Below are 461,373 nucleotides of genomic sequence, written 5' to 3'. Positions count from 1 at the left end.
GTAAAATAAAAAATAATTATGGTTTGAAAAAGGATTCAGGAAGGAATACAAATCAGAATATGGAATTAGATCAGATACGAAAACAGATCAACGCGGTGGATGATGCGATGCATCGCTATTTTACGGATCGCCTGCGCTGCTCGGAAGATGTGGCAGAAGCGAAGCTTCAAACGCAGGACAGCGTATACAAACCAGAGCGCGAAAAGCAGGTGTACGCACGTTTCCCCGGTGATGCAGATGAGGAAAAACTGTACCGTCTGTATGTGCGGAAGGTTATGCAATTATCGCGGTATCATCAGTATGGAATCTTCCTTGGAAAAGGAAATGTGGATACGGAATTTGAGACGCAGTATAGATCAGTTCAGGCAGCGATAAACGAAAGAGACACCACAGATGCATCTGTGAAGATCGAGCTGACACCCAATCCACAGGCGGAACAGGGGATGTCTATACAGGATATGCTTTCCGTACTTGGCGACTTCGGAACCGAAGTGACTGCATTGCAGTACGAGGGCAGTAAAGTAAGTGTAACCGTGCGTGTTTCCGGTACGGATGCACTCGAATCACAACGAAGGTTATTTTACATGTTATACAAGGAAAGTGTGACGTATAAGATGTATGTAGTATAAATACACAGGAGGATTATTATGCTCATAGTTGATGGTCACGTCGTCGATCCTGCAACCGGGTTGCACGAGATCGCAGACGTATTGATTGAACAGGATTGTATAAAGAAGATTTACGTGCGAAGCCGCGGCGAGCAGGCAGATTACAACGAAGCCCAGGAAAATGGACATCTTGTGATCGATGCAAAGGGTAAATATGTAATGCCGGGGTTTATTGATCTGCATGTACATTTTCGTGATCCGGGACTGACATACAAGGAAGACATCATTACCGGTTCGCGTGCAGCAGCCGCGGGTGGTGTGACGACAGTCTGTGCGATGCCAAACACAAAACCGGTTGTCGATAACGTGGAAGTATTGCAGGATATTTTGCAACGTGCGGAGCATGCATATGTGCATGTGAAGCAGCTTTCCTCTATTACGAAAGGGATGGAAGGAAAAGAGCTTGTCGATATGGAAGCGATGTTAAAGGCAGGCGCTGTTGCATTTTCCGAAGATGGAAAAAGTGTTATGGATATCCGTGTCTACCGCGAGGCGATGAAGAAAGCAGCCGAGCTTGGTGCAGTGATCATGGCGCACTGCGAGGACAAGGATCTCGTTGGAAAAGGCGTGTTAAATGAGGGCGTTGCATCCGAGAAGTTCGGTGTGCCGGGTATTCCGAATTCCGTGGAGGATGTCATCACCGCGCGTGATATTTTTCTTGCACATGAGACAGGGGCGAAGCTTCATATCTGCCATTGTTCCACAATTGGAACGGTCGAGCTTATGCGAATGGCGAAGCGGCTTGGTGCGCATGTCACAGCCGAAGTTTGTCCGCATCATTTCACATTGACGGATGCAGATATCAAGGAAGCCAACAGCAACTACAAGATGAATCCGCCACTCCGGACAGAGAAGGATGTAAAGGCACTGGTGGAAGGGCTGGTAGACGGAACGATGCCTGCAATCTCTACCGATCATGCACCACATTCCGCAGAAGAGAAGGATCAGTTCTTTGATAAGGCACCATTTGGAATCGTCGGATTAGAGACGTCTGCCGCACTTACGTATACGGCACTTGTAGCACCGGGCCTTATGGATATCATGGATATGGCGACGAAGATGAGCTACAATCCTGCGAAGATCATCGGCATCGATGACAAGTACGGAAGACTGACACCGGGAGCGAAGGCGGACATCGTAATCTTCGATCCGGAAGAAACATGGGTCGTTGATCCGATCAAGTTTGAATCGAAGGGACACAATACCCCATATACCGGACAGACATTAGTTGGAAAGGTTCTGACAACCATCGTAGATGGTGAGCTCCGCTACAATGGGGCAATTATAGAAGATCAGTAGGAGGCCGTTGAGCGGATGCGAGTGGCATTACCATAATAGGAGGACAAATAAATGATTAATGAATTAGTAGCACAGATTGAGAAGAAGGACGCACCGATTGTAGTCGGATTAGATCCGATGCTTTCCTATGTACCGGAGTATATCCAGAAGAAAGCATTTTCTGAGTATGGAGAGACCTTAAAAGGTGTAGCCGAGGCAATCTGGGAATACAATAAAGGAATTATCGATGCAACTTACGATCTGATTCCGGCAGTGAAACCGCAGATCGCAATGTATGAGCAGTTTGGAATCGAGGGACTCATTGCATTCCACAAGACCTGTGCATATGCAAAGGAGAAGGGACTTGTAATCATCGGCGACATCAAGCGTGGTGACATCGGATCTACATCAACGGCATATGCAGTCGGACATCTTGGCAAGGTGCAGGTAGGAAGCAAAGAATATGCTGGATTCGATGAGGATTTCGTGACAGTCAATCCATATCTTGGAACCGATGGTGTGAAGCCATTTGTGGATGTATGCAAGCAGTACAATAAGGGTATCTTCGTACTTGTGAAGACATCCAATCCATCTTCCGGCGAGTTCCAGGATCAGCTTATTAATGGCCGTCCATTGTACGAGCTTGTTGCAGAGAAAGTCGTTGAGTGGGGTGAAGCCTGCATGGGCGATACATATAGCAATGTCGGATGTGTGGTTGGTGCGACATATCCGGAGATGGGTAAGATACTCCGGAAGCTGATGCCGAAGACATACATCCTTGTACCGGGCTACGGTGCGCAGGGCGGCAAGGCAGAAGATCTCGTACATTACTTCAATCCGGATGGACTTGGTGCGATCGTCAACTCTTCCCGTGGCATCATCGCTGCTTACAAGCAGGACAAATACGCATCCTTCGGTGAGACCGGATATGCAGATGCGAGCCGCCAGGCAGTCAAGGACATGATCGCCGACATTAACGGCGCCAGAGCAAACCGTTAAGAGAATTAAGAGGAGTCGAAAATGGGAAAGATAAAGATGGAGGCGAAGATCGTCCGTCAGGACGAGATCGCCACAGACATATATTCAATGGTGATACAGGCACCGGAGATTGCCAGCCAGGCAGTACCGGGACAGTTTATCGACGTGTATTCTGCAGATGGAAGCAAGCTGCTTCCACGTCCGATCAGTTTGTGTGAGATTGACCGTGCAGCAGGTACACTCCGGATCGTATATCGTATTGCAGGAAAGGGCACAAAGGAATTCTCGATGCTCACTTCCGATCATACAATCACGATACTCGGACCACTCGGAAACGGATTTACGAAGAAGGATAAGAAGGCAATCCTGATCGGCGGCGGAATCGGTATTCCACCGATGCTGCAGCTTGCGAAGGAGCTTACCTGCGAGAAGTCGATCGTGCTTGGATTCCGTGATGAGGAATTCTTATCAGAGGAATTTGAACCATATGGAACCGTATACAAATCCAGCGACAACGGCGCAATCGGTGTCAAAGGAACGGTTATGGATGCAATTCGCCAGTACGGCATCGAGGGCACAGAGATTTATGCCTGCGGACCAACACCGATGCTTCGTGCGATTCAGAGCTATGCACTGGAACATGGCATCGAAGCACAGTTATCCTTAGAAGAGCGTATGGCATGCGGTGTGGGTGCCTGCCTTGCCTGCGTATGCAAGTCGAAGGAGATTGACGACCATTCACAGGTGAAGAATAAGCGTGTATGCAAGGATGGCCCTGTATTTTATGCTGAGGAGGTGGAGCTGTAATGAATACAAAGGTAAGTATTGCAGGTGTGGAGCTTAAGAATCCAATCACCGTTGCATCCGGTACATTTGGCTCTGGTATGGAATACGATGAGTTCGTGGACTTAAATCTCCTTGGAGCGGTAACGACAAAGGGCGTGGCGAATGTTCCGTGGCCGGGCAACCCGACACCACGTGTGGCAGAGACCTATGGCGGTATGATGAATGCAATCGGATTGCAGAATCCGGGAATCGATACATTTGTGAAGCGGGATATCCCATTCTTAAAGGAGAAGGATACGAAGATTATTGTCAATGTGTGTGGCAAGAGTACCGAAGATTATCTGGACGTTGTGGAACGGCTTGGTGATGAGCCGGTTGACCTTCTGGAGATTAATGTATCGTGCCCGAACGTGAAAGAGGGTGGTATCGCATTTGGACAGGATCCAAAAGCACTGTATGATATCACGAAGGCAATCAAGGCGAAGGCGAAGCAGCCAATCATCATGAAGCTTTCTCCGAATGTCACAGATATTACGGAGATGGCGAAGGCAGCCGAGGCAGCCGGAAGTGATGCACTTTCTCTGATCAATACATTGACCGGTATGAAGATCGATGTGAAACGCCGGACGTTTGCAGTTGCAAACAAGACGGCTGGTGTATCCGGCCCGGCAATCCATCCGATCGCAGTGCGTATGGTATATCAGGTGGCAAATGCCGTGAAACTGCCAATCATCGGTATGGGCGGCGTAATGAATACCGAGGATGCACTGGAGATGATCATGGCTGGTGCGACCGCAGTTGCTGTTGGAACGGCGAATTTCCACAATCCATATGCAACCGTTGAGATTATAAAAGGAATTGAGGAATATATGCAGACAAACGGGGTAGATGATATCAACACCCTGATTGGCTGTGTAAAATAAATGATTATGAGTTTGTTCAAGAAACGAAGATATTATTTTACAGATTCATCGTTTGCGAGCGATACGATTATCGCTGACTGCATGGGTGGAATCGCGCTGATTATCGAAGTTGTCAGTGTGATCGTGTCCATCGCGACGGCGGGGCATGTGCCGGAGGTATTCGGGTTATTGTATATCATCGCCATGCTGCTGTCGATCGTTGGAGAGATCTTTGCACGCATGGGTTTACAGTCCCAGAAGGGCGGCGTGCGTGGCAAGCGGATCTCCATCTGGCTGAACATCGTATCCTTTGTGGTTCCGGTCATAATCATTTTATTAGGCAGATTTTAAAGTCTTCGGACGAGGTAGGAGGAAACTATGAACGACGCAGATTTGCAGGAGCGTATGCAGCTTGCGATAGAACGAATCAGTGAAATAAAGGAAGAGGATCAGACAATCTGGGATACACTTGCGAAGATGGATGCAGGTGCGAAGAATCTCAAAACATATTTTGACAGTGTGGCAGAGTTTATTCTGTATGTGTATGACGTGTACGAGATTGTGTCACAGCCGGGAAAGATCGACCTTCCACTTTCGAAATTACAGGAGATCAATCACAATTTATATGTAGACATTTTGCCGGAGCATTATGGCGCAAGCTTTGCAAACCCGGATTATGCCGTGGAAAAACTTGGTGAATATGGCAAATATTTATGCATGTTATACGCAGAGATCCGTGCTATGATTGCGTACGCGTATGAAGATGAGATGCAGGCGATGATTTCCCTGATGGAGCTTTTCTTAGAGGTGTATGGAATCTTTACTGCATCCGAAGGAGAGAAGCTTCCAGACGAGAAGGAGATCAAGGAAGCTATCTATTACTATATGTATGATTATGCGGATGTGCTTGTTGCAAGAAGAATCCGGGAGACGGTTACATGCGTGAATCCTTTTGCGTATGATATCATCATGCAGAGTGACCTTATGACACCGGATTATCTGTATGCGTACGGCGAATATATCGGTGAAAATGAGCTTCGGATGGCGCAGTATCTGGCGAAGCTTCCGGAGGAGAAGATCGAAAGACTGGCACGCACGTATGTGCAGGGCTTTATCAAGGGCTTTGAGACGATGCGGATCGATATCAGCCCGAAGAAGTCTGTGAATATCCGCTATGCAATCGGACAGGAGCGCATGGTGAAAGCGGCAATCCAGATGTTTGAGAAAGAAGGTCTGGCATCAATACTGTTCCGGTATCCAGTCAGCCGTATGAACCGGAAGGCAACGATCCGTACCGGATATGCTGCGACACCGGCGAACAAGCAGTATGAGTATGACCATGCGGGCGATGATGCAGTGTTCTTCGACCGCGCGTTTATGGAGCGGAAGCTCGAAGTTATGGAGCAGACCTATGAGCAGGAGAAAGAAGCTGCGCTTGTCTATGCAGGTCCGGCGGTCATTGAGGTGTTCGGCGAAGATCCGTTCAGCCCGCAGACGAAGCCGACAGTCTGGAAATTATCCGACAAGCAGCAGAAGATGTCTGTGGAATATGCGTCGAAGGCGGCGGAGATCACAAATCATTACATTCCACATGACCAGTACAGCTTCACGATTATCGCATATCCAATCCCGGAGATCGGTGAGAATTTCGAGGAGATCTTCGATGCAGTTGTGGAAGTGAATACGCTCGATAATGAGAAATACAAATCCATCCAGCAGACGATGATTGATTGTCTCGATGATGCAGAATATGTACAGGTACTTGGCAAGGGTGGCAACCAGACGGACATGAAGGTGATGCTGCACAAGATCGACCGCAAGACACAGACGAACTTCGAGAATTGTCTGGCAGATGTGAATATCCCGCTTGGTGAAGTATTTACTTCCCCGGTACTCAACGGTACGAAGGGAACGCTGCATGTGAGCCAGGTGTATTTGAACGAACTCAAATACACAGACTTGAAGCTTACCTTCGAGGATGGAAAGGTTGCCGATTATACCTGTAAGAACTTCGAGGATGAGGCAGAGAACAAGCGGTTTATCAAGGAGAATCTGCTATTCCACCATGAGACACTTCCAATCGGTGAATTCGCGATCGGTACGAACACGACGGCATATGCGATGGCAAGAAAATATGACATCTTATACAAGCTCCCGATTCTGATTGTAGAGAAGATGGGACCGCATTTTGCAGTCGGTGATACCTGTTACAGCTACAGCGAGGACAGCCGCCTGTACAACCCGGATGGCAGAGAGATCGTAGCGAAGGAAAATGAGTGCTCCGCGCTGCGCAATTCAGAGGACAAGGAGGCGCGGGCAGGTGCATATTTTAACTGCCATACCGATATCACGATCCCATATGAGGAGATTGGTGGAATCTATGCCGTGAAGCCGGATGGCACAAAGACGGCAATCATTGAGGATGGAAGATTTGTGCTTCCGGGTACAGAAGCACTGAATGAAGCACTGAAGTAAGCGTGCTAAGAGAAAGATTTCTGCGGAAGCCGGTTGTTGACTTCTGATAGAATATAAAAATTATAAAATGGAAGACACAGGAAGGAAGAAAAAATGGGTACGAAAAAGATCGGTGATCTGATTACAGATAACATGGGGGTATACGAAGGAAAAACAAAGCTTTCGTTCGGAAAGCTGGTATTGCTCGGTATGCTGGCAGGTGCTTTCATTGCGATTGGTGCATCGAGCAGTAGCGCGGCAGTTTACGGAATCAGCAATACAGGACTTGCGAAGTCATTAGCAGGTGCGATATTCCCGGTGGGATTGATGTTTGTTGTGCTGATTGGCGCAGAGCTTTTCACAGGTGACTGCTTGATGTCATTTGCTGTATTTGACAAGCGGATCAGGCTTCTCGATATGATTCGTGTATTGGTAGTTGTATTTATCACGAATCTGATCGGTGCGTGTATCGTAGTTGTGCTGGTAAACCGTTGTGGACAGCTTGATTATGGGAATGGCGCACTTGCAGCAGCGACGATCAAGACGGCTTATAATAAGATGAATTTAAGTTTCATGAAGGCATTTACATCTGGAATCATGTGTAACATCCTTGTATGTCTGGCAGTGCTTCTGGCAGGTGTATGTCAGGATGCGATTGGAAAGATCTTCGCATGTTTCTTCCCAATTTGGGCGTTTGTTATTGCAGGCTATGAGCACTGCGTGGCAAATATGTATTACATTCCTGCCGGACTTCTTGCAAAGCACGGTGAGGCATACTACAATGCGGCAATCATGGCAGGCATGACACCGGATCAGCTTGATTCGATGACAGTTGGTAAGTTCTTCCTGAACAACCTCCTTCCGGTAACACTTGGAAATATCGTGGGTGGAGTCGTATTTGTAGCGTTACCACTGTACCTGATTTACAGAAATAAAAACAAGGCAGAAGCATAGAACTTTTGCAGAAAGGACGTGAAATATGGCAAAACGTGTAATATGGATCGTACTTGACAGTGCAGGAATCGGAGAGGAACCGGATGCAGATAAGTTCGGCGATGTTGGCTCCGATACATTTGGACATATTTTAGAGACATATCCAGATGCAAAATTTGACAATCTGACGAAGCTTGGACTTCGTGCGATTGAGAACACATCGTTTTACGATGCAGCAACAAAGCAGGATGTGATCGGCGTGTATGGAAAGGCACAGGAGTTATCCAACGGCAAGGATACGACAACCGGACACTGGGAGATGATTGGGATTCATACAAAACATGCATTCCCGACGTATCCAAATGGATTCCCACAGGAGATTATCGATGCATTTATCGAGCAGACCGGTTGTGGAGCCATCTACGGAAACAAGGTCGCATCCGGCATTCCGATCATTGCAGAATATGGCGAGGAACACATGAAGACCGGATATCCGATCGTCTATACGTCGGCAGATTCGGTATTCCAGATCGCAGCGTCCGAGGAGAAGGTCGGACTTCCAAGATTGTATGAGATGTGTGAGATTGCAAGAAAGATTCTGGTTGGTGAGCATGGCGTCGGACGTGTGATCGCAAGACCATTTGTACGAAAAGGCGATGGGTTCGAGCGTACGAGCAACCGGCGTGACTATGCGTTAGAACCATCGGAACACAATGTGCTGGTGCATCTGGCAGATGCGGGCGTGCGGGTATGCGGAGTCGGTAAGATCAGTGATATCTTCCATGGCAGTGGCATCTGTGCGTCGGTGCATACGACCGGAAATACCGATGGCATGCAGAAGACGCTTGACTATATGCAGACAGAACCGGCGGGACTGATCTTCACGAATCTGGTTGATTTTGATATGAAATACGGACATCGAAGAGATACGCTTGGCTATAAGAATGCGCTCGAAGAATTCGATGCATGGCTGCCGAAACTGTATGCGCAGATGACGGACGAGGATATTTTGATCGTGGATGCGGATCACGGCTGTGATCCAACCTTTAAGGGAACCGATCACACACGGGAATATATTCCGATTCTGATGTATGGAAAGGGATTGAAGCAGGGAACGGATCTTGGCACAAGACCGACTTTTGCGGATATTGGAAAGACCGTGGAGGAGTACCTGCTTGGAAGCTGTGTGGATGATGAAAAGGCAATTGGGAAGAGTTTCCTGCAGGATATTATGTAGCATGATATGACAATCGCTAGGATGTATTTACGACACAGGGGGTGACGTAAGATGTATCGAATGTACGATATGATCATGAAGAAGCGGAACGGCGCAGAGCATACTGCAGATGAGATCCGTTTTATCGTGGAAGGGTTTACGAAGGGAGAAATCCCTGATTATCAGATGAGTGCGTGGCTGATGTGTGTCTACTACAAAGGCATGACGCACGATGAGACCTGCGCACTGACACATGCGATGGCGGAAAGCGGCGACCAGCTCAGTCTTGCAGCCATCCACGGTGTGAAGGTCGATAAGCACAGTACCGGAGGTGTCGGGGATAAGACGACATTTATCGTGGCGCCGATCCTCGCAAGTCTGGGGGTACCGGTTGCGAAGATGAGCGGCAGAGGACTTGGACACACGGGCGGTACGATTGATAAGTTAGAGGCGATTCCGGGTTTCTGTGTGAGTATCCCGGAGACAGAATTTATTGAACACGTCAATTCGATGAAGTTGGCGCTTGTCGGACAGACCGGAGATCTGGCACCGGCAGATAAGAAGATCTATGCGCTGCGCGATGTGACGGCGACAGTCGACAGTCTGCCGCTCATTGCATCTTCGATTATGAGCAAGAAGCTTGCGGCAGGTGCGGATGCAATCGTGCTGGATGTGAAATGTGGCAGCGGCGCATTTATGAAGAACGAAACAGATGCAAAGGCGTTGGCACAGATCATGGTTGATATCGGCAAATCTGCTGGCAGAACGTGTTATGGTGTGATTACGGATATGAACGAACCGATCGGCTGCAAGGTTGGCAATGCGCTCGAAGTGATCGAGGCGGTGCAGGTGTTGTCGATGAAGGATGTGAAGCCATATCTCACATATGACACAAGCGGGGATACAGACTTGCAGAGCCGGTGTGATGCCTATAGTGCAATCGAAAATATAGCGCAACAGGGATATGGTGCGGACCGCACAGACAAGGCAGATTGTGCGGGTATGGAAAATTGTGCGGGCTACGACAGGCATGGTATTCACCGCCTGCTTACTGTATCACTCACATTGGCGGCATACATGTATATGGCGGCAGGAAAATCCGATGATTTTGAAGCTGCGAAGGCACAGTGTGAAAAAGCAATCGAGAGCGGTGCGGCACTTGCCAAGTTCAAAGAGTTTGTGGAAGCACAGGGTGGCGATGGCACATACATCGACGATGTGAACAAATTCCGGCTCGCGGCAAACTGTGTTCCGATCGTCTGTGAAGAGGATGGATATCTGGCAGCCTGCAACACAAGCGAGGTTGGCATGGTGAACCTCATCTTAGGCGGCGGACGTGCAACGAAGGACAGCACGATCAACTTAGGTGTCGGGCTGGATATCAGAAAACATCTGGGCGACGCAGTGCGAAAAGGCGACGTGCTTGCTTATATGTATATCGATGATATGGGTGTATTCGAAGAAGCAAAGAAACGGTTGCTTGGGGCATATACGGTTGAGCAGAGACAAATAAAACCAGAGAAACTTGTGAAAGATATAGTGGTGTAGGGAAAATTACAGGAGGGGCGAATGAAAAAACGTAGAGGGAAGAGACTTGTTGCATATATCATTGCATTTGCAATGATATTCAGTATGGGTATGACGGAACTGTCGCCAATCGCAGAGGCGGCACAGTACACAATACTGGAGACGGATGTAAGTGCGCCATCGACAGGATGTACGATGTTCGGGGTGTATGGAACGTATTATGTAGATGCACAAAATGCATTGAACCGGATTAATGAAATAAGAAAAGAAGCATGCGAGGCAGGAAATGTACCAGATCCGAGAAATTCAAACCGGATGCTTACGGCATCCGATTATGTACCAATCAAATGGTCGACCGATCTGGAGCGGATTGCGAGAATCCGTGCGGTGGAAGGTGGATTGTGTTTCGGATTTGTGGGAAGTGGACATAACCGTCTGAATGGGAAAGGCTTGAGTACTGTAAAATACAATGGTGTATCAACATATGCCGAAGTGTTAGCGTATAATTGGAATAAGGGAAATCTGGTATCGGGGATTAACCAGTGGTATGACGAGAAATCTGACTGGGTAAAGCAGACATCAGATGCCGTAACCGGTCACTATACAAGCATGATTGATCCAAGGAATACCTATGTTGGACTGGGGGATTTTTATACAACTGCCTCTGGTTATCCGAATACGTTAGCGGGTGAGTTTAACAGCACTTCCCAGAGCTTAAGCCAGTCTGCCTTATCAGGACATACAGATATTATGCAGAAAGTCGAAGTAAAAGACGCATATATCAACAAGTATTATCTTAAGGGGGAAGCAACACAGTATTTAGGAGAAACGCAGAAACTCACACCGATGGTTCATCTGGTAAATGGATCAAAGACTCTTGATCTCTGGGTGATTGATACTGTTACATACACATCCTCTGATACAACAGTAGCAAGCGTGACAGCGGATGGAGTAGTTACTGCAAAGAAAGCCGGAACTACAACGATTACTTGCAAAAAAGGAAGTACCGTACTTTGTACATTTAGTCTTACTGTGAGCTGTAATCATAATAAAGTATTGCAGTCAACAGTTCAACCAACGTGTCAGACAACCGGAGAGAACATATACAAGTGTTCAAAATGCGGGATGACCATAAAAGAAACAATAGAAAAAGCACCACATTCCTACGTCTATGGTACGGCTGACAGTACAGGCAAGGCAACCGGTGTCTGCTCTTTCTGTAACGCAACGATTACGATTGTTCCTCCGACATCAATGTTGTTATGTTGGAGAAATAGTGAATCGTCGGATAGTTATTATCATCTAAGTGTACCAACTGAAAATTCAGTAGGTTCAAATATTTTGTGTTATGTAAAAGATGTGAATGGAGATAGCGGTTATCGAGATGTTATGTTTGAAAGCTCAGATGACAGTATTGTAGAGGCTCCCAAAAAGAGTATTGTACAACCGAACGATGCTGTTTTGAAAGTGAAAAAAGCAGGAATTGTTACGATTTCTGTATACCCAAAATACAACCCTTCTATAAAAAGATCCTACACAATTCGAGTAGGAGCAACTGGATCGGTAGATATCAGTAATGCGGTAGTGACACTGGCGAAGACGTCTATATCATGTGGAACAAGTACATCTGCGGTTGCTCCAACAGTAACTTATAATGGCATTAAGCTGACAAGCGGAACAGATTATACCGTGAGTCATTCGACGAGTGGAACAACAGGTACATGCAAGATTACGGGTAAAGGCATCTTTTCAAAATCAGTTGAGAAAACATACACCATTACACATACATATGTGAATGATCCGACAGTAACAGGAGCATTAAAAAGCAATGCAACGTGTACGAAGAAAGCAACATATTACAAGAGCTGTTCCAACTGTAAAAAGCTAAGTACAGAGACTTTTGAATCTGGCAGTCTGGCAGCACATTCTTATACGGTACAGCATGTAGATACAGCGCATTTCGCGAGTGCAGCAACCTGTGAAAAGCCGGCAGCGTATTATTATAGCTGTGCGGGATGTGGACAGAAGGGAACGACAACATTTTATAGCGGAGACAAACTGAACCATCAGTATACACAGAAAGTTCAGACGGAAGCTGCGTTAAAGGAACCGGCAAATTGCGTATCGCCGGCAATTTATTATTATAGTTGTGCGAGATGCGGAGCAGTAGATAAGTCTGCAAATGCAAAAACGTATACATATGGTACGGCAGGGGATCATTCTTATACTAAAAAGATAATATCCGATACATATCTTGCAAGTGCAGCGAATTGTTCATCATCAGCCAGATATTACTATGCATGCAGTGGATGTAATAAGAAGGGAGATGTGCAATATTCGTATGGAACAGCATTGGGGCATGCGTATTCTGTAAAGCATATATCTGATGCTTACATGGCAAGTGCAGCAACATGTACGTCACCGGCAACATATTATTACGAGTGCAGTCGGTGCGGAAAAACAGGTACAGATGTGTTTACGTATGGTGATAAATTGCCGCATCAATTTACGGCGAAGATAGTAAGCAATACAACGAAAAAGTCGGATGCAACCTATGATTCGCCAGCTGTGTACTATTATAGCTGTTCACAGTGTGGCGCGGTAAGTGGAAGCAGTACATTTACATATGGAACTACGGTACCAAGACCAACGGTAATTCCACAAGTAGATGTCAGCTACAAGACGCATATCCAGACATATGGTGATTCCCAACCGGCAATGTCAAATGGCTGGATGGCAGGTACAAGTGGTGAAGCAAAACGATTGGAAAATATCTGGGTACGTGTATCCGGAAATGCAAATCTTGGTGTACAGTACACTACACATTGCCAGACGTATGGCTGGCTGCCGTGGTCTGCAAATGGCGAGAAAAACGGAACGAGCGGTGAGGCAAAACGTTTAGAAGCGATCAAAATCCGTCTGACCGGAGCAGATAAAGATAACTATGATATTTATTACCGTGTACATGCACAGTCATTCGGCTGGCTTGCATGGGCAAAAAATGGGGAACCATCAGGAACAGCAGGGTATGGAAAGCGGTTGGAAGGAATTCAGATTGTCGTAGTGAAGAAAGGAGAACCGGCGCCAGGACAATCGTATGCGAATGTGAATCCGTCATCTGTGAATACCCGTGCTTATGTTGCTTTGCAGAATGGTTCGATTCAGATTCCGGGGGATGCGTATAACGCCAATATAATGTATAAGACCCATGTACAATCCTTTGGCTGGCAGACATGGAAAACCAACGGACAGATGTCCGGAACCAGCGGCAAGGCAAAGCGGTTGGAAGGAATCAATATCAAGTTGTCGAACGCATCATATTCAGGTGGTGTAAGGTACACAACGCATGTACAATCTTATGGATGGCAGGGAAATGAAAATGATCCGAATACATGGAAAAAAGATGGAGAAATGTCCGGTACAAGCGGACAGGCAAAACGATTAGAAGCAATCCGGATTTCGCTCTATGGAGAGATGGCAGAACACTATGATATTTATTACCGCGTACATGCACAGTCGTTTGGCTGGCTGTCGTGGGCAAAAAACGGAGAAGCATCCGGAACTGCCGGACTGGCAAAAAGACTGGAAGGTATACAAATCATATTGGTTCCAAAGGGATCTCCGGAACCCGGAAGAACATACGATAACATAACAGCAACAAATACTGTTTCCTTTATCAGGAGATAGTGATACAATACAATATATTTAACATCAAGGAGGCAGAACAAATGAGAGTAGCAGTGATTATGGGATCCACAAGTGATCTTCCAAAGGTAGAGCCAGCAATTAAGATTCTGAAGGACTATGGCGTACAGGTTGATGTGCGTTGCCTGTCAGCACACCGTGCACATGCAGGACTTTCCGCATTTATCGAGGAAGCAAACGGAAACGGCACAGAAGTGTTTATTACAGCCGCAGGTATGGCAGCCGCACTTCCGGGCGTTGTTGCAAGCCAGACGGTTCTTCCGGTTATCGGTGTTCCAATCTCAGGTTCCGTACTCGATGGACAGGACGCACTTTACTCTATCGTGCAGATGCCATCCGGAATTCCGGTTGCAACCGTAGCAATCAATGGTGCAAAGAATGCCGCATATCTCGCATTGCAGATCATCGGTGTACAGCATAAGGAAGTGCAGGAAAAGCTCCTTGCAGAGAGAAAGCAGATGGAAGAAAGCGCCATGAAGGCAAACGAAGAAGTGATTGCAAAATACAACTAAGACAAGTTGCAGAGACAACACCAATTTTTAACAAAATTCCATTTTACTTTACTATCTTTATCAAGTATAATAAAAGCAACGTGGATTTCACGGTATGAAGATGAGAATTATAGGAGGGTTTTATTACAATGGGAATTTTACAGAGATTTAAAGACATTATGGCTTCAAATATCAATGCACTTCTCGATAAGGCAGAAGATCCGGAGAAGATGATTGATCAGACACTTCGTAACCTGACAAAGGATCTGGCAGAAGTGAAGAAGGAAACAGCTGCCGTTATGGCAGATGAGCAGAGATGCAAGCGCGAGCTGGATGAAGTGAATTCTGAGATTACGAAGATGCAGGCATACGCAGAGAAGGCACTTCTTGCCGGAAACGAAGCAGATGCCATGAAGTTCTTAGAGCAGAAGAACCAGCTTACAGCGAAGCAGGCAAGCTTGCAGCAGACCTATGATGTTGCAGCTGCAAATGCGATGAAGATGCGTCAGATGCATGACAAGCTTGTGACAGATATCAACCAGCTTGACTCCCGCCGTGATGCAATCAAGGCGAAGATGAAGGTCGCTAAGACTCAGGATCGTCTGAACAAGATGACGAACAATCTGTCAGATTCAGCAAGCAGCATGGCTGCCTTTGATCGTATGGAAGCAAAGGCGAACGCAATGCTTGATCAGGCAAATGCCATGACCGAATTAAATCAGACAACACAGGAGAGTGGCATCGACAGTTTAGCAGCCAAGTATGATGCAGCTCCAAATGCAGCTGTACAGGATGAGCTGGCAGCGATGAAGGCAAAGTTAGGTTTACAGTAAACCGATGCCGGGATTAAATGACAAACAGTTAGAGGCCTGTTGTACAACCGACGGGCCTTTACTTATTTTAGCAGGTGCGGGTTCTGGAAAGACCAGAGTGATCACGCACCGGATCGCATATCTGATCGATGAGATGTCAGTCAATCCATACAATATACTGGCAATCACATTTACGAACAAGGCTGCGGCAGAGATGCGGGAACGAGTAGATAATCTGGTAGGATTTGGCGCTGAGAGTGTGTGGGTATCGACCTTCCATTCCATGTGTGTGCGGATTCTGCGGAAACATATTGACAAGATCGGTGGAACAAGCAGTTTCACGATCTATGATGCAAGTGAACAGAAGACTGTTGTAAAAGAAGTGTTGAAATATCTGCAACTAGACCCGAAGCTCTATCCGGAGCGGGCGATGCTTTCGGCGATATCGAAGGCAAAGGAAGGGTACATGACACCGGACGATTATGAGAAAGCACATGCGGCAAGCTTCCGGGATCAGAAGATTGCGGAGGTTTACCGGGAGTATCAGAAACGTCTCCAGAGCAACAATGCGCTTGATTTTGATGATTTGATTTTCAAGACGATCTTTCTTTTTGAGACGAATCCAGATGTGCTTGCCGAGTACCAGACACGGTTTAAGTACATTATGGTGGACGAGTATCAGGATACGAACCATACACAGTTTATATTGGTGAAGATGCTGGCTGCAAAATACCGGAATTTGTGCGTCGTGGGTGATGACGACCAGAGTATCTATAAGTTCCGTGGCGCGAACATCTATAATATCCTGAATTTTGAGGAAGAATATCCGGATGCCAAGGTAGTAAAACTGGAGCAGAACTACCGTTCCAAGGCGAATATCTTAAATTCTGCAAATGCGGTGATCGCGAATAACGAGGGAAGAAAGGATAAACGTCTTTGGACAGAGCAGGAGGATGGTGAGAAGGTAACATTTACCCGGTACGGCACGGAGTACGAGGAGGCGAACGGCGTTGCATCTCGGATCAAGATCTTGAAGAATCAGGGGGTATCACTCGATGATATCGCAATCTTGTATCGTACCAATGCGCAGTCCCGTGTGCTTGAGGAAAAACTTCTGTATGAGAATCTCCCATATAAAATCTATGGTGGACAGAACTTCTATGGAAGAAAAGAAATCATGGATCTCGTAAGTTATCTGAAGGTGCTTGCAAACCCGATCGATGATCAGGCAATCAAGCGTATCATCAATGTGCCGAAGCGTGGTATTGGTGCGACGACCGTGGATAAGCTTGATATGTATGCGCAGTCCAATGGATATAATCTGTATGATGCACTGTTAGATATCGAAGAAGTACCTGACATGACACGGAATGTGGAGAAAATCCGGAAATTTACAGATATGATGGAAGGATTTAAAGCACGACTGGTACATGGAGAATTCATCAGTGAAGTGTTCGATGCAATCATGGATGAAAGCGGATATCGCGAAGCATTGGAGGCGGAAGCTACGGATGAAGCGCGTACCCGGTTGGATAACTTAGAGGAATTAAAGAATAAGATCGTTACCTATGAAGAGAGTGCAGAGGTGCCAACACTGACTGGACTTCTCGAAGATATCGCGCTGGTGGCAGATACCGAGGAGGAAGACGAGGATGGTGTGCCAACCGCAAAGGTGACGCTGATGACCTTACATAGTGCGAAAGGCTTGGAGTTTCCGTATGTATTTATGACTGGTATGGAAGAACGGTTATTCCCAAGTGGCATGTCGCTGGATTCGGATGATCCGGATGCACTTGAAGAGGAGCGGAGACTTTGCTATGTCGGAATTACACGTGCGATGGAGAAACTGTATATGACGGCTGCCGGACAACGGATGGTGCATGGTTCGACGAATTTCGAGGAAGTATCGCGGTTCGTCAAGGAGATTCCGAAGCATTATTTGGAATATGAGGAGAAAGCCTTTGGCTATGCTCCAGCAAATATGGATCGGATTCCGTCGAAGAAACCGGCAGAGCAGGTAATTCAGTTAAAGGCATACGGAAAGAACAACCCGTATACACGACCTGCCACAGCTACTGCGAACCCGAGCGCCAATCCGGGATTCGGGAAGGCATTCCCGATGGGAAATACAGCGTCGGCACCGGCAAGCTATGAAGTAGGGGATAAAGTACGCCATATTAAATTTGGAAATGGCGAGGTGATTGATGTGATTCCATCGGGCGGCGATCAGGAAATCGTCGTGAATTTCGACCGTGTTGGTGAAAAACATTTATTTGCATCGCTTGTAAAAATGAAAAAGTTGTAAATCACGGTAGAAATATCGGATAAGCTGTGGTAAAATTAGTTTATCAGTAGCGATGAAAGGAAGGTAGAAAACTATGAGAAAGTGTTGTGACGAAGTAAAAGTTGTAAAAGAAGACGAATGCGTAACAGAAGCAAAGAACGCGTTTCTCTCTGTTGCATTGATCGTTGGTATTCTGACAATCATCGTAGGTATCTGCGTAGCAGTTTACAAGTACCTGACACCAGATTACTTAGATGATTTCGATGATTACGATGATGACTTTGATGATAGCTTCTTTGATGATGACGATGCAGAGGCATCCACAGAGGAGAAGAAGGACGAAGAATAAAACATACTTCGGAAGATGGTTACAAAACCTGCCACACTAGAATTGGTGTGGCAGGTTTTTTGTGTTTTAATAGTCAAAAAAAACACAAATTTATAGACGCAATATGTTGAAAACACAAGCACTTTCATGTAAAATATTATGCGATAGTGGGTTACTGTCGATATAAAAATTGAACAGTAATAATTCATAACTTAATTTTACTCTGCACAGAGGGATGTCAGAGTTTATCATAAATGGTTCCAATGCATAAATGCAAGGATGCATTAGGAAAAAAGAAAATGGAGGATGGAGTTTATGAACAAACAAAAAAACAAGAAAAAAGTGATTGCATTTCTGCTTTCTATGTTGATGTTAATTTCATTATTCCAGAACATCAGCTATACACCGATTGCGGAAGGCGGGGAGACAGAGAGTGTCGCATCGGAGAGCGATGCAAATTTCGCAACAGGGCAGCAAAGTTTAGGAACACAAGAAAATCAAAATGGTGTTCCTTTAGAAGAAGAGAATCTGAATGAAACCTCACAAAATGTGGCAGATGATTCCGTAGATCTTTCACTTTGGAACAATGCATATACAGATACGTCAAATGGAATAACGATGAATTTCACTGCCAGTGTTAAACATAATGGGCAGGAGACGGATTTGGATCAGGTAACAAAAGTATTTGAAGGTGATGAGTTTAACTTAAAATATAAATGGGAGTTAGATAACAGTGCCATTCCAAGAGATGGAAATCCTATTTATATCAAAGTAAATTTTAATGATTTGAATAACCTTGAATTGATATCCGGAAAACAGGATATTATGCTTGAAGGAAAAAAAGTAGGTTATATTTATATTAGTAATGGTTATGCATATATATGCCTTGATAATCAGACTTTCTTGACGGAAAACACAAGAAAGGGAGATGGAACAATATATGGAAATGTAAAGCTGACGGAAACCGATAAGGGATCCGGAGATAAAATAACGATTGGAACTGCAAAGAAAAAAGTTTCAGATGTGATTTACGATGATGGAACCGCAACAAGTACATTGACAGTACAGAAAGCAACCGATGGAAAAGCAACCTATGACAAGAGTACAAATACGTGGAAGCAGTCATATAAGTTGACATTAAAAACGACTGGCTCTGTGTCCGGGGTATCTTTGACAGATAGTTTAGGTGCAAACTTAAAGAATATCTCCAATATCAAGATTGCAAGCAGCAATGATTCAAATGTCACTGCGAATACCATATATGGAAGCTTTGGTGCTCTGGCAAATGCTTTGAACAAACTTGGTTCATCGGATGGCAGTACTACGACCGTGGAAGTTACTTATGATGTAGAGACAGATGAAGGTATTTTTGATCCGGATAATGCGAATAGTACTTCTTATACGAATACAGTAGATTATACATATAAGAATAATAAAAAAGAGACAAAAACGGGAACTACATCGGCAACTTACGATGTGACAAGACCGGAAGTAAAGAAAACAGGGTCACTGGATAAAACTTCTAAGGTTGTGACATGGACGATTACGATTGATCTGAAGGATTATGCAGGAGAGTATACTTCTTTGGATGCACTTCTTGGCTCTGGAACTATCGTAGATATGCCGGAGATTGGATCAGCATTATGTGATAAGGATGGCAATCTGCAGGGAGGTACAAGCCAGACGCTGCCTGCTTCTGCCTTTAAGGAAAACAATGGTGTATATACGGCGACTGTTTATACAAAGGTAACAGATAATTATATGGATTCTGCGACCAAACTGGATGTGAAAAATGATGTAACTCTTACAACAGATAAGGGCTATAAATATATGGGAACCGGAACTGTGCAGACACCAGGAAAAGATTGGACTATCGAAAAGCATGCGGTGAAAATGCAGGATGGATATATTTACTGGACGGTTTCTGTGAAGGACATTCCGGAAGACCTGACAAATGTATATATCAAGGATAATATGCAAAAATATTGGAATAATCCGGGAAGCATGTCAGGTATATATAACACAAAGATTACATTTACAAGAAAAGACAATTCGACGTTTGCTGTAGATGCGACAGATTCCAATGATGCCAATATTGAGAATGAATATGTGATATATACACCGGATACTGCAGGTAATAACGGAGGATATGATTATAAATTTGAATTTAAAGACAGTCTATTTACAGGAAGCAGTCCGGTAAAGGAAATAACGTTAGAATATAAAACTAAGGTTTTGGATACGGACCTGAACCAGGTGCAGAGGAATTTTAAAAATGTGGCGACTATTTATTATTCAGCAAATGGTAAGGAAGAGTCAAAGTCTGGTGAGGATATATATAAAAATCCATTGCCGCCTTTGAATAAGACGGTTACAGCGAAGGTAGACGAAACAGGTAAAATCAGCTACATGTTAGATGTGTCATTGAATTCCATGGCGCTTTCAGGTGGAGAATCTGTTACGATTGCGGATACATTACCAACGGATATGAAATTATCTTCCAGCATGATAACTGCATACTTCTATGTCAGGGATGTAGCGCATAATACAGCGGGTAAGTTATCGGATATGTCGTATTATGCAGGTGGAGCAACGATACCGAACATTGGTCTTCAGACAAGTGAAACGAATGGAATTGCAAGTTTTACGATTCCGGTTACTGCGGATTATATTGCTTTGATGAATGCCATTGACAACTATTCAGCGGGAACAGAGACACATATCCGGATTGAGTATACGACAGAAGTAACAAGTTTGGAGGATTTTGCAAAGAAGGGATCGGAAACCTTTACGAATTCTGCTCAGCTAAAGATAGGAAGTACGAATGTTGGAACACCAGTATCAACGACAACGACGTTGAAAGCACCTGCATTGGTATCGAAGGACGGAGTATTTTACGGTACCTATGATAACACGACAGGTGCAGATAACAGTAAATATAATACAGCGGAGTATACGATCGAAGTCAACAAGGGTGCTTATGATCTGGTACCGGGAGATGGAAAATTAACGGCTGTGGATAAACTTGGTACTGCATTCTCTTATAATATGCAGAGTATCAAGGTATACGAAGTAAATGGCGGTACAGAAACACCATTGACAAGTGGAACCGATTATACAGTCAGCTATGATGGATCTTCGAATTCACTTAGGTTTGAATTACCGGATAGCAAGTATTTGAAGATAACTTATACAACGAGGTGTAATCTGAAGTTTACACAAGGCAATAGTTCGATTACTTTGACGGATGAACAATCCTCTAATACATTTACGTTGAACGGATATCAGGCGGATCAGGGTGGATCGAAAACATTCCAGGGACAGGTGTTCACAAAAGGACAGCATGAGGCAGAATCCAATTATGGCTCGATTGAGTTATACAAATACTGGACAGATGCGGCTGGAACGACACATGCACTGAAAGATTCTACATTCCGTTTGTATGAAGCAACCTATGATTCTGCGACGGGAACCATGACGAGAGGTAACTTGGTACGGGATACGGATGTGCTGAAAGTAACCGATGAGGTTGCTGGTAAGTTGACAATTGATCGATTGAATTATGATCAGATTTATGAGTTGGTCGAAGTATCTGCTGCAGAGGGATTTGATGTTCGGGCGGATTCGTTCTACTTCGTGCTTCAAAAGTCATCCAGTATAACGATTCCGAGCGGATACGAGGGAAAGACGTTTACAAATGATACGGGATATAATCTTCCATATGAGAATGAAAAGTCTACATACTATACAGGTTCCTACGACTTCTCAGCTACAAAGCAGTTGGATGGCACAACCGCTTATGCAAGTGGCAACACCTATACCTTTAAGAATTTTGCAGTGGAAGAGGTATCAGCAGACGCTGCAAACGCTACCAAGGTAAAGGATATTACAACCGGAACAACTGCTGGAAATACAACAGGAGCGATTACATTTGCAGATAAGGTAAGTTATAGTTCTGCAACAGCAGGAGATGTAGGAAAACATTACTACAAGGTTTATGAGAAAAGCTCTGGGTACACAGATGTAACAACGGATACGAACTATTATATTCTGACGGTAGATGTTGCATTGGATAATGCTACAAATCCGACAAAGCTGGTTGCAACATGCAGTAAGATTACGAAGTATAACAGTGCAGGAACCGGTACCACGGCTTCAGAGGTTGTATTTAATAATACGACCGTGACTACGACGATTCAGGGTACAAAATCATGGGTTGGTGATACCACAGCAGATCGTCCGGCTAGCATTCAGGTAAAGTTATATAAGTTGAAACAGGGTGGAAACGAGAATGACGATGCCGATTGGGAGCAGGTCGGAGCAGTCAGGACTGTAGATGCAGCAAGTGCATGGAAGTATTCATTTGGAACATTGCCAAAGTATTATCCGGGAATGGCTACTGAGATTCCATATAAGGTAGTAGAGACAGCGGTCGCTGGATATACGACAAGTTACCCTGCAGGTACTTATGATATCGTGAATACAATGATTCAGACATCTGGCAGCATTACATTTACTGCATTAAAGAAGCTGGATAATGCAACGAACTATTCAGCTAACTATACATTTGCGGGATTTGCAGTGGATGAGCTGAATGCAGATCTGTCAATAAAGACGGCAGGGGCTGCTACAGGAACAACAAATGGAAGTACAAATGGAACCGTAACATTCACACCACTAACATATGATTCTGCAGTGACAGGAAATGTCGGAGAGCACATTTACAAGATTTATGAAAAAGAATCTGGTTATGCAGGTGTTACAAAAGATGATACATATTATGTAGTCAAGGTAAATGTGACTAAGAATACTGCAAGCAACAAATTGGATGTCGCAGTTACTTCCGTACAGAAATATGTGAATGGAGCTGCGAGCGGCAGTGCAGGCACAAGCTTAGGTGCAGTCATCTTCGAGAATAAAACGGAAAAAACATCTGTATCGGGCACCAAGACATGGGTAGATACGGGATATGAAGCGTATCGTCCATCCAGCATTGAGTTGAAACTGTATCGATTGAAGAAGGGTACGACAGCCGATTGGAAGTTGGTAAAAACACAGAGTCTGAGTACAACAGAAACGACGAAGAACTTTACCTTTGATAATTTGGATAAATACTATGCAGGTACAAATGTGGAAATCCAGTATAAGGTAGAAGAGACACCGGTTTCTGGGTATACGACGACATATGCAGCGAATGGCTATGATATCACGAATACCTTACAGACAACGAAGGTGTCAATCCGGAAGGATTGGGATGATAATAATGACGCAGATGGGAACAGACCACAGAATCTTAAGGTTTCCTTAATGGAAAATGGAGTTTCCCTGTCGAAGGATATTACATTGACGGCAGCGAATAACTGGACGGCAAGCTGGGGCAATCTGCCGGTTTATAAGAATGGTGTAGAGATTCAGTATTCGGTTGTTGAGGATACTGCAAGCATGCCTGCTTCATATTCACAGAAGTCTTCTGTAATCCAGAAGCAGAGCGATGGAACGTATCTGGCGGTTATCACAAACCAGTATTCGATGGATAAAGTCAGTCATACAGTGACAAAAGTATGGGAAGATGACAACAACCGCGATGGTTTGCGGACACCAATTACGGTACAGCTTATGGCAGATGGCGTGGCTGTAACAGATCCGGATGCAACGCAGGAATTGAATGAGACAAACCATTGGACATACACATGGAATGATCTGAATAAGCAGGATGCAAGAGGAAACAATATCGTGTATACGGTCGAAGAAGTTGGTACAGTCACAGGCTATACAAAAGCTACTGTATCAGCAGGATCAGCCACAACGATTACGAATACACATACAGTTCGTACAAGAGACATTACAGTCGATAAAGTATGGGCGGATAATAATTCTACATCCCGTCCAACGAGTGTAAATGTTCAGTTGTATGCAAATGGTTCTGCATTTGGAACTGCTGTAACACTGGAAGATGCAAATCACTGGACTTATACATGGAATGACCTTCCATATAATGAGGCTGGACAGGAGATTGCGTATACAGTCAAAGAGGTAGCTGTACCACAGGGCTATGGTGTATCTTACAGCCCGATGACAGTTGATACGACAACAGGAAATGGATCTATTACAGTTACAAACTCTTATCCGTCTACGACAAGAACGGTGACAAAGGTATGGGATGATCAGAATAATAATGATCGGAAACGACCAACCAGCATACAGGTACAGTTAATGTATGATGGAAATGTATATGACACGGTAACTTTGAGTGAAACAAATCATTGGACTTATACATGGACAGAGCTTCCGAAGTACAGTGATGTAGCAGCAAATACAGAATATGTATATACAGTCAAAGAAGTCGATGTGCCAGCCGGATATATTGTAAGTTATGTGAAGAAGAATGCTTCTGGTACAACTGTGACAGCAGAAGATGCTGGTGAAAACGGTGTATTTGAGGTTAGAAATTCATATACAACACAAAAGGGTGATATCGAGGTTGAAAAGAAGTGGGTTGGCGATAACCTGGCAGCAGATGATCATAGTACGATCACAGTAACTCTTTATAAGAATGGTGTTGCAACAGCAAAGACTTTGAAACTGGATAAGACAAATAACTGGAAGGGTACATTTACAGATCTCGACAAATACGAGAATGGCGTTGAGATATCGTATAGTGTGAGAGAGACAGAGGTTACAAATTATGCGACTTCCTACGAACCAGCAAGTGGAAGCATTGGAGATAAAATCGTTGTGAAAAATACATATGCTCCGGCTAAGCTTGTGTTGACAAAGACCATAGCGGGTGGTGTATCCAAAACAGATGCGGAGCAGACAATTCGCTTTGAGGTTGTTGAGGATGCAACCGGTACAAAGACAACATATAGTCTTGCAGATTTTTCTTATGATACTGCTAGTAAGACGTGGTCAAAGGAAATCAGTTGCAATGCAGGCAGCTATACAGTCAATGAGATTGCTTCAGATGTAGATGGATATACGTTGAGCAAGATCACATATGTTGTAGACGCGCAGACTGCAGTGGAGGGCAAAACCGCTTCGGTTGTAATCGGAGATCATGCGACAGCAAATGTTGCGTATACAAATACGTATGACAAGATAACGACTGAGACAACAGAAACAACTGAGACGACCGAAACAACGGAAACGACTGAAACAACGGAAACCACAGAAACAACAGATACAACCACAGAGATTACGACGACGGAGACAAGTACTACGAGTACGACAACCACGACGACAACTACTACGACATCATCCAATACAGTGAAGAAAACAGGCGATACAGCGCCGATTGCGCCAATCACCATTATAATGATAGTTGCGGCTGTTGGAATAATCATACTTGGTGTTTCCAAAAAGAAACGAAGCGATAAGTAAATAAGTTTTACGAAGAAGGGCTTTCTATAAGCCCTTCTTTTAAGTAAACAGAAGGATTTGAAAATAAATGAAACAAACATACAATAAGGAAGCGTTTCGATCGCTGATCACCTTATCCATCCCGACCGTATTAGAAGAGGTGCTGTCGACGCTGCTTCAATATGTTGATACGGCGATGGTGGGACATCTGGGTGAGAAAGCAACGGCAGCAGTCAGCACGACAACAACCATCGGCTGGCTGATCCACTCAATTCCAAGTGCGATTGCGGTTGCTGTGCTGGCGATTGCATCGAAGGCAAATGGAGCCGGGGACGAAGCCAAACTGAAGAAACTGGCTGGACAATCAATACTATATGCATTTACAATCGGAACGTTATTGGAAGTGATCGCGCTTGTGCTGTCCCCGTATATTCCGGTGTGGATGGGCGTTGAACCGGATATTGTAAGACCGGCAAGCGTGTATTTCACAATTACAAGCATTTCACTTGTGTTCCGGGCGTCTTCCCGCGTCTTTTCCGCGATGATTCGATCCATTAAGGATACGAAATCGCCGATGTTTATCAGCGTGGGTGAAAATGTGTTAAATATCCTATTGAATACGGTATTTATATATGGTCTGAATCTCGGCGTGGCAGGTGCGGCAATCGCATCCTGCATCAGTTTTGGAATCGGCGGTATTGCGATGTTTCTGCTGATGCTCAGCAAGACGAAGCTTCGACCAACGCGAGAGGACAGGAGACTCGACCGGGAGATTCTGTCAGAGACATTTACGATTGGGCTTCCGGCACTTGGCACGACCTTTGTAAGCTGTTTTGGATACATTGCGTTTGCACGGATGGTATCTGGTATGGGAACGACGATATTTGCGGCGCATTCGATCGCCATTACAGCGGAGCAGATCGTCTATATTCCGGGATATGGACTGCGGGTGGCGACCAGCACATTGGTTGGTAATGCGCTCGGAGAAAAGGATATCCGGAAATTAAAAGCAACGGAGCGGGTATCGATTCTGATCACATTATTGATTATGGTAGTAAATGGTATCGGACTCTACCTATTCGCATATCCATTTATGCGTCTGTTTACGAACTCAGTCAATGCGGCGCGGATCGGAAGTGAGATGCTGCGTCTGGTTTCGTTTTCAGAGCCGTTTTTTGGACTGATGATTGTCTTAGAGGGTATTTCCTATGGTATGGGTCGGACGAAGCATGTGTTCGCGTGTGAGGCGGTCAGCATGTGGGGCATCCGGATATTTGGTACGTTCTTATGCGTGAATGTGTTTGGACTGGGTTTAAAGGCAGTCTGGCTTTGCATGATCGCAGACAATATATGTAAAGCAATTTTGCTGTATATATTCCGCCCGAAACATGTGGAAGAAAATGCTGATGATAGAGGAGCGTTACGGTGAGTATTACAGAATTCGAGAAAATACAATTTTATCTGGCACCGATGGAATCCGTGACGGGATACGTGTACCGGAATGCATATCATGCGATGTTTGGCGATATGAATAAGTACGTGATGCCGTTTATCGCACCATCAAAGAAAAAAATATTGAAGACGAGAGAGCGGAAAGACGTGGCACCGGAGCACAATCAGGGAATGTATGTTGTTCCACAGATCCTGACGAACGATGCGGAACAGTTCCTTACGACGTGCAATATGCTGGCGGAGCTTGGCTATCAGGAAGTGAATCTGAATCTGGGCTGTCCGATGGCAATGGTCGTATCGAAGAAGAAAGGAAGTGGATTCTTAGAGGAACCAGATCGATTAGACCGGTTCTTTGATGCGGTATTTGAGGGGATATCCAGACTGCCGGAGGAGCGAAGCTGCAAGATCTCTGTGAAGACGCGGATCGGAATGGAGTTTCCCGAAGAGTTTGCGGATATCCTGCAGATCTATAACCGGTATCCTATCTCCGAAGTGATCATTCATCCACGTCTGCAGAAGGATTTCTACAACAATCAACCGAATCTCGATGTATTTGCGGAAGCACTGAAGGAATGTGTGCACCCGGTCTGTTATAACGGAGATATTTTTACGGTGGAAGATTATCATGTGTTCCGGGAGATGTTTCCACAGGTAGACCGCATTATGCTTGGAAGAGGTGTAATTGCGAATCCGGGACTGGTACGGGAGATCCGGACAGGGCAGTCGGTAACAACGGCAGAGCTAAAGGAGTACCATGACCGGTTGTATGCTGGGTACCGGGAAGAGATGGACTGTGAGCGGGATGCGCTCTTTAAGATGAAGGAAGTGTGGTTTTATCTGGGTAAGATGTTTCCAGAAGCAGAGCGGGAGCTGAAGAAGGTAAAGAAAGCAGATCGACCGGAGGAGTATCTGGCTGCGGTGAGAGGTGTATTTACTTTGCCAGTGCATGCGCTGCAATAACCTCCATTGCCTGCATATCCTCTGGTGTGTCGATGTCTGCTAGCTCATAGTGTTGTGTAACCGGTAGGAGTCTTACATGTTCCCTGTGGTTTTGAATCACAGTATTGCCGCCATTTTTTGGAGGTAGTGCAGAAAGATCATCAAAGTAAGCAGATGGAAAAACAACCGGGGAACCGGCAGTATTCTGATCGCAAGTCCGCCAGATTGTATCGGGTGCATTTTTGGCGCAGAAAAGCAATGCACCGATTGTCTCCCGTGAGACGAGCGGCTGGTCTGAAGGCAGGAACAGGCAGTGGCTTGCTTTGTCTTTTATTGCACCGGTTCCAAGTCGGATCATATCGTTCCGGTCCGGCAGATTATGCAGAAGAAATGGGATATCCTGTTTCTTACATATATGTGCAATTTCCGGGTGGATCGTCACAACCAGCCGGTTTTGTCCAAGCATTTCGGTCGCATCAAACGCGTATGCAATCAGTGGTTTCCCATTAAAATCTGTGAGGAGTTTATTGGCACCGAAGCGTTTGCTTTTTCCGGATGCCATGATGATACAGAACGCGTCTCCATAAGGCTTATCTAAATCTACGAGAAAACAATCATCCCGCTTGCAGAGAGAGTCCAGGAAAGGAAGTTTTTGTTTACGGACAACTAAAAGTACATGTTTGGCTGCGAGCAGACGGGAAATTGCTTCCTGATACGCAGGAATTGTCTGTTCCAGATAACCGGTTTCGTCGATGGTTACCCAGTCGGACGGATGACGGATACACATATCCAGAAATTCGATGCCTTTTGTGAGAAATGCTTCCGGAACCGGTTGCATTTTGTTTGTGTTTCCGGGTGCATCTGCCTGATATCTTCCAATCTGGACAGTCTCGCCTGACAGGTTTTCTTTCATATAGACACCATCTTCGGGTACTACATAGGATGTAAGCCCGGGCATTGGTTGTGGGAAAAGGGCAGAAAGAAGCGTGGACTTTCCGCTTCCGCGGCTTCCGTTCAGAATCAGATGCTTTTTGCTGCTAGCGCGAAAAGATCTCCAGATACAATTTGCGGTTGGCCTGTATGCAGGCATCTCGATACCGTTCATATTTTTCTATCCATTCCTTTCCTTCCTGTGTCAGAGTGCTTCCACCGCCGGATTTGCCACCGACAGTCCTGCTTGTGAGTGGAAATCCGAGTGCATGCTCGGCATTTTTTATCATACGAAGCGCTTTCGAGTAAGCAAGTCCCATCGAGCTTGCAGCCGCACGCAGGGAGCCTTCTGCTTCGATGGCATGCAGCAGACGACAGGGACCTTCTCCAAAGAATTTTTCATCCTGTTCATCGTAAAAAGTAATTTTTGTAACAGCTTTCATATGGACTCCTCCTGTATCATAACAAGGTGTTCGTTCCCACTTTTGTCGTGGAGCTTTGTGATATTGATTGTACCATAAATCGAGGAAAGCAGCGACTCCATCTTTGAAACAGGAGTCGATTTCGGGGAGATTTTCCCGGAATGTGTGCCTTTCGACAGGACAAGGAGCTCGTCACAGGTGTTTAATGCCAGAGAAGGGTCATGGAGTGTGACAAGCGCACAGGCGTCGTGGGCAGTCACATATGTCCGCAGATGCTGCATCATCTGGTTCCGGAACCGGAAATCTAAGGCGCTTTCCGGCTCATCGAGGAGCAGAAGCTTACGTGCGCCGGCGAATGTCCGTGCAAGGATACATAACTGTTTTTGTCCTTCACTTAGCTGGTTGTAGTTTGCCTGCTCACGATCGGGAAGACCGACCATCGTGAGAGTTGCTTTGGCATGTTCTTTCATCTGCGCGGTGGGAGGCTGCAACAGCGATAAGTCCGGATGATACCCCATCAGGACAACATCCAGAACTGTCATATCAATTGTGATTCCGCTTTTTTGGGGGATATATCCACATTGCTTTGCAAGTTCCCGTGCAGAAAGTGATTCCAATGTATTTTCTGCAAGCAGACAGGAACCTTTGTGCGGGAGGATGTTCGCAATCGCTTTTAAAAGTGTAGTTTTGCCGCATCCATTTGCACCGAGAATACCGGTGATTGTTCCGGGACGCGACGTAAAGCTGATATCGTGTAGGATTTCTTTTCTGCCATATCCGGCAGACAGGTGACTGACTGTGAGCAGACTCATGATTCGCGGTTCCTCCTTACGCATAGATAGATCAAAAATGGTGCTCCGACAAGACTGGTGAAGATACTGACCGGCAGCTCTGTGGAAGCTACGCTTCGTGCCAGAATATCTCCGAGTGTCAGCAGGCAGCCGCCGATGATCCCACTTAGAAACATCGTGGATAGCCGGTTGTTTTTGATGATCAGACGTGCACCGTGCGGTGCAAGCAGAGAGATGAAGCTGATAAGCCCGGTCATGCTGATGATTCCGGATGTTGCCAGCGTTGCAATCAGGAGAATCAAAAGCCGGAGATGTTGTGTGTGAACACCGAGCATACGCCCTTCGTCATCGTGCAGGGAAAGCATCATAATCTGCCGGTACAACAAAAAAAGTGCGCTGATACAGAGGATACAGAGAATCACATTTCCTTTGATGGTATAGAGACTGATGCCATTTAAACTTCCCATAATCCAGTATTCGATGGATGCAAGCTGTTTTTCCGGGTCGGCGAGCAGCTTCAGGAAGATGAGAGTGGTCTGGGCTAAGCTGTGTACCGCGATTCCTGCCAACACGATTCCTCTGCCATCCTGCCCGGCAGTGAGGGATGCGAGCATAAGCGCTAGAACAACAGAACCGAGAGCACCGGCAAATGCAGACGCAGTCACTGCCATAGAGCCGGACAGAAACAGGATGCCGAACGCGGCACCGGCGCTGGCACCGGAAGATACGCCGATGATATCCGGTGATGCCAATGGATTCCGGAATACAGTCTGGAAGACAAAACCTGCTACGCCGAGAACGAAGCCGCCGATACAGCCGACGATTCCGCGGCTTGCGCGCAATGTCACAAACACCTGCCACTGTCTTGAATCACCGGATATAATTCCGGAGAGTGTGAGTGGGTAGCGGCCGACAAAAAATGAAAAAATCGTCAGAACCGTTAAGATAACGGTTCCGACGATAAGAGTGAATTTAATTTTATTATTTGATTCCATAAAAAGTTTCATAGAACGCTGCCTTTTCTTCTGTATACATATCTGCAGATACCTGATCCGGGTGCAGGATTCCGGCAAGCCAGATGGATGCAAGGATTCCGCCCGGTACAGGACTGTCTAATGCTTCGATATCGCCAGGGATTGCATAGACATTTCCGTTTTTGACTGCGGTGCACTCCTTCAGATTCTCGTCGTTTAATACATCTTCGGGTGTGTATTCTGCATCCGAAGCGAGAATAATATAAGAAGGATCCCATGCCAGAAGCTGCTCGTAGCTGATCTCAGCCCAATAGGTATCCGTGATTTCGGATGCTGCATTTTTACCGCTTGCCAGTTCGATAAGCCCTGACTGATACATCGCTGGACCGGCAGTGGAAAGAAGGGAAGAGTTACCGGCGAGATAGACGCTTTTTGCATCGACGCCGGATAAGTCTTTTTCGAGCATCTCTTTTTTCTCATCAATATAAGAAAGAAGGGCATCTGCGTTTTCCTTTGTGTTGGTTGCGGTGGAGACAAGTTCAATCATCTGTTCTAACTGAGCTTCGCTTTCCGGATTGACGAGCAGGACAGGGATGTCAAGCTCGGAGAGGCTTTGCGCTGCATCCTTTAATTTCATAGGCAGGATGACAAGCTCTGGGGAGAGGGAAGCGCAGGTTTCTAAGTCAAATTCCTTGGCTGTGCCGACATTTGGAAGCTCGAGGAATTCTGGCGCCGCAAGTTTGTAGATTGGCCGCTTACTTGCTTTTGCTTCGATGCCTGTTACCTTGTCTTTCAGACCGAGTGCAAGCAGGAGACTTGTGGAGATATAGTATCCGCTCACGATTGACTCCGGTTCTTTTTCAATTGTGACTTCACGACCAGCCTGGTCGGTGACTGTGACCGGATAGACCGTCTGCGCATCAGAGCCCTCTTCACTGGCATCTGCGGGGGTGCTGTCTGCCGTTGTAGCAGCATCCGATATGGAGGCTGCCGGTGCTTCTGTGACAGCTGTTTCCGTTGTTGTGGTTGTCTCTGTGGATGCAGGTTTGCTGCATCCGATCAGAGAGAGCAGCAACAGACTGATGAGTATAAGTGCTACATGTTTTTTGAATCTTTGTTTCATGATAAAAACCTTTCGTTGTACTTTTGATAATACAACGGTATTGTAACAAAACCGCTTTTCAAAGGCAAGTATTTTTACTATAATATAAAGTTGGAAAAAAGCGGTTAGAGAAATAGAAGGAGCTTTTATGGTAACAATACAGAATTATGTTCGTGTAAAAAATCTGGAAGAAGCTTATACGCTGAACCAGAAAAAAGGAAGCATGATCCTCGGTGGAATGCTTTGGACGAAGATGCAGGATCGGACAATCCAGACGGCAATCGATCTGTGCGAGCTGGGACTTGACAGGATTGATGAGAACGCGGATGCATTTTTTATCGGTGCGATGGTGTCTCTGCGTGAAATCGAGCTGCATGAAGGTCTGTATGCATATACGCAGGGCGCAGTCAGAGATGCCTTAAAGGATATTGTCGGTGTTCAGTTCCGGAACCTGGCAACTGTCGGCGGCAGTATTTGGGGACGGTTTGGCTTCTCGGATGTCCTGACGATGTTTCTTGCTATGGATACATACGTGGAACTGTTTCAGGGCGGTATAATTCCGTTGCAGGAGTTCGCCGAGAAAAAACCGGACCGGGACGTGCTTGTGCGTCTGATCGTGAAGAAAACACCGGGTGTCTATGCGTATGCATCGGTTCGTAATCAACGGACAGATTTCCCGGTTCTTGCATGTGCAGCGGCAAATGTTTCCGGTACATACCGGATTTCTGTCGGTGCGAGACCGGGCAGAGCAATCTGTATCACGGATGAGGAAGGATTTCTCACAGACGGAATCACAGAAGAGCGTGCAAAACAGTTTGCAAAATGGGTAGAGACAAAAATCCCGACAGCCGGCAATCACCGGGGCAGTGCAGCATACCGCACACGCCTTACAGGTGCGCTTTGCTATCGGTTAACAAAGAAAATCGGAGAGGAGCAGGCATAGACATGGATATCAAAATCAAAGTAAATGGAACACTGATTTGTGAATCAGTATCGCCAGATCTTCTGCTCCTTGATTTTCTGCGGAAGCATGGCTGCTACAGTGTGAAGCGCGGTTGTGAGACCGCAAATTGCGGGCTTTGTACCGTGCTTTTAGATGGAACCCCGGTCTTGTCATGTTCGGTACTCTGTGCAAGAGCGGATGGACATGAAGTATATACGCTCGAAGGACTGCAGGAGGAAGCATCCGGTTTTGTTGGTTTTATCGCTGACCAGGGGGCTGATCAGTGTGGATTTTGCAATCCGGGATTTGTCATGAATACGATTGCATTGCTCCGGGAGAATCCGGATCCTTCGGATGATGAGATACGTGCGTACCTGGCAGGAAACTTATGCCGGTGTTCCGGATACGAAGGACAGCTCCGGGGAATCCGGAATTACCTGAACTATATAAATAGGAAGAAGCAGGGAAAGGAGTAAGCGATGGAACATAAGAATTACAATGCCATTCACAAATCAGTCCGGAAGAAAGACTCCATGCAGCTGCTGCTGGGAAAACCGGTGTATACAGATGATATCACGGGTCCTGCGCTTGTCGTGAAGCTTCTGCGCAGTCCGCATGCCAATGCGATTGTGGAAGAAATCCATACAGAAATTGCAAAGAAAATTCCGGGCGTGGTGGATATCTATACATGGGAGGATGTGCCGAAAACAAGGTTTGCAATCGCAGGTCAGACTTATCCGGAGCCATCTCCGTATGACCGGTTGATTATCGACCGGCACGTGCGGTTTGTGGGAGATGTTGTCGCAATCATTGCAGCAGAGGATGAAAAAGCGGCATGCAAAGCGATGAAGCTTGTGAAAGTGAAATACAATGTGTTAGAGCCGGTGCTTGATTTCCACAAAGCGAAGGATAATCCGGTGCTTGTGCATCCGGAGGATGACTGGTATCCGCCGGTTGATGTGGGCGGTGATGCAAAACGGAATGTGATCGCACATGAATTGAGCGGAGATGGCGATGTCGATGCCGTGATTTCGGACTGTGAGGTATCATTTTCCCATGCTTATCATATGCGTGCGTTCAACCAGGCAATGATGGAAACATTTCGCACATATACATGTCTTGACCGGTATGGAAGACTGCATGTGATTTCTTCGACACAGATTGTTTTCCATGTGCGCCGGATTTTATCGAGAGCGCTTGGAATCCCAAAAAGCAAAATCCGCGTGGAAAAACCGCGGATCGGTGGTGGATTTGGCGCGAAGCAGACTGCAGTCAGCGAAGTGTATCCGGCGTTTGTGACGATGCAGACGGGGCGTCCGGCGAAACTCATCTTCACAAGGTACGAAAGCCAGATCGCAGGTTCGCCGCGGCATGAGATGGAAGTCACTGTCCGGCTGGGTGCAGATCGGGACGGACATATCCGCGGACTTGATCTGTACACACTTTCCAATACAGGTGCATATGGGGAACATGGACCGACGACGGTCGGACTTAGCGGACACAAGTCAATTCCGCTTTATACAGGAGGACTTGAGGCGTTCCGGTTTGGTTACGATGTCGTCTATACAAATACAATGGCGGCGGGCGCTTATCGCGGCTATGGCGCAACCCAGGGAATCTTTGCTCTGGAGTCCTCGGTCAATGAGCTTGCGGAGTCGCTTGGCATCGACCCGACGCAGATTCGGGAGAAAAATATGCTCCGGGAGGGCATGAAGATGCCGGCGTATTATGGAGAGACTGCAAATGCCTGCGCGCTTGACCGCTGTATGGCAAGATGCCGTGAGCTTTTTGGCTGGGAAGAGAAATATCCGGTCCGGGAGATGGGCGATGGAAAAGTGCGGACCGCCGGTGTTGCGATGGCGATGCAGGGTTCCTGTATATCCAACGTCGATGTCGGTTCTGCAACTGTGAAGCTGGCAGATGATGGAACGTTTAACCTGATCATCGGTGCGGCAGATATGGGAACCGGCTGTGATACGATTCTGGCACAGATGGTGGCTGAGTGTATGGACTGCTCTGTGGATGACGTGGCAGTATTTGGCGCAGATACGGACGCATCTCCGTATGATTCCGGTTCTTATGCATCTTCGACTACCTATGTAACAGGAAAAGCAGTAGAGCTTGCCTGCGAGGAGCTGAAGAAAAAACTGTGTGCGATTGCGGCGGGAATGCTTGGATGTGAGCCGGAAGAAACGGTATTTGAAGATGGGTGTGTGCGGAAGATTAACACAGACGAGTGTGTCACACTGGCGCAGATCAGTGTGAAGGATCAGGTGGCAAATGATATTGCAGCGGTTGCGACTGCATCGCATTCTTCACCGGTTTCTCCACCGCCATATATGGTTGGTATGGTGGAAATTGAGCTTGACCGCTATACAGGGGAGGTAAAAATCCTCGATTATGTGGCAGTTGTGGATTGTGGAATCGCAATCAACCCGGCACTTGCACGTATCCAGGCAGAGGGTGGAATCGTGCAGGGGATCGGTCATACGTTGTTTGAGAATATCACATATGATGAAACCGGAAAACCGGTTGAGTCCAATTTTATGCAATATAAAATCCCAACGCGGCTGGACATGGGACACCTACGGGTTGAGTTTGAAAATAGCTACGAGCCGACAGGTCCATTTGGCGCAAAATCCATCGGAGAAATCGTGATCAACACACCGGCACCGGCGATTGCTCATGCAATTTACCGGGCGACAGGTGTATGGCACAGAGAACTTCCAATCACACCGGAGAAGATATTGATGTCGATGCCAGAAGATGATTTTAGATAAGTAAATACCGAATACAAGGAGAAAAACAGATGAAAAAGAGTTTTAAGTTATCGGATGCGGCATTTCAGATGGATGGAAAGATGCCGCTTGCGCAGGCAATTCCTCTTGGATTGCAGCATGTTTTGGCGATGTTTGTTGGAAACCTTACACCGCTTTTAATCATCACAGGTGCCTGTGGAATCGCAGGAGGAGAGTTTGCTGGGCTGCAGCTTTCCCTGCTTCAGAATGCAATGCTTGTTGCAGGAATTGTGACATTGGTGCAGCTTTTTGCAATCGGTCCGGTCGGCGGACGTGTACCGATCATCATGGGTACATCATCCGGGTTTATTGGTGTATTTAACAGCGTTGCAGCAACGATGGGGGGCGGTGTATCCGCATATGGAGCAATCATGGGGGCATCAATTTTAGGCGGTTTTTTTGAGACGGTGCTTGGGTTCTTTTTAAAACCGCTTCGGAAGTTTTTCCCATCGGTTGTGACAGGTACAGTTGTTATGTCCATCGGTTTAAGTCTGATTTCTGTTGGAATCAATTCTTTTGGCGGTGGAAACAAGGCGGAAGATTTTGGCTCGATGGAGAATCTGCTGCTGGCACTTTTTGTGTTGATTGTGATATTGATCTTCAAGCATTGCACAAAAGGATTTTTGAGTTCTTCCTCGATTTTATTGGGTATTATTGCTGGATATATTGCTGCAATCGTTATGGGATTTGTGCTTCCTACGACCGGGGTGACTGCCGATGGCGTCGAGTATACAAAAGCGTGGGTGCTGAACTGGGACAAGGTAGCAGATGCTGCATGGTTTGCTATCCCGAAGATCATGCCGGTCAAGCCGGTATTTGATATGCGTGCAATTCTGCCGGTTATGATCATGTTTATTGTTACAGCGGTTGAAACAGTTGGAGATATCTCCGGTGTTATGGAAGGCGGTCTGGGACGGGAAGCAACCGATAAGGAGCTGTCCGGTGGTGTTATGTGTGATGGACTTGGATCTTCGCTTGCTGCCTGTTTTGGTGTCCTGCCGAATACGTCTTTCAGCCAGAATGTCGGACTTGTTGCCATGACAAAGGTTGTGAATCGGTTTGCGCTTGCAACGGGAGCTGTGTTCCTGATTCTCTGTGGACTCTGTCCGAAGCTTGCGGCGCTTATTTCTATCATGCCGCAGTCAGTACTCGGTGGTGCCGCAGTTATGATGTTTTCTTCGATTGTATTCAGTGGAATCCAGCTGATCACGAAGAATCCGATGAATTCGCGTAATCTCTCCATTGTCTCTGTAGCGCTCGGTGTTGGCTATGGTATGGGAGCAAATCCGGATATCCTTGTCCATGCACCGAAGCTTGTACAGCTTGTGTTTGGCGGCTCTGGAATCGTGCCTGCTGCGATTGTGGCAATCCTGTTGAATATTGTACTTCCAAAAGAGAAAGAAGAGCAGTAAAGTATCTGGCTGCGGTGGGAAGTGTATTTCGGGGATACAAAACAACATAATAAACCCCATGTTCATGTATATTATGGAGAGTATGAGGCAGCAATAGGAATAGATGGTGAATTGCTGGCAGGCTCATTGCCATATAAACAATTAAAAATGGTAACGGGCTGGCTTGCATTTCACGAAGAAGAGGCATATGCCGCATGGAATTTGGCGGTGCGTGGAGAACATTTTAATAAAATTAAACCTATGTAAAGGAGGTGCTTCATGATGTACGTTGTAGATGGAGTTTGTTATGCGGCAAGTGAAGCAAAAGAAATAAAAGTAAAAGATGCAACATTGCTTCGCGGCGGAATGATTCTTGTAACATTTTCAAATGGTGAAAAAAGATTGTTTGATACGACATTGTTGACAGGAAGTGCATTTGAACCGTTAAAAGATGAGGAAGTGTTGAAAAATATGAGCGTTTTCCACGGTGTTATTACATGGATGGATGGTGAAATAGATATAGCACCAGAAACTGTCTATCAGGAAAGCTATCCGTATGATTCTTTGAAGAGCGCAATGTGAATGGAAATATAAAAACAGCAGTCAGTGGTTATTTGATTGCTGTTTTTATATATGAACAAATGAGGAGGCGAGGTATGAGGAACAAAACAAAGAGAAGGCTTTACAGAGTTATTTCGTTATTGGTGTGCATGCTGATGGTTGTTATGAACATACACATCGTGCAGGTACATGCGGCAGAGAAAAGCTATCAATACTGTCAGACCAAAACGGAAAAAGGTGTAACATTCAAGGTAGAATGGGATGAACCGAAATTAGGGGAAGAAACGGTATTTCACTTGTCGGCGACAGGAGGAAATGCGTCAAATAAGTATTTTATGACATCACCAAACTATTCGAATCCCGGAAGCACAGAACGGGAAATGCTTGTGGATCCAACCTATAGTGAATGGAAAAACTATACAAAAGAGTGCAGTACCTATGACTTGAAGTTCAAAATGACCGCGTCGGGAACGTATTATTTCCGGTTTTACGTTATGAATATGTCTTCGCCGGTTGTGTACTTTTCTATAGATGTGACGATATCCGTCTCTGACGCGGATCATCCAAGCGTCGATTCCATTGTGAAATCCGCAGTTGCGCAGTGCAATAAGAAAACAACAGGTTCTGACTATGACCGGGCATTGTGGCTGCATAACTGGCTGAATGCGAAATTGGAGTACGACAAAACACTTGCGTGGTGTTCCGCAGAAGGTGCACTGACGAGAGGATTAGGAACCTGCGAGAGCTACCAGCGGGCGTATGCGAAGCTTCTGACGGCTGCGGGTATTCCGAACGAACGAATCGAAGATAGGGCAGATAATCATACATGGAATGCCGTGAAGTTAGACGGCGAGTGGTATCAGGTCGATTGCACGTGGGATGATACATCGGAACATTGGTATGATTTCGACCAGAGATATATGTATTTCGGCCTGACCGATGAACTGATGGCGATTGCGCATGAACATCATGCAGATCTGTATACGACATCCGGGTACCAGACGCGTTCGACAAGTCTTGCGAATAATTACCTTGTAAGAAATGGAGATGCGGCAAGATGGGCAAAAGCGTATCGGGCGCGGATACAGGCAAAGCTTGATGCGCGTGAGACGACATTTACAATTGCGGCAGATAACAGCAGTTATCCGCCAAGCTATTCCGGAATACTGAATGGTATAACTGCCTATGCGATCAATCAGATGGATTGGTCATACGGCAATCTCGATGTGAGTCTGCAGGCAGCAGGAAGTGCGACACAGTTCACATTTCGGGTTTCTTATGTGGAAGAACATACGGAGCACAGATGGGATGCGGGAACTGTGACAAAAGCAGCAACCTGTACACAGAAGGGGATTCGGACTTATAGATGTACAGCGGCTGGCTGTAAGCAGACAAGGACAGAGGAGCTTCCGGCACTCGGACATAGCATGACCAGAGTTGTATCCGAACGGGTTGCACCGACGAATCAGAATGATGGCAGGGAACAGGTAATCGGCTGTTCCAGATGTGATTATACAGAAGGAGGCGCTGCAATCTCGAAGCTTGCGTCTGTTGCGTACAGTACGCATGTGCAGTCGATTGGCTGGCAGGACGTGCGATATAATGGAACGATGGCAGGCACATCGGGGATGGCGAAGCGCCTTGAGGCGATTCGGATCAATATTCAGAACGAATCCAATCTTGGGATTCAGTATACGACGCACTGTCAGACCTATGGCTGGCTTCCTTGGTCCTACAATGGAGAGACGAATGGAACGAGCGGGGAAAGCAAACGGTTAGAGGCGATTAAGATTCAGCTTACCGGTGCTGATGCCGGTAAATATGACGTATATTATCGGGTGCATGCACAGTCATTTGGCTGGCTTGGCTGGGCGAAGAACGGCGAACCATCCGGTACAGCTGGACTGGCGAAACGTCTCGAGGGAATCCAGATTGTTGTCCTGCCTGCAGGCAGTGCAGCGCCATCTGTGAATTATGCAGGCGTGAATGCATCCGGCTCTGCGTATCGTACAAGAGCGTATGTAAATGGAACATCGTCAAACAGTATTGCGATTCCGGGGTACAACAGTCAGCCGAATGTCATGTACAAGACACATGTGCAGTCATTTGGATGGCAGAATTGGAAGCAAAACGGAGATTGCTCCGGGACATTCGGCAAGAGCAAACGGCTGGAAGGAATCAATATCAAGCTGTCAAACTGTGGTTATTCCGGTAGTGTGCAGTACAGAACGCACATCCAGAGCTATGGATGGGAGAGCGGCTGGAAACAGGATGGTGCGATGTCAGGAACTTCCGGTCAGGCGAAACGTTTAGAGGCAATCCAGATCCGGCTTACCGGTGAGATGGCACAGCATTATGATATCTATTACCGGGTGCATGCGCAGCATTTTGGATGGCTTGGCTGGGCGAAGAACGGAGAGTCTTCCGGAACCGCGGGATATGCTTACCGGCTGGAAGGAATCCAGATTCTTCTGGTGCCGAAAGGGGCAGCAGCACCGGCATCGAATTATGGTGGGATGATACAGAATAATCCGAATACGTTTATAGCACGATAACAGAGATAAAAAAAGCAAGAGTTCAAACTCTTGCTTTTTTATGGAATGCGGGTGACAGGACTTGAACCTGCACGGGGTTGCCCACTAGAACCTAAATCTAGCGCGTCTGCCAATTCCGCCACACCCGCATGTGAATTGTGAAATTAATATATTATAATATGAAAGAACGAAAGCTGAATCCATGCCCCTCCGTAAGCTGCGCTTACTTCGGTCACGGGCTGTCGCCCTATCATCTGTCGTAACTGCGACCTCCTGTGAGCAAACTCCCATCGGTCTCGTTACTTCCAGCTGGCATGGCTTGTAGCTTTCGCGAAAATTCCGCCACACCCGCATATGTATGAATAAAAAATTAGCAGATGAATTCATCTGCCAAAGAGTGAGCCACGGGGGAATCGAACCCCCGACAACTTGATTAAAAGTCAAGTGCTCTACCGACTGAGCTAGTGGCCCATATAAAATAAAAAAGCTGGGCTAGTTGGATTCGAACCAACGAATGCAGGAGTCAAAGTCCTGTGCCTTACCGCTTGGCGATAGCCCATTAAAAACCTACTCTTGCAAAGCCTGCAATCTAAAAGAAGAGGGTGGATAGAGGGACTCGAACCCTCGGCCTCCAGAGCCACAATCTGGCGCGCTAGCCAACTGCGCCATACCCACCATATAATATAAAAATGTGCCCGAAGGGATTCGAACCCCCGACCCACGGCTTAGAAGGCCGTTGCTCTATCCAGCTGAGCTACGGACACATAATATCTTGCATACACGAAATGTATTTGCAAAATAAAGAGCGGGTGATGGGAATCGAACCCACGTATCTAGCTTGGAAGGCTAGTGTTCTACCATTGAACTACACCCGCTTAATCTGAGCTTGGCGAAGAGAAGATATTAAGTCGGGGTGACAGGACTCGAACCTGCGACCTCCTGATCCCAAATCAGGCGCTCTAGCCAAACTGAGCCACACCCCGATAAGGCATTTATTTGTCTGCCTCGTCTCAACGCAAGTGTTATTATACATAAAGCAGGGGTGGTTGTCAACAACTTTTTATAAAAAATTTAAAATGCCGAAAAATATAGGAAAATAGCGCCATTTCTTGGAATTTGTCGACGGGTGTGGTACACTAGGCAATGCAAAAAGATTTTTAAAGAGGAAAAAACAATGGATAATTTTATATTTAGTGTGAATGTGACGATTCCGATTTTCCTGATTATTCTGTTAGGATATATATTAAGAAGGATCGGTTTTCTGACGGACGAATTTGTACGGGTGGCGAATAAATATGTGTTTATTGTCGCACTTCCGGTTATGCTGTTCCGGGATATTGCAGGTTCCGATGTGAGAAAGGATATGAATGTAAAGTTCTTCCTGTTCTGTATGATTGTGACGATCATTATGTTCTTTCTTGTGTGGGGCATTGCAAAGCTTACCCTGAAGGACAAGACAATGGTGGGTGCGTTTGCACAGGCAGGTGCGCGTGGAAGTGCGGCAATCCTGGGTGTTGCATTTGTGGAGAATATCTGTGGGGAGATCGGCATGACACCGCTTATGATCGTGGCGGCAGTTCCGTTCTTCAATATATTATCAGTCATTATATTGGTATTTAATGCAAATACAGAGGCAAATAAAGATTATGGTAAAATCAAGAACGCTTGTATCAACATTGCGAAAAATCCAATTATTATAGGAATTGTTCTGGGACTGATCGCATCACTGGTACGGTTGCCAATCCCGACGATTCCGGCACGGACACTCAATTATGTTGCGCAGACTGCAACACCGATTGCATTGCTGGCGGTGGGTGCCGGGTTTGACACGAAACAGGCGATTGCCAGACTCAAGCCTGCCCTTGGTGCAACTTTTATCAAACTGATCGGATTGCCACTCGTGTTTTTACCATTTGCATATAAGTTCGGATTTGCACCGAGTGAGATGGTAGCAATTTTGATCATGCTGGCATCCCCGACGACGGTGAGCTGTTATGTCATGGCGAAGAATATGGACAACGATGATATCCTGACTTCCAATGTTATTGTGCTTACGACATTGCTGTCGTCTGTGACACTTACCTTGTGGATCTTTATTTTGCGCTCGATTGGATGCATCTAAAAACCACGTAAATATGCGGGCTTCAGAGCATCTGAAAAAAACATGTTAAAAAATTCAAGAAAATGCTTGACAAATGGAAGCAAGGTATGTAAAATAGCAAGAGTGTTGAGCAAACAACACAAAAACGAATGGGATCTTAGCTCAGCTGGGAGAGCATCTGCCTTACAAGCAGAGGGTCATAGGTTCGAGCCCTATAGGTCCCATTTTTATGGCGGAATAGCTCAGTTGGCTAGAGCACACGGTTCATACCCGTGGTGTCGAGGGTTCAAATCCCCCTTCCGCTATTTTTTTATGCCTGAAATTCTATATAGAATAGAATGTGCAAATAGAATCTCATGTCAGAAATGGCATGAGATTTTTTTGTGCCTTTTTGTCGATGCGCGGTTGTCGAATCCGTTCGGATGCTGTTCTAAAATATGTAAATAATGCAGGAAATGTGATTAATTGTGACAAAACATCGAAAAATGTTACAAAAATGTTTCAAATATTTCTAAAAAATTTCAAAAATGTATTGACAAGTTAACAAACATGATGTTAAATAGGGGAAGTTTGTTGCGAACAAACGGTTTTGGAAAAGGAGTGATTAGATGAGGTTAAACATCGACAAGCTAATGATAGGATTTGTGATGATCTTAGCAGTATGTTTATACGCACCAACATTATTGGAAGATTACAAAGCCAATAGCACAACAAATGAGAAGGTAACAGAGGTACTTGCAGAAGCTCCGGCACCGGCAATGACAACAGAGTCTATGGTGCTTGCAGCAGTTACAACGCAGGAGCGCATCGGGGAAGCTGTTCAGGCAGCGAAAGTTACAGAGAGTATTGGGAATGATATGACAAAGGCTGTAACGACTGATGTAGCAAAACTCACACCGAAGTTTCAGACAAATATGAATGTGACAAATATGATAGAAGAAACATCGGTTGCAGACAGAAGCATGCTTCAGACGATGGTCGAAGCACGGACGAATCCGGTATATTCGGAGTTCATCGCACATGTAAAGTCATTACCAGTTGAGATCAAGCCGTCACTGATGGCGAGCGACGAGCGAGACAAGGTATTGGCAGTTCGCGACAATTATGATGAATTCCTGAAGACGGTAGAGACATATTATGCAGAGAAGGCAGTTTTAAAAACCGCACAAAATGCACAGACATATGTGACTACATATACAAATCAGACCGGAGACGGAAAGCTGACTGCATCCAAGGGTGTAAACTACGGACCAAGCGGAAAAGAAACGTATTACAACTTGAATATGAATGGTGTCGTAGCAACGATGCAGGGAATGGGAATTCCAGGGCAGTATTGGGTTCGCGAGGATGGCGTAAAAATGTACGGTGATTATGTTATGGTTGCCGCAGATCTGAACACACATCCAAGAGGATCGCTTGTAGAGAGCAGCCTTGGTACAGCGATAGTAGTAGATACAGGCGGATTTGCAGCGTCAAATCCAAATCAGTTAGATATTGCAACTGCATGGTAAAAGAAAAGGGAATGTTTTCATGAATTACATGGAAACATTCCCTTTTTTCTTTTAAATCAAATTGGCAAATTCGGATTCACCGTTATGACTGGTTATTATCCTGATTATCGTATTTAGCCTTTAAATCATCCATCGGTGTGGAACCAAAGGTTTCAAGCGGTGTCTTTAATGTACGCTCTAAGTCCTCCTGCTCCTTGTTCTTCTGTGCGGTACGCTTCTTCCACCATGAGAAGAGGATACATACGACGATGACAACCGCTGCTGCGATGATCAGTACCTTGAATACGCCGGCAGAATGATTCGTTGCCTTGGCGATGGTACGAGTCTTTACGAACATTACATAGAACTGGATACCGGTTGCATCGTAGAATTCCTGTGCGCCGGTTACGACGTTGTTCTTTGTATCAATCCAGTTTAAATCATCCCGATAGCAGTGAGAGTCAAATGCCTTGTCGGATTTGATTTTTGAGATGCCATCCTGCTTCATGATTTCCAATGTGTCTTCCAGCATGCCCTTTAACTGGATACCGAGATCATCATTGTAGTTATTCTGATATGCGGAGATCATACTGTTAATGTATGTATCCATAAGTGCATTGGCTTTGACACCATATTTGAACTGACCATTGTCGTTTTCATCTACGACCAGGAGCAGTCCGTCCTCGCGACCGCTGAATATTGTATTATACTGATCTTCTGCGTATTCGGAAATACGGTTATCGCTGAGTGTGTCGCCTGTATATCCACCTTTAAACTGCATATAGAAAGAGAATACGATCAGGACGAGCATGAGCATGATTATAGTAACAAATGCACCGCCGCTACTGCCGTTTGAATATACGTAAGTTGTTCTGCCTCCATAATATCTTCTTCTCGGTGGTGGAGGTGGTGGCATGCCCGGACCTCCATGATAGTAATGTGGCCCCGGACCGTAATCGTCGTATGGTCTAGGTCCCGGACCGGGACCGTGAGGCCTTGGACCACCGCCAAAACCGCCTCCGCGTGAACCACTGCTGCGAAAGCTACCGCCACCGCCGCTGAAACTTGCACCATGATGACTGCCGCCACCGTGACCGCCGCTGCTAAAGCCGCCGCCACCGCCGCCGGATCTTCCCATAATAAACCCTCCTCATTATGTATAAATTTGTACAGTACATTTTTCTCTATGACTGTGATAGTGACATTTTACAATGAAATGACAGATTCGTAAATATAGAAAAACAAATTGTGGCAATTCTAACCATGAGAAAAGGAAACGTTTGCATATATGGGGCAAATATGATAGATTATAGTACGATACTTTAATTTTGCCTGATATAAAGGAGCGTAGGAACCATGAGAGTTGGCATGGGATATGATGTGCATAAATTAGTCGAGGGACGCCGCCTGATTTTGGGAGGCGTGGAGATCCCGTATGAGAAAGGTCTGCTTGGACATTCGGATGCGGATGTGCTGGTGCATGCGATTATGGATGCGCTGCTTGGAGCTGCAGCTTTGGGAGATATCGGAAAACATTTCCCAGATACCGATCCGGCTTACGAAGGCGCGGACAGTATGCGGCTTCTGGAGGAAGTGCGGAAGCTTCTGGATGCAAATAATTATGTGATTGGAAATGTAGATGCAACCGTGATTGCGCAGCGACCAAAGCTTGCGCCGTATATTGATGCAATGCGGGAGAACATTGCGGCACGGCTGCAGATTGATAAAAATCAGGTTAATGTCAAGGCGACAACAGAGGAAGGTCTTGGATTTACCGGGCAGGGACAGGGAATCAGTTCCCAGGCAATCTGCCTGCTTGAGACAATCGATAATTTTGATTATCGAAGCTCGCGTGTGGTAGATGATACTGTAGAAAATGCTGCCAATCCATGCATGGGATGCATGGGGTGTGCAAAAAGATAAAAACAATAGATAGATATAGGAGGATATTTTAGTTTCATGAGTGACGGAGACAGTTGCAGGCTCAAATATTTTGAAGGTGAACCGGAGGTGCTTGCTGAGGTTCGACAGATGTGGGATGAAATATTTGATGATCCGGAGGAATTTGCGGATTATTATTTTACAGAGATTTGTAAGCAAAATAAGATTTTACTTGCTTATAAGGGGGATGTGTTGGCAGGCATGATTCATCTGAATCCTTATGAGATGCAAGTAGAAGGGAAAAAGGAACTGTGCTATTACATAGTCGGAGTGGCTGTGAAACCGGAATATCGGGAGCAGGGCATCATGCACAAAATGATGCAGCGCGTGCTTGCAGATATGAAAAAGGACGGCAGAGCGTTTACGTTTTTGATGCCGGAACGGGAAGAATACTATGAGAGCCTTGGCTTTGAGAAGGTATTTCATACGTTGGAACTGGATATTGATATTGCAGAGCTGGAGGACGAGGATGTCGTACCGGATGATCTTTCTGGTGAGGAAGGATATTATACGAAGAATCTGAAAGATCTGCATGAGGAACGCGCAGATATACTGGAGCATCTGTCTGGAGAAGTAAATGATGCACTGGCAAAGAAATATCAGATTTACGCGCATCGTACGCCGCAATATCTGGAGCAGATGTGCATGGAACATCGCTGCCAGAATGGAGATGTGGTAGCTGTGTATGAGGATGGTATGCACATGGATGACGGGCAGGTGGAAGAACGTCTGGCAGGTATGTTTTCTTATGATATCTATGATGATACGATGTATGTGGAGCGTTTTGAAAGCTTTGATGATCATGTGCGATATGTGCTGGATGCAGCGGTAAGGCTGGCAGAACATGCATTTTGCAGAAGACTGGTCGTGACGATGTCGGAGCGGCATTTCTGCGATGATATTGCAAATATGCTTGGCGTGTCTGTACGGATGAACGACGGATATGGGTTTATGGCGCTTTCACTGCAGGGGGATGATTCATTGATGTCAATACTGCATGAAGCAAGTTTTTTCGATGAAATTGTATAAAAACAGATAGATTTTTTAAGAAAAACTTTGATTATGAAAGTATATGTGATATAATTTATCAGATAATGACGCACGAGAAACGATGCGTAAATATAAAGTAAATTTTTAAGAGATAGGGGTAGACCATGTATAAGATTGTAAAAAAAGAAGTCTTAAATTCGGTTGTTGTCATGATGGAGATTGAAGCTCCTTATGTAGCTGCACGCTGTGAGGCAGGACAGTTTGTCATCGTCAGAGTGGATGAAGATGGCGAGCGTATTCCTCTTACAATTGCGGATTTTGACCGCGAGCGCAATACAGTTGAGATTATTTTCCAGGTAGTTGGATATTCAACAACTCTGATGGCAAAGCTGAATGAGGGCGATTACCTTCAGGATTTCGTAGGTCCACTTGGACAGCCGGCACCGCTCAACAAAGAGTGGAAACGTGTGATCGGTATCGCGGGCGGTGTTGGAGCAGCGCCACTTTATCCACAGGCAAAGAAGCTTGCTGAGCAGGGTACAAAAGTGGATGTGATTATCGGCGGACGTACCGCAGAGCTTGTACTTCTCAAGGAGAAGTTCGAGAAGTTCTGTGACAATGTATATATCATGACAGATGATGGTTCTCTTGGCGAGCAGGGCGTTGTTACAAAGAAACTGCAGGAGCTTCTGGATGCTGGCGTGCAGTATGACCATGCAATCGCAATCGGACCACTCATCATGATGAAGTTTGTAGTAGCACTTACAAAGAAGCCGGAATACAACCTTCCGACAGCCGTTTCTTTGAATCCGATCATGATCGATGGTACAGGTATGTGTGGCGGATGTCGTGTCACAGTTGGTGGCGAGACAAAGTTTGCATGCGTAGATGGACCGGATTTCGACGGATTTGAGGTTGATTTTGATCAGTGTATGAAGCGCCAGACATTCTTCAAGGAAGAAGAGCATGCGTGTATGATGAAGCTTCAGGCAGATCAGATGCAGAATTAGGAGGGAACGAAAGATGCCAAATATGAGTCCAACAAAGGTTCCTATGCCACAGCAGGACCCGAATGTGAGAAATAAAAACTTTGAAGAGGTTGCAACCGGTTATACAGCCGAGATGGCAATGGAGGAAGCAACCAGATGTATTAACTGTAAGAACAGACCTTGTATGACTGGATGCCCGGTTAACGTACCAATCCCTGGATTTATTGAGCAGGTTGCTGCCGGTAATTTCGAAAAGGCATACGAGATCATTACAAGTGAGAATGCACTTCCAGCAATCTGTGGACGTGTCTGCCCACAGGAGAATCAGTGTGAGGGTAAATGTATCCGTGGTATCAAGGGTGAGTCTGTATCCATCGGACGTCTAGAGCGTTTCGTAGCAGATTACCACATGGCACATGGAGAGAAGGCAGAGCTGAACATCGAGAAGAACGGCAAGCGTGTCGCAGTTGTCGGTTCCGGTCCTGCAGGTATTACATGCGCTGGCGAGCTTGCAAAGAAGGGTTACGATGTAACAATCTTCGAGGCATTACATAAGGCTGGCGGTGTGTTAAGTTATGGTATCCCTGAGTTCCGTCTTCCAAAGTCTTTGGTTGCAAAGGAACTGGAAAATATTACAGATCTTGGTGTCGATCTGGAGACAAACGTTGTAATCGGACGTTCACTCACAGTTGACGATCTGTTTGCACGTGGATTTGACGCAGTATTCCTTGGAACAGGTGCTGGACTTCCGAACTTCCTTCGGATTCCAGGCGAGAATCTCCTTGGAGTATATTCCGCAAATGAGTTCTTAACACGTGTTAACCTGATGAAAGGTTATAAGAAGGGCGAAGTTCCAACACCTGTCAAGGTCGGCAAGCGTGTTGCGGTTGTCGGTGCCGGTAACGTAGCGATGGATGCAGCAAGAACGGCTAAGAGACTTGGCGCAGAGGAAGTGTATATTGTATATCGCCGTGGTGCAGAGGAAGTACCTGCCCGTAAGGAAGAAGTCGAGCATGCAAAGGAAGAGGGCGTAATCTTTAAGCTCCTGAACAACCCGGTTGAGATCCACGGAGAAGATGGATGGGTAACTGGCATCGAGGTAGTTGCACAGGAACTTGGTGAGCCGGATGCTTCCGGACGTAGACGTCCGCAGCCGATCGAGGGATCGAATACTGTAATTCCGGTTGAGACAGTTGTCATCGCAATCGGTCAGTCACCAAACCCATTGATCCGCCAGACAACCGAAGGACTGGAAACACAGAAGTGGGGCGGTATCATCGTCAACGAAGAGACTGGTGAGAGTACGCGCGAGCATGTGTATGCCGGTGGTGATGTTGTTACAGGTGCAGCAACCGTTATCCTTGCAATGGGTGCCGGTAAGAAGGCGGCAAAGGCAATTGATGAGTCATTAAAGGAAATGTAAATATGGTAAATAACTTGGACGGTTATGCGGAATACGCAGTACAAAAGAAATTAAAAGCAAAGGACCGGATGCCTGTTGTGGCATCCGCTGCTTTGATGATCGTCGGATTTGGAATCTGGACATTTATGGCAGGCTGGGTCGGGCCGTCAATCTTGATTATCGGTATTGCTCTTACGATTATTACAGCGACGCGGCAGGAATTGGAGTATGAGTATATATTTGTGAACGGGGATTGCGAAATCTCAAAGATCGTGAAGCGGTCATCCAGAAAAAAGGTGTATGAGTTTGAGGCAGGTAAGATCCAGAAGGTGTTGCCGTATACCTCCATTCTGTTTGACAACGAACGTCAGGCGCATCCGGATATGATCATCCGGGATTACACTTCCTGCTTTCCGGACAGGAAAGAGAAGTGGTACGCATTCATTAACAACAGCAAAAACCGCACGGAAGCGGTAATTGTGGAACTGAATGATAAATGCATAGAGCATGTGAAGCTGTTCTATAAGAATAAATATAGTGAATAACCAAAAATCCGGAACCTCGATTTGCATCGAAGCTCCGGATTTCTTTTTGTGTGTATTATATATACGTATACGAAATATGTACAATTATGGCTCAAGTGGGGTCATCTTAAGTCCTTTGTACATCTTGGAATAAATACTTTTTTCATCCTGATAGAGCACATAGCCACGCGCACCATCTTTTACGATGTAGGCATATTTGTTCTTCTGAACATTCATATACAGAACTTCCTCTACGTTCAGTTCTTTTGCTTTTGCCTTCGCCGTATATACGTTAAGTGGCTCTAATTTGAATTTTTTAACTGCCTGATCCACTGTCATAGTTTCTTACCTCCCATATAGCGATTCTATCGTTTTTACTCTTGCCCTTCAAGCTGTAAAAATATATAATCATAACTAATCATATTATAGTTCTTTCATTGACTTTAGTATATTGTATATTATTGCTAAAGTCAACTGTGAATATTGCACAAAAATCGTCATTTTTGTAGGTCGATTGGACGACTTTTTTCGTCGAAGTGACAAGGAAGGGATAAAAATGGACAAGGAAATAAACGAAAATGTAAAAAAAACAAAAAAAATGTTATTGCATGTATGCTGTGCACCGTGCAGTTCCCATGTGCTGAGTGTATTATATGAAGAATTTGATATCACGGCTTTTTTTTACAATCCAAACATCACGGAAAAGGAAGAATACGAGAAGCGGATCGAAGAATTGAAACGGTTTACACAGGAGGCTGAGTTTGCGAGAAATGTAGTTGTGTGTGACGGTGCGTATGAGCCGGAGAAGTTTTATGCGATCGCGAAAGGCTTGGAGAAAGAACCGGAGCGTGGACGCCGCTGCTATAAGTGTTATGAACTGCGGTTAGAGGAGACCGCCCGGTATGCGAAGGAGCACGGTTTCGATATTTTTACGACGACACTTTCGATTAGTCCGCACAAAAACGCGGCATGGTTAAACGAGATCGGTGAGCGGATGGCAGAAAAATATGGCGTTGCATATCTGTACAGTGATTTCAAGAAAAAAAATGGATATGCTCATTCCATCGAGCTGTCACGGGAGTATCACCTGTACCGGCAGGACTATTGTGGATGTATTTACAGCCGCTTGGAAAGGGAAGAACAAAAGAAGAATAAAAGAATCTGACAAAAGGGGTTGTGCTATGGCGAAAATTGATGTATAATTTTTGCAATTTGAGAAAAAAAGAGCTTCGGATAACTATGCAATTTTTCCGTTTCACTCTTTTTTTTTGAGCAAATTTCTTGTTTTGCAAGTAAATCTAAGAAGAAAGGACAAAGACTATGAAAGCATTTCTGATACTGGAAGATGGCCATGTATTCGAGGGGAAAAGCGTCGGTTCGACCAAGGAAATTATCAGTGAGATCGTATTTAACACATCGATGACTGGTTATCTGGAAGTACTGACGGATCCTTCTTATGCAGGACAGTCTGTGTGTATGACGTATCCGTTGATTGGTAACTATGGTATTTGTAAGGAAGATATGGAGGCGGAGCGCCCATGGCAGTCTGGCTTTATTGTCAGAGAACTGGCGAAGCGGCCAAGCAACTTCCGAAGCGAGGAAAGTGTCGAGTCATTTCTTATAGAAAATGATATTACCGGAATTGAGGCAATTGATACACGTGCATTAACGAAGATTCTGCGGGACAAAGGTACGATGAAGGGCATGATCACAACGGATGAGAATTTTGATAAGGACGATTGTATCAAAAGGATCAAGGCATGGAGCATGGGACATGTTGTGCTGGATGTCACATGCAAGGAGAAGATGAGCTTCCCAGGCGATGGTTATAAGGTTGCGGTCATCGACCTTGGTGTGAAGAAGAACATTGTGCGTTGTCTGTTGGAGCGTGGTTGTTCAGTGACTGTATATCCGGCGGAGACTCCTGCAGAGGAGATCATCGCGGATGCACCGGACGGCATTATGCTGACGAATGGTCCTGGCGATCCGAAGGACAATGTGAAGACAATCGAGGAAATCAAGAAGCTTTTTGCTACGAAGATTCCAATTTTCGCAATCTGTCTTGGACATCAGCTTCTGGCGCTTGCAAACGGTGCAGATACACAGAAGATGAAATATGGACATCGTGGAGCAAATCATCCGGTAAAGGATTTAAAGACCGGGAAGGTATATATTTCAACACAGAATCATGGCTATGTGGTAAAGGAAGAGACGTTGGATCGTGATATTGCAGAGCCAAGCTTTATCAATGTAAATGATAAGACAATTGAGGGTGTTCATTACCTTGGAAAGAATGTACAGACGGTACAGTTCCATCCGGAAGCCTGTGCAGGCCCGCTTGATACCGGATTTTTGTTTGATGAGTTTATGAATATGATGGAGGTGTCTAAATAATGCCAAAGAATCCACACGTAAAAAAGGTTGTAGTTATTGGATCCGGTCCGATTGTCATCGGACAGGCGGCAGAGTTTGATTATGCCGGTACACAGGCATGCCGCTCCCTGAGGGAAGAGGGCATCTGCGTAGTATTGATCAACTCGAATCCTGCCACCATCATGACAGATAAGGATATTGCAGATAAGGTATATATTGAGCCTTTGACACCGGAGGTTGTAAAGGCAGTTATCAAGAAGGAAAAGCCGGATAGCGTGCTTCCGACACTGGGTGGTCAGGCAGCGTTAAATATCGCGATGGAACTGGAAGAGTCCGGTTTCCTGAAGGAACATAATGTAAGGCTGCTTGGTACATCTTCTAAGACGATCAAGAAAGCAGAGGATCGTCTGGAATTCAAGAAGACTATGGAGAAGATCCATGAGCCATGTGCACCATCCGAAGTCGTAACGAACATCAAGGATGGTCTGGCGTTCGTCGAGAAGATCGGGTACCCGATCGTGCTGCGTCCGGCGTATACGCTTGGTGGAAGCGGCGGCGGTATCGCGCACAACGAAGAAGAATTCGTAGAGATACTGATGAACGGACTGCGTCTGTCACGTGTCGGTCAGGTATTGGTTGAGCGTTGTATCGCGGGCTGGAAAGAGATTGAGTACGAGGTTATGCGTGATGCGAACGGTACCTGTATTACCGTATGTAATATGGAGAATCTGGATCCGGTTGGTGTTCATACCGGAGATTCTATCGTTGTTGCACCATCCCAGACACTGGCAGATAAGGAATACCAGATGCTTCGTAGTGCTGCTTTAAATATCATTACAGAGCTTGGTATCCAGGGTGGATGTAACGTACAGTTTGCCTTGCATCCAACAACATTTGAATATTGTGTAATCGAGGTAAACCCGCGGGTAAGCCGTTCTTCGGCACTTGCTTCAAAGGCAACCGGATATCCGATCGCGAAGGTAGCTGCGAAGATCGCTCTTGGATATAATCTCGATGAGATCAAGAATGCAATTACAGGTAAGACCTATGCGAGCTTTGAGCCGGCACTCGATTATGTTGTAGTTAAGATGCCGAGACTTCCTTTCGATAAGTTCATCAAGGCAAGCCGGAAGCTGACCACACAGATGAAGGCAACCGGTGAGGTTATGAGTATCTGTACGAACTTCGAGGGAGCACTCATGAAAGCGCTTCGTTCTCTCGAACAGCATGTGGATAGCCTGATCTATGAGAACTACAATGACCTTCCGACAGAGGAGATTCATGAGATGCTGCATCGTGTCGATGACCGTCGAATCTTCGTTATCGCAGAAGCGCTGCGCCGTGGAATCTCCGCGGAGGAGATCCATGATATCACGAAAGTAGATATCTGGTTTATTGACAAGATCAACAATATTGTACAGGAAGAAAAATTACTGCGTGAGACACCTGAGATCACTAAGGAAATGATGCAGGAAGCAAAGCGCATGGAGTTTCCGGACAAGGTAATCGCACAGATTACAGGCAAGAAGGAAAAGGAAATCAAGGAGCTTCGCTATGGCTATGGTATCCATGCATCCTACAAGATCGTAGATACCTGTGCGGCTGAGTTTGAAGCAGAGACACCATATTATTATTCCTGCTACGATGGCGAATCCGAAGTCGAGGTGGATGAGAATAAGAAGAAGATCATGGTGCTTGGTTCCGGTCCGATCCGTATCGGACAGGGTATCGAGTTTGACTACTGCTCGGTACACAGTACGTGGACCTTGAAGAACAAGGGCTATGAGACCATTATTGTAAATAATAATCCGGAGACAGTCAGTACAGACTTCGATATTGCAGATCGTCTGTATTTCGAGCCACTGACGGCAGAAGATGTAGAGTCTATCGTAAATATCGAGAAACCGGATGGCGCGGTTGTACAGTTCGGTGGTCAGACAGCCATCAAGTTGACGGAGGCGCTTTTGGAGATGGGCGTGCCAATCCTTGGTACAAGTGCTGAAAATGTCGATGCGGCCGAAGACCGAGAACTGTTCGATGAGATTCTGGAGAAATGCTGTATCCCAAGAGCTGCCGGTAAGACTGTATTTACAGCAAAGGAAGCGCTGGAAGCAGCCAATGAGCTTGGTTATCCGGTCCTTGTTCGTCCTTCCTATGTATTAGGCGGACAGGGTATGCAGATTGCAATCTCGGATAAGGATATCATTGAGTTTATGGAGATTATCAATCGCCATGAGCAGGAGCATCCGGTTTTGGTTGACAAATATCTGATGGGTAAGGAAATCGAGGTTGATGCCGTATGTGATGGCCACGATATCCTGATTCCTGGTATCATGGAGCATATCGAGCGTGCAGGTATCCATTCCGGAGATAGTATTTCCGTGTATCCGGCACAGACGATCACACCGAAGATCAAGCGTGTGCTCGAAGACTACACGAAGAAGCTTGCGAACAGCCTGCATGTTATCGGACTGATTAATATTCAGTTTATTGTATATCAGGATGAGGTATATGTCATCGAGGTTAACCCGCGATCAAGCCGTACCGTACCATACATCAGTAAGGTAACCGGTATTCCAATCGTTGATCTTGCAACGAGAGTTATCACAGGCGAGAAGATCAAGGATATGGGCTATACACCGGGATTACAGCCGGAATCTGAATACTTCGCAATCAAGATGCCGGTATTCTCCTTTGAGAAGATCCGGGGTGCTGAGATCAGCCTTGGTCCGGAGATGAAATCAACCGGTGAGTGCCTTGGTATCTCGAAAAATTACAACGAAGCGTTGTTCAAGGCATTCCTTGGAAACGGCGTGAATCTGCCGAAGTACAAGAAGATGATACTTACAGTAAAGGATTCCGATAAGCTGGATGCAGTAGAAATCGGACAGCGGTTTACCGCGCTTGGTTATGAGATCTATTCGACAAGAAGTACCTGCCGTGTCCTGAATGAGAATGGCGTACCTGCAAAACCGATTAACAAGGTGGAAGAGCCTTCTCCGAACCTGTTAGACCTGATTCTGTCACATGAGATCGATCTTGTTATCGACACACCGTCACAGGGTGTGGAACACAGCAAGGACGGCTTCGTAATCCGCCGAAATGCAATCGAGACAGGTGTGACGGTTCTCACAAGCTTAGATACCGCACATGCGCTTCTTACAAGCTTAGAGTCATCTGACAGACACAATCTTTCTCTTGTGGATATAAGCGAAATATAGTAAAATAAAGGTAACCATGCAGATAACCTGTCTGGTTACCTTTATTTTTTTGAGGTGATGGAATGAATATTGGTTCGATGAGTAACAACTATATAATTCCATATAGCGGTGTCAGCCGCGTGACACCGGTCAATGCGGACAATACGGTCGACACTTCCACGAAGGTGAAGCCGGTCGAATGTCAGACGTGTAAGAATCGGAAATATGTCGATGGTTCGAACGAACCGGATGTGTCATTTAAGACACCGGGCAAGATTGCGGCAGGAGAATCGTACGCGAAAGTAAGTGCACATGAACGGGAGCACGTGGCGAATGCGATTCAGAAAAGCAGCAAGCCGGGTGCAAAGCTGATATCGGCGAATGTAACATTGAAGATGGGGGTCTGTCCGGAATGCGGCAGAACGTATGTTGCAGGTGGAGAGACGACGACACAGATCCAGTATTCAGAGAGTAATCCATACGAGAAGAACCGGAAACAGGCGGAAGCCGGATTTCTGATCGGGAACAACTTTGATGCTATTTCTTAGACCAGCATTTGACGTTGCGCTTTCGATTGCGCTTCGTGTCTGATTTGTATCGGATTTCACATAACGAATTTAAATATTGCAGATAATGCTTCTGGGAATCCATGGATTCTTCCGGGAAAAGTGGAAGCAGGAGCTTCACGGGATTTTGCTTATAGAAGATGCAAAGCTTAATAAAAAATTCCATCGTTGGCTTTCGGTAGTCCGCTTCCAGATGACAATACGATGAACGTGAGATGCCGGTCGATGCGGCTATTTCTTTCTGGGTGTAACCGGAGTGGAGTCGGAGACGAATGAGCATAGCTCCAAAGGTGGTTGTGTCTGACATGATAGATCCTCGCTTTCTGGATAAAATTGAAAATTGGAATGAAATAATTTGGAAGCAGCCGCTTCCAGAAAAATAGAAAAGAAATCATATTCGAGAAGCAGTGTAAGTTCAGCCAGAACATCGACTGGCGGCGCACATCTTCCCGTTTCATAGTTACTGTAGGCTTGTCTTGTAATATTGAGTCGTTTGGAAATGTCGGTTTGATTGAGATGTTTTTGACGACGCGAAATTTTTAGACGAGGCCCGAATTCTTTTGGAATCATAGAATGTACCTCCATGGGCATTATGTTAACAGAAAAAGAAAAAAATACAAGCAGAAAAAATAAGATTGGCACATATTCACAAGTGAGACTGTGAATACTGCACAAAATAGGAGAAGGAGACAAAACATGAGTAAAGCAGATGATTTGTTCATTGCGATGTGTAAGGATATTATTGAGAACGGTTACGATACGAAGGGCGAAAAGGTGCGTCCGAAATGGGAGGATGGGACTTCGGCATATACGATCAAACGGTTTGGTGTTGTAAACCGATATAATCTGGCGGAGGAATTTCCGGCGATCACACTTCGAAAAACTTATATCAAATCCGCAATTGATGAATTGCTCTGGATCTGGCAGAAAAAATCAAATAACGTCCATGACCTGCACAGCCATATCTGGGACGCGTGGGCAGACGAAGATGGTTCGATCGGCAAGGCGTATGGTTACCAGCTCGGTGTGAAGCACAAATACAAAGAGGGTATGATGGATCAGGTCGATCGTGTGATCTATGATCTGAAGAATAATCCATACAGCCGCCGTATTATGACGAACATTTATGTGCATCAGGATCTGTCTGAGATGAACCTGTATCCGTGTGCGTACAGCGTGACGTTCAATGTCACAGGCAACAAATTAAATGCAATCTTAAATCAGCGTTCGCAGGATGTGCTTGCAGCGAATAACTGGAATGTCGTACAGTATGCGGCACTTGTGTATATGATGGCACAGGTAACTGGATTTGAACCGGGAGAGCTGGTACATGTGATCGCAGATGCACACATCTATGACAGACACATTCCAATCGTGGAAGAGCTGATCAGCCGGCCGACGTATCCGGCGCCGAAAGTAACACTCAATCCAGATGTCAAAGATTTTTATGATTTTACGGTTGATGATTTTACAATCGAAGATTATCAGACCGGACCACAGATCAAGAACATACCAATAGCGGTTTAGAGCGAAATATTTGGAGGGTAATATGGACTTAATAGTAGCAGTAGATAACAACTGGGCGATTGGAAACAAGGGCGATCTGCTCGTATCAATACCAGAGGATCACAAATTCTTCCGACAGACGACAATGGGAAATGTCGTTGTACTTGGAAGAAAGACACTGGCAGGATTCCCGAATGGCCTGCCGCTTGCGGGAAGAGATAATATCATTTTATCGACTGATCCGAATTATACCGTGCGAGGGGGTACGGTTGTTCACTCGAAGGAAGAACTGTTCGAGGAACTGAAAAAATATGAGGATAAGGAAATTTTTGTAATCGGTGGCGGACAGATCTACGAGATGCTGCTTCCGTATTGCAAGTATGCGCATGTGACGAAGATCAACTATGATTATGCAGCGGATACACATTTCCCGAATCTGGATGAACTGGAGAACTGGGAAATGATCGCGGACAGCGACGAGCATACCTATTTTGATTTGGAGTTTTATTTCCACAAATATGAGAATAAAAATCCATTAGCATTTTAGAAATTTGGTGATTTTTGCATAAAATGCACAAAATAATTGATGAAAATGTTATAAATCATACAAAAAGTCTTTCAAATATGATGGAAGTATGGTATCATTTAAGGTAAATTTGAGCGATTATTTTTATTTTGGGAGGGTAATAAAAATGACAGAAGTAATGTTGACGTCCGGACAGGGCTTTGAGGGTTACGAAATCGTAGAGTATTTGGGATTTGTAAATGTACAGTCGGTACTTAGCTCGAACTTTTTCAAGGGGTTTGCAGCCGGTGTGAGTGAGATGTCAGATTCCGAGAGTGAGAAGCTGACAGGCAAGCTGGAGCAGGTAAATGAGACAGCACTGAAGCGTCTGCAGACAATCGCAGCAAGAAAGAAAGCGGATGCGGTAATTGGCGTGGAACTGAATTATACACAGTTTGCAAGCTATTCCGTAGGAACGATCGCTTCTGGTACAGCTGTTCGCCTGAAGAAGAAGCCAGAGGAGAATCCAGTTACAGAAAAATCTCTGTATGTCAGCAACTACTATAATCGTCTGGTGCCAAGACCGGTACGTGTATGGTTACGTGGTTCTAAGAATGGAGTAACAATTTCTACAGATTTCTTTAATTATAACAAAGATGATATTCGTGCAATCCGTGCAGACGTCGAGCTGACAAACCTGTATGAAGAACGATTGCTGTTAAAGGATCTGGATTTTGTATTTGAGAAAGGAAATGTTTCTCTGATCGAATCCAAGGATATGGAGTGTAAGCTTCCTGCAAAGGATATTCTGCTTTTGAAGGATGCAAAGGTACGCATCTCCAAATATGTGACAAGCCGTGGTGTATTCGCGTGCAACGACCAGCCAATCGATGTCAGCATGCCGTTACATAGATTATCTGCACTTAAAGAGAAACGTGGTATTGATGCAGTCGAGAAGTATCGTACCGATGGCATGATCTGGACATGTAACTGTGGTTATGTAAACGAGGCTGGTGCAGATGAATGTCTGATCTGTGGACGTAAGCAGGAAGACATGAAGAGTACATCGAAGTTCAATCCAGATGAGATGCTTGCAAAGATGCAGACGAAGGAATATGTCATTGAACTGAAGGATGTATTGATGGAATACATCAAGGATATTGATAGCGAGTACAGAATGGAACTTTTGGAGATTATGGAGTCAGGATTGCAGTATGAAAAGACAAGAGGCAACATGAAAGACACCGTAATCGAGAAGGTAGAAAAGGTCTTTGAAGGACACTAAGTAAAATGAAACTGGCAGAGGTGACAGGGCATGGGCGCAGGACTCAGCATGGCGAGTGTAAATAAAATTAAAGAGTTGGCGAATTCCAGAGAATATAGTCTGGCACTTGAGTTAGTGGAACATCAGGATTTGACAAAATCCCTGAACCCACAGTTCCTGAGACTGTGTGGAGAGATTTACATAAAAAATGATAGATATAAGGATGCCAGACGATGTCTGATCATGGCGCATCGTCTGGGACCGGAATCGAAGCGGGTTTTGTATACGTTTGTGGAGCTGTATTTGCGGATGGGATATTTCCAGCTGGCAAAGACGTATTACGATATGTATATGTTTGATGCCAATGCATATGACAGCCGGGACATGGAATATGTCTGGAATAAGCATGAACATGCGGACGATTACAAGACGCTGGAACCATTGATTGCCGGGTATGCACACAATCTGGACTATGACTGGAGCTTTGAGTTATATCTGCTTTACAAGAAAGAGGAAAAACAGAACGAGGCGGCGACGCTGGCTGAGTTATATCATGCATCGTTCAAGAATTCCGATAACAGCCAGATTATATTGGATATCGAAGCTGGAAAAGTAAAGGTAGATACATATTTCGATATATATGCGGACACTGAAGCTGTAGATGATGATCCAGATATGGAGGCACTTCGTGCAGAAGAACAGGAGCTGCTTGCAACCGATGATCTGCGGATGCATCCGAAAGAGGCAGAGATTACGATCATGTATGAGGATTCATATACACCTGCCGGTTCGGAGAAGAAAGTGCAGAAGATGCTCAAAAAGCAGGAACGCGAGGAGCAACGGAAAGAAAAGAAACTGCTGAAAAAACAAAAGCAGCAGGAAAAGGCAGAAGCTGCGGCAGCGGCGGAAGCTGAAAAGACTGAGGCAGAAGTGAAACCTGCTACCGAAGAAAAAACGGAAACCGAAACGAAAGTGCCTGAGACAGTTGCGGATGAGACAGAACAGAAGACGTCTGAGAAAACAACTGTGACAGAACAAGAAACAGCAGAGAAAGCATCTGTGACAGAAACATCAGAACAAAAAACGGCAGAGGAAGCGTCTGAGACAGAAGCGGAAGAACCGGAAAAAGAAAAAAAGAAGGGATTTTTCCAGAGACGGAAGAGAAAGAAACACGAGGAAGAATCTGAGACAACGGATGCTGATATAGAAGAAACAAAAGAAGTAACATCGGAATCGGAAGATGTAAAACCATCGGAAGAGCCGAAAGAATCAAATAGTGACATTTCATCAGAGATTGCAGAGACAACAGGGCAGGCGGAAGATATGAGACATGGAAAAGGGACAATTGCAAAAGATGTAGTCGTAGTAGATGAAGATGATGGTTTTGAAGCAGAAGCGGATACGATTGAGGAACTTGCATCCAAGGAACATGTGACGCAGGAGACCGAGACGAAGGAAGCAGAAGTGACAACAGCCAAGAAAACGACGTTTGAATTCCAGACAGTGGAACTGGCGCCGGAAGATTTTGAGGAAGAATATGAGGTTGACGATTTCTCTGAAACTGTGGATGATGAATTCGGAGAGATGAAGATGCCGGAACCGAAACCTGAGATTGAAGAAACTGTGGAAGAAGAACCGGAAATCGAAGAGATAGCAGAAGAGACTGTCGAAGAAGAACCGGAGGTTGAGGAAGAGATCGAGGAGCCAGAGGTTGTAGAACCGGAGCCAGAGATTGAAGCCGAACCAGAATCGGAAATCGAAGAGACGGTGGAAGAATCTGTGAAAGAAGAACCGGAGGCAGAACTGGAGATTGAAGAGACTGTCGAAGAGGAACCAGAGGCAGAGGAAGAAATCGAGGAGCCGGAGGTCGTAGAACCAGAGCCAGAGGTGGAAACCGAGCCAGAACTGGAGATTGAAGAGACTGTCGAAGAAGAACCAGAGGTTGAGGAAGAAATTGAGGAGCCAGAGGTTGTAGAACCGGAGCCAGAGGTGGAATCCGAGTCAGAACCGGAGATCGAGGAGACAGTAGTAGAAGAAGCTGTTGAAGAAGAACCAGAGACAGAGGAAGAAATCGAGGAGCCGGAGGAAGAACCGAAAGAGGAATTCCATGTAGCTCCATTTACAACGAAACCGGAAAAAAAGAAGTTGGACTTCCCGGTATTCAAGTCATCGTTATTCCCGGATTATCACAAAGAAGTGAAAATCGTTGAGAACAATTTCAACGAGATCATGGAAGAAGCACAGGATAAGATGACAGAGAACATGCAGAAGGAAGAGCAGATGCAGAGAGAGGCAGAAGCGTTACTTGCATCACTTGGAATCAGCATAGACTCGATTCCAACAACACCACAGGCCGAGAAGAAAGAGGAACAGCCGGTACAAAAAGGACCTTCACGAGATGAGTTAAAAGCATCTTTGAAGATAGATTCTGTTAAGAAGAATTTGCTAAAACGTGTGAAAGAATACAGATAATTCTTGACGAGAAGATATGACCGAGAGAAGGTATGACTGAAAGGAGGCAATGGGAGTGGCTATTGATCAAAGAGAAGCATTGATTGCTGCGGTAAGAGCACAGGTAGAAAAGGAGAAAGCTGCCAAGGCTGCAAAATTGAAAAAAGAGCAGGAAGCAATGCAATTGTCTGGAGCTGCAGATGCGGGAGAAACTGCTGCAGACCACAATAAGCCAAAATACAAAACTCTGTCAGCAGAAGAACTTGCGAAAATCGAAGAGAAAAAACGTCGTAAGAAAGCTGCAGAACTTGGTATTAAATTGGAGGACGAGGAACCAGAAGAGGCACCTGCAAAGGCAGCAGAACCTGCGAAGGAAGAGCCAAAGAAGGCAAGTGATGAAGGACTTGGCATGAGTGTTGGCATTCAGGCAGATAAGTCTGGAAAATCCTTAGATAAGCCGGCTGGCGGCGGACTTGGAGCACCAGTAGGTGGCGGACTGTCAGGTGGCAAGACAGAGAGCAAAGGACTTGGAGGACTGGGCGGTAGCCTTGGAGCTACAGAGCCATCTGGAGGACTTGGTCTCAATATTGACATGGGTAACAAGCAGGAAGAGAAAGCACCTGAGAAGAAAAAGGCTCAGGATGATGAAAAAGCAAGATTGCGTCCTACAAAATTATCCGGTGGCAGTGGCGATGTAAAGGTAATCAATGGGGATGATGCAGAAGAGGAAGCATCCTTTACAAAACAGGGAAATACAACGATTATTTCCGATGGTGTAGAGTGGAAAGCACAGGAGAACAAAGCATCCAAGGATGATGCAGATGATATCATCAGCATTGTGCCAAACCGGAGTACTCCAACCAATGATGTGAAGAGTATGTACGATCTTGGCGATGAGGATGAGGATGCTCTGGGTGCAGAGATATCAAAGCTTGCGCAGTATGGCGATGCTGAGAATAAGGCAGAGGAAGAAAAGAAAAAGGCGCAGGAAGAGATGGCGAAGAAGGCAGCGGAGGCAGAGGCAGCCAAGAAGAAGGCGGCTATTGAGGAAGCTGAGCGGAAAGAAGAAGCCAGAAGAAAGAAGCTGAAAGAGGCAGAAGAAAAGGCAGCTGCACAGGAGCGTAGAATCGCAGAAGCAGCAGCCAGACAGCGTGCAGCTGCAGCCGCTGAGAAACGTGCAGCCGAGGAGGCACGCCTCAAGGCAGAAGAGGAAGAAAAACGTAAGAAAGCGGAAGAGGCACGTCTGAAAGCAGCCGAGGAAGCCCGCAAGAAGGCTGAGGAAGAGGCAAGAGCCAAGGCAAAGCAGGAAGCTTTGAAGAAGGCGGAAGAGGCAAAGAAGAAAGCCGAAGAAGCAAAGCGTATCTTAGAACAGGCACAGAAGGCAGAAGAAGAAGCAACAAAGCGTGCAGAAGAGAATCGGAAGCGTGCTGAGGAAGAAGCCAAGAAGAAAGCCGAAGCAGAAGCAAAGAAGAAAGCTGAGGAAGAAGCAAAGAAGAAAGCCGAAGCAGAGGCAAAGAAGAAGGCAGAGGCGGAAGCAAAGAAGAAGGCAGAGGCGGAAGCAAAGAAGAAGGCAGAGGAAGAAGCCAAGAAGAAAGCCGAAGCAGAAGCCCGTAAGAAGGCTGAGGAAGAAGCAAAGAAAGCAGCCGAAGAAGCCCGTAAGAAAGCCGAAGAGGCTATGCGTATCTTAGAAGAAGCAAAGAAGGCGGAAGAGGCAGCACTAAAGGCAGCTGAGGAAGCTCGTAAGAAGGCAGAGGCAGATGCAAAGAAGGAAGCGGAAGAAGCCGCAAAGGCAAAGGCTGAGGAAGAGAAACGCAAGAAGGCTGAAGAAGAAGCTAAGAAGAAGGCAGAGGCGGAAGCAAAGAAGAAAGCCGAAGAGGAAGCAAAGAAGAAGGCAGCGGAAGAACTTGCTGCAAAGGCAGAAGAAGAGGCTCGCAAGAAGGCAGCCGAGGAAGCTGCAAAGGCAGAGGCGGAAGCAAAGGCGAAGGCTGAGGAAGCCCGCAAGATCTTAGAGGCTGCAAAGAAGGCCGAAGAGGAAGCGCTGAAGGCGGCAGAGCAGGCAGACAGCATTCAGATCGACCTGACACAGCCAGCGGAGGAAGGAAAACTTCCACTTGCTGCATCTTACCTTGAAAAGTATACAAAGATGGAGAAATCCGGAAAGAGTCTCGTGGATACATTCAATGCCATTACTGTTGATCAGGAGAATCGTAACGTATGTATGATGGGTGATCACGGATTTGGTCTGACCAGTGTCGGAGAAGATTTCGCAAGAAGCTTCTACGATATGGGAATCTGCAAGGCGAAGACGATCGCGAAGATCAAGGCACAGGCATTGAACAAGGTTAAACTTGCAGATGCAATGTCAAAGCTTGCCGGTGGATGTATGGTTGTTGAAAATGCAGGTCTGATCGCACCAGATAAGATGACAGAGCTGATGAAACTTACAGCCAAGGATGTAAACGATGTTGTTGTGATTCTGACAGGTGCGACTGAGTCTATCAACCGCTTGTTTGGAGCGACTGGAGATGCCAAGGATAAGTTTACACACCAGATCAATATGGAAGGCATTTCTACACAGGATATGCTTGCGATTGCAAAGGGATATTTCAAACAGCAGGGCTTTAAGACAGATGATTCTGTAGAAGGCACTGTAAAGAATCTCCTGATGGCAATGGAGTCTGGAAATATCGATCGTATGCTCAAGGCTTGCGATGAGGCAATGCTCAAATGTGACGATCGTGAGAAGGCAAAAGGTTCCAGCCGGAAATATTTACTAAGTGAAGATTTTAAATAATCGTTGAAAAAATCAGAGCCGATGCTTATAATTTAAGCATCGGCTTTTTACGTGATAAGCCAATAGACGGGATGATAAATAAGAAACCAGAAGATAAGAGGTATAAAACGTGGTAAATATAGATATCGGTATAGACCTTGGAACATCGAATACGGTCATATACATAAAAGACAAAGGAATCGTAGTCAACCAGCCATCGGTGGTTGCATATGAGGCTAAAAGTAAAAAGATCATTGCGGTTGGAAATAAAGCCAAAAAGATGCTTGGAAAGACACCGGAGGATATTGAGGTGACACGTCCGATCCGGAATGGTGTTATCTCCGATTATATTATGACGGAGCGTATGCTCAAGATCTATGTGAAGTCAGCGATTGCAAAACGAAAGATCTGGGGCAAACCAAACATCTGCGTCTGTGTGCCAAGTGGTGTCACGGACGTACAGCGGCGTGCAGCGTGTGATGCAGTATACCGTACCGGTGCAAAGAATGTGTATGTGCTTGAGGAACCATTTGCGGCAGCCATCGGTGCAGGTGTGGATATTGAGTCGGCAGTTGGTGCGATGGTTGTGGATATCGGTGCGGGAACGACGGATATTGCAATCGTAGCAAGAGGCGGTGTGCAGCATAGCAGTTCCATCAAGATTGGTGGCGATGATTTCGATGAGGCAATCATCCGTTATATGCGGAAACGTCATAATGTGCTGCTGGGCGAAAGCTCTGCCGAACAGTTGAAGAAGGACATTGGTTCTGTGTATCCGCGGGAACAGGATGCGATCGGGTATGCACGTGGAAAGGAACTGGTGCGCGGACTTCCAACGAAGATGGCAGTCAAATCCTCTGAGATGATCGAGGCGTGTCAGGAGGAGACAGATCAGATCTTGGATTCCGTTCGGGAGATGTTGGAGGCGGCACCACCGGAACTGGTTTCCGATATATCCGAGCATGGTATTATCCTTGCCGGAGGCGGAAGCAAGATATTTGGTATGGACAAGCTTATTATGGATAAGATTGGTGTCCCGGTTGTGAACATCAAGAATCCGGATCAGGTTGTTGCGACAGGTGCAGGAACAGCCCATTATTATATCAAGGACGGAAGAACCTTGGAAGAGTAAGAGACAGGATAGAAATACGTGGAAAATAAGAAGAAAACATTGCGTGAACATGGTGTGGAATATACATATGATGAGCGGTTCCTCCCACTCACGCAGAAGGAAATGCAATTAAAGGGCTGGGAACAGCCGGACTTTGTCTATGTGATCGGAGATGCCTATGTGGATCATCCATCTTTTGGACCGGCGATCATCAGCCGTGTGTTAGAGGCACATGGATATAAAGTGGCAATCATTTCACAGCCAGACTGGAAGGATGAAAATTCGATTGCGATTTATGGCAGGCCGAAGCTTGCCTTTTTGGTGTGCGCCGGAAATATGGATTCAATGGTGAACCATTATACTGTTTCCAAGAAAAGACGGCATACAGATGCATACACCCCGGGTGGCGAGATGGGAAAACGACCAGATTATGCGACAATCGTTTACTGCAATCTGATCCGGAAGAAATACAAGGATGCGGCAATTGTGGCAGGCGGTATCGAAGCAAGTCTGCGCCGGCTGGCACATTATGATTACTGGTCCAATAAGTTGAAACATTCGATTCTCGTTGATGCACAGGCGGATATTGTGATCTATGGTATGGGTGAGCATGCCATTGTGGAGATCGCGGATGCGCTGCAAAGCGGCATCGACATCAAAGACTTAAGTTTTATTCATGGAACGGTCTACAAAGCAAGAAATCTGGAACATCTGTATGAAGACTATATTGAGCTTCCGTCGTATGACGCGTTGCAGGAAGACAAATTAAATTACGCGCGAAGCTTTAAAATCCAATATGATAACACAGATCATATCACCGCGAAGATTCTGGTAGAAAAATATAAGGATTATCAATATGTGATCCAGAATCCACCGGCGGAACCACTGATGGAGCAGGAGATGGACGAGGTGTATGCGCTTCCATATACGAAGACCTATCATCCGATTTATGAGGCACAGGGTGGAATCCCTGCGATATCGGAGATCAAATTCTCGCTGGTCAGCAACCGGGGGTGCTTTGGCGGGTGCAGCTTCTGTGCGCTTACATTTCATCAGGGCCGGACATTGCAGACACGCAGTCATGCATCCATTATAGAAGAGGCAAAGGAAATGACGAAAGATCCGGAGTTTAAGGGCTATATCCATGATGTTGGCGGCCCGACGGCGAATTTCCGGCAGCGCGCCTGCAAGAAACAGGAGAAATATGGCGTCTGTGCGAACCGTCAGTGTCTGTTCCCAAAGCCATGTCCGAATCTGATTGTGGATCATTCCGATTATCTGAAATTACTGCGGGAGCTCCGAAGTCTGCCGAAGGTGAAGAAGGTATTTATCCGTTCGGGTATCCGGTTTGATTATCTGATGGCGGACAAGGATGATACATTCTTTCGGGAACTTTGCAAATACCATGTCAGCGGGCAGCTGAAGGTGGCGCCGGAACATATCTCTGACAAGGTACTGATGAAGCTTGGTAAGCCGGAAAATGCAGTCTTTCAGGCATTTTGCAAGAAATACAAACGGATCAATGAGGAACTTGGATTGAAGCAGTATATGGTACCGTATCTTATGTCATCGCATCCGGGTTCCACTCTGAAAGAAGCGGTGGAACTGGCGGAATATCTGCGGGATCTGGGTTATATGCCAGAACAGGTGCAGGATTTCTATCCGACACCTTCGACGATATCAACCTGCATGTATTACACTGGCGTGGATCCGCGGACGATGGAGAAGGTATATGTGCCAAATTCTCCACATGAAAAGGCGATGCAGCGTGCACTGATCCAGTACCGGAATCCGGATAATTACGATCTGGTGCATGAGGCACTTGTGAAAGCAGGACGGACGGATCTGATCGGGTTCGATAAGAACTGTCTGATCAAACCGCGGAAGATGAAGAATGCTGCAAATGAGAAAAAATCTCAATATGGCGCATCGAATAAACAATCTGGAAATCGTTCGAATGTGCAACATAAAAATTCTGCACAGAAGCAGGGGCAAAACCAGAAGCAGCAAATGAATACAAAAAACAAAAAAAGTATACGCAATGTACATAAAAAGAAACAAAAGTAAAGGTTTCTTTTATTGCGAAACCATGGAAATTATGATATTATCTATCTAGGCGTGTCGACATATGCATGATCGGCACAGATAGAAACAATAAAACGAAATGGAGGAAATTTTCAACATGGCAAAGAAAGTAGTTTTAGCTGGCGCATGTCGTACAGCAATCGGTACTATGGGTGGTGCACTTTCAACAACACCAGCACCAGTGTTAGGTTCTATCGTAATCAAGGAGGCTCTGAACAGAGCAGGCGTTCCTGCAGATCAGGTCGATCATGTATATATGGGTTGCGTAATCCAGGCAGGTCTTGGACAGAACGTAGCTCGTCAGGCATCTCTGAAGGCTGGACTTCCTATCGAGACACCTGCTGTTACTGTAAACGTAGTTTGTGGTTCTGGTCTGAACTGTGTTAACATGGCAGCTCAGATGATTCAGGCTGGCGATGCTGACATCGTTGTAGCAGGTGGTATGGAGAACATGTCTATGGCTCCTTACGCAGCTATGAACGCTCGTTTTGGTTACAGAATGAACAATGGCAAGCTCGTTGATACAATGGTAAACGATGCTCTTTGGGATGCATTCAATGATTACCACATGATCAAGACAGCTGATAACATCTGTGAGCAGTGGGGTCTGACTCGTGAAGAGCTTGATGCATTTGCAGCAAACAGCCAGCAGAAGGCAGCAGCAGCTCAGGAGTCTGGTGCATTTGACGCAGAGATCGTTCCAGTTATGGTTAAGAAGAAGAAAGAGACGATCGAGTTCAAGAAGGATGAGGGTCCTCGTCCTGGAACAACTGTTGAGACTCTGGCTAAGCTTCGTACAATCAACCCAGGCGGATTCGTTACAGCTGGTAACGCTTCTGGTATCAACGATGGTGCAGCAGCAATCGTTGTTATGTCTGAGGAGAAGGCTAAGGAGCTTGGTGTTAAGCCTATGGCTACATTCGTTGCAGGTGCACTTGCAGGTGTTGATCCTTCAATCATGGGTATCGGACCTGTTGCTGCAACAAAGAAGGTTATGGCTAAGACAGGCATGAAGATCGAAGATTTCGATATCATCGAGGCAAATGAGGCATTCGCTGCACAGTCAGTCGCAGTTGGTAAGGATCTTGGTATTGATACAGAGAAGCAGCTTAATCCAAACGGTGGTGCAATCGCACTTGGTCATCCGGTTGGAGCTTCCGGATGCCGTATCCTTGTTACATTGCTTCATGAGATGCAGGCAAGAGGCGCTAAGACAGGTCTTGCTACACTGTGTATCGGTGGTGGTATGGGCTGCTCTACAATCGTTAAGATTGAGGACTAATTGAGCCGCGTAACATACTTGGATAGAGTTTAAGGAGATTAAGATGGAATTTATTATTTATGAGCAGGAAGGCTTTGTAGGCGTTGTAACGATCAACAGACCAAAGGCTTTGAATGCGTTGAATAGTCAGGTGTTGGATGAGCTTGAGGCTACATTCGATGCAATCGATCTGGATACAACAAGAGCCGTAGTTCTTACAGGCGCCGGCGAGAAGTCATTTGTTGCAGGTGCTGATATCGGAGAGATGTCTACACTTACAAAGGCTGAGGGCGAAGCATTCGGTAAGAAGGGAAATGATGTATTCCGTAAGATCGAGACATTCCCAATCCCGGTAATCGCTGCAATCAACGGATTTGCACTTGGCGGTGGTTGTGAGATTTCTATGAGCTGTGACATCCGTATCTGTTCTGAGAATGCGGTATTCGGTCAGCCGGAGGCAGGTCTTGGTATCACACCTGGATTTGGTGGAACACAGAGACTCGCTCGTCTGGTAGGTGCTGGTATGGCAAAGCAGATGATCTACACAGCAAGAAATATTAAGGCTGATGAGGCATACAGAATCGGTCTTGTAAACGCTGTATATCCATTGGAAGAGCTTCTTCCGGCAGCGAAGAAGATGGCAGCAGGCATCGCAGCAAATGCTCCGATCGCTGTCAGAAACTGCAAGAAGGCAATCAATGATGGTCTTCAGGTAGATATGGATACAGCAATTGTAATCGAAGAGAAGCTCTTCGGTGACTGCTTCGAGACAGAAGACCAGAAGGCTGGCATGGGCAACTTCCTTGAGAAAGACAAGGAGAAGAAGTTAAAGGTTGTTCCATTCCAGAACAAATAATAAAAGTAATTAAAATTTTAAGGAGGAAATAAACATGAAGGTTGGCATTATTGGTGCTGGTACCATGGGACAGGGCATTGCAAAGGCATTTGCTATGGTTGATGGCTACGAAGTTGCACTTTGCGACATCAAGCAGGAGTGGGCTGAAGGCGGAAAGGATAAGATCGCGAAAGGCTACGCTAGACTTGTAGAAAAAGGAAAGATGACACAGGAGAAGGTAGATGCGATTCTTGCAAGCATCACACCTGGTCTGAAGGAAAATCTCTGTGCAGACTGCGATCTGATCGTAGAAGCTGCATTTGAGGATATGGGAGTTAAGAAGACAACATTTGCTGAGCTTGACAAGATTGCAAAGCCAGAGTGTATCTTCGCTTCTAATACATCTTCACTTTCTATCACAGAGATTGGAAATGGTCTTACACGTCCTATGATCGGTATGCATTTCTTCAATCCTGCTGACAGAATGAAACTTGTTGAGGTTATCGCTGGTGTAAATACTCCACAGGAGACAGTTGATAAGATCATCAAGATCTCTGAAGAGATCGGCAAGACACCTGTTCAGGTAAATGAGGCTGCCGGTTTCGTTGTAAACCGTATCCTTATCCCAATGATCAACGAAGCAGCATTCATCAAGATGGAAGGTGTTTCTGATATCGCTGGTATCGATGCAGCTATGAAGCTTGGTGCAAACCACCCAATGGGACCACTTGAGTTAGGTGATTTCGTGGGCCTGGATATCTGCCTTGCAATCATGGATGTTCTGTACAAGGAAACAGGCGACAGCAAGTATCGTGCATGTCCATTGCTTCGTAAGATGGTACGTGGTGGAAACCTCGGCTGTAAGACAGGCAAGGGCTTCTATGTATACAACGCAGATCGCACAAAGACACCTGTTGACGCTCAGTAATAAGCGTACAATCCCCGCACGTGGCTTTTCAGCCATGTGCGGATGTAATAATCAATCTATTATGGAGGATAGAAAGAATGGATTTCACTTTAGACAAGAAGTATGAAATGGCGCAGACTCTGTTCAAGGATTTTGCGCAGAACGAAGTAAAGCCTCTTGCGCAGGAAATTGATGAGCAGCACAGATTTCCAAGAGAGACTGTAGACAAGATGGCAAAGTATGGTTTCTTAGGAATTCCTGTTTCTAAGGAATTAGGCGGACAGGGCTGTGATATTCTCACATATGTTATGTGTGTAGAAGAGCTTTCTAAGGTTTGTGGTACAACAGGTGTAATCGTATCTGCACATACATCTCTGTGTGTAGACCCGATCGTAACATTTGGTACACCAGAGCAGAAGGCAAAGTATGTTCCGGATCTTGCATCTGGTAAGAAGCTCGGTGCGTTCGGCCTGACAGAGCCAGGTGCCGGTACAGATGCACAGGGACAGCAGACAAAGGCAGTTCTTGATGGTGACGAGTGGGTACTGAATGGTTCTAAGTGCTTCATTACAAATGGTAAGGAAGCTGACGTATATATCGTTATCGCTGTTACAGGTATCATCGAGAAGCGTGGCAGAAAGATGAAAGAGATTTCTGCATTTATCGTAGAGAAGGGAACACCTGGATTTACATTTGGTACAAAGGAAAACAAGATGGGTATCTGTGGTTCTTCTACATATGAGTTGATCTTCACAGACTGCCGTATCCCTAAGGATGCACTTCTTGGACAGAAGGGCAAGGGCTTCAATATCGCTATGCACACACTCGATGGTGGTCGTATCGGTATCGCTGCTCAGGCACTTGGTATCGCTGAGGGCGCTCTTGAGACAACTGTAAACTATGTAAAGGAAAGAAAGCAGTTTGGTAGATCAATTGCCCAGTTCCAGAATACACAGTTTGTACTTGCTGATCTTGCTACAAAGATCGAGGCTGCTAAGCTTCTTGTATACAAGGCTGCAAGAAAGAAAGATGAGTATCAGAGTGGCGCTAAGGTTTCTTACTCTGTAGAGGCTGCTATGGCTAAGCTATATGCTGCTGAGGTTGCTATGGAAGTAACAACAAAGTGTGTACAGCTTCATGGTGGTTATGGTTACATCAAGGAGTATGACGTTGAGCGTATGATGAGAGATGCTAAGATCACAGAGATCTACGAAGGTACTTCAGAAGTACAGCGTATGGTTATCTCAGCAAACTTGTTAAAGTAAGGAGGTACTTATCGTGAAAATTATCGTATGTATTAAGCAGGTACCTGATACAAAGGGTGGCGTACAGTTCAACCCAGATGGTACATTGAATAGAGGAGCAATGCTCACAATTATGAACCCAGATGATAAGGCTGGTCTTGAGGCAGCTCTTAGACTGAAGGATCAGTATGGCGCTGAGGTTACAGTTCTTACAATGGGACTTCCAAAGGCTGCAGATGTTCTTCAGGAAGCAATCGCTATGGGCGCTGACAAGGGTGTTCTTGTAACAGACCGTGTACTTGGTGGTGCTGATACTTGGGCAACATCTACAACAATCGCTGGTGCGATCAGAAAGCTTGACTATGATCTGATCATCACAGGCCGTCAGGCTATCGATGGTGATACAGCTCAGGTTGGTCCTCAGATCGCTGAGCACCTTGGACTTCCAGTTATCTCTTATGCACAGGAGATCAAGGTAGATGGAGACAGCGTAATCGTTAAGCGTCAGTATGATGACGGTTACCATATGGTAAAGGCTCAGATGCCATGTCTTATCACAGCACTTTCTGAATTAAATGATCCAAGATATATGACACCAGGTGGAATCTTCGATGCAGTCAATGCAGAGATCACAACTCTTGGTAGAGCAGATCTTGTAGATGTTGATGATTCAAACATCGGTTTGAATGGTTCTCCAACAAAGATTGCCAGAGCTTCTGACAAGGTTAAGAAGGGTCAGGGAGAGATGGCTCCAGAAGACGCAGATCCAGTAAGCTATATTGTTGGTAAACTGAAGGATAAGCACGTAATTTAATTAAAAAGGAAAAGTGGTGAATAAAATGGGAGCAATGAATGCAGAAGAATTAGCAAAGTACAAGGGCGTATTCGTCTTTGCACAGCAGGTAGATAATGTATTAAGCGGAATCTCTTTCGAGCTTGTTGGCGAAGGAAAGAGACTTGCAGAGAAGTTAGGCACAGAAGTAACAGCAGTATTGGTTGGTTCTGATGTTTCAGGACTTGTAGATGAGCTTGCTGCTTACGGTGCAGATAAGGTAATCGTAGTAGACGATCCAGAGTTGAAGAATTACAGAACTGAGCCATATGCACACGCACTTGCTTCAGTTATCAATGAGTTCAAGCCAGAAATCATGTTGGTTGGTGCAACAGCAATCGGTCGTGATCTTGGTCCTACAGTTTCAGCAAGAGTTCAGACAGGTCTTACAGCTGACTGTACATTACTTGAGATCGGTGATTTCCCTGTTAACCCAATCCCTGGAAAAGAGCAGAAGCACAATCAGCTTCTTATGACTCGTCCAGCATTTGGTGGTAACACAATCGCTACAATCGCATGTCCGGACAACCGTCCTCAGATGGCTACTGTACGTCCAGGCGTTATGCAGAAGCTTGACAAGGTTGAGGGTGCAAAGGCTGAGGTTATCAATTACAACCCAGGTTTCACACCAAATAACAGATATGTAGAGATCCTTGAGATTTCTAAGGCTGTTTCAGACATCAAGGATATCATGGATGCAAAGATTCTTGTATCTGGTGGTCGTGGTGTTGGTTCTGCTGAGAACTTCAAGCTTTTGGAGGATCTTGCAGACGTACTTGGCGGACAGGTTTCATGCTCACGTGCCGTTGTAGATTCAGGCTGGAAGCCAAAGGAGCTTCAGGTTGGTCAGACAGGTAAGACTGTACGTCCACAGCTCTACTTCGCAATCGGTATCTCAGGAGCAATCCAGCATGTAGCTGGTATGGAAGAGTCTGATATCATTATTGCAATCAATAAGGATCCAGACGCTCCAATCTTTGATGTAGCTGATTATGGTGTTGTTGGTGATCTGAACAAGATCGTTCCAGCACTGACAGAGGCTATCAAGGCTGAGCTTGCTGCAAAGTAATTTGATTACTTGCAAAAGTAAATAGTAAATAAGAGTTTAGAACCACCGTGTATCGTAAGATATGCGGTGGTTTTTTGTTATAGCGACGAGGAAAATGCACGCATTTATGCGGTGCATTTGACGACCGCTAATCAGAGCACATCTTGTCTCTGCGCAAGTTTGTTGACTCAAAGTGGGCGTGGTGAGAAGCAGGCAAGCGGAAAAACCCACGACGTGGGCGTAGGAAGAGAGAAGCAAGCGAGAAAGCCCACCCTGGAAGCTTATTGTTGGGTTGCGGGGAGAAAAGTGGGCGTGGAGAGAAAGTGGCAAGCGGAAAAACCCACGATGTGGGCGTAGAAAAAGAAAAGCAAGCTAGAAAACCCACTCTGGAAGCTTGTCGCTAGGTTATGGAGGAAAAAGTGGGCGCGGAGAGAAGCAGGCAAGCGGAAAAACCCACGACGTGGGTGTAGGAAGAGAGAAGCAAGCCGAAAAGCCCACCCCGGAAGCTTATTGTAAGGTTGCGGAGAGAAATTGGCGGGCGGAAAAACCTACGGTGTGGGCGCGGGAAGAGAAAAACAAGCAGGAAAACCCATCATGGAAGCTTATCGTAAGGTTGCGGAGAGAAAAGTGGGCGCGGAGAGAAATTGGCAGGCGGAAAAACCCACGACGTGGGCGCGGGAAGAGAAAAAAAAGCAGGAAAACCTGTGGGAAGGGAGACAGGAATGCTGATAATGCTGTTGGTTTATTTATGAGAGATTTATCGGTATTTTCTGAATCGACCCAAGTACTTCAATTTAAGTTAAAAGGGAGTTTATTCGTGTTTGACAGGAGTTTCGTTATAGATTGTTTATTACTATGATTTTTACTAATTGTTATAAATACCATATTGTGAATATATTCACAATGTGGTATAATTTACATAAAGAAAGATATTATATCTTCAGGTAATGACAGAAAGGAGGAATAATAATTTAGTTAGGAAGATTATAATAATCTTTATAAATACGGACGATTAGGAGAAAATTATGTATAACGATATGAATCAAAATCAATATCCAAATCAGGGTCAATTTCAAAATCAATACCAATATCAATATCCGCAGCAACCACCGGAGTCACCGGGGTTTGGAGTTGCATCTATGGTATTAGGAATTATATCATTGTGCTTATCTTGTTGTGCATATTTTATTTCAATACCATGCGCAATAGTTGGAATTATATTGGGGTTGATAGGCCTGAAAAAACAGGCAGGTCGGGGAATGGCGACGGCAGGTCTTGTATGTAGTATTATATCATTTATTCCCGCGATTATTCTTATATCAACTGGAGCATCAATAGTTTCGTCGTTAAAAAATTTTTGATGTAACATTTATGGAGTATAGTTGTATTGTTTAATCAAATAAAATGAAAATATCAATTAAGAACTATTTGTTATTTGCTCTATTTTTATGCGTAGTGATTGCGACTCTGCTTATTAAGATATATGATATTGATTTGGTGAAAATCATACCAGCACATTGTATATTATATGATAATTATGGGTTTTATTGTACTGGGTGTGGAGGAACGCGTGCATGTATGGCTCTGATCCATGGTAATTATATAGAGAGTATTCGTTATTACCCTGCAATTATTTATTTAGTGGGATTATTTATCTATTATTTTGTTATGAATATAATTTGTCTAGCTAAAAACATGCATAAAATGATTGTGAAGCCTATACATTTTTATATTTTAATTGCTATAATATTAATACAATGGATTGTTAAAAATTTTCTATTAATAATTCTTAACTATCGTATTATTTAAAAGCAAAAGGAAAGAATTATAAAATAATTCTTTCCTTTTTTATATAGGTAAATTCTTTGCTACAGAATTGAGGTTATTTAAATGATACAATATCGTTTGGAGTACATTCTAAAATATTACATAATTTATTTAGGGTTAACATTGTAATATTTTTTCCTTTTTTTAAACTATCCAGAGTTCGATTATCTATTCCAGATTTTAAAAGCTTATATTGACTTATGTTCTTTTGCTCCATTGTAGTCCAAAGCGGAGAATAATCTATCAAAAGAATCAACCTTTCCTTTTTTATAGAGTATATCCAAATTGCTAAAAATAGCATATTGTGAATATAATCACAATATGCTAAAATTTTTATAAAATAATAAACAAGGGGAGCAGACTAAAATGAAAAAAATAAAAATATTTTTATTGGTTATGAGTACCATCATTTTATGCGGTTGTACAAAAAGTCAGGAACAGTATTCCAAGAAAATTACAAATGTTGTGGAGCAGTACAATAATGGAGATATTTCCTATGACGAAGCATCTTCAGAATTAAGTGCTATGTATAATAATGCAGATTCGGAGATGAAAACAAAAATTGATGAAGAGCAAGTGCTGCTGGATAAACTGAAAGAGTCAAAAGATGCTTTCGAATCAGCGAAAAATGCAAGTAATGTAAATAACTACAAGTTGTCAATCAAGAGCTATGCAGATGTAATTGCAGAAGATACGAATTATGAAAAGGCACAGCAGGCGATTGTAGATGATGGTAATAAGTATTTGGAAGAGGTACATAAATTAGGCGAGACATATATTTCTGAGGATAAATATGCAAAAGCAATTTCTGCATATAAAGATTCGAAGGATGTATATGATGATGGCAGTGCGGATACTTGGATTGCGGATACAGAAAGTCAGTACAAGCAGAATGTAGAAGCGCAGATTGAAAAGTGCGTGTCGGATGGAGACTATCAAACAGCGATCATAGATTACAATGAGTTGTATGATTATTTTAAGGATGAGACATACACTGTAAAAATAGCTGAGCTTGAAAATGAATGGGTAAACAAGGTTGTTGCAGAATCTGAACAGTATTTGAGCAATGGAGACTACCAAAATGCAAAGAAAGTTTTAAATCCTGCATTGGGACGTATAAAAGATGATGAAGAGTTAAAGGCGCAGGAAGCTCGTGTAGAGGAGTTTACACCGGTAAATTTATTTTCTCTGGATTCTTTTGCTGAAACGACAGGACAGTGTGTATCTGTAAAAAATTGGTCAACCGGAGACAAGACAAATACAGGAAATTCCGGTTATGTAGGCAAAAAAGTAAGTGTTGAGGATAATATGGGAATTGGAGATTTAAAAGATTATAGATATAAGACCATTTACAATATTGATGGAAATTATGATACACTTACTGGATTATTTGCAATAGACTTCGATTCGAAAGATTGTACCGCAGATAATTTTGGAGCACAGTTCTTCGTTTTAGGAGATGATGATATCTTATATAAATCCGATTGGATTCGGGGTGGAGATATGCCGCTTGAAATCAACTTAGATATATCTGGAAGAAATCAGGTCTCAGTAGGCGTATTTGTGGTTAATTTTATGAATGGTGGACATTTGACTTATACAGAAGATTTCTCCGTAGGCTTATGTGATCTGTATTTGAATAAAACATATGTGCCGAAAGGGACGAATGCAGATGGCGTATCAGGTGAGGCGGACAATGGTGTTTTGCCAAGTGAAAATGAATAAGATTGCATTTGGATGAGAGGAATGGTGATAACGTGTATTGTAAAAATTGTGGGAATTATATAGAAAAAGGACAGCCTGTTTGCTCGAATTGTGGGAGCGCAGGCAACGGCAGGAACGATAATAAAAAGGATACTGTTGGGCATGGTAATATGTGTATTATGTGTAGTGCTTTTTGCTGTCGCATATTTTTCATATATTGAGCATAAATATTCCGATGGCAGTAATATAACAAAATTTTTGGTAGGATCGTCGGGAAGTGTACTAGACGATAATGATCACATAAATGATATATATATTGAATCGGAGCAACAGATTGAAATCATATCTGTTTTTTATCAAAAATTCAATGAATTTTCAGCAATAGCAGATATTGATCTGGGGATTGGATATCTGACAAATGTTCAGGTTACATTGAAAGTTCCGATTTTAGGCTCTCGACAGACAGACGTGAAATGGGATTATTGCTATAGTCAAAAGAAGTATTATGCTGATTTAAAAGATGAGGAAAGCGTCCGGAAAAACAATACGGAATTTGAGTACAAGGTTGAACCGACATTTACGGGCAGAGATATAATGAATTATATTGGCGTCTATGATGCATACTATGTTATGCAAATGGGGGTTACATCTATCACGAATACATATGATTCGTTTGAATATAGTGTTCTGTGGAAATATCAAAATGATGCACAGATACATCAGAATTGGGTGAGGGCGGAATTTGATTATGCAAATCAACAATGGGTTTTGAAAGAACCAACAGCAAAAATGGATAATCTTTTGTTTTCACTGAGTAAAATGGCAGGAAGCTTCGAGATTGATACAGAATATAATCAAAATGATATAGTATATATTGATTTGGAAGGCGCTGAAATAGAGGAATAATTTAATATGATAATAAAAAGGTTCACTGTATATCCTCCCGTATGCAGTGAATCTTTTTTATAGAAAAAAGTTTTGCAAAATTATAAAAAAAATAAAAAACAAGACATTCTATATTTAGAAGGGAGCTTTGAAATCTATACACAGATATAAAAGGAAGCATCCTTCCAAAATAAGAAGAAAGGAGAATGGTCGTATGAACACGATGGAGATTTTGACTCTTTTGCTAGTGATTGTAGCTTTTTTGGATTACATAAGCGCCCAATAAATAAGAGTAGTAAAAACACAAAGGGGATACCTCGCCAAAGGTATCCTCTTGTATTAAGCCAATAATTCTGCTATTATCGTTACGTGGAAAAAGTTACAGAAAAAGGAGTTACCTATGATACGCGAATGTAGTCTGGAAGAGATATCCGATGGACGGACATATAGAGAAAATGATATGGTGAAAGCGGATACGGCTGGGTGTGATGGCTGTTTCAAATGCTGCACAGGCATGGGGAATTCCATTATCTTAGATCCGTATGATATCTGGCTGCTGAAGAATTTCTCGGAGGGAGCGAAGCTGACATTCGAACAGCTCCTTGCAACCGGAAATGTGGAGCTGAATATCGTGGATGGCTTGATCTTGCCGAATCTCAGCATGAAAGAACAGGATCGATGTGCTTATCTTGATGCAGATGGGCGGTGCCGGATTCATGATGTGCGACCGGGAATCTGTCGGCTGTTCCCGCTTGGAAGAGTCTATGATGACAAGGGAGATTTCTCTTATTTCTTGCAGACAGGCGAATGTGCCAAGAAGAACCTTGCGAAGATCAAGGTGAAAAAGTGGACATGCTTGCGATGCCCGGAGAAGAACCGGGAATTTGTCACGGCGTGGCATGCATTGATCCGCACAGCCGGACAGAAGATGGTGGAACATAAGCAGAGTGGCCGTGGCGAGAAGCTGCAGGAACTGGCAATGTATATTCTGAACGAATTCTATGTTGCAGATTTGCCAGAAGCAGCCTACGACGATGCCGGAATCGCAGCCATCTACGAAAGTCTATGCAACAAAATTGAAAATGCAAGAGAATCTCTCGCGCATTTTTAGTAAGAGGAAGAAAATATATAATTGCAAAACGGGACATGCATATTTCCATATTTATAATTTGAAATTCAAGAATATGCATATGTTTGGAACTTAGAATTACTTAATGTTCTGGAAGATAAGCAGAAATGATTGAACACGATGTTCAATCAAGCCGCCATTGAGCCACGGATGGCGAATTGGCGGCGGTTTCGTGTGACGAGATAATGTGTGCCAGAACATTTAGTAATTCGTAGTTTCAATACATCGCATAGAATTGGATTTCAAATATAAATATGGAAGATAGAAATATCCATTTTGCAATTATATTGGAATTAAGGAGGAACAAAAATGCTCGGAATTATCGGTGCAATGGATGAAGAAGTTGCAAAATTAAAGGAAACAATGCAGGATGTCACAGTCGAGACAAAGGCGTCTATGGAATTTTACAAGGGAACGATGAATGGCAAAGAGGTTGTCGTTGTCCGCTCAGGAATCGGAAAGGTCAATGCGGGAATCTGCACACAGATTCTGTGTGATCTGTATCATGTGGATGCTGTGATCAACACAGGAATTGCAGGAAGCTTAAATGCGAAGATTGATATCGGCGATATTGTGCTTTCGACTGATGCACTGCAGCATGATATGGATGCGACAGGCTTTAGATATGAGCCGGGCGTGATTCCTCGGATGGAGACATCGACATTTATTGCAGATGAGAAGCTGCGAAAGCTGGCGAAGGAGTGCTGCGAGCGCGTGAATCCGGATATTCATGTATTTGAAGGACGCGTGGTCAGTGGCGATCAGTTTATTTCTGATAAGGCGAAGAAAGAATTTATCCTGAATACATTTGCAGGCGACTGTACTGAGATGGAAGGTGCAGCGATCGCACAGGCTGCTTACCTGAATCAGATTCCGTTTCTGATTATCCGAGCAATCTCAGATAAAGCAGATGACAGTGCGACGGAGGATTATCCAACCTTTGAGGCGAAGGCAATCGCGCACAGCGTAAAGCTCGTGCAGGCAATCGTTGCAGGATATGCGAATGCATAGAATAAGAGTTAATCTCATATGTGATTCCATGTATAAATAGAATCACATGTCGAATATAGAATCAATAAGAAAGCAGGTAAAATCATGGAGAAAATAGCAAGCTTTACAGTGAACCATTTGAATTTGTTGCCGGGCGTGTATGTGTCAAGAAAAGATAACGTCGGCGGAAATGTGATTACAACATTTGATCTGCGTATGACGAGACCAAATTATGAGCCGGTGATGAATACAGCAGAGGTGCATACGATTGAGCATCTGGCAGCAACTTTTCTCCGGAATCATAAGGAATACGGAGAGAAGATTATTTATTTTGGACCGATGGGATGCCGGACAGGCTTTTATCTGATCTTGGCAGGCGAGTATGAATCGAAGGATATCGTGCCGTTGCTGAAGGAACTGTATACATTTATGAGCGAGTTCGAGGGCGATGTACCGGGCGCGTGTGCGCGGGATTGCGGAAATTATCTCGATATGAACCTGCCGATGGCGAAATATCTGAGCAAGAAGTATCTGACGGAAGTATTGGAGAATATTTCGGAAGAGAGACTTGTTTATCCGGAATAGTTATCCACAATATCCACAAAATGCGCGTATTTGTTGCATTTTACAAAATGTCTTGAAAATCCCATGCAAACCTCTTATCATCTTAATTATAAGGTAAGGATGGAAGGAGGAGTTGTATGGGAGAAGAACAGGACATTCCAAGAAAACTTGAGTATGAGAGTTTGGCTGAGTATGATGCATTCCGTAACCCTTCGATCGTGGAGGAACAACCTTTTTATTACAAAGGGATGAGCCGAAGCGAATATGAAAAGGAACTCGCATATCTCAATCAGAACCTGTCATCGTTTTATGAAGGTTCATATGTTCCGCTCTGGAAGCAGTCGTGGTATCAGTAGGAGCTTTGGCCAGCACCCGAAGATACAAAATAAGTCATTTTTTCTAAATGAACCCCAATATTTTGTAGGAATTTTATAAAAAGTATTTGATTTTACATATCAGTATGGTACAATGAATTATAATTGCGGACAGGTATAGTTTGACTTGAATTATTATGGAAAATGTATCGAGGATATAGAGAGTTTATAAGGTAGAGAGGTGTAACTATGAACTTTAAAGACAAGCTGGTAAGTAAATTATTGGATATCGGAAAGAAACACCGGATATTAGTCTATCCGATGCTTGCTTTGGTTGCGGTTGTAACTGCAATCTCGCATGTCATCTGCTGGGGACGCGGAAATGGCAAGAAGATGGTCGCATCAATTATGGTTGTGGCACTTCTGATCACGCAGTCGCTGTTCCTGACGTCATCCGCTGTAAATAATGGTGATGATGCAAATGCAGCACTCACGAACACTGCTACGGATGCAACCAGTGTGATGAATAGCGGGGATGGAGTGAAAGATCCAATCCAGCTGCTTGATGCAGACGGAAATGCCGATGCCGCAGACGACGGAACGGCGGATGCAGAAACAGCAAATGTTACATACTATGCATATACAACCTCATCTCAGACAATTGCCGGTTTTTCAAAGGCTTGTGCAGTTGCAGACTCTACCATTACTTTGATGAGCGATAATGCAGAAATTCTGCAGGGATTTGGTCTGGATGCAAAATATTTTACGACAGACGGAAATCTGTACAGCGATGCACAGTGTACAACGCCGATCGCAGGCAACCAGATGACCACGACAGAAAATGGAACCTATCAGGTATTTGTAAAGATTACAAGAACCGCATATACACTTGCATTTTCTGACTGTGGTGATCAGGGAGAAGTCGCAAGTGTTACAATACCGACAAATGAGACAAATACCGGTAATGTCGAACAGGTGATGACATTTGCCGTACCGGGATCAGACGATACCTATCATTTCTATAAGAGAGGATATAAGTATATCAGCCTTGGAGACAAGATGATCGGTCAGAGTATCGAGGTGAAATCTTCTGATGTCCGTACGAACACGATTACGGTAAAGGCAGGCTGGGAGCCAATCAAGGACATGAAGCTGACATACCAGTTGTATGATCCATCGGTTGTAGGTGTGCTTGATCCGGTAGAGTCAGCCGATGCAGTTGTTGAGAGTGCAGCTTTTGCATATGGCGATACAGTCTCTATCATGACTTTGGATGAGAGTGCTTATATTCAGAATAAAGGATATTATTTCGCAGGCTGGAAGATCGAGGGCACGGATACGATTATTGATCCATCCCAGACAGCAACGATGGCTGCGACGACTGACAGTGGACTTGTAAAAGAAAGTGGTGCACTGACAGATGCAACGAATGTTGCACCGGTTAAGCTGATCGGTCAGTGGAAATATAAGGAAATTGAGCTGTATGTCGACGGCAATAAGGTCGATGGCAGTGATGCGGCTGTGACAGGCATGTACGGTACAGCTATGAACCATGTCATTACAGCAAAGTACAAGAAAGATGGCGCAGAGAGTGAGTCCATCCAGTTTACAAATGGTATGCAGGCGGTTACAACCGGACTTGGTACTTATGGACTTTCTGTAAACGAATCGGCAAATTCTTATACGATAACAGGTACACCGAACAATGTGACAACGGATGCACAGAGCTATACATTTACGGTGACAGATACGAATGACACAAGTAAGACAGCAACCTTTAATCTTGTGTTTGCTGTTGAAAAGCTTCCGGTTATCATTGGAGAAGTCAAGGATGCTTCCACAGGAGGAACTTTGACGAAGGTGTATGATAATTCGGATACTATCCAGGTGCAGACGACAGCGTCTGTCACAGCACAGGACGGCAGTGTACCGGATTGTATAACAAACGATGCGATTCAGGTAACGTTCGATGCAACCGCAAAGATGCTTGATACAGGAAGTGTGAAGGGCAAGGATGTCGGAACTGGAAAGACGATCCGTCTGACATCACCAAGATTATCTGGAAATAATGCAAACTGCTATGAATTGCTGAATGTAGAAGAGGGACACCTCGATGTGGCAAACGCAGCTACTGTAACGAAGCGTACCTTGAACGTGGAGGTTGCATATGATGTGGATTCTGTATTGTTTGGACAGGATAGTCCGGAATGTACACTGACGATTACGAATCCAGATAATATTGCACAGGGAAATAACAATGAAGAGCAGAATGCATATGCGGCAGATCCGAATACATTTATGACAAGATATCTTGGACTGAATAACAAGGATGCATGGGAGACAAACCGCAAGATTTATAGCAGCCCGGCAAATGCGTATTACTATATCCGTCCAACCTTTGCAAGCAACGGAAACTATGAAGTAGTTGTTGCAAATCCACCGAAATTCTCGGTGACAAGAGAAAGCTCCGATGGACATTTCTCCATCAAGGAGACTGCGGTTGGTGGATATTATCCAAGTTATACGATCGTGGCAACGAACGGATATGATATGGTTCGAATCCTGAGTGATGGCGAGGTTGATATTTCCGACACGATGACACGTGCACAGGCAAAAGCGTTGTTCAAGAACCAGTCCGCAGGTATTACGGCAGATGGTACTTACACGAACATCCGGTTCCAGTTGTACAATTCGACAACCAATGCAATCTCTACAATCTACACAGTGAAGGAGACGATCATTGTAGATACAAAGATTCCGGTTTATGTAAGCCATGCAGTGGAACCGACCGGCTTTGTAAATCAGCTTGGGTTTGGTACATATTATCATTCGCAGAACAATGTCACAGGTATGACACTGACAGTTACATACCGTTCAGACGAAAGCCCTTGTGATTACCTGCATTATTATTTCGCAGGTGAGGACGCAAGTACCGTTCCGACCACGACGATGCAGACAAAGATGGTATCGAAGGGAAATGGTCTGTATGAGGCAACACTTCTGGTAGGAAGCGGCTATGCCGGACAGCTGGTTGTATGGGCAACCGATACAAAGCAGAAGGAGTCTGCACATACAAAGCTGGTATGTTATACAACGAACACTGATGCAAGTCTGACAGATAAATATTATGAGTGGATGGTTGAAGGAACCCCTCCAACTGCTGCGCTGAGCGTACAGGGAAATGGAGAGGCTGCGCTGACAGATAAGTGGTACAATACATTGGATGCAGCAATCGCAGCAACGGATATTGACAGTGGACTGGATGAAGTGACATGGAGTGTTGAGACACCAAGTACAACTGTGACAGCTACGACATCTGCGTATGGTGCCAATGCGACAAAGAATGCAAAGATTACAGATTATACCTTCCACCAGATCATTACAGGTGGTGCATCAAATAATTACACACCGGGTGAGTATTATATCTCGGCAGTGGTAAAGGATAATGCTGGCAATACGGTAGATGTAGAGAAGCAGGGCCCATTCCTCTTCGATGGCATCAAACCGGCAGTGACATTGTCTGATGATGGAGAAAGCCAGACACAGTTCCAGTCCGATGTCACGATTACGATGGAAGCGACAGAGGGTGAGCTGGAAAGTGGTATTGACAGCATCGCACTGTACAAGGATAGCACAGGCAGTGAGCCGATCCAGACATGGTCTGCCGCTGGCGCGAAGAGCTGGACAGAAAGCTATGATGTAACAGAGAGTGGAACCTATATCTTAGTTGTAACGGATATTGCAGGTAATCAGTCTACCGAGCAGGTAACCTACAGTCATATTTCTTCGGAGAGACCAGACAAGCCAAGCGTATCAATCGCGAAGGGCGATAATGGTGCGATTGGAAATGCAGGCTGGTTGATCGAGGATAAGCCGAAGGTAACAATCAAGTCAACAACGGAAACAAGTGATAAGGTTCCGGTCAAGACATATTACAAAGTGATTTATACAGACGCAAGTGGAAAGCATGAATCACAGGATAGTTTTACTGGAGAGAGTTATACATTTGCACTGGACGGACAGGGTGATGTGACAGTGGAAGCGTGGGCAGTCAGCGAGGCGGGCTGTCAGAGTGATACTGCTTCTGAGGATGCAAAGGTTGATATTGATGGACCGGCTGTGACGATCACAGATTCTGTGGTTGATGCAAATGGGGATGTAACAATCAACTTCCAGGCAATTGATTTGATCAGTGGTGTAGATACTGACCGGGTACTCGTAAATGGCAACGCTGTATCGGTAACAGATACAGATGGCGTGGCAAAGGGAAGCTTCAAGGCAGATGGCAGTGCAACTTACACGATTGTTGCTTATGATAATGCAGGCAACAAGTCCGCAGAGGTAAGCTTTGAGCCGCTTGGACTGGAAGTAACACCGGTAACAGCAATCACAAATACAACAGCACATATCGAGGCGCAGGTAATTCAGGGAACAAACCCATTGTCAAAGAGCCTGTGCTATATCGAGTATAAGAAAGCAACTGAGACAAGCTACGATACCGTACTTGTCAATAAGACAGATACTGCAAGCGGAATTGAGATGATCTACAATTTCAGCAAGCTGACACCAGATACGGTATATAATTACCGTGTACATGCAGCGACACTGAATTCTTCTGAGGAGCGTGTGATCGAAGGAAGCTTTAAGACGCTGTCTGGCAATTCGACGACTACGATCTACGGTACGGCAACTTATAACGATTCACTGCCAGATGATGTGAAGGATAAGCCAATCTACATTAACCTGTACCGTGGCAATACGATTGTCGGCGGTGAGGTTGTAACAAGCGCAGATAATACACGGTATATGTTCACCGGTGTATCCGATGGAACGTATCGTATCGTTGCAACAAACGGTACTCTGACGAAAGAGGCATCCGTGACAGTTGCCGATGGCATGATCACCTATCCAGAGACCTATTCGACAACCGGAGGAATCAACTTTGTACTTTCCGGTCTGTCTACGGATGTGATTTTGGATGATGGCGATGTAGAGATTGCTGTGGATGGTCTGGATAAGATCTACAACAACAGCTACTACAAGGGAAATGTAACGGATGATGATCTTCGAATCGTTCAAAATGGTGGCCGGATCGATATTGCTTTGCATGCAAGCTACATCAAGGTAAGCGATGTGACATCCGAAGAGCAGGGAATCTTCGCAGATAAGCTTGGCAGCCGGACAGAAATTGTTCGTTATATAAGATTATACATCGTGAAAAATGTATATAATGAGTTTGGAAACTTAGAGTATTCACAGAATCTGACAAGACTGTATGAGCCTGTGACGATCTCCTTCCCATTGGAGGATCTGGCAGGTGAGAACATCAAGGTAGCATCGCTGCATGCAGAGGGAACGGATTATTTGTTCAAGAGCTGGACAGATGCAAGTGAGGTTACACTGACGCATGATTATGTAATTATCAATACAGACCGTTTCTCAACCTACGCATTGTATCGTGTGACACAGCCGAAGACTTACACGGTTGTATGGAAGGACGGCGATGGAAATATCCTAAAGACAGAGACTGTAGAAGAGGGTGCTTCTGCAACACCGCCAGAGGGAACACCGACGAAGACACCAACAAAGGATTACACATACACCTTTGAAGGCTGGGATCAGGATTATACAAATGTCACAAAGGATATGGTCATTCTCGCATGGTTCTATTCGACAAAGCGTGATGATACAACGGAAGATCCTGGCACAACGGAAAATCCAGGTACGACAGAGCAACCGGGTACAACGGAGGGACCAAAGGCACCGAATGCAAATGTGACACCGGGTGGTAACGGAGCAAACGGTGGACAGAACACGTCAAAGAACCCAGTGAAGTATACATATATGGGAGCGACTGGTTCTCCGCAGACGGGTGATGCAACACCAATTGTATTGCTTGTATGTGCAATCGTATTTGCAGGTGCAGGAATCGTAGTTACGATCAAAAAGAGAAAAAGTTTCTAAAAATTAACAGTTATAGTTCTTCGCATACCGAACATAATAAGAGTAAGACAAACATGTCTTAATTTAAAAGTATGGAGGTAGATAATTATGAAGAACTCAAACAACACAACAAGCGTACCAGAGGCTAAGGAAGCTATGAACAAGTTCAAGATGGAAGTAGCAAACGAGCTCGGTGTAAACCTGAAGCAGGGTTACAACGGAGATCTTACTTCCCGTGAGAGCGGTTCAATCGGTGGCGAGATGGTCAGACAGATGATCAAGAAGCAGGAGCAGCAGATGTCTGGTAAGTAATCAATCTGACCAGATGGATATGCGCTAAGTAAGACCATGTAAGGGAGTTTGTTTCTATATCGGTGATAATGGGAAACATTATTGCATAAGATATAGAAACAAGCTCTTTTTTTGAGCAAATATATAGACTTGCGAAAAATCTTATGATATAATGCAGAGAATAGTGCTTACAATGGATAGTAGGCGTTGCAAGTTAAGGAGGAAAAAAACAAATGAGTTTAGCAGTAGAAAAATTAGACGGAAGCATGGCAAAATTAACAATTACAGTACCAGCTGAGGAGTTTACAAAGGCAATCACTTCTGCATACAACAAGCAGAAGAGTAAATTCTCTGTACCTGGATTCCGTAAGGGAAAAGTACCACAGGCATTCATCGAGAAAATGTACGGTGCTGCTATCTTTTATGAAGATGCTGCAAATCAGCTTATAAATGAGTATTATCCAAAGGAACTCGAGAACTGTGAGGAAGAGATCACTTCAAACCCAGAGATCGATGTAACACAGATCGAGAAGGGTAAGGATTTCATCTTTACAGCAACTGTAGCTGTAAAGCCAGAAATCAAGATTGGTGATTACAAGGGTGTTGAGATCGAGAAGATCGATACAACAGTAACAGACGAAGACGTTATGGCAGAGATCCTGAAGGATCAGAAGGAAAACGGAAGAAAGATCGATGTAACAGACAGAGCTGCACAGATGGATGATGAAGTTACAATCAATTTCGAAGGCTTTGTAGATGATGTTGCATTCGAAGGTGGAAAGGGCGAGAACTACAAGCTTACACTTGGTTCACACTCCTTCATTGATACATTTGAGGATCAGATCGTTGGCAAGAATATTGGCGATAAGTTCGATGTAAACGTAACATTCCCAGAAGAGTATCATGTAGAAGATCTGAAGGGTAAGCCAGCTGTATTTAAGGTAGAGCTTCTTGCAATTTCTACTCTGGAGCTTCCAGAGCTTGATGACGAGTTCGCAAGTGATGTTTCTTCTTTTGAGACATTTGCTGAGTACAAGGAAGACAAGAAGAAGACATTGGAAGTAAAGAAGGAAGAGCAGGCAAAGCGCGAGAAGCAGTCTAAGGTAGTTGAGAAGATCGCTGAGGCAGCTGAGGTTGAGATTCCAGAGGCAATGATTAAGTACAACCAGGAAAGAATCATGAATGAGATGTCTCAGAGAATGATGTATCAGGGACTTCAGATGGAACAGTATCTCCAGCTCATGGGAACAACAAAGGAAGAGTTCTTAGAGCGTGTAAAGCCAGATGCAATCGCAAGAATCAAGACAAGCCTTGTTCTTGAAGCAGTTGCAGCTGCTGAGAATATCGTTGCAAGTGATGACGATGTAGATGCTGAGATCCAGGATATGGCTACACAGTACCAGATGAAGCCAGAGGAACTGAAAGATATGATCGGTGCACCAGAGCTGGAGAATATCAAGAAGGATATCGCTTCCAGAAAGGCACTCGAATTCCTTGGCGAGAATTGTAAGGAAGTTTAATCAAAAAGCTTCACATGAGTTAGGAGATAATTAGAATGGCAAATCGTTCAGACGATAAGAAAAAAGTGAGATGTTCGTTCTGTAACAAATCACAGGAACAGGTGCGCAAGCTGATTGCGGGACCGAATGTATATATCTGTGATGAGTGTATTGAGATTTGTTCTGAGATTATACAGGATGAATTTGATAATGAGCCTTCCGATTCAGAAATCAATCTCTTGAAACCGAAGGAAATCAAAGAATTTCTGGATGATTACGTGATTGGACAGGAGCAGGCAAAGAAGGTGCTTTCGGTTGCCGTATACAACCATTATAAGCGTATTTTGGCAGAGAAGGATTTTGATGTCGAGCTTCAGAAGAGTAATATCATCATGATCGGACCTACGGGCTCCGGTAAGACATATCTGGCACAGACACTGGCAAAGCTTTTAAATGTTCCGTTTGCAATCGCAGATGCAACTGCTTTGACTGAGGCTGGTTATGTCGGAGAAGATGTAGAGAATATCTTATTGAAGCTGATTCAGGCAGCCGATTATGATATCGAGCGTGCACAGCATGGTATTATCTATATTGATGAGATCGATAAGATTACAAAGAAGTCTGAGAATGTATCTATCACACGAGACGTATCGGGTGAAGGTGTACAGCAGGCACTTTTGAAGATCATCGAGGGTACGGTTGCTTCCGTTCCACCACAGGGTGGAAGAAAGCATCCACAGCAGGAGTTTATTCAGATTGATACGACGAATATTCTCTTTATCTGTGGTGGTGCATTCGAAGGTATGGAGAAGATTATTGACAACCGTATCGGTAAGAAATCCATCGGTTTCAATGCAGAGATCGCAGACCGTTCTTCCGACAAGAAGGTTGGCGAGATTTTAAAGCAGGTATTGCCAGAGGATTTTGTAAAGTATGGTCTGATTCCAGAGTTTATCGGACGTGTGCCAGTCAGTGTTACGTTGGATCTTCTGGATGAGGATGCGTTGGTACAGATTTTGTCAGAGCCAAAGAACTCCATCTGCAAGCAGTATAAGAAGCTGTTTGAATTAGACGGTGTCGAATTGATCTTTGATGAAGATGCGCTTCGTGAGATTGCGAAGGAAGCTATGACAAGAAAGACCGGTGCGAGAGGACTGCGTGCGATCATTGAGAAGACGATCATGGAACAGATGTATGAGATTCCTTCTGATGATACCGTTGTCAGCTGCCGTATTACTAAGGATATGGTGGATGGCGTTGCAGGTCCGATCATTGAGCGCTCAGACGAACCAAGAACGAAGAAAAACGCTTCCCGTAAGCGTATAAAGCAAGAGGATTCAATCGCGTAATGGTTATTAAATCAGCAGAATTAGAAACAGTATGCGGCATTACGAGTAAATTGCCGGAAAATACATTCCCGGAGATTGCTTTTGCGGGCAAATCAAATGTTGGAAAGTCTTCGCTGATCAACGGATTATTGAACCGGAAATCGCTGGCGAGGACTTCGGCATCGCCCGGAAAGACACAGACGATCAACTTCTACAATATCAACAAGAATCTGTATTTTGTTGATCTGCCCGGTTATGGCTATGCGAAAGTATCGCAGGAAATCCGTAACAAATGGGGCAAGATGATTGAACGGTATCTGCATGCGTCGACACAGTTAAAGGCAGTATTGCTTTTGGTTGATATCCGGCATGCACCGGGAGAAAATGATGTAACGATGTATAACTGGATCGTGGCAAATGGATATGAGCCGGTTATCATTGCGACGAAGCTGGACAAGATCAAGCGGAGTCAGAAAGACAAGAACATAAAAGTGATTCGAGAGACACTGGGATGTGGAAAAGAGACAAAAATAATTCCCTTCTCCGCTGTATCAAAACAGGGAAAAGAGGAGATTTGGAACTTGATTGAGGATTCTATTCAGACATCCACAGTTGATTGACAAGATATTCATAAATGCCGGAACTTTTGCTGCGCCAGTTGTTGCAAATGGTTTCGGCTTGTGATTTTGTTGGGACATCGAATTTCAGATCGATCAAGGTTTCCTTTCGATCTTTGATGATGCACTGTACGGTGTACCAGTTCGAATCGTTGTAAAAGTAGTCCGCATAGATTTCGGACTCTTTTTTTACGTTGATACGCTCTGCCTTGAGATATTCTAAGATATCTTCCTTGATGGCGTAAGGCAGACGGTTCTCAAAATAGGAGAGTGCCTCCTCGCCGGAGCTTGTGATCTTATAATGAATCGTGTCGCGGATTGTGTCCGTGGAGATGAACTCATCGTTGATCAGCTCGCTTAAGGACTCGTGCAGATTGAACACACTCGTGTAATCTTTTCCAACAATAAAGCCCGAGATCAGAGAGTTCGTCATCGTATAATCGGTCCGATCCAGCATATATAAAATCATCAGTTTGTATAGTAATAACCCTTCCATGATACGTTCCTCCTATTGTGTCCTTTTTACTTTACGCTACCAGAAAGCAAAAATCAAGAAAAAAAGCAAAATTAAAGGTTTACGAGTTTCATTAAGTGTGCTAAGATAAATATAATCTTTCTAAAGGTATAAAGTATCACTTCATTATTCAGTGAGATGCCCCAGAATTAGAGAATACAAATAGTTAAGTACAAAATGCAACATAAAAGTAGGTTATTTGAAAAAGGAGACACGCATGGAATTTAGAAAAATGTCTTTGGCTGAGTTGCGGGAGTATGCGAAAGAAAAAGGAATCCGCAATATTTCAACACTCAAAAAAGCCGAGCTTGCCGAGCTTCTGGAAAATATGGAGAAGATGATGGCAGCGAAGAAAAAAGAAGCCGAGCAGAAGAAAGCTGCGGAGCGCAAAAACCAGGAAATGGCAAAAGTACGTCCGGATACACGACAGGCGAACCGCATAAAGAATCCGGCAGAAAATTATCAGGAGCTTCGGAACATTGAGCCGGAGGAAGGCGAGACAGAAGCGGAGATTCAGGTATTTGACGGACAGGAATACAATCCGAAGCTAGACAGTGGTTCGGAGGCAAATGGTATTCTGGAAGTTATGACTGAGGGCTATGGATTTATCCGTAGTGCAAACTATCTGCCAGGTGATCGTGATATCTATGTATCGCCGGTACAGATCCGGAAGTTCTGTTTGAAGAAAGGTGATATCATCGGAGGTCCGGTGCGGAACAAGACACAAGGCGAGAAGTTCTCGGCACTCTTGTTTATCCGTCATGTGAATGGTATGCTGCCATCGGTCGCAGCAAAGCGGAAACCATTCGAGGATCTGACACCGATTTTCCCGAATGAGCGTATTTCACTTGACGAGACAGGTGCTCCGGTCGCTATCCGTATCGTGGATCTGCTTTCTCCGATCGGAAAGGGACAGAGAGGTATGATCGTATCGCCTCCAAAGGCAGGTAAGACAACCCTGCTGAAAGCGATTGCAAAGAGTATCAGCACAAGAAACCGGGACATGCATCTGATCGTGCTTTTGATCGATGAGCGTCCAGAGGAAGTGACAGATATCCGCGAGTCTATCGAGGGTGAAAATGTTGAGGTTATCTATTCGACATTTGATGAGCTTCCAGATCACCATAAGCGTGTATCGGAGATGGTAATCGAGCGTGCAAAACGTCTGGTCGAGCATGGCAAGGATGTTGTGATCCTGCTTGACAGTATCACAAGACTGGCAAGAGCGTACAACCTGACGGTACCACCAAGTGGAAGAACGTTGTCTGGTGGTCTTGACCCGGCAGCACTGCATATGCCAAAGCGGTTTTTCGGTGCGGCACGTAATATGCGTGAGGGCGGAAGCCTGACAATTCTTGCAACGGCACTGGTAGAGACCGGAAGCCGTATGGATGATGTCGTATTCGAGGAGTTCAAGGGAACTGGCAACATGGAGCTGGTGCTTGACCGGAAATTATCCGAGAAACGAATCTTCCCGGCAATCGATATTGCGAAGTCTGGTACGAGACGTGACGATCTGCTTTTGACTCCAGAGGAGCAGGAGGCAGTCAACATGATCCATAAGGCACTGACCTCTGCAAAGTCGGAAGAATTTACCGATGAAATCCTGAAGTTGTTCGCAAGAACAAAGAATAACCGGGAATTTATCGAGATGGTAAAGAAGATTTTGCCATATGGAAGAAGATAGGAAAACAGCCGGAATAAATGTGACAAAAATTATCAGAAATATCAAAAAAATGCTTGAATTTCTTGATATGGTATGATAAAATCCGTATGTTGTGTAATAAACAGTCTGCTATGTCTAGCACATGGTAGCAAGTATGATTTAAGAGGTGAAAGAAATGAGAGAAGGAATCCATCCAGCGTACTATCAGGCAAAGGTTGTTTGCAACTGTGGTAACGAGTTCGTAACAGGTTCAACAAAGGAAGATATTCACGTTGAAATTTGTTCAAAGTGCCATTCATTCTACACAGGTCAGCAGAAGGCTGCACAGGCTCGTGGTAGAATCGATAAGTTCAATCGTAAGTACGGTGTTCAGGCATAATACGGAAATGACATGGAATAGGCTTGTTACAATAATGTAGCAAGCCTATTTTCATATGTATGAAAAAGGTGGAGTATGAGCAGAATAAATATCGGCGGACAGGCAGTTATGGAAGGTGTCATGATGCGTAACAATGACCGATATGCTGTCGCTGTCCGAAAACCAGATAAGCAAATAGAAGTAAAGACAAATCGGTGTACAGGAACCTCCGACCGTCCGGCAGTTTGTAATCTGCCGATTGTGCGAGGGGTATTCAGTTTTGTACAGTCGCTCACTATCGGTGTGAAAACACTGATGTATTCGGCACAGTTCTTTGAGGACGAGGAAGAGGAAGCGCCGAAGAAGGAAAAGAAAAAGAAGAAAGAAAAAACGAAAGAACAGGAATCACGTGCGGAGAAAGCAGAGATGGCAGGGACCGTTACATTTTCGATTGTGCTGGCAGTCGGACTTTTTATGTTGCTTCCGGCGTGGATTGCATCGCTGTTAGATGCTGTGATAAAAAGCCATGTGCTGATCGGACTGATTGAAGGCGTGATCCGTCTGGCAATTTTTCTTGGGTATGTGATTGCGATTTCACGTATGGAAGATATTAAGCGGACGTATATGTATCATGGTGCAGAGCACAAGACAATCAACTGTCTGGAACATGGAAATGAGCTGACGGTGGAGAATGTCATGCAGGCATCGCGGTTTCATAAGCGATGTGGAACGAGTTTTCTGTTCATCGTTATGATTGTAAGTATTTTGGTGTTTATGTGTATTACAGTAGATGCCATGTGGCTGCGGTTATTGCTGCGTGTCCTGCTTGTTCCAGTGATTGCAGGAATTTCTTATGAATTTATCCGGTTTGCAGGAAACAGTGAGTCGTGGATCGCTAATCTGCTCAGTAAACCGGGACTTCTGATCCAGAGACTGACGACCAAGGAGCCGACGGAGGATATGGTTGAGGTTGCGATCGCTTCGGTGGAGGCGGTTTTAGACTGGCGTGCATATCTCGAAGAACAGGCAAAGAGCGAGAAATGAGGAAAACTATGACGTGGCAGGCATTGATGAAAGAAGAGTTAGAACGCCTGAGACAGGCAGATATTCCGGAGGCGGACAGTGATATCCGGCTTCTGGCAATGGATGTGGCGGGCTGTACATATTCAACACTGATTCTGCGTATGGCAGAGGAAGTCACGGAGAAACAGGCACAGAGGCTGCATGCATATGTCACGGAACGTATGACACATAAGCCGTGCCAGTATATTCTTGGAACACAAGAATTTATGGGATACGAGTTTGCCACAGCAGAGGAGGTTCTGATTCCAAGACCGGAGACGGAATTGCTTGTAGAAGAAGCCTGCAGGATCGCGGAAAATTGGAAGGATACCCCGGATGGCAGAAAACGCCGGGTGTTAGATCTGTGTTGCGGAAGTGGTTGTATCGGAATCAGTTTCTCGAAGCTCCGGCATGGTAGAGATCTGGTTGAGCTTGCAGATATTTCGGACGCTGCAATCGCCCTGACGAAGAAGAACCGGGAACGGTTACAGGCAGATTGTGCAGTGATACAAACAGATTTATTTATGCAGATCGAAGGAAAATATGATATGATAGTATCAAATCCGCCGTACATCCGGACGGATGAGATTCCAAAGCTTATGGCGGAGGTGCGTGATTTTGAGCCGCATCTGGCGCTTGACGGAAAAGCGGATGGATTGTATTTTTATGATAAGATTATTCGGGAAGCGAGGGAGTATCTCTATGAAGATGGATATATTTTGTTTGAAATCGGACAGGATCAGCTGGACGCTGTTCGGGGACTCCTTGTAGAGAACGGATATACGGATATAAAAGGAATCAAAGATTATGCAGGGCTTGACCGGATCGTGACGGCACGGTATCTGAAGTCTTGCGTTCAATAAAGAAGAGAAAAATGATTTCGTCCGTATGGAACGAAATTGAGGATAGTTGGAGGATAAAAACATGTTTGATAAATTAGAGGATTTGGTAGCCCGTTTGGACGAATTGCAGAATGAACTTTCAGATCCGAATGTGGCAAGCAATGCAGAACGTTTCCGGAATCTGATGAAGGAACAGGCAAATTTAGCACCAATCGTAGAGAAATATCAGGAGTATAAGGAAGCGAAGCAGACGATCGAGGATAGCTTATCCATGCTGGAGGGCGAAAGCGACGAGGAGATGCGTGAGATGCTGAAGGAAGAGCTTTCTTCAGCGAAGCAGCAGGTGGAAAAGTGCGAGAACGAACTTAAAATCCTGCTTCTGCCGAAAGATCCGAACGATGAGCGTAATGTCATCTTAGAGATCCGTGCAGGTGCCGGTGGCGATGAGGCAGCACTTTTTGCAGCAGAGCTTTACCGTATGTATGTGCACTATGCGGAGAGTCGTCGTTGGAAGGTTGAACTGATGGAAGCTGAAGAAATCGGTATCGGAGGTATGAAGTCAGTTACAGCGATGGTAACCGGAAATGGTGCGTATTCCGTATTGAAATACGAGAGTGGTGTACACCGTGTACAGCGTGTGCCTGAGACAGAGAGTGGTGGACGAATCCATACAAGTACCGCCAGTGTTGCTGTTCTTCCAGAGGCAGAGGAAGTGGATGAGATAGATATCCCGGATAAGGATATCCGTATCGATGTCATGCGTGCATCCGGTAATGGTGGACAGTGTGTCAATACAACGGATTCTGCGGTACGTCTGACGCATATTCCAACCGGAATCGTGATCTACAGCCAGACAGAGAAATCACAGCTTCAGAACAAGGCAAAGGCATTTGCCCTGCTTCGTACAAAACTGTTAGATATTGAGATGCAGAAGCGTCACGACGCAGAAGCAGATCTTCGTAAGAGTCAGGTTGGTACGGGTGACCGTTCCGAGAAGATCCGTACGTATAACTTCCCACAGGGACGTGTGACGGATCACCGGATCGGACTGACATTATACAAATTAGACAAGATCATGAATGGAGACATTCAGGAAATCATCGATGCATGTATCGCAGCGGATCAGGCTGCGAAGTTGGCAAAGATGAACGAAGAGTAATAGTTTTTAGGAGGAATAAAATTATGCAGTTAGAAACATTACAGAAAGACATGATCGCCGCTATGAAGGCAAGAGATAAGGCAAGAAAGGATTCCATTTCTTCTCTGATTTCCGCAGTAAAGAAGGTAGCTATCGACGAGGGTTGCCGCGATGATATCAAGGAAGAACTGGTAGACCGCGTAATCTTAAAGGAGTTGAAGACAGCCAAAGAGCAGATCGATACCTGCCCGGCAGAGCGTACAGACCTGCTTGCAGAGTATCAGGCACGTTACGATGTCATTAACGAGTATGCGCCATCTCTGATGAGCGAGGATGAGGTAAAGGCATTCCTGACAGAGAAATGTGCGGATGTGATTGCTACGAAGAATAAGGGGATGATCATGAAGACCGTTATGCCACAGTTAAAGGGTAAGGCAGACGGCAAGGTGATTAATGCGGTTGTAGCAGAACTTTGTAAGTAAAAGAGAGTAATATTGCGCAGCGCCTCTATCATATGCTTGAATGAAAGATGGGTAAAAAAGAGGGTATATGAGTAGTTTAAAGCGCATCAGGCAGGGTGCTGCAGGCATCCTGCTTTTCGCAATATGGCTTTTGACGTGTCTCGTACTGCACAGACCACAGCCAGAGCATTTGCGGGAGTTTTCGATGGAGCGGCTGCTTCGGACATCACTGCTTCCGGTTGGCCAGACGATGTATATCTGGGGCGGAGGATGGAATCAGGATGATGCAGGTGCCGGGATAGAAGCTGTCACACTTGGTGTATCGAAGCGATGGGCGGAATACGCGGCGTGGCAGACGGAACAATATGATTTTGATCAGACGCGATATCAGAGTCATGATGGCTTGGACTGTTCCGGTTATATCGGCTGGCTGCTGTATAATGTATTTCATACCAGAAATGGCGAAACCGGCTATGTGGTTGGTGCGTCGAAGATGGCACGCGCCTGTGCGGCACGTGGCTGGGGCTATCTGGTGCAGGGAGACTACCGACCGGGTGATATATGCAGTATGGAAGGGCATGTCTGGATGAGTCTGGGACGCTGCCCGGATGGAAGTGTGCTGCTTGTACATGCAAGCCCGCCGGGCGTGCGCATCTGCGGGACGTATCTCGATGATGGCACAAAAAGTGAGGCGGTGAAGCTTGCTGAGCAGGTGATGCAGAGACAATATCCGGCGTGGTACTCGAGATATCCGGAGTGCGGAGTCGGGTATTTCTATCTGGAGGATTCTGTCAGTATGCGGTGGTATACGGACGAGGAGACAGATCCATACCACCTGCAGGAGATGCAGGCAGAGGATGTGATCCATTTTTTGTATCCGGAATGAAAGAAATATATAGAAGCGAAAGAAGTGAGGCTATGGCAAATATTTACAAAGATGTCATGTATGACTATTGTGCGATATTAATTATCTCTATTTTAATCATTACGACAATTCTCAGACGAATGGTGAAAGGAAAAGTAAATCGTTCATTTATGGAAGTGCTGGTAGTTGCATGGCTGGCTGTACTGTTTGATGTATGGGCAAGATATCTGGATAATCTGGGGGTACAGCAGATGGTTACCAAGTATGCAGTGCATATGGGATATCTGGTGTTGTCTAGTTTTGCAATGCCGTTTTATATTGCATATGTAGTATCTATGACAGATACGTGGCATCTGTTTAAGGCAAAACGATTTCTTACCTTTTTATCATTACTTCCGGTATTTGCGATAACTGCGATGATTGTCGTCAGCCCGGCAACAAAATGGATTTTTTATATCAATGCGGAGTGTGAGTATACACGAGGCAGATATTTTTCGTTAATATATGTGTGTACGGTAATATATGTAATCTATGGGCTGATTTATCTGGGTATATTCCGGAAAATGTTCCGGCGAAGATATCTTGTTCCTTTGGGAATCGTATTTGCAGCGGCGATTGCAAATGCCGTCATACGGTTCTTTTATCCTACAGCAGTCGTTGAGATGCTTTGCATGGCAATCGGTCTGATGTTTATTTCTCTGATGCTGCAGCGCCCGGAGGAACGATTGGATATGATAACCGGATTGGATAAGATGACGGCGTATATGGATGATATGCGGCATGCATTCAGGACGAGAAAGCCGATACATATCATTATGGTCAACATTACAAACTATGCATCCTTGCGTGAATTGCTTGGATATGGGAAATGCATGCAGGTGATGGCGGGGATTTCGGAATATATGATGCGTCTGGATAAAGAGAAGAAGTTAAAGGCTGCGATGTATTATCTGGGACAAGGAAAATTCCGATATGTGTTGGAAGATACGCTGTCGGGCCATGCTCCGGATATAGCAGAGGAACTAAATCGCTCTTTGAAAGCCTGTTTTGTGATCAATCAGATGTCGGTCAATTTTATTACTAATATTTGTATTGCGGATTGCCCGGAGGATATCTCCGATGTGGATACTTTGATGGCATTTGGAGATACTTTACAGGAAGTTCCGTTTACTGGTGACATTATGACTGCTTCAGAACTGTTGAAGCGGCTACATTATGATATGATGCACGATATGGATACGATTATTGAATCTGCGTTGTCAAATAAACGGTTCGAGGTATACTATCAGCCAATTTATTCTGTGAAGGAGAAAAAGTTCCATTCTGCGGAAGCTTTGATCCGGCTAAAGGATGAAAAGTATGGTTTTATCTCGCCGGAGGTATTTATACCGGTAGCGGAGAAGAGTGGAGCAATCCACAAAATTGGTGATTTCGTGCTTGAACAGGTGTGTGCATTTATTGCAAGCGACGAATATAAGAAGCTTGGAATGTCCTATATCGAAGTGAATTTGTCTGTGGTACAGTGCATGCAGCCGAAACTTGCGAATCACATTATGGAGATTTTAACCCGCTATGGAGTACGGCCGGAACAGCTGAATCTGGAGATTACAGAGACAGCTGCATCCATCTCGCAGCAGGCACTTGAGGATAATATCAAAGATCTGACCAACATGGGGATGAAATTCTCTTTGGATGATTTCGGAACCGGATATTCGAATATGCAGCGTATCGTAAAATTACCATTCGATATTATTAAATTAGACCGGACATTTTCGGAATTATATGACAATCCGAAGCTTGGGATTGTGCTGACGAATGCAATCAATATGATCAAGGCAATGAAGATGAAGATTGTAGTGGAAGGCGTGGAGACAGAAGAGATGTTGAAGCTTTTCTCGGAGCTTGAATGTGAATATATTCAGGGATATTATTTTTCAAAGCCAATTCCGCGGGAAGAATTCGTAAAATTTATCCAGGCATCCTCATAAGAGGAACGCCTGGATTTTCTTTTTCTTATATTATTTCGTTTTTCTAAGCTCGTTAATACGTTCTTTGATGGATTCAAATTCAGCCTTGTGTTTAAAGGATACAGAACCCGGGTTACGGCTTAAGATACGTGTAGCATGCTTGCGCATCTTCTGGGAGCGGTGATCAACACGATCTCTGGCTGCCTGGAGCCGGTTCTGGAATTCTTCGGTGAGTTCTTCTTTGCTCTTGTTAAATTCCAATCCTTTCTCTTTCAGATAATCCTGGAACTTTGTCTTGTCATCCTCCGCAAAGGCATGTATCACATCAAGACGTTTCTGCAGACGCTGGACTTCCTCGTTTTCAAGGATGATCTTCTTTAAATCAAATGCTTCCTGTGCAGATGTAATCATATCCCAGATAAAATAAACCGCGAATATGATATCGATGACCATCAGAGGTACAGCAGGAAGGGATAAAACAAGTTTTTCAATCGGGGTATGCACAAGCCCGGTCAGAAGCAGTGCACAGACGCCCCATGTGAGAGAACAGCCAAGACAGATATAACCGTGCAGGTTACAGAAGTCGTAGGTGTAATCCCAGTATTTGACATGGAAGATCTGTTCCATCGCCCATCCGGTAAAGTATTCAAGCAGGGTGGCACCAAGCATACCGAACAGGAAAATTAAAAAATAGTTATTGCGGACCGGAATGGTGGAAATCAGAATGATCACAGCACCAAATCCGTAAATCGGAAGAAACGGACCATGCAGGAATCCACGATTGACCCATTTCCTGTGTTCCCATGACACATATAAGCTTTCACCGATCCATCCGATGAGGCAGTAGATGATGAAAAAGGCAATCCATTGCCAGAGATTATAAGCGAACATAATATCCTCCTTTGTGTTTGCGTATAAAGATAACATAAGTATAACATTTGTTGTTTGTGAAGAAAATATACATTTTCAAATATATATATGGAACCGTTCAAATAATTGAAATGATGCTGCAGGCATCATAGCAAATCGCTCCAGGCACTGCTGAGCCGTTCGATTACGACCGGGATATCGTCCATGTTAAGTCCGGAATAGTTGATGATCGCGGTGTGGTCGTACCGGCTTATATCGGATTTGAAATCATAGCTGTAATAATCGGAGACGAATGCGAGTGTGATATCGTGTGTCTGAGCCATCGCCTGTAATTCCTGATCACTTTTTTTGCTGTCAATATGCAGCAGAAAATGCAGCCCTGCATTTTCCTGGCTGATTGTAATCCTATCAGCAATTGGACTTTGCTTAAACCCTGCAATCAACTCATCACGCAGGCTGCGATAGTGGTTCCGCATACGATTGATATGTTTCTCGAAATATTGATCCCGTATAAAGGCTGCAAGTGTATACTGCTCGAAATTCGATACCGTACAGGCATAAAAGCCAAGCTTGTTGTAATACAGGTGAAGCAGGGACTTGGGAAGGACCATATAGCTGATACGGATCGTGGAGGCAAGGCTTTTGGTAAAGGTGTTAAAATAGATAACCTTGTCCGTGGTATCCATTGAGAACAGGGATGGAATCGGCTTTCCCTGCAGACGGAATTCACTGTCGAAATCATCTTCAATAATATAGCGGGAATTCGATTCATTTGCCCATTGCAAAAGTCCATATCTCCGGCTCACAGAAGTTACAATGCCGGTTGGAAAATGGTGGGATGGAGATATCTGGATGATGTCGGGAATCGTCAGGTTCCGGGCATCTAATTGAATCCCCTCCTCGTCCATCTCGAGCGGTGCAACCTTCACACCGAGAGCCTCATAGATGCTGCGGATCTTCTTGGAACTCGGATTTTCCAGTCCGTAGACAAGATCCCGTCCAAGCAACTGTACGATCAGGCCATACAGGTATTCTGTTCCGGCACCGATCATGATCTGCTCCGGGGATGCGTTGATGCCGCGGAATTCGTGCAGATGTCTGGCAATGGCTGTACGTAATTCCGGTACACCGCCGGCAGGTGGAGGCACTAACAGATCCGGACTTTGCTCACTCAAAATCTGACGAGTCAGCTTCGCCCAGATAGAAAAAGGAAAATTCTCCGGAGCTGTATGATTGGAAATCAGATTGATGGAATTGTCATGGACGTATGGCTTTTGTGCTTCAATAAGGTCAGATTCGTTGTTTACAGAAACGATCTGACTTTGTATCGGGGAAACAAAGAATCCGCTTTTGGGTTTGGAATAGATGTATCCTTCTGCCATCAGCTGTCCATATGTGTTTTCAACCGTGACAATGCTGATGCCGTGATTGCTTGCAAATGCACGTTTGGATGGTAGCTTTTCATTTGGGGATAAAACACCGTTTATAATGTCAGTTTTCATGCAGTTATAAAGGTATTCATACAGGCTTTGACCGCCGCGTTTATCGAAAGAGTAGGTTAACATGATAAGCTCCTTTTTCTGTGTTCTGGCATTTTTAGATGAAAATGCCGTTATTTAATATAAAATCGGATGTTTTCTGTTGAAAAGTATAAACTATATTTATGATTTTGTAAATCTGACATTTCTAGATATTTTACAATTGGAGATTTACACAAGGTCAAAGTGACTATATAGTTAGAGAAAATAAAAAAGAGGTGTTTAACATGACAGATAAAAAAGTTTTGACAATTCAGGATATTTCATGTATGGGACAGTGTTCCCTTACAGTCGCACTTCCAATCATCTCGGCATGTGGCGTAGAGACTATCATACTGCCTTCGGCGGTATTGTCTACACATACAGGTGGATTTACCGGGTATACATTCCGTGATCTGACGGAGGATATTCCCGGCATTATGGATCACTGGGAGAAAGAAAACATCAGCTTTGACTGCCTGTACACCGGATACCTCGGCAGTATCACGCAGATTGAATATGTGTATGATCTGAAAAAACGTGTTGTGAAGGAAGACGGACTTCTGATCGTGGATCCGGCGATGGCAGATAACGGAAGCCTGTACTATGGATTTGATGATGCGTTTGTTGCACAGATGGCAAAGCTCTGTGGCAGTGCGGATATTATCCTTCCGAATATTACAGAGGCGGCATTTATGACTGGCTGTGAACTGCGGTTAGAAGGACAGGATGAAGCGTATGTACAGATGATTTTAGAGGCTCTTGCGAAGCTTGGCTGCAAGAAGATTGTTTTAAAAGGCATCAGCTTTGAAGATGATAAGATCGGAGTTGTCGTATATGACTGCGCAGAGAAAAAAGCAGAATATTATTTCACAGAGAAGGTGCCAAAGAGCTCACATGGAACCGGCGATTGTTATGCGGCAGCTTTTACAGGTGCGATGATGCAGGGAAAGACGATTTCCGAAGCTGCAAAGATGGCTGCTGATTTCGTTGTGGACAGTATTAAGAAAACAGACGACGGACACTGGTATGGCGTATGCTTTGAGCGTGCATTGCCGATGCTTGTGACGGAATTGAACAAATAAATGCGTATTACTTATATCTGAATCCCCAAGGAAGGATTGCATTGGTTTTGACCGTGCAATCCTTTATTCTTTGTTGCCGATTCCGGTTATTTTGTATATAATATGGATATCTATGAAATAAGGAGGCATATATGAATATATTGATTGCCCTTGGCATACCTTTTATAGGAACAACACTTGGCGCGGCAATGGTATTTTTTATGAAAGAAAAGATCGCTCCGAAGCTTGAGAAAGCGCTGCTCGGCTTTGCGTCCGGCGTGATGATCGCTGCATCGGTCTGGTCGCTTCTGATTCCTTCGATCGATATGATGGAGGCACAGGGCGGCATCGCGTGGGTGCCAGCGGTGGTCGGCTTTTTGCTTGGCATCGCATTTTTATTGTTATTGGATACCCTGATTCCGCATCTGCACTTAAACAGTGATAAGCCGGAGGGTGTACATACGAAGATCAGTAAGACACTGATGATGCTGTTTGCAATCACGCTGCACAATATACCGGAAGGCATGGCGGTCGGTGTCACGATTGCCGGTGCGCTTGCAGGCAATGCCGGAATTACGATTACGGGTGCATTTGCCCTGTCACTTGGTATTGCGATTCAGAATTTCCCGGAGGGCGCGATTGTCTCTATGCCGTTAAAGGGCGAAGGTATGGGAAAACCGAAAGCATTTCTGTGTGGTATGGCATCCGGCGCAGTGGAGCCGGTGTTTGGATTTCTGACAATCCTGCTTGCAGCGCAGATGACGAAGATTCTTCCGTATTTCCTGTCTTTTGCAGCTGGTGCGATGATCTATGTTGTTGTGGAGGAACTGATCCCGGAAGCACAGGCGGGCGAGCATACGAATATCGGAACGATCGGTACAGCAATCGGCTTTGCGCTGATGATGGTGCTCGATGTGGCACTTGGATAAATAATTTAATATAGAGTCAGTTAGAATAAGGAGTGGAATAAAATGAAAGTATTGATGTTGAATGGAAGTTCCCATATCAATGGAACGACGATGGCAGCCTTGACCGAGGTCGGAAAGGCACTCGAGGAAGATGGCATCGAGTATGAGATTTTCCAGATTGGCGGAGGTCCGGTCGCGGATTGCCTTGGCTGTGGACAGTGCACAGAGAACGGATGTATCTTCTCCGATGATGCGGTAAATGCCTTTGTGGAGAAGGCAAAAGCCGCGGATGGATACATATTCGGTACGCCGGTTTACTATGCGCATCCAAGTGGACGGATCCAGTCGTTCTTAGACCGGGTATTTTACAGCAGCGGTAAGCATTTTGCACATAAGCCGGGCGCTTCGGTGGCAGTAGCCAGACGTGGCGGCACCGCGACGACCTTTGATGTGCTGAACAAATATTTCGGTATCACGCAGATGATTACCGTCGGTTCGACCTACTGGAATCAGGTGCATGGAAGAAATGCAGAGGATGCGGCGAAGGATCTCGAGGGTATGCAGACGATGCGGAACCTCGGACACAATATGGCGTGGGTGTTGAAATGCTTAGAAGCTGGTAAGGAGAAGGGGCTTGTGCCGCCGACGGCAGACCGCTCGAACCAGACGAATTTTATACGATAGTAATAAGAAAATACAATGTGTGAGTTCTGTGATTTTTGTGGAACACACAGCAAGGAGGAGCATATGACGATAGAAGAACAGGCAGGACTTGTGAAGCTGGCAAGCCCGAAGCTGGCAGGAACAACCGGTGAGCTTCGTGACCAGGCGCTTTTGGCAGTTGCGAAAGCATTGATGGACAACAAGGATGCGATCTTTGACGCAAACAGACAGGATATGGAACAGGCAGAAAAAGATGGGATTGCAGCGCCTGTCTTAAAGCGTCTCAAATTCGATGAAGGAAAGCTGCGCGATGTCATAAATGGTATTCATGATCTGGTGCAGATGCCGGATCCACTGTTCCAGACGAAGCTTGCCAGAGAGCTCGATGAGGGACTTACCTTGTACCGTGAGACATGTCCGATCGGTGTGATCGGTGTGATCTTCGAGGCAAGACCGGACGCACTTGTGCAGATATCCGCACTCTGTATCAAGAGTGGAAACTGTGTGATCTTAAAGGGTGGCAGTGAGGCGACAAAGAGCAATAAGATCTTATTTGATACGATCTATGCGGCGGTACGGGAAGCAGGACTTCCGGAAAACTGTATGCTGCAGCTCGAGGCAAGAAGTGAGATCAATGAGCTGCTTACCTGTCAGAGTTCTGTGGATCTGCTGATCCCACGTGGGTCCAATGCATTTGTGCAGTATATTATGAGTCATACGAATATCCCGGTTATGGGGCATGCGGATGGCATCTGTCATATCTATGTAGATAAGGATGCGGATATCGGGAAGGCGATTCCAATTATCTTAGATGCGAAGACACAGTATGTCAGTGCCTGCAATACCGTAGAGACATTGCTCGTACACAAGGATATTGCGAAGGAGCTGGTTCCGAAGCTGGCACAGGCACTTAAAGAAAAGCACGTCGAGCTTCGTGGAACGAAGGAGATTCAGGCGCTGGTAGATTGTGTACCTGCGACGGAGAAGGACGATGATACCGAGTATCTTGATTATATTTTGTCGGCGAAGATTGTGGAATCGGTGGATGAGGCAATCGACCATATCAACCGGCATGGTTCCCATCACACGGACAGCATCGTGACTGAGAACAAGGAGACGGCACTTCATTTCATGCGAATGGTTGATTCAGCAGGCGTATATCAGAACTGTTCCACACGGTTTGCCGACGGCTACCGCTATGGATTTGGCGCAGAGGTCGGCATCAGTACAAGTAAATTACATGCGAGAGGTCCAGTCGGGTTAGAGGGATTGCTCAGTTACAAATATAAGCTGTTTGGCGATGGACATATCGTCGATGATTATGCACAGGGAAGAAAGAAGTTCCATTTTGTTGATTTGCCGTAAGAGGTAAGAAGGAGGATGCCTATGGAGAAAACGATCGCATCAATCACGAAACCGAAGGACGAGGAACTCAAGGAGAGACTGTCCGCAGCGAGAGAGAAGCTTGCCACCTTGCAGATCAAGGTCAAAGAAGCGAAGCTTCCGGTACTGGTTTTGTTCGAGGGATTTGGGGCTGCCGGAAAGGGCAGTGTGTTAAGCAAGATCATTAAGAACATGGATCCGCGTTTTTTCCATGTTGAGACAATGGATCAGCCGGAGCCGACCGAGCTTCGGAAACCATTTTTATACCGATATTTCAAGCGGATTCCGGAGAATGGACAGTTCACGTTCATGGATGGCGGCTGGATGGAAGAAATCGTGAGAGACCGTGTGCATGAGCAGTTGGACGAGGAAGCGTTTGGAAAGAAGATCTGCAGTATCAAGCGGTTTGAACGGACACTTTCGGATAACGGCTACACGATCCTGAAATTCTTCTTTTATATTGATGAGAATGAGCAGAAGAAGCGGATGGAGGAGCTGCTTGCTGATGAGAACACGGCATGGCGTGTCTCCGAGGAGGACTTGTGGCAGAACAAAAAGCATAAGAAATGTTCAGAGGTTTATCAGACTTACATGGAGCAGACAAACCAGTCGTATGCACCGTGGTATGCCATTGATGCAAAGAGTAAGAAATGGGCAGAGCTGCAGATCTTAGAGCGTATCAATCAGAATATTGAGACTGCGCTTGCAAACAGTGGACGTGCAGTACCGATCCTGCCGAATCTGTTCCCGCTTTCTCCAATCCCGAAGCTTGCGGATGTGGATTTGAACAAGGAACTTACCGAGGAAGAATATCAGGAGAAGCTCGAAAAGCTGCAAAAAAGGTTGTCGGAACTGCACAATGTGTTATATCGTGAGAAGATTCCGGTTATCATCGCTTATGAGGGCTGGGATGCCGCCGGAAAGGGTGGTAATATCAAGCGGATTGCTGCGGCTCTCGATGCACGCGGTTATGAGGTTCACCCGATTGCAAGCCCGGAGCCACACGAGAAAAACCGGCATTTCCTGTGGCGCTTCTGGACCAGACTGCCGAAGAGCGGACACATTGCAATCTTCGACCGTACCTGGTATGGACGTGTGATGGTAGAGCGTCTGGAAGGCTTCTGTTCGGAAAACGACTGGCAGCGGGCGTACAACGAGATCAATGAGTTCGAGAAAGAACTTGATGATTGGGGTGCCGTCATCGTGAAATTCTGGGTGCAGATCGACAAGGATACCCAGTTAGAGCGGTTCACACTTCGTCAGAATACCCCGGAGAAACGCTGGAAGATCACTGATGAGGACTGGCGAAACCGGGAAAAATGGGATCTCTATGAGGATGCGGTTAATGAGATGCTGCAAAAGACAAATACGACGTATGCGCCCTGGCATATACTGGAATCCAACGATAAAAAATATGCGCGCATAAAAGCGTTGGAGATTGTGATTCAGGCGATGGAAGAGCAGATCAAGAAAAAGAAAAATTCATAAAATATTAAAATCAAAAATGCAGGGCGTTTCGGATACAAACGCTTCTGCCGGAGGAAACCATGTTAAGTATAGTTGAAATTTTAAAGGTTGTTTTTTTAGGAATTGTAGAAGGAGTCACAGAATGGCTTCCGATCAGCAGTACCGGACATATGCTTCTGGTGGATGAGTTCATCCAGATTCAGGCATCCAAAGAGTTCAAGGAGATGTTTTTTGTTGTCATTCAGCTTGGCGCAATTTTGGCAGTTATCCTGTTGTTCTGGAAAAAAATGTGGCCATTTCAGATGAAAGATAAGTCAAAACCGGTCTGTGTGAAGGAGACATTTTCCCTGTGGTTTAAGGTTGTTGTTGCCTGCATCCCGGGTGCTATCGTGACACTGCTGTTTGATGATTATATCACAGCACATTTCGAGACGCCGTATGTGATCGCAGGTGCCCTGATCTTTTATGGTATCGTTTTTATCATCGTGGAACGCTGGAACAAGACGCGGACACCGAAGGTGGAGAAGCTGGAAGATATCACATATAAGACTGCGTTTTTGATAGGTCTTTTCCAGGTGTTATCCATTGTACCGGGTACATCCCGCTCCGGTTCGACGATCATAGGAGCACTCCTGATCGGTGTATCCCGTGTAGCAGCTGCTGAATTTACATTCTTCTTAGCGGTTCCGGTTATGTTTGGATATTCGCTTTTGAAGGTAATTAAGATGAGTGTGGCAATCACAAGCTCGGAGCTTGTGATCCTGATTGTCGGCTGTGCCGTTGCATTTGCTGTTTCACTTGTAGTGATCAAGTTCCTAATGAGCTATATCAAAAAGCATGATTTTCAGGTGTTCGGTGTGTATCGTATCATCCTCGGCATCGCCGTGATCGCATATTTTGCACTGGCTGCATAAAGCTATCTATATACTGGAGGAAAAGGAATGGAAATACAGGAAATTATAAAGAATATGACGCTCGAGGAGAAGTCGCATCTGGTAAATGGTGCGACCTTCTTCGGAAGCTATGGAATCGACCGTCTCGGTGTGCCGCGTATGCAGCTTCTGGACGGTGCAACCGGTATGAATCTGGAGCAGGTATTCGGCGATATGACCGAGTATGAGGACTGGTCGAATGCCGAGGAGCGTAAGCAGATCGACGCAGATACGAGCAAGCCGGTCAATATGATTGGAAGCACGCGGCTTGTACATGTGATTGAGCATTATTTTGAGCCGGAGAAGCTTTCGGAAGATGAGAAGGTGTTATACGGCTGGGTGAAGAAGCATATGGACGTGCGCCTGCAGGGTAAGGATTATGCACCGGGCTGTTATCCACCGGGCATTTTGCTTGGCTGTACGTGGAATCCGGAGGTAATCCGCAAGGTTGGTGAGGCACTTGGATTAGAGTGTTGTGTCTATGGCGTGCATTTCCTGCTCGGACCAAATGTCAACATTCTGCGTGATCCGAGAAATGGACGTCTCTTCGAGGGATATTCTGAGGATCCGTGTGTCGTATCGAAGCTTACACCGGAAATCGTCAAGGGCATCCAGAGCTATGGTGTCTCTGCAACCGTGAAGCATTATGCGGCGAACAGCCAGGAGACAAACCGGGTAGGAATCGATGAGACGATCTCGAAGCGTGCATTGGAGGAAATTTATTTTCCGGGCTTCCGTGCGTGCGTAAAAGAGGGTGGCACGAAGTCTATCATGAATGCGTACAACCGGATCAACGGTGTGCGCTGTACAGAGAGTGCATGGTTATTAGAGGAGAAGCTGCGCAAGGATTTCGGCTTTGACGGTATGGTAATGTCGGACTGGGGCGCTGTCTTAGATCCTGCAAAGGCACTTGCTGGCGGAACGGATCTCGCGATGCCGGGACCGGGCGAACCACAGGCAATCTATGATGCAGTGAAAGCAGCTACACTGTCAGAGGAGAAGGTCGATCAGGCATGCGAACGTGTACTTACTGCAATCAAGTGGATTACAGAAAACTATAAGAAGGAAGAAGTTGACAAGCTTCCGGTAGATGAAATCATAAAGCAGACGGACGAGGCAGCCTACGAGGCAGCCTGCGAGGGAATTGTACTGCTTAAGAATGATGCAGCCTGCCCGCTTGCAAAGCATACGAAGATCGCACTGCTTGGCAGCGGACATGCACAGATGTTAGAGTGTGGCTCCGGTTCTGCCGGGATTGATACAAGCCGTCACGGGGACGTAGCGGCAGAGTTTGCACGGTATTTCGATGTAGTTGACGAAGCGCAGGCAGAGTATGTGGTTATGATCGGCATCGTACCGGGCATGGAAGGAAATGACCGGAAGACACTTGCGCTTGCCGATGAGGATCTGGCAGTGTTAAAGCGGTTAGCACAGGCTGGCAAGAACGTGATCTTAGTTCTGAACACATGTGGACCGATCGATATGCGTGAGATTGATACAGACAATGTAAAGGCAGTCTTTGCAACGTTCCTTCCGGGTATGGCAGGTGCAAAGGCACTTTCCGATATGATCGCAGGTGAGGTAAATCCATCTGGTAAACTGACGATTACATTCCCGGAGCGGATCGAGGATATGCCAACATACATGAATTTCCCAGGAGATGGGTATCATGTATCGTATGGCGAAGGTATCTACGTCGGTTACCGGTATTATGATAAGAAGAAGCTCCGTCCAAGGTATCCATTTGGCTATGGCATGTCGTATACAACATTTGACTGCAAGCTGGTGGATGCGGCAGTCGATGGGGATACGATCAAGGTTCATACAACCGTGGAGAATACCGGTAAGGTCGCAGGTAGCGAAGTCATACAGATCTATATTCATGATCCGTACAGCACACTTGCAAAGCCGGAGAAGGAGCTGAAAGCCTTCGAGAAGGTGAAGCTTGCACCGGGCGAGAAGAAGGATGTAACTTTCGCGATTGCAATCCGGGATCTCGCATCGTATGATATGGATCTTGAACAGTTTGCAGTGGAGGAAGGCTATTATGATATTCTGGCTGCAACCTCTTCGGCAGCGGAGAATGTATTTGGCGAGACACGCATCTATCTCGATGTGAAATCTCCATATAGTTATAGTGTGGATACACAGCTCAAGGTCATCTGCGAGGATGATGCACTGCTTACAGCGGCAAATCAGGCGTGGGCAGCCGAGGGCTGGGATATCGGCGTGATCCGGAACAATTATCAGTATTCCCCTCAGAAGTCCCTGCGCGAGATTCTGGTTTATCTCGACGCACACCTTAGGACAGAGGAGAAGGTGGCACATTTCATTGCCGCATTTGAAGAGAAAGTAAGAACTATAAAGAAAAAATAATATGCATGTAATTGTGAAAAAAGGAGGCAGCCACTATGGCAGTGCTTGCACAGTTAGAACCGAAAGCAGTCTTTCATTATTTTGAGGAGATCTGTGGGATTCCGCACGAATCTTCGGACACACAGGCAATCAGCGATTATTTGGTTGCATTTGCAAAGGAACGGAATCTCTATGTGAGACAGGATACACTTGGAAATGTCATCATCAAGAAACCGGCGACGAGCGGTTACGAAGATGCGCCGGTCGTGATGTTACAGGGACATATGGATATGGTCTGCGAGAAGACAGACGACAAGGAGATTGATTTCCATACGCAGGGATTGGATCTGGTGCTCGAGGGAAATGTGATCCACGCAGACCGGACAACCCTTGGCGGTGATGATGGAATTGCCGTTGCGTTTGCACTTGCCATTTTGGATGCTTCCGATATTCCGCATCCGGCACTCGAAGTTGTGATTACGGTCGACGAAGAAATCGGCATGCTTGGTGCGGCAGGGATTACAACCGATGATCTGCAGGCATCGTATATGCTGAATCTTGATTCGGAGGATGAGGGACAGCTTCTGGTCGGCTGTGCCGGAGGTATGACGGCGGTCTGCCATATGCCGATTGTGTGGGAAGCATGTAATCTGATGCATCCGGTCTGTATGCAGCTTAGTGTGGATGGACTGCTCGGTGGACATTCTGGCATGGAGATCATCAAGCAGCGCGCGAATGCGAACAAGACGCTAGGCAGAACGTTAAAGGCGATACAGACAGCGGCAGACATCCGGCTCGTGTTGATCGACGGTGGCAAGAAGGATAATGCAATTCCACGTGCGGCACAGGCAGTGTTTGTCGTGGAAGCAGAAGCAAAGGATACTGTGAAGCAGGCGGTGCAGACGCTGCAGGCGACGATCAGCCATGAATACCAGGTAAGTGATCCGGATGTGACATTGAAGATAAAAGAATGTACAGAAGCGGTGGCACAGGTGATGAACCGTGCGAGCGGCGATGCAATTATCGATGCACTCGTACTGCTTCCAAATGGCGTGCAGAAAATGAGTGATGCGATGCCGGGACTCGTGCAGACGTCGCTCAATCTTGGAATTCTTACCATGAAGGAAGAGGAAGTACAGATGGGATTTTCGGTGCGGAGCAGTGTAGGCAGTGAGAAGAATCTGCTTGCTTTACAGATCCGGACATTGTGTGAACATCTGGGTGGACAGTACACGGAGAGCGGGACATATCCGGCATGGGAGTATAAGCAGGAATCAAAGCTGCGCGATGTGATGGTCGCTGTCTACGAGGAGTTATATGGCGGGAAGCCGAAGCTGGATGTGATCCATGCGGGCGTGGAATGTGGACTTTTCATGGATAAGATGAAGGATCTGGACTGCGTGTCGTATGGCCCGCAGATGTATGACATCCACACACCGAACGAGCGATTGCATGTTGACAGCGTGCAGAGAACGTGGGAATATACACTGGAGATCTTAAAGAGACTGAAATAGTTTGGAGGAACGAGACTTATGGGAAACTGGGAAGCAAATATACGAAAGGTTGTGCCATATGTACCGGGCGAACAGCCAAAGGAACAGGACATTATCAAGTTAAATACAAATGAGAATCCATATCCACCGGCACCTGAGGTATTAAATAAGCAGGTAGAGTTAGAAAATCTGCGTCTGTATCCGGATCCGGCAGCGACAAAGCTGGTTGATGCAATCGCAGAGTATCACGGTGTGGATAAAAATCAGGTATTTGTCGGTGTCGGAAGCGACGATGTACTTGCAATGTCATTTATGACATTTTTCAATTCGGGAAAGCCGATTTTCTTCCCGGATATTACATATTCCTTCTACGATGTGTGGGCAGATATGCTCCGGATTCCATATGAGACGAAGCCGCTCGATGCGGACTTCCGTATCAAAGCGTCCGATTATTATGGGGAAAATGGAGGCGTTGTATTCCCGAATCCGAATGCACCAACCGGAATCGCAGAGCCGGTTGAATTTGTGCGTGACATCGTAAGCCACAACCCGGATGTGATCGTGATCGTGGATGAGGCATATGTCGACTTCGGTGGACAGACAGCACTGCCGCTTCTGAAGGAATTTGACAATCTGCTTGTTGTCCGTACATTCTCGAAGTCCCGTTCGATGGCAGGACTCCGTATCGGATATGCGCTCGGAAATGAGAAACTGATCGGTTACTTAAACGATGTCAAATATTCCTACAATTCCTATACGATGGATCTGACAAGCATCGAGCTTGGAACCTGCTCGATCAAGGCAGATGACTATTTTAAGGAGATGGTCAAGAAGGTTGTCGATACGAGAACATGGTTTGTAAAGGAGATCGAGGCACTTGGATTTACTGTGCTTCCGTCAAGTGCGAACTTCGTATTTGCGACACACAAGACGATTCCGGCGAAAGAAATATTTGAGAACGCAAGAGAACATAAGATTTTCGTACGGTATTTTGATAAGCCAAGGATTGACAATTATCTGCGTATCAGCATTGGAACCGATAAAGAAATGCAATTATTTGTTGCATTTTTGAAAACTTTGCTGTAAGTGGTTGTGCTTTTGTAAAAAAGAAAATATAATAGGGGATGTCATCATTCAGACATGTCCGGTCTGAATTTTCCTACGTGAATTATTTAGAATAAAGGAGTTTTAAATATGGAGCGTATGGATTTTAAATCTTTTTGTAATGCCGTGGTAAACGGTATCGCAGAGTATCTTTTGCAGTATGAGATCGAGAGCATCCGGCTGGAGACGGTGTGTCATAACAATGGCGTCGAGCATGTCGGACTTGTGATCTTATTGCAGGGAGATTATGTATCCCCAACGATTTATCTGGAACAATATTATCAGTATATGGTGCGGCAGCAGGCATCGCTTTCGGATGTGTTAGAACTGGTCGCAAAGGAATACAGACGGGTGGAAGACTGCCTGCAAAAGCAGGAACCGTTGACAGTTGATCTGGATCAGATGCAGAGCCGTGTGTTTTTGCGTCTGGTGAATTACGAACGCAATCAGGAGACGCTTGCAAACTGCCCGTATATTCCGTTTCATGATATGGCAATTACGTTCCGCTATCTTGTAAAGATGGACGAGGCGGGGATTGCGTCTGCGTTGATTGACTATGACAGCATGGAGAAGAGCGCATGTACAGTGGAAGAACTGTACTGTATGGCAAAGGAGAACACGATCCGGTTGTTTCCGCCATTTCTTATGCGGCTGGATGAGTTTTTGCGGACACGGTTTCCACAGGAACATGTGTATCCGGAGGAGCCGGAGGTCTATATCCTATCGAACCGGCAGTTTATCTATGGTGCGACGATGCTGCTCTACAAGGATGTGGTCGCCTCGTTTGCAGAGCAGATGGGAAAAAGTGTCTACATCGTGCCGTCGAGTGTGAACGAGCTGTTATTGTGTCTTACAGATGCAAAAAAAGAAAAGGAAATGTTAGAAAATACACTGCGGGAAGTCAATGAATTTGTAGTTCCCGACACGGAATTTCTGTCAGATGCGGTCTATTTTTACGATAAAGAATTGGGAAATATTGTAGGATAAATGCTTGACGAATGCACGTGTGTGTGCTATTGTTAAGACGCATTTTCAGATAGAAATGCGATTTTAAAAATTGGAGGATTTGTCATGACAAAAGGTACAGTAAAGTGGTTCAACAGCCAGAAGGGCTTTGGATTCATCACAGACGAGAACGGCAAGGATGTATTCGTACATTACTCAGGACTGAACATGGAAGGTTACAAGAACCTTGAAGAGAATCAGAAGGTTGAGTTTGATGTTGTTGATGGCGAGAAGGGACCACAGGCTACAAACGTAACTGTTATCAAGTAGTTTAGCTTAATCAAGTAACAGGGTACCTATATTTTATAGATTCTGCATGCATTGTTATACTGAATTTTGAATTGGGATTTGTTATATTTATTGAGTGAAACAAAGTAGGAGTCACCGTGTAAAACGATGGCTCCTATTTTTGTATTTTATTGACAAAAACAGGCAAATGGCATAGAATGAACGTATGTAAAAAATAGGACGGAGAGGAATACTATTGGGGGACAGCTTTGTATCGAGAAAAGATAGAATAATTGCATCTGCAATCGAAATTATCAGCGAATCCGGATTATCAGCTCTTACAACTAAAAACCTTGCCCTGAAGGAAAATATGTCAGAGGCACTCATGTACAAATATTTTGGCGGCATTGATGAAGTGCTCGTGGAGGTGGTCGAAACATATTCAAAGTTTGACAAAGGCATTCGTCAGACGGTGCAGGCAAAGGATGCAACCTATGTGGAAAAACTGATCGATTATCTGGAAGCGTATGCAACCTATTATGATAACTATTATGCGATTTCCACATTGATGCTTCAGTATGAAGAACTGTTACATATCGTGGAGACGCGGGAGAGGATTGCATGGTGCATCACAGAACGTTTGGCATTTCTGGGAGACTTGTTTCAAAAAGCAATGGACGCCGGAGAAATCTCAGACGTCATTTCGGCGCCTGTGTTGGCAAACAATGTAACGGGTATGGCGATGAGTCATATATTGGAACGCAGAATTTCTTATCACAAGAAGTCGTTCAAGGAAGAATATATGGATAATATTCAGAAATGGATGCAGTTACTTCAGATAAAAAAATAAGCGTGAGAATAGGATTGGGAGGCAGTTTATGAAAGTATTAGTAGCAGAGGACGATTTGGCAAGTGGAAAATTTATGCAGAAGCTGTTGTCAAAGTATGGCGAAGTCGTACTGGCAAGAGATGGAATCGCGGCCGTGGATGAATTTGTAAATGCGGTCAGCACGAACGAACGGTTCGATCTGATCTGTATGGATATTATGATGCCAAAGATTGATGGATATAAGGCGCTGGCGTCTATCCGGGATGCGGAGCGGAAGCTTGGCACACCAAGAGACAAGCGCTGTAAGGTCATTATGATCAGTGCACTTGATGAAGGGTTTGATGCAAGTTATGCGAGTGATGATTATGAGGAGTACATGTGTAAACCGATTGATATCATGAAGTTTGACAGCCTGATTCGCAAGCTTGAGATCATCTAGGTAAAAACAAATGGATTTATTTGATTATATGAGAGAGACAAACATGAAGAAGGGCGAATCCCCGCTTGCAAAGCGGCTTCGGCCGACTTCATTGGACGAGGTAGTTGGGCAGGAGCACATTCTTGGAAAGGATAAGCTGTTGTACCGTGTGATACAGGCAGATAAGCTCAGCTCGATTATCTTATATGGTCCACCAGGGACGGGGAAGACAACGCTTGCGATGGTGATTGCCAATACGACGAGCGCGGTATTTAAGGAACTGAATGCGACGACTGCCGGGAAGAAGGATATCGAGGCAGTGGTGAAGGAATCAAAAGATAATCTCGGAATGTATGGCAAGAAGACGATTCTTTTTGTGGACGAGATTCATCGGTTTAACAAAGCGCAGCAGGATTATCTTCTCCCGTTTGTAGAGGATGGAACAGTAATACTGATAGGCGCGACAACGGAGAACCCTTATTTTGAAGTGAATTCTGCGTTAATATCGCGCTCTTCTATTTTTCAGTTAAAACCGTTATCGAAGGAGAACATCAAGACGTTGATCCGGCGTGCAGTGACCGATACCGAAAAGGGTATGGGAAGCTATGACGCGGAGATTACGGAGGAGGCAGTTGATTTTCTGGCAGATATGTCGGAGGGCGATGCGAGACATGCACTGAATGCAGTTGAGCTTGGCATCCTGTCGACCGAGCGGAATCCGGAGACGGGGAAGATTGTGATAGATCTTCCTGTGGCGGAGGAGTGCATTCAGCGGCGCTCCATACGATATGATAAAGACGGAGATAACCACTATGACATTATTTCCGCGTTTATAAAAAGCATGCGTGGTTCCGATCCGGATGCCGCCGTGTATTATCTGGCAAAGATGTTATACGCAGGGGAGAGCGTGACATTTATCGCCAGAAGAATTATGATTTGTGCCAGTGAGGATGTCGGCAACGCAGACCCGCAGGCAATACAGGTGGCAACCGCATGTGCACAGGCAGTGGAACGTGTTGGTATGCCAGAGGCGCAGATCATATTGGCGCAGGCGGCAACCTATGTGGCATGTGCACCGAAGAGCAATGCGGTAGTCAATGCGATTTTCGATGCGATGCAGGCAGTGAAAGAGGTTGGAAACTGTCAGGTGCCGGTCTATCTCCGGGATGCGCATTATTCCGGGGCGGAAAAGCTTGGCAACGTTGGATACAAGTATGCACATGACTATGAGAATCATTATGTGGAGCAGCAGTATCTGCCGGATCAGTTAGTAGGGAGAACATTCTATAAACCGGGGAATCTCGGATATGAAAAGCATATACAGGATTGGTTTCACCTGATAAAAAAAGAAAAGTAAGAGGTATGGGAATGAAGAAAAAGGGAATCATCATTTTAATTGTAGTACTGCTTGTTCTTGCAGGCGCAGCCGGAGCAATTTATTATGTTCTGCATAATAAAAAGGCGTCAAACGAAGAGTTGGTATATGCCACAAAGATATCCGACTTAAATGGAGGATATGACCTGACAGAAAGCCGCTATATGGGAACGGTCGAGTCACAGGAGGTCAAGGGTGTAAACCGTGACAGTGACAAGAAGGTCAAGGAATTGTATGTGAAGGAAGAAGATGAAGTCAAGGCAGGTGACGTACTGTTTGAGTACGATACCGAGTCCATGGAGTTACAGCTTCGTCAGTTGGAGCTGGAGCTTACAAGCATCAACAATAACATTGCGACACTGAACCAGCAGATCGCATCGCTTACGGCAGAGAAGGCGGCGGCACCAGCGGAGGAGCAGTTAAGCTACAGCGCACAGATCCAGAATCTGCAGGCACAGGTCAATCAGGCCAACTATGATGCAAGTGCAAAGCAGCTGGAGATTGATCGTCAGAAGCTCTCTATGGAGAATACAAAGGTTGTTGCTCCGATGGATGGTATTATCAAGACAATCAATGAGAACAATTCGACAAGCAGCTCGGATGATGATAGCAGCAATAGTAATTCGGATAATGGTTCAGATTCGACAAGCAACGCGTATATCACAATTATGGCAAAGGGCGATTACCGAATCAAGGCAACCGCAAGCGAACTGACAGTCCGCAGTATGTCAGAGGGACAGAGCATGATCGTTCGTTCCAGAGTCGATGATTCGACATGGACTGGTACAGTGACAAAGATCGATCTGGAACATCCGGATAACGGAAATAATGATGGTTATTATATGGGATCGAGCGGAACAACTGCAACGAAGTATCCATTTTATATCAGCCTGGACAGCACGGATGGTCTGATGCTCGGTCAGCATGTCTATGTGGAAACAGACTATGGACAGGGTGACGTGAAGGAAGGTCTGTGGCTGGATGAATATTATATCATGCAGGAGGACGATGGTGCCTATGTATGGGCAGAAAATGCAAAGGGATACATCGAGAAGCGTAAAATAGAACTTGGTGAGTATGATGAGAATATGATGCGGTATCAGATTCTGTCTGGTCTGACGGAGGATGATTATATTGCATATCCAGAGGATCGTGTCAAGGAAGGTATGAAGGTCACACATAACTATGAGGATGTTATGATCGATGATACAGGGGATGATGGAGTCATCGATGACGGTTCTTATGATGACGGCGCTTATGACGATGGTTCTTATGATGATGGAAGTATCGATGATGGATATACAGATGATGGCTATATCGATGGTTACACGGATGATGGTATTTTAGATGATGGCAGCATAAATAATATTGATGATGGTGCGAATATGGACGGTATTGATGGATCCGTGGAAGAAGCTGCACCACAGGATGAATCTGCGCCAGACAGCGATAGCGAGGTGGTGCAATAGTGTTACTGGAATTGAAAAATATCTATAAGAATTATATTCAGGGCACGATGGAAGTGCCTGTACTGAAAGATATCAATCTCTGTGTAGAAGAAGGGGAGTATGTGGCGATTATGGGTCCGTCGGGTTCTGGTAAGTCCACGCTGATGAATATCATCGGATGTATTGATAAGCCAACTTCAGGAACCTATCTGCTTGATGATGTGGAGATTGAGAAGTGCAAAGATAAAGAACTTTCCGAAGTGCGCAACCAGAAGATCGGATTCGTATTTCAGAATTTTAATTTGCTGCCAAGACAGAGTGCACTTGACAATGTAGCGCTTCCGTTACAGTATGCGAAGGTGCCGATCAAGAAACGGAAACAAAAGGCAAAAGAAATGCTGGAGATGGTTGATCTGGCGGATCGTGTCAGCTTCAAGCCAACACAGCTTTCCGGTGGACAGAAACAGCGTGTGGCGATTGCACGTGCGATGGTGGCAGATCCGAAGATTCTGCTTGCCGACGAGCCGACGGGAGCACTTGATTCCAAATCAGGTTTACAGGTGATGGAGCTGTTTGACACACTGCATAAGCAGGGAGTGACGATTATTATGATTACGCACTCTGACGAGATTGCGTCTTATGCAGATCGAGTTGTAAAAATCATTGATGGTGAGCTGTATGAGGGAGATGCCCAGCCGGTGACCGGAGGTGATGAGCATGAATAAGGCAAAGAAAATAATTATTATCGTTCTTTCCTGCGTAGTTGTGCTCGGTGGTATTTATTTTGCACTCCGCACCTTGAAGCAGAAGAATCAGAATAGCAAGACTGCAGGCGTCTATGCGGTCAGCGATATTGGATATGACGCTTCGGATATGTGGGATAACAGTACATTGAGTGGAAATGTGACTGTGAATTCTGAGCAGAAGGTCTATGTAGGAAAGACACAGTCCGTATCGGAGATCAAGGTAACGGAAGGTCAGAGCGTGAAAGCAGGCGATGTGTTGCTTGTGTATGATACAACTGCCAACGACTTACAGTTAGAACTGCAAAGATCGGAACTGGAGTTATCCCGCGTGTCGATTATTGATGCACAGCGTGAACTCGAGAAGTTAAAAGCAACTACACCATTAGAGGATATTCCGACAACAGAGGCACCGGCGACTCCGGTTGCAACAGGTTCAGATGCGCCACAGCCGGATCCGGATACGGATCCAGATGCAGATACTCCTCCGACAAGAGAGGAATTGAAAAATCAGATTGCTCAGAAAGAGCAGGAAATCAAAACGATGCAGACGCAGTATGAGATTGCACAGGTCAAGCTTCAGATGGAAGAGATGCAGAACGCAACCGGTGAAGTACTGGCGAATTTCGATGGCGTGGTAAAGAGCGTGATAACTGCGGATGAAGCAGCTTCGAGCGGTGATCCGGTTCTTGTTGTCAGTGCGGCAGATGGATATCTGGTCGAAAGCCAAATTGGTGAGCTTGCAATGTCAACGGTCAAGGTTGGTGATACCGTATCGATGTATTGCTATGATACCGGTATGAATTATGAAGGTACGATCACAGAGATTTCTACGTTCCCGGCGGATGGATATACGAATTACAATGGCAAGGTGGAAACCTATTATCCAATCAAGATTGCGTTAACTGATTCCACGGATGTCAGTCAGAATATGTATATGGAGATTACTTTGAATTCGGGCGCGGAAGATACGAGTGGTGGATTTTATCTGTCAAAAGCGTTTATGAAGCAGGAAGGAAGCAACTATTATGTGATGAAAGATGTCGATGGTAAGCTTCAGAAGACCTATATCAAGGTAGGAAACAAGACATCCGGTGATTCCGTGCTGGTGCTCGGCGGTTTGACGATGCAGGATTATATTGCATTCCCATATCTCGATGAGGCAGTGGAAGGCGTAAAGACTGTAAAGAAGTCGACGGATGATCTGTATAATTGATAAGAAAGGAAATCAGTCTATGTTAGAAAATATAAGATTATCGTTCCAAGGTATTTGGGCACATAAGATGCGTTCCCTTCTTACCATGCTTGGTATTATTATTGGTATTGCGGCAATTATTGCGATTGTATCAACAATCAAGGGAACCAGTGAGCAGATCAAAGAGAATCTGGTCGGCTCTGGAAATAATATTGTAAATGTAAAATTGTATCAGGGTGAATGGACCTATACATCCGGTGATTCTTCTACACCAGAGAATATGCCAATGGTCACAGATGATATAAAAAATGAGATTCTGGCAGTGGATGAGGTAACGGCTGTTGCATCTTATCGGTATGGCGCACTTTATGAAGGTATCAACAGCGGAACAAAGGATCTGGGCAATGCACCGGTTTATGGTGTAGATAAGGATTATTTCCGTGTGATGGGATATACCGTGCAGACCGGGCGACTGTTTGAGGATCAGGACTGGACGAATTATACCAAGGGCGTAATTCTGGATACCGTTGCAGCGAATACATTGTTTGCAAGTGAGAATCCGATCGGTAAGACCATGGAGATCAAGGGCGAGCCGTTTATTATTGTCGGTGTTGTTGAACAGATTGATGGGTTTACTCCGAAGGTTACCAATATGAATGACTGGTATACCTACTATGGAAATACATCCTCCGGTCAGGTGTTTATCACAGATGTCAACTGGCCTTTGATCTTCTCGTTTGATGAGCCATATAACTTGGTTGTGAAGCCGGCGGGTACAGATGCCATGACAAATGCAGGAAAGAAAACGGCGGATATCATGAATTCCTATATGCCAGCCACAAGCAGTGAGAATGTTTCGGAAGGCGGAACGGATGAAGATAGCAGCAGCTCTTCATTTAAGTATAAGAGTGAAGATCTTCTGGAGACTGCGAAGGCAATGCAGGAGGTCAGTGCATCGACAAGCCAGCAGCTCATATGGATTGCAAGTATTTCTCTTTTGGTAGGTGGTATCGGCGTTATGAATATCATGCTGGTATCTGTGACAGAACGTACGAGAGAGATAGGTCTGAAGAAAGCGTTAGGAGCTAGAAAATCAGTGATTTTGATGCAGTTCCTGACAGAGGCAGCTGTGCTTACAAGCATGGGTGGTATCATCGGAGTTGGCGCTGGCGTGGGACTTGCATATCTGATTTCTGATGTTGCATCAGTTCCGGTTGCAATCAGCGGAGCAGCGATTGCAATCTCAGTAATCTTCTCTATGGTGATTGGAATTGTGTTTGGATTTATTCCTTCGGTCAAGGCATCGAACCTGAATCCAATCGATGCACTTCGATATGAATAAACAAAACGCTGCGGCGATGGAGAGAGTATGGAAGAAGAAAAAAAGACAGAAACATATGAACAAAGTATACGCAGACGTCCTGTCTTACGTGTGATGGCGTGGGTGGGACTGGTCGTGATCTTTGCACTGATTGTATTGGTGATCGTGACCGGCGTGACAGGCAGCAAATATTTTATGCCGAGTCTTGCGCTGATGATCATAGTGCCGATACTCATTTATGTGGCGCTTTGGCTGGGGAAGGTTCTGCAAAATCACAGAAAGAATCGGTCTTGAAAAATAAAGGCTGGTTTGCTATACTAGATTGGATGAAAAAATGAAAGGGAAACACAGGATAACACTGTGTAGGTACGGTTATGAGTTTATTAACAGAATGGCGTGAGCATGCATATAGTCTTGATGACAGAACTCCAGAAGGAAAGGAGTTTTGGCTTGATTACTTCCAGAGAGAAAAGGCAATCTATGAGAAGATTCTTGAGAATCCGGTTGAGATCGAGGGCGGTACAGTCAAAGAACTGGCTGAGAAGTACGATATGAGTATTGAGCTGATGATCGGATTTCTGGATGGTATCGAGGACAGTCTGATCGTGCCAAACAAGGTCGATGAGCTGGAAGAAGATTCACAGGTAGCGCTTGGTTATGATCCAGAGAAGCTTTATATGAACATGGTAGACTGCAACGCAGAGTGGTTGTATACACTTCCACAGTGGGATAAGATCCTGACTCCTGAGAGAAGAAAGGAACTGTACAAGATCCAGAAGTCTTCCAAGACAATCGTAAAGCCGCCAAAGGTTGGACGTAACGATCCATGTCCTTGCGGAAGCGGAAAGAAGTATAAGAAGTGCTGTGGAGCGAATGCATAATATGAAATTAAACGAGGCACAATCCAAGGCGGTTTCGCATGTGGATGGACCTATGATGGTGATTGCAGGACCGGGCTCCGGGAAGACAACTGTAATTACAAAACGAATCAAGTATCTGATAGAATCTGCGGGTGTTTCACCCGCAGATATTCTTGTTATAACCTTTACACGGGCAGCCGCAGGGGAGATGCAGCAACGCTTTCGTGCGATGACACCCGGAAAGGAATATCCGGTTCGATTTGGAACCTTTCATTCCATATTTTATTGGATTTTAAAAACTGCATATGGGCAATCCATGCTGCGTGTGATTTCCGAGGAAGAAAAGCGGGGGATCATCGAGCAGATTTTACATACGATGGAGCTGAGCTACGAGAACAAGGAAGAGATTGTAAGCAGTATTGTTTCACAGGTAAGCCTTGTCAAATGCGACATGATGGATGTGGAAAATTATTACAGTAAGGATATGCCAGAACATGCATTCCGGGAATTGTACCGACGGCTGGATGCAGAGTTAAAACGCAGGAAGCTGATCGATTTTGACGATATGATGGTACTTTGCTATGAACTATTAACAGCGCGACCGGATATTTTGGATAAATGTAGAAGTTTGTTTCCATATATCATGGTAGATGAGTTTCAGGACAGCAACCGGATTCAGTATGAGATTTTTCGGATGCTGGCAAATCCACGGCAAAATGCATGTATCGTCGGAGACGATGACCAGTCCGTCTATGGATTCCGGGGCGCAAGACCAGAGATCATGCAGCAGTTTCGCAAGGATTTTTCAAGTTGTGAGATTGTGTACCTCGGAGAAAATTACCGCTCCGATTACCGGATCGTGCAGGCGGCAACGCAGGTAATTGAGAAGAACCAGACGCGATATAAGAAGCAGTTAAAAGCAGTTTCAAAAGAACCTGGGATTGTACAGATGCATACCGTGAAGGATGAGGCGGAGGAAAACGAGTGTATCATACGGCGTATTCGGGAACAGTATCAGGCTGGAATTGCATATGAAAAACAAGCGGTGCTGTACCGGACAAATTTACAGCCGCGTCGGCTTGCCTATAAGCTTAATCAATATAATATCCCATATACGTTGAGTGATGCATTGCCGAATCTGTTTGACCATTTTGCAGTGCGGTATGTGCTGGATTATATGCGGATTGCGATGGGCGATACCTCGCGGGCGACATTTTTAAGAATTATAAATAAACCGTCGCGCTATATCAGCCGGGACGCCTTGCTTGAAGATCCGGTTGATTATGATAAGCTGCGGTTTCGGCTCCGCAATAAGGAGTCCGTCGTCGAGAATCTGGATAAGATGATGGCAGATGTAAAGATGCTTCGGAAGCTGCGCCCGTATCCGGCACTCAATTTCATACGGAATTTTATCGGTTATGACACGTATATTAAGGATTACGCGGAATACCGCCAGCTTGATGCATCGGAGATGTATGAGGTTTTAGATGAATTTGGATATATGATTAAAGATATGGAAAGCTACGCGGAGCTTTTTACATTTATAGATGAATACAAAGAGCAGCTTGCGAGACAGCAGGAGAAGAACCGGATGCGGAAGGGTGTCAATCTTATGACGATGCACAGTGCGAAGGGATTGGAATTTGACACGGTGTACATTCTCGATGCAGTGGAAGAGATTACGCCGTATAAAAAGGCAAAAACGGCAGCGGAACTCGAAGAGGAACGGCGGATGTTTTATGTGGCGATGACGCGGGCAAGACATGCGCTGCATATCTATGTACCGAGAACAATCGCAGGAAAGGCAAAAGATAAGAGCCGGTTTGTGGAGGATATTACATGGCAAAAGGAATCTTAAAAAAGGGAAAACTGGTTATGGTGCTTGCGGCGATTGGAAGCTGTCTGTGCCTGATTGGCTGTGCAGCAAAGGAAGATGCAACCGAAGCGGTAAATTATGCATCGGAGGATTCTTCCCTGACGTATGCAGTACATACGGAACTGGACGGACATGCGATAGAACTTCCGCAATTTACATCGACGCATGACAGTGCGGTGATCGAAGAATTGAATCAGGACATCATGGATGGACCGGGGGCAATTTATGAGAAAGACAAAGATGGAAAAGAGATCATCCCGGAGATCCGCACAACGGAATATAGCACGAATCAGTATTTACAAGTGGTTGTACGCTATGTCGAGTATCCGCTCGTCGGCGGCTATGGAGATATTGCAAGCTACAATTATGACCGGATTCAGGATAAGAAAATTACGCTCACAGATGCACTTGTGAAGAAAGAAACGACGCTCGATGATGTGCGGCAGATGGTAATTGACAGTTGTTTACGGATGAAAAAACTGTCAGACAAAGAAACATCCATCTACGGTGTGACAGTAGATGGATTTTCATTGGATGCAAATGATAATTGTACATTTTATGGAAATGTCAATCTGTGTCTGAACGGAACGACGCAGTGGTCATACATTTACAGCTTCCAGTTTGAAACACAGACAGTGGAAATCTATGACCTTACAGAATAGAGAAGCTTACATATCTTCGTAGGCTTCGTTATCTAAAAGCTCGTCGAACGCATCGGCAACGATCTCGTATTCCTCTTCGGAATCGATCATGCCAAGTTCGACGTCGTCGCCTTCCTTCTCTGTGTAACGGTAGAGGAAGACGTCGTCTTCTTCGTAGCCTTCTATGACTTTGTCCGGAAGCAATGCGATATACTGCTGACCTTCGACTGGGAAGATGGCAATGACACTGCAATGAAGCTCTGTGCCATCATCTAACACCATGTCTACATAGTCATCGTCGTCGGTATTATCGGTTGAAAATGATCTGTTTTTATCGTCCATAGTATGAATCTCCTTTACATTTTTTTGATTTTGTATTGAAAAAGAAAAATCCTTGTCTATAATAGTTTAAGGGAATTTGTATCATAGGTCAACTATAAAATAAGGGAAAGAGAAAAAGGAAAGAAACGTGAAACAAGTATTACAATATTTCAAGAATTACAAATGGAAAGCAATTTTAGCACCATTATTCAAGATGTTAGAAGCGGCCTTTGAGCTTTTGGTACCGCTCGTTATGGCGGCAATCATTGATAATGGTATTGCAGGAAATGACAAGCCATATATTTATAAGATGGCATTTGTCATGGTTGGACTCGGCGTAATTGGACTTGGATGTTCCATCACAGCGCAGTATTTTTCAGCGAAGACGGCAATGGGAATCGGAAAGGAAATCCGGTATGATCTGTTCAAGCATATCGAGACACTTTCCTATACAGAGATCGATAAGCTCGGTAGTGCGACACTTATCACGCGTATGACGAGTGATGTCAATCAGGTACAGACAGGAATCAATATGTTCCTGCGTCTGTTTATGCGCTCCCCGTTTATTGTGTTCGGTGCAACGATCATGGCATTTACGGTCAATGCGAAGGCGTCGCGTGTGTTCTTCATTACGCTTCCGGTTCTGATTGTGATCGTATTTGGAATTATGCTTGTTTCGATTCCTTTGTATAAGAAAGTACAGAGCAAGCTTGACACAGTGACATTGAAATCCAGAGAGAATCTGTCCGGTGTGCGTGTCATCCGTGCATTTAATCAGGAGAAGAAGGAAAAGGAAGAGTTTGCTGAGGTAACGGAAGCATTGACGAGGGGACAGCTGTTCGTCGGAAAGATTTCTTCTTTCTTAAATCCACTGACCTACGCAGTCATTAACCTGTCGATTGTAGCCCTGATCTGGGGCGGTGCAAAGCAGGTAGATCTCGGTATTTTAAAGCAGGGACAAGTATATGCGCTTGTAAACTACATGTCACAGATTCTGATTGAGCTTGTGAAGCTTGCAAATCTGATTATTACAGAGACAAAGGCAGTTGCCTGTGCGAACCGTCTCGGTGCGATCTTCGAGACGACAAGCAGCCAGATATATGAGACTGCACCCGTGGAACCAGCCGGCGGTACAGCGATTCCGAAGGTGGAGTTTGTCGATGCAGGTCTCACGTATGCGGATGCAAAGGAAACTTCCATCGAGGGACTTTCCCTGAAGGTGAAACGTGGCGAAACGATCGGTATTATCGGTGGTACAGGCTCCGGTAAATCGACTCTTGTGAATCTGATTCCTCGTTTCTATGACTGCACACAGGGCAGTATTAAAATCGATGGTGTGGATGTAATGGAATATCCAAAAGAGCAGTTGATAGAAAAAATCGGTGTCGTTCCACAGAAGGCAGTGCTGTTCTCCGGAACGATCGCGGATAATATCCGCTGGGGCAAGGAAGATGCAACGAACGAGGAAATCGAGGAAGCACTTTCTATCGCACAGGCGGAGGATTTTGTGCAACAGAAGGATGGAGGAATCGGGTTTATGCTGAACCAGGGTGGTAAGAACCTGTCCGGTGGACAGAAGCAGAGACTGACGATCGCGCGTGCGCTTGTGAAGAAGCCGGAGATCCTGATTCTTGATGACAGTTCTTCCGCACTTGACTATGCGACGGATGCCGCTCTCCGGAAAGCAATCAAGGAGAAGACCGATCACACGACGGTATTCCTCGTATCGCAGCGTGCATCCTCCATCATGTATGCTGATAAGATCGTCGTTTTGGACGATGGTAAGATCGCAGGGATAGGCGATCATGATACACTGATGAAGAATTGCCCGGTATATCAGGAGATCTACGCATCCCAGAACAAGGAGGTGAAGGCAGATGTCTAAGGATAAGAAAAAGAAGCTGCAGGGCTTTGATAAAGCTGTGTTGAAGCGTGTATTGACACACATCAAGAAATACCGTATTCTGGTCATCCTTTCGTTTGTCTGTGCAATGATCACCGTTGCCTCAACCTTGTATGCACCGATTCTGACCGGTGATGCAATCGACTTGATCGTCGGAAAAGGTCTGGTTGACTTCGATGGAATCAAGGACATCATCTATACATTTGTGATGGTAACCGTTGTGACAGTGCTTTCACAGTGGTTTATGAATATTATTAACAACCATATCACATATTCCGTTGTGCGGGATATCCGTATCGAAGTATTTAATCATATGGAGGAGCTTCCGCTTTCCTATATTGATTCGCACAAGCATGGCGATATCGTGAGCCGTATCGTGTCGGATATCGACCAGTTTGCAGACGGACTTCTGATGGGATTTACACAGCTGTTCACCGGAATCGTAACGATTCTTGCAACGCTTGGATTTATGATAGCTGTAAATGTACCGATCGCGTTGGTTGTAATTGTATTGACGCCACTTTCCCTGTTTGTAGCATCGTTTATTGCGAAGCGTACCTATCATCTGTTCCACCGGCAGTCAGAGACACGTGGTGAGATCACAGCACTGGTCGACGAGATGGTCGGACAGCAGAAGATCGTGCAGGCATTTGGCTATGAGGATGATGCACTCGATCGCTTCGAGGAGATCAATAATCGTCTGGAGAAGGACAGCATGTCAGCAACGTTTTATTCGTCACTGGTCAATCCATGTACAAGATTTCTCAACAACCTTGTATATGCGGCAGTCGGTATCATCGGTGCGGTTTCCGTGATTTCGACCGGATTTACTGTTGGACAGCTTACCTGCTTCTTAAGCTACGCAAACCAGTATACGAAACCATTTAACGAGATATCGAATGTCATTACCGAGCTTCAGAATGCGATGGCATGTGCCGGACGTGTATTTGAGCTTTTAGATGAGACGCCGCAGGTACCGGAGAAGGAGCAGGCCCATGTATTAACGGATACGAAGGGTGCAATCGAGATTAAGGGCGTGAATTTCTCCTATGTAAAGGATAAGACGCTCATCACGAACCTGAATCTCTCTGTAAAGCCGGGTATGCGTGTGGCAATCGTTGGACCGACCGGATGCGGAAAGAGTACACTTATCAATCTGCTGATGCGGTTTTACGATGTGGATACCGGATCTATTTCGGTTGACGGTACAGATATCCGTGACATGACGAGAGACAGCCTGCGAGAAAACTATGGTATGGTATTGCAGGAGACATGGTTAAAGAGTGGTACGATTCGTGAGAATATTGCATACGGAAAGCCGGATGCTACCGATGAGGAGATCGTACAGGCAGCGAAGCTTGCACATTCTGACAGCTTCATCCGCCGTCTGCCACAGGGCTATGACACGGTGATCGCTGAGGATGGCGGCAATCTTTCACAGGGTCAGAAACAGCTTTTGTGTATCACACGGGTGATGCTGTTATTGCCGCCGATGCTTATATTAGATGAGGCGACTTCTTCCATTGATACACGTACGGAGATCCGGATCCAGAAGGCATTTAACCGTATGATGCAGGGCAGAACGAGCTTTATTGTTGCACACAGATTGTCAACAATCCGCGAGGCAGATGTAATCTTAGTTATGAAGGATGGAAATATCATCGAGAAGGGAAACCACGACCAGCTTATGGCACAGAATGGCTTCTACACGAATCTGTACAATTCACAGTTTGCACACTAAGCTTTTGCTTGACAAACCGCGGATTGCATGACATATTTGAAAAAGAAAAATGGAACGATCGCAGGAGGAACAAACAGGTATGAAGATTTTTAATACACTCACCAGACATAAGGATGAATTTCATCCGATCAACGAGGGCAAGGTAGGTATCTATGTCTGTGGACCAACCGTATATGACTATATTCACATCGGAAATGCAAGACCGATGATCGTGTTTGATACATTGCGCAGATATTTTGAGTACAAGGGCTATGAAGTAAACTATGTGTCAAACTTTACCGATGTCGATGACAAGATCATCAAGCGCGCGAATGAAGAAGGTGTGGATGCGTCTGTGATTTCCGAGCGCTACATCGCAGAGTGCAAGAAGGATATGGCAGCGCTTCATGTAGAAGAAGCAACGACACATCCGCAGGCAACGAAGGAAATCCCGGATATGATCGCGATGGTAGAGACGCTGATTGAGAAGGGCTATGCATACGAAGTAAATGGAACCGTATATTTCCGTACGAGAAAGTTCTCTGATTATGGTAAGCTTTCTAAGAAGAATATTGACGATCTGCGTGCCGGAAACCGTGAACTTCTTGTTTCCGGTGAGGATGAGAAGGAAGATCCGCTTGATTTTGTACTCTGGAAGCCGAAGAAGGAAGGCGAGCCATCATGGCCATCTCCTTGGGGCGATGGAAGACCAGGCTGGCATCTGGAGTGTTCGGTTATGTCGAAGAAGTATATTGGCGATGTCATTGATATTCATGCCGGTGGAGAGGATTTGATCTTCCCACATCATGAGAATGAGATCGCGCAGAGTGAGGCAGCCAATGATACAGAGTTTGCACGGTACTGGATGCACAATGGATTTTTGAAGATTAACAACGAGAAGATGTCCAAGTCACTTGGAAACTTCTTCACGGTAAGAGAGATTGGAGAAAAGTACGATCTGCAGGTCATCCGCTTCTTCATGCTTTCCGCACATTACAGAAGTCCGCTTAATTTCTCATCAGAGCTTGTGGAAAGCTCTAAGAACGGACTGGACAGAATCCGCACATCAGCATCAAAGGTAGAGGAAGCAATCAACAACAGTACAGTTGCAGATATGACCGAGGCAGAGACAAAGCTGGCAGAGGAGATTCCAGCGTTTGTGAAACGCTATGAAGATGCGATGGAAGATGACTTAAATACAGCCGATGCGATTTCTGTTATCTTTGAGCTTGTAAAATTTGCAAACACAAATGTCGAGGCTGGTGTAACAAGCAAGGCATTTGCGCAGAAGATCTATGATACGATGAAACAGCTGATGGATATTCTTGGTATTGATATCAAGGAGCAGGAGATGCTTTTAGACGAGGAGATCGAGAATCTGATCGAGGAACGTCAGGCAGCCAGAAAGGCAAAGAACTTTGCGAGAGCGGATGAAATCCGTGATCTGCTCACAGAGAAGGGAATCATTCTGGAGGATACCAGAGAAGGTGTAAGATGGAAGAGAGCGTAAAGACCGAACAGGTAAATGCATATCAGTACTCGCCACTTGCGCTTGCGTATATGGGTGACAGTATATTGGATCTGCTTGTGAAGAAATATTTTGTCACACATTCCAATATGCAGCCGCATAAGTATCATGTGGAGGTCAGCAAGATCGTTAAGGCGGTGAATCAGGCAGATTATATCGATCAGATCATGGAAGAACTGTCAGAGGATGAGCTGGATGTCTACAAGCGTGGCAGAAATACGAATACTCATTCCAAGGCGAAGAATGCCACGATGGGACAGTACCGCAAAGCAACGGGATTAGAAGCCCTGTATGGATATCTGTATCTGAAAGGGGATATGGAACGACTGCAGTATTTTGTGAATGGTATGATTAAACAGTATCTCGCGGGCAAAGAACAGTAAAGGAAAACAAAATGAGTGAGAATAAGAATATTATAAATGAACAGGAACCGCAGGACGACCATATGATTGAAGGCAGAAATGCGGTGTTAGAGGCGTTTCGTGCCGGAAAAACAATCGACAAGCTGTATATTCAGGATGGTCTGCGCGATGGCGTGATTTCATCCATCTTACGTGATGCGAAGAAAAAAGATGTGATCGTAAATTTTGTGAGCAAGGAAAAGCTTGATCAGATGTCTCCAGACCGGAAGCATCAGGGTGTGATGGCAATTACAGCGGCATTTTCATATGCGGAAGTGGATGATATCTTAGAAAAAGCAAAGGAAAAGGGCGAGGATCCGTTTATCTTTATTTTAGATGAGATTGAGGATCCGCATAACTTAGGTGCGATTATCCGTACTGCAAATCTGTGTGGGGCACATGGCGTGATCATTCCGAAGCGCCGGGCAGTCGGACTGACTGCAACGGTAGTCAAGGCTTCGGCAGGTGCAATCCACTATACACCAGTTGCCAAGGTGACAAATATTGCCAAGACAATCGAAGAACTAAAGGAAAAAGGCCTATGGTTTGCCTGCGCTGATATGGGCGGTGAGGTGATGTACCGGGCGAACCTGACCGGACCGATCGGTCTTGTGATCGGAAACGAAGGAAGCGGTGTGAGCCGCCTTGTCAAAGAAAAATGTGATTATGTTGTATCGATCCCGATGAAGGGCGATATAGATTCATTGAATGCATCCGTGGCAGCCGGCGTGCTTGCCTATGAGGTTGTGCGGCAGAGAATGCAGTAAAAATACGGAGAAGAAGCGTTGGATTATACAAAGATGGACGACAATCAAATACTTGCGCTTGGACGGGCTGGTGAGGATGAGGCAACAGAGTTCCTGTTGCAAAAGTATGGATATCTGGTCAAACGGGAAGTGCGTACAGTCTATCTGATCGGCGCGGAAACCGAGGATCTGGCGCAGGAGGGGATGATTGGGCTTTTTAAGGCAATCCGGGATTACAGCCCGGACAAGGCAGCCAGCTTTTCCACCTTTGCCAGTGTCTGTATCCGCAGACAGATTCAGAATGCAATCACAAACTCGAACCGCAAGAAGCATGTGCCGTTAAATTCCTATGTATCGTTGTATATGAACAGCGAGGAGGGTGACAACTTCATGCTGGAGGAACGTCTTTCCACAAGCCGGGAAGAAGACCCGGAGAAGCTATTGATTGCACGCGAACAGATCGAAGATCGGAATGCTCGTATCAAAAAAGAGCTTAGCAAGCTTGAACAGCAGGTGTTAAAACTGTATTTGCAGGGACTTTCCTACGAGGAGATCGCAGAACAGCTCGGAAAGACAGAGAAGTCGATTGACAATGCATTGCAGCGTATCCGTGGGAAATTATCAAGGAAATAGAATTAGACAAAAAAAGAAACTTCCTTACAAAGGAAGTTCTTTTTTTATAAGCTGGTAACGGGAATCGAACCCGTGACCTCCGCACTACCAATGCGACGCTCTACCGACTGAGCCATACCAGCTTGCTTTGTATAAAGCACAACAGAGATAATACTTTATTATTGGTTTTCTGTCAAGAGGGAATGTTGAAAACAAAAATTCAGAAAATTCTGTGAAAAATCACAAAAAAAGCCAAAAAATTACTGCAACCATCAATATATTGTGTTATACTACCCTTGTATAACTAGGCTCAAATTCAGAAAAGGTGTGGTTTGATGACAAAAAAACGATGGATAGCAACGGTAGTGGCAATCTGCATGGTTGTTCTGCTTTTTCAATATATACCCGTTTTGCATGCGTCAGCAGCAACGGAAGGTTCTATAAAATCTGGTGTAACTGGGGTTTATTTTCGTGAGACACCCGGTGGTACGCCGATAAAAGATTCCAATGGAAATACAATTTATTTAAATGGTGGACAGGCACTGACGATACAGGATACATCCAATTCCAGCTGGTATAAGGTAACGCTCACCTATAATGGGGGCAGCTATACTGGATATGTGAGTTCCCAATACGTGGTGGCTGGTGCAGCACCGACGCCTTCGACACCGAGTGGGGATGCTGATTTTGAGGCAAAGCTTTCGGCGCAGGGGTTCCCGGACAGCTATAAGCCTTATTTGCGCGCTATCCATGAGAAATACCCAAACTGGGAATTTCGGGCGGTTCAGACCGGAGTGGATTGGAATACACTTGTAGCTAATGAGGTATCCAAATCCGGACAGGTCAAGAATCTGATCTATGGAACAAGCTCGTATCCGCATTATAACTGGAGATCGACGACAATCGGTTATAACATTGCAACGGACACATGGAGTTCCTTCGATGGAAAGACATGGTTTGCGGCATCGGATGAACTGGTTGCTTATTATATGGACCCACGTACATACTTGTATGAAAATTATATTTTTGCATTTGAGAGCCTGTCTTATCAGCAGGGCGTACAGAATGAGACTGGTGTGGAAGCGATTTTGAAGGGGACCTTTATGTCGCAGACAAAACCGGCAGGTGACAGCCGCACCTATGCACAGATCATTATGGAGGCAGCGGCACAGTCCGGTGTCAGCCCATATCATATTGCGAGCCGTATCCGTCTGGAGATGGGTTCTAAGATTGGAACTGCATGTTCTGGAACGAATTCCTCATATCCGGGCATTTATAACTTCTACAACATTGGAGCATTTGACACGCCAAATGGCAATGCAGCGGTAAAGGGCTTGCAATGGGCGGCCGGAAGCGGTTCATATGGACGTCCGTGGAACACCGCAGCAAAGTCTATCATTGGCGGTGCACAGTATCTCGGTGCATCGTATATCAATGTCAGACAGAATACGTTATATACACAGAAATTTAACGTGACAAACAAGAGCAGTCTGTTCAGTCATCAGTACATGACGAATATCCAGTCACCGGCAACGGAGTGTCTGACAAGCTACAATGCATATAAAAACAATAATCTGCTCAATTCTTCGATGATGTTTGAGATTCCGGTTTATTCCAGCCTGCCGTCACAGGCAGTTTCAAAACCTGCGGATTCCGGAAATCCCAATAATTGGCTCAAAACGCTTTCCATTGCGGGATACGGACTGACACCGTCCTATGCGGTGAACAATACGACGGATTATTCTCTGATCGTGTCCGCTTCCGTAGATAAGATCAATATCACAGCGACACCGGTGAATAAGAATGCACGTGTGAGCGGCGCAGGAACGGTGAGTCTGTCACAGGGAACAAACGTGATCAGCCTTGTGGTAACGGCGCAGAGTGGTGCGACCAGAACCTATAAATTAACAGTCGTGCGGGGCACGGCAACGAACAACCCGACGACACCGTCTGCGGGTGGCAAGAAGGGCGACCTGAACGGTGATGGCAAGATCACGGCTTTGGATATTGTCAAGCTGCAGCGTCTGATCGTTGGTCTGGACGCGTTAAACAGTGATGTGCTTGCAATCGCGGATATCAATGGAGATGGAAAAGTAACCGCGTTGGATATCGTCAAGATACAGCGGCATATTGTTGGATTGGAGACAATCCAGTAACATACATGAGAAACGACAGGAAAAAGCAGGAGGACTATCATGAAACAATTTTTGAAACGTGGACTGGCAATTTTAACGGCATTCATTTTATGCCTGCAATTTGGAAAGATTGATGCACAGGCGGCAAATGTAGTGATTGCATTGAGCGCAAGCACCGTGAGCGTGGGAAATAACGTTACTGCAACGATATCCGTCAGTGGCTCGGATATTTCCGCATACACGATCTATGTGTCCTACAATTCGAGCGTGCTGCAATATAATTCCGCAAGTGGAAGCGCCATCGTCAATGGCGGCGGCGGAACGGTAACGGCAAGTGGAACCTCTGCGGGTTCGTTTTCGATTTCCTTTACAGCCATTGCAAATGGTAGCGGAAGTATCACAACAAGCGGAAGTGATGTTTATGATATCAACGGCAATGCCATATCAATCTCCCATGCAGGTGCAACGGTAACGGTTGCAACCGCATCGAACAATGGAGATACCAATAATGGAAATGCAACAACAGAGGCCGGAGAGACAACTGAGACGACAGAGGATGATGGCAGATCGGCAGATTGCGATCTGGCAAGTCTGCAGGTATCTCCGGGTACATTGACACCTGCATTTTCCGCAGACCGTACGACATACTCGTTACAGGTGGATGAGGATGTTACAAGTGTGGTTGTCAGTGCATCTGCTGCAGATGGCAACGCGACAACAAGTGTCTCTGGTGCCAATTCAATCCAGAAAGGAAAGAACACTGTACGGGTAACCGTTACTGCGGAAAATGGTGCGGTTAAGGTTTATACGATCAATGTACAGGCGGGCGAGGATGTCGGAGATCCGGTTGCGACGATCGATGGAAAAGAATATTCATTTGTGATGAACGAGGATGGTCTGGAAGCACCGGAAGGCTTTACTGCCGGTACGACAACTTATAAGGACTGGGATGTACTTTCTTACGAGTCCCCAAATAAGAAGATCACAGTGGTATGTCTGAAAGACGAGGATGGCGAGAACCACTGGTTTATTATGGATGCGGAAAAGGATGTATTTACTCCATATCAGGAGTATTCTTCTCAGTATAACCGTTATATTATAACTGCAGTTCCAGATGGTGTTGCAATTCCGGATGGATTTAAGGAGACGACTTTGAAGATTGGAGACAATTCGGTCGTTGCTTATCAGTCTGATGATATTGCAGATAAGGATTTGTATCTTGTTTATGCGATCAATGTTGAGGGCGAGGAAGGCTTTTATGAGTACGATGCAAAGGAACAGGCATTTTTACGCTATGTACCGATGATCGTGTCAGAGGAAGTACTGGTTCCGGCAACCCCGACTGTGGCAACGCCAAGTGCACCGGTGGAAGTTCCGACAGAGAAGAGTCCGTTCACAAATCCACTTGTGATTGGAATTATGGTTGGAGCTGCTGTGATTATCGTAATTCTGGTCGTATGTCTTGTAATCTTTGCAGGACGGATCAATAAGCAGAACAAAGAGATGCTGGATGCGGAAGATATGATCGCCCAGCTTGCCAATGCAAATAAAGATGTGAATCCAGAGCTTTTGCAGAAACTTGGATTGGATAAGCCAGAGGTTTCCGAGGAGTTGGAAGCACCGCAGGCAGAAACGGCGGATGAGAAACTGGCAGATGCCGTAATCGATGGAAGTACAGGCAGTGAGATTCCAACGGTACAGGAAGCAGAGAAGCTGGCAGATCCATCCGATCTGGAGCAGACATCCGAGATTCCGAAGGTAGACAGCTCGATTCTTACACCAGAGGTAAATGCACTGGTAGAGGAAGTCAATCGTGATTTCCAGACAAGCATGGGTGGTGGCGAAGCCTATGTGGAGAAATCAGAAAAAGAACTCGCGCACGAGGATTATGAGAAGCGTTCCATGGAAATCAATAACAAGATCATGACAAATTATGATTCCCAGATGGACAGCGTATTTGCAGATGGTACACAAAACAGCGCGGCACCGGATGCGTCTGCACCGACAGACACGAAAGAGTAAATTGACGAAATGCATATACAATGCTATGATAGAGAAATACTAGAAAAAAAGGAGTACGTCCATGGAAGGTGAAGCAACAGTTTCAAAGAATTTTATTGAACAGGAGATAGATAAAGATCTGGCAGAAGGAAGATATACAGAGGTTGTAACCCGTTTTCCACCAGAACCAAACGGATATCTGCATATCGGACATGCCAAATCAATTCTGTTAAACTATGGTCTTGCCAAGGAGTATGGCGGAACATTCCATTTCCGGTTTGATGATACGAACCCGACAAAGGAAAAGACAGAATATGTGCAATCCATCATTGATGATATCAAGTGGCTGGGCGCTGATTATGGAGATAAGATTTATTTCGCATCGAATTATTTTGATGCAATGTACGAAGCAGCAATCAAGCTGATCAAGAAAGGAAAAGCCTATGTCTGCGATCTGTCTGCAGACGAGATCCGCGAGTATCGTGGAACACTGAAGGAACCGGGCAAGAACAGCCCATACCGTGACAGAAGCGTAGAGGAAAACCTGAAATTATTTGAGGGTATGAAGAACGGAGAATATCCGGATGGAAGCAAGGTATTGCGTGCGAAGATTGATATGGCAAGTCCGAATATCAATATGCGTGATCCGGTTATCTATCGTATTGCACGTATGACACATCACAATACCGGTGATAAGTGGTGCATCTATCCGATGTATGATTTTGCACATCCGATCGAGGATGCCGAGGAGGGAATTACCCATTCTATCTGTACATTGGAGTTTGAGGATCACAGACCACTCTATGACTGGGTTGTACGGGAACTGGAATACAAGAACCCACCGAGACAGATTGAGTTCTCCAAGCTGTATCTGACCAATGTTGTGACTGGAAAGCGTTATATCAAGAAGCTGGTAGAAGATGGCATCGTAGATGGCTGGGATGATCCAAGACTGGTTTCAATTGCTGCACTTCGGAGACGTGGATTTACAAGAGAATCCATCAAGATGTTTATGGAGCTGGTTGGTGTATCAAAGTCACAGAGCTCTGCGGATTATGCAATGCTTGAGTATTGTATCCGTGAGGACCTGCGTCTGAAGGCAAACCGTATGATGGCGGTATTAGATCCAATCAAGCTCATTATTGATAACTATCCGGAAGGTCAGGTCGAATATTTTGATATCGATAACAATCAGGAGGATGAATCTGCTGGCAAGCGTCAGGTTGCATTCTCAAGAGAGTTATATATTGAACGCGAAGACTTTATGGAGGAGCCGCCGAAGAAGTATTTTCGGTTGTTCCCTGGAAATGAAGTGCGCTTAAAGGGTGCTTATTTCGTAAAGTGCGTGGATTACAAGAAGGATGAAAATGGAGTTGTAACGGAGATCCACTGTACCTATGATCCGGAGACCAGAAGTGGTTCCGGTTTTGAGGGCAGAAAGGTCAAAGGAACAATCCACTGGGTATCTGCAGAAAGTGCAGTGGATGCAGAGGTTCGTCTGTACGAGAATATTGTGGATGAAGAAAAGGGAAAACTCAATGAAGATGGTACCCTGAACTACAATCCAAATTCTTTGACAGTTTTAAAGAATTGTAAGCTTGAGGCAGCATTGGGAGAGGCTGTCAAGGGTGATAAGTTCCAGTTCCTGCGTCATGGATATTTCTGTGTGGACGAGAAAGATACGACAGAAGATCATTTGGTATTTAACCGGATTGTCTCATTAAAGAGTTCATACAAGCCGGGCAAATAAGAGAAGTAACAGGGGTGTTAGGCAGAGGAGGATTGAGATGGGCATTTTTTCCACAATCGGAAATCTTGGCCTTGGTGATTTTGACGAATCAAAGATATTAGATAATGATTCCGGAGCAGCCGCACGCCGCGGGGCAGCGGAACAAAAGGAGACAAAGTCACCGGAGGAGCTGGAGAAAGAAGCACTGTTTGATAAGACTTATGAATGCCCGATTTGTAATCTGACATTTAAGACGAAATGCGTGCGAGCTGGAAAGGTCCGGCTGGAAAGCAAAGATACGGATCTTCGACCGATTTATAATCATATAGATCCAATCAAGTATGATGTGATTACCTGCGAGAAGTGTGGATATTCTGCGCTTGGCAGATATTTTGGCAAGCTGATGAACCGGCAGATCCGGGATATCAGCGAACAGATCGGTTCGAAGTTCAATGGTATAGAGCCAGCAATCCAGAAGGATATCTTTACATATGATGACGCGATCACGCGCTACCAGTTGGCGCTGATCACAGCAATGGTGAAAAAAGCGAAAAACAGTGAACGGGCATATACCTGTCTGAAATATGCATGGGTACTGCGTGGAAAACGGCAGTATCTGGCAGCGAGACCGGAAGGTATCACACTGGAGGAAAATCGCTCCCTGTATATGGATGAAAGAGAATGTTTAAAAAATGCGTATGAGGGATTTTTGAAAGCAATTTCATCAGAGACTTTCCCGATTGCGGGAATGGATGAAAATACACTGAATTATCTACTTGCAGATCTGGCACGCAGGCTTGGAAAGAACGAAGATGCACTTCGCCTGCTGTCAATGGTGATTACTTCGCGGTCGGCATCTTCCCGTATGAAGGATGAGGCGCTGAGGCTGAAGGATATGATTCGAGAGAGTATTAAGAACAATAAATGAGATGGAGCATAATCTGTAATAACAGATTGATTTAGTATGGATGCAAATAATATTATGACAGGCATTCCTTTGCACGTGTATGAACCAGAAGAGGAAGATTACAGTGTTTATATTGTGTTGTCCAAGACACAGACACTTCCGTCACGTGTGATCAAGCTATGGACGCGGGAGCCATATGCGCATACATCACTGGCGATGGATGTGGAACTAAAGGAAATGTATAGCTTCGCAAGAAAGCACTTACATAATCCGTTTGACTGCGGATTTATCAATGAGGATATCACGACGGGGGTATTTGGGCGTGATGTCCAGACAACATGCAGAATCGGGAGACTGCGTGTGACCAAACAACAGTATGAAAAGATCATGGAAATACTGGAACAATTTAAGAGTGAAAAAGTATTTTATCGATATAATTATCTTGGAATTTTAGGTGTGATGTGCCAGAGATCGGTGGAACGGCGATACAATTATTTCTGTTCACAGTTTGTGTCGTATGTTCTGCGTAAGGCGGGAATTTCACTGATTATGAAGAAACCGGGATTGACCTGCCCGCGTGATTTTCGGATGTGTGATGATCTGGAAATCATCTATGAAGGGAAATTACGTAATTACAGGAATTATCTGAAACTGTATTTCCTGCGGGATGCAGAGACAGGAGATTATATTGTAAACTAAGTAAAGAGAGCACAACGGGATCGCTGTGCTCTCTTTTGCGCAATAAGATGGGAAATTTCCGTCTGAATGAGATACAAGAAAAGGGAGGAACAAAAAATGGAAGAACAGTTGTATACGATTCCGGTGAATGACGCATTTACGACGGACTGTGAATGTCCAATCTGCGAGATGAACCGGCAATTGGAGCGGAATGCAATCGATTACACGATGGGACCAAGCTATATGGAGGATGATAACCGTGCGATGACAGACGAGCAGGGCTTTTGTGCGCACCATGTACGGATGCTTTATGCAGAGAAGAACCGGCTGGGGCTTGCCTTGATGTTAAAGACACATACGGATAAGACAATCCGGGATCTGAAAGCGCTCAGTACAGGGAAACCAGTTGTATCGGGAGGACTTTTTAAGAAGCAGGCAAGCTCTTCGGTCAGTGATTATATCAAACGGCTGGAGGATTCGTGTTTCATCTGTAACCGGATGAAAGAGACGTCCATGCGGTATATTGATACGATCTTTCATCTGTGGAAGAAGGAGCCGGAGTTCCGTAAGAAGTTTGCAAACTGCAAGGGCTTTTGTACCTATCATTATGGAATCCTGTATGATGAGGGCAGTGTGAAGCTTCCGAAGGATGCCTATGCGGAGTTTCAGGAGATTTTGAACAAGACATATTTTGCGGGTATGGAGCGTGTAAATGGTGATATCGGCTGGTTTATTGATAAGTTTGATTACCGGTTTAAGGACGAGCCGTGGAAGAATGCGAAGGATTCGCTGCCACGGGGCATCATCAAGACGAACCATACGATCATAGAATCCTAACGGAATAGCATAAAAACAGGATAGGAATCATACATTATATACAGGCTGTCCGGCAAATTGTGTCCATTTGGTTAAATTTACAAATTAGGGGTTGATTTTTTCAGAAAAATGAGTACAATAAGAATTATGTTAGCACTCAATCAATATGAGTGCTAAAAGTAAAAATTAGGAGGTCGGGTATATTATGAAGTTAACACCGTTAGGAGACAGAGTTGTATTAAAGCAGTCCGTTGCAGAAGAGACGACAAAATCAGGTATCGTTCTTCCAACACAGTCACAGGAAAAACCACAGTATGCAGAGGTCGTTGAAGTTGGCCCTGGCGCTGTCGTAGATGGCGAGAAGGTTCCAATGGAAGTCAAGGCTGGCGATAAAGTAATCTATTCAAGATATGCAGGAACAGAAGTAAAGCTTGGAGATGATGAGTACATCATTGTAAAGCAGGCAGATATTCTTGCAATCGTTCAGTAGCAGGTAAGGCAGTATGGGTACAAAGAAAGTATTGCCGTTATCATTAGAAGATGCGAAAAAAACTAGGAGGCGTAATACAATGGCAAAGGAAATTAAGTATGGAGCAGAAGCCAGAAAGGCTTTGGAAGCAGGCGTAAACCAGCTTGCAGATACAGTTAGCGTAACACTTGGACCAAAAGGAAGAAATGTAGTTCTTGCAAAGTCATTTGGTTCACCACTCATCACAAATGATGGTGTGACAATTGCAAAGGAGATTTCTCTGGAAGATCCATTTGAGGATATGGGTGCACAGATCGTAAAGGAAGTTGCAACCAAGACAAATGATGTTGCCGGTGATGGTACAACAACAGCAACCGTTCTGGCGCAGGCAATGATCAACGAAGGTATGAAGAACTTAGCAGCAGGAGCAAACCCAATCGTACTTCGTAAAGGTATGAAGAAGGCTTGTGATGCAGCCGTTGATGCAATCTCAGAGATGAGCGAGTCTATCAATGGTAAGGAGCAGATCGCAAGAGTAGCTTCGATCTCTGCTGGTGATGATGGTGTCGGCGAACTCGTTGCAGATGCAATGGAGAAGGTTTCCAAGGACGGCGTTATCACAATCGAAGAGTCTAAGACAATGAAGACTGAGCTTGACTTAGTAGAAGGTATGCAGTTTGACCGTGGTTATGTAAGTGCTTACATGGCAACGGATATGGAGAAGATGGTTGCAGAGCTGGATAACCCATATATCCTGATCACAGATAAGAAGATTTCAAACATTCAGGATATTCTTCCACTTCTGGAGCAGATCGTACAGGGTGGACAGAAGCTTTTGATCATCGCTGAGGATATCGAGGGCGAGGCTCTTACAACATTGATCGTAAATAAGCTGCGTGGTACATTCTCAGTCGTAGGTGTAAAGGCACCTGGCTATGGTGACAGAAGAAAAGAGATGCTGCAGGATATCGCAATCCTGACAGGTGGTACAGTGATCTCTGAGGAGCTTGGCTATGATTTGAAGGAGACAACTCTGGATCAGCTTGGACGTGCAAAGAGCGTCAAGGTTGCCAAGGAGAATACAGTTATCGTTGATGGTTGTGGTGCAAAGGCAGATATCGAGGCAAGAGTTAATGTGATTAAGGCACAGCTTGCTGAGACAACATCTGAGTTCGATAAGGAGAAACTGCAGGAGAGACTGGCAAAGCTTGCTGGTGGTGTCGCAGTTATCCGTGTTGGTGCTGCAACTGAGACAGAGATGAAGGAAGCAAAGCTTCGTCTGGAAGATGCTTTGAACGCTACAAGAGCAGCCGTAGAAGAGGGTATCATCGCAGGTGGTGGATCTGCATATATCCATGCTTCTAAGAAGCTGAATGCTCTGATCGATACATTGGAAGGTGACGAGAAGACTGGTGCAACAATCATTGCAAAGGCATTGACAGCTCCACTTGCTCATATCGCAGCCAATGCAGGTCTTGAAGGCGCAGTTATCATCAACAAGATCAAAGAGTCTGAGGTTGGTGTTGGATTTGATGCTTACAAGGAAGAGTATGTAAATATGATCGAAGCAGGTATTATCGATCCTGTAAAGGTAACAAGAACAGCATTGCAGAACGCAACATCTGTTGCTTCTACATTCCTTACAACAGAGTCTGTTGTTGCAGACATCAAGGAAGATGCTCCAGCTATGCCAGCAGGTGGCATGGGCGGCGGCATGGGAATGATGTAATAACCTGAGCAACGCAGAAATAGAAAAAGACAGCCATGCGTGGTTCTGCTCGCAGAAAACCACACATGGCTGTCTTTTTCTGTTTCTATGGTGCGAAGCACCATAGCCGGCAAGATGCGAAGCATCTTGCGGCTGATTGCTCAGGTAATTACAAGTAGCGTTGCTCAGCTTATTATTCTGTGCGTAGCACTACAGCCGGCAAGTCGCGAAGCGACTTGTGGCTGCGTGCTTAGGTTATTATATTTGCATCTTGCGGCTGATTGCTCAGGTAATCACAAGTAGCGCTGCTCAGTTTATCCCCACATCCCCAGAAACTTCCTTAACACCTCTGACTTCTCCCGGCTCTTCGGGTACACGAACCCGACAGTACGCTCCGCAACCGGGTGGGAGATCGGAAGCTCTAAGATCTGCCCGGAAGCCAGATAGTCCGTCGCAAACTCCCGTACGACACTGGCAACACCCATACCGATAGCTGCAAAATCAATGAGTAGATCCATATTATTTACTTCGAGGATCTGCTGTGGATGGATGCCTTCGGACTCCAGATAATCATCGATATGTGTACGGGTGATATTATTCTTCTCCAGCAACATGAGATTGGATTTCTCCAAAATATCTTTCATGGCAAACCCCGATTTATCTGCCGCAGACACAGGAGCTATCGGAGATAAATCGGGAACGTCCTCATCCAGATTTCCCATAATACCGGTCAGATTTCCGGCGAAGAGCCACGGGTTTGTCGGTTCCTGTGCAAACTCTTCCTGTTCCCGCAGGTGCAGGTTGGAGAGATACGTTTCATTTACGACGAAGATGTCATGAATCGTGCTGACATCCTGATATTCAAAACCGGCAGGAATATCCGTCTTGCAGATTAGTCCGATATCAATACGTCCGTCATTTAGAAGCTTCAGGGTGTTTACTGTGGAATGACAGTCGATGATAACCTTGATGTGTGGATTTTCCAAGATGAAGGTCTGCAGCTTGTCCAGTAAGATGTGCTTGCAAAGCGAGGTGCTGACACCGATCTTTAATTGTCCGATACCAAGCTCGTGGATATGCCGGATTTCATCCTCGCCTTGTGAGATATTTGAGAATGCTTTCTCGATATGGTTGTATAGAACCTGTCCCTCATCAGTCAGCGTCACACCCTTGGAAGAGCGCAGAAAGAGCTTCACATGCAGTCCGTCTTCAAGCTTGGAGATCGCCTTTGAGATCGCAGGCTGGCTGATAAACAGCATATCGGCGGCTTTGCTGATATTTCCGGTATTGGCAACCGTATAAAAAACTCTGTAATAATTCAGATTATCAAACATAATATCCCCTCGTTTCCTTATATAGCAATTCGCGTTTCAAAATTATATTCTTATTATCCTATAAATAGTAGTTTGATTAAATATATCATATCCAAACCATAACTACAAGTTATAAATAATATTCATATTATATATTGTAATTATAGAAAGAAATATGGTATGATTCTACTATTATAAGCAGAATCAGGAGGAAATGATTATGGGTATGACCATGACGCAGAAAATACTTGCGAAACATGCAGGTCTTGCAAGTGTGGAAGCAGGACAGTTGATTGAGGCAGGTTTGGATTTAGTGCTTGGTAACGATGTCACAACACCAGTTGCCATTCACGAGATGGAAAAGTTTAATAAGAAGGAAGTGTTTGATAAGAGCAAGATTGCACTTGTTATGGATCACTTTACACCGAATAAAGATATTAAGAGTGCAGAGCATTGCAAATGTGTACGTGAGTTTTCAGGCGAGAATGAGATCGTGAACTTCTTTGATGTCGGAGAGATGGGAATCGAGCATGCACTTCTTCCGGAAAAAGGACTGATCGTTGCAGGCGAGACATGTATCGGAGCCGATTCACATACATGTACTTACGGTGCCCTTGGTGCATTCTCCACAGGTGTCGGAAGTACAGATATGGCAGCCGGTATGGTGACAGGTAAGGCATGGTTCAAGGTGCCATCTGCAATCAAGTTTAATATCGTAGGCGAGAAAGCACCATATATCAGTGGTAAGGATGTAATCCTTCATATCATTGGTATGATCGGTGTAGATGGTGCACTCTATAAGTCTATGGAGTTTGTTGGTGAGGGTATCAAGAACCTGACAATGGACGACCGTTTCACAATTGCGAACATGGCAATCGAGGCAGGTGCAAAGAATGGTATCTTCCCAGTGGATGAGCAGACAGAAGCTTACATGAAGGAGCATTCGACAAAGGCATATACAAAGTACGAGGCAGACGCTGATGCAGTCTATGATGAGGAATATACGATTGATCTTTCAACCTTGAAGCCAACCGTTGCATTCCCACATCTTCCAGAGAATACAAAGACCATCGACGAAGTTGGCGATATCAAGATCAATCAGGTAGTCATCGGTTCCTGCACAAACGGAAGAATCTCTGATATGCGTATTGCAGCCGATATCATCAAGGGCAGACATGTGGCAAAGGGTGTGCGTGTCATCGTGATCCCTGGCACACAGGAGGTTTATTTACAGATGCTCGAGGAAGGTCTGACAAAGGCATTTATCGAGGCAGGTGCGATCGTATCAACTCCAACCTGTGGACCATGTCTGGGCGGACATATGGGTGTTATGGCAGCTGGCGAGAGAGCTGTATCCACAACCAACCGTAACTTCGTTGGACGTATGGGACACGTAGATTCAGAGGTATATCTGGCAAGCCCTGCAGTTGCAGCAGCTTCCGCGATTACAGGTAAGATCAGCAGCCCGGCAGAATTGGCATAAGGAGGAACAAAAATGAAAGCATACGGAACAGTACATAAATATGGTGACAATGTAGATACAGATGTAATCATTCCTGCAAGATATCTGAATTCCTCAGATCCTGCGGAGCTTGCAAAGAACTGTATGGAGGATATTGACAAGGACTTCGTAAAGCGTGTGAAGCCGGGCGATATCATGGTTGCAAATAAGAACTTTGGATGCGGCTCATCGAGAGAGCATGCACCAATTGCAATCAAGGCATCTGGTATCAGCTGCGTAATCGCTGAGACATTTGCAAGAATTTTCTATCGTAACGCAATTAACATCGGACTTCCAATTATCGAGTGTCCGGAAGCTGCCAAGGGAATCGAGGCAGGCGATATGGTAGAGGTTGATTTTGACAGTGGTATGATCTACAACAAGACAAAAGGAACCGAGTTCAAGGGACAGGCATTCCCTCCATTCATGCAGAAAATCATCAAAGAGGGCGGTTTGATCAACTATATCAATGCAAAAGAAAACTAATTTCATCTGGGAGGATAAAATATATGGGAGTTTGTAATAATTGTGGCAATCAGATTTCGGACGGACAGTTGACCTGTCCAGTCTGTGGAGCTTATACCGGTGCAGGCGCACAGGCAAACAATCAGACACCACAGCAGAACATGTACAACCAGCAGGGAATGTACAATCAGGCACCACAGCAGAACATGTATAACCAGCAGGGTATGTACAATCAGGCACCACAGCAGAACATGTACAACCAGCAGGACATGTACATTCAGACACCGCAGCAGCCACAGAAAGAGCTTGGAATGAAATGGTTTCATTTCGTAATTTATTTCCAGCTGTTTGTTTCCGCTCTTGTTGGATTGTGGAATGGATTCCAGCTTCTTACAGGCAGAATTTATGGTGAGAACACTGATCGGGTATATAGTTATTTTTCTGGCTTGAAGGGTGTGGATACGATTATTGGTATATGCTACATCGCGATTGCCATTTTCGCACTTGTCACACGATTTATGCTTGCGGATTTCAAGAAGTGCGGTCCTGCAATGTATATTGGCATGCAGGTAGCAGGTTTGATTATATCAATCGCATATATTGCGAGTGTTACAAGCATCGTGGATGGTCTTACAGAGTATATCGCAAGCTCCACCTATGGAACAATGGCTGTTTCTATCGTGATGCTGATCTGTAACATTGTATACTTTAAGAAGAGAAAGCATTTGTTCGACCGGTAAGAAACAGACAGGATAAATTATTATTTGGAGGATGAATCATGAATTGTAATATTGCAGTAATCAAGGGTGACGGTATCGGACCGGAGGTTGTCACACAGGCAATGAAGGTGTTAGATGCAGTCGGAGAAAAGTTTGGACATACATTTAATTATGAGCAGCTTCTGATGGGCGGATGCTCGATCGACGCATGTGGCGTTCCACTTACTGACGAAGCAGTCGCAAGAGCAAAGGCAAGCGATGCAGTATTGCTTGGTTCCATCGGCGGTAACACAAGCACATCACCTTGGTACAAGCTTCCACCAGAGAAGAGACCGGAAGCCGGACTTCTGAAGATCCGTAAGGAGTTGGGACTTTTTGCAAACTTAAGACCAGCCAATCTTTATGAGCAGTTAAAGGGTGCATGTCCTTTAAAGGAAGAGATTGCAGACCGTGGTTTCGATATGATGATCATGCGTGAGCTGACCGGTGGTCTTTACTTCGGTGCAAGAGAGACAAAAGAAGTCGATGGCGTAATGACAGCCGTTGATACACTGACTTACAACGAAAATGAGATCCGTCGTATCGCAATCAAGGGCTTTGATATCGCGATGAAGCGCCGCAAGAAGGTAACAAGTGTTGATAAGGCAAATGTGCTTGATTCTTCCAGACTCTGGAGAAAGATCGTGGAAGAGGTTGCAAAGGATTATCCGGAAGTAACATATGAGCATATGCTTGTTGATAACTGTGCAATGCAGCTTGTCAAAGATCCGGCACAGTTCGATGTTGTATTAACAGAGAATATGTTTGGTGACATCTTATCCGATGAGGCATCTATGATCACAGGTTCCATCGGTATGCTGGCATCTGCATCCTTGAACGAAACAAAATTCGGTATGTACGAGCCAAGTGGCGGTTCAGCTCCGGATATTGCCGGACAGGATAAGGCAAACCCGATCGCGACGATTCTTTCCGCAGCGATGATGCTCCGTTACACATTCGACCTCGACAAAGAGGCAGATGCGATCGAGAACGCAGTCAAGCAGGTACTGGTAGATGGCTTCCGTACATGCGATATCGTGTCCGAAGGCACAACCCTTGTCGGCTGTAACGAGATGGGCGACAAGATTGTAGAAAGAATCTAAGTGGTTAAGGAAGAATTAGTAGTTAATTAAGAGATAATACTTTGCCAGACAATTTCGAGGTAGTGAGATGGATGTAAAACATATATTTTGAATTTCATTCATGGATATATACGATATGTTTGGAACTTAGAAGTTCTTGATGTTCTGTAGTAAAAGAAGCAATGTTTGAACACGATGTTCAAACAAGCCGTCACTGAGCCATGGATGGCGAATTGACGGCGGTTGCGTATTATGAAACAATGTAGATCAGAACATCTAGCACTTCTTAGTTTCAATACATTGTATATAAGATGAATGGAATCGAAATATATGTTGCAGGTATGCAAATCTCGAAATTGTCTGAACAAATTGAAGAGAAAGGAAGACAAAAATGAAGAGTGATAATGTTAAAGTAGGCATGCAGCAGGCACCACACAGAAGCCTGTTCAACGCCCTTGGAATGACAGAAGAAGAAATGAAGAAACCATTGGTCGGTATCGTTTGTTCCTACAACGAGATCGTACCTGGACATATGAACCTGGATAAGATCGCACAGGCCGTGAAGCTTGGCGTGGCTGAAGCAGGCGGAACACCTGTGATGTTTCCGGCAATCGCTGTCTGCGACGGTATTGCCATGGGACATATCGGAATGAAGTATTCCCTTGTAACAAGAGACCTGATCGCAGATTCAACCGAGTGTATGGCAACTGCACATCAGTTTGATGCACTTGTTATGATCCCGAACTGCGATAAGAACGTACCGGGACTTCTGATGGCAGCAGCCAGAGTCAACGTACCAACCGTATTCGTATCCGGTGGTCCGATGCTTGCCGGTCATGTAAAGGGACATAAGACAAGCCTTTCATCTATGTTCGAGGCAGTTGGTTCTTATGCAGCAGGCAAGATGACAGAAGAGGATGTCAATGATTTCGAGTGCCATGCATGTCCAACTTGTGGATCATGCTCCGGCATGTATACTGCAAACTCTATGAACTGTCTGACAGAGGCACTTGGTATGGGACTTCCTGGAAATGGTACAATCCCGGCAGTATATTCTGAGAGACTGAAGCTTGCAAAGCGTGCCGGTTATGCTGTTATGGAGATGTACAAGAAGAATATCTGCCCAAGAGATATTATTACGAAGGATGCTATCATGAACGCATTGACAGTGGATATGGCACTTGGATGCTCTACTAACTCCATGCTTCATATCCCGGCAATCGCACATGAGATCGGATTTGACTTTGATATTTCCATGGCAAATGAAATCAGTGCGAAGACACCGAATCTCTGCCACTTAGCACCGGCAGGTCCGACATATATGGAGGACTTGAACGAGGCCGGCGGTGTATATGCCGTTATCAACCAGCTCTGTGAGGCAGGTCTGATCAATGAGGATTGTATGACAGTAACCGGCAAGACAATCGGAGAGGCTGTAAAGGGACATAAGAACCTGAATCCGGAAGTTATCCGTCCGATGGCAAATCCATACAGCTCAACCGGCGGACTTGCCGTATTGAAGGGAAATATCGCACCGGATGGTTCTGTTGTTAAGCGTTCTGCCGTTGTTCCGGAGATGCTGCAGCATGAAGGACCGGCACGTGTGTTTGAATGTGAGGAGGATGCAATTGCGGCTATCAAGGGTGGCAAGATCGTGGAAGGCGACGTTGTCGTTATCCGTTACGAGGGACCAAAGGGCGGTCCTGGTATGCGTGAGATGCTGAACCCGACATCTGCGATTGCGGGTATGGGGCTTGGCTCTTCGGTAGCACTGATTACAGATGGCCGTTTCTCAGGTGCAAGCCGTGGTGCTTCTATCGGACATATCTCACCGGAGGCAGCTGTTGGAGGCCCGATCGCTTTGATTGAAGAGGGTGATATCATCAGTATTGATATTGATGCATGTACGATCAATGTGAAGGTTTCCGACGAGGAGCTTGCAAAGCGGAAAGAAGCATGGACACCAAGAGAACCAAAGGTAACAACCGGATATCTGGCAAGATATGCAAAGATGGTAACATCCGGTAACCGCGGTGCAGTTTTGGAGTTGAAGTAAAATATATTGAATAATTCAAAACAATGTGCTATCCTATCAGATATTGGTTATCTGACAGGAAGAAAAAGGATAAATCAAGTTGTATGTAGATAAGGAGAAGTTTATGAAACAATTAACTGGATCAGAAATAGTGATTGAATGTCTGAAAGAACAGGGCGTTGACACAGTATTTGGATATCCGGGAGGAACGATCCTGAATGTCTATGATGCATTGTATAAGCATCAGGATGAGATTCACCATGTCCTGACATCCCATGAGCAGGGCGCAAGCCATGCAGCAGATGGATATGCAAGAGCTACCGGTAAGGTTGGCGTATGTATGGCAACTTCCGGTCCGGGTGCAACAAATCTTGTAACCGGTATTGCAACCGCATATATGGATTCAATTCCACTTGTTGCAATCACTGCAAACGTAGGTGTTTCTCTTCTTGGAAAGGACAGCTTTCAGGAGATTGATATTGCAGGTGTAGTTATGCCGATCACGAAGCATAGCTTTATTGTAAAGAATGTACATGAACTGGCAGATACAATCCGCCGTGCATTTAAAATCGCGCAGTCAGGCAGACCGGGCCCGGTTCTTGTCGATATTACAAAGGATGTTACTGCAAATGTTGCAGACTATGAGCCGAAGGCACCGGAGCCAATCGAGCGCGTGACAAAGACAATCCGTGCAGAGGATATCGACACAGCGATTAAGATGATCGAGAACTCGAAGAAGCCGATGATTCTTGTCGGTGGTGGTGTTGTTGCGGCAGATGCGTCCAAGGAACTGAAAAAATTTGCAGAGAAAATTGATGCAGTTGTCTGTGATACATTGATGGGTAAGGGTGCATTTCCGGGAACGGATGACCGTTACACGGGAATGATCGGTATGCATGGAACCAAGGTTTCAAACTTCGGTATCAATCAGGCAGACCTTGTGATTGTCATTGGTGCGAGATTCTCAGACCGTGTAACAGGTAATGCAAATAAGTTTGCAAATCAGGCAAAGATTTTACATATTGATATTGATGCTGCAGAGATCAATAAGAATGTGGAAGTTGATGCAAGTGTTGTCGGTGATGCCAAAGAAATACTGAAGATGATCTCTACCAGAATCAAGGCGTCTAAGAAACCGGAGTGGAGAGCACAGATTGATGCACTCAAAGAACAGTATCCGGATCATGCAGATATGAATGAATTCTCGGGACCGGCGATTATCAACAAGATCTATGAGCTGACAGAGGGCAATGCAACAATTACAACGGATGTAGGACAGCATCAGATGTGGGCAGCCCAGTATTATAAATTCAAAGAGCCAAGACAGCTTCTTACATCCGGTGGACTCGGAACAATGGGCTACGGCGTTGGTGCCTGTATCGGTGCCAAGTACGGACGTCCGGACCGTGTGGCAATCAACATTGCGGGAGACGGATGTTTCCGTATGAATATGAACGAGATCGCTACGGCAAGCCGTTATAATGTGCCGATCATCCAGGTTGTAATCAACAACCATGTGCTTGGTATGGTGCGTCAGTGGCAGACATTGTTCTACGATAAGCGTTATTCGAATACAATCTTAGATGATTCGGTTGACTTCGTGAAGGTAGCGGATGCACTTGGAGCGACCGGTTTCAGAGCTACAAATCTTCAGGAGTTTGAGGATGCCATGAAGCAGGCAATCGAGTTAAATAAGCCGGTTGTGATTGATTGTATCATCGGTAAGGATGATAAGGTATGGCCAATGGTTGCTGCAGGAGCAGCTTTGGAAACCTGTTTTGACCAGCAGGATTTAGATAATAAGTAGGAGGAAGAGGAAAAATGGCAAGAGTATTTAACTTTTCAGCAGGTCCTTCCGTATTACCGGAAGTAGTGTTGAAGCAGGCAGCAGATGAGATGCTGGATTACAAAGGTTCCGGCATGAGCGTAATGGAGATGAGTCATCGCTCGAAAGTGTACGATAACATCATCAAAGAAGCAGAAAAAGACCTTCGCGATCTGATGGATATTCCGGACAATTACAAGGTGCTGTTCCTGCAGGGCGGTGCATCACAGCAGTTTGCTGCAATCCCGATGAACCTGATGAAAAACGGTGTTGCTGACTATATCATTACCGGTCAGTGGGCAAAGAAGGCATGCGAAGAAGCAAAGAAGTACGGAAAGGTAAATGTCGTTGCATCATCGGCTGACAAGACCTTCAGCTATATTCCGGATTGCTCTGACCTTCCGATCTCCGAGGATGCAGATTATGTGTATATCTGCCATAACAATACAATTTACGGAACTACTTACAAGAAGCTTCCGAATACAAAGGGCAAGATCCTTGTAGCTGATATGTCTTCCGATATTCTGTCACAGCCAGTCAATGTATCTGATTACGGTCTGATTTACTTTGGCGTACAGAAGAACGTAGGACCGGCCGGTGTTGTTATTGTGATTATCCGTGAGGATCTGATCCGTGATGACGTTCCAACTTACTGCCCGACCATGCTGAAGTACAAGACACAGGCAGATAATGACAGCTTGTATAACACACCTCCATGCTACGGTATTTACATCTGTGGTCTGGTGTTCAAGTGGGTAAAGGAAATGGGTGGACTTTCTGCAATGAAGATCCATAATGAAAAGAAGGCAGCTATCCTGTATGATTTCCTGGATTCCTCTAAGATGTTCCGCGGAACAGTTGTGAAGGAAGACCGTTCCCTGATGAACGTTCCGTTCGTAACAGGCAACGAAGAGCTTGATGCCAAGTTCGTAAAGGAAGCAACAGCCGCAGGCTTTGTAAACCTGAAGGGACACAGAACAGTCGGCGGTATGCGTGCAAGTATCTACAACGCAATGCCAATCGAGGGTGTTGAGAAGTTAGTTGCATTCATGAAGGACTTCGAGGAGAAGAACTCATAATAAGGGAGAGAAGAAAATGGCTAAGATTAATTGCTTGAATCCGATCGCAGCCTGCGGTATGGATTTGTTCAATGATACATATGAAGTAGTAGACGATTTTGCAGCAGCAGACGCGGTACTTGTCAGAAGTGCAGCTATGCATGACTTAGAGCTTTCCGATAATCTGCTTGCAATCGCACGTGCCGGTGCGGGTGTCAACAACATCCCACTTGACAAGTGTGCAGAGAAAGGAATCGTAGTATTTAATACACCGGGCGCCAATGCAAACGGTGTAAAGGAACTTGTCATTGCAGGACTTTTGCTCGCATCCAGAGACCTGATGGGTGGTTATAACTGGGTAAAGGAGAATGCATCAGACGAGAATATCGCAAAGACAGTTGAGAAGCAGAAAAAACACTATGCCGGCTGCGAGATCATGGGTAAGAAGCTCGGCGTCATCGGTCTTGGTGCAATCGGCGCCAAGGTAGCGAACATCGGTTTCCGTCTTGGCATGGAAGTATATGGTTATGATCCATATGTGTCTGTCGATGCAGCATGGAGACTTTCCAGCCATGTAAAACACATCAAGAATGTAGAAGATATTTATAAAGAGTGTGATTACATTACTGTACATGTACCGGCGCTTGATTCTACGAAGGGCATGATCAATAAGGATGCATTTGCCATGATGAAGGATGGCGTGAAGATCCTGAACTTTGCAAGAGATATTCTTGTAAATGATGATGATATGATCGAGGCACTTGCAAGCGGAAAGGTTGCTAAGTATGTAACAGATTTCCCAAATGCAAAGATTGCCGGAGTTGATAACGTAATCACATTGCCACATCTTGGCGCATCCACAGAGGAATCTGAGGATAACTGTGCAGTGATGGCAGTGAAAGAAATCGTTGATTTTATCGAGAATGGTAATATCAAAAATTCCGTAAACTATCCGGCCTGCGATGCCGGCAAGTGTTCGGAAGCAGCAAGAGTTTGTGTATGTCACAAGAATATTCCGAATATGATCACGCAGTTTACTGGTGCATTTGCTTCCAAGGGCATCAATGTATCTGACATGGTAAGCAAGTCAAAGGGTGATTATGCTTACTCGGTATTTGATATTTCTGAGAAGGCAGATGAAGATACTGTAAAGTCTATTTCCAGTATCGATGGCGTATTGAAAGTACGTGTAATTCAGTAAACAGGAGTTGGAGGATAATAGAATGAGTGATAAGTTAAAGGTAGGTATTCTTGGTGCAACCGGTATGGTTGGACAGAGATTTATTTCACTTCTTGAGAACCATCCATGGTTTGAGGTTGTGACAGTGGCAGCCAGCCCACGTAGTGCAGGCAAGACTTACGAAGAGGCAGTTGGTGACCGTTGGAAGATGGATACACCGATGCCGGAAGCGGTTAAGAAGCTGGTCGTACACAATGTAAACGAAGTAGAAGAGGTTGCTTCTACCGTTGATTTTGTATTCAGTGCTGTTGATATGTCTAAGGACGAGATCAAAGCTATCGAGGATGCATACGCAAAGACAGAGACACCGGTTGTCTCTAACAACAGCGCGCACCGCTGGACACCGGACGTACCGATGGTAGTTCCGGAGATTAACCCGGAGCATATGAAGGTTATCGAGTTCCAGAAGAAGCGTCTTGGTACGACAAGAGGATTTGTAGCTGTAAAGCCGAACTGCTCGATCCAGTCTTATGCACCAGTGCTTACTGCATGGAAGGAATTCGAGCCATACGAGGTTGTTGCAACAACCTATCAGGCAATCTCAGGAGCAGGAAAGACATTCAAGGACTGGCCGGAAATGGTTGGAAATATCATCCCGTTTATCGGCGGCGAGGAAGAAAAATCCGAGAAGGAGCCACTTCGTATCTGGGGACATATTGATGAGGAGAAGGGTGAAATCGTTCCTGCGACAAGTCCGGTTATCACATGCCAGTGTATCCGTGTACCGGTATTGAACGGACATACAGCAGCTGTATTTGTAAAGTTCAAGAAAAATCCGACAAAGGAACAGCTGATCGAGAAGCTGGAGTCTTACAAGGGCGTTCCACAGGAGCTTGGACTTCCAAGTGCTCCAAAGCAGTTTATCCGTTATATGGAAGAGGATAACCGTCCACAGGTTACTCTGGATGTGGATTATGAGAATGGCATGGGCATCTCCGTTGGACGTATCCGTGAGGATTCTGTCTATGACTGGAAGTTCGTTGGACTTTCTCATAATACCGTTCGTGGTGCTGCCGGTGGTGCTGTATTATGTGCAGAGCTTCTCAAAGCACAGGGTTACATTACAAAGAAGTAATTTGCGCGATTGCGTAGCAGGTAAATAAAATTAAGAAAAAGGACAAACAGACATTTTTCATGACGAAACAGAATGGAAAAGCTTGTTTGTTCTTTTCTTTTGTGGTAAAATTGAAATAATTAGGTTCTTGTTGTATGCGTTGCATACAGAGGTAGAACATATAGAGAATTTTTATGTACATATATAGGAGGCACCAACCATGAAGAAATTGATTTTAGTAACTTCACCACCAGCCTGTGGCAAGACATTTATTTCCCGTAAGCTTGCAAAAGCACTTCCAAACTGCGTATATCTGGACAAGGATACCCTGATTGTATTGTCCAAGCAGATTTTCAAGGTGGCTGGCGAAGAGTACAATCGTTCATCTGATTTCTTCCAGAGAGAGATTCGTGATTATGAGTATTATGCAGTCCTTGATTTTGCATTTGAAGCATTGGAGTACAACGACACAGTTTTGATCAATGCCCCGTTCACAGAAGAGATCCGTGATAACGAATATCTTGACAATCTGCGTGCAAAATTAAAGGAAAAGGATGCAGAATTATTTGTAGTATGGGTACATACAGATGTTGAAGTATGCCACGAGCGTATGATCAAGCGTGCATCTGACCGTGATGCATGGAAGCTTGCACATTGGGATGAGTATATTGCAACACAGAATTTCAAGCAGCCGGACAATATTCCGGAGTTGTTTGTATTCAACAATTCTTCCGAGGAAGAGTATAAGAAGTCCATCGATGCGGCGGTAAAGGCAATTCGTGGATAAGCTGTCAGAATAGACAGAGCTGATAATTAGAGGAGAAGATACATGGCAATCATTAAACCATTTAAAGCGTATAGACCGAGAAGAGAAATTGTCAGTGAAGTGGCAGCGTTGCCATATGATGTATATAACCGGGAAGAAGCCAAAAAAGAAGTAGAAGGAAAACCGCTTTCCTTCCTCCGTATTGACCGGGCAGAGACCGCGTTTGATGACAGCGTGGATACCTATGCACCATGTGTGTATGAAAAGGCAAAGGAACTGTTGGACGATATGATCGGGCGCGGTGACTATGTGGAAGATAAAGTCCCGATGTATTATCTGTATGAGATTGTGATGGATGGAAGATCCCAGACCGGAATTGTGGCATGTGCATCCATTGAGGATTATGAGTCCGGTGTCATCATGAAGCATGAGAATACACGGGAAGATAAAGAGATTGACCGTATTACACATGTGGATACATGTGATGCACAGACAGGTCCGATCTTTCTTGCGTACCGGGCACAGGCTGCGATTGATGCAATTGTAACGAAGATTAAGGCGCGTCCGGCAGAGAACGATTTTGTCTCAGAGGATGGAATTACACATCGCGTATGGCTGGTAACAGATGCAGCGGATATTGCGGCAATTGAGCATGTATTTTCTGAGATGTCACAGATCTACATTGCAGATGGACACCATCGTGCAGCGTCAGCGGTCAAAGTTGGAATCAAACGCAGAAATGCAAATCCGAACCATACCGGAGAGGAAGAATACAATTATTTCCTGTCGGTTCTGTTTCCGCATGATCAGCTGAAAATCCTGCCATACAATCGTGTTGTACATGATTTGAATGGGTATACTGCGGATGCATTTATAGATGCGGTCAAGGCAGATTTCGAAGTAGAAGCGGTTACGGAAGCATATCAGCCGGAAGAAAAGGCAGCCTTTGGCATGTATCTAGATGGTATCTGGTATAAGTTGCGTGCAAAATCACATATACTATCTGAAGATCCGGTGGATGGACTTGATGTTTCAATTTTACAGGATCATCTCCTTGCACCGATTCTTGGAATTGAAAATCCGAGAACCGATAAAAGAATCGATTTTATCGGAGGAATCCGCGGTCTTGCGGAGTTGGAACGACGTGCAAACAGTGATATGAAGCTTGCATTTTCGATGTATCCGACATCAATTGAGGAGCTTTTTGCGGTTGCTGATGCAAAACGGTTGATGCCACCGAAGTCAACCTGGTTTGAACCAAAGCTAAGAAGTGGAATCTTCATTCATAAATTGTAGAGAGGAGACACATTTGACATGTCCAAAAGAAAAGCAATTTTTGCTATAAACTGGATGGAAGTCGATGCTTTGGTCCAGGGTATTCATAACAACCCGCATCATATTCTTGGTATGCATGAGTGTATCGATGATCTGTATATCAATGCATATCTGCCGGGGGCAAAGGTTGTGAATGCCATTGAGGTATCCACGAAGAAGAAGTACACGCTTGTATCGGAGCGTGTGCCGGGTTTTTTCTCTGTGGTTATAAAAGATAAGAAACCATTTGAATATAAATTGAACGTCCGGTTTGACAATGGTGACGAAGTGACATATTTTGATCCGTACGTGTTCGAACCGGTAATTGATCCGATTGATATCAGTTTGTTCAACGAGGGAAAACATTATAGCATCTATGAGAAGATGGGTGCACATCCAATGACCGTGGATGGTGTGGAAGGTGTACTGTTTGCTGTATGGGCACCGAATGCAGACCGAGTATCGGTGGTTGGTAATTTCAATAACTGGGATGGCAGACGGCATCCGATGCGGAAGTTGGATTATTCCGGTATTTATGAGTTGTTTATCCCGGGTAAGCTCGTTGGCGAGATATACAAGTATGAGATCAAGGCGAAGTCCGGACAGGTATTCATGAAGAGTGATCCATATGCGTTCAGCAGCGAGGTCCGTCCGGCAAATGCATCCCGTATCGTGGATATTTCCTATAAGTGGAAAGATACCGCATGGATGGAGAAGCGGGAGACGAAAGATACAGACGCACAGCCGATGGCAATCTATGAGATGCATCTTGGTTCCTGGAAGCGTCCGACCGATGGCAGAGAGTTTTTCAATTATCGCGATATTGCGAGCCTGCTTGCAGATTATCTGTTGATGATGAATTATAATTATGTCGAGTTGATGCCAATCATGGAGCATCCGTATGATCCGTCCTGGGGCTATCAGGTAACCGGATATTATGCACCGACCTCCCGTTATGGTTCACCGGCAGATTTTATGTATTTTGTTGATTATCTGCATAGCAAGGGAATCGGCGTGATCTTAGACTGGGTTCCGGCACATTTTCCGAAGGATGAGCATGGACTTGGCAGATTTGATGGCACAGCACTTTATGAGCATGAGGACCCTAAGCGTGGGGAACATCCACACTGGGGGACATATATATACAATTACGGACGCAATGAAGTCCGGAATTTCTTAGTTGCGAATGCTCTTTACTGGGCGGAGAAATATCATATTGATGGTATCCGGATTGACGCGGTCGCATCCATGTTGTATCTGGATTATGGACGTGGCGATGGTGAGTGGCTGCCGAACATCTATGGTGGCAATGAGAATCTCGAAGCGATTGATTTCATTAAGGAATTAAACAGCAAGATGCATGAACTGCACAAGGGAGTTATCATGATTGCGGAGGAGTCAACCGCATGGCCGATGATGACGCATCCGGTTGAGGCTGGCGGACTTGGATTTGATTACAAGTGGAATATGGGATGGATGAATGATTTCCTGAACTATATGAAGCTTGATCCGTTGTACCGCAAATATCATCACAACGATCTGACGTTCAGTATGGTATATGCATACAGCGAGAAATTTATTCTCGTACTTTCCCATGACGAGGTTGTTCATGAGAAAGGATCTATGATTGCGAAGATGCCGGGCGGATACGAAGACAAATTCTCGAATCTGCGTGTGGCATATGGGTATATGATGACGCATCCGGGCAAGAAGCTTTTGTTCATGGGACAGGAGATTGCGCAGTTTACGGAATTCAACGAGAATGCGGAAGTAGACTGGTCACTGTTCGAGTTTGATGCACATGTATTTATGCAGGGGTACGTTAAAGAGTTGAATGAACTTTACAAGACGGAACCTGCATTGTATGAGCTTGATTCTTCACCGGAAGGATTCACATGGATCAACTGTAATAGTGCAAATACAAGCCTTCTTTCTTATGTTAGAAAAGGTAAGAAGGAGAGCGATACGCTTTTGATCATCTGTAACTTCACACCGATGGAACACAAAGCATACAAGCTTGCTACTCCATCCGGCGGAAGATGGCAGGAGATTTTCTCCAGCGATAACAACCGTTATGGTGGCGAGGGCAGAAATAACAAGACAGTGAAACAGGCGAAGAAAGCAGAGTGTGACGGACAGGAACATTATATCTCCGTTACAGTACCACCACTTTCGATCAGCGTATTCAAGAAGAAAATTGGCAAATAATTAAGATGAAACGGGCTGTCCTTCGTGAGAAGGGCAGCCTGTGAAGTTTTATGGATAAATGAATATTTACTTATATGAACATAAAAAGGAGGGACTTGATTGGAAGACATCAAAGACATTGAATCGTCCAAGATTGAAGAGTATCTGAGCAAGCTTGGAGACTGGGCGTTAAATAAAGGGTTTCAGTTAGTACTTGCAATTATATGTATGTATATCGGCATGAAGCTGTCGAAGCTGATCGTGAAGATGATACGCAAATCCTTCAAGAAATCAAACATGGAGGAAAGTGTTGCATCTTTTCTGTTATCGCTGATTAAATTCACTTTTTATGCTATCGTATTTATCACGGCTGCATCTATTGTCGGATTTCAGGTGACATCGTTAGTTACGATTCTTGGTACTGCCAGTTTAGCAATCGGTCTTGCGCTACAGGGTAGTCTGGCAAACTTCGCAGGCGGTGTGCTGATCCTGATACTCAAGCCGTTCCGTGTCGGGGATTATATCATTGAGAACGACAAGCAGTGTGAAGGTACGGTCGTGTCGATCGACATTTTCTACACGAAGCTGCAGACATACGATAACCGGATCATTGTGATTCCGAACGGAAACATTACATCCCATTCGCTTGTCAATGTGACAGCAGCAGGAATAAGAAAACTGGATATCTCAATCGGCGTTGCGTATGATTCTGATCTGAAAAAGGTGAAGGATACGCTGTATCAGGTTGTGACGGAGAACCAGTATTATGATAAGACGAAGGAAGTCGATGTGTTCGTGGATTCCTTCGGGGACAGCAGCATCAAGATGGGTGTCCGCTGTATGGTTGCGACAGAGAACTACTGGAAGGCAAAATGGGAGATACAGGAAGCAATCAAATATGCATTTGATGCGCAGGGAATCGAGATTCCGTTTGACCAGATGGAAGTGACTTTGAAGAATAAGGATGTATAGCATATGGAAAAAATAATAGAAATGTGCTATTATATAAAGTTGACAAAAATAGAAATAATTTTTAGGAGGCAATAGAGATGACAAAGATTGATATTCTTTCAGGATTTTTAGGTGCAGGCAAGACAACATTGATTAAGAAACTGATTGCCGAGGCATATCAGGGTGAGAAGCTTGTATTGATCGAGAATGAATTTGGTGAGATCGGTATTGATGGCGGTTTCATGAAGGATGCAGGTGTGGAAGTCACAGAGATGAATTCCGGTTGTATCTGCTGTTCCCTTGTTGGAGATTTTGGTACAGCATTGAAGAAGGTAATCGTGGATTATGCACCAGATCGTGTAATCATCGAGCCATCCGGTGTTGGTAAGCTGTCAGATGTTATGAAGGCAGTTGAAGATGCAAAGCAGGATGCGGATGTTGTAATCAACAGTGCAACAACCGTTGTTGATGTGGCAAAGTGCAAGATGTATATGAAGAACTTCGGTGAGTTCTTCAACAACCAGGTAGAAAGTGCTGGAACGATTGTACTTTCCCGTACACAGAATGTACCGGAGAAGAAGGTAAACGATACAGTTGCTATGCTGCGTGAGCATAACAAGGATGCAGCCATTATCACAACACCTTGGGATGACATCGACGGTAAGGTAATCTTGGATGCGATGGAACATGCAAATACGCTCGATAAGCTGATCAAAGAGGCAGTTGAGATTGCAAGAAAGCATGAGGAAGAGCATCATCACCACGATCACGATCATGACCATGAGGAGCATGAACATCATCATGATCACGAGCATGAGGAGCATGAACATCATCATGATCACGAGCATGAGGAACACGAGCATCATCATGATCACGACCATCACGAGCATGGACCTGGATGTACATGTGGCTGCCACGACCATGACCACCATCATGATCATCATGCAGATGAGGTATTTACAAGCTGGGGCAAGGAGACTGCTAAGAAGTTTGCAGATGCCGATATGGAACAGATCCTGAAGACACTGGCTGACAACGCAGACGAATATGGTATCATCCTGCGTGCCAAGGGTATTGTTCCAAATACGGACGGCGAGTGGATTCACTTCGACCTGACACCGGGCGAATATGAGATCCGTAAGGGCGCAGCTGATTACACAGGTAAGCTTTGTGTCATCGGAAGCAATCTGAAGGAAGATAAGCTGGCAGAGTTGTTCGGGGTTGCATAATCCCGGCACTTTGCGTAAAGGATAGAGAAGAAAGGAAATAGAGTATGGGACCAACAAAGGAAGTAGAAGAGATTCCGGTATATATGTTTATGGGCTTTCTGGAAAGCGGAAAGACAACCTTTGCGAACGAAACTCTGATTGACCGTGGATTTACAGAAGGCGAACCGACCCTTCTGCTTGTCTGCGAAGAGGGAATCGAGGAGTACGATGAGGAGTATCTGAAGAGTCAGAATATCTTCGTGGAATATCTGGAGGAATCCAACTTAAATACCGAATATCTGCTTGACCTGCAGGATAAGTATAAGCCGACCCGTGTGATGATCGAGTATAACGGTACATGGAAGATGGATAAGCTGTTTTCCATCCGCGTGCCAAAGGGCTGGACAATCGTACAGGTAATCACATTTGTCGATGCATCCACCTTTGATGTATATGTAGCAAATATGAAAGCGATGATGATGGAACAGTTATCGAGCGCAGATATGATCATCTTCAACCGATGCGATGAGAATACAAAGCGTGCGGAGTACCGCCGGAGCATTCGTGCGGTAAATCGTCGTGCGCAGGTGATCTTCGAGAACAAGGATGGCGCAGCCGATGTCGGTGATGAGGAGTTAGATCTGCCATATGAGATCGACAAGCCAAGTATCACACTCGAGGATGAAGATTATGGTATCTTCTATATTGATGCCTGCGACAATCCGGACAAATACGTCGGAAAGCAGATCACATTTAAGGCGATGGTACACAAGCCGAAAAGCTACAAGGCAAACGAATTCGTACCAGGTAGATTTGCGATGACCTGCTGTGCCGAAGATGTCGCATTTATCGGATTTAAGTGCTATTCCGATCTGGCAAAGCATCTGAAGGACAGACAGTGGGTAACAGTTACGGGAACCATTGACAAAGAATTTTATCCGGAGTTTGAGGGCGAAGGACCTGTGATCCGTGCCACGAAGATCGAACCGGCCAAACCAGCCGAAGAAGAACTTGTATATTTCAACTAATTAAGGAGAATTAGAAAGGAGGAACCGCGATGGTTCTATCATGTGAAGATGTATCCCTTGGATACGAAGGAAAACCAGTGGTTGAACATCTGAATTTCCGTCTCGAACAAGGAGATTATCTCTGCATCCTTGGAGAAAACGGTTCCGGAAAAAGTACTCTGATGAAAGCGATTCTGGGACTGAAAAGTCCTATGCAGGGAATGCTTGTCAGAGGCGAAGATTTGAAAGCAAATGAAATTGGATATCTGCCACAGCAGACTGTGACACAACGCGATTTTCCTGCATCCGTGCAGGAAATCGTTTTGTCAGGGTTCTTGTCGAAACGTGGCATGCGTCCATTCTATAACAAAGAGGAGCGGAAAATCGCACAGAAGAACATGAAACGGCTGGAGATTGAACCATTCATGAAGAAATGCTACCGCGATCTGTCCGGTGGACAGCAGCAGCGCGTGTTGCTTGCGCGGGCACTCTGTGCAACCTCGAAGCTCTTGTTGCTTGATGAGCCGGTAGCGGGATTGGATCCACGTGTGACAGCCGAGATGTATGAGCTGATCCAGAAGCTGAACCGGGAAGGTATCACGATCATTATGGTATCGCACGATACACAGGCAGCCGCACAATATGCGAACAAGGTGCTGCATGTGAGTGATAAACCAGAGTTTTTCGATTCCAAGGAAGCGTATTTGAAGAGCGCAATCGGCAGACAGTATGCGGATTACGCAGCGACAAGAGAAGAAGGAGTATAGATATGTGGAATACATTAGTTGAATACCTGCAATATCCATTTGTCCGTCGGATCTTAGTTGCTGGTGTGCTGGTTGCCTTTTGTGCATCCATGCTTGGCGTGACACTTGTGTTAAAACGCTTTTCTTATATTGGAGACGGACTGTCCCATGTGGCATTTGCTGCGATGGCAATCGCGATGGTGCTGCGGATGACGAACAATACACTTATAATATTGCCGATCACGGTTGTGGCAGCAATCCTGATGCTGAAGACTGGACAGAATGCGAAGATCAACGGAGATGCCGTGATTGCGATGCTTTCCGTTGGATCGCTGGCATTTGGATATCTGATCATGAATGTATCCGGAACATCGCAGAATGTATCCGGGGATGTGTGCTCGACACTGTTTGGCGCGGCATCCATACTCACATTATCGAATACAGATGTGTGGATCTGCCTGATTATGTCGCTGTTGGTACTTGTGTTCTACATCTTGTACTATCACAAGATCTTCTCGGTGACATTTGATGAGAATTTTGCACGCGCAACCGGTATTCATACGGGCGCCTACAATGTGCTGATGGCGGTAGTCACAGCCGTTGTGATCGTAGTTGCGATGAATATCGTCGGATCACTTCTGGTATCGGCGCTGATCATATTCCCGGCACTTTCCGCAATGCGTGTATTTAAGAATTATAAGAGTGTGTTTATCTGTTCTGCTGTGTATGGTGTGGTATCCTCTGGCGTGGGAATCCTCATTTCCATTGCGGCATCGACACCGGTCAGTGCGACGATCGTAGCGATTGACATCGTATTATTTGTGATATTCAGCATCATCGGAATCGCACTGCACAGAGAGTAGAGGTGGCGATGATGAAGCACAGACATTTAAAATCAATCGGGATTGCTCTTGTTCTTTGTCTGTCCCTGCTTTCCGGGTGTGCCAAGCCGGTGCAAATGGCGGACAAAGACGAAAATGTGATCCTATGTACGACCTTTGCAGCGTATGACTGGGTGCGGGAAATCCTTGGAGACACAGATACATTTACATGCCGGATGCTGGTCGATAACGGTGTGGACTTACACAGCTACCAGCCAAGCGCACAGGATATCATGAAGATCGCGAATTGCCGGATGTTAGTCTATGTCGGTGGCGAGAGCGATACATGGGTGAGCGATGCGCTTGTGGAGTCCGGAAATGAAAATATTGTTGCAATCAGTCTGTTAGATCTGGTTGGTAACCGCGCGTTAAATGAAGTGGAGTTAGAGGGTGTGGAAGAACACCATCATCACGATCATGACGATGAAGACCATGACCATGAAGCAGAACCGGCAGACCATGCAGAGGGCGAAGCAGACAATACGGATGGACAGAATGCTGCAGAGGATGACCATTACGATGAGCACGTGTGGTTATCCCTGAAAAATGCAATCGTCTGCACCGAGACGTTAGCAGATGCTATTACGGAACTGGATTCTGACAATGCAAAACAGTATGTGGCAAACGCTAAAACATATACTGGAAAGCTGGAAGCGTTAGATGATGACTATCAGACGATGCGGGACGCAGCCACACAGACGACGATCTTGGTCGGCGACCGGTTCCCGTTCCTGTATCTGGCAGAGGATTATGATATTCATTACTTTGCCGCATATTCGGGCTGTTCTGCAGATGTGGAGGCAAGTGTGCATACAGTTACCTATCTGGCGGAGAAGCTGCAGGAGTACAAGTTGCAAGCCATCTATGTGGTGGACAATGGTACCGACAGCCTCGCGAATACGATTGCGGAATCCGCAGAGATGCAACCCAAAATTCTGCATCTGTCGTCCATGCAGTCCGTGACGAAGGACGACATAGAAAAAGGATGCACATACCTGTCTTATATGGAAGAAAATCTGCAAATGCTAAAACAAGGTTTGCAGGCACCATAAATGGAATTCACATTTTCTTGACATTTTCTTCAAAATTTAACCATAGCTTGGGGTTATGATTAAGCCATAACAAAGATAAGTAATAAAACTTATGTCGAATGGAGGAATTGATATGATGGATGAATTTGAGAATAACAGAGAAAATGAACATGTGGATCAGACACCACATGCGGAGACACCGTATGACACCGGAGATGGTAATACGGATAATTTGAAGCGTACTGAACAGCAAACAGAACAGAATGCAGAGCATAGACAGGAGGATGCCTATACACAGGCACAGCAGTATGGAAGTACTTACTACGGTGATATGCGTACACAGGAATATATGCAGGCGATGGCAGAACGTGCCCAGCAGATGAGCCAGGGTACCGAGCATTATTATAATAACAATTACCAGCAGCCGAATCAGAATGCATATAATTATGGACAGAACAATTATTATCAGAATGGTTTCCAGAATGCAGACGCAGAACAGCCAAAGGCAAAGGTAAAGAAAGCAAAGAAACAGAGAGTCAAGAAAGCAAAATCACCGAAGACGCCACATAACAAGCGTACCTTCTGGAAGAAGGGCGTGGCAGTTGTTGCAAGTGCAGCCGTATTTGGTGGTGTTGCAGGTGGTGCATTCTACGGAATCGCGGGAAACCAGATCAAGAAGCTTGATGCACTTACAAACACAACGACAGAGGTCGCTTCCACAACATCGGCAGCGACAACCCAGTCTTTGAGCCTGACATCAACCGCTTCGGTTGGAAATGGCATGGATGTTTCCACAATCGCAGAAAATGTTATGCCAAGCGTTGTTGCCATTAACATCTCGGCAATCGTGGAGCAGCAGGGTATGTTTGGTTATACACAGCAGTATGAGGCAGAAGGCTCCGGCTCCGGTATTATCATCGGTGAGAATGACAGCGAGCTTTTGATGGTGACAAACAACCATGTTGTCAGTGATGCCACAACCGTAAATGTAACGTTTGCAGATGGTGAGAGCTACGAGGCACAGGTAAAGAGTACCGATAGCGACACGGACCTTGCAATCGTTGTTGTAAAGCTCAGTGATATAAAGGAATCCACGATGAATCAGATCAAGATCGCCACGATTGGTGATTCGGATTCCCTGAAGGTCGGTGAACAGGTCGTAGCCATCGGTAATGCACTTGGCTATGGACAATCCGTTACAACCGGTATTGTCAGTGCAAAGGATCGTACAAACAGCACGAATACAACACCGCTCATTCAGACCGATGCAGCCATTAACCCTGGTAACAGTGGCGGCGCACTTCTGAATATGAAGGGCGAAGTTATTGGTATTAACTCTTCGAAGTATTCCGATACAACGGTTGAAGGTATGGGATATGCAATTCCAATTACAGCCGTACAGGATCGTCTGGATGATCTGATGAACCGTCAGACACGTGAAAAGGTTGACGAGAGCGAGAAAGGTTATCTTGGAATCTCCTGTGCAACCGTATCTTCCGATGTGTCAGAAGCATATGGTATTCCAGAGGGCGTGCTTGTCACAGATGTTGCAAGCAAGAGTGCCGCTGAGAAGGCAGGTATCAAAGCAAATTATGTGATTACAAAGATTGATGGACAATCCATCAGCAGTGCTGAGGAACTGACAGAAAAGCTGAATTATTATGCAGTTGGTGAGACAGTGCCAATCACATATGAATACCTGAAAGACGATGCGTATGTGGAGAAAACCGTCGATGTTACATTGATGGAAAATCCAAACGCAAATAACAAATAAAATTTACAATCATCCGTGATTTTTCTCCCCTAAAGAGTGCGGTTTTCCGCACTCTTTTCTTATACATGGAAATACACAATTTTTTCACAAAATTATGATAATTTTCCTTGACATTTACTATATGTAGTGGTAGTCTACCAATAGGGTTAGCACTCGATAGATATGAGTGCTAATAAATAAAAGAGGTGATAAGATGGAATTAGATGAGCGTAAGGTAAAAATCCTGAAAGCCATTATTTCCAATTACCTAGAGACTGGGGAACCGGTAGGTTCCAGAACAATCTCAAAGTACACGGATCTGAATTTAAGTTCCGCTACGATTCGTAACGAGATGGCAGATCTGGAGGAAATGGGATACATTATTCAGCCGCATACATCGGCAGGACGGATTCCGACAGATGCCGGATACCGGTTCTATGTCGATCAGCTGATGGATGAAAAGGAAGAGTTTGCTGAGGTTGCAAAGCAGGAGCGTGACACACTGTTAGAGCGGGTGGATCGCATGGAGGTGCTCTTAAAGCAGGTTGCAAAGGTACTGGCGTACAATACCAATTATGCAACGATGGTAACAGCACCAAATTATGAGAAAACAGTCAAGTTTATCCAGCTTTCCCTTGTTGATGAAAAAACACTTCTTGCCGTCATAGTGGTTGAGGGTAACATTATTAAGAATCAGATGATTCACATCAATGTAAGCCTTGATAATGAAGATGTTCTGAAATTTAATATCTTATTGAATACCTTCTTACAGGGTGCAAGCTTAGAAGACATCAATTTAGAGATGATTCAGGCGATGAAGAAGCAATCCGGAGGGTATGGCGAGATATTAGACCAGATCTTTCAGGGAATTGTGGAAGCGATACATGAGGCACAGGAACTTGAGGTTTATACCAGCGGTGCGACAAACATTTTGAAGTATCCGGAGCTTGGAGATATCTCCAAGACGAGTGAGCTGCTTGAAAAGCTGGAAGATAAAAATGAAGTATCACATTTGCTGGAAGAGACGACCGGAAAGACAAACGAATCCGGAATTCAGGTATATATTGGAGATGAGACACCAAGCCTGAAAGATTGCTCTCTTGTTACAGCGACCTACCAGATGCCGGAAGGCGCAAAGGGAACGATTGGAATATTGGGACCGAAGAGAATGGATTATAAGAAGGTTGTCAGCACACTGAAGAATCTGACAATTGAACTCGATGAGATATTCAAGAAAGGCGAAGGGGTGAATGAGAATGGCCAATAAGACAAATGTAAATGCAAATAAAGAAGCGGAGACAGTCGAGGAAGTAAAGGCTGTGGATGATGCTCCGGTAACAGAAGGAACCGACGTGAAGGTGAACGAGGAAGAAACTGTTCCGGCAGACAAGAAAGAAGAAGTGGAAGCTGCAAAGCCGAAGCCGGTATCCAAGGGAAACCGCAGAGGCAGCAAGGCCCTTCAGCTGGAACTTGAGAAAGCGAAGGAGCTGGCAGCCGGAAACGAAGAAAAGTATAAGCGTCTGCTGGCAGAGTTTGAGAATATGCGCCAGCGTAACGAGAAGGAATCCAAGAAGATGTATGATATCGGAGCCAAGGAAGTTTTAGAGAAGCTGCTTCCGGTTGTTGACAACTTGGAACGTGCACTTTCCAGTATTCCGGAAGAGGATATGGACCGGGCATTTGAACAGGGTGTCGATAAAATCTATCGGCAGCTCATGGTATCACTTGAGGGACTTGGCGTAAAGCCGATGGATGCAGAAGGCAAGCCATTTGATCCGGATTACCACAATGCGGTAACACATGTGGAGGATGAAAATTTCGGAGAGAATGTCGTAGCCGAAGAGATGCAGAAAGGCTATATGTATAAGGATCAGGTATTACGATACAGCATGGTAAAGGTTGCAAATTAACCTTTTACAATAAATCATTTAGTATATTTTAAAGGATAATAATTAGGAGGAAAAATATTATGGGTAAGATTATTGGTATTGACTTAGGTACAACAAATTCATGTGTAGCTGTTATGGAAGGTGGTAAGCCAGTCGTTATCACAAACGCTGAGGGTTCAAGAACAACTCCTTCAGTTGTTGCATTTACAAAGACCGGCGAGCGTGTCGTTGGTGATGCAGCAAAGCGTCAGGCAGTTACAAACGCAGATAAGACAATCGCTTCTATCAAGAGACATATGGGTAGCGATTACAAGGTAGACATCGATGGTAAGAAGTATTCTCCACAGGAGATTTCAGCTATGATTCTTTCTAAGCTGAAGAGAGATGCCGAGAGCTATATCGGTGAGCCGGTTACAGAAGCAGTTATCACAGTTCCTGCATACTTCACAGATGCACAGAGACAGGCAACAAAGGATGCAGGTAAGATCGCAGGTCTTGATGTAAAGCGTATCATCAACGAGCCTACAGCAGCAGCTCTTTCTTATGGTCTGGATAACGAAGAAGAACAGAAGATCATGGTATACGACCTTGGTGGTGGTACATTTGATGTATCTATCATTGAGATTGGCGACGGTGTCATCGAGGTTCTTGCTACAGCCGGTGATAACAAGCTTGGTGGTGATGATTTCGATAACGCAATTACACAGTATATGCTCGAAGAGTTCAAGAAGGCTGAGGGCGTAGACCTTTCAACAGATAAGATGGCTATGCAGAGATTGAAGGAAGCAGCAGAGAAGGCAAAGAAAGAGCTTTCATCCGCTACAACAACAAACATCAACCTTCCATTCATCACAGCTACCCAGGATGGTCCAAAGCACTTTGATATGGATCTGACACGTGCAAAGTTTGATGAGCTGACAGCACATCTGGTAGATAAGACAAGAGTTCCTGTACAGACAGCATTGAAGGATGCAGATCTGACAGCAGCAGAGCTTGATAAGGTACTTCTGGTCGGTGGTTCTACACGTATCATCGCTGTTCAGGATATGGTTAAGAAGCTGACAGGCAAGGATCCGTTCAAGGGTATCAACCCGGATGAGTGTGTTGCAATCGGTGCTTCTATTCAGGGTGGTAAGCTTGCAGGTGATGCAGGTGCCGGCGAAATCCTTCTGCTGGATGTTACACCACTTACACTTTCTATCGAGACAATGGGTGGTATCGCTACACACCTGATCGAGAGAAATACAACCATTCCTACAAACAAGAGCCAGATCTTCTCAACAGCTCAGGATAATCAGGATGCCGTTGATATCAACATCGTACAGGGTGAGCGTGAGTTCGCAAGAGATAACAAGAGCCTTGGACGTTTCAGACTGGATGGTATCGCTCCTGCAAGACGTGGTGTTCCACAGATCGAGGTTACATTCGATATCGATGCAAACGGTATTGTAAATGTATCTGCAAAGGATCTTGGTACAGGTCGTGAGCAGCATATCACAATCACATCCGGAACATCCCTTTCTGATGAGGATATCGATAGAGCTGTTAAGGAAGCTGCTGAGTACGAGGCACAGGATAAGAAGCGTAAGGAAGCAATCGAGGTTCGTAATGATGCCGATGCTATGGTATTCCAGACAGAGAGAGCACTTTCCGATGTAGGAGATAAGCTTTCTGCAACAGATAAGACAAAGGTAGAGGCTGATCTGAATGCTTTGAAGGATATCATCGAGAGCACAGATCCGGATGCCATGACAGACTACGATGTAGAGAAGATCAAGGCTGGTAAGGAAACACTGATGAACAGCGCACAGGAATTGTTCTCAAAGCTCTATGAGCAGAACGGTCCTGGAGCAAACGCTGGTACAGGCACAGGCACACCAGATTATTCAGACGATGTAGTTGATGGAGACTACAAGGAAGTCTAAGCGTTAAGACGGGGAGCAAGTTGATAAAAGCAGATTACGAATAATAAGGGTGAGTGCAGATGTCTGATAAAAGAGATTATTATGAAGTTCTCGGAGTCACAAAAGGTGTCTCCGAGGCGGATTTGAAAAAAGCTTACCGTAAGGTAGCGAAGAAATATCACCCGGACACAAACCCGGGAGACAAAGAAGCGGAAGAAAAGTTCAAAGAGGCTGCAGAGGCATATGCTGTACTGTCCGATCCTGAGAAGCGTGCAAAGTATGACCAGTATGGTCATGCTGCATTCGAGCAGGGCGGTGGTCCGGGCGGCTTCGGTGGATTTGACTTCTCAGATATGGGAGATATCTTCGGAGATATCTTCGGAGATATGTTCGGTGGCGGCAGCCGTCAGAGACAGTCCAATGGTCCGGTTAAGGGTGCAAATATCAAGACAACAGTGCGTGTAAGTTTTACAGACGCTGTATTTGGTACACAGACAGAGCTGGAGCTTCCGCTCAAGGATGAATGTACGGTCTGTCATGGTACAGGAGCGCAGCCGGGACATCAGCCGGAGACTTGTAGCAAATGTGCCGGAAAAGGTCAGGTTGTCTATACCCAGCAGTCATTGTTCGGTATGGCAAGAACCGTATCCGTATGTCCGGATTGTGGCGGTTCCGGAAAGATTATCAAGTATAAGTGTAGCAACTGTGCAGGTTCTGGTTATGTAAAGAGTAAGAAGAAGATTCAGGTCGCTATTCCGGCAGGTATTGACAATGGTCAGAGTATCCGTATTCGTGCAAAGGGCGAGCCGGGTATCAACGGCGGTGAACGTGGAGACCTGCTTGTAACCGTGCTTGTTGACCGGGATCCTAGATTCCAGAGACAGGAGTATGATCTTTACTCTTCTGAGCCGATTACATTTACACAGGCAGCGCTGGGAGGCAAGATCACAGTTACAACGATTGATGGACCTTATGAACTGGAGATTAAGCCAGGTACACAGACCGATACAAAGGTAAAACTGAAGGGCAAGGGTGTTCCGACACTTCGTAACAAGACAGTACGAGGCGATCATTACATCACACTGGTTGTTCAGGTACCAGATAAGCTGACAGAAGAGCAGAAATCGATTTTGAACCAGTATGCAAATACAACAGTAAATGCACGTTCCTCTACGGATGCGGCATCGTCCGGTTCTTCGATTTTTGGCGATCATAAGAGAAAGAAAGGGTTCAAAAAAGGATTATAGGTAAGGTAAAATGATGTGGACAAAACTGACCATCGATACAACGGTGGAAGCTGTTGATCTCATCTCTGCATTCTTGGATGAAAAGGGTGTGGAAGGTGTGATGATAGAAGATCATGTGCCACTTACCGAGGAAGATAAGGCTGCTATGTTTGTGGATATCCCGCTGGTTGATGGCGTGGATGATGGAACGGCAAAGGTTTCCTGCTACATAGATGACTCTTTCAATATAGAAACGTTAAGGGCGGATATAGCTGCAGAGCTTACCCGCCTTGAAGCGTTTATACCGGTAGGCAGCAAGAATATAACACTCTCGAATACAGAGGACAAAGACTGGATGAACAACTGGAAGCAGTTCTTCCATCTGATCCGTCTCTATGATGATATTGTCATCAAACCAACATGGGAGACGGTGGAAGATGCGAAGCCAGATGACATCGTGATCGAGATCGATCCGGGGATTGCATTTGGTACCGGATCGCATGAGACGACGAAACTTTGTATCGGACAGTTAAAGAAATATTTAAAGCCGGGCGATATGGTGTTTGATGTCGGCTGTGGAAGTGGTATCTTATCCATGATCGCATCAAGGCTTGGAGCAGGCTTTGTACATGGCATGGATATTGATGAGCTGGCTGTGCGGGCAAGTGAGGAAAATGCGAAACTCAATCATATGGGCGAAGATAAGATCAAGTTCTCGTGTGGCAATCTGCTTGCAGATAATTACATTGGAAAGGGAACAACCTTCCAGCTTGACCGTTCGACGATCAAGGAGACACAGCACCTTGATGTAGACAGACAGTATGATATCGTTGTTGCCAATATTCTGGCAGACGTGATCGTGCCGCTCTCTGCGGTAATCGGCCCATATTTGAAGGACGATGGATATTTTATTACATCTGGAATTCTGGATGTGAAAGAAAACGATGTTACAGATGCGATGAAGGCGAATGGATTTGAAGTCATCGATGTTGTGCATATGAATGATTGGGTATCCGTGATCGGAAGAAAGAAATAATTTGCGACAAATGGGGAGAACGCGGAATGATTGAAAGTCCGTCAAATCGCAGTATGAGTAACACCCGGTGTTTAAAGCCGGGTGTTATTTTAAAAGAGCGATATAAAATTGAAGAGGTGATCGGGGCAGGTGGATTCGGAATCACATACCGTGCATGGGATCCGCTCTTACAGTCGTATGTTGCAATCAAGGAGTATTATCCGTCCGGGATTGCGACGCGGAGCGCAGATTCGTCGAAGGTCTGTGTGCCGGTTGGACAGGAGCAGCGGGAATACCATCGGGGAAGAATTCGCTTTTTAAAAGAAGCGCAGGATGTGGCGCGGTTTCAGTCGGAGCCCAATATTGTAAGCATCTATGATTATCTGGAGGAAAATGATACTGCCTATATGGTCATGGAGTATCTGCATGGCTGTACGCTGAAACAATACATTCGGGAGCATGGAGGACGGCTGGATACGGATCATATCCTCCATATCTGTCTGTCGGTGTTGGACGCACTTGCAGTTGTTCACAAGGCGGGCATGATTCACCGAGATATCAGTCCGGAGAATATTTTTATCTGTGAGGATCTGACCGTCAAGCTGATCGATTTCGGCGCGGCAAAGCAGGTGTATCTCGATGGGGAACAGACGATGTCGGTTGTCTTAAAACCGGGATATGCACCGCCAGAGCAGTATGCAAAAAAGGATAAACAGGGACCGTGGACAGACATCTACGCGCTTGGTGCGACACTTTATTTTGCGGCGACCGGAGAGAAGCCGGAGGAATCGTTTGGACGTGTACTGGAGGATACGATAAAGCCAGTCTGTGAGGTGAACCCGGAGATCCCGCGTGCAATGTCGCAGGTGATCATGCGTGCGATGTCAGTAAAGATTGAGGACCGCTACCAGACGGTGGAGGCAATGCGGGAGGCATTGCTTGCCGGAGAGGGGCAGAATGCGCAGATGGAGCCGTATGTGATCCCAGCATCCCGGATTTCAAAGCGGGATTTGCCGAAGAAACGGGGCTTTCTGATTGGTGTAGCTTTCTGTATCGTAATTATGCTTGTAGTGACAGGAATCTGGATGGCGGGGCGTGTAGCGAAGAAGGCAGGGACGGCAACAGCAACCGAAATGAATGCAGCATCGACAGAGGCGCAGACAGCAACGATGGCGGATGCACAGACTGCCACGGACGCTGAACAGGCAGCAACAGAGGCGGAGAAAACGACACAGGCGGACAATCCGATGGTTATGCATGTGCCAACGAAGGAGGAGCTTGCCGAGCAGGAAAAATCCGATGCGATCCTGAATATCACGTCCTCGGAGACGGAACGCGTCAGTATTGATGCATTTGAATATATGAAGGATGGAAATCAGGGATACAGGATGGAATCCGCAGATGGTCTGGCGGCGGTTGCATATGAGGGAGACTGCGTAAAACTCTGCTTAAAGTATTATGACAGCATTCTGGGGGATACGCCGCAGGTGACAGATGATTTGATCTATTCCTATACCTTTGAACGATATGATTCCGACTATGGAATATACCGGGCAATCTATGATGCGGATGATACATCGGGTTACTGGGACTATGCAACTTTATATCCGCCAGAGTTTCATTTTGCAGATGATTCCTTTACATTGTATATTCCGCTTACTTCGGGGCTGGAGGATGGAAGGTACAAGCTATATTTTTCTTACGAAGATCCTGCTACACAGAAATCGGTGTTTCAGGCGACAATTGAATTTTATCTGAACAGGAGCGCGATGTAATTCGCGCTCCTGTTTGCATAAAAGCGTAAGATATACCAAATTTTACAAATTTTTGTATATTATTTGCATTTTTTGTTTGAGATTCCTCGCTTTTGTTAAGATGTGTTCAATCCATATTTGTAAATAAAACGTAAATTATACCGAATATATAGCCAAATTAGCAGGATTCAGTTTTGATGGTATTTTTTATGATACTATTTATAAAATGAATATTTGGGACTGGGGAAGAGAACAAACGATGAAAATTGGAATTTGCGATGACCGTTATGAAATACGGCACAAAGTAAAGGAAATATTACAGGAAACATATACAGAGGAACAAGGATTCTTAATTCATTCATATACTCCAAACGAAATAAAAATTGATATCGAAGATATGGTATTTGACTGTGAAATCCTGATCATGAATACGGATTATCCAGAGAGCGGCTTGCGGGGGGTGGCGATTGCCAAGCAGATCAATGCAGCATTTCCATTTTGTAAGATTATCTATCTGACCGAGAATGAAAATGCAATCAAGGATGTGTATGAGACCAATCATTGCTATTTTGTCCGGCAAAAGGATGCAGATCAAGTCATGGAGCTTGCAATGCAAAAAGCCGTTAATATGGTAAAGCAGGATACGGCGCGGAAATCACTGGAGATTATCTGTGACGGGCATCATGTATTTATCAATCGTCCGGATATTATTTATATCGAGAAGTGTGGAAGAACCATTAAAATCGTGACGCGGTTCCGGGAATACACCAGTTACAAGTCATTGGCAGGCATCCGCAAAATGCTGGGAGACAATATGATACGTGTGCATGGTGGATATGTTGTGAATTTGACGTATATCACTTATTTAGGTGTGGAAACGCTGGAAGTACAGAATGGAAAGACAATCCCGATCGGCAGGACATACGACAAAGAAGTCAGAAAAGCCTATCAGGAATATTGGAAAAAATAAAAGAACATGGTAAAATAAAAATCGAGTATGTAAATACTCGATTTTTTTATGTGAGGACAAAACGATGTTGCGAATTGGAATCTGTGATGAAAATACGAAAGACCGGACGGTAATCCGACAGATTGTGACGGACACATTGTTCCGGGAAGAAGAATTAAGCTATATTGAATATGCGGAAGCAGAGACATTGGAACAGGAGATACAGGCAAGTACAGTGCCGTTTGATCTGTTGCTAATGGAAATGAAATATAAAAATACAAGTGGGTTACAGCTGGCAAAGCAGATACGGGAGAAAAATCTGGATGTTGATCTGCTGTTTGTAACAGATGAGTCAGATCATGTGTATGAAGGCTATCATGTGCAGGCACAGGGATATGTCTTAAAAGAAGATATGAAGACACAGCTTCCAGACTGTCTGCGGCAATATATGAAACGACGGGCGCAGACTGGTACGATTCTTGTGAAATCAGAGTCGGTTGTGCGCAGTATTCCGATTGCCACAATCCGCTATATAGAAAGCCGCGCCAGAGTGCTGTTGTTACATACAAAAAACGAAGTGATTCCATTTTATGGAAAGCTGGCGGATATTGAACATAAGGTGTTACAACATGGATTTGTGCGTATCCATCAGAGCTTTCTTGTACGGAAGGCCGCGATTGTAGCAATCAATGGATATGAGGCCGTTGTCGGGGAGAATACGCTTCCAATCAGCCGGAAATATTATAAAACGGTGCAGATGCAGTTTCAGCTCAAGCAGAAGATACAGGTGGCAGAGGAGGATATAGATCCGACAGTCACACGGAGTCTGGCGAAAAGCATGGAAAATAATGGTGCAATCATTGGAACAAAGGGCGAGTTGCTTGGAATCATCTACCGCATGAAAAATGGTGAAAGTCTGACGATTGGCAGAGATGCCGAAAAATGTCAGATCGTGCTGAAAAAATCCAACGTGAGCCGGGAACACTGTATTGTAAGACGGCTTGACGATGACACCTATGAAGTGGAGGACTGCTCAAAAAATGGTGTCTATGTGGAAGGTGCCTATCTTGGAAAAGGAAATAAGGTACAGGCGGAGACCGGAAACCGGGTATGGCTGTGTGATGAATCACAGGAATTTCGATTGGGATAGTGGAAAGCGGGAGTGAGACAAATGATCATAAAATGTGAAAAGGGAAAACATTACTATAACACAGTGGAGCATAGTGTGTGTCCATTTTGTGTACAGGTGGAGAAAAAGATAAATGAGCAGAAAAGTGAATTAAATAAACAGGAAGATGAATCTATTTGTATAACGGAAACAACAGATCTGTAAGAATATATAAAATATTCTTTCAAAACGTTATCAGATAAGGTATGATAGGAGACATGCAGAAAAGCAGGAGGTAAATATTCGCTATGCCAAGGTTTTATGTGGAAGGATGTCAGGATGCACAGACTGGTATTACGATTATGGGAGAAGATGTGAACCATATAAAAAATGTATTGCGTTTGACAATCGGAGATACCATTACTGTGTGTGATGGTGCTGGAAAAGAGTATGAGTGTGAGATCGCGGAGATATCCAAAGAGCAGGTATATGCAAATATCGTAGATATCAATCAGAATGCAGCAGAACTTCCGTGTAATATCACATTGTTTCAGGGAATGCCAAAATCAGATAAAATGGAATTTATCATCCAGAAGGCGGTAGAACTTGGAGCAGCCGGGATTGTTCCGGTTATGATGAAACGGACTGTCGTGAAACTTGAAGATAAGAAGAAAGACAAAAAAAGAGAACGTTATCAGATGATTGCGGAGTCTGCGGCGAAACAGTCCGGACGAGGTATAATTCCTGAAGTCACCGGATTTATGTCATTTCGTGAAGCACTTCAATATGCAGGAAAGTTTGACCTGCTGATTGTACCGTATGAGAGTGCGGATGGAATTGCATACGCAAGGGAGATAATTGCACAGGCATCAAACCTTCCAGACGGCGCGAATATCGGAATTTTTATCGGACCGGAAGGTGGATTTGCAAAAGAAGAAATTGATGTAGCAAAGGAAGCTGGTGCGAAGATTATCACATTAGGAAACCGGATTTTGCGGACAGAGACTGCAGGGCTTGCAGTTTTATCTATTTTGATGTTCCAAATGGAGCAGTAGAGAAAATTAGAAATTTGTTCAGCACAAATTGATAGAAGGAAAAAAGTTATGGAATGTTATTTTGATAATGCAGCAACAACAGCTGTATTCCCAGAGGTAAAGGAACTGATGATGACACTGCTGGACGTGGATTATGGAAATCCATCGTCCCAGCACAAGAAGGGATTAACGGCGAAAGACTATGAGCGCACCGCGACAGAACAGGTCGCAAAGACGCTTAAATGTATGCCGAAGGAGATCGTATTTACATCCGGCGGCACAGAGGCAAATAACCTTGCTTTAATCGGAGCGGCACTGGCACACCGCCGTGCGGGCAAGCATATTATCACGACACCGATCGAGCATGCGTCTGTGCTTTCCACGGTGGAGTTCCTGCAGAAGGAAGGCTTCGAGATCAGTTTCATGGAAGTCGGTTCTGACGGAAAGGTAGATTTAGACAGCCTCTCGAAGCTGTTGCGTGACGATACGATATTAGTCAGCTGCATGTATGTAAATAATGAGATCGGAAGTATCCAGCCAATCGAGGCGCTTGTAAAGCTGGTAAAGGAGCACAATCCGCAGACACTTGTGCATGTCGATGCGGTACAGGCATATGGCAAATTAAAATTCACACCGAAGCAGCTCGGCGTGGATCTGCTCTCTGTGAGCGGGCATAAGATTCACGGACCGAAGGGAAGTGGAGCACTCTATATCAAGGACAAGACGTTGATCCGCCCGATCATTTACGGAGGTGGACAGCAGAATTTCATGCGTTCCGGTACGGAGAATCTACCGGGAATCGCAGGCATGGGACTTGCCGCAGAGATGATCTATACCGACCATGAGGCGAAGATGCAGCATGTACGCGAGGTGCGGGATTATCTAGTATCGGAGGTAACGAAGATCGAGGGTGTCTATGACCATTCCGGTGAGGCACCGCATATCGCGAGTATCAGCTTTGAAGGGGTGCGCGCTGCCGTTTTGATGCGTGCGATCGGCGATAAGGGTATCTATGTATCAGCAGGTTCTGCCTGTTCTTCGAACAAACCGCAGATAAGCCATGTCCTGACAGCAATTGGTTTGTCGCAGGAGCAGTTGGAGTCGACACTCCGGTTCAGCTTCTGTGAGTGGAACACAAAGGAAGAAGTGGATTATTGCGTGGAAGTATTAAAGGAAACCCTTCCAATGCTGCGGCGCTATACACGGAAGAAATAATTGCTATTCCTCGTTATTTCTGTTATAGTGAAACGATGAAAATAAAACAACTATGGTAGTAGGAAATGAGGATTACGATGCAGTATAAGATGTTTTTGATCAAATATGCGGAGATCGGAACGAAAGGAAAGAATCGTTACGTCTTCGAGGAAATTATGTGCAAGCGTATGCGTGCACGCTTAAAGCCACTGGGCAAGTTTGAGGTACGCCGGGAATACGGACGTATTTTCGTCGAGGCGTTCTCGGATTACGATTACGAGGATGTCATGAAGGTACTCACAACGATCTTCGGTATCGTCGGTGTGTGCCCGGTCAAGGTTGTGGAGGAGTTGAGCTACGAGGCAATCTCCAAGGCAGTCGTTGCGCATGTGGCAGAAGAATATAACGATAAGCATTTTACATTCAAGGTAAATGCAAGAAGAAATAATAAGACATTTCCAAAGACTTCGATGGAGTTAAACTGTGATCTTGGAGCCGATCTGCTGGATGCCTATCCAGATATGACGGTCGACATTCATAAACCGGATGTATTCATCAACGTGGAAGTGCGAAATGTCACCTATATTTATTCCCAGATCATTCCGGGACCGGGTGGACTTCCGGTCGGCACGAATGGTAAGGGTATGACGCTTTTGTCTGGCGGTATCGACAGCCCGGTTGCGGCATATATGATCGCGAAGCGTGGTGTGGAGATTGAGGCAGTGTATTTCCATGCACCACCATTCACAAGCGAGCAGGCGCGGACGAAGGTTATCGATCTTGCGAAGATTGTGTCGAAGTATTCAGGTGTGATCAAACTTCATGTGGTGCCGTTTACCGATGTGCAGCTTGCCATCTATGACAATTGTCCGCATGATGAACTGACGATCATCATGAAGCGGATCATGTATCAGATCGCGCAGGAGATCGCACTAAAAGAAGACTGCCAGTGCCTGATCACCGGAGAGAGTATCGGACAGGTATCGAGCCAGACGACACAGAGTCTGCTCGTCATCGACAGCGCAATCGATAAGCTTCCGGTATTCCGTCCATGTATCGGTATGGATAAGCAGGAGATCATTGATATCTCAGAGAAGATCGGAACGTATGAGACGTCCATTCTTCCATATGAAGACTGCTGTACAACATTTGTAGCACAGCATCCGGTGACAAAGCCGAAGATGGAGCAGATCTTAGAATCAGAGAAGGCACTTGTCGGTAAGATTGAGCCTCTGATCGCGAAGGCAGTCGAAGACGTCGAAATTGTATATTGTCGTTAATAAACAGGATAAATCAGGCAGGAAGTGAGAGACGTGGAAAAAAGTAAAAAGGGAATCGTATGTATTTTGTTATCTGCATTTTGCTTTTCTCTTATGAGCTTATTTATCCGGCTAGCCGGAGATGTGCCGACGATGCAGAAATGCTTCTTCCGGAATCTGGTTGCGATGCTTATCGCAATTGCCGCACTGGTAAAGGCGCATCAGCCGTTTCAGATCGGAAAGGGCAATCTGAAGTATCTGCTTTGCCGAGCCATCGGTGGTACGTGTGGATTGATCTGTAATTTTTATGCGGTCGATCATATTTCTATATCAGATGCTTCCATGCTCAATAAGCTGTCACCGTTTTTTGCGATTATCTGCTCGTTCTTCGTGTTGAAGGAGGTTGCGGGTAAGCTGGACTGGGTGACCGTAATTGCAGCATTCGTCGGAATGCTGCTTGTTGTGAAGCCGACGATGAGCATGGAGACAGTGCCGGCTCTGATCGGGGCACTCGGCGGATTTGGCGCCGGTTTTGCGTATACGTTTGTCAGAAAGCTTGGACAACGCGGAGAAAATAGTATGATTATCGTATTGTTCTTCTCCGCCTTTTCCTGTGCAGTGACATTGCCTTTTTTCGTGTTCCAATATCAGCCGATGAGCGGGCTTCAATGGCTGTTTCTGATCTGTACGGGAATTTCGGCTGCAGGAGGCCAGATCTTCATCACGAAGGCGTATTCGTATGCACCGGCAAGGGAAATCTCGGTGTATGATTTCTCTATTGTGCTTTTTACGGCATTATGGGGATTCCTGTTCTTAGATCAGATCCCGGATTACCTGAGCGTGATCGGATATGTGGTGATCATCGGAACGTCTGTGGTGAAGTGGTATATCACGATTGAACGGCCGCACAGACAGGAAATTCACAGGGAACATGAGTTAAATGATAGATAATACAGAGAATAGTCAGAGAAAGAATAAGATAGAAGATACAGAGCAGTCAGCCTGTACGCTTTGCCCGCGGGATTGTAAGAAAAACCGTGCGGACGGCGAGATCGGTGTCTGTGGAGAGACCGCTGCCATGCGGATCGGACGGGCTGCTCTGCATATGTGGGAGGAACCGTGTATTTCCGGAGAGAAAGGCTCCGGGGCGGTTTTTTTCACCGGGTGTCCGCTTCACTGCGTGTATTGCCAGAATTACGCAATCTCGGATGGCGGCACCGGCAGGCAGATCACAGTGGAAGCGCTTGTGCAGATATTTCGTGATTTAGAAGCACAGGGCGCGGCGAATATCAATCTGGTCACTGCGGATCATTTTATCCCGCAGGTGGCACAGGCAATCCGACAGGCGAAGGACCAAGGATTTTCCCTGCCATTTATCTATAACACAAGCAGTTATGTCCGGGTGGAAGCTCTGCGTATGTTAGATGGATTGGTGGATGTTTATCTGCCGGATATGAAATATATGGATGTGGATACGGCGGCGAAGTATTCCCACGCACCGGACTATCCGGTGGTGGCGAAGGCTGCGATTGCGGAGATGGTGCGCCAGTGTGGTGAGGTCGTCCTTGATGTGGAGGATGCGTATATAAGACGTGGCGTGATCGTACGGCATATGTTACTGCCAAAGCATCTGTTAGAAGCAGAGAAGATTATACGATATCTTTACGAGACGTATGGAAACCGGATCTATATCAGTATGATGAGCCAGTACACACCGGTTGGTGATATCGGGGTAAGGTTCCCGGAGCTTGCAGATAAAGTTCGCCGGAAATCGTACCGCAAACTGCTTGATTATGCAGTGAACTTAGGCGTGGAGCAGGCGTTTTATCAGGAAGGGGAAGTGGCAAAAGAAAGCTTCATCCCGGAATTTTATAAGGAATAACAGGAGAGACAACATGGATATATTACAGGTAATCGCAGATGAATTGCAGATTAAAAAAGGTCAGGTAGAAAAGTCGGTTGAACTGATCGACGAGGGTGCAACGATTCCATTTATCGCAAGATACCGGAAGGAAGTGACCGGCTCCTTAAATGATGAGCAGTTACGTGCGCTGTCTGAGCGTCTTGTGTATCTGCGGAACTTAGAGGAGAAGAAAGCGTCCGTACTTGCAACGATCGAGGAGCAGGGCAAGCTGACAGACGAATTAAAGAAACAGATCGAAGCAGTAATGACGATGGTAGCATTGGAGGATCTGTACCGTCCATACCGTCCAAAGCGTCGGACAAGAGCGACAATCGCCAAGGAGAAGGGCTTGGAACCACTTGCAGAGATCTTACGTGCACAGGCAACAACAAGGACGATCGAGGAAGAGGCAACCGCTTTTGTTGATGCAGAAAAAGGCGTGGAAAGCGTACAGGATGCCATCGACGGAGCCAAGGATATTCTCGCAGAAGTGTATGCGGATGATGCGGATTACCGGACGAAGCTTCGTGCGATGACAAAGGAGAGCGGAAGCCTTGTAGCAAAGGCGAAGGACGAGGAAGCAGATTCGGTCTATGAGATGTATTATGATTTCTCAGAGCCAATCAAAAAGCTGGTTGGACACCGGATTTTAGCAATCAATCGTGGCGAGGCAGAGAAATTTCTGACAGTGAAGATCGAGGCACCAAGACAGGAAATTTTACTCTGGCTTGTAAAGCAGATTATCGGAAATATGAAGCATGATAGTGCAAGCTATCTTTATGAGGCAATTACAGACAGTTATGACCGTCTGATCGCGCCTTCCATCGAGCGTGAAATACGGAATGAACTGACGGAGAAGGCAGAGGAGGGCGCCATCGGCGTATTCGGTAAGAACCTCCATCAGCTTCTGATGCAGCCGCCAATCTCCGGACAGGTTGTACTTGGCTGGGATCCGGGATTTGCACACGGAAGCAAGCTGGCAGTTGTCGATGAGACCGGAAAAGTGCTTGATACCGTCATTATCTACCCGACAAAGGGACAGAAAAACTATGATGCGGCGAAGCAGGTGTTGAAGAAGCTGATCGCAAAATATCATGTGACACTTATTTCTCTCGGAAATGGTACCGCAAGCCGGGAGTCGGAAGCGATGATCGTCGAGCTGATGAAGGAACTGAACGTGGACTTAAAATATGTCATCACGGATGAGGCGGGCGCATCGATTTATTCTGCAAGCAAGGAGGCAACCGAGGAATTCCCGGATTTCGATGAGTGGCAGAGAAGTGCGGCAAGTATTGCAAGAAGAATTCAGGATCCGCTCGCAGAGCTAGTGAAGATCGATCCGAAATCCATCGGTGTCGGACAGTACCAGCATGACATGAACCAGAAGAATCTTGGCAATGCCCTTAACAATGTTGTGGAAGATTGTGTAAACTCAGTCGGAATTGATTTGAATACAGCCAGTCCGGCATTGCTTTCGTATGTGTCCGGTATCAATAAGACACTGGCAAAATCAATCGTGTCATACCGCGAGACAAATGGCAGCTTCAAGAACCGTAAGGAGCTTTTGAAGGTGCCGAAGCTTGGACCAAAGGCATACGAGCAGTGTGCTGGTTTCCTGCGTATCCATGGCGGAAGCGAAGCACTGGATGCGACAAGCGTTCATCCGGAAAGCTACGAGGCAACCAAGGCTTTGATGGAGAAAATCGGTGTTTCCGAGGATGATATCAAGCATGGCGGCATGAAAGGCATCAGCAAGAAAACAAAGGATACGAAGAAGCTTGCGGAAGAGCTTGGAATCGGTGAACCGACGCTTGTCGATATCGTGAAGGAACTGGAGAAGCCGGGCAGAGATCCGCGAGAGGAGATGCCAAAGCCGATCCTTCGAAGCGATGTACTGGAGATGAAAGATTTAAAACCGGGTATGGAGCTGAAAGGAACGGTGCGGAATGTGATCGACTTTGGTGCGTTTGTCGATATCGGTGTGCATCAGGATGGACTCGTGCATATTTCCCGGATGTCAGACAAATACATCAAGCATCCGCTGGAGGTCGTTTCAGTTGGAGATATCGTGGATGTGACGGTAATGAGTGTCGATCTGGACAAGCATCGGATACAGTTATCTATGATAAAATAGGGTGAAATAGAAAAATTTTAAAAAAAATCAAAAAATATGAAAATTTTTCTTGCATATTGAAAAGTTATTTGGTAAAATAGCCTATGTTGTGAGCCCGCAAAGAAGAAATATGCAGGCAGGGCTTAATATTTGTCAAGGAGGTGCTAACGGTGGCAAAGTGTAGTATTTGTGAAAAAGGAGCTCATTTCGGTAACAATGTGAGCCATTCTCATAGAAGATCAAACAGAATGTGGAAATCAAACATCAAGTCTGTGAAGGCAGTAGTTAACGGTACTCCTAAGAAGATTTATGTTTGCACACAGTGCTTGAAGTCTGGTAAGGTTGAGAGAGCCTAAGCAGATGGTAAAAAAACAGCATATCAGTATGCTGTTTTTTTTATGTTATGGCGACGAGGAAAATGCACGCATTTATGCGGTGCATTTGACGACCGCTAATCAGAGCAAGATGCGCAGAGCGCATCTTGTCTCTGCCGTCCGTTGATACGCAGAGATGACAAATAAATAGAATTGCATAGCAGGTAAAAGTTGCTAAATCCTGTTAAAAAGGGTATAATGTCACTATATGACTTTAAACAGCCGGAATCAGTCTGGCTTATTACGGAAACGGAGGTAAACGCATGAAGGGTTATTTATCGAATGAAAACGGTGAAATCATTATAGAGAATGAAGTTATTGCCCAGTATGCCGGACACGCTGCATTGGAGTGCTTCGGTATTGTTGGTATGGCAACCATCAGCATGAAGGATGGTATTGCGAAGCTTTTAAAGGGCGACAGTATCAGCAAGGGTGTCAATGTAGTCATCGGTGAGAACAATGAGCTGTCTATTGATTTTCACATTATTGTGGCATATGGTGTCAGCATTTCGACGGTATGTGACAATCTGATCAGTACCGTACAGTATTCCATCGAAGAGATGACAGGTATGAAGGTGAAGGCAATCAACATCTTTGTTGAGGGCGTTCGTGTGATAGATTAATAACATAGATCAGGAGGACAGACAAAGTGGCTACAAAGGTAATTGATGCCCAGTTGTTACAGAAAGCATTTATTGCTGGCGCATACAACTTAGAGAGAAATAAAGATTATATCAACGAATTGAACGTATTCCCGGTGCCGGATGGCGATACAGGTTCCAATATGTCACTTACGATCATGGCGGCAGCCAGAGAGGTAAGTGCACTGGAGAACCCATCGATGGATGAGCTTTCCAAGAAGATTTCCAGCGGTTCCCTGCGTGGAGCAAGAGGAAATTCCGGTGTTATCTTATCCCAGCTTCTGCGTGGCTTCTGCAAGGAGATCAAGGGCAAGAAGCAGATTACAGTATCGGTACTTGCAGATGGTTTCGTACGTGCCGTAGAGACGGCATATAAGGCAGTTATGAAGCCAAAGGAAGGTACAATCCTGACTGTGGCAAAGGGCGTCGCAGAGAAGGCAGTGGAGCTTTCTGAGATGGACATGGATTTCGAGACACTCGGACAGGAGATTCTCGATCATGGTAACGAAGTGTTAAAGCAGACACCAGAGCTGTTGCCAGTATTAAAGGAAGCAGGCGTGGTTGATTCTGGCGGACAGGGACTGATGGAGTTTCTGACGGGTGCATACAACGGCCTGACAGGAAAAGAAGAGATCAAAGAGCCGGTGACATCCGGCGGTGCAGCGAAGGCACAGACGATGTCTTCGGAAGAGATTGATACATCCCATATCAAATATGGTTACTGTACAGAGTTTATCATTATGCTTGAGAAGGAATACAATGCAGAGATCGAGGCAAAGTTCAAGGAGTTCTTAACTTCAATCGGTGATTCTCTCGTTGTTGTATCGGATGATGAGATCGTGAAGGTACATGTGCATACGAATCATCCGGGACTTGCGTTTGAGAAAGGTCTGGAGTATGGTTCCCTTACAAGCATGAAGGTCGACAATATGCGTGAGGAGCATAAAGAAAAGGTCATTCATGAGCAGGATCGCAAGAAGGCTGCCGAGCAGGAAGCTGCGAAGGAAGAGCCGAAGAAGCCATTTGGGTTTGTGGCAGTTTCCGTCGGAGAAGGCTTGAATGATATCTTCAAGGATCTCGGTGTCGATCATATCATTGAGGGTGGACAGACGATGAATCCAAGTACGGAGGATGTGTTAGATGCAATCTCCAAGGTAAATGCAGAAACTGTATTTGTATTCCCGAATAACAAGAATATTATCTTAGCAGCCAATCAGGCAGCCGAGATTGAGGAAGAGAAACAGGTGATTGTGATTCCAACCAAGACGATTCCACAGGGTATCAGTGCGCTCATTTCGTTTGATGAGACAGCAACTGCCGAGGCAAATCAGGCTGGCATGGAAGATGCGATTACTGCAGTGAAGAGTGGACAGGTTACCTATGCCGTGCGTGATACTTCCATCGATGGCAAGGAGATCAAGACCGGCGATTATATGGGTATCGACGATGCAGGTATTCAGGCAGTCGGACAGGATATCACAGAGGTGGTAAAGGATCTGATTGGTGCGATGGCAGATGAGGATTCCGAGCTTCTGAGCATCTACTACGGCAGCGATGTCGAGGAGGAGAAGGCAAATGCACTGGTAGAAGCTGTGCAGGCAGCGTATCCGGACTTTGAAGTCGAAGCGCATGCAGGCGGACAGCCAATCTACTATTACATTTTGTCTCTGGAATAAAGTGAATCAACGAAATTGTCGGAAAACAATTTCATGTATAAATCCTGACAGAACGTGTGTTTTGTCAGGATTTTGTTGTAGAAGATGGAAAGAAAAATATGAGAAAAGAAGACAGTATCCAGACAATTAAAGGCATTGGAGAGAAAACGGCAGAAAGCTTTGCGCGGCTTGGCATTTTTACGATCGATGATCTGCTGCATACATATCCTCGTAACTATCTAAGCTACGAGGAACCGGTGTGTATCCGGGATGCAGCAGTTGGCGAGCGGCATGCAATCCGGGCGATGATCACCTCCTATGTGACCGTCAAGCAGGTGCGGAGCTTAAAGCTTACAATCCTGACCGTCAGTGATGGCGATATGACGATGCATATGACATGGTTTAACCAGCCATTTTTAAGAAATGTGTTCCACAAGGGGGATTCGTATATCTTCGTTGGAACGGTCAAAGTAAAAAATGGCATGCGTGTCATGGAGCAGGCAGAGTATTATAAACTTCCGGTGTATGCCGGGATGCAGCAGGAAATGCAGCCGGTTTATCCGCTTACGAGCGGACTTTCGAACAAGACATTCCAGAAAGCCATCATGGCAACACGGGAGCTGATTTGTCAGATGGGCGATTATGTACCGGAGGAGGTACGGGCAGAGCACAGTCTGATGGAATTATCGGAGGCGTATGAGAACATTCATTTTCCGATGAATCAGGCTGTCTTAAAAAATGCGATCCGCAGACTTGCTTTTGACGAGTTTTATCAGTTCCTCTATGATATGGCATCCATGAAGAAGACAACGCAGTTACAGGAGAATCTGCATAAGATCGTACAGGGCAAGGCAGTTGCGGATTACATATCGAATCTTCCGTTTTCCCTTACAAAGGGGCAACAGCAGGCAATCGAGGATATCTTAGCAGATATGGGTGGCGATGGTGTGATGAACCGCCTGATCCAGGGAGATGTTGGATCGGGAAAGACGGTCGTTGCGGCTGCAGCTCTGCTTGCCTGTGCGAAGGCTGGGTATCAGGGTGCGCTCATGGCACCGACGGAGGTGCTTGCGCGACAGCATTACGAGGAGTTGGCGGAGCAGTTTGCACAGTATGATATCCGCACGGCATGTCTCGTTGGCTCGACTCCACTGAAAGAGAAGCGGAGAATTTACGAAGCAATCCAGCAGGGGGAAGTCGATATTGTGATCGGTACGCATGCGCTGCTGGAAGATAAGGTGGAATTCAAAGATCTGGCACTGGTTGTAACCGATGAACAGCACCGGTTCGGCGTCAACCAGCGAAAGAAATTATCAGACAAAGGGTATGGTGTTCATACGCTTGTCATGTCTGCGACACCGATTCCGCGGACGCTTGCCATTATCTTATATGCAGATATGGATATCTCGATCATCAAAGAGTTACCAAAGGGCAGAAAACCGATCAAAAACTGTGTGGTTGGCACGAATTACCGCCAGACGGCATACCAGTTTATCGCAGGGCAGATTGCCGAACAAAGTCAGGTCTATGTCGTCTGTCCGATGGTGGAAGAAAGCGAGACGCTTGACGTGACGAATGTTACAGAATATGTCGATACGATGCGGGCGAATCTGCCAGCAGGCACACGGATCGAGATGTTGCACGGACAGATGCGGGCAGAAGAGAAAAATGAGATCATGAAACGGTTTTCGGAAGGTGAGATTGACGTGCTTGTATCGACAACGGTTATCGAGGTCGGTGTCAACAACCCGAATGCAACCGTGATGATGGTGGAAAATGCAGAGCGGTTTGGACTGGCACAGCTGCATCAGCTGAGGGGCAGAGTCGGACGTGGAAAGAAGCAGTCATACTGTATCTTCATCAATGGAAAAGAATCGGAAGAGTCGATGGAACGTCTGCGTGTGCTGGAAAATTCCAACGATGGATTCTTTATCGCAAGTGAAGACCTGAAACTCCGAGGACCGGGAGATTTCTTTGGAATCCGACAGAGCGGCGATGCATTGTTTGAGCTTGCGGATATCTACAATCATGCGGATATGCTGCAGCTTGCACAGGACATGCTCAAAAAATACGGAAAGACGATACAGCCGGTCCGCAGAAACCGGGGAGGAATCTCTGAGACCGTGTTATAGAAAAAACGTCAGATTTCCTATGAAAACGGTTGCCGAAAAGGGCAAAAAAGCATATAATAGGCACGTGTTTAATTAAATAAGATAAGAGGAATGACATGAAAGTAAAAGTAGGGTATATTACACGCTGGAGAAGAGCCATTTTCTTTACTCTGGTGGCATGTATTGTTGTATTTGGACTGGTATCTACCGTATGTGCGAAGCTGATCGAAGCGGCACTTGTTTCGAATATGGTAAGTGTTGCGGCACTGCTTCTGTGCATCGTTGTATTTGTGCTTGTATTGAGTGACAAATGGGAACGCTTTGAGGGCGAAGGAATCGCCGCGATTGAGAACGGGGAATTTACATATCATGATAAGAAGCGCCATATCGAGATTGCGATGGATGATATAAAAAGTGTAGATATCAAACCGATTACACTTGGACAGACAAGCAAGACGAATCTTGCGTATCTGCTCGTGATCAAGACGAATAAGAAGAAATATCAGATTGAGTCGGAGCGTGCCAGAGGACAGGCATACGATGAGGTTGACCTGCACCGATTATATATCTGGATACAGGAAAAACGTACAAAGTAAGAGGGTTACAGGGGAAGGAATCAGGTGAAGCAATGAAGAAAAATAATAATAAGGTATGGATTGCGGTGATCGCAGTGCTGGTTGTCGTGATCGCGGCATTGATCGTAGTGCTGGTGCGCAGAAAACCGAAGGATGACGTCGAGAAGGTAACCTCCGAGGAGGCAATCCAGACGGAGACAGAGGCAACGCCGGAGACAGCCTCGGATGCGACAGAAGCGGCAACAACAGAGGCGCAGGCGACACAGGATTGTTTTGTCAAAGTGACCAACAGCAATTCGTGGGAGAGTGCAAACGGATACAGCGGACAGCTCGATTCAACGATCACGAACAAGACAAGCGGTGCACTGAAAAACTGGGAGATTCGGATGACGGTGCCAGATAAGGCGACATTAGATAGCTCATGGAATGGAACATTCAAGCTGGATGGAACGACATTATCGGTAAAGTGTGTGGATTACAATGCAGAGGTTCCAGCAAACGGCAATCTGAAGGATATCGGCGTCATCGTAACTGTGCCTTCACAGGCAGATCTGAAGGCCATCTGTGACAGCGCCGTGCTGTATGTAGATGGAAAAGAATACAAAGGAAGCAGTGCGTCTTCAACAACAGAGGCAACGGAGGCAAAGGAAGAGACGAAGCCGAAGGAAAAGACAGAGCCGGAGAGCGGTACCCCAGTTGACAATCATGGCAAGCTTACATTGAAGGGAACGGATATTGTTGATAAAAATGGAGACAAATATCAGTTAAAGGGTGTCAGTACACATGGTATCGCGTGGTTCCCGGAATATGTGAATCAGGATGCGTTCCAGAGTCTGCGTGATGATATGGGTGCAAATCTGATTCGTATCGCGATGTATTCCGGTGAAAATAACGGATATTGCACCGGTGGTGACCAGAAGCAGTTAAAGGAATTGGTGAAAACGGGTGTGGATGCAGCAACGAACCTTGGTATGTATGTTATTATCGACTGGCATGTATTAGGTGACCAGAATCCACAGACCTATAAAGAAGAGGCAAAGGCATTTTTTGAAGAAATGTCTTCTCTGTATAAAGATTATGATAATGTGATTTATGAAATCTGTAATGAGCCAAATGGTGGAACGACATGGGCAGACGTAAAATCCTATGCGGAAGAGGTGATTCCGATTATCCGCAAGAATACGAAGGATGCCCTGATCATCGTAGGAACACCAACATGGTCACAGGATGTAGATATTGCGGCAGAAGATCCTGTTACCGGATATGACAATATCATGTATGCCGTTCATTTCTATGCGGCAACACATACGGATAACATCCGGAACAAAGTGACAACGGCGCTTTCCAAAGGACTGCCAATCTTTGTCAGTGAATTTTCCATCTGCGATGCATCTGGAAATGGTGCGATTGATTACGATCAGGCAGCAAAATGGTTTGATCTGATTGATTCCAACAATCTGTCTTATGCCGCATGGAACTTATCAAACAAGGCAGAGACGTCATCCTTGATTGATTCGTCCTGTACAAAGACATCTGGCTGGACAGACGAGGATTATTCTGAGACAGGAAAATGGATCAAAAAGCAGATGCATGGAGAAAACTGATCAGGATGAACATGGCATATAGTCCAGGCATTCTAAAATAAATAGTAAAAGGAAGAAGAATATGCGTGTAATAGCTGGAACGGCACGTAGTCTGCCGTTAAAAACGATAGAAGGTCTGGAGACGCGACCGACGACAGACCGGATCAAAGAGACATTATTTAATATGCTGACCGGGTATGTGCCGCAGGCAAAATTCTTGGATTTATTTGCAGGAAGCGGCGGCATCGGAATTGAAGCGCTGTCCCGTGGGGCAGAGAGCTGTACCTTTGTCGAGCAGGCAAAAAATGCAGCCGCATGTATCGAGGATAACCTGAAATTCACGAAGCTTGCAGATAAGGCGCAGGTGCGGAAGTTTGATGCGGTAAGTTTTGTCTCATCCCTGCCGGAAATTGATTATGATGTGATCTTTATGGATCCTCCATATAGCAAGGGACTGGAGCGCAGAGTATTAGAGGTGCTTTCCACAAAGAAATTTATGACAGATACCCTGATTGTAGTGGAAGCCGCATTGGACGAGGATTTCTCGTATGTGGATGCACTTGGATTTGAAATAACAAAAGATAAGCATTATAAGACGAACAAGCATGTCTTTTTGATGCAGAAGGAGAACGTATGAGCATAGCAGTTTACCCGGGCAGCTTTGATCCGGTTACGCTTGGACATCTGGATATCATTCGCAGATCAGCGGCGATATTCGACCATGTAATTGTCGGAGTTTTGAATAATACATCGAAAAAACCATTGTTTTCTTTGGAAGAACGTGTTAATATGTTGAAAGATGTAGTTTCCGAGATTGAAAATGTATCGGTAGAATCGTTTGACGGTTTGCTGGTGGACTTCGTCCGTCAGAAGAATACGAACGTGATCATCCGGGGACTTCGTGCCTTAACAGATTTTGATTTAGAGATGCAGATGGCACAGAGCAACCGCATGGTTGCCAAGGATGTCGACACTGTGTTTTTGTCGACAAGCACGCAGTACTCGTATCTGAGTTCCAGCGTGGTAAAGGAATATGCAAGGTATGGTGTTGACCTGACTGAATTTGTTCCCGCGTGCATTATTCCCAAATTAATCGAGCGAATGAATGAGTTGGATATAAAGAGGTCATAGGAGGATTCTTAAGATGGGTAAAAAAGGCGTTGAAAGTATGATCGAGGAGATCAAGGTATACATTGAAAATTGTAAGCCAATGCCATTGTCACAGACAAAGATTTCAGTACAGAAGCCAGAGCTTCTCTCTATGTTGGATGAATTAGAGTTAAAGCTTCCGGGCGAGATTGAACGTTGTAAGAAAATTATGCGTAACAAGGAAATGATTCTTGCTGATGCAAGAACCCGTTCCGATGCGATTATTACAGAGTCCGTAAATGAGGCAAATCGTATGATTGAACAGAACGAGATCACACGTCTTGCCAACATTCGTGCAGACGAGATTCTGGAGAATGCCAGAAATCAGGCACAGCAGATCGTAGATCAAGCTTCTGAGGAAGCAAATGAGATCCGTCTGGGTGCAATGTATTATACAAAGGACAAGCTTACAGAAATGCGTGATATCTTCCAGAAGATTCATGACATGGAGAAGGAAAATTACCGTGTTCTGATCGAGTCTCTGGAGAACGATACGTATGTGATCGAGACAAATATGACAGAGATGGATACGAACATCAATATGTTCACTGCTTCTTCTAACATGTCTTATGAGGAGACGGATGATCTTGACAGCGCATTCTCAAATGAGCCAGCTCCAGCTCCAGCTCCGGCACCACAGCCAGCTCCAAGCTATCAGGAGGAAGCCGCTGAGGATGAGGAAGAGCCAGAAGAGGACGATGACGATATCGACGTATACGGCGAGCGTGACGAGGAAGAGGATGACGACGATGATTTTGATGATTTCTTAGACGAGTAAGAGATACATTGCAAAACCAGTCATACATCCACAGATACATTTGACAACGAAATAATAAATCATGGACAGCCCGGATTGTTTCGTGACCTGTAAGGTTTGGAGAAAGGCAGAGATGCCGCCAAACGAGGTACACGCAAGAATCAGGGCTGTTTTGCTTGCAAGGGGAAATGCACTTGCGGCAAGCACGGTGCTTCCCTGAGTGATCTCGAGTATGCCGCACAGGACGGTCGATACATCCTGTGGCAGGTCCGGGATGGCGCAGACAAGTGCAAACAGGATGGAACAGATCATGATGTACAGACCGACATAGGTGATCTGAATGACGGATTGTAACAGCAGATCGTTTGTCTGCATGGATATGGCTTGCTGAGATACACCTTTCTGGGGATATTTAGAGGTATGTACAGATGGGGGTGATAAATGACTGGTAATGGCAGCTTCTTTGGATGCAGGATGCAGTTTGGAGAATGCGGATGCATATTTATCTTTCTTGATCACATGAAAAACAAGAAATACGATGGATGTGACAAGCACATACGGCACATAGAGAACTACAAGCAGAAACCAGAACGGAAACCGATCCTGCAGCACAGTGTGACCGATATAGCCGGACAGAAACATTGGACTGATGTTATTACACAGAGGGAGCAGTATCGTGGCGGTGGATGGCTTGATATAGCCTTCCTTCGTGAAGTCGGAAGCCATCTTTGCACCGAGCGGATAGCCACATAGAAGTCCGAGCAGGAATAAGACAGGAATCGCATAGGCGGCGCCTGTTTTTTCGGTGCGGATTTTGAGGACGAAGAGGTTTGATAAGAGCATAAAGGGAAGAAGCAGGGGCAGGACATCGTGAAACCAGAGCATAAGTCCGGCACGTGCCCCGGTGACTACGACCTGATTTTCCCCGATGAGTGTCAGAAGAAAAATAATCAGACAAAATAGCATAGAAAAACTCCCATATCTTCCATAATAAAATGTATGAACGTGGAAGGTGTTATAGAACCGGGAGTTTTCTTGTATAATCGTTCGGAAGTGTGATGCCGTAATGATTATAGTAGATGCAGTTGTAAAGTTCAGTTGCACGCAGATCGTATTGCCACATGGTGCGTGCGAGTTCTGTGTCAATGGCAGGATAGGCGGAAAGTATAGTGTCAAAATCAGCTTTCTTCGTGATGACTGGAATCATAGATGATTCATGTAGCTGCCGGATCAAGCTGCTGGATTCCTTTTTCAGCGCCAGTATATTTGCATAACATGCATAGCCGGATCCGATAAACTTCTGCCGGTCGGACTCGGTATAGCCAAGCAGCAGATGCAGGAGCGCCCGGGCGATGCGGCTCCTTGTGATGTCTTTCGTCTTTAACTGCTCGACAAGCACTTCATAGTCGATTGGATATGGGGCATGCTGCAGTTTATCCGCAAGTGCCGGGGAGATATCACAGATATCCGAAAGCTCCGGTTCCCGAAGTCTGCAAGCCTGTACGAAAGGTGTCAGCATTGCATCCGACAGATAGGTGTGGTCGGGTGTCTCCATGCGCAAATAGGTTGCCGGTGGCACCTGTGAGGCAAGTGCTGAAACGTCCGTTCCTTCGGTAAGGGCTGTCCGGATGGCTGTTGCGGAGCTGATCTGTGCCTGCAGATCGGTGTCATGATAGTCGTTCGAGATCCGTTTGATAAAGATTGGTTTGATATTGGCATGTAGCTTCTTAATCGCGCACAGATAGGAGAGCGCGAGCGTATTGTTTGGTGCCTTAAGAAGCGCGGCTGCCGAATCTCCGCAGATTGCGGCGATTGCAGTCTGTCTCGCTCTCGGGTAGGAAACTCCGACTTTTAATGCCTGCTTTAAGGCAAGCTGATAGTTCTCCGGTTCCTCGGTCAGAAACTCTGCCACCTGTTCAAATACGTCCGGTTCTGCCTCTTCAACGCCAAACGCCAGATAGTCAATCGCATGAAGGTTCTTTAAGATTGCGACAGCACCATCCGCAAAATCTCCGGCACTTCCGGTCGCATACACAAACGGAAGCTCTAAGCACAGGTCAAATCCATCCGCAACCGCCATTTCCGCGCGTGTGTATTTGTCCCACAGGGCGATACTGCCACGCTGCAAGAAATTTCCGCTCATCAGCGCAATTGCGTGGTCGGCATGCGAAAGAGACATCGCTTCCTCGAAGAGATAGTGATGTCCGTTGTGATATGGATGAAATTCTGCTATGACTGCTACGTTACTCATATCGTTATTATACCAATCCGGTTAGGATTCATCAAGGCTTGCCGGCTGGGATTTGGTGGAAACTTATTTTGGTTGGCATTTTTTTAACTATGATATATAATATGGAATCGTTGATGATATAGGACATTGACATTCAGGGATAAAATGGAGAATAGACGATGAAGAACGAACAAGAAAAAACAGAATGGATGCAGAAACCGGTTGTAGTATGGCTTGGTGCGATGCTTTGCTGCTTCCTGTGGGGAAGCGCATTTCCGTGTATCAAGATCGGTTATAAGCTGTGGGAGATCAATTCTCTGGATACGGCATCGCAAATTTTATTTGCGGGTATGCGTTTTTTGCTTGCGGGCATACTGGCAATCGTGCTCGGAAGTATGCTTGAGCGGCGGTTTCTGAAACCGGAGCAGGGCGCGGCAGGGAAGATTCTGTGGTTGTCGCTTCTGCAGACAGTCGCACAGTATATGTTCTTCTATATCGGACTGGCACATACAAGTGGCGTGAAGGCGTCGATCATAGAGGCAGTCAATGTGTTTGTCGCAATCCTTGTATCGGGGTGTCTGTTCCGGCAGGAGACGATCCATGCCAGACAGATGATCGGCTGTCTGATCGGATTTGCGGGTGTAGTGCTGATTAACTTAAATGGCGTAGACTTCCATATGCAGGCAAATGGAGAGGGCTTTATCCTGTTATCGACGATTGCCTACGCATTTTCATCCGTGTTCCTGAAGCGATATTCTGCAAAGCATAATCCGGTGATGCTTTCCGGCTATCAGTTCATCGCAGGTGGCATCATTTTGATCCTGTGTGGTCTGCTGCTTGGCGGACGGATGGGTGCGGTATCAGCATCCGCTATCGGAATTCTTGTGTATCTGGCGTTTGTGTCCGCCGTTGCCTACTCGCTGTGGGGACTGCTCTTAAAATACAATCCGGTATCGAAGGTGGCAGTGTTCGGATTCATGAATCCGGTGTTCGGTGTGATCTTATCCGCATGGCTGTTGGATGAGCGGGAGCAGGCATTTGGTGTACTGAGCATAATTTCGCTTGCACTTGTCTGTGTGGGAATCTATATTGTCAATAAAAGAAATGAAAATTGTTAATTTGCTCTTGACCTAAAGGTAGGTGTAGGTGGTATAACGTAAGAGAACAATTATAGATACAGGAGATGAAACAAGATGGAAAAGCAGATCAGACAGACATATTTCGAGGGCGAACGCCCATTGTTTGGTGCGGAGCATCTGTCCATTCAAGATACGATTTTCGGGGAAGGAGAATCCCCGCTTAAGGAGAGCCGTGATATTTCGTTGGAAGGGAGCATTTTCCAGTGGAAATATCCGCTCTGGTACAGTAAGAATATTGCGGTGAAAGACGGCACATGGGCGGAAATGGCGCGTGCCGGTGTCTGGTACACCGATGATATGACGGTCGAGCGCGCGCTGATCGAGGCACCGAAGAATTTCCGGCGCTGTCGCAGACTGACGCTCAAAGAGGTTGCCATGCCAAATGCTTTAGAGACATTGTGGCATTGCACAGATGTGACACTCGATCACGTGATGGCAAAGGGCGATTATTTCGCGATGGACTGCGAGAACATGAAGATTCAGGACTTCCAGCTTGCGGGAAATTATTCGTTCGATGGAGCAAAAAATGTGGAGATCCACAATGCGAAGCTGCTCTCGAAGGATGCATTCTGGAACAGTGAGAATGTGACTGTCTATGATTCGGTGATTTCCGGCGAATATCTGGGCTGGAATTCGAAGAATCTGACACTGATTAACTGTACGATCGAGAGCCTGCAGGGCATGTGTTATATTGAGAATCTTGTGATGAAGAACTGCAAGCTCGTTAATACAACACTTGCGTTTGAGTATTCGACCGTCGATGTGGAGATACAGGGCGGTATCGACAGCGTAATCAATCCGACGTCCGGTGTGATACGGGCAGATTCCATCGGAACGCTCATCATGGAGCCGGAGCGGGTGAACCCTGCGGATACAGAGATTATCTGTAAAGAGATCAAAGAGACGAGGGATCATGCTCCGAAGTAAGATTAAGGCTATAATGAAGCAGGTTGATGTGTACGTAGGTCATCACACTATCGCGAGGTGACAAATGATATGAATATTGCAGATGGAGAAGATATTATGGCATATGATTTTGATAAAATAGTAGATCGTTCCAATACGAATTCCATGAAATGGAACGTGGCAGAAGGCGAGCTTCCGATGTGGGTAGCGGATATGGATTTCGAGACAGCGCCTGCAATTATGGAAGCAATTAGCAAGCGTGCGCAGCATGGTTGTTTCGGCTATACAGAGATTCCGGATGCATGGTATCAGGCGTATATCGACTGGTGGAAGATACGCCATGATTTTACAATGGAGAAGGACTGGCTGATGTTTTGTACCGGTGTTGTACCGGCGATTTCGTCAATCGTGCGGAAGCTGACAACACCAGCCGAGAAGGTGCTGGTGCAGACACCGGTGTATAATATATTCTTTAACTCGATTCTGAATAATGGCAGACAAGTGTTGGAAAGTCCGCTTGTATTCGACGGAAATGCATATCATATTGATTTTGAAGACTTGGAAAAGAAACTCGCAGATCCGCAGACGACGTTGATGATTTTATGTAATCCACACAATCCGATTGGAAAGATCTGGGACAAAGCAACACTGGAACGAATTGGTGCTTTGTGCGCGAAGCATCATGTAATCGTGCTTTCAGATGAGATTCACTGTGATCTGACCGATCCGGGACGTGGATATATTCCGTTTGCATCGGTGTCCGATATCTGCCGGGATAACAGTATTACCTGTATAGCTCCGACGAAGACATTCAATCTGGCAGGTTTGCAGACGGCAGCCATCTCTGTACCGAATCCGGTGATTCGCCATAAGGTATGGCGTGGGATCAACACTGATGAAGTTGCAGAGCCGAATGCATTTGCGGTTGACGCGGCAATCGCGGCATTTACCAAGGGCGCAGACTGGCTAGATGCGCTCCGTGCCTATATCTACGAGAACAAGCAATATGCAGTTCAGTATGTGAAGGAACAGATACCGGAGGTGGAGATTCTTTCTTCGGAGGCAACCTACCTGTTATGGATCTACTGCAAGGATCTTCCGGGAAGTTCGCGCGAGATCGCACACCGCATCCGCAAGAAGACGGGATTGTTCCTGTCTGCCGGAAGTGGATTCTCCGGGGATGGAGACCGATTCCTGCGGCTCAATATCGCCTGCCCAAGAGCGTTGTTAAAAGACGGTATGGAGCGGTTAAAACGCGGGGTGGAGTAGTTCGGAAATTCCGAATTACTGCCGATGAACAAATATAAAGACTGTATATGGCTGAAAGAAATGGTGGAATCACTATGCGAATGACAACATTATGTTATATCGAGCAGGATGGGAAATACCTCATGCTGCATCGGACGAAGAAAAAGAAAGATATCAATAAGGATAAATGGATCGGTGTCGGCGGACATGCCGAAGAGGGCGAAGGACCGGAAGAATGTTTGCTTCGTGAAGTAAAGGAAGAGACAGGGCTGACACTTACGTCGTACCGGTTCCGCGGGCTGATTACATTTATCAGCAACGAGTGTGAGCCAGAGCTGATGTGCCTGTTCACGGCAGACGGATTTACCGGAGAGCTGATCACCTGCAATGAGGGGGATCTGGTCTGGGTGGATAAAACACAGGTGCCGGAGCTTCCGACCTGGAGCGGAGACGCCATATTCCTGAAGCAGATCCTGTCAGACGATCCAAGGTTTTTCACACTGCGGCTTGTGTATGTGGGCGATACACTCGTGGAACACCGGTTACAATTTTATTAGGCGGTAAATCGCATATGCAGCAACCGCGGAGATGGTCTCTGTGACCGGGAATGCCCAGAAGACTCCATTGGCACCGAGGACGCGGCTTAAAACAAAGGCAGCAGGTATCATGACAACGGCATAACGCGACAACGAAATCAGCAGGGACGCCATTCCCTTTTGCAGGGCTTCGAGCGCACCGCAACAGGTGACCGAAACTGCCGAGATGATAAATCCGATGCATATGATCGTGAGTGCCTTGACACCGATCTCAACCGTCGTCTCATTGTCGGTGAAAAGTCCGATCATCTGTCCCGGTATGAGCAGGGAGAGCAGCACACCGACCGCCATTACACCGGCGGTCAGACAGAGTGTAGTCCGGAAGATCTGCCGGACACGTTTCTTCTCGCCGGCACCGTAGTTGAAGCTGATGATCGGGCGGATACCCTGGATGATTCCGTTTGCAGACAGGTAAATAAATGTCTGCAGCTTATAATAAGCCCCAAGCACGAGGACGTATTTCTCCGAAAATGCCGTCAGGATACCGTTCAGACAGGAGATCATGAGCGACGGCAGCGCCATGTTCAGGGAAGCCGGAATGCCGACGGCGTACAGATTCCCAAGCAATGCCTTGTTAAACGACAGGTTCTTACGCTTGAAGGAAAGCGGCAACGGACGGAAGATGCAGAATAGCACATAGACAAGTAATGTGATCGTCTGTCCGATTCCGGTTGCGTAAGCGGCTCCCGCCATCCCCATCTTCGGAAATGGTCCGATGCCGAAGATCATCAGCGGATCGAGTACGATATTGGAGATAAAACCGCACATCATACTGAGCATGGAAACCTTCATTCTGCCGACCGACTGGAAGATCTTCTCCAGCGAGATTCCAAGCATGATGATGACCGAGAACACGAATACGCGGTTGGCGTAGATAAGTCCCATCTCGATGATCGTTTCATCCTTCGTATAAAGTCTCAGAAAATGCGGCATACCGGCCATACAGGCAACCATCAGAATGACTCCGTGAATCACACTTAAGAACATGCCTGTGACTGCTGCCTCGTCCGCTTTCTCCAGATCCTTCGCGCCAAGACAAAATGCAATTCTTGCATTCATCGCGATACCGAATCCAACCGCAATCGCAGTCATCAGATTCTGCAGCGGATATACAAGCGAGATTGCAGTCATGGCATCCTCGCTGATCTTCGCCACGAAATAGCTGTCGACGATGTTGTATAGGGAATTGATCGCCATGGAAATAACCATCGGCAGAGACATCGAGATTACCAACGGTAAAATCGGTTTTTCTTTCATAAAATTCTGGTTCATATTTTTCACTCCTTCGTAATTGTTGTGTATATCATCCTGCCTGCGGGCAGAGCAAACCCGTCTGCCGGGCAGGGCAAGAAGGATTGTCTTGCATAAAAAAACCACACAGCAAATATACTGTGTGGCGAAAAAAGAATTCTCTTAAAAAATCCACTCCCGTAAAGGGTTTTGGTATGTGATTGCGTGTCCGGTATGATTCCGGACACTTTCTGTATTCTAACGGGTGGGAGGATATTTGTCAAGTGGGGAGAGATAGAAGCTGATCTGAATTTCCAGCTATCACTTTTTGCTATTTTAGTGTAAAATAAGATAAACACAAAGCTGATGCAGGTAACGGCTTGGAAGAGTCATAGATTATACTATAAGAAGGGGATAACACGATGGATAACACATCAGAACAGAAAACAGAAAATCAGGAAAAAAAGAAGATTGTCCGGGGACCAAGACTCAACCAGAAACTAAAAATCATGTATCTGATGAAGATTCTGCTCGAAGAGACAGACGAAGATCATGACCTGACACTGAACGAAATCGTTGAGAAACTGAAAGCATACAATGTCACAGCAGAGCGGAAGAGCCTGTACAGTGACATCGAGAATCTGCGCACGTTTGGTCTGGATATCATAGGCATGCAATATGGCAAGACCTACCATTATAAGGTTGCAAGCCGGCAATTCCAGCTTGTCGAGCTGAAGCTTCTCGTAGATGCGGTGCAGTCCTCTAGATTCATCACAGAGAAGAAATCCGACGAGCTGATCGCGAAGCTTGAGAGCTACGCAAGCAAATACGAGGCGAAGAAGCTGGCACGTCAGGTCAATGTAAATGGACGCGTGAAGACGATGAACGAACGCATCTATTACAGCGTGGATAAGATTCACGAGGCGTTAAATGAGGAAAGCCAGATCAAATTCCAATATTTCACATGGACGGCAGATAAGAAGATGGAATTGAAGCATGGTGGGGCTTACTATAGTGTCAGCCCGTGGGCACTGTGCTGGGATGACGAGAAATACTATCTGGTAGGATATGACAATAGAGAATACAAGATCAAACATTTCCGCGTCGATAAGATGGCAGACGTGTCTGTGGTCTATGAGGAGCGGGAAGGAAAAGAGGAATTCTCGAAAATGCAGATGTCGGAGTACACGAACAGGCTTTTCGGCATGTTCGATGGCAATCTGGAAACTGTAACGCTTCTGTGTGAGAACCATGCCGCAAATGTGATCATTGACCGTTTCGGAACCGATATTCCGCTCATGAAGACCGACGCAGAACATTTCACAGTCCGGGTACGGGTATCCGTCAGCAAATTGTTCCTTAGCTGGATCATGGCAATCCCGGGAGTGAAGATCGTGGCTCCCGAGCGCACGGTAGATATGATGAAATCAGAGATTAAGCGACTGCAGGAAATGTACTTGTAAGAGAGACATGGGACTAATAATTTTGTATGCGTAATAGAGTTGAAAGGATCAAATATGGTAAAGAAAATTATGCGGGATCCGCTGTTCCTGGCACAGAAATCGGTGGATGCAACGGAAGCAGATAAACAGGTTATAACAGATTTGCTCGATACACTCCGGGCGAATCTGGATCATTGCGTCGGCATGGCGGCCAATATGATCGGCGTAAAGAAGAATATCATCGTCGTGGCAAGCGGACCGTTCCAATTCGCGATGGTGAATCCGGTTATCACGAAGAAAACAGGCGCGTATCAGGTGGAAGAGGGATGTCTGTCGCTCGACGGGACACGCCCATGTACGAGATATCAGGAGATAGAAGTCGATTACCTTGACCAGCATTTCAAGAAGCAGCATGGGAAATATTCCGGCTGGGTGGCACAGATTATTCAGCATGAAGTGGATCATTGCAACGGAGTTGTGATATAACTTTATGTTACAAAAAGAGAAGATAATACTTGAATGTTCATAATGCAAGTACTTATTTATGACAGTTGCTTTGCGTAGGATGGAGATACAAAGAAACGGAAATAAGAAGCATGGAGTCGTAAGATTCACGGAGGTTATCATTATGAGCGGAAATAATAATCAGAAATCAGCAGGATATGCAATACTTGGAGTTATCATAGTGTTCGCAATAATCGGATTCTTCGTATCTTTGACCGAAAAAGAAGATCCGAAGTGTGCATTTGCAGGGTGCGATAACACGGTATCAACGGAGGGCGGTTACTGCTATCAGCACAACACACCCGGAAAGCGCAGAAAAGCTGCATATGGAACAAGCAGCTCGCACAGTCATTCTACAACAAGCAGTACGACAAGCAGCGGTTCCGCATCAAATAGTTCGGGCAGTAGTTCGAATTCCGGTTCATCGTCTAGCAGTTACAAGCCAAGCAGTTCGAACAGCAAGTATAACAGCAGTCATTCGCATGATTCTTACGATAGCGGCTACGATGATGTCTACATGGATGGCGATTATGATCAGGACCGGTACGACCGGGATGATGATTATGCAACCGGTGTGGATGATGCCATCGAGGAAGATATCGAGGATGGAAACGAAGGGGACTGGTAAGGGAAATATCTAGGAATTTCTTATATTGAAACGGAAGAGTAAAAGACGGTGTAACGACGAAATAAAGGATGTATATATGAAGAATTTTGAGATGCTGCAGAAGGTGTGTATAGATGAAGTTCTTGGCGCAGGTATCGAGCCGGGAAATATTGTCTCATGGGTTATAAACCGTCGCGCAAAAACGAGATGGGGAATGTGCACGAAAAATCCGGATGGAACATGCATTATACAGATTGCGGCCAGGCTGATCGAGGATGAACGAATATCCGAACAAGCCTGCAAGGAAACTATGATCCACGAGATTCTACATACCTGCAAAGGCTGTAAGGGACATACCGGATTGTGGCTCATATATGCGAATATCATGAATAAGAAATATGGATATAAGATAAAGCGAACCACCTCCGGAGAGGAGAAGGGCGTTGAAAATTACACCGCTTCTAAAAGACTTGATTATAAATATTGTTTCGTATGCGAGAATTGTGGACAGATTATCAAAAGAAAAAAACAGTGTGAATTCACGAAGTATTACCGCAATTATACATGCGGGATATGCGGAAGGAAGCGGGCATTTCATAAGGTGAAATATATGCAATGAAATTTTGCACGGTTGGATTAAGAGGAGAAGTTGGATTGGATGGCGGAATATTATAAATAATAAAAAATATTTTACCTCCAATCAAACTTCAAATAAGCAGAATCGTGATTATGAATTAGTTGTTATTGGGGTTGTTTGAGTTAGATTCCGTTCCATAGTTTACAGTATTTTTTACCTGGGTATTTTCCGAATGAGGTTGTTTTGAAATCTGTGCGTTTGTGTTATTGGCAATTTGACTGAGAGGATAGCTCAACTCGTCAACTTTTGTGGTCAATTTTTTGATCTCTTTAATCAGTGTATAATTGAAAAGATATCCTACCAATATAGCAACTAATAATAAAATGCAAATACGGATTATCAGAGATACAACTCCGATGTCGAGTAATGAATCGGCATTTGTTAAAAACATAATTAATCCCCCTTGTAATAATATTTTGAGCGTGTGATAAAGCATGTAAATATGGTAATGATTTGGCTGAAGACGACTGTGAGAGTGTATTCAAACCTTGAATTATATATAACAGGTTTGATTTAAGTATGTCAAGGACATTAGAAAATTTGTTTCTTTCTGTAAATTTATAGAAACGAAGAAAACTGGTAAGGGAAATACCGTTGCAACTACAAGGAAAATCAACTATAATAAATACATTAAGTATCGGTAAAAAAGGAAGAGAAATATAGGTAAATGAACAGCTCAACAACACTTGATTATTACAATCAAAATGCACAAAGCTTCGCGTTGGGAACCGTATCTGTGGATTTCCATGAAACGCAGGACAGATTCCTGAAGTTACTGGACAAAGGAAGCCTTGTACTAGACTTTGGCTGTGGATCTGGAAGAGATACAAAATATTTTCTGGAACACGGTATGCATGTAGAGGCAATCGATGGTTCCGAAGAGTTATGCAGGATTGCGAGTGATTATGCTGGGATACCTGTAAAACAGATGTTGTTCCAAGAGCTTAAGGAAACAGAAAAGTACGATGGTATATGGGCGTGTTCGTCGATTCTGCATCTTCTGAAGCAGGAATTGAAAGTTGTCTTGATGAAGATGGCAGACGCGTTGAAAGAACAGGGTATTATCTATACTTCCTTTAAGTACGGGAATTTCGAAGGGGAACGAAATGGACGGTATTTCACGGACTTTACGGAAGATACATTCCGCGATTTCATTGCAGATATTACAGAGATACGGATAGAAGAAGTTTGGATTACAGGGGACGTCAGACAAGGGAGAAATGAAGAGAAATGGCTGAATTTAATCATGCGAAAGAATTAAATACAAATGTGGACTATGATTTTATAACAGATGCTATGACTGGTGATAGAGATGCAAGGATGCATCTCTATTTTCAGTTGCTTAAAAGTTTTCAAAAAGCGGAAAGCGTTGATATTATAGTATCATTTCTAATGGAATCGGGAGTTAATATGCTGATCAAACATCTGGGGAACGCATTGAAGCGTGGGGCGAAGATACGCATTTTAACCGGGAATTATCTTGGTATTACACAGCCATCCGCACTTTATCTGATTAAGCGCAAATTAGGCAATCAGATTGATCTACGTTTTTATAACGAGAAAAATCGCTCGTTTCATCCAAAATCTTATATTTTCCATTACGAAGGATATAGTGAAATTTACATAGGTTCTTCGAATATATCAAGAAGTGCGCTCACTTCTGGTATTGAGTGGAACTATCGCTTCCGTAGTACAACAGATCCGGAGAGTTATGATAAGTTTTACGAGACATTTGAAGATCTGTTTCAGAATCATTCCATTGCAATTGATGACGAAGAGCTGCGTAAATATTCAAAGAATTGGCACAAGCCGGCAGTATCAAAGGATTTGGAACGGTATGATGCGGAGTCGGAAGATGAGAAAGTTAAAGAATTATTTGAGCCAAGAGGTGCTCAGATAGAAGCGCTATGTACCTTGGAACACACGCGCGCAGAGGGCGCCAGACGCGCACTGATATCGGCGGCAACCGGTGTAGGAAAGACCTATCTTGCGGCATTTGATTCAGAAAAGTACAAACGGGTTTTATTTGTGGCACACAAGGAAGAAATCCTGAGGCAGGCGGCGAACTCATTCCAAAATGTCAGAAAATCAGATGATTATGGATTTTTCGATGGCGACGAGAAATGCACAGATAAATCCGTGATATTTGCATCAGTTGCAACCTTAGGCAAATCCGAATATCTAAATGAAACGTATTTTTCAAAGGATTATTTTGATTATGTGGTCATAGATGAATTCCACCATGCAGTAAATGATCAGTATATGCGGATTGTGGAATATTTCAAACCACAGTTTCTGCTTGGATTGACGGCGACTCCAGAACGTATGGATGGCAGAAACATCTATGAAATCTGTGACTATAACGTGCCATATGAGATTTCGCTCAAAGATGCGATTAATAAGGGGATGCTGGTTCCGTTTCATTACTATGGAATCTTCGATAAGACAGATTATTCGCAATTGCATCAGGTGCGGGGAAAATATGATGACAGAGAATTGAATCAAACATATATCGGAAATGAACGTCGGTATGAATTGATATATAAAAATTATTGTAAATACGGATCAAAGCGTGCATTAGGGTTCTGCTGTTCGAAGGAGCATGCAAAGGATATGGCAAAGGAATTCTGTAGACGTGGCATTCCTTCGGTGGCGGTGTATAGCGATGCACATGGGGAGTACACAGAGGATAGAAGTATAGCAATCCAAAAACTGATGCAGGGCGAAATCAGAGTGATTTTCTCTGTAGATATGTTTAATGAGGGTGTGGATATACCTGCTGTCGATATGGTAATGTTCCTGCGCCCAACGGAATCACCAATTGTTTTCCTGCAGCAGCTCGGCAGGGGACTTCGAAAGAGCATGGGCAAAGAGTATCTGAATGTCCTTGATTTTATCGGGAATTATGAGAAAGCAGGACGTGTACGATTCTTACTGACAGGAAAGACGTTTTCAGAGACAAAGACATACAATCCAGCGGATCGGACAGATTACCCAGATGATTGCATGATTGATTTTGATCTGGAACTTATTGATCTTTTCGCGGAGATGGATAAACGTACCCTGCGGGTAAAGGATTGCATACGTGGTGAATATTATCGAGTGAAGAATCTGCTTGATAAATCACCGTCCAGACTGGAATTATTTACATATATGGATGATGATGTGTATCAGTTAGCGATGCAGCATTCTAAGGAGAATCCATTCAAGCGGTATCTGGATTATAAGAAGGAATTAGATGAGCTTTCGGAGGATGAATCGGCATTTTTGCAGGACATAAATGGACGTGAATTCATCCATCTGATTGAGACAACAAACATGACAAAAGTCTATAAGATGCCGGTGCTTATGGCATTTTACAATCATGGAGACATCCGAATGGAAGTCACGGAGCAACAGTTGCTTGTAAGTTGGAAAGAGTTCTTCTCAACCGGAACAAATTGGAAGGACTTGGACAAGGATATGACCTATGAGAAGTACATGGCGATTTCAGATAAAGAGCATATAAATAAGATCCTGAAAATGCCAGTACATTTCTTGCAGGAATCCGGAAATGGATTCTTCGTGAAACGTGATGGATGTGCTCTGGCACTTAGCGAGAAGCTGCAAGGTGTGATTGATAATCCGGTGTTCGTGGATCAGATGAGGGACGTGATTAGGTATCGGACGATGGATTATTATCAGAGAAGGTATAGGAATGTAGATGTGTAAGAGAGGAGAGAAATTCCTGGGTGAAAAATAGAATAAAATGATATGGAGGGGATTATAGCAAAAAGAAGGAGGTAACTATCATGGATAATGTGAATCTTGAGAAATTAGCAAAAGAGCTTTTGAAAAAAATAATTGATAATAACAGGGAACTTTCCGAACAAGAAAAGGTTGGTATAAAAGTGATCATAGATGAAGAACATGATCCAGAAAAACTGTTAGAAAAGTGTTTACAATATATGGGGTAATGATTGCCGTAGTTTTCAAAGTAATGTTAATTTCTCGAAAGTGTAGGATATGTTATCATATTGTATGAAACGAAGAATTTACTTGCTTTATTAAAAGACATGTAGGATTGAGTACGGCAGATTAAATATGAGTAAAGGGGGGATTTCATGAATCCATCATATGAGAAAAGTACATTCAAAATACATTTACCATCATATCTAGAATTTGATGATCATGTGCAAATATCGTTTAAATTTGAGTATAAAAAGGGACAAACCAATAAAACAATGTAATTTGTATAGAAAAACATAATAAATTCAAAATAGAAAAAATATTATAACGTTTGTAATTTATTTTTGATATGTTAGATAATTTAGTGATAAAGTAAATCAAAGCAAGCTAAAGTGATAATTTACATAGTTGAAGGAGAGAAAATGGGCGAAAAAGTTGACTTAGCACTTGCAAATCCTGATGATGTACAAAGCGCAAATGCATTATTCAATTTTGTTGGAAGATTAGATTATTTAGTGGAATCCTTAGAGAAAAAAGCATTGGTTCCAAGATATTGCGAAGAAGATATTGGTTATTTAAAATTACATTTTAACGGAAAAGCAATTGAGAAAATTCATGTTTTACAAAAGTGCTTCTGTGATATTCCATTACATAATATTACAAAAGCTTTCCCTATTGAGATTATTGAACAAGATGATAAGGAACTAAGTGATAATCAAAGGGAACAAATAAGAACTAAAAATACACATGTACTGCAGATGTTGAGACACCCCAAGTTGGACAAGAATTATTTGCATCATATATTGATAAGTGTGTCTTTAGTTTTGCCAACCAGAATAGAAATTTTTATATAGTAAAATGTGTTTTTGGTGCAAGAATAAAATCAATTGAAGAATTTGAAGATGGAAAGAAGACAATTTATTTTGAGGAAAAAAAAGATAAACCTATGTTTATGTCGTATTCGGCTTATTTGACAGAAGAGGAGGCACAGTTTGAAATAGAACACATTATGGATAAACATGAAGAGTATATTCATGCAGAGCATTTTACCGATCAATTGAAAAAATTACTTGAAGTAGTCTGAAAAAGGAGAGAACCCCATGTCCCTAAAAAACACACAGAAAATCAAATGCCCGGATTGTGGCACAGAAGGCGAATTTACAATATGGCAGAGTATCAATACGAAATTGAACCCACAGGCGAAGGAGGATCTTTTGTCTGGCAAGTTATTTGCGTATACCTGCCCGAAATGCAAGAAAGTCCATTATGTCAATTACGGACTTTTGTATCATCAGATGGAGAAGCAGCTGATGATTTATTATGCAATCTCGAAGGAAGATGAGAAGGAGATTTTAGATACATTTGACAAGATGGAGAATGGTGACATGCTTCCGGGCATGGAGAGTACGGACTATACATGTAGAGTGGTTCATTCTCAGAATCAGCTCCGGGAGAAAGCGTATATCTTCGATATAGGACTCGATGACCGCGTCGTTGAGATCATGAAGGTTATGACGGTGGCGCATTTGTCGCAGACGAATCCGGATCTGGAGGTTGGAGATATATTCTTAGAGATCACCAAGGGAAAACCAGAACGATTTGTGATCCGGTTGAAGAATGGCGTATTGGGCAACAGCCCATTTTCCCAGAAGGTGTATGATGCAGTCAAGGCGGAGTACATTGATTCCAAGGGCGATGGCAAGCGGGATTATATCGTTGATATGAATTGGGCAGTAGAATGCCTAAAGAATAAATAAATTGACATAATTACAGGAGGACAAACACATGGAACAGGTGGCAAAATTTTTGAAGGAAGCAGATACATATTATCTCGCAACGGTCGAGGGTGACCAGCCGAGAGTACGACCATTTGGCACGGCTCATATTTTTGAAGGAAAGCTCTATATCCAGACAGGCAAGTCGAAGGCAGTTTCGAAGCAGATTCATGCGAATCCGAAGGTAGAGATCTGTGCATTTAAGGGCGGAGAATGGCTGCGTGTCGCAGGCGAACTTGTTGAGGATGACCGCAGAGAGGCGAGACAGTCGATGCTCGACGCATATCCATCCCTGCAGAAGATGTACTCTGCTGATGATGGCAACACAGAAGTATTTTATTTCAAGAACGCGACAGCCACATTTTCTTCATTTACACAGGAACCGAAGGTTGTGAAGTTCTAATAGAGTAGGGGTAGTACATGGTTTTATACATGAATATGAAACAGCTTGGCAAGCGCAGGAATACGGTGGATCAGGTGCCATTTACCTATGCGGTGGTACCGGGCAGCCTGCGCGAGCTGATTGCAGAGACGGTGAAGCTCTGTGTGAGCAGATATATCGAGGCGATGAACCGGGGCGAAGCAGTGCTTTCCAATGCGCAGATCGACGATATGGCGCAGATTGGGAAGATTGCTTTCGGCATCGTGTATGGTGAGAAGGCGCCGGATGTTGGGAAGTCCATAGAGACGGCGATGCTTGGGTTTCAGGATGGCTTGTTCCGGGTATTCTTAGGGGACACGGAACTTACGGAATTAGATGAGAAGCTGGAGTTACAAGAGGGCGATACGGTTACATTTATCCGTCTGACGATGTTGGCGGGCAGGATGTGGTAGGAAATTACAGGATTGGGTGAACAGAGTCTTACCACAGATGTATATGTTGAAAGGGGTTACATATGGCAGAAGACAAGAAGACGAAGCAGGAGTTAGAAGTGCAGGCGAAGATCGCGAATGACTTTAAGCTTGCGCGCAATGAGACAGACATGGCTTTGAAAGCGTCTTACAGCGCGGAGATTCAGGCGCTGCTTGCAGAATGCAGCAAATATAACGGCATGACGCAGCTGACGGAAGTCGGAAAGCGGTTGGATAAGCATTTGGCGAAACCGGGCAGCCTGCCATCGGAATTCTTCCGGAAAGAATTAAAGCAGATGCCGGGATGGATACCGGAGCATCTGGTCGAGGATTTCTGTTGCACGATCGATAGCATTACGAAATGGCAGGCGAGCGAGTCTTATTACAGAAGAACGGTGCGAATCAAGCACTACCGGGCATTTATGGGGCGTTATTTCCACATCATGAACACGTATCATGACATGGGAATTTACGGAACCGATCTCGTGTCAGTCTACACGGAGCAGCTGCCGCAGGATGTGCTGTGCTATTATCGGGATCAGAGTACAAATGGACGTCAGGCTGTATCGGAATACTGGATTCAGGCGGAGTTAGACCGCGGAAATGAGAAGTTAGAAGCAATCATCATGGATATCTTATTTGGCGAGAGTGCGCAGACGAAGCTGTCCGTGGAGATCATCCGTGGCATCTGCATGAGCGGAAATACCCGGCTGCACGAGGCACTGGGCAAGCTGCTTTTGGCTGCGCGTCTGCAGGAAGGATTGCGTCAGGCAATCTGCGAGAATATGGATTATGGAACCGCGGAAGCATTTCAGACGTTATTCCGCGTTGTGAAGGACAATGATATGCTCCGGTATGCGTCCGTGCTTAGGGCGGTTGCCACATGGACCGGACTGATTGCAAATGAGGAGAGCAAGATTGACCGGATTCAGGAGAAGCAGCTATATATTATCGATACCTATTTGCAGGATGAGAATGCCAGAGCACAGGCACTTAGAAGCGAAGATGCGATGGAAATCTATCTGGCACTCTGGTGCTATGGATTTTACGATGTGGACGATGCATGTGAGCGCATGGGAGAGATTGCGTTATCCGGGACGCGACACCAGCGCATGGTGTTCGGCATGTATATGGAGGCGATGCACTTAGGCAGGGTGTATGTACATGGCATTGCAAAGGAATTCGTGAAGCAGTTTTCGGATGAGCTTGACACGATGGCGGTGATCATGCCATGTTTCATGCCGGATCTCCAGTCGTATATACTTGATCTTGTCTATGAGAAGGGCAGACGCTATAACGGAACGCTGCAGAAGATGAATTATGCGGATGTTGGGAAATATTTTGATAGCCGGGAAGAGTGTCTGAAGGCCTATGATCGCTTAATGGGGATTCTGCGTCAGATACCTGGCAAGCGGCTGGAAATCAACCCGTGTGTATTCCCTTGGAATGTGGCATATCTGGATAGATCCGACCTGATTTTCAGGCTTGCTGTGTGTGCCAGCGCACTTCGGGATGAGGATAAGATTACAGAGATTGCGGAGATGCTGGGCGATATCGATGTATCGCGGTACGGCAGGGATACGCTGATGCTATTTTTGATCCGGGAGCCTGCAAATGCCCGCCAGCGTGAGATTCTCGTGGATGCGGTAGCAGACAAAGAGACATACACGAGACAGGAAGCAGCGAAGCTTGTGAAGAAGATGAAGCTGGCACCGGAGAATTATACGCAGCTTGAGAACATGCTCAAGTATAAGAAATCCGACATCCGAGAGACGGTGCTTTCCATCCTCTATCAGATGGATGAGGAGAAGCTGGATAGTCTGATCGGCAGACTGCTCACAGATGCGAAGGAAGAGAAGCGCACGGCAGGTTTGGATCTGCTGCTCCAGTTGAAGAAGGACGAGAACAGACAGCAGACATTTGCAAGATGTGTGGCACAGATCGACTATATGGCGCAGACAGTAGCGAATATATCGACGAAGGAGCAGATCCTGATCCGGGAGATCCGGAATACGCAGGCAGAACAGGCAGATGCGGAAGAAGGATACGGGCTCTATGATGTAAATGCGGCGTATGATCCGGTCTTTGATTCTGCGTATCTGGAAGTATGTAAGGATGTATACCGGCGTTATTTCCCGGAGAGCGGGATTGCGACAGGAAATGCCGGGAAGAGTGCCGGTGTATTGGCGAAGCTCAGGGCGAAATTTACTTCCGGGAAGAACTCGGAACCGGATACGGTCGACATCCATCATGTGCTTCGAGAATTGGACGCACTGTTTGATGCACATAAGAACGATGAATATGAGAGTGAAAACGGCGAAGTACGTATGCTTGGAGAACGATTTGGATATTGGAGTGGGAACATACCATTTCCGGAGCTCTGGGAGGATTTCTACAGGAAAGAGATACAGACACCGGAAGCGTGCCTGCAGATCTATATTTATGTGAATGGCTATAATTCCGATAAAGCGTATTTCAAGCAATATTGCAAGAGCTTTGTGGAAGATCTGTATGGAAGCAGGTATAACGAGGAGCTGCCGACCTACGGTTACATGTCGCAGATGCAGACGATCCTGCGCGAACTTTATAACAAACATGTGCCGGAAAGTGACAGAAGGAAGCTGGCGGTTGTGGTTGCAGATTATCTGTTTTCGCGCAAGGATGCGCTTGTGCAGGAGAAGAAGACAGTAAATCCGGTTTCTAAGAAGGAAATCATCTGTTATAGAAGTGTGCTTACGCAGGAACAGATCATGGTTATTACAGCGTATATTGCGCCGGGCTATGCGGAATATGGAAGTGCAAATGATGTGGAGGCAGATTCGGCACAGGCGACAGAAAATGATACGGAGTTTCTGCATCTCTTCCCATACAATTATGCGCTTGCAAAATGCTTTAATTTCAAGATCCCGCATGATGTTGCGAACGATGGAAATGGCTATTACTGGGTAAATGTCGGTAAGATCATGCACGTGCCGGAACTTTCGACGTACATTGCAGCATATACGAAGGGGCTGATCAGCCGGGACTACCTGTATAAGATGGCATTTGAGGGCAGCCGGATGGATGTAAGCCTGAAGTGTTTGTCTGACATTGTGCGGTATATGACCGAGCGGGACAGACAGGTGCAGACAAGAGGCTGCGAGTGGAGCTGGACAGTGGGCAATCGGCTGGAGCATGTGCGGAAAATGCTGCTGCACAATCCGGCGAAGGAGCTGTCCGAGACGGATCAGGCGAGCGTGGATACTGCGAAAGAACTGTATCAGGCGATGGCAGGGCTTGTCATGGAGGCAGAGCTTACACGTGGCGATACCGAGACTGCATTTTCCCAGTATGTGTATGGGCTGACGAGAATCTACGGTGCGACGTATTTTGTGCGGATTCTGTCGGCACTCGGCAAGGAGACGCTGGAACGGTCGACGTATTTTAACAGCAGTTACAGCTCCAGTGTCAGACGAAGTGTGAGCAAGAAGAACAGCCTGTCGCATCTGTTGCAGGCGTGTCTGCCGGATGTCAATGACAGTGCGCAGACGCTTGGCGCACATCTGAAAGGGACGGATATCAGCGAGGCACGTTTAGTTGAGGCGGCAATGTATTCGCCGGAGTGGATTGATATTGTGGGTGATTATCTTGGCTGGGATGGATTTACAGCCGGATGTTATTATTTCATGGCACATATGAATGAGTCGTTTGACAACAAGCGGACGGCGATGATCGCGCGCTATACGCCGCTTTCGGTCGAGGAATTAAACGATGGTGCATTTGACCGGGCGTGGTTTACGGAAGTGTACGAGAAACTTGGAGAGAAGCATTTTACGCTCATATATAAGGCGGCGAAGTATATCTCCGATGGCGCCAAACATGCAAGAGCGAGAAAATACGCGGATGCGGCACTCGGCAAATATAATGAGACAGAGCTGATGAGTGAGATCGAGGCAAAGCGGAATAAAGACCTGTTGATGGCAGTCGGAATCCTGCCGATTGCCGATGAGACGCAGATCAAAGAACGGTATATGTTCCTGCAGAAGTTCAAGAAGGAGAGCAAACAGTTTGGTGCCCAGCGGAGAGCCAGCGAGGCGGCTGCCGTGCAGATTGCATTACAGAATATGGCAATCAATGCAGGCTATCAGGATGTGACGAGACTGATCCTGCGGATGGAGAGTCTGGTGGCACAGGGCATGGCGGACTATTTCAAGCCGCATGAAGTCGGAGAAGTATCCGTATGGCTTGAGATGGAAGATGGCGGCAAATGTGCCCTGCTTGTGGAGAAAAATGGCAAGCAGCTGAAGTCTGTTCCGGCGAAGCTTAAGAAGGATGAATATATTGTGGCGATCACTGAGGCGAAGAAGCAGATGGCAGAGCAGGCACGCCGCACGAGGGCGATGTTGGAAGATGCGATGGAGAGTCAGGAGACATACACGTATGCGGAGATTCAGGGCATGCTGGAAAATCCTGTGATTCACGATCTGGTGGCGGCACTTGTGTTCCGTGTAATGGATGGTGGCGGTGTGTCAGATCATACGCAGGAGGAACAGGTTGTATTTGGATTTGTCACAGCGAAAGGCATGGATATTATAGGTTCACACCATATCGAGCCATCCGGCGATACATTACTGACTGTGGCGCATCCATTTCAGATGTATAAGCAGGGCATGTGGCATACGATTCAGAAATATGTGTTTGACAACCAGATCATCCAGCCGTTTAAGCAGGTGTTCCGTGAGCTGTATGTAAAGACGGAAGAAGAGCTTAATATGGAGCACTCCTTACGTTATGCGGGCAATCAGATTCAGCCGCGGAAAACGGTTGCGTGCCTGAGAACAAGACACTGGGTTGCCGACATCGAGGAAGGCTTGCAGAAGGTATATTACAAGGAAAATATCGTAGCGAGGATCTATGCACTGGCGGACTGGTTCTCACCGGCAGATATCGAATCCCCGACGCTGGAATGGGTCGTGTTCACTGATCGAAAGACAGGCAAAGATCTAAAGATTCGTGAGATTCCGGATATCATATTCTCGGAAGTTATGCGTGACGTGGATCTGGCAGTGAGCGTGGCACATGCAGGTGGCGTAGATCCGGAGACATCACATTCGACTGTGGAGATGCGGAAGGCAATCGCGGAGTTCACGATGCCGCTCTTCAAGCTTACAAATGTTACATTTACGAAGAATCATGCGGTGATTCAGGGCGCACGTGCGAACTATACCGTGCATCTTGGCAGTGGCGTAGTCCATCAGGAGGCGGGACCTATGATCAATGTACTTCCGGTGCATTCGCAGCGGCGCGGACGGATCTTCCTGCCATTTGTGGACGATGATCCGAAGACATCGGAAGTGCTGACAAAGATATTATTCTTTGCCGAAGATAAGAAGATCAAGGATCCATTTATACTCGAACAGATCCGGCAATAATGGTAAACATATTGGGCACACACTTCACAAAAGGTTCACAATAAAATTAGCACTCACCTCTTGACAGTGCTAATAACCGGGTGTATAGTATAGTCACAATCAAGAAAGGGAAAAGAAAAGGAAAGAAGAAATAGAGAAAATCCCTTAGAGATTGCAAAGTTGTGATATTCAAACGACACCTCAGATTTCTCTGATAGTGCTTAAAGAATACCGTAGGCATTGGTTGTTTAAGTATGAAAGGAGATATGACTTATGTTTACACCTAGTATTTTTGGAGAAAGTTTGTTTGACGATTGGATGGACGATTTTGAGAAGGAGTTTGACAAGGAACTCCGGCCAGCGAAGAATCCGCTGTATGGTAAGCATGCGAAGAACATGATGAAGACAGATGTCCGTGAGACAGATGATTCCTATGAAGTTGATATTGACTTACCTGGATTCAAGAAAGACGAAGTCAATGCACAGCTGCATGATGGATACATTACGATATCCGCTGCGAAGGGTCTGGATAAGGACGAGAAGGACAAGAAGACCGGCAAGTATATCCGCCGTGAGCGTTATGCAGGCAGCATGATGCGAAGCTTCTATGTTGGTGATGAGATTAAGCAGGAAGATATCCATGCAAAGTTTGAGAATGGTATCCTGCAGTTGTCAATTCCGAAGAAGGAAGCAAAAGCCATTGCGCAGAATAACTACATTGCTATTGAATAATCTATGAGAATGTAGCTGCGGTGCATATAAATCTACACCATATACACAATCGACTTTGGAACTTAACGTAAAGTAAGGGAAGGAAGTGTGAGATATGGACAAGAATCCAAAACATCCATTGAAGAAAAAGAAAGTTATGCCGAAGGTTTGTGCAACAGCAAATCATAACGCAGATCAGCCGGAGATGGCAGCTTCTTCAAAGAAGAAACATTAGTGAGATATAAGAAATGCCCTGCATGTTGAAAGAACATGCGGGGCATTTCTTTTGCTGGTTTCTTACAAAATTTTTGAAAGATATATGTATTTCTACACACGTAAAAATTACCATAATAATATCAAGATAACAATACAAATGCATGTAAGAATCTGATATAACATATTTACAGGTTATTTGATACGGTACCAAAGTAAAAGTATATGGGCATTGACTATATCATGGAAAACGAAAAAGAAAAGGAGATTCGGTATGCAGTTTGGTTATTTTGACAATGAGAATCGGGAGTATGTAATTACAAATCCCAAGACACCGGCACCTTGGGCGAACTACTTAGGCTCCCCGGAATATGGTGCTTTGATTTCAAACAATGCAGGTGGTTACAGTTTTGCAAAGTCTGGTGCGAATGGCAGAATCCTGCGCTATGTATTCAATAATTTCGATCAGCCGGGACGTTACATTTACATTCGAGACAATGACAGCAAAGATTACTGGTCTGCATCCTGGCAGCCGGTAGGAAAGAGCCTGGATACGTATAAGAGTGAGTGCCATCATGGTATTTCGTATACGAAGATTATGGCAGATTACAGTGATATTCACACAGAGGCATTGTATTATGTGCCATTGAATAAGACATATGAAGTATGGAATCTGAAAGTAACAAACAATGGTTCTGAAAAGAGAAATCTTACCCTGACCGGATATGCAGAATTTACAAACAACAGCAATTATGAGCAGGATCAGGTGAATCTGCAGTATTCATTATTTATTTCCAGGACAAGCTTTGTAGAAAACCGGATTCGCCAGACGGTGCATGGGAATCTGGATGTACTCGGAGCTGGTGAGACAGTCGATGATAAGCGTCCGACAGACCGGATCTTCGGACTTGCCGGAGCAGATGTTTCTTCCTATTGTGGAGATAAGGAAGTATTTATTGGAAGATGTAATGGCTATGGCAATCCGGATGGCGTGGTAAACGGAGATCTTGGAAATGCTTTAAGTTATAATGAAAATTCTTGTGGCGCGCTTTCTACTGTTGTTGAGCTTATGCCGGGTGAGACAAAGAATATTGCGTTTATCCTTGGATTAAAGGAAAATGATGAGGCAGAAGCTATTATGAACAGCTATACGGATCCAGCGGATGTCTGTGAGAAGGAACTGGCTGAGTTAAAGACTTACTGGGGTGAGAAATTCTCCCATTTCCAGGTACAGACACCAAGCAAGGAATTTGATTCGATGATTAATACCTGGCATGCCTATAACTGCTTCATGACATTTATTTGGTCAAGAGCAGCATCATTCATCTATTGTGGACTTCGGAACGGATACGGATATCGGGATACAGTGCAGGATATTCAGGGAATTATTCATCTGGCACCGGAGATGGCAGCAGATAAGATTCGATTTATGCTTTCGGCACAGGTTGCCAATGGTGGTGGACTTCCACTTGTGAAGTTCACACACAATGCCGGACATGAGGATACACCGGACGATGCTTCTTATGTGAAGGAGACAGGACATCCGGCATATCGTGCGGACGATGCATTGTGGCTGTTTCCAACAATTTATAAATATGTAACAGAAACCGGAAATCTGGCATTTATGGATGAAGTGATTCCTTACGCAAATAAAGATGAAGGTACGGTGTATGATCATCTGAAACGTGCGATTGATTTCTCTATGAAACATCTTGGCCGACATGGCATGCCGGCAGGACTTTATGCAGACTGGAATGACTGCCTGCGGCTTGGAAAAGATGGGGAGTCATCCTTTGTTGCATTGCAGTTTTATTATGCAATGACGATTCTTCGTAAATTCGCTGAGTATAAAAATGATTCTGAGTACATTTCTTATCTGGATAAGAGCCAGAAAGATCTCTGGAATGTGATTCAGAATCTCTGCTGGAATGAAGACCGGTTTATCAGGGGCTTTACAGAAAAAGGAGAAGTAATCGGTAAAAGAACAGATCCGGAGGCAAATATGTGGTTGAATCCACAGAGTTGGGCGGTTATCAGCGGATTTGCCTCTAAGGCACAGGCGGAAGCTGCAATGGAGAATGTGTATACGCAGTTAAATACAGCGTTTGGTGCCGTACTTATGGATCCACCATACCATGCGCATGCATTTGATGGCGCTCTGGCGGTTATCTATAATCAGGGGGTAAAGGAAAATGCGGGAATCTTTTCACAGTCACAGGGCTGGCTGATTCTGGCAGAAGCATTACTTGGACATGGAAACCGTGCGTTTGAGTATTATATGGAGAATTCACCGGCAGCTCAGAATGATAAAGCAGAAGTGAGAAAGCTTGAACCTTATTGCTATGGTCAATTTACAGAGGGTAAGGCAAGTCCTCATTTTGGACGATCCCATGTGCACTGGCTGACGGGAACTGCATCAACAGTTATGGTTGGCAGTGTCGAAGGTATTCTGGGCATGCGCCCGGATTTCTATGGATTGCGGATAGCACCATCCATCCCGGCAGAATGGGACGGATTTACAGTGGAGAAGGATTTCCGCGGAAAGCATCTCCATATTGAGGTGAAAAATCCGGGACATGCAGAGTCTGGATTTAAGTGCATGGAAATCAATGGTCAGACTATCTTCAATAATTATGTGAAAGACGAGTGGCTTATGTCAAACGGGGATAATATAATCACATTATATATGTCATAGATTTTACCGGTCAGGCAGACCGGAGGCGTTCAGATTTAGGGACTGGTACCGTTTTGGTGTCAGTCCTGTCTGTTTTTTGAAGACCTCTGAGAAGTAGCTTTGATCTGAAAATGCAAGGATCGAAGCAATTTCAGCCGCGGAATAGGAAGAGTGAAGCAGCATATTTTTGGCAGTTTCAATCTTTGTCTGCTGGATATAGTCGCTGACAGTCATACCGGTTTCCTTGTGGAAAAGACGGGAAAGATAGGATGAATTCAGTCCGGTCAGTTCTGAAAGATTTGCAAGTGTGATTTTTGTATGTAGGTGGTCATAAATATAATCAATACATCTGGCTACTGGTTTTGATGTAATCTTTTTCTTTCGCAGATTTTTCATGCGACCGGTGTAGTCCAGGCATGCGGTTGTGTGCAGTTCATCGAGTTCATCCATCGAATTTGCACGGTCTGCTGTGTGGATATAAAAATCGCTCAGGCTGTAGGAAGTGGACAAATCCAGACCACCTTCGATACAGTAGCGGGCAAGCATAGCCATTGTGATTGCAAAATGATATTTCAGGCTTTGCAGAGGGGTGTCGGATAGTTCGCCCAATCCTTTTTTGTGGCTGATCTTTGCCTGACAAAGCTCATTTACTTTCTCAATGTTTCCGGATTTGATGGTTGTATAAAATTCTAATTCCGGATCGTACTGTGCACGTAGTACAGCTTCGTCCTTATATACGTAATCACGGTATATTTTATTGCTTATTTTCATGGTAACACCCCATTGATATATGTTCGTTATTTTTTTTAGTGATTTCGGAAAATATTTAATGTAATTATAGCAGAGAATCTGATTTAGAACAATCGAACAAAATGCAACAAATAATTGCTTTACTTTGCATTATGTATAGGGTACAATTTTTACAGCGCATTGTTTCAAATACATTTAGAAAATAAAAATGAACAAACGTTCGAATTCCTTGTTGACTTTTCGAACAGAAGTGTAGTATAGTAGAAGAAACAAAAACGAACATATGTTTTGATAACATAGATGGAAGATAATGGAGGTTTATGGTATGGCAAGTGAAGAAAAGATGAAAGCATTAGATGCGGCGCTGGCGCAGATCGAGAAGCAGTATGGTAAGGGTTCTGTGATGAAGCTCGGAGATCAGTCTGCAAATATGGGAATTGATGTAGTCCCGACCGGCTCTCTGAGTCTGGATCTGGCACTCGGACTTGGCGGTATGCCAAGAGGTCGTATTATTGAGATTTATGGTCCAGAATCAAGTGGTAAGACAACCGTTGCACTGCATGTGGTTGCTGAAGTACAGAAGATGGGTGGTATTGCAGGCTTTATTGATGCAGAGCATGCACTCGACCCAACGTATGCAGCGCATATAGGTGTCGATATTGATAACCTGTATATTTCACAGCCGGATAATGGCGAGCAGGCACTGGAGATTACAGAGACGATGGTTCGTTCCGGTGCGGTTGATGTAATTATTGTGGACTCTGTAGCGGCCCTTGTACCGAAGGCAGAGATTGACGGCGAGATGGGAGATTCTCATGTTGGATTACATGCGAGACTGATGTCTCAGGCACTCCGAAAACTGACTGGTATTATCAGCAAGTCTAATTGTGTGGTTATCTTTATCAACCAGCTTCGTGAGAAAGTAGGTGTGATGTTTGGTAACCCGGAGACGACAACCGGTGGTCGTGCATTGAAGTTCTACGCTTCCGTCCGTCTGGATGTACGCCGGATTGAGACATTGAAGGTTGGCGGAGAAGTTGTTGGTAACCGTACAAGAGTCAAGGTTGTAAAGAATAAGGTTGCACCTCCATTCAAGGAAGCAGAGTTTGATATTATGTTTGGTAAGGGTATCTCCAAGGAAGGCGATATTCTGGATCTGGCTGTTTTGCACGATATCATCAACAAAGCAGGTGCATGGTACTCTTACAATGGTGAGAAGATCGGACAGGGACGTGAGAATACGAAGCTTTATCTTGCAAATAATCCAGAAGTGATGGAAGAGATTGAGCAGCAGGTACGGAATAAGTGTGGGATTGGCGTAGATGCAGAACAGACAGAGAGCGAAGAGTCATAAGCAACCAACTACATACAGTGCATTTGATACAGCGATTTATTATCTTACCTTCCGGGATCGCTCCCGGAAGGAGCTTTGTGATAAGCTGGCAGAAAAAGGATATGAGGAAGCAGAGATTGCAGAGGCAGTCGAGAAACTGATGTCCTATGGATACATTGATGATGAACGATATGCCTCATCGTATATTCGGAATCAGATGCGTGCCAAAGGCAGACGAAGAATCACAATGGAGCTTTCCGGTAAAGGTGTAGATTCAGAGATGACACGTGAATTATGCATGGAACTGGTGCCTGATGAAGCGGAAACCATCTATGATTTACTGGAAAGACGTTATGGTAACTTAGATTTTTCGGATGAAGGACAGATGCGGCGTATGTATTCCTTTTTTGCACGGCGGGGATTTAAGTATGAGGATATTCGCAGAGCGGTGTCAGAATATAGAAAAAATATTGAAAAAATATAGAAAAGTAATCTATTTTTTCTTACAATTTGCATAAAAAAAGTAAAGTATTCCTTGACACTAGTATAAAAAAAGTATAATATTTAAGTGTTGTAGTTATGCAATAAAACTAAATAAGGAGGTGCTCCTGAGTTGTCAGACGAAGCAATCAAGTATGTGATTTTCGCTGTAATACTCGTGGTTGCAATTCTCGTTACCTGGTTTTTAGCTATTGCGTATCGTAAGAATGTGGCAGAGGCAAAGCTTGGTAAGGCAGAGGATAAGGCTAGAGAGATTATAGATGAAGCACTGAAAGCTGCGGAGGCAAAGAAACGTGAGACACTTCTTGAGGCGAAGGAAGAAGCCATGAAGACGAAGAATGAGATTGACAAAGAAGTCAAGGATCGTCGGAATGAGCTTCAGCGCATGGAAAAGCGTGTTCTTTCCAGAGAGGAAAATCTCGACCGGAAGACCGAAGCCGTAGAGAAGAAAGAAGCTTCATTATCACGTAAAGAGGCAGAACTCACGAAGCTGAAGCAGGAAGTTTCAGATTTGGAAGCAAAAAGAACTCAGGAACTGGAAAGAATTTCCGGATTAACCTCTGAACAAGCAAAGGAATACTTATTAAAGACTGTTGAAGACGAAGTAAAGCATGAAACAGCAGTCATGATCAAAGAATTAGAAACACGAGCAAAAGAAGAAGCAGATAAGAAGGCAAAGGATTACGTTGTGACAGCTATTCAGAAGTGTGCTGTTGATCATGTATCAGAGACAACGATTTCCTTAGTACAGCTGCCTAATGATGAGATGAAGGGAAGAATCATTGGCCGTGAAGGACGAAACATTCGTACTTTAGAGACTATGACAGGTGTTGATTTAATTATTGATGATACACCGGAAGCAGTTTTGCTTTCAAGTTTTGATCCGGTTCGTAGAGAAGTAGCCAGAATCGCACTTGAAAAGCTGATTGTGGATGGAAGAATCCATCCGGCACGTATTGAAGAGATGGTCGAGAAGGCTCAGAAAGAGGTCGAGACTATGATGCGTGAAGAGGGAGAGGCTGCAACCCTGGAAGTCGGTGTACATGGCTTACATCCTGAACTGATACGTCTTCTTGGTAAGATGAAGTTCAGAACAAGTTATGGACAGAATGCATTGAAGCATTCTATTGAGGTAGCTCATTTGTCCGGTTTGCTTGCCGGAGAGCTTGGGCTTGATGTTCGTGTAGCAAAGCGTGCAGGTTTGTTACATGATATCGGAAAATCTATTGATCATGATGCAGGTATGGAAGGTTCTCACGTATCTATTGGTGTTGATCTTTGTAGAAAGTACAAGGAGTCGGCAACGATTATCAACGCTGTTGAGGCACACCACGGGGATGTAGAACCACAGAGTTTGATCGCATGTATTGTACAGGCTGCAGATGCTATATCTGCTGCACGTCCAGGTGCAAGACGCGAGACGTTGGAGACATATACAACACGTCTGAAGTCCTTGGAAGACATTGCCAATGGATTTAAGGGTGTTGATAAGACTTTTGCTATTCAGGCGGGACGAGAAATTCGAGTAATGGTAGTTCCAGAGCAGGTAACAGATGCGGATATGGTATTACTCGCACGGGATATCTCAAAGAAGATTGAATCAGAACTTGAGTATCCGGGCACAATCAAGGTAAACTTGATCCGAGAGTCGAGAGTAACCGATTACGCAAAGTAATTATTTGTTATCAATGAAATTCGTGGAAAGTATTGAGAATACAAGTTTTCAATACTTTCCTTTTTTGTTTATTTCCTGTATTATATATAGAGATATAAAGCAATCGCGTGCGAAACAAATTATGAATGATGAAATGTATTTATTATGATTATATGGACGATGCGGAATAGAGTGGATAGGAAGGGACATAAATATGGTTGAATTTAAAAGAAAAAGCTTGGAATTATTATATGATGCGAAGATTGTAGCGCTGTATAAGGATGTGTTGGAGACACCGGATGGTGGAGAGGTTGTATATGATCTGATTAAACATAAATCTGGCGGTGGAGCAGGTATTCTGCTTGTAGACGAGGAAGAGTACACATATCTGGTGCGTCAGTACCGTAATTCCTTAGATGCAGTGGATCTGGAGATTCCGGCAGGTGGATATAGTTTTCACGGGGAATCCGGTGAGACATGTGCGTTACGGGAAGCAGAGGAGGAGACTGGATGGATTCCGCAGGATATCTATCATGTGAGCAATATGATTTCTTCGGTTGGAACCTTTGATGAGAAGACGGATGTCTATATTGGACGCAATCTGAAGAAAGGCAAGCGGCATTTAGATCCGACGGAATTTATCGAGATTGTTCGAGTACCTATGGAAGAAGCACGCGAGATGATTTATTCGGGTAAGATTGTAGATAGTAAGACGATTGTCGCGATTCTTGCTTATTATGATAAGAAGAGTCGAGGAATATTTAAGTAGACAGGCACATATGCTTTAGGGAGTGAGCAATCATTCCCTAATTTTTATGCAGTAGGAGTATAAGGCAATGCCATATGAAAGTGAAAAACTGAAAAGCCGCGTGTTTTATTATCTGTGCATGGTGCTGGCAGGTTGTATATTAGCCAATATCGTGCTGCGATGCGATCGGAATCTGCAGGTGTTTATACTGCCATTTACGGACAGCAGTCGGTTAGCTGGGGTATCCGTGCAGCAGACGTTGTTTTATGTGTTGTTACAGCGGACGAAACAGGTGGCTGTTGTATACCTGCTGTATAAGGTGTTTCCGCCCAAGGCAGTCTTCTCGATCGGGATGAGTGCGTTGTTATTTTTATTTGGATTTGTAATCAGTTGTCAGATGTTTTATCTGGGACTTTCGGGTGTATGGTTTCTGCTGTTATGCCTGTTTCCGCATTATCTGATCTATCTTGGAATGTTGTATTATCTGGCGGCAGAGGCACGCAAGGTTGGAGAGGATAAGAATAAAAAGAGGATGGCGGCGATGATTCTAATTCTGACGTTTTTTGTCGGAATTCTATCCGAGAGTATTCTTTCAAAAATTTTTTTAAAAAATTTTCTCCAATATATAGGTATGTAAAAACGTGCATTTCAACATATTGTAGAAATGTTACAAAATGTTACAAATATTGAAAAAATGTGAAAAAAATATGTTTGATTTTAGCTGAAATAGTAATTATAATGTAATAGATAAAGGCGAAAAGCAGTCGGAAAAGATTGCATTTTGTCGAGGGAATGGAAGGACTTTGGGTATGGAAACACAGATTGAGAATTACATTGATTACTTGAATAGCGTGAAGCATGCAAGTGCGAATACGATTGCATCCTATCGGAGAGATTTGAAGAAGATGAGCCGCTTTTTTGCGGACAGACAGTGTACGGATGTGCGTGAGCTTCGGGGAACGGATTTGAATTCGTATGTATTGGATATGGAAAGTCAAGGCATGTCCACAGCGACGATATCCAGAAGCATTGCAAGTATGAAATCGTTTTTTCTATATCTGTTGAAGCAGGGGGAAATCACAGAAGATTATGCGGATGCATTGAAGCCGCCAAAGATCGAGAAGAAAGCACCTGAGACGCTTTCCATTGAGGAAATCAATCTGCTCTTAGATCAGCCATCACGCCTGACACCAAAGGAAATCCGGGACAAGGCAATGCTGGAGCTTCTGTATGCGACTGGCATGCGTGTATCAGAACTTATAAATTTAAAGATCACAGATGTAAATCTGACGATGAATTATATTTTATGCCGGGATGTATCGAAGGAGCGTGTCATTCCAATCGAGAATGTAGCGAAGATGGCACTGGAGAACTATATCAAGTCGGTACGGGAATCCATCAGTCATGGAAGTATGTTCCTCTTTACGAATATGAAGGGACAGCCGATGACGAGACAGGGCTTTTGGAAACTGATCAAGGCATATGCAGCAAAGGCTGGTATCGACAAGGATATCACACCGCATATGATCCGTCATTCCTTTGCATCACATCTGGTATCAAATGGTGCCGATTTGAAGGCGGTACAGGAGATGCTTGGACATTCGGATATTTCGACCACGCAGATTTATCTGCGCAGCAGACAGAGCAAGTTGAAGGAAGAATATGAGAAAGCACACCCACGTGCAAAGATGGCGTGAAAGCCATATAAAAATGAAATCAAAATAGAAAGATAAAATTTCATAGATGAAATAAAAAGAGAAAACCTCATTATCAGAGAAGAAATATCTGGTAATGAGGTTTTCTTGCGGTGTTGCATCTGACAACACAGCATTTAGAATCTAAAATGAGTTACTACTTGTTTTGCAGGTTTGTAAATACGCTGTCACTGACACCATGTTTCAACAGGTATGCCTCCCACAGGGAATAGTATTGTGCCTGTAGATGGATACCATCGTTGGAATAATCGGCTTTAACACCCATTGGAACATCGCCGTCCATGTCACAGACGCAGGTGTTCATATCAAGGTAGAAGATACGCTGTCCGTCTGCGTATTCTGCAACCAGAGCATTTCTGCAATCCACATTGTCGTTGTTGTACACATCTGAGTTATCTGCGTAGCTCTGTGTAACATGCATCATACCCATGACGAAGATTACAGCGTCTGGCTGTAATTCCTGAATCTGATCTAATACTTTCTTGTACTGCGCCTGATAATCCTTGGCGTAGCCGCTTCCGAGCTCGTTGACACCACACATGAGGAAGATTTTTTTGTACTGTTTTGTGGCAAGCACATTTGGAATTGTTTCGCCGTTTGCCATTGTTTTATCCATCAGATCCCAGATGGAAACACCATCTTTGTAGTAGAAATCAGCCGTTGTTTTGGTGCGGAGCGTACCGTAGTCATGTAGTCCCTCAATACGGGAATCCCCGATAAAGGCTGCATCGTTAAAGTAGTCAGTATTTACAGTGATATAATCGTAGTTGGTTGTCTGTGCCACACGGTCATTATCGTCGTAATAAGCAGAGCGTGCCTTACGCATTGGAACTGTGATATAGGTCGTTGGAATCGGTTCGCTTCCATCGGTGCTGACTGCATCCGAAGAGGTCGCCGGTGCATCGGTTGATGTCGCGGCAGGAATAGGATTGGAATCTGCGTCTGTACCGGTTGCCGTCGTGTCATCGGAAGGTTTCTTTGTGTCATCTTTTTTCACAAATGGATCTTCTTTAATCATGGCAGACATAAAGAGCGTATGATCCTTGGAAATCCGCAGCTTGTATTCGCCACCCATAGCACCGACAAGGGCATATAAAGTATAGCCGATGACGGAAAGCAGGATCAGGGATACAAGCGGACATTCCCGCAGGAAATCCCAAATTGTTTTCGGTTGTCTTCGCTTTTTGTTATTATTCATAATCATCATCCTTATTTCATCTATAGTCCGGTTCCTGTATATATGATTTTGGGAAAATCAGATTCCAAAGTCGTCAGAACCGGAAATACAGGAATGGGTTATTTGCACCGGAGGCAATCTGATAAACCGAAAGCCAGAAGAGTGCCAGCATAAGAATCTTACATACCCATGTCTTGTAAAACCGCTTTAACAGGCGGATTGGAATCGGCGTACAGCAGATGGCGCAGATTGCGAGCAGCCACCAGTAGGTGCCGAACAATTCCAGAAACTTCGGGAAGGTATCGATTTTGACCGATCCCTTGACTGGAAGGAAAAATAACCGCTTGATATAATTTCCGAGCGTTGGCAGATCGGAAATGTTGAAGATTGTCCAGGAAACCGGAATCACGATCAGCATATAAATATGGGATAAGATCGCATGCCGTTCCAGCTTGTCCAATAAAAATAACTTCTCGACGGTCAGCAGCACGAAGAAGAACATGCCCCATATAATAAAGTTCCAGTCCGCGCCATGCCACAGGCCGGTGAGTAACCACACGATAAATGTATTGAGAATCATACGTTTCTGCCCTTTGCGGTTTCCACCTAGTGGGATATAGACATATTCCCGGAACCATCTGCTGAGTGTGATATGCCATCTGCGCCAGAAATCCGTGGAGGAAGTGGCACAGTATGGGTTCTTGAAGTTTGTCGGGAATTTGAATCCAAGGATACGTCCAAGTCCAATCGCCATCAGGGAATATCCGAAGAAGTCGAAGAAGAGCTGCATCGAAAATCCCCATGAACCAAGCCATGCGGTTAGTGGATGAATCCCCATAACGCCAGCCGTCATAACCGTATTCCAGAGGGAAGCTATCTTGTTCGCCAGCAGTACCTTGTAAGCAAGTCCAAGTACAAAGATCGTCGTGCCCCATTCAATCTTTGGCAGACTGATCTTGCGCTGCTTGTGCAGATCATCTTTGACTTCTGAGAAGCTGACGATTGGCCCCGCAATTAACTGAGGGAACATGCAAAGATACGTTGCAAAATCCAGTAGTCCGTTTGCAATCTCATATTTCCTGCGGTAGATGTCAATCACATAGGAAGCAGCCTGAAAAGTGTAGAAGCTGATTCCAAGCGGTAGGGTAAGTGACACAAGCTTTAATACGGTTGTACCTGCAATTCCATTGATGATGCCGATAAAAAAGTTCAGGTACTTAAATACAAATAACATTCCGAAATTAAAGACCATGGCAGCAATGAGCCAGACCTTTCGTATCGTCTGTGAGGATGCCTGTGTGTCGTCCTCCCGCTTCCATGCGGTGTAGATGTTGACGGCTGCAAAATGATTGACGAGGATGGAGAGAATCATCAGGATGATATACGAAGGCTCTCCAACGCCGTAGAAGACTAAGCTGCCGATCAGCAATATTATATTTCTGTATTTCGGTGCCGCTGCAAAATACACAATCAGAAAGATTGGTAAAAAGCGGAACATAAATTCAATACTTGAAAAAACCATTCTACTAAATCCTTTTCCTATATATTATGAACGATAAATCCTTTTCAGATTGTCCAGCTTTGCGGTTGCATTCTGCATCAGCAGATCCAATACGGTAATCGCACACATGGATTCAACGACAACGACTGCACGTGGACCGATGATCGGATCGTGACGTCCCTTGATCTCCATTACAATTTCTTCGTGTGCCCGTGTGACAGTATCCTGCGCCTGAAAGATCGAAGGTGTTGGCTTGAAAGAAGCACGAATGAGAATCGGACTGCCGTCACTCATGCCACCTAGTGTGCCGCCAGAGTGGTTGGTGCGCTTTTTGACAGTGTCGCCATCCATATAGAAGTTGTCGTTGTTATCAGAGCCGATGGATGAGACAACAGCAGTACCATCTCCGATTTCGATTGCCTTGACAGCGCCGATCGACATGACTGCCTGTGCCAGCTTCGCATCAAGCTTGTCAAATACTGGTTCGCCAACACCGACAGGAACACCGGTTATGATACATTCCACCATAGAGCCAACCGAATCCTTTTTCTCCATCATTTCATTGAGATAAGCAGCTGCATCTGCTGCACAGGTGTTGTTTGGCATATAGAGTGGATTCTGATTGACCATATTAAGATCGATCGCATCGTCTGCAACCTTGATCGTTCCGATCGCACGTGTGTATGCAGTAAGGGTAATACCGAGCTCTTTTAAGACCTTGGCAGCGACCGCGCCTGCGGCAACTCTGCCGATTGTCTCCCGGCCGGAAGAACGACCGCCGCCCCGGTAGTCGCGGAATCCATACTTTTCATCAAAGCAGTAGTCCGCATGCCCCGGACGATAGCTTTCTGCAATCGAACCGTAATCTTTTGATTTCTGATCTTCATTCATGACAACGAGGGAGATCGGCGTTCCGGTTGTTTTTCCTTCAAAGATGCCGGACAAGATAGAGACCTTGTCGCCTTCATTTCGCTTGGTCGTAAATTCGTTCTGACCTGGCTTTCTGCGATCGAGATAGATCTGGATATCCTCCTCAGAAAGCGCAATCCCAGCCGGACAGCCGTCGATGACAACGCCGAGTCCTTTGCCGTGTGATTCACCCCATGTAGTGACTGTAAATAATTTTCCGTATATTGAACCAGCCATGGTAATATAATCCTTTCATATTGTATATACATTTGAAGGGATTATACATCTTTTTGTGAAAAATAGGAAGAGCCTGTTGATTTTTTCCTATACATGTGCGATAATGTTACAAAATTGTTACAAAACAAAGAAGAGGAATAGCAGATGAAAAAGATTTTAGCGAGAATATTGATATGTGTGATGGTGCTTGGACTGGTACAGACAGGGAATACAGCGGGCACAGCGAAAGCGGCAAGTACAGATGCAGATATTTATTATGCAGTACATTGTCAGACGTATGGCTGGGGACTTGGCGTTGCTAAAAACGGCGAGGTAACCGGTACATCTGGACAGGCGAAACGTCTGGAGTCTATCAAGATCTGGGTGAAGTCCGAGCTTTCCGGTAGCGTGGAATACGAGACACATGTGCAGACCTATGGTTGGAGCATCGGAACAAAGAAGGACAGCGAGGAATGTGGAACGACCGGAGAGGCAAAACGTCTCGAAGCAATCAAGATCCGTCTGACCGGACAGCTTGCTGAGGTGTATGACGTTGTATATCGTGTACACAGACAGACTTACGGCTGGACAGACTGGGTAAAGAATGGTACTGAGTGTGGAACGACCGGACAGGCGAAGCGTCTTGAAGCAATCCAGATCAAGCTCGTTCGTAAAAATGGCGCCGATGATGCAGACCTCAAGTATACGACACATGTACAGACACATGGATGGCTGGATTATGTAGTAGATGGTAAGCAGTCTGGAACAACCGGTGAGGGCAAACGTCTGGAGGCAATTAAGATTGATGTGCCAAATACAAGCTGTACGGGTGGTATTACCTATTCCGTTCATTGCCAGACCTACGGCTGGATGGACTGGGTAACGAATGATATGCAGGCAGGTACATCCGGACAGGCGAAGCGTCTCGAAGCGATCAAGATCAAGCTGACCGGAGAGATGGCAGAGAAGTTCGATGTGTATTATCGTGTACATAGCCAGACGTATGGATGGCTTGACTGGGCATGTAACGGAGAGGCTTCCGGAACGTCGGGGCTTGCAAAGCGTCTGGAGGCGATCGAGATCGTGCTCGTAGAAAAGGGCGAGACTGCACCGGGCGAGACGAGATATCCGTATGTCGATGCTGCGATTGCAAAGCAGATCGAGAAGGAAAAGGAAGAAGAAAGAAAACGGCAGGAAGAAGCTGAGAAGGAAGCAAACGACAAGGCGACCAGCGAGAATCTGCGCAAGGTTCTGAGCGAGGCTGTGCTGGTTCCAACCATAACCAGAGATACGGCAATTGATACAAAAGTGCAGGAAGTATTGGCACAGGTCGTAAAGCCTGAAATGGATAATTATGACAAGCTTCTGGCATGTTATAAGTGGATTATAGATAATTCATTTTATAAGTATGATGGCTTCACAGGATCATGGAACAACACTAATGTTTCGTATTCTAATAATCGGGATCGACAGGTTGTCAGCTTTGCAAAGACAATTATTTGCGGCGTGAATGGGCAACGTTACGGAACCTGTATCAATTATGGTTCGGCGATGGTTGTATTTGCAAGAGCACTCGGCTTTGAGGCGTATCGTGCCGGAGGCGAGACATTACGTGCAGATAACTCGTATGGTGAGCATTACTGGTGTGTCATCAAGATCAACGGAATCTGGTACAACTTCGATCCACAGAATGCAGATAACAATTGGACAGATCCACTTCGATATTTTGGTAAAACCAACAGTGAATGGTTAGGAATCGGCTACAAATTCACACATGGAAGCGAGAAAGCCGAGGACTATATCAAGGGTGGAACTTATAAGTAAAATAGTGCTTTACAAGATGAAGGTCTTGTGGTAAGATATCAAATGCCGTCACTTGGTTATAGGATCACTCCGACCATAACTCAGCGACTGGACAAAATAAGAAAATGGAGGAAAAAAGCATGATTACAGCAGATCAGAAGAAAGAGATCATTGAGAAGTATGCTCGTACAGCAGGTGATACAGGTTCACCAGAAGTGCAGGTTGCACTCCTTACAGCAAGAATCAACGACCTGAATGAGCACTTCAAGGTACATCCAAAGGATCACCACTCAAGAAGAGGTCTTCTTAAGATGGTTGGTCAGAGAAGAAACCTTCTCGCATATCTTAAGAGCAAGGATATCGAGCGTTACAGAACACTTATCGAGCAGCTTGGTCTTAGAAAGTAATAACAACAAATTAGTAAATAAACTTAAAATCACACACACTACAAAAGGGATTGCATATGCAATCCCTTTTTCATGATTATAATCTGCCATATAGCTGTGAGCCTGTTTCGGATTTTTGTATGATTGTCTGTCATTTCTCTGTCTGACTGTTGTCTGTTGGTTCCAGTGTGCCAATAAATGGGTTATAGATGCTGCCATCAATCGCATTGATAATTGCATAACTGGATTTGTAAAGGATACCGGCTTCATCCGGTTTAAGCATGTAAAACCATGCAGGAACGAGCGAGTAGGATTTGTGCTTGGAATCAGAAATCCGGATCAGACCATACTCGATACTCGTTACCGTGTATTCGCAATCAGCTATGGAAAGGGGATCGAAAGGACTGCTGTTCCATATGCTCATGAAATCAATCTGTGCCTTTGCAATGGCATCAATCTGATCAAATGACAGGGTTGGAGAAGTTTTTGCTTCTATGGTGTCTACCTGCATTGGATTGTTCCAGATCAGGTAGGAAAGCCCGTTGCTGTCTATGCTGGCGGTCAGAGATTCAAAACCGTAAAATGTATTGGATTCGTCCGCGGAGAATATAAAACCACCATTGGCGTCATATTCGGCATTGGAATAATCCGTCAGGGTTGTTGAAAATGTTTCAGATGTATATAAGGTAGAAAGATTATTCAGGCTTCGGCTGGCATAGAACAGATAGGAGTCTGTGGCAGGTTCTGTTTCTTCTGCCGGAGGTTCTACGGCAAAGGAGGCATTGATCGTATAATGTTGGGGATGTCGTATAGCATCCAGTGTTTGCACAATTGTATAATCAGTAATCTTCAGTGTCTGCATATATTTTTCAGTAATCTGCTTCGCTTCTGTGAGGGAGAGGGAACAGCTGTTTCCCCCATTTTGCTCAACGTAAGCGGAAGAAATTGGATACGCCTTATAGGTGTTACTGGTAGAAAAATCGATAGCATCAGTACAGTACTGTTTGTATAATACCATACGACAGAATAGGTTGGATTTAAAAAATGCCAGATAATAGTGCTCTTTGGAAATGGTTCCGTCGATAATACAGAATTGGTTCGGTATAAATTGCCCGATATCATCCCTTTCGCTATAGGGATTGATATACCATTTCATTTCACCGTTGGTTTCTACGACACGCTTTGCTGCATCGGCATCTTGCTTTTTCGTCGCAAGGACATTTGTAGCGTCGTAGTATTCTGCAATCATATATTCCGGGATCGTAGAGAAATTCTCATAGCTTTTGAATGTATCTTCCCATGCGCCGCAGGCGGAGGTTAAGTCCTCAATCGAACGAAAATCATATGGCATAAATAGTGAATAACTTCCCTCGTCGAAGATCAGGTCTGCATACGTCTGGATGCCTTCGTCCGTGAAGTCAGCGCGGGATAAAGATGCAACCGGTGCTGATTTCTCGGCAAGCGAGGTATCCACCTGTGCCTGTACAGTCAGAGTTCCTTTGTCCCCCGGAACGGTGTAATCGAGATTCCGGATAGGGTTATCTGTGGCATCGGACGTAGATGCGGTATCTCCCTGATAGATGACAGTCTCTTTCCTGCCGCAGGCAGAGAGACAGGATGCAAGAAGTGTAATAATTAAAATCCAGGATAGTTTCTTCATATGCGTTCTCCTTTCGCTTTAGTTGATGTTTCCGTTATAATCATGATAGATGCTTCCGTCGATGGCACTGATTATGACGTATGGGGAAAATGTACAAAATGGGGAAGAAAGAGATTCCCCATCGATCATGTAATACCACGCAGGAATATACATATAGGAATCAGATTCTTCGTCAAATAACCGGATCAATCCATATTGAATCTCCTTGATTTTGTAGGTGTTATCCGCAGAAAATGGTAAAGTCGTCCCATCGAACTTCGAGATGTAATCTTTGGCGATTGCGTCAATCTGATCGAAAGAGAGCAGTTGTGCATTTGTCTCTAAGACTTCCTCTACTTTCATCGGATTCTGGATAACCAGATAGTTGATACCATCATTTCCGACATTCGCGAAGATGGCTTCGTATCCATATCTGGCATTCGTGTAAGAATCGTTTGAACTGCCGTTTTCGCCGATTGTCCCGGAGACCAGTTCGCGGCAGAAATTGAAATCCGTATGAACAGGAGCGATACCGTCCACATTTCTGCCGCCATAGAGCAGATAGGAATCATAGGAATATCCATCGTTTGAAGAATCGCTGGCTATGATTTCCCCATCTTTCGTTATCTCGTAATCGGGCTTTATGGTCTGTGCCTTCTGTACATCTGTGATCGTGTAATCGGAGATTCCCATAGTCTGAAGCGTATCAAGCACCATTGCTTTTGATTCTTCCTTAGAATACTGACATTCGTCGGAGTACGATTCATTCTCATAAAGAGGGTTTGCATAGGTGTCGTAGTATTGCGGATACTGGATATATGGTTCGTAGATCGTGTGGAGCAGCATTGTACAGTACACATCCGTCTGTATAAACGACAGATAGTAAGGCTTCTGGCTGATCGTTCCTTTGATGACGCAGAAATTTGTATAAATATCCGTATTTTCGGAGGAGGTGAAACGATACCATTTCAGGGAACCATCCGTATGAATCGGGGTGACCACGTTGTCATTCTCCATACATTGCTGGGCGATATAGTATTCCTGCAGCAAAGAGTATGGAATGTCTGCGCTGTCGTTATATTGTGCGATTTTCTCCTGCATATCGGCACACGCACTTTTGACCTCCTCATCCGGGCGCAGGACATAGGGCAGGAATAATGCGTAGCTTCCAGCATCGAAGATGGCATCTGCAATCCGCTTCATATCATCCTTGGTGTAGTCGTTTCGGGAGACTTTTACCACAGGGGAACTTTGTGCCGATAAACTGGTATCGACATCGGCATCCACCGTAAATGTCAGGAGTCCGTCTGTGACCTCATAATTCCGGTGCAGAACCGAAGCGGTGGCAGCATCGCTTGTCGTTGCCGGTTCATCCACGTATGAGATATCTTTCTCTTTTCCACACCCGGACAGGGCGAATAATGCAAGGATGGATATGAGAATGCCTGCAATTCGTTTCTTCATAAGATCTTCCTCCTGTTAATCTGATTTGTTTCTATGCTGATAGATGTAGCCAAGTTCGTCATTGTAGATACTTCCGTCGATGGCGTTGATGATGACGTAGGCAGATGGGAAATAATAGGGTTTGCTTTCCTCGCTTCCTTCTGCAAGATAATACCATGCCGGGAGCAACTGGTAGGAATCATCCTCTTCGTTGGATACCCGGATCAGTCCGTACCGGATATCTGTTATGTCATACACCGTCTCATCAAAGGTGTGTTTGTTGATGTAGTCCTGTGCAATCGTATCAATCTGGGAGAAATCCAGTGTGTTCGCCATATCGACGTCGATGATTTCAATCTTCATAGGATTGGCGACGATCAGATAATTCAAACCGTCATTTCCGACATTGGCGGTGATGAATTCATAGCCATAGAAGATATAATCCTGATAATTGGAGATTGTTCCGTTTTCGTCCTGATCCATGCTTTCATAATCAGTCAGCTCTGGTTGAAAGTTTGCAGTGGTGTAGACAGGGGTAAGCGCATCTAAGCTGCGCCCACCGTAGACCAGATAGGAATCATAAGAGATGACTGGTTCCTTGTCGTAGTTTGCGGTTACCTGATATGTGCTGCTGATGTCGTAGACGGTCCGGATGGTCTGCGTCGGAAATACGTCGGTAACTACATAATCATCGATTCCCATTCTGGAGAGCGTATCGGTGACAAGCGTTGAGGCACCTTCCGTGGAATACGAGCAGATGTTGTCGCTGCCGGCAAGCGTTTCGAGCATATCCGGACGGATCGGGGATAATTGGTTAAACAAGCCATAGGTAAGCTCTTCGTTATAATCTTTGTGCAACACAAGCATGCAGTGCTTGCGCGTCTGGACGAAGGAAAGCTGACAGTCCTTTCCGTCTATCGTGCCACGGATATTACAGAAGTTGCAAAATTCCTCGCTGTCTGCACTTGGCTTGATGGTTGGATAGTATTGAATCGTTCCATTTGTCTCGATAGGATCAAAGACGCCGCCGTCTTTTGCATTTTGTGCATAGGAGCATTCTGCCAACAGATTATACGGAATCTCGGATTTATCTGCGTAGGTAGCAAAAGTCTCTGCAAATGCATCGCAGGCAGCAGTGATATTTTCCTTTGACTGACGGCTGTATGGAAGGAATAATTTATAGCTTCCCTCATCGAAGATTGCAGCCGCAATGCGTGTGATATCTTCATTTGTATAGTCGCACCGGACGGCAGTCGCAACCGGAGCAGACTGCGTGGACAGACTGGTGTTCACATCGGCGTCGACATTGACGGTCGTGCGTCCGTTTGATACGGAATAGTTCAGATGTAAGTCGGATGCGGAAACGGCATCCTGTCTGGAATCGTTCTCCTGAATATAATCGACGCCCGCTTTCTTTCCACATCCGGATAAGATGGAAAGCAGGAGTGCACCGATCACCATTTTATAGAATATGGTTTTGCGTCTCATATGAAATTCCCCCTCGTAGTTTTTCGTGCAGCATCCCTGTTGATTGTCGGGCCTGCGTGTAAGAACTGTTTATATTATAGGATACAAATGTATCAGAAATGTATCTAAATGGTTGCAGGTTTTCACTTTTATGGTATTATATTTGAGGAAAATGTCTGATTATAGACAATTATAGACGAAACAGGGGAAAATGGCGATGGAAATCATGAAATATGCGATACAGGGTTACGAGGATGTCGCTGCAGAGCATCTGCTTGGAATCTTCGGAAATCCGATCAAACATACATTGTCACCGGTCATCCATGACACGCTCAGCGATGCACTGGGGCTGTCAGAGCGGTATGTGCCATTCTGCGTGGAGGACGAGGATTTGTCCCGTTGTGTGAAGCTGGCGTATGACGAGGGCGTGCTTGGACTGAATATTACCGTGCCGCACAAGCAGCACGTGATGGAGAGTCTCGTGGATGTGGATATCGCCGCGAAGACGATCGGCGCGGTTAATACACTTGTCCGTGTGGAGGGCGGCTATAAGGGTTACAACACGGATATGCCGGGACTGGCGAAAGCGTTAGAGACAGAAGGAATTGCATTAAAGGATGAGACAGTTATCATGCTTGGCGCAGGTGGTGCCGCACGTGCGGTCGCGTATATGTGTGTCAGCTATGGCGCAAAGCAGGTGTATATCGTAAACCGGACATATGCACATGCACAGGCAATCGCGGACGATATGAATGCATTTGCAGGGAAGGCGGTCGTACAGGCGGTCGCTTCCGAGGATTATAAGAGTATTCCGGATGGAAAATACCTGATGATCCAGTGTACCTCAGTCGGACTGCATGAGGGTGATGGGATGCCGTTTGATTTCGGTGATGTGTTCTATGCGATAGCGAAGGCTGGTGTGGATCTGATCTACAATCCGGCACAGACGCCATTCTTAAAGGAGATGGAGAAGCTTGGTGTGCCCGCAGTAAATGGTTTGAAGATGTTACTCTATCAGGGAATCCTTGCATATGAACTGTGGAATAATCTGACCGTGTCTGAGACGCTGACCGATAAAGTATATCTGGCGCTGCAGGATGCAATCTATGGGAAGAAGCGTGGAGATAATATTGTCCTGATCGGTTATATGGGTGCCGGTAAGACAACGGTTGGAAAGGCACTTGCCAAGAAGCTTGGATATGAGTTTATTGATACCGACCTTTATATAGAGGCACAGGAGGAAATGACGATTCCGGACATCTTCGAGAAGAAGGGAGAGGCATATTTCCGCGCTTTGGAGACGGATGTCATCCGGAAACTTCGGGAGAAGACACATTGCGTGATCGCGACGGGCGGTGGACTGCCGCTTCGCAAGGAGAACAGCGATCTGCTGAAAGAGGTCGGAACAGTATATTACCTGATGGCAGATGCAGATACGACCTATGCACGGGTAAAGCATTGTACGAACCGTCCGCTGTTACAGTGTGACGATCCGTATACGAAGATCCAGGCGATGATGAAAGAGCGGGGACCCGTCTATGCGCGTGCCTGCCATATCCGCGTGCGGACAGACCACGGAACTTTAGAAGAAGTGATGGATGAGATAAAATGAGTGGAGCAGAAAATATAAATCGAAAGAATTACTGCGATGGAATGCGGGATGCAATTCCAATCGCACTTGGATACCTTGCGGTCGCATTTACACTTGGGATTGCGGCGCGAAATGCGGGGGTGTATGCACTTCCGGCGACAATTATGAGCCTGACAAATACGACATCGGCAGGAGAATTTGCAGCGATCACAGCGATTGCCGGTGGCGTAGGGTATGCAGAGCTTGCACTGATGCAGCTCGTCATAAACCTAAGATATATGCTGATGTCGTGTGCACTGACACAGAAGCTTGATCCGAAGTTTTCAATCATACACCGCTTTTTTATTGGATTTGGTGTGACCGATGAGATCTTCGGCATCTCAGTTGCAAGAAAAGGTAAATTAAATCCGTGCTATATGTATGGTGCGATGTCGATTGCGATTCCGGCATGGACGATCGGCACCTGCCTCGGTGTGGTGCTCGGTAACGTATTGCCGGGCGGCGTGGTTAGTGCGCTTTCCGTTGCATTATATGGTATGTTCTTGGCAATCATTATCCCGCCTGCCAGAGACAATAAGGTGATCCGCGGACTTGTGATCATCGCGATGGCGGCGAGCTTCCTTTTCACGAAGATACCGGTGATCAAGAATATTTCTTCCGGTATGAAGGTGATTATTCTGACTGTTGTGATCTCCGGGGTGGCAGCCGTGCTGTTCCCGCTTCCGGATGAGGAGAAGGAAGAAGAGGAGGCAAACCATGAAGCATAATATTTATCTGTACATTCTTGTGATGGCAGCAGTCACGTATCTGATCCGTGTTCTGCCACTCACATTGATCAAGAAAGAGATCAAGAACAAGACGGTGCGGTCGTTTCTGTTCTATGTGCCATATGTGACGCTCGCGGTTATGACATTCCCGGCGATCCTCACGGCGAGCAACAGTATGGTGGCAGCAGGCATCGGATTCGTCGTGGCGCTGATCCTTGCATGGCGCAGGACAAGCATGTTTGTGGTGTCGCTTGTTTCGTGTGCGATTGTGTATATACTGGAGCTATTTATGTAAGATATCACACAAATTTCACTGAAATGGCAAAAATATGCAAAAAAAATCACTGGATAAAGTTTGCCTTTTTTCCGATATATTTGTATAATAAAGCGAATAGTGTTATACAGTAGGTGATAAATATGAGATCGACACAAAAGAGACGATGCAGATCCAATCGGGGTTTCACGCTTGTTGAGATGATCGTGACGATGATGTTGCTGTCGATATTGCTCACAATATCAGTCATGGGACTTATGGCATGGCAGGACTGGTCAGACTTTAACCAGGCGAATGAATATGCAGAGACCATGTTTTTGGCAGCGCAGAATCAGTTGTCGGAATATAATGCAAATGGAACCTTAGAAGATTTTGCAAAGCAGACGAAAAATTTTAGTCCAGCCGAGGTGAAGCTGGATTCGATATATTACGAAGAAGGACAGGCGTACAGTGATGATTCCGTTTGGGTAACGGTAAATAAGGGTACGCTTGTTTCTGTGCGTGCAAATAAGGGCGATTATAGTCTGTATGCGGCAGGAAAAGATACGACAAGCCTGACGGCACCAATCGTATATCAGCTTTTACAGGGGTATCTGTATGATACGTCTATCTTAAATGACGCGATCTGCGTCGAGTTTTCCTTAGAGGATGGACAGGTATTTTCTGTCCTTTATTCTGCCAAGTCAAATGGAGATGAGGTAGAAATTTTCGAGTATGATAATGACAATGATTCCCTTCGGGGTTCGGTTAACATTGCCACCCGGTATGATTCTTACCGGAAAGACCGTATGATCGGGTACTATGGTGTGGATACATTGTCGACGGCGCTGAAGGGTACAAAGGAAAAGCCGTCCATTGATGAAGTGAAATTAAATAATGAAGATACGTTAAATCTGTCGTTCAAGGTCAGCAAGCCGGCAAATGCCGCACAGAAGATGAATTATGACATTACCGTATATGATGTAGATTCTGATTTCTGTACCAGTGAGAATATGGCAGATGGTGTTCCGGTTATGAAGTTCACATTAAACGGAGCAAAGATCAAGAATTATGCAAACCGGCAGGCACAGAATTGTGCAATCACACGGTATGTGAAAGATGAGACTGGAACTTGGAGTGCGCAGGAGCTTGGGGAGTTCCCAGTCCTTGCATGGAGCGATACGGATGGAACGATCCGTGTCGTATTGGATGCAGCGGATTTTCAGGCGACATCTGCCAGCTATGAGATGAATTTGTCAATTTTACGGGACACATCGAAAGCAAGTAAGGTTGCCAATGCAAACTTTAAATTCAAGTCAACCTATACATTCCATCGGTTTGGGCTGGATGCAAATAAGATTAAATGCTCCATCAAGGGGTATGGTGCTGCATATGATACAACAACGGAACGGCAGAGCAACCAGTCGTATGTTTATTTTGCCGAGGAAAATAACAACACGGATGCTGCAAAGAAGGTTGTAAATTACAATTATTCGATTGCAAATGCAAGACATCTTTATAATATGCGTTACGTGACAGACATTACAGCAAATACTGAGAAGTCTGTGGATGAACTGCGCTTGAGCAGTGCGCATTATGAGCAGGATAAAAATAAGGTGCTGACTTGCCATTTCCAGTTATCAGAAGATATCAACTGGGCGGGATTTGTAGAGTCAGGGGCGTTTTATAATACGAATGGAAATGGTATTCAGTTAAATGATGAGACTGCAGATTTGGCAGAATGTTTTATCTCAATGAAACAGCTTCGCCCGGAAGATTCTCTGGATGGTAAGAATACGGATGGTAAGTCTTATACGATCAAGGGACTTACTATGTCGCAGGCAGGAAATGCCCTGTGTAGGTTGTATACAGACATGGATACTGGTAAAGCGGATGATGAGAAAAAGCCGGTTGGTTTATTTGCCACGAATTATGGAACTATTGGGAATCTGAAACTGGATGATGTACAGATAACGTCTCCGGGCGATTATGTTGGCTCTTTTGCCGGAATCACGGTGTATGGTAAGGATTTGACTGGAGAGACGGCGGGAATCTTAGAAAATCTCGAAGTCGTAAATGATGATGTAGACGCAGAAACAGCCAGTTTTGTAAAAGGAAAGTCTTATGTCGGTGGTATTACCGGAACATTGATTGCGGATTCGGATTCGGTTGTGTCTGCAGTCACATGGAAGGAGCTTTCCAATGCTGCAAAGGTAACCGGACTTTCACATGTGGGAGGTGTTGTCGGCGAGCTTCGGACAGAGAAGAATCGGTCAACTGCCATCACATTGGAAGACTGTGAGAATACAGGAGCTGTATATGCAGTCGTGAAGGATGGCGAAGATAAAAAGGACAGTAAATTCGTTGGTGGTATAGCAGGAAGCTGTGTAAACGAGTATGCGGCAAATCATACAGATGATACATCAGCCCTTGCAAATATTACAATCAAAAACAGCAACAGTACACCGTTTTATTCGAGAAAAGATTTACAGGCATTCCTTGGAAATCAGGATGGAACGGCATTTGCAACTTATGCGGACAAGGTAGCTGGAACCTATGTAGGCGGTATTACCGGTTACAGTTATTTTAGTACGCTTCAGGGTGTGCGTGCAGAATTGGATAATGGCAAGCACAGCTATGTATTTGGACATGATTATGTCGGCGGTATCGTCGGCTATGCAACTGGTTCTGCGGAGCTTTCGGGTACGGACGATACGAATACAAATGGCAGAAATGACAACTATGTCATTGGCTGTTCCTATGTCGGTGGTGTGATTGGCGCGAATGCAGATATAGATCTGACAAAAACACAGGAAGATACAGGAAATAGTAGCGGAGATACTTTGGTATTGGTTGAAAAGGGCGCAAGTCCAATTGTAGTATCCGATACCGTGAATTCGAAAAATACCGTTTCAAACTGGCAGAATACAGGCGTTGTCTATGCAACCGGTATGTATGCAGGAGGTATCAGTGGTTATAATACAGGTTCTCTGCTTGAAAATCTTGATACATCGGGTGCAGTGACTGTTGCTGGGGAATATCCGGTTTCCCATGCAGCTGATTATGTTGGAGGAATCACTGGTTACAATCATGGTGTGATCAAAGCAGAAGCAAGAAAAGATAACAATGTACGCATCGTCGGTAAAAACTATGTTGGTGGTATCGTTGGTTATAATGATAGTGGCGCGGAAGTTACAAACTACGCTGTGACGGCTGGAAGTATAAATGGAGATACAGATAAAGGAAGCTATGTCGGCGGACTTGCCGGCTGCAATGCGTCGATTTTGATGTTGCAGAAGGCAGACGGAAGTGCGAAACAATTATATGTATGCACACAGAACATCAGCGGCAAATATTTTGTCGGTGGTGTGATTGGCGCGAACATCATCAATACGAATGGGTATAACCAGAACATGATTACGGAGCCTGGACAGAGTGGATCTACCGATACGGCAACGGATTCTTCCGCGGGTAATACAACGAAACTTTGTTACTTGGATTTGAGTGTAGAGACAATATGGGGAAGTGCAGATTCACCGACCGTGAAATATAATATTCAAGCTGTAAATGACAGTGATAAAGAAATCTCCGATTGGTATGTAAAAATACATGTGCAACAAAATGTTTTAATAGATAAACAGTTGTGGGGATGGCAGTTGCCAGTGGAGGAAGTTGAGGATTCGGAGAAATCAGAGATTATATATGTATTACGGCCAGATGATTTAAAGATAGCTGCCAATAATAAAAGTCGAAGCAGAAGTTTTGTGTTGACATTTAAGAGCTATCAGGAAGCATATTCCTTTGATATTACGGATATAGAATTCTATTATACGGGAGGAGATGGAAACAAAACTGTACTTAAACCAGGAAACAATAACATTACAGAAAAAAATATACACGAAGTAATTGGTACAGGAGAGGGTGAATACCAATTAAAATTAACAGGCGGGAAAACAACAATATGGGTTGGACAACTTTTAACGGTATACCAGATAACGAATGTTCAATTTTTAAACAATAGTGAATATGATGCGTTTGATTGGTATGTTAAGATTCCTGTTGAAAATGAACTTTCAATTCACTTTGATCAATGGAATGCAAATTCAATGAATAAAGAATATGTAGAAGAGATAGGAGAAGATGGAAAGGCAAATAATTATTGGAAATTAAGTCCTAAAACGGTTACACGAATAGCCAAAAAAAGCAGCTCTGAAAACTATCAGATGATGTTTTATTCGGAGGATGAGTCTGTATATAATTACATTTTAAATAATGCAAAGCTAATATTTTATACAACAAAATTGGTTACAAAAACCGAAGATATTCAGTACGCCCGCATCCAGACCTCTGCGGACATGTCAGACTTCAGAGGCACGATCACAGGCAGCGCATTTACTGGAGGTTACATCGGTTACACGATGCTTGTAAACAGTACGGATACGACCTATGCGAGAACGACAGCGGAGAATGTAAGAAAGCTGACCTTAAATCAGCCATCCGAAGAGACGGTAGTTGACAAGGTATGCAATGCCAATGTCCAGACAAGTGAAGTACAGATGTATGTGACAGGTACTGTTGGCGGTGGAAGTGTGACATCAGATACTTATGTTGGCGGACTTGTTGGATACGATGATGCAAACACATTTTTACGTATCGAGAATGCGAAGAACCGGGCTGCTGTAACGGCAAAGACTGGATACGCAGGTGGTATGATCAGCGCGAGCCGCAAGTCGAATAATAAGATTCTAACAAGCAATAATTATGGAACCATCACAGCGAAAGAAGTTGCAGGTGGTATTGTCGGTGAGAACAAGGGTACAGTCAATCAGTGTAATGTAAGCGCAACGATCGTAGGTAACCGTGGTACATCTATTGCAAGCTACGGCGGTATCGTTGGTGTGAGTGGTATCGCGACGGAAAAAGCAGAGGATACAGATGCGGCACAGGTGATGGAATGTACATTTACAGGAAGCGTATCTGGTGCGGGAGATGGCGTGACAGCAAATGTTGGCGGTATCGTTGGTGCCAATGGATATAATTCAACGGTCAAGGCAAACACGATTGGAAGTGCAGATACCGTTGTGCATGGCGGCATGGTAGATGGAACTGCATATGAAACTGCAAGAGCGAATGCCGGCGGTATCGTTGGTACAAATTATGGAACGGTTTCTTTGACAGATAATTCGCAAAAGGAAGAAGGAAATACAACGATTGACAACTATCTTGGCTATACCGGTGGTATTGTTGGATGTAACCAGAAAGATGCTGTTGTAAAGGGTACAGCGACAGAGCAGATTATCACAGCAGGCACATGGCATGTGACAGCGAAAGTAGCTGGGGAAAATACGGCTGTGGGTGGCATTATCGGACATTCGATGTCTGGCGAGAATCTGGAGTACCTTACGAATTATGCAGAAGTTAAGACGACTGCGACCGGAAATATCGCGGTTGGTGGCATTGTTGGACAGATGGAGAATCAGACCAGTGATGCGATGACATTTACAAAGTGCAACAATTACGGTACGGTTACCGGAACATGGTACACGGGTGGTATGATTGGATACCTGCGCTACAGGGGCGTGAAGTTTAATAGCTGTACAAGTGATGGAGCCGTGACGGGGGGGACAAGTGTAGATGCGATGGTTGGATATGCAGATGCCGATATCGAGAGCAATATTCAATATGCAGATTGTACAGTAAATGGAACAAAGTATTCGAAGACTACACAGCTTGCATCGAATGGAGCAGAAGAGAAACAGGTCGTTATGGATGCTTCAGAAGGTAAAAAGGAAGCAGAGACAACGGCTGGAACGATGGGACAGCCAGATGAGACAGAGAATGCTGTGACGGATGCGGATACACAGGATTCTACGACAGAAGCAACAACCGAGGAAATACAGACTGTCCAGAAGCTTGAAACACCGGATGTCAAGCGTTTGGCAGACGATGTGCGTGTTCTGCAGTATTACGATGGAACAAAATGGACATTGACAGCACCAGTACAGGATGAAGATCTGGTTGGAACGTATGAGTCACGGGCATATCGGTTCGAGGTACAGGATGGCGCCGATTATTACGAGGTGCAGATCAAGGATGCAAGCGGGGCATATGGCGTGCTGTATGTACAGCCAAAGACCGATAAATATTATGTATACTATGCAGGAAGCAACGCAAAGATCCGCAGAGAAAGCCTGTGTGAAGCAAATCCATACACGGAGTTTGCGGGTATTCTGACAGAGGAAAAAACAGTAAACGTAAGCTATGCCGTAAATGTACGGATGGAGGATACAACGACTGCAATCTGCGCAAAGGTGGTTGCAGAAAAAAATCAGATTTCTGTGTTACTTCCAGATACAACGACGTTCGTTGCAGTACAGGCAGTTGTCGGCGAGGCACATCTGGATGCCTTTGAAAGCTCGGATGTCGCAATGTGGAAACTGATTCCAGTTGATGATGCAACGACAACAGATGCCAGCGCAATCACGGAAGCCGAGGAGATGGATATGGTGATCTGGACTGGAACTGTGAAAAAGGAAGCTGCAAGGACAGAGCTTCCGAAGCTTGCAGGAACAACGGTGACAGTTGGAAGTGGTACGACACAGAAAGAAGTTGTGAATTATACAGTGGCAATTGAGCAACCGATGCTCGTACAGGTGCTGGGATTTGATGCAGAGGGTACATTAGTACAGTCCGTTTATTATACCGCAGACCAGACAAGCGCAAGCTTTATACTGGAGAAGGACACATGGTTTACCGAGGATGTGAAAGATGTGCAGATCCGATTTGCGGCAATTTCGGAAGATGGACTTGCCGAGTGGACACAGCCACAGACGCTGACAATTACCGGAATATCAAAATAGTAGAAAGATAAATTACAGGTACATGCAGAGAAAAAGAAAGCTCAGACAATTTCATAAAGAAGAAAATCGCGGTTCTGCAATGATCGTGGCGATTGTTGTCAGTATGGTTGTCGTTGTGTTCTGCTTATCTTTGTTGCTTGTAAGCTATGCATTGTTTTCGTCTTCGGTGCGCCGGGTGACACAGAACCAATGCCGGGAGCTTTCGAAGACGATCAGTATTGAAATAGAGAAAGAACTGACGACGCCGGCATATACAAGTTTTGATATGCAGAAGCAAGATGTGACGGATGGAAAAAATCTGCTGTGGCAGTATCTTCGATATAATGTGTGTCAGGGCAACTGGCCGTATTATGAATCGGAGAGTTCGACTGATCATGGGGAGAAAGCGGCGTACCGGTATTTTACCCTCGCAGCAACAGGCGGAGATACGACAAAATATGCAGCGATGGCGGATGATATTTCAGTCTGTATCTATTGGGAGAACGATGGCAGTTATCAGATATCGAAAAACGATGTTATCCTTTGTGTCAAAGTAACCTGTACGAAGGGTGACCAGACAGCATCCATGTTGTCAAAGTATAATTTGTCCTGTATGGATTATGAGGACGCAGAAATTGGTGTGGATACTGGAGATGATACGGTAAATCCATCGAAAAATGATATTCTGAAAAGTGAGCATTGGAGCTGGAGTTTTCTGGAGCGTGAGTAACATGAAGAGAAGAAAAATCGTGCGACAAATGAATAATGCAGGTTCGACGATGGTGGAAGTGATCGTTGGATTCGTGATTCTTGTTATGGTTCTGGCAGAATGTATGGTACATTTGCTTGGCGTATCCGGAGAATTGGTCAAGAAAAGCAAGGATATGCAGGAGGAACAGCGTATCCTGAACGAGGAAATGTATCGGACGGATACCGTGTTTGAGACATTAGCAGATACAGGCATCACACTGACGGTGGACACAAATAAGACAGATTCACAGAATATGGCACAGGCAACGAGCTTTGCGATAGAAGCAAAGCTGCACCGTTATTATAGTGATCGTGCCGATCTGACGGTGTTCCGGGTGATACATAAAAGTGAAGAAGCAGGAGAATAAGAGGAGTCAGTTATTGAAATGAAAAAACTGAAGCAGCTTTTTCGAAAATTTCATAATAAGAATCAGGGACTCACGCTGGTGGAAATGATCGTGACCTTTATGCTGATCGGGCTTTTTATGATTGCGGCGAGCAAGGTGATCGCGAATACGGTGAGCGTCTATTATACTGCGAAGGACACTGCAAATGGTATGCAGGTATCATCCATCATTGCTTCGAAGATCCGCGGTGAGATCGAGGGTGCGCGGGATGCGACAATCACAACGGAGGTAAAAAATGAGGATGGAACAACGAGCGAGGTCACATTACCATATGTCATGCAGCTGTCGACAGATGCGACGCTCGGTGGACAGAATGAAACGACAGGGTATAATAAGATCGAGTTTACCGATGCGCAGGGCAGTCATGTCTATATTGGCGTGAATGAAGAAGGATATCTGGTTGTGCATTATTATCCGGTGGTGGTTGCAAGTGGCGAAGTGAAGAGTACTGACTGGGTATTTGACCAGAAAGCGTATATGGGGTATTCCATCAAGGAGTTGAAGTTTACACAGCCGAAGGGAGATTATGCAGACAATATTATTTATATGAGTCTGACACTGCATAGCTCACGGTATGGCGATTTTACATACACGGAATATATTCAGTGTTATAATTTAGATGCGAATTCCGACACACAGATCAACTGTAAAACAGAGTAAAAGGGGTAGAAAATGAATTATTTTTTATATGCAATGATATACATATTGGTATTTTTGATGGGAGTGACTGTGTTTTCTTATCTGAATCTGGTCATTGAACGGCTTCCGAAGAAGGAGAAGCTGACGATTCGTCATTCCCACTGTAAGCAGTGCGACCACGAGCAGACATGGAAAGATGTCATTCCGATCTTTTCCCGGATTCGTTATCAGAACCGCTGCAGATATTGTGGTTCTGTATTGCCGAAACGTCCGCTTATTATCGAGCTGATCGGTGGTGCATTTGCAGTATTTTCTGTTGCAATGTACGGAATTCATCTATCCGCGTTGCTGTTCTTCCTTGTGATCTGTGATCTGATGGTGATCACGATGATCGATGCGGACACGCAGGAGATTCCGCCACAGTTGAATGTGATTTTGCTGTTGCTTGGTATCCCTGCTATCTGGGTGCTGCCGGGACCAACGATCATAGAGCGTGTGATTGGACTTTTCGCGATCAGTGTGCCAATGTTTATTCTGATGTTATTTAACGGCTTTGGCGGCGGCGATGTGAAGATGATGTTTGCCGCTGGATTCCTGCTTGGATGGAAGGGTGTTGTAGCAGCCTTTTTCGTGGGAATTATCGTCGGTGGCGCGTATGCGATATATCTGCTTGTTAAAAAGAAAAAAGGCAGAAAAGAGCAGTTTGCATTTGGACCATTTCTGGCGTTTGGCGTGCTTGTATCGCTGACACAGAATCTGGGTGATTCCATGATTTCGATGTATATTGATTATGTGAAGAGCATGATGACAGCTACATATTAGGAGGCGCTATGGTTACTTATAAATACAGAGCGCAGGATGAAAACGGAAAGACGATTTCCGGTACGATGCAGGCAACCGATGAGCTTGATCTGCATGAGCGCTTAAAACAGGAAAAGAAATATTTGATACAGGCGAAGGCACAGGCGGATAAGGTCAACATCAAACGTCTGCGTTCCGATGTTGTCTCTGAGTTCGCGAAGAATATCGGTGAGCTGCTTGGCGCGGGCGTGACGCTCGTAAAGGCACTGCGAATCATATCCGAGGATGAGTCCATCAAGCCAAAGGAACGGGAGGTATATACCGGACTGTTAAAACAGGTGCGTTCCGGTGTGCCGCTTTCTGAGGCAATGTCTGCGAGTGGCGACGCATTTCCACCGCTCTTTATCAATATGATCAAGAGTGCAGAGAGCAGCGGAAGCATGGACAAAATCGCACTGCAGATGTCTGTGCATTATGAGAAGGAATATCGGCTGAACCAGAAGGTCAAAAGCTCAATGACTTATCCGAAGATCCTCTGTGTGTTGATCGTGGTAGTAGTTGCAATCATCATGGGCTATGTTATTCCGCAGTTTAAGGATTTATTTTCCCAGATGGATGCGCTTCCGACCTCAACGACGATTCTGCTGGGCATCAGTAATTTTGTGAAAAATAAATGGTATGTCTTGATTTTGGCAGCCGTTGTGTTGTATATTTTCTTTCATGTGCTTTTTGCGATACCGGGTGTGCGGTATGCAAAGGACAAGTTAGAACTGAAGCTGCCGGTGATCGGGAAGCTGCGCCGTGTCATTTATACCGCACGGTTTGCTCGTACGTTGTCGAGCTTGTATTCGGCAGGTATTTCAATCATCAACTGTCTGCAGATCGCACGAAATACGATTGGCAATTCTTACATTGAAAAGCAGTTTGATCAGGTCATCGCGGATGTACGTGGTGGTATGAATTTAAGTGAGAGTATTGACCGGGTAGATGGATTTACGAAGAAGCTTTCTTCGTCCATTTCAGTCGGTGAAGAGACGGGTGCGCTCGATACAATGCTTGTATCAATTGCGAACCAGATGGAATATGATTCCGAGGTAGCGATGAACAAGCTGGTTTCTTATCTGGAGCCTGCGATGATCGTCGTGATGGCGGCAGTCGTTGGATTTGTTATTATTTCCGTAATCCAGCCGATTTATGGCTCGTATGCGACGATTGCAAATTCGTACTAAATAGAGAAAGCAAACCTATTACAGGAAGGAGAACATACATATGAGTACAGTCATTTATCTGGCAAACCAACAGATACAAGTGATCACCGGTACTCCCGGAAATCGAAAGATTTCTGTCGCGGATTGTTATACGGAAGATGCGCCGGATGGCAGCATCATCAATGGTATGATTATGGATGCGGATGCGTTTGTGAGCTTCATGCAGAACTTCTGGACGACACATAATCTGCCGACGAAGGATGTGATCTTAGTCATCAATTCGACCAAGTTTATTGGTAAGAATATTGAGATGCCTCTGCTCAATTCGAAGAAGACGGAAGAGTTTATCAACCGCGAGTTTACAGATATCAAACAGGGAGAGGATTATATCTGCGGATATTTTCCAATCGGGCAGAATAAGGCGACGAAGAAAATCTATGCCGAGATCATCACGACCGATTTCATCAAAGATTATGTGGACATCTTTACTGAGATCGGCGTCAAACTCAAGGCAGTATATTCCGGTGAGAGCAGTCTGATCCGTCTGACTGCATTGACAGCGGCACAACAGTACAAGACATTCGTCCTGCAGATCGCAGACCGCATGACAATCACGACGATCCTCTGGGTAAATGGAGAATTTTACTATTTCAACAGTGCCCGCTGCTTCCATGATCAGGGAACAGAGGACTATGCGCAGGATATCGCGCGTTCCGTCAGCCAGATCCGTCAGTTCATGCAGGCAAACCAGCTGGATTATCCGATTGAGGCAGTTTTACTTGCGGGTGTGAATCCACAGGATCTGCCATTATATCAGAATGCAATTTCCCAGCTTGATATTTACGCGCGTGTGGAGGTATTTGCAGATACACATGTTGCAACCAATGGTCTGGATGTACAGGCACATTTCCACCCGATCAGCGGTCTTGTTACGGGAAATGCCGGCAAGCAGAATTTCTTAGACGGCTATCATGCCGGAAAAAAGAAGGAAACAGAAGGTGGCGGAGTTGGAAAGGGATTTCTTGCAATTCTGATCAGTCTTGCTGTGATGCTTGTGGGACTTGCCGTGTGTATTACGGTGCGCACACTAAAAAAACAGGAATTGCAGAAGCTGAAGGAGTACAATGAGTCTCCGGCAACGATTATGGAGGTTGCACGGTATGATGTACTTTTGGAGCAAACATCCTATCTGAGCAATCAATACAATGCGATTGTAGGAGTGAATCAGAATCTATACACGTATCCGGTCTGTAACTGTGAGGTGATGAGTGTGGTCGATGATTGCGCGCAGGGGCTTGTAACCGTGACCTTTGATTCTTTCGATGCGGATCTGGGCGTGCTGACGATGACAGCGCGTGCCGATACGGTAGATAATATCAACAAATTCATCCGCAATTTGTGCGGCGTGGATATATTCAGCAATGTTGATTATACCGGATATTCTTATGTGGAATCCGATGAGCTGTGGGATATCCATGTGACCTGTACACTGGCGGAGTCCGCAGGCAGACATACCGATACAGATGCACAGCCAGAGACAACAGAAACAAATTTGCCGGATGTCGGCGATGCAGAATAAGGAGGGAATCGTTATGAAGTTAGAAATGACACAAAAAGACAAAAACCTCCTGATCATGCTTTCTATATTCGTGATCGTAGTCTGCATTGGTTACTGGGGTATTTACCCGGTTGTAAAGGGTATCGTGAATACGAACAAAGAGATTGCGACACAGAAGGAAACACAGGAAGAAAATGAGCTGAAGCTTACGCAGGTGCCGATGATGGAGGCAGATAACGAGCGGTTTTCAAATGAGATACAGGGAGTACGAGAATCATTCTTCCCAATGATGGAAAGTGCAGAGATTGATAAGTATTTTACTGAGCTTGTGTTAGGATATAACTTGTCAGCCTATGATCTGGCTATCCAGATGCCACAGGAAGAAACGGCTTTGGAGCCATATGTATATTCGAAGCGTGCGGCAATGCTCGCAGCACAGGAGGAAACGGATACGACTGAAGCACCACAGGGCGCGAAAGCGGAACGCTCTGAAATCGAAGCGGCTGAGGAGAGTGGCGGTATGTCGACGGACAGCGAAACGAGTGCGCTTCCGGCATTTGATGATGAGGTAACAACAGGTATTTATAATGCGACGGTGACACTTCGTCTAGGCGGAAAAGAGAGTGATCTGCTTCAGCTGATCGAAGATCTCTCAAACAGCGATAAGAAAATCCGTGTGTGCAACTATTCATGGTCTGAGGAGCGGAGTATCACGAACCTGACCGAAGAAGGTGAGTACGATATCAAGACTGAGCGTGTTTTGACATTGACGCTTGAGATCTATATGTACGAGGAGGTGCCGGACGATGGAAATGCGCAGTAATAAAAATATCCGAATCGGTGATGTATTGCAGGAACTTGGATACATCAACGAAGATCAGATCAATCAGGCGGTTGCCTACCAGAAGGAAAACAAAGGTGTCCGTCTTGGTGCCGCATTGATTGCACTTGGCTTTATCACAGAGAAACAGATGTTAGAGGCGCTTGGAAAGCGTCTGAATTATGAGGTTGTCAATATTTCGGATCTGTCTGTGGATGTGAAAGCGGTGGAGATGATTCCGCGTGTTCTTGCCGAGAAATATAACATGATGGGATACAAGGTAGAGGATACGATGTATTATCTCCTTGTGGACGATCCGCTGAACTTCTATGGAATTGAGGATATCCGCCAGATTGTCGGACGGGAAGTTCATATTTCTCTGTGTGAGAAGGCACCGCTCGAAAATTCCATTCAGTATTATTATTCAGAGGTATCTGCAAGACAGGCAGCACAGAAAGCATCGGCGAATACAACACAGACGAGTGAGGTTATGGAGATCAGCGTAGAAGAGGGCGACGATGATACGCCAATCATCAACCTGTTTAACAGCCTGCTTGTCCGTGCTTATAACTCAAATGCATCTGATATCCATATCGAGCCATTTGAGAACCATACAAGCGTGCGAATGCGTATGGATGGTGTTATCTGCGACTTCATGACGCTGCAGAAGAACATTCACAATTCCCTGCTGGCACGTATCAAAATCCTTGGTGATCTTGATATCGCAGAGCGAAGAATCCCGCAGGATGGACATTTCCGTATCAACAATGAAGGTGTGAACCTGAATGTTCGTGTATCTGTCATTCCAACCGTATTTGGCGAGAAAGCGGTTTTGAGACTTCTTGCATCGGCAGGTTCGATCGACCATATGGGAACGTTCGGTATGACTGACCGGAACTATAAACTCGTAATGCGGATGCTGCAGTCACCAAACGGAATCATTTATCTGACCGGACCGACGGGTTCCGGTAAATCAACGACACTGTATATGATTCTGGAAGAACTTGCAAAACGTAGTGTAAATATCTCGACGATCGAAGATCCGGTCGAGAAAAATGTGCCAAAGCTCAATCAGATGCAGGTAAATAATACCGCAGGACTGACCTTCGAGGTAGGACTTCGTGCCTTGCTTCGTCAGGACCCGGATATCATCATGGTCGGTGAGACGCGAGATGCAGAGACGGCATCCATTTCTGTCCGTGCCGCAATCACCGGACATCTGGTACTTTCGACGCTGCATACGAACGATGCGGCTTCCTCGGTTGTCCGACTGGCAGATATGGGAGTGGAACCGTATATGATCGCCAGCTCTTTAGTTGGTATCGTGGCACAGCGACTCGTGCGTAAAGTCTGCCCGTTCTGTGGTGAATGGGGACCGATGACCGAGCAGGAGGAAGCAATCGCAGGCGTACATTTCCCTCAGATCAAGCATGCCAAAGGCTGCAGACAGTGCAACAACACGGGCTACAAGGGACGTATTTCTATCCATGAAATCCTGATGATCGATAAGAAGGTGCGTGAAATGATCACGAAGGGCGCTTCGGTCGAGGAAATCAAAGATTATGCTGTACAGGAGCAGGGCATGAGTACCTTGAAGAAGAGTGCACTCGAACTCGTGGAAAATGGTACGACGACTGTAGATGAACTGTTGCGCGTGTCTTATTATGAGTAGGATGAGAGCGGAAAAAATATATGTTTAAAGCACATATTTAGAAAGCAGGCAGAAAAACACAAACCGGAAGCTGATTGGCATGTAGAGAAGGGAAAAGTGTGTATAAAAGCGAGAATTGAAGTCGGAAAACACGCGGCATGTGTTTTTTGAAGGGAAAGCAAGCAGAAAAACACAAACCGGAAGCTGATTGGCGTGTAGAGAAGGGAAAAGTGTGTATAAAAGCGAGAATTGAAGTCAGAAAACACACGGTATGTGTTTTTGAAGAGAAAAGCAGGCAGAAAAAACCCATGCCGGAAGCTGACAGCAAGTAGAAGAAAAAACAAGTAAAAATTATGATAAAAAAACATAATAAAAAGATTAAATAATACGAGAGGAGGTCGATATATATGATGATAGATCAGATGATTATGGAAGCACGTTCGATGGGATGCTCGGATATTCATATCACAGTTGGTATGCCACTTATGTATCGAATCAATGGTCGCTTGCAGAATGCACCGACCAATCCAAGCGACGGAGAAATCATCGCGATGCTCGCAGAGCTTTTGACCGATGAACAGCGGGAGAATCTTGAGCGAGGCATAGATGCGGATTTTGCAATTCGTACCCCGGATGGCAACCGTCAGCGTGTGAATGTGTTCAAGCAGGATGGCAAGATGGCGGCAACAATCCGACTGCTTAATTCCTCGATTCCGTCGATGGAGATGCTTGGACTTCCAAGCGTGCTTCGGGAGCTGGCAGATAAGCCGCGTGGTATGATTCTTGTGACAGGACCAACCGGTTCTGGTAAATCAACCACACTTGCTTCCATGATTGATTATATCAACGAGAATCGTCCGGAACATATTATTACGATTGAAGATCCGGTCGAGTATGTATACGACAGAAAGATGGCACTTATTCACCAGAGAGAGGTTGGAAGAGATGTCACAAACTTTGCATCGGCACTTCGAAGTGCACTTCGTGAAGACCCGGATATTATTCTGGTAGGAGAGATGCGTGATTACGAGACAATCTCAGCAGCACTGACTGCGGCAGAGACCGGACATCTGGTTATGTCCACCCTGCATACGACTGGTGCGGCACAGACGATTGATCGAATCATTGACGCCTGTCCAGCAGGCATGCAGAATCAGGTACGGACACAGCTTGCCAGCGTGTTAAATGGTGTAATCACACAGTGTCTGATTCCGAATGCACGTGGAAATGGACGAGTTGTAGCGACAGAAATCTTAGTTGGTACGGATGCAGTTTGCAACCAGATCCGTGAGAATAAATGTCATCAGCTCGGTTCTCTGATGCAGTCCGGTTCATCCGTAGGTATGCATACATTAAATGGTGATTTGTCCCGTTTGGTTCAGAACGGTATGATTAACCGCCAGATGGCTTACAAATATTCAAACGATGTCGCAGAGCTCGATCAGTATTTGTAAAAGGCTGTTGAGCAACTAGATGTGGCATAAATGGTAAAAATTACCATGAGAAAATCCCTCGAAAAAAAGGGAAAAAGTTGATACTGATAGCAAATTTTGCTATACTTTATAAAGATTTTTCATATCAAAAAACAAAAAGACTAAGGAGGAAATGATTATGAAAAAGATGAAAGAAAACAAAGGTTTTACTTTGGTAGAGCTGATTGTTGTTATCGTAATTCTCGCAATTTTGGCAGCAATCCTCGTACCGGCATTGCTTGGTTATATTGACAGAGCAAAGGGACAGCAGATTGTATTGAATGGAAAGACGGTATTGACAGCTGCGCAGACAGAGTGTTCAAGTGCTTATGCAAAAGGAACTGATTTGTCAGCTATGGATGCAACAACATTGAAGGCATTTCAGGATCAAATTAATAATACAGCAGATGTACCTTCTACAAATGTAAAAATTAAACTTGGGGTATCTGCAAGTGGTGTAACAAACAAGCATGAAGAATACACTGTACGAGGAGTAGAGTATACGCAGGGAGATAAAACAATTTATTATGTATATAATACAACTAATAATACAGCTTCATGGGATGCAACAGCTGCTGAGTATGCAGCTTTAGCAGGTAAGGAAATAACGGTTAAGTAAAAATGAATTTAAACGCTCTGGAGATATCCGGGGCGTTTTTTCATAATAGATAAAGGTTCAGTCATTTTCTTTTTAAAACTAAAGGAGATGACTGAAATATATGGAGAGTGTTCATAAAAGTCGCTATGTTTTTTGATTTTATAAAAATGGTTTGTGAAGAATATGGGTCTCTTATGTTCTGAGCGTGGGGGCGGGACAGAAAACGGAAAAGCCCACGCTGTGGGCGTGGAAAGAGAAAAAGCGGGACACCCACCCAGGAAACTTGAAAAAGGTTTCCGGGGTGAACTTATTTATAACAAAAAGGCAAGCTGGATTTTAATCAAGCTCTACTCTACATGAAATTCCGCATCACCAATTGTTGCACCCAACTGGAATCTAACGGATGCTTTTGTGTCTCGTAAGTTAGAATGAGATTAACATCCGGAATGATATTGTGGTCACAATATGTACTGATTTTCTCCATGGCATGATCTTTGTATTCCTTTTTATCCATCAACCCCAAATGCTCCCAATAAGTATAGGAATTATTTTTTGGATTTTTGATTGTAAAATCAGGATACATGGTTGATCCGTTTAGTGTGAGTGGCGCTTCATATCGAAACGGAATATGGTTTGTGAACAAAATATTTGCTATGATTTCCTCCGACTTTGAGCGTACTTTCATTCCGGAAAACGTGTTGTGAATAAGATCTTCGCGCTTATAAGGATTTTGCTCATAGGAGACGCCTGCCCATGCATCAGGAATCAGTGCCTTAGCTAAAAATGTGTGATAATTTGAATCTGTCGCCAGAAGCTTCTGAGATGTATTCGGCAAAGCCTGAATATCTTGAATGAATCGATCAAGAAGCTCTTTTTCTTTGATGCAATCATCCAGACAGCTTTCATAATATTTCTTCAAAGCTAATTTCTCAATAGTGGCAGATTCTTTGGTGGGAATGTATTTTTTCAGATTGCCATTCACTTTGTATGATTTGATATGCTTTCCGTTCTTGAAACATTGTAGTTTTCCAGAGGGGAATTTATTGATAAGCTTTTTATAGTTTTCGATGCTTTTATTTAATTGTTTTTGCTGTTCAAGAATATTCTGTATAAAAATGATATACACCTCTTTCAATAATTGACATTGCAACGACTGTAATAGTACAGACCATCATAATGCGAAAACACATGAAGCCGTTAGGCAACACGCTAAAATGTAAACTACGTGGGTAAGTAAAATCTGAGTTGTTCTGAGTTGTAAAACAGATTTTCTGTATGAAAAACTATGCGCTAAAAACTCGATAAATGAGTTGTTCTTAATGTAGCATATATAAGTTGCTGCGTAAATGGAATACATGATTTTATCACAGAAAATTCATAATTTCTTTTTATGAATCTATTGATTTGGGCGTGGGAGCAGAAAAGTAGGCGGAAAAACCCACGGCATGGGCGTAGGAGAAGAAAAGCAAGCAGAAAAGCCCACCCCGGAAGCTAATCGATATGTCGCAGAGAGAAAACTGGGTGTGGAAGTAGAAAAGCAGGCGGGGAAACCCATAGCGTGGGCGTAGGGTGTGAAAAGCAAGCAGAAAAGCCCACCCCGGAAGCTAATCGATATGTCGGGGAGCGGAAACTGGGCGTGAAAGTAGGAAAATAAGCGGGGAAACCCACGGTGTGGGCGTAGGAGAAGAAAAGCAAGCAGAAAAGCCCATCCCGGAAGCTAATCGATATGTCGGGGAGCGGAAACTGGGCGTGGGAGCAGAAAAGTAAGCGTGGAAACCCATGGCGTGGGCGTGGAAGCAAAAAAGCGAGCTAGAAAACCCACAGCAAGCAAACAGTATCAAGCGAAACAGTCTCCAAACAAAAATCGCAAGCAATAAATCGCAAATAAATCACAAACAAAAAATCCCACATTTCATCCATTCCCATCTTGAAGCAAAAGGAAATAGATGGTATAATCTAAAAGATTGCATGAAGACAAAACCGAGACAACTGAAAAAATCATTTTCTGCTATAAAATAAAATGCAAAACACATATGGTAATAAGATGATAACCAGAATCATGAGTATAGATTATCTGTACATGTTTGCCAGATACAGAAAGTGGCGTTTTCAGTCGTTTCGGAGTCTGATTGCAGGAAAAAATATTTCAAGGAGAATTAATTATGTACAAGAAGTTTGAGATGGAACTTGCCGGAAGAACCTTGCGTGTCGATGTAGGCAGAGTTGCAAAGCAGGCAAATGGTGCAGCTTTGATGCACTACGGAGATACAGTTGTTCTTTCAACAGCAACTGCATCAGAAAAACCAAGAGATGGTATCGATTTCTTCCCACTTTCAGTTGAATATGAGGAGAAGATGTATTCCGTTGGAAAGATCCCTGGAGGATTCAACAAGCGTGAGGGTAAGGCAAGCGAGAATGCAATCCTTACATCCCGTGTTATCGACCGTCCGATGAGACCATTGTTCCCAAAGGATTACAGAAATGATGTTACACTCAATAACATGGTTATGTCTGTAGATCCGGAGTGTTCTCCAGAGCTTACGGCTATGCTTGGTTCTGCCATTGCAACAGCAATTTCTGATATTCCGTTTGATGGTCCATGTGCAACAACACAGGTTGGTATGATCAACGGCGAGCTTATATTCAATCCAAATTCAACACAGAATCTGGAGTCAGATTTGAAGCTTACAGTTGCATCTACAAGAGATAAGGTTATCATGATCGAGGCTGGTGCGAACGAAGTGCCGGAGGCGAAGATGATCGAGGCTATTTATGCAGCCCATGAGTTAAACCAGAAGGTAATTGCATTTATCGATAAGATCGTAGCTGAGTGTGGTAAGCCAAAGCATTCTTATACAAGCTGTGCAGTTCCGGAAGAACTGTTTGAGGCAATCAAGGAGCTTGTTCCACCTGCAGCAATGGAAGAGGCAGTCTTCACAGACGAGAAGCAGGTGCGTGAGGAGAACATCCGCCAGATCAAGGAGAAGCTTGAAGAGGCATTTGCAGATAAGGAAGACTGGCTGGCAGTTCTTGATGAGGCTGTTTACCAGTATCAGAAGAAGACAGTTCGTAAGATGATTCTGAAGGATCATAAGCGTCCGGATGGCAGACAGATCACACAGATCCGTCCACTGGCTGCTGAGGTTGATATCATTCCTAGAGTCCATGGCTCTGCTATGTTCACAAGAGGACAGACACAGATTTGTAACGTTGTAACACTGGCTCCGCTTTCTGAGGCTCAGAAGTTGGATGGCCTTGACACAAATGTTACAACGAAGAGATATATGCATCATTACAACTTCCCATCATACTCTGTTGGTGAGACAAAGCCATCCAGAGGACCAGGACGTCGTGAGATCGGACATGGCGCACTTGCTGAGCGTGCACTTGTTCCTGTACTTCCAAGTGAGGACGAGTTCCCATATGCAATCCGTTCTGTATCTGAGACATTTGAGTCAAACGGTTCAACATCTATGGCTTCCACATGTGCATCTTGTATGTCACTGATGGCTGCCGGTGTTCCAATCAAGAAGATGGTAGCAGGTATTTCCTGCGGCCTTGTAACTGGTGAGACAGATGATGATTATGTATTGCTTACAGATATTCAGGGACTCGAAGATTTCTTCGGCGACATGGACTTCAAGGTAACAGGTACAACCGAAGGTATCACAGCAATCCAGATGGATATCAAGATTCATGGTCTGACACGTCCAATCGTAGAGGGCGCAATCGCAAGATGTCGTGAGGCAAGACTCTTCATCATGGATACATGTATGAAGCCGGCTATCGCAGCTCCAAGAGATCACGTTGGCGAGCTTGCTCCGAAGATCATCCAGACAAAGGTTGATCCGGAGAAGATCGGTGAGATCATTGGACAGAGAGGAAAGACAATTAACGCAATCATCGAGGAGACAGGCGTTAAGATCGATATCGATGATGATGGAAATGTATTTATCTGCGGTGTTGAGCAGGCAGGTATGGACAAGGCATTGAAGATCATCCGTTCTATCGTAGATCCAATCGAAGTTGGTAAGACTTACGAAGGTAAGGTTGTTCGTATCATGAACTTCGGTGCATTCGTAGAGCTGTCACCAAACAAGGATGGACTGATTCATATCTCTAAGCTGGCAGATCACCGCGTAGAGAAGGTAGAGGATGTCGTAAATATCGGCGATGTAGTCAAGGTTAAGGTTCTTGAGGTTGACCGTATGGGTAAGATCAGCCTGAGCCTGAAGGACGCTGAGCAGTAGAACTATAAATTAGGAGGGTACCTCATGAGATACGGATACTTTGATGAGGCAAATAAGGAATATGTGATTGACAGACCGGATACTCCGGCACCTTGGGCGAACTACCTTGGTTCTCCGGAATACGGCGCAATCATTTCCAACAATGCCGGTGGATACAGCTTTGTAAAGTCTGGTGCAAACGGAAGAATTCTTCGTTATATCTTCAACAGCTTTGACCAGCCGGGCAGATACATTTATCTGCGTGACAATGACAGCAAAGATTACTGGTCAGCCTCATGGCAGCCAGTTGGAAAAGATTTAGACAGCTACAAGAGTGAGTGTCACCATGGTACAGGCTATACGTATATGAATGCAGAATATGCAGGCATCAAGAGCTCTGTACTTTACTATGTACCACTTGATAAGACGCATGAGGTATGGAAGCTGAAGGTTACGAACGATTCTGACAAGCCTCGTAACCTGTCAGTCTTTGGTTACTGTGAATTTACAAATGATAACAACTATGAGCAGGATCAGGTCAATCTGCAGTATACACTCTTTATCACAAGAACATATTTCATGGGAAACCGCATTAAGCAGGTGATCAATGAGAACGTGAATAAGGGTGCAGCTATCAACGGAAGTGTTGCATTTACAAGATTCTTTGGTCTGGCTGGAGCAGAGGTTGCAAGCTATGCCGGAGATAAGGAAGCGTTCCTTGGCAGATATCATGGCTATGGCAATCCAGTCGGCGTAGAAAACGGTGATTGCGGAAACTGTCTGAATTATAATGGTAATGCCTGTGGCGCTTTGGAGACAAAGATCACACTCGCACCGGGCGAGAGCAAGGAGCTTGCATTTGTACTCGGCATGAAGAATGATGCAGAGACAGAAGCAGTGATGAACAGCTATGCAGATGTGCATGCACAGAGTGAAGCTGAGCTGGCAGAGTTGAAGGAATACTGGCATGGAAAGCTGAATCATTTCCAGGTAAAGACACCAAGCGAGTCATTCAATGCGATGATCAATACATGGAATGCATATCAGTGCTTCATGACATTTATCTGGTCAAGAGCCGCATCGTTCTCCTACTGTGGACTTCGAAATGGATACGGATACCGTGATACGGTACAGGATATTCAGGGCGTAATCCATTTGGCACCAGAGATGGCGTTGGACAAGATCCGTTTCATGTTGTCTGCACAGGTAGACAATGGTGGTGGACTTCCACTTGTAAAGTTTGATCACAATGCAGGTCATGAGGATACACCAGATGATGAGTCTTATGTACGTGCAACCGGACATCCGGCTTATCGTGCAGATGATGCATTGTGGTTGTTCCCAACAGTTTATAAGTATATTGCGGAGTCTGGAAATACAGACTTTATCGATGAAGTAATCCTGTTCGCAAATGGCGGAGAGGGTACGGTGTATGAGCATTTGAAGCGTGCGATTGATTTCTCTATGAATCACCTTGGAAACAATCGTATGCCGGCAGGTCTGCATGCAGACTGGAATGACTGCTTACGTCTTGGCAAGCAGGGCGAGTCAACATTTGTTGCAATGCAGCTTTACTATGCGATGAGCGTACTCCGCATCTTTGCAGAGCAGAAAAATGATACAGAATATATCGCATATCTGGATAAGATCCAGAAGGAACTTGGCGATATTATCCAGACAAAGTGCTGGGAAGATGACCGCTATATCCGTGGATACAAGGAAGACGGCATGATCATCGGTTCCAAGCATGATCCGGAAGCAAACATGTGGCTGAATCCACAGTCATGGGCAGTTATCAGTGGTCTTGCCACAAAGGATCAGGCAGAGAAAGCACTGGAGTCTGTACATAGAGAATTGAATACACCATATGGCGTACGTCTGATGGCGCCATCCTATGTAGATCATGCGTTTGAGGGAGCGTTGATGCTTCTGTTCAATCCATCCACAAAGGAAAATGGCGGTATCTTCTCACAGCCACAGGGTTGGATTATTCTGGCAGAATCCCTGATGGGACATGGAAACCGTGCATTTGAGTATTTCACAGAAAGCTCACCTGCATCCATGAATGACAAGGCAGAGATCAGAAAGCTGGAGCCATATTGCCACGGACAGTTTACAGAGAGCTCTGACAGCCCATTCGAGGGTAGAGCACATGTACACTGGCTGACCGGTACAGCATCGACCGTTATGGTTGGATGTGTTGAGGGTATCCTTGGTATGCGTCCGGACTTCGATGGACTTCGTATCGCACCATCGGTTCCATCTGACTGGAAGGAATTCGAGATCAACAAGGACTTCCGTGGAAAGAAGCTTCATATCGTTGTGAAGAATCCGAATGGCGCAGAGAGCGGTTACAAGAGTCTTGTCGTAAATGGCAAAGAAATGAGCGATAACTATATTGCAGCAAGCGAGCTGGCTGATATCAATGAGATTATCCTTACAATGTAAGTGCTAAGACAAACGTACGCAAAATATAGAAGAAACTATGTGATATGGTGGGTAGATTCTGTACCCACCATATTTTTCTATATATATATAACAGAATTGATATATGCGTGCGGAACTATCATGCGGGAGATTTTTGGATTTGATTGTGAAACATGCAGGGCGTGTGTGAAAAGTGAGGTGAATGACACATGAATACGAAACGGTCTTTTCAAATCAAAAAATTTATTGGCGATCGTGCCTTTTATAAGCGATATCTGATGCTTGCTTTGCCGATGATCTTACAGAATGCGATTACGAATTTGGTCAGCTTTTTGGATAATATCATGGTTGGACAGCTTGGAACTGAACAAATGTCCGGTGTAGCGATTGTGAATCAGTTGATTTTTGTATATAATTTGGCAATTTTTGGTGCGGCATCGGCAGCAAGTATTTTTGGCGCACAGTATTTCGGAAAAGGAAACCATGAAGGTCACATGTACTCATTCCGATTCAAACTGTATGCAACGATGTTTGTGACGATTCTTGCAATTACGTTATTTATTACGAATGGTGAGAATCTCATATCCTTATATCTTACGGATACGGCCGGAACCGGTGCGACAGATGTTGCGTTACGGTATGGAAAACAGTATCTGTCCATCATGCTGATCGGCTTGGTTCCTTTTGCGGTTACACAGTCGTATGCGACAAATATCAAGGAAACCGGGCAGACATTTGTACCGATGGTTGCAAGCTTCGTGGCAGTTGGAAGCAATGCAGTGTTAGATTATCTGTTGATATTTGGAATTGGGCCATTTCCGAAGCTTGGCGTTATGGGTGCAGCGCTCGCAACGATACTGGCGCGTTATATAGAAGCTGCAATTATTGTAATCTGGGCACATTCCCATAAAGAAAAGAACAAGTATCTGGCTGGTGCATACCGGGGATTTGGCATGCCAATGGGCGAATTCAAAGCAATTTTGATCAAAGGATTTCCACTTATGTTGAATGAACTTCTCTGGGCGGCGGGGATGACAGCAGTGACGCAGTGCTATTCGGTGCGCGGACTCGAGGTGGTTGCCGGACTAAACATCGCAACGACGATCACGAATTTGTTTAATATTGTGTATATTCAGCTTGGTGCATGTATCAGCATCATTGTAGGACAGTATCTGGGAGCCGGCGAGCTGGAACAGGCGAAGGATGCGGATAATAAGATGATCGTGTTCAGTGTATTTTGCTGTATACTTGTCGCGGCGGTAATGTTTGTAGTTGGCAGGTTTTTTCCGCATATCTACAATACAACCGATGAAATCAAGAAGCTTGCTACAGCGTTCATGAGTATATCTGCGCTTTTGATGCCGATTTGTTCCATGAGCCATACCTTCTACTTTACCTTACGATCAGGCGGTAAGACATTGGTTACATTCCTGTTTGATTCCGTGTTCACATGGGTCATTGTTGTTCCTTGTGCGTACGTGCTTGCGCATTTTACGGGACTTGGAATTGTGAGTGTGTATTTTTTCGTGCAGGCGACGGAATTAATCAAAGCGACGATTGGATTCTTTATGGTGAAGAGTGATGTCTGGTTGGTGCAGATGGTATAATTGCAGTCTGCGTATAATAAAATATATTAATATAAAAAAGAGGCATTCCCTATCTGAGCTGTTTGGGAATGTCTCTTTTTGCGTTATAGGCATTTGCTGATTACATATCCTACATATTATTCGAAGCACTTACGATCATCGGTAAGATCTGCTTCTTCCTGGAGACAACGCCCGGCAGGTTGATGCTGCCACCGGATACTTCATCGAGCTTGAACGCTTTTTCCAGCAGCTCTTCGGAGTTCTTGCCGTAGTATAAAAGTTCGGTGCTTTCTTTGAAGATATTCGTCAGCATGAAGAATAACATATCGGCTTCGCTCTGGTTGTAGATGCTTTCCATGTATTTGAGAATCCGTGGCTTGACCGCATCTAACATCGTAGAGTTGAACGCAGTGATCTGTCCGATGCCGAACTTTAAGTTCTCTGAGGAGAATACCTTGTAATCCTGATAGAAGATTTCCTCGTCCGTCTCGTTCATCAGCTTGCTTCCGGCGTTGAACATGGCAATCGCATATGCTTCGATATCGATGTTTGCGATCTTTGCAAGCTTCCGGCATGTATGCTCATCCATCTGTGTGCAGGTCGGTGAGCGGAACATCAAGGTATCCGAGATGATTGCAGAACATAACAGTCCGGCAATCTGCTTCGGGATTTCAACATGGTTTTCTTCAAACATCTGATAGATGATCGTTGCTGTACAGCCAAGTGGCTGGTTGCGGAAATAAACCGGATTCATCGTCTGCAAGCCGCCCAGTCTATGGTGATCGATGATTTCCAGAAGCTGGACTTCTTCGATACCGTCGACTGCTTGTGCATGCTCGTTGTGGTCAACTAAGATGACCTTTTTTGGATTCGCATTCAAATAATTTCGCTGGGAGATCAGTCCTACGTATTTTCCATATTCATTCAGGACAGGATAGTACTGGTGGCGTTTACCCGCCATAACGGTACGGATATCCCGGATATAATCCTCAGTCGAGAAGGTGATCAGGTTATCCTTCTTCATAAAGTAACGGATCGGGATACTCTGGTTGATCAGACGCGCTGCGGTATAAGTATCATATGGGGTACGGATGATCGAGCAGTTGTGATCCTCAGCGAGCTTCGTGATTGTTTTCGATACGACCGCACCGTCACAGATGATGATGCACTGTGCATCCATCTCAATTGCGCAAAGCTGTGACTCGTAACGGTTACCAAGGATGACAATGTCGCCCTGCTCAATGTAGTTTTCCATCATGTCCGGGTTGGCGGCGGAGATCAGCACCTTTCCGGTATGCACATAATCCTTCTCATCGCCGACGATCAGATCAGCAGAGAGGGTGTTGATAATATTCTTGTATGGTGTGTGCGCGGATGCGATGACACGGTTGTCGTACACTTCCATATAAGTCATGGCGATGTCGCGAACGGTGATCAGTCCGACTAAATTGCCATTTTCGTTTACCGATGGAAGCGTGGTTGCACCGGATTCGCTTAAGATTTCCCATGCATTTTTGATGGAAATCTCTCCGTCAACGCCATCGATATGGCGGTATTCCACGTCTTTTACCTGTGTGGAGACATTTTCCATATATTCCGGCACAGCCGCGGAAAATGCATTTAATACATATTTGGTTTCTGCGTTTATCTCGCCAGCGCGCATCGGGACATAATCATCGCCGGTAATCTGCCGCTTCAGATAAGCATAGCAAATGGAAGAACAGATGGAGTCAGTGTCCGGATTTTTATGTCCGATGACATATACTTTGTCTTTGCTTTGTGTTTCCATTTATCAAACCTCCGTAATTTATAGAAAAAATAAATAAGCTACTTTGCGTTGCTATTATAGTTTCCGTATTTATAAAAGTCAAACAAAATGTACATAATATCTATGAGAAAATTTTGTGAACGGAGGTAGGAAACATTGGAGAGACAGGGAGAAACAGGGAAGGAACAGGCGTTTCATATGGATAGCCGGCAGAAACAGGAAGAAAGCGGGATGGACAACCAGCAAAAGCAGGGGAATCTGATCACTGACTACGGACAGATTACTTTGTCGAAAAACCGGTATCATCACCGAATTCATTTGTTGAATATAATAGGAGAAATCGAGGGGCATGAGAATCTTGGTTCGTCCTCGAAGACAAGCAAATATGAGCATATCCTGCCACAGCTTGCTGCCGTGGAGGACGACGAGGGCATCGACGGACTGATGGTACTCTTAAATACCGTGGGCGGTGATGTCGAGGCAGGGCTCGCTATTGCAGAGATGATTGCATCCTTAAGCAAGCCGAAGGTATGTCTTGTGCTTGGCGGCGGACATTCAATTGGCGTGCCGTTGGCAGTATCCGGGGATGTGACGTTTATTGTGCCGTCGGCAACGATGGTCGTGCATCCGATCCGGATGAATGGAACCGTGCTTGGTGTGACGCAGAATTACGAATATATTGAGCGGATGCAGGACCGGATCATTGAATTTACGTCGAATCATTGTTCCATCAAGGAAGAGGAACTGAGGGAGATCATGTTCAATACGAAAGAACTGACGAAAGACATTGGTTCGGTGTTAGTTGGCAGGCAGGCAGTCGAGGTAGGAATCATCGACCGGGTGGGCGGCATCCATACCGCAATGAATTGTTTATATGACTTGATAAATGCAAAGAAAAATAGTAAAATAGAGCAGTATGAGCATTTAAACTGACATAAATATACCCGTGTGGCGGTTTGTATATGGATACGGACTGCCATATGGGTGATTACATTTAGAAAAATGTCTGTCATAATCGGAGAATGAGGGAAAAGAGAAGGAGTGCATACCGTGGCAACGGGAAACAACAGTACATATAATAAAGGTTCACAATCGAATACGAGAAGTAAAACGACTGCCAGCCGTTCGACATCGACGGCAAGATCACCACAGAAAGCAAGATCTTCACAGTCGTCCAGACAGGCGTCCGCTTCCCGTACAGGAGGAAGAAAGACAAAAGCACAGCTGGCGCAGGAACAGGCACGGAAGAATGAAATCCATCTGTTTATCTGTCTGGCAGTTTGTACATTTTTCTTTATCAGCAACTTTGGCTGGTGCGGCGTTGTAGGAAATTTCTTTGCGAAGTTTATGTTTGGACTGTTTGGTGTTGTGGAATATGTGCTTCCGTTATACATCTTTTTGACAGAGGCATTTCTGCTTTCAAACGGTGCAAAAAAAGCAGTCGTAAACCGCGTACTCTGTGTAGGACTGTTTATTGTTGCAGCAGCATTTATCTTCCAGCTTACGGCTGGTGCCGATCATATGACGGCGAAGCTTCTGTATGATCAGGGGGCACAGGAAAAGAAGGGCGGCGGATTTATCTTAGGTGGATTGCTCGTTGTACTGTACAATCTGATTGGAAAACCGGGCGCGATCATTGTGATTGCACTTTTGATCATCATTGGAATCATCGTCGTAATGAATGTGTCGCTGATCAATTTTGCAAAGGAGCGGTCTGCACAGTTCAAGAATCGTTACAATGCGCTGTATGAGGATGATGACGAGGAAGCGATTGATCCAGAGGCAGCACTTGAGGCAAAGCGCAGAACAAAATTGGATAATATCAAGGTGGAGCAGGAGAAGCCGGCTGTACCAGTGAAGAAGAAAAAGAAGAAAGTCAAAAATAAGAAGGTCGAGGGGGAAGAGGTTCATGAGTTAAAACCGCTTCCACATGAAGATCTGTTCAATCCGAATCTGACCTTGCAGGATGCCAAGGATGTCTCAGAGGGGTATGTAGATTTGTCGCTGCTGAAAAAGAAAAAAAGCGGTGTGACAGAACTTCGCAGTGCGAAAGCGGATATCCCACCTGTGCCGGATACACCGAAGGAAGAGACGGTGGATTTCTTTGACCGCCCAGATTATGCAAACGGAGCCGCACAGGAGGAAACGACAATCACAGATCAGATGTGGCAGGAGGAAAACGCACAGACAGGTGCTGATATTTCTGCTTATGATGAGACGGCTGCGGATACATTGGAACCGGTACATACGAAGAGAACGTCGCGTGCAGCAGAAAAACAGATGGACACCGCAGATGTTTCCGTGCCGGATGCGGACGAGGCTCCAGTGACCGAAGCAGCGACGAGAAAGCGCAGGAAGACGAAGGAATCCGAGCAGGAGATGCTTTCGGAACGTGACCAGATTGCAGAGACAATTCAGGAAAACAGTGAACAAAAACCAATCAAGGAATACAAATTCCCACCGTTGAAGCTCTTGAAGAGCGGCAAGGGAAAGGGTACGAAGTCAAACGAAGCGTCCGTCCGGGAGACAGCGATGAAGTTAAAGAGTACACTCGAAAACTTCGGCGTCAATGTCACGGTAACGGATTACAGCTGCGGCCCATCCGTTACCCGGTATGAATTACAGCCGGAGCAGGGTGTGAAGGTATCGAAGATCACAAACTTGGCGGATGATATCAAGCTGAATCTAGCGGCGGCAGATATCCGTATCGAAGCACCGATTCCGGGCAAGCCGGCAGTAGGTATCGAGGTGCCGAACAAGGAGAGCCAGCCTGTATTTTTCCGCGATCTGCTTGAATCAGACAACTTCCAGAAGTTCCCGTCCAACATTGCATTTGCAGTTGGTAAGGATATCAGCGGACAGGTGGTTGTGGCAGATATCGCGAAGATGCCGCATTTGCTGATCGCAGGTGCGACTGGTTCTGGTAAATCGGTCTGTATCAATACATTGATCATGAGTATCTTATATAAGGCAAAGCCGGATGATGTGAAGCTGATTATGGTCGATCCAAAGCAGGTAGAGCTGAGTATCTACAATGGAATCCCACATATGCTGATTCCAGTTGTGACCGATCCGAAGAAGGCGGCAGGCGCTCTGAACTGGGCGGTACTTGAAATGACAAATCGTTACCAGTTATTTGCACAGTATAATGTGCGGAATCTGCAGGGCTATAACGAAAAGGTAAAGGCAGTGACAGGCTCGGAAGAGGGTAACGAAGACTTAAAGAAGCTGCCACAGATCGTGATCATCGTCGACGAGCTTGCAGATTTGATGATGGTAGCGCATGGAGAAGTGGAGGATGCAATCGTGCGTCTGTCCCAGCTTGCACGTGCGGCGGGTATTCATCTGGTAATTGCAACGCAGAGACCATCGGTGGATGTCATTACGGGACTGATTAAGGCGAATGTGCCATCCCGAATCGCGATGACCGTATCCTCGGGTGTGGATTCGAGAACGATTCTCGATATGAATGGAGCAGAAAAGCTGCTCGGTAAAGGTGATATGTTATTCTATCCAACGGGTTATCCGAAGCCGGTACGTGTACAGGGTGCATTCCTGTCGGATGATGAGATAGCAGATGTCGTGGACTTCCTGAAGGAGGAAAGCGGAGAGGTGACTTACGATGAGTCAATCTCAAATGAGATTGCAAACACAAAGGTCGGTGGTTCTGGCGGTGGCACATCGTCTGCAGAACCGGAATATGATGACTACTTTGTAGATGCCGGGAAGTTTATTATCGGGAAAGATAAGGCATCCATCGGTATGTTGCAAAGAGTATATAAAATCGGATTTAACCGTGCAGCACGTATTATGGATCAGCTTTCCGAAGCTGGTGTGGTCGGTCCGGAAGAGGGGACGAAGCCACGGAAGGTGCTTATGAGCATGGAAGAATTTGAAAATTATGTAGAGGAATATTTATAAGGGAGTCAGGAGGACAAAAGAGTATGTTAACAGACATTGAAATCGCACAGCAGGCAGAGATGGAACCAATTAAGAACGTGGCAGCAAAGCTTGGTATGTCGGAGGATGATATCGAGATGTACGGTAAGTACAAGGCGAAGATTTCCGATGAGTACATGCAGTCTGTAAAGAATAATGAGAATGGTAAATTGATTCTGGTAACAGCAATCAACCCGACTCCGGCAGGAGAGGGAAAGACAACAGTAACCGTAGGACTTGGTCAGGCAATGTGCAAGCTTGGAAAGAAGGCGGTCATTGCACTGCGTGAGCCATCTCTTGGGCCATGTTTTGGTATCAAAGGCGGAGCAGCCGGCGGCGGATATGCCCAGGTCGTACCAATGGAAGACTTAAACTTGCATTTTACAGGTGATTTCCATGCAATCACATCTGCAAATAACCTGCTTGCAGCCGTGATGGATAACCATATGCATCAGGGAAATACACTCCGCATCGATCCGAAGCGTATCGTATTTAAGCGTTGCCTGGATATGAACGACCGTGTGCTTCGTAACATTATCGTTGGTATGGGTAAGAAGGGCGACGGCGTGATGCGTCAGGATGGATTCGTTATCACAGTTGCTTCAGAGATCATGGCAATCCTCTGTCTGGCAATAGATATCAAGGATCTGCAGGAGCGTCTTTCAAGAATTATCGTTGCTTATAATGTAGATAATGAGCCTGTTACAGCTGGTGAACTCAAGTGTGTCGGTGCGATGACAGCGCTTTTGAAGGATGCGATCAAACCAAATCTGATCCAGACATTAGAGCATACACCAGCACTTGTACACGGTGGTCCATTTGCGAATATCGCACATGGCTGTAACTCTGTCCGTGCAACACAGACCGCACTTAAAATTGCAGATTATGTCATCACAGAGGCAGGTTTCGGTGCGGATCTCGGAGCAGAGAAATTTTTCGATATCAAGTGTCGTATGACTGGATTGAAGCCGGATGCAGTTGTGCTTGTAGCAACGGTACGTGCACTGAAATATAACGGTGGCGTGGCAAAGGCGAATCTTGGCGAGGAGAACTTAGAAGCACTGGAAAAGGGTATCGTGAACTTAGAGAAGCATATCGAGAACTTACAGCTCTACGGTGTGCCGGTAGTTGTAACGTTGAACCGTTTCGTATCCGATACAGATGCAGAGCTTGCATTTGTACGTGAGTTCTGTGAGAAGCGTGGCTGTGATTTCGCCCTCGCAAATGTATGGGAGAAAGGCGGCGAAGGTGGTATTGAGCTTGCAAATGCCGTGCTCAACACACTTGAGACAAAGGAAAGCCACTTCAAGGTATTATATGAAGATAATCTCTCTATCAAGGAGAAGATTGAGACAATCGCAAAGAAGATTTATGGCGCAGATGGCGTAACCTATTCTGCAGAGGCAGATCGTGCGATCGCAAAGATCGAGGAGATGGGATTTGCAAATATGCCAGTCTGCATGGCGAAGAACCAGTATTCCCTTTCCGATGATGCGAAGAAGCTTGGCAGACCGACCGGATTTACAGTCAATATCCGTGAGGTATATGTAAGTGCCGGAGCTGGATTTGTCGTAGCAATCACAGGTGCGATCATGACGATGCCGGGACTTCCTAAGGTTCCCGCTGCAGAGCGCATCTATGTGGATGACGAAGGTGTGACACACGGATTATTCTAAGAAGTAGCAATTTGTATACGATTCCATATGTATATGTACCATGCATCTGAATTCTAAATATACATATGTTTGAAACTTAGAAGTTTTTGATGCTCCATCTGTGTACAGCAATGTTTGAACAGGAAGTTCAAACAAGCCACCATTGAGCCGTGGATGGCGAATTGGTGGCGGTTGCGTATGAGTTTGGTATGTATATTGGAGCATCTAGAACTACTTAGTTTCAATACATCGTATATTTATGAATTCAGATGCATTGTACACGGCATATGGAACCGTGTACAATGTTGAAAAGAAAGGCGGATTATAACAATGGCAAAATTGATTAACGGAAAAGAAATCTCCCAGCAGATCAAGGATGAGTTAAAAGAGAAGGTTTCCGCATTGAAGGCACAGGGCAAAAATATCTGCCTGGCAGTCATTCAGGTCGGAAACGATCCGGCATCTTCTGTATATGTTGGAAATAAGAAGAAGGCATGCGCGTATATCGGCATCGAGTCACGTGCGTTTGAACTTCCGGAGGAGACAACCGAGGAAGAACTTCTCTCTATTATCAAGGATTTAAACGAGGATGACGGCGTGCACGGAATCTTAGTGCAGCTTCCGGTTCCGAAGCACATCAATGAAGAGAAGATCATCAATGCGATCTCTCCGAAGAAGGATGTGGATGGATTCCATCCGGAGAGCGTTGGCAGCCTGTGTATTGGAAGACCGGGATTCGTATCGTGTACACCAGCGGGAATCATCCAGCTTCTGAAGCGTTCGGAGATTGATATCGAAGGAAAGCACTGCGTTGTGATCGGCAGAAGCAATATCGTAGGCAAGCCGATGGCACTTCTGATGCTGCGTGAGAATGCAACCGTAACGATCTGCCATTCGAGAACGAAGAACTTAAAGGAAATCTGTAAAGAGGCAGATATCCTGATCGTTGCGATCGGAAAGCCGAAGATGATCGACGCATCGTATGTGAAGGACGGTGCGACAGTGATCGATGTTGGTATCCACAGAGATGCCAACAACAAATTATGCGGTGATGTTGATTTTGCATCGGTGGAACCGGTGGCTGGTGCCATCACACCAGTTCCGGGCGGTGTAGGACCGATGACGATCGCGATGCTGATGAATAACTGCGTGGAAGCCGCAGAGCGTGAGGAATAAGAAATATATGAACATATTGATGGTGTCACTTGGCTGTGACAAGAACCTTTGCGACAGCGAGGCAATGCTTGGCCTGCTCGCAAAGCACAATTACAATATTACGAACGACGAGCAGGAAGCCGATGCAATCATCGTAAATACATGCAGTTTCATCAAGGATGCGATGGAGGAAAGTGTAAATACAGTATTGGAGATGGCGAAGCTCAAACAGCAGAACTTAAAATACCTGATTGTGACCGGATGTATGGCACAGCGGTTCAAGGATGAGATCTTTGACGAGATCCCGGAGATCGATGCATGTCTTGGAACGAGCAGCTTCGATAAGATTTTAGATGTGATCGAGGAGCTGAAGGCGCGCGATGGTATCGAGGATGCAGAAGAAATCAGTGTCTATGACGATATCGACCGTCTGGCAACGATCACAGAATCGAACAAGGTTATCACATCGGGTACATTTATGGGATACTTAAAGATTGCAGAAGGCTGCGACAAGTTCTGTACCTACTGTGTCATCCCACATATCCGCGGACATTACCGGAGTGTGCCGATGGAACAGCTTTTAAAGGAAGCAGAATATATGGCATCGCAGGGCATCGAGGAGCTGGTGCTTGTCGCACAGGAGACAACCTGCTATGGTAAAGATCTGTACGGGGAGAAACGGCTGCATGTGTTAGTCCGTGAGCTTGCGAAGATCGATGGAATCAAATGGATTCGCCTGATGTACTGTTATCCGGAGGAAATCTATGACGAACTGATCGACTGCTTCAAGGAGGAGCCGAAGCTTCTGCATTATATTGATATGCCGATGCAACACAGCGAGGATGCAATCTTGAAGCGGATGGGCAGGCGCACAGATCGTGCAAGCATCGAAGCGGTGATTGGAAAGCTGCGGGAAGCAGCCCCAGATATCGCAATCCGTACTTCCCTGATTGCAGGATTTCCTGGCGAGACACAGGAAGAGCATGAGGCACTGATGGCATTCTTAGATGAACAGGAGCTTGACAGGGTTGGTGTATTTACGTATTCCAGAGAAGATGGAACACCGGCAGCGACATTTGAGAACCAGATCGATGAAGAGACAGCGGAGCAGTGGCGTAATGAGATCATGGAGCTGCAGCAGGAGATCTCCTTGGATAAAAACGAGACATTTGTCGGGAAGATCATGCAGGTCATTATCGAGGGATATTCTTCTGACGATGATGTCTATGTCGGACGGACATATCGGGATGCACCGGGCGTGGACGGGCTGGTGTTTGTGAACTGTGATTATGAACTGATGTCCGGACAGATTGTAGATGTCCGGATCAATGAGGTAGGACCATATGATATGATAGGAGGGATTGTCGATGAATCTGCCGAATAAATTAACGATACTTAGAATGATCATGATACCATTTTTCTTAGTAGCCCTGATGGTGCCTGGCATTCCGGGAGGAAAATGGATTGCACTTGCGTTATTCTGTCTGGCAAGTCTCACGGATATGCTGGATGGAAAAATCGCACGAAAGTATAACCTGATTACGGACTTTGGCAAGTTCATGGATCCACTTGCAGATAAACTGCTTGTCTGTTCAGCCATGATCGCGCTGATCGATCTGGACCGGATTCCGGCGTGGGTTGTAATTGTGATTATTGCAAGAGAGTTTATCATCAGCGGTTTTCGTCTGGTTGCATCGGATAACGGCATCGTGATCGCTGCTGGCTGGTGGGGCAAGATCAAGACGGTCTGCCAGATGTTCATGGTAATCTTACTGATTTGCGACTTCGGTGGAAGCACGGTACATATCATTGAGAATGTACTGATCTATCTGGCGCTGGCGCTGACGATCATCTCTCTGATCGACTATCTGGTAAAGAATAAAAACGTGCTTTCTGAAACAAAATAAGAGTGGCTTTAAAAATCTGTAAAAAGCGGATGGAACATAAATGTTTAAGGCTTTTTGCAGATTTTTCTTTTTTATTGCAAAACTGTGACAAAGAATGTGATTTTGACTTGATTTCAGGCGGAAAAAGATTTACAATTACAATCGGAAGAAATTGGGTTTCTAATCAGAAAACCCATAATAAATAAAAGTGGAGGGCTTAAAATGAGTAACAAACTTACATTGTCAGCAAGTGACAGAATTTCTTCTTTGCTTGACGAAGCGAGCTTTGTTGAAGTTGGTGCATATGTAACAGCTAGAAATACGGACTTCAACATGCAGGAAAATGATACTCCAAAAGACGGTGTTATTACTGGATATGGTGTCATCAATGGAAAACTGGTGTATGTATACAGCCAGGATGCAACCGTTCTTGGTGGTGCAATCGGTGAGATGCACGCAAAGAAGATTGCGAAGATTTATGACATGGCTATGAAGGTAGGCGCACCGGTAGTCGGTTTGATCGATTGTGCGGGACTTCGTTTGCAGGAGGCAACCGATGCACTTAATGCATTCGGCGAGGTTTATCTGAAGCAGACACTTGCGTCAGGAGTAATCCCACAGATTACTGCAATTTTTGGAACATGCGGTGGTGGAGCAGCGCTTATTCCAACACTTACAGACTTTACATTTATGACAGCAGAGGGCGGAAAGTTATTCGTAAACAGCCCAAATGCACTGGATGGAAACTATCAGGCAAAGCTTGATACAGCATCTGCTGCTTACCTTAGCGAGAATTCTTCTCTCGTAGATGGTGTATTCGAGGATGATGCAACAACACTTGCAAACATCAGAAGCCTTGTGGATATGCTCCCTGACAACAACATGGAAGATGCAGAGTCCGATTGTACAGACGATCTGAACCGTATCATTCCAAATCTCGATGGATTTGCAAAGGATGCAAGAGCTGTCCTTCAGAACATCGCAGATAACAATGTATTCGTAGAAGTGAAGAAAGATTATGCAAAGGACATGGTTCTTGGACTGATCAAGTTGAACGGTGCGACAGTTGGTTGTGTAGCCAACCAGGCAGCTGACGGTGGAGAACTTCTCTCTACAAGCGGTGCTTATATCGCAGCAGACTTCGTGAAGTTCTGTGACGCATTCAACATCCCTGTACTGACACTTGTAAATGCAAAGGGATTTGTAGCAACTGTATCAAACGAGAGAACAATCGCAGATGCAGCAGCCAAGCTCACATACGCATTTGCAGATGCAACAGTACCTAAGGTAACCGTTGTGATGGGCGATGCGTTTGGAACTGCTTACACGATCATGAACTCCAAGGCAATCGGCGCAGATATGGTATACGCATGGCCATGTGCAAAGATTGGTACGATGGATCCAGAGATGGCTGTCAAGATCATGTACGAGAAGGAAATTGCAGAGGCAGCTGATAAGGTTGCATTCATTGCAGAGAAGAAGAAAGCTTATACAGAGCTTCAGTCAAGCGCACTTGCAGCAGCAAAGCGTGGATATATCGATGATATTATCGAGCCGGATGCAACAAGAAAGCGTGTGATCGCTGCGTTTGATATGCTTAGCACAAAGAACGAGGAAAGACCATATAAGAAGCACGGAGCAGTATAAGGAAAGGTGACAATGAAATGAAGAAAAAATTATTAATTCTGATTTCCATGTTAGCTATGATGTTTTCCTTGACTGCCTGCAGCAATGAGGTTGAAAAGCCGTTTGACTATGATGACAGCCAGATCGTCATCGACACGATGTATCTGTTCAACCAGTATCAGAACGTGAGCGATGAATATGCTGATTATTATATTCAGGATGGAACCGAATTCGAGCAGTCCGCAGTAAAGGGTATCAAGCAGGCACAGGAGACCGATAAGGTTGGAGAATTCCAGGATTTCTCTCCTTATATCAACGGTGTTGGCATGGATTTAAATGATGTCAATTACAAGATTGAGAATGCCGCAGACTCTGTATCGGTAACTGTTACAAACAAGGCAGCAAACAGAGATGTGGAAGTAACTGTAAAGTTTGTTGAGAATCCAGATTACTACATCAAGCTGGATCAGGCAAAGCAGACATACAATGCAGATGCAGTCCGTCAGGAAATTGCGATGTACTATGGCTCAGAAGAGGAGTTCTTCTCCCAGTATGGCAGTTACTATTCAAGTGTAGACGATGTTGTACAGCAGGGCATCGACAATGAGATGCAGGGCGTATATCAGTATCTTCCAGAGGAAATGGTTGTTTCAGCCGTATACTCTAAGGCAGAGCTGATGAAGCAGGCAGGTATGAATACATTGCTCGGTATGGGTACTGTATTTGTAGTTTTGATTTTCATCTCATTTATTATTTCACTGTTCAAATTCCTTCCGGCACTTTTTGCAAAGAAGCCGAAGATCGAAGATCTCAAGAAGGAAGAGAGCAAGCCGGCAGCACCAGCAAAGGCTGCTACACCGGCACCAGCCGCAGGCAATCTGATGAACGATGCAGAGCTTGTAGCCGTTATCACAGCCGCTATTTATGCTGCTGAGGGACAGGCAGGCAATGGTGCAGTAAGTAAAGATAAACTCGTTGTACGTTCGATTCGTCGTGCAAGAAAATAATTGATATATTAGGAGGAAATTAACATGAAGAATTATAGAATCACTGTAAATGGTACAGCTTATGATGTAGCAGTAGAAGAATTAGGCGCAGGTGCAGCTCCGGCAGCCGTAGCAGCTCCAGCACCAGTTGCAGCCGCAGCACCAGCTCCGGCAGCTCCAGCAGCTCCAGCCGCAGCAGGCTCTATCGAGGTTGCAGCTCCAATGCCAGGTAAGATCCTGAACGTAAAGGCAGGCGTTGGTACAGCCGTAAAGAAGGGTGATGTGATCCTGATCCTTGAGGCTATGAAGATGGAAAATGATGTGGTAGCTCCAGAAGACGGAACAGTTGCAAGCATCAACGTTTCTGCAGGTGATGCAGTAGAGGCAGGCGACGTATTGGCTACTTTGAACTAATCAGAGTTCGTAAGTAACTGGTTCCTACAATAACAGGAGGTAAACATAAGTGAGTAGTTTTGCAGATGTATTTAAAAATCTGGCTCTCCAGACAGGATTTGCAACCCTGACATGGAAGCACTATGTAATGATTCTCATTGCATGTGTGTTCATGTATCTTGCAATCGTGAAAGGCTTCGAGCCGTTGCTTTTGGTTCCAATCTCCTTCGGTATGTTCCTGGTTAACATGTTCCCGGATATCATTGCTGATGGTGGATTGTTACATTATTTTTATTTGTTGGATGAGTGGAGTATTTTGCCTTCCCTCATCTTCATGGGTGTTGGTGCCATGACAGACTTCGGTCCGCTGATTGCGAACCCGAAGAGCTTCCTGCTTGGTGCAGCCGCTCAGTTTGGTATTTATGCTGCATACTTCCTTGCATTCCTGATGGGATTCAACGGAAAGGAAGCAGCAATCTCTATCATCGGTGGTGCCGATGGCCCTACATCTATCTTCTTGGCTGGTAAGCTTGGAATGGGTGGAACTCTGATGGGACCGATTGCAGTTGCCGCATATTCTTATATGTCACTGGTACCGGTTATCCAGCCACCTATCATGAAGCTCCTTACAACAGAGAAGGAGAGAAAGATTAAGATGGCTCAGCTCCGTCCAGTATCAAAGATGGAGAAGATCCTGTTCCCAATCATCGTTACATTGGTTGTTGTATTGATTCTTCCTACAACAGCTCCGTTGGTTGGTATGCTGATGCTCGGTAACCTGTTCCGTGAGAGTGGTGTTGTTAAGCAGCTGACAGAGACAGCAAGTAATGCAATGATGTACATCGTTGTTATCCTGCTTGGTACATCCGTAGGTGCATCGACAAGTGCAGAAGCATTCCTGAAGACAAGTACATTGAAAATTGTATTGCTTGGTCTGATCGCATTTGCGTTTGGTACAGCGGCAGGTGTATTGTTCGGTAAGCTCATGTGTAAGGTAACGCACGGCAAGGTAAATCCGCTGATTGGTTCTGCGGGTGTATCCGCCGTTCCTATGGCAGCACGTGTATCACAGAAGGTTGGCGCAGAGGCAGATCCTACAAACTTCCTTTTGATGAACGCCATGGGACCAAACGTTGCAGGTGTTATCGGTACTGCGGTTGCAGCCGGAACATTCCTCGCAATCTTTGGTGTATAGTATAGAGAATTTAGGAGGTCAGACTAATGGCAGAAGAAAAGAAACCGGTAAAGATTACCGAAACTGTGCTGAGAGATGCACACCAGTCTTTGATTGCAACACGTATGACAACAGAGCAGATGTTGCCAATTATTGATAAAATGGATAAAGTTGGTTACCATTCCGTAGAGTGCTGGGGTGGTGCTACATTCGACGCTTGTCTCCGTTTCCTGAAAGAGGATCCATGGGACAGACTTCGTAAGCTCCGTGACGGATTCAAGAATACAAAGCTTCAGATGTTGTTCCGTGGACAGAATATCCTTGGATACAGCCCATATTCTGATGACGTTGTAGAGTACTTCGTACAGAAGAGTATCGCAAACGGTATTGATATCATTCGTATCTTTGACTGTCTGAATGATATCCGTAACCTGGAGACAGCTGTAAAGGCAGCAAACAAAGAAAATGGACATGCACAGGTTGCACTTTCTTATACACTTGGCGATGCTTATACAATGGATTACTGGAAGAACATGGCAAGACAGATCGAGGAGATGGGTGCAGATTCTATCTGTATCAAGGATATGGCCGGACTTCTTGTACCAAACGAGGCTACAAAGCTTGTAAAGGCTTTGAAGGAAGGTACAAAGCTTCCAATTCAGCTTCATACACATTACACATCCGGTGTCGCTTCCATGACATACATGAAGGCAGTCGAAGCTGGATGTGACATTATTGATACAGCAATGTCGCCACTTGCTATGGGTACATCACAGCCTGCAACAGAGGTTATGGCAAAGGCATTCGAGGGTACAGAGTTCGATCCTGGATTCGACCAGAATCTTCTTGCTGAGATCGCTGATTACTTCCGTCCACTCCGTGAGCAGTGGCTGGAGTCCGGACTGCTTAGTCCAAAGGTAATGGGCGTTAACATCAAGACTCTGCTTTACCAGGTACCAGGTGGTATGCTTTCCAACATGGTATCCCAGTTGAAGGAGATGCATGCAGAGGATAAGTACGACGAAGTATTGGAAGAGATTCCACGTGTTCGTAAGGACTTTGGTGAGATTCCACTTGTTACACCATCTTCACAGATCGTTGGTACACAGGCTGTATTGAACGTTGTTATGGGTGAGCGTTACAAGACTCTTACAAAAGAGGCAAAGGATATGCTCGTAGGTAAGTACGGTAGAACTACGGTACCTGTAAATGCAGAGATTCAGAAGAAGGCGCTTGACAGCCTTGGAATGAAGGAGCCTATCACATATCGTCCGGCAGATGACTTAGAGCCATCTCTCGCTAAGTTCGAGAAGGAAATGGCGCAGTACAAGCAGCAGGATGAGGATGTTCTTTCTTATGCATTGTTCCCACAGGTTGCAACAGAATTCTTCAAGTACAGAGAAGCGCAGCAGACAGGTGTGGATGTAACAGCAGCAAATACAGAGAATAAGACATATCCGGTATAATAAGCCAGGATAAAAGATATCAAAAGGCGGAGAGCTTTTTCTCCGCCTTATTCTTTCATAATATAGAGCAGGTAATTGCGATATACAATTACGTGTTTCGCAATTACCTGCAATAAAAGATATAAGTGTGGAGAAAAAATATGGATGTAGCGGAAAAAAATGAAAAGAAATTAAGGCGGCAGATGCGGACGACATCAAAGATATTGCTTGGCTTTCTGCTTGCGATTCTGACCGGCGCGGTTTTGCTGACGCTTCCGGTTGCGACGGTGTCGGGAAAATCCGATTTCCTGACGGCGTTATTTACTGCGACAACCTCCGTCTGCGTGACGGGGCTTGTAGTTGTTCCGACCTTTTCGTATTGGACATTATTTGGTAAGATTGTAATTCTCGCGCTGATACAGCTCGGGGGACTTGGAATTGTGGCATTGACGTCATTTGTTATGCTGCTTATGAATCGAAAATTCTCCTTGCGCAATCGTATGATGATTCAGGATGCTTTTGGATTAAGTACGATGCAGGGCATGGTTGTATTTATAAAACGAGTGATCAAAGGAACTGTGATTGTGGAGATGTTAGGCGCGGTCTTATATATGTTTGCGTTTATCCCACAGTTTGGTGTGGCGCATGGAATCTGGTATTCTGTATTCAATGCGATTTCAGCGTTTTGCAATGCAGGAATTGATATCATTGGACCGGACAGTCTGATGACGTATGCGGATTCCCCGCTTGTACTGCTCACGTCGTCGTTTCTGATCATCTGTGGTGGACTTGGATTCGTTGTCTGGTGGGATGTGGTAGATGTGCTTTCAAACGTGCGTGCAAAAAAGATACCGGTCCGTGATATCTGGCGTCGATTCAATACACATACAAAAATCATATTGATGATGACATTTGCATTGATTTTATCCGGCATGGTTGTCACATTTCTATTTGAATGTAACAATCCGCTCACGCTCGGAAATATGTCACTTGGAAAGAAAATGCTCAATGCATTTTTTCAGTCTGTGACACTCCGAACAGCTGGATTTGCATCAATCAGCCAGAAAGGATTGACAGAGCCGACGGTACTTGTGAGTTGTGTAATCATGTTTATTGGCGGTTCGCCGGTCGGAACTGCCGGTGGCATCAAGACGATGACGGCTGCGACACTTGTGTTTGCAGTTTTGGCTGTAGTACAGGGACGCAAAGAGACGGTCGCATTTAAAAAAACAATCCCGACATCTATCGTCCGTCGGTCGCTGGCTGTGACAGTTATCGGTTTTGGCACATTGATTTTGTTTTCTGTTCTGCTTCTGGCGACAAATCCACTTTCCCTGTCGGATGGTGTCTTCGAAGTGACAAGTGCAATCGCAACAGTCGGGTTGTCACGGGACGTGACTCCGGGGCTGAATGTGATTGGAAAATTGATTATCATATTATGTATGTATCTTGGCAGAGTGGGACCAATCACGATGTTCATGTTCTTCGGACAGCGTGCGACAAACCACAACTCTGTAAAATATGCGGATGCGGAAATTATTGTAGGGTAGGAGGAATGAAATATATGAATAAATCGATCGCGGTTATCGGTCTTGGACGGTATGGGAAAAGCATTGCAACAGAATTGTATAAAAACGGCGCGGATGTGCTTGCAATCGATGGAAATCCAGAAATTGTAAATGAGATTGCGGACAGTGTGACTTGTGCCATGAGTCTGGATGTCTGTGATATGGATGCACTAAGAGAGACAGGTATCTCGAACATGGATGCGGTAGTTGTGGCGATGGCTGACAGCTTAGATTCCAGCATCATGTGCGTAATGTCTGCAAAGGAACTTGGCGTGCCAAAGGTAATTGCAAAGGCAAAGGATGAGATGATGGAGAAAATCCTGAAGCGGGTTGGTGCAGACCAGGTTGTTTTCCCGGAGAAAGAATCCGGAATCCGTCTGTCGCACAAACTGATCTCAGAACATCTTGTCGATTATTTTGACCTGTCGGACAGCACGAGCCTTGTGGAGATTCTTCCACGTGCGGAGTGGGTTGGTAAGAATCTGCGGGAGCTGAATCTTAGAAAAGAATATAAAATCAATGTTGTTGCTGTGATCCAAAATGATGAATTCAATATCGCTATGGATCCGGATACGCCATTAAAGGCGGACGAGCCGTTACTGATTATCATGAAGAAGTCGGATTTGAAGAGGTTTGAGAGATAATGCGAGCAGCTATCATAGGTGGAGGCGCTGCCGGTATGTATGCAGCAGTTATGCTTGCACAGGCAGGGCACTCCGTGACAATATATGAAAAAAATGAAAAACTTGGCAAAAAACTTTTCATCACAGGAAAAGGCAGATGCAATCTGACAAACAATTGTGAAGTGGAAGAGCTGATGAAACATGTGGTGACAAATCCAAAGTTTTTGTATAGTGCATTTTACAATTGTAATGCACAGGATGTGATGCAGTTTTTTGAGCAAAATGGACTGGAATTAAAGACTGAACGCGGAAACCGGGTATTCCCGGCATCGGATCATTCTTCGGATGTGATAAAAACGCTTGAGCAGGCGTTAAATAAGCGAAAGGTAACGGTTCGTCTGCACCATACGGTAACGAGAATCCTGACGGAACCGGTGCATGACCGGATGCAGAATCATATGCGTGTGACAGGCATTTGCGTGAAGGACGAGAAGGGACTGCAAAAGCAGGAACATTTTGATGCGGTGATTGTGGCAACCGGGGGACTTTCCTATGAGCGAACCGGATCAACCGGAGATGGCTTACAGTTTGCCAGAGATCTTGGACTGCAGGTGACAGAATGCCAGCCATCGCTTGTGCCATTTGAGATCGAAGAGGATTTCTGCCGCAACTTGATGGGACTTTCGCTTCGGAACGTCACATTGTCGTGCTATACAAAAAAGAAAAACAAAGACAAGCTTTTGTATCAGGAACAGGGCGAAATGCTGTTTACGCATTTCGGTATCAGCGGACCACTTGTGCTTTCTGCATCGGCGTATACAGGCAAAGCGAAAGGGGAACCAATCTGGGTAGAGATCGACCTGAAACCGGCACTTACTATAGAACAGCTTGACGCACGTATCCTGCGGGATTTCGACGCGGCGAAGAACAAACAGGTGCGTAATGCACTCGATGAACTGTTGCCAAAGAAGCTGATTCCAGTTATGATAGAGCTTGCGGAGATTGATCCGTTTAAGCAGGTGAACGCCGTAACGAAGGAAGAACGGGAACGACTCATTGCTTGTATGAAGAAGCTTACGCTGCATGTGGTAGGCACGCGCGGCTATGAGGAAGCTATCATCACCAGAGGTGGCGTGAGCGTGAAGGAGATCAATCCGAAGACGATGGAAGCAAAACAGATTCCGGGACTTTATTTTATCGGCGAGGTGCTGGATGTTGATGCACTGACCGGCGGATTTAATTTGCAGATTGCATGGGCGACTGCTGCAACGGTGCTGCTTTCAGAATAATAATATAGAAATCTATTTGGAGGAACAAAGAATATGAATATTGCAATTGATGGACCGGCAGGCGCAGGAAAAAGCACAATCGCACGTCGGGTAGCAAAGGAAAAAGGCTATATCTATGTGGATACCGGTGCGATGTATCGAGCAATCGGTCTGTATTTTATGAATGAGGGTGTTGATGCAGAGAATGCAGCCGCTGTGCTTGATGCACTCGCAGCGATTCAGGTTGAGATTAAATATGAGGCTGGCGAACAGCAGGTATATCTGAATGGTAAAAATGTATCGAAGAAGATCCGCCAGGAGGCAGTCGGCAACATGGCATCGAAGGTGGCAACCAAGCAGGCAGTCCGAGATAAGCTGTTAGACCTGCAGAGAAATCTTGCAGCCACACAGGATGTCGTGATGGATGGCAGAGATATCGGTACATTTGTATTGCCAAATGCGGAACTGAAAATCTATCTGACTGCATCGGTGGATACAAGAGCCGACAGACGGTACAAGGAACTTGTGGAGAAACATATGCCGGCGGATCTGGAAGAAATCAAGCGTGATATCGAGGCAAGAGATTATCAGGATATGCACCGGGAGATTGCACCGCTTACGCAGGCGGAGGATGCGTATTATCTGGATTCTTCCGCGCTTACGATTGACGAAGTTGTGGCAGAGATCATTCGCAGGATTCCACAGTAGGAAAAGGATAGGAGATCTGCATTTATGAGAGAGATAAAGATTGCAAAATCTGCAGGCTTTTGTTTCGGCGTCAAGCGGGCGGTGAATCTCGTCTACAATCAGGTTGGAAATGCAAAAAAGGTTTATACCTATGGTCCGATCATTCATAATGAGGAGGTTGTTTCTGATCTGGAACGAAAGGGTGTGCATGTGCTTTCGGAAGAAGATATTGATGCCATGCTTGCCCATGACGGCAGAGAGGACGATGCAAAAGAAATCGTGATCCGATCACATGGCATCGGGCGGGATGCCTATAAAAAGCTGGAACAGCTTGGGTTTGAAATCGTCGATGCAACGTGTCCGTTCGTGAAAAAAATTCACCGTATTGTACAGGAGGAAACTGAGCAGGGACATTGTGTGGTGATTGTCGGAGACGAAAATCATCCGGAAGTATGTGGCATCCGCGGCTGGTGTGTCCGGGAGCCAATTATCGTTAATTCCGTGGAACAGGCACAAAAAAAGCTTGATTTTCTTGATAAAAATGTGTATATTGTCGCGCAAACGACATTTAATGACGTAAAATTTAAAGATATAGTTGAATTTTTTAGAAATAAAGGATATAATGTCATTGTTTATAATACCATATGTAATGCTACCGAGGAACGACAGAGAGAAGCAAGAGCGCTTGCAGCTGATGTTGATACCATGATAGTGATTGGTGGTAAGAGCAGTTCGAATACACAGAAGCTGTATGAGATCTGTCGCAGAGAATGCGAAAATACTTACTATATTCAGACACTCGTTGACTTGGATTTAACTGTTATTGAATCCGCTAAGAGGGTAGGTATTACAGCTGGGGCATCTACCCCAAATTATATTATTAAGGAGGTTCATGACAGTATGTCAGAATTAAGTTTTGAAGAATTGTTGAAGCAGTCCGAAGAGAATGGTAACAAGATTCGGGTTGGAAGCGTAGTTGAAGGAAAGGTTATCGCTGTTAAGCCAGAGGAAATCATCGTAGATATCCAGTACAAGGCTGACGGTATCGTTACCAGAAATGAGTACTCAAGTACTCCAAACTTAGATCTTACAACTGTTGTAAAGGTTGGAGATCCAATCAAGGTTAAGGTTATTAAGACAAACGACGGCGAGGGACAGGTTCTCCTCTCATACAAGAGAGTTGCTGCAGATGAGTCTTATGACAAGTTAGAGGAAGCATACAACAACGGTGAAGTTCTTACAGGTAAGGTAACACAGGTTGTTGACGGCGGTTTGAATGTCGTTGTAAATGAGTGCAAGGTATTCATTCCTGCAAGCCTCGTATCTGATACATTTGAGAAGGATCTCACAAAGTATCAGGATCAGGATGTTGAATTCGTATTGACAGAGTTCAACCCTAAGAAGCGTAGAGTGATCGGTAACAGAAAGCAGCTTCTTGTTGCTAAGAAGGCAGAGCTTGCTAAGAAGTTATTTGAGAATATCAAGGTTGGCGATGTAGTAGAAGGAACAGTTAAGAACGTAACATCTTTCGGTGCATTCATCGATCTTGGCGGAGCAGACGGACTCCTTCACATCTCTGAGATGTCATGGGGCAGAGTCAATGATCCAAGCAGCGTTGTTAAGGTTGGCGACGTTGTTAAGACATTCATCAAGGATATCAACGGTGAGAAGATTGCCCTCAGCATGAAGTTCGAGGATGAGAATCCTTGGGTAAAGGCTGCTGACAAGTATGCAATCGGCAATGTTGTAACAGGTAAGGTTGTACGTTTTGCAAGCTTTGGTGCATTCGTAGAGCTTGAGCCAGGTGTAGATGGACTCCTTCATGTTTCCCAGATTTCTAAGGAGCGTGTAGAGAAGCCAGAGGATGTTCTGAAGGTAGGTCAGGAGATCACAGCAAAGGTTGTAGATTTCAAGGCTGCTGAGAAGAAGATCAGCCTGAGCATTCGTGCCTTAGATGATGCACAGGAGGCTTCTGAAGAGGAGTAGGCATGGCATATCAATATGAAGAGTTTAAGCGGGATGTGTATAAACTGACCGATATCAACTTAGACCTTTATAAAGAACGCCAGATGAAAAGAAGAATAGAATCTCTGATCGCCCGCAAAGGGTTTGACGGATTTGAAAGTTTTTACAAAGGTATGAAGCAGGACGAAGGTCTACTTCGTACCTTTGTTAGTTATCTGACGATTAATGTGTCTCAGTTTTATCGGAATCCACAGCAGTGGATGAATTTTGATCAGGAGATCATTCCGTATCTGCGAAAAAAATATGGAGATACTTTAACGATCTGGAGTGCGGCATGTTCCACGGGTGACGAGCCATATACGATCGCCATGATTCTGTCAGAGTATATTCCGTTGTCGAAGATCCGTATCATTGCGACCGATCTGGATGAGGATGTACTTGCCTTTGCAAAAGAGGGCGTCTATCCGGCGAAGAGCCTGTCCGATCTGCCGAAGAAATACTTAGACAAGCATTTCAAGAAGGTGGATGACAGTCATTATGCAATCAGCCCGGAAATCAAGAAATGCGTGGAATTCAAGAAGCACAATCTGCTCAAGGACCGGTATTTCCAGCATATCCATATGATCGTCTGCCGGAATGTCGTCATTTATTTTACGGACGAGGCGAAAGATCAAGTATATGAGAATTTCCACGGTGCCCTTGCGGATGATGGAATCCTGTTTATTGGCAGCACGGAACAGATCTTGCATGCAAAAGAACTGGGATTTGAGTCGTTGCGTACATTTTTTTATAAAAAAATGAAAATATAACTTGCGCGAACAATTATCCTATGATATAGTTATGTGGTTGTGAAAAAAGGGATGGTCCTCTGGTGCAGATGCGCATTAAGAACGTCTAAATTATTTAGGAGGTCACACAAATGGCATTAAGTGCAAATGAAATCATCAAGAACATTGAGACAGCACAGTTGAAGCAGGATGTTACAGACTTTAACGTAGGTGATACTATTAAGGTATACGCTAAGATTAAAGAGGGTAACAGAGAAAGAGTTCAGGCATTTGAAGGTACTGTACTGAAGAGACAGGGCGGAAGCAACCGTGAGACATTCACAGTTCGTAAGAATTCAAATGGCGTTGGCGTTGAGAAGACTTGGCCACTGCATAGCCCAACGATCGAGAAGATCGAGGTTATTCGTAGAGGTAAAGTAAGACGTGCAAAACTTAACTACTTACGTGATCGTGTTGGTAAGAAGGCTAAGGTTAAGGAACTTGTAAAGTAATACTTGCAGAGACAATGGAAACTTGCCCCCAGATTCATTTCAATCTGGGGGTTTCCTATTATGAAGAGAAGTATCTTTCTGGAGGATTGCATTGAGACGTAGAGGACAAAAAAGTTATTACGATAAGCATAATCTATCGAGATATGTATCAAAACGAAATTCCAAGATCAAACGGTTTTTCCGTTCATTTTGGCGTTGGATACTGCTTGTGTTTGTTGCCGTGATTGTCGGATATGCGATTGTGACGTTTGGATTTCAGACGGTGACGGTAGTGGGACCGTCGATGAATCCGACGCTGGCAGATTCACAGGTTGTGCTGGTCAATAAAATCGTATATAAAGTATCTGATGTGAAGCGGTATGATGTGATTGCGTATTCGCGCGTGGATGGCGATGGATATTATGACATCAAGCGTGTCGTTGGTCTACCGGGCGAGACGATCCGTATCTCAAATGGCGATATCTATATCAATGGAGAACGACGCAGCGATGTCCCATTTACAATGACGATTCAGATTAGCGGTGTGGCGGAGGATGAGATCACACTGGGGGACAGTGAGTATTTCGTGATGGGCGACAATGTGAATAACAGTGAGGACAGCCGTTATACGAATGTTGGAAATATAGCAAAGACAGAGATAAAGGGAAAGGTCGTATCAATCCTTCTCCCGCGCAGCGATAAAGGAAAGGTAAAATAAGTGATGAATATTCAATGGTATCCGGGACATATGACGAAAGCTAAGCGTATGATGCAGGAAGATATAAAGCTGATTGATATTGTGATCGAGCTGCTGGATGCAAGAGCACCATTATCCAGCAAGAATCCGGATATTGATAATCTTGCTACGAACAAGTCACGCATGGTGATTCTAAATAAAGCAGATATGGCAGATGCGAGAAAGACCGCGAAATGGGAAGAGTATTTTAAAGCGAAGGGATTCTTCGTGCTCAGTATGGACTCCCGGAAGAATTCTGGTATGAAGCCGGTATCTGATACGATTCGGGAAGCGTGTAAGGAGAAGATTGCGCGTGACCGGAAGCGTGGTATTATCAACCGCCCAATCCGTGCAATGATCGTTGGAATTCCGAATGTCGGCAAGTCTACATTTATCAATTCCTATGCGAAGAAATCGTGCACGAAGGTCGGAAATAAGCCGGGTGTTACGAAAGGAAAGCAGTGGATTCGCATTGGCAAGGATGTGGAGCTTCTTGATACACCTGGTATTCTGTGGCCAAAATTTGATGATCAGGAGATTGGCCTGCGGTTGGCGTATATCGGTTCCATCAACGATGAAATCTTGACGAAAAGCGAGCTTGCCTTAAAATTCATAGATTTTTTAAAAATAAATTATTGTAATGCTCTGACAGACAGGTATAATATAGATATTGATATACAGAATTCTGAGAATTTTGAGATATTGAAGCAGATTGCGGTTGCAAGATTATGTTTGTTAAAAGGAAATGAACCGGATCTTGACAAGGCTGCGGCGATTTTATTCGATGATTTTCGAAGCGGCAGACTGGGACGTATGACGTTGGAGGAGATACCGGAATAGGGAGTTTATAGATGATGAAGAAGAAAAAGAATGCGGATGTCGTAGAGACGGAAGCTGCAGAAGCGGTGACAGAGGAAACAAAAACATCCAAGGACAAAAAGCCGGAGACAGAAACGGCAGAGGATATCGAGAAAAAGGCGGAAGAGGAAGCTGCGGAGATTGAAGCATATGACGCAGAAGGAAATCCGATCTTAAAAAAGAAAAAGAAGAGAAAAAGCAAGAAGAAAAAGACACAGAAACCGGAAGAAGTTAATATCGTGAAGGAGCTTCTGAGTCTGATCATCTATATCGGAATCGTTGTTCTGATCTGTTATTTTATCCTGAACTTTGTAGGTTGTCGTTCCAAGGTCGATGGTTCTTCGATGAATCCGACACTGGAGGATAAAGATAATCTGTGGGTAGATAAACTGTCGTATACATTTGGGGATCCGAAGCGGTTTGATGTCGTGATCTTTAACTATGATGAGAACACGACTTATGTCAAGCGTATCATCGGTCTGCCGGGTGAGACAGTCCGTATCGATCAGAACGGAAATATCTATATTAACGGCAAGCTGCTCAAGGAGAATTACGGCAAAGAGACAATGTTGAACAATGGACGAGCTGGTTCGGATGTTTATCTTGGTTCGGACGAGTACTTTGTGCTTGGAGATAACCGGAACAACAGTATCGATAGCCGATGGTCGGATGTCGGAAATGTCAGCCGGGAGGATATCGTCGGGAAGGTTGTCCTGCGAATCTATCCATTTAAGAGCTTTGGACTGATTAAATAACAATATAGGACTGTGTATATACACAGTCCTTATTTTGCATTTAACAAAGGAGTAGGAAACGATGAAGATACAGGAGATCAAGGCGGCGTATCAGGCACTCGATCCAGATGATGAGCCGATGCTGCAGCAGTTTATACATACCTATGGCACCGATGCGCGAAGCGGGGTGCAGACACTTGTGGAGCAGACGAAAAAGAAGCTGGTGCAGTTAGAGGCAGAATATGTCCGTTCCGAGAAAATGCTTGCGTTTGAACGTAAGTATCATGCGATGGGAAGCCGATATATATGTGGGATAGATGAAGTCGGCAGAGGACCACTTGCGGGTCCGGTTGTGGCATGTGCGGTGATACTGCCGGAGGATGAGATGCTTCTGCATCTGAATGATTCCAAGCAGGTGCCAAGAAAGAAACGGGAGATCTTATACGATATTATCCGGGAGAAAGCAGTTGCATATGGTATTGGTGTTGTCTCAGAGAAACGGATTGACGAGATCAACATCTTACAGGCAACTTACGAGGCTATGCGCATGGCAATCGCGAATCTGAAGGTACAGCCGGATCTTTTATTAAATGATGCGGTGCGTATCCCGGAGGTCGATATCAAGCAGGTGCCGATCATCAAGGGAGATACGCTGTCTGCAAGTATTGCGGCGGCAAGTATCGTTGCAAAGGTGACAAGAGACCGTATGATGGTAGAATATGATAAGGTGTATCCAGGCTATGATTTTGCAAGCAACATGGGCTATGGCAGTGCGAAGCATTATGCCGGTCTTGATAAGCTTGGACCTTGCGAGATCCATCGAAGAACGTATATTAAGGAATATGTATGAATATAGATAACGGAAATCTTCAATTCAATCGGTATCAGACCGGTACGATAGGAAATGCCAGACCGGAAAACGTAGCTGCAAACAATACGCAGACGGCGTCTGGCAATGCTGCGCTGGCACAGGCACAGGAGGGGCAGACCTTTACGGGGCGGATCGTCGATGTGAATGGTTCGCAGGTGACGATTCAGATGGATGGAAATATGATGCTGCAGGCGCGGATGGCGGAAGCGGTGAACCTCAATATGGGTGATACGATTGCGTTTCTCGTAAAGGAGAATTCCGAAAACACGGTGATGATTCAGCCGCTTGCGTCGGATATGCAGGCGATGAAGGATCAGACGATCTTTGATCTGCTCGAAAAGAACCAGCTCTCGCCGTCGGACAAGAACTATCAGATCGCTGAGACACTGTTAAATGAGAATATGCCGGTCGATCGTGCCAGCATGCAGAAGGTACTGCAGCAGGCATATAAATACCCGGATACGCCGATCCAGACGCTTGTATCCATGAACAAGATGCAGCTTCCGGTGACGGAGCAGACGATTGCAGGCTTCGAGCAGTATCAGACGAACCAGCATGCGATGATGCAGGCGTTGTCCGGGATGACCGAGGAACTTACGGCGTATATGTCCGAGCCGGACAGTATGCGGGAGATGCTGCAGGTGTTGTCCGATGCACAGGATCTTCCGGTACTCGATGCAGACACGATGCTGCAGGAGTTAGAGCAGACGACAGGTGATGTGCTGTTTGCGCAAGGAGCAGTAATCGCTGGTGACCAGCTGCAAGCCACAGACATGACGGGCAATCCACCTGTATTATCCGCGGAGCAGCTGACAACCTATGCGGAGAAATTCGGCATGACTGAAGAACAGCTTACCGGGCTTACGAAGCAGTTACAGGATATGCATTTTGATGCACAGACGATACAGACGGTACTTGCAAAGTCGGATACGACGATGCAGCTTGCGAATCATCTGCAGGCACTTGTGGCGGGCGCCGCGGATAAATCAATGATCGATGCGGAGACGCTGAAGGGGTTTTTCACGTCGGACGGCATGAAGGAGCTGTTAGCGGCAGCTATAAAAGAGAAGTTCACGCTGAATCCGGAGAAGATGCAGAACCCACAGGAGGTCTCCGATCTGTATAAGGGAATCTATGAGAAGATGGACCGCCTGATGCAGCAGATGAGCAGCCATACAGGCTCATCCGGAGAACATTTGTCCGAATCTGCGAAGGGCATGCAGGAGCGGATTGATTTCCTGCAGAACTTAAGTAATTTGTTCCCATATGCGCAGATTCCGGTGCGTATGGAAGGCGGAGATAGAAATGCGGATCTGTTCGTCTATATGAACAAGAAAAGGATGCAGGAGAAAAAGGAAGATGTCAGCGCCCTGTTGCATCTGGATATGGAATATTTAGGACCGACAGATGTGCATGTGTCCTTGCGCGGGACGATAGTTCACACGAAGTTTTATGTGGAAGACGAGGAAAGTGCGAAGATCATTGATGCACATATGACACAGCTCGAACAGGCGATTGCGGAGAATGGGTATTCCCTGACAAATGAGGTAATCATGCGGGAGCCGACGTTGCACCCGGATACCGAGAAAAATGCCGTGGTAAAGGAGATGTTCGGCGACGACATCGAGAAGAGCGTGAAGCGGTATTCGTTTGATGTGCGGATGTAACTGAAAAATGCAATGTACAAAGTGCAGGAATCTGTAGAAAAAACGTGTGAGACATGGATTGGATGAAACAGAGGGAAAATAGATGGCACAGAATTTTAATGTAGAGACAAAGAAAAAAGATGATAAGAAAAAGGCAGTTGCCTTAGTCTATGAGCCGGGAAATGAGGCACCGCAGGTTGTTGCGTCCGGAAAAGGTGTGATTGCGGAACGCATCATTGACACGGCGAAGAAGAGTGATGTGCCGCTCTATAAGGACACCGACCTTACGAACACTCTGTTGAACCTGGATATCGGTGAATGTATCCCACCGGAGCTGTATGGCGTTGTAGCGGAGATATTAGTCTATGTCGATCGGATGGATAAGCTGCGCGCGAAGCTTGGGAAATAGATAAGTGGGGATAGCTATGGATAAACGATCGTACAATAAAAGACAGGTCGGTACGGAGAAGGAGAATCTTGCCGCGGAATACCTGAAGAAGAAAGGGTATTTCATCATTGAGAAGAATTACCGGGTACGGCAGGGCGAGATCGACCTGATAGCGCGGGACAGCATGTGTATCGTGTTCATTGAGGTCAAATACCGGGCGAATGGCAGAAGCGGGGATGCCTTAGAGGCAGTCACACGTGCGAAGATACGGCAAATCTCGAAGACTGCGCTTTTTTACCTGAATCAGAAGAAAATAAGCATTGAAAATACACCGATCCGGTTCGATGTGATCGGTATCAATGGAGATTCCATCACGCATGTTGAGAATGCGTTTGATTTTGTGATGACAAGGTAAGCTTAAGCATGATAGAAAAGGATAGCGTAAAACAGGAATCAATAAGAATAAACAGGAAGAGACAGGAACAGATAAATGAAACCAGTACAGTTTGATCTGAAAATAAATCCAGAGGCACTTGTGACGCGGGCAGAGGAACATCTGCATTTCTTACGGGAACGCAACACGTATTTCGAGAATGCGAAGGTGGAGGGTGTATCCGTCCCGGTTCCGGTGCTGCGGTATAAAATATTTGACGCATATCCGGAGCTCGTGGTCGGGTTTTCGACGCGACTGGGCGGTGTGAGCAAGGGATATCTGGGAAGTATGAACCTGAGCTTTACCCGTGGCGATGAGGAAGCGTCTGTGATGGAGAATCACAGACGGTTTGCGCAGGCGTGCGGGTACGATTACACGAAGCTCGTGTTCTCGGATCAGGTACATAAGACGAATCTGCGGATCGTGACGAAGGACGACTGTGGAAAGGGTATCGTGCGGGAACGTGATTTCTCGGAGATTGACGGACTCATCACGCAGGAGGTTGGAATTCCGCTTATGACGTTCTATGCAGACTGCGTACCGCTGTTTCTGTACGATCCAGTGCAGCGCGTGATTGCGACGGCACATTCCGGATGGCGCGGCACCGTTGGGCGTATCGGTATGGTAGTCGTACAGAAGATGCAGGAATTCTATGGTTCTAAGCCGGAGGATATCATCTGCGCAATCGGACCATCCATCTGCAAAGCCTGCTACGAGGTAAGCAAGGATGTGGCAGATGCGTGCGGCGTATATACAGAGGAACAACGGAAGATACTATTAGAAGACAAGGGAAATGGTAAATATCAGCTTGATTTACATCAGGCGTGCTATTATAATTTTACGGATGCAGGTGTGTTGCCGGAGCATATTGCGTTGCCGGATATCTGCACTTGCTGCAATCCGGAACTGTTATTCTCCCATCGGGCATCCGGTGGCAGACGCGGCAATCTGGGTGGCGTGATTATGCTATGCGAATCAACAGAGGAATGCCGGGATTGAAATATACAATCCATTTAATACAGAAATTTAGGATACAGATATGAAACGACATAAAATAACAAAGGTTGATGAAGGTGGAATTGCGGAGGAACTCGGAATCGAGGAAGGCGATTTTCTGCTTGCCATCAATGACAAAGAAATTGAAGATATATTTGACTACGACTTTATCGTGAACGACGAATACCTCGAAGTGCTGATCGAGAAAGCGAACGGTGAGGAATGGTTGTTAGAGGTCGAGAAAGACTACGACGAAGATCTCGGCATGGAGTTCGGGGAGTCTCTGATGGACGAATACCGGAGCTGCTTCAACAAGTGCGTATTTTGTTTTATCGATCAGAATCCGCCGGGCATGCGTGAGACGATCTATTTCAAGGATGACGATACGCGTCTGTCTTTCTTGCAGGGAAATTACGTGACGCTCACGAACATGAAGGAGAAGGATATCCAGAGAATCATCGACTATAAGTTAGCGCCAATCAACATCTCCGTGCATACGACGAACCCGGAGCTCCGGTGTCAGATGCTGCACAACCGGTTCGCCGGGAAGGTCATGGACTATATCCAGATGCTCTACGATGCAGATATTCCGATGAATGCACAGGTTGTGCTCTGCAAGGGGCTAAACGATGGCGATGAATTGCGCCGGACGATCGGGGATCTGCTCGCTTATGCACCGACGATCGAGAGTCTGTCGGTCGTACCGGTCGGACTGTCCAAGTACCGGGATGGGCTCTGTCAGCTGGAGAGCTTCACGAAGGAGGATGCGAGGGAAGTCATCTCGATTATCGAGGGCTTCCAACAGCAGGCGATGGAGAAGTTTGGCGAGCATTTCGTGCATGCGAGTGATGAGTGGTATATCACAGCAGGTTATGATATGCCGGGGGAAGACCGCTATGACGGCTATATCCAGCTGGAAAATGGTGTTGGCATGACGCGGCTGTTTTTAACAGAGGCACAGGATGCCGTGGATATCTACCTCGAAGATCATGACGGAAAGCCGTGGGCTGGGAAACGGAAGGTCTCGACGATAACCGGACTGATCGCCTATGACTATGTCTGTCAGGTTGCAGAGATATACAAGCAGGCGGCACCGGGGCTTGATCTGCAGGTTTTCCCAATCCGGAATGATTTCTTCGGCGAGAAGATCACGGTGACAGGACTTCTGACCGGACAGGATATCGTGAAGCAGTTACAGGGCAAGGATCTGGGAGAGGCGTTATTCCTTCCAAGCCAGATTGTGAAGGCGGATGAGCCGATTTTTCTCGATGATATGACGGTTGAGGAATTGCAAAACGCTTTACAAGTACCGGTGATTATTGTACAATCAAGCGGTGTGGGATTATTTAACAGAATGATAGAAATGGAGAACGAACATGAGTAGACCGGTTGTTGCCATTGTCGGCAGACCAAATGTCGGTAAATCTACATTGTTTAACACGCTGGCGGGCGATCGTATCTCGATCGTACAGGATACACCAGGTGTTACAAGAGATCGAATCTATGCCGATGTGACATGGTTAAATTATAATTTTACGATTGTGGATACGGGCGGTATCGAGCCGGAATCCAACGATATTATATTGAAGAGTATGCGGGAGCAGGCGGAGATCGCGATTGAAACCGCAGATGTGATTCTATTTGTGACAGATGTCCGTCAGGGACTTGTCGATGCGGACGGAAAGGTTGCAGATATGTTACGCCGTTCGAAGAAACCAATCGTGCTGGTTGTCAATAAAGTGGACAGCTTCGAGAAGTTTATGCCGGATGTATACGAGTTTTACAATCTGGGACTGGGTGATCCACAGCCGATCTCAGCGGCATCCCAGCTTGGACTTGGCGATATGCTCGACGAGGTGGTCAAGCATTTCGGCGAGAATGCACTGAAGGAAGAGGAGGATGAGCGCCCACGTATTGCAATCATCGGAAAGCCAAACGTTGGTAAATCATCCATCATCAACAAGCTACTCGGCGAGGATCGTGTGATTGTATCGAACATTGCCGGTACGACGCGTGACGCGATCGATACAACGATCAAGCGGAATGGCACAGAATATGTGTTTATTGATACGGCGGGACTGCGCCGGAAGAATAAGATCAAGGAAGAGATTGAGCGGTACAGTATCATCCGTACCGTATCAGCGGTCGAGCGATGCAATGTGGCAGTGCTCGTCATTGATGCAACGGAGGGAATTACCGATCAGGATACGAAGATCGCAGGTATCGCCCATGAGCGCGGCAAGGGTATGATTATCGCCGTCAATAAATGGGATGCAATCGAGAAGAATGACAAGACAATGAAGAAGTTCACCGAGGATGTGCGTGAGAAGCTTTCGTATATGCCGTATGCGGAACTGCTCTTTATCTCTGCGGAGACCGGTCAGCGTCTGCCGAAGCTTTTTGAGACGATTGATATGGTTATCGAGAACCATTCGCTTCGTGTGGCAACCGGTGTCTTAAATGAGATCATGGCAGAGGCAGTTGCTTTGAACCAGCCACCTTCAGACAAGGGTAAACGCCTGAGACTTTACTATATCACACAGGTTTCTGTGAAGCCGCCGACGTTTGTCATCTTTGTCAATGATAAAGAACTGATGCATTTTTCTTATACGAGATACATCGAGAATAAAATACGGGAGGCGTTTGGATTTAAGGGAACGCCGCTGAAGTTCATTATACGGGAGAGGAAAGAAAAATAATCATGATACTAGCGAGAGTGATCTGTCTGGTGGCAGGCTATGCATTTGGACTGCTTCAGACATCGTATATCTATGGAAGAATGAAAGGCATTGATATTAGAGAGCATGGAAGCGGCAACGCTGGAACGACGAATGCCCTCCGGGTACTCGGAAAGAAAGCCGGACTGATCGTATTTATCGGCGATCTGTTCAAGGCAATCATCATCAGTGCGATCGTGCATGTTGTGATCGGACATTTGTATCCAAACGAGGTGTATCTGTATCTTGCCTATGCCGGACTTGGCACAGTGCTTGGACATAACTTCCCTTGTTATCTGCATTTTAAGGGAGGAAAGGGAATTGCGACAACCGCTGGGATTATCGTTGGTTTCTTAGATCCTGTGATTATCGTCAGTTGTTTGATTGCGTTTATTGTGATCGTAGCGATTACCAGATATGTCTCCCTTGGTTCCATCACCATCGTGACGATGTTCTGTATCGAGTATGCGATCTTCGCATTCCATGGGAAATACGGCTTTGATCTGGCGAGTGCACCATCGTATCATGCGATGGTGGAGAGCGTGATCGTGGTAGCCGTGATCTGCGGAATGGCGATCGTGCGGCATCATGCGAACATCGTGCGGCTGTTGCATCATGAGGAAAATAAATTAGGCGCGAAAAAAGCGGTTTCATAAAGGGGGTTAACGTATGAAGATCGGTATATTGGGTGCCGGAAGCTGGGGTACAGCGTTGACGGTACTGTTATCAGACAATGGACATGATATTACTGTGTGGTCTGTGGACGAAAAGGAAATTGAGATGCTTGACACGAAACGGGAGCATCTGACGAAGCTGCCTGGCGTGAAGCTGCCGGATTCGGTGCGTTTTACGACAGATGAGCAGGAGGTGTGCAAGGATGCAGAGCTTCTCGTGATGGTCGTTCCATCGCCATTTATCAGAAGCACGGCGAAACGTGTCGCACCTTACATAACAGAGGCACAGACAATTGTAAATGTATCGAAGGGAATTGAGGATGAATCCCTCAAGACTCTGACAGAGGTAATACACGAAGAGATTCCACAGTGCAAGGTTGGCGTCTTATCCGGTCCAAGCCACGCAGAGGAAGTTGGAAAGCGTATGCCGACAACCGTGGTTGCCGGTGCGAAGGATGAGAAGACCGCGCTTATGATCCAGGATGCATTTATGAACGATTACTTCCGTGTGTACGCGAGCCCGGATGTGATCGGTATTGAGCTTGGCGGGGCACTGAAGAATGTCATCGCGCTTGCGGCAGGTGTTGGTGACGGACTCGGATGTGGTGATAATGCGAAGGCTGCAATCATCACACGTGGTATTGCGGAAATCATTCGTCTCGGCACAGCCATGGGTGGTAAACTTGAAACATTTGCAGGTCTTTCCGGAATTGGAGATCTGATCGTGACCTGTGAATCCAAGCATAGCCGGAACCGGAAGGCAGGATTCCTGATGGGACAGGGTAAGACCTATAAGGAAGCAATGGATGAAGTACAGATGGTTGTTGAGGGCGTGTATTCTGCAAAGGCAGCTTACAAACTCAGCCAGAAATATGGTGTGGAGATGCCGATCGTGTCGGTCGTCAATCGGTTGTTGTTTGAGGATTTAAACGCAGAAGAGGGTATGAAGATGCTGCTCACCAGAAACCGTACTTCTGAATCGACAAGACTTGCATGGGACAATGAGCAGGCCTAGAGACATATATCAATAAAGAAGTGAAATAGAAGCTGTCAGAGGACGGCTTCTATTTTTTTGGAATAAATCATGTAGCCGGACATATATTATATTGAGTTATTGAACATAGTCAGGTAGGAATATAGGAGGCTGGTGCTTGGATGAACATTTATAAGGATATAGAAACACGAACCAATGGCGAGATCTATATCGGTGTGGTCGGTCCGGTGCGGACAGGAAAATCGACCTTTATCAAGCGATTTATGGAGCTGATGGTGCTTCCGGCGATTGCGGATGATAATAATCGGAAGCGTGCCATGGATGAGCTGCCTCAGTCGGCTGCCGGAAAAACCGTGATGACGACCGAGCCAAAGTTTATCCCGAAGGAAGCGGTTGAAGTGCTGTTTGAGGATGGGGTACATTTCAAATGCCGCATGATTGACTGTGTCGGATACATGGTACAGGGCGCAGAGGGACACGAGGAGGACGGCAAGGAACGGCTTGTGAAGACACCGTGGTTTGACTATGATATCCCGTTTACAAAGGCGGCAGAGATTGGAACAAAGAAGGTCATCTACGACCATTCGACCGTCGGCATCGTTGTCACCTGTGACGATACAATCTCGGAGCTTGACCGAAGTGCGTACATACAGCCGGAGACACAGACGATTCAGGAGTTAAAGACGCTCGGCAAGCCGTTTATCGTGATCTTAAATACGAGAAAGCCAGCCAGCCCGGAGACACTGGAGCTTGCACAGCAGATGGAAGCAGAGTATGGTGTCGGGGTATTGCCGATCAACTGTGACCAGCTGCGGAAAGCCGATGTCGTACATATTTTTGAAGCACTGTTGTTGGATTTCCCGGTGACCTGCGTGAAGTTTGATATCCCAAAATGGGTGGAAGCACTCGATATGAAGGATGCAATCAAACAGAAAATCGTGGAGAAGACAAACCAGATCTTTAGTCAGATGTATCTGATGAAGGATGCGACGAACTATGCGTTTGTCGAGGATGAATATCTGCAGTCCATCGAGATGCAGGCACTCAACCTGGCAGATGGCTCTGTCGAGATCCGTCTTGTATTAAAACCGGAATATTACTATGCAATGCTTTCTGAGATCATGGGTGAACCGATCCAGAACGAATACGATTTCATGAAAGCAGTCAAGTCGCTTGCTGCAACAAAGTCCCAGTGTGCGAAGGTAAGTACTGCGCTGATGCAGTCGTTTAAGACCGGCTATGGCTCGGTAACACCAGATGCAGGCGATATCCGGCTGGGTGAACCGGAGATCATCAAGTCCGGAAACAAGTTCGGCGTGAAATTGACGGCGCAGGCACCGTCCATCCATCTGATCAAGGCGAATATCACGACTGAGATTGCACCGATCGTCGGCTCTGAGGAACAGGCGAAAGATCTGATCGCATATATCCATCAGGATGGGGAGAAGCAGGACGATATCTGGGATGTGAATATATTTGGTAAGACGGTGCGCCAGCTTGTGGAGGATGGACTTTCGGCGAAGGTCAACAAGATCACGCAGGAAAGCCAGCAGAAATTACAGGATACGATGGAGAAAATCGTCAACGATTCGAACGGCGGAATGGTTTGCATTATTATCTAAAAGATGATAGAATAGCCGGGTATGGACGAAAAATTAGAATTCAAGATCAATCAGTTTGAAGGTCCGCTTGACCTGCTACTGCATCTGATCGATAAGAACAAATTTAATATATTTGATATTCCAATCGTCGAGATTACCGAGCAGTATCTGGATTACCTGAATCGTATGCAGGAGGAAAATCTGGACGTGATGAGTGAATTTCTCGTGATGGCAGCGACATTGATTTCTATTAAGGCGAAGATGTTACTGCCACGCGAGGAGAAGGAAGAGGAAGAAGAGGAGGATCCGCGTGCCGAGCTTGTGCGTCGTCTGTTGGAATACAAGATGTACAAATACGCATCGCTCGAGCTGAAGGATATGAACCTCGATGCCGGAAAGAACTATTATAAGCCGGCGACGATTCCGAAGGAAGTCCTCGAATACAAAGAGGAGATTGATCCGGCAGAGGTGATCGGAGATGTGACACTCGCGAAGTTAAATGAGATATTTACCCAGGTGATGAAGCGTACGGTTGACCGTGTTGATCCGGTGCGTAGTAAATTCGGAACGATCGAGAAGGACGAAGTGCGGATCGAAGATAAGATGGACGATATCCGGGCGAGCATCCGAGGACTAAAGGGTATTAATTTCAAGACACTGCTGGAGATTCAGGCGACGAAGATTAATATCATCGTAACCTTTATGGCAATCTTAGAGCTGATGAAGGTTGGCGATATCACGATCCGGCAGGATGAGCTGTTTGGAGATATCATTATCGATTCGCTGGAAGCATAGAGACAAAGAGATGGAAAGTGAGAGGAAGATACATAGATGGAAGAAAGCGTAAAAAAGACAGAGGCTGCCATTGAGGCAATCCTTTTTTCCATGGGCGATGCAGTTGAGCTGAAGGATCTGGCAGATGTGCTGCAGATAGACGGAAAGACAGTACAGAAGATTCTGGACGATATGATGGTGCGTTACGAGGAAGAGGATCGCGGCATCAAGATTGTTAAGCTGGAGAATGCATATCAGCTCTGTACGAAAAATGAATATTATGATATTTTATCCAGTCTGGTGAATATCCCGAAGAAGCATAGTCTGACGGATTCACTGATGGAGACACTTTCCATCGTGGCATATAAGCAGCCGGTCACAAGACAGGAGATCGAAGCAATCCGTGGTGTATCATGCGTGCATGCAATCAATCGTCTGGTAGAATACAATCTGATTACCGAAGTCGGAAGACTGGATGCGGTCGGTCGACCAATCCTGTTTGGAACAACCGAGGATTTCTTAAGATGTTTCGGTGTTTCTTCGATGGACGAGCTTCCATCTATCACCCCGGACAAGATCGAACGATTCCGTCAGGAGGCAATGGACGAAGTAAATATCAAAGTAGAAGTATAAAGAGAGATAGAAAAATGGGTATCTGTTTGCAGTTACCCATTTATAATATACTGTCAATGTTGATGTCGGTCTGTTTCGACAAATCGATAAAATTATTCTTTGTTTTTACCATCGGTTTGGAGAGACGGACTTTGTTGATAAAGACAATGTCACCTTCCTCACCGTTGCTTAAACGGACTTTACAATTCATATAGCTGTTTACCACGTGCTCTAAGAAAGTAAGCAGGTATTTTGGATTGTATTTTTTTAGTCCGTCTTCCTCGAACATGTTGATGACTTTAAATGGACTGATCGGTCCGCGATAGACGCGTTTTGCTGTCATAGCCTCGTAGATGTCTGCAATCGTGACGATCTGGGCACACCAGTCAATCTGGTTGCCTTTTAAGCCAATCGGGTAGCCGGAGCCATCGCATTTCTCGTGGTGCATCAGGGCGGCATACTGGATATGCGGATCGAGCTTGTTCTTCTGTAACAGCTGATACCCTTTGACCGGATGGGTTTTGATAATGTCGAACTCGTCCTTCGTGAGCCTGCCCGGCTTCTTCAATATCGCATCCGGAATCAGCAGCTTGCCTACATCATGGAACAGACCGCAGGCGGTGATGAGTTTCTTGTCATCTTCGGACAGATTCAGCCAGTCAGCGAAGATATTGCAGATGAGCGCGACGTTTAATGAATGGTTAAAGGTCGAATCATCATAGTTTTTCATGGTTGAAAGCATTGTGAAGATGCTGAGAGGGGAGTCGTTTAACGCTTTCATCGTCGTCATGGTGTTCTGAAGCATCATATCCACGTCAATCGGAGCATTCTTGTAGACAATATCGTTTAAATGATTGCCCATTTCGGAGATGCTTTTCTCATAACGGTGGACGAATTTTTTGTATTGTGGTTTTTCTTTTATTTTCTCAGTGTCAAGCGCAGAGGAGAGATCGTTTTCCTGTGATTCGACAATAGGTTCCACGATATCAGAGATATCAACAAATACAACATCATTGCCAGAAAGCATCTGGATGATACTCTTCGTAAGCACCGTATCCTTCGGTACGATCAGCTTGCCACTGTTGGAGTAGGTGTCGGTCAGTGTAACCATACCTTCCTCTAATTCAGATGTAAAAAGTGTTGCCATACGCGTCATCCTTCGTCGAAAATTCTTCTATTTATTTTACAGGATTTCGGAAACGATTTCAATTAGAAAGTCTAACTCGTCACAATTATCCATATAATGGAGTAGATGTCAGCGAAGTGTGAAAAGAAAGGAATGGCATGAAGAATTGTATTATATATATGCTCGTAATGGTCATTGCGATCTGCGGCTGTCCGGTGTCTGCCTGTGCGGCAGAAGAGCCGGAGTTGTACGCGAGGGCGGCTGTGCTGATGGATGCGGATACCGGGCGGGTATTATACGGAAGGGCACCGGATGAGGCGCTTCCTATGGCAAGCACGACAAAGATCATGACACTGATTCTCGCACTTGAATATGGAAATCCGGATGATGTTGTGACTGTGAGCAGCTACGCGGCAAAGATGCCGGAGGTACGGTTAGGGCTTCATGCCGGTGACCGGTATGTGCTGCAAGATTTGCTGTATTCCATGATGTTAGAGAGCCACAATGACAGCGCATGTGCAGTGGCGGAACAGGTCGGGGGAAGCGTGGAGGCATTTGCGCAGATGATGAACCGGAAGGCGGCGGAAATCGGACTGCATGATACATATTTTATCACACCGAACGGATTAGACGCCGAGGATGCAGGCGGCGTACACCATACGACCGCCCGTGAGTTGGCACAGCTCATGCGGTATTGCGTTACGCAGTCGGAACAGAAAGAAGCGTTTCAGGCAATCTGCCAGACACGGCAGTATACATTCGCAAGCTGTGATGGTACACGGCAGTTTACAGTATATAATAAGAATGCGCTGCTCGACCGCATGGATGGCGTGCTCGCCGGGAAAACGGGATTCACCGGGAATGCCGGGTATTGCTATGTGGCGGCGGTGAATGTCGGGGAGAAACATTTTATCGTGGCGCTGCTTGCGTGTGGCTGGCCGCACAACCGGCATTACAAATGGGCAGATACGAGAGCCCTGCTTGCATATGGCGATGCAAACTATGAATACCGGGAAATCAAACTTGCAGGGGTGCAGATTCCTGCTATTCCGGTCGCAGATGGCTTGGAACCGACGATTTCCGGTACGTGTGAGGGGAAGTTTACCGTTTTGCTTTCTGACTCGGAGACGGTACAGCAGCGGTTTGTACCGGAAAGCGGACTGACCGCACCGGTTGCACGGGGCGACATGGTCGGCACCCTGCAGGTATCCATCGGGGACACCCGGCTTGCCGGATATCCGGTGTATGCGGCAGAAACAGTAGACAAAAAGAATTTTTCTTATTATATTGGAACGGTATTCGATGCATTTTTTTATTGAGAAGCAAGAGACCTTTCCCGAGCAGTATGCATATAATAGAGTATCGTAAGGAGGATGTGACAGCGTATGCGGAATATCATTGTTTTCGGACACGATCCGCGGATGGAGAGTGTCGCCGGATATTTTTATCATCTTGGATATGATGTATATGAGAACCCGGAAGAACCGGTTGCGGATGCGTGTGTGATCACCGCACCGAAACTTTCGGAGGCAGAGGAGGAGATTCTGTGTGCGTACATGACAGACGACCAGATCTTATATCACGGTCTGCTGTCAGCAGCAAGTCGGCAGAAGCTGCAGGAAAAAGGTGTTACCTGTCATCCATATCTGCAGCTTGAAACACTTGTGACGGAGAATGCGCAGCTCACCGCACAGGGAATCCTGTCAATCGCCGGAAGAGATGCCGTGCTCTTGGAAAGCCACTGTCTTGTACTTGGATATGGGCATTGCGGAAAAGCAATCGCAGATGCACTTGCAAAAGCCGGGGCACATGTGGATGTTGCAGTCAGACGGAAGGAACTGAAAGCCGAGATCGAACAGCATGCATATGGATACCGAAATCTTGCACAGTGGGATCATTACGCCTATGACAAATACAGCTATGTGTTCAACACGATACCGGCAATGGTCTTAGACGCCGGGCATCTGCAATGGTTTTCCCCGTCGATTCTCATCTATGATATAGCTTCAAGCCCGGGCGGAACGGATTTTGCGTATTGTAAGGCACACGGCATCCGGGCAGACATCTATCTGGGTATCCCCGGAAAGCTGTATCCAAAGGAAGCAGGAACTGTGATTGCTTCCGGTATCTACGAGCATGCGCTCGTCACGGAGACTCCTTCGGACTAACAAAAAGGAGCCATAAGGTATGCGGTCAGACTGTCATCTGGGATTTGCGATTACCGGATCATTTTGTACGTTCGAAAAGATAAAAAAACAGATAGAGCTTCTACGGGATGAGGCGGCGAGTATCACGCCGATTTTTTCACAGCATGCCTATGAACTGGATACGCGGTTTGCGGAGGCGAAGTCCTTTGTGAAAGAGATTGAGACAATCACAGGAAGAAGCGCGATTCACACGATACAGGGCGCAGAACCGGTCGGACCGAAGAAGCTGTTCGATGCCCTTGTGATCGCACCCTGCACGGGAAACACAGCAGCAAAGCTTGCAAATGGAATCACGGATACTCCGGTTTTGATGGCGGCGAAGTCGCACCTTCGGAACGGGCGTCCCGTGATCATTGCTATTTCCACGAACGATGCGCTTGGCATCAATCTGCAGAATATCGGAAAGCTCATGGTGATGAAGCATATCTATTTCGTTCCGTTTGGACAGGACGATGCGGCAAAAAAGCCGAATTCCTGTGTGGCGGATATGACAAAGATTGCAGAGACGGTAGAATATGCACTGGCAAAGGAGCAGATCCAGCCGGTATTATTATAAAAATGGTTGATTTGGAACCGTTCGTCCCAGAAAAATGCATTTCGTCCCAGAAAGGTTGTCACAACAAGTAAAATATGTTACAAAAAAAGCATGTTACTATCAGAGTAGCGTGCTTTTTTGTTATGGTGAGGGGGAAATGCACACATTTATACGGTGCATTCGATTATCATACAGAAATGATGATTATCGTTAACTGAGATAAGAAAGAGAGGGATCATATGCGAAAAAGAGAGGGAATGAAAAAACGAAGATCAAGGATACTGGCATGGCTGCTGGCGTGTTTAATGGTGCTGTCCGTGATACAGGGGACAGGCTGGGGCAGTCTCACCGTGCAGGCGGAGGAAGAAGTTAACATACCGACAACGTTAAGTGTGGGAAATAATGACATTATAACTAAAGGCATAGTATCAGAGACCACGGAAGGCGATGGATGGAGCTATAATGCGGATACAAATACCCTTACCCTGACGAATGCAAATTTAGGTAGTATCACATATGATGGTGGCGATTTGAATCTGCAAATCAGTGGTGAAAATACCGTAGGACAAATTGACGCAGAGAATTCTGATGCAGCCTATATTACTGGCATAGAAAATGGTACCGACAAAGCTAAACTGTATTGTGGAGGTTTTATATCTGTAGATGCACTTACGATAAATAATATAGAACTAAATGTTGAAGGTGATATAGATAAGGGAGGTAGCGATAGAAGAACTGTATCATTAGAAAATGTAAAGTTATATGTAAAAGGACATATAGATGCAAATATAATTAGCTGTTCTGGAAGTCAGATTAATACAGAGGATCGTGTATTCGTAGGGGGGTCACTTAACTGCGTGGATAGTGAGATTAGAGCGGGGAAAATAGACTTTTCAGCAATAAAGAGAACATATACAAATTCTATTGTGGTAGATAATAGCAGCAACACTACGAGAATCTATGGAGCGGCGACCTTATGTGAAGATCTAACGATTCCAAGTACTGGCACGATTATGTTTGCGGAAGGTGCAAGTATTACGAATCTGGATAAGCTTACCGTGGAAGAAGACGCGAAGATTTTTGTAAATTATAAAATGGATGAGTATGGATCTGAAAGCTATGAGAAACATACACATAATACCGAAGCGACAAAAGGTGGTACATACATAGACAGCCAAAAGCATTACGAGAATGTGGCATGTAAGGATTGCCCGATTGGATATGTAACAGAGACGAAGGTAGAACGGGAGCATACATATGAGAATGGTTTCTGTAAGGCTTGTGACGCCTACGAACCGGCTGTATTAAATTCTAATAATGCCTATGAGATCGGAAATGCCGGTCAGCTTTACTGGTTTGCCGATAAAGTGAATAAGGAGAGGTATAAATATGTAAATGCGAAGGCAGTTCTGACAGCGGATATTGTTGTCAATAAAAATGTCCTTAATGATGGAGACCTTACGAAAGATGTAGATGGATTGCGTGATTGGACACCGATACAACAATATGGTGGAACCTTTGACGGTGCACAGCATACGATCAGTGGTATATATTGTGTTTCAGACACTATTGATGAAGCAGGAATATTTCAGAATACAATCGACAATGCAATTGTAGAAAATATTGGAGTGCTAGATAGCTATTACTGTCTCAAGGAGGGTTACAATGTAGGAGGAATCGTTGGATTCAATAGTGGAATTATTAGAAATTGTTATAATGAAGGAATGGTAAGCAGCTTATATAATAATGATAACTATCTGGGTGGTATCTGTGGAATGAACGGCGGGGGGACCATTACAGGCTGTTATAATAAAGGAAAGGTTGCCAACTCTGTTTGGGGTACTAGGGCTGGTGGCATATGTGGTCGAAGTACTAATAAGATTCTTAATTGCTATAATACCGGATCAGTAACGGGAGGATATATGGTTGGAGGTATATGCGGAAGTAATGCCTCTTCCACCACTTCCGGACGGATCGAAAATTGTTATAACATTGGCACAATAAATACCATTATCAATGATAATGATGACAAAAGAAATATCGCAGTTATTGAGAATGAGAAAGCAGTTGTAAATAATTGCTATTATCTTGAGGATAATTATATTGCAGAGGAAGATGGTGCATCTGGAAGGGATGCAGATGATTTTGCCAGCGGCGAAATTGCTTATCGCTTACAAGTTGGTCAGGACGATCCTGTATGGGGACAGACACTTGCAGACGAAGGCGGAGATCCATACCCGGTACTTGGTGGGAAAACCGTTTATCAGAATGTGACATACAGTGGATGTACAGTAGATACATCGTTGACAATTGAATATTCAAACGAAGAGAAAGATATAAAGTTTACCCATGCACTTGTGAAATCCGAGAAAGTAAATGCGGATTGTGAGAAGGATGGAATGGAAGCTTACTGGACCTGTACAAGCTGTCAGAGGCGGTTCAGCGATGAAGACGGAACAAAGGAACTCAACAAGCTTCCGGTTATTTCAGCGTTTGGACATGATTACAAAGTGGACGAGGAAAAATCAGAGGATGGCACAAGAGCAACGCTGATATTTACCTGCCAGAGAGAAGGCTGTACAGCGGATAAGCACGAAGTAACCGTGACATTAACTGCACCAGATTCTCTTACTTATGCTGGAACTGCCAAGGAAGCAACTGTGACACAGACACCTAAGGATGCGTTTGACTCAGTGAGCGTAAGTTATGAAAGCGTGGATAAGCGAAGAAGTGCCACACTTGTAGAAGGTAAACCGGTCAACGCAGGCGATTATAAAGCGACTGTGACAGTAGGAACAGGAGAAGATGCGGTAAGTGCATCCGTGGAATATACGATACAGAAAAAAGAGATTTCCGTTTATAGTATAGATGCATCTGATAAGATATATGATGGCGCAACGAAAGTAAAGGTTAGCCGTGTAACACTGATCGGAATATTGGAACAGGATGTTGTTGAAGCGGATACGACGGATCTGTATGGTGATCTTCCGGATAAGAATGCCGGTACATATACAGAAATCACACTTCCAGAACTGAAGCTGGTTGGTGATAGTGCGAATAATTATGAATTGACTCAGCCGGATAACCCGATGAAGTTGAATGTCAGCGTAAGTGTACAGAAAGCACCAAAGGCTCCGAACATGCCGGGGGCATCTATGGAGGTAGACTATACGAAGACTACAGTTGGTGCGGTAACACTTCCGGCAGGCTGGAAGTTTGATGATGCTGATATTGACAAGAAGTTAGATGTGGACGTGCCGGTCACAGTGACAGCGAAGTATGCTGACGAAGATGCAGGTAACTACGAGGTAGAAAGTGTCGAGATCACACTGACACGAAAGGCATGTATGCATCCAACAATCAAGTGGATCGTCGATAAAGAAGCGACTGTAGATGCAGAAGGAAGCAGACATAAGGAATGTACGGTCTGCAATACAGTTCTTGCTACCGAGACGATTGCGAAGCTCAAAGCACAAACACCGGATGTTACCATCCGTTACACAACCCATGTACAGACATACGGTTGGCAGGGTGATGAGAACAATGCAAACAAGTGGTTTGCAAATGGCAAGATGGCAGGAACTTCCGGTAAGGCAAAGCGATTGGAAGGTATTAAGATAAGAGTCTATTGGAATGACAACCTTGGCATCCAGTACACAACGCACTGTCAGAGCTATGGCTGGTTACCTTGGTCCGCTAACGGCGAGATGAACGGAACCGAGGGCGAGGCAAAGAGACTGGAAGCAATTAAGATCCAGCTCACAGGCGCAGATAAAGAGAAGTATGATGTATACTATCGTGTACACGCACAATCTTACGGCTGGCTTGCATGGGCGGCAAATGGCGCACCTGCAGGTACAGCAGGTCTTGCGAAGAGACTTGAGGCAATCCAGATCGTAATTGTGAAGAAGGGTGAGAGCTTCGATCATGCAATCGGAAATATCCAGTCTGCCCGTGGAGAAGCATATATCGCATCATCCACAGCAAATGCGAATCCGGTTGTCACAGGTGAGAACAATGTGAACGTAGAATATCGTACACACGTACAGTCCTTTGGCTGGCAGGGCTGGAAGTACAATGGCGTGATGAGCGGAACAAGCGGTAAGGCAAAGAGACTCGAAGGCATCAACATCAAGCTTACGAACAAGCCATACAGCGGAAACATTGTCTATACGACACATGTACAATCCATCGGATGGCAGGGCAATGAGAACAATGTGAATACATGGTTCCGTGATGGTCAGATGGCTGGAACGAGTGGACGTGCGAAGCGCCTCGAAGCAATCCGTATTGCATTAACCGGCGAGATGGCAGAACATTACGACGTATATTACCGTGTACACGCACAGACCTACGGCTGGCTTGCCTGGGCGAAGAACGGCGAAGCTGCCGGAACCGCAGGACTCAGCAAGCGTCTCGAGGGTATCCAGATCGTGCTTGTACCGAAGGGCGGTGCTGCACCGGCGAACAATTACGGTGGTGTTGTAACGACGAATAAGCAGACGTATATCAAGAAATAACATTTTTACACCCGATAAGGTATGATTCAAAGGGAATTAGAATAAAATATACCTTATCGGGTGTATTTTGTATATAAAAGAACGCAGAGGAAGGAGTGAAACGCTCCAACCTCTGCTTTTTTCATGCAATGGATTATAACATATATTTCCGCATCCAGTAGTCGACCTGGAGCAGGTAGGCAATCATCTGTGGTCCGGCCATGAGCTGACCGAACCAAGGCTTTCCATATTCCTTTGGCTCGTCGAGGAACTTTAGCACCGCAGGGATATTCAGATAGCTCCGGAGCGGCGATGCGGTGTCGGTGACGACTTCGCGCAGGCGGTTCGCAAGCACACGTTCGTATTCCGGGTGATAGGTCTTCGGGTAAGGACTTTTCGGACGGTTCATGATCGTGTCCGGCAGGTATTTGGCGGCACAGGCACGGAGCAGGCTCTTCGGGACGCCGTCCTTGGCTTTGATCGACCAAGGAACATTGAATACATAGTCGATGACACGGTAATCGGCGAATGGCACTCTGGCTTCGAGTCCGTGCTGCATGGACGTGCGATCCATCCGGTCGAGGAGCGTCTGCATGAACCAGCGGATATTCAGATAGGCAATTTGGCGTTTCTTCGTATCGAGTGGAGATTCCTCCGGCAGGATATCGACTTCGGAGAGTGTTGTGCGGTATGCTCTGGCGATATATTTTTCCATCTGCATGCTGGCGGCAAATTCCGGATGGAGCAGGGATTTGCGGAAGGAGATGTCCATCGTCCATGGGAAGGTGGTTGATTGCAGCATGGCGTCACGGTGAAACCACGGATAGCCGCCGAAGATCTCATCGGCACATTCACCGGTCAACGTGACCTTGTGGTGTTTTGCAACCTCCCCACAGAAATATAACAGCGACGAATCGACATCTGCCATCGTTGGCAGACACCGGCTGTCGACGGATGCCTCGAGCAGATCGGCAAGCTGCGTGTAGGAACACGTCAGGTAGATATGATCCGAGTGCAGATAGCCTTTCATGATATCAACGTAAGGCCGGTCTTCACTCGGCTGGAAGCTGTTCGCCTGAAAATAAACGGCATTGTCGGTATAATCGAAGGAGTACGTCGTAAGAGGTGTATCCTCCGGCAGGAAATGGCTGCAGACGGCGGATACATACGAGGAGTCCACGCCACCGGAAAGCAGGGTGGAGATCGGAACGTCGGACACCATCTGCATACGGATACTGTCTTCAAGCAGGTATGAGGTTTTCTCTACCGTTTCCTCGTAGCTGTCGGTGTGCGGGTGGCTCTCAATCCGGTAGTATAGCCGGGATGTCATATACTGCGGCGAGTAGGTCAGATATTCGCCGGGCTTGATCTCTTTGATCCCGGAGAATACACCTTTGCCGTACGTCTTCGCCGGTCCGAGGGAGAAGATCTCGTTGAAGCTGTTCATGTCGATGCATGGACGCACGCGCGGGTATTCAAACAATGTATCAATCCTCGAGGCGAACACGAGTGTATCGCCGGTCTTCGTATAATAAAGTGGTTTGACACCGAAGCGGTCACGGTAGAGGTAGAGTGTATTTCGCATGCTGTCGTAGATGGCGATTGCGAAGATACCGTTTAATTCTTTGACAAAGCCCGGTCCGTAATGACAGAACGCAGCGATGATGACTTCCGTATCGGAGTTTGTTTCAAAGGTATAGTTTTTCCGGAGCAGTGTTTTCTTTACTTCCTTGTAGTTGTAGATCTCGCCGTTATATACAATATAGTAGGTGTTTCCGTCCTTCGTATAAGACATGGGCTGTCTGCCATTTTCGAGATCAATGATAGACAAGCGTGTGTGCGCAAGGCAGCACGAATTTATGATGGTATGACCGTAGGTGTCCGGCCCGCGGTGGTTCATCGTATTGATCATACGGGACAGTGTATGAAAGTTTTGCTTGGGATTTTCCGCATAGTTCTGGTCTGGGTTAAAGTAGCCCGCAATGCCACACATACAGATGCTCCTTCACACTTTTTCTTATTATATTCATTTTCTGCAAGGTTGTTTCGTATAATGTACAAATTAGAGGCGGACGGAAATTGTAATTATACTGTATGAATTATCTACGACAGTATATTGTTACAATTTCCGGCGTATTCTATCTAAGTTGTACTAGATAGAAACGCAAAAAGGAGAGGAAATGAAGAAAAAGATTATATGTGCGATTCTGACACTGATCATGATGCTTTGCATAGTTTGTCCGGCTGCGTATGCGGAAACAGAGGATGCGCTTGCAATCCAGTCGAAATCGGTGTTACTGATGGAATTAGAGAGCGGGACGGTACTTTATGAGAAGAATGCGGATGAGATGCTGCGCCCGGCATCGGTGACGAAGGTCATGACATTGCTTTTGATCTTCGAGGCGTTAGAACGCGGAGATATCGCGCTGGACGATACGGTTGTCGTGACTGAGCACGCGGCGTCGATGGGCGGCTCACAATGCTTCTTCGAGGCAGGCGAGGAACAGACGGTGCAGGATATGATCAAATGCATCGAGGTGGCCTCCGGTAACGATGCGGCAGTGGCGATGGCAGAGCATCTGGCAGGTTCGGAGGCAGCGTTTGTCCAGAAGATGAACGAGCGGGCGAAGGAGCTTGGTATGGAGCATACGCATTTTGACAATGCATGCGGGCTGGAGGTTGAGACACATCTGACGTCGGCGCGGGATATCGCGATCATGTCCAGACAGCTTTTGCTTTATCATCCGGATATCCTTACATATTCGACGATCTGGATGGATTCCATCACACATAAGACCAGACGGGGCGAATCACAGTTTGATCTTGCGAATACGAACAAATTCCTGAATCTCTACACAGGGGCAAACGGACTGAAAACCGGATATACATCGCAGGCGAAATACTGTATGTCTGCGACGGCGACGCGGGATGGCGTGACGTTGATCGCAGTTGTGATGGGAGCGGAGACGAAGGAGATCCGGAACAGTGAGGCAATGAAGCTGCTTGATTACGGATTCGCACAGTGCCGTCCATATGTGGATACTGAAGTCGTGCCGGAGGATCTGCAGATCCCGGTGCAGAATGGTACCTGCAAATCGGTGACGGTAAAGCCGGTGGAACAGCACACGATCACGCTTGTAGCGACGAACCCGGATCAGATTGAAAAACAGGTGATCGCCTACGAAAATCTGAAAGCACCGATACAGGAAGGGGATGCGGTCGGTGTTGTGCAGTATTCCTGCAACGGAACGTGTATCAGCGAAGTGATCCTGTATGCAGAGCGGTCGGTGCCGAAGCTTGACTTAAAATACAGCTTATCGGAGATTGCAGGAAGAATATTTATGGCGAAATAACTGAAGATAGGGTATAATAAAGCCATGAGTATGAATTTTCAGATAGTGCGTTACAATTTTATCAGTCAGAAAGTCCGGAAACCATTACGCATTGTGATGATCGCTGATCTGCACAATCAGGTATATGGTCTGGAGAACACGGATCTGCTTACCGCGATTGACACGGAGCAGCCGGATATTATTTTACTGCCTGGCGACATGATCGTCTGTCGGAAGAGCGAACGGAAGAATAACAGGGTGACAGCGGACACAATCCGGAAGATGACTGAAATTGCACCGGTTTATTATTCCTATGGAAATCATGAGCGCGGATTGCTTGAATGCGTGCGGGAGACCGATGGTATCTGGCAGGAATACAGCCAGCATCTCAAAGGTGCACATCATCTGCATATGCTGGTAAATGCACATGAATTTTTAGAGCCTTGGAATGTCTGCCTGTATGGCTTGGATCTGCCCCGGGCGTATTATAAGCGGCTGATCAAGAAACCGCTACGGGAAGATGTGCTTACCAGCATGCTTGGGAAGATGCAGCCGGATCACTGCAATGTGCTGCTTGCACACAATCCGGATTATTTTCGGTCATATTGTACACTGCATCCAGACTTGATCGTGTCCGGGCATAATCATGGCGGCATGATACGGATACCGGGACTTGGCGGAGTGATCTCTCCACGGTTACATCCATTTCCGAAGTATGACTATGGGGTGTATGAGAACACGGATTCCCAGACGAAGATGGTTGTGACTGCAGGATGTGGCATGCATTCGATCCATATCCGGATTAACAACCCGCCGGAGATGGTTGTGATTGATGTAAATAAGATGTAAAATTTCCGCATTTGGTTGCAATCATGCGGTCTATGGGATATGATACAGAAACAGAAATCTGTATACTAAATAAAAAGGACGTAACTATGAGCAGGGGAAAAAAGGATAGAGAAGAAATAACGAATACGGAAGAAGTCAAAGAGACGGAAGTATCAGACGAGATGGAGAAAGCAGAGGATTCGGAGAAAGTAGAGGACGACAAGAAGCCGGAAGAAACGAAAGAAACAGACGATAAGCCCGTGAGTCTCTATGTGCAGGAGCCATTTATTGATCCTTCGGTGTATCGGCAGCGCAGAAAGAAACGGATCATCCGCACGGTGACGATTGCGGTTGTTGCAACATTGCTTGTGGTCTATATCGGTGGCGTGATTTTCCATATGCACCGCTTTGGAGTAAATACGACGATCAACGGCAGGAATGTAGCAGGAAAATCTGTACAGTCTGTGGAGGATATGCTGCTTTCGGATGCACGGAAATACACACTGGATATCAAGTTCAAGGACAGTGATTTTACTTTCGTACTGGGGGATGCGGATTCTGATGTTGCACTGACGGATTCAGTGGATACACTGTTAAAGAAACATTCACCGTTTCTTTGGTTTGTAAACAGCTTTCACAGTTATGATTATAAGATTGATTATACAGTAAACTGTGACAGGGAAAAGTTGGAAGCCTGCCTGCAGGCATCACCGGCACTGGATCGAGCTTCCATGACAGAATCAAAGGACGCGAAGGTTGTTTTGGAGGATGGCGAGGCAAAGGTCATTCCAGAGGAGACGGGAACGAAGCTTGATACGGCAAAGTTATATGACAAGGTAATAAATGCTCTGAAAAATTATGATACTACACTGGATGTGGAAGCCGAAGAGTGTTATATTCCAGCACATATTCTGGCGGATTCGGAGTCCATTCTGAAAACAAAGGAAGACGCAGATGCATTTGTCGATATCGAAGCCGTGTATGATTTTGGTTCGTATACATATACCATTCCAAAGGAAGAACTTACGAAGATGGCATATGTCAGTTCGGATGGAAGTATCCAGATCAGCAGAAGTAATGTGGAAGCGTATGTCGAAAAATTTAAGGAGAAATTCACGACTGCGGATACTGACCGTGAATTTACGACGCATGATAAGAAGACGATTCTCGTGCATGGCGGGTATTATGGCTGGGTGATCGACGCGGAGACAGAGGCGGAGGAGTTGTACGATCTTCTGTCAAAGAAGAAAAGCTTCACGAAGGAACCAGCATGTAAGCGCCGTGGCTATGCACTGTGTGCGCAGAATGATATCGGTTCGACCTATGTGGAGGTTGATCTGACAAACCAGCATGTATATTATTATCAAAATGGCAGATTGAAATGGGACAGTGATTGTGTATCTGGGCAGACACCGGGACACAAGACACCAGGCGGTCTGTATGGTCTTACCTATAAGAAGATGCATGCGACACTGATTGGTGAGGACTATGAGACACCGGTCACATACTGGATGCCGTTCAATGGTGGTATCGGTCTGCACGATGCGAACTGGCGTGGAAAATTCGGTGGAGAAATCTATACCTACAGCGGTTCCCATGGCTGTGTAAATCTGCCGCCATCAAAAGCAGGCGAGTTATATGAGTATGTCGAAGCGGGCATGCCAATCGTATGCTATTGGAGAGATGAAGTCACTTTTGTAAATAAATAGTTCAATTTGCAGGAGGATACGGAATGAAAAAAGAGATAACTTACGAGGAGTTGCAGGCGGCAGCTTCTTATGTGCAGGCACGTCTGCCATATACACCAAAGGTAGCGCTCGTGCTTGGCTCGGGACTGGGCGATTTTGCAGATCGTCTGACGATTGATGCGAAGATCCCATATGGTGAAATCCCACATTTCCCGGTATCGACAGTGGCAGGGCATGCTGGATGTTTCCTGCTTGGAAAAGTCGGGGATTGCCCGGTGCTGATCATGAAGGGACGTGTGCATTATTACGAAGGGTATTCGATGCAGGAGGTTGTGATGCCAGTGCGTGTGATGCACATGCTTGGCGCGGAGATTTTAATTCTTACGAATGCGGCAGGCGGCATGAATCCGTCGTACAAGCCGGGGACGCTGGTACGGATCACGGATCAGATTACGTCGTTTGTGCCATCCCCATTGATTGGAGCAAATATGGAAGCACTTGGTACGAGGTTCCCGGATATGAGTCATGTGTACGACGTAGAGCTTGGAAAAAAGTTGGATTCAGTGGCGAAGGCGCAGGGAATTACTCTGGAAGAAGGCATTTATCTGCAGGCGACCGGACCAAACTATGAGACACCGGCGGAGATCCGCATGTACCGGACACTTGGTGCAGATCTGGTTGGTATGAGTACCGCGTGTGAGGCGATGGCAGCACGGCATGCTGGTATGAAGATCGTTGGTGTATCATGTGTCACGAATATGGCGGCAGGTATGAGCACCGGAGAATTAAACCACAAGGAAGTGCAGGAAACTGCGAATAAGATTGCAGAAGATTTCCAGACACTGATATACAAATTTATTACAGAAATAGGATAAGACAAAATTATGGATAGAAAGATTTTTCACAGATTATTTGAAGATCGAATTGTTATGTTAGATGGTGCAACCGGAAGTAACCTGATGCAGGCAGGCATGCCGGTTGGTGTATGCCCGGAGAAATGGATTCTGGAGCATCCTCAGCACCTGATCAAATTGCAGCGCGCATATATTCAGGCAGGAACAAATATTCTGCTTGCGCCGACCTTTACGGCGAACCGGATCAAGCTTGCCGAATATCATCTCGAGGATAAGATTCGCGAGATGAACATGCAGTTGGTTGACCTGACGCGGACGGCAATCGCACAGGAGAATCATCGTGGATTTATCGCGGGTGATATGACGATGACTGGCAGACAGCTTCAGCCGGTCGGTGATCTGGCGTTTGAGGAACTGGTGGATGTATATAAGGAACAGGCACAGATCCTCGTGGAGGCAGGTGTCGATCTGTTCTTTGTAGAGACGATGATGAGCCTTGCGGAGGCGCGTGCATGCGTGATCGCCATTAAAGAGGTCTGTAATCTGCCAATCATGGTAAGCATGACCTTTAACAGCGATGGAAAGACGTTGTTCGGCTCGACACCAGAGGCGTCTGTGATCGTGCTGCAGTCGCTTGGCGTCGATGCGGTTGGCATCAACTGTTCGACTGGACCGAAGGAGATGGAAGCACTGATCAAGCGTATGGTGCGGTACGCAACGATTCCGGTATTTGCGAAGCCAAACAATGGCATGCCGGAGCTGATCGATGGCGAGACGAAATATACAATGACACCGGAGACGTTTGCTGAGTATGGACGCGCTTTGGTGGAAGCCGGAGCGAGAGCTGTGGGTGGCTGTTGTGGTTCGACACCGAAGCATATCGAGATGCTGAAGAAGGTTGTCCGCTCCGTGGAGCCGGAGGCAACGAAACCAGTCTGTACCCGTGTATTATCCAGTGAGAGTGCAGTACAGGAAATCCATCTCGATGGCAATTTTTTAGTCGTCGGGGAACGTATCAATCCGACCGGAAAGAAAAAACTGCAGGAGATGCTTCGTGCAGGAAACATGGATATGGTTGTACAGATGGCAGAAGAACAGACGGAACGTGGGGCGAAGATTCTCGATATCAATATGGGTATGAACGGCATTGACGAGCTGGAAATGATGAGGCGTGCTGTTTACGAAGTGATTTCTGTGACGAATCTTCCGCTCTGTATTGATTCGAGTCATGTCGAGATTATCGAAGCAGCACTCCGTATCTATCCGGGACGTGCGCTTATTAACTCAATTTCATTAGAAGAGAAGAAATGCCGCCCGCTTATGCGGATTGCAAAGAAATATGGTGCGATGGCGATACTCCTTCCGCTTTCGGACAAGGGCTTGCCGGAGAATCTTGATGAGAAGAAAGAGATTATCCGCCGGTTGCTAGAGATCGCGGACGAGGAAGGCTTGTCACGCGATTCCCTGATCATCGATGGTCTGGTTGCAACGGTTGGTGCAAACCGGATGGCGGCACTTGAAACACTCGATACGATTGCCTATTGTAAGAATGAACTGCAGATTCCGACGATCTGTGGTCTGTCCAATATTTCCTTCGGACTGCCAGAGCGAATCAACGTCAATACCGCATTTCTGACGATGGCGATCGCAAACGGTCTGACAATGGCAATCTGTAATCCGGGACAGGCAATGCTTGTGAATGCGAGCCTTGCGGCAGATCTGCTGCTTGCCAAGGAGGATTCGGATAATATTTATGTGGAAAATGTAGTCGCTTTATCCCAGACCGAACAGACGGCTGCCAAGAATGTGGCAGGTGTGTCCGAAGAAGGAAGCCGTGTCTATCACGATGTTGTAAAGGGTAACAAAGGCAGTATCGTGGAGAATGTAAAGAAGGAATTAGAGTCGGGCAAAGATCCGCAGACAATCATTGATGAGGATCTGATTCCGGCAGTCAACAAGGTTGGCGAGTTGTTTGAACAGAAGAAATATTTCCTGCCACAGCTCATTGCGGGTGCGACGGCGATGGATCTTGCAATCGAATACATCACGCCGCTGCTTCATATCGAAGAGAATGCCAAGCCGAAGGGTACAGTCATTATGGCGACGGTCGAGGGTGATATCCACGATATCGGTAAAAACCTTGTTGTCCTGATGCTGAAAAACTACGGCTACAAGGTTGTGGATTTAGGCAAGGATGTGCCGCTTGACAAGATCATTGCGGCAGCGAAGGAAGAGCATGCCGATATCATCGGATTATCTGCGCTTATGACAACGACGATGATGCGGATGAAGGATGCCGTTGAGTATGTGCGCGCAAATAACCTTCCTTATAAGGTCATCATCGGAGGTGCCGTTGTATCGCAGAATTTTGCAGATGAGATCGGGGCAGACGGTTACTCTAAGGATGCAAACGAGGCGGTAAAGCTTGTTGACAAACTATTGACAGACAAGTAACAAAGGGTTAAAATAGCAGATAATAATTTTTGACGAAATAATAGGAGAAAGGTGGAACATTTTATGAAAAAAATGGTCTTATCCCTTTTGGTAGATAATACATCCGGTGTACTGAGCCGTGTGTCCGGAATGTTTAGCCGTAGAGGATATAATATTGACAGCTTATCAGTTGGCGTGACAGAGAATCCAAGATATTCCCGTATGACGGTTGCCGTGAGCGGCGATGATCGTATTTTGAGCCAGATCAAAAAACAGCTTCTGAAGCTGGAGGATGTCTGCGAGATTACGGAACTGAAAGATGGAGAGTCTGTATGCCGTGAACTTCTGCTTGTCAAGATCAAGGCAAGTCTGGAAGAGAGACAGCAGATTATTTCCCTGACGGATGTATTCCGTGCAAAGGTTGTTGATGTATCAACGGATTCCGTTATGATAGAGATTACAGGAAATGTCAACAAGATTGAAGCATTTATCTCGCTTCTGGATGGGTTCGAGATTTCCGAGATGGTACGTACAGGCTTGACAGGTCTTACAAGAGGCGCTGTAAGCGGAAACTAAGGTCATTACTTACGATTAAGTAGTAACGATAAATATTTTTTACAAAATCAGGAGGATATGATAATGTCAGCAAAGATTTTTTATCAGGAAGATTGTAATCTGTCACTGTTGGATGGCAAGACAATTGCAATCATCGGCTATGGTAGCCAGGGTCATGCACATGCTTTGAACTTGAAGGACAGCGGATGCCACGTCATCATCGGTCTTTACGAGGGAAGCAAGTCATGGGCTAAGGCTGAGGCACAGGGATTTGAAGTATATACATCTGCAGAAGCAGCAAAGCGTGCAGATATCATCATGATTCTGATCAACGATGAGTTGCAGGCAGGCCTTTACAAGAACGATATTGAGCCGAACCTTGAGCCGGGCAACATGCTTATGTTCGCACATGGTTTCAATATTCACTTCAACCAGATCATTCCACCTAAGGATGTCGACGTAACAATGATTGCACCTAAGGCACCTGGTCACACAGTACGTAGTGAGTATCAGGCTGGCAAGGGTACACCTTGTCTGATCGCTGTATATCAGGATGCAACAGGTAAGGCTCAGGATCTTGCACTTGCTTATGGTCTTGGTATCGGTGGAGCAAGAGCCGGAATTCTTGAGACAACATTCAGAACAGAGACAGAGACAGACCTCTTCGGTGAGCAGGCAGTCCTTTGTGGTGGTGTATGTGCACTTATGCAGGCTGGTTTCGAGACTCTTTGCGAAGCTGGTTATGACCCAAGAAATGCATATTTTGAGTGTATCCATGAGATGAAGCTGATCGTAGATCTGATCTATCAGTCAGGTTTCGCAGGCATGAGATATTCTATCTCTAACACAGCTGAGTATGGTGATTACATCACAGGTCCTAAGATTGTAACAGAAGAGACAAAGAAGACAATGAAGAAGATCCTGAAGGATATCCAGGATGGTACATTCGCAAAAGACTTCCTGCTTGATATGTCTTCCGCAGGTGGACAGGCTCACTTCAAGGCTCTTAGAAAACTTGCTTCTGAGCATCCATCAGAGAAGGTTGGCGAGGAGATTCGTAAGTTATATAGCTGGAATGGTGAAGGAAAGCTGATCGATAACTAAGATACACATTTTGAAGAACCTAGATCCGTTTCGATCTAGGTTCTTTGTTTTTGGCAGAGATTATGACAGGTGGTGTAAGTTATGACATGTTTGGAAGCACAATCAAATATAATGGCATTCATAGAGAAGAAACTTCCGGACGATGTGATCCCGGATTTTGTAAAGCATATGCGGTACTGCAAGAATTGCAGGGAAGAGCTGGAGATTTACTATACGTTGATCGTTGGCATGCATCAGGTCGATAACAACCAGGAACTGTCACAGAATTTTGCAAAGGATCTGGAGAATGAACTGAATCGTCTGGAACACCGTGTAAAGCAGGCGAAACGTTTCAAGTTCTCCACATTTGGACTTGTGTTTGGAGTGGCAGTCGTATTTTTGTTTTTTGTATACAATCAATGTCTGGATAAGGTATATAATATCGAACAGCGGATGAAACTGGAAGCACAGGGGGATACTTATTTTTACGATACATTTGGTTTGGAGATGTCCGTTTGCTTAAATGATATTGTACAGGAAGTGCAGATTGCACAGAAACCGAAGGAATCAACCTTTTATGAAAAACTACGTGAATATCAATTAACCCACCCGGAAAGTGAGGAGACGGAGAGCGATGAATAAATTATTATTGATTGACGGAAACAGCATCATGAATCGTGCGTTTTACGGAATCCCGGATATGACAACGAATGACGGGAGACATACCAACGCGATTTATGGTTTTTTAAATATAATCTTGAAGGTAATCGAGGAAGAACAGGCAACACATATTTGTGTTGCTTTTGATTTAAAGAAGAAAACATTTCGCCATGAGATGTATGAGGCGTATAAGGGAACGCGAAAGGGTATGCCGGAAGAACTGCATGAGCAGATGCCGAGAATCAAGGAGATTCTGCAGGCAATGCACATCCGAATCGTGGAACAGGAAGGCTTTGAGGCGGATGATCTGATCGGTACGTTATCAAAGAAGGGTGAGCGCGAAGGCTTTGCCGTTACGATTCTATCTGGTGATCGTGACCTGTTGCAGCTTGCGACAGATACCGTGCTCGTACGCATCCCGAAGACAAAGCATGGTAAGACTGAGGTCGAGGATTATTATGCAAAAAATGTGGTGGAAACCTATGGAGTAACACCGTTGATTTTCATAGATATGAAAGGTCTGATGGGTGATACTTCGGATAATATTCCAGGTGTGCCGGGAATCGGTGAGAAGACAGCGGCAAAGCTGCTTGCGGAGTATGGTGACTTAGATGGTGTCTATGCGGCTGTGGACAGCATGAAGGCAAGCAGGATGAAACAGAATCTGATTGAGAACAAAGATCTGGCATATCTGTCTAAGACGCTTGCAACGATCAAGCTGGACTGCCCGATTCCATTTGAATTTTCAGAGGCAACGTATCACGATCCGTTTAATGCCGAGGCATATACGTTATTTGAAGATTTAGAGTTAAAGAGCTTTTATAAGCGGTTCTCGGTTGAGAAGAAGGAAGAACTGACCTTCGAGACAGTATTGATCGATGATATTGACGGTTACAACGCTCTGCTTGCAAAGCTGCAAAAGGCGAAGGAAGTTTCCTTTGCGTGGATCACACAGGATGGAGAAGCACTTGGCGTTGCGGTCTGTATGGATTTGGAGCATGTCTATCTGATCCGGTTTATGATGTTTATCACGGAGGCGATGGTTGCAGACAATCTCCTTGCGTTGAGCCGGGATTATCAGGTGCAGTTAGCATGTATGCACGTGAAAAAGCTGCTTTCATTTTTGGATTTTCATGAGGAAGATGCAGTATTTGACGCTGGACTTGCGGCATATCTGTTACAGCCAAATCAGTCAGAATATGAATACGATACGCTTGCAAAGGTGTATCTGGACGTGACGCTGCCGTCAGAGAAGGAAATGCTTGGCAAGGAGAAGCTAGGATATTTCTCCTTCGAAGATGAAAAAGTACAAAAATGGATGGCATATCAGGCGATTGTGCCATATAAGATAAAGTCAGTTTTGCGAGAGAAATTAAAAGAGACAGGAATGGAATCACTCTATGATGAGATGGAGCTTCCTTGTCTGTATGCGTTATATGAGATGGAGAAAAATGGTATCCGCGTCGATGGTGAGGCATTGCATCAGTATGGGAAAAAACTCCGTACACGGATCGAGGAGCTTACCGCAGAGATTCATGCAATGGCGGGGGAAGAATTTAACATCAATTCTCCGAAAAAACTTGGCGAGATTTTATTTGAGAAACTTGGATTAAAAAATGGAAAGAAGACAAAGACCGGATATTCGACGAGTGCAGAGGTGTTAGAGAAGCTTAAAAATGCACATCCGATCATACCGAAGATCTTAGAATACCGTCAGCTTACGAAGCTTAATTCCACCTATGCAGAGGGATTGGCTGGTTATATCCGGGCAGATGGAAGAATTCATGGCAAGTTCCATCAGACGGTAACTGTGACAGGACGTATCAGTTCGGCAGATCCGAATCTGCAGAATATCCCGACGCGTATGCCGCTTGGCAGAGAAATCCGTAAGGTCTTTATTCCGGAGGAAGGATCGGTGTTTGTTGATGCTGATTATTCCCAGATTGAGCTGCGTGTGCTTGCACATATGTCCGGTGATGCGGCTTTGATTGCGGCATATCAGGCGGATGAGGATATCCATGCGATCACGGCATCACAGGTATTCGATGTGCCACTCGATCAGGTGGACAGTACCCTTCGCCGGAAAGCAAAGGCGGTAAATTTTGGAATTGTTTACGGCATCAGCTCCTTTGGTCTAGGACAGGATCTCGATATCTCCAGAAAGGAAGCGGAGGGCTATATCGAGAAATATTTTGCAACCTATGGCAAGGTTAAGGAATTTTTAGACCGAACGGTGGAAGATGCGAAGAAAAACGGCTATACGGTCACGATGTTTGGACGGAGACGCCCGATTCCAGAGCTTGCTTCCTCGAACTTTATGACACGGAGTTTTGGCGAGCGTGCGGCAATGAACGCCCCGGTACAAGGAACTGCGGCGGATATTATCAAGATTGCAATGGTTCGTGTGAATCGTCGGCTCAAAAAAGAACATTTGCAGTCAAAGCTTGTACTTCAGATCCACGATGAGCTGATCATCGAGACAAAGAAGGAAGAGTTAGAGATCGTACAGAAGATTTTGGTGCAAGAGATGATGCATGCGGCAGACCTTGTTGTGCCGCTTCTTGTGGATGCAAATGTTGGTGACAGCTGGTATGATGCGAAGTAAGGACATTCAGGGAGATTCAGAATGCTGATATTAGGAATTACTGGAGGCGTTGGCTCTGGAAAAAGTAAAATATTATATGACCTGTCTAATTTATATGGGGCATATATTGTCGAGACCGATAAACTTGCCCATACGCTGATGGAGCCGGGACAGACAGTATATCAGGCGGTTGTGGAAGCGTTTGGCACGGAGATTTTGCAGGCAGAGGAACCATATGCAATCGACCGGGCGAAGTTTGCACAGATCGTGTTTGCTGACAAAGAAAAGCTTGCACAGTTAAATGCACTTACGCATCCGGCTGTGAAGGCATGGATTCGGAAAGACATCGAGGAGAAACGGAAGCAGGACGTGAAGATCTATGTGATCGAGGCGGCACTTCTGATTCAGGATGGATATAAGGAGATCTGCGATGAAATCTGGTATATCTATGTCAATGAGGAGACGCGGATCAAACGATTGATGAAACAGCGCGGCTATACCGAGGAACGCTGCCGTGCGATGTTCCACAGTCAGGAACCGGAATCATATTATAGAAAATATGCAGATTTCACTATAAATAATCAATTAGACTATGAAAATTCATCAAAACAACTAAAAGATAGGTTGAATATCTTACTTGGAGATGCTATAATTTTAATTAATCATGGGAAAACAGACTAATTTCAGGAGGAAACAGGCGTGGCAACAGTGAAATATCCGGAACCTTTAATATTTGGACTGGACATCGGTACACGGAGTATCGTCGGTACAGTCGGATACAGAGAACAGGAGCGGTTTCATGTAGTTGCGATGGCTGTCAAATACCATGATACCCGTTCGATGATCGATGGACAGATCCATGATATCGCGAAGGTCAGTCAGGATATTGTCGAGGTAAAACAACAGTTAGAGAAACAGTTAGGCGGACGCAAATTGCATGATGTATGCATTGCGGCGGCTGGTCGTGTCTTAAAAACTGCGATCGGACACGGGGAGTATGAATTCTCTGAGAATACAGTTATTACACAGGAATATATCCATTCGATCGATCTGATCGGCGTGGAGCAGGCGCACAATGAGATTCTGCAGGAATTAAACGAGAGTCATGAGACAACGAAATATTTCTGTGTTGGCTATACCGTTGTGAAATATTTCCTGAACAATTACGAGATCACGAATCTGGAAGGACACAAGGGAACGAAGATTGCAGCAGATGTGCTTGCAACATTTCTCCCGGAAGAGGTTGTGGATAGTCTGTATGCGGCTGTGGAGCAGGCTGGATTGTATGTGACGAATCTTACATTGGAGCCAATCGCGGCGATGACGGTAGCGATTCCAGAGCAGTACCGCCTTTTGAATATTGCACTGATTGATATCGGAGCCGGAACGTCCGATATCTGTATCACAAAAGATGGAAGCGTGATTGCGTATGGTATGATCCCGGCAGCCGGAGACGAGCTGACCGAGGCACTGGTAAAGAAATATCTGATTGATTTCCAGACGGCAGAGAAGTTAAAGACGGTCAGTGCGCGTCGGAAATCAGTTACATATAAAGATATTATGGGAATCTCCCATAAGATTACTCCGGAGGAGATCTATCAGACGACGGAGGAAGTAAAAGAAGGAATCTCGAAGAAGATCGCGGATAAAATCATTGAGTTAAATGGTGGAACAAGCGTCAGCGCGGTGTTTGTAGTCGGCGGTGGTGGAAAACTGCCTGGATTTACAGATACACTGGCAGAGGATCTTGACCTTCCGGCAGAACGTGTAGCTCTGCGTGGCGAAGAAGTGATGAATACGATTGATTTTCAGGTAGAGGGGATCAAGAAAGATCCGCTCTATGTGACACCAATCGGTATCTGTTTGAACTTCTTTGATCAGAAGAATAACTTCATCTTTGTCAACGTAAATGGCGAACGTGTGAAGCTGTATAACAATGATAAGCTGACAATCTTTGATGCGGCAGTACAGTACGGTATTCCAAACGAAGATATCTTCCCGAAGCGCGGCGATGATATCACATTTAAGATAAATGAAAAGACACGGATCGTGCGTGGGTACAGCGGGGAAGCTGCGGTGATCACCCAGAACGGAAAGACCGCTGGTATGAACGCAGTGATTGAGGCGAACGATAACATCCGGATTCAGCCGTCTACAAAGGGCAAATCTGCGGAGATTGAATTATCGACACTTCCGGAATATGCGGGCATGCTGACCTTTAAGGTGAATGGAAACGAAGTATCCTGTCCGAAATTTGCAACCGTGAATGGTGAATTTGCATCGTCCATGTATCAGATTCAGGATGGGGATGATGTCTGTATGCGAAATTATTATACCGTGGGACAGTTGCGCACATTTATGGATCTGACGACGGATTTTTATGCGTATGTCAACCATCAGATTGCCGATGAAGATGAGAAGATTTATGAGAATTTTGAAGTAGAATTTGTCACCCGGAAGGAAGAAACGATTATTCCGGACGATGAGATCGTGGAAGTTGCAGACGAAGCAGCGGTCACAGAACCTGTGACGGAAGATACAAGTAAAACAGAGGCGGAGCAGAATGTGACACCGCAGCCACAGCCAGCACCAGCTGTAAGCCGGGCAATCACGGTTGTAGTCAATAAAACACCTGTCACTTTGACAGGAAAACAGAGCTATACATTTGTGGATATTCTGGATGTATATCCGTTTGATCTTTCTACGATGCATGGAAAGCGCCTTGTTACAAATGTAAATGGCATACATGCAGAATTTATACAGCCGATCGATGAAGGGGCTGTGATCGATATTTATTGGGAGAACTAGACATGCAGGATATTACGGAAAATCTCATTAAAAATTACACAGTATATCATAAGATTTTTTATGTATTTATGGTTTTGCTCACCGTGTTGTCACGCGTCATGAAGTTCACCGACAACACGCCGGTCTGCGTGACATTTGCAACTGTTGTGTTTGTGTTTGCACTGCTTGACAGTGTATTTTATCACATGGGCGTGTTTAAGAATATGAAGTTTTTGACGACTTTCCGGTTGATTGAGATTACTACATACAGTATTTTCGTATCATTTGTTCCGTACGAGGGCGTGCTGCTTGTCGGTATGTTTATGATTTTGTTCCTGCTTGCATTGGAATTCATTATTCTTGGTTCACACTATGACAAGGGAACGATTTTAGTCCGCAAGATGATGTTGCTTATACCGATGTTTATCAATCTGTGCCTGTCATTGCAGTTCCGGAGAGAGACATTCTGGTTCTGTTATGTGCTGGTGCTTGCAATCTTTGTCGTGACACTGTTGTTTGTGACGGAACTTCTCGAATATTCAAACGATGCACATGAGGCGTATTATACCCAGCTTGTGTTGGAACGGAATGATATACAGGATAAGAATGCAAAGCTCGAAGAGTATCAGGAAAAGGTAAAGAATGTAAATGAACGTGTGAATTACCAGAAGATTGAGCTGGCACGGGTCGTGAATGATCTGGAACAGGCAAACCGGGAAATCGAGTCCCAGACGGAAATCATGCGTTATATGGCGTCTTCGTTTGATATCAACAAGAATATCAATGTGATCGTCGATGCAATCATGGACGTAAAGAATCCAAAGCTCTGTGCGGTGTATATGGATGGAGCGGTTAATTCGGACAATCGTGGAATCTGTATTATCAAGACGGATTATGCTTCAATGGAACGCCGTCTGCGCAAGGATTTTGAGAAGATTTATTCGGATTTTGCCGAGAGCCGGAAGACGACGGAGCTGCTGGTCGGGGATGAATTAAAGGAGCTGCGTTTTATTGGTGAGACAAATATCAAGAGTCTGGTGAAGCTTGCGATGATCAACGACAACAAGCAGTATGGTATGATGCTGATCGCATCCAATGAGGAGAATTTTTTCGATAAGGGAATCTCGTACTATGAAACCTGCTTGGTGGAATATAATGTATCTGTCAAGAGTACAAAGCTTTATTTACAGACACAGGATATGGCGCGCAAGGATGGTCTGACACAGATTTACAACCGTGTTTATTTCGGACAGTTGTTTGCAGCGGCGGCAGAGGAAGCGACGAAGAAACAACAGCCGTTATCTGTGGCACTGTTTGATATTGATAAGTTCAAGAATATCAATGATACATATGGACATCTTGCCGGTGATAAGGTCATCAAGATGGTGGCATCCATTGACGATAAATTTGCAAGGGCACATGGGGGATTTGCCTGCCGGTATGGAGGCGAGGAATTCCTGCTTGTATTGCCGGGCTACGATGAAACGCAGGCATTGCCGATCTTAGAGGAAATGCATAAAGAGATCCAGACGACAATCGTGCAGTATGATGACAAGGAAATTCCAGTCAATGTATGTATTGGCCTGTCTGCATATCCGACGATCTGTAGGGATACCAATATCCTTGTAAACCGTGCGGATAAGTCGATGTATTATGGCAAAAAACATGGTCGTGGCAGACTGGTGGTGGACAATCCGGCGGTGGATGATATGCAGTCTTGAGATTCTCAAATAAAGATTAAAATTGTACGTGAAAAAAGACATTTATTTACAGATTTTTGGTTGTATACAAACCTTGATTTGTTTATAATGTAGAAAGATATGAGTTGAAACTATAAAAGCAGAGGAGAAGAGCAGTGGCATTTATTGATTCAATTAAAAAAAGAGCAAAACAAAACAAGAAAACAATTGTATTACCGGAAACTGCAGATATGCGTACATTAGAGGCGGCGCATAAGATTTTGCAGGAAGGAATTGCCGACATAATCTTAGTTGGTGACAAACAGACGATTATAAAGAAAGCAGATGGACTGGATCTGACAGGCGCGAAATTCGTAGATCCATATGACTGCGACAAGTTAAACGATTATGTATCCATTTTGGTAGAACTTCGTAAGAAGAAAGGTATGACGCCGGAAGAAGCAAAGGAACTGCTTTTAACAAACGTCCTGTATTTTGGCTGTATCATGGTAAAGGCAGGCGATGCAGATGGAATGGTTGCAGGAGCAGTGAATTCTTCTGCAAATGTATTGCGTGCAGCATTGCAGATCTTAAAGACTGCACCGGATACAAAGCTGGTATCTGCATTCTTCTTAGTTGTAGTACCAAACTGTGAGATGGGTGAGCATGGAACATTCATTTTCTCAGATGCAGGATTAAATCAGTTCCCGGATGCGAGAGAGCTTGCAGCAATCGCAGAGAGCTCTGCAAAGTCATTTGAACTTCTGGTAGAGGCAGAACCAATTGTGGCAATGTTATCCCATTCAACAAAGGGAAGTGCACATCATCCAGAGATCGATAAGGTGATCGAGGCATGTAGGATTGTCAATGAAGAATGTCCGAACCTGAAGTGTGATGGTGAATTGCAGAGTGATGCGGCAATTGTGCCGGAAGTAGCTGCTTCCAAGGCACCGGGCAGCGACGTAGCCGGAAAGGCAAACGTATTGATCTTCCCGGATCTGGATGCTGGAAATATTGGATACAAGCTTGTACAGCGTCTCGCAAAGGCAGATGCATATGGTCCGATTACACAGGGTATTGCAAAGCCGGTCAACGATCTGTCCAGAGGATGTTCAGCAGATGATATCGTCGGTGTTGTTGCGATTACAGCGGTTCAGGCACAGGCACTTGACCAGAAATAGAATAGTAAGAGAAAGCGTGAGAATATGAAGGTATTAGTAATTAATTGTGGTAGTTCTTCCCTTAAGTACCAGTTGATTGACTCGGACACAGAACAGGTACTTGCAAAGGGAATCTGTGAAAGAATCAAATTAGATGGTTCACTGACACATCAGGCAACTGGTAAGGAAAAGATACAGATTGAGGCACCGATGCCGGATCATAGCGCAGCAGTAAAGCTTGTACTGCAGTATCTGTTAGATGAGAAGCTTGGTGCAATCAAAAATCTGGATGAGATTGCAGCGGTTGGTCATCGTGTGGTACATGGCGGGGAGAAGTTTTCTTCTGCGGTTCTGATCAATGACGAAGTACTTGCAGCGATTGAGGAGTGCTGTGATTTAGCACCACTTCACAATCCAGCCAATCTGATCGGTATCCGTGCATGTCAGGAATTGATGCCGGGTGTTCCACAGGTTGCAGTGTTTGATACTGCATTCCATCAGACTATGCCAGATTATGCATATACATATGGTATTCCATATGAGTATTATGAGAAATACAAGGTTCGTCGTTACGGCTTCCACGGAACGAGCCACAGCTTTGTATCCAAGCGTACCGCTGAATTGCTTGGAAAGGATATCAAGGATACAAAGATTATCGTATGTCATCTTGGTGGTGGCGCGAGCATCTGTGCAGTTGAGGGCGGAAAGTCAATTGATACGACAATGGGACTTACGCCACTCGAAGGTATCACAATGGGAACCAGAAGTGGAAATATTGATCCAGCAATCATCGAATATATTGCGAACAAAGAAGGAAAGACACTCACAGAGATCATCAGTATGCTCAACAAGGAGTCCGGTGTTTATGGTATCTCAGGAAAGTCCAGTGACTTCCGGGATTTGAACAAGGGAATCGCTGAGGGCGACAAGCGCTGTGAGATTGCAATGAATGTATTTACCTATCAGGCAGCAAAGTTTATCGGCGGTTATGTAGCAGCGATGAACGGTGTCGATGCAATCGTATTTACAGCCGGTGTCGGTGAGAATGATCCAAAGGTAAGAAAAGATACATGTAGCCATCTCGGATATCTGGGTGTGGAGATTGATGATGAAGCAAATAAGCTCCGTGGAGAAGAGGTAAAGATCTCAACAGAGAATTCTAAGGTGCCAGTGTATGTCGTACCGACAAACGAGGAGCTTGCAATCGCAAGAGAGACTGTTGCACTTGCAAAATAAATATTTTATCAAAAAATGAAAAATACCGTTGACATCAGATAGATTTGTTTGTATAATAAGCAAAGTGTGATTTTAAGTGTATTCTTGAAGGAGGTGTAAGGATGTCCATTTGTCCTAAGAATAAAAGTTCAAAAGCAAGACGTGACAAGCGTAGAGCAAACTGGAAGATGACAGTTCCTGGCTTGGTAAAGTGCAGCAAGTGTGGAGCGCTTATGATGCCACACAGAGTATGCAAGGCTTGCGGTTCCTATAATAAGAAAGAAATCATCTCTGCTGAGTAATTCACTGAAATGAAAAAAAGACTTTTCATCGAGAGGTTCTCGTTGAAAAGTCTTTTTTTGTGCCTTGATTTCTTGACGAAAGAAAGGGATACAACTATAATATATAGGATTATGTGGTCTATCATGTTGTATAACAAGGAAGGGTTCGGATAAAGAATGGAAAAGATTGTAATAGCAATTGATACAATGGGTACGGATAATGGAAGTGCATATTTTGTACAGGGCATTGCGGAGGCGATGGATCTGTATGACGACCTTTCCTTTATCGTAACCGGTAAAGAAGAGGAATTAAAAACGTATATTGACCAGTACGGATGTGATAAGACGCGGATTGAGGTAGTCGATGCAACCGAGGAGATTACCTGTCATGATGCGCCGGTGGATGCTATCCGTAGAAAGAAGAATTCATCTATGGTATTGGCGTTAAATGCTGTCAAGGAAGGAAGAGCGGCGGCTTGTATTTCTGGCGGTAATTCTGGTGCGCTGCTGGCTGGCGGACAGTTTCTGGTTGGACGTGCAAAGGGGGTTAAGCGAACCCCACTGGCTCCACTCATTCCACATCGGTACGGCTCGTCGTTACTGATCGACTGTGGCGCAAATGTGGATGCAAAGCCAGAGAATCTGGTACAGTTTGCAAAGATGGGTTCTATCTATATGAAGAATATCGAGGGTATCGAGAACCCTCGTGTTGGTATCATCAATATCGGTGCGGAGGATGAAAAGGGAAACGAACTTGTGAAATCCACGATTCCGCTGCTGCGTGAGTGTAAGGACATCAACTTTATCGGTAGTGTAGAATCCCGTGATATCCCAAACGGTCCGGCAGATGTATTAGTCTGTGAGGCGTTTGTTGGAAATGTTCTGCTCAAATTCTTTGAGGGACTTGGTAAAATGTTTATGGCAGAGATCAAAGATACGTTAAAGAGCAGTGTCAAGACGAAGATCGGTGGTGCATTGATCTACAAACCGATTAAGAAAACCTTTAAGCGGTATATGGCGGATGATAAGGGTGGAGCACCATTGCTTGGCTTAAAAGGTCTGGTAGTAAAGATTCATGGCAACAGCAAGGATACAGAGGTACGCTCTGCCATCGAACAGTGCCGTAACTTTGTGAAAAAAGATGTTACAAATCAGATTATTCGTACATTTGTAGAGGAAGAAAACAAAGGGGAGAACTAACATGGAACATGAAGGATCACTCAGTGAGCTGGAAGCACTGATTGGATATACCTTTCAGGATATCAAACATTTGGAGACAGCAATCACGCACAAGTCCTTCGTCAATGAAAAGATGGTCGGACGCTATATGTCGTATGAGCGATATGAGTTTTTAGGTGATGCGATTCTGGAATTTATCGTGAGTAAGTATCTGTTTGAAAATTATCAGACGATGCCAGAGGGCGATTTGTCGAAGCTTCGTTCAAGTCTTGTCTGTGAGTTCACGTTGTCCAAGATTTCACGGGATTTGCGGTTTGGTGAGTTTGCCCGGTTCAGTAAGGGAGAGAGACAGACGGGCGGAGCTAACCGGGATTCGATTTTGTGTGATATGTTTGAGTCTGTGCTTGGCGCAATCTATCTGGATGGTGGTATGGAATGTGCAACCGCATATGTGGAGCGGTTTCTACTGCAGGATATCGAACATAAACAGCGCTTCCATGATGCAAAGTCCAAGCTGCAGGAATATGTGCAGAAGCATAAGATCAACCTGCAATATGAATTGTTGGCGGAGGAAGGTCCTGACCACAACAAGCAGTTTACCGTGCGCGTCGTGTTAGACGGCAAGGAGATGGCGCGGAAGGTGGCGCATTCAAAGAAAACAGCAGAGCAGTATGCAGCGTTTGAGACATTGGAGCTGCTACATCAGCCAACTGGAAAAAGGTAAGGTAACGTATGTATTTAAAAAGCATAGAAATATATGGATTTAAGTCCTTTGCAAATAAAATAATTTTCAAATTCAACAATGGTATTACAGGTATCGTTGGACCGAACGGTTCTGGTAAGAGTAATGTCGGCGATGCCGTGCGCTGGGTACTTGGTGAGCAGAGTGCGAAGCAGTTACGTGGTTCCAAGATGGAGGATGTTATTTTCTCTGGTACAGAGCTTCGAAAACCGCAGGGCTCGGCATATGTGGCAATCACACTTGATAACAGCGATCACAGCCTGCCGATTGATTATAATGAGGTAACGGTTGCCAGACGTGTGTATCGTTCTGGTGAGAGTGAGTATCTGATCAATGGTGTTGTCAGCCGTTTGAAGGATGTCAATTCCCTGTTCTTCGATACTGGTATCGGTAAAGAGGGATATTCGATTATCGGACAGGGACAGATCGAGCGGATTCTGTCAGGAAAGCCGGAGGAACGCCGGGAGCTGTTCGATGAGGCGGCAGGAATTGTTAAATATAAGAAGAATAAGGCAGCAACAGAAAAGTCACTGGAGAACGAGCGGGCAAATCTTTCCCGTGTGAAGGATATTCTCGGGGAACTGGAAAAACAGGTTGGTCCTTTGAAGGAACAGTCGGAGACGGCACGGAAGTATCTGATCTTCAAGGACGAGTTGAAGAAGCTGGATATCAATGCATTTCTCTTAGATGTCGATGATACACAGGTAAAGCTGGAATCCTACGAGGAGAAGCTATCCATTGTGGAGACAGATGCGTCACGTCTGAAGGATGAATTCGAGGCAGCGAAGGATGAATATGAACGCATTGAGCAGCAATTGGAATCCTATAACGAGAAGATTGATACATCGAAAAATGAGATTCATGAGAAGAAGCTCAGCAATCAGCGGTTAGAAGGCGAGATGAACGTTATCAACCAGCAGATTCTCTCATATCAGCAAAGTGATGCGGGGCTGCTCGAACAGATTGAGAAAGAGACGAAGAATCTGGAAAAGCACAAAGCGGATCTTACCGGATTGTATGAGGAGAAATCCCAGTTGGATGAGAAGCTGGATCAGGCAGATGATGTGCTTGATGAGGCAAAAAAACAGTATCAGGATCTGGAACAGGATATTACCGCGAAGGAACAGGCAATTGAGGATGCCAAAGCAGATATTATCGAGTATTTGAATGAAGGCGGTACGTTAAAGGCAAAGGTCGGCAGATACGATACGATGCTGGAAAACATCAACCTTCGTAAGACAGAGCTTAAGAAACGGCTGCTGGAATATACGAGCGAGGAAGAAAAAGCAAAGACGGAGGAAGCACAGCTTACCTCTGGAATCAAAGAGTTAGAAAGTGAATTGCAGGAAAAAAATGGACAGTTTACGGCTGTTCAGAACCTGATCACGGATCACAGCCAGAAGCTTGAAGAAAACCGGCGTGGCGTCACGGAGACGAGTAACCAGATCGTCAGCCTGAAATCCAAGAAGGAAGCGTTGCGCAATCTGACGGAACGTTACGAGGGATACGGAAACAGTATTCGCCGTGTCATGGAGCAGAAGACGAAGAATCCGAAGATCGTCGGCGTTGTGGCAGATATCATACAGGTAGATAAGCGGTATGAGACAGCTATTGAGACGGCACTTGGCGGAAGTATCCAGAACATTGTCACAGAGGATGATGCAACAGCCAAGAGTATGATCGCGTATTTGAAGCAGAACCGGTTTGGACGTGCAACATTCCTGCCGATTCAGTCAATCGTCGATCGCTCCGGGGTGAGTAACGATGTAAAGCGGGAACCGGGCGTTGTTGGTACCGCATCCGAATTGGTTGGATATGATAAGAAATTCCAGTCGATTATCGGACATCTGCTTGGACGAATCGTAGTTGTCGATCACATCAACCATGCGATGGCGCTTGCAAAGAAGTATAAACAGAGTCTGCGTATCGTGACGCTCGAGGGAGAACTGATCAATCCGGGCGGTGCGCTGACCGGTGGTGCATTTAAGAATACATCAAATCTGCTTGGAAGAAAGCGAGAGCTTGAGGAAATTGATGAACAGATCGAGAAGCTTTCCGTGAAGCTGGAAGAACATAAGAAGCAGATTACATTCCTGACGGAAGACCGTGAGAAACAAAAAGGTATCCGTGACGAATTAAATACGGAGATCCAGAATATGAACATCCGTATGAATACATATACCCTGAACCTTGAACAGGTACAGGCAAAGCTGGCTGAGGTAGAACGCGGATTTGCAAGCATCAATCGCGAGAATGGTGAGCTTGCAGCGCAGATCGACGAGATCAATGCAAACAAGCAGGAATTAAAGGATAACAACCAGAAGCAGGAGGAAGCCATTCACGAGCTGGAAGCGGAGATTGCGAAGCTTGAACAGGCAGTGACTGAGGAAAAAGGTAGGCTGCAGGGTGCTTCAGATTCAATTAACAAGCTGAATCTGGAGTTCAATACCGTACAGCAGCAATATGAGTTCCTGATGCAGAATATCCATCGTATCAAGACGGAGGAACAGGTAGCAAAGGAGAACCTGCAGACGCTGAATCTAAAGCGGAACAATGGAAACGAAGAGGTTACGACGCTCACAAAGCGGACAGACAGCTTAAAACAGCAGTTCGATGAGAATATCCGTATGATCGCGATTAAGGAGAAGAAACTGGAAGAACTCATTTCAGGTAAAGATGCTTTGAATGAGAGTCACAAAGAATTTTTCCATAAACGTGAGGAATTGTCGGAGCAGATCAATGGACTGGACAAATCGGCATTCAAGATCAATGCATCGATTGAGAAGTTGTCCGAACAGGCGGAAAGTCTGAATAATTATATGTGGGAAGAATACGAGCTGACCTATAATCTGGCACTTGACTATAAGGATGCCGGATTCGATGATATCTCATCACTCAAGCGCGAGATTTCGGCAGTGAAAAATAAGATCAAACAGCTCGGCGATGTCAATGTCAATGCCATCGAGGATTACAAGCAGGTATCCGAGCGATACGAGTTCTTAAAGGGACAGCATGATGATATCTGCAAGGCAGAGGCAAATCTTGTAAATATTATTGCAGAGCTTGACCGGGCAATGCGGGAACAGTTTGCGGAGAAATTCAAGGAGATCCGTGTGATGTTCTCGAAAGTATTTAAGGAGCTGTTCGGTGGTGGTAAGGCTGACCTTGAGCTTGTTGATGAGGAAGATCTGCTCGAAACAGGAATCAAGATCATCGCACAGCCGCCAGGAAAGAAATTGCAGAATATGATGCAGCTTTCCGGTGGAGAGAAGAGTTTGACGGCGATTTCTTTGCTTTTTGCAATCCAGAGTTTAAAACCGTCACCATTCTGTCTGCTGGATGAGATTGAGGCGGCACTCGATGATTCGAATGTCAAGCGATTTGCCAAATATCTGTCCAAGCTGACAAAGGACACACAGTTTATCGTCATTACACACCGTAAAGGTACGATGGAAGCCGCAGATATCCTGTATGGTATCACAATGCAGGAAAAGGGCGTTTCGACACTTGTATCGGTGAATATGATAGAGAATGAATTGGATGATTAAGGAGGTGTAAGATATGGGTTGGTTTACCAAGAAGAAAAAAGGGGAAACTACAGAAGAGGAACTGCAGGAAGTGCAGACACAGGAAACTGTTGCAGAAGCAGAAGAAGTGGAGACAGAGAAAGAGATATCTGAGGTTCCTTCGGAGACAGTTGATACAGAGATTCCGGCTGAGATACCAGCGGATGAGCCAGGAGAAGCTCCAGCTCCACAGAAAAAGGGCTTCTTTGCAAGATTAAAGGAAGGGCTTACAAAGACACGTAACAGCATTTCAGATAGCTTCAACAACTTGTTCAAGGCAAGCGAGTTAGATGATGATTTTTACGATGAGCTGGAAGAGACACTCGTTATGTCCGATATGGGTTATGAGACGACGGAACGGATCGTAGAAGATCTGAAAGCACGTGTCAAGGAAGAACATATCAAGGAAGCACAGGCATGCCGGGATCTGGTAATCAATATTATACGGGATCAGATGCAGGTGGATGAGACAGCCTACGATTTTGAGAATAAGAAAACAGTTGTGCTGGTAATCGGTGTCAACGGTGTTGGAAAGACCACTTCGATCGGAAAGCTGGCAGCCCAGTACAAGGCACGAGGCAAGAAGGTGCTGATGGCGGCGGCAGATACATTCCGTGCAGCGGCAATCGACCAGTTAAAGACATGGGCGAACCGTGCCGGTGTAGATATTATCGCACAGAATGAGGGCGCAGATCCGTCGGCGGTTGTCTACGATGCAGTTGCGGCAGCAAAAAGCCGGAATACAGATATCCTGCTGATCGATACAGCTGGACGTCTGCACAACAAGAAGAACTTGATGGATGAGCTTGCGAAGATGCGTCGCATTATTACAAGAGAGTATCCGGAAGCAAATGTGGAGTCACTGATCGTGTTAGATGGCACGACGGGACAGAATGCATTAGAGCAGGCAAGACAGTTCAGCTCCGTGACCGAGATCAACGGTATTATCATTACGAAGCTGGACGGAACAGCGAAGGGCGGTATTGCGATTGCAATCCAGTCAGAACTCAATGTTCCGGTCAAATACATTGGTATCGGCGAGCAGATCGACGATCTGCAGAAGTTTGATCCGAACAGCTATGTGAATGCATTGTTTGCAGATTTTGATATGCGTTCGGATGTGGAGATTCTCGTCGATGAGAATATCGAGAATATTCCGAAAGATGATGACTTGTTTGATATGAATTAAACAGGGTTTTGCATAAAAGAAACTTACAGGAAAGAAGGATAAAAATATGGCAGAAAAAGCGCAGACAGAACAGAAGCTGACACTCGAGAAATTCGAGCAGGCATATGAGATCGTGAAGAAAGTGACAAAGCCAACCGGACTGATCGAGAGTGAGTTTTTCTCACAGTCCTGTGGTAATAAAGTATATTTGAAACCGGAGAACATGCAGGTAACAGGCGCCTACAAGATTCGTGGTGCTTATTACAAGATCAGCACGTTGTCCGATGCAGACCGCAAGAAGGGACTTATCACAGCGTCTGCTGGAAACCATGCACAGGGTGTTGCGTATGCAGCAAAGGCATATGGTGTGAAGGCAACGATCGTTATGCCGACATCCACACCACTCATCAAGGTAAATCGTACGAAGTCGTATGGTGCTGAGGTTGTACTGTATGGCGATGTCTATGATGATGCCTGCCAGTATGCATTGAAGCTTGCAGAGGAAAAGGGATATACCTTTATCCATCCATTTGATGATTTGGATGTCGCAACCGGACAGAGTACCGTTGCGATGGAGATCTTAAAGGATCTTCCGTTTGTAGATATTATCTTAGTGCCAGTCGGTGGTGGCGGACTTGCCACAGGTGTATCGACGCTTGCCAAGATGCTCAATCCAAACATCAAGGTAATCGGTGTAGAGCCAGCAGGAGCAGCCTGCTTAAAGGCATCCCTTGCCAATGACAAGGTAACGACACTGCCAAAGGTAGATACGATCGCAGATGGTACTGCCGTTAAGACACCGGGAACAAAGATCTTCCCATATCTGAAGGAAAATCTGGATGATATTATTACGGTTGAGGATAGCGAACTGATCGTAGCATTTCTTGATATGTTAGAGAATCATAAAATGCTTGTAGAAAACAGTGGGCTGCTTACCGTTGCAGCGCTGAAGCATCTCGAGCCAAAGGGACAGAAGGTTGTCAGTATCTTGAGTGGTGGTAATATGGATGTGATCACATTCTCATCAGTTGTACAGCACGGTTTAATTGCAAGAAGCCGTATCTTCACGGTATCTGTATTGCTTCCAGATAAGCCGGGCGAGCTGCAGCGTGTGGCAGGTGTGATTGCCGGAGAAAACGGAAATATCATCAAGCTTGAGCATAACCAGTTCGTAACAATCAACCGTAATTCTGCTGTGGAACTTGTGATTACGATTGAAGCATTTGGACCGGAGCACAAGGAGCAGATCCTGCGCGTACTTTCCGAGCAGGGATATCGCCCAATCGAGAAGAAACCGAAGGCGATCTTCTAATATGCGACACATATATATGGCGGTAGACCTTGGTTCTACCATGATTGATAGCTGTCTGATCGATGCGGAGGACAAAGACGTACTTGCACAGCGGAGTACGAAGAATCCCCAGCGTCTGTATGGCAGCGACGTGATAAATCGAATCTTAACTGTGAAACGGGATATAAGCTTTCTTGTGAAAATGCGCGATCAGACGGTCGCTGCGATCGTGGAACTGCTGCAGGAAATGCTTGAAGATACTAAAAAACAGGTGGAACATACCGAGCGGGAGCATGAGCTTGTGAAGCTGGATGCTGTTGCAATCACAGGAAATACAACGATGATTTCCATCCTGCTTGGGTACGATATTTCAGATATGGGAGAAGCTCCATTTCCAACGACGCTACATGGCAGTGTAATCGTGCCAGGACAGGAATTATTTACGAAAGAACAGATGGCGGTTGTCGAAGAAGAATATCCTGAGATTATAGAAGAAGACTGTAATGTGTTCTTATCTGGATGTAGCAGTGCGTTTCTTGGCGGAGATGTCATCGCGGGTGTGATGCATATCGAGAAAAGTCGGAATACAGAAGTGCCAGAACGTTACATGTTCTTAGATCTTGGTACAAACGGTGAGATGGTTCTAAAAGATGGAGAGCGGTATTTGGCGACGAGTACTGCCTGTGGACCAGCATTTGAGGGATGTGCGAGAAAACAGCATGCGTATGGCAACAGTCTGCTTGAAGCAATCGCGCTTGGCAGAAGACTGGAGAAGATTCACGCAAACGGAACGCTGGCGGAGGAATTCTTAGACAGTGGAATCGTGATTCACGGAATCCATATCAACTCGGAGATATTACAGTCTATCATGCTTGCAAAGGCGGCGGTGTATGCCGGAATCAAATGTCTGCTTAAAACAGCAGGTCTGCATGCAAGAGATATTGACAAGGTATATATTGCCGGTGGTTTTGGCTTTTATTTGAATGCGCGGGATGCTATTGATCTTGGTATGCTGCCACAGGATTTCATGGATAAGCTGGAAGTGGTTGGAAATGCATCGCTTGCCGGTGCTACAGATCTTCTGATCCACGGACCATTGAGTCGTGATTTTGAAGTATATCGGGAGAAGCTTCAGGTGATTGATCTGACACAGACAGAGGGCTTTCAGGATAGTCTGATTGATGCCTGCAGCTTTGTAAGACTTACATAAATAAAATGGGGGATTGCCGATGGAACAACACAGTCTGAAATTAAAATTACTGGATTCTTTCTATGATATGGTAACGACGAAGAAATCAAATCTTCCAATCTATCATGGAAATGACAGCAAAGAGTTTGTGCCTGCGTATACAGCAGAGAATAAAAAGGTCTGTAATCCATTGGTGGCAGATATCAATCTGCCGAGCACACATGATTTTATCCGGTCATTGTCCGAAGATAAAAAGGTTGGACTCGCCGGAATTGCAATCTTAAAGGATGGAAAGCTTGTGGCGGAGCATTATGTACCGCCTTATGGCGCAGGATACCGGCATGTATCATTTTCCATGTGCAAGTCGGTGACATCCATGGCGGTCGGACTTGCGATGGAAGAAGGGCTGTTATCGCTTGATGAGAAGCTGGTAGATATCTTCCCGGAATACACCGGACTTTTCACGAAGAAGGCAATGAAGGAAGTCACGGTGAAGCATCTGCTTACGATGACTGCAGGTGTGAAATTCGATGAGGTAAGCTCGTATTTCGCGGAGGACTGGCGAAAATCATTTATTGGCAGTGATGTAAGCTTTGCACCGGGGACGGATTTCACGTATAATAGCTTAAATACCTATATGCTTGCAGCAATCGTGACGAGACGGGCGGGATGTTCTATGCTTGCCTATTTGAAGTCACGTCTGTTTCGCCCGCTTGGTATCCATAATATCACATGGGACTGCTGCCCGAAGGGCATTGAACGCGGTGGCTGGGGCATGAAGCTTTCCCTGCAGGATATGGTAAAGCTTGGTGAGCTTTACTTAAATGATGGTGCGATCATCCGGGATGGAAAACACATCCAGCTTTTAAGCCGGGCGTGGATCCGCGAATCAACACAGACACATGTGGAATTCGAGGATACAACGCTCACGAAAGGGTACGGATATCAGATCTGGTGCTTAAAGGATGGTGCATGGCTGTTCAACGGTGTATTTGGACAGAATGTCTATATCAACCAGAGAAAGAATCTGGTGATCGCCTGTACTGCAGGCGGTTATGAAGTATTTCCGGAGGGACATCTGGTTGCAAGAATCTGTAAGTTTGCAGCGGATGAGGAAAATTTCATCCGTAAGCCGTTTGCCACGATCGGTGATACTCTGAAAAACTATATTGCAGAAAAACGGTATCAAAAGAATGCAAAGCAGCTTGATCCGGCGTATGCAGCCTATATAGAACGTGTGGTGAAGCCATATACAGGCAGAACCTACGATGTGACCGATTATGCATCAAGTATCCTGCCAAATGCGAATCAGATGTTTTATTCTCTGTATATGACAGGCATCGAGCAGCTGGGCATCTCGTACAAAAAGGAATACCTGGTACTGCATGTGCGGGATGGAAAAAAGGTGTATCATATCCGCGTCGGGTATCTGTCGGCACATCCATATATCTATCAGATCTTAGATATCGGTGGAAAGAAACTTCCGGTTGCAGCGGGCTGTGAGCTGATGGATCGAACGGAGAAAGAATTTGGACTGAAGATCCGGCTTTACTATCTTGAAGAGGTCGCAAACAAGGTGATCGATCTGCAGTTTGAAGGGGATAAAGTGAAGATCCGGGCGGTCGGCACACCGAACCTTGTGAAGTTCATGGAGAAGCTGTTTGGCGAGGCAATGATGCAGCGCACAAAGAAGCTGGGACGATGGAAGGATTCCACATTTCTAAAAGAAAAAATGAAGAAAGTGTTATTCCCGGAGAGTGAGGGAATTGCGAGATAAACTATGAAGATGATGACGATTGCCAGTGGAAGCAGTGGAAACTGTACATACGTTGGCAGTGAAAATACAGGGATATTAGTCGATGTCGGTGTCAGCAAGAAAAAAATACTGGATGCGTTACAGGACGTAGACCGGACGTTTGCAGACATCAACGGCATCGTGATTACGCATGAACATATTGACCATATACGTGGTCTCGGTGTAATATCAAGAGCGTATGGCATTCCAATCTATGCGACAGAAGCGACAATAGAAGAAATCAAATACACAACGAGCCTTGGAACGCTTGACTATGGGTTGTTCCATAGTATTCAGCCGGATGAACCATTTATGGTCGGCAATATTGAGATCCTGGCACACAGTACGTGGCATGATGCGGCCGATCCGGTCTGCTACAGCCTGCTGTGTGATGGCAGGAAGATTGCCGTTGCGACCGATATGGGAGGATATGATGGTTATATGATACAGGCACTCAAAGACGCGGATGCGCTTTTGGTGGAGGCGAATCATGATATTCGCATGCTGCAGGTTGGACCATATCCGTATTCGACCAAGCAGCGGATCTTAAGCAGTTATGGACATTTGTGCAACGAAGCGGGCGGGAAACTGATCCGTGATGTGCTCAATGATCATATAAAAACTATTTTTCTTGGACATTTGTCAAAGGAAAATAACTTACCGGAGCTTGCCTATGCGGCAGTTGCGGCGGAGTTAGAAGGAAATCCGTTCACAGACGATGTGCGGGATTTTCATTTGCAGGTGGCAAACAGAGATACACACAGTGCGCTGCTTGATATTTAAGTATATTTTCAATACACGGAGGAAGAGTAAGATGAAGAAAACAATTATCACGGTAGTAGGAAAAGACAGAGTCGGTATTATTGCAAAAGTGTGTGTATACCTTGCCGAGAACAATATCAACATCCTTGATATTGCCCAGACGATCGTAGACGGCTATTTCAATATGATGATGGTTGTCAATGCTGAAGCTGCATCCAAGGATCATGACCAGATTGCGGAGGATCTTGCAGGTATCGGAGAGGAACTTGGTGTGCAGATCAAGGCACAGCAGGAAGAAATCTTTGACATGATGCACAGACTGTAATTGGATGGAGGAAAGCAAATGATTAGCATAAATGAAGTAATTGAAACCAATGCAATGATCTCCCGGATGAATCTGGATGTCCGTACGATCACAATGGGTATCAGCCTGCTTGACTGTGTGGGCGGTACACTCAAGGAAACCTGTGATAATATCTATAACAAGATCACAATGAAGGCAAAGGATCTGGTTTATACAGGCGAGGAAATCTCTAAGAAATATGGTATTCCAATCGTAAATAAGCGTATATCTGTTACACCGATCGCTCTTGTAGGTGGCAGTGTATGTAAGACAAGCGATGATTTCGTGGAAATCGCAAAGACGCTTGATCGTGCAGCAGATAAGGTAGGCGTTAACTTTATCGGTGGATATTCTGCTCTTGTTTCGAAGAGTATGACAAAGGCTGATGAGCTTTTGATCCGTTCTATCCCAAAGGCATTGGCAGTAACTGGAAAGGTTTGTTCTTCTGTCAATACCGGTTCCACAAAGACCGGTATCAATATGGATGCAGTCAAGCTGATCGGTGAAATTGTATTGGAGACAGCAGAGCTTACGAAGGATCAGGATTCCATCGGCTGTGCAAAGTTTGTTGTGTTCTGTAATGCGCCGGATGACAATCCGTTTATGGCAGGTGCATTCCATGGTGTGACAGAGGCAGATTGCATCATTAACGTTGGTGTTAGTGGTCCGGGTGTTGTAAAGGCAGCACTTGAGGCAGTGCGCGGTGAGAATTTCGAGGTGCTTTGTGAGACAATCAAGAAGACTGCATTTAAGATCACAAGAGTTGGACAGCTTGTAGCGAAGGAAGCATCTGCGAGATTGGGAGTGCCGTTTGGCATTATCGATCTTTCGCTTGCTCCAACACCTGCAGTCGGAGATAGTGTCGGTGAAATCCTTGAGGAGATTGGTCTGGAATTTTCCGGTGCACCAGGTACAACTGCGGCACTTGCCATGCTCAATGATCAGGTGAAGAAGGGTGGCGTTATGGCATCCTCGTATGTCGGTGGACTTTCCGGTGCATTTATTCCGGTCAGTGAGGATCAGCGTATGATCGATGCGGTTGAGGCAGGTGCCCTTACGATCGAGAAGCTTGAGGCAATGACTTGTGTCTGCTCCGTCGGTCTGGATATGCTTGCAATCCCTGGCGATACGAAGGCAACGACAATCTCCGGTATTATCGCAGATGAGATGGCGCTTGGTATGGTAAACCAGAAGACAACAGCTGTCCGTATCATTCCTGTAATCGGAAAGACAGTTGGCGATAAGGCAGAGTTTGGTGGACTGCTTGGCTATGCTCCAATCATGCCGGTGAACCAGTATTCCTGCGATGCATTTATCAATCGTGGGGGAAGAATCCCGGCACCGATCCACAGCTTTAAGAACTAATATAAATAATAAAGGTCAGATTGAATGGAACAAAGATTAGCACTTCCGGAACGGGTTTTGATGCAGATTGAAAAGCCGGCCCGTTATATCGGAAATGAAGTAAATATGGTTCGCAAGAACTTAAGTGAGGTAGACGTCCGGATCGCCATGTGCTTTCCGGATGTTTATGAGATCGGCATGTCATATCTGGGAATTCAGATCTTGTATGACATGTTTAACCGCAGAGAGGACGTGTACTGTGAGCGTGTGTACAGCCCATGGCCGGACTTGGATGCGATCATGCGGAAGGAGCACATTCCGCTTTTTTCGTTGGAGACACAGACGGCAATCTCGGAATTTGACTGGCTTGCAATTACGATCCAGTACGAGATGTGTTACACCAATATATTACAGGTCATTGATTTAGCAGGCATTCCATTGCTTGCGAAGGATCGTACGAAGGAGCATCCGATCGTGATTGGTGGCGGACCTTGTACAGTGAATCCGGAGCCGATGGCGGATTTCTTCGATATCTTCTATATCGGAGAGGGCGAGACAAGCTACGATGCATTGCTTGATCTGTACAAACAGTATAAACATTCGGACATGAGCCGGGAGGATTTCCTGCGGAGAGCATCTTCGATTCCGGGTATTTATGTGCCATCGATGTATGAGGTTTCGTATCAGGAAGATGGAACGATCGAGAAGGTCGTACCGAAATATGAGGATGTCCCAGCAAAGGTAAAACGTCAGGTCGTCGTTGATTTTGAGAATGTATCATACCCGATGAAGCCGGTTGTACCGTATATCCGGGCAACACAGGATCGTGTGTGTCTGGAAATCATGCGTGGCTGTATCCGTGGCTGTCGGTTCTGTCAGGCGGGAATGATCTATCGTCCGACGAGACAGAAGAATGTGGAAATGCTCAAAAAATACGCGCGGACGATGCTGGATAATACCGGCTACGAAGAGATTTCGTTAAGCTCGCTTAGCTCGAGTGATTACGAGAATCTCGATGTGCTGCTGAATTATCTGATTACATTGCGGGATACCGATCATGTAAACGTGTCATTGCCATCACTTCGTATCGATGCATTTTCTCTCGATGTCATGAGTAAGGTGCAGGATATCAAGAAGTCCTCCCTGACATTTGCGTCGGAGGCAGGTACCCAGCGTCTGCGGGATGTTATCAACAAGGGAATTACAGACGAGAATCTGTTAGAGGGAAGCAGACAGGCGTTCCTTGGTGGCTGGGATAAGGTCAAGCTTTATTTCATGCTCGGACTTCCGACGGAGACTGATGAGGATCTGTATGGTATCGCGGATCTGGCAGAGCGTATCTCAGAGATATATTTTGACAATGTACCAAAGGAAAAACGAAATGGCCGTGTCATGATCAACGCATCGGCATCGTATTTTGTACCGAAGCCATTTACACCGTTCCAGTGGGCACCGATGATCCTACCGGATGAATTTACCCGCCGGGCAAGATATGTGAAGGACTCCTTCCGGGCACAGCGAAACCAGAAGAGTCTGAAGTTTTCGTATCACGATGCAGGAATCTCAATTTTAGAGGGTGTGCTTGCAAGAGGTGACCGTAGACTGGGTGCGGCAATCTTAGATGTGTATGAACAGGGTGGCATCTTCGATGCGTGGACAGAGTATTTTGATATGCAGCGGTATGAAAATGCGTTTGCAAACCATCATGTCGATATCGAATTTTATACAGCGAGAAAAAGACCGGATGACGAAGTGTTCCCGTGGGAGCATTTAGACGTCGGTGTGAGCCGCGGGTTCCTGTTACAGGAGTGGCATAAGGCACAGGAGGGAAAAACGACCGGAAACTGCCGGATGCAGTGTTCTGGCTGTGGTTCTGCCACATATGGAGGAGGTGTCTGCTTTGAAGCTAAGAATTAAATACACCAAGCTTGGAAGTCTTCGTTTCATTGGACATCTCGATATTATGCGGTTCTTCCAGAAGGCGATCCGGCGGGCGAAGCTGGATGTCTCATATTCGAAGGGCTTTTCGCCTCACCAGATGATCTCCTTTGCGGCACCGATGCCGCTTGGCATGACATCGGAGGGGGAATATTTCGATGGAGAGTTTGAGAGCGTGACAACGACCGAAGATATGATGGCGCGCCTGAATGCGACGATGCCACCGGAGATTCAGGTATTGGATATCATCGAGCTTCCGGACAATGCGAAGCCGTCGATGGCAATCGTGACCGCGTCTGACTATTATATCTACAAAAACGAGGAATGTGAGAACGATACAATACCGCAGCTTTTACAGGCGCTGCCTGCATTTGCAGAGAAAGACAAGGTTGAGATCGTCAAGAAGACGAAGTCCAAAGAGGAACTGACGGATATCCGTCCACTCATCTATGAAATCAAAGAATACAAGGATGGCGTCTATATGCTGCTTGCATCCGGAAGCAAGGATAACTTAAAGCCGGAGCTTGTCGTAGAGGCGATGTGTAACGAAGCGGGTGTACCGTTTAACCGGTATGATTACCGGATTCACCGGCTGGAGACATACATGGGCGAGAAAGAGGAGTTACAGCCGCTTTCCGCAAGTGGAACGAGATTTTAATGGATGTGCCGCAGGATATAATGAAGCACGCTGATGCGTGCGCAGGTCATCACGCTGACGCGTGGTGACATATGATGTGGGAAGCAGATAAGAGAGTATGAAGCAGTTTGTATTTACAGAATGGAATAAGAAGAAGCTTGGAATCCTGTTCGAGGATGGAAAAGCGATGGAGATCCGGTGTTATGAGGCGGACAGTATCCTTGGAAATGTCTACCGGGCGCGAGTCTCGAATCTATCGCCGAACATCAATGCGGCGTTCGTGGATATCAAAAAGGGCGAGAGTTGTTATCTGTCGATGGATGATTACCACGGGGAGAAATTAAAGGTCGGTGATCTCGTGACGGTGCAGGTCGTGCGTGATAAGATCAAGACAAAACGTTATGCGGTGACGACAGATATTTCCCTGCAGGGAGATTACGCGGTAACGACGCTTTTTGCACCTGTCGGAGTTTCTTCCAAGATTACAGATAGTGCAAGAAAAAAGGAATTAAAGACTTTGATGCAGAACCTGCTTATAGCAGAGCAGGATGCGCAGTTCTATTTGGCAGAAGGAAATGTGGCAGAGATCGAGCGGATAAAAAAGCTTACACTTGGTGGAATTATCCGGACGCAGGCAGAGCATGCGGAGGATGCTGCGATTACGCGGGAAATCGAAGGACAGGCACGACTGCTTTATTCGATTATGAAGAAGTCCGAGTATGCAACACAATATACCTGCCTGTACCACACGGAGGTCGAATATATCAAAGATATCCGGCGGATGCATGCATTGCAGGATGTGGAGATCGTGACCGATATTCCAGAGGTGACGGAAGCAATCTCGGAGATCCCACTCTATACGGACGAATATACACTTACGCTTCGGTATTCGCTTGCAAGTCTGCTTGAGAAGACGCTTTCGAAGCGCGCATACTTAAAGTCCGGGGCATATCTGGTAATCGAGCCGACGGAAGCCATGACGGTGATCGATGTCAATAGCGGCAAGTCAATCAAAGGGAAAAATGCGGAGGAGCAGTTCCTGAAGATTAACATCGAAGCGGCAAAGGAGATTGCAAGGCAGCTCCGGCTGCGTAATATTTCCGGAATTGTGATGATTGATTTCATCAACATGAAGGAAGAAAGTCATAATCATGAGCTTATGAAGAATCTGGCAGAATATGTACGCACTGATCCGGTCCGGACAACTGTGGTGGATATGACGAAGCTTGGACTTGTCGAGCTGACAAGACAAAAAGGAAAACGTGCATTGCACGAGGTATTTTCAGAAATCAAATAGGTTAACATAAAAAATTACAAAATATTATATTTTTTGTGTTGACAAGCATACAATCAGATGCTAATATATACGAGTGTGCCGCACAGTGGGGTACAAGTCTGCAATCATGCAGCACCGAAACTGGCGAGTAATGATAATAGGAGGAAACCATATGTACGCAATTATAGCAACAGGCGGAAAGCAGTACAAGGTAGCTGAAGGAGATATCATTAAGGTAGAGAAGCTTAATGCTGAGGAAGGCTCAGAGGTATCATTCGACGTAGTTGCAGTGAATACTGACAAAGATGTACTTTGTGGAGATGCTTGCAAGAGCGCTTCTGTAAAGGCAACTGTTCTTGGCGAAGGTAAGGGTAAGAAGGTTGTTGTTTACAAGTACAAGAGAAAGACTGGCTATCATAAGAAGCAGGGTCACAGACAGCCGTTTACTCAGGTTAAGATTGAAGCAATCAACGCTTAATTGAAACTATGATACAGGCAGTGTTTTATATGTATTCGGATAAGACTTACCGTGGATTTTCGGTAAGCGGACATGCAGGCTATGAGAACGCAGGCAAAGATATTATCTGTGCTTCGGTATCAGCGCTTGTCATCAATACCGTGAATGCGGTGGATGCACTCACAGAGAATGTGTGTGCATGCGAGCAGGATTCATCCGGAAGCATAAAATTCAAATTTTCATCGGACAGCGATGAACAAGGACAATTATTGATCCGTGCCTTGGATATGGGGCTTTCCAATATCGAGAAGGAATACGGAAAGAAGTATTTGCAAGTACACTACAAGGAGGTGTAACGACTATGTTAAGAATGGATTTACAGTTCTTTGCTCATAAGAAGGGTGTTGGTTCTACTAAGAACGGTAGAGATTCAGAGTCTAAGAGACTCGGCGCCAAGAGAGCAGACGGACAGTTTGTAAAGGCTGGTAATATTTTATTCAGACAGCGTGGAACTAAGATTCATCCTGGTGTGAACGTTGGTATCGGCGGAGACGACACATTATTTGCACTTGTAGATGGTGTTTTACGTTTCGAGAGAAAGGGTAGAGATAAGAAGCAGGCTTCTGTATACCCTGTAGAGTCAGCTGAGTAAGAAAGCACTAGAAGAGCCGGGAGTTATATCCCGGCTTTTTCTGGATTTATGAGTTAATTTGGTAATCGTATTTATGAGGGAGGGCGTCCCATGTTTGCAGATAGAGCGAAAATATTTATAAGATCAGGAAAAGGCGGCGACGGACATGTGTCATTTCGCCGGGAATTATATGTGCCGGATGGCGGTCCGGACGGCGGCGACGGCGGCGATGGCGGCGATGTTATCTTCGTGGTAGATCCCGGATTAAATACGCTTACAGATTTCCGTCATGTGCGTAAATATGTGGCACAGGATGGAGAAGAAGGCGGAAAAAGAAACTGCCATGGTGCTAACGGAAAGGATATTATCCTGAAGGTTCCGGCAGGTACCGTCGTAAAGGATGCAGAAACTGGAAAAGTAATTCTGGATATGTCGAACAAGACAGAGCCTGTGACGCTGCTAAAAGGCGGCAGAGGCGGCAAAGGAAACCGTCAGTATGTGACATCGGTCATGCAGGCACCAAAGTATGCACAGCCGGGAAAACCGGCGAAAGAGCTCTGGGTAACCTTAGAGCTTAAGATGATCGCAGATGTTGGATTAGTTGGATTCCCGAATGTTGGTAAATCCACATTCCTGTCCCGTGTGACAAATGCAAAACCGAAGATTGCAAACTATCATTTCACAACACTCAATCCGAATCTCGGTGTGGTCGATCTTGGAGAAAAGCAGGGCTTTGTAATTGCGGACATTCCGGGTATTATTGAAGGTGCATCGGAAGGTGTTGGACTGGGAATTGAATTCTTACGTCACATCGAGCGTACAAAGGTGCTGATCCACATTGTTGATGCGGCATCGACGGAGGGCAGAGATCCGATCGTGGATATCGAAGCAATCAACAAGGAACTGCGTCAGTACAATGAAGAGCTGGCAAGCCGGCCGATGGTAATTGCCGCAAATAAGTGTGATGCGCTGTACGGTGAGGATTACGAGACTGTGATCCAGTTATTGAAGGACGAATATGAACCAAAGGGAATCAAAGTATTCCCGATATCAGCAGTGTCCGGCAAGGGTGTCGAAGAACTGCTGTGGTATGTAAATAAATTAGTGAAGGAAGCACCGGATGAGGTAATTGAGTTTGCACCGGAGATGGATGTAGAGTTCATGGATGATCCGGAGCTGCCATTTGAGGTGACAAAGTCTGAGGAAGAGGAGCATGTATTCCTTGTGGAAGGTCCTCGGATCGAGAAGATGCTTGGTTATACGAATCTGGAGTCTGAGAAGGGCTTTGCGTTCTTCCAGAGATTCTTAAAGGACAATGGAATCTTACAGATGCTCGAAGATCTTGGTATCGAAGAGGGAGACACCGTAAGATTGTATGGTCTGGAGTTTGATTATTATCGTTAAATCATTAAAAGGAAAGAGGAAAGAATATGACAAGTAAGCAGAGAGCTTATCTGAAGAGTCTGGCAATGAATGCCGATACGATCATGAATATCGGAAAGTCAAGCCTTACACCGGAGGTCTGCACAGCAGTCAGTGAAGCATTAGAAAAGCGTGAGCTGGTGAAAATTGGTGTTCTGAAGAACTGCCTCGATGATCCGAAGGAAATCGCGGCTGTGATGGCAGAGCGTACACACAGCCAGGTTGTACAGGTCATCGGCAAGAAGATCGTGTTGTATAAGAAGAGAAAGAAAGATCCGAAAATCGTTCTCCCGGAATAAGATGGCAGATGTGAGATTCGAACAATTTCATACAATCGCGATTCTCGGAGGAACATTTAATCCGGTACATGCCGGTCACGTGGCGATTGCGCAGGCGGTTTTAAAGGCACGTCCGGAAGTAGATCAGCTTGTCTGTATGCCGAATCATATTCCGGCATACAAGGAGGAAGCTGCGATTGTGGATGGAAGCATGCGGATGGATATGCTCCGGCTGGCGATGGCACAGATCCCGAAGATTTCGGTCAGTGACTTTGAATTAAAATGGGATGGATACACATATACCGTGGATACATTTACCCGGTTAAAGAAGCTGTATCCGAAGCTTACAATCGAATTTGTGATCGGTGATGATTCGCTGTTTCAGTTACACAAGTGGTATGAATTTGAACGACTGGCGAATCTGTGTGAGATTCTGGTTGTTGCAAGAGGGGAACAACGGGATACGATCGAGACATATATCCGCAGGTTTTGTACGAAGTATCCGGCGTTTCACATATCCTATGTGGCGATGCCGCCGGTTCCGGTTTCATCAAGTGAGATACGGGCGCGGATTGCTAAGGGAGAATCTATACAGGGACTTGTACCGGACGATGTATTACAGTATATAGAAGCACATGCACTTTATAAGCAGGAAGCTGGGAGAAGACAGATATGATGACAAGAGACAAAATGATAACAAGATTGAAGGGCAAGATCAGTGCGACCAGACTGACACATTCTTTTGGTGTCGAGTATACGGCTGCCTGTCTGGCAATGGTGCATGGAGAAGATGTGGAAAAGGCGCGTATAGCAGGACTGCTGCATGACTGTGCGAAAGGACTGCCGACGAAGACGAAGCTCGAGAAAGCGAGAAAGCACGGACTTCCGGTCAGCAAATATGAGGAGAAGAATCCGGATATGCTGCATGCGAAGCTTGGCGCGTATTATGCACGGTACAAATACGATGTGGTTGATCAGGTGATCTTAGATGCGATCACATATCATACAACCGGACGCCCGAACATGACACTGATGGATAAGATTATCTTTGTCGCCGATTATATTGAACCGAACCGGAAGATGCTCCCGGAGATGGAGGAAATCCGCAAAGAGGCATTTACGGATCTGGATGCGTGCGTGATCCATATATTGAAGAATACACTTGATTATCTGAACCGGACGACCGCTGAGATGGATTATATGACACAGAAGACCTATGATTTTTATGTTGTGCATAACATGGAACTGTAAGGAGACAGGGTATGAGTGAAAATAAATATCTTCGAACAATTGTAAAGGCACTTGATGATAAGAAGGGCAATGATATTCGTGTTATTCGGATATCCGAGATTTCTTCTATGTGTGATTATCTCGTAATTGCAGATGGTTCCAACCGCAATCAGGTGCAGGCAATGTGCAACAATGTGGAGCATGCGATGCGGGAAGCCGGAGCCGAAATGAAAAATCGGGAAGGATATGCAAATGGAGGATGGATTTTACTGGATTATTATGATATAATTATTCATGTATTTTCAGAAAAAGAGAGATCCTTCTATGATTTAGATAATATTTGGAGGGATGGAGAGCTTTTACGACTGGGGGAGTATTAATTTGAATAATAAGGAAAAACTGATCCAGGATAATTACAGTAAAGTTAATCAGATTTCTGCCAGATGTATGCGTGTGATCGTGGCGATTCTTGCGCTTGCATTTGTTTATTGTTATTTTGGTACGGATATGGATGAATCTGTACTGATCGTATTCTTTGCGTCTGCAATTTTTATTGCGTTGATTCCAACGCTGATCATCAACATATTAAAATTTGATCATGCACCTGTGACGAAGCATATCGTTATTATTTGTGTCTGTCTGATTGCGACACTGATGCTGACACTTTTATCGACGTATGCATATCCGATTATGTTATTCCCGATCCTTCTGGCATCGCTTTATTACAATCAGACGTTGGTGCTGTTTGCGTCGCTTCTGATGTCGTGCGGCATTGTTGGTTCGAATTATTTTGCATTCCGGTTTTCGGATGTATTTATCGGATTTCCATGTGAGTCATTTGAAGAGGTTATGATGTCTTATGTCGTTCCACAGATCGTGGTTGTATTCGGGCTTTCCGTTGCAGCATATTTCATCGTACAGCGAAATTCCATGATGATTAACTCTGCAATCAATATGGCAGTTACGATGCAGGATAACCAGACAGGCCTTATTTTCTCGTTCGCCGAGATTAGTGAGAGTAAATCGAAGTTCACCGGAGAGCATATCAAGCGAGTTGCCGCCTATATGCGGGTATTGGCGAAAGCGTCTGGATTTGATGATGAATATGTGGAGATGGTATCGACAGCATCCATGATGCACGATATCGGTAAGCTGATGATCAGTGAAGAAATACTTGATAAACCGGATAAGCTGACAGATGAAGAATACCAGATTATGAAGAACCATGTCTTATACGGTGAGGCACTTCTGGAGAAATGCCCGGGTGAACTGATGCATCTGGCGTGTATTCTGGCAAAGGAACATCATGAGCGCTGGGATGGTACCGGATATCTCGGTATGAAGGGTGAAGAGATTGCCTATATCAGCCGTTTGATGGCGGTATGTGACGTATTTGATGCACTGACCTCTGACCGTTACTATAAGAAGGGCTGGTCGTTGGAAGATACATTTGATGAGATTATACGTTTATCGGGCAAGAGTTTCGATCCGAAGGTTGTCAAATTATTCATCCAGCATTTTGATGAGTTCAAAGAGATACATAACCGTATACCGGATAAGCAAAAATACTAAAGAGAAATGGAGTACCTGCTATGTATAAGATCATGAATGCATACATGAGCAAGGTTCAGCTACAAACGGGACCGGAACTGCAGCAAAGACTTTGTGACATTGTGAATAGTATAAAAGAGATTAAGAGTTTTTCGGTCACAGAACATTTCAAACAATTTGCGATTGACATGAAATTAGAGTCGTTTTCTGTGGATCGCGCGGCGGCAGTTTTTCATGAATTGCAGGGGAAGATTGCAAGTCCGTATTCGTCCTTTTATGTACGCTTTAACGAGGGCAGATGTGTACGGTACCGGTTCATTACATGTAAGGAAGATAAGCAGGGTATCTACTGCGATTTTATATTCAGTTAATCTGATGCATGAAAAAAAGACAGATTCCATATTTTGAGGTACCACCTCAAAGTTAGAATCTGTCTTTTTTATGTAGTGTGACCAATATTGATTGTATACGGGCAACCATTCCTAGAACGTACGGAACAATCCGATGACCTTTCCGAGAATCTGGAGTTCTCCGTCCTGAACGATGATTGGGTCCATCGTGTCATTTTCTGGTTGTAACCGGTAGTAACCGGCTTCTTTGTAGTAAGTTTTTACAGTTGCTGAATCATCAATCAGAGCAACGACCATTTCCGCGTTTCTTGCTGTCTGTGCTTCCTCACACATAACTAAATCGCCATCGAAGATGCCGGCATTGATCATGCTGTCGCCTTTGACCTTCAGCATGAATGTATTCTTGCCATTTGCATGCAGATATTCCGGTGGGATTGGAAAGTAGCCCTGAATGTTCTGCTCTGCAAGAATTGGTTCGCCACAGGTGACAGTACCAACAATCGGTACATTGATGACTTCTCTTCTTGCAAGATTAAACTCATCATCTAAGATCTCAATCGCACGTGGCTTCGTTGGATCTTTGCGGATATATCCTTTTTCCTCCAATGATTCCAGATGTGCATGAACCGAAGAGGTTGATTTTAAATGAACTGCCTCGCAGATCTCGCGTACGGCAGGTGGATACCCTTTTTGTAAGATGCATTCCTTCAGATATTCCAGAATTTCCCGCTGCTTATCAGTCAGTTTTCGATTCGCCATAACATATCCCCTTTCTTTTGATTTAAAAACTGTATTTATGATAGCATAGAATATAAAAAAATGCAAACAAATGTTCTACTTTTCTGCCTGAACGAAAAAACATTGGAAAAACTTTGAATTTTCGATAGAAATGGAGTATAATATCCTAGACTTTGTATGTCGTTAGAAATGAGATATAAAAGGAGAGCTGGTTTTGAACGAAAAGTTATTACATACACCCGAAGGCGTCCGGGATATCTATGATGCCGAGTGTAAGAAGAAAAAGAAAGTAATTTCACAGATTCATCATGTGTTAGAACTTTACAGTTATCAGGATATTGATACACCAAGCTTTGAATATTTTGATATTTTCAATATGGATAAGGGGTCTGCGGCTTCGAACGAAATGTATAAATTCTTTGACCGCAACAATAACACTTTGGTGTTACGCCCGGATATCACACCGAGTATTGCCCGGAGCGTGGCAAAGTATTATCCGGAAGAACAGCTTCCGATCCGCCTGTGTTATGCAGGAAATACATTTTTAAATACACACCAGCATCAGGGAAAGCTTTCTGAGTTTACACAGATTGGTGGAGAATTGATTAACGATGACAGTTCTGCTGCCGATGCGGAGATTATTGCCTGTGTGATTCATTGTCTGCTTGCAGCGGGTTTAAAGGAGTTCCAGATTGAGATCGGTGAAGTGGAGTTCTTCAAGGGCATGATTGAAGAGGCTGGTCTGGATGATGAGACAGAACAGCGCATCAAGGAATACATTCATTCAAAGAATTTCTTTGGACTCACAGAGTTTGTGAATACACTGGAAATTCCAGAAGAACGCAAGACGGCACTGAAGAGCTTCGAGAGTCTGTTTGGCGGGCTGGATATGCTTGACCATGCAGAAAAGCTTGTGACAAATGCAGCTTCATTAGAAGCGATTGCCCGTATGCGGAAGGTATATACCGCACTTACAAGCTATGGATATGAAAAATATGTGAGCTTTGATCTGTCCATGATCAACCGCTTTAATTATTATACCGGAATCGTGTTCCGCGGTTATACATACGGAACCGGTGATGCAATCGTCAAGGGTGGACGATACAACAGCCTGATGGAGAAGTTCGGCAAGAAGGCTCCGTCCGTTGGATTCGCGATTTATGTCGATGATCTGATGAGTGCGATCGCCAGAAATAAGATTGACGTTGCACTTGATTATTCCAATGTACTTGTCCTGTACAAGGAGGAAGACCAGAAGGAAGCAATCGCGTATGCATGTAAGCTGCGTGCGGAAGATCAGAAGGTAGAGCTTGTCCGGATGTCCAGACGACATGATCTGCAGGAATATATTGATTATGCACATAAGATGCATTTTGCAAAATTGTGTTACTTTGAGGCTGCGGACAAGATTACAGAATATTAAGGAGAGACTATGCGTTATTTAACATTTGCACTGGCAAAGGGACGTCTTGCCAAGAAGACACTCGCGATGTTTGAACAGATGGGCATCACCTGTGAAGAGGCAAAGGACCCGGATACAAGAAAATTGATTTTTACAAATGAGGAGCACAAAATCCGTTTTTTCTTAGCAAAGGCATCGGATGTACCAACCTATGTGGAGTATGGTGCTGCGGATATCGGCGTGGTTGGAAAGGATACGATCATGGAGGAAGGCCGTAACCTGTATGAGGTTATGGATCTTGGTTTTGGCAGGTGCCGGATGTGCGTTTGCGGACCGGCATCTGCTCGGGAACTGCTTTCCAAAAATGAAATTATCCGTGTAGCGAGTAAATATCCGAATATTGCAAAGAATTATTTTAGTGAGAAGAAAAACCAGACGGTTGAGATTATCAAGCTAAATGGTTCGGTGGAGCTGGCACCGCTTGTGGATCTGTCTGAGGTGATTGTAGATATCGTGGAGACTGGTTCGACATTGCGGGAAAATGGACTGGAAGTCTTGGAGGAAATCTGTCCGCTTTCTGCGCGCGTGGTTGTCAATCAGGTGAGTCTCAAGATGGAGCATGAGAGAATCCGGAAGCTGTTAAATGATTTAAATGAGATTATTCACTAGAAATAGTGCAGTAAGTATATGTAGTACATAAGGAGGCTTTTAAGATGCGTATTGTTAAGTTGACAGAAGATACAAAGAAGGATATTTTGACGAATCTCCTGAAGCGTAGCCCGGATAATTATGGGAGCTATGAGGAAACAGTGAAGAATATCGTCAATGACATCCACAGCAGACGGGATACTGCATTATTTGAATATACAGAGAAATTCGATCATGCGAAGATCAATGCGGATAATGTACGTGTGACAGAGGCAGAAATCGAAGAAGCGTATACACAGGTGGATGCGAAGCTTCTGGAGACAATCCGCAAGGCAATTGTGAACATCCGCACATACCACGAGAAACAGAAGCAGTACAGCTGGTTTGATTCTGAAAACAACGGAACACTGCTTGGACAGAAGGTAACACCACTTGCAAAGGTTGGTGTGTATGTACCGGGCGGTAAAGCTGCATATCCATCTTCCGTGCTTATGAATGTTATCCCTGCCAAGGTTGCGGGAGTAGGCAAGATCGTAATGACAACGCCTTGTAACGCAGAGGGAAAGGTGTATCCGACAACTCTGGTTGCGGCAAAGGAAGCCGGCGTGGATGAGGTCTACAAGGCTGGCGGCGCACAGGCGATTGCTGCACTTGCCTATGGAACCGAATCCATTCCGAAGGTAGATAAGATCGTAGGACCTGGAAATATCTTTGTCGCACTCGCAAAGCGTTGTGTATTCGGACATGTCAGCATCGATTCGGTTGCCGGTCCAAGTGAAATCATGGTACTTGCTGATGAGACTGCTAATGCAAGATATGTAGCGGCAGATCTGCTTTCCCAGGCAGAACATGATGAGATGGCATCTGCCATTCTTGTTACGACTTCCGAGGAACTCGCAAAGAAGGTCAGCGAGGAAGTCGATGGATTTGTAAAGGAATTATCCAGAAAAGATATCATTCAGAAATCTCTGGATAATTATGGATATATTCTGGTTGCGGATACGATGCAGGATGCGATTGATACGGTCAATGAGATCGCAAGTGAGCACCTGGAGGTTGTCACAGCGAATCCGTTCGATACGATGACACGGATTCAGAATGCGGGAGCCATCTTCCTTGGAAGTTATTCTTCCGAGCCACTTGGCGATTATTTTGCCGGACCAAATCACGTGCTTCCGACGAACGGAACTGCAAAGTTCTTCTCACCACTTTCGGTAGATGACTTTATTAAGAAATCCAGCATTATTTACTATTCCAGAGAAGCACTGGAAGCCGTTCATGAGGATATCATTGATTTTGCAGAGGCAGAGTATCTGACTGCACATGCAAATTCAATCAAAGTTCGTTTTGAAAAATAACAGGGGGTATCGCATATGGCAAATCGTGTAGGTGTTGTATCAAGAAAGACAAATGAGACGGATATCCAGATGGAATTAAATCTGGATGGAAGCGGTTATGCAAAGGTAGATACAGGAATTGGATTTTTTGATCATATGCTGATCAGCTTTGCAAAACACGGATTTTTTGATCTGAATTGCAAGGTGACCGGGGATTTATTCGTGGACAGCCACCATACAATCGAGGATACCGGAATCGTGCTTGGACAGGCGATTGCAAAGGCGGTCGGTGATAAGCAGGGAATCAAGCGGTTTGGTTCTTTCATGCTTCCGATGGATGAGACACTGGTGCTTTCCGCATTAGATCTGTCCGGTCGTCCATATCTGGTGTATGATCTGGATCTTTCCACACCACAGGTTGGATATTTTGATACACAGATGGTAAAGGAATTCTTCTATGCTGTTTCCTATTCAGCTATGATGAATCTGCATATCAAACAGCTTGCTGGTTCCAATGACCATCATATCATTGAGGCGGCGTTTAAGGCATTTGCAAAGGCACTGGATGAGGCAACACAGTATGACAGCCGGCTTTCCGGACAGGTGCTTTCGACAAAAGGAAGCTTATAAGCGCATGCAGGAGGATAAAACGACAATGGAAGACAAGAAAATTGGCTACAAGCCGCTTACAGCTGCGATTCCCTTTTCGGAATTTAAGTTAAATGAAGCGGGACTGATTCCGGCAATCGTACAGGATGACGTGACTGGAGATGTACTGATGCTTGCATATATGAATGAAGCATCTTATAATAAAACGTTAGAGACTGGGCTTATGACATATTTTAGCCGGAGCAGACAGAGCCTGTGGTTAAAAGGCGAGACAAGTGGACATTATCAATATGTGAAGAGTCTGTATCTTGACTGTGACAATGATACGATTCTTGCACGTGTGGAGCAGATAGGAGCTGCCTGCCATACAGGAAGCCGAAGCTGCTTTTTCAAAAATATGTTGAAAGATGACTAAGTGGAGGGTAAACTATGATACATGTATGGAGTGAGTTGCTGGTTTATGTGATTAAGTTCCTGTCAATGCTTGTATGTGCAGGTCTTGGAATTATGGTAGGAAAGAAAATCCGTAAGAATAAAGATGTGAAAAATCAGGAGGAAATTTGACGTGAAAAATTACGGCGTGAATGAATTGCGTAAGATGTTTTTGGAGTTTTTTGAGAGCAAGGGACATTTGAAGATGAACAGCTTTTCGCTGATCCCACACAATGACAACAGCCTGCTTTTGATCAACTCTGGTATGGCACCGTTAAAGCCTTATTTTACAGGACAGGAGATTCCACCACGCAGACGTGTGACAACCTGTCAGAAATGTATTCGTACCGGTGATATTGAGAATGTAGGTAAGACAGCCAGACATGGTACATTCTTTGAGATGCTTGGTAACTTCTCATTTGGTGATTACTTCAAGCACGATGCAATTCATTGGACATGGGAGTTTTTGACTGAGGTTGTCGGACTCGATAAGAACCGTCTGTATCCATCGGTTTATCTTGAAGATGATGAGGCGTTCGATATCTGGAACAAGGAAATCGGCGTAGACAAAGACCGTATCTTCCGTTTTGGCAAGGAAGACAATTTCTGGGAGCATGGTGCAGGCCCTTGTGGTCCATGTTCAGAGGTTTATTATGACCGTGGAGAAAAGTATGGCTGCGGCAAGCCGGGTTGTACAGTCGGTTGTGACTGTGACCGTTATATGGAAGTATGGAACAACGTATTTACCCAGTTTGATAACGATGGACACAACAACTATACAGAGCTTGAGCAGAAGAATATTGATACAGGTATGGGACTCGAGCGTCTGGCAGTTGTCGTACAGGACGTAGATTCTATCTTTGATGTAGACACGATCAAGGCACTTCGTGACAAGGTCTGCGAGATGGCAGGTGTTACATACGAAGAAGACGCAAATACAGACGTCAGCATCCGTGTTATCACTGACCATATCCGTTCGGTTACATTTATGACATCCGATGGTATTCTGCCGTCAAATGAAGGACGAGGATATGTGCTTCGCCGTCTGCTTCGCCGTGCAGCAAGACATGGCAGACTGCTTGGTATCAAGGGAGCTTTCTTAGCAGAGCTTTCCAAGACAGTAATCGAAGTATCCAAGGATGCTTATCCGGAACTTGCTGAAAAGCAGGAGCATATTTTTGCAACGTTAAATACAGAGGAAGAAAACTTCAACAAGACGATTGATCAGGGACTTTCTATCTTGAACGGTTATGTAGAAGATATGAAGGCAAAGGGAGAGAAAACTCTTTCTGGCGAGCATGCATTTAAGCTGTATGATACTTATGGATTCCCTCTTGATCTGACTGTCGAAATTCTGGAAGAGTCCGGATTTGCTGCAGATGAGGAAGGCTTCAAGGCTTGTATGCAGGAACAGCGCGAGCGTGCAAGAAAAGCAAGAAAGACAACCAACTATATGGGTGCCGATGCGACAGTTTATGAGCAGATTGATGTTGCAATCACAACCGAGTTTGTTGGTTATGACAGACTGACACACGAATCTGAGATCGTGGCAATCGCAGGCGAAGATGCAGTCGTAGACAGCCTTTCCGAAGGTGAAAATGGTTCCATTCTTGTCAAAGAGACACCATTTTATGCGACTATGGGTGGTCAGTGCGGCGATGCCGGTGTGATCGAGACAGCAACTGGTAAGTTCATCGTCAAAGATACGATCAAGGTTGTCGGTGGTAAGATCGCACATATTGGATATGTAGAAAATGGTGAGATCAAGCTTTCTGATACAGCAAAGCTTTCTGTTGATGCAGATAAGCGTCTGCATACCTGTATGAACCATTCGGCAACACATTTGCTGCAGAAGGCATTGAAGACAGTTCTCGGTGGACATGTCGAGCAGGCAGGTTCCTATGTAGATCAGGATCGTCTCCGGTTTGACTTTACACATAATCAGGCACTCAGCAAGGAAGAAATTGAGCAGGTAGAGGCTATTGTCAATGAGAAAATCGCTGAGGATCTTCCGGTTGTAACAAAGGTTATGAGCCTGGAGGAAGCAAAGAAGACAGGGGCAATGGCACTCTTTGGTGAGAAGTATGGCGAGACGGTACGAGTTGTCAATATGGGCGATTTCTCTATCGAGCTTTGTGGTGGTACACATGTAGAAAAGACAGGCGTGATCGCAACATTCAAGATCGTGTCAGAGGCGGGTGTTGCAGCGGGTGTTCGTCGTATTGAGGCACTTACTTCCCGCGGTGCATTTGCATATTATCATAACTTAGAGAATACATTGAAACAGGCAAGTGCTGCTGCAAAGGCAGAGCCTGCTAACCTTGTAGAGAAGATCGAAGGCATGCTTGCAGAGATCAAGCAGTTACAGTCTGAGAACCAGAAGCTCAAAGATAAGATGGCAAAGGCGGCTGTTGGCGATGTATTGTCTGACGTTGTTTCTGTTGGAGATTACAAGGTACTTCCGGTATCTGTCAGTGGTGTTGATATGAATGCACTCCGTAATCTCGGTGATGAGATGAAGACAAAGATTGCATCTGGCGTAGTCATCTTAGCTTCCGACATGGGAGATAAGGTAAACCTGATTGTGATGGCAACGGATGATGCAGTGAAGGCTGGCGCGCATGCTGGAAATATTATCAAGAAGATTGCACCGATGGTCGGTGGTGGCGGTGGTGGCCGTCCAAACATGGCACAGGCAGGTGGTAAGAACCCGGCAGGCATCAAGGATGCATTGGAAGCTGGTGTAAAGGAAGCTGAAGCACAGCTTTCATAGATTTTTGACATAAATAGAAAGTGAGGAACATAATATGGCATTAGTACCTACCGTCGTAGAGCAGACGAGCCGAGGCGAGCGCGCTTACGATATTTATTCAAGATTGTTAAAGGAGAGAATTATCTTTCTGGCAGATGAAGTAAACGATACAACTGCAAGTCTGGTTATCGCACAGCTTCTGTTTCTGGAGTCTGAGGATCCTTCCAAGGATATCAGCCTCTATATCAACAGCCCGGGCGGATCTGTATCTGCCGGCTTTGGTATCTACGATACAATGAACTATATCAAGTGTGACGTATCAACAATCTGTGTTGGTATGGCAGCCAGCATGGGTGCATTCCTTCTTGCTGGTGGTACAAAGGGAAAGAGAATTGCGCTTCCAAATTCCGAGATTATGATCCATCAGCCATTGGGTGGACTTCCAGGACACAATCAGGCAACGGATATGAAGATTGCAACGGATAATATCCTTCGTACAAAGGAACGTTTAAATCGTATTTTAAGTGCGAATACAGGTAAGTCCATGGAAGAAATCGAGCGGGATACCGATCGTAACAATTGGATGACGGCGGATCAGGCACTTGAATATGGCTTGATCGATCACATCTTCTCAAGCAGAGATGAAGTGAAATAAGAAAAAATGTAAATTCGTGACAATAAATTTCAATTTTTGGTTGACGAATTTGATTTATGTGTTATAATCTAACTTGTGCAATTTGGTAAATACCCAAACAGTTGTTTATGAAACGCACAAACACGAGATATTTTACAACTGGAGGGAGGGTGAGAGAAGTATGTCAAACGTAATCGTAAAAGAGAATGAGACTTTAGATAGCGCTCTTCGTAGATTCAAGAGAAACTGTGCGAAAGCCGGTATTCAGCAGGAGATTCGTAAGAGAGAGCATTACGAGAAGCCAAGCGTAAAGCGTAAGAAGAAGTCTGAGGCAGCTAGAAAGCGCAAGTTCAAATAATACAGACATTAAGGTGTTACTATTTTAGTAGCACCTTTTTTATTGTGTAAATTTTTGGATACATCATAATGAGAGCGCCACAAGCATATATTGGAAATAAAAGCTGTTCGGAGATGGAATATGACGCAGGTGCATTTTTACGATCAGACATGTGTACATGTGGATGGGTATAGACAGATTGTCAGCTTTGACACAACGCAGGTCCTGCTTCGATGTAAGAAAAATATGCTCGTCATTGAAGGAAATGCACTTCGGATTGCATCGTTCGATGGAGCGGAGATCACGGTTCGTGGTGATATTGCGGCTGTGCGATGGAAGGTGGAGGAGGCAGAGAAGCATGCGTAAATGGTCGGATATTTGTGCATACCGCTGTGTCATTCATATAACCGGTTGGGAAGTAGAACGCTTTTTGAACATCTGTAAGCATAATGATATTTTGTTTACGGATGTAATCATGGATAAGACCGGGGTATTTGCAACAATCTCGTACAAAGCATGGAAGACTGTCCAGAAGCTGCAGGAGAAATGTCAGGTTAGCTGTAGTATTGTAACAGAGACAGGCTTGTATCCATTTTTACGAAAGTATAAGAAGCGGGTGGCGTTTGTTGTCAGTCTGATGGTGTGCGCCGGGATCGTTTTTTATTCATCTCTTTTTATCTGGCATATAGATGTGGAGGGAACATCTATCTATACAGAGGAGGAAATCGTGACGTATATCAGTGATTCACTCGTGCCGATTGGGACAAAACGGGCGGCAATTTCGATTGCTGAACTGGAAAAAACATTGCGGATGCAGTATGACCAGATCGCATGGATCACTTGTGATGTAGAGGGAACCAGGTTGGTTGTCCGATTTGTGGAAACGGTAGAAAAGGAAGAAGTAACGACGTTTGATACACCGTGCAATATAGTGGCAGTCAAGGACGGCATTGTGCTTGATCTGCTTGCCAAGAGCGGAACAAAGCTGGTTAATCCTGGCGATGAAGTAAAAAAAGGGGATGTGTTGATTACTGGAGTTGTAAACATCTATAATGAATATGAAGAATTGATCGAGACGAATTATGTGGCGGCAGATGGTATTGTATATGCGCAGACGAAGTATCAGTATCAACAGGCATTTCCACTTGATTATACACAGAAAAGACAGGGGAAAAAGAAAAAGACAGGAATAACGATCCAGCTTGGAAATTCGGTGAAAACGCTGCATCAGCCAAAGTTGGTAGACGGTTATGAACAGGTATCCACCACGCATACGTTTCATATAGGAAAAGCATATTATCTGCCATTTTCTGTGACTGTCACAAAGTATTATCAGCCGATTTATGAGACAAAGACTTATACTGAGGAAGAGGCACGCAAAAAGCAGGAACAGCTGTTGCAGACTTATATTGCAGACCTCAAGAAAAAAGGGGTGGAAATACTAGAAAATAATGTTACAATAGAGTGTAAAGATGGAGAATGTCTTGCATCGGGAATACTGGTTGTAAGGGAAATCATTGGTGCGCCGGAGACATTTGTAATCCCGGAAGAGACGATTCAGAAAAATGAGGAATAGGAACAGTTATGAGTGCATATTATGAGACAATTACAGTGCCTGCAGATCAGATTCAGCTGGTGTTCGGACAGTTCGACCGCAATATCAAGAATCTGGAAAAGGCATATCATGTAGCGGTGGTTTTACGGGATGATAAGCTGCGTATCACAGGCTCGGAGGGCAGCGTGAAACGGGCAGTTTCAGTAATTGAACAGTTAGTTGCTCTGGCAGATAAAGGGGAAGAGATTACTGATCAGAATGTGAATTATGCGATATCATTGTCAAGAACTGGCGAGGAAGAAGCCGTATCGACGCTTGCAGCAGATTCGAATATTATCTGTCATACAACAAATGGAAAGCCGGTTAAGGCGAAAACATTGGGACAGAAAAAATATGTGGAAGCCATTGACAAGGATATGATCGTGTTTGGTGTTGGTCCAGCAGGAACCGGAAAAACATATCTGGCGATGGCGAAGGCAATCACAGCATTTAAGAATAATGAAGTGAACCGGATTATCCTGACAAGACCGGCGATTGAAGCTGGAGAGAAGCTTGGATTTCTGCCAGGGGATCTGCAAAGCAAGGTGGATCCATATTTACGCCCATTGTATGATGCGTTATATGAGATTATGGGCGCGGAAGCATTCCTGAAAAATATGGAAAAAGGACTGATTGAAGTAGCACCGCTTGCGTATATGCGTGGACGAACTTTGGACAACGCCTATATCGTGCTGGATGAAGCACAGAATACGACGCCGGCGCAGATGAAAATGTTCCTGACGCGTATCGGATTTGGTTCCAAAGCAATTATTACCGGAGATCTATCCCAGAAGGATCTGCCGAAGGATGCGCAGTCAGGTCTGGAAGTGGCACTTCGTGTCCTGCATAATATTGATGAGATCTCTGTGATACGGTTTACAAGTGAGGATGTTGTTCGGCATCCGCTTGTGCAGCGAATCGTCAATGCGTATGAGGAATATGAAAACCGACATAGCCGGGACAAAAAACAGACGCAGAATAAACATTAAATTGTACAAGATAAAACTTGATTATCTGATACATTTGGGATAAAATGTAACAGGCAATAAAGGAGAGATACATTGAGCGTATTTTTTGAGAATGAATTGGATACAGAAATTCCTGCACATTATCAGGACATTGTAGAGGATATCATAGAGGCGTCTCTGGATTTTCTGAAATGTCCATATGAATGTGAGGTGAATGTAATCTTTACAGATCATGCAGGGATTCAGGCAATCAATAAAGAATACCGGGATATCGATGCACCGACGGATGTTTTATCGTTTCCGATGATAGAGTATGAAGTGCCGGGTGAATTTGATTTCTGTGAGAACAGTCCACTTGATTATTTCAATCAGGACACCGGAGAGCTGATGCTTGGAGATATCATTTTAAATGTAGATCGGATTGCTGAGCAGGCGGAGGAATATGGTCATACGAGACGACGTGAAGTTGCGTTTTTAACGGCACATAGTATGTTGCATCTGGCAGGATATGATCATATTGATGATTCAGAACGTCTGCATATGGAAAAACTACAAGAGGAAATATTAACAAAGAAAGGATATACGAGAGACAATGAAGAAGAATAAGTTAAAGAAGTTGTCTATTTTTGCACTGACAACTGCACTTACCGTATCTTGCCTGGCAGGATGTGGAAAAAAGAAAGAGGAGGATACCGAGCAGGCAACTATTACGACCGAAGCGGCTGCAACGATGTCGGATGCAGATATTGAATTTGCACCGACAAAGGAAGGCTATGTGATCAATGAGTTTTCGGGTGAGTGGATTGACGAGAGTCTTTCTAATCAGAGACCACTTTGTATCATGATCAATAACATTGTAGATGCAATGCCACAATCAGGTATCTCACAGGCAGATATCACATATGAGATGCTTGTTGAGGGTGGTATTACCCGATATATGTGTGTATTTAAGGATTATTCCAATCTGGAAAAGCTGGGACCAGTTCGTAGTGCCAGACATTATTATGTACAGATGGCAAATATGCTTGGCGGTATTTATGCACATGTAGGATGGTCTGTCTATGCGGAATCATGGATTAAGGATACAGGATTAAATAACCTGAATGGTCTGTATGATTCCACAACTTTTTATCGTGATGAGTCAAGGGTTGCACCACACAACTGTTATACAAACAGCGAAAAGCTGAAGGAAGGTATTGCGGCAGCTGGTTACAGTACCGAGTATCTGGGTGAGAAATCTAAGGCGTTTGCATTCAATGTAGAAGATACAGCGCTTGGCAGTGGTCAGACAGCAAACAAAGTGACAACTGCATACAATGACAGCAGTACAAGATGGTATGAGTACAATGCCGATGAGAAACTGTACTATCGTTTCCAGTATGGAACAGAGCAGATTGATGATCAGACAAATGAGCAGCTTCGCTACAAGAACCTGATTGTTATGTTCGTTCAGTATACAGATCTTGGCGATGGTTTACAGAATATCGATTGGGATAAGACTGGAACCGGATATTATATTACAGATGGTGAGTATGAAGCAATTTCATGGAGAAAGGATAATGGAGTTGTAAAGTACTATACCGCTGATGGCAAGCAGTTGAAGATGAATCCGGGAAAGACATTTGTAACAGTATTTGATGAGACAAAGCAGGATAAGATTATCTTTGAATAATTAAATACAAATATGGAAATAATTTCTTCAAGGAGTTGGTGCCATGAAGAAATTATTTTTATATGTACTATTATTTGTAGGGATTTTTTCGTTATGCTTTTTGCTTGCAAATGAATATTTTAAACAACGTATGCAGGAAAAAGAGGGACAGAAGCTGGAACTTGCAGCGGATTCCATTTCCATTGACACAGAATGGAAAGACAATGGATTTTTGGTAGGGATTCAGAGTGGACGTGTGATAGTGTACGAGGCAGATACGCAACAGGTGTATGAATATACTGATATTGATGCGGCGGTCTTGCAGAAATTACATCCGAGTGTATATCAGGATCTCTTAAAAAATGTGCATTTTGATTCGAAAAAGGAACTGTATCGATATCTGGAATCATTATCAACCTAGAATAAACTTACAGTGAGGAAAACAATGAAAACACAGTATGATGTATGTGTAGTTGGCGGTGGTGCAGCCGGAATGGCTGCAGCAATCGCGGCTGCAGAGGGCGGAAACACCGTCTGTATCATTGATAAAAATAAAAAACTGGGCAAGAAATTATATGCCACAGGCAATGGTCGATGCAATCTGGCAAATACAGATATGAAGGATGGTCATTATCATTCGTCTTCAGAAACGTATCAGAAATTTCTGCATACCTGTCTGGGCGAGCAACCATTGCATGAAATGTTTGCATTTTTGCATTCTATTGGTGTATATACAAGATGTATCGATGGATATTATTATCCGATATCAATGCAGGCATCAGCGGTTGTATGGGCACTTTTAGACCGAATAAAGGCATTGCAGGTAACCACGTATCTGTCGGAAACGGTGACAGATATTCGGATAAAAAAGGATGGATATCATATTCAGTGTAATACGGAGATTATTGCCAGGAAGGTGATACTTGCATGTGGTGGACGATCATATCCATCGCTTGGCGGCTGCGCGGAAGGCGCAAGACTGGCAGAGAAGCTCGGTGTAAAACAGGAGCCGCAAAGACCGGCTTTATGTGCTGTTATGACAGAGGAAAATACTGAGGCGGTAAAAGGCGTTCGAGTGGCATGTTCGGCATGGTTTGAAGAAGGTAACACGGAATGGAAACAGTCCGGTGAATTACAGATTACCGAGTATGGTTTATCCGGGATTATGATATTCAATTTATCTTCGGAACTTGGCAGAATCTTATCAGAAGAATCAAGTGTTAAGCTGTATGTGGATTTTTTACCGGAGATAGAAGAGAATGCATTTGTGCAGGGAAGCAGAGATGTGAACCGGAGTCTGTATGGATATCTGAATGCGTATTTGCCAGATAAGCTTGCCATGTATATTTTGGAGACCGCGTGTGAACAGCCAAAGCAGGCGCTTACAGAGTTAACAGAAGCCGAGTTACATAAGATTTATCATCTTTGCAGACGATTTCCATTTCATGTCCGTGCATTGAAAAACTATGAACAGGCGCAGGTAACCGCAGGTGGAATCCGACTGACTGAGATTCAGCCAGAGACGATGGAATGTCTGGGACATCCCGGAATGTATGCGACGGGAGAAATGTTGGACATTGATGGAGATTGCGGCGGATATAATCTGACGTTTGCGTTACTTACAGGATTACGCGCAGGGAGAGCATGTCATGATAAGAATTAACCAGATTAAGATACCAGTACAAAAAGACGAAACAAGCGCTTTAAAAAAGAAAATACAGAAGACACTCAGGACGAATCATCCGTATACATATCAGATCGTTCGGAAATCCTTAGATGCGAGAGACAAGGGAAATCTGCTTCATATCTATACGGTTGATGTGGAATTTGAACGATCACAGGATATTCCTCGCAACATAATAGACAATAAAAATATTATGTTAACTAAAGATGAGAAATATACATTTCCGCATCGATGCAGAGACGATTGTAACGAGAAGACGGACGTGTCCATATATCGCCCAGTTATCATTGGCGCTGGTCCGGCGGGATATTTTGCGGCGTTACAATTAGCATGTGCCGGATACAGACCGATTGTATATGAGCGTGGAAAGTGTGTGGAAGAACGGACAAGGGATGTTGAAGGCTTCTGGCAGGGAGAGACACCGATCTGTGCGAATTCCAATGTATCCTTCGGCGAGGGCGGTGCCGGAACCTTCTCGGACGGAAAGTTAAATACCGGAATCAAGGACAAATATGGACGGATTCAGGCGGTTATTGATGATTTTATACGGTTTGGAGCGTCAGAGGAGATTGGCTATCTGAACAAACCGCATATCGGGACGGATGTATTAAAGCATGTGATGAAGAAAATGCGGGAAGAGATTCGATCCTTTGGCGGAGAGATTCATTTCTCCCATCAGCTTACCGCGATCTCCCATAGATCCGATACATGTCTGTCGCTTACGATTAAAGATCTGCAGAACGAGCAGACGATCGTAGTGGAGACATCTGCCTGTATTCTGGCGATCGGACACAGCGCAAGAGACACATTTGCTATGTTGCAGGCGGCCGGTGTCACGATGGAGGCAAAATCATTTGCAATGGGACTCCGGATCGAGCATTCACAGGCGATGGTCAATGCGAGCCAGTACGGCACGAGCGGGCAGGCGAAGCTGCTTCCGGCTGCAGATTATAAGATGACATACCGTTCAACCAAGGGGCGCAGTGTATATAGCTTCTGTATGTGTCCGGGTGGATTCGTCGTTAATGCATCGTCCGGCGAAGGACAGAGTGTGGTAAATGGTATGAGCAACCACGGAAGAGATGAGGAAAACGCGAATTCAGCGATCGTTGTAAATGTCACACCGGAGGATTTTGCGGCGGATGGATTCGCTGACTACGGCGTGCTTGCCGGTGTGGAATTCCAGAAGAAATATGAGCACCTCGCCTACGAGGCTGGAAATGGTAAGATTCCGGTGCAGCTATTTGCGGATTATAAGGCGAATCGTGTCTCAACTGAATTTGGAAGTGTGAAGCCAAACATCCGTGGAGGCTATCAGTTTGCAAACCTCAATAAGTGTTTGCCAGCCTATATAAATGATGCTATAATTGAAGGGATTTTGGACTATGACCGCAAATTAAAAGGCTTTTCATCCGGGGATGCCGTGTTATCCGGTATAGAATCCCGGACATCGTCACCGGTGCGCATCGTGCGTGATGAGACCTATCGAAGTGACTATTCAGGTCTGTTTCCTTGTGGAGAGGGCGCAGGGTATGCAGGTGGTATCACATCCGCGGCTGTGGATGGAATCAAGGTGGCAGAGGCGGTTGCTGCATATATCAATAACATAGTATAAAGAGGGAAAAAGACGTGGACGAGAAACGAATCAGAGAAGCATTGAAGGATAAACAACGAATCGTATTAAAGATCGGTTCGTCTTCTATCATACATGAAGAAACCGGCGGGGCGGATTACCGGAAGTTAGAGACACTGGTGCGCATTATCTGTGACCTGAAGAATCAGGGGAAGGACGTAATATTAGTATCGTCCGGTGCAATCGGTGTTGGATTTGAGATGCTGGGACTGCGCCATAAGCCGAAGACGGTATCCCTGAAGCAGGCGTGTGCTGCGATCGGACAGGGACAGCTTATGATGATTTATCAGAAGCTTTTCATGGAGTACAACCATATGGCTGCACAGGTTCTTCTGACCTTTGACGCGATCACAGATCCGGAGCGCCGCAGAAACGCCGAGAATACATTAAATGAGCTGTTACAGCAGGGTGTCATTCCGGTTGTCAATGAGAACGATACCGTGGCAACAGAGGAAATCGAGTTTGGTGACAATGATACAATGTCCGCGATCGTGGCGCATCTGATCAAGGCAGACCTTCTGATCCTGCTTACGGATATTGATGGATTCTATACGGATGATCCACATAAGAATCCGGAAGCAAAGAAGCTGACACTGGTAGAGACGATCAATGATACGATGAAGAATATGGCGAAGGATGCCGTGACAAACTATGGTACGGGCGGCATGTCCACGAAGATTGCGGCTGCGCGGATCGCAACAGATTCCGGAGCGGATATGGCAATCATGGACGCCGAGAATCTGACACAGATCTATGATCTGATGGAAGGAAAATCAGTGGGTACCCTGTTCTTAGCACATGAGAATGACGATTTTGATACGGTTGATTTCATCGTGCATAAAGGATACCAGAAATAAGAATAGAAATGGAGAATATCGCATGAACGAAGCAGATATCCAGAGAATTAACGAATTGGCAAGAAAAAGTAAGACCGTGGAGGGACTGACAGAAGCAGAGCTTGCAGAGCAGGCAGCTCTCCGTAAGGCATATATCGCAAGTGTGAAGCGCAACCTGAAAACACAGCTTGATAATATTGATATCAAGGAAGCTGATGGAAGTATCACACATGTGAAGGATATACCGAAGAATAAGCGGAGTGAGTATATCCAGATCCGCTTAAAGTAGATAAAGGAATGGTTTACATGACAATTTCAGAATCAAAGAAAGCACTTCGGAAGGGGATTCTTGCAAAGCGCAGGAATCTTTCTGAAGAATATCAGAAGCAGGCTGCGCAGGAAATCTATGAGAAGCTGCGCGCGCTTGAGGTGTATAAAGAAGCATCGGTACTGTGTCTCTATGTGCCGATTCAAAAAGAAGTCGATTTATTTCAATATATCCCGGAATTCCGAGCGGATGGAAAGCAAATCTATCTGCCGCGTGTCAACGGGAATACCATGGATTTTTACGCATATAATGAACAGACTGCGCTTGTCGAGGGCGCATATCATATATTAGAACCGGACAGCATGGTACAGTTAGAACCGGAAAAGACCGGTGGCACCTGTCTGATCGTGATGCCGGGGGCAGTCTTCACGAGAAGCTGTGACCGGATCGGCTATGGCGGCGGGTATTATGACCGGTATCTGGCGGCACATCCGGATTGTCATACTGCAGCGGTCGGGTATGCGATTCAGATCGTAGATTCGATTATGACCGAGGAAACGGACATCAAACCAGAGGTTGTATTATATAATAGTAAACAATAATTGTATTATGTAAACTAATATTGATATAGATTGGAAAATGGGTTGGAAAAAGTAGCAAATGGAGGACGTGTATATGGGTGAAGGAAAAGGAATTGGACTGGTGCTTGCCGGTGGCGGCGGCAAGGGTGCATATCAGGTTGGTGTATTGAAGGTGTTACAGGAACAGGGATTGCTCGAGGATGTGACGGCGATATCGGGTGCATCAATCGGTGCAGTCAATGCAATGTTATATTCGATGAACGATATGGAGCGGATGTATCAGGCGTGGAATGAGATCGATATGGATACGGTCTTTGATATCGACCTGAACATGCTTGCTGAAAAGCGTATGTATTTCTCACGGAATGAAATGCTTGCGATGTTCGAGAAATATATTGATATGGAGAAGATCAAAGCGGATTTCCGTGATATCTATGTATCAATCAGCCGCTTAAATGAGACACAGCAGCCGGAACAGGTAGAATACCGCAGACTCGAAGACTATGACGCGGATACGATCCGGAAGATCCTGCTTGCGTCTACGGCACTTCCTGTTATGTATGAGGCAGTGGAAATCGACGGGAAGAAGTACCGGGATGGGGGATTGTTAGACAATGAGCCGATTCAGCCGCTGTATGATCTTGGAATCCGTCAGTTTATCGTGATCGGTATGCGTGCAGGAAAGGTTCTGAATACGGAGAAATGGCCGGATGCTCAGTTTATCACAATCTATCCAAGCCATGATTTGGGGGATCTGATCGATGGTACATTGAATTTTACCGGACGTGCGAAGGAGTTCCGGCAGATGCTTGGCGAGAAGGATGCACTTCGTGCATTGAAGACGAAATTCCACCCGGATGATCTGTATATCCGGATGGAGCCGGTGCTGGCACAGAATGACTATAACGATATCATGATGCAGCTGCGTGTGAACTATACATATAAAACGATGGAGAATCGTGTGAATTCTAACATTGAAAAGTTCAACAATATAGCTAAAAAGTACGAAAATTTATAAAATATTTTGACAATTTGCACAAAAAAATGTATAATCAGAGTAAGTCAAAAGTGACTTGTACAAGGCGTGTAAAGGGGGCTTATCTATGGCAAAGACAATTATCACGATTGGTAGACAGTTTGGCAGTAATGGTCGTAACATTGGTAGAAAGCTTGCTGAAAAGATTTCCGCGAACTTCTATGACAAGGAACTGATCAATGAGACGGCTAAGGAAAGCGGGTTGAGCGAGGAATTCCTGAAATCGCTGGATGAGAAACCAACGAGAAGTTTTCTGTATTCGCTTGTTTCAGATCCATATAGCTATGGATTTACAAGTGCAGGCTATCAGACAAATCTGAACCAACAGGCATTTCAGGCAACATATGATACGATTAAGAAACTTGCAGATAAAGGACCATCAGTATTTGTAGGTCGTTGTGCGGACTACGCATTGCGTCACAATACGAATCTGGTTCGCATCTTTATACATGCGCCATTGGAGGAACGTATTAAGAATGTTTCCGAGCGTTTTAATCTGACTCCGGATAAAGCAAAGGCGCAGATTGTAAAGGAAGATAAGGCGCGTGCATCGTATTATAACTATTACACTTCAAAAAAATGGGGTGCACTGGAAAGCTATGATATATTTATCAATAGTAGTCTGATGAGTGAAGACGATACTGTCGATTTCATCATTGATTACATAGATAAGATAAAGTAGAAAAGGCTTGAAATATCTTGAAAAAATATCCTTTATCAGATATGATGATAAAGGATATTTTTTTGTAAAATAATGTAAATAATCACGACAAGAGGAACGACAAACATGGCGCTGAATGATAAAACGCGGAAACACAACGATATGGATTTCCAGAAGGATCTGTCCGAAATCTTGACCAATGCGAAAATTGGACTCTGGGCGATCGAAATGGATGAGGGCAAAGAGCCGAGAATGTATTTCGATGACGTGGCAAGAGAGATCACTGGATTTTACGAGGATATGACACCGGAGGAATGTTACGAACGCTGGTACAAGCGAATTGTGGATTCTGCCATTGATTCCGTGCAGGCAAGTGTCAAGGAGATGATCGAACAGGGCAAATCAGAGAATACCTATGCATGGATTCATCCGAAGAAGGGACGTATCTACACACGATGTGGCGGTTCTCTGGATGAGAATTATACGGCAGGAACCCGTCTGTGGGGGTATCATCAGGATGTCACAGAGAATATGCAGGCGGCTGAGATTGCTCTGCAGGAGGCAAAACGTGCGAATGCAGCGAAGACGACCTTCCTGTCGCGCATGTCCCACGATATCCGGACTCCATTAAATGGTATTATCGGGTTGCTGGAGATTGGTGAGCGTCATCCGGACGATGTGGAGCTGTTGCGCCAAAACCGTGCGAAGGAAAAGATTGCAGCGAACCATCTGTTGTCGTTAATCAATGATATATTGGAGCTTAGCAAGATTGATTCGAGCCGGATCGAGCTTGCACACGAGGCATTTGATATTACAGAACTGGCAGATGAGATCCTTACGATTACAGCGATGAAAGCTGCAGAAGCCGGTATCACGCTGGTGCATGGTGACTGTAAGGACAGCATGATCCATCCATATGTATATGGCAGTCCATTGCATGTGCGTCAGATATTACTGAATATTTTGGATAACGCAGTGAAATACAATGTTCCGGGTGGCAGTGTGCATTGCAGCGCGGAATTTGTAGAGATGGAAGCGGAACGGGCAGTATACCGCTGTACAGTCACGGATACCGGAATCGGTATGTCCGAGAAGTATATGCGTCATCTGTTTGAGCCTTTCTCACAGGAGCATTACAACGAGATGAGCTTGTATCAGGGAACCGGGCTTGGTATGCCGATCGTAAAGAGCCTGATCGACCGCATGCATGGAAAGATCGAGGTACGGAGTGAAGTTGGTGTCGGTACGACATTTACAGTTACCATTCCATTTGAGATTGCCCCGGAATCTGAGGTCGCAAACAATGAGAATGAAAATGAGGAGCAGGTATCTCTGGATAATGTCAAAATCCTGCTTGTAGAAGATAATGAACTGAATCTGGATATTGCAAAATACCTGCTTACCGATTCTGGTGCACAGGTAACAACGGTTATGAATGGCGATGCAGCAGTTCGTGAGTTTCAGAATACACCTGTGGGAACCTATGATGTGATTCTCATGGATGTGATGATGCCGGTGATGAATGGTATCGAGGCAACCCAGAAGATTCGTGCACTTGCACGTGAGGACGCGAAGACAATTCCAATCATAGCCATGACTGCCAATGCATTTGTAGAGGATGTACAGGCAGTGAAGAATGCCGGAATGAACGATCATCTGGCAAAGCCATTGGAAATGAATAAAGTGATTCATACGATAGGTAAGTATCTGAATAAATAAAATGAATGAAAAATACCATCAGCTGAGTAAAAGTTGATGGTATTTTCAATATGGCTATTTTTTAGATTTGGTGTCTGGGACTGTATTATGTTCCCGGAGCTGTACGGTATTTCTGGCGCGGCGCTTGCGGTAATCATCCATGTCCGCGTAGTGCTTTCTGGTTGTATTTACGTCAGAATGGCCTAAGACATCGGCAACCAGATAAATATCGGAGGTTTCCTGATATAATGCGGTACCATAGGTGCTACGAAGCTTGTGTGGCGTAATATGCTTCAGAGGGACCGCAATCTGTGAATATTTCTTCACCATGTTCTGTATCGTTCGAACATTGATTCGACTGTGGTGGGAGGAGAGGAAGAGTGCATTTTCTGAGCCTTTGGCAGGCGTGAGTTTCTTGCGTTCCTCTATATATTCCTGTAAAGGTTCAACCGCCTCGTCGCTGAAATAGACGATTGCTTCCTTTCCACCTTTTCGGGTTACACGGATGCATGTATTCTTAAAATCCACATCGTTCAGATCCAGACCGACACATTCGGAGATACGGATGCCCGTGGATAACATGAGCGTCATGATTGCTAAGTCACGTACCTTGGATTTCTCGTGAAATTTGAGCTGGCGGTCAGTCAGATTGGTGCCATATTCAACCGTATCGAGGAAATTCGCCGTTTCGTCCGCATCCATACGTGTAATTGCCTTTTCCGGCAGTTTGGGACGATCCACCTTATCAAATATATTTTCCTGTAGCATATCGTGCTTATACAGGTAATTAAAGAGGACACTCAGGGCACAGAGCTTGCGTTTGAGTGCAGATTTACCGTTTGTGTAGATACGGCCGTTCTTTTCGTATTTTTGGAGGTAATCCAGATAGTCCTCGATGAAAAATGTATCTATGGACGACAGGACGTCAAGAGAGACATCCTTTGGCGTATCACAAGGATGTTCGGTATAGACCTCACATATATATTCGAAAAATATTTTGATGTCACGTACATAGCCCAATCTGGTTCGCGGCGACGTTGTCTGTTGGACACCACGGACGAACCGCTTGACGTAGTCCGGAAGATCATTGCACACATTCCGAATCAAATCCAGATTGTGTTGTTCTTCCTGTTCATGATAAGTAATATCAGCCATACGATAAAAACCTCCCAATGCCTGTAAAGCGTTGATTTCTCTATATTTCTAGGATACCACTACTCTGGTAATAAATCAATAGATAATTTCGTAAAACCTGAGTTTTGCGAATAAATTTACAAGCAAACATATGGAGGGACTTCTGCTATTCCACCTGTAGATTTATTATTTGTCGTGGGAATGTGCCATTTATTTCAAATGTAAAAAACAGTTCCATTTATTCGCAAATAACCACAAAACTATGATATTCTTTCCGGGAAAATGTATGTTAAGATACTTGTGTTTAATCAGGATAACAAAGAAACTATATACAATCAAACAAAGGAGAATCAAACATGGGAAAAACATTTGAGAAGAAAAAAGTGGTAAAGAATAATCAGAGCCGCTTATCTAATTATGATAGGAGGCTCTTGCTATTTTTCAGAAGTTTGGTGTGTTTATAAGATATTAATGAAGTTTCTGGATAAAAGTTCGATAGATCTGTAAATACTCCTCTTCTACGTCTGTAAATGGTCGGACTGTATAATCTGGTTCATCATAAACCTGTGGTTTCGGTAAAGGCTGTTTCTCGTGTAACAGATATGTAAGGTCGTACCATAGCATTGCATTATCGATATCCTTCAGAATTTCCTGTTCAGCATTATCTAATGTACTTCCAAGAAAATGCGTATAAATCATATCAAGCAATTGATCTTCCAGCCGGTTATATTCCGGCAAGGCCTGCTTGAACGGACGTGGAACATCGGACATGTAACATTCACTTGCATCATGTAGCAGACATGCCAGAACCAGACGTGCCGACAGTCCCCGTGCCTGCGCTTCCTTCGCACAGGCAATGCAATGCTGTCCGACCGAGAAAAAGGTCTGTACGTGCCCGTTTCCGCGGCACAGAAGCGACAATGCATGTGCGATATCTTCGATGCAAAGAAGGGATGCATCCGGATTGACCGGATCAAAATGTTTTCCAGTGTAAGTAGTTATGTATGACATAGTGTATCCTTTCGGTTTCTGTAATACTCTTAATAGATTTTCTTAATATCTCCGATTATACCATACATCTCCCGGAAATGTGCAAGATCCGATGCATCTTGTATCAGCATAATGTCCTCAAATGCCTTAGTGGCATTGTCCTGAAATCCAGCTACCTGCTCTCCTGTGCAGATGCTGCATTTGATGACAGGTGTTTTCTCGGTTGGGTTGTAGTTGGTGTGTGATTTTTTGTGGAAAAGTTTCATGGGTGGGGCTCCTTTTGTGTTATTATAATTTCAATCTGATTAAATTTATAGTGTCGAGGGTTCAAATTCCCTTTCCGTAGCTATATCTATTTTCTGGTTAAATCTATACGAAGATATAATCAATCACATCTATGTCAGCTTTGTTCTTTACATTCCATTGTGGTTTAAATCTATACGCTTATGGTGTTCTTCGTTGCGGGTCTGATTCCTGTCTTTACATTCCAATCTGGTTAAATCTATACGTATCAGGAGGCGGCTGTCACTGGATCACGCTGATCTTTACATTCCAATCTGGTTAAATCTATACTCTCAAGCTGCTCATACCCGCTTGGATATACAATGACTTTACATTCCATTCTGGTTAAATCTATACAAAGCTGCAGATAAAAACCACGATTACCGCAATTACCTTTACATTCCATTCTGGTTAAATCTATACAGTTTTGCGGATATTTTTGTTTTTGTGGTTGTAGTCTTTACATTCCATTCTGGTTAAATCTATACGAGACAGCCGGGAAAGGAGCTACTATGACAAGTGACTTTACATTCCATTCTGGTTAAATCTATACTTGTTTTAGTGGCGTATATTTCAGAGGAATTAAATGCTTTACATTCCATTCTGGTTAAATCTATACCCAACAAGCAAAAACATACAATGAAGAAACAAAACTTTACATTCCATTCTGGTTAAATCTATACAAAACGCGAAAAAAGTAGTTGACAAGGTAAAAGTGTAGCTTTACATTCCATTCTGGTTAAATCTATACGGGTTGTTAGCTTCGTAGCTGATAATGCGGTATTGACTTTACATTCCATTCTGGTTAAATCTATACCCGTATAATCACAAGATCTTAATATCAGCGGCTAAAACACCACCTTTTTGTCGACCTCGATATTATACATATTTAGTATATCAAAAAAATTTTATAAATACAGAGTTATTTCTATATTTACTAAGTAATTACGTATTTTGTCGATGTGCAATACTTTTTTCGATATTTCAGATCGACAAATCAAATAAAACGGGATGTTTTATCATCATTAAGCCCAATAAATTCCTTTTTCAGCCATCGCTCATCACGGGAGGAAAAGAGAATAACGGAGTCCACATCTTTGCGGATAAACTGCTTCAATTCATTCTTCAGAGCTGTTATTTTAGGCGTACTGATATTGCCCTCAAACACCGAATGCTGGATATGCGTCAGATATTTTTTGCATATCTTAAATACTTTTGGGAGAATCTTTTTTCCTGCATCATCTGTGACAATATCATAAACAAGAATAACATACATGAGCAATCGCTCCTTTCCTACCACCATATTTCAAATCCGGTGTACTCCTTCTCTCCGGTCAAATGTTTGATCAGCTTGAAAATTTCAAGTCGCATTAAATATTGATAAGATACATACTTGTTCAAATCGCGATGTTTAATGGTTGTCTGCAGACGAGTATCTAACTCTTCTACAATCGTTTGAACAGCCGATTTTTTCAGCTGTAAACCATTAAGTTCATTTACAAAGCTTTGTTCAGTTATTTGGTTTCGATTTAGTAACGAAAAGATTAATCGATCACCAATCAAAGGCTTGAATATTTCTGAAATATCCAATGCAAGGGAAAATCGTTTCGCACCTGGTTCATGCAAATAGCTAATCGTTGGATTTATTTGCGTTTTATAGATTTCTGTTAAAACCTTTGTATATATCAGTGAATTGACAAATGAAATCAAGCTGTTGATCATATTATCTGGTGGGCGCATCACCCGTTTGCTGAAATCAATATTCTGGTCAATGATGGTATTCCAAGCCTGATAATATGTTTTCCTGATATTTCCCTCAATTCCCATCAGTTCGGTAATGGATTCCGTTTTCGGTATGTATTTTCTGTATTCAACGATCTGATCCATGTAAGGTTGCACATTTTTGCCGCGTCCATTGTAATATCTGAGATTTCGAAATATATTGTAGGAAGCGGAATTGATAAACGCTTGTGCAAGGAATAGTCGTTTTTCAGGATTTAAGTAATGCTCTGCCTGCTGTGTTAATAATTTGCCTGCGAGTTTCTGCTCTTTTGGATAGAAACTGCCAATATAGTACTGATAATAGTTAAAAAAATGAACGGAAATTCCCATTTTAGACAGTAGATTTAACAAGCTGATATTCAGATTTATTTCCGAAAAAATGTAAATATCTGAAATATTCTCAATCGGAAGATCCCGTTTATTTCCATCTTCTGATACAAAACGTAACGTATTATCTTTTCTGGCAAGGCTTCCATTTGTAAAAATATAATAGGTTTCTTCCATGTATATCCCCTTTCATTAAATATAGCAAAGGTCGTGATAAGCACATTTTTTGCATATCGCAGTCTCTTCTTTCGGTGGTGTTTGTTCGGAAGCTGCATAATCTAATATATCAGTTAAGACATTTTCTATAATAGGAAAATCCTCATCATTCAGTTCGACAGTGATACTTTGTTTTAAGAGTGGATAATCAATTTTGGCACTGATATTGGTCACTTCACGTTGATGCAGATAATATAAATAATATTTTACCTGCATGATGCTTGCTTCTTCAATGCTTTTGCTCTTCTTAATCTCGTGTAATACATGATTGCCACGCAGGAAATCAATATTGATTACGCCGTTGATCATGATGTGTTTGTTGTCTCGATCGTAAGAAGATGTATCAAGCAGTTTTCCGAGTTCCACATTTTCATTCCCGGCTTCCATTCTTATTTCGTGGAGATAATACCATAATTTTTTTTTACATACATAATAGTAGTAAATCATGATTCCACTTATTTCTTCCTTAGTCATAGAAGCTCCTTTCTGTCAGATAAAATGGCTACAAGCGTATGCATCCTTTTCAGGAAGTTTTACATCTACAAATCCCATTGAATATGAATAATCACAGTGAAGAATTGGAATGGCTGTATATCGATTGATATAAAATTTCCTTTCGATATATTCTTCTTTTTTCGAAAAATAACTAGGAATCGAAACAATATAGTTCTGGATAGAGTTTATCGCATTGATTCTTTCTTCTAAACTGCTATTGCTTGATTTAATAATATGCTCTATCTGTTCGAATTCATATTTATGAGTTTCATAAATAGAATATGGAATAATATCAATATTCCGAATATCTCTTATTGTGTCTTTATCTTTTTCATTTAGCAGTAATGTATTTAGATATTCATACATTCTACAATATTTTGCATCATACCTGGAATCAATTATATTTTCATAGGATAAGTAATATTCGATTAAATTGTTTTTTTCTTGTTCACTCAATATACCGGATACAGTTTCAATTGCCTTTTTTGAATAATGATAGATAACAGGATCTATTGACTGATCATTTATTGCGGATTGAAATCTCACTAACAAATCTTTTTCTTTTGGATTCATATAATCAGAATCCTGTAATTGCGTATATACAAAGCAATTTGTTTCATCGATGGACTTTAACCCTTTTCTGTTCACTCGCCCAAACCTCTGGAATAAAGAAAACAGATCCAATAATTCTGTGAACAAATAATCAAAATCAATGTCTAAGCTTGCTTCGACAACAGAGGTTGCAATCCATATTTCGTGCGCGTTTGTGGCTGTTTTTCCTGTTTGTAGAATTTCGACCTCTTTTTTTGAGCGATCCTGATGAGTAAATCGGCTATGAAGCAAATGAATATTAGCTATTCCGGCAGAACTTAGCTTTGTGTATAACCTTTGTGCGGTTTTAATACGATTGCAGATAACAAGAATTTTGCAACTCTCCGCGACTCTCTTTTGTTCCCAAAATCTTAAAACATCATCAGCATTTAAGGTAGAGTCTATAACCTTCACATTATGTCTGGGTTTTACTGTGTCAATAAAGCTATTACATACTACGTCTTCTCCCATAACTTCCTCCAGTTTCTTTCTTGCATATGGAGGCAGCGTTGCGGTCAGAACTGCTACTTTTCCACCGAATTCTATGATCTTTTTGACGCCCAGAACCAGATATGCAAGCAGATCCGGTGAGTACATTTGAATTTCATCAATGATGATTTTGGAATATGAATATGTACTCAGCTTTAATTCATATCCATAATACTTTAGTACAAAATCAAATATCTGATCCAACGTTGAAATGGTAATTGGAAGCGATAATTGCTTACTTGCTGTTACATAAGTAAGTACATTATCAATATCTGTGTTGTCATCTTTATTTGTAAGATAATAGGTTTGTGTATCAGAATGCAGTAAGGCAAGTCTGGAATCGAGATTATCATTATGCAATATAGTTTTTCCGATTCTTTCATACATGGCATTGAGTGCTGTTTTTAATGGAAGCACAAAGATACATTTATTGTTTCCAGACCACAATAATCCTGCCTCTGTTTTTCCACTTCCGGTAGGTGCAGTTACAATGACATTTTTATCGGAATTTTCCTTCATAAATATCTGTAATTCATTCCAGGATGCAGATTGACCCCAAGTGTGTAATAAATCGTTCAGCGAACCTGTAAGAAAATCATTCTTATATTCACATGGAAGATGCGCACTTGCGCTGTAGTCGCACTTGTGAAGTAATCCTTTCATAAGTGTCATTTTATTGTACAAATTTACTTTATCGATAGGTATGGATTGCATTGTATTATCTTCCTGCAATTGAATAAATTTATTTATAATGGTAAGTGCTTTTCGGTTTATGCTATTAGGTAAAACATCTTTATATTTCTCATGAAATGCATCTATTAATTGATTCGAATGCGATAATATATAGGCAAAGGATGAATTATCATAATGGTTATCATGATGGTATAAAACAGCATATAAAACGGAAATAAAATCTTCCGAATTACCGAAATCGTGGTCGTCGATAAATAACGCTGATAAAAGATTATGCTGTACCTCTGAATCAGGATCAAAGTGGATGCTTTTATTATGTAGGCGCGTCTGCATATGTTCATTTACCTTACCATAATCATGTTTTTCGCAGGCATAATGCAGAAGATTGGATAAATCGTCAGAGATGTAACCAAGCTGAACAAGCAAATCTGCCTCTTTTAGAACACATTCGGTGTGTTCTGATATGGTTTCTGCTACTCCATTTGTATCTGGAGATTTAGCCCAATAAGTATCCAGCAAATTTTGAAAATCGTTGTTGTCCATAAATGCATTACCTCCTGTCAGATTTTGATTCAAATTCCAATTTGGTTAAATTATTAATTACTATACAAGTGCTACAATATTTGAATTATCATCTGCATATATTCCGCTGACTGCATCAAATATGTTGAATTTTGAGACATAGCATACTAATTTTTTATTAAAGATACGTTTATTGTCTGCAAGGACATAATCTTTATTGAGTAAAAAATTAGTTCCACAGCCGGGAATTCCGTTTTGTCCATTCAAATTGATACTATCTGAATCAATAGCTTCTGAAAGTGCATTTGAAGGAATATACATATGCATGTCACATGTGTAGTTATCATCAATTTCCTTTAATTCTGTATAACTGCACTCTTCTACATTTACGAAATCTTCGCTTCTACCAATTGATGTAAGATCATCGATGTGATCATAGATACAGGCAAGGGTATCATCATCTGCGTGAATATGTAAAATCAATGTGATTCCATAAAGTGTCTCGTACGTTTTTGGTGCAGTAGTCAGAGTACGAAAAAGAGATATAGGATATTTGTAATGTTCTCTCTCATACGTTTCTACATTCCTTTTAACATTCTTCTCTATGGTTTTCCACTTGGCTTCCTGCTTTGATAGCGCCTGAATCTTTGTCTGCTCAGTAGAAGGATTCAGAACCTTTTTCAAATCGCTTAAATACTGCCGGTGCTTTTTTACATGCTCAAGAAAAGGTTTTAATTTATCTTTTTTGTAAGCTCCTATCTTATCTGCCAGATCTTTGAGTGCACGGTATTCGTCTAAATATTCAGGATGATATACGTCGATATATTCTCCTTTGCGAAAATCGTTCCCTTGCGATTTTTTTGCAGCAGCGACCTTCACATATCCATTTGATACAGTTTGACTGTTGCACATCTTGATAAGGATACCTCTGTCGTTTTGCAGAGAATTTAATATACAATGATCAAGATAGACTTCTTTCTGCATGCTCTGATAATCTCCTTGGATACTTATATCCATAGGATGATAAGAGGTAAATCCACAAGCCTTATGAATCGCTCCAATAACGGTTGAATAAGGAGGCAATGGATATGTCATACGGTTATCAATCGTCTCTTCTCTTCGGTAATTCGCAGAAGTCTGTGTGAGCCTGATGCGTAGTGCTTTCATAAAAACTCCCCCTTACTATGCGTAATAAGAGTTAACCTGATCTTTAAGCTGCTTAAAGAAATCTTCAGTCTGCATAGCGTTTAATTCTCTGACAATGTCATTCTCATTTGCAAAGATACCGCATTTCAAAACGCCGGCATGGAAATCTCCCTTCTCACTGTGCAACTTTTCTTTGATGCCATCTTCAAGAATCAGGGATGCGTTCTTTACATTGACCACATTTTCGAAGAAATGTGTTTTTCTGCAGGATAAGCCGCCAATCACAAATAATGGTTCAGCATTATCAAGATTTCCCTTTACGACCAAAGAAAGGTTGGCAATTGCATCTAAGATAGCATTTACACGAAATGCCTTTTCTGAATTATCAGCTTCTGCGTGGAAATTCTCGTCAACGCCGATCTTATCCAAATCAATTGTAATGCTATAAACCTTCAGTGATTTGTCGTATTCATACTGATATGGCATGAGACCTGTTTCTGCTGCATCATTTTGAATGCTGAGATTATTGTTTTTGGCATGTGTGCTTGCCAGATATAAGTTATTATGGAAACGTAACTCATTTATAAAGGAATCAACCGCAATAGCGTCTGTCAAATAGAAAGAACTGTTCCGAACATAAGTCAATCCCTGTGTAGACATATAACCGCCTTCTAAGGCACGGCAATTGGAAGCATTTAATTCTTCCGTAACTTTCTTCTGCATTACCTTGTCCAAAGATGTCTCCAAGTCATCATACAATCCGGCTTGTACGCAGATTGCATTTTTCAGACTTTCTCTGCTACGCATAGCATATTCTTTTTGATTCTTATAGATTTTCTGGACACTGGATGCATTACCAAGTCCCTCACCATAATTACTTGTCATGTTGGCAACAACTGTTAATGTTAAAGCGTTTTTCTTCATATTAATTTTCCTCCTTTTCTTTCTTGGTGTATGGAATCATAGCATTTGTAAAACTGATTGCGATATCTGACCAATTGTCAGGGTTGTCAAGAATATCATAAATAGTAGATATTTCACCGTCTGTATAACCAGATAACTGAAGCATAATTTCGAGAACACGCTCACGATCGTGGGAAACCGTAGCATTTATCAATTTGTTCTTGTAACTTTTCACTTTGTTCTCTCCATTTTTCTCTTTGATTGTTTTTCCAATATAATACCCTACCTTTTTTGCTCGCTCAATTGTATCCTGCATAGTTTGGTTCACTCCTTTCCATTCCATATTGATTTGTACCAATGGTTGTATAATCTGAATCGTTCTGCTCTCTGTATCTATACGACTAAGCAATAATAGCTGTTCAAGAAGCTTGTCCAAATATGTATAATTTAAGCAACAGCGGATAAGTTCCTCCTCAACATTTAACCAATAATTGTAGTTGTATTTATGTACATAGCGTAAATTATAATTATCGTATATTTTTTTCAATCTCTGCAATGCCTGTTTTCGAATCAGCATTGTATCAAAAGATTCCTGTTCACGGTCTTTGCATATAATCTCCACATCGCAATTTAAGAAATCGTTTGAGTGTAACATTGCCTTAATCAGTTTCGTCTGGTCGCCATCGCGAATCACTCGGTTGTTGATAATCTGCTCTTCTACATCCATTTTTTCTTTTAATTGATTATTACATTTGACAAGTGCCTCAATGGAAGTATTGCTGTTTACGAAAAAACCTATTTTCGTATAAGTAAATGCAAATGGTATAAAATCAAATTCGTATATATCGCTTGCTATAAATGTAGAAGTATCAAAATAGTAAGATGCAGCTTTGCTTTTTCTATTTTCATCAAGATCATAGCTAAGTAAACGACAATGTGGATTCGTGTCAGACATCAGTTTATTTGTGTTCGCAAAATTTCGATACATCGTTGTTTTATAACGAAAGGTTTCTTTAATTATTTCCAGTCGATGTTCATCGATTAGATTAAGGATGGTGTCCGTGTTTGTCCCATCGAATTTTATGCCTTTAAATATCTTCTTCATAACGGTATTCGAAGAAGTTCCATTTAGGTAAGAATTAATATCATTTATATTATCTTGTGAAAATTTTTGGATATGTGTTAACAACGCTTCTACATTTCGGTGCTGAAATTCCCTGTCATACCAGTTTTCACAAAATAGTAAGTATCGTTCTTCTGTCAGATCTGTGCTGTTATATAGAATCCCCTGTATGTAGCCGCATATATCGGAATACACAGCATATCGATCTTTATCCTCATTATTTGTATATGTATATAGCTTCTTGCCTTCCGTCTCTTCGATGAAATCAAAAAAACGAATTAAACCAACGATTGCCGCGGAATAGCGCCATTCGGTTGGAAGAAGCAATGTGTCATATAACGGATGTTCTATTGTTGTTTTCATAGTCTAGTCACACCTCCTCCTGAGCGATTATTTTTGCAACTCCAAAGCCACTGGATCGGCGGGAACCAATTCCTGCTTTCAACAGATAGTCCAAAGCCGTAGAATTCCCAGTTAATTCAAAATCTCCGATAGAACACTCAATGTTGATTCCGTAATTTTTTATAACGATGCTTCTGGCATTTATCGGTATCATTGATACTTGAGATAAGCTCTCTGAGAAGCCGGCACGCTGTAATTCATATGAAATTACTCTCTGGCATTCTGACATAAACTGGTCTCCGGCTTTACAGGAATAGTACCAGTCTTTGTTTGTTTCAGGATTATGACTCCGAATGCACAATGGCTCGCTCATTTTGACTAATAATTTATTGCCTCGAACGACATCTTCTTTTAATTGGGTTATTTGGGTTAAAGTCATACGATTTTCCAATGGTAAAGGATATGATTTTCCCTTTTGTGCCGCAAATGCTGAATACAGAATAAATCCGGTTCTCGTATCTGGGGTGGAAAATACCATTGACATTTTCGGGCTTGTAACCTCAATATGATCTGATGTGTAGTTTGGCTGGTCAAAGATAGTCGAGAAACAAAAAGCTTTTTCTTTGGCTGGTCCATAGAAGTCAGCAAAATATTTGCCACCATTTGCGTTTGACAGGCAATGCTTGATGAATGACAATATGCATCTACGGTAGTCAATTGGTAAGACGCAGCTTTTTAAGTTGAATGATAATTGAAACTTCATTTTAAAATCCTCCTTTCGTTTGATTGTATTTATGGTATATCACATAGATCACATCAAGTCAATACATCACCTTAAATATATTCTATTAAAACAAAAATAAATTTGACAGAGAGGATTGATATAGATATAATCCAAATGTATAATCATATTGAAATGTTAAGTAAATATATTCTATTTAACATTTTTAATTTAACCATATTGGAAATATAATTTTATAGCGTTTGTAAAAATATCCGTTTGATTTGTTTACTTTATCCTCTTTTTGAGTATAATACACTATCAACTGTACATAAAAACGGACTTATAATCATTTTTTTGGATTTTATTTAAGAAAATTCAGATTATTATAAAATCTCCCCAATAATAATCCCCACCAATATAATAATTTTACTACAAATATTTACAAGAAACAATAAAAATATCCATGGAACACAATAAGTTCATAAATACAATAAAGCCGCGTACCCATAACAGATACACAGCTTTATTGCGTGTGATTAAATTAATTTTGGATGCGGATTAGTCAATCCCAAAACTCCGCTCCTCTTCCACCACATCCAGTTTCTTGACATCCATCCCTGTGATCTGGACGAAGCGTCGTCCGGCGAGGAATGTGACCAGCTCATCGATGGCTGCTTCCGATCCCTGCACTTCCATCTCGACATCTCCGTTATAGAGGTTCTTTACCCAGCCGGTAAGCCGCAGCTGGTTTGCTTTGTGCTCGGAATAATACCGGAAGCCAACACCCTGTACGCTTCCGTGAAATATGATATGTTTTCTGATGATATCTGCCATGTTGTTCTCCATTTATATGTGTTTTTCTTGCTTGCTTTTCTGCTTCAGAATCAATAATAATTTAATTATAAGCCATTTTTCTTGCTGGTGCAATGAAATAAAAAAGAGATAATCATTCCAATAGAAATAATTATCTCTTTCCGTGTGTATCGTTATTTACATTACAGACACTTCTTCACATCATCCACAATCTGTTCCACAGTCAGATGATTGTCCTTTAATACGTCATTTACATCGTAACGGTCGAGGAATTCCTTCTTGATACCGAAGTTCAATACCTTCATATCAGAAGCTCCGTAGAACCGGGTGATCTTCTCACCGAAACCACCGTCCAAGATGCCATCTTCGAGTGTGATAACCACATCGTGGTTTGCCTTCAGGTCTTCGAGCATAGCCTCATCAAGACCGGTAATATAATATGGATTGATGATGGTTGCTTCGATGCCAGTTGATTCTTTCAGTGCTTCGGCTGCTTCTACACCAAGTCCGTAGAATGAACCAAGACCGATGATTGCAACCTTGCTGCCCTGCTTTGTGATCTCGTACTTGTTCAGCTTCGAGAAGTCCTTTGTGACAGCCTTACCGTCAGAGACAAATGCGCCACCTGGTACGCGGATGGCAACCGGATGCTCTGTCTGGGCGATGCTCCAGTCTAACATGGCAAGGTACTCTTCCTTTGTCGTTGGTGCGAGGTAGACAAGTCCTGGGATATTTGCCATCATAGGGATGTCGTAGATGCCGAGGTGTGTGACATCGTTCATACCATAGATGGACGCAGAAAATGTCAGAATCGTTGCCGGATTGCCGTTTACACACAGATCCTGCGCCAGCTGGTCATAGGTTCTCTGGATAAATGTGCTGTATACGCCGTAGACCGGTTTGCCACCGCTTTTCGCAATACCGGAGGCGAGTGCCACAGCTGTTTCCTCGGCGATTCCGACATCCACGAATTGTCTGCCCGCTTCCTTTCGCTTATCTTCCGTGAAGCCCATTACCGTCGGTGTGGCAGATGTGATGGTCACAACACTTGGATCTTCTTTCATTTTTTTCATCAAGTAGTCACAGGTAACGCTGGAATAATCCTCACCACCAAAATCTGCGATTACCTCGCCGGTCTCGATATCGAACGGCAGATGCCAGTGCCACTCTTCCTTGTGTGTTTCGGCGAGCTTGTAGCCTTTTCCTTTCAAGGTACGAATGTGTACCACAACTGGTTTTACGCTGTCCTTGACGCTCTCAAACGCCTTGATTAACGCCGGAATATCATTCCCAGCATGAACATACACATAGTCAAGTCCCATCGCCTTAAAAAGGTTACATTCTGCCTGTCCGTTTGTCTCGCGCAGGAGCTTTAAGTTCTGGTAGAGGCCACCGTGATTTTCAGCGATCGACATATCGTTATCGTTTACGACAATGATCAGGTTGCTCTGCAGCTCAGATGCAAAATCAAGTCCCTCTAACGCTTCACCACCGCTCAAGGAACCATCGCCAATGATTGCGATTACATTTCCACTCTCACCCCGCACATCACGTCCCTTTGCAAGACCACATGCTAAGCTGATAGAGGTAGATGTATGCCCAATCACGAAATGGTCATGGTCGCTTTCCTCCGGGTTGCTGTAGCCGGATACATCGTCGTAATGGTCTTCGTAAAGATACGCATCCTTTCTGCCAGTAAGCATCTTGTGTGGGTAGGTCTGATGGGATACATCAAACACAAATTTATCCTTAGGAGATTCAAATACATAGTGCAAAGCAATCGTTGCTTCTACCATACCGAAGTTTGGACCGAAATGTCCGCCGTGGATGCTCGCACGCTTCAAGAGCGCCTGACGCATTTCCGCCGCTAAGCTTGTAAGTTCGTCATTTGAAAGCTTCTTCACATCCTCTGGACCGTTGATTTTCTCAATGTACATAACGTTTGTTCCTCCTGAAAATTTCTTCTTATTTCTCGTACAAAAAAGAATGAATACTATCTTTATTCATCCTTTCTGTGTTTACTATACAACCTAAACTTAGCTTTAGGTCAAGAAAAATTTTTTATAAATTATAAATCGTTACCGGATAATTGTGTTCATAAAAATCCCTTCTTATATCCTATAAGCGTCAAAAAAGTCCGTTTATCGAAGCCGCTTCAAAATCTCCTGAAAATAGTCTGGAAGGTCTGCATGCCATTCCATATATTCTCCGGTGATTGGGTGGTCGAACCCGAGTACCCCTGCGTGTAATACCTGTCCCTGTGTGGCAAAAGGCTTCTGCTTCGGCCCATACACCTCATCCCCAAGCAATGGATGATTGATGCTTGCCATATGGACACGGATCTGGTGTGTCCGTCCGGTTTCAAGCTCGCATTCCACGAGGGAGAAGTTCTGCTTTAGCCGTTCAATCACACGGTAATGTGTGACGGCATGTCTGCCGTTTGGATCGATTGCCATTTTCTTGCGGTCGGTTTTGTGTCTGGCAATCGGTTTGTTAATCGTTCCCTCGTCTGTGGCAAACTGATTGTAGACGATCGCTGTGTAGACACGGTGAATATCATGTACCTTGAACTTATCGGACAATACACGATGCGCCTGATCGCTCTTGCAGGCAACTAAAAGTCCGGTCGTATCCATATCAATCCGGTGAACGATTCCCGGTCGTAATACCCCATTGATGGAGGATAAGGAATCCTTACAATGGTACATCAGGGCATTGACGAGTGTTCCGCTTGTATGTCCCGGTGCCGGATGCACAACCATGCCCTTCGGTTTGTTGATGACAATGATATCATCATCCTCATAGACGATATCGAGTGGAATATTCTCCGGTTCGATGTCTAATTCTTCTGCTTCCGGTATCTCTACTGTGATCGTATCGCCTGCCCGGAGCTTATAATTTGATTTGGCAGATTTGCCATTTACAGTTATGAAATTATCATCTAACAGCTTCTGGATATACGAACGCGATTGGTCAGGTATCTGTTCAGTCAGATATTTGTCCAGTCGCGTGCCGATGTCTGTGGAAGCTGCGTCGATTGTAAATTCGTAAGTTTCCATATTGTAATATCTTAGTCTTTTTTTGATTTTGAGAATAACACATCAATTTCGTGGTCGTGATAGTAAAATGCACACAGTAAGATCAACACGATCATACTCACGGTCACATAGATATCCGCGACATTAAAAATCGGAAAATTGATCAGCCGGAAATCAAAGAAATCCACTACATAATGTAAAGAGATACGGTCAATCATATTTCCGATTGCGCCAGATACAAGGAACACCAGACAGACACGAATTGGGGTAAAGCGCCTGTTCTCTGGAATTTTTGCGTAAATACCTGCACAGACAAGCAACACAAGGACGGTCAGAATCAGGAAGATTATTCTGCCGTTTTTGAACATGCCCCATGCGATTCCGGTATTCTGAATGTATGTTAAATGAAATACATTCTTGATCAGCGGATGTGATTCATATAACGCAAAGGATGTGCGTACGATGAATTTTGTGATCTGATCGAATGCAACAAGCAAACCGATACAAAGAATCGGTATTATATAGATTTTGATTTTATTTTTAGTATTCATCCTGATATCTTTCCTGTAATTCTTTGAGTGCCAGAAGCATATCTTCCTCGCTTACATCCATGTCGATATACGCGTGTCCGATCGTCTCTAACAAAATAAATTTGATTTTTCCACCGATGGCTTTCTTGTCGTTTTTCGTATAGGATACGATTGTTGCAAAATTCGCGTCGGCTGGCAGCTTTGGTACATGGTACGGTTTCATGCTGTGTAGGATATCTCGCAGCTCTGCCTGTGTAATATTCCCTTTTTTGTAGGAAATGATACTGGCAAGTGCACATCCGATCAGCACGCATTCTCCATGCAAAAATTCAAAATTCATGTATTTTTCGATGGCATGACCGAGAGTATGTCCAAAATTCAACAGTGCACGCTCTCCCTTTTCGGTCGGATCGTTTTCGACGACATTTTTCTTTACGACGTTGCTTTCGTAGATCATCTCTCCAACGGTAGGAAGATCAAGCGCTGCAATCTGTGCTTCGTTTTCCTTCAACCATGTAAAATAATTGGCATTCTTGATCAGACCATGCTTGATGATCTCGCCCATACCCGAACAAAACTGGCGGTTCGATAATGTCTTTAACACAGACAGGTTCATATACACCAGTTTCGGCATATGAAAGGCGCCGACCATGTTCTTGTAGGAGTCAAAGTCCACACCGGTTTTTCCGCCGATGCTGGAATCAACCTGTGATAACAGGCTGGTTGGAATCTGGATAAAGTCGATACCGCGCAGATAGGTTGCGGCCGCATATCCGGTCAGATCACCGACCACACCGCCGCCGAGGGCAATCAGTACATCATTTCGATCGAATTTCTCTTCAATCAGATGGGTGTACAGGTCTCTGACAACATTCAGATTCTTGCTTGCCTCTCCTTCTGGAAAGACAAAGGATGTAGTATATGTGCAGGCATCTTTGATAGAAAGCAATATAGCATCCAAATACAAGGATGCTACATGACTTTCGGATACCACACAGATTTTACGGTTACTGTAGCCAAGCTCTTTTATCATACTGGGAAGGGCATCAAAGCTCTCTTCATATACGATATCGTAGATTGGCTTATCATCAAGATGGACAGTTAAATTCTTCATGGTAACTCTTCTTTCTGTATGTAATACGATATTTGATTAGATGAACTCAAATCCATCATCGTCGGTCTCGGCATCATCGTCTTCGCCTTCTCCGATCAACGCTGGTCCGTTGTTCTTTTTTGCTTCTACTTCGCCTTCGATGCTCTCTGCAGATTCTTCTGTATCTGTATCATCGTCGGACACTGATAAATGAGAAATCGTTGGAATCTCATCAATATCTGGCTCTTTTGGAACTGGCTCTGGTTTTACTTCCGGTTCCAGCTTTCTTTCTGGAGCTGGTTCCGGTGTCGGCTCCGGTTTTGCTTCCGGCTCTAGAGCACGTTCTGGTTCTGGACGCGCTTCCCGTTTTGGTTCTGGTTTTGGTTCCGGCTTCGGCGCTTTGGCTGCCTGAGCAGCGGCTTCCCTTGCTTTTTGAACTGCTGCTGCAGCTTCGGAGCTTCCGACAGTTGCCCGCTTCATTTTTTTACGTTCTTCCGCGGAATTGGCAACCTTCAAGGAAGATTTTTTCTCTTCTGAACCTTTTCCCTTTGCGTCAAATGGATTATAATCCTTTTGCTCCTTTGGCTTAAAAGGATCAACAAAATTCTCTCCGGCACTTAAAGATTGTGTATATACAGCGCTTGTGCTGGTTGTATCGCCACTGCCAAATCCACCATTAAATCCACCCAATGTAGATTCATCGCGCAACTGAGGATCTCCGGTGTAGGCACCAAACCCGTCACCTGCAGAGGCGGAAGCCTGTTTCTCCTCTCCACCCATGAGTGTCCATGCACGATCATCAATCATAGAGGATGGATCAAAATCCTGCTCGCCTAAGAACTCAAACTGCTTTTTCAGTAACGAACAGAAATTAGATTTGTAAGCGGTGTATTTTGCTTCTAATAATGCAATCTCATCTTCCAGACGCTCCAGACGTTTCTCTGCGTCAGACACAATGTTGTTTGCCTGAATTTTGGCATCACGAATAATCTCCTTTGCTTCCTTTGTTGCATTGGAGATAGTCTCTACGGTGTCTTTTTCCGCACGCTTCAAGCTTTTCTCAAGATGTGATTCTTTGGAACGATAATTCTGTAATGTATCGTTTAATATGGAGACCTTCTCTTTTAACTCCGCATTTGAACGATACAAGGATTCATAGCTTTCTGAAACACTGTCAAAAAATGTGTTTACATCTTTCTTGTCGTAACCCAAACCGACATGAAATTTCTTCTGTTGAATATCAACTGGTGTAAGCAACTTTCCAACCCCCCTATTCGTTTAGTACTGTACGTATGGTGTCAGGGCATCCTGACCAACCAATTCCTCTCTCAAATCTCCGGATACTTCGATATCCTGAGGTGTTGCAATAAATATGTTGGAAGATACCACATTCAAAGAGCCTCCCATTGCATAGCATGCACCGCCAACATAGTCGATGATTCGCTGTGCGACTGCGACATCCAAGCCCTCAATATTTATCACGATTGTTTTGTTTGCACGAAGGAAATCAATGACGGACTGTGCCTCATCTGTCTCCTGTGGTTTAATTACAAATACTTCACTACGGTTGCGGAAATCTGAGCTTCTGCTGTAAGACTTCTGGGAGTCCTTGAAATCAACCAGTTTGCCACTGGATGAACTGCCTGCTGTACTCCGATGTGTAGTTGATGCCTGCTGTGTAGCTGCTTCGTATTTGGAAGCGGAACGTGCAGCTGGCTTGCTGAAAGATGGTTTTGATTTCGATGCACGTGGTTTTACATCTTCGTAATCATCGTCGTCATCGTCATCATAATCATCGTCGTCAAACAGATCGTCATCGAACTCATCTTCATCATCATCTATATTTTTGACTTTGAAAAAATCCAGAAAACTCTTTTTACCTGCATCCTTTGCCATAACCTTATTCTCCTTAATTAAATATTATAATTTCGCGCACCGAAAATAGCGGTTCCGACACGAATCATAGTCGCGCCCTCCTCGACGGCGATTTCATAATCATTGGTCATTCCCATTGATAAAACACTCATATCAATATTATCAATGCATTTGGATTTTATGTCAAGCGATAATTGATGCATTTTACGGAAATAAACACGATTTTCTTCTGGATTTTCCACAAATGGAGCGATCGTCATGAGTCCCATAACATGAACATGCGGCATATCCTTGATCGCGTCAATCAAAGCGTAAACCTCATCCTCCCGGATTCCAAATTTTGTTTCTTCCTGTGCAATGTTGACTTCGAGAAGAACCTTTGCAACTACCCCTTTTTTAGCAGCCTCCTTCTCAATTTCTTTTGCCAGATGCACCGAATCCACACTGTGGATCAGACATGCCTTATCTACAATATATTTTACTTTGTTTGTCTGCAGATGTCCGATTAAGTGCCAGTGAACCGGTTTGGATACATGTTCGTATTTATCAACCATCTCCTGCACTTTGTTCTCACCAAATTCCATCACACCATGTGAAAGTAATTCCTCTACATCGGATAATGGTTTGGTTTTGCTGACTGCAATGATCGTAATATCCTGAAAATTTCGGCCGGAGCGTTCACACGCTTTTTTGACATTTGCAACTACCTGTTCATAATTTTCGTATAGCATCTTGATCAAGACCTTTCTAATTTTTAATATATAAGCTGATTTTCTGTGACACTTTGTGCATCCAGCACGATGTTATCGTAGGCTTTCAGCTCTTCGCCACTTTCAATCAGAACAAATTCGTCGATTGTTTTAATCACAGTTACCCGGCGGAATTCTGCAATACCCTGATTGGCAAAATAAACACCGGTCAGTGGATATAATTCTAACAACGATGCTGCAATCGTAGCATTCGAGGTAATATTGACCAGAATGTCAGAATCCTCAAAGCCTTCTGGATCAACATAGGCGTATTTCTCGTCTGTCTTATAAATCTTTGGCTGCATCTGCTGTATAGTTTTGTTCCCATTGTCATCGGTCCGCTGCAGGTTGAGACGGTTCTCGTTACTTTGGTTACTGCCTGCAGACAGATAGCTGAGTGGAATCCGATAGACCTGCTTTTCTACAAGTGCAGACGAAGGAATCTTCAGACCACTCTCATCGGACTGAATCAGTTCCACAGTCACGAAACGCTCGGACAGATAATTTGACATATATTTATCGATGGCAATGTTGATATAAGAGCCATCGGAACCTTCAATAATTGTAAAAGGCATCGTAATCGTAAAGTTCGAATTGTTGATACGGAACTTCACATATGACTGCCCGTCCAATTCTGCAAGCTGATCCTGTGAGATCGGCGCAACGATGTTCCACTGTTCGGATGGGATGATCTTCACGATAGTGGAACCGGCTTCTGCATAATCCCCGGATTTCATCGCCTTTTTATCGTATCCGGCTTTATCAAAATCGGAAGCTTTGATCTTTTCAGAAATCTGATAATTCTCATATCCGTCAATGTAATATGTTACAAGCCCGCTGTCTGGGGCACTGACCGAAGACAGTCCGCGTCCAGAGGAGCCTGCCTGCTGCATCAGTACTTCGTTTGTCAGCTCGAATACCTTGTTGTTAGCGCTTGTCTCGAAGCTGTACGCGTTGTAAAAGGTTACATCGCTGTATGATAACTTGTAAGAAGATATCAGGGAACGGATGCTTGCATAGTCATTGCTTGACAACAGTGCGTTGTAATTGCTGTCAGAATTATTTTCAGTATTATAGATCTCTCCGGTCTCATCAATGGTACATACAGTAGAGTTCTTTTTTACTTTTTCTCCATCGGTGATATAGTAACAGAGATAACCGGATTTCTGTGTGTTTACGATAACCTCGTCACGGATTGCAAGTCCCTGTAAGGTAATATCATTGCTGACATCGCCTTTGCTGACCTGATAGATCGTAACGGATTCTTTGCTGAGCGAAGATACGACGCTGATTACGACATACAGCAAAACCGCTGCAATAACTATGGTTGCAGCGTTTGCACGTATCTCTTTATTCAGTTGTATAATACGGTTTGGTTGTTTCATATCCTCACCTGATTGTGTGTATTTTACAGTTTACAGACAACATTGGCTGCATATTCTGCTGGCAACATGGATTCTTCCACGGCAGTACTGATGACAAATGTAACATTGTATTTTTCGGAAATCTTATCAATCTCTTTCAATGCAGCGCCAAGTGCATCTGCCTCGATGTTACACATCATCATGAAGTTATCCAAAAAGATGTGAGTTACATTATGGTTGGAAGAAATCAGTCCCTGAATAAAGCCCATAAAGGCATCTGGGGATTGAATATCGTACTCGTGCAGATTGACGAGCCGGATGACATTAGAAAGTTCATACATATGCTTGTTGCTCTTATCAATGTAAATGATAGAACCGCTAGTACGCTTGCTTTCGTTGTTCGCTCTTTCCACCATTTTGCGTGTTTTACCGTTTCCTTTTGCTCCAATAATTAGTTCCAGCATCTCATGTCCTCCTTAGTCTGTTAAACATAATAAACGTATAATAGAATTGTATAAGTCCGCTTTGGAATTGCCGGATGATGCGACAACTACATAGTCCTTACCGTCCTTGGTCAGATACATGGCAAGACAGTTACCAGCTCCATCGGTCGTTCCTGTTTTCCAGGATTCCAGATGGAAGGTCGCTGGCAGAGACACTTCTCCCGTAACAAATAAATTTGTTGCGGTGCTTTCGGTATCAATTGCTGCGCCATTGGAATCATAAAACGTATAAGTATATGTATCAAAACCATCAATATCCCGTAGAATCTGATGATTGTGGACTTCTTTTACAATGAGGTACATGTCATATGCGGTCGAATAGTGATTTGGATCGTCCAGTCCGTGTGGATTCATAAAATGAGTGTTTGTAGCTCCGAGCTCCAGGGCTTTCTGATTCATACGGTCACAGAAGCTTTGGATATCCCCACCCACATACTCTGCCAGATACAGGGCATAATAATTGTTGGATTCTAACATCAGCCCATACAACAGGTCTTTTACGGAAATGGTATATCCACGATGCAACTGGCTGGGGGCAACATCTTCTGCTGTCAGATCATAGTTTTGTGTGATCTCAACCATATCATCGAGTGAAATGGTTCCGGCTTCAATGGCATCAGCCACAACAATTGCAGTCATCATCTTCGTCATACTTGCCGGATACATACGTTGATGTACATTTTTGGCGGCAAGTACCGTCTGGTCGGATTCATTGATTAAAAGTGCGTAATAGTCTTCGGGAAACAAATCCGCCTGGGTACGGTCGTCACGATAAACAATCGTGTCCTCCTGATGGAAATCAACATTGTCCGATTGATGAACCAGGTGGTCGATCACGTAAGTAGCGGAATCAACATCAGGATACGCTGCCTTTACGTGATTGTTGACAATACAGACAATAGATACAAACAATACCAACAGTACAAGTATTATTAAATTTCTCGTTAAATATTTACTTCGCATAGTTTTTTAGTGCTTAAACAGTTCTCGCCAATCTAAGTCACCACGATCCAACGCTTTGATCAGCAATTCCGCGGTTGCAAGATTGGTTGCAAGTGGAATATTGTGAATATCACAAAGCGAAAAGATGTTATTGATATCTACATCGTGGCTCTTCTTGGTCTGTGGATCGCGTAAAAATATCATCATGTCCAGATCATTGCTCTCAATCATGGCACCGAGCTGCTGCTCTCCTCCGGTATGCCCGGCGAGGAACTTGTGGACAGTCAGATTGGTAACCTCTTCAATCATACGTCCTGTCGTTCCGGTTGCATAAAGTTCATGATGAGACATAATCCCCCGATAAGCGATACAGAAATTCTGCATTAATTTTTTCTTCGCATCATGTGCGATTAAACCGATGTTCATGTACGGTTCTCCTTAAGTAACATTATAGTCTTCCCTAGTAGCTTGTTTTTTGCATACTGACATTTAGCACGACTCCGATTCCAATCGAGATACTGATCAGGGAACTGAGCCCATAGCTGATAAACGGAAGCGGTAGTCCGGTGTTTGGTATAACACCGGTTGCAACACCGACATTGATGAATGTCTGGTATGCGATCAGACAGCCCATTCCGGCTGCAATCAGCATGCCTTTTGTATCTTTTGCATTTCTCGCTACATGGATACATTGTAACACTATTAACAGTAGAATTGCAATAATTATTACACTTCCAACGAAACCAAGTTCTTCGCCGATGACAGAAAAAATGAAGTCTGTCTGCTGCTCCGAAATGAAATTTGCATCCTTTACTGTGGCGATGGTTGAAGTGTTTAAGCCTTTTCCGGTAAGCTGTCCGGAACCGATTGCCATAACGGAGTTATTCTGCTGTGTATAGTCGGAGCCGTACTGCCCTGGATAGATAAACTGCAGGATTCGGTTCACCTGATAATCACGCAGCAAGTGTTGGTTTGGTCTCTGAATATACCACAGAAAGCTTCCTGCAAGTGGAACAAATACCAGCAGTGCAATTCCGATGATTTTATAGCTTAATCCAGACAGATATAACATTGTGACAAGAACCATAGCCAGACACAGAGTCGTGGACAGATCCGGTTCTACTGCGATCAGTGCCAGGGATAATCCAATCAGAAGCACAAACAGGCAAAGTCCTTTAAGTGTATTGATTTTATTATCTTCTTTCAGTTTATCCAGAAAGGTTGCAGTAAATAAGATCATAAGGATCTTGGAAAATTCGGATGGCTGGAACTGGATACCTCCGCTTCCGCCAATCATGATCCATCGTTTTGCGTAATTGACTTCCACACCAAAAAAGATAACGGAAAGTAATATAACCGCGTTAATGATGAAAAACACACGGTAAAACCGGCACACAAAGTCGTAATTTAATAGAGAGACAAAAATCATAATGATAACGCCAAGCCCAATACCGATGGTCTGTTTGGGCGTGAATGAACTGTCTGCACTGTTGATCATGACAACGCCACAGATCATGGCAATGATGACGGTAATCAGTAATTTGAAATTATAGTCTCTGAGACTGAATCTTGTGAACATCTTTATCCTTCTTCTTTAACCAGCCGAACAAGCGGCTCCTTTTTTCTTCTTTTGCGAGATCCTGCCCGCAGATCCGCATGGCAATGTGGTCGTAGGCACGTCCTGCAACACAGTTTTTTGTTGCAATCGGTGTTCCACGGTTACTTGCGATGACGATATTCTCATCGTCGTAGACGCTTCCGATATGGTTGACCCCAAGGATTTCTACAACGTCTTCTACAGACATCATCTCGCCCCGCTTGACCATATCCTGTCGTACTCGGTTTACTACAAGGTCAATCCGTGGTATCTCGTTTGCATTTAAGATTCCAATGATGCGGTCAGCATCCCGGATAGCAGAAACCTCTGGTGTGGTCACGACGATCGCACGTTTTGCAGCAGCAATAGCATTTTTAAATCCCTGTTCGATGCCTGCCGGACAATCGATAATTATGTAATCATAATCTGGCTTGAGCTGATTGATGAGTTTGATCATCTGCTCTGGAGAGACGGCGCTTTTGTCGCGCGTCTGGGCTGCCGGGAGCAGAGATAGCGTATCACACTGCTTGTCACGAATGATTGCCTGTTGATGGCGGCAATTTCCTTCTACGACATCGACCAGATTATAAACAATTCTGTTTTCAAGCCCCATGACAACATCCAGATTCCGAAGTCCGATATCGGTATCAATCAGCAGAACTTCAAATCCATGTCTGGCAAGGGCGTATCCTATATTTGCGGTTGTCGTAGTCTTTCCGACACCGCCTTTTCCTGATGTAACAACGATCACTTCACTCATGATAAATCCTCCAGTCTATTTCAGGCTATATACGAACGTATCAGGTTTCCCTTTGCACCCGGAGGTTGCAGCACCGTGGAGTGCTCCGATGATAATGATATTGCCCTCGGATTCAACGCTGGCACCTGATTCCACATCTCCGACAATCACGATGCTGGCGGCTGCCTGTATGGATTGTCCGTTCTTTAAGTTGCCTATATAAAATAGACCGTTTTTATCGGAGTAAATTGATTTCTTCTTAGGCTTTTCGATGGAACGCGGTCTGCGTCCGATGCGAATGCCTTTGTCGTTTAGTGTATCGATGATTTGCTGTTTTTCGTCCTCTGTCAGATCCTTACCTTCAAAGGTAACGGTAATCGGTTTGATGTTCGCATAATATCTTCCGGTTGTTTGAAGCTTATCAGAAAGACAGGTAACCACCTGACTTATGGTAGCATCCGGCGATATAATCAGTCGAATCCCCGCTTTGTTACCTTTCATCATAACGGGACTAATCATACTCCACCTCTCTTTGACTAATCTTGGGACGGCGTTGCGTTGCCGCTCATTTCGGCACCAACTAATTTATCTGGATCATACATGTATGCATAGATGAATCCAGCCAATTCTCTGGCATTGGCGGAGGAATAACCATTTTGGATAACACAGGTTACGGATACTTCCGGACTTTCATATGGTGCGTAGGATACAAATAACGCGTGATCCGGCTTGTCTTCACTCTCCTGCGCGGTTCCGGTTTTTCCGGCGACATGAACATTGATCCGGTTGATCAATTCGTCGGAACCAGCCGAATACGCAACCACGTTTCGCATACCCTGATGGACGGCGTCCCACGTGGAGCTGGCAAGCTGCACCTGATTTTTCACTTCTGCATGATTGTCCAAAATGACATTTCCCTCGTAGTCGGTTACTTTATCGATCAATGTGAGGTTATAACAGGTTCCGCTGTTGGCAATGGTTGTCACATAGCGGGATAACTGGACGGGTGCATAGATGTTTTTTGCCTGTCCAATGGCGCTTCGAACGGAGTCGTTATCAGAGATATGCGGCTCGATTTCCGGAAGCTCCAGACCAGATTTGTCTCCAAGGCCGAACAGCTCTGCGTATTTCTGAATCCGTTCAACACCGTAGGCATCGTTATAGGAGCCATCTTTAATCGCCAGATCATATCCGAGGTTGTAAAAGAACAGGTTGCAGGAATGCTGAATACCACCCACGACATTCAATCCTCCGTGTGCACTGTTGCCCCAACATTTTGGAGACGGTGTGATCTTTTCAAAAAGTCCGTTACAGAAGTAAATCGATCCGGTGTCAATTACTCCCTCCGTGAGTCCTGCAATCGCAACAAGCGGTTTGTAGGTGGAACCTGGCGCGGTACGCTGCTGGCTGGCACGGTTGTATAGAGGCGTTGTCTTATCGGCTAACAGCTGATTATAATAAGCGGTATCTACTTCGTTGGTCAGATAGTTGTTATCGTAGCTTGGATAGCTGACATATGCTTTGACATCTCCAGTGTTGACGTCAGTCACAATCGCTGAACCGGAACAGATATCCAGTGCCAGCATGGCAGGCGTAATCTCCTGATTCTGGATCTTTTTACGCATAAAGTCATAGGCACCGTAATTTCCAGCGAGGTATTCCTGATACTCGGTGTCACCGTCGACGTTCAAAATTCCCTGATCATACAGAAGCTGTACAACTGCATCTCCGGTTATCATTCCGGATTGTAGCATAACTTTGATCACGAGTTTGTCGAATTCACTGTCTGTACTTAAATATTCAATAATATAATCGCATAATGCGTTATAAATCTCGTCATTATCATAATAATCGCTTTCAACCTTCAAAGCAGACAGGTCGATCGCCTCCTGGCTGATTGCATATTTCAGATAATGTTCCAGAGACGTTACATTGTTTGTATAATCGATAAACTCCTGATCGTCTTTGTCAATCATGGAGGTATGGAAAATATTGTTGTCGCTCAAAACCTCACAGATATATTCCATGTAATGCTGATAGTTTTCATCCAGCTCAGAAAGCGGCGTGAAGGTAGATGTCAAAATAGTATACAGATTGTCAAGGGTTGCCTGTCTCTGGGCATCGATTGCCTGAATCGTTGCTTTTTCAGTATCCGTTGCATCTTCTGCGCGCATATCATCCTGTGACAGGATGTTGTTATTAAACAATCCAAAATAAACATCAGAGATCGCGATGCTGGCATTTTCCTTGGCAATTACGTTATAGGCGGGTGTCAGATACGATAAAATGATCGAGGTAATCTCATCTTCCAGCGTATCATAACAGTATTTCTGCAGATTTAAATCCAGAGTCAGATAGACATCGTTTCCGGCTGTTGCGGGTTTGGATTCAACAGTGTCAATAACTTTACCAAGGTTATCGACATACATCGTCTCAAGGCCATTTGTACCGCGCAGATAGGACTCACAATACTGCTCAATACCGGTTTTTCCGATCATTTCTTCGTTTGTATACTGCTCCTCATCTGAAAGCTCTGCATTTTTTTCTTTCATTTCCTCATCGGAAATGGCACCGATATAGCCGATGACATGGGCGAAATATTTGGCGTCGTTGTAGCGGCGCAGGGATTTGACGGAGACAGACATGCCCGGAAGCTCATCTGCATGCTCTGTAATCGCTGCATTGCTTGTCTCACTGATGTCATAAGCGATGGTAACCGGAACATACTGCTGATAGCGGTTCATCCACAACTTGTAACGTACGCCGACAATCTTTAAATCTGCTTCTTTGCTATAAGAATCTGAAACATCAAATACTTTGGTATTCAGATATTCCATGATATCGTCCGCAGTTGCATTTTTCTGTTCGTCAGGCATGGAATCATAATCGGTTTTTGCATAGACATCCTTCAGGAAATTTTTCAACTGCTGGTCTTTGACTGTAAACTGGAAGTTCCCATTTGCATCGAGCTTGATCGGGAAATCCAATGTCAGGGAGTCGCCGTTTTTCTCTAATATGGAGATTGTCTCGTCGACAATCTGGTTTTTCAATTCATTCTCGCTGATCTTCAGGTTCTTTGCCATCGTTGTCTGTGCGTTGTCATTACTGAAAACAACCGAGTAAGAAAGCTCATTGTAGGCGAGCAGGTTTCCATTGCAGTCGTAAATATTTCCACGCACGGAATCGATCGTTAAAGTCTTCTTTGACTTGTAGACGAAATTCTCCATATGCTCTTCTCCCTCTTTGATCTGCAACACAAAAAGCTGATGTACCAGAATCGAGAAAAGTACAAGGACGACAACTGTAACCGGAAACAGACGGCTTTTTACATAGTCGACAATAATCTCTTTAATTGATTGTAATATCTCACGTAACATAGATTACTCATCTTCCTTTAAACGTTTGTTGATCTTTACATAGAGCTTGTAAATGATCACCGTTAACAAAGCGGTACATAAAATCTCCGGCAGAATCACATGCAGAAGGTATACACCGTAATTCGTTTTATTCTTTAATAAGAAACTGACAATATAGATAATCGTGTTAAACAGAAAATCATCCACAATAATTACGATCAAAGGCAGTAATACATCTTCAATCATGTAGTTTTTGTGAAAGAAACCGTTAATATAACCAATAAACATGTATAAAAGCATATAGGGTCCAAGGATGCTGGAGAAAAATATATCCACCAGCAGACCGCTGCATGCACCGACCAGCAGACCTTCTTTTCTGCCGCGCATCAGTCCAAAGGACATTGTGAGGATCAGAAGAAGATTCGGTGTGATCACACTTAAACTGTGAAATCCAAACACCGTCGATTGTAATACAAAATTTATGACAATCAGAATTGCCAAAGTTATGATTCGTTTCAGTTTATGTTTCATAATTTGCTGCTTCCCTTACATTTGCTTACTCGTGGGAGACGGTCTTTTTTTCTGCCGTAATGACAAGCACATCTGTGATGTTTGAAAAATCAACTGCGGGTGTAATATAGGCAGTCATTGTCAGGTTGTTTGTGTCATAAGAGGTCTTTGCCACATAGCCGATGATCAGACCGGAATGATACAGGTCTGAAATCGGCGAGGTTACAACCTTATCTCCGATTGATACATTGGCGTCCTTATCAATATTTTCAACAAGCAGATAACCGCTATCATAGAGGTTCAGATCTCCCTCGACAGTACAGAGTGCATTTGCAGGCATGACCTTCGCACTGATATTGGAATTGTCATCGATGACTGCACGCACTTTGGCGTAATCATCAAAGCATTCCGTGATGATGCCTGCGACGCCATCGCCACACAAGACATTAGCACCCTTAAAAAGTCCCTGTTTGGTTCCCTTGTCAATATAGAATGTAGAAAACCACGAAGTGGAATCTTTTGCAAATACATGGGCAGCCGTCATCTCATAATCCGGATAGGATTCATCCAGATTATACAGATCCCGCAATTCCTGCAGTTCCAGCATTTTATTCTGATAGTTTGTGATCTCCTGCTTACAGGATGCAAGCTCTGCTTGCAGAGCTTCGTTTTCGTCGGTCAGTGTTTTGATTTCGTTCAGATTCTTCATTTTTGAATCCGTCCACAGACCGATCTCATTGATTCCTTTCTGAATTGGCGTGATCAGCTTGCTTGTAAAGCGCCTGATGCCTGCGACCTTTGGTGCAGCTGCATATGACAATACGATCAGCACGATGCCGATAATCGTAAATGTAAGTAACAGATATTTTGGATGGATATCTTTTCTTCGATCAAATCTCATAAAATGCCTCTTTCCAGCATACTTAAATAATGATCTCCAGCGACGATGATATGGTCAGATACCTGAATTCCAAGCAACTGCCCTGCATCGCGGATGCGAAGCGTCGATTGGATGTCTGCCTCACTTGGTGTAACGCGACCGGATGGGTGGTTATGTACCAGCACGATATGCACTGCCTCATAGCGCAGCGCGTGAATAAATATCTCGCGTGGTGACAGGTAAGTCTGATTGACCGTGCCAGAGGATAACTCCACTTCCTTGATTAAAGTATGCGCATTTGTAAGTAACAATAAAAAAGTTTTTTCAACGGATAAAAATCTGCACTTCTCCCTATAATACGCTCCAATTGTGTCAGGAGTATGAAATTCCAGTTTTTTTTGCAATTGTTCGAGATTCATCCGTTTGGATATCTCTGCCAGTGCAAGTAGCTGGATGGCTTTGACCTTCCCGATACCAGGGATTTTCGTCAGCTCCTGTGGCAGCAAAAACTGCAATCCAAGTAATCCTTTTTGCGTATCGTGTGCATTTAATACCTGATTTGCCAGATCCAGCACGCTGGCCTCTTTGGTGCCGGTTCGCATGATCAGGGATAACAGTTCCGCATCCGAAAGTGCGGAAACACCATACCGCTCTGCCTTTTCGTAAGGGCGTTCGCAGACAGCTAAATCTTTGACTAATATATGCATAAGCACTCCTTCCACCTCTCCGGGTGCGAGGCTTATCATCGCCTAGTCTAACATACTACAAGTCCTTTTTCTACCATTTTTTCAAGGGACATCATGATACCAAACTTTGCATGGGGATAGGTCAGTCCACCCTGAAAATATACGGCATATGGCTCTTTCATTGGAGCATCGGCAGAAAGTTCAATGGATGCACCGGATACAAATGCACCGGCAGCCATAATGACCTGACTGTCGTAACCTGGCATATCCCATGGGATTGGAGTTACAAAGCTGTCAACCGGTGCAGCCGCCTGAATTCCTTCACAGAATGCCTGGATATATTCCGGTTTTCCAAATTCTACTGCCTGAATGATATCATAACGAGGTTCTGTGGCATTCGGAACAGATTTAAAATGCAGGCGTTCATAGACATTAGCGGCAAAGATGGCGCCTTTTAATGCAGCTGCAGTTACAGTTGGTGCTAAAAACAGTCCCTGTGCGATTGGACGGGTTGCGTTCAAAGATGCACCGACTTCCTTTCCAAGTCCTGGTGTTGTAAGACGGTACGCGCAGTTTTCAATATATTCTTTCTTACCGCAGATATATCCGCCGATTGGAGCAAGTCCGCCACCCGGATTCTTAATCAGGGAACCGACAACCATATCTGCACCGACATCGGATGGCTCAATTGTCTCAACGAATTCGCCGTAGCAGTTATCAACCATACAGATCACGTCTGGCTTGATGGATTTCACAAATGCAATCAGTTCACCAATCTGTTCGACTGAAAGGGTTGGACGTACATCGTATCCCTTGGAACGCTGAATCTCGATCAGCTTTGTCTTCTCGTTGATGTTTTTCTTAATGTTATCATAGTCAAAACTGCCATCTGGCAATAAATCAACTTTGCGGAATGTAATGCCGAATTCGGCAAGAGATCCCTTGGACTCCCTGATGCCGATAACTCCCTCTAAAGTATCATACACTTTTCCGACCGGGGACAAGATTTCATCGCCCGGACGCAAATTCGCGGACAGGGCAATGGATAGTGCATGGGTACCACAGGTAATCTGCTGACGTACCAATGCGTCCTCGGTGTGAAATACATGGGCGTAAATCTCTTCGACTGCTTCTCTTCCGCGGTCGTTGTAGCCGTATCCGGTCGTACCATTCAAATGGGACTCTGAAAATCCAGCTTTCTGCATAGCAGAGATTACCTTAATCTGGTTTTGTTCTGCAATGCGGTCGATCTCCTGAAATCTTGGAAGCAATGCCTGTTCGGTTGCTTCGCAGAAATCGTAGACCGATTCCTTGATGCCAAGACTTAAATAATAGTTTTTAATTTCATCGGTTGCACTCATAATATTCTCCTGTAATTGATCATTGCAAAATTATCGTATATTTTTCTCTGCAAGATGCGTCATGATTGCATCTTCCAGCTTCTGGTCTGCGTTTAAGATATCCTTGTCGAGCCAGATTACGTCCCGTTCCCGCCGAAACCAGGTAAGCTGACGCTTTGCAAAGTGTCTGGTGTCGCGTTTTAATATCCGGATGGCTTCTGGAAGATCGTATTCGCCGTTCAGATATCCAAGGATTTCTTTATATCCAATCCCCTGCATGCTTGTATCCTCTGTGGTTAAATGGTAGGTGTCGACTAAAGAACGAACTTCTTCCACAAGCCCGGAGGCAAGCATTTCGTCAATGCGCTGCTCGATTGTCTCATACAAGGCTGCACGGTTTCTTGTCAGCACAAAATATGCAAAGTTAAATGGAGACGTCTTCTCACGCTCTGTTTCGTTATGTGTCGAAAATTTCTTTCCGGTCTGATGGAAATATTCCAATGCACGAATCACACGTTGCCGGTTATTGGCATGGATTGCTGCGGCAGATTCCGGATCACATTCTACAAGCATCGTGTGCAGATAATCGTTTCCCTTTTCGTCTCCAAGGGCTTCCAACTCTTTTCGGTAGCCATCCTCGGTTTCTTCATCAAAGGAAATATCATATAAAAGAGCTTGAATATAAAATCCCGTTCCTCCAGTGATGATCGGGATATGTCCGCGCTCATAGATACCAGCCATCGCTTCTTCTGCATATTTCTTGAATTCCATAACATTAAAACTGTCCTTTGGTTCTAAGATATCAATCAGATGATGCGGGATGCCCTGCATTTCTTCTGGCAGGATCTTCGCTGAACCGATATCAAAATGTTTGTACACCTGAATGGAATCGGCGGATACGATCTCTCCGCCTACATCGTTTGCAAGCTTTAAGGAAAGCGCTGTCTTTCCGACTGCGGTTGGACCGGTCAGTATAATTAAATTGTTCTTTTTTTCTGTATTTGTCATAATTGATGTAGGTATTGTTTCATTTTGTGTGTTCGTCCGCAGGGATTATGAAACGATACGGTGGAATTTCTTTTCCAGTTCGGTCTTACTCATAGAGATGATGGTTGGTCTGCCGTGTGGACACGTATATGGGTTTTCCAGACTGAGCAGCTTGTCAACCAAGGCATCAATTTCCTGAAAGGATAACTTCATATTTCCCTTTACTGCCGCTTTACATGCCATAGTAGATAATTTCTTGACAAAAATATCATTCGACATGTAACCGGAATTCTGAATCAGGGAGCCGACAAACTCTAAGAACATATCCCGTCCATGTAGACCAAAAAGGTTGGATGGAATTGCGTTGATCTTGAATTCATTGCCGCCAAATTCCTCGATATCATAGCCAATTTTCATAAACAAATCAAAGTTATCTAAGATTGCCTGCCGCTCTGCATAGGTAACGGTAATTACCATAGGCGGTAAGAGCTGCTGGGAAAACACCTGTTTATTTTTGAGGTTTTCCATCAGTTCTTCGTATTTTACCTTCTCATGTGCGGCATGCTGATCCATGATATAAAGATTGTCATTGTATTCAATCAGCCAGTATGTCTCAAATACCTGACCGATCACACGGTGCGAAAGCCGCGCTTTTTCCGTCAGAAAATCATCGTCAAAGAGCGTTTCCTGCTTGCCAACTGTGTATTTGTAGGCTGCTGAATTTTTGTCCATCTTAGACAGATCCAGCTTGTTGGATGGTTCCGCTGGCTGGACCTGTGTTGGCTCAGAATTGTCTGGCTGAGACGTTGTACTATTCTGTTGCACAGTCTGAGACGCGGTTGCTGCGTAATTGTCCTGCCGTACTGCCTGAGCTGAAGAAGTTGATTTGTTCGGCTGCGGTGCTTGTGCAGATGGTGCATATACAACGCCATCGTCGGCAACCATATCAGCGATGTTCGGGAGTGGTGTCCCATTCTTGGCAGCTTCCTGCTCTTCTGCTTTCCGAAGAGATTCCAGAATCTTGTAAGTCGGACTGTAACTTCCGGCACGGACGTTTTTCTGTGGAATCGTCTGTGACTGTGCTCGTCTCACCTCAAAAGGCTCTGCTGGTTTTTGCTCCGGGTGGGAAATCACAGGGGAGACAATTGGTTTTTCTCCCTCTTTCGGTATGATCTCCTTGTGGGTCAGAGCCAACTTTACGGCTGTACAACAGACCTCAAACAGCTTCTTCTCGTTATCGTATTTGAATTCCATTTTGGTCGGATGGACGTTGACATCGCATTTTTCCTGTGGCAGATCCAGATACAGCACGGTAAATGGAAATTTGTGTTGCATCACAAAGGTACGGTAGCCTTCTTCAATCGCGCGGTTTACGACGTTGCTTTTAATGTACCGGTGATTGATAAAATAATTTTCAAGTCCACGGTTTCCTCTTGCAATAAAAGGCTTGCCGATAAATCCAGACAGATGAATATCACCGTCAGTGTAATCAATTGGAATCAGATTGGCAGTGATGTCTCTGCCATATAACTGATAGATCGTATCCTTTAACTTTCCGTTTCCGGAAGTATCAATACGTGTCTGTCCGTTTGCAATCAGTTTAAAGGATATTTCCGGATGTGACAGTGCAATTCGCGTCAAAAGGTCAAAAATATAGGAACCTTCTGTCATGGCAGACTTCAAAAACTTCTTACGTGCCGGTGTATTGAAAAACAAATTCCGAACAACAATCGTGGTGCCGTTTGGCACACCGACATCTTTGTATTCGATTTCCTTTCCACCGTGGATGACATATTTGATTCCAGTCAGGTCGGTCGCGGTTTTTGTGATCATTTCCGTCTGTGAGACGGCTGCAATCGTAGAAAGTGCCTCACCACGGAAACCAAGCGACAGGATGGAATTTAAGTCTTCCGCATGTTCAATCTTACTTGTTGCATGACGCATATATGCCATGCGCACTTCTTCCTTTGGAATGCCGCAACCGTTATCGGTCACGCGGATAAAGGAAGTTCCGCCGTCCTTAATCTCAACGGTCACTGCGGTGGAGCCAGCATCAATGGCATTTTCCAAAAGCTCCTTTACGACAGAGGATGGACGTTCAATAACTTCGCCGGCTGCAATTTTATCGATGGTCGCTTTATCTAATACTCTAATCATATGTTATGTACCCTCATAGTTGTTCATAAACAATGGCATCGGTTACTGCTGTTTCAGACGTTCCTGTAATTCCTGCAAGTATAACATTGCCTTGATCGGTGTCATATTATTCAGATCCATCGTTTTTAACTCGTTGGCAATCGTCATCTCCACAGGGGAAGAAAACAGAGAAAGCTGTTCATAGTCCGAAGATCTTGTCTCTTTTTTCTTTGGCTGCTCAGAAAGTGCCGGCTTGATGTCGATATCTTTTACCTTCGTTGTGATATCGGAGTCAATCAGCTCATTGCAGATTTCGCGTGCCCGTTTCAAAACTGGTTCTGGCACACCGGCAAGTCTGGCTACCTGTATACCATAACTCCGGTCTGCACCACCCTTGATAATCTTGCGGAGGAACACAATGTCGTCGCCCTCTTCCTGTACAGCAATACAGAAATTATTGACGGAGGAAAGCTTTCCTTCTAATTCTGTCAGCTCATGATAATGCGTTGCAAATAATGTCTTTGCGCCTAATATGTTTGGATCGGCAATGTATTCAACAACTGCCCATGCAATCGAAAGACCGTCGAAAGTGGATGTACCACGTCCGATCTCATCTAAGATAAGAAGGCTGTCTTTCGTTGCGTTGCGTAGGATATTTGCAACTTCATTCATTTCGATCATAAATGTTGATTGTCCGCTTGCGAGGTCGTCCGATGCACCGACACGGGTAAATATCCGGTCACAGAGTCCAATATTCGCCGACTCTGCAGGGACAAAGGAACCAATCTGGGCCATCAGCGTGATCAATGCAGTCTGACGCATATAGGTGGATTTACCTGCCATATTAGGTCCGGTAATGATCGAGATACGGCTTTCGGCATTATTCAGGTAAGTATCATTTTCCACGAAGCTGTCGTTTGCAAGCATTTTCTCAACAACCGGATGTCTGCCGCCTTTGATATCAATCACGCCATCGGTATTTAAGGATGGACGGACATAATTGTTCTTGTCAGCGACATATGCAAGAGAACAAAGGGCGTCTAATTCTGCAATGTATCCAGCCATCTTTTGTACACGGACAAGGGCTGCGGCAAGTTTTTCTCTTAATTCCACATAGCAGTCGTATTCGAGCGCATATAGCTTATCCTCTGCGCCAAGAATCTTGCCAGAAAGAGTATTTAATTCATCTGTCGTAAAACGTTCGGCGTTTACCAGCGTCTGTTTGCGGATGAAATAATCTGGAACTAAGGATTTGAATGAATTTGTCACCTCAAAATAATAGTCAAAGACCTTGTTATATTTGATTTTCAGACCTTTAATTCCTGTTTTTTCCCGTTCTTTTGACTCCAGATCCGCCAGCCATGTCTTACATTCGGTTTTTGCCAGACGCAGCTCGTCAATCTCGTCGCGGTATCCCTGTTTGAAGATACCACCTTCCTTGATAGAAACCGGAGGTTCTTCCACGATTGCCTGTTCGAGCAGATCATACAGATCTTCCAGACTATCGTAATCCTCGTAAATTTCATTGATACGTTCACAAGGAAGCTCACGGAGCAGATTATAAATATCCGGCAGATATTGAATGGATGTCTTGAAAGCGAGTAAATCCCTTGGATTGGCAGTCTTCAGTGCGATTCGTGTCAGTAGACGCTCCAGATCGTAAATCGTATTCAAATATTCGCGCAGTTCTTCCCGAACGATCAGCTCTTTGTTGATCGCTTCGATTGCATCCAGACGTTTTTCAATCGCATCCTTATATAAGAGTGGCTGTTCGACAAATTCACGCAGTTTTCTGGCACCCATTGCAGTTTTTGTCTTATCGAGTACCCAAAGCAGAGAACCACGCTTCTGCTTATCCCGCAAGGTTTCAGTAAGTTCCAGATTCCGTCTGGTTGCGGAATCCAAAATCATAAAGGAATCCACAGAATACGTCTCGATATGGTTGATATGTGACAGGGAACTCATCTGTGTTTCATGCAGATACTGCATCAATGCACCACAGGAAGCAACACAAGCCGGGCTGTCCTTTAACCCGAGTCCCTCGATACTGTTGATGTGAAACTGACGCTTTAATGTTTCTTCGTCTGTTTCTAAGTTAAAATAATAGTCCGGTGCTTCGGTATGAGATACCTGCAACCGCTCACATACGGCGTGAATCTCTTCTACCTGTTCTACGCCAGCCTGATATAATACCTCGGATGGCTGGAATTTATTGATCTCATCAACGACCTTTTCTGCCTGTTGTATCTGGCAGGTCTTAAATACACCAGTTGACAGATCCGTAACGGAGATACCATAGTTTTTCCCAACATAGGAAATACACATCAGGTAATTGTTCTTGGACTCTTCCAGACTTTCGGAAGACAAATTGGTACCCGGTGTTACAATCCGTATGACCTCACGCTTTACAAGTCCTTTGGCAAGCTTGGGATCTTCGACCTGCTCGCCGATTGCTACCTTGTAGCCTTTTTTTACAAGCTGATTGATATAAGTATCTGCTGCATGAAATGGAATCCCACACATCGGTGCCCGCTCTTCCATACCGCAGTCTTTTCCGGTTAGTGTAATTTCAAGTTCCTTGGATGCTAAGATTGCATCATCAAAGAACATCTCATAGAAATCACCGAGACGGTAAAATAAAATACAGTCTTTATATTTTTCTTTAGTTGCAACATATTGCTCCATCATAGGAGATAGCTTTGCCACGCCAATCACCCAATCCTTTCACCCATGAAGTAAAATCCCTTACAGTCTGTCAGCTTTACATCGACAGTCGTTCCGATCATATCGGCAGTTCCCGGAAAATGTACCGTTACATTCTCTTCGGTTCGTCCGGTTACAAGTGATGCATCGTGATGATTTACTTCCTCCACAAGCACAGGCTTTACCTGATCAGCAAACCGCTTGATCTGTGCATTCGAAATCTCGTTGACTAATGTCAGAAGACGGTTAAAACGTTCCTTGATGACATCTTCCGGCACCTGATTATCCATTGTTGCAGCCGGTGTTCCGGTGCGCTTGGAGTAGATAAATGTAAACGCCTGATCATATTTTACTTTACGGATAATATCCAGTGTATCCTCGAAATCTTCTTCTGTCTCACCCGGAAATCCGACGATGATATCGGTTGTCAGGGAGATGTTCGGCATCTTGGCACGAATCCGGTCAACTAACGCAAGGTACTGTTCCTTCGTATAGCGACGGTTCATGCGTGTTAATATGTTAGTGGAACCTGATTGTACAGGCAGATGCAGATGCTTGCAGATCTTCGGCTCTTCTGCCATTACCTCAATCAGCTCATCTGACAGATCTTTCGGATGACTGGTCATGAAGCGTACACGCTTGATGCCGTCAATTTTGCACACTTCCGTAAGCAGCTGTGGAAATGTTACACGATCTTTCTCGTCCACTTCAACAATCTTTCCGTCCTTGTATTCATAGATATTGCCATAGGAATTTACATTCTGACCAAGCAGCATAACTTCGGAAATTCCCTGCTTGGCAAGTGCTTCTACCTCTGCCAGAATCTCTTCTTTCTTGCGGCTCTGTTCACGTCCGCGTACATATGGCACGATACAGTACGTACAGAAATTGTTGCATCCGTACATGATATTGACGCCGGACTTAAATGTATATTTCCGCTTTCTAGGAAGCTGTTCGACGGTCTGTTTTGTCTCATCTAAGACTTCGATTGTCTGCTTGCCTGTCTCTAAATAGCTGTAAATAAGCTCTGCTAATTTGTAGATGTTATGTGTGCCGAAGATAATATTTACGAATTTATACTTCTGTTTCAATGTCTCAATGACATGTGGCTCCTGCATCATGCAGCCACACAGACACACGATCATGTCTTTGTTTTTGTTCTTTAATGTCTTGACGTGGCCGAGATGTCCGTATAATTTCTGATTCGCATTCTCGCGAATCGTACATGTATTAAAGATTACAAAGTCAGCTGCCTCGTCGTCCACTTCTTCATATCCGATCTCATCCATGATGCCTTTGAGCTTCTCTGAGTCGTGGGAATTCATCTGACATCCAAAGGTCTGGATGTTGTAGGTAAGTGGTCGATTCAATGCTGCCTTTTTCTCAAGTACAAGTGTTTTGCACTGGTTCATGAAATAGTATTGTCTATCCGGCTCCATAGTTGGAATTGACACGCTGTTCATTTGTATTTCCTCTTTCTTATATAATTTGTGGGTGTATGTATTCCAATCCCACAATTAAATTATTATATAAGAAATCGGTTTAACTTTCAACCGATATGGCAGGAAATTTGTTGAAAAAAGCCGGAAGGTTTTACGTTCCGGTTTCAAATAAGGTATGGTATGGAATTTATTTATAATGGGGCTGCGTAGTAAGGAATTACCAGCTTGGCTCCACGATAAATCGTATCATCGGTCAGGTTGTTAATAAACTTGACTTCATCGATGTATTCCTGATAACTGTTATATTCTTCGGAATAATGCTCTTCTGCAATTGTCCAGAGTGTTTCGTCTTCATCAATCGTGATGCAGGCATAATATTTCTGATTGGATGTTGCTGCTTCCGGGTTCTGCTTTTTATTGTTGACACCAAATATTATACAAATGATAAGTACAAGACTAAGTCCAAAAATTAATTTATGTTTCATATCTGTTTCCTCCCTGTTGCTGTTTCATCTGATGAACATCTGTTCGATGATTGAATTATACAGAACATCTGTTCTTTTGTCAATACTTTTTTCGAATAAATGTTCGATTTTTCTGGGTAGGGGGGTTGAACAGGTTTATTATAAAAAAAGCGCAGTATAAACTGCGCTTTTCAGGGATTCATTATTTGAATTCAGATAAAGTTGGAATATCGGAAAGAATACCGGTGTATTCTTTTCCTTCGGTATCCGGTTCCGCATCCATGTTGTTTTCTGGTGGTTGATAATGTAATGTATATCCAATAACTAGATCATCAAACCCTTTTTCTTCATAGAATGTATATACATCCTGCAAAGCGCAAAGGCATGCGTTAAGTTCTGTCTCGTTTGTATAATCAGCAACGATTTCGACATTTGTCAGATGCGTTTGGTCATTTTCTGTGATTTCATAGGATAAAATGTTGGATGGAAGCTTATCTGCATACGCGGCAAATACGCAGTCATCGTAATCATCCAACAGCATATTGGTTACGCTTTCCACACCATAGAAGGTGTTATCCAATACATGAAATGTAATGTTGTTTTTCTTATCTTTCACAGTCCATAAAATATCCGTGTATCCATCCTCATCTTTATATTCATGGGGGATTATATCCACAGTAACTCTTCTTATGGATAACGTTTCTTTGGCATATGATTTGATATCGTCCGCGGTATACTCTTTTGTGCAGCCGGTTATGCCCACAACTACAAAAAGCAGGAAACACAAAGTCAGAATATATTGTACAAATTTTAAATGCTGTACATTTTTATTTTCGATTATTTGCTTTGTTCTTAAGATCTTCATATTGCTACTCCTTCATCTGCTGCACTTCACGTTCCCGTTGTTTCTTCCCAATCTGGAATGGGATTTGTGCAAGAATCAGGATAATTGTGCAGCCAATGACCATACGCAAAAAGCCTTTTCCGAGTTCTTTTATTGTACTATCCTGTCCCTCATATTGCAGTTCCTGAATATCAAGTACCTTGCCGTAGGTCTTCTTATCACAGCAAGGACAATGAAATTTCTTTGCATAATGGCTGTAATTTTGCGTATTTACAAAAGCACCGTTTGATATATGGGTACGACTGCTCTTCTTATATTTCACCATAGCCGGGCGTGTAGCCTCTTTTCCGGTTACTTCATATATCGTTCCGCATTTTTCGCATTGTACCTGTACGGTAAGCCCCGCCGCTTTTGCTATGCGTACATTATGAAGTGTGATGATGAAATTCACAACAAGCCAGAGAAATAAGCATCCTCCCATGGCAATAAGTGCAATTGTCTCCAAATCCATATTACAGTTCCTCCCGATCCTTTACTATATATAACACTTCACAACCAGACAAAAGGTTGCATATAGTTTGAAAATAAATTCTTAATCTACAATTTCCTCCAACTGCCGCATCCAGATCTGTACAGATGCATCGCTTGGCATACGCCAGTCGCCACGTGGGGATAAGCATACACTACCGACCTTCACGCCATCCGGCATACAGCTCCGCTTGAACTGCTGGGCGAAGAAACGGCGATAGAACATTTTCATCCATTTTAAGATGGTTGCAGCATCATAGGTTCCTGCAAATGCACGTTTTGCCAGATAGAAGATCTTCTCCGGGCTGTATCCAAAACGCATGACATAGTACAGGAAGAAATCATGCAGCTCGTAAGGACCAACCGAATCTTCGGTCTTTTGCACGATGTTGCCGTGTTCATCCGGAGGAAGAAGCTCCGGGCTGATCGGGGTATCGATGATATCTTTCAGGACTTCGGTACTCTCTGGAAAGATATTACATTCGATCACGCTGGCAATCATCCATTTGACAAGTGTCTTCGGGATGCTGGCATTGACGCCGTACATGCTCATCTGATCGGCGTTATAGGTACACCAGCCAAGGGCAAGCTCTGACAGGTCTCCGGTTCCGACGACGATGGCACCGATTTTATTGGCATAGTCCATCAGCACCTGTGTCCGCTCGCGTGCCTGCACATTCTCATAAGTAATGTCTTTGATCTCCATATCATGTCCGATGTCCGCATAATGTGTAATACATGCATTCTTGATTGGGATTTCCTTGACTGTAATGCCAAGAGTCTGCATCAGGGTTAGGGAATTTTGATATGTGCGATTCGTCGTGCCGAAGGCTGGCATCGTGATTCCGGTCAGATTCGTAGCAGGCAGCCCCATCTTCTTCAAGGTCTGTGCAGCCACAAGCAGTGACAAGGTGGAATCCATACCACCGGACACACCAATCACCATCTTTCCGCCACAGATGGAAAGCCGCTTTGCAAGTCCGCCGATCTGCATATGGAAGATATCCATACAACGCTTCTGGCGTCTCTTTGTATCGCCCGGTGTAAATGGGTGTGGATTGACGCTGCGAAGACTTCCGTCGCTTTCAAAAGCTTCGGATACCGGAATCAGAATCTGATGCATCGAAACCGTGCTGCCGTAGGTGCCGGCACAGTCCTGATAGGTCTTTCCTTTCAGGCGGTCTGCCTGAATCCGTTCGATGTCAATATCTGCGACTAGCAGATAGTTATTTTCAGCAATCTCGCTGTTTTCGGCAAGCATCTTTCCGCCCTCGCAGATCATGCAGTGACCGGAGAAGATCAGGTCGGTTGTACTCTCGTTTGCTCCGGCGCTCGCATAGAGATAGGTGCACATCAGAGAGGTTGATTTCTCTTTTACAAGCTTCTCGCGGTATTCACGCTTTCCAATCGTATCGTTGCTTGCAGAAAGGTTTAAAATCAGCTCTGCCCCGCTCATTGCCATAAATGCAGATGGGGGGATTGGTGCCCATAAGTCCTCGCAGATTTCTGCACCAAAGCAGAACGCATCCGGCAGATGATAGATCAGGTTATTGCCGAGTGGAATAGCATAATCACACTCCTCAGAGCCAAGTAATTCAGAGGCATAGATATGATCTGTTGATAATTCCCGTGCAGAAGAAAACCAGCGTTTCTCATAGAATTCGTTGTAATTCGGAAGAAATGTCTTGACGGTGATGCCGTAGATATGTCCGCGGTATGCGGTCACAGCGACATTATAGAGCGCATTTGCAATCGAAAGCGGCATACCGAATACAACAACCATATCACAATCTGCGGTCGTCTGTACAAAACGGGCAGCTTCTTTTTTGCTTTCTGTAAGCAGTGTCTGCTGCAGGAATAAATCCCCGCAGGTATATCCGGTGACAGACAGCTCCGGGAATGTAATCAGATTGACGCCTTTTTGTTTTGCTTCTTCCACTTTTTGAAGCATCTGGTCGACATTATAAGCAGTATCCGCAACACGCATGTCCGGAACTGCGGCCGCTATACGGTAATATTGATACATCGTTTAATCCTCTCTTTCCTGCAAATCCAGCTGCAGCCCCTTCAGATAATGAATCGGTGCCCCGGATTGTGACTTTATAAAATAGGCGGGATTTAATTCCTCGTACTTAAAATTCTTTGCATGTCCCTGCTCGGTCCGGGCAAGATAGGTTTCTAACTCACACAGCCGCAGGTAGTAAAATTCATTGCGTGCAGTAAACATCACAAGCAAGAAGCTTATGCCCCGCTGCTTCTCAAATTGCCGCATGAAATGAATCTGGTGTTCATGGATATTCCGGAGTGGAAATGTATCTGTCGCGCACTCCTTTGCATCGAAGCAGACCGGAACGCCCTGTACCACCCCGATATAGTCGACGGTGGAATCCTTCTCGAAATAAGCAAGCTTGATCTGCCCGCTTTCCGAATCAATCTTGACAGGCGTGATTGGTGTCGGAATCTTCTGCATGAGCGCTAAGTTTTTCTCTGTATATAATTCATTGGTCAGATTGACGAGTTCCTCTAAGGTGGAACCGCGTAATCCTCTGGAATTCCATGTTGGCATGTTGTTTTGCTTTCTATTTGTTGTGCTATATTATGAAATGTAAATATTTATGGATTTTATCTTCATTGATCCATGATATTTAGTAGTTTGCCGGTAGTTTCAACCCCAGCCCATCCGCTACTTTCTGAAATTCTGCTGGCAAAGGATCTGTGATTTCCGGGATATCCGGTAATACAAGTCTGCCTGCGTGAAGTAACTGATGGTTCAGATGGTATCGCTCGCGAAGCTTCCGGTTTACCGCCGGATTGCCGTATTTCGTATCGCCTGCCATCGGATAGCCGAGTGATTGCAGATGCGCACGGATCTGATGCGATTTTCCGGTGAAAAGCTGTACCTGCAATAAGGTAAAGCCATTTTTTACGCAAAGCGGTGTAAATGCAGTCTCGATCATTGACGCACCGGGACTTTCGAGTTTCTGTATCTTAGACTGATTCTTTTTTGTATCCTTTACGATGTAGGCTTTCTCGTGGATGCGCTGTTTCATCTCTCCGGCTACGATCGTGTAGTAATATTTTTCACAGGTATGTCCCTTTAATATGCGGGCTAACGTCTGACTGCCCTTCAACGAGATTCCGGCGAGGATAATGCCGGAGGTATTCCGGTCTAAGCGGTTGCTGATCGACGGGTGAAACGTCTCTAGCTGTTTCGCGGTTAGAATCCGCATGGAAAGGCAGTAATCAAGAATTGCTTCGTTGATGGAGTAATCATCCTTTTTTGCTTTCTGCGATAAGACACCAACGGGCTTATGCACCGCTAAGATATCCGGATTCTGGTAGAGGATCTGCAGCGTGATTCCCGGCTTCTGTCCGGAGGCCTGTGCTGAACCATCGGAAGTTGCCGAACCTGCGGATTTCACGATATCATGTTGTTTGGAGCCACTATCAAAGTGTGGATTCCCGGTATGTACAACACGAAACTTCTCAATCGTCTCATCCGCCAGAAATACTTTGATCACATCGCCACATTCCAGGATTTCATCACCGGATGCTTTCTTGCCGTTTCTGGTGATGTTTTTCTTTCGGAGCATCTTGTAGATAAAGGAAGAAGGTGCCTGATTCAGGTATTTCATCATGTATTTATTTAAGCGTTGTCCGGATTCTAAATCTGTGATGGTTAGCTCCTGCATACCCGGGTTCCTCCTTGCTACACGCAGAACGTCAGTATCTGTTCCCGCATATACTGGTCAATTAATTTTGTCTTGTCATTCGGTTCACCGATGCTATGAATCTTCTTCGCAAAGGCATCCGTATCCGTGTACAGGTGAACAATGTATTTGTACTTGCTGTTTGCAAGTGCCTGTTGCATGAATGTCTCGTATTCCTTCTTCTCTTCCTTGAAATGTTTATCTAATACAAGCGCGTACACACTTCCGTTTCTGACACAGACCGCATCGTAGTAATGCATCCCCTCGGACTGTGTAATCACAAGATCGTAGATCATGTCCGTCTCATCGGTCTGCCCGTGTACCACGTCATAAACATCCTGCGGCATCGTCTGAAATTTCGCACACATAATATAGGCAATCAGAAACTTTGCAAACGGCAGAACAAGGAGTATCGCGAATATAATACCGATACGTCCGGTGTCACCAAATGCAAGCAGCATGGAAAGAATGATCGAAGCAATCATGATCGCAAGGATCAACGTCACAAGCAGCTTTCCTTTTTTGTAATAATTAATATAGCCATACTGGCCTTTTTCTTTCTTTTTCATTGCAATAAGTCTGTCCTTTATTTTAGATATATCAAGCTGTTTAGTGTATGAATGGAACAATTAAGCCATGCGGAATAATCTTTGTCACAACTCGGAATGCCTTCATGACAACTCCATACGTTGATACGGTCTTTCCTTTCATTGCATCCTTTATTGCAAGTGTAACGACTTTGCCTGCATTGGCACGCAGGATAACCTTATATCCTTTGGTCTTGGTATAGCTTTCTGCGATATCAAAAAACTCCGTGTTTACCGGTCCCGGACAGACAGCGGTTACAACGATCCCATGCTTCTTCAATTCCTGATGCAAGGCTCTGGAGAATGAAAGCACATAGGATTTGCTTGCTGCATAGACCGCGAAGTTTGGCTGCGGCATAAATGCAGCGGAGCTTGCAATATTGATGATATTCGAACGCTTCGCCATGTATGGAAGGGAAATCTTCGTCATACGTGTCAGGGATTCACAGTTCAACCGGATCTCGCCCGCCAAATCTTCCTCGGAGATCTGCTCGACATAGCCCATCTTTCCATATCCAGCAGCATTCACAAGCACGCGGATCTGTGGATGGAATTTCTGCAGCATTTCCTCGTAAGTCCCAACGGCATCCCGGTCGCACAGATCAATCGGAATTGTCCGTACATGGACACCGTGCAGGGATTCCTTTAATTCATTCAATCGTTCTTCTCTTCGTGCGATCAGCCAGACCTCGTCAAGTGTGACAAAATGCTGATTGATCTGTTTGGCGAACTCTCTTCCCAAACCGGAAGAGGCACCTGTAATTACTGCTATCTTCATGACATCAACCTCCATCCAGGTAAATACTTGTTCTTCAAAACTCCTTGGTTTGCTTTACCGAAGCCAAGTGGATATCCATCTACACATACTAATACGTAACCGTTTTTGACCGATGCATCATCGAAATCAATCGTCTCGCCCTTTAAGTATTTGATGACCTTTGCATCATCCGCAGGAAGATCGAGACAGTTATCAAATTCTTTCTTTGTAAGCGCCATTGCAAGTGACTGGCTCGGTTCGAAGCGGTTCTTCTTGATCTCGCCGACATACAAGCCACACCGTAAGATCCGGAGTCCGCGGACTGTTGGGAAGCTTTCTGGTATGTAGTATAGTTTATCGCCTGAGATTTCAAACCGTTCCGGATGAAATTCGTGCGTCGTATGTGATAAAAATTCGGTGACGGAATCCGGCAGCTTTGCGCGCTTGACCGGATAATCGCCATAATTGGCGCGGTTATCCCGATCGCCCTGCTTCTTGACAAGGCATACAAAATGTCCCTCGCCCTCGATCTTATGTGGCCAGAGTCTGGCGCAGCGCTTCAGTGTCTCATTTCCGGTGTTGCCCCATTCCGGATGTCCGTGGTCAAAGCCCTCATACGGGTGGAAATCCACCAGCTCCAGACGATCATCCAACGAAAGCAGATATTCGATGGACTGCTCATTTTCAAGGGGCGCAAATGTACAGGTCGAATAAAGCAGCATGCCACCGGGTTTAAGCATTGTGACAACCTGATCTAAGATGCTTCGCTGCAGGTCGGCAAACAACTGATTGCCGTTATTCTCCCATGCGGTGATCATCGATACGGATTTGCGGAACATGCCCTCTCCGGAGCACGGCGCATCGATCAGGATCTTATCAAAATATTCGTGGAAGCGTTCGGCTAATTTGTAAGGTGCTTCGCTGATAATCAGCGCATTTTCTGCGCCGAAAACCTCTAAGTTCTTCAGCAATGCCTTCGCGCGCGAAGCACTGATATCATTCGATACAAGCAAGCCGGTTCCGTGTAATTTCGCCGCAAGCTCGGTTGATTTGCCACCCGGTGCGGCGCAGATATCGAGCACCCGGTCTCCTGCCTCCACAGGCAGTACATGTGCCGGTGTCATGGCAGAAGGCTCCTGAATATAGTAAAGCCCTGCAAAATAATATGGATGCTTGGATGGCTTATCCAGTGTCTCATCGTAATAAAATCCATTCTCACACCATGGAACCGGGCGCAGATGAAATGGATTGATCTTCAGAAATTCTTCCACAGATATCTTCATCGTGTTGATGCGGATGCCGTGATGCATCGGCTGTTCGAGGCATGCCGCATACGAATCATAATCGTCCTGAAGAAGCGTTCGCATATTTTGTTCAAAAGTAATCGGTAATTCCATGTTATAATAGCCCTTTCGTGCCTGCATCGACATACGCACGGACGAAGATGCCGTCCTCGCGGTATTCTTCTTCTAACAGATTGCCTGATTTGCGGATCTGCTGGATCACGCCTGCCTTGGCGTATGGAATCGTCTGTTCAATGTAAATGCGGCTCTGGTTGATAATTTCTGCGAGAATATCCGTGATCTTCTCGAATCCGGTCTCCTGTTTGGCAGAGATATATAACGTATGATCTGCCTGAAAATCTTTGACAGCCGGGAGTTCGTCCACTTTGTCTATCTTGTTAAATAATGTGACAACCGGCTTATCCTTTACGCCTAACTCACGCAATGTATCATATACAGTCAGGATATGCAGATCTGCCTGTGGGTTCGAGATATCAACGACATGGAGGATAATATCGGCAAACTTTGCTTCTTCTAATGTTGAACGGAATGCATCAATCAGATGATGTGGCAGCTTGCGGATAAAACCAACCGTATCCGTCAGGATGATCTCCTGTCCATTCGGGAGCTTGTAGTTCCGGGAGGTCGGATCAAGGGTTGCAAACAGCTTATCCTCCTCTAAGACACCCGCCTGTGTCATATGATTGAGCAGTGTTGACTTGCCGGCATTCGTATATCCAACGATCGATACGATCGGTATATGGCTGTTCAGACGCTGCTTGCGCATTACCTCGCGGTGCGCAATATCGTCTTTCAGGTCAGCAGACAGCTTTGAAATACGTTCACGGATCAGACGGCGGTCGACCTCGAGCTTCTTCTCACCGGGACCTCTCGTACCGATACCACCACCAAGACGGGACATTACCTGTCCCATACCGATCAGACGGTTGCTGCGGTATTTGAGCTGTGCGAGTTCTACCTGAAGCTTACCCTCCCGTGTTGTTGCGTGTTTCGCGAAGATATCTAAGATTATCATCGTCCGGTCCATGACCTTTGTGTCCAATTCCTGCTCCAGATTCTTCATCTGGATCGGCGATAATTCATCATCGCACACGACACCCGTCGCACCAAGACGCTCCACCATGTCTCGCAGATCCTCGACTTTACCAGTTCCGAGATAAGTCGCTTTCTCGATGGAATCTTTGTTTTGGATCATGCGTCCAAGTGTCTCAGCACCGGCGGTTGCTACCAGTTCTTCCAATTCATCCAGATTGGCTGGAACCTGTTCGCCGTTGTCTAAATCAACCGCAAACAGAATGACTTTTTCAATTTCTTCTTTATTTTCGTACATAGAATGTCCTTTTAGTTTACATAAATAAATTATTGTTACTCTACTGCGCTGGAATTCTCTGGTTCTGAATACAGGTGGTAACGATCATTGACAGGAACTTCATTTACATTCACACGGGTATCCAGATAGGCGTATAAATCCTGTCCCTTCTGATCTTCCGGATATTTGGCAATATAGGAAGTGGCACGTGAAAATGCTTCGGTATAGTTTTGTAGCTCTTTATAGCACATGATCTCTGCATATAAGATTTCCTGCAGATAGTCACTGTCTCCTGCGGATTCTCCCTGTGCAAGATAGGTTAATGCCTGATTATAGTCTTTGGTGTCATAATAATAGGATGCATATTTATAATTCACATATGCATCGATTCCATGATAGTTCGCGTAGATATCCAGATATTCTTTCATCTTATCATAGCTTTTCTGGTTTTCATAACAGATGGCTGCATAGATACTGATATCCTTATGTCCGTTTTCCACTGCCTTTGTGAAAGTCGCGACAGTTGAAACATAATCTCCGCGCTGATAATTGCCAAGCGCATGAGACAGGTCGGACAGATAGGAAAGCTGTTCCTTGTCATACTTGGAAGTCGGGTATTTTTTCTGGATATCCAGATAAGTCAGCTCCGCATCGGAGAACAACTGGAGCTGCATCATGCAGTCTGCCTCATATAGCAGAATATCTACATTGATGGAGTCTGAAAACCATTGTTTCTCCGCATAAGCTTCCTTGAATTTGTCCAAAGCTTCCTGATAGTTTCCCGCTTCATAGAGAGAAACCGCTTCCTTGCGGATGCTCTTTTTGTGCGAAAATATATTTACACACACAATAATAAATGCAAGGAGCATAACGCCAAGACAGATCAGGTGGAAACGACGGATGCGTCGCTTTCGTTCCCGTCTGCGGCGCGCCATCTCCCGTTCGTATGGTCCTTTTTTCATATGTTTATCTGGTTTACTCATATACTTTCTATCTTTCTATTTCTAATTTAAAATATCCAGCGGATTTTCGGTTGTTGCTTCCGTTGTAGCTTCTGTTGTTGCACTAGGATCTTCGGCTGTCACAGCGGTTGGATCAACTGCCGGTGTGGCAGAGGTTGCTGTGGCTGTGGATACGGAACCACCATTTACCAAAGTGTAGAACTCTTCTAATGTCAGGTTGTTCGTCGTCATAAAGACAGCCGCATCTCTTCCGACATAGCGGAAATGCCATGGCTCAAAATTATGTCCGGTAATGCTTTCCTTACCTTCTGGATAACGGACGATGAAACCGAAGGAAGAACAATTCTGCATCAGCCACTGGTTTGTTGGAAGCTGTGATACAACAGCAGGGTCTAACTCTGCAACATCATGCGCTGTTACATCGAATGCAAGACCGGTTGCATATTCCCCACTACCCTCGGTATCGGCGCTGATATAGCCACCCTTGATCGTATACTCACTTCCGGCAGCGTTACATGCTTCCAGCATTGCAAGCAGATCGTTGTAGATGCGTTCATCTACGATATAACCACTGTTCAGAGTATGTTGTTCAAAGGTATATCCATCCGGAATCGGGTTTGTATCGTTGACAAGCATCAGGTAATCTGGATTATTCTGGTAGATATACGTTGCCTGCTCGCGTAGAACAGCCTGTGGATCAACTTCTTCCGTAGTGGAAGCTTCGCTGGTTGCTTCCGTCGTTGTAGCGGTGGAAGTCTTCTTCTTGCCAGAGATTCCGTGAATCAGTAAAACCAGCAATACAATAAAAATCACAACCCCAAGCACGGTATAAAATAGTAAACTGTAATCACCGGCTTTCATATGTTTTTTCACTCTGCGGATATGTCTGCGGATAATCCGGTAAAGCTTTTTGAACAGCTTTTTCAAATGCTTATAGACAAACTTTGCAAATACCGCAATGTAGTGAAAGACATATGCAAAAAATAATCCTACACCCTGAAAAAATACTTTTGCATATTTCTTTATGTTTTCCCAAACTTCTTTTTTTTCCATAAGTACCCTCCCATTTTTTATAAGATGTCAATGTATTCTCCTGCTAACGCTTTATTCATGCTTCGTACAGCACAGAACTTTCCACACATCGAACATGTATCTTCATGCTCCGGGCTTCTGTCTGCCCGGATGGCTTTGGCAGTTTCGGGATCTAAAGCGCATTCCCACTGCTTGTCCCAGTCTAATACGCGACGGGCATCTGCCATTTTATCATCGATATCACGTGCTCCGCGCACGCCCTTCGCGATATCGGCTGCATGTGCGGCAATCTTCGATGCGATGATTCCCTGCTTGACATCGTCGACATTTGGCAATGCCAGATGCTCTGCCGGTGTTACATAGCATAAGAACGCGGCACCTGCCTGTGCGGCGATCGCACCACCGATAGCGGCAGTAATATGATCATAGCCCGGTGCAATATCCGTTACCAGAGGACCAAGTACATAGAATGGAGCACCCATACAGATCGTCTGCTGCACCTTCATGTTGGCTGCAATCTGATCCATTGGCACATGTCCCGGTCCCTCGACCATAACCTGTACATGCTTCTCCCACGCACGCTTGGTAAGTTCACCGAGTCGTACAAGCTCTTCAATCTGGCAGACATCGGTTGCGTCGGCAAGACAGCCCGGACGACAGGCGTCTCCAAGGGAAACGGTTACATCGTACTCAGCACAGATATCTAAGATTTCATCGTAATATTCGTAAAATGGATTCTCTTCTCCGGTCATTGTCATCCATGCAAAGACGAGGGAGCCACCACGGGATACAATGTTCATCTTCCGTTTATGCTTCTTGATCTGGTCAATTGTCTTTCTTGTGATGCCACAGTGCAGTGTTACGAAATCCACACCATTTTCTGCGTGCAGACGTACCACATCAATAAAATCCTTCGCGGTCAGTGTTGCAAGATCGCGCTGGTAATGAATCACTGAATCATAGATTGGTACGGTACCAACCATAACCGGACATTCAGCAATCAGCTTCTTACGGAACGGTTCTGTATTTCCGTGGGAAGACAGATCCATAATGGCGTGTGCACCGAGATTGACAGCTTCCATGACTTTCTTCATCTCAATATCGTAATCCTTGCAATCTCTGGAGATGCCGAGATTGACGTTGATCTTCGTCTGAAGCATGGACCCGATTCCTTCTGGATTCAGACAGGTGTGTAATTTATTTGCAGGAATGACAACTTTTCCCTCTGCTACAAGTGGGAGTAATTCATCTTCCCGCATATGTTCTTTTTCAGCAACTTTTGTAAGTTCCGGAGTGATAATGCCCTTTCTGGCTGCATCCATCTGTGTTGTATATTCTCTCATTGAAACCTCCTGTTATGTCAAACTATATCTATTCTAGTCATAATTACTCAAATTATAGCATAGATTTCCTATAAATACAAATAACTGCACCCATAAATTGTTGATTTACAGGTACAGTTATGCTCTATTTGATATCGTACATTTCCCGCAGCTCTTTTGCAGCTGCTTCCATCGCAGAATATAGCTCTCTGGAGGAAATGATCTGACAGCCGGCACCGCGTGTGATCGTCTGGATCAGACCATCTGAAGTGGCAACGGTCATCTGGTATTGTCCTTCATTTTCATGTGTATAGGCTTCGATAAACTGATCGGCAGTCTGGTTTTCCTTTGTGTGCACGATTTCGATATCCTCCTGCACGGTCGTACTGCCATGATTGCCCTTTACCTTATAGCCATCAAAGACAAGCAGGGTTTTGACACCGGTGATCCCCTGGTAATTTGATAACAGGGAAATGAGCTTATCCTTTGCCGCATCGAGATTCGTTTTTGCAAGCTCCGTCAGGGATTCCCATGCAAAAATAACATTGTAGCCATCTACGATCAGGCGCTTTTCTTTTGGCGTGACGATTACCTTGGATGCTTTTCCGGTGTAAGTCTCTGTGTGCCGCACGATCTTCTTTTTATAGATCTGTTTTTTCGCATTTTGGTTTGCAGTCTGCCCGGACAAAATCGCATCGATCTCGTCTAATCCAATCGAATAATCAAAGTTTTCCCGGCTGTGAACGGTATATTCTGCCTGTTCCTGCTCAGTGTCCGTTGCATCACTGACGTGCATATATGCCTTTACCTGATCCCACGGGACAAGGAAACCGGAACCATGTGCGCAGAATACAGAGGATGTCGGGTTGCGTAAATCCGCTTCTGGATCATATGGATGGGTCTGTATGACCTCTTCCTCGTTGTGACACGGCATGTAGCCGCGGAAGCTTACCTGAAACTCGCCCTGCCCTTTCGTAAATGCGCGTACATGAAGCTGGTAATCCCGCAACGTTGCAACTGGTCCGTGTCCGCGTATGATTGCACGGTCGCCAAGCTGTTCCGGTGCCTCCATGACCGCATACATAGACTGCAGGTCTGTCATGGCGTGTCCAATCATCGAAGCAGGTATTTCCAATGTAAAATCATATTCCGGTTCTAAAATAATCGTACCAGCTTCCATCAGCCCCTGCCGCACTGCACGGTATGTTGCCTGACGGAAATCTCCGCCCTCGGTATGTTTCGTGTGGGCACGTCCGTTTATTACAGTGAAATGTACATCCGTTAAGGGTGCACCGATCTTTGTGCCACGGTGCGTCCGTTCCAGCAGATGGGTATAGACCAGACGCTGCCAGTTTTTGGCAAGGATATCTTCGCTGCAGTCAAGGGATGCATCCACGCCGCTTCCACGTTCTGCCGGTTCAATACGGATATGTGCCTCTGCATAATGACGCAGTGGTTCAAAATGTCCGACACCGATCACCGGCTGGGCGATCGTTTCTTTATACAGGATCTTACCGCTGTCAAAAGTCGGCACAACACCACAGCGGTTTTTGATCAGTTGTGTCAGAATCTCAATCTGAACCGGGCCCATCAGCATGATCTGGATTGTTTCAGTCGGTTCGTTCCATGACAGATGCAGCTCTGGAAGTTCTTCATCGAGATCTTTTATTTTTGTATACATCAAACGTGTGCTGACAGCTTCGTCAAAGGTGATCGTATAGGAAATCACCGGCTCGATGCACGCCATCGGGTTATCACTGTAATCGCCGATGCCGTCCCCTGCCTGTGCGGTTTCCAGCCCCGTAATACTGCAGATATGTCCTGCGGTTACGGTTGGAACGGTCTGATAATGTTCCCCATTATAGATACGGATCTGTGTAACCTTCTCTTCTCCGACGGTATCCCGGACAGATAAGGATCCCTGCATCACTTTGATATGGGCGAGCCGGTTTCCCTTTTCATCGCGGGTAATCTTATAGACGCGGGCACCAAACGGTGCTTCGGTCAGGGTTTGGTACGCATCGGTTGTGTAAGCATCTAAACCGTTTAAAAGTGCATCCACACCAATTCCTTTTAGCGCGCTTCCGAAATAACACGGGATGATATGCCGCTGTTTGATCATAGTCTGGATACAGGTATCAGAAAGTGCCCCCTGTTCCATATAGGTATTTAAAATGGTTTCATCCTCCGATGCCATTGCGATGGATTCATAGAAATCCTCCGATGTATGGATAGTACCCTGCTCATAGCAGGAAAATGCGACGATTTTATCAGAAAAATCCTGTAATTCAGTCAAAATCTCTGACTGGAGATTGTCAGGCTGATCCATTTTATTGACAAATAAAAATACTGGAATCCGATATTCGTTTAATAATCGCCAGACTGTCTTTGTATGCGCCTGAATCCGGTCAGAGGCACTGATCACAAGGATGGCATAGTCAAGTACCTGTAAGGTACGCTCCATCTCAGCGGTAAAATCCACGTGCCCGGGTGTATCTAGCAGGGTAATATCTGTTTCAGCGGTGGAAAGCTCTGCCTGCTTGGAAAAAATCGTAATGCCCCGGCTTCGCTCCATCTCGTCATGGTCGAGTAAGGTATCACCGTTATCGACCCGTCCTGCCTGCTTCCGGACGCCGGTCTCATAGAGGAGTTCTTCCGAAAGCGTTGTTTTTCCAGCATCGACGTGGGCTAAAATACCGATTGTAATATGCTTTTTTTCTGCGGTTGTTTCTGCCATCGAAACGCCCTCACTTTTCTTCTGTTTTTCGTTTAATTACACTGAAATCTATCATAGCACAGATTCCGGGAATCGTCGACACCGGAAATCTAGGACAGAATCGGTGGATTGTATCTGGGGACGCTGGCATTGGCGCATAATCTCCCCCAGCCCTCGGAAGGATTTGGAATCTGTTTGCTGCCAGGTAAGGCGCGTGCTGCGTTGATCAGATAGGCTTTTACCCGCGCACCGTACAGGAAAGAATCGTTTCCATCGGTAATGCCCCATTGCATCAGATTGGCTGCGGCAGAGGCAACAAATGGTGTCGCAAAGGAGGTGCCGCTTACCAGCCGGTATCCACCGCTGGCATTGGCGGCAAGGATATCAACACCCGGGGCGACCAGATCCGGCTTTTGGATAGATGTACTTCCTTTTCCTGAAAATGGTGCCACGCTGAGCCTTGCCCCGTTATAGGCACCAACGCTGATCACGTTTGAGGCAGATGCTGGAATTGTCAGGGAAAGGTCAGTTGTTGGAACCTCGAATTCTACAGTTGCCTGTGTGGATGAGGCAACCGGGAGCCATGCATCAATCTGATAGGGCTGATCAAAATACGGCTGGATGGAAAGACTCCAATATCCATACGGAATTACCGTTCCACGAAAAACAATAAAGATCTCTCTTCTTGGGTTAAAAGGTGTTGCCTGCCCGATCTGTATAGAAATCTGTGTTGTGGCAAGTACGAAAGAATAAAATTCTCCGGCATTTTGGGAAGGTATGTAGGTGGTTGCCTGCCCAGCTGGAGCCTGTATGCGAAAAAGAAAGGCGGTCGCAGGTGCAAACCACAGTTGTAAAGAGAAGGTAAGAAGTCCATCTCCGACAAGGATTCCAACGGTTTGTGCAGTATTTCCTCCGATGTAACGGTGTCGCCCGGTGTTCCCCTCGTTGCCCATCCCGGTTACGATTGTGACTTTTCCGTTTGCGCGCAGGGCATCCAGATACTGCTCTACGATTGAATTTCCATAGTGATCGCCGTAATTATTTCCATAGCTCAGATTTAAAACAAGTGGAAGGCGCTGCTGCATGGCATAGCGGACAATATAGTCGACTGCACACAAAAATGCGGCGGTATTTGGACGGGAGGCTACGCCAATCAGAGAAGCTCCGGTACTGAATGCCGTCAGGATACTTGCGACTGCGGTTCCATGTCCACTTGTATCATAGCGGCGATCCGTTCCTTCTGAAACAACAGATTGAATCTGGTTCGCAGAATATTCTGTACCAAATCCATAGGGTTCCGGTGGAATACCGGTCTGTGATTGATCCCAATAAGCAACGATCCGGCTTTTGCCGTCTTGGGTAATCAATGCAGGATGCATAAACTCCAGTCCGGAATCTACGATTCCAATCAGGATACCATTGCCGCGTAAAACGCTTTCCTGTTCGTCATACATTGGAAAGCATGCAGCAATCCGGTCTTCTGCCTGTACTGCCTGCTCGTACTCCATCTGCCGTGTCAGGTCGATGTATAAAACCTCTGGCATATATGCCAGACGAAGAATCTCTTCTTTGGAGGCTGTTCCAACTGCAAAACGGTTCAATAACGGAACTATTGGAAAAACAGCGATTTCCTGTAAGGAATCAAATGCACCAAGATACCGGATCAAAATGGTAAACTGCCGCGTGGAACTTTGGTCTGTCTCCAAGGACACTGCCAGCCCGGTGCTGATTTTCTCGGTAGAATAGACAGATTTATCCATAATTCTCTCCTATTGCTTGTATTTGGTCGAATGGCGATGTCGAAAATGCTTGGAATTTTACGAAATCAGAATACGAATTATGACATTTATTTCATGCGGAATTATATATAATACGGAGGAATGATCAAAGGAGGTGAACATGACCTATGTTGTCTACGCCGATGTATTGTTTCTGTATCACTGTCTTGTGAATGTGACGCTGCTCTGCATGATACAGACGATACTTGGGCAGTCCATAAAAATCCTCCGCACATGTATGTGGACGATTTTTATGGCAGCTTTATCGACAGGTATTTTTTTGATAACGATATCTTTATGTACTCTCTATTATGTATTATATGCCACAAGCTACTTTTTTATGACATATTTTCTTACAAAACACGTGCCATATCCGATTCCAATGTGGAAAATGATACTGGTCGTGCTTGCTGGTTGTATATGGTTGGCTGGAATGCTGCAATTATTTTACATAGCGGACGGCACAGCGTTTCGGACCCCCGGATTTTATCTGACATGTATCGCTTCGGTATTGGTATGCCGGATTGCCCGGCGGATATATGACCGAAAGCAGATGCAAGCCCACGCATATGCAGTAGAACTTGTGTTTCCTGCAAGGACACTCTCTGCCAATGCCTTTGTGGATACTGGAAACCGGCTTCAAAATCCCTATACAAAACAACCGGCAATCCTTATAAACTATCGTTTATTGAAAAATCTTCTGTCTGAGCAAAGCTACGCACAACTCGAACAGTATCATAAAACCGGACAATTTCCGTACTTACAAATGAACGAAACCGGAGAAATCACGTTTTTTCCGATTTCTTACCATACCATAGGAAACCGGTTTTCCCTGATGCCGGCAATTACGATTCCAAAGCTGGTGTATACGCAATCGCGCACAACATTCTATGCGGTCACAGCTGGAATCAGCCGGGAAATCTTCTTTGAAAACCGATATGACGTATTACTGCATGAAAAATTACAACCTAAGAAGGAGGAACCAACATGATTAGCATCGTCAGCAACAATATGATCCGTTTCAATATCAAGAGCATAGCGAATTATCTCTTATTTCCAAAAAATGAAGTGCATTATATCGGAGGCGCGGAGATTCTTCCGGCACCACTCTCCTCAGAGGAGGAAACCTTGCTCTTGACGCATCTGGATGATGATGTTTTAGAGGCAAGACAGACGTTGATCGAGCATAATCTGCGTCTGGTCGTTTACATTGCAAAGAAATTTGATAACACGGGTGTCGGCGTGGAGGATCTGATCTCGATCGGTACGATCGGACTGATCAAAGCAATCAATACCTTTAAGTCGGACAAAAATATCAAACTGGCAACGTATGCCAGCCGTTGCATCGAAAATGAAATTTTGATGCATCTACGCCGCAATTCCCGTATCAAAACCGAGGTTTCCATCGATGAACCACTGAATGTGGACTGGGATGGAAATGAGCTGCTGCTCTCCGATATTCTTGGCACGGAGGAAGATCTGGTGTACAAGGATATCGAAGATGAAGTCGATTTGAACCTGTTGGAACAGGCAATGGACATTTTAAGTGACCGGGAGCGCACGATCATCGAGCTTCGATATGGGATTGGCCATGATGATGAGGAAATGACGCAAAAGGAGGTTGCAGATCTGCTTGGAATCTCACAGTCGTACATCTCCAGACTGGAGAAGAAGATCATTCGTCGGTTGCGAAAAGAAATGATCCGGCTTGGATGATACTTGATATTTTTGCGCACCTTTTGCGCACCTACCATGTTTTTAGTAACAAAAAATGCGGGAATCCTTAAATTTTAAGGACTCTCGCATTTTACATTCAATGCCGGTGGCGGGACTTGAACCCGCACGATGTTGCCATCAACAGATTTTGAGTCTGCCTCGTCTGCCAATTCCGACACACCGGCGGAACATTTGATACTATATCATAGAACATTTTACTTGTCAATAATAAAATACAGTTTCTGTTCGCCTGTTTTCATAGAATTAAGGGGTCAGTTTCTTCGCAACTACAACAAATCTTCCGTTGTCTGTATGATAGGCGCAGGTCGATAAAGTAAGCAGCGAATCACCGTAAGAAGCATCCGTGTCAATCGTATATCCGGTCAATGCTTTGCAGCCGGATACATACTGGTTAAATGCGGATTTATCCTCCGCGTTAAAGAACTGATAATAACGGAACCCATCTTCCTTTTCTGTCAGTATGTGGGTACGGAAGGCGGCAATCACTTCGTAAGTGCCATTTCCGTAAATGGTATCAAACTGAATGTATTTGTGATTTTTATAAAATGATTCATTCTCATATTTTAATAAGTCATGAAACATCTTTCCAGTTTTCATATTATGTCCGTAGATCAAGATGTTGTCGGAAGGCTTCTGCACATTGCTTTCAAGATCAACAAACAACGTACCTGCACTGCTGTATTCGCCGTAAAAATCCCGATGGATATAATACTCTTCCTCTTCTGGTGTCTGCATAACCGGATAATCAATGTTCGTATCCTCGATGGACAGCCAGCCGATAAAATCATGATTCTCCCGATAGAGGGAAGCAAAAGATTTCTGGACGCGAGTTCCATCGATATTCACAAATTCTAATCCCGGTTCTGCATCGCCATCTGTTGCCACGTAGACAATCTCCTCTTCGTTGACCGGAGCGTCAATCATAGCCTCCAGCTCCTGAAACTGATCTTCACTTTTCTTGCTCTGCAGGAAATAATAGGCAAGATACCCCGCAGAACCAAGGAAAATACAGATCAATACAGCCAGACATAAATTATATACGATACGTTTTTTCTTTTTCATAGCTCATTAAAAATATTTTTTGCTTCCCCACAGATTATTCTGCTTCAAAGCAGTATATTCCTCGTACGCCTGATCCAATATCTGTTTTTCGTTCGGAAATTTTAACAGATGGTACGCCTCGTGATATTTGTAATATCCGGAATCCATAAAATATTCTTCCCGTTGTGGCTTGCTGTAATAGCTGTCCGCCATCATCAGATACCAGTGTACATCCTTGTTAACGACATCATAAGAGGTGTTAAACGTATAGTTGCTTTTTCCAACGTATTTGATAATCTGAGCGCTCACGCCGGTTTCTTCTTTCACTTCCCGAAGTGCAGTTTCATTGTGCTGTTCGCCCTCTTCAACTGTTCCCTTCGGCAGAACCCAGCCTTCGTATTTATTCCTGTAATTCTTATACAACAACAGGATTTTTCCTCGAAAGATTACCACACCACCACAGCTTGTTGCTTCAATCATTGCAATTCCTCCTGCTTTTTCCATTGGTGTGTCCCAAAATTAAATTTATTATAGCAGATTCTGTGGTATGTCGCAAGGTAAACTATTTTCTGTAATATGCATCAAACACCTGTCTGGCAACCCATGCACCTGTCACACCAGTCACGTTGGACTGTTCGGTAATTGCGCAGACGACAATGTCCGGATCATCCGGATCAGAAAAGCCGACAAACCAGGAATTGCAGTTTCCTTCGTTGTCAAATTCTGCTGTACCAGTCTTTCCGGCAACCGAGTAAGAAAGTCCGGAAAAATACCCGGAACCGGTACCATATTCACAGACACCTTTCATATAGTCCGTCAGGATGTTTGCTTCATCTGCGGTCATCAGTGTGCCTGCTTCCTTAGAACGAAATGTCTTTACCTTGGCACCATCGTCGTTTTCAATCGAGTCGATCGTGTACGGCTTCATCAGGACGCCGTCGTTTGCAATCGCGGACATGATCATCGCATTGTGAAGCGGCGTGATCTTCGTATCGCCCTGTCCGATCACTGTCTGTGGAATCGCATCGTCCGGCGAGTCCGCTGTAATCCGAAACTGTGATGAGTTATAGGTGCCATCGTATGGTAAATCTTTGTTAAACAACAGCTCTTCGGCTGTGGAACGATAGGAACCTTTATCTAAAGTCTCTCCGATTGTTGCAAAGCTGACGTTGCACGAATAAGCAAGTGCATCTGCTAACGACAGATCACCGTGTGCCTTGTTGTTGCTGCATCGGATTCCGACGCCGGAGAAGATGGAATTGCCATCACAGTGGAACTGATAGCTGTTGTAGGTTGTTGGATTTTCACGCATGAATTCCAGCAGGGATACCACCTTGAAGGTGGACCCCGGTGCATAGAGTCCCTGTGTTGCACGATTTAACAGAATCGTACTCTCCGATCCCTCCTCCGTCTGCAGATAGCTCCAGACATTTTCAATATCGTTTGGATCATAGTCTGGTTTTGATACCATACATAAAATCTTTCCGGTGGATGGCTCGATTGCAATCACGGCACCCTTACAGCTTCCGAGTGCATTGTACGCGGCTGCCTGAAGATCATAATTTACGGTCGTGATAACATTGTCGCCACGGTTTTTCTCCTCTTTTAATTCGCGGTAAACACGTTCAAAGATGTTGATGTGCGACCGTAGCATATAGAAATTTCCGGCAAGCTCCAGTCCTGCTTTTCCGTATTCATCATAGCCAACCAGATGGGAAAACATGTTGCTGTACGGATAAGAACGGTTCGTATTTCCAGCCTCGTCCGTTTCGCTTGTCGCAATCACAACACCATCACTCGTGATGATATCGCCCCGTTCTACCGTCTTGGCAAAGGAATCCTGCCGGACATTCCGGGAGTTTGCAATCACAGTTTCAGCCTTGAACTGCATGAAATAGATCACATACGCAATCATGCCGACAAACACTGTCACCATCAGATAGGTGATTACAACGATCGGACGATTCTTGATCTTGTTCTTTTTAATTCGTTGTTTTTCTTTCGCGATCAGTTCTTCTTCCGGTGTTAACGGCTGACTCCTGTTCGCGGAGCTTCTGTCTTGCTTTTTCTTTTTCTCTTTCATACTTCACTGCCTCACTACTACTTATTACATATACCCCCTGCACAATCGCAAATATAATGAGGGTACTTAATACCGAACTGACACCATAACTGACTAGTGGAAGTGTCACACCTGTGGAAGGAATGAATTTTGTCACACCACCGAGATTTAAGAAGCACTGCACAATATAGATGCTTGAAAATCCAAGTGCGACATATTTATAAAATGGCTCCTTACATTTCATTGCCACATTGGCAAAGGAAAGGAAGATGCTCACGATTACAAGGATCATTGCAAGTCCGAAGATTACACCCAGTTCCTCGCAGATTGCTGAAAAGATAAAATCGCTTTCGCTGACCGGAATACTTCCAGCCGCTCCCTGTGTCAGTCCAGAACCTGCATATCCGCCCGTTCCGATTGCGAAAAGCGACTGGGACAGCTGATAACCGCCTCCGTCGATATCTGCAAACGGATTTTGCCATGCATGGACTCGCACCATAACATGCTGGAACAGCGAATTTTTAAACAGTGCATAGCCTAGCATGACGGCACCTGCACCAAGCGAGATTCCACCGACCAGAAAAACTGGACGGGAAGTTGCAACATACACCATCAAAACATAGGTTATGTAGAAGATCACTGCCGCACCTAAGTCTTTCTCTAACACAAGCACACCCATAAATGCTGCGGAGATCAGCGCATTTACAAAAAGCTCTTTGAACGTGCTTGCCTTTACAAGCATGGATGCTACAAAGAATACAAATAATATCTTTACAAACTCCATTGGCTGTACGGACAGATGCCCGAGGTTGATCCAGTTTCTCGAACCGTATTTCTCACTTCCGAGCCCCGGAATAAATACTGTGAGCAGGAACAACAGACCAATCACGCCATACAACACGCCGCAATCCTTCATCTTCTTCCATTTCAACATGATATATGGAATAAATGCAGTTATGATCAGACCGACGGTGGCAAAGATGAACTGCTTCACGGCCAAGTTAAAATTCAGACGCGTAAGCATAATATAGCCGATTAACAGCAAAAACGATGCATTGTTTGTCAGCAATCTGGACGAATCCTTGTAGATGCTGTGGTAAAGCACCATATACAAGATGGCGACAAAAATCTGTGCCACATAAAAGATCAGGATCTTCAACTGCCCCAGCCGCAGATACAGGATCAGGTAACATAAGAAATGGATTACAAATACATATCCGATTTGTTTGTTTAGTTTTTTACGCTTCTGCTCTTCGTTTTTCGATGATAGCACCGAAAAACATTTGACGGTATAAAGTACCATGAAAAGCAAAACGAGATACTTTGATACTTCACAAATAATGTTGATCATTACAATACACCTCGATATAAATGTCCGCCTGTTTTTTCATAGGAATCATAGGACTTTCCAGATAATATCTGCAGAATCCTACGAACCTGTTGCTCGTTTTCGATTGTAAAACGAACCAGATATCCCCGGGGATGCAGTCTGGAAAAAGCAGGCTCTTTATATTTATCCAATATAGAATAAGGAACCTTGTTGTAGATGATATTATAGCAGTCATCACAGTTGGTTCTTGCAAAAAAACGATTCCCCATCTCGTCAGTCACGGTCAGGGTAACCGGCTCTTTTTTGCAGCCGTATTTTGTCTTTTGCAGGCAATTCGCAGTCAGCATAACCGGTTGATACTCATATAATGTGAGACAAAGCGGTTCGCCTGCAAGTGCGTCAAGCTCCTCTAGCTTTAACTCCCGCGGCGTCAGAAATGAAATGTCTGTGTCCGCAAAAAATCGCCGGATAAATGCATGCGCCAGACGATTGTAGCAATAAAGGCTGGCATCACATAAAATCACGCAGTCTTCTGGCAACTTCTGACTGGCAAGAATTGCCAGTGCATCTATATTTCTAATATATATACCACGGATTCCGGATTCTTGCAAATCGACGCAGAACCGGTCATGAATTACAGGCGGCAGCTCCGCGTATAGCCGGATGGAATCCGGGATCATATTCCTGCACTGGTTGTATAGCGCAAGCGGCATTGTGATACCTGTCACCGGGGACTCCACATGTGGAAGTTCTTCTAAGATGATACGCAGCTGTTCTTGTGTTACAGCACTAAAGATCATCTGCTCCTGCTTCGAACTCTGGGTGTCAGATGCATTCGCAGGGGACTTTGTAATCATAGATTCATACACGGTATCCCACGACAGCTGTTTTCCGGCGACACGTGTATGTGCCTTAGCAATCTCCGCTTCTAAGGCTGCAAGCAATGCACGGCGGAGATTCTTTAACACACCATTTGGCAGGAACGCGCAGGTATCCAGATTACAGGTAAACGATGCTAATTCGTATTCCGTATTGCCAAGCTGTGCCAATGGCTTTTTGACTGTCTCTATTGTGGTTTCTCCTTGCTTGCTTTTCTCCACGAGCATATCCGTACAGGTTGCAGTGTAAGTCTGGTTATCAAGCTCACAGGTTACAATCGCGGTCAGCGGAGCTCCGATTCGGGCTGTAACAGAGACAGAAATCGGAAGCTTCTTATAAGAGTTAATATAATCATCCTGCACATGTTGTAAGATCTTCGGGCATTTGGTACGGTAGACGGTCTGCTCTTTCTGCAGAAGCTTGGTCTTCGGACAGTTCAAAGTCAGATGCTGTCCGGGAGTTCCGTCCTTTGAGGATGTAATCTCCACCGCTTCGCCGTTTTTTGTCGTCAGCTCCAACACATCCTGCCGGTATACGGCTTCTGATAGACGGAGTGTGATCGTTCCCTTTTCAACACGCTCCAAACTTCCGATTGCCACACCCTGATTGTTCGGGCGATCCTTTGATATCATTTCCGCACCATTGTGGTGGAAGAAATATCCGTCCGAGAATCCACCACGGTTATAGATATTGGCAAGCTCAAAGGTGAGTGCCTCTGCTTTTTTCGGGTCAAATTTACCATGCAGACAATCATCTACGATCGTTCGGTAAGCGTGCACCGTCGATGCAACGTAGTAAGCATTTTTCATCCGGCCTTCGATCTTTAGCGAATCAATCCCGGCATCCATCAACTTCGGGATCAGCGACAGGGCGCACATATCTTTCATGGATAACAGATAGCTTTTGTCATAGCATTTCCGGCATGGCTGTGCGCAACGTCCCCGGTTGCCGCTTCTGCCCCCCGCAAGGGAGCTCATCAGACACTGGCCGCTGTAAGAGTAACACATCGCACCATGCACAAATGTCTCGACCTCGATATCGACATGCTCTTTGATCGCACGGATTTCAGCTAGAGACATTTCGCGCGCGGTCACAACACGGGTGGCACCCTGCTGTTTCATAAATTCTGCGCCATACCGGGATGTAATATTCATTTGTGTACTGCAATGGATTGCGATATCGGGAAATTGTTCCCGGACATAAGAAAAAACGCCAAGATCCTGAATGATCAGAGCGTCGCCGCCAATCTCGTAAAATGGCTGAATGTATTCATATAATGCGGGAAGCTCCTCCTGCTTCAACAGGGTGTTGACGGTCAGATAGACCTTCACCCCATGTAGATGCGCGTAGGTGACAGCTTGCTTTATCGTTTCTTCGTCGAAATTCGTCGCATATGCTCTTGCACCAAAAGAATTGCCGCCAATATAGCAGGCATCTGCGCCTGCATGTACAGCGGCAATTAAAATATCGTAGTCACCACAAGGTGCGAGTACTTCAATTTTGGAATGTTTGTTATTCATTGCGGTTTTTCTCTGCCTCTAACTGAATAATCTTTCTTTGTAATGCATTGATCTGCTCTTTGTATTCCTCAATCATACGTGCAGAGCTTTCCAGCTTGATCTGGGACTCGATTACCTCGTGACGCAGATCATACAACTGCTGCTCTTTGTTGCTGTCCTCAGTTACCATAGAATCCGCCTGATTCTTTGCTTTGAAATAATCATCTGCGATATTCAAAGCAAGCAGGATTCCCTGATATTCGGTATTCATCCGACGATACTGATCGGAAGTCTTGCATTCTGCAATCTTGCCGTTGATATAAGTCGCAACATTTTGAAGATAATCTTCCCCTTCATATCCGCTTAATGTATATACTTTCCCATTGATTACTACCGGGATATCTACTTTGTTTGCCATAATACAAAATCTCCTTTGTTATTCTATCAGATTTTCCAATCCAAAATGTCTGTAACAATGTTCCGTAACAATTCTACCACGCGGCGTCCGATTTATAAAGCCATTTTTTATTAAATATGGTTCATATACCTCTTCCAGTGTGCCGGAATCTTCGCCGATGGCTGCTGCTAAGGTATCCAGACCAACCGGACCTCCACCAAATTTGTGGATCATCGTCTCTAAGATATTGCGGTCGGTATTGTCCAGTCCCATAGAGTCTACCTCCAGACGATCGAGCGCGGTTTTTGCAACATCGTAATCAATCGCACCGTCACCTTCTACCTGCGCAAAATCACGTACCCGCTTCAACAGACGGTTGGCAAGCCGCGGCGTACCACGGGAACGCTTGGCAATCTCCAACGCCCCCTCGTCGTCAATGCTGACACCAAGCACGGCCGCAGACCGGAGAATGATCTGCATCAGCTCGGTTACATTGTAGAATTCCAGCCGATTGACAACGCCGAACCGGTCACGTAGCGGAGCGGTCAGCATTCCAGCGCGTGTGGTTGCACCAACCAGTGTGAATTTTGGAAGATCCAGGCGGATTGAACGGGCACCAGCACCTTTGCCGATCACAATATCAATTGCAAAATCTTCCATCGCTGGGTACAATACCTCTTCCACCTGCTTATTTAGCCGGTGAATCTCGTCAATAAATAAAACATCATTTTCGGACAGATTGTTTAAGATTGCAGCCAGATCGCCCGGTTTATCAATCGCCGGACCGGATGTGATCTTCAGATTGACTCCCATCTCAGTCGCTACAATCGATGCCAGTGTCGTTTTACCGAGTCCCGGAGGGCCATACAACAGCACATGATCGAGCGGCTCGCCACGTTTTTTTGCAGCTTCGATGAAGACACGAAGATTCTTCTTTGCCTTCTCCTGTCCGATATACTCAGACAGATGACTTGGTCGCAGTCCCTGTTCGATTTTATCATCTTCCGGAATAATATCCGCTTGAATGATTCGTTCCATCTTTTTCTCCAATGTCTAAATAATATGCTTTAATGCAGCCTTTAATAATTGTTCTACGGTCATGGATTCGCTGTCCGGAACCTTCTTGATTGCGCGCAAAGCTTCCACGTTGGAATATCCAAGACTGCTCAATGCCATCGCTGTCTCGGATACAATATCCTCCGGTGCAGATGTTGCTGGAGAAGCCTCATCGTATTCTCCCAGTACATCTTCCAGATGAAATTTGTCACGTAATTCAATAACTAATCGCTGGGCTGTTTTCGGACCGATTCCGTTTGCTTTCGCAATCGCCTTATAATCATCCGATAACACAGCCATGCGCAGTTCATCGACCGACAGGCATGACAGGATAGAAAGCGCACTTTTCGGTCCCACTCCGCTGATATTGATCAGCATACGGAACACAGACCGTTCCTCTTTGGTCAGAAATCCAAACAGACTCATATCATCTTCCCGCACATTTAAATGGGTGTAGATCGTTGCCTGTTTATTTTTTGTCAATCTGGCAGAATCCTGTGAGGATGTAAATACAGAAAATCCGATTCCGCCGGTTTCTACGATGATCTCATCGGTTCCAATCTCAGTTACCGTTCCTTTTATATATGCAAACATAATGTTCTCCTGTCAAAAAATAAGGAGTTGTCGTTGTTACGACAACTCCGATCTGGCTTAATCTTATAAGAATTCGAAGCCTTCGTCCTCTTCTTCGCCATCTCCGATCATCATTCGATCTGGTTTTCTTGCATCTTCGATTTCCCCAACAAAGATCTCATCGTCATCATCGTTGCTTGTTGCAGCGGTATGTACATCCTCGTCTGCTTTCTTGAAGAACTTGGATGATGCAGACTCTTTCGCTGGTTCTGGCTCAACCTTTGGTGCTTCTGCCTTTGGCTTTGCGGAGCTCTCAAGCTTCTCGCTCTGAGCCTTTGCCTTTGCAATAATATCAGCGGCAGTTGCTTCAGCATTCTTGATGATCTGGTCTGCACGCTTCTTTGCCTCTACACTTTCTCCGGCATCAGTTGATACATTTTCTGCCTGCTGCAGCTTGTTCTCCAGTTCAAATAATTTCAGTCTGGTATCTTCCATTGCCTTTGTGAGTTTATCAAATTTGTCCTTTGTTTCCTCATAATCTTTGGAAAGGTCGCTGTACGCTCTGAATACAGTGTCTTTAAAGCTGTCAACATCTGCGGCTTTGTAACCGAATAAGCCCTTTTTAAAAGCTGTTGATCTAATATCGTCTGGTCGTAACATTCTATCTCCTCCGTACATCATACTTTAGCTAAAATTATAACATATTGACCAAAAATTACAAGCATTTCTTTACTTCTATGGTATTTATGCTATAATTTAAACCAATTTAGACGAATTTATCGGACGATGTCGGAAAGGAGGCACCTATGGAAAAAGTTGTAAATGAGGCTCATCGCAGTAAATTTCAGACATTGGAACAGTTTTATACATCGGAAGATCTGCTTGTTTTTGATATTGAAACGACCGGATTTACAGCCGAACATACTGCCTTATATCTGATCGGCTGTGCTTACTATAAAAACCGTCAGTGGAATATATGCCAGTGGTTTAATCAGGATGGCAGATCCGAAGCGGATATTTTAGAGCAGTTTCTTTCCTTTGCGATGAATTATAAATATGTGATTACCTATAATGGAGATGGATTTGATATTCCGTATATCACAAAAAAGGCAAAGGCATATGGGATGGAAAATACACTCGCCCATATGGAAAGCATTGATATTTATAAGCAGATCCGTTTTTTAAAAGATGTGCTGCACATGGAAAATATGAAACAGAAAAGCGTGGAACGGTTTCTTGGTATCCATCGGTTAGATAAATATTCCGGCGGTGATCTGATTAAGGTCTATCAGGAATATGTAAAGCTTCCGGTAAAGACAAACAAGCAGTTGTTGTTACAGCACAATTACGAGGATCTCGAAGGACTTCTGGACTGCACAAGCATGCTTGCTTACTGTAAATTCAAAGCTGGCTGTCTGCTCGTCCGCAAGATGTCTGTGCGGAAGAACCGGTTACTTTTCTCTTTGGAACTGGAATACCAGCTTCCAAAACGATTGACGATCGGATTGAATGATATCATCATCACTGGATTCCAGAAGGAAGCAACGATTAATGCCCCGATCTATACAGAGGAATTGAAGTTCTTCTTTGATAATTACAGGGATTACTACTATCTTCCGGCAGAGGATATGGCGGTTCACAAAAGTGTGGCAAGCTATGTGGATAAAAACTACCGGGAACCGGCGAAGAAGGAAACCTGTTATCTGCGTAAAAAAGGATATTTCATCTCCCAGATTGATGATGGAATTTTATCTGGCTACAAACGGGATTATGAAGACAAAGAATCTTTTATTGAACTGACGGATTCGTTCCTGCAGGACTTAGATCTTTTGCACGCATATGCACGACATATAATAAGGCTGGCGCTCTCTTAAAGCGTCAGCCCTTTTCTTTAATACTTTTAGAATAAATCTTCTTCCATATTGTCAAGGAATTCCTTGAAAGCTTCTCTTGCACTGCTGATTTCCGATGGATTCTGTTTATTTAATACATCTTCAAACTGGTTAATCTCATGTTCGAGAATCTTACGGGTATCTCCGATGGATTCCTCATACATGCGATCCGCACGAAGCAGCAATAATTTGTTTGCCTCCTGTTCCCGTGGATGAATCTTCAGGGAAGAAAGCTCCTCGAATCTGGCATCGATTTCTTCATCGGTCAGATCGGTTTCCTCGTTCTTAATCACAAGTCGTTTTTCCACATTTGTAGAAATTACCTTTACAATCACCTCTAAGATAGAGTTGACATCATAGGTGTATGTGACATCGACGCATTCTTCGCCGGCAGGTGCCGGTGGAACCATAACTTCAATGCTGCCAAGGTAGACGTTATTTGCTGCCAGACGGCTCTCGCCCTGCAGGATATCGACCTTGATCCGTGTCTGCCGGTCACTGACGGTATAGAGACGTTCCGTATGACTGACCGGAATCACGGAGTTTCGTTCAATCAATGGCAGATAATGTCCAGCCTCAAACACACCTCCGGATCTGCGGGATACAACCTCCGTTCCAAGTGTAAATGGACAGACATCCGTCAAAATAATCTCTTTCACTGCTTCATTCCGTTCTTTCATAGCAGCCTGTGTCGCCGCGCCCACAGCAACCACCTCGTCCGGATTGATACTTGTATTCGGCAGACGTCCAAACAGGCGGCTCACAAACCGGCGTACGATGGAAAGCTTTGTCGAACCACCAACCAGAATTACTTCCTCAATATCTTTGAGCTTGATATTTGCATCCTTCAGGCTTCGCTCGATTGGCTTACGAATACGTCCAAGCAATACCTGACAGGATTTTTCATAATCGTCAATATCAATTTCGCTCTCTACGACTTCTCCGTTGATATTACATTTCATAACTGATGTTTTTGCATCTGCAAATCCAAGCTTGCAAATCTCTGCCTGCTTGTGAATATGTGCACGGGTTTTCTGATCAAGAGTATCTTCGTCAATCTCGTGTTCCCGGAGAAACATCTGTTCCAATACTGTCGTAAAATCTTCTCCGCCAAGGAAATTATCTCCGGCAACTGCGCGCACTTCCATAATATTCTGATAAAGCTCTAGGATTGATACATCAAATGTACCACCACCCAAATCAAATACGAGGAATTTCGTGTCTGCATTTTTCTTATCCAAACCATAAGCGATTGCTGCGGCTGTTGGTTCACTGACGATACGTTCTACCACAAATCCGGCAAGTTCTCCTGCTTTCTTTGTTGCTTTTCGCTGTGCATCGTTAAAATATGCCGGTACGCTGATGACTGCCTCCTCAATCGTGCAGCCAAGATAATGCTCTGCATCTTCTTTCAGAGATTTTAAGACAAGGCTGGAAAGCTCTTCCGCAGAGAACTTGCGGGTTCCAAGGGTAAACACCTTCGAGCTGCCCATGTTCCGCTTGAACACATCCGCGGTCTGATCTGGGTACAGCATCTTCCGCTCCTTCGCAGTCTTGCCGACATAGACAATTCCTTCCTCATCCACGCTTACAACCGAAGGAGTCAGATTTTCTCCCAGACGGTTCGGAATGACCTTTGCATGGTCGCCATCAAAATATGCAATTAAACTGTTTGTCGTTCCTAAATCAATTCCTACTATCATTTCTAATCCTAATTTCTTATTTTTTATCTTCAATCCGCTTCAGACATGCCTCATAGAAAGCATTCTGTCCACAGACACGGATTGCTTCTTCGTACATACTGCGTGCCATCGCATAATTGCGCTGCTTCTCATACAGCAACGCTTTCTCATATAATATCCGGTGACAGACACTATAGAAACAGCCGCGACAACGACGGGCATGCAGACCCTGTTCTAACCAGTCTTTACATTCTTTGTAGTTCCTGGAAAGTCGTGCAAAACGTGCCATCTTGATATACTGTGGCGGCGTTTGTATCTGATCCTTTGGATAAGCGGCAGCCGCATTTGCTATCGCACTGTTCTTCTTGAAGCTTCGCAGTTCTTTTAGCTGGATCATACATTCCAGCCATTCACTATAATAATTGGCTTCCTTGTTTGTGTCAAGCGCAATCGCCCGCTCATATAACGGCTTTGCGTCCGCATACATGGCATGGTCACGGAAGATATCTCCCATTGCACCATACACCCGGTGATTCTCCGGATCTTTGCTTATGATATATTCAAATGTCTCATGCGCCAGATCAATGAAGCCGGCATCTCCGTAGATATCAAGCAATTTTCTTGCACAGGCAGAATCATCCACAAAAGGAAGCAACTCGGCAATGGCATCCTTTGCCGCATCCATCCGAACAAGCAGGACGGCATAATCGTAGGCGATATCTGCATTCCACTCATATTGCTTTTTATAATCGATATAGAGCTGCTGACTTTCAGGAAACCAGTTCATGCACTGGTAGACACGTGCTAAACTCTGCAAGCTCTCTTTGTGCTGTTCGGTGTCTGTTTCAGAAACTTCATATGCTTTTCGGTATGCATCGGCAGCCGCTTTATAGCTTTTGTGCAGTTCCTGTATCATCCCAATCCGCAGATACGCAAAATAATTATCTGGTTCTAACTGTAATGCAGCCTGATAATCGCGAACAGCCTTTTTGTATTCGCCCATCAGACTGTATACGATCGCCCGCTCATTGTAAACCTGCGCGGTTGCCTGTATTGCAAGCTGTGTACCAAATGCCTCCAATGCCTGTTCGATTTTCCCAAGTTTCGCATAGGAAGAACCGATATACATATCAATCAATGGATATTGTGTGTGTTGTTTCTTTACCTGCTCGAACTGTTCAAGCGCTTTATCATACATGCCCTTGTAGCGGTAACAAAGCGCTAACAGCATATGGACATCCTCAAAATGCTCCATATCGGTTGTCTTACCATCTGAACGACTGACAATTGCTACGAGCTGCCGGATTGCCGGATCAATCTTGTTATCTAACATGGAAAGCCGTGCCCGGTAGTAATCAATGCTGTCACTTTCATTTTCAAATGCGTCAAAACGTTTGATCGTATCCTGCGCCTGTTCGTATTGATGTGCGCGGATAAATAAGCTTGCCTCTAACGCATAAGGCTGAGACAGATACGGATACAGATTGATTGCCTGTTCGCAGGCATTATAAGCTTCCTGAATATAATTCATCGCCTTGCAGGCTTTTGCTTTAAACAGATATGCCACGTAGTCGTGCGGATCCCGCTCTAACAGGTGTTCACAGGCACGCAGACAATCCGTATATTGGCCGGTCAGGAACTTTAGTTCACAATCCGCCTCATATGAAAGGATGATTTCCTCATGATCTTTGGATAATGCTATATCCAGATGACGTCTGGCATTCTCGTAATCCTCTGTCTTCATATAACAATCGGCAATCAGGAAATTCACATACGGATACCGGACGCGTTTTTTCTCTGTTTCTGCACTTGTATCTTCCTCTGGGAGCTGCTCAATCAGATTCTTCCAGACAAGAAAACATTGTCTGGCATGCGCATAATCACGAACGCCCAGATAACAACGTCCAAGAACATTATAGTATTCAAATTTCCGATCTCCTTCTGGCTGGAATTTAGTCAGAAAGGCGATTGCTTCCTGAAACTGATAGCTTTGGTAATAGCTCCAGCCAACGTCCATCTTTGCTTGTATATCATCTGGATTTTTCTTTAACTTCTCCAGATTTTCCTGTATCATCATCTGATTGGCACGCACCATACCAATGCGGACAGAATCATCATAATGATTTTCCTTGAGCAGATCCATATAGCCATCTCTGGCAGCTTTATAATCTCCCTTGCGGAATGCAAGTTCTGCCTGTTTGGCGCGCATAAGATAATTCTGTGGGTCCAATTCCTTGGACCGGTTGAAATACTGTTCTGCCTGTTCCAGATCATTGTTCAGGATACAGACATCTCCACAAAAATGAAGCAGAGTGATATCATCCGGATACTTTGCAGACAGTCCTTCCGCTTCCTCGCGGATCGCTGCTAATGCGGAAGCATACCGCTCGGCGTATAATGCATCCAGATCTTGTGTTTTCCGTTCTTCTTCCGTCATGGATGTCTGAATATATTCTGAAAACTCCAACCGGCAGGTCTGCAGACGGATACGCATCTCTTCCAGATGTATATATACATTGGAAATATAATATTTTTCCTTCATCTGCCGGATTTTTTCTCCGGCATCTTTTAGCTCCTGACTGCGAACCATGCGATCTAATTCAATGTAATCACGGATATAGGCATCGATCGTTGCGGAGGTTGTGATCTCTGCATGCTCAAACGCCTCATAATTGATGATATCCTCATAGGTCGCATTGTTCGTGATATAGTCCAGGTAATTTTCCGGGAACTGTTCTGCAAGCTCGCTTCTGCGCCCTTCAAGATCAAAATATCCGACGATGCATTTCCATACCTTTTTCGGAACCAGCACATGATTCATCAAGAACCGCAACAGTCCATACAATGCATCCTCACTTGTGTCGAGCGATACAAAATAATCGGAATTAAAGAGTGCAAGCCATTCGTCTGGATTGATACGACGGGCATAATCATCATAGAGAGCCTCTAATGAAGCAAGCATTTGCTGTTCCGGTGTATCTTGAATGGCAACGTCGAATTCCTCCTCCGTCTGATCGGCAAGGTGCACCGCCTCCTCATAGGCTTTCCGAAGCTCCATAAACCCTTCCGGATCATCTTCCGGATTGACAGAAGAAAGACGCATTCGATAGGCTTTCTTCAATGCGTCTTTATCCTTCGTCTGTTCAATTTTCAGAACATCCCATATATTCATTAAGCTAACATTCCCTCAAGTGTTTCGCGGATTGCTTTGATGAAGTTCTCGCTGTTTAATACAGTGACATCCTTCATCGTTGTAATAAGTGCAAGATCCTTTGTCATCTTGCCGTCTTCGATTGTCTTGATCGTTGCCTGCTCAAGCTTGTCTGCAAATTCCATCAGTTCTGGAATATTGTCAAGCTCGCCACGCTTTCTCAAAGCACCAGTCCATGCGAAGATCGTTGCAACAGAGTTTGTTGATGTCTCCTCACCTTTTAAGTGCTTGTAGTAATGTCTCTGAACAGTTCCGTGTGCTGCCTCGTACTCGTATTTTCCATCTGGAGAAACAAGTACTGATGTCATCATGGCAAGAGAACCAAATGCAGATGAGATCATATCACTCATAACATCGCCGTCGTAGTTCTTGCAAGCCCAGATGAATCCACCCTCAGACTTCATAACACGGGCAACTGCATCATCAATCAGAGTATAGAAATATTCGATGCCTGCGGCGTCAAACTTCTCTTTGTATTCGTTATCGAAGATCTCCTGAAAGATATCCTTAAATGTATGGTCGTATTTCTTGGAGATTGTATCCTTTGTTGCAAACCACAATGTCTGCTTTGTATCAAGCGCATAGTTAAAGCAGCTTCTTGCAAAGCTCTCGATGGATTTGTCGATGTTATGCTGTCCCTGAATCACACCCGGACCATCAAACTTGTGGATGGTCTCCTTGATTACCTGTCCGTCCTCGCCTGTAAATACAAGCTCTGCTGTACCAGCACCCGGTACATCGATCTCTACGCTCTTATACACATCGCCATAGGCATGTCTTGCGATTGTAATAGGCTTCTTCCAGTTCTTTACACATGGCTCAATTCCTTTGACAACGATTGGTGCACGGAATACGGTTCCGTCTAAGATTGCACGGATCGTTCCGTTTGGACTCTTCCACATTTCCTTCAGGTTGTACTCTGTCATACGTGCAGCGTTTGGTGTGATTGTTGCACACTTGACTGCAACACCGTACTTCTGTGTTGCGTATGCAGAATCAAAAGTAACCTTATCGTTTGTCTCGTTTCTGTACTCCAGACCAAGGTCGTAATACTCGGACTTTAAGTCGATAAATGGGTAGATCAATTCATCCTTGATAATCTTCCAAAGGATTCGTGTCATCTCATCTCCGTCCATCTCTACCAGTGGAGTCTTCATCTGAATTTTTGCCATTGTAATTATCCTCCTGATTTTAATTGCGTGGTTTGCGAATTGTATCCTGCACGTTATCTAAGTGTTGTCTGTAATTATATAATTGCCTGCAGACACGCTCTCGCTCACTTCCACACGCAGTGGTACTAAATTCGCGCCAACAAGTTGCCGCTTATTAAGTACCAGCGTGTTCCAATGGTCTGCAAACAAATTAATAATTACAGACAACACAATATACAATTTGATTGAATGGATACAATTCGCTATTTACGTTATTTTATAAATTATACACGATTGTTATTGTAACATATTGACAGTTATTTGAAAATATCACTTTTTACAATAATCGTTGGATTGATTTATTTTATTGTTTATTTGTGTACAATATCTGTGTTAATTACCTCAAAAATTTGGCCTTGGGGTTATTGTTTGAATGTGGTTTCGTAGTCGAGGAAGTCGACGAGGAAGTGTTTTTCCTTCAGGGCTTCTTCGATTTCATCGAGGATATCTTCGCTCTCGGCTTCAATCGTGTGAAAATGATAGCCGGAGGTTGTGTTCGATAAAAGGGACGATTTGCTTTGTTTCAGATCTTCCACGAACTTACGGATATCGCGGCGGCTCTTGATATTTAATGGTGCTGTGACCTTGCCGTAGGTGCGGTGGTTTACCATAACATCTAAGACGATTCCTCCGAAATCGACAATCGTACTTAATTCTTCTTCTGCCTTCTCATCGGTGTGACAGACCTTTACAATCCGCTGGCAATTCTGGCTGCCTGCAGCTTTCTCGTACACATAACCACGCGGAGTTGATACGATCGAATGCCCTTTTGAACGGAGCAATGCGATATCCTGTACGACAACCTGACGGCTGACATGATAGATTTCTCCGATTTTTCCACCCGATAATGGTTCATCGGAGCGCAGCAACAACGCAAGCAGCTTCTCTCTGCGTTCATCTCCGGATAAAATTGTCTGCTCCATCTGCATTTCCTCCTTGATTGAAATAGATTGTGGTAACATAATTAGTCAACCGGATGCAGATGCTTCAAGCTGATATCTAAGATTGGAGCGGAATGTGTCAGCGCCCCACTCGATACATAATCGACACCAAGCTTTGTGATCGTCTCGATATTTTCTTTTGTGATATTTCCGGAACACTCCGTCTTGGCACGTCCGTCAATGATCTTGATTGCCTCTGCCATCAGCTCTGGAGACATATTATCTAACATGATGATATCGGCTCCTGCTTCTACGGCTTCTCTGACCATATCCAGATTCTCGGTTTCTACTTCAATCTTGCAGACAAACGATGCATATTCTCTTGCCATCTGAATTGCCTTTGCCACACCACCTGCGGCGTCGATATGATTATCCTTCAGCATGACGGCGTCAGACAGATTGTATCTGTGATTATTTCCGCCGCCGGCACGAACCGCATATTTCTCGAAGATACGCATGCAAGGTGTTGTCTTTCTTGTGTCAAGCAATTTAGTATTTGTCCCTTTTAAAAGTGCTGCAACATTGTTCGTATAGGTTGCAATACCGCTCATGCGCTGCAGGTAATTCAGTGCCGTACGCTCACCGGACAACAGCACACGGATATCACCGACCACAGTTGCAAGCACCTGTCCGTTTGTCACGGCATCGCCATCCTTGATCTGATTTCCATCTTTTTCGGCAAAAATCACTTCCGTATTCGGATCCAACATCGTAAATACACGCTTAAATACCTGCAATCCGGCTATGATTCCGTCCTGTTTCGCAAGCAATGTAACTTCGCCCTTCTTATACTCCGGCATCACGGCATTTGTGCTGATATCTTCACTGTTGATATCCTCCTCAAGTGCCATCTTAATATACTTATCTGCAACTAACTGCATTGTAATCTCATTCATTTGTCTGTCTAATCTCCTTTTTTATTAAATGTACACGATCATTGTACATGATTTTTGGTATTGGTAGTACATATATTTTATTTTGAATTGTTCCATATACGATGTATTGAAACTAAGAAATTCTAAGATGTTCTGATATAAATTATGACCCTGTACGCAACCGCCGCCAATTCGCCATCCATGGCTCAGTGGCGGCTTGATTGAACATCGTGTTCAATCATTGCTGATATAGTACAGAACATCAAGAATTTCTAAGTTCCAAACATATTGTATATGCGAACATATTCAAAAATAAAATATATGTATCTACGTAATGGAATAATCATGCACAATGATCTATAAACTTTACACAAGCTCACCAATCATGTGCTTTGCCGCACGCTTGGCGAACACTAAACTTTCAAGCAAACTGTTGCTGGCTAAGCGGTTCTTCCCGTGCACCCCGTTGCAGCTTGTCTCGCCGACGGCATACAAATGCGGCATCGTTGTGTGCGAAAACTTATCTACATGGATACCTCCCATGAAATAATGCTGTGCCGGAACGATTGGAATCGGCATCATCAGAATATCAAAGCCATACTTCATGCAATGCTCATAGATATGAGGGAAATGGTTCAGGATTGTCTCGCGTGGAACATTCTCAAAGGATAAGAACTCGTATTTTACGCCCTCTTTTTCCATCTCAGCCTGAATTGCCTTTGTCACGACATCACGTGGCTGCAATTCATCGACGAAACGCTCTTTTTTGTGATTTAAGATGATCGCGCCCTCACCTCTGGCTGATTCTGAGATCAGGAAGCTTCTGCCCGGATTCTCTGTGTAAAAGCAGGTTGGATGGATCTGAACATAATCCATATGCTCTAATTCCACACTATGCTTTCGTGCAATCTCGCAGCCATCGCCAGTCAGGATCGGGAAGTTCGTGGAATGTTTGTACTGTCCACCGATACCTCCGGTTGCGAAGACTGTATTTTCTGCATAGATCTCTAATTCTTCACCATCCGCACATTTTGCAAGTATACCCACACAGGCATGATTAATATCTTCTATAATATCGGTCATGGTTGTATGTTCAAAAATGGTAACATTGTTCAACTGCTTCACAGCAGATAATAGACGGGTCGTAATCTCTTCCCCGGTTATATCCTCATGGAAGCAGATGCGCGGCTTAGAATGTGCTCCTTCCTTTGTATAAGCAAGACTTCCGTCTGCGTTTCTCTCAAATTCCACACCATATCCGATCAGATCATTGATGACATCCCGGCTGCCACGGATCATGATGTCGACACTTTCCTTGCGGTTTTCATAATGACCGGCACGCATCGTATCCTCAAAATACGAATCATAGTCATCCTCGTCCCGCAGCACGCAGATACCGCCCTGTGCCAGCATCGAATCACAGGTTTCAAGCTCTGCTTTTGAGAGCATCAAAATCTGTTTATCTTCCGGTAAATTCAATGCTGTATATAATCCACCGACACCGCAGCCGACGATCACAACATCGTAATGTAATTCTCGCATCTTCCTGTCTCCTTTGAATTTATACCTGTACATAATACAAAGACACGATGTGCTCTGCGCATCGTGCTCTGATTAGCGGTCGTCAAATGCACCACATAAATGCGTGCATTTTCCTCGTCGCCATAACAAAAACGCAGACATTCCGCCTGCGTTTTTGCTCCGAATGTACATGCAGTATAGCACATGTTTTGACAGGTGACAAGACACCTATATCGGAAAGATTAAATTTATTTCCGTACCGACATTTAATGCACTCTCAATCTTAATCTCCGCATTGTGCAGCTTTGCGCCATGCTTTACAATAGAAAGTCCAAGTCCCGTGCCGCCTATTTCCTTGGAATGGCTCTTATCAACCCGGTAAAAGCGTTCGAATATCCGGTCAAGCTGGTCTGCCGGAATTCCGATGCCGGAATCTTTGACACAAAACTCACAACGATGTTTTTTCTTTTTGATCATGACATCTATGGTTCCATCCTCTTTGTTATATTTAATGGCATTTTCAATCAGATTGTATACCATTTCTTCTAACACAGAGTGTATGCCGGATATCATCATATGTTCACCCTGCAGATTGATTTTGATATGCCGTTCCTCTGCTACCGGCTCCAAATGATGGATTTCGATTCTTGATAGGTCATATATATCAATCGGAGTCTTTTCTACTGCCTGCTCTCCCTCATCAAGCTGAGACAGCTTAATGATATCTTCTACCAGATGGATCAGCCGACGTGCTTCGTCATAGATCTTACCTGCAAATGTTTTGACATCCTTCTCGTCAACAATTCCATTTTTAATAATTTCTGCAATACCGGATATGGAAGTTAGCGGTGTCTTTAATTCGTGCGATACGTTCGCCGAGAATTCCCGTCTCAAATTCTCGCGTTCTTCCTTCTCTGTGACATCCGTGATGATAACGACCGCGCCGGCAACCTCGTTATTCCGGAATACCGGATTCGCATAGATATTATAAAAACGTCCCTTAACCGGGCAGATATACTCGCTGTGGATTCCCTGGATCGCCTTCTTGATACAGTCGATAAACTCTTCCGACCGGTTAATCTCTAACACATGTTTTCCATCTACCGATTCATCCACATCAAATAAGGTTGAGATACTCCGGTTGTGTGAGAGAACAATTTCCTTTTTATCCACAACAAGAAAACCTTCCTGCATGTTTTCCGTAATCAGTGCAAACTCATTTTTCTGTGTCTGCAGCTGTGTCATCGCCTTTTGAATCTGCTCGTTCTGGATGCGGATTTTACGGATAAACGGTGACAGCTCGTCATAAACCGTCGATTCATCCGGATGATCTAAGTCAATCGCTTCTAACGGTGTTGTAATCTGTTTCGATAAGCGGTAGGCAAGAATCGCGGAGAATTCAACACCGAGCAGTAATACGAGAATAATCGGAAGCAGCACCTTCATCAAAAGTGCCGGCACCGATTTACGGACTACGGAGACACGGACTACACTTCCGTCCGCAATACGGATGGCATGATAGATTGTCTCCTCGGAAAGTGTCTTCGAATATCTTACACTTGTGCCTGCCGAAGACGTCATTGCCTGTTTGATTTCTGTACGATTTTTGTGATTTTCCATCGTATGGGGGTCGGCTTTGTTGTCATAAAGAACTGTTCCGTCCGCCGCAACCCATGTGATACGCTTTTCATTCTCATTCAAATCGGTGAGAAAATCCAGCCCGGATAGGTTCACCCCCTCCGCAATATAGCCTGCCGCCTGATTCAGGGAGGAAACGTATTGTTTGTTGAAATAGCTGTATAAAACACCGATGATGGATACGCCACATAGAACGACCAAAAGCAAGATGATTAAAATTGTATTCTTGAATATCTTCTTTTTCATTTTAATCTCCGATCTTGTAGCCGACACCGCGGACCGTTTCAATCATATTCCCGGCTTCCTTTAATTTCATCCGGAGGCTTCGTATATGGACATCAACCGTACGGCTTTCCCCATCGAATTCATATCCCCAGATGCGGTTTAGCAGCTGGTCACGTGTAAACACCTGTCCCTGGTTTTCCATAAACAGATGCAGAAGTTCAAACTCTTTCAATGTAAGATTGATGCGCTCTCCATCCACTAAAACAATGTGGCGCTTGGTATCTAAGGCTATGCTTCCGGCAATAAGCTTCTCACCGTCATCGGTCGTATCTGCACGGTTTTCTGTCCGGCGAAGCAAAGCTTTGATTCTCGCAACTAACTCCATAATGCCAAACGGCTTCGGTACGTAATCATCCGCTCCGCTGTCAAGCCCCAGTACTTTGTCGTATTCACTATCCTTTGCAGTTAACATAATGACCGGAACCTCTTTGGTATCAGCATGTTCCCGGAGCTTTTTCAAGACAGATAGTCCATCCTCCTCCGGCAGCATGATATCAAGCAGAATCAGGGACGGAAGTGTTTCTTCCATCCCTGCCCAGAATTCCGATGGACGTTCAAAGCCTTTTGCTTCCAAATCCATGTGACATAATGTGTAAACTACAAATTCACGTATGCTATTGTCATCTTCTAAAACATAAATCATTTTATATATGCTCTCCTGTGATTGAATAATAAACCCATTCCGCAACATTCGTTGCATGGTCTCCTATTCTTTCATAATACTTTGCAATCATGATAATGTCTATATAAAATTCGCCATCTTCTGCTTTTTTTCCGATCTCTTTAATGAGACGTTTCTTTACCGAATCAAATAATGCATCGACTTTATCATCCGCCTGGATTACAGTGATTGCCAGATCCTTGTCTTTTTTGACATATGCCTCCACAGCATTTGACAGCATATCTTTCGCAGCACCTGACATTTCTTCAAGGTCTTTAAAATCCTTTAAGTCATAAGAAGTTGTGAAACGGATCATATCCGCAATATCGGCACATTGATCACCGATCCGTTCGAGATCAGATATAAGCTTTAATGCAGCTGATACAAAACGGAAATCCGATGCGACCGGCTGCTGCTTTAAAAGCAGGCTCATACAGATATGCTCGATATTATGCTCGCTTTTATCGATCTCTTCTTCGACTGCATGGGATTTCGATGTGTATTTGGCATCGCCACTAAAGAGTGCCTTCGTAGTGCCCGCGATCACCTTCTCGCAAAGTGCACCCATACGGATTAGTTCGACATTCAGATTCTCTAATTGCTTCTCGTATTCATTTCTCATAATTCATCAACCAAACCTTCCTGTGATATAATCCTCTGTCCGCTTGTCACTTGGATTTGCGAACAGTTTCTCTGTATTGTCAAACTCCACAACTTCTCCGAGCAGGAAAAATGCTGTATTATCTGAGATACGTGCAGCCTGCTGCATATTATGTGTTACCATGATGATTGTATATTTATCTTTCAGATCAACTGCCAGATCCTCAATCTTTGAGGTGGAAATCGGATCGAGGGCAGATGTCGGCTCATCCATCAAAAGCACATCCGGTTCTACTGCAAGTGCACGCGCAATGCACAGACGCTGCTGCTGTCCACCTGACATACCGAGCGCGCTTTTCTTCAGACGGTCTTTGACTTCATCCCAGATAGCAGCCTGCTTTAAGGAACGTTCCACAATTTCATCTAATTCCGCCTTTTTATGGATTCCGTGTGTACGCGGTCCATATGCAATATTGTCGTAGATGCTCATCGGAAACGGATTTGGTTTCTGAAACACCATGCCGACGCGCTTGCGCAATGTATTGACATCCATTCCTTTGTATATATTTTCGCCATCGAGTGTTACCTCACCTGTGATCTTACAGCCCTCGACCAGATCATTCATTCGATTCAGGCTTTTTAAGAGTGTGGATTTTCCACAGCCGGATGGACCGATGAATGCAGTGATCTTGGTCGATGGAATGTCCAAGTTGATATCTTTTAACGCATGGAAATCACTGTAATATAAATCCATGTCCTTTATTTTAAAATTACCCATTTTTTCCTCCAAATTCCAGTACTTATTTTGCCTGCAGTTTTTTGGCAAGCTTTCCGGATGCTGCATTGATTATGACAACCATTACAAGCAGCACAACTGCGGTTGCATATGCCTGTTTTGTGTAGAGTCCTTCCGAAAGCAGCTTATACATATGAACAGCCAGTGTACATCCGGAATCAAATAAGCTCTTTGGTATCTCGGCAGTTGTACCGGATGTAAAGATTAAAGCTGCCGTCTCGCCGACGATACGTCCGATTGCCAGGATAACTCCGGATAAAATACCGGGTACCGCAGATGGAAGTACAACCTTAAATATCGTCCGCAGTCTGCCGGCTCCAAGTCCGAAGCTTCCTTCCCGGTAAGAATCCGGTACGCTTAAGAGCGCTTCTTCTGTCGTACGCATAATGGTTGGAAGTACCATAATGGAAAGTGTAAGCGCACCACCGAAGAATGAAAGTCCCCAGCCAAATGCGATCACAAACATCAGATATCCGAACAGACCATAGACAATGGAAGGGATACCGGATAATGTCTCGGTTGTGATTCTGACAATACTCACAAGTTTATTTCCGCGCTTGGCATATTCTACCAAATAAATAGCAGAACAGATACCGATTGGTACTGCGATGAGCAGGGAAAGCGCTGTCATAAGAAATGTATTGATAATTGCAGGAAGCATCGATACATTTTCGGTTGTATATTTCCAGGCAAAAAGCTCCGGAGAAAGATTCATGATACCGTTTGCCAGAATATAGATGACAAGTGCGCCAAGCACACCAACCGTAATGACTGCAGATACCGTGACTGCCATCAGTAAAAACATGGAAAGCGGCCGTTTTTTGTATGCAGCGAGCTTATCCTTCCAGGTGACGACATTGATCGGCCTGATTGCTTCCATATCTGCCTTTGCTGCTACAGCTTGTTCACTCATGCCTATTTCGCCCCTTTCTTTTTCACAACTGAGAACAACAGATTAATAATCAGGATGAATACGAACAGAACCACACCGGTTGCGATCAATGCTTCTCTGTGCAAATCTGTTGCATATCCAAGTTCCAGTACAATATTCGATGTAAGTGTCCGCACACCGGCCAACAGGCTGTCCGGCATAACTGCATGGTTTCCGGCAATCATGATGACTGCCATTGTCTCACCGATCGCACGCCCGATTCCAAGAATAATGGCTGCAAGGATTCCGGATTTTGCTGCAGGGAGTACTGCCTTGAAGACACTTCTCTCATGCGTATCACCGAGTGCCAATGCTCCTTCGTAATAGCTTTCCGGAACCGCGCGGATTGCTGATTCCGATACACTGATGATGGTTGGCAGAATCATGATTCCAAGCAGGATGCAGGCGGTCAGAATGTTTTTACCGCTTCCGCCGAATGTATTCCGGATCATCGGCGTGATCACAACCAGACCGAAGAATCCATATACAATAGATGGAATACCTGCAAGCAGATCCACAGCCGGTTTCATAATCTTATGAAGCTTCGGTGGACAGAACTTTGCCATGAATACGGCACATAAAAGTCCGATTGGAACACCGATGATGATTGCACCTGCTGTCACATAGATACTGCCGATGATCATAGGGAAGATGCCGAATTTATTTGCACCCGGCATCCAGGTTTTACCAAATATAAAATTCACAAATCCAATCTGCCGGATGGCTGGTACGCCATTGGCAAACATGAACAGACATATCATGGCGACTGCCAGTATGGACATACAGGCAGCCACCAGGAATACGATATGCATTGTTCTTTCTTTTACTTTCGTCATAGTATGCCTCGTATTTTCTTTCTGATAAGTTTTTATCAAGCTATTACTTTACTTCTGACCACTTTGTGATAGAACCTGTGTAGATGCTCTTTACCTGATCACTTGTAAGACCATCGACATCGTTGTTCTTATTTACAACAACTGCGATACCATCAATTGCGATCACTGTTGGTGTAAGACCTGCACTAAGCTCGCTGTCCTTCAGCTCTCTGGATGCCATACCGATATCGCAGACACCTTCTGCCGCACTTGTCATACCTGTTGTAGAATCACTCTGCTGTACTTCAATCTGTACATCCGGATTGACTGCAACATATGCTTCCTTGAGCTTCTCCATAACCGGTGTTACGGAAGATGAACCTGCAATATTAATCTTACCCTTTACGCCTGCAGCCTTGAATGCACCTGCATTGCCCTGGCTGATATATCCTGCATCTTCAACAACCTTCTGTCCATCCTCGCTCAAGATGAAGTTGATGAAATCCTGTGTTACTTCGTTTGGTGTACCCTTTGTTGCAATGTTGAACGGACGGGATACCTTGTAGCTTCCGTTTGAGATATTATCAGCGGTTGCTTCTGCACCATCAATCTTCAATGCCTTTACAGAATCATCCAGGGAACCAAGGGATATGTATCCGATCGCTGCCTCATCATCTGCTACACTCGTCATCATAACGGATGTTGAGTTTGTGATATCTGCAGTAGAGATTGTATTATCAATCTTATTACCATCTGCATCCTTCTCCTCGATACCGAACAGTTCGATAAATGCGCCTCTTGTACCGGATCCATCCTCACGGGAAATTACGGTGATATCATCACTTGCTGCTTTACCACATCCTGTCATTGCTCCCATAAGCATGGCTGATGCTAAAACTCCAATGATTGCTTTCTTTAACTTTCTCATTTTCTTTGTCTCCTTTTTCTCTTAAAGATTTTCTTTTTGATTTAACTTACAAATGAGAATATACAGAATGTAAGTAAAGTGCGTTATCGTAGTTTTGTAAAATGTGCGTAAAAAGAGCATATATAAAAATAGTTGTAGTTGTTTATGTGATGTATTGAAACAAGAAGTTCTAAATGTTCTGATTTACATAACTTCTATCGTACGCAATCGCCGCCAATTCGCCATCCGTGGCTCAGTGGCGGCTTGTTTGAACATCGTGTTCAAACATTGCTGATT

The 461,373-nt window shown here is 44.9% G+C and carries 396 protein-coding genes, 11 tRNA genes, 1 pseudogene and 1 CRISPR repeat array; of the genes and pseudogenes, 296 read left to right on the top strand and 112 right to left on the bottom strand.

What is annotated here, in order from left to right; all coding sequences use genetic code 11:
- Positions 1–59 precede the first annotated feature (59 nt).
- The 18 genes from AAAT93_RS07645 to AAAT93_RS07560 all read left to right on the top strand — a co-directional run bounded on the left by AAAT93_RS07645 (position 60) and on the right by AAAT93_RS07560 (position 28,133).
- Positions 60–629 carry a chorismate mutase gene (locus AAAT93_RS07645; protein ID WP_227572901.1) on the top strand — a complete coding sequence of 190 codons (570 nt, stop codon included), beginning with the start codon at positions 60–62 and terminating at the stop codon, positions 627–629.
- A 12-nt stretch (positions 630–641) separates the two neighbouring features.
- Positions 642–1,967, top strand: a complete 1,326-nt coding sequence (locus AAAT93_RS07640) for a dihydroorotase (protein ID WP_117780969.1) — start codon at positions 642–644, stop codon at positions 1,965–1,967.
- 51 nt (positions 1,968–2,018) lie between these two features.
- Positions 2,019–2,945, top strand: coding sequence for an orotidine-5'-phosphate decarboxylase (gene pyrF / locus AAAT93_RS07635; RefSeq protein WP_227572900.1), 927 nt, complete (start codon positions 2,019–2,021; stop codon positions 2,943–2,945).
- Positions 2,946–2,966: 21 nt separating this feature from the next.
- Positions 2,967–3,731, top strand: a complete 765-nt coding sequence (locus AAAT93_RS07630; RefSeq protein ID WP_118734017.1) for a dihydroorotate dehydrogenase electron transfer subunit — start codon at positions 2,967–2,969, stop codon at positions 3,729–3,731.
- Positions 3,731–4,633 (top strand): dihydroorotate dehydrogenase, encoded by a 903-nt coding sequence (locus tag AAAT93_RS07625; protein WP_117780966.1) that lies wholly within the window; start codon positions 3,731–3,733, stop codon positions 4,631–4,633. Before AAAT93_RS07630 ends, AAAT93_RS07625 begins: the two co-directional genes overlap by 1 nt.
- Complete coding sequence (locus AAAT93_RS07620; protein ID WP_021984958.1) at positions 4,634–4,963, top strand: hypothetical protein; 330 nt, start codon at positions 4,634–4,636, stop codon at positions 4,961–4,963.
- A 27-nt stretch (positions 4,964–4,990) separates the two neighbouring features.
- On the top strand, positions 4,991–7,087 hold the full coding sequence (locus AAAT93_RS07615; protein WP_117780965.1) for an aminopeptidase: 2,097 nt from the start codon (positions 4,991–4,993) through the stop codon (positions 7,085–7,087).
- A 93-nt stretch (positions 7,088–7,180) separates the two neighbouring features.
- Positions 7,181–8,020 (top strand): formate/nitrite transporter family protein, encoded by an 840-nt coding sequence (locus AAAT93_RS07610; protein ID WP_227572899.1) that lies wholly within the window; start codon positions 7,181–7,183, stop codon positions 8,018–8,020.
- A gap of 25 nt (positions 8,021–8,045) precedes the next feature.
- Positions 8,046–9,236, top strand: a complete 1,191-nt coding sequence (locus AAAT93_RS07605; protein ID WP_118734019.1) for a phosphopentomutase — start codon at positions 8,046–8,048, stop codon at positions 9,234–9,236.
- A gap of 51 nt (positions 9,237–9,287) precedes the next feature.
- On the top strand, positions 9,288–10,763 hold the full coding sequence (locus AAAT93_RS07600) for a thymidine phosphorylase (protein WP_227572898.1): 1,476 nt from the start codon (positions 9,288–9,290) through the stop codon (positions 10,761–10,763).
- A 21-nt stretch (positions 10,764–10,784) separates the two neighbouring features.
- The gene (locus tag AAAT93_RS07595) at positions 10,785–14,429 is read left to right on the top strand and encodes a CAP domain-containing protein (protein ID WP_188332007.1); all 3,645 of its coding nucleotides are present in this window, start codon (positions 10,785–10,787) and stop codon (positions 14,427–14,429) included.
- Between the two features lie 41 nt (positions 14,430–14,470).
- On the top strand, positions 14,471–14,959 hold the full coding sequence (gene purE, locus AAAT93_RS07590) for a 5-(carboxyamino)imidazole ribonucleotide mutase (RefSeq protein WP_021984952.1): 489 nt from the start codon (positions 14,471–14,473) through the stop codon (positions 14,957–14,959).
- A gap of 128 nt (positions 14,960–15,087) precedes the next feature.
- The gene (locus tag AAAT93_RS07585; protein WP_021984951.1) at positions 15,088–15,771 is read left to right on the top strand and encodes a PspA/IM30 family protein; all 684 of its coding nucleotides are present in this window, start codon (positions 15,088–15,090) and stop codon (positions 15,769–15,771) included.
- 4 nt (positions 15,772–15,775) lie between these two features.
- Positions 15,776–18,055, top strand: a complete 2,280-nt coding sequence (locus tag AAAT93_RS07580) for an ATP-dependent helicase (RefSeq protein WP_227572897.1) — start codon at positions 15,776–15,778, stop codon at positions 18,053–18,055.
- Positions 18,056–18,128: 73 nt separating this feature from the next.
- On the top strand, positions 18,129–18,383 hold the full coding sequence (locus AAAT93_RS07575; protein ID WP_021984949.1) for a hypothetical protein: 255 nt from the start codon (positions 18,129–18,131) through the stop codon (positions 18,381–18,383).
- Between the two features lie 294 nt (positions 18,384–18,677).
- Positions 18,678–25,742 carry a Cna B-type domain-containing protein gene (locus AAAT93_RS07570; protein WP_227572896.1) on the top strand — a complete coding sequence of 2,355 codons (7,065 nt, stop codon included), beginning with the start codon at positions 18,678–18,680 and terminating at the stop codon, positions 25,740–25,742.
- A 67-nt stretch (positions 25,743–25,809) separates the two neighbouring features.
- Positions 25,810–27,150 (top strand): MATE family efflux transporter, encoded by a 1,341-nt coding sequence (locus AAAT93_RS07565; RefSeq protein WP_227572895.1) that lies wholly within the window; start codon positions 25,810–25,812, stop codon positions 27,148–27,150.
- Positions 27,147–28,133: a tRNA dihydrouridine synthase gene (locus tag AAAT93_RS07560; protein WP_331682219.1), complete on the top strand. Its 987-nt coding sequence runs from the start codon at positions 27,147–27,149 to the stop codon at positions 28,131–28,133. The genes AAAT93_RS07565 and AAAT93_RS07560 overlap by 4 nt, the downstream gene beginning before the upstream one ends.
- On the opposite strand, the gene AAAT93_RS07555 is transcribed toward AAAT93_RS07560, so the two are convergent.
- The 5 genes from AAAT93_RS07555 to AAAT93_RS07535 are packed head-to-tail and all read right to left on the bottom strand — an operon-like array spanning position 28,105 to position 32,352.
- Positions 28,105–29,202, bottom strand: a complete 1,098-nt coding sequence (locus AAAT93_RS07555) for an NTP transferase domain-containing protein (protein WP_227572930.1) — start codon at positions 29,200–29,202, stop codon at positions 28,105–28,107. The genes AAAT93_RS07560 and AAAT93_RS07555 overlap by 29 nt on opposite strands.
- Positions 29,150–29,485 (bottom strand): winged helix-turn-helix domain-containing protein, encoded by a 336-nt coding sequence (locus tag AAAT93_RS07550; protein WP_117780956.1) that lies wholly within the window; start codon positions 29,483–29,485, stop codon positions 29,150–29,152. Before AAAT93_RS07550 ends, AAAT93_RS07555 begins: the two co-directional genes overlap by 53 nt.
- Positions 29,482–30,276, bottom strand: coding sequence for an ABC transporter ATP-binding protein (locus AAAT93_RS07545; RefSeq protein WP_196020075.1), 795 nt, complete (start codon positions 30,274–30,276; stop codon positions 29,482–29,484). The genes AAAT93_RS07550 and AAAT93_RS07545 overlap by 4 nt, the downstream gene beginning before the upstream one ends.
- Complete coding sequence (locus AAAT93_RS07540) at positions 30,273–31,250, bottom strand: FecCD family ABC transporter permease (protein ID WP_227572894.1); 978 nt, start codon at positions 31,248–31,250, stop codon at positions 30,273–30,275. The genes AAAT93_RS07545 and AAAT93_RS07540 overlap by 4 nt, the downstream gene beginning before the upstream one ends.
- Positions 31,237–32,352, bottom strand: coding sequence for an ABC transporter substrate-binding protein (locus AAAT93_RS07535; protein WP_227572893.1), 1,116 nt, complete (start codon positions 32,350–32,352; stop codon positions 31,237–31,239). Before AAAT93_RS07535 ends, AAAT93_RS07540 begins: the two co-directional genes overlap by 14 nt.
- A 127-nt stretch (positions 32,353–32,479) precedes the next feature.
- Between AAAT93_RS07535 and AAAT93_RS07530 the strand changes: the two genes are divergently transcribed.
- The 7 genes from AAAT93_RS07530 to AAAT93_RS07500 all read left to right on the top strand — a co-directional run bounded on the left by AAAT93_RS07530 (position 32,480) and on the right by AAAT93_RS07500 (position 40,579).
- Positions 32,480–33,274: an FAD binding domain-containing protein gene (locus AAAT93_RS07530; RefSeq protein ID WP_118545107.1), complete on the top strand. Its 795-nt coding sequence runs from the start codon at positions 32,480–32,482 to the stop codon at positions 33,272–33,274.
- A 2-nt stretch (positions 33,275–33,276) separates the two neighbouring features.
- Positions 33,277–33,750 carry a (2Fe-2S)-binding protein gene (locus tag AAAT93_RS07525; RefSeq protein WP_117780952.1) on the top strand — a complete coding sequence of 158 codons (474 nt, stop codon included), beginning with the start codon at positions 33,277–33,279 and terminating at the stop codon, positions 33,748–33,750.
- A 3-nt stretch (positions 33,751–33,753) separates the two neighbouring features.
- Entirely contained in the window at positions 33,754–36,054 is a 2,301-nt protein-coding gene (locus tag AAAT93_RS07520) for a xanthine dehydrogenase family protein molybdopterin-binding subunit (protein WP_195540813.1), read from the top strand.
- 29 nt (positions 36,055–36,083) lie between these two features.
- Positions 36,084–37,484 (top strand): uracil-xanthine permease family protein, encoded by a 1,401-nt coding sequence (locus AAAT93_RS07515; protein ID WP_021984937.1) that lies wholly within the window; start codon positions 36,084–36,086, stop codon positions 37,482–37,484.
- Between the two features lie 21 nt (positions 37,485–37,505).
- Positions 37,506–37,730 carry a DUF4160 domain-containing protein gene (locus tag AAAT93_RS07510; RefSeq protein WP_227572892.1) on the top strand — a complete coding sequence of 75 codons (225 nt, stop codon included), beginning with the start codon at positions 37,506–37,508 and terminating at the stop codon, positions 37,728–37,730.
- A gap of 12 nt (positions 37,731–37,742) precedes the next feature.
- Positions 37,743–38,045 carry a DUF2442 domain-containing protein gene (locus tag AAAT93_RS07505; protein ID WP_207660254.1) on the top strand — a complete coding sequence of 101 codons (303 nt, stop codon included), beginning with the start codon at positions 37,743–37,745 and terminating at the stop codon, positions 38,043–38,045.
- 74 nt (positions 38,046–38,119) lie between these two features.
- Positions 38,120–40,579 carry a transglutaminase domain-containing protein gene (locus tag AAAT93_RS07500; RefSeq protein WP_227572891.1) on the top strand — a complete coding sequence of 820 codons (2,460 nt, stop codon included), beginning with the start codon at positions 38,120–38,122 and terminating at the stop codon, positions 40,577–40,579.
- Between the two features lie 46 nt (positions 40,580–40,625).
- On the opposite strand, the gene AAAT93_RS07495 is transcribed toward AAAT93_RS07500, so the two are convergent.
- The 7 genes from AAAT93_RS07495 to AAAT93_RS07465 form a co-directional block, all read right to left on the bottom strand.
- Positions 40,626–40,707: transfer RNA gene (locus tag AAAT93_RS07495), tRNA-Leu, on the bottom strand.
- A 249-nt stretch (positions 40,708–40,956) separates the two neighbouring features.
- A tRNA-Lys gene (locus AAAT93_RS07490) sits at positions 40,957–41,029 on the bottom strand.
- A gap of 16 nt (positions 41,030–41,045) precedes the next feature.
- Positions 41,046–41,117: transfer RNA gene (locus AAAT93_RS07485), tRNA-Gln, on the bottom strand.
- Between the two features lie 42 nt (positions 41,118–41,159).
- Positions 41,160–41,233: transfer RNA gene (locus AAAT93_RS07480), tRNA-His, on the bottom strand.
- Between the two features lie 15 nt (positions 41,234–41,248).
- Positions 41,249–41,322, bottom strand: a tRNA-Arg gene (locus tag AAAT93_RS07475).
- A 40-nt stretch (positions 41,323–41,362) separates the two neighbouring features.
- Positions 41,363–41,433: transfer RNA gene (locus AAAT93_RS07470), tRNA-Gly, on the bottom strand.
- A 33-nt stretch (positions 41,434–41,466) separates the two neighbouring features.
- Positions 41,467–41,541 (bottom strand) — tRNA-Pro (locus AAAT93_RS07465).
- 191 nt (positions 41,542–41,732) lie between these two features.
- On the opposite strand from AAAT93_RS07465, the gene AAAT93_RS07460 reads away from it, so the two are divergent.
- The 4 genes from AAAT93_RS07460 (at position 41,733) to AAAT93_RS07445 (ending at position 44,170) form a co-directional block, all read left to right on the top strand.
- Entirely contained in the window at positions 41,733–42,680 is a 948-nt protein-coding gene (locus AAAT93_RS07460) for an AEC family transporter (RefSeq protein ID WP_021986127.1), read from the top strand.
- A gap of 130 nt (positions 42,681–42,810) precedes the next feature.
- A tRNA-Val gene (locus AAAT93_RS07455) sits at positions 42,811–42,883 on the top strand.
- 7 nt (positions 42,884–42,890) lie between these two features.
- Positions 42,891–42,964 (top strand) — tRNA-Met (locus tag AAAT93_RS07450).
- 303 nt (positions 42,965–43,267) lie between these two features.
- Positions 43,268–44,170: a hypothetical protein gene (locus tag AAAT93_RS07445; protein ID WP_021986128.1), complete on the top strand. Its 903-nt coding sequence runs from the start codon at positions 43,268–43,270 to the stop codon at positions 44,168–44,170.
- Positions 44,171–44,252: 82 nt separating this feature from the next.
- Here the strand turns inward: AAAT93_RS07445 and AAAT93_RS07440 are convergent, their stop codons facing one another.
- A complete protein-coding gene (locus AAAT93_RS07440; RefSeq protein ID WP_021986129.1) occupies positions 44,253–45,287 on the bottom strand; it encodes a hypothetical protein in 1,035 nt (344 codons plus the stop codon).
- 218 nt (positions 45,288–45,505) lie between these two features.
- On the opposite strand from AAAT93_RS07440, the gene ispF reads away from it, so the two are divergent.
- The 5 genes from ispF to AAAT93_RS07415 all read left to right on the top strand — a co-directional run bounded on the left by ispF (position 45,506) and on the right by AAAT93_RS07415 (position 50,016).
- A complete protein-coding gene (gene ispF / locus AAAT93_RS07435; RefSeq protein ID WP_021986130.1) occupies positions 45,506–46,072 on the top strand; it encodes a 2-C-methyl-D-erythritol 2,4-cyclodiphosphate synthase in 567 nt (188 codons plus the stop codon).
- Positions 46,073–46,108: 36 nt separating this feature from the next.
- The gene (locus AAAT93_RS07430; protein WP_118670836.1) at positions 46,109–47,119 is read left to right on the top strand and encodes a GNAT family N-acetyltransferase; all 1,011 of its coding nucleotides are present in this window, start codon (positions 46,109–46,111) and stop codon (positions 47,117–47,119) included.
- 125 nt (positions 47,120–47,244) lie between these two features.
- Positions 47,245–48,090 (top strand): sulfide/dihydroorotate dehydrogenase-like FAD/NAD-binding protein, encoded by an 846-nt coding sequence (locus AAAT93_RS07425; RefSeq protein WP_227572890.1) that lies wholly within the window; start codon positions 47,245–47,247, stop codon positions 48,088–48,090.
- 13 nt (positions 48,091–48,103) lie between these two features.
- Positions 48,104–49,492: an NADPH-dependent glutamate synthase gene (gene gltA / locus AAAT93_RS07420; protein WP_117781526.1), complete on the top strand. Its 1,389-nt coding sequence runs from the start codon at positions 48,104–48,106 to the stop codon at positions 49,490–49,492.
- A 2-nt stretch (positions 49,493–49,494) separates the two neighbouring features.
- Entirely contained in the window at positions 49,495–50,016 is a 522-nt protein-coding gene (locus AAAT93_RS07415) for a DUF6106 family protein (protein ID WP_118670838.1), read from the top strand.
- Positions 50,017–50,100: 84 nt separating this feature from the next.
- Here AAAT93_RS07415 and AAAT93_RS07410 read toward each other — a convergent pair whose 3' ends face one another.
- Positions 50,101–50,334: a hypothetical protein gene (locus AAAT93_RS07410; RefSeq protein WP_021986135.1), complete on the bottom strand. Its 234-nt coding sequence runs from the start codon at positions 50,332–50,334 to the stop codon at positions 50,101–50,103.
- 217 nt (positions 50,335–50,551) lie between these two features.
- Here AAAT93_RS07410 and AAAT93_RS07405 point away from each other — a divergent pair, with 217 nt between their 5' ends.
- The 4 genes from AAAT93_RS07405 to AAAT93_RS07390 all read left to right on the top strand — a co-directional run bounded on the left by AAAT93_RS07405 (position 50,552) and on the right by AAAT93_RS07390 (position 56,116).
- Positions 50,552–51,160, top strand: coding sequence for an epoxyqueuosine reductase QueH (locus AAAT93_RS07405; RefSeq protein WP_021986136.1), 609 nt, complete (start codon positions 50,552–50,554; stop codon positions 51,158–51,160).
- A gap of 155 nt (positions 51,161–51,315) precedes the next feature.
- Positions 51,316–52,389 carry a carbamoyl phosphate synthase small subunit gene (locus AAAT93_RS07400; RefSeq protein WP_021986137.1) on the top strand — a complete coding sequence of 358 codons (1,074 nt, stop codon included), beginning with the start codon at positions 51,316–51,318 and terminating at the stop codon, positions 52,387–52,389.
- On the top strand, positions 52,389–55,589 hold the full coding sequence (carB, locus tag AAAT93_RS07395) for a carbamoyl-phosphate synthase large subunit (RefSeq protein ID WP_021986138.1): 3,201 nt from the start codon (positions 52,389–52,391) through the stop codon (positions 55,587–55,589). The genes AAAT93_RS07400 and carB overlap by 1 nt, the downstream gene beginning before the upstream one ends.
- 77 nt (positions 55,590–55,666) lie before the next feature.
- On the top strand, positions 55,667–56,116 hold the full coding sequence (locus tag AAAT93_RS07390) for a hypothetical protein (RefSeq protein ID WP_147353767.1): 450 nt from the start codon (positions 55,667–55,669) through the stop codon (positions 56,114–56,116).
- Here AAAT93_RS07390 and AAAT93_RS07385 read toward each other — a convergent pair.
- Together AAAT93_RS07385 and AAAT93_RS13650 are read right to left on the bottom strand one after the other, a co-directional pair.
- A complete protein-coding gene (locus AAAT93_RS07385) occupies positions 56,106–56,441 on the bottom strand; it encodes a helix-turn-helix domain-containing protein (RefSeq protein ID WP_021986140.1) in 336 nt (111 codons plus the stop codon). The two genes, AAAT93_RS07390 and AAAT93_RS07385, sit on opposite strands and share 11 nt — an antisense overlap.
- The gene (locus tag AAAT93_RS13650; RefSeq protein ID WP_181985462.1) at positions 56,366–56,704 is read right to left on the bottom strand and encodes a helix-turn-helix transcriptional regulator; all 339 of its coding nucleotides are present in this window, start codon (positions 56,702–56,704) and stop codon (positions 56,366–56,368) included. Before AAAT93_RS13650 ends, AAAT93_RS07385 begins: the two co-directional genes overlap by 76 nt.
- A gap of 126 nt (positions 56,705–56,830) precedes the next feature.
- Here AAAT93_RS13650 and thyA point away from each other — a divergent pair, with 126 nt between their 5' ends.
- The 16 genes from thyA (at position 56,831) to AAAT93_RS13645 (ending at position 75,765) form a co-directional block, all read left to right on the top strand.
- A complete protein-coding gene (gene thyA / locus AAAT93_RS07380; protein WP_021986141.1) occupies positions 56,831–57,661 on the top strand; it encodes a thymidylate synthase in 831 nt (276 codons plus the stop codon).
- Between the two features lie 22 nt (positions 57,662–57,683).
- The gene (locus tag AAAT93_RS07375; protein WP_021986142.1) at positions 57,684–58,187 is read left to right on the top strand and encodes a dihydrofolate reductase; all 504 of its coding nucleotides are present in this window, start codon (positions 57,684–57,686) and stop codon (positions 58,185–58,187) included.
- Positions 58,188–58,332: 145 nt separating this feature from the next.
- On the top strand, positions 58,333–59,430 hold the full coding sequence (locus AAAT93_RS07370; protein WP_021986143.1) for a heavy metal-binding domain-containing protein: 1,098 nt from the start codon (positions 58,333–58,335) through the stop codon (positions 59,428–59,430).
- A gap of 30 nt (positions 59,431–59,460) precedes the next feature.
- Complete coding sequence (locus tag AAAT93_RS07365) at positions 59,461–61,881, top strand: tetratricopeptide repeat protein (protein WP_207738770.1); 2,421 nt, start codon at positions 59,461–59,463, stop codon at positions 61,879–61,881.
- 55 nt (positions 61,882–61,936) lie between these two features.
- Entirely contained in the window at positions 61,937–64,654 is a 2,718-nt protein-coding gene (locus tag AAAT93_RS07360) for a hypothetical protein (protein WP_227572889.1), read from the top strand.
- A 109-nt stretch (positions 64,655–64,763) separates the two neighbouring features.
- Complete coding sequence (locus tag AAAT93_RS07355) at positions 64,764–65,765, top strand: rod shape-determining protein (protein ID WP_021986146.1); 1,002 nt, start codon at positions 64,764–64,766, stop codon at positions 65,763–65,765.
- A gap of 102 nt (positions 65,766–65,867) precedes the next feature.
- Positions 65,868–67,811: a YgiQ family radical SAM protein gene (locus tag AAAT93_RS07350; RefSeq protein ID WP_117781528.1), complete on the top strand. Its 1,944-nt coding sequence runs from the start codon at positions 65,868–65,870 to the stop codon at positions 67,809–67,811.
- A gap of 115 nt (positions 67,812–67,926) precedes the next feature.
- Positions 67,927–69,111, top strand: coding sequence for an acetyl-CoA C-acetyltransferase (locus AAAT93_RS07345; protein WP_117781522.1), 1,185 nt, complete (start codon positions 67,927–67,929; stop codon positions 69,109–69,111).
- 43 nt (positions 69,112–69,154) lie between these two features.
- Positions 69,155–69,946 (top strand): enoyl-CoA hydratase-related protein, encoded by a 792-nt coding sequence (locus AAAT93_RS07340; RefSeq protein ID WP_227572887.1) that lies wholly within the window; start codon positions 69,155–69,157, stop codon positions 69,944–69,946.
- Positions 69,947–69,980: 34 nt separating this feature from the next.
- Positions 69,981–70,853, top strand: coding sequence for a 3-hydroxyacyl-CoA dehydrogenase family protein (locus AAAT93_RS07335; protein ID WP_021986150.1), 873 nt, complete (start codon positions 69,981–69,983; stop codon positions 70,851–70,853).
- 77 nt (positions 70,854–70,930) lie between these two features.
- A complete protein-coding gene (locus tag AAAT93_RS07330) occupies positions 70,931–72,097 on the top strand; it encodes an acyl-CoA dehydrogenase (RefSeq protein ID WP_021986151.1) in 1,167 nt (388 codons plus the stop codon).
- Positions 72,098–72,110: 13 nt separating this feature from the next.
- The gene (locus AAAT93_RS07325; RefSeq protein WP_021986152.1) at positions 72,111–72,890 is read left to right on the top strand and encodes an electron transfer flavoprotein subunit beta/FixA family protein; all 780 of its coding nucleotides are present in this window, start codon (positions 72,111–72,113) and stop codon (positions 72,888–72,890) included.
- A gap of 25 nt (positions 72,891–72,915) precedes the next feature.
- Complete coding sequence (locus AAAT93_RS07320) at positions 72,916–73,977, top strand: electron transfer flavoprotein subunit alpha/FixB family protein (RefSeq protein ID WP_021986153.1); 1,062 nt, start codon at positions 72,916–72,918, stop codon at positions 73,975–73,977.
- A 373-nt stretch (positions 73,978–74,350) separates the two neighbouring features.
- Positions 74,351–74,815 carry a hypothetical protein gene (locus AAAT93_RS07315; protein ID WP_227572886.1) on the top strand — a complete coding sequence of 155 codons (465 nt, stop codon included), beginning with the start codon at positions 74,351–74,353 and terminating at the stop codon, positions 74,813–74,815.
- Between the two features lie 166 nt (positions 74,816–74,981).
- A complete protein-coding gene (locus AAAT93_RS07310) occupies positions 74,982–75,317 on the top strand; it encodes a DUF4190 domain-containing protein (protein WP_021985458.1) in 336 nt (111 codons plus the stop codon).
- Between the two features lie 43 nt (positions 75,318–75,360).
- On the top strand, positions 75,361–75,765 hold the full coding sequence (locus tag AAAT93_RS13645) for a DUF2752 domain-containing protein (RefSeq protein WP_021985459.1): 405 nt from the start codon (positions 75,361–75,363) through the stop codon (positions 75,763–75,765).
- Between the two features lie 73 nt (positions 75,766–75,838).
- Here the strand turns inward: AAAT93_RS13645 and AAAT93_RS07305 are convergent, their stop codons facing one another.
- Positions 75,839–76,000, bottom strand: a complete 162-nt coding sequence (locus AAAT93_RS07305) for a helix-turn-helix domain-containing protein (protein ID WP_181985492.1) — start codon at positions 75,998–76,000, stop codon at positions 75,839–75,841.
- A gap of 149 nt (positions 76,001–76,149) precedes the next feature.
- Between AAAT93_RS07305 and AAAT93_RS07300 the strand changes: the two genes are divergently transcribed.
- The 11 genes from AAAT93_RS07300 (at position 76,150) to yihA (ending at position 91,050) form a co-directional block, all read left to right on the top strand.
- Positions 76,150–77,508, top strand: a complete 1,359-nt coding sequence (locus AAAT93_RS07300; RefSeq protein ID WP_021985460.1) for an NPCBM/NEW2 domain-containing protein — start codon at positions 76,150–76,152, stop codon at positions 77,506–77,508.
- 90 nt (positions 77,509–77,598) lie between these two features.
- Positions 77,599–78,393 (top strand): hypothetical protein, encoded by a 795-nt coding sequence (locus AAAT93_RS07295; RefSeq protein ID WP_227572885.1) that lies wholly within the window; start codon positions 77,599–77,601, stop codon positions 78,391–78,393.
- A gap of 379 nt (positions 78,394–78,772) precedes the next feature.
- Positions 78,773–79,483: a YkgJ family cysteine cluster protein gene (locus AAAT93_RS07290; RefSeq protein WP_227572884.1), complete on the top strand. Its 711-nt coding sequence runs from the start codon at positions 78,773–78,775 to the stop codon at positions 79,481–79,483.
- A gap of 327 nt (positions 79,484–79,810) precedes the next feature.
- Complete coding sequence (locus AAAT93_RS07285) at positions 79,811–80,512, top strand: 5'-methylthioadenosine/adenosylhomocysteine nucleosidase (protein ID WP_227572883.1); 702 nt, start codon at positions 79,811–79,813, stop codon at positions 80,510–80,512.
- 84 nt (positions 80,513–80,596) lie between these two features.
- The gene (locus tag AAAT93_RS07280) at positions 80,597–81,076 is read left to right on the top strand and encodes an S-ribosylhomocysteine lyase (RefSeq protein ID WP_021984254.1); all 480 of its coding nucleotides are present in this window, start codon (positions 80,597–80,599) and stop codon (positions 81,074–81,076) included.
- Positions 81,077–81,192: 116 nt separating this feature from the next.
- Complete coding sequence (locus AAAT93_RS07275; RefSeq protein WP_021984255.1) at positions 81,193–81,411, top strand: hypothetical protein; 219 nt, start codon at positions 81,193–81,195, stop codon at positions 81,409–81,411.
- Between the two features lie 207 nt (positions 81,412–81,618).
- Entirely contained in the window at positions 81,619–87,333 is a 5,715-nt protein-coding gene (locus AAAT93_RS07270; RefSeq protein ID WP_227572882.1) for a YDG domain-containing protein, read from the top strand.
- Between the two features lie 87 nt (positions 87,334–87,420).
- Positions 87,421–87,624, top strand: coding sequence for an alpha/beta-type small acid-soluble spore protein (locus AAAT93_RS07265; protein WP_117780736.1), 204 nt, complete (start codon positions 87,421–87,423; stop codon positions 87,622–87,624).
- 212 nt (positions 87,625–87,836) lie between these two features.
- The gene (gene tig / locus AAAT93_RS07260) at positions 87,837–89,123 is read left to right on the top strand and encodes a trigger factor (protein ID WP_021984257.1); all 1,287 of its coding nucleotides are present in this window, start codon (positions 87,837–87,839) and stop codon (positions 89,121–89,123) included.
- A gap of 35 nt (positions 89,124–89,158) precedes the next feature.
- A complete protein-coding gene (clpX, locus tag AAAT93_RS07255) occupies positions 89,159–90,451 on the top strand; it encodes an ATP-dependent Clp protease ATP-binding subunit ClpX (RefSeq protein ID WP_021984258.1) in 1,293 nt (430 codons plus the stop codon).
- Positions 90,451–91,050, top strand: coding sequence for a ribosome biogenesis GTP-binding protein YihA/YsxC (yihA, locus tag AAAT93_RS07250; protein WP_021984259.1), 600 nt, complete (start codon positions 90,451–90,453; stop codon positions 91,048–91,050). Before clpX ends, yihA begins: the two co-directional genes overlap by 1 nt.
- Here the strand turns inward: yihA and AAAT93_RS07245 are convergent.
- Positions 91,025–91,543: a DUF4364 family protein gene (locus AAAT93_RS07245; protein ID WP_021984260.1), complete on the bottom strand. Its 519-nt coding sequence runs from the start codon at positions 91,541–91,543 to the stop codon at positions 91,025–91,027. The genes yihA and AAAT93_RS07245 overlap by 26 nt on opposite strands.
- A gap of 235 nt (positions 91,544–91,778) precedes the next feature.
- On the opposite strand from AAAT93_RS07245, the gene rho reads away from it, so the two are divergent.
- The 8 genes from rho to AAAT93_RS07205 all read left to right on the top strand — a co-directional run bounded on the left by rho (position 91,779) and on the right by AAAT93_RS07205 (position 99,941).
- On the top strand, positions 91,779–93,248 hold the full coding sequence (rho, locus tag AAAT93_RS07240; RefSeq protein ID WP_021984261.1) for a transcription termination factor Rho: 1,470 nt from the start codon (positions 91,779–91,781) through the stop codon (positions 93,246–93,248).
- A gap of 154 nt (positions 93,249–93,402) precedes the next feature.
- On the top strand, positions 93,403–93,606 hold the full coding sequence (gene rpmE / locus AAAT93_RS07235) for a 50S ribosomal protein L31 (protein WP_021984262.1): 204 nt from the start codon (positions 93,403–93,405) through the stop codon (positions 93,604–93,606).
- Positions 93,607–93,681: 75 nt separating this feature from the next.
- Positions 93,682–94,629 (top strand): DUF1385 domain-containing protein, encoded by a 948-nt coding sequence (locus tag AAAT93_RS07230; protein WP_118373675.1) that lies wholly within the window; start codon positions 93,682–93,684, stop codon positions 94,627–94,629.
- Between the two features lie 8 nt (positions 94,630–94,637).
- On the top strand, positions 94,638–95,510 hold the full coding sequence (gene prmC, locus AAAT93_RS07225) for a peptide chain release factor N(5)-glutamine methyltransferase (protein WP_021984264.1): 873 nt from the start codon (positions 94,638–94,640) through the stop codon (positions 95,508–95,510).
- A 61-nt stretch (positions 95,511–95,571) separates the two neighbouring features.
- The gene (gene prfA / locus AAAT93_RS07220; protein ID WP_021984265.1) at positions 95,572–96,648 is read left to right on the top strand and encodes a peptide chain release factor 1; all 1,077 of its coding nucleotides are present in this window, start codon (positions 95,572–95,574) and stop codon (positions 96,646–96,648) included.
- A 23-nt stretch (positions 96,649–96,671) separates the two neighbouring features.
- Positions 96,672–97,109 (top strand): GatB/YqeY domain-containing protein, encoded by a 438-nt coding sequence (locus tag AAAT93_RS07215; RefSeq protein WP_021984266.1) that lies wholly within the window; start codon positions 96,672–96,674, stop codon positions 97,107–97,109.
- Between the two features lie 67 nt (positions 97,110–97,176).
- On the top strand, positions 97,177–97,974 hold the full coding sequence (locus AAAT93_RS07210; protein ID WP_117780733.1) for a hypothetical protein: 798 nt from the start codon (positions 97,177–97,179) through the stop codon (positions 97,972–97,974).
- Between the two features lie 32 nt (positions 97,975–98,006).
- Positions 98,007–99,941 carry an EAL domain-containing protein gene (locus AAAT93_RS07205; RefSeq protein WP_349095547.1) on the top strand — a complete coding sequence of 645 codons (1,935 nt, stop codon included), beginning with the start codon at positions 98,007–98,009 and terminating at the stop codon, positions 99,939–99,941.
- 30 nt (positions 99,942–99,971) lie between these two features.
- Here the strand turns inward: AAAT93_RS07205 and AAAT93_RS07200 are convergent, their stop codons facing one another.
- Both AAAT93_RS07200 and AAAT93_RS07195 read right to left on the bottom strand, forming a co-directional pair.
- Complete coding sequence (locus AAAT93_RS07200; protein WP_181985464.1) at positions 99,972–100,811, bottom strand: putative ABC transporter permease; 840 nt, start codon at positions 100,809–100,811, stop codon at positions 99,972–99,974.
- A gap of 125 nt (positions 100,812–100,936) precedes the next feature.
- A complete protein-coding gene (locus tag AAAT93_RS07195; RefSeq protein WP_117780730.1) occupies positions 100,937–102,355 on the bottom strand; it encodes a PLP-dependent aminotransferase family protein in 1,419 nt (472 codons plus the stop codon).
- 200 nt (positions 102,356–102,555) lie between these two features.
- On the opposite strand from AAAT93_RS07195, the gene AAAT93_RS07190 reads away from it, so the two are divergent.
- The 22 genes from AAAT93_RS07190 to AAAT93_RS07085 all read left to right on the top strand — a co-directional run bounded on the left by AAAT93_RS07190 (position 102,556) and on the right by AAAT93_RS07085 (position 125,636).
- Positions 102,556–103,392: a pyridoxamine kinase gene (locus tag AAAT93_RS07190; protein ID WP_117780729.1), complete on the top strand. Its 837-nt coding sequence runs from the start codon at positions 102,556–102,558 to the stop codon at positions 103,390–103,392.
- 131 nt (positions 103,393–103,523) lie between these two features.
- Positions 103,524–104,300 (top strand): ZIP family metal transporter, encoded by a 777-nt coding sequence (locus AAAT93_RS07185; protein ID WP_227572880.1) that lies wholly within the window; start codon positions 103,524–103,526, stop codon positions 104,298–104,300.
- 42 nt (positions 104,301–104,342) lie between these two features.
- Positions 104,343–104,963: a flavodoxin family protein gene (locus tag AAAT93_RS07180; RefSeq protein ID WP_227572879.1), complete on the top strand. Its 621-nt coding sequence runs from the start codon at positions 104,343–104,345 to the stop codon at positions 104,961–104,963.
- 63 nt (positions 104,964–105,026) lie between these two features.
- The gene (locus AAAT93_RS07175) at positions 105,027–106,307 is read left to right on the top strand and encodes a glutamate-5-semialdehyde dehydrogenase (RefSeq protein ID WP_021984274.1); all 1,281 of its coding nucleotides are present in this window, start codon (positions 105,027–105,029) and stop codon (positions 106,305–106,307) included.
- Positions 106,308–106,328: 21 nt separating this feature from the next.
- A complete protein-coding gene (pap, locus tag AAAT93_RS07170; protein ID WP_021984275.1) occupies positions 106,329–107,813 on the top strand; it encodes a polyphosphate:AMP phosphotransferase in 1,485 nt (494 codons plus the stop codon).
- A gap of 59 nt (positions 107,814–107,872) precedes the next feature.
- Positions 107,873–108,706 (top strand): undecaprenyl-diphosphate phosphatase, encoded by an 834-nt coding sequence (locus AAAT93_RS07165; protein WP_021984276.1) that lies wholly within the window; start codon positions 107,873–107,875, stop codon positions 108,704–108,706.
- A 27-nt stretch (positions 108,707–108,733) separates the two neighbouring features.
- A complete protein-coding gene (locus AAAT93_RS07160) occupies positions 108,734–111,100 on the top strand; it encodes a beta-glucosidase (protein WP_227572878.1) in 2,367 nt (788 codons plus the stop codon).
- Between the two features lie 35 nt (positions 111,101–111,135).
- The gene (locus AAAT93_RS07155; RefSeq protein ID WP_021984278.1) at positions 111,136–112,593 is read left to right on the top strand and encodes an aminoacyl-histidine dipeptidase; all 1,458 of its coding nucleotides are present in this window, start codon (positions 111,136–111,138) and stop codon (positions 112,591–112,593) included.
- A gap of 18 nt (positions 112,594–112,611) precedes the next feature.
- The gene (gene hisC / locus AAAT93_RS07150; RefSeq protein WP_118545088.1) at positions 112,612–113,658 is read left to right on the top strand and encodes a histidinol-phosphate transaminase; all 1,047 of its coding nucleotides are present in this window, start codon (positions 112,612–112,614) and stop codon (positions 113,656–113,658) included.
- 108 nt (positions 113,659–113,766) lie between these two features.
- A complete protein-coding gene (locus tag AAAT93_RS07145) occupies positions 113,767–114,663 on the top strand; it encodes a DUF5688 family protein (RefSeq protein WP_021984280.1) in 897 nt (298 codons plus the stop codon).
- Positions 114,664–114,747: 84 nt separating this feature from the next.
- The gene (locus AAAT93_RS07140; protein WP_021984281.1) at positions 114,748–114,951 is read left to right on the top strand and encodes a cold-shock protein; all 204 of its coding nucleotides are present in this window, start codon (positions 114,748–114,750) and stop codon (positions 114,949–114,951) included.
- Positions 114,952–115,165: 214 nt separating this feature from the next.
- Complete coding sequence (locus AAAT93_RS07135) at positions 115,166–115,759, top strand: TetR/AcrR family transcriptional regulator (protein ID WP_021984282.1); 594 nt, start codon at positions 115,166–115,168, stop codon at positions 115,757–115,759.
- 28 nt (positions 115,760–115,787) lie between these two features.
- Entirely contained in the window at positions 115,788–116,177 is a 390-nt protein-coding gene (locus AAAT93_RS07130; RefSeq protein ID WP_021984283.1) for a response regulator, read from the top strand.
- Between the two features lie 10 nt (positions 116,178–116,187).
- Positions 116,188–117,513: a replication-associated recombination protein A gene (locus AAAT93_RS07125; RefSeq protein WP_021984284.1), complete on the top strand. Its 1,326-nt coding sequence runs from the start codon at positions 116,188–116,190 to the stop codon at positions 117,511–117,513.
- An 11-nt stretch (positions 117,514–117,524) separates the two neighbouring features.
- Complete coding sequence (locus tag AAAT93_RS07120; protein WP_227572877.1) at positions 117,525–119,000, top strand: efflux RND transporter periplasmic adaptor subunit; 1,476 nt, start codon at positions 117,525–117,527, stop codon at positions 118,998–119,000.
- Complete coding sequence (locus AAAT93_RS07115; protein ID WP_021984286.1) at positions 119,000–119,704, top strand: ABC transporter ATP-binding protein; 705 nt, start codon at positions 119,000–119,002, stop codon at positions 119,702–119,704. Before AAAT93_RS07120 ends, AAAT93_RS07115 begins: the two co-directional genes overlap by 1 nt.
- Positions 119,697–120,938 (top strand): efflux RND transporter periplasmic adaptor subunit, encoded by a 1,242-nt coding sequence (locus tag AAAT93_RS07110; RefSeq protein ID WP_227572876.1) that lies wholly within the window; start codon positions 119,697–119,699, stop codon positions 120,936–120,938. Before AAAT93_RS07115 ends, AAAT93_RS07110 begins: the two co-directional genes overlap by 8 nt.
- Positions 120,939–120,957: 19 nt before the next feature.
- Entirely contained in the window at positions 120,958–122,259 is a 1,302-nt protein-coding gene (locus AAAT93_RS07105) for an ABC transporter permease (protein WP_195540793.1), read from the top strand.
- A gap of 27 nt (positions 122,260–122,286) precedes the next feature.
- A complete protein-coding gene (locus AAAT93_RS07100; RefSeq protein ID WP_021984289.1) occupies positions 122,287–122,532 on the top strand; it encodes a hypothetical protein in 246 nt (81 codons plus the stop codon).
- An 80-nt stretch (positions 122,533–122,612) separates the two neighbouring features.
- Positions 122,613–123,119, top strand: a complete 507-nt coding sequence (locus AAAT93_RS07095; RefSeq protein WP_021984290.1) for an SEC-C metal-binding domain-containing protein — start codon at positions 122,613–122,615, stop codon at positions 123,117–123,119.
- Between the two features lies 1 nt (position 123,120).
- Positions 123,121–124,956 (top strand): ATP-dependent helicase, encoded by a 1,836-nt coding sequence (locus AAAT93_RS07090; protein ID WP_227572875.1) that lies wholly within the window; start codon positions 123,121–123,123, stop codon positions 124,954–124,956.
- Positions 124,938–125,636, top strand: a complete 699-nt coding sequence (locus AAAT93_RS07085) for a hypothetical protein (protein ID WP_227572874.1) — start codon at positions 124,938–124,940, stop codon at positions 125,634–125,636. The genes AAAT93_RS07090 and AAAT93_RS07085 overlap by 19 nt, the downstream gene beginning before the upstream one ends.
- A gap of 6 nt (positions 125,637–125,642) precedes the next feature.
- Here AAAT93_RS07085 and AAAT93_RS07080 read toward each other — a convergent pair whose 3' ends face one another.
- Positions 125,643–125,957, bottom strand: a complete 315-nt coding sequence (locus AAAT93_RS07080; RefSeq protein ID WP_021984293.1) for a DUF1292 domain-containing protein — start codon at positions 125,955–125,957, stop codon at positions 125,643–125,645.
- Between the two features lie 127 nt (positions 125,958–126,084).
- Between AAAT93_RS07080 and AAAT93_RS07075 the strand changes: the two genes are divergently transcribed.
- The 6 genes from AAAT93_RS07075 to sigH all read left to right on the top strand — a co-directional run bounded on the left by AAAT93_RS07075 (position 126,085) and on the right by sigH (position 132,867).
- Positions 126,085–127,821: an ABC transporter ATP-binding protein gene (locus AAAT93_RS07075; RefSeq protein WP_227572873.1), complete on the top strand. Its 1,737-nt coding sequence runs from the start codon at positions 126,085–126,087 to the stop codon at positions 127,819–127,821.
- Entirely contained in the window at positions 127,814–129,580 is a 1,767-nt protein-coding gene (locus AAAT93_RS07070; RefSeq protein WP_227572872.1) for an ABC transporter ATP-binding protein, read from the top strand. Before AAAT93_RS07075 ends, AAAT93_RS07070 begins: the two co-directional genes overlap by 8 nt.
- Positions 129,581–129,659: 79 nt before the next feature.
- Positions 129,660–131,069 carry a cysteine--tRNA ligase gene (gene cysS, locus AAAT93_RS07065; protein ID WP_021984296.1) on the top strand — a complete coding sequence of 470 codons (1,410 nt, stop codon included), beginning with the start codon at positions 129,660–129,662 and terminating at the stop codon, positions 131,067–131,069.
- Positions 131,054–131,470 carry a Mini-ribonuclease 3 gene (locus AAAT93_RS07060; RefSeq protein WP_021984297.1) on the top strand — a complete coding sequence of 139 codons (417 nt, stop codon included), beginning with the start codon at positions 131,054–131,056 and terminating at the stop codon, positions 131,468–131,470. The genes cysS and AAAT93_RS07060 overlap by 16 nt, the downstream gene beginning before the upstream one ends.
- Positions 131,471–131,481: 11 nt before the next feature.
- Positions 131,482–132,255, top strand: coding sequence for a 23S rRNA (guanosine(2251)-2'-O)-methyltransferase RlmB (gene rlmB, locus AAAT93_RS07055; protein WP_021984298.1), 774 nt, complete (start codon positions 131,482–131,484; stop codon positions 132,253–132,255).
- Between the two features lie 18 nt (positions 132,256–132,273).
- Entirely contained in the window at positions 132,274–132,867 is a 594-nt protein-coding gene (sigH, locus tag AAAT93_RS07050; protein WP_242995402.1) for an RNA polymerase sporulation sigma factor SigH, read from the top strand.
- A gap of 49 nt (positions 132,868–132,916) precedes the next feature.
- Here sigH and AAAT93_RS07045 read toward each other — a convergent pair.
- Positions 132,917–132,989 (bottom strand) — tRNA-Thr (locus tag AAAT93_RS07045).
- Positions 132,990–133,181: 192 nt separating this feature from the next.
- On the opposite strand from AAAT93_RS07045, the gene AAAT93_RS07040 reads away from it, so the two are divergent.
- The 8 genes from AAAT93_RS07040 to groL all read left to right on the top strand — a co-directional run bounded on the left by AAAT93_RS07040 (position 133,182) and on the right by groL (position 143,310).
- Complete coding sequence (locus AAAT93_RS07040) at positions 133,182–135,002, top strand: dockerin type I domain-containing protein (RefSeq protein WP_021984300.1); 1,821 nt, start codon at positions 133,182–133,184, stop codon at positions 135,000–135,002.
- 39 nt (positions 135,003–135,041) lie between these two features.
- On the top strand, positions 135,042–137,003 hold the full coding sequence (locus tag AAAT93_RS07035) for a cadherin-like beta sandwich domain-containing protein (RefSeq protein ID WP_021984301.1): 1,962 nt from the start codon (positions 135,042–135,044) through the stop codon (positions 137,001–137,003).
- A 61-nt stretch (positions 137,004–137,064) separates the two neighbouring features.
- Positions 137,065–138,732, top strand: coding sequence for a glutamine--tRNA ligase/YqeY domain fusion protein (locus tag AAAT93_RS07030; RefSeq protein ID WP_021984302.1), 1,668 nt, complete (start codon positions 137,065–137,067; stop codon positions 138,730–138,732).
- 37 nt (positions 138,733–138,769) lie between these two features.
- Positions 138,770–139,639 (top strand): DUF2225 domain-containing protein, encoded by an 870-nt coding sequence (locus tag AAAT93_RS07025; protein ID WP_021984303.1) that lies wholly within the window; start codon positions 138,770–138,772, stop codon positions 139,637–139,639.
- A gap of 36 nt (positions 139,640–139,675) precedes the next feature.
- Positions 139,676–140,317, top strand: a complete 642-nt coding sequence (locus tag AAAT93_RS07020) for a hypothetical protein (protein WP_227572871.1) — start codon at positions 139,676–139,678, stop codon at positions 140,315–140,317.
- Positions 140,318–140,413: 96 nt separating this feature from the next.
- Positions 140,414–141,133, top strand: a complete 720-nt coding sequence (locus tag AAAT93_RS07015) for a DUF6062 family protein (protein ID WP_118373651.1) — start codon at positions 140,414–140,416, stop codon at positions 141,131–141,133.
- A gap of 184 nt (positions 141,134–141,317) precedes the next feature.
- Positions 141,318–141,602 carry a co-chaperone GroES gene (locus tag AAAT93_RS07010; protein WP_021984306.1) on the top strand — a complete coding sequence of 95 codons (285 nt, stop codon included), beginning with the start codon at positions 141,318–141,320 and terminating at the stop codon, positions 141,600–141,602.
- A gap of 79 nt (positions 141,603–141,681) precedes the next feature.
- The gene (gene groL / locus AAAT93_RS07005; RefSeq protein ID WP_021984307.1) at positions 141,682–143,310 is read left to right on the top strand and encodes a chaperonin GroEL; all 1,629 of its coding nucleotides are present in this window, start codon (positions 141,682–141,684) and stop codon (positions 143,308–143,310) included.
- A gap of 293 nt (positions 143,311–143,603) precedes the next feature.
- On the opposite strand, the gene AAAT93_RS07000 is transcribed toward groL, so the two are convergent.
- Complete coding sequence (locus tag AAAT93_RS07000) at positions 143,604–144,623, bottom strand: LysR family transcriptional regulator (RefSeq protein ID WP_227572870.1); 1,020 nt, start codon at positions 144,621–144,623, stop codon at positions 143,604–143,606.
- A gap of 199 nt (positions 144,624–144,822) precedes the next feature.
- Here AAAT93_RS07000 and leuC point away from each other — a divergent pair, with 199 nt between their 5' ends.
- From leuC to AAAT93_RS06790, 42 genes are all read left to right on the top strand, one after another.
- The gene (gene leuC / locus AAAT93_RS06995) at positions 144,823–146,085 is read left to right on the top strand and encodes a 3-isopropylmalate dehydratase large subunit (RefSeq protein ID WP_227572869.1); all 1,263 of its coding nucleotides are present in this window, start codon (positions 144,823–144,825) and stop codon (positions 146,083–146,085) included.
- Between the two features lie 12 nt (positions 146,086–146,097).
- The gene (gene leuD, locus AAAT93_RS06990) at positions 146,098–146,589 is read left to right on the top strand and encodes a 3-isopropylmalate dehydratase small subunit (protein WP_021984310.1); all 492 of its coding nucleotides are present in this window, start codon (positions 146,098–146,100) and stop codon (positions 146,587–146,589) included.
- Positions 146,590–146,612: 23 nt separating this feature from the next.
- On the top strand, positions 146,613–147,308 hold the full coding sequence (locus AAAT93_RS06985; RefSeq protein ID WP_118734047.1) for a zinc-ribbon domain-containing protein: 696 nt from the start codon (positions 146,613–146,615) through the stop codon (positions 147,306–147,308).
- A 38-nt stretch (positions 147,309–147,346) separates the two neighbouring features.
- Positions 147,347–148,429: a 3-isopropylmalate dehydrogenase gene (leuB, locus tag AAAT93_RS06980; protein ID WP_021984312.1), complete on the top strand. Its 1,083-nt coding sequence runs from the start codon at positions 147,347–147,349 to the stop codon at positions 148,427–148,429.
- 370 nt (positions 148,430–148,799) lie between these two features.
- The gene (ilvD, locus tag AAAT93_RS06975) at positions 148,800–150,464 is read left to right on the top strand and encodes a dihydroxy-acid dehydratase (protein ID WP_117780702.1); all 1,665 of its coding nucleotides are present in this window, start codon (positions 148,800–148,802) and stop codon (positions 150,462–150,464) included.
- Positions 150,465–150,567: 103 nt separating this feature from the next.
- Entirely contained in the window at positions 150,568–152,250 is a 1,683-nt protein-coding gene (gene ilvB, locus AAAT93_RS06970) for a biosynthetic-type acetolactate synthase large subunit (RefSeq protein ID WP_117780701.1), read from the top strand.
- Between the two features lie 14 nt (positions 152,251–152,264).
- Positions 152,265–153,347, top strand: a complete 1,083-nt coding sequence (gene serC, locus AAAT93_RS06965) for a 3-phosphoserine/phosphohydroxythreonine transaminase (protein WP_117780700.1) — start codon at positions 152,265–152,267, stop codon at positions 153,345–153,347.
- Positions 153,348–153,363: 16 nt separating this feature from the next.
- Positions 153,364–154,527, top strand: coding sequence for a phosphoglycerate dehydrogenase (locus AAAT93_RS06960; RefSeq protein ID WP_117780699.1), 1,164 nt, complete (start codon positions 153,364–153,366; stop codon positions 154,525–154,527).
- 22 nt (positions 154,528–154,549) lie between these two features.
- A complete protein-coding gene (gene asd / locus AAAT93_RS06955) occupies positions 154,550–155,641 on the top strand; it encodes an aspartate-semialdehyde dehydrogenase (protein WP_227572868.1) in 1,092 nt (363 codons plus the stop codon).
- Positions 155,642–155,840: 199 nt separating this feature from the next.
- Entirely contained in the window at positions 155,841–156,407 is a 567-nt protein-coding gene (locus AAAT93_RS06950) for an AAA family ATPase (protein WP_021984318.1), read from the top strand.
- Positions 156,408–156,449: 42 nt separating this feature from the next.
- Entirely contained in the window at positions 156,450–157,682 is a 1,233-nt protein-coding gene (locus AAAT93_RS06945; RefSeq protein WP_117780697.1) for a DUF1015 domain-containing protein, read from the top strand.
- An 18-nt stretch (positions 157,683–157,700) separates the two neighbouring features.
- Positions 157,701–159,908, top strand: coding sequence for a 1,4-alpha-glucan branching protein GlgB (glgB, locus tag AAAT93_RS06940; protein WP_227572867.1), 2,208 nt, complete (start codon positions 157,701–157,703; stop codon positions 159,906–159,908).
- A gap of 99 nt (positions 159,909–160,007) precedes the next feature.
- Positions 160,008–160,859 (top strand): mechanosensitive ion channel family protein, encoded by an 852-nt coding sequence (locus AAAT93_RS06935; protein WP_021984321.1) that lies wholly within the window; start codon positions 160,008–160,010, stop codon positions 160,857–160,859.
- Positions 160,860–160,936: 77 nt separating this feature from the next.
- Positions 160,937–162,067: a CobW family GTP-binding protein gene (locus AAAT93_RS06930; protein WP_117780696.1), complete on the top strand. Its 1,131-nt coding sequence runs from the start codon at positions 160,937–160,939 to the stop codon at positions 162,065–162,067.
- A 44-nt stretch (positions 162,068–162,111) separates the two neighbouring features.
- Complete coding sequence (locus AAAT93_RS06925; protein ID WP_021984324.1) at positions 162,112–163,074, top strand: TIGR03943 family putative permease subunit; 963 nt, start codon at positions 162,112–162,114, stop codon at positions 163,072–163,074.
- 29 nt (positions 163,075–163,103) lie between these two features.
- Positions 163,104–163,820, top strand: coding sequence for a metal ABC transporter ATP-binding protein (locus AAAT93_RS06920; RefSeq protein ID WP_118670869.1), 717 nt, complete (start codon positions 163,104–163,106; stop codon positions 163,818–163,820).
- A 2-nt stretch (positions 163,821–163,822) separates the two neighbouring features.
- Entirely contained in the window at positions 163,823–164,662 is an 840-nt protein-coding gene (locus AAAT93_RS06915) for a metal ABC transporter permease (protein ID WP_117780694.1), read from the top strand.
- Positions 164,663–164,673: 11 nt separating this feature from the next.
- The gene (locus AAAT93_RS06910; RefSeq protein WP_182439217.1) at positions 164,674–165,732 is read left to right on the top strand and encodes a metal ABC transporter substrate-binding protein; all 1,059 of its coding nucleotides are present in this window, start codon (positions 164,674–164,676) and stop codon (positions 165,730–165,732) included.
- Between the two features lie 91 nt (positions 165,733–165,823).
- Complete coding sequence (locus AAAT93_RS06905; protein WP_227572866.1) at positions 165,824–167,485, top strand: S1C family serine protease; 1,662 nt, start codon at positions 165,824–165,826, stop codon at positions 167,483–167,485.
- 193 nt (positions 167,486–167,678) lie between these two features.
- On the top strand, positions 167,679–168,731 hold the full coding sequence (gene hrcA, locus AAAT93_RS06900) for a heat-inducible transcriptional repressor HrcA (protein ID WP_021984329.1): 1,053 nt from the start codon (positions 167,679–167,681) through the stop codon (positions 168,729–168,731).
- A complete protein-coding gene (gene grpE, locus AAAT93_RS06895; RefSeq protein WP_420315033.1) occupies positions 168,721–169,374 on the top strand; it encodes a nucleotide exchange factor GrpE in 654 nt (217 codons plus the stop codon). Before hrcA ends, grpE begins: the two co-directional genes overlap by 11 nt.
- Positions 169,375–169,433: 59 nt before the next feature.
- Positions 169,434–171,278, top strand: a complete 1,845-nt coding sequence (dnaK, locus tag AAAT93_RS06890; protein ID WP_118545076.1) for a molecular chaperone DnaK — start codon at positions 169,434–169,436, stop codon at positions 171,276–171,278.
- A gap of 59 nt (positions 171,279–171,337) precedes the next feature.
- Positions 171,338–172,504 carry a molecular chaperone DnaJ gene (gene dnaJ, locus AAAT93_RS06885; RefSeq protein ID WP_021984332.1) on the top strand — a complete coding sequence of 389 codons (1,167 nt, stop codon included), beginning with the start codon at positions 171,338–171,340 and terminating at the stop codon, positions 172,502–172,504.
- A 13-nt stretch (positions 172,505–172,517) separates the two neighbouring features.
- On the top strand, positions 172,518–173,519 hold the full coding sequence (gene prmA / locus AAAT93_RS06880) for a 50S ribosomal protein L11 methyltransferase (RefSeq protein ID WP_349095542.1): 1,002 nt from the start codon (positions 172,518–172,520) through the stop codon (positions 173,517–173,519).
- 26 nt (positions 173,520–173,545) lie between these two features.
- Positions 173,546–175,273 (top strand): serine/threonine protein kinase, encoded by a 1,728-nt coding sequence (locus AAAT93_RS06875; RefSeq protein ID WP_021984334.1) that lies wholly within the window; start codon positions 173,546–173,548, stop codon positions 175,271–175,273.
- Positions 175,274–175,511: 238 nt separating this feature from the next.
- Positions 175,512–176,222, top strand: a complete 711-nt coding sequence (locus tag AAAT93_RS06870; protein WP_021984335.1) for a LytR/AlgR family response regulator transcription factor — start codon at positions 175,512–175,514, stop codon at positions 176,220–176,222.
- A 64-nt stretch (positions 176,223–176,286) separates the two neighbouring features.
- Positions 176,287–177,351: a LytTR family transcriptional regulator DNA-binding domain-containing protein gene (locus AAAT93_RS06865; protein WP_227572864.1), complete on the top strand. Its 1,065-nt coding sequence runs from the start codon at positions 176,287–176,289 to the stop codon at positions 177,349–177,351.
- Positions 177,352–177,617: 266 nt separating this feature from the next.
- Positions 177,618–178,364: a 16S rRNA (uracil(1498)-N(3))-methyltransferase gene (locus AAAT93_RS06860; protein ID WP_117780690.1), complete on the top strand. Its 747-nt coding sequence runs from the start codon at positions 177,618–177,620 to the stop codon at positions 178,362–178,364.
- Between the two features lie 48 nt (positions 178,365–178,412).
- The gene (locus tag AAAT93_RS06855) at positions 178,413–179,558 is read left to right on the top strand and encodes a cysteine desulfurase family protein (protein ID WP_227572863.1); all 1,146 of its coding nucleotides are present in this window, start codon (positions 178,413–178,415) and stop codon (positions 179,556–179,558) included.
- 77 nt (positions 179,559–179,635) lie between these two features.
- Positions 179,636–180,817: a tRNA uracil 4-sulfurtransferase ThiI gene (gene thiI, locus AAAT93_RS06850; RefSeq protein ID WP_021984340.1), complete on the top strand. Its 1,182-nt coding sequence runs from the start codon at positions 179,636–179,638 to the stop codon at positions 180,815–180,817.
- A 33-nt stretch (positions 180,818–180,850) separates the two neighbouring features.
- A complete protein-coding gene (locus AAAT93_RS06845; protein ID WP_227572862.1) occupies positions 180,851–181,747 on the top strand; it encodes a DMT family transporter in 897 nt (298 codons plus the stop codon).
- The gene (locus tag AAAT93_RS06840) at positions 181,737–182,678 is read left to right on the top strand and encodes a radical SAM protein (protein ID WP_227572861.1); all 942 of its coding nucleotides are present in this window, start codon (positions 181,737–181,739) and stop codon (positions 182,676–182,678) included. The genes AAAT93_RS06845 and AAAT93_RS06840 overlap by 11 nt, the downstream gene beginning before the upstream one ends.
- A gap of 13 nt (positions 182,679–182,691) precedes the next feature.
- Entirely contained in the window at positions 182,692–184,833 is a 2,142-nt protein-coding gene (locus AAAT93_RS06835; protein ID WP_021984343.1) for a Tex family protein, read from the top strand.
- A gap of 149 nt (positions 184,834–184,982) precedes the next feature.
- Entirely contained in the window at positions 184,983–185,168 is a 186-nt protein-coding gene (rpmB, locus tag AAAT93_RS06830) for a 50S ribosomal protein L28 (RefSeq protein WP_117780688.1), read from the top strand.
- A 281-nt stretch (positions 185,169–185,449) separates the two neighbouring features.
- The gene (locus AAAT93_RS06825; RefSeq protein ID WP_021984344.1) at positions 185,450–185,809 is read left to right on the top strand and encodes an Asp23/Gls24 family envelope stress response protein; all 360 of its coding nucleotides are present in this window, start codon (positions 185,450–185,452) and stop codon (positions 185,807–185,809) included.
- A 26-nt stretch (positions 185,810–185,835) separates the two neighbouring features.
- A complete protein-coding gene (locus AAAT93_RS06820) occupies positions 185,836–187,503 on the top strand; it encodes a DAK2 domain-containing protein (protein ID WP_021984345.1) in 1,668 nt (555 codons plus the stop codon).
- Between the two features lie 98 nt (positions 187,504–187,601).
- Positions 187,602–189,614: an ATP-dependent DNA helicase RecG gene (recG, locus tag AAAT93_RS06815; RefSeq protein WP_227572860.1), complete on the top strand. Its 2,013-nt coding sequence runs from the start codon at positions 187,602–187,604 to the stop codon at positions 189,612–189,614.
- Positions 189,615–189,709: 95 nt separating this feature from the next.
- Positions 189,710–190,189, top strand: coding sequence for a hypothetical protein (locus AAAT93_RS06810; protein ID WP_021984347.1), 480 nt, complete (start codon positions 189,710–189,712; stop codon positions 190,187–190,189).
- 32 nt (positions 190,190–190,221) lie between these two features.
- The gene (locus AAAT93_RS06805) at positions 190,222–191,772 is read left to right on the top strand and encodes a cellulase family glycosylhydrolase (protein WP_227572859.1); all 1,551 of its coding nucleotides are present in this window, start codon (positions 190,222–190,224) and stop codon (positions 191,770–191,772) included.
- 37 nt (positions 191,773–191,809) lie between these two features.
- Complete coding sequence (gene rsmD, locus AAAT93_RS06800) at positions 191,810–192,388, top strand: 16S rRNA (guanine(966)-N(2))-methyltransferase RsmD (protein WP_227572929.1); 579 nt, start codon at positions 191,810–191,812, stop codon at positions 192,386–192,388.
- Positions 192,385–192,882: a pantetheine-phosphate adenylyltransferase gene (gene coaD / locus AAAT93_RS06795; protein ID WP_021984350.1), complete on the top strand. Its 498-nt coding sequence runs from the start codon at positions 192,385–192,387 to the stop codon at positions 192,880–192,882. Before rsmD ends, coaD begins: the two co-directional genes overlap by 4 nt.
- Before the next feature lie 13 nt (positions 192,883–192,895).
- Positions 192,896–193,678 carry a hypothetical protein gene (locus AAAT93_RS06790; RefSeq protein WP_118734053.1) on the top strand — a complete coding sequence of 261 codons (783 nt, stop codon included), beginning with the start codon at positions 192,896–192,898 and terminating at the stop codon, positions 193,676–193,678.
- On the opposite strand, the gene AAAT93_RS06785 is transcribed toward AAAT93_RS06790, so the two are convergent.
- Entirely contained in the window at positions 193,667–194,623 is a 957-nt protein-coding gene (locus AAAT93_RS06785) for a hypothetical protein (RefSeq protein ID WP_227572858.1), read from the bottom strand. The genes AAAT93_RS06790 and AAAT93_RS06785 overlap by 12 nt on opposite strands.
- A 49-nt stretch (positions 194,624–194,672) precedes the next feature.
- Positions 194,673–195,908: a tRNA(Met) cytidine acetate ligase gene (locus AAAT93_RS06780; RefSeq protein ID WP_227572857.1), complete on the bottom strand. Its 1,236-nt coding sequence runs from the start codon at positions 195,906–195,908 to the stop codon at positions 194,673–194,675.
- A 158-nt stretch (positions 195,909–196,066) separates the two neighbouring features.
- Between AAAT93_RS06780 and AAAT93_RS06775 the strand changes: the two genes are divergently transcribed.
- The 4 genes from AAAT93_RS06775 to AAAT93_RS06760 all read left to right on the top strand — a co-directional run bounded on the left by AAAT93_RS06775 (position 196,067) and on the right by AAAT93_RS06760 (position 199,737).
- A complete protein-coding gene (locus AAAT93_RS06775; protein ID WP_227572856.1) occupies positions 196,067–197,005 on the top strand; it encodes a DMT family transporter in 939 nt (312 codons plus the stop codon).
- 75 nt (positions 197,006–197,080) lie between these two features.
- A complete protein-coding gene (locus AAAT93_RS06770; protein ID WP_227572855.1) occupies positions 197,081–197,953 on the top strand; it encodes a DUF3737 family protein in 873 nt (290 codons plus the stop codon).
- Between the two features lie 96 nt (positions 197,954–198,049).
- Entirely contained in the window at positions 198,050–199,201 is a 1,152-nt protein-coding gene (locus tag AAAT93_RS06765) for a MalY/PatB family protein (protein WP_227572928.1), read from the top strand.
- 74 nt (positions 199,202–199,275) lie between these two features.
- Entirely contained in the window at positions 199,276–199,737 is a 462-nt protein-coding gene (locus tag AAAT93_RS06760; protein ID WP_117780682.1) for an NUDIX hydrolase, read from the top strand.
- Here AAAT93_RS06760 and AAAT93_RS06755 read toward each other — a convergent pair.
- Positions 199,723–201,048, bottom strand: coding sequence for an MATE family efflux transporter (locus tag AAAT93_RS06755; protein ID WP_227572854.1), 1,326 nt, complete (start codon positions 201,046–201,048; stop codon positions 199,723–199,725). The genes AAAT93_RS06760 and AAAT93_RS06755 overlap by 15 nt on opposite strands.
- Positions 201,049–201,428: 380 nt before the next feature.
- On the opposite strand from AAAT93_RS06755, the gene AAAT93_RS06750 reads away from it, so the two are divergent.
- The 4 genes from AAAT93_RS06750 (at position 201,429) to AAAT93_RS06735 (ending at position 204,178) form a co-directional block, all read left to right on the top strand.
- The gene (locus tag AAAT93_RS06750) at positions 201,429–202,469 is read left to right on the top strand and encodes a helix-turn-helix transcriptional regulator (protein WP_117780680.1); all 1,041 of its coding nucleotides are present in this window, start codon (positions 201,429–201,431) and stop codon (positions 202,467–202,469) included.
- Positions 202,470–202,523: 54 nt separating this feature from the next.
- Positions 202,524–202,934, top strand: coding sequence for a peptide deformylase (locus tag AAAT93_RS06745; RefSeq protein WP_117780679.1), 411 nt, complete (start codon positions 202,524–202,526; stop codon positions 202,932–202,934).
- Positions 202,935–203,076: 142 nt separating this feature from the next.
- Positions 203,077–203,580 carry a hypothetical protein gene (locus AAAT93_RS06740; protein WP_227572853.1) on the top strand — a complete coding sequence of 168 codons (504 nt, stop codon included), beginning with the start codon at positions 203,077–203,079 and terminating at the stop codon, positions 203,578–203,580.
- 76 nt (positions 203,581–203,656) lie between these two features.
- Positions 203,657–204,178: a SprT-like domain-containing protein gene (locus AAAT93_RS06735; RefSeq protein WP_227572852.1), complete on the top strand. Its 522-nt coding sequence runs from the start codon at positions 203,657–203,659 to the stop codon at positions 204,176–204,178.
- Positions 204,179–204,293: 115 nt separating this feature from the next.
- Here the strand turns inward: AAAT93_RS06735 and AAAT93_RS06730 are convergent, their stop codons facing one another.
- The gene (locus tag AAAT93_RS06730) at positions 204,294–204,587 is read right to left on the bottom strand and encodes a hypothetical protein (protein ID WP_227572851.1); all 294 of its coding nucleotides are present in this window, start codon (positions 204,585–204,587) and stop codon (positions 204,294–204,296) included.
- A 276-nt stretch (positions 204,588–204,863) separates the two neighbouring features.
- On the opposite strand from AAAT93_RS06730, the gene AAAT93_RS06725 reads away from it, so the two are divergent.
- The 10 genes from AAAT93_RS06725 (at position 204,864) to AAAT93_RS06680 (ending at position 219,780) form a co-directional block, all read left to right on the top strand.
- Positions 204,864–205,457 (top strand): class I SAM-dependent methyltransferase, encoded by a 594-nt coding sequence (locus AAAT93_RS06725; protein ID WP_118545060.1) that lies wholly within the window; start codon positions 204,864–204,866, stop codon positions 205,455–205,457.
- Positions 205,427–207,907 (top strand): DEAD/DEAH box helicase family protein, encoded by a 2,481-nt coding sequence (locus AAAT93_RS06720; protein ID WP_227572850.1) that lies wholly within the window; start codon positions 205,427–205,429, stop codon positions 207,905–207,907. Before AAAT93_RS06725 ends, AAAT93_RS06720 begins: the two co-directional genes overlap by 31 nt.
- Before the next feature lie 80 nt (positions 207,908–207,987).
- On the top strand, positions 207,988–208,152 hold the full coding sequence (locus AAAT93_RS06715) for a hypothetical protein (protein WP_188331999.1): 165 nt from the start codon (positions 207,988–207,990) through the stop codon (positions 208,150–208,152).
- Between the two features lie 414 nt (positions 208,153–208,566).
- On the top strand, positions 208,567–208,998 hold the full coding sequence (locus tag AAAT93_RS06710) for a hypothetical protein (RefSeq protein WP_227572849.1): 432 nt from the start codon (positions 208,567–208,569) through the stop codon (positions 208,996–208,998).
- A gap of 246 nt (positions 208,999–209,244) precedes the next feature.
- On the top strand, positions 209,245–209,901 hold the full coding sequence (locus tag AAAT93_RS06705) for a CpXC domain-containing protein (protein WP_227572848.1): 657 nt from the start codon (positions 209,245–209,247) through the stop codon (positions 209,899–209,901).
- Between the two features lie 28 nt (positions 209,902–209,929).
- Positions 209,930–210,322: a pyridoxamine 5'-phosphate oxidase family protein gene (locus AAAT93_RS06700; RefSeq protein ID WP_117780230.1), complete on the top strand. Its 393-nt coding sequence runs from the start codon at positions 209,930–209,932 to the stop codon at positions 210,320–210,322.
- 29 nt (positions 210,323–210,351) lie between these two features.
- Positions 210,352–210,753: a hypothetical protein gene (locus tag AAAT93_RS06695; RefSeq protein WP_227572847.1), complete on the top strand. Its 402-nt coding sequence runs from the start codon at positions 210,352–210,354 to the stop codon at positions 210,751–210,753.
- Between the two features lie 62 nt (positions 210,754–210,815).
- The gene (locus AAAT93_RS06690; protein WP_227572846.1) at positions 210,816–216,182 is read left to right on the top strand and encodes a DUF4132 domain-containing protein; all 5,367 of its coding nucleotides are present in this window, start codon (positions 210,816–210,818) and stop codon (positions 216,180–216,182) included.
- 252 nt (positions 216,183–216,434) lie between these two features.
- On the top strand, positions 216,435–216,893 hold the full coding sequence (locus AAAT93_RS06685; protein WP_021986056.1) for an Hsp20/alpha crystallin family protein: 459 nt from the start codon (positions 216,435–216,437) through the stop codon (positions 216,891–216,893).
- Positions 216,894–217,359: 466 nt separating this feature from the next.
- Entirely contained in the window at positions 217,360–219,780 is a 2,421-nt protein-coding gene (locus AAAT93_RS06680; protein ID WP_117780227.1) for a GH36-type glycosyl hydrolase domain-containing protein, read from the top strand.
- A 3-nt stretch (positions 219,781–219,783) separates the two neighbouring features.
- Here AAAT93_RS06680 and AAAT93_RS06675 read toward each other — a convergent pair whose 3' ends face one another.
- Positions 219,784–220,530: a helix-turn-helix domain-containing protein gene (locus tag AAAT93_RS06675; RefSeq protein ID WP_117780226.1), complete on the bottom strand. Its 747-nt coding sequence runs from the start codon at positions 220,528–220,530 to the stop codon at positions 219,784–219,786.
- Between the two features lie 304 nt (positions 220,531–220,834).
- Between AAAT93_RS06675 and recA the strand changes: the two genes are divergently transcribed.
- The 6 genes from recA (at position 220,835) to xerD (ending at position 226,442) form a co-directional block, all read left to right on the top strand.
- Complete coding sequence (recA, locus tag AAAT93_RS06670) at positions 220,835–221,863, top strand: recombinase RecA (protein WP_021986052.1); 1,029 nt, start codon at positions 220,835–220,837, stop codon at positions 221,861–221,863.
- Positions 221,832–222,326, top strand: a complete 495-nt coding sequence (locus tag AAAT93_RS06665) for a regulatory protein RecX (protein WP_118373603.1) — start codon at positions 221,832–221,834, stop codon at positions 222,324–222,326. Before recA ends, AAAT93_RS06665 begins: the two co-directional genes overlap by 32 nt.
- Positions 222,327–222,455: 129 nt before the next feature.
- Positions 222,456–224,018, top strand: a complete 1,563-nt coding sequence (rny, locus tag AAAT93_RS06660; protein WP_021986050.1) for a ribonuclease Y — start codon at positions 222,456–222,458, stop codon at positions 224,016–224,018.
- A 193-nt stretch (positions 224,019–224,211) separates the two neighbouring features.
- The gene (locus AAAT93_RS06655) at positions 224,212–224,766 is read left to right on the top strand and encodes an NUDIX hydrolase (protein ID WP_117780225.1); all 555 of its coding nucleotides are present in this window, start codon (positions 224,212–224,214) and stop codon (positions 224,764–224,766) included.
- 67 nt (positions 224,767–224,833) lie between these two features.
- A complete protein-coding gene (locus AAAT93_RS06650) occupies positions 224,834–225,382 on the top strand; it encodes a hypothetical protein (RefSeq protein ID WP_118373602.1) in 549 nt (182 codons plus the stop codon).
- A 172-nt stretch (positions 225,383–225,554) separates the two neighbouring features.
- Complete coding sequence (xerD, locus tag AAAT93_RS06645) at positions 225,555–226,442, top strand: site-specific tyrosine recombinase XerD (RefSeq protein WP_118670788.1); 888 nt, start codon at positions 225,555–225,557, stop codon at positions 226,440–226,442.
- Between the two features lie 154 nt (positions 226,443–226,596).
- On the opposite strand, the gene AAAT93_RS06640 is transcribed toward xerD, so the two are convergent.
- The 3 genes from AAAT93_RS06640 to aroC all read right to left on the bottom strand — a co-directional run bounded on the left by AAAT93_RS06640 (position 226,597) and on the right by aroC (position 230,284).
- Positions 226,597–227,658: a GDSL-type esterase/lipase family protein gene (locus AAAT93_RS06640; protein WP_181985468.1), complete on the bottom strand. Its 1,062-nt coding sequence runs from the start codon at positions 227,656–227,658 to the stop codon at positions 226,597–226,599.
- A gap of 73 nt (positions 227,659–227,731) precedes the next feature.
- Positions 227,732–229,159: an MBOAT family O-acyltransferase gene (locus AAAT93_RS06635; RefSeq protein ID WP_227572845.1), complete on the bottom strand. Its 1,428-nt coding sequence runs from the start codon at positions 229,157–229,159 to the stop codon at positions 227,732–227,734.
- A 24-nt stretch (positions 229,160–229,183) separates the two neighbouring features.
- Complete coding sequence (aroC, locus tag AAAT93_RS06630; RefSeq protein ID WP_227572844.1) at positions 229,184–230,284, bottom strand: chorismate synthase; 1,101 nt, start codon at positions 230,282–230,284, stop codon at positions 229,184–229,186.
- A gap of 144 nt (positions 230,285–230,428) precedes the next feature.
- On the opposite strand from aroC, the gene AAAT93_RS06625 reads away from it, so the two are divergent.
- Both AAAT93_RS06625 and rpsO read left to right on the top strand, forming a co-directional pair.
- A complete protein-coding gene (locus tag AAAT93_RS06625) occupies positions 230,429–232,087 on the top strand; it encodes a transglutaminase domain-containing protein (protein WP_227572843.1) in 1,659 nt (552 codons plus the stop codon).
- A 119-nt stretch (positions 232,088–232,206) separates the two neighbouring features.
- On the top strand, positions 232,207–232,473 hold the full coding sequence (rpsO, locus tag AAAT93_RS06620; protein ID WP_021986042.1) for a 30S ribosomal protein S15: 267 nt from the start codon (positions 232,207–232,209) through the stop codon (positions 232,471–232,473).
- Between the two features lie 130 nt (positions 232,474–232,603).
- On the opposite strand, the gene AAAT93_RS06615 is transcribed toward rpsO, so the two are convergent.
- From AAAT93_RS06615 to AAAT93_RS06605, 3 genes are read right to left on the bottom strand one after another with little or no spacing between them, the layout of a single operon-like run.
- Positions 232,604–234,112, bottom strand: a complete 1,509-nt coding sequence (locus tag AAAT93_RS06615; protein WP_227572842.1) for a DUF6034 family protein — start codon at positions 234,110–234,112, stop codon at positions 232,604–232,606.
- An 18-nt stretch (positions 234,113–234,130) separates the two neighbouring features.
- Complete coding sequence (locus AAAT93_RS06610) at positions 234,131–235,555, bottom strand: DUF6034 family protein (RefSeq protein ID WP_227572841.1); 1,425 nt, start codon at positions 235,553–235,555, stop codon at positions 234,131–234,133.
- Positions 235,556–235,570: 15 nt separating this feature from the next.
- Positions 235,571–237,022 (bottom strand): DUF6034 family protein, encoded by a 1,452-nt coding sequence (locus AAAT93_RS06605; RefSeq protein WP_227572840.1) that lies wholly within the window; start codon positions 237,020–237,022, stop codon positions 235,571–235,573.
- Between the two features lie 196 nt (positions 237,023–237,218).
- Here AAAT93_RS06605 and aroE point away from each other — a divergent pair, with 196 nt between their 5' ends.
- From aroE to AAAT93_RS06530, 15 genes are all read left to right on the top strand, one after another.
- Positions 237,219–238,613 (top strand): shikimate dehydrogenase, encoded by a 1,395-nt coding sequence (gene aroE, locus AAAT93_RS06600; protein WP_227572839.1) that lies wholly within the window; start codon positions 237,219–237,221, stop codon positions 238,611–238,613.
- On the top strand, positions 238,610–239,359 hold the full coding sequence (locus AAAT93_RS06595) for an AzlC family ABC transporter permease (protein WP_021986037.1): 750 nt from the start codon (positions 238,610–238,612) through the stop codon (positions 239,357–239,359). Before aroE ends, AAAT93_RS06595 begins: the two co-directional genes overlap by 4 nt.
- Positions 239,349–239,654, top strand: coding sequence for an AzlD domain-containing protein (locus AAAT93_RS06590; protein ID WP_021986036.1), 306 nt, complete (start codon positions 239,349–239,351; stop codon positions 239,652–239,654). Before AAAT93_RS06595 ends, AAAT93_RS06590 begins: the two co-directional genes overlap by 11 nt.
- A gap of 122 nt (positions 239,655–239,776) precedes the next feature.
- Complete coding sequence (locus AAAT93_RS06585; RefSeq protein WP_227572838.1) at positions 239,777–246,472, top strand: prepilin-type N-terminal cleavage/methylation domain-containing protein; 6,696 nt, start codon at positions 239,777–239,779, stop codon at positions 246,470–246,472.
- A 22-nt stretch (positions 246,473–246,494) separates the two neighbouring features.
- Entirely contained in the window at positions 246,495–247,181 is a 687-nt protein-coding gene (locus tag AAAT93_RS06580) for a hypothetical protein (protein WP_021986034.1), read from the top strand.
- A 1-nt stretch (position 247,182) separates the two neighbouring features.
- Positions 247,183–247,569, top strand: coding sequence for a hypothetical protein (locus AAAT93_RS06575; RefSeq protein WP_227572837.1), 387 nt, complete (start codon positions 247,183–247,185; stop codon positions 247,567–247,569).
- Positions 247,570–247,587: 18 nt separating this feature from the next.
- Complete coding sequence (locus tag AAAT93_RS06570; protein WP_227572836.1) at positions 247,588–248,268, top strand: PilW family protein; 681 nt, start codon at positions 247,588–247,590, stop codon at positions 248,266–248,268.
- 33 nt (positions 248,269–248,301) lie between these two features.
- A complete protein-coding gene (locus tag AAAT93_RS06565; protein WP_227572835.1) occupies positions 248,302–249,069 on the top strand; it encodes a prepilin peptidase in 768 nt (255 codons plus the stop codon).
- 8 nt (positions 249,070–249,077) lie between these two features.
- Entirely contained in the window at positions 249,078–250,277 is a 1,200-nt protein-coding gene (locus tag AAAT93_RS06560; protein WP_227572834.1) for a type II secretion system F family protein, read from the top strand.
- 40 nt (positions 250,278–250,317) lie between these two features.
- Positions 250,318–251,835 (top strand): hypothetical protein, encoded by a 1,518-nt coding sequence (locus AAAT93_RS06555; protein ID WP_118545044.1) that lies wholly within the window; start codon positions 250,318–250,320, stop codon positions 251,833–251,835.
- A 13-nt stretch (positions 251,836–251,848) separates the two neighbouring features.
- Positions 251,849–252,637 carry a hypothetical protein gene (locus AAAT93_RS06550; protein WP_021986028.1) on the top strand — a complete coding sequence of 263 codons (789 nt, stop codon included), beginning with the start codon at positions 251,849–251,851 and terminating at the stop codon, positions 252,635–252,637.
- Positions 252,621–254,306, top strand: coding sequence for a GspE/PulE family protein (locus AAAT93_RS06545; RefSeq protein ID WP_227572833.1), 1,686 nt, complete (start codon positions 252,621–252,623; stop codon positions 254,304–254,306). The genes AAAT93_RS06550 and AAAT93_RS06545 overlap by 17 nt, the downstream gene beginning before the upstream one ends.
- Before the next feature lie 137 nt (positions 254,307–254,443).
- Positions 254,444–254,617, top strand: a complete 174-nt coding sequence (locus AAAT93_RS06540; protein WP_181985470.1) for a hypothetical protein — start codon at positions 254,444–254,446, stop codon at positions 254,615–254,617.
- A gap of 75 nt (positions 254,618–254,692) precedes the next feature.
- Positions 254,693–255,739 (top strand): type IV pilus twitching motility protein PilT, encoded by a 1,047-nt coding sequence (locus AAAT93_RS06535; RefSeq protein ID WP_021985635.1) that lies wholly within the window; start codon positions 254,693–254,695, stop codon positions 255,737–255,739.
- A 157-nt stretch (positions 255,740–255,896) separates the two neighbouring features.
- Positions 255,897–256,376 (top strand): prepilin-type N-terminal cleavage/methylation domain-containing protein, encoded by a 480-nt coding sequence (locus AAAT93_RS06530; RefSeq protein ID WP_207660295.1) that lies wholly within the window; start codon positions 255,897–255,899, stop codon positions 256,374–256,376.
- A 331-nt stretch (positions 256,377–256,707) separates the two neighbouring features.
- Here AAAT93_RS06530 and AAAT93_RS06525 read toward each other — a convergent pair whose 3' ends face one another.
- Complete coding sequence (locus AAAT93_RS06525; protein WP_147354323.1) at positions 256,708–257,337, bottom strand: hypothetical protein; 630 nt, start codon at positions 257,335–257,337, stop codon at positions 256,708–256,710.
- A 1,180-nt stretch (positions 257,338–258,517) separates the two neighbouring features.
- Between AAAT93_RS06525 and AAAT93_RS06520 the strand changes: the two genes are divergently transcribed.
- The 3 genes from AAAT93_RS06520 to AAAT93_RS06510 all read left to right on the top strand — a co-directional run bounded on the left by AAAT93_RS06520 (position 258,518) and on the right by AAAT93_RS06510 (position 264,618).
- Entirely contained in the window at positions 258,518–260,605 is a 2,088-nt protein-coding gene (locus AAAT93_RS06520) for a polyribonucleotide nucleotidyltransferase (RefSeq protein ID WP_021985632.1), read from the top strand.
- Positions 260,606–260,629: 24 nt separating this feature from the next.
- Complete coding sequence (locus AAAT93_RS06515; protein WP_021985631.1) at positions 260,630–263,032, top strand: GH36-type glycosyl hydrolase domain-containing protein; 2,403 nt, start codon at positions 260,630–260,632, stop codon at positions 263,030–263,032.
- 188 nt (positions 263,033–263,220) lie between these two features.
- The gene (locus AAAT93_RS06510) at positions 263,221–264,618 is read left to right on the top strand and encodes an MATE family efflux transporter (protein WP_117780202.1); all 1,398 of its coding nucleotides are present in this window, start codon (positions 263,221–263,223) and stop codon (positions 264,616–264,618) included.
- 109 nt (positions 264,619–264,727) lie between these two features.
- On the opposite strand, the gene AAAT93_RS06505 is transcribed toward AAAT93_RS06510, so the two are convergent.
- Positions 264,728–266,386 carry a putative manganese-dependent inorganic diphosphatase gene (locus AAAT93_RS06505; protein ID WP_021985629.1) on the bottom strand — a complete coding sequence of 553 codons (1,659 nt, stop codon included), beginning with the start codon at positions 266,384–266,386 and terminating at the stop codon, positions 264,728–264,730.
- 177 nt (positions 266,387–266,563) lie between these two features.
- On the opposite strand from AAAT93_RS06505, the gene AAAT93_RS06500 reads away from it, so the two are divergent.
- The 33 genes from AAAT93_RS06500 (at position 266,564) to scpB (ending at position 302,048) form a co-directional block, all read left to right on the top strand.
- On the top strand, positions 266,564–267,298 hold the full coding sequence (locus AAAT93_RS06500; protein WP_227572927.1) for a ClpP family protease: 735 nt from the start codon (positions 266,564–266,566) through the stop codon (positions 267,296–267,298).
- A gap of 117 nt (positions 267,299–267,415) precedes the next feature.
- Entirely contained in the window at positions 267,416–270,286 is a 2,871-nt protein-coding gene (locus tag AAAT93_RS06495; protein WP_227572832.1) for a DNA translocase FtsK, read from the top strand.
- Between the two features lie 23 nt (positions 270,287–270,309).
- Complete coding sequence (locus AAAT93_RS06490) at positions 270,310–271,980, top strand: formate--tetrahydrofolate ligase (RefSeq protein ID WP_227572831.1); 1,671 nt, start codon at positions 270,310–270,312, stop codon at positions 271,978–271,980.
- A 309-nt stretch (positions 271,981–272,289) separates the two neighbouring features.
- Positions 272,290–273,135, top strand: a complete 846-nt coding sequence (folD, locus tag AAAT93_RS06485; RefSeq protein ID WP_021985625.1) for a bifunctional methylenetetrahydrofolate dehydrogenase/methenyltetrahydrofolate cyclohydrolase FolD — start codon at positions 272,290–272,292, stop codon at positions 273,133–273,135.
- Positions 273,136–273,142: 7 nt separating this feature from the next.
- Positions 273,143–274,498 carry a 30S ribosomal protein S12 methylthiotransferase RimO gene (rimO, locus tag AAAT93_RS06480; RefSeq protein WP_118734095.1) on the top strand — a complete coding sequence of 452 codons (1,356 nt, stop codon included), beginning with the start codon at positions 273,143–273,145 and terminating at the stop codon, positions 274,496–274,498.
- A complete protein-coding gene (pgsA, locus tag AAAT93_RS06475; protein ID WP_021985623.1) occupies positions 274,482–275,021 on the top strand; it encodes a CDP-diacylglycerol--glycerol-3-phosphate 3-phosphatidyltransferase in 540 nt (179 codons plus the stop codon). The genes rimO and pgsA overlap by 17 nt, the downstream gene beginning before the upstream one ends.
- 201 nt (positions 275,022–275,222) lie before the next feature.
- Positions 275,223–276,647 (top strand): acyl-CoA carboxylase subunit beta, encoded by a 1,425-nt coding sequence (locus tag AAAT93_RS06470; protein ID WP_021985622.1) that lies wholly within the window; start codon positions 275,223–275,225, stop codon positions 276,645–276,647.
- A gap of 17 nt (positions 276,648–276,664) precedes the next feature.
- Positions 276,665–277,633 (top strand): OadG family protein, encoded by a 969-nt coding sequence (locus tag AAAT93_RS06465; RefSeq protein WP_227572830.1) that lies wholly within the window; start codon positions 276,665–276,667, stop codon positions 277,631–277,633.
- A gap of 24 nt (positions 277,634–277,657) precedes the next feature.
- The gene (locus tag AAAT93_RS06460; RefSeq protein WP_021985620.1) at positions 277,658–278,026 is read left to right on the top strand and encodes a biotin/lipoyl-containing protein; all 369 of its coding nucleotides are present in this window, start codon (positions 277,658–277,660) and stop codon (positions 278,024–278,026) included.
- Positions 278,027–278,075: 49 nt separating this feature from the next.
- On the top strand, positions 278,076–279,200 hold the full coding sequence (locus tag AAAT93_RS06455; RefSeq protein WP_227572829.1) for a sodium ion-translocating decarboxylase subunit beta: 1,125 nt from the start codon (positions 278,076–278,078) through the stop codon (positions 279,198–279,200).
- Between the two features lie 26 nt (positions 279,201–279,226).
- On the top strand, positions 279,227–280,645 hold the full coding sequence (locus AAAT93_RS06450; RefSeq protein ID WP_021985618.1) for an oxaloacetate decarboxylase subunit alpha: 1,419 nt from the start codon (positions 279,227–279,229) through the stop codon (positions 280,643–280,645).
- 140 nt (positions 280,646–280,785) lie between these two features.
- The gene (locus AAAT93_RS06445; protein WP_118373586.1) at positions 280,786–282,174 is read left to right on the top strand and encodes a TrkH family potassium uptake protein; all 1,389 of its coding nucleotides are present in this window, start codon (positions 280,786–280,788) and stop codon (positions 282,172–282,174) included.
- Between the two features lie 14 nt (positions 282,175–282,188).
- The gene (locus tag AAAT93_RS06440; RefSeq protein ID WP_118373585.1) at positions 282,189–282,836 is read left to right on the top strand and encodes a potassium channel family protein; all 648 of its coding nucleotides are present in this window, start codon (positions 282,189–282,191) and stop codon (positions 282,834–282,836) included.
- A complete protein-coding gene (locus tag AAAT93_RS06435) occupies positions 282,836–284,104 on the top strand; it encodes an NAD(P)/FAD-dependent oxidoreductase (RefSeq protein WP_195540734.1) in 1,269 nt (422 codons plus the stop codon). The genes AAAT93_RS06440 and AAAT93_RS06435 overlap by 1 nt, the downstream gene beginning before the upstream one ends.
- Positions 284,105–284,137: 33 nt before the next feature.
- Positions 284,138–284,791, top strand: coding sequence for a (d)CMP kinase (gene cmk, locus AAAT93_RS06430; RefSeq protein ID WP_021985614.1), 654 nt, complete (start codon positions 284,138–284,140; stop codon positions 284,789–284,791).
- Positions 284,792–284,815: 24 nt separating this feature from the next.
- The gene (locus AAAT93_RS06425; protein WP_227572828.1) at positions 284,816–286,756 is read left to right on the top strand and encodes a bifunctional 4-hydroxy-3-methylbut-2-enyl diphosphate reductase/30S ribosomal protein S1; all 1,941 of its coding nucleotides are present in this window, start codon (positions 284,816–284,818) and stop codon (positions 286,754–286,756) included.
- A gap of 2 nt (positions 286,757–286,758) precedes the next feature.
- Positions 286,759–287,544, top strand: a complete 786-nt coding sequence (locus AAAT93_RS06420) for a CheR family methyltransferase (protein ID WP_118545035.1) — start codon at positions 286,759–286,761, stop codon at positions 287,542–287,544.
- A gap of 110 nt (positions 287,545–287,654) precedes the next feature.
- Positions 287,655–288,014: a 50S ribosomal protein L19 gene (rplS, locus tag AAAT93_RS06415; protein ID WP_021985611.1), complete on the top strand. Its 360-nt coding sequence runs from the start codon at positions 287,655–287,657 to the stop codon at positions 288,012–288,014.
- Positions 288,015–288,105: 91 nt separating this feature from the next.
- A complete protein-coding gene (lepB, locus tag AAAT93_RS06410; RefSeq protein ID WP_021985610.1) occupies positions 288,106–288,711 on the top strand; it encodes a signal peptidase I in 606 nt (201 codons plus the stop codon).
- Between the two features lie 3 nt (positions 288,712–288,714).
- Positions 288,715–289,569, top strand: a complete 855-nt coding sequence (gene ylqF, locus AAAT93_RS06405) for a ribosome biogenesis GTPase YlqF (protein ID WP_021985609.1) — start codon at positions 288,715–288,717, stop codon at positions 289,567–289,569.
- A gap of 11 nt (positions 289,570–289,580) precedes the next feature.
- The gene (gene lepB / locus AAAT93_RS06400; protein WP_021985608.1) at positions 289,581–290,342 is read left to right on the top strand and encodes a signal peptidase I; all 762 of its coding nucleotides are present in this window, start codon (positions 289,581–289,583) and stop codon (positions 290,340–290,342) included.
- Between the two features lie 61 nt (positions 290,343–290,403).
- Positions 290,404–291,171, top strand: a complete 768-nt coding sequence (locus AAAT93_RS06395; protein WP_021985607.1) for a ribonuclease HII — start codon at positions 290,404–290,406, stop codon at positions 291,169–291,171.
- Complete coding sequence (locus AAAT93_RS06390) at positions 291,168–292,859, top strand: flagellar hook-length control protein FliK (protein WP_227572827.1); 1,692 nt, start codon at positions 291,168–291,170, stop codon at positions 292,857–292,859. Before AAAT93_RS06395 ends, AAAT93_RS06390 begins: the two co-directional genes overlap by 4 nt.
- Before the next feature lie 82 nt (positions 292,860–292,941).
- Positions 292,942–293,247 carry an EscU/YscU/HrcU family type III secretion system export apparatus switch protein gene (locus tag AAAT93_RS06385; protein WP_021985605.1) on the top strand — a complete coding sequence of 102 codons (306 nt, stop codon included), beginning with the start codon at positions 292,942–292,944 and terminating at the stop codon, positions 293,245–293,247.
- A gap of 16 nt (positions 293,248–293,263) precedes the next feature.
- Positions 293,264–293,641 carry a YraN family protein gene (locus AAAT93_RS06380; protein ID WP_118373579.1) on the top strand — a complete coding sequence of 126 codons (378 nt, stop codon included), beginning with the start codon at positions 293,264–293,266 and terminating at the stop codon, positions 293,639–293,641.
- Positions 293,642–293,716: 75 nt separating this feature from the next.
- On the top strand, positions 293,717–294,658 hold the full coding sequence (pgeF, locus tag AAAT93_RS06375) for a peptidoglycan editing factor PgeF (protein ID WP_227572826.1): 942 nt from the start codon (positions 293,717–293,719) through the stop codon (positions 294,656–294,658).
- A 40-nt stretch (positions 294,659–294,698) separates the two neighbouring features.
- Complete coding sequence (locus AAAT93_RS06370; protein WP_021985602.1) at positions 294,699–296,039, top strand: DUF512 domain-containing protein; 1,341 nt, start codon at positions 294,699–294,701, stop codon at positions 296,037–296,039.
- Entirely contained in the window at positions 296,032–297,354 is a 1,323-nt protein-coding gene (gene der / locus AAAT93_RS06365) for a ribosome biogenesis GTPase Der (protein ID WP_021985601.1), read from the top strand. Before AAAT93_RS06370 ends, der begins: the two co-directional genes overlap by 8 nt.
- A gap of 2 nt (positions 297,355–297,356) precedes the next feature.
- Positions 297,357–298,028 (top strand): glycerol-3-phosphate 1-O-acyltransferase PlsY, encoded by a 672-nt coding sequence (plsY, locus tag AAAT93_RS06360; RefSeq protein ID WP_021985600.1) that lies wholly within the window; start codon positions 297,357–297,359, stop codon positions 298,026–298,028.
- A 13-nt stretch (positions 298,029–298,041) separates the two neighbouring features.
- The gene (locus AAAT93_RS06355) at positions 298,042–299,061 is read left to right on the top strand and encodes an NAD(P)H-dependent glycerol-3-phosphate dehydrogenase (RefSeq protein ID WP_195540729.1); all 1,020 of its coding nucleotides are present in this window, start codon (positions 298,042–298,044) and stop codon (positions 299,059–299,061) included.
- A 140-nt stretch (positions 299,062–299,201) separates the two neighbouring features.
- A complete protein-coding gene (spoIVA, locus tag AAAT93_RS06350) occupies positions 299,202–300,662 on the top strand; it encodes a stage IV sporulation protein A (protein ID WP_021985598.1) in 1,461 nt (486 codons plus the stop codon).
- Between the two features lie 21 nt (positions 300,663–300,683).
- Positions 300,684–301,436, top strand: a complete 753-nt coding sequence (locus tag AAAT93_RS06345) for a segregation and condensation protein A (protein WP_021985597.1) — start codon at positions 300,684–300,686, stop codon at positions 301,434–301,436.
- A gap of 36 nt (positions 301,437–301,472) precedes the next feature.
- Positions 301,473–302,048 (top strand): SMC-Scp complex subunit ScpB, encoded by a 576-nt coding sequence (gene scpB / locus AAAT93_RS06340; protein ID WP_021985596.1) that lies wholly within the window; start codon positions 301,473–301,475, stop codon positions 302,046–302,048.
- A gap of 40 nt (positions 302,049–302,088) precedes the next feature.
- Here the strand turns inward: scpB and AAAT93_RS06335 are convergent, their stop codons facing one another.
- Entirely contained in the window at positions 302,089–303,174 is a 1,086-nt protein-coding gene (locus tag AAAT93_RS06335; protein WP_227572825.1) for an HD-GYP domain-containing protein, read from the bottom strand.
- A 137-nt stretch (positions 303,175–303,311) separates the two neighbouring features.
- Between AAAT93_RS06335 and AAAT93_RS06330 the strand changes: the two genes are divergently transcribed.
- The 4 genes from AAAT93_RS06330 to AAAT93_RS06315 all read left to right on the top strand — a co-directional run bounded on the left by AAAT93_RS06330 (position 303,312) and on the right by AAAT93_RS06315 (position 310,415).
- The gene (locus AAAT93_RS06330; protein ID WP_227572824.1) at positions 303,312–304,472 is read left to right on the top strand and encodes a D-alanyl-D-alanine carboxypeptidase family protein; all 1,161 of its coding nucleotides are present in this window, start codon (positions 303,312–303,314) and stop codon (positions 304,470–304,472) included.
- 66 nt (positions 304,473–304,538) lie between these two features.
- Positions 304,539–305,321, top strand: a complete 783-nt coding sequence (locus tag AAAT93_RS06325) for a hypothetical protein (RefSeq protein ID WP_117780183.1) — start codon at positions 304,539–304,541, stop codon at positions 305,319–305,321.
- A gap of 19 nt (positions 305,322–305,340) precedes the next feature.
- Positions 305,341–305,916 carry a dipicolinate synthase subunit B gene (locus tag AAAT93_RS06320; protein WP_118373574.1) on the top strand — a complete coding sequence of 192 codons (576 nt, stop codon included), beginning with the start codon at positions 305,341–305,343 and terminating at the stop codon, positions 305,914–305,916.
- A 236-nt stretch (positions 305,917–306,152) separates the two neighbouring features.
- A complete protein-coding gene (locus AAAT93_RS06315) occupies positions 306,153–310,415 on the top strand; it encodes a YDG domain-containing protein (protein WP_227572823.1) in 4,263 nt (1,420 codons plus the stop codon).
- A 133-nt stretch (positions 310,416–310,548) separates the two neighbouring features.
- Here the strand turns inward: AAAT93_RS06315 and asnB are convergent, their stop codons facing one another.
- Positions 310,549–312,387: an asparagine synthase (glutamine-hydrolyzing) gene (asnB, locus tag AAAT93_RS06310; protein ID WP_227572822.1), complete on the bottom strand. Its 1,839-nt coding sequence runs from the start codon at positions 312,385–312,387 to the stop codon at positions 310,549–310,551.
- Between the two features lie 187 nt (positions 312,388–312,574).
- Between asnB and AAAT93_RS06305 the strand changes: the two genes are divergently transcribed.
- The 38 genes from AAAT93_RS06305 to AAAT93_RS06120 all read left to right on the top strand — a co-directional run bounded on the left by AAAT93_RS06305 (position 312,575) and on the right by AAAT93_RS06120 (position 354,703).
- Positions 312,575–313,747 carry a D-alanyl-D-alanine carboxypeptidase family protein gene (locus AAAT93_RS06305; protein WP_021985589.1) on the top strand — a complete coding sequence of 391 codons (1,173 nt, stop codon included), beginning with the start codon at positions 312,575–312,577 and terminating at the stop codon, positions 313,745–313,747.
- 30 nt (positions 313,748–313,777) lie between these two features.
- The gene (locus tag AAAT93_RS06300; RefSeq protein ID WP_188331996.1) at positions 313,778–314,575 is read left to right on the top strand and encodes a metallophosphoesterase; all 798 of its coding nucleotides are present in this window, start codon (positions 313,778–313,780) and stop codon (positions 314,573–314,575) included.
- Positions 314,576–314,661: 86 nt separating this feature from the next.
- Positions 314,662–316,263, top strand: coding sequence for a L,D-transpeptidase family protein (locus AAAT93_RS06295; RefSeq protein ID WP_227572821.1), 1,602 nt, complete (start codon positions 314,662–314,664; stop codon positions 316,261–316,263).
- Positions 316,264–316,286: 23 nt separating this feature from the next.
- Entirely contained in the window at positions 316,287–317,117 is an 831-nt protein-coding gene (locus tag AAAT93_RS06290) for a purine-nucleoside phosphorylase (protein WP_118545025.1), read from the top strand.
- A 9-nt stretch (positions 317,118–317,126) separates the two neighbouring features.
- Positions 317,127–319,550, top strand: coding sequence for a homocysteine S-methyltransferase family protein (locus AAAT93_RS06285; RefSeq protein WP_227572820.1), 2,424 nt, complete (start codon positions 317,127–317,129; stop codon positions 319,548–319,550).
- 63 nt (positions 319,551–319,613) lie between these two features.
- The gene (ilvN, locus tag AAAT93_RS06280) at positions 319,614–320,105 is read left to right on the top strand and encodes an acetolactate synthase small subunit (RefSeq protein ID WP_117780176.1); all 492 of its coding nucleotides are present in this window, start codon (positions 319,614–319,616) and stop codon (positions 320,103–320,105) included.
- 63 nt (positions 320,106–320,168) lie between these two features.
- Complete coding sequence (ilvC, locus tag AAAT93_RS06275; protein ID WP_021985583.1) at positions 320,169–321,188, top strand: ketol-acid reductoisomerase; 1,020 nt, start codon at positions 320,169–320,171, stop codon at positions 321,186–321,188.
- Between the two features lie 81 nt (positions 321,189–321,269).
- The gene (locus AAAT93_RS06270) at positions 321,270–321,809 is read left to right on the top strand and encodes a zf-HC2 domain-containing protein (protein WP_227572819.1); all 540 of its coding nucleotides are present in this window, start codon (positions 321,270–321,272) and stop codon (positions 321,807–321,809) included.
- Positions 321,802–324,432, top strand: coding sequence for a DNA polymerase I (gene polA, locus AAAT93_RS06265; protein ID WP_227572818.1), 2,631 nt, complete (start codon positions 321,802–321,804; stop codon positions 324,430–324,432). Before AAAT93_RS06270 ends, polA begins: the two co-directional genes overlap by 8 nt.
- 21 nt (positions 324,433–324,453) lie before the next feature.
- Entirely contained in the window at positions 324,454–325,092 is a 639-nt protein-coding gene (gene coaE, locus AAAT93_RS06260) for a dephospho-CoA kinase (RefSeq protein ID WP_021985580.1), read from the top strand.
- A gap of 18 nt (positions 325,093–325,110) precedes the next feature.
- Positions 325,111–327,219 carry a cell division FtsA domain-containing protein gene (locus tag AAAT93_RS06255; protein WP_021985579.1) on the top strand — a complete coding sequence of 703 codons (2,109 nt, stop codon included), beginning with the start codon at positions 325,111–325,113 and terminating at the stop codon, positions 327,217–327,219.
- Positions 327,220–327,221: 2 nt separating this feature from the next.
- Positions 327,222–328,919 carry a diguanylate cyclase gene (locus tag AAAT93_RS06250; RefSeq protein ID WP_118373568.1) on the top strand — a complete coding sequence of 566 codons (1,698 nt, stop codon included), beginning with the start codon at positions 327,222–327,224 and terminating at the stop codon, positions 328,917–328,919.
- A 134-nt stretch (positions 328,920–329,053) separates the two neighbouring features.
- Entirely contained in the window at positions 329,054–330,058 is a 1,005-nt protein-coding gene (pta, locus tag AAAT93_RS06245; RefSeq protein ID WP_021985577.1) for a phosphate acetyltransferase, read from the top strand.
- Positions 330,059–330,082: 24 nt separating this feature from the next.
- A complete protein-coding gene (locus AAAT93_RS06240) occupies positions 330,083–331,273 on the top strand; it encodes an acetate/propionate family kinase (RefSeq protein WP_117780172.1) in 1,191 nt (396 codons plus the stop codon).
- A gap of 101 nt (positions 331,274–331,374) precedes the next feature.
- Entirely contained in the window at positions 331,375–331,554 is a 180-nt protein-coding gene (gene rpmF / locus AAAT93_RS06235; RefSeq protein ID WP_021985575.1) for a 50S ribosomal protein L32, read from the top strand.
- Positions 331,555–331,710: 156 nt separating this feature from the next.
- Positions 331,711–332,733 carry a phosphate acyltransferase PlsX gene (plsX, locus tag AAAT93_RS06230; RefSeq protein ID WP_021985574.1) on the top strand — a complete coding sequence of 341 codons (1,023 nt, stop codon included), beginning with the start codon at positions 331,711–331,713 and terminating at the stop codon, positions 332,731–332,733.
- Position 332,734: 1 nt separating this feature from the next.
- Complete coding sequence (gene rnc, locus AAAT93_RS06225) at positions 332,735–333,436, top strand: ribonuclease III (RefSeq protein WP_021985573.1); 702 nt, start codon at positions 332,735–332,737, stop codon at positions 333,434–333,436.
- A gap of 8 nt (positions 333,437–333,444) precedes the next feature.
- The gene (gene smc, locus AAAT93_RS06220; RefSeq protein ID WP_021985572.1) at positions 333,445–337,002 is read left to right on the top strand and encodes a chromosome segregation protein SMC; all 3,558 of its coding nucleotides are present in this window, start codon (positions 333,445–333,447) and stop codon (positions 337,000–337,002) included.
- A 13-nt stretch (positions 337,003–337,015) separates the two neighbouring features.
- Positions 337,016–338,209 carry a signal recognition particle-docking protein FtsY gene (ftsY, locus tag AAAT93_RS06215; protein WP_021985571.1) on the top strand — a complete coding sequence of 398 codons (1,194 nt, stop codon included), beginning with the start codon at positions 337,016–337,018 and terminating at the stop codon, positions 338,207–338,209.
- A 46-nt stretch (positions 338,210–338,255) separates the two neighbouring features.
- A complete protein-coding gene (gene ilvA, locus AAAT93_RS06210; RefSeq protein ID WP_021985570.1) occupies positions 338,256–339,500 on the top strand; it encodes a threonine ammonia-lyase in 1,245 nt (414 codons plus the stop codon).
- A 1-nt stretch (position 339,501) separates the two neighbouring features.
- Entirely contained in the window at positions 339,502–340,689 is a 1,188-nt protein-coding gene (locus AAAT93_RS06205) for an ASKHA domain-containing protein (RefSeq protein WP_021985569.1), read from the top strand.
- 19 nt (positions 340,690–340,708) lie between these two features.
- Entirely contained in the window at positions 340,709–342,445 is a 1,737-nt protein-coding gene (locus AAAT93_RS06200) for a serine hydrolase domain-containing protein (RefSeq protein WP_021985568.1), read from the top strand.
- Between the two features lie 3 nt (positions 342,446–342,448).
- Entirely contained in the window at positions 342,449–343,246 is a 798-nt protein-coding gene (locus AAAT93_RS06195; RefSeq protein WP_021985567.1) for an MBL fold metallo-hydrolase, read from the top strand.
- A 31-nt stretch (positions 343,247–343,277) separates the two neighbouring features.
- Positions 343,278–343,550 carry an ACT domain-containing protein gene (locus tag AAAT93_RS06190; RefSeq protein WP_021985566.1) on the top strand — a complete coding sequence of 91 codons (273 nt, stop codon included), beginning with the start codon at positions 343,278–343,280 and terminating at the stop codon, positions 343,548–343,550.
- 18 nt (positions 343,551–343,568) lie between these two features.
- Positions 343,569–344,933: a PFL family protein gene (locus tag AAAT93_RS06185; protein ID WP_021985565.1), complete on the top strand. Its 1,365-nt coding sequence runs from the start codon at positions 343,569–343,571 to the stop codon at positions 344,931–344,933.
- 24 nt (positions 344,934–344,957) lie between these two features.
- Entirely contained in the window at positions 344,958–346,829 is a 1,872-nt protein-coding gene (locus tag AAAT93_RS06180) for a TIGR03960 family B12-binding radical SAM protein (protein WP_227572817.1), read from the top strand.
- Positions 346,813–347,508 carry a TIGR03936 family radical SAM-associated protein gene (locus AAAT93_RS06175; protein WP_021985563.1) on the top strand — a complete coding sequence of 232 codons (696 nt, stop codon included), beginning with the start codon at positions 346,813–346,815 and terminating at the stop codon, positions 347,506–347,508. Before AAAT93_RS06180 ends, AAAT93_RS06175 begins: the two co-directional genes overlap by 17 nt.
- 97 nt (positions 347,509–347,605) lie before the next feature.
- Complete coding sequence (locus AAAT93_RS06170; protein ID WP_021985562.1) at positions 347,606–348,784, top strand: ribonuclease E/G; 1,179 nt, start codon at positions 347,606–347,608, stop codon at positions 348,782–348,784.
- A gap of 151 nt (positions 348,785–348,935) precedes the next feature.
- Complete coding sequence (gene rplU / locus AAAT93_RS06165) at positions 348,936–349,241, top strand: 50S ribosomal protein L21 (RefSeq protein ID WP_021985561.1); 306 nt, start codon at positions 348,936–348,938, stop codon at positions 349,239–349,241.
- 8 nt (positions 349,242–349,249) lie between these two features.
- Positions 349,250–349,576 (top strand): ribosomal-processing cysteine protease Prp, encoded by a 327-nt coding sequence (locus tag AAAT93_RS06160; RefSeq protein ID WP_118373560.1) that lies wholly within the window; start codon positions 349,250–349,252, stop codon positions 349,574–349,576.
- Positions 349,577–349,581: 5 nt separating this feature from the next.
- Positions 349,582–349,872: a 50S ribosomal protein L27 gene (gene rpmA, locus AAAT93_RS06155; protein WP_117780163.1), complete on the top strand. Its 291-nt coding sequence runs from the start codon at positions 349,582–349,584 to the stop codon at positions 349,870–349,872.
- 90 nt (positions 349,873–349,962) lie between these two features.
- Positions 349,963–351,255 carry a GTPase ObgE gene (gene obgE, locus AAAT93_RS06150; RefSeq protein ID WP_021985558.1) on the top strand — a complete coding sequence of 431 codons (1,293 nt, stop codon included), beginning with the start codon at positions 349,963–349,965 and terminating at the stop codon, positions 351,253–351,255.
- A 26-nt stretch (positions 351,256–351,281) separates the two neighbouring features.
- A complete protein-coding gene (locus AAAT93_RS06145; RefSeq protein WP_021985557.1) occupies positions 351,282–351,572 on the top strand; it encodes a YhbY family RNA-binding protein in 291 nt (96 codons plus the stop codon).
- Between the two features lies 1 nt (position 351,573).
- On the top strand, positions 351,574–352,227 hold the full coding sequence (gene nadD / locus AAAT93_RS06140) for a nicotinate (nicotinamide) nucleotide adenylyltransferase (protein WP_117780162.1): 654 nt from the start codon (positions 351,574–351,576) through the stop codon (positions 352,225–352,227).
- A gap of 14 nt (positions 352,228–352,241) precedes the next feature.
- Complete coding sequence (yqeK, locus tag AAAT93_RS06135) at positions 352,242–352,802, top strand: bis(5'-nucleosyl)-tetraphosphatase (symmetrical) YqeK (RefSeq protein ID WP_349095534.1); 561 nt, start codon at positions 352,242–352,244, stop codon at positions 352,800–352,802.
- A gap of 11 nt (positions 352,803–352,813) precedes the next feature.
- Positions 352,814–353,161: a ribosome silencing factor gene (rsfS, locus tag AAAT93_RS06130; protein ID WP_021985554.1), complete on the top strand. Its 348-nt coding sequence runs from the start codon at positions 352,814–352,816 to the stop codon at positions 353,159–353,161.
- Between the two features lies 1 nt (position 353,162).
- Complete coding sequence (locus AAAT93_RS06125) at positions 353,163–354,353, top strand: HD-GYP domain-containing protein (RefSeq protein WP_021985553.1); 1,191 nt, start codon at positions 353,163–353,165, stop codon at positions 354,351–354,353.
- Positions 354,354–354,373: 20 nt separating this feature from the next.
- The gene (locus AAAT93_RS06120) at positions 354,374–354,703 is read left to right on the top strand and encodes a hypothetical protein (protein WP_021985552.1); all 330 of its coding nucleotides are present in this window, start codon (positions 354,374–354,376) and stop codon (positions 354,701–354,703) included.
- Positions 354,704–354,814: 111 nt separating this feature from the next.
- Here the strand turns inward: AAAT93_RS06120 and lexA are convergent, their stop codons facing one another.
- Complete coding sequence (lexA, locus tag AAAT93_RS06115; RefSeq protein WP_021985551.1) at positions 354,815–355,441, bottom strand: transcriptional repressor LexA; 627 nt, start codon at positions 355,439–355,441, stop codon at positions 354,815–354,817.
- Positions 355,442–355,634: 193 nt separating this feature from the next.
- Between lexA and hisZ the strand changes: the two genes are divergently transcribed.
- The 23 genes and pseudogenes from hisZ (at position 355,635) to AAAT93_RS06000 (ending at position 376,202) form a co-directional block, all read left to right on the top strand.
- Positions 355,635–356,843, top strand: a complete 1,209-nt coding sequence (hisZ, locus tag AAAT93_RS06110; protein ID WP_021985550.1) for an ATP phosphoribosyltransferase regulatory subunit — start codon at positions 355,635–355,637, stop codon at positions 356,841–356,843.
- Between the two features lie 9 nt (positions 356,844–356,852).
- Positions 356,853–357,491 carry an ATP phosphoribosyltransferase gene (hisG, locus tag AAAT93_RS06105; protein ID WP_227572816.1) on the top strand — a complete coding sequence of 213 codons (639 nt, stop codon included), beginning with the start codon at positions 356,853–356,855 and terminating at the stop codon, positions 357,489–357,491.
- Positions 357,492–357,535: 44 nt separating this feature from the next.
- A complete protein-coding gene (gene hisD / locus AAAT93_RS06100) occupies positions 357,536–358,828 on the top strand; it encodes a histidinol dehydrogenase (protein WP_117780159.1) in 1,293 nt (430 codons plus the stop codon).
- Between the two features lie 15 nt (positions 358,829–358,843).
- On the top strand, positions 358,844–359,437 hold the full coding sequence (hisB, locus tag AAAT93_RS06095; protein WP_021985547.1) for an imidazoleglycerol-phosphate dehydratase HisB: 594 nt from the start codon (positions 358,844–358,846) through the stop codon (positions 359,435–359,437).
- 79 nt (positions 359,438–359,516) lie between these two features.
- A pseudogene (gene hisI, locus AAAT93_RS06090) lies at positions 359,517–359,828 on the top strand (phosphoribosyl-AMP cyclohydrolase); the annotation flags it as partial.
- Positions 359,829–359,845: 17 nt separating this feature from the next.
- Complete coding sequence (locus AAAT93_RS06085; protein WP_021985545.1) at positions 359,846–359,980, top strand: hypothetical protein; 135 nt, start codon at positions 359,846–359,848, stop codon at positions 359,978–359,980.
- Between the two features lies 1 nt (position 359,981).
- Positions 359,982–362,621, top strand: coding sequence for an alanine--tRNA ligase (gene alaS, locus AAAT93_RS06080; protein WP_021985544.1), 2,640 nt, complete (start codon positions 359,982–359,984; stop codon positions 362,619–362,621).
- A 34-nt stretch (positions 362,622–362,655) separates the two neighbouring features.
- A complete protein-coding gene (gene clpP / locus AAAT93_RS06075) occupies positions 362,656–363,255 on the top strand; it encodes an ATP-dependent Clp endopeptidase proteolytic subunit ClpP (protein WP_021985543.1) in 600 nt (199 codons plus the stop codon).
- A gap of 160 nt (positions 363,256–363,415) precedes the next feature.
- Positions 363,416–363,592 (top strand): 30S ribosomal protein S21, encoded by a 177-nt coding sequence (gene rpsU, locus AAAT93_RS06070; RefSeq protein ID WP_021985542.1) that lies wholly within the window; start codon positions 363,416–363,418, stop codon positions 363,590–363,592.
- A 120-nt stretch (positions 363,593–363,712) separates the two neighbouring features.
- The gene (locus tag AAAT93_RS06065; RefSeq protein ID WP_021985541.1) at positions 363,713–363,937 is read left to right on the top strand and encodes a YabP/YqfC family sporulation protein; all 225 of its coding nucleotides are present in this window, start codon (positions 363,713–363,715) and stop codon (positions 363,935–363,937) included.
- Entirely contained in the window at positions 363,930–365,147 is a 1,218-nt protein-coding gene (locus tag AAAT93_RS06060) for a sporulation protein YqfD (protein ID WP_021985540.1), read from the top strand. Before AAAT93_RS06065 ends, AAAT93_RS06060 begins: the two co-directional genes overlap by 8 nt.
- An 8-nt stretch (positions 365,148–365,155) precedes the next feature.
- Positions 365,156–366,154, top strand: coding sequence for a PhoH family protein (locus tag AAAT93_RS06055; protein ID WP_021985539.1), 999 nt, complete (start codon positions 365,156–365,158; stop codon positions 366,152–366,154).
- A 72-nt stretch (positions 366,155–366,226) separates the two neighbouring features.
- Positions 366,227–366,739 (top strand): rRNA maturation RNase YbeY, encoded by a 513-nt coding sequence (gene ybeY / locus AAAT93_RS06050; protein ID WP_021985538.1) that lies wholly within the window; start codon positions 366,227–366,229, stop codon positions 366,737–366,739.
- A complete protein-coding gene (locus AAAT93_RS06045) occupies positions 366,726–367,805 on the top strand; it encodes a DUF3048 domain-containing protein (protein ID WP_021985537.1) in 1,080 nt (359 codons plus the stop codon). Before ybeY ends, AAAT93_RS06045 begins: the two co-directional genes overlap by 14 nt.
- 43 nt (positions 367,806–367,848) lie before the next feature.
- Positions 367,849–368,205 carry a hypothetical protein gene (locus AAAT93_RS06040; protein ID WP_021985536.1) on the top strand — a complete coding sequence of 119 codons (357 nt, stop codon included), beginning with the start codon at positions 367,849–367,851 and terminating at the stop codon, positions 368,203–368,205.
- Positions 368,206–368,229: 24 nt separating this feature from the next.
- Positions 368,230–369,447 carry an aminoacetone oxidase family FAD-binding enzyme gene (locus tag AAAT93_RS06035; protein ID WP_118373557.1) on the top strand — a complete coding sequence of 406 codons (1,218 nt, stop codon included), beginning with the start codon at positions 368,230–368,232 and terminating at the stop codon, positions 369,445–369,447.
- Positions 369,434–371,083 (top strand): NAD(P)/FAD-dependent oxidoreductase, encoded by a 1,650-nt coding sequence (locus tag AAAT93_RS06030; RefSeq protein ID WP_118373556.1) that lies wholly within the window; start codon positions 369,434–369,436, stop codon positions 371,081–371,083. The genes AAAT93_RS06035 and AAAT93_RS06030 overlap by 14 nt, the downstream gene beginning before the upstream one ends.
- A gap of 14 nt (positions 371,084–371,097) precedes the next feature.
- Entirely contained in the window at positions 371,098–371,958 is an 861-nt protein-coding gene (proB, locus tag AAAT93_RS06025; RefSeq protein WP_227572815.1) for a glutamate 5-kinase, read from the top strand.
- Between the two features lie 22 nt (positions 371,959–371,980).
- Entirely contained in the window at positions 371,981–372,226 is a 246-nt protein-coding gene (locus AAAT93_RS06020; RefSeq protein ID WP_021985532.1) for a DUF896 domain-containing protein, read from the top strand.
- 17 nt (positions 372,227–372,243) lie between these two features.
- Positions 372,244–372,807 (top strand): 5-formyltetrahydrofolate cyclo-ligase, encoded by a 564-nt coding sequence (locus tag AAAT93_RS06015; protein ID WP_182428784.1) that lies wholly within the window; start codon positions 372,244–372,246, stop codon positions 372,805–372,807.
- Positions 372,808–372,880: 73 nt separating this feature from the next.
- Positions 372,881–373,804: a patatin-like phospholipase family protein gene (locus tag AAAT93_RS06010; RefSeq protein WP_182428783.1), complete on the top strand. Its 924-nt coding sequence runs from the start codon at positions 372,881–372,883 to the stop codon at positions 373,802–373,804.
- 85 nt (positions 373,805–373,889) lie between these two features.
- Positions 373,890–374,504, top strand: a complete 615-nt coding sequence (locus tag AAAT93_RS06005; RefSeq protein ID WP_021985529.1) for an AAA family ATPase — start codon at positions 373,890–373,892, stop codon at positions 374,502–374,504.
- A 105-nt stretch (positions 374,505–374,609) separates the two neighbouring features.
- On the top strand, positions 374,610–376,202 hold the full coding sequence (locus AAAT93_RS06000) for a hybrid sensor histidine kinase/response regulator (RefSeq protein ID WP_021985528.1): 1,593 nt from the start codon (positions 374,610–374,612) through the stop codon (positions 376,200–376,202).
- Positions 376,203–376,256: 54 nt separating this feature from the next.
- Here the strand turns inward: AAAT93_RS06000 and AAAT93_RS05995 are convergent, their stop codons facing one another.
- The 50 genes from AAAT93_RS05995 to AAAT93_RS05750 form a co-directional block, all read right to left on the bottom strand.
- Positions 376,257–377,336, bottom strand: coding sequence for a tyrosine-type recombinase/integrase (locus tag AAAT93_RS05995; protein WP_117780150.1), 1,080 nt, complete (start codon positions 377,334–377,336; stop codon positions 376,257–376,259).
- 447 nt (positions 377,337–377,783) lie between these two features.
- Entirely contained in the window at positions 377,784–378,326 is a 543-nt protein-coding gene (locus AAAT93_RS05990; protein WP_227572814.1) for a hypothetical protein, read from the bottom strand.
- A gap of 29 nt (positions 378,327–378,355) precedes the next feature.
- Entirely contained in the window at positions 378,356–378,571 is a 216-nt protein-coding gene (locus AAAT93_RS05985; protein WP_227572813.1) for an aspartate dehydrogenase, read from the bottom strand.
- A 212-nt stretch (positions 378,572–378,783) separates the two neighbouring features.
- Positions 378,784–379,404: direct repeats of the CRISPR family, unit length 30 nt; unit sequence CTTTACATTCCATTCTGGTTAAATCTATAC.
- A 180-nt stretch (positions 379,405–379,584) separates the two neighbouring features.
- Positions 379,585–379,887, bottom strand: coding sequence for a CRISPR-associated endonuclease Cas2 (gene cas2, locus AAAT93_RS05980; protein ID WP_349095531.1), 303 nt, complete (start codon positions 379,885–379,887; stop codon positions 379,585–379,587).
- Entirely contained in the window at positions 379,881–380,873 is a 993-nt protein-coding gene (gene cas1b, locus AAAT93_RS05975) for a type I-B CRISPR-associated endonuclease Cas1b (RefSeq protein WP_227572812.1), read from the bottom strand. Before cas1b ends, cas2 begins: the two co-directional genes overlap by 7 nt.
- A 15-nt stretch (positions 380,874–380,888) precedes the next feature.
- Positions 380,889–381,386, bottom strand: a complete 498-nt coding sequence (locus AAAT93_RS05970; protein ID WP_227572811.1) for a CRISPR-associated protein Cas4 — start codon at positions 381,384–381,386, stop codon at positions 380,889–380,891.
- Positions 381,387–381,401: 15 nt separating this feature from the next.
- Positions 381,402–383,723: a CRISPR-associated helicase Cas3' gene (gene cas3, locus AAAT93_RS05965; protein ID WP_227572810.1), complete on the bottom strand. Its 2,322-nt coding sequence runs from the start codon at positions 383,721–383,723 to the stop codon at positions 381,402–381,404.
- Between the two features lie 60 nt (positions 383,724–383,783).
- On the bottom strand, positions 383,784–384,869 hold the full coding sequence (gene cas5, locus AAAT93_RS05960; RefSeq protein ID WP_227572809.1) for a CRISPR-associated protein Cas5: 1,086 nt from the start codon (positions 384,867–384,869) through the stop codon (positions 383,784–383,786).
- A gap of 15 nt (positions 384,870–384,884) precedes the next feature.
- Complete coding sequence (gene cas7i / locus AAAT93_RS05955) at positions 384,885–385,772, bottom strand: type I-B CRISPR-associated protein Cas7/Cst2/DevR (protein ID WP_227572808.1); 888 nt, start codon at positions 385,770–385,772, stop codon at positions 384,885–384,887.
- Between the two features lies 1 nt (position 385,773).
- The gene (cas8a1, locus tag AAAT93_RS05950; protein ID WP_227572807.1) at positions 385,774–387,237 is read right to left on the bottom strand and encodes a type I CRISPR-associated protein Cas8a1/Csx8; all 1,464 of its coding nucleotides are present in this window, start codon (positions 387,235–387,237) and stop codon (positions 385,774–385,776) included.
- Positions 387,238–387,244: 7 nt separating this feature from the next.
- The gene (locus AAAT93_RS05945; RefSeq protein ID WP_227572806.1) at positions 387,245–387,979 is read right to left on the bottom strand and encodes a CRISPR-associated endoribonuclease Cas6; all 735 of its coding nucleotides are present in this window, start codon (positions 387,977–387,979) and stop codon (positions 387,245–387,247) included.
- A gap of 519 nt (positions 387,980–388,498) precedes the next feature.
- On the bottom strand, positions 388,499–388,774 hold the full coding sequence (locus AAAT93_RS05940; protein ID WP_227572805.1) for an acylphosphatase: 276 nt from the start codon (positions 388,772–388,774) through the stop codon (positions 388,499–388,501).
- Positions 388,775–388,935: 161 nt separating this feature from the next.
- Positions 388,936–390,690, bottom strand: a complete 1,755-nt coding sequence (locus AAAT93_RS05935) for a 1-deoxy-D-xylulose-5-phosphate synthase (protein ID WP_196019872.1) — start codon at positions 390,688–390,690, stop codon at positions 388,936–388,938.
- 204 nt (positions 390,691–390,894) lie between these two features.
- Complete coding sequence (locus tag AAAT93_RS05930; RefSeq protein WP_227572804.1) at positions 390,895–391,812, bottom strand: RluA family pseudouridine synthase; 918 nt, start codon at positions 391,810–391,812, stop codon at positions 390,895–390,897.
- An 11-nt stretch (positions 391,813–391,823) separates the two neighbouring features.
- Positions 391,824–392,342 (bottom strand): signal peptidase II, encoded by a 519-nt coding sequence (lspA, locus tag AAAT93_RS05925; RefSeq protein WP_021985515.1) that lies wholly within the window; start codon positions 392,340–392,342, stop codon positions 391,824–391,826.
- Positions 392,332–393,435: a 3-dehydroquinate synthase gene (gene aroB / locus AAAT93_RS05920; protein WP_227572803.1), complete on the bottom strand. Its 1,104-nt coding sequence runs from the start codon at positions 393,433–393,435 to the stop codon at positions 392,332–392,334. Before aroB ends, lspA begins: the two co-directional genes overlap by 11 nt.
- A gap of 36 nt (positions 393,436–393,471) precedes the next feature.
- Positions 393,472–394,671: a DivIVA domain-containing protein gene (locus AAAT93_RS05915; RefSeq protein WP_227572802.1), complete on the bottom strand. Its 1,200-nt coding sequence runs from the start codon at positions 394,669–394,671 to the stop codon at positions 393,472–393,474.
- A gap of 21 nt (positions 394,672–394,692) precedes the next feature.
- Positions 394,693–395,310, bottom strand: coding sequence for a cell division protein SepF (locus AAAT93_RS05910; RefSeq protein WP_021985512.1), 618 nt, complete (start codon positions 395,308–395,310; stop codon positions 394,693–394,695).
- Between the two features lie 17 nt (positions 395,311–395,327).
- Positions 395,328–396,020, bottom strand: coding sequence for a YggS family pyridoxal phosphate-dependent enzyme (locus AAAT93_RS05905; protein WP_021985511.1), 693 nt, complete (start codon positions 396,018–396,020; stop codon positions 395,328–395,330).
- A gap of 23 nt (positions 396,021–396,043) precedes the next feature.
- Positions 396,044–397,423 carry an HlyD family efflux transporter periplasmic adaptor subunit gene (locus tag AAAT93_RS05900; protein ID WP_117780907.1) on the bottom strand — a complete coding sequence of 460 codons (1,380 nt, stop codon included), beginning with the start codon at positions 397,421–397,423 and terminating at the stop codon, positions 396,044–396,046.
- Between the two features lie 23 nt (positions 397,424–397,446).
- Complete coding sequence (locus AAAT93_RS05895) at positions 397,447–397,866, bottom strand: hypothetical protein (RefSeq protein ID WP_021985509.1); 420 nt, start codon at positions 397,864–397,866, stop codon at positions 397,447–397,449.
- A gap of 12 nt (positions 397,867–397,878) precedes the next feature.
- Entirely contained in the window at positions 397,879–398,868 is a 990-nt protein-coding gene (locus tag AAAT93_RS05890) for a D-alanyl-D-alanine carboxypeptidase family protein (RefSeq protein ID WP_118734125.1), read from the bottom strand.
- 6 nt (positions 398,869–398,874) lie between these two features.
- Entirely contained in the window at positions 398,875–399,273 is a 399-nt protein-coding gene (locus tag AAAT93_RS05885) for a methylglyoxal synthase (protein ID WP_021985507.1), read from the bottom strand.
- 34 nt (positions 399,274–399,307) lie between these two features.
- A complete protein-coding gene (locus AAAT93_RS05880; protein WP_021985506.1) occupies positions 399,308–400,426 on the bottom strand; it encodes an FtsW/RodA/SpoVE family cell cycle protein in 1,119 nt (372 codons plus the stop codon).
- On the bottom strand, positions 400,395–401,204 hold the full coding sequence (gene minD, locus AAAT93_RS05875; protein WP_021985505.1) for a septum site-determining protein MinD: 810 nt from the start codon (positions 401,202–401,204) through the stop codon (positions 400,395–400,397). Before minD ends, AAAT93_RS05880 begins: the two co-directional genes overlap by 32 nt.
- A 15-nt stretch (positions 401,205–401,219) precedes the next feature.
- Positions 401,220–401,687, bottom strand: coding sequence for a septum site-determining protein MinC (locus AAAT93_RS05870; protein ID WP_182439202.1), 468 nt, complete (start codon positions 401,685–401,687; stop codon positions 401,220–401,222).
- A 32-nt stretch (positions 401,688–401,719) separates the two neighbouring features.
- Entirely contained in the window at positions 401,720–404,560 is a 2,841-nt protein-coding gene (locus AAAT93_RS05865; RefSeq protein ID WP_227572801.1) for a penicillin-binding transpeptidase domain-containing protein, read from the bottom strand.
- Between the two features lie 3 nt (positions 404,561–404,563).
- Entirely contained in the window at positions 404,564–405,070 is a 507-nt protein-coding gene (gene mreD, locus AAAT93_RS05860) for a rod shape-determining protein MreD (RefSeq protein WP_021985502.1), read from the bottom strand.
- 25 nt (positions 405,071–405,095) lie between these two features.
- The gene (gene mreC, locus AAAT93_RS05855) at positions 405,096–405,950 is read right to left on the bottom strand and encodes a rod shape-determining protein MreC (RefSeq protein WP_021985501.1); all 855 of its coding nucleotides are present in this window, start codon (positions 405,948–405,950) and stop codon (positions 405,096–405,098) included.
- Positions 405,947–406,675 (bottom strand): RadC family protein, encoded by a 729-nt coding sequence (radC, locus tag AAAT93_RS05850; protein WP_117780908.1) that lies wholly within the window; start codon positions 406,673–406,675, stop codon positions 405,947–405,949. Before radC ends, mreC begins: the two co-directional genes overlap by 4 nt.
- 8 nt (positions 406,676–406,683) lie before the next feature.
- On the bottom strand, positions 406,684–407,976 hold the full coding sequence (locus tag AAAT93_RS05845) for an aminotransferase class I/II-fold pyridoxal phosphate-dependent enzyme (RefSeq protein WP_021985499.1): 1,293 nt from the start codon (positions 407,974–407,976) through the stop codon (positions 406,684–406,686).
- 30 nt (positions 407,977–408,006) lie between these two features.
- Complete coding sequence (gene miaA, locus AAAT93_RS05840; protein WP_118734127.1) at positions 408,007–408,963, bottom strand: tRNA (adenosine(37)-N6)-dimethylallyltransferase MiaA; 957 nt, start codon at positions 408,961–408,963, stop codon at positions 408,007–408,009.
- A gap of 45 nt (positions 408,964–409,008) precedes the next feature.
- A complete protein-coding gene (gene mutL, locus AAAT93_RS05835) occupies positions 409,009–411,099 on the bottom strand; it encodes a DNA mismatch repair endonuclease MutL (RefSeq protein WP_195540678.1) in 2,091 nt (696 codons plus the stop codon).
- Between the two features lie 42 nt (positions 411,100–411,141).
- On the bottom strand, positions 411,142–413,766 hold the full coding sequence (gene mutS / locus AAAT93_RS05830; protein ID WP_196020151.1) for a DNA mismatch repair protein MutS: 2,625 nt from the start codon (positions 413,764–413,766) through the stop codon (positions 411,142–411,144).
- Between the two features lie 23 nt (positions 413,767–413,789).
- The gene (gene miaB / locus AAAT93_RS05825; protein WP_021985495.1) at positions 413,790–415,244 is read right to left on the bottom strand and encodes a tRNA (N6-isopentenyl adenosine(37)-C2)-methylthiotransferase MiaB; all 1,455 of its coding nucleotides are present in this window, start codon (positions 415,242–415,244) and stop codon (positions 413,790–413,792) included.
- A gap of 170 nt (positions 415,245–415,414) precedes the next feature.
- Positions 415,415–415,708: a LysM peptidoglycan-binding domain-containing protein gene (locus AAAT93_RS05820; protein ID WP_021985494.1), complete on the bottom strand. Its 294-nt coding sequence runs from the start codon at positions 415,706–415,708 to the stop codon at positions 415,415–415,417.
- A 181-nt stretch (positions 415,709–415,889) separates the two neighbouring features.
- Positions 415,890–416,552, bottom strand: a complete 663-nt coding sequence (locus AAAT93_RS05815) for a hypothetical protein (protein WP_227572800.1) — start codon at positions 416,550–416,552, stop codon at positions 415,890–415,892.
- Between the two features lie 4 nt (positions 416,553–416,556).
- Entirely contained in the window at positions 416,557–417,042 is a 486-nt protein-coding gene (locus AAAT93_RS05810) for a hypothetical protein (RefSeq protein ID WP_227572799.1), read from the bottom strand.
- An 81-nt stretch (positions 417,043–417,123) separates the two neighbouring features.
- Positions 417,124–419,085 carry an NAD(+) synthase gene (locus AAAT93_RS05805; protein ID WP_227572798.1) on the bottom strand — a complete coding sequence of 654 codons (1,962 nt, stop codon included), beginning with the start codon at positions 419,083–419,085 and terminating at the stop codon, positions 417,124–417,126.
- A gap of 3 nt (positions 419,086–419,088) precedes the next feature.
- Positions 419,089–419,625, bottom strand: a complete 537-nt coding sequence (locus AAAT93_RS05800; RefSeq protein WP_227572797.1) for a Holliday junction resolvase RecU — start codon at positions 419,623–419,625, stop codon at positions 419,089–419,091.
- A gap of 79 nt (positions 419,626–419,704) precedes the next feature.
- Positions 419,705–420,751, bottom strand: coding sequence for an RluA family pseudouridine synthase (locus AAAT93_RS05795; RefSeq protein WP_227572796.1), 1,047 nt, complete (start codon positions 420,749–420,751; stop codon positions 419,705–419,707).
- 17 nt (positions 420,752–420,768) lie between these two features.
- A complete protein-coding gene (locus AAAT93_RS05790; RefSeq protein ID WP_227572795.1) occupies positions 420,769–421,338 on the bottom strand; it encodes a hypothetical protein in 570 nt (189 codons plus the stop codon).
- 40 nt (positions 421,339–421,378) lie between these two features.
- Complete coding sequence (locus AAAT93_RS05785) at positions 421,379–422,134, bottom strand: SDR family NAD(P)-dependent oxidoreductase (protein WP_117780918.1); 756 nt, start codon at positions 422,132–422,134, stop codon at positions 421,379–421,381.
- Positions 422,131–423,510, bottom strand: coding sequence for an RsmF rRNA methyltransferase first C-terminal domain-containing protein (locus AAAT93_RS05780; protein WP_227572923.1), 1,380 nt, complete (start codon positions 423,508–423,510; stop codon positions 422,131–422,133). The genes AAAT93_RS05785 and AAAT93_RS05780 overlap by 4 nt, the downstream gene beginning before the upstream one ends.
- 1 nt (position 423,511) lies before the next feature.
- Entirely contained in the window at positions 423,512–424,747 is a 1,236-nt protein-coding gene (hflX, locus tag AAAT93_RS05775) for a GTPase HflX (protein ID WP_021985485.1), read from the bottom strand.
- A gap of 35 nt (positions 424,748–424,782) precedes the next feature.
- The gene (locus tag AAAT93_RS05770) at positions 424,783–425,709 is read right to left on the bottom strand and encodes a tetratricopeptide repeat protein (RefSeq protein WP_118670715.1); all 927 of its coding nucleotides are present in this window, start codon (positions 425,707–425,709) and stop codon (positions 424,783–424,785) included.
- 21 nt (positions 425,710–425,730) lie between these two features.
- Complete coding sequence (locus AAAT93_RS05765) at positions 425,731–426,741, bottom strand: M15 family metallopeptidase (protein WP_118670714.1); 1,011 nt, start codon at positions 426,739–426,741, stop codon at positions 425,731–425,733.
- A 17-nt stretch (positions 426,742–426,758) separates the two neighbouring features.
- Complete coding sequence (gene thiC / locus AAAT93_RS05760; RefSeq protein ID WP_118544978.1) at positions 426,759–428,063, bottom strand: phosphomethylpyrimidine synthase ThiC; 1,305 nt, start codon at positions 428,061–428,063, stop codon at positions 426,759–426,761.
- A gap of 124 nt (positions 428,064–428,187) precedes the next feature.
- Positions 428,188–430,779 (bottom strand): NYN domain-containing protein, encoded by a 2,592-nt coding sequence (locus AAAT93_RS05755; RefSeq protein ID WP_227572794.1) that lies wholly within the window; start codon positions 430,777–430,779, stop codon positions 428,188–428,190.
- 89 nt (positions 430,780–430,868) lie between these two features.
- On the bottom strand, positions 430,869–432,518 hold the full coding sequence (locus AAAT93_RS05750) for a S8 family serine peptidase (protein WP_227572793.1): 1,650 nt from the start codon (positions 432,516–432,518) through the stop codon (positions 430,869–430,871).
- A 139-nt stretch (positions 432,519–432,657) separates the two neighbouring features.
- Between AAAT93_RS05750 and AAAT93_RS05745 the strand changes: the two genes are divergently transcribed.
- A complete protein-coding gene (locus tag AAAT93_RS05745; RefSeq protein WP_118544975.1) occupies positions 432,658–433,527 on the top strand; it encodes a sigma-E processing peptidase SpoIIGA in 870 nt (289 codons plus the stop codon).
- Positions 433,524–434,252: an RNA polymerase sporulation sigma factor SigE gene (gene sigE / locus AAAT93_RS05740; RefSeq protein ID WP_021985478.1), complete on the top strand. Its 729-nt coding sequence runs from the start codon at positions 433,524–433,526 to the stop codon at positions 434,250–434,252. Before AAAT93_RS05745 ends, sigE begins: the two co-directional genes overlap by 4 nt.
- Positions 434,253–434,353: 101 nt before the next feature.
- Here the strand turns inward: sigE and AAAT93_RS05735 are convergent.
- The 10 genes from AAAT93_RS05735 to AAAT93_RS05690 form a co-directional block, all read right to left on the bottom strand.
- A tRNA-Leu gene (locus tag AAAT93_RS05735) sits at positions 434,354–434,437 on the bottom strand.
- Between the two features lie 79 nt (positions 434,438–434,516).
- A complete protein-coding gene (locus AAAT93_RS05730) occupies positions 434,517–435,335 on the bottom strand; it encodes a class B sortase (protein WP_118544974.1) in 819 nt (272 codons plus the stop codon).
- Between the two features lie 6 nt (positions 435,336–435,341).
- Positions 435,342–435,794, bottom strand: coding sequence for an NUDIX hydrolase (locus AAAT93_RS05725; RefSeq protein ID WP_021985476.1), 453 nt, complete (start codon positions 435,792–435,794; stop codon positions 435,342–435,344).
- Positions 435,795–435,876: 82 nt separating this feature from the next.
- On the bottom strand, positions 435,877–437,397 hold the full coding sequence (locus AAAT93_RS05720; protein ID WP_118544973.1) for a peptidoglycan D,D-transpeptidase FtsI family protein: 1,521 nt from the start codon (positions 437,395–437,397) through the stop codon (positions 435,877–435,879).
- Positions 437,297–438,727: an FtsW/RodA/SpoVE family cell cycle protein gene (locus AAAT93_RS05715; protein WP_021985474.1), complete on the bottom strand. Its 1,431-nt coding sequence runs from the start codon at positions 438,725–438,727 to the stop codon at positions 437,297–437,299. Before AAAT93_RS05715 ends, AAAT93_RS05720 begins: the two co-directional genes overlap by 101 nt.
- The gene (locus AAAT93_RS05710; protein ID WP_227572792.1) at positions 438,727–441,105 is read right to left on the bottom strand and encodes a peptidase U32 family protein; all 2,379 of its coding nucleotides are present in this window, start codon (positions 441,103–441,105) and stop codon (positions 438,727–438,729) included. The genes AAAT93_RS05715 and AAAT93_RS05710 overlap by 1 nt, the downstream gene beginning before the upstream one ends.
- Positions 441,098–441,502 (bottom strand): cell division protein ZapA, encoded by a 405-nt coding sequence (locus AAAT93_RS05705; protein ID WP_021985472.1) that lies wholly within the window; start codon positions 441,500–441,502, stop codon positions 441,098–441,100. The genes AAAT93_RS05710 and AAAT93_RS05705 overlap by 8 nt, the downstream gene beginning before the upstream one ends.
- 18 nt (positions 441,503–441,520) lie before the next feature.
- Positions 441,521–442,519, bottom strand: a complete 999-nt coding sequence (ruvB, locus tag AAAT93_RS05700; RefSeq protein ID WP_021985471.1) for a Holliday junction branch migration DNA helicase RuvB — start codon at positions 442,517–442,519, stop codon at positions 441,521–441,523.
- 15 nt (positions 442,520–442,534) lie between these two features.
- On the bottom strand, positions 442,535–443,131 hold the full coding sequence (ruvA, locus tag AAAT93_RS05695; RefSeq protein WP_227572791.1) for a Holliday junction branch migration protein RuvA: 597 nt from the start codon (positions 443,129–443,131) through the stop codon (positions 442,535–442,537).
- Positions 443,132–443,194: 63 nt separating this feature from the next.
- A complete protein-coding gene (locus tag AAAT93_RS05690) occupies positions 443,195–443,770 on the bottom strand; it encodes a DivIVA domain-containing protein (RefSeq protein WP_021985469.1) in 576 nt (191 codons plus the stop codon).
- A gap of 146 nt (positions 443,771–443,916) precedes the next feature.
- On the opposite strand from AAAT93_RS05690, the gene AAAT93_RS05685 reads away from it, so the two are divergent.
- A complete protein-coding gene (locus AAAT93_RS05685; protein ID WP_118670710.1) occupies positions 443,917–444,984 on the top strand; it encodes a ribonuclease H-like domain-containing protein in 1,068 nt (355 codons plus the stop codon).
- A 26-nt stretch (positions 444,985–445,010) separates the two neighbouring features.
- Here AAAT93_RS05685 and AAAT93_RS05680 read toward each other — a convergent pair whose 3' ends face one another.
- The 13 genes from AAAT93_RS05680 to AAAT93_RS05620 all read right to left on the bottom strand — a co-directional run bounded on the left by AAAT93_RS05680 (position 445,011) and on the right by AAAT93_RS05620 (position 461,097).
- A complete protein-coding gene (locus tag AAAT93_RS05680) occupies positions 445,011–446,705 on the bottom strand; it encodes a molecular chaperone HscC (RefSeq protein WP_021985467.1) in 1,695 nt (564 codons plus the stop codon).
- Positions 446,706–446,721: 16 nt separating this feature from the next.
- On the bottom strand, positions 446,722–449,856 hold the full coding sequence (locus AAAT93_RS05675; RefSeq protein WP_227572790.1) for a tetratricopeptide repeat protein: 3,135 nt from the start codon (positions 449,854–449,856) through the stop codon (positions 446,722–446,724).
- Positions 449,856–451,067, bottom strand: coding sequence for an NADP-dependent isocitrate dehydrogenase (locus tag AAAT93_RS05670; RefSeq protein WP_021985465.1), 1,212 nt, complete (start codon positions 451,065–451,067; stop codon positions 449,856–449,858). The genes AAAT93_RS05675 and AAAT93_RS05670 overlap by 1 nt, the downstream gene beginning before the upstream one ends.
- Before the next feature lie 401 nt (positions 451,068–451,468).
- A complete protein-coding gene (locus AAAT93_RS05665) occupies positions 451,469–452,029 on the bottom strand; it encodes a transcription repressor NadR (protein WP_177980925.1) in 561 nt (186 codons plus the stop codon).
- 41 nt (positions 452,030–452,070) lie between these two features.
- Positions 452,071–452,943: a carboxylating nicotinate-nucleotide diphosphorylase gene (nadC, locus tag AAAT93_RS05660; protein WP_118544969.1), complete on the bottom strand. Its 873-nt coding sequence runs from the start codon at positions 452,941–452,943 to the stop codon at positions 452,071–452,073.
- A 345-nt stretch (positions 452,944–453,288) separates the two neighbouring features.
- Positions 453,289–454,464: an L-aspartate oxidase gene (locus tag AAAT93_RS05655; protein WP_227572789.1), complete on the bottom strand. Its 1,176-nt coding sequence runs from the start codon at positions 454,462–454,464 to the stop codon at positions 453,289–453,291.
- 207 nt (positions 454,465–454,671) lie between these two features.
- Positions 454,672–456,327: a sensor histidine kinase gene (locus AAAT93_RS05650; protein WP_021985455.1), complete on the bottom strand. Its 1,656-nt coding sequence runs from the start codon at positions 456,325–456,327 to the stop codon at positions 454,672–454,674.
- Position 456,328: 1 nt separating this feature from the next.
- On the bottom strand, positions 456,329–457,009 hold the full coding sequence (locus AAAT93_RS05645; protein WP_117780931.1) for a response regulator transcription factor: 681 nt from the start codon (positions 457,007–457,009) through the stop codon (positions 456,329–456,331).
- A 1-nt stretch (position 457,010) separates the two neighbouring features.
- Positions 457,011–457,649 (bottom strand): phosphate signaling complex protein PhoU, encoded by a 639-nt coding sequence (gene phoU / locus AAAT93_RS05640; protein WP_021985453.1) that lies wholly within the window; start codon positions 457,647–457,649, stop codon positions 457,011–457,013.
- A 6-nt stretch (positions 457,650–457,655) separates the two neighbouring features.
- Positions 457,656–458,405, bottom strand: a complete 750-nt coding sequence (gene pstB / locus AAAT93_RS05635) for a phosphate ABC transporter ATP-binding protein PstB (protein ID WP_021985452.1) — start codon at positions 458,403–458,405, stop codon at positions 457,656–457,658.
- A 22-nt stretch (positions 458,406–458,427) separates the two neighbouring features.
- Positions 458,428–459,303, bottom strand: a complete 876-nt coding sequence (gene pstA, locus AAAT93_RS05630) for a phosphate ABC transporter permease PstA (RefSeq protein WP_117780947.1) — start codon at positions 459,301–459,303, stop codon at positions 458,428–458,430.
- 35 nt (positions 459,304–459,338) lie between these two features.
- Positions 459,339–460,190, bottom strand: coding sequence for a phosphate ABC transporter permease subunit PstC (pstC, locus tag AAAT93_RS05625; protein WP_021985450.1), 852 nt, complete (start codon positions 460,188–460,190; stop codon positions 459,339–459,341).
- Positions 460,191–460,233: 43 nt separating this feature from the next.
- Positions 460,234–461,097, bottom strand: a complete 864-nt coding sequence (locus AAAT93_RS05620; protein WP_021985449.1) for a substrate-binding domain-containing protein — start codon at positions 461,095–461,097, stop codon at positions 460,234–460,236.
- Positions 461,098–461,373 lie beyond the last annotated feature (276 nt).

This window comes from Coprococcus hominis (ex Arizal et al. 2022), assembly GCF_040094675.1.
Classification (GTDB): domain Bacteria; phylum Bacillota; class Clostridia; order Lachnospirales; family Lachnospiraceae; genus Coprococcus_C; species Coprococcus_C hominis.
Note: the sequence above shows the minus strand (reverse complement) of the source record. Positions and strands in the feature narration are given on the sequence as shown.

What these genes read in the sequence shown, in the direction of transcription:
- AAAT93_RS07645 (WP_227572901.1), top strand. Translation starts at nt 60, where the DNA reads ATGGAATTAGATCAGATACGAAAACAGATCAACGCGGTGGATGATGCG.
- pyrF (WP_227572900.1), top strand. Translation starts at nt 2,019, where the DNA reads ATGATTAATGAATTAGTAGCACAGATTGAGAAGAAGGACGCACCGATT.
- AAAT93_RS07630 (WP_118734017.1), top strand. Translation starts at nt 2,967, where the DNA reads ATGGGAAAGATAAAGATGGAGGCGAAGATCGTCCGTCAGGACGAGATC.
- AAAT93_RS07625 (WP_117780966.1), top strand. Translation starts at nt 3,731, where the DNA reads ATGAATACAAAGGTAAGTATTGCAGGTGTGGAGCTTAAGAATCCAATC.
- AAAT93_RS07620 (WP_021984958.1), top strand. Translation starts at nt 4,634, where the DNA reads ATGATTATGAGTTTGTTCAAGAAACGAAGATATTATTTTACAGATTCA.
- AAAT93_RS07615 (WP_117780965.1), top strand. Translation starts at nt 4,991, where the DNA reads ATGAACGACGCAGATTTGCAGGAGCGTATGCAGCTTGCGATAGAACGA.
- AAAT93_RS07610 (WP_227572899.1), top strand. Translation starts at nt 7,181, where the DNA reads ATGGGTACGAAAAAGATCGGTGATCTGATTACAGATAACATGGGGGTA.
- AAAT93_RS07605 (WP_118734019.1), top strand. Translation starts at nt 8,046, where the DNA reads ATGGCAAAACGTGTAATATGGATCGTACTTGACAGTGCAGGAATCGGA.
- AAAT93_RS07600 (WP_227572898.1), top strand. Translation starts at nt 9,288, where the DNA reads ATGTATCGAATGTACGATATGATCATGAAGAAGCGGAACGGCGCAGAG.
- AAAT93_RS07595 (WP_188332007.1), top strand. Translation starts at nt 10,785, where the DNA reads ATGAAAAAACGTAGAGGGAAGAGACTTGTTGCATATATCATTGCATTT.
- purE (WP_021984952.1), top strand. Translation starts at nt 14,471, where the DNA reads ATGAGAGTAGCAGTGATTATGGGATCCACAAGTGATCTTCCAAAGGTA.
- AAAT93_RS07585 (WP_021984951.1), top strand. Translation starts at nt 15,088, where the DNA reads ATGGGAATTTTACAGAGATTTAAAGACATTATGGCTTCAAATATCAAT.
- AAAT93_RS07580 (WP_227572897.1), top strand. Translation starts at nt 15,776, where the DNA reads ATGCCGGGATTAAATGACAAACAGTTAGAGGCCTGTTGTACAACCGAC.
- AAAT93_RS07575 (WP_021984949.1), top strand. Translation starts at nt 18,129, where the DNA reads ATGAGAAAGTGTTGTGACGAAGTAAAAGTTGTAAAAGAAGACGAATGC.
- AAAT93_RS07570 (WP_227572896.1), top strand. Translation starts at nt 18,678, where the DNA reads ATGAACAAACAAAAAAACAAGAAAAAAGTGATTGCATTTCTGCTTTCT.
- AAAT93_RS07565 (WP_227572895.1), top strand. Translation starts at nt 25,810, where the DNA reads ATGAAACAAACATACAATAAGGAAGCGTTTCGATCGCTGATCACCTTA.
- AAAT93_RS07555 (WP_227572930.1), bottom strand. Translation starts at nt 29,202, where the DNA reads ATGCCTGCATACAGGCCAACCGCAAATTGTATCTGGAGATCTTTTCGC.
- AAAT93_RS07550 (WP_117780956.1), bottom strand. Translation starts at nt 29,485, where the DNA reads ATGAAAGCTGTTACAAAAATTACTTTTTACGATGAACAGGATGAAAAA.
- AAAT93_RS07545 (WP_196020075.1), bottom strand. Translation starts at nt 30,276, where the DNA reads ATGAGTCTGCTCACAGTCAGTCACCTGTCTGCCGGATATGGCAGAAAA.
- AAAT93_RS07540 (WP_227572894.1), bottom strand. Translation starts at nt 31,250, where the DNA reads ATGGAATCAAATAATAAAATTAAATTCACTCTTATCGTCGGAACCGTT.
- AAAT93_RS07535 (WP_227572893.1), bottom strand. Translation starts at nt 32,352, where the DNA reads ATGAAACAAAGATTCAAAAAACATGTAGCACTTATACTCATCAGTCTG.
- AAAT93_RS07530 (WP_118545107.1), top strand. Translation starts at nt 32,480, where the DNA reads ATGGTAACAATACAGAATTATGTTCGTGTAAAAAATCTGGAAGAAGCT.
- AAAT93_RS07525 (WP_117780952.1), top strand. Translation starts at nt 33,277, where the DNA reads ATGGATATCAAAATCAAAGTAAATGGAACACTGATTTGTGAATCAGTA.
- AAAT93_RS07520 (WP_195540813.1), top strand. Translation starts at nt 33,754, where the DNA reads ATGGAACATAAGAATTACAATGCCATTCACAAATCAGTCCGGAAGAAA.
- AAAT93_RS07515 (WP_021984937.1), top strand. Translation starts at nt 36,084, where the DNA reads ATGAAAAAGAGTTTTAAGTTATCGGATGCGGCATTTCAGATGGATGGA.
- AAAT93_RS07505 (WP_207660254.1), top strand. Translation starts at nt 37,743, where the DNA reads ATGATGTACGTTGTAGATGGAGTTTGTTATGCGGCAAGTGAAGCAAAA.
- AAAT93_RS07500 (WP_227572891.1), top strand. Translation starts at nt 38,120, where the DNA reads ATGAGGAACAAAACAAAGAGAAGGCTTTACAGAGTTATTTCGTTATTG.
- AAAT93_RS07460 (WP_021986127.1), top strand. Translation starts at nt 41,733, where the DNA reads ATGGATAATTTTATATTTAGTGTGAATGTGACGATTCCGATTTTCCTG.
- AAAT93_RS07445 (WP_021986128.1), top strand. Translation starts at nt 43,268, where the DNA reads ATGAGGTTAAACATCGACAAGCTAATGATAGGATTTGTGATGATCTTA.
- AAAT93_RS07440 (WP_021986129.1), bottom strand. Translation starts at nt 45,287, where the DNA reads ATGGGAAGATCCGGCGGCGGTGGCGGCGGCTTTAGCAGCGGCGGTCAC.
- ispF (WP_021986130.1), top strand. Translation starts at nt 45,506, where the DNA reads ATGAGAGTTGGCATGGGATATGATGTGCATAAATTAGTCGAGGGACGC.
- AAAT93_RS07430 (WP_118670836.1), top strand. Translation starts at nt 46,109, where the DNA reads ATGAGTGACGGAGACAGTTGCAGGCTCAAATATTTTGAAGGTGAACCG.
- AAAT93_RS07425 (WP_227572890.1), top strand. Translation starts at nt 47,245, where the DNA reads ATGTATAAGATTGTAAAAAAAGAAGTCTTAAATTCGGTTGTTGTCATG.
- gltA (WP_117781526.1), top strand. Translation starts at nt 48,104, where the DNA reads ATGCCAAATATGAGTCCAACAAAGGTTCCTATGCCACAGCAGGACCCG.
- AAAT93_RS07415 (WP_118670838.1), top strand. Translation starts at nt 49,495, where the DNA reads ATGGTAAATAACTTGGACGGTTATGCGGAATACGCAGTACAAAAGAAA.
- AAAT93_RS07410 (WP_021986135.1), bottom strand. Translation starts at nt 50,334, where the DNA reads ATGACAGTGGATCAGGCAGTTAAAAAATTCAAATTAGAGCCACTTAAC.
- AAAT93_RS07405 (WP_021986136.1), top strand. Translation starts at nt 50,552, where the DNA reads ATGGACAAGGAAATAAACGAAAATGTAAAAAAAACAAAAAAAATGTTA.
- AAAT93_RS07400 (WP_021986137.1), top strand. Translation starts at nt 51,316, where the DNA reads ATGAAAGCATTTCTGATACTGGAAGATGGCCATGTATTCGAGGGGAAA.
- carB (WP_021986138.1), top strand. Translation starts at nt 52,389, where the DNA reads ATGCCAAAGAATCCACACGTAAAAAAGGTTGTAGTTATTGGATCCGGT.
- AAAT93_RS07390 (WP_147353767.1), top strand. Translation starts at nt 55,667, where the DNA reads ATGAGTAACAACTATATAATTCCATATAGCGGTGTCAGCCGCGTGACA.
- AAAT93_RS07385 (WP_021986140.1), bottom strand. Translation starts at nt 56,441, where the DNA reads ATGTCAGACACAACCACCTTTGGAGCTATGCTCATTCGTCTCCGACTC.
- AAAT93_RS13650 (WP_181985462.1), bottom strand. Translation starts at nt 56,704, where the DNA reads ATGATTCCAAAAGAATTCGGGCCTCGTCTAAAAATTTCGCGTCGTCAA.
- thyA (WP_021986141.1), top strand. Translation starts at nt 56,831, where the DNA reads ATGAGTAAAGCAGATGATTTGTTCATTGCGATGTGTAAGGATATTATT.
- AAAT93_RS07375 (WP_021986142.1), top strand. Translation starts at nt 57,684, where the DNA reads ATGGACTTAATAGTAGCAGTAGATAACAACTGGGCGATTGGAAACAAG.
- AAAT93_RS07370 (WP_021986143.1), top strand. Translation starts at nt 58,333, where the DNA reads ATGACAGAAGTAATGTTGACGTCCGGACAGGGCTTTGAGGGTTACGAA.
- AAAT93_RS07365 (WP_207738770.1), top strand. Translation starts at nt 59,461, where the DNA reads ATGGGCGCAGGACTCAGCATGGCGAGTGTAAATAAAATTAAAGAGTTG.
- AAAT93_RS07350 (WP_117781528.1), top strand. Translation starts at nt 65,868, where the DNA reads ATGCAATTAAAGGGCTGGGAACAGCCGGACTTTGTCTATGTGATCGGA.
- AAAT93_RS07345 (WP_117781522.1), top strand. Translation starts at nt 67,927, where the DNA reads ATGGCAAAGAAAGTAGTTTTAGCTGGCGCATGTCGTACAGCAATCGGT.
- AAAT93_RS07340 (WP_227572887.1), top strand. Translation starts at nt 69,155, where the DNA reads ATGGAATTTATTATTTATGAGCAGGAAGGCTTTGTAGGCGTTGTAACG.
- AAAT93_RS07335 (WP_021986150.1), top strand. Translation starts at nt 69,981, where the DNA reads ATGAAGGTTGGCATTATTGGTGCTGGTACCATGGGACAGGGCATTGCA.
- AAAT93_RS07330 (WP_021986151.1), top strand. Translation starts at nt 70,931, where the DNA reads ATGGATTTCACTTTAGACAAGAAGTATGAAATGGCGCAGACTCTGTTC.
- AAAT93_RS07320 (WP_021986153.1), top strand. Translation starts at nt 72,916, where the DNA reads ATGGGAGCAATGAATGCAGAAGAATTAGCAAAGTACAAGGGCGTATTC.
- AAAT93_RS07310 (WP_021985458.1), top strand. Translation starts at nt 74,982, where the DNA reads ATGTATAACGATATGAATCAAAATCAATATCCAAATCAGGGTCAATTT.
- AAAT93_RS13645 (WP_021985459.1), top strand. Translation starts at nt 75,361, where the DNA reads ATGAAAATATCAATTAAGAACTATTTGTTATTTGCTCTATTTTTATGC.
- AAAT93_RS07305 (WP_181985492.1), bottom strand. Translation starts at nt 76,000, where the DNA reads ATGGAGCAAAAGAACATAAGTCAATATAAGCTTTTAAAATCTGGAATA.
- AAAT93_RS07300 (WP_021985460.1), top strand. Translation starts at nt 76,150, where the DNA reads ATGAAAAAAATAAAAATATTTTTATTGGTTATGAGTACCATCATTTTA.
- AAAT93_RS07290 (WP_227572884.1), top strand. Translation starts at nt 78,773, where the DNA reads ATGATACGCGAATGTAGTCTGGAAGAGATATCCGATGGACGGACATAT.
- AAAT93_RS07285 (WP_227572883.1), top strand. Translation starts at nt 79,811, where the DNA reads ATGCTCGGAATTATCGGTGCAATGGATGAAGAAGTTGCAAAATTAAAG.
- AAAT93_RS07280 (WP_021984254.1), top strand. Translation starts at nt 80,597, where the DNA reads ATGGAGAAAATAGCAAGCTTTACAGTGAACCATTTGAATTTGTTGCCG.
- AAAT93_RS07275 (WP_021984255.1), top strand. Translation starts at nt 81,193, where the DNA reads ATGGGAGAAGAACAGGACATTCCAAGAAAACTTGAGTATGAGAGTTTG.
- AAAT93_RS07270 (WP_227572882.1), top strand. Translation starts at nt 81,619, where the DNA reads ATGAACTTTAAAGACAAGCTGGTAAGTAAATTATTGGATATCGGAAAG.
- AAAT93_RS07265 (WP_117780736.1), top strand. Translation starts at nt 87,421, where the DNA reads ATGAAGAACTCAAACAACACAACAAGCGTACCAGAGGCTAAGGAAGCT.
- tig (WP_021984257.1), top strand. Translation starts at nt 87,837, where the DNA reads ATGAGTTTAGCAGTAGAAAAATTAGACGGAAGCATGGCAAAATTAACA.
- clpX (WP_021984258.1), top strand. Translation starts at nt 89,159, where the DNA reads ATGGCAAATCGTTCAGACGATAAGAAAAAAGTGAGATGTTCGTTCTGT.
- yihA (WP_021984259.1), top strand. Translation starts at nt 90,451, where the DNA reads ATGGTTATTAAATCAGCAGAATTAGAAACAGTATGCGGCATTACGAGT.
- AAAT93_RS07245 (WP_021984260.1), bottom strand. Translation starts at nt 91,543, where the DNA reads ATGGAAGGGTTATTACTATACAAACTGATGATTTTATATATGCTGGAT.
- rho (WP_021984261.1), top strand. Translation starts at nt 91,779, where the DNA reads ATGGAATTTAGAAAAATGTCTTTGGCTGAGTTGCGGGAGTATGCGAAA.
- rpmE (WP_021984262.1), top strand. Translation starts at nt 93,403, where the DNA reads ATGAGAGAAGGAATCCATCCAGCGTACTATCAGGCAAAGGTTGTTTGC.
- AAAT93_RS07230 (WP_118373675.1), top strand. Translation starts at nt 93,682, where the DNA reads ATGAGCAGAATAAATATCGGCGGACAGGCAGTTATGGAAGGTGTCATG.
- prmC (WP_021984264.1), top strand. Translation starts at nt 94,638, where the DNA reads ATGACGTGGCAGGCATTGATGAAAGAAGAGTTAGAACGCCTGAGACAG.
- prfA (WP_021984265.1), top strand. Translation starts at nt 95,572, where the DNA reads ATGTTTGATAAATTAGAGGATTTGGTAGCCCGTTTGGACGAATTGCAG.
- AAAT93_RS07215 (WP_021984266.1), top strand. Translation starts at nt 96,672, where the DNA reads ATGCAGTTAGAAACATTACAGAAAGACATGATCGCCGCTATGAAGGCA.
- AAAT93_RS07210 (WP_117780733.1), top strand. Translation starts at nt 97,177, where the DNA reads ATGAGTAGTTTAAAGCGCATCAGGCAGGGTGCTGCAGGCATCCTGCTT.
- AAAT93_RS07205 (WP_349095547.1), top strand. Translation starts at nt 98,007, where the DNA reads ATGGCAAATATTTACAAAGATGTCATGTATGACTATTGTGCGATATTA.
- AAAT93_RS07200 (WP_181985464.1), bottom strand. Translation starts at nt 100,811, where the DNA reads ATGTTCGCTTATAATCTCTGGCAATGGATTGCCTTTTTCATCATCTAC.
- AAAT93_RS07195 (WP_117780730.1), bottom strand. Translation starts at nt 102,355, where the DNA reads ATGTTAACCTACTCTTTCGATAAACGCGGCGGTCAAAGCCTGTATGAA.
- AAAT93_RS07190 (WP_117780729.1), top strand. Translation starts at nt 102,556, where the DNA reads ATGACAGATAAAAAAGTTTTGACAATTCAGGATATTTCATGTATGGGA.
- AAAT93_RS07185 (WP_227572880.1), top strand. Translation starts at nt 103,524, where the DNA reads ATGAATATATTGATTGCCCTTGGCATACCTTTTATAGGAACAACACTT.
- AAAT93_RS07180 (WP_227572879.1), top strand. Translation starts at nt 104,343, where the DNA reads ATGAAAGTATTGATGTTGAATGGAAGTTCCCATATCAATGGAACGACG.
- AAAT93_RS07175 (WP_021984274.1), top strand. Translation starts at nt 105,027, where the DNA reads ATGACGATAGAAGAACAGGCAGGACTTGTGAAGCTGGCAAGCCCGAAG.
- pap (WP_021984275.1), top strand. Translation starts at nt 106,329, where the DNA reads ATGGAGAAAACGATCGCATCAATCACGAAACCGAAGGACGAGGAACTC.
- AAAT93_RS07165 (WP_021984276.1), top strand. Translation starts at nt 107,873, where the DNA reads ATGTTAAGTATAGTTGAAATTTTAAAGGTTGTTTTTTTAGGAATTGTA.
- AAAT93_RS07160 (WP_227572878.1), top strand. Translation starts at nt 108,734, where the DNA reads ATGGAAATACAGGAAATTATAAAGAATATGACGCTCGAGGAGAAGTCG.
- AAAT93_RS07155 (WP_021984278.1), top strand. Translation starts at nt 111,136, where the DNA reads ATGGCAGTGCTTGCACAGTTAGAACCGAAAGCAGTCTTTCATTATTTT.
- hisC (WP_118545088.1), top strand. Translation starts at nt 112,612, where the DNA reads ATGGGAAACTGGGAAGCAAATATACGAAAGGTTGTGCCATATGTACCG.
- AAAT93_RS07145 (WP_021984280.1), top strand. Translation starts at nt 113,767, where the DNA reads ATGGAGCGTATGGATTTTAAATCTTTTTGTAATGCCGTGGTAAACGGT.
- AAAT93_RS07140 (WP_021984281.1), top strand. Translation starts at nt 114,748, where the DNA reads ATGACAAAAGGTACAGTAAAGTGGTTCAACAGCCAGAAGGGCTTTGGA.
- AAAT93_RS07130 (WP_021984283.1), top strand. Translation starts at nt 115,788, where the DNA reads ATGAAAGTATTAGTAGCAGAGGACGATTTGGCAAGTGGAAAATTTATG.
- AAAT93_RS07125 (WP_021984284.1), top strand. Translation starts at nt 116,188, where the DNA reads ATGGATTTATTTGATTATATGAGAGAGACAAACATGAAGAAGGGCGAA.
- AAAT93_RS07120 (WP_227572877.1), top strand. Translation starts at nt 117,525, where the DNA reads ATGAAGAAAAAGGGAATCATCATTTTAATTGTAGTACTGCTTGTTCTT.
- AAAT93_RS07110 (WP_227572876.1), top strand. Translation starts at nt 119,697, where the DNA reads ATGAATAAGGCAAAGAAAATAATTATTATCGTTCTTTCCTGCGTAGTT.
- AAAT93_RS07105 (WP_195540793.1), top strand. Translation starts at nt 120,958, where the DNA reads ATGTTAGAAAATATAAGATTATCGTTCCAAGGTATTTGGGCACATAAG.
- AAAT93_RS07100 (WP_021984289.1), top strand. Translation starts at nt 122,287, where the DNA reads ATGGAAGAAGAAAAAAAGACAGAAACATATGAACAAAGTATACGCAGA.
- AAAT93_RS07095 (WP_021984290.1), top strand. Translation starts at nt 122,613, where the DNA reads ATGAGTTTATTAACAGAATGGCGTGAGCATGCATATAGTCTTGATGAC.
- AAAT93_RS07090 (WP_227572875.1), top strand. Translation starts at nt 123,121, where the DNA reads ATGAAATTAAACGAGGCACAATCCAAGGCGGTTTCGCATGTGGATGGA.
- AAAT93_RS07085 (WP_227572874.1), top strand. Translation starts at nt 124,938, where the DNA reads ATGGCAAAAGGAATCTTAAAAAAGGGAAAACTGGTTATGGTGCTTGCG.
- AAAT93_RS07080 (WP_021984293.1), bottom strand. Translation starts at nt 125,957, where the DNA reads ATGGACGATAAAAACAGATCATTTTCAACCGATAATACCGACGACGAT.
- AAAT93_RS07070 (WP_227572872.1), top strand. Translation starts at nt 127,814, where the DNA reads ATGTCTAAGGATAAGAAAAAGAAGCTGCAGGGCTTTGATAAAGCTGTG.
- cysS (WP_021984296.1), top strand. Translation starts at nt 129,660, where the DNA reads ATGAAGATTTTTAATACACTCACCAGACATAAGGATGAATTTCATCCG.
- AAAT93_RS07060 (WP_021984297.1), top strand. Translation starts at nt 131,054, where the DNA reads ATGGAAGAGAGCGTAAAGACCGAACAGGTAAATGCATATCAGTACTCG.
- rlmB (WP_021984298.1), top strand. Translation starts at nt 131,482, where the DNA reads ATGAGTGAGAATAAGAATATTATAAATGAACAGGAACCGCAGGACGAC.
- AAAT93_RS07040 (WP_021984300.1), top strand. Translation starts at nt 133,182, where the DNA reads ATGACAAAAAAACGATGGATAGCAACGGTAGTGGCAATCTGCATGGTT.
- AAAT93_RS07035 (WP_021984301.1), top strand. Translation starts at nt 135,042, where the DNA reads ATGAAACAATTTTTGAAACGTGGACTGGCAATTTTAACGGCATTCATT.
- AAAT93_RS07030 (WP_021984302.1), top strand. Translation starts at nt 137,065, where the DNA reads ATGGAAGGTGAAGCAACAGTTTCAAAGAATTTTATTGAACAGGAGATA.
- AAAT93_RS07025 (WP_021984303.1), top strand. Translation starts at nt 138,770, where the DNA reads ATGGGCATTTTTTCCACAATCGGAAATCTTGGCCTTGGTGATTTTGAC.
- AAAT93_RS07020 (WP_227572871.1), top strand. Translation starts at nt 139,676, where the DNA reads ATGGATGCAAATAATATTATGACAGGCATTCCTTTGCACGTGTATGAA.
- AAAT93_RS07015 (WP_118373651.1), top strand. Translation starts at nt 140,414, where the DNA reads ATGGAAGAACAGTTGTATACGATTCCGGTGAATGACGCATTTACGACG.
- AAAT93_RS07010 (WP_021984306.1), top strand. Translation starts at nt 141,318, where the DNA reads ATGAAGTTAACACCGTTAGGAGACAGAGTTGTATTAAAGCAGTCCGTT.
- groL (WP_021984307.1), top strand. Translation starts at nt 141,682, where the DNA reads ATGGCAAAGGAAATTAAGTATGGAGCAGAAGCCAGAAAGGCTTTGGAA.
- AAAT93_RS07000 (WP_227572870.1), bottom strand. Translation starts at nt 144,623, where the DNA reads ATGTTTGATAATCTGAATTATTACAGAGTTTTTTATACGGTTGCCAAT.
- leuC (WP_227572869.1), top strand. Translation starts at nt 144,823, where the DNA reads ATGGGTATGACCATGACGCAGAAAATACTTGCGAAACATGCAGGTCTT.
- leuD (WP_021984310.1), top strand. Translation starts at nt 146,098, where the DNA reads ATGAAAGCATACGGAACAGTACATAAATATGGTGACAATGTAGATACA.
- AAAT93_RS06985 (WP_118734047.1), top strand. Translation starts at nt 146,613, where the DNA reads ATGGGAGTTTGTAATAATTGTGGCAATCAGATTTCGGACGGACAGTTG.
- leuB (WP_021984312.1), top strand. Translation starts at nt 147,347, where the DNA reads ATGAATTGTAATATTGCAGTAATCAAGGGTGACGGTATCGGACCGGAG.
- ilvD (WP_117780702.1), top strand. Translation starts at nt 148,800, where the DNA reads ATGAAGAGTGATAATGTTAAAGTAGGCATGCAGCAGGCACCACACAGA.
- ilvB (WP_117780701.1), top strand. Translation starts at nt 150,568, where the DNA reads ATGAAACAATTAACTGGATCAGAAATAGTGATTGAATGTCTGAAAGAA.
- serC (WP_117780700.1), top strand. Translation starts at nt 152,265, where the DNA reads ATGGCAAGAGTATTTAACTTTTCAGCAGGTCCTTCCGTATTACCGGAA.
- AAAT93_RS06960 (WP_117780699.1), top strand. Translation starts at nt 153,364, where the DNA reads ATGGCTAAGATTAATTGCTTGAATCCGATCGCAGCCTGCGGTATGGAT.
- asd (WP_227572868.1), top strand. Translation starts at nt 154,550, where the DNA reads ATGAGTGATAAGTTAAAGGTAGGTATTCTTGGTGCAACCGGTATGGTT.
- AAAT93_RS06950 (WP_021984318.1), top strand. Translation starts at nt 155,841, where the DNA reads ATGAAGAAATTGATTTTAGTAACTTCACCACCAGCCTGTGGCAAGACA.
- AAAT93_RS06945 (WP_117780697.1), top strand. Translation starts at nt 156,450, where the DNA reads ATGGCAATCATTAAACCATTTAAAGCGTATAGACCGAGAAGAGAAATT.
- glgB (WP_227572867.1), top strand. Translation starts at nt 157,701, where the DNA reads ATGTCCAAAAGAAAAGCAATTTTTGCTATAAACTGGATGGAAGTCGAT.
- AAAT93_RS06930 (WP_117780696.1), top strand. Translation starts at nt 160,937, where the DNA reads ATGACAAAGATTGATATTCTTTCAGGATTTTTAGGTGCAGGCAAGACA.
- AAAT93_RS06925 (WP_021984324.1), top strand. Translation starts at nt 162,112, where the DNA reads ATGGGACCAACAAAGGAAGTAGAAGAGATTCCGGTATATATGTTTATG.
- AAAT93_RS06920 (WP_118670869.1), top strand. Translation starts at nt 163,104, where the DNA reads ATGGTTCTATCATGTGAAGATGTATCCCTTGGATACGAAGGAAAACCA.
- AAAT93_RS06915 (WP_117780694.1), top strand. Translation starts at nt 163,823, where the DNA reads ATGTGGAATACATTAGTTGAATACCTGCAATATCCATTTGTCCGTCGG.
- AAAT93_RS06910 (WP_182439217.1), top strand. Translation starts at nt 164,674, where the DNA reads ATGAAGCACAGACATTTAAAATCAATCGGGATTGCTCTTGTTCTTTGT.
- AAAT93_RS06905 (WP_227572866.1), top strand. Translation starts at nt 165,824, where the DNA reads ATGTCGAATGGAGGAATTGATATGATGGATGAATTTGAGAATAACAGA.
- hrcA (WP_021984329.1), top strand. Translation starts at nt 167,679, where the DNA reads ATGGAATTAGATGAGCGTAAGGTAAAAATCCTGAAAGCCATTATTTCC.
- grpE (WP_420315033.1), top strand. Translation starts at nt 168,721, where the DNA reads ATGGCCAATAAGACAAATGTAAATGCAAATAAAGAAGCGGAGACAGTC.
- dnaK (WP_118545076.1), top strand. Translation starts at nt 169,434, where the DNA reads ATGGGTAAGATTATTGGTATTGACTTAGGTACAACAAATTCATGTGTA.
- dnaJ (WP_021984332.1), top strand. Translation starts at nt 171,338, where the DNA reads ATGTCTGATAAAAGAGATTATTATGAAGTTCTCGGAGTCACAAAAGGT.
- prmA (WP_349095542.1), top strand. Translation starts at nt 172,518, where the DNA reads ATGTGGACAAAACTGACCATCGATACAACGGTGGAAGCTGTTGATCTC.
- AAAT93_RS06875 (WP_021984334.1), top strand. Translation starts at nt 173,546, where the DNA reads ATGATTGAAAGTCCGTCAAATCGCAGTATGAGTAACACCCGGTGTTTA.
- AAAT93_RS06870 (WP_021984335.1), top strand. Translation starts at nt 175,512, where the DNA reads ATGAAAATTGGAATTTGCGATGACCGTTATGAAATACGGCACAAAGTA.
- AAAT93_RS06865 (WP_227572864.1), top strand. Translation starts at nt 176,287, where the DNA reads ATGTTGCGAATTGGAATCTGTGATGAAAATACGAAAGACCGGACGGTA.
- AAAT93_RS06860 (WP_117780690.1), top strand. Translation starts at nt 177,618, where the DNA reads ATGCCAAGGTTTTATGTGGAAGGATGTCAGGATGCACAGACTGGTATT.
- AAAT93_RS06855 (WP_227572863.1), top strand. Translation starts at nt 178,413, where the DNA reads ATGGAATGTTATTTTGATAATGCAGCAACAACAGCTGTATTCCCAGAG.
- thiI (WP_021984340.1), top strand. Translation starts at nt 179,636, where the DNA reads ATGCAGTATAAGATGTTTTTGATCAAATATGCGGAGATCGGAACGAAA.
- AAAT93_RS06840 (WP_227572861.1), top strand. Translation starts at nt 181,737, where the DNA reads ATGATAGATAATACAGAGAATAGTCAGAGAAAGAATAAGATAGAAGAT.
- AAAT93_RS06835 (WP_021984343.1), top strand. Translation starts at nt 182,692, where the DNA reads ATGGATATATTACAGGTAATCGCAGATGAATTGCAGATTAAAAAAGGT.
- AAAT93_RS06825 (WP_021984344.1), top strand. Translation starts at nt 185,450, where the DNA reads ATGAAGGGTTATTTATCGAATGAAAACGGTGAAATCATTATAGAGAAT.
- recG (WP_227572860.1), top strand. Translation starts at nt 187,602, where the DNA reads ATGAGAAAAGAAGACAGTATCCAGACAATTAAAGGCATTGGAGAGAAA.
- AAAT93_RS06810 (WP_021984347.1), top strand. Translation starts at nt 189,710, where the DNA reads ATGAAAGTAAAAGTAGGGTATATTACACGCTGGAGAAGAGCCATTTTC.
- AAAT93_RS06805 (WP_227572859.1), top strand. Translation starts at nt 190,222, where the DNA reads ATGAAGAAAAATAATAATAAGGTATGGATTGCGGTGATCGCAGTGCTG.
- coaD (WP_021984350.1), top strand. Translation starts at nt 192,385, where the DNA reads ATGAGCATAGCAGTTTACCCGGGCAGCTTTGATCCGGTTACGCTTGGA.
- AAAT93_RS06790 (WP_118734053.1), top strand. Translation starts at nt 192,896, where the DNA reads ATGGGTAAAAAAGGCGTTGAAAGTATGATCGAGGAGATCAAGGTATAC.
- AAAT93_RS06785 (WP_227572858.1), bottom strand. Translation starts at nt 194,623, where the DNA reads ATGCTATTTTGTCTGATTATTTTTCTTCTGACACTCATCGGGGAAAAT.
- AAAT93_RS06780 (WP_227572857.1), bottom strand. Translation starts at nt 195,908, where the DNA reads ATGAGTAACGTAGCAGTCATAGCAGAATTTCATCCATATCACAACGGA.
- AAAT93_RS06775 (WP_227572856.1), top strand. Translation starts at nt 196,067, where the DNA reads ATGAAGAACGAACAAGAAAAAACAGAATGGATGCAGAAACCGGTTGTA.
- AAAT93_RS06770 (WP_227572855.1), top strand. Translation starts at nt 197,081, where the DNA reads ATGGAAAAGCAGATCAGACAGACATATTTCGAGGGCGAACGCCCATTG.
- AAAT93_RS06765 (WP_227572928.1), top strand. Translation starts at nt 198,050, where the DNA reads ATGGCATATGATTTTGATAAAATAGTAGATCGTTCCAATACGAATTCC.
- AAAT93_RS06760 (WP_117780682.1), top strand. Translation starts at nt 199,276, where the DNA reads ATGCGAATGACAACATTATGTTATATCGAGCAGGATGGGAAATACCTC.
- AAAT93_RS06755 (WP_227572854.1), bottom strand. Translation starts at nt 201,048, where the DNA reads ATGAACCAGAATTTTATGAAAGAAAAACCGATTTTACCGTTGGTAATC.
- AAAT93_RS06750 (WP_117780680.1), top strand. Translation starts at nt 201,429, where the DNA reads ATGGATAACACATCAGAACAGAAAACAGAAAATCAGGAAAAAAAGAAG.
- AAAT93_RS06745 (WP_117780679.1), top strand. Translation starts at nt 202,524, where the DNA reads ATGGTAAAGAAAATTATGCGGGATCCGCTGTTCCTGGCACAGAAATCG.
- AAAT93_RS06740 (WP_227572853.1), top strand. Translation starts at nt 203,077, where the DNA reads ATGAGCGGAAATAATAATCAGAAATCAGCAGGATATGCAATACTTGGA.
- AAAT93_RS06735 (WP_227572852.1), top strand. Translation starts at nt 203,657, where the DNA reads ATGAAGAATTTTGAGATGCTGCAGAAGGTGTGTATAGATGAAGTTCTT.
- AAAT93_RS06730 (WP_227572851.1), bottom strand. Translation starts at nt 204,587, where the DNA reads ATGTTTTTAACAAATGCCGATTCATTACTCGACATCGGAGTTGTATCT.
- AAAT93_RS06725 (WP_118545060.1), top strand. Translation starts at nt 204,864, where the DNA reads ATGAACAGCTCAACAACACTTGATTATTACAATCAAAATGCACAAAGC.
- AAAT93_RS06720 (WP_227572850.1), top strand. Translation starts at nt 205,427, where the DNA reads ATGGCTGAATTTAATCATGCGAAAGAATTAAATACAAATGTGGACTAT.
- AAAT93_RS06715 (WP_188331999.1), top strand. Translation starts at nt 207,988, where the DNA reads ATGGATAATGTGAATCTTGAGAAATTAGCAAAAGAGCTTTTGAAAAAA.
- AAAT93_RS06710 (WP_227572849.1), top strand. Translation starts at nt 208,567, where the DNA reads ATGGGCGAAAAAGTTGACTTAGCACTTGCAAATCCTGATGATGTACAA.
- AAAT93_RS06705 (WP_227572848.1), top strand. Translation starts at nt 209,245, where the DNA reads ATGTCCCTAAAAAACACACAGAAAATCAAATGCCCGGATTGTGGCACA.
- AAAT93_RS06700 (WP_117780230.1), top strand. Translation starts at nt 209,930, where the DNA reads ATGGAACAGGTGGCAAAATTTTTGAAGGAAGCAGATACATATTATCTC.
- AAAT93_RS06695 (WP_227572847.1), top strand. Translation starts at nt 210,352, where the DNA reads ATGAATATGAAACAGCTTGGCAAGCGCAGGAATACGGTGGATCAGGTG.
- AAAT93_RS06690 (WP_227572846.1), top strand. Translation starts at nt 210,816, where the DNA reads ATGGCAGAAGACAAGAAGACGAAGCAGGAGTTAGAAGTGCAGGCGAAG.
- AAAT93_RS06685 (WP_021986056.1), top strand. Translation starts at nt 216,435, where the DNA reads ATGTTTACACCTAGTATTTTTGGAGAAAGTTTGTTTGACGATTGGATG.
- AAAT93_RS06680 (WP_117780227.1), top strand. Translation starts at nt 217,360, where the DNA reads ATGCAGTTTGGTTATTTTGACAATGAGAATCGGGAGTATGTAATTACA.
- AAAT93_RS06675 (WP_117780226.1), bottom strand. Translation starts at nt 220,530, where the DNA reads ATGAAAATAAGCAATAAAATATACCGTGATTACGTATATAAGGACGAA.
- recA (WP_021986052.1), top strand. Translation starts at nt 220,835, where the DNA reads ATGGCAAGTGAAGAAAAGATGAAAGCATTAGATGCGGCGCTGGCGCAG.
- AAAT93_RS06665 (WP_118373603.1), top strand. Translation starts at nt 221,832, where the DNA reads ATGCAGAACAGACAGAGAGCGAAGAGTCATAAGCAACCAACTACATAC.
- AAAT93_RS06655 (WP_117780225.1), top strand. Translation starts at nt 224,212, where the DNA reads ATGGTTGAATTTAAAAGAAAAAGCTTGGAATTATTATATGATGCGAAG.
- AAAT93_RS06650 (WP_118373602.1), top strand. Translation starts at nt 224,834, where the DNA reads ATGCCATATGAAAGTGAAAAACTGAAAAGCCGCGTGTTTTATTATCTG.
- xerD (WP_118670788.1), top strand. Translation starts at nt 225,555, where the DNA reads ATGGAAACACAGATTGAGAATTACATTGATTACTTGAATAGCGTGAAG.
- AAAT93_RS06640 (WP_181985468.1), bottom strand. Translation starts at nt 227,658, where the DNA reads ATGAATAATAACAAAAAGCGAAGACAACCGAAAACAATTTGGGATTTC.
- AAAT93_RS06635 (WP_227572845.1), bottom strand. Translation starts at nt 229,159, where the DNA reads ATGGTTTTTTCAAGTATTGAATTTATGTTCCGCTTTTTACCAATCTTT.
- aroC (WP_227572844.1), bottom strand. Translation starts at nt 230,284, where the DNA reads ATGGCTGGTTCAATATACGGAAAATTATTTACAGTCACTACATGGGGT.
- AAAT93_RS06625 (WP_227572843.1), top strand. Translation starts at nt 230,429, where the DNA reads ATGAAAAAGATTTTAGCGAGAATATTGATATGTGTGATGGTGCTTGGA.
- rpsO (WP_021986042.1), top strand. Translation starts at nt 232,207, where the DNA reads ATGATTACAGCAGATCAGAAGAAAGAGATCATTGAGAAGTATGCTCGT.
- AAAT93_RS06615 (WP_227572842.1), bottom strand. Translation starts at nt 234,112, where the DNA reads ATGAAGAAACTATCCTGGATTTTAATTATTACACTTCTTGCATCCTGT.
- AAAT93_RS06610 (WP_227572841.1), bottom strand. Translation starts at nt 235,555, where the DNA reads ATGAAGAAACGAATTGCAGGCATTCTCATATCCATCCTTGCATTATTC.
- AAAT93_RS06605 (WP_227572840.1), bottom strand. Translation starts at nt 237,022, where the DNA reads ATGAGACGCAAAACCATATTCTATAAAATGGTGATCGGTGCACTCCTG.
- aroE (WP_227572839.1), top strand. Translation starts at nt 237,219, where the DNA reads ATGGAAATCATGAAATATGCGATACAGGGTTACGAGGATGTCGCTGCA.
- AAAT93_RS06595 (WP_021986037.1), top strand. Translation starts at nt 238,610, where the DNA reads ATGAGTGGAGCAGAAAATATAAATCGAAAGAATTACTGCGATGGAATG.
- AAAT93_RS06590 (WP_021986036.1), top strand. Translation starts at nt 239,349, where the DNA reads ATGAAGCATAATATTTATCTGTACATTCTTGTGATGGCAGCAGTCACG.
- AAAT93_RS06585 (WP_227572838.1), top strand. Translation starts at nt 239,777, where the DNA reads ATGAGATCGACACAAAAGAGACGATGCAGATCCAATCGGGGTTTCACG.
- AAAT93_RS06580 (WP_021986034.1), top strand. Translation starts at nt 246,495, where the DNA reads ATGCAGAGAAAAAGAAAGCTCAGACAATTTCATAAAGAAGAAAATCGC.
- AAAT93_RS06575 (WP_227572837.1), top strand. Translation starts at nt 247,183, where the DNA reads ATGAAGAGAAGAAAAATCGTGCGACAAATGAATAATGCAGGTTCGACG.
- AAAT93_RS06570 (WP_227572836.1), top strand. Translation starts at nt 247,588, where the DNA reads ATGAAAAAACTGAAGCAGCTTTTTCGAAAATTTCATAATAAGAATCAG.
- AAAT93_RS06565 (WP_227572835.1), top strand. Translation starts at nt 248,302, where the DNA reads ATGATATACATATTGGTATTTTTGATGGGAGTGACTGTGTTTTCTTAT.
- AAAT93_RS06560 (WP_227572834.1), top strand. Translation starts at nt 249,078, where the DNA reads ATGGTTACTTATAAATACAGAGCGCAGGATGAAAACGGAAAGACGATT.
- AAAT93_RS06555 (WP_118545044.1), top strand. Translation starts at nt 250,318, where the DNA reads ATGAGTACAGTCATTTATCTGGCAAACCAACAGATACAAGTGATCACC.
- AAAT93_RS06550 (WP_021986028.1), top strand. Translation starts at nt 251,849, where the DNA reads ATGAAGTTAGAAATGACACAAAAAGACAAAAACCTCCTGATCATGCTT.
- AAAT93_RS06545 (WP_227572833.1), top strand. Translation starts at nt 252,621, where the DNA reads ATGGAAATGCGCAGTAATAAAAATATCCGAATCGGTGATGTATTGCAG.
- AAAT93_RS06540 (WP_181985470.1), top strand. Translation starts at nt 254,444, where the DNA reads ATGTGTTTTTTGAAGGGAAAGCAAGCAGAAAAACACAAACCGGAAGCT.
- AAAT93_RS06535 (WP_021985635.1), top strand. Translation starts at nt 254,693, where the DNA reads ATGATGATAGATCAGATGATTATGGAAGCACGTTCGATGGGATGCTCG.
- AAAT93_RS06530 (WP_207660295.1), top strand. Translation starts at nt 255,897, where the DNA reads ATGAAAAAGATGAAAGAAAACAAAGGTTTTACTTTGGTAGAGCTGATT.
- AAAT93_RS06520 (WP_021985632.1), top strand. Translation starts at nt 258,518, where the DNA reads ATGTACAAGAAGTTTGAGATGGAACTTGCCGGAAGAACCTTGCGTGTC.
- AAAT93_RS06515 (WP_021985631.1), top strand. Translation starts at nt 260,630, where the DNA reads ATGAGATACGGATACTTTGATGAGGCAAATAAGGAATATGTGATTGAC.
- AAAT93_RS06510 (WP_117780202.1), top strand. Translation starts at nt 263,221, where the DNA reads ATGAATACGAAACGGTCTTTTCAAATCAAAAAATTTATTGGCGATCGT.
- AAAT93_RS06505 (WP_021985629.1), bottom strand. Translation starts at nt 266,386, where the DNA reads ATGGAAACACAAAGCAAAGACAAAGTATATGTCATCGGACATAAAAAT.
- AAAT93_RS06500 (WP_227572927.1), top strand. Translation starts at nt 266,564, where the DNA reads ATGGATAGCCGGCAGAAACAGGAAGAAAGCGGGATGGACAACCAGCAA.
- AAAT93_RS06490 (WP_227572831.1), top strand. Translation starts at nt 270,310, where the DNA reads ATGTTAACAGACATTGAAATCGCACAGCAGGCAGAGATGGAACCAATT.
- folD (WP_021985625.1), top strand. Translation starts at nt 272,290, where the DNA reads ATGGCAAAATTGATTAACGGAAAAGAAATCTCCCAGCAGATCAAGGAT.
- rimO (WP_118734095.1), top strand. Translation starts at nt 273,143, where the DNA reads ATGAACATATTGATGGTGTCACTTGGCTGTGACAAGAACCTTTGCGAC.
- pgsA (WP_021985623.1), top strand. Translation starts at nt 274,482, where the DNA reads ATGAATCTGCCGAATAAATTAACGATACTTAGAATGATCATGATACCA.
- AAAT93_RS06470 (WP_021985622.1), top strand. Translation starts at nt 275,223, where the DNA reads ATGAGTAACAAACTTACATTGTCAGCAAGTGACAGAATTTCTTCTTTG.
- AAAT93_RS06465 (WP_227572830.1), top strand. Translation starts at nt 276,665, where the DNA reads ATGAAGAAAAAATTATTAATTCTGATTTCCATGTTAGCTATGATGTTT.
- AAAT93_RS06460 (WP_021985620.1), top strand. Translation starts at nt 277,658, where the DNA reads ATGAAGAATTATAGAATCACTGTAAATGGTACAGCTTATGATGTAGCA.
- AAAT93_RS06450 (WP_021985618.1), top strand. Translation starts at nt 279,227, where the DNA reads ATGGCAGAAGAAAAGAAACCGGTAAAGATTACCGAAACTGTGCTGAGA.
- AAAT93_RS06445 (WP_118373586.1), top strand. Translation starts at nt 280,786, where the DNA reads ATGGATGTAGCGGAAAAAAATGAAAAGAAATTAAGGCGGCAGATGCGG.
- AAAT93_RS06440 (WP_118373585.1), top strand. Translation starts at nt 282,189, where the DNA reads ATGAATAAATCGATCGCGGTTATCGGTCTTGGACGGTATGGGAAAAGC.
- AAAT93_RS06435 (WP_195540734.1), top strand. Translation starts at nt 282,836, where the DNA reads ATGCGAGCAGCTATCATAGGTGGAGGCGCTGCCGGTATGTATGCAGCA.
- cmk (WP_021985614.1), top strand. Translation starts at nt 284,138, where the DNA reads ATGAATATTGCAATTGATGGACCGGCAGGCGCAGGAAAAAGCACAATC.
- AAAT93_RS06425 (WP_227572828.1), top strand. Translation starts at nt 284,816, where the DNA reads ATGAGAGAGATAAAGATTGCAAAATCTGCAGGCTTTTGTTTCGGCGTC.
- AAAT93_RS06420 (WP_118545035.1), top strand. Translation starts at nt 286,759, where the DNA reads ATGGCATATCAATATGAAGAGTTTAAGCGGGATGTGTATAAACTGACC.
- rplS (WP_021985611.1), top strand. Translation starts at nt 287,655, where the DNA reads ATGGCATTAAGTGCAAATGAAATCATCAAGAACATTGAGACAGCACAG.
- ylqF (WP_021985609.1), top strand. Translation starts at nt 288,715, where the DNA reads ATGAATATTCAATGGTATCCGGGACATATGACGAAAGCTAAGCGTATG.
- lepB (WP_021985608.1), top strand. Translation starts at nt 289,581, where the DNA reads ATGATGAAGAAGAAAAAGAATGCGGATGTCGTAGAGACGGAAGCTGCA.
- AAAT93_RS06395 (WP_021985607.1), top strand. Translation starts at nt 290,404, where the DNA reads ATGAAGATACAGGAGATCAAGGCGGCGTATCAGGCACTCGATCCAGAT.
- AAAT93_RS06390 (WP_227572827.1), top strand. Translation starts at nt 291,168, where the DNA reads ATGAATATAGATAACGGAAATCTTCAATTCAATCGGTATCAGACCGGT.
- AAAT93_RS06385 (WP_021985605.1), top strand. Translation starts at nt 292,942, where the DNA reads ATGGCACAGAATTTTAATGTAGAGACAAAGAAAAAAGATGATAAGAAA.
- AAAT93_RS06380 (WP_118373579.1), top strand. Translation starts at nt 293,264, where the DNA reads ATGGATAAACGATCGTACAATAAAAGACAGGTCGGTACGGAGAAGGAG.
- pgeF (WP_227572826.1), top strand. Translation starts at nt 293,717, where the DNA reads ATGAAACCAGTACAGTTTGATCTGAAAATAAATCCAGAGGCACTTGTG.
- AAAT93_RS06370 (WP_021985602.1), top strand. Translation starts at nt 294,699, where the DNA reads ATGAAACGACATAAAATAACAAAGGTTGATGAAGGTGGAATTGCGGAG.
- der (WP_021985601.1), top strand. Translation starts at nt 296,032, where the DNA reads ATGAGTAGACCGGTTGTTGCCATTGTCGGCAGACCAAATGTCGGTAAA.
- plsY (WP_021985600.1), top strand. Translation starts at nt 297,357, where the DNA reads ATGATACTAGCGAGAGTGATCTGTCTGGTGGCAGGCTATGCATTTGGA.
- AAAT93_RS06355 (WP_195540729.1), top strand. Translation starts at nt 298,042, where the DNA reads ATGAAGATCGGTATATTGGGTGCCGGAAGCTGGGGTACAGCGTTGACG.
- spoIVA (WP_021985598.1), top strand. Translation starts at nt 299,202, where the DNA reads ATGAACATTTATAAGGATATAGAAACACGAACCAATGGCGAGATCTAT.
- AAAT93_RS06345 (WP_021985597.1), top strand. Translation starts at nt 300,684, where the DNA reads ATGGACGAAAAATTAGAATTCAAGATCAATCAGTTTGAAGGTCCGCTT.
- scpB (WP_021985596.1), top strand. Translation starts at nt 301,473, where the DNA reads ATGGAAGAAAGCGTAAAAAAGACAGAGGCTGCCATTGAGGCAATCCTT.
- AAAT93_RS06335 (WP_227572825.1), bottom strand. Translation starts at nt 303,174, where the DNA reads ATGGCAACACTTTTTACATCTGAATTAGAGGAAGGTATGGTTACACTG.
- AAAT93_RS06330 (WP_227572824.1), top strand. Translation starts at nt 303,312, where the DNA reads ATGAAGAATTGTATTATATATATGCTCGTAATGGTCATTGCGATCTGC.
- AAAT93_RS06325 (WP_117780183.1), top strand. Translation starts at nt 304,539, where the DNA reads ATGCGGAATATCATTGTTTTCGGACACGATCCGCGGATGGAGAGTGTC.
- AAAT93_RS06320 (WP_118373574.1), top strand. Translation starts at nt 305,341, where the DNA reads ATGCGGTCAGACTGTCATCTGGGATTTGCGATTACCGGATCATTTTGT.
- AAAT93_RS06315 (WP_227572823.1), top strand. Translation starts at nt 306,153, where the DNA reads ATGAAAAAACGAAGATCAAGGATACTGGCATGGCTGCTGGCGTGTTTA.
- asnB (WP_227572822.1), bottom strand. Translation starts at nt 312,387, where the DNA reads ATGTGTGGCATTGCGGGCTACTTTAACCCAGACCAGAACTATGCGGAA.
- AAAT93_RS06305 (WP_021985589.1), top strand. Translation starts at nt 312,575, where the DNA reads ATGAAGAAAAAGATTATATGTGCGATTCTGACACTGATCATGATGCTT.
- AAAT93_RS06300 (WP_188331996.1), top strand. Translation starts at nt 313,778, where the DNA reads ATGAATTTTCAGATAGTGCGTTACAATTTTATCAGTCAGAAAGTCCGG.
- AAAT93_RS06295 (WP_227572821.1), top strand. Translation starts at nt 314,662, where the DNA reads ATGAGCAGGGGAAAAAAGGATAGAGAAGAAATAACGAATACGGAAGAA.
- AAAT93_RS06290 (WP_118545025.1), top strand. Translation starts at nt 316,287, where the DNA reads ATGAAAAAAGAGATAACTTACGAGGAGTTGCAGGCGGCAGCTTCTTAT.
- AAAT93_RS06285 (WP_227572820.1), top strand. Translation starts at nt 317,127, where the DNA reads ATGGATAGAAAGATTTTTCACAGATTATTTGAAGATCGAATTGTTATG.
- ilvN (WP_117780176.1), top strand. Translation starts at nt 319,614, where the DNA reads ATGAAAAAAATGGTCTTATCCCTTTTGGTAGATAATACATCCGGTGTA.
- ilvC (WP_021985583.1), top strand. Translation starts at nt 320,169, where the DNA reads ATGTCAGCAAAGATTTTTTATCAGGAAGATTGTAATCTGTCACTGTTG.
- AAAT93_RS06270 (WP_227572819.1), top strand. Translation starts at nt 321,270, where the DNA reads ATGACATGTTTGGAAGCACAATCAAATATAATGGCATTCATAGAGAAG.
- polA (WP_227572818.1), top strand. Translation starts at nt 321,802, where the DNA reads ATGAATAAATTATTATTGATTGACGGAAACAGCATCATGAATCGTGCG.
- coaE (WP_021985580.1), top strand. Translation starts at nt 324,454, where the DNA reads ATGCTGATATTAGGAATTACTGGAGGCGTTGGCTCTGGAAAAAGTAAA.
- AAAT93_RS06250 (WP_118373568.1), top strand. Translation starts at nt 327,222, where the DNA reads ATGCAGGATATTACGGAAAATCTCATTAAAAATTACACAGTATATCAT.
- AAAT93_RS06240 (WP_117780172.1), top strand. Translation starts at nt 330,083, where the DNA reads ATGAAGGTATTAGTAATTAATTGTGGTAGTTCTTCCCTTAAGTACCAG.
- rpmF (WP_021985575.1), top strand. Translation starts at nt 331,375, where the DNA reads ATGTCCATTTGTCCTAAGAATAAAAGTTCAAAAGCAAGACGTGACAAG.
- plsX (WP_021985574.1), top strand. Translation starts at nt 331,711, where the DNA reads ATGGAAAAGATTGTAATAGCAATTGATACAATGGGTACGGATAATGGA.
- rnc (WP_021985573.1), top strand. Translation starts at nt 332,735, where the DNA reads ATGGAACATGAAGGATCACTCAGTGAGCTGGAAGCACTGATTGGATAT.
- smc (WP_021985572.1), top strand. Translation starts at nt 333,445, where the DNA reads ATGTATTTAAAAAGCATAGAAATATATGGATTTAAGTCCTTTGCAAAT.
- ftsY (WP_021985571.1), top strand. Translation starts at nt 337,016, where the DNA reads ATGGGTTGGTTTACCAAGAAGAAAAAAGGGGAAACTACAGAAGAGGAA.
- ilvA (WP_021985570.1), top strand. Translation starts at nt 338,256, where the DNA reads ATGGCAGAAAAAGCGCAGACAGAACAGAAGCTGACACTCGAGAAATTC.
- AAAT93_RS06205 (WP_021985569.1), top strand. Translation starts at nt 339,502, where the DNA reads ATGCGACACATATATATGGCGGTAGACCTTGGTTCTACCATGATTGAT.
- AAAT93_RS06200 (WP_021985568.1), top strand. Translation starts at nt 340,709, where the DNA reads ATGGAACAACACAGTCTGAAATTAAAATTACTGGATTCTTTCTATGAT.
- AAAT93_RS06195 (WP_021985567.1), top strand. Translation starts at nt 342,449, where the DNA reads ATGAAGATGATGACGATTGCCAGTGGAAGCAGTGGAAACTGTACATAC.
- AAAT93_RS06190 (WP_021985566.1), top strand. Translation starts at nt 343,278, where the DNA reads ATGAAGAAAACAATTATCACGGTAGTAGGAAAAGACAGAGTCGGTATT.
- AAAT93_RS06185 (WP_021985565.1), top strand. Translation starts at nt 343,569, where the DNA reads ATGATTAGCATAAATGAAGTAATTGAAACCAATGCAATGATCTCCCGG.
- AAAT93_RS06180 (WP_227572817.1), top strand. Translation starts at nt 344,958, where the DNA reads ATGGAACAAAGATTAGCACTTCCGGAACGGGTTTTGATGCAGATTGAA.
- AAAT93_RS06170 (WP_021985562.1), top strand. Translation starts at nt 347,606, where the DNA reads ATGAAGCAGTTTGTATTTACAGAATGGAATAAGAAGAAGCTTGGAATC.
- rplU (WP_021985561.1), top strand. Translation starts at nt 348,936, where the DNA reads ATGTACGCAATTATAGCAACAGGCGGAAAGCAGTACAAGGTAGCTGAA.
- AAAT93_RS06160 (WP_118373560.1), top strand. Translation starts at nt 349,250, where the DNA reads ATGATACAGGCAGTGTTTTATATGTATTCGGATAAGACTTACCGTGGA.
- rpmA (WP_117780163.1), top strand. Translation starts at nt 349,582, where the DNA reads ATGTTAAGAATGGATTTACAGTTCTTTGCTCATAAGAAGGGTGTTGGT.
- obgE (WP_021985558.1), top strand. Translation starts at nt 349,963, where the DNA reads ATGTTTGCAGATAGAGCGAAAATATTTATAAGATCAGGAAAAGGCGGC.
- AAAT93_RS06145 (WP_021985557.1), top strand. Translation starts at nt 351,282, where the DNA reads ATGACAAGTAAGCAGAGAGCTTATCTGAAGAGTCTGGCAATGAATGCC.
- nadD (WP_117780162.1), top strand. Translation starts at nt 351,574, where the DNA reads ATGGCAGATGTGAGATTCGAACAATTTCATACAATCGCGATTCTCGGA.
- yqeK (WP_349095534.1), top strand. Translation starts at nt 352,242, where the DNA reads ATGATAACAAGATTGAAGGGCAAGATCAGTGCGACCAGACTGACACAT.
- rsfS (WP_021985554.1), top strand. Translation starts at nt 352,814, where the DNA reads ATGAGTGAAAATAAATATCTTCGAACAATTGTAAAGGCACTTGATGAT.
- AAAT93_RS06120 (WP_021985552.1), top strand. Translation starts at nt 354,374, where the DNA reads ATGTATAAGATCATGAATGCATACATGAGCAAGGTTCAGCTACAAACG.
- lexA (WP_021985551.1), bottom strand. Translation starts at nt 355,441, where the DNA reads ATGGCGAATCGAAAACTGACTGATAAGCAGCGGGAAATTCTGGAATAT.
- hisG (WP_227572816.1), top strand. Translation starts at nt 356,853, where the DNA reads ATGCGTTATTTAACATTTGCACTGGCAAAGGGACGTCTTGCCAAGAAG.
- hisD (WP_117780159.1), top strand. Translation starts at nt 357,536, where the DNA reads ATGCGTATTGTTAAGTTGACAGAAGATACAAAGAAGGATATTTTGACG.
- hisB (WP_021985547.1), top strand. Translation starts at nt 358,844, where the DNA reads ATGGCAAATCGTGTAGGTGTTGTATCAAGAAAGACAAATGAGACGGAT.
- AAAT93_RS06085 (WP_021985545.1), top strand. Translation starts at nt 359,846, where the DNA reads ATGATACATGTATGGAGTGAGTTGCTGGTTTATGTGATTAAGTTCCTG.
- clpP (WP_021985543.1), top strand. Translation starts at nt 362,656, where the DNA reads ATGGCATTAGTACCTACCGTCGTAGAGCAGACGAGCCGAGGCGAGCGC.
- rpsU (WP_021985542.1), top strand. Translation starts at nt 363,416, where the DNA reads ATGTCAAACGTAATCGTAAAAGAGAATGAGACTTTAGATAGCGCTCTT.
- AAAT93_RS06065 (WP_021985541.1), top strand. Translation starts at nt 363,713, where the DNA reads ATGACGCAGGTGCATTTTTACGATCAGACATGTGTACATGTGGATGGG.
- AAAT93_RS06060 (WP_021985540.1), top strand. Translation starts at nt 363,930, where the DNA reads ATGCGTAAATGGTCGGATATTTGTGCATACCGCTGTGTCATTCATATA.
- AAAT93_RS06055 (WP_021985539.1), top strand. Translation starts at nt 365,156, where the DNA reads ATGAGTGCATATTATGAGACAATTACAGTGCCTGCAGATCAGATTCAG.
- AAAT93_RS06045 (WP_021985537.1), top strand. Translation starts at nt 366,726, where the DNA reads ATGAAGAAGAATAAGTTAAAGAAGTTGTCTATTTTTGCACTGACAACT.
- AAAT93_RS06040 (WP_021985536.1), top strand. Translation starts at nt 367,849, where the DNA reads ATGAAGAAATTATTTTTATATGTACTATTATTTGTAGGGATTTTTTCG.
- AAAT93_RS06035 (WP_118373557.1), top strand. Translation starts at nt 368,230, where the DNA reads ATGAAAACACAGTATGATGTATGTGTAGTTGGCGGTGGTGCAGCCGGA.
- AAAT93_RS06030 (WP_118373556.1), top strand. Translation starts at nt 369,434, where the DNA reads ATGATAAGAATTAACCAGATTAAGATACCAGTACAAAAAGACGAAACA.
- AAAT93_RS06020 (WP_021985532.1), top strand. Translation starts at nt 371,981, where the DNA reads ATGAACGAAGCAGATATCCAGAGAATTAACGAATTGGCAAGAAAAAGT.
- AAAT93_RS06015 (WP_182428784.1), top strand. Translation starts at nt 372,244, where the DNA reads ATGACAATTTCAGAATCAAAGAAAGCACTTCGGAAGGGGATTCTTGCA.
- AAAT93_RS06010 (WP_182428783.1), top strand. Translation starts at nt 372,881, where the DNA reads ATGGGTGAAGGAAAAGGAATTGGACTGGTGCTTGCCGGTGGCGGCGGC.
- AAAT93_RS06005 (WP_021985529.1), top strand. Translation starts at nt 373,890, where the DNA reads ATGGCAAAGACAATTATCACGATTGGTAGACAGTTTGGCAGTAATGGT.
- AAAT93_RS06000 (WP_021985528.1), top strand. Translation starts at nt 374,610, where the DNA reads ATGGCGCTGAATGATAAAACGCGGAAACACAACGATATGGATTTCCAG.
- AAAT93_RS05995 (WP_117780150.1), bottom strand. Translation starts at nt 377,336, where the DNA reads ATGGCTGATATTACTTATCATGAACAGGAAGAACAACACAATCTGGAT.
- AAAT93_RS05990 (WP_227572814.1), bottom strand. Translation starts at nt 378,326, where the DNA reads ATGTCATACATAACTACTTACACTGGAAAACATTTTGATCCGGTCAAT.
- AAAT93_RS05985 (WP_227572813.1), bottom strand. Translation starts at nt 378,571, where the DNA reads ATGAAACTTTTCCACAAAAAATCACACACCAACTACAACCCAACCGAG.
- cas1b (WP_227572812.1), bottom strand. Translation starts at nt 380,873, where the DNA reads ATGGAAGAAACCTATTATATTTTTACAAATGGAAGCCTTGCCAGAAAA.
- AAAT93_RS05970 (WP_227572811.1), bottom strand. Translation starts at nt 381,386, where the DNA reads ATGACTAAGGAAGAAATAAGTGGAATCATGATTTACTACTATTATGTA.
- cas3 (WP_227572810.1), bottom strand. Translation starts at nt 383,723, where the DNA reads ATGGACAACAACGATTTTCAAAATTTGCTGGATACTTATTGGGCTAAA.
- cas5 (WP_227572809.1), bottom strand. Translation starts at nt 384,869, where the DNA reads ATGAAAGCACTACGCATCAGGCTCACACAGACTTCTGCGAATTACCGA.
- cas7i (WP_227572808.1), bottom strand. Translation starts at nt 385,772, where the DNA reads ATGAAGAAAAACGCTTTAACATTAACAGTTGTTGCCAACATGACAAGT.
- cas8a1 (WP_227572807.1), bottom strand. Translation starts at nt 387,237, where the DNA reads ATGAAAACAACAATAGAACATCCGTTATATGACACATTGCTTCTTCCA.
- AAAT93_RS05945 (WP_227572806.1), bottom strand. Translation starts at nt 387,979, where the DNA reads ATGAAGTTTCAATTATCATTCAACTTAAAAAGCTGCGTCTTACCAATT.
- AAAT93_RS05940 (WP_227572805.1), bottom strand. Translation starts at nt 388,774, where the DNA reads ATGGCAGATATCATCAGAAAACATATCATATTTCACGGAAGCGTACAG.
- AAAT93_RS05935 (WP_196019872.1), bottom strand. Translation starts at nt 390,690, where the DNA reads ATGTACATTGAGAAAATCAACGGTCCAGAGGATGTGAAGAAGCTTTCA.
- AAAT93_RS05930 (WP_227572804.1), bottom strand. Translation starts at nt 391,812, where the DNA reads ATGGAAACTTACGAATTTACAATCGACGCAGCTTCCACAGACATCGGC.
- lspA (WP_021985515.1), bottom strand. Translation starts at nt 392,342, where the DNA reads ATGAATACTAAAAATAAAATCAAAATCTATATAATACCGATTCTTTGT.
- aroB (WP_227572803.1), bottom strand. Translation starts at nt 393,435, where the DNA reads ATGAAGAATTTAACTGTCCATCTTGATGATAAGCCAATCTACGATATC.
- AAAT93_RS05910 (WP_021985512.1), bottom strand. Translation starts at nt 395,310, where the DNA reads ATGGCAAAGGATGCAGGTAAAAAGAGTTTTCTGGATTTTTTCAAAGTC.
- AAAT93_RS05905 (WP_021985511.1), bottom strand. Translation starts at nt 396,020, where the DNA reads ATGCTATACGAAAATTATGAACAGGTAGTTGCAAATGTCAAAAAAGCG.
- AAAT93_RS05900 (WP_117780907.1), bottom strand. Translation starts at nt 397,423, where the DNA reads ATGAAACAACCAAACCGTATTATACAACTGAATAAAGAGATACGTGCA.
- AAAT93_RS05895 (WP_021985509.1), bottom strand. Translation starts at nt 397,866, where the DNA reads ATGCTGGAACTAATTATTGGAGCAAAAGGAAACGGTAAAACACGCAAA.
- AAAT93_RS05890 (WP_118734125.1), bottom strand. Translation starts at nt 398,868, where the DNA reads ATGCGAAGTAAATATTTAACGAGAAATTTAATAATACTTGTACTGTTG.
- AAAT93_RS05885 (WP_021985507.1), bottom strand. Translation starts at nt 399,273, where the DNA reads ATGAACATCGGTTTAATCGCACATGATGCGAAGAAAAAATTAATGCAG.
- AAAT93_RS05880 (WP_021985506.1), bottom strand. Translation starts at nt 400,426, where the DNA reads ATGTTCACAAGATTCAGTCTCAGAGACTATAATTTCAAATTACTGATT.
- minD (WP_021985505.1), bottom strand. Translation starts at nt 401,204, where the DNA reads ATGAGTGAAGTGATCGTTGTTACATCAGGAAAAGGCGGTGTCGGAAAG.
- AAAT93_RS05870 (WP_182439202.1), bottom strand. Translation starts at nt 401,687, where the DNA reads ATGATGAAAGGTAACAAAGCGGGGATTCGACTGATTATATCGCCGGAT.
- AAAT93_RS05865 (WP_227572801.1), bottom strand. Translation starts at nt 404,560, where the DNA reads ATGTTACGTGAGATATTACAATCAATTAAAGAGATTATTGTCGACTAT.
- mreD (WP_021985502.1), bottom strand. Translation starts at nt 405,070, where the DNA reads ATGAAACATAAACTGAAACGAATCATAACTTTGGCAATTCTGATTGTC.
- mreC (WP_021985501.1), bottom strand. Translation starts at nt 405,950, where the DNA reads ATGAGATTTGATCGAAGAAAAGATATCCATCCAAAATATCTGTTACTT.
- radC (WP_117780908.1), bottom strand. Translation starts at nt 406,675, where the DNA reads ATGATAAGCCTCGCACCCGGAGAGGTGGAAGGAGTGCTTATGCATATA.
- AAAT93_RS05845 (WP_021985499.1), bottom strand. Translation starts at nt 407,976, where the DNA reads ATGAGTGCAACCGATGAAATTAAAAACTATTATTTAAGTCTTGGCATC.
- miaA (WP_118734127.1), bottom strand. Translation starts at nt 408,963, where the DNA reads ATGACAAATACAGAAAAAAAGAACAATTTAATTATACTGACCGGTCCA.
- mutL (WP_195540678.1), bottom strand. Translation starts at nt 411,099, where the DNA reads ATGATTAGAGTATTAGATAAAGCGACCATCGATAAAATTGCAGCCGGC.
- mutS (WP_196020151.1), bottom strand. Translation starts at nt 413,766, where the DNA reads ATGATGGAGCAATATGTTGCAACTAAAGAAAAATATAAAGACTGTATT.
- miaB (WP_021985495.1), bottom strand. Translation starts at nt 415,244, where the DNA reads ATGAACAGCGTGTCAATTCCAACTATGGAGCCGGATAGACAATACTAT.
- AAAT93_RS05820 (WP_021985494.1), bottom strand. Translation starts at nt 415,708, where the DNA reads ATGAAACATAAATTAATTTTTGGACTTAGTCTTGTACTTATCATTTGT.
- AAAT93_RS05815 (WP_227572800.1), bottom strand. Translation starts at nt 416,552, where the DNA reads ATGAAGATCTTAAGAACAAAGCAAATAATCGAAAATAAAAATGTACAG.
- AAAT93_RS05810 (WP_227572799.1), bottom strand. Translation starts at nt 417,042, where the DNA reads ATGGATTTGGAGACAATTGCACTTATTGCCATGGGAGGATGCTTATTT.
- AAAT93_RS05805 (WP_227572798.1), bottom strand. Translation starts at nt 419,085, where the DNA reads ATGTATCAATATTACCGTATAGCGGCCGCAGTTCCGGACATGCGTGTT.
- AAAT93_RS05800 (WP_227572797.1), bottom strand. Translation starts at nt 419,625, where the DNA reads ATGCCAACATGGAATTCCAGAGGATTACGCGGTTCCACCTTAGAGGAA.
- AAAT93_RS05795 (WP_227572796.1), bottom strand. Translation starts at nt 420,751, where the DNA reads ATGCAGGAGCTAACCATCACAGATTTAGAATCCGGACAACGCTTAAAT.
- AAAT93_RS05790 (WP_227572795.1), bottom strand. Translation starts at nt 421,338, where the DNA reads ATGAAAAAGAAAGAAAAAGGCCAGTATGGCTATATTAATTATTACAAA.
- AAAT93_RS05785 (WP_117780918.1), bottom strand. Translation starts at nt 422,134, where the DNA reads ATGAAGATAGCAGTAATTACAGGTGCCTCTTCCGGTTTGGGAAGAGAG.
- AAAT93_RS05780 (WP_227572923.1), bottom strand. Translation starts at nt 423,510, where the DNA reads ATGGAATTACCGATTACTTTTGAACAAAATATGCGAACGCTTCTTCAG.
- hflX (WP_021985485.1), bottom strand. Translation starts at nt 424,747, where the DNA reads ATGTACGAAAATAAAGAAGAAATTGAAAAAGTCATTCTGTTTGCGGTT.
- AAAT93_RS05770 (WP_118670715.1), bottom strand. Translation starts at nt 425,709, where the DNA reads ATGAGTAAACCAGATAAACATATGAAAAAAGGACCATACGAACGGGAG.
- AAAT93_RS05765 (WP_118670714.1), bottom strand. Translation starts at nt 426,741, where the DNA reads ATGGAAAAAAAAGAAGTTTGGGAAAACATAAAGAAATATGCAAAAGTA.
- thiC (WP_118544978.1), bottom strand. Translation starts at nt 428,063, where the DNA reads ATGAGAGAATATACAACACAGATGGATGCAGCCAGAAAGGGCATTATC.
- AAAT93_RS05755 (WP_227572794.1), bottom strand. Translation starts at nt 430,779, where the DNA reads ATGGCAGAAACAACCGCAGAAAAAAAGCATATTACAATCGGTATTTTA.
- AAAT93_RS05750 (WP_227572793.1), bottom strand. Translation starts at nt 432,518, where the DNA reads ATGGATAAATCTGTCTATTCTACCGAGAAAATCAGCACCGGGCTGGCA.
- AAAT93_RS05745 (WP_118544975.1), top strand. Translation starts at nt 432,658, where the DNA reads ATGACCTATGTTGTCTACGCCGATGTATTGTTTCTGTATCACTGTCTT.
- sigE (WP_021985478.1), top strand. Translation starts at nt 433,524, where the DNA reads ATGATTAGCATCGTCAGCAACAATATGATCCGTTTCAATATCAAGAGC.
- AAAT93_RS05730 (WP_118544974.1), bottom strand. Translation starts at nt 435,335, where the DNA reads ATGAAAAAGAAAAAACGTATCGTATATAATTTATGTCTGGCTGTATTG.
- AAAT93_RS05725 (WP_021985476.1), bottom strand. Translation starts at nt 435,794, where the DNA reads ATGATTGAAGCAACAAGCTGTGGTGGTGTGGTAATCTTTCGAGGAAAA.
- AAAT93_RS05720 (WP_118544973.1), bottom strand. Translation starts at nt 437,397, where the DNA reads ATGAAAGAGAAAAAGAAAAAGCAAGACAGAAGCTCCGCGAACAGGAGT.
- AAAT93_RS05715 (WP_021985474.1), bottom strand. Translation starts at nt 438,727, where the DNA reads ATGATCAACATTATTTGTGAAGTATCAAAGTATCTCGTTTTGCTTTTC.
- AAAT93_RS05710 (WP_227572792.1), bottom strand. Translation starts at nt 441,105, where the DNA reads ATGAATAACAAACATTCCAAAATTGAAGTACTCGCACCTTGTGGTGAC.
- AAAT93_RS05705 (WP_021985472.1), bottom strand. Translation starts at nt 441,502, where the DNA reads ATGGCAAACAAAGTAGATATCCCGGTAGTAATCAATGGGAAAGTATAT.
- ruvB (WP_021985471.1), bottom strand. Translation starts at nt 442,519, where the DNA reads ATGGAACGAATCATTCAAGCGGATATTATTCCGGAAGATGATAAAATC.
- ruvA (WP_227572791.1), bottom strand. Translation starts at nt 443,131, where the DNA reads ATGTTTGCATATATAAAAGGAACGGTAACTGAGATTGGAACCGATGAG.
- AAAT93_RS05690 (WP_021985469.1), bottom strand. Translation starts at nt 443,770, where the DNA reads ATGTTACGACCAGACGATATTAGATCAACAGCTTTTAAAAAGGGCTTA.
- AAAT93_RS05685 (WP_118670710.1), top strand. Translation starts at nt 443,917, where the DNA reads ATGGAAAAAGTTGTAAATGAGGCTCATCGCAGTAAATTTCAGACATTG.
- AAAT93_RS05680 (WP_021985467.1), bottom strand. Translation starts at nt 446,705, where the DNA reads ATGATAGTAGGAATTGATTTAGGAACGACAAACAGTTTAATTGCATAT.
- AAAT93_RS05675 (WP_227572790.1), bottom strand. Translation starts at nt 449,856, where the DNA reads ATGAATATATGGGATGTTCTGAAAATTGAACAGACGAAGGATAAAGAC.
- AAAT93_RS05670 (WP_021985465.1), bottom strand. Translation starts at nt 451,067, where the DNA reads ATGGCAAAAATTCAGATGAAGACTCCACTGGTAGAGATGGACGGAGAT.
- AAAT93_RS05665 (WP_177980925.1), bottom strand. Translation starts at nt 452,029, where the DNA reads ATGGAGCAGACAATTTTATCCGGAGATGAACGCAGAGAGAAGCTGCTT.
- nadC (WP_118544969.1), bottom strand. Translation starts at nt 452,943, where the DNA reads ATGAATGAGATTACAATGCAGTTAGTTGCAGATAAGTATATTAAGATG.
- AAAT93_RS05655 (WP_227572789.1), bottom strand. Translation starts at nt 454,464, where the DNA reads ATGCGAGAATTACATTACGATGTTGTGATCGTCGGCTGCGGTGTCGGT.
- AAAT93_RS05650 (WP_021985455.1), bottom strand. Translation starts at nt 456,327, where the DNA reads ATGAAAAAGAAGATATTCAAGAATACAATTTTAATCATCTTGCTTTTG.
- AAAT93_RS05645 (WP_117780931.1), bottom strand. Translation starts at nt 457,009, where the DNA reads ATGATTTATGTTTTAGAAGATGACAATAGCATACGTGAATTTGTAGTT.
- phoU (WP_021985453.1), bottom strand. Translation starts at nt 457,649, where the DNA reads ATGAGAAATGAATACGAGAAGCAATTAGAGAATCTGAATGTCGAACTA.
- pstB (WP_021985452.1), bottom strand. Translation starts at nt 458,405, where the DNA reads ATGGGTAATTTTAAAATAAAGGACATGGATTTATATTACAGTGATTTC.
- pstA (WP_117780947.1), bottom strand. Translation starts at nt 459,303, where the DNA reads ATGGAAGCAATCAGGCCGATCAATGTCGTCACCTGGAAGGATAAGCTC.
- pstC (WP_021985450.1), bottom strand. Translation starts at nt 460,190, where the DNA reads ATGACGAAAGTAAAAGAAAGAACAATGCATATCGTATTCCTGGTGGCT.
- AAAT93_RS05620 (WP_021985449.1), bottom strand. Translation starts at nt 461,097, where the DNA reads ATGAGAAAGTTAAAGAAAGCAATCATTGGAGTTTTAGCATCAGCCATG.